This is a genomic window from Paraburkholderia humisilvae, assembly GCF_902859855.1.
In the GTDB taxonomy this organism is placed as follows: domain Bacteria; phylum Pseudomonadota; class Gammaproteobacteria; order Burkholderiales; family Burkholderiaceae; genus Paraburkholderia; species Paraburkholderia humisilvae.
This window is the reverse complement of record NZ_CADIKH010000001.1, coordinates 57,672-396,365: the sequence shown is the minus strand read 5'-3', so window position 1 is coordinate 396,365 and position 338,694 is coordinate 57,672. Positions and strand designations below refer to the sequence as shown.

Sequence of the window (338,694 nt, the reverse complement as noted above, 5' to 3'; positions counted from 1 at the left end):
CGATTGCGGGTCTCAGTCGCACGAACTACCTGTTCCGGTTGTACGAAGGCAGCGTGAAGAAGGAACAGGTGATCGAGTTTCTCAAGGCGCTCAAAGCGCATCTGAAGCAGCCGCTGCTGATCATCTGGGACGGTGTCAGGCCTCACCACGCCGCAATTGTCCGCCAATACCTGGATTCGCTCGACGTCCATATTCAGATCACCTTCCTGCCACCGTATTGTCCGGAACTCAATCCCGTCGAGTACCTGTGGGCATGGCTCAAGCGTCACGCGATTGCGAACTTCTGCCCCGACAATCTCAACGAGTTGCACACCGTCGCTCGCAACAAGCTCAAAAGCGCTCAGCACCGACCTTCGATCATCGCCGCGTGCTGGATTCAGGCAACCTTGTGGTGACGTCATGATTTATGGAAAGGTCAATAAGAATGTACGCGGATTGAATGCGCAGGATCATCCTGCGTCTGCGGCTCTTGTCCTTGCGCGCCTCGAAGAATATCGCGTAGAGCGAAGTGGTGCCTTCAGCATTCAGGCTTTCGACCGTGACGAAATTAGGCTGCCGCTCGTCGGCTAAGCCGATGTGACGCGACGGCAAGCTCATCACAACGTCTCTCAAGAAACGTCGTGATAATTCATATCGCTGAGGATCGAGTACGCGTTGCTCTCTGCCATCGTCATAGATCTCATTCGCTGGTATCAGTGCTCGTGCGCGTTTATCCCATCGAACGCTGTGAGAGAAACAGTGGCATAAGAACAGCACCAGCACCGTCACGTCGGCGCCGAGGTCCAGGTCGATTTTGAATGTGAAGGAGTCGAGATGGCTCAGGTCCCATCGAACGCCACGAAATGAAACATCGCTAAAGCGCTGCGCATGCTCGGGTATTTCTTCGACGGCGACCTGTAGTGCGTTTTGCGACATTGGACGGAACGAAAAGGCGAGCGGTCCATTCTATGGATGCCTTTCCGTCGCCACCATTCGTCCGAATGGCCAGGTGTGTGGCGGTCGCGGTCGTGCCGCGATCGCGCGTTCCTGCAATGTCAATCACACAGTCAGTGACATCTTTCGTCGCTGCTGTTCGAAGCCCATCCGGAAGGTTATTCCGCGACCGTCTGCATCATCCCGTCACCCGCGGCAGCGTCGCGCGGATCGGTGCTCACGTCCAGCTCGTGTTCCGGACGACGCGGTTCGCGCGTGGCCGCACGTTCGCGCTGAACGCCGTTGAAGATGAGATTCAGCACGACCGCCGACGCGGAGGCCAGCAGAATTCCGCTGTGCAGCAGCGGCGATAGCGCTGGGGGCAACTTCGCAAAGAAGTGCGGCGACACGACCGGCACGAGCCCCAGCCCGATGCTGACCGCGACGATGAAAAGGTTGTGATGATTCTTCGCGAAGTCGACCTTCGACAGCACCTTGATGCCGTTCGCCGCCACCATGCCGAACATCACGATGCCAGCGCCGCCGAGCACGAACGCGGGCACCGACGCGACGACTTGCGCCATCTTCGGAAACAGTCCGAGCAGCACCAGAATCACGCCACCCATCGCGCACACGTAGCGGCTCTTCACACCGGTGACACCGATCAGTCCGACGTTCTGCGAGAACGATGTGTGCGGAAACGAGTTGAAGATTCCGCCGATCAGCGTGCCCAGACCGTCGACGCGCAAACCGCGCACGAGCGTTTTCTGATCGACGGGCCGCTCGACCATGTCGCCGACCGCGAGGAACATGCCGGTCGACTCGATGAACGTGACGAACATCACCGTGACCATCGTTGCGATCGACAGCGCATCGAAGTGCGGCAAGCCGAAATGAAACGGCATCACGAAGCCGACCCACGGCGCGCTCGTTACGCCCTCCATGTTCACGCGGCCGATGAGCGCCGCAATCACGAAGCCGGCAACGATACCCAGCAACACCGAAATATTGGCGATGAAGCCCTTGCCGAACTTGTTGATCAGCAGGATCAGCATCAGCACCGTCAGCGAAAGCCCCAGATACACCGGACTGCCGTAATCAGGATTGCCGACCCCGCCCGCAGCCCAGTTGATGCCGACTTCCATCAGCGACAGCCCGATCACCGAGATCACGACGCCGACCACCACCGGCGGGAAAAAGCGCAGCAGCTTACCGATCGCAGGCGCCAGCAGAATGCCGATCACGCCCGCCGCGATGGTCGAACCGAAGATGTCGAGGATGCCGAGATTCGGGTTCGTGCCGATCGCGATCATCGGGCTGACCGCGGCGAACGTGCAACCCATGATGACCGGCAGACGAATGCCGAAAATCCACAGGCCGAGCGTCTGGATCAGCGTCGCGATACCGCATGAGAACAGATCGGCGCTGATCAGGAATGCGATCTGGTCTTTCGGCAGTTTCAGCGCGCTGCCGATGATCAGCGGCACGGCAACCGCGCCCGCATACATGACGAGTACGTGCTGGATTCCGAGCGTCAGCAGGCGGCCAGCAGGCAGGCGCTCATCGCACGGGTGGACCGTGTTCGCATGCATTGTCTCTCTCCACGTCGGTTTAGGAATGTTCCTAACGGTATGCGCGCCGAAAAAGCACAACAAGACCTCGGACGGCTATTTCGGCATTCGCAGGGCCGATATGCGCCGACATGGGGCGACTGCCACGGGCATGCGGCGAACGGAGCGGCGCCGTGCCTGCGCAGGCGTTACCGGCCGCCGCGCAAGCCGCACGTGAGCAAGGGACGGTGACATAAGCGGCCTCGCAACGGGGACGTATCGCGTTCGATATGATCTGTATTTGGCGCCGCGCATCATGCGGCTTTGGCGCGGCGAAGCGTGCGCTGGGGTTAACCCGCGCGGCGCGGCTGAGCGCGCTTCGCTCGTGCCGGATTGCGCCATTCCATTTCCATCGAACGGCTACTCATGTCCTATCTCGGCATCGATCTCGGCACCGGTTCACTGAAACTCGCGATCGTCGACGGCGACGGCCACGAAACATCGATCGCAAGCGTCGCGTATGCATTCGACACGCCGCATCCGGGTTGGGCCGAGATTGATCCACAGACCTGGTGGCGCGCGCTGTGCGAAGCGTCGGCGCGTTTGCCCGCGGACGAACGCGATGCGATCGAAGCGATCGGCTTTTCCGGGCAGATGCATGGCGTCGTGCTGACGAATGTGCACGGCGAGGCCGTGCGGCACGCGATGCTCTGGCCCGACACGCGTGCCCTCGCGCTGCTCGACGCGTGGCCCTACCCGCAGCCGAATCCGGTTGCCCCTGGGATGGCCGGTCCACTGCTGCGTTGGGTTGCGCAACACGAGCCCGAGCCCGTCGAAAGAGCGCGTTGGGCGCTGCAACCGAAGGACTGGCTGCGCGTCGCGCTGGGCGGTGAAGTGGCGACCGACCCATCCGATGCGTGCGCGACCGCGCTGGCTGAGCCCACCGGCGTGTGGGATGTCGCGTTGCTCGATCGGCTCGGTTTGCCGCGCACATGGTTTGCCGCATTGGCGCCGTCATTCGCGATGAGTGGTGTGTTGTCAGCCGAAGCGGCGCATGCGCTCGGCTTGCGCGCGGGCATCCCGCTCGCGACCGGCGCGGCCGACACGCCGTGTGCCGCGCTCGGCAGCGGCCTCGTGAAAGACGGCGACGCGCTGCTGACAACCGGTACTGGTGGGCAGATCGTCGTGCTATCGAGCGATGAGCCACCACCCGCGCGAGGTTTGCACCGCTATCGCGCGGCGACTGGCGACTGGTATCGGATGGCCGCGATGCAGAACGTCGGTGTTGCGCTCGAAGCGGTGCGCGGATGGCTGTCGTATGAATGGAGTGACGCTTATCGCGACGCGTTCGCCGCCGGGTGCGATGCCGGCGCGCTCACGTTCCTGCCGTACCTGACCGGCGAGCGCACTCCGTGGCTCAATCCCGCTGCGCGCGGCGGCTGGCTCGGGCTGGCACTCGGCGCTCCGCGCGGTGCGCTAATGCGGGCGGCTTTCGAGGGTGTCGCGTTCGCGCTGCGCGCGGGCCTCGACGCGATTCGCGAGAGCGGCGCGGCGGTCGATGCATTGCGTCTTGCGGGCGGCGGCTCGGTCGATACGCGCTGGCGCCAGCTGCTTGCCGATGCGCTCGACGTCGAGCTTCACGCGGTCGATTGTCCGAACGCCGCCGCGCGCGGCGCCGCGTTGCTCGGCGGACTCGCGTGCGGCCATTGGCGCGTGGATGAACTGGCGACGCTTGCGCCTGCGGCGACGCGTGTCGCAGGGCCAAGCGGCGATCGCGCCATCGCTAGCCGGTATGCGCGCTTTATCGATCTATACGGGCGCGTCGAAGGCTGGTTCTGAGCGCGGTCGCGAGCTCGCGTGCCGCACGCTTAGCGTCGCGAGATAGTCGCTCGCGGGAAAGGGGGATGCAAGAAACGAGTAGCTGTACGAGCGGTTACGGTTGTCGAACGATTCGAGCCGCTCGACGATCACTTCATTCGCAGCGCTGCGCAGTGTGCGCACCCGCCCGCCTTCGCTCATTGCACTGCTGGCAATGTAAGGTAGCCAGTCCGGCAGCGAATGAAAGCCGCCGATCAATTGCCATACGCGATCGGGCGGTGCGCCGAGTTCGACCGAATCCGAGGTGTTCGCCATGTTGGGATACCTGTCTGAAGGTGGAATGGAGAAACGCAGGGTTGATGCCGTTTCAAGAAAGCATCCACAGCTGGTCCATGCGCGTTATTCCACTGCGGCGCAAAGCCGGTGCACACTTCGGTTGCCTAAGTGGAGGCGTACGGTTTGCGCGTCCTTACGAGGCAGGCGGTGTCACCTGCAAGGTTTCAAGACGCTGTCGCCACGCGGCTGGCAATGAGGCGGGGCGGCGCGTGACGCGATCCACATACACGTGCACGAAATGGCCTTGCGCGCACGCGTTATCTTCTTCGTTGCGAAAGATCGCGAGTTCGTAGCGCACGCTGCTGGCGCCGATGCGGGCGACGCGCAGCCCCACCGTGACGGTGTCGGGAAACGCGAGCGGTGCGAAATAGCGGCATTGTGTCTCGACGACGAGGCCGATCGGTTGAGTATCCGTGTCCGGCTCCGAGGATAACAACAGCAGTCCGGCTTCGATCAACCAGCTATTCACCGCCGTATCGAAGTACGAGTAGTAAACGACGTTATTGACGTGCCCATAGATATCATTGTCCGACCAGCGCGTTGTGACGCCGTGCAGTGCGGTGAAGTCGGCGCGTTGCCGGCGCGGTTCGCGCGTGTCGGTTATGGGTTGGTTCATGCGGCCTCGCGATCGGTCCCGGTCTCTTGTCGTGACTCATTCGCCGCGAAAGCGCGGCGCGCGCTTTTCCGCAAACGCCGCGCGTCCTTCGCGAAAGTCATGGCTTTGCGCGGCCTGATCGAGCAGCGCTTCGACTACGCCATCGCGTAACGCGCCGTTGCCGGATGCGAGCGCGTCGAGCATCGTTTTCGCGCCGGAGATCGTGAGTGGCGCGCATGCGTTGAGCCGCTGTGCGAATGCCTGCGCCGCAGCGAGCGCGTCGTCGGCGATGTCGTCGATAAAGCCGATACGCAGCGCGCGCTCGGCATCGAACGTTTCAGCGGTGTAGAGAATGCGCTTTGCGTTGGCGAGGCCGACGAGCGACAGCAGCCGGCGCGTGCCCGCAATGCCGTAGACAATCGAAAGCCTGGCGGCCGGAATCGCAAACGTGGCGTGACGCACGGCAACGCGGAAATCGCATGACATCGCGACGTTGCAGCCGCCGCCCATGCAATAGCCGTTGATCGCCGCGATGGTCGGCTTCGGCGACGCGGCGATCCGGTTGCAGCATCCTTCGTAAGCCTGCTCGTATTGGCGCGCTTGCTCCGCGTTCGCACGCACTTCGCCGAACTCGGAGATATCGGCGCCCGCGCAGAAGCTGTTTGCACTGCCGGTCAGCACGATCGCGTGAATCTCGCGCCGCGCGCTCAACGCATCGAAGGTGTCGCCCAGGCGCTGCCACAGCGCGAAGGTGAGCGCGTTGCGTCGCTCGGGGCGGTTCAGCGTGACGCGCGCGATGCCGTCGCTGACAGTCAACTGTATGGCATCGTCGGATGCCTGGGTCTGGCTTGCCATGGGGTCGCGTTCCGAAAGTCAGTGTCTGCGGTATTTTCGCCGACGCGCGCCGCTGGTGTCCCGGCGCGTCGGCGTCCCTTTGCTTCTGTCACGTCTTTCGAGTATAGAGAGGCGATCCTGTTTGACGAAATTTCGTCGGACGCGACCTTTACATAACGGCTGAGCATCGCCAACATGCACGGTGCGCGTACCGGTGCGAACGTCCTTCGCCGCGCGTACCGGTGACTGGAGTGAACGACAGGGACGAACGACGGAGCCCACGACGGAGGCCGACGTCCCTGACATTGACCTTTCCGCTATCCGCTTCTCAAGAATCCAGGAGAACACTGAATGAAGACCAAAGCCGCCATCGCATGGAAAGCCGGCGCGCCGCTGACCATCGAGGAAGTCGATCTCGAGGGCCCGCGCGCCGGAGAAGTGCTGATCGAGGTGAAGGCCACCGGCATTTGCCACACCGACTACTACACGTTGTCCGGCGCGGACCCGGAAGGCATTTTTCCGGCAATCCTCGGTCATGAAGGGGCCGGTGTGGTGGTCGACGTCGGGCCGGGCGTCGGTACGCTGAAAAAGGGCGAGCACGTCATTCCGCTGTACACGCCGGAATGCCGGCAATGCAAGTTCTGCCTGTCGCGCAAGACGAACCTGTGCCAGGCAATACGCGCAACGCAAGGCAAAGGCCTGATGCCGGATTCGACCTCGCGCTTCTCGCTCGGCGGCAAGCCGCTCTATCACTACATGGGCACGTCGACGTTCTCGAACTACATTGTCGTGCCGGAGATCGCCGTCGCGAAGATTCGCGCGGACGCGCCGTTCGACAAGGTGTGCTATATCGGCTGCGGCGTGACGACCGGTGTGGGCGCGGTCGTCTATTCGGCGAAGGTCGAAGCGGGGGCGAATGTCGCCGTGTTCGGGCTGGGCGGCATCGGGCTCAACGTGATCCAGGGCGCGAAGATGGTCGGCGCCAACCGGATTATCGGCGTCGATATCAACCCGAGGCGGGTGGAACTGGCGACGAAATTCGGCATGACCGACTTCATCAACCCGAAGGAAGTCGACAACGTCGTGGACCGCATCGTGCAGCTCACCGATGGCGGCGCCGATTACTCGTTTGAATGCATCGGCAATACGAAGGTGATGCGCGATGCGCTCGAATGCACGCACAAGGGCTGGGGGCAGTCGTTCATCATCGGCGTCGCGGCGGCCGGCGAGGAGATCAGCACGCGGCCGTTCCAGCTGGTCACGGGCCGTCAATGGAAAGGCTCGGCATTCGGTGGCGCACGCGGTCGTACCGATGTGCCGAAAATCGTCGACTGGTATATGGAAGGCAAGATCAACATCGACGATCTGATCACCCACCATCTGTCGCTCGAACAGATCAACGACGGTTTCGACCTGATGAAGAAGGGCGAGTCGATCCGCTCGGTGGTGATGTACTAGTACCAGGGAGATCGCAATGCTCGAGACGCGCTCGTCGCACGCCTGTCACGGTGGCGTGCAGCAGTTCTACCAGCATGATTCGCGCACGATCGGCCTGCCGATGCGCTTCGCCGCGTATCTGCCGCCGCAGGCCGCGCACGGCAAGGTGCCGGCGCTGTTCTATCTCGCGGGGTTGACCTGCACCGAAGAGACATTTCCGATCAAGGCCGGCGCGCAGCGCTTCGCCGCGCGGCACGGCATCGCATTGATCGCGCCCGACACCAGCCCGCGCGGCGCAGGCGTGCCTGGCGAGAGCGAAGCGTGGGACTTCGGCGTCGGGGCGGGATTCTACGTCGACGCGACGCGCGAGCCGTGGGCGAAGCACTACCGGATGTACTCGTACGTGCAAGACGATTTGCGCGAGACCGTGTGCGCGAATCTGCCGATCGATGCGGCGCGGCTTGGCATCTTCGGCCACTCGATGGGCGGGCACGGCGCGCTCGTGCTTGCGCTGCGTAATCCGGACCTGTACCGGTCGGTGTCCGCGTTTGCGCCGATCGCCGCGCCGATGCGCTGCCCATGGGGTGAGAAGGCGTTCAACGGCTATCTCGGCGAGAACCGGGACGCATGGCGCGAGTACGACGCGAGCGAACTGGTCGGGCGCGCGTCGGCAACATTCGCGGCGGGCATTCTGGTCGATCAGGGGCTCGCGGATCAGTTTCTCGACGAGCAGCTCAATCCGGGTGTCTTCGAGGCGGCGTGCGGCGCCGCAGGCCAGCCGTTGACGCTGCGGCGGCACGCGGGCTACGACCACGGGTACTACTTTATTTCAACCTTTATCGAAGATCATCTCGCGCATCACGCGAAGGTGTTGCTCGCGTAACAATGCGGGCCGCTGCCGCACGGCGCGACTGCGTTGCGGCAGCGTCAGCCGGTGTGCGGTGACAACGCGTGAACGCGACGTTGCGCACACGACACCGCACGCGCGTTATCGCCGCGCGAGCAGACTTACACCGTAGACGAGCGCCGCCAGCAGCGTGATCCAGAAACTCGTCGGCCAGTCGGTGTAGAACGCGAGTGTGACGCCGAGCCACGCTTGCACAAGCGCGAGCGCCGCGGCGGCCACGAGACCGATCGATAGACGGGTCGTCATGTTCTGCGCGGCGGCGGCCGGGCCGACCATCAGCGTGAACACCAGCAGCACACCGACGATCTGCGTGCAGGCGGCCACGGCGAGCGCCGCGATCGCGAGAAACAGGACCGACACCAGGCGCAGCGATACGCCTTTCGCTTCCGCCAGTTCCGGCTGCAACGATGCGAACAGCAGCGGCCGCATGATGGCCGCGAGCGCAATCAGACTCAACACACCGATCGCCGCGAGCACCACAAGCGTCGATTGGTTGACGCCGAGCACATTGCCGAACAGCAGCGCAGTGACCTGTGTCGCGTAGGCGGTGAAGAAATGCAGAAACAGCAACCCGAAGCCGAGCGACAGCGACAGCGTCATGCCGATCGCGACATCGCGGCCTGCGAGGCGCTCGCCGAGCGCCCCCATGCCGACGCCGGCTGCCAGCGTAAAGCCGATCATCCCCCAGATCGGCGAGATGCCGATCAGCACGGCGCCGGTCGCGCCGGTAAAGCCAACGTGCGAGAGCGCGTGGCCGGCGAACGTCTGCCCGCGCATCACCAGAAAGTACCCGACGATTCCCGACAGCACCGCGACGATCCCCGACGCCGCGAATGCGTTCACCATGAAGTCATATTCAAACATCGTGTGTGTGCCCGTCGCGTGACGCGTGGTGATGGGGGTGAGCATGCGCGTGCGAGCCGCCATGGTCGCGTCCATGGCCGTGCTCGCCGTCGTCTTCGTGCTCGTGGTCGTGCTTTTCCACTTCGACGTCGCCGGACATCACGAAGATGCGGCCGTTCATGCGGATCACGTCGATCGCCGACCCATAGAGGCGCGACAACACGGGCTTGGTGATCACTTCGTCGACCGTGCCGAGCGCCGCGACGCCGTTGCCGAGATACAGCACGCGGTCGAGCGCATGCAGCAGCGGATTGAGCTCGTGCGCGGAGAACAGCACCGCGATGCCGAGCTCCTGCTGCACGCGCCGCACGAGTTCGACGACGCTCTTCTGATGATGCGGATCAAGGCTGATCAGCGGTTCGTCGAGTAGCAGCAGGCGCGGATTGCCAAGCAGACACTGCGCAAGCAGCAGGCGTTGCCGCTCGCCGCCCGACAGCTCCGACAGCGGCCGTTGGGCCAACGCGCGGCCGCCGACCAGATCGAGCACGCGTTCGACATCGGCGCGCGTTTTCGCGTCGGCGTGCGGCAAGCCCCAGCGGTGTCCGTCCGCCGCCATCGCGACGAAATCGCGCCCGCGCACGCGCCGGCCCGCCAGCGCACTGCGCGTCTGCGGCATATAGCCGATCGACGGATTGCCGCAGACGACCGGCTCGCCGAGCACCCGCACGACGCCGTGTGCGGCCGGCACGAGGCCGAGCACCGAGCGCATCAGCGTGGTCTTGCCGGCGCCGTTCGGGCCGAGCACGCCGACAAATTCGCCTTGCCGGATCACAAGGCTCGTATCGCGCAGGATCGTGCGTCCGCCGAGCTCGAGCGTGACGCGGTCGAGCTCCAGCACGGGCGCCGCCTCTTTCGTGCCGGACGAAGCGGGGGGGGCGGACGGCGGACGGTCACTTTCGGTCATTGAGTTTTTCCTTTGCTGCCGGCCGTGTCGCCTGCCGCGAGCGCCACGCCGAGCGCATCCAGTTGCGCAAGCATCCATTGCTGGTACGTCTTGCCCGCGAGTTCCGTTTCGGTGACGCTCATCGTCGGCACGTGCGATTGCTGCGCAAGCTTCAACATTCGTTTAGTCAGCGCTTCGGTGGCCTGGCTGTTATAGATCAGCACGCGTACGCGCTTCTCGCGCAAGTCGCGTTCAAACGCGGCAATGTCCGATGCGCTCGCCTCGGTGTCATTCATCGTCGCCAGCTGAAAACGCAAGTTGCGCATATCGAGGCCGATTGCATCCGACATATAGCCGAACACCGGCTCAGTGGCTGTGACCGGCACACCCGCATAGCGGGCATGCAGTGCGGCAACCTTCGCGTCGAGCGGCTTCAGCGACTCAAGAAACCTTGCGAGATTCGCATCGTACGCGTTCTTGTGCACCGGGTCAGCGGCCGTCAGCGCGGCGCTGATCGCGCGCGCGACAGCGGGCATCGTCGCCGGGTCGTACCAGAGGTGCGGATTATCGCCGTTTTTCTTGCCGACAAGGTCCGCCGCGACGATCACCGTGCGCTTCGCGCTCTTCGACGCGTCGAGGAGTTTGGCCATCCACGGATCGTAGTCGGCGCCGTTATAGACAACAAGGCTCGCGTGCTGCAGCGCGCGAGCGGTCTTCGGGCTGGCTTCGAACAGGTGAGGGTCCTGGTCCGGATTGCTCAGGATGCTTGTGACGTCGACATGGTCGCCGCCCAACTGCTGAGCGACGTCGCCATAGAAGTTCTCGGCGGCGACCACGGAAATTTTGCTGTTCGCGGCTGCCGGGGCGGTTTGCGCACGCGCTGCCTGAGTCACAGACAGCGCGACGGCAAGCGTTACGCCCGCGGTGGCCAGATACTGTGCCAGTCTTAGCGCGAGGCGCGCCGCATTCCACTTCGGGTTCTTGATTTTCATCGTAACGAGCGTGATCAGGTTGAAGGGTTGAAGGGTGAACGGACAAAAGAATGGCTTACCGTTGGCCATGCTGGCAGGCGGCGCACAGGCCGCTCAGTTCGACCACCTGACGGTGTACTTCGAAGCCATGCGCGGGCGCGCTGCCGGCGAGCTGCCGCGCCAGTTCGCCGCCAGGAATTTCGATCGTTTCGCCGCATGCTTCGCAGATCAGAAACTGGCCCTGATGCGGGTGGTCCACATCGCAACACGCAATGAAGGCGTTCTTCGACTCGATTCGATGCACGAAGCCATGCTCGACCAGAAAGTCGAGCGCACGATAGACCGTGGTCGGCGGCACGCGTCCGCGCTCCGGTTCGAGCGCGGCGAGCAGGTCGTACGCGCCGATCGGCCGCTCGCTTGCGGCGACCAGCGTATAGACCTGGCGGCGCAACGTAGTGAGCGCGAGACCGCGCGCGGCAGCGACGGCTTGTGCGTGCGCAACGCGTTGTGCGATGGGATCGTCGGATGGGACGGACATGTTACTGCTCCTGAGACGGCACGCCTGCCCGGCAAGGCGCCGGTGCCCACCCGCGTTGAGCTGAAGGACCGGTGAAACAACGAAGGCGGAATGATATAACGTATCTAAACATCTTGCCATTGATTGCGTCGACGCGCCGTCTAAATTGATAGAGCGAGGCGACGCAAGTGCTGAAAGCAAACTGCGCCAAACGGCGAACCAGGCGCTGAGCAACACGGCGCGCAACCTGCGGCGCTGCACCATCGAAATCTTGCGGCACGCCTTGACATGGTCGGACGCGTATCCGATCATTCGATCACAAATAGAGCAATTGATCGCGCAGAGAGCGTTCGCTCACTGGCGCAAAAACTCAGACACCAAGCGTCGAACGATTGGGAGACACGCAGTGGCAGCGCGATTGCAAGACAAGGTGGCGATCCTCACCGGCGCGGCAAGCGGCATTGGCGAAGCGGTCGCACGCCGGTATCTGGACGAAGGCGCACGCTGCGCGCTGGTCGACCTGAAGCCGGCCAGCGATTTCGGTCAGCCATTGCGCGACGCGTACCGCGAACGCGTGTTGACCCTCACCGCGGACGTCACGCGGCGCGAAGACATCGAACGCATCGTCGCTCAGACGGTGCAGCAGTTCGGTCGGATCGATATTCTCTTCAACAACGCGGCGCTCTTCGATATGCGTCCGCTGCTCGACGAATCCTGGGATATCTATGACAAGCTCTTCGCGGTCAACGTGAAGGGCCTGTTCTTCCTGATGCAGGCCGTCGCGCAACGCATGGTCGAGCAGGGCGCAGGCGGGAAGATTATCAACATGTCGTCGCAGGCGGGACGCCGCGGCGAAGCACTCGTGTCGCATTACTGCGCGACCAAAGCGGCGGTGCTCAGTTATACGCAATCGGCGGCGCTCGCCTTGGCGCCGCACAGGATCAACGTCAACGGCATCGCACCGGGCGTCGTCGATACGCCGATGTGGGATCAGGTCGATGCGCTTTTCGCACGTTATGAGAACCGGCCGCTCGGCGAGAAGAAGCGCCTCGTCGGCGAAGCGGTGCCGCTCGGCAGGATGGGGCTGCCGGCGGATCTGACCGGTGCGGCGCTGTTCCTTGCATCGGCGGATGCGGACTACATCACCGCGCAAACCCTGAATGTCGACGGCGGCAACTGGATGAGCTGACCTGCTTGACCCCCGCTGCCCGCGACTCGGCTGCCGGCCGGAAATGTGAGGATCCGTGAGCCGCCCATCGCAAGCCAACACGAACGTACGATAAAGGAGACAAACGATGAAACCCGCTCTGAAACCCACGCTGAAGGCACTCGGCGCCACGGCGGCCGCATGCGCGGCGTTCAATGCGTCGGCGGCGACCGTGACGATCGCGACCCTCAACAATCCGGACATGATCGAGCTGAAGAAGCTTTCGCCCGCGTTCGAAAAGGCGAATCCGGACATCAAGCTGAACTGGGTGATCCTCGAAGAAAACGTGTTGCGCCAGCGCGCGACCACTGACATCACGACGGGTAGCGGCCAGTTCGATGTGATGACAATCGGCGCGTATGAAACGCCGCAATGGGGCAAGCGCGGCTGGCTGTCGCCGCTCACGAACCTGCCGGCAAGCTACGATCTGAACGATGTCGTGAAGACCGCGCGCGACGGGCTGTCGTACAACGGCACGCTCTTTGCGCTGCCGTTCTACGTCGAAAGCTCGATGACCTTCTACCGCAAGGACCTGTTCGCGGCGAAGGGCCTGAAGATGCCGGATAACCCGACCTACGACCAGATCGCGCAGTTCGCGGACAAGCTCACCGACAAGTCGGCGGGCACGTACGGTATCTGTTTGCGCGGCAAGGCGGGCTGGGGCGAGAACATGGCGTACGTGACCACGCTCGTGAATACGTTCGGCGGCCGCTGGTTCGACGAACAATGGCACGCGCAGTTGACCACGCCGGAATGGAAAAAAGCGGTGTCGTTCTATGTCGATCTGCTGAAAAAAGACGGGCCGCCGGGAGCCAGCTCGAACGGCTTCAACGAAAACCTGACGTTGATGTCGTCGGGCAAATGCGGGATGTGGATCGACGCGACCGTGGCGGCGGGCATGCTTTACAACAAGCAGCAATCGCAGATTGCCGACAAGGTCGGCTTCGCAGCGGCGCCCACTCAGGTCACGCCGAACGGTTCGCACTGGCTGTGGGCATGGGCGCTTGCGATTCCTAAGACGTCCAAGCAGCAGGACTCGGCGAAGAAGTTCATCGAGTGGGCAACGTCGAAGGAGTACATCGAGATGGTCGCGAAGGATCAAGGCTGGGCCTCGGTGCCGCCGGGCACGCGCCAGTCGACCTATCAGCGTCCCGAGTACCAGCAGGCCGCACCGTTCGCCGCGTTCGTGCTGAAAGCGATCGAAACGGCCGACCCGACGCACCCGACGCTGAAACCCGTACCGTACACCGGTGTGCAGTTCGTCGGTATTCCTGAGTTCCAGTCATTCGGCACGGTGGTCGGTCAGAGCATCTCCGGCGCCGTGGCTGGCCAGATGACTGTCGACCAGGCGTTGACAGCCGGCAATGCGGCCGCGGATCGCGCGGTGCGCCAGGCCGGCTTGCAGAAGTAGCCCCACTGACCCGAAGTGATATAGCAGCGACGTTCGTTTGAAGCAAACCCCGGCCGGGCGGCATTGCCCGGCCGGACCCCCGGCAGCACTGCGGACCGCTTGCACAGGTTGAAGCAAACCCGGCGGCTCGCGCACTTCCGAACAGGTGGCCCATCATGCCTCATCTGCGCCTTCCTCTGTCGCACGCCCACCCTCAAACCGAACAGGAACGCGAGTCGCGCAAAGCCGCGTCGGCCCGCTGGCTGGTGACGCCGTCCGTCGCGGTCCTGTTGCTGTGGATGGCGATCCCGCTCGCGATGACCATCTGGTTTTCGTTCACGCGCTACAACCTGCTGAACCCGGATGAGAAAGGCTTTGCCGGATTCGACAACTACCGCTATCTCGCGACCGACCCATCGTTCTGGCCGTCGATCATGCACACGCTGCAACTGATCATTTCGGTGCTGGTGATCACGGTGGTGGGCGGCGTGCTGATGGCCGTGCTGTTCGACCGCAAGTTCTACGGGCAGGGCATCGCGCGCCTGCTGGCGATCGCGCCGTTCTTCGTGATGCCGACGGTGAGCGCGCTGATCTGGAAGAACATGATCATGCACCCGGTGTACGGCCTCATCGCAGGCGGGATGCGCGCGCTCGGCCTGACGCCGATCGACTGGTTCGCGACTTACCCGCTCACGGCGGTGATCATCATCGTTGCGTGGCAGTGGCTGCCGTTCGCGTTTCTGATCCTGTTCACGGCGATCCAGTCGCTCGATCAGGAACAGAAGGAAGCCGCGCGCATCGACGGCGCCGGAGCGTTCGCGATGTTTTTCTTTATCACGCTGCCGCACCTGAAACGCGCGATTGCGGTGGTCGTGATGATGGAGACGATTTTCCTGCTGTCGATTTTCGCCGAGATCTATACGACGACCGGCGGCGGTCCCGGCAACGCCACGACCAACCTGTCGTACCTGATCTACGCACTTGGCCTGCAGCAGTTCGACGTCGGTCTCGCGTCGGCGGGCGGCATTCTGGCGGTCGTGGTCGCGAACATCGTGTCGTTCTTCCTCGTGAAGATGCTCGCGAAGAATCTGAAAGGGGAGTATGAAAAATGAGCCAGGTCGCTGCATCACCCGTTACCGCCACCACCGTGCCCGCCGCGTCGCCGTTTGCCGCCGTGAAGCGCAGCATTCCGGGCATTCTCGCGTGGCTGATTTCGATTGCGCTGTTCTTCCCGATCTTCTGGATGACGATCACCGCATTCAAGACCGAGCAGCAGGCGTACTCGTCGTCGCTGTTCTTCGTGCCGACGCTCGACAGCTTCCGCGAAGTGTTCGCGCGCAGCAACTACTTCGCGTTTGCGTGGAACTCGGTGCTGATTTCGGTCGGCGTGACGATTCTGTGTCTGATACTCGCGGTGCCCGCTGCGTACGCGATGGCGTTCTTCCCGACCAAACGCACGCAGCAAACGCTGCTGTGGATGCTGTCGACGAAGATGATGCCGTCGGTCGGCGTGCTGGTGCCGATCTATCTGCTGTGGAAGAACAGCGGCCTGCTCGACACGGTGTCCGGACTCGTCATCGTCTATACGCTGATCAACCTGCCGATTGCCGTGTGGATGGCGTTCACCTACTTCAACGAGATTCCGCGCGACATTCTCGAGGCCGGCCGTATCGATGGCGCGGCGACCTGGCAGGAGATCGTCTACCTGCTGATGCCGATGTCGTTGCCGGGGCTCGCGTCGACCGCGCTGCTGCTCGTCATTCTGTCGTGGAACGAGGCGTTCTGGAGCATTAACCTGTCGAGCTCGAACGCGGCGCCGCTGACGGTGTTCATCGCCTCGTATTCGAGTCCCGAGGGTCTGTTCTGGGCGAAACTGTCCGCCGCATCGCTGCTTGCGGTCGCGCCGATCCTGATCGTCGGCTGGCTGTCGCAGAAGCAGTTGGTGCGCGGTCTTACGTTCGGGGCGGTTAAGTGACCCCAATGCGGACCCCAATGCGGACCCCAATGCGGACCCCAATGCGGACGACGCACATGCCAACGCAGACCACGACGCAATCCCGGACGCCAATCCGCGGCGATGCGCAGCTTGCGCTGATCTGCGATTGTGACGGTGTGCTGATCGACAGCGAATCCGTCGCGGCCGCGATGCTCGTGCGCGAACTCGAAGCGCGCTGGCCCGACGCGGATGTCGCACCGGTCGTGATGCCGCTGCTCGGTCTGCGCATCGAGCGCGTGCTCGAAGGCACCGCCGCGCAGCTCGGCAAGCAGTTTGCCGACGGCGATATCGGCGCGATTCGTGCGAAGGTCGAAGCCGCGGCGGTGCAGGCGCCGATGGTCAACGGCATCGGCGATGCGCTGGCGACCATCACGTTGACCAAAGCGTGCGCGAGCAACAGTTTCCGTCCGTATGTCGAAGCGGCGCTTGCGCGCACCGGACTCGCGAAGTTCTTCGGCGACCGGCTGTTCTGCGCGGATGCGGTGCCACGGCCGAAGCCGGCTCCGGATGTTTACCTGGCGGCGGCGCGCGGGCTGAACGTGACGCCGGATGCGTGTCTCGTCATCGAAGACAGCGTGACCGGCGTGACGGCCGCCACGGCGGCGGGGATGACCGTGATCGGCTTTGCCGGCGCCGGTCACGTGAGCGGCGCGCAGATCGGTGCATTGCGCGAGGCCGGTGCGCGGCACGTATTCGACGATATGCGGCAATTGCCCGAACTGGTCGCGCAATGGATGCAGCAGGTGAAGGCCGCTTCATAGGCTGATCCTGATAGACAGGCCGAGCCGCATGGGCCGACCTGCAGGTCCGTTCACTTTGAAACGAAGCGACGCAACACAGCACTATCACGCAACACACGGAGACACATCATGGCTAGCCTGACATTGCGCAATATCAGCAAGCGCTACGACGACAACGAAGTGATGCGCAACATCAACCTCGATATCGCGGATGGCGAGTTTGTCGTGTTCGTCGGTCCGAGCGGCTGCGGGAAGTCGACGCTGATGCGGATGATCGCGGGTCTCGAGGACATCAGCAGCGGCGACCTGAACATCGACGGTACACGCATGAACGAGGTGCCACCGGCAAAACGTGGGATTGCGATGGTGTTCCAGTCCTATGCGCTGTACCCGCATATGACGCTGCACGACAACATGGCATTCGGTCTGAAGCTCGCCGGCGCGAAAAAGCCGGAAATCGATCAGGCGGTGCGCAACGCGGCGAAGATCCTGCATATCGACCATCTGCTCGAGCGCAAGCCGAAGCAGCTGTCGGGCGGGCAGCGGCAGCGGGTCGCGATCGGCCGTGCGATTACGCGCAAGCCCAAGGTGTTTCTGTTCGACGAACCACTGTCGAATCTCGATGCGGCGTTGCGCGTCAAAATGCGTCTCGAGTTCGCGCGGCTGCACGACGAACTGAAGACGACGATGATCTACGTGACGCACGACCAGGTTGAAGCGATGACGCTCGCCGACAAGATCGTCGTGCTCTCAGCCGGCAATCTTGAGCAGGTCGGCACGCCTAACATGCTGTATCACGCACCGGCGAACCGCTTTGTCGCGGGATTTATCGGCTCGCCGAAGATGAACTTCATGGATGGTGTCGTACAGTCGCTCGGGCCTGACGGTCTGCTGGTGCGCTACGAAACCGGCGAGACGCAACGCGTCGCGGTCGAACCCGGCGGCGCGAAGGAAGGCGACAAGGTGACGGTCGGCATCCGGCCCGAGCATCTGCACGTCGATTCGAGCGAATTCGGTGTGTCCGCAACGATCATGGCGGTCGAGTCGCTCGGCGATGCCGCGTATCTGTATGCGGAGTGCGGCGTCGCACCGGAGGGGTTGATTGCGCGCATTCCGCCGCTCGAACGGCATACCAAGGGAAAGCAGGTCAAGCTCGGCGCGCAGCCGGACCATTGCCACCTGTTCGATAGCGACGGGCAAGCGTTCCGCAGGAAGTTTGCGCACGAGCTGGCGGCTTGATAGGTGTCAGGGCCGCTGCGTTCTATATAAATCGTCAAACTAACCGTCTGGCCGTTGCGCATCCGCGCTTCGTCGCGCCGATGCGTAGCGGTTGGACAACCTCCTGCCGCTCCATGGGCTCATTGCTCACGCGGCTCCGTGCGCGTTTTCATTACTAATCCCTTTCCCCGTCATAACGCACGTTGACGGCCATTCACGCCGCCTTATTCAAACGATAAAAAAGTTTGATTTTTGCTGCCGCGCAAAACGCTCCACCATCGGTGGGCGTCAACTGCATCTCGTTCTGCCCTGCCAGCCCGCAAGTTGAACCCGAGCGTCGACGTCACACTAGAAGTACCAACGGAGACGACTCTTGCGACAGCCAGTACCCGCACCGCGCGGCAGTGCACAACGCGACGCCGGCCGCACACCCAGCCGATGGTTTCAACTTGCGATCGGCGTGATATGCATGGGCCTTGTCGCCAACCTTCAGTACGCGTGGACGCTCTTTGTCGAGCCGATGAATGCCGCGCATCATTGGGGCCTCGCGTCGATTCAAACGGCTTTCTCGATCTTTATCGTCACCGAAACCTGGCTGGTGCCGATTGAAGGGTGGCTGGTCGATCGCTTTGGTCCGCGCCCTGTGGTGATTGGCGGTGCACTCTGCGCGGGCCTCGGCTGGATTCTCTATGCGGTTGCACCGAATCTGGCCGTGCTCTATGTCGGGGCGGTGATCTCCGGCATCGGCGCGGGCTGTGTGTACGGCACCTGCGTCGGCAACGCACTCAAGTGGTTCCCGGACCGGCGCGGTCTTGCGGCGGGCCTGACCGCGGCGGGCTTCGGCGCGGGTGCCGCGCTGACGGTCATCCCGATTGCGGCGATGATCGAGCGTTCCGGTTACCAGCACACGCTGATCTTCTTCGGCTGCTTGCAGGGCGGCGTGATCCTGTTGCTGGCGACCATGCTGGTGCGTCCGAATCCGCCTGAGTTCGCGCGCAGCATCAAGCGCGTGGTCGCAACGAAGATCGACTACACCACCGGCGAAATGGTGCGTGCGCCGGTGTTCTGGGTGCTGTACGCGATGTTCGTCTGCGTGGCGACGGGCGGCATTATCGCGACCGCACAGATCGGCCCGATCGCGAAGGAGTATGGCTTCGCCGAAACGCCGATCTCGTTCTTCGCCGCGACGCTGCCGTTGCTGACGCTGACGCTGTCGATCAACAACGTTTGCAATGGCTTCACGCGGCCGATCTGCGGTGCGATCTCCGACCGTATCGGCCGCGAGAACACGATGTTCATCACCTTCCTCGGCGAGGGGCTGGCGCTGCTCGGGCTGATGCACTTCGGTCACAACCCGTACCTGTTCATCGTGTTCTCCGGGCTGATCTTCGTGTTCTACGGCGATATCTTCTCGAACTTCCCGGCGACCTGCGCGGATACGTTCGGTGCGAAATACGCAGCGGGCAACGCGGGCACGTTGTACACCGCGAAAGGCACCGCGGCGCTGCTGGTGCCGATTGCGTCGGTGCTGGCCGTGCACGGCGGCTGGAACACGGTGTTTATCTTCTCGGCGTGCATTGCGATCGCGGGCAGTGTGTCGGCGAAATTCGTGCTCGCGCCGATGCGGCAGCGCTGGATCGAGGATTCGGCGAAGCAAAGCGAACGGCTCGCCTTCCGCAATACGTATGACCCTACGCCGCTGGGGTCAAACGAGTAATGGACGATGCAACCTTGACGCTGGAGGCGCGTCCGGCGCCTTTTGCGTTGTCGCTGCAGCCGCTCAACCCGGGTGCGTCGCTGCGCGATCTGGCGTACGCCAAGCTGCGCTAGGCGATTGCGGAAGCGGACATTTACGGCTCGCGCGAAGCGATCCGGCTCGACGAGCGCAACCTCACCGAAGCGCTCGGCGTGAGCCGCACGCCGATCCGCGAGGCGATGACGCTGCTCGAGCAGGAAGGCTTTCTGCGCGCAGTGCCGCGGCGCGGTGTGTTTATCCGGCGCAAGACGCGCCGGGAGATTGTCGAGATGATCCAGATGTGGGCGGCGCTCGAAAGCATGGCCGCACGCCTTGCGACGCTCAAGGCGAGCGACGACGAGGTCGCCGACCTGCGGCGGCTGTTCGATCGCTTCCATGGCGAGCGGCAGGCGCCGGCACGGCATATCGACGAGTACTCGGAGGCGAACATCACGTTTCACGAGGCGTTGGTGAAGCTGTCGAAGTCGCAGGCGATCGCGCATACGATCCGCAACGTGTTTGCGCACGTGCGCGCGATCCGCAAGCTGACGATTTCGCAGAGCGACCGGGCGTCACGCTCGATCACGGATCACATGCAGATCATCGAGGCGCTGGAGGCACGCGATACCGAAGGCGCAGAGCGGCTCGCACGCGAGCATTCGCTGGAACTCGCGACCTATGTGAATACGCACTGTGATTTTCTGGAGTGACGCGGAATCGAGTTGGGATGACGAATGAATGTGGATCGGCCCGTGCGCGGGCCTTTCTTCGTGTAAATATGATATATCACATTCCAGATATCGTCTGACGTCGTGCTGTACTGCACAAGAGGTTATTGAAAGGAGCAAGTCACTGAGATTATTAGAGTTTCTACAGGGAAGCTGTCGGCGATCAGCGAGATTGAGCGATTTCTGTGCTGCGCAAAACGCGCCCCTAGGGACAAACAGCTATTGAATCAAACTTGGTGTGTGATATATGGTATATCACAGTGCTGCGAAGCGTCCGATGGAAGGTCCTCGGGCACCGGTTGCCAACACACACGACGCGACGGCCTAACAGTCATAACGAACTGGAGATGAGTGAATGTCTACTGTTGAAATTGCGCGCCCTGATGCAACGACCGCGCAGGGAAGCGAACCAGCCGCCACGACCGACGGCTTCCACCTGGTGATCGACGCGCTGAAGCTGAACGGCATCGATACGATTTTCGGCCTCGTCGGCATTCCGATTACCGACCTCGCGCGTCTCGCGCAGGCCGAAGGAATGCGCTTTATCGGCTTCCGTCACGAGCAGAACGCGGGCAACGCCGCGGCGATTCACGGCTATATGACGCAAAAGCCGGGCATCTGCCTGACGGTGTCGGCACCGGGCTTCCTGAACGGCCTGACCGCGCTCGCGAACGCGACCACCAACTGCTTCCCGATGATCCTGATCAGCGGATCGAGCGAACGCGAGATCGTCGACCTGCAGCAGGGCGACTACGAAGAGATGGATCAGTTGAACGCGGCGAAGCCGTACGCAAAGGCCGCATACCGCGTGTTGCACGCCGAAGACATCGGTATCGGCATTGCGCGTGCGATTCGTGCCGCCGTGTCGGGCCGCCCGGGCGGCGTGTATCTGGATCTGCCGGCGAAGCTGCTGGCGCAGGTGATCGATGCGGCGAAGGGCAAGGAATCGCTGGTGAAGGTCGTCGATCCGGCGCCGCGCCAGCTGCCGTCGCCGGATTCGGTGAAGCGCGCGCTCGATGTGATCAAAGGCGCCAAGCGTCCGCTGATTCTGCTCGGTAAAGGCGCTGCGTATGCGCAGGCCGACAAGGCGATCCGCGATCTGGTCGAAAAGAGCGGCATTCCGTATCTGCCGATGTCGATGGCCAAGGGCCTGCTGCCGGATACGCATGCGCAGTCGGCGTCCGCCGCGCGCTCGTACGTGCTGCAGGAGTCGGATTGCGTCGTGCTGATCGGCGCTCGCCTGAACTGGCTGCTCGCGCATGGCAAGGGCAAGACCTGGGGCAGCGCACCGAAGCGTTTCGTGCAGATCGATATCGCGCCGACCGAAATCGACAGCAACGTCGCGATCGAAGCGCCGCTGATCGGCGATATCGGTTCGTGCGTGTCGGCGCTGGTCGCCGGTCTCGACGCGAACTTCCCGAAGCCGCCTGCGGACTGGATCTCGGCTGTCACTGAGAAAAAGAACAAGAACCTCGAAAAGATGGCCGCGACGCTCGCGAAGAATCCGTCGCCGATGAACTTCCACAGCGCACTGCGCGCGATTCGCGACGTGCTGAAGACGCGTCCGGACATCAACGTCGTCAACGAAGGCGCGAATACGCTCGACTACGCGCGTGCGGTGATCGACATGTATGAACCGCGCCGCCGCTTCGACTCGGGCACGTGGGGAATCATGGGCATCGGGATGGGCTTCGCGATCGGCGCGGCGGTAACGAGCGGCACACAGGTGGTCGCGATCGAAGGCGACAGCGCGTTCGGCTTTTCCGGCATGGAACTCGAAACGATCTGCCGATATGACCTGCCGGTCTGCACGATCGTGTTCAACAACAACGGCGTCTACAAGGGCACCGATGTGAACCCGACGGGCGGCAAGGACGTAGCGCCGACCGTGTTCGTGAAGGGCGCCCGTTACGACAAGATGATCGAGGCATTCGGCGGCATCGGCTTTAACGCGACGACGCCGGAAGAACTGACCCACGCGCTGCAGGAAGCGATCAAGTCAGGCAAGCCCACCTTGATCAATGCAGTGATCGACGAAGCGGCCGGTACCGAAAGCGGCCGATTGACCAACCTTAACCCGCAAAGCGGCGTGAAGAAGTAAGCCCCGGCCCATCTGGAGATACGTATGAGCAACAAACCCCTCGAAGGCATCAAGATCATCGACTTTACGCACGTCCAGGCCGGCCCGGCGTGCACGCAATTGCTGGCGTGGTTCGGTGCGGACGTGATCAAGGTCGAGCGTCCCGGCTCGGGCGACGTGACGCGCAACCAGTTGCGCGACATTCCCGATGCCGACGCGCTGTACTTCACGATGCTCAACAGCAACAAGCGCTCGTTGACGCTCGACACGAAGACGGCCGCCGGCAAGGAAGTGCTGGAAAAGCTGATCCAGGAATCGGATGTCCTCGTTGAGAACTTCGGCCCGGGTGCGCTGGACCGGATGGGCTTCTCGTGGGAGCGCATCAATGAGCTGAACCCGAAGATGATCGTCGCGTCGGTGAAGGGCTTTAGCGACGGCCACCACTACCAGGACCTGAAGGTCTACGAGAACGTCGCGCAATGCGCGGGCGGCGCCGCCTCGACGACCGGCTTCTGGGACGGCCCGCCGACGGTGAGCGCGGCCGCGCTCGGCGACAGCAACACCGGCATGCATCTCGCGATCGGCATTCTGACCGCGATCATCGGCCGCCAGCAGACCGGCAAGGGCCAGAAGGTTGCGGTGTCGATGCAGGACAGCGTGCTGAACCTGTGCCGCGTGAAGCTGCGCGACCAGCAGCGTCTGGACCGTCTCGGCTATCTCGAAGAGTATCCGCAATACCCGCACGGCACGTTCAGCGACGTGGTGCCGCGTGGCGGCAACGCGGGCGGCGGCGGCCAGCCGGGCTGGGTGTTGAAGTGCAAGGGCTGGGAAACCGATCCGAACGCGTACATCTACTTCACGGTTCAGGGCCACGCGTGGGAGCCGATCTGCCGCGCGATCGGCAAGCCGGAATGGATCAACGATCCGAACTACAGCACGGCGGCAGCGCGTCAGCCGCACATCTTCGACATCTTCGCGACGATCGAAGGATGGCTTGCCGACAAGACGAAGTTCGAAGCGGTCGATATCCTGCGCAAGTTCGATATTCCGTGCGCACCGGTGCTGACGATGAAGGAACTCGCGAACGACGAATCGCTGCGCAGCAGCGGCTCGATCGTTGAAGTGGATCACAAGGTGCGCGGCAAGTACCTGACGGTCGGCAGCCCGATCAAGTTCTCGGACCTGAAGCCGGAGATCACGTCGTCGCCGCTGCTCGGCGAGCACACCGACGAAGTGCTGGCCGAACTGGGCTATAGCCACGACCAGATCGCCAGCATGCGTGACGCGCGTGCGGTTTGATGTTGCAGCGTAGTTCGCCGTCGACGTAGCACGCAGTAAGCGCAATTGCAGCAGGCGGCCGCCGTGCCCTGATTCAGCAGAACGGGACGGCGGCCGCACACTGAATGAGTGACGAATGCTCGCGTGCGAGCACAGCCCTACCGCGCGGACGAGAGAACATGGCCCCCACCATCGATTTTGAACAGCTTGTCAATGCAATCGGCGACGCCGTGATCATCTCCGGTCCGGACGGCGCGATTACACTGTGGAATCCCGCTGCCGAGCGGATGTTCGGCTACACGCAGGAAGAAGCGCTTGGCCAGTCGCTGGACCTGATCATTCCCGAGCGGCTACGCGGCCGTCACTGGGACGGCTACAACAAGACCATGGCGACGGGGCAGACGCGCTATGGCCACGACCTGCTGAAAGTGCCGGCAGTCGACAAGGCCGGCCGCGCGATGTCGATCGCGTTCACGGTCGCGCTATTGCATTCTCCGCAAGGCGCGATAACCGGTATCGTCGCGATTATCCGTGACGAGACCACGCGCTTCGCCGAAGACCGCGCGCTACGCAAGCGCGTCGCCGAGCTGGAGGCGAAAGCCGGCGCGTAATTTACGCCCATGAGCACGCCCAATGAGGCGCGTCAATAAAGCACGCCGATGACGGCATGCCGGCGCCAGCGATTTGCCGGACAACGAAGACGAAGCAAAGCGACATCGGCCCGCATGAAAGCGAGCCACAAGCGGCGCGCGGTCCATCCCCCCCAAACGGACCGATGCGCGTGAAAGCCCGTGTTGCGCGGCTGACCGACCATTTGACAACAGGATTGAGCCCCTTGCCGCGGCGCGACGCCGATGGAGGGCGCGCGCGGCTGCGCGCACGCGTTCTTGCGCGGAATGTTGAGTCATCGCGCGATCGTGCCGTGCGCACCGCGGAACAGGATTTGAAACGTCGATTGGGAGCATTGCCATGCCAATGAAGATTGGAGTACCGCGGGAGACCTATCCGGGCGAGCGTCGTGTCGCTTTGACGCCGGAAGTCATCGGGCATCTGTCGAAGCTCGGTTTCAATGTGGCCATCGAAACAGGCGCAGGCGAACGGGCCGCGTTCTCCGATGATTCATATCGCGCGGCGGGCGCGCAGGTCGTCGCGAACGCGGCGGCGTTGCATGAGATGGCCGACATCATCGTGAAGGTGCGCGCACCGTCGTCCGAAGCCGCGGGCGGCGTCGACGAAATCGCGCTGCTGCGCGAAGGCACAACGCTGATCAGCTTTATCTGGCCCGCGCAAAATCCGGAACTGCTGGAGAGGCTGCGCGCGCGCAACATCACGGTGCTCGCGATGGACTGCGTGCCGCGCATCTCGCGCGCGCAGAAGATCGATGCGCTGAGCTCGATGGCGAACATGGCCGGTTACCGCGCGGTGATCGAGGCCGCGCATCAGTTCGGCCGCGGCTTCATGGGCCAGATCACGGCGGCCGGCAAGATCGCGCCTGCGAAGGTGATGGTGATCGGCGCCGGCGTCGCGGGCCTGGCGGCGATTGGCGCGGCACGCAGTCTTGGCGCGATCGTACGCGCGTTTGACACGCGGCCCGAAGTGCGGCAGCAGGTCGAGAGCATGGGCGCCGAGTTTCTCGAGCTCGACTACAACGAAGACGGCAGCGGCTCGGGCGGCTATGCGAAGGAAATGAGCGCCGCGTTTATCGAAGCGGAAATGGCGCTGTTCGCGGCGCAGGCGAAGGAAGTCGACGTGATCGTGACGACCGCGCTGATTCCGGGCAAGCCCGCGCCGAAGCTGATCACGACCGAGATGGTGCGCAGCATGCGCTATGGCAGCGTGATCGTCGATCTGGCGGCCGAGCAGGGCGGCAATTGCGAGTTGACGCAACCGGGCGTCGCGGCGCAGGCGGAAGGCGTGACGATGATCGGCTACACGGACCTGCCCGCGCGGATGGCGACGCAGTCGAGCCAGTTGTACGGCACGAACCTGCGACACCTGCTTACCGATCTCACACCACGCAAGGACGGCGAGATCGCAGTGAATCTCGAGGACGAAGTGATCGCCGGGATGACGGTGATTCGCAACGGTGAAATCAAATGGCCGCCGCCGAAGCGCGCGACGCCGGCGCCGGCCGCGGCAACGGTCACCGCAGCCGCCGCGGTGCAGCCGAAGCCCGCTGCGCACGGTGCGGGCGCAGCGGTCAGCGATCAGCAGCGGCGCCGCGCATCCACGCTCGGTGTTGTCGGCCTTGTGCTTGCCGCCGTGCTAATCGCCGCGCTCGGTGCGGTCGCGCCGCCTGCGTTCGTCGCGCACTTCACGGTGTTCGTGCTCGCGATTTTCGTCGGCTATCAGGTGGTCTGGAACGTGACGCCGGCGCTGCATACGCCGCTGATGAGCGTCACCAATGCGATCAGCGGAATCATCGTGATCGGCGCGCTCCTTCAGATCGGTGCGCCGGGTGGGGTGGTCGCGGTACTTGCCGGTCTTGCGCTGCTGATCGCGACGATCAACATCGCAGGCGGGTTCCTCGTGACCCAACGCATGCTGAACATGTTCCAGCGCGGCGAATAAGGAGACCGACATGCAAAACGGAATCGGCAGCATGGCCTATCTGGCCGCGAGTGCACTGTTCATCTTGAGCCTGCGCGGCTTGAGCCACCCCGCGTCCGCCCGGCGCGGCAATCTGTACGGCGTTGCCGGCATGGCGATCGCGGTCGTCACGACGCTGTGGCTCGCGGGCGGCGCCGTGCTGCCAGTCGTCGCCGCGCTGATGGCGATCGGCGTGGCGGGCGGCGCGCTGCTCGCGCGGCGCGTCGAGATGACGCAAATGCCGCAACTCGTCGCGGCGCTGCACAGCTTTGTCGGTCTCGCGGCTGTGCTCGTCGCGTTCGCGAGCTATCTGTCGCCGGCGGCGGGCAATGCGGCGAGCTTCGGCGGTGCCGGGCAATCGATTCACGACGTCGAAATCTATCTTGGCGTGTTTATCGGCGCGGTGACCTTCACCGGATCGATCGTCGCCTTTCTGAAGTTGCAAGGCACGGTCGGCGGCAAGCCGCTGGTCCTGCCGATGCGGCATCTGCTGAACCTGGTCGGCGTGCTGGCCTGTGTCGCGCTCGGCTATCTGTTCCTGACGGCGCCGGAGGCGGCGCAAGGCGTCGGCCCTCTGCTGACCATGACCGCGATCGCCGCGCTGATCGGCGTGCATCTGGTGATGGCGATCGGCGGCGCGGACATGCCGGTGGTCGTGTCGATGCTGAACAGCTATTCGGGCTGGGCGGCGGCTGCGACCGGCTTCATGCTCAGCAACGATCTATTGATCGTGACCGGCGCACTGGTAGGCTCGAGCGGCGCGATTCTCAGCTACATCATGTGCCGCGCGATGAACCGCAAGTTCCTGTCGGTGATTTTCGGCGGCTTCGGTACGGTGACGACCGTCGCCGCGGCCATCGAAGGCGAGGTGGTGCCGGTGTCCGTCGACGAAGTCGGCGCGCTGCTACGCGACGCGTCCGAAGTGGTGATCGTGCCGGGCTACGGCATGGCGGTCGCGCAGGCGCAAACGACGATCAGCGAGATCACCCGCAAGCTGCGCGACAAGGGCGTGAAGGTGCGCTTCGGCATTCATCCGGTTGCGGGGCGCTTGCCGGGCCATATGAACGTACTGCTCGCGGAGGCGAGGGTGCCATACGACATCGTGCTCGAGATGGATGAGATCAACGAGGACTTCAGCAGTACCGACGTCGTGCTCGTGATCGGCGCAAACGACATCGTGAATCCGGCGGCGCTCGAAGATGCGGGCAGCCCGATTGCCGGGATGCCGGTGCTCGAAGTGTGGAAGGCGAACACGGTGATCGTGTCGAAGCGCAGCATGGCGAGCGGCTATGCGGGCGTGGACAATCCGCTCTTCTACAAGGAGAACACGCGGATGCTGTTTGGTGACGCGAAGCACAGCGTCGAAGCGCTGCTTGCGCAACTGAGCGCGTAGGCGGTCTTCATCGATGATTGCGCCGAGGCTTGCACGGTGGTGCGCAATGGCAGGCTCGGGCGGCGCACCGTTCCGTTACTGGCGTCGCGCAGGCCGACTGCGACACGCGGCGCAACATCGGCAATACGCTTCTTTGACTGGAGATGATCATGCACATCGAAACGCTCGGACGATATCAACTGGTGCTGTCGGCGATGCAGTCGATTCAGAACGGCGGCTGGACCGCCTATGCGGCGGTGCGTAGCGTGACGGCGCCGAGCGCCGAAGACGCCGAGATCCTGCCGTATCAACGCGTGGAGAGCGACACGCTGTATGCGAGCGAGGCCGCGGCGATCGAGAGCGCGCGCAGTGTCGCGTTGCAGGCGATCGCGTCGGGGGCGAGAACGAAGGCGAGTTGAACCGGTGCTGTCTCACGTCCACGGTGCGACACCGTCCGAGTAGCGGCGCGTACCGTGCTGAATACCGCGGCGAATAGTGTGGGTGGTTGCCTTGGGTACGCGGCCATCAGCGCCTATGCTCTGCGTTGCGCTGTGCCAACAGCGCCATGCGTCGAGGCTGCCCTATGACTATCCCGCCGAGAATCATCGATGCGTATATTCACTTCGTCGATCACACGGAAAACCGGCATCCGTTCTTCGAGCGTCAGCGCGCGGGCTCTTTCAACGCGGCATCGGCCGCTTCTTCGAGCGCCTCGCGCGCGCACAGTTCATCGGTGACGAGTCCCGATAGCCATCCGCCTTTTAGCGCGGCAATTACCGCGGTGCGCTTTCGCTCACCGCATGCAAAGCCGATGGTCGGCCGCTTCGGCGGCGAAACGGGCCGGATGCTGGTCACCCGCCGTTCGGTGGGCGACTCGATGCGCGCGCCGTCGGCCGAAATCGGCAAACCATGCAGTTCCGCGACCGCGCCCAGTTCCATCAATTCCGCCACTTCGTCGGAGGTGATGAAGCCGTCCTCATGCAGCGGGCAACCCAGCCCGATATTGCCGATGCCGATAAACGCGACATCCGCGTCGCCGGATAGCGATTCGACGATTCGATAGAGCCGGTGATTGCACCACTGCGCGCGTTCGGCCTCGCTATCGGCGATCAACGGCGCGGGCAACAGAAAATGCTTGCCGCCCGTCTTCTCGGAGATATGCAGCGCGACGTCATAACGATTCGACGAGCCATCGTGCGCGATCGCGCCCACCATCGACACCAGCCGATGCTGCGGCCGATCGAGTTGCGCGACCTGGTCGACCACCGCTTTGAGCGTGCGTCCGCTGCTGACCGCGACGATCATCGGTTTCTCTTCACCCAGATAGCGCTCCATGACCTGCGCGCCGGCCACCGCGAGCTTGCGGTCGATTTCTTCCTGCGTATCGTTGTCGACCGGCACGACCTCGCACATCGTCAGCCCATACCGTTTCGACAGTTCATCGGCGAGCGCCAGACACTCGGCCAGCTGATGGTCGACCCGCACGCGAATCAGGTTTTTTTCGACCGCGAACGCAACCAGCCGCTGCGCGACGGGCCGCGACACCTGCAACTTTTCGGCGATTTCGTTCTGCGTATTGCCCGCTACGTAATACAGCCAGGCGGCACGCGTCGCGAGATCGAGTTTTTCGCTGGACTTGGGCACGGTGAATGGATGCGTTGGCTTGGACCTTTCGACCTGTTCGGCGATGTGCGCCCGCTATGCCGGCGAGTCGCCTGACGCGGTGGCCGCGAACAGCGGCTTCAATTGCCGATACAGCGTGCGGTAATGCTCGAGCCGCCTGCGCAGCACCGCATGACGCCGCGGATTCGGCGTGAACTCGATTTCGACCGGCGGCTTGGTCAGCACGTGCGCGGGATCGCCGCCGGCCGCGAGCCAGCCGAGGCGCGCGGCGCCGAGCGCGGCACCGGTTTCGCCGCCGCCGTGCTTGCGCGTGCTCGTATCGAGCGCGTCGGCGAGCAGTTGCCCCCAGTAGTTGCTGCGCGCACCGCCGCCGAGCAGCGACAACGCGTTCACTTCGGTGCCGGCCGCTTTCAGCGCATCGAGGCCGTCGGTCAACGCGAGCGTCACGCCTTCGAGCACCGCGTAGCCGAGCAGCGCGCGGTCGGTCGCATGCGTCATGCCGAAGAACACGCCTTGCGCGTACGGGTCGTTATGCGGCGTGCGTTCGCCGGACAGATACGGCAGGAAGATCGGCGCATGTGTCAGCGCGCTTTCAGGCAGTGCCTCGATTTCAGGCAGGAGCGTCGTTTCGTGGGTGCCGGTCAGCTTGCATACCCACCGCAAGCAACTGGCCGCCGACAGCACGACGCTCATCTGATGCCAGCGGTCAGGAATCGCATGGCAGAACGCATGCACCGCGGACTCGGGGTTCGGCCGGAAGCTGTCGCCGATCACGCACAACACGCCCGATGTGCCGAGCGACACGAAGCCATCGCCCGGTTGCGTTGCACCGATGCCGATGGCGCTCGTTGCATTGTCGCCGCCACCGGCCGCGACCACGACCGGTTCGCGCAGACCGAATTCGCGCGCGAGCTCAGGCTTGAGCATGCCCGATGGCGCACTGCCTTCCGCGAGACCGGGCATATGCGCGCGCGTCAGATTGCACGCGGCGAGCAGTGAATCGGACCAGTCGCGCTTTGCGACATCGAGCCACAACGTGCCCGCCGCATCCGATGGATCGGATACCTTGCCGCCCGTCAGTTGCAGACGCAAGTAGTCCTTCGGCAGTAGCACGCACGCGGTCTGTTTGAAAATCTCGGGCTCGTGTCGCGCAACCCACAGCAGTTTCGGCGCGGTGAAGCCGGGCATCGCGAGATTGCCGGCCACGCGATGCAACTCCGGCGCGCGCGCGGTGAGTTCCGCGCATTCTTCGACGCTGCGCATGTCGTTCCACAGAATCGCCGGACGCAATACGCGGTCTTGCGCATCGAGCAGCACCGCGCCGTGCATCTGGCCGGACAGGCCGATGCCGCGAATTTGCGCGAATTCATCGGGGTGCTGTTCGCGCAACGCGAATAGCGCGGCGCGCGTGCCTTCCCACCAGTCGATCGGGTTCTGTTCCGACCAGCGCGGATGCGGACGCGACACCGTAAACGGTGTTCCCGCGGTGCCGATCACGCGTCCGTCGGACGCGAGCAGCAGGACTTTCACTTCAGACGTGCCAAGATCAATGCCGAGATACATGGGCGCGATACCTTCGTCGGTAAAGATGCGCTACTTTAGCCGCATGTGACGCGCGATGCCATGGGCGTAAGACCTGGCGCGCATGCATGCGGCGTATTCGATCGTTACAGCGATCACTATGTGGGCTTGCTACCCGCGGCGGTTATCGCGTTGTTACGCATGCGGTGCCGGGAGAGCGGAACCCATCGGTTCAACCGCGCGCTTCAAACGCGCTTGTCGAGCCACGCGTCGACGCGCGCCAGTGCCGCTCGAACCGCATTCTCGAGTTGCGGCGTCTGCGCCATGCTTCCCCACAGCAGGCGGTCCGCGCAATAGGCTTTTACCGGGTCCGCCGCCGCGAAGAAGCCGCACGCGATCTTTTCATCCATGACGCCGTCCTGGTACGTGTACGGCAACTGGCCTTGCTGCCAGCGGTCGAGAAAGCGAAAGAACAGCGCGGGCAGCATCGCGGTCGCCGACGGTTCCTTACTGCGCGCAAAGGTTTCAGACAGCGTCGGCGCAATAAAACCGGGAATCTTCGAAAAGCCGTCGGCGGCGACGCGCTGATTCGTGTCCTGGATGAACGGGTTGCTGAAGCGCTCGATCACGACGTCGCGATAGCGGCCGAGGTCGATCGGACTCGGCGTCAGACACGGAATCACGTCTTGCGTCACATAGTCGTACGCGAACCGCTGGATATCCGGGTCGATCGTGCCTTCGTGAATGTAGCGCAATCCAATCAGCGTGCCGGCCCATGCGATACAGCTGTGCGTCGCGTTCAGCACGCGAATCTTCGCCTCTTCGTATGGCATCACCGACTCGACGAGTTCGGCGCCGACTTTTTCCCACGCGGGCCGCCCCGCGCGGAAGTGGTCTTCGATCACCCACTGGATAAACGCTTCGCCCATCACCGGACAGGCGTCATCGAGGCCGGTTGCCGCGCGTACGCGGTCGCGCACATCCGGCGTCGGGCGCGGCGTGATGCGGTCGACCATCGAGTTCGGGCAAGCAGTGTTCGCGTTGAACCACGCGCGCAGCGCGGTGGCGCCGCGCTTGTCGAGAAACGCGGTCATCCCCGCGTGGAAACGGTGGCCGTTGCTGCGCAGGTTGTCACAGGTCTGTAGCGTGACCGGACCGGCGTTGCGCTGCATCCGTGCTTCGAGAATGGCGGCGAGCGCGCCATAGATGGTCGTGTGCGCGCCGTTCAGGTCGGCCACCAGATCGGGGTTGCCGGTGTCGAGCCGGTCGTGTTCGTCGAGGTAGTAGCCGCCTTCGGTGACCGTGAACGCGATGATCTTGCACGCGGGGTCCGCGCCGGCGTCAATCAGCCCTTGCAAGTCTGCCGACCACGGTATGACGCGCGTGATCGAACGGATCGTTTCATACGCGCGCTCGCCTTGCGGCGTGACCGTTTCGAGCGTGTAGACGCCGTTTTGCGCGGCCAGTGCGTCCATCACCGCGTTCATGTCGCTGCGGATGTTGCCGACCGTGAGCGACCAGTGGGGCTCGCCTTCGACACGCGCCTGGTCGAGCCGGTGCAGATACCACGCCTGGTGCGCGCGATGGAACGAGCCTGCGCCGATGTGCACGATCACATGCGCATTCGCGCCGCTGCCGCGCGGGTCGCTGTTCATGGTGTGTCTCCAGAGTGTTCTTGGCGCGTGGCCGCTGCTGCGCGCGACGCACGTCCATCACACGCATATCACTGCGTGGAGCATTTGCTCAGTTCGTGAACTTATGATCGTATTCGCCGCGGCGAAAGTCAAGGCGGCACGACGAGGTTTTCGTGCGGCAGTGCGGCATTAAGCGGGCGGGGCGGGTGGGGCGGGACGAGTCGCGCCGAATCGCAGCGAGTAGGGGGTTACAGCACCGTGCGCACGTGCCACAGCTCCGGAAACAGCACGACGTCGAGCATTTTGCGCAGATAGGTCACCCCCGCCGTGCCGCCGGTGCCCTGTTTAAAGCCGATGATCCGCTCGACGGTCGTCACATGCCGGAAACGCCATTGACGGAACTCGTCTTCGAGGTCGACCAGTTCTTCGGCCATTTCGTAAAGTTCCCAATGCCGCGACGGATTGCGATAAACCTCGAGCCACGCGGCTTCGACGCTCGCGTCGTATTCGGTCGGCTTTGTCCAGTCGCGCTCGAGCCGCTCTGCAGCGATCGCGAAGCCGCGCCGCGCAAGCAGCCGCACCACCTCGTCGTAGAACGAAGGCGCTTCGAGTAACCGACGAACGTCGTCCACCACCTCGGGACGATGCGCATGCGGCTTGAGCGTCTCCTCATGCTTGTTGCCGAGCAGGAATTCGAGTTCGCGGTACTGATACGACTGAAATCCCGACGAACTGCCGAGGTAGGGCCGCATCGACGTGTATTCGGACGGCGTCAGTGTTGCGAGCACGTCCCACGCCTGCACGAGTTGCTCGAAGATTCTCGATACGCGCGCAAGCATCTTGAACGCGCGCGGTAGTTCATCGCGATGCACGGCGGCGAGCGCGCCGCGCAGTTCGTAGAGCGCGAGCTTCAGCCAAAGCTCGCTCGTCTGATGCTGAATGATGAACAGCATCTCGTTGTGATCGGGCGATAACGGATGCTGCGCGGACAACAAGGTATCGAGCGACAGATAGTCGGCATAGCTCATCGACTTCGACATATCGAGCTTCGCGTTGTGCCAGCCGCTACTCTGGTCGCGATTGTCTTGCGCGCCGTTGCTGTCGGTGCTGCCGTCGCCGGTGGCCATATGAGGCGCGTGCGCAGTGTGCGACACCTGAGCGCTGCCATGGCTGGCGCTCGCGCTATGCGGCTGCTGATCGTCCGGCAGTTTCATCGGGTCGGTGGTCATCATGCGCTCCTCGGCCCGATCAGGTCACGCTGGCGCGGATCGCGAATTCCGGCGCCCGCCAGGTTTCCTTGACCAGCACGTCGTGCAGCGTTTCGACCGCATCCCACACGTCCACATGCCGCGTATACAGCGGCGTGAAGCCGAAGCGCATCACCTGCGGTTCGCGGTAGTCGCCGATCACGCCGCGCGCGATCAAGGCCTGCATCACTTCGTAGCCGTGCGGGTGCGCGACGCTCACCTGCGAGCCGCGCTGCGCATGTTCGCGCGGTGTGACGACGCGCAATGGAAACTCGTCGCAGCGTGCTTCGACGAGTTCGATAAAGAGATCGGTCAACGCGAGCGATTTGTCGCGAATCGCGCGCATATCGGTTTGCAGGAACACGTCGAGCCCGCATTCGACGAGCGCCATCGATACGATCGGCTGCGTTCCGCACAGGAAGCGGCCAATGCCGTCGTCGGGCTCGAATAGCGGGCTCATCGCGAGCGGCGCGCGATGCCCCCACCAGCCGGAGAGCGGCTGCTCGAATGCGCCCTGGTGCCGATGCGGAACCCAAACGAATGCGGGCGCACCCGGGCCACCGTTCAGATACTTGTACGTGCAACCTACCGCGCCGTCCGCACCGACGCCGTTCAGATCGACCGGCACCGCGCCGGCCGAGTGGGCGAGGCCCCATATCGCAAGCGCGCCTTTCTGATGAATCAGCTGCGTGAGCGCCGCCATGTCGTGCATATAGCCACTACGGTAGTTCACGTGTGTGATCATCGCGACCGCGGTGTCCGGCTGCAGCGCCGCCGATAATTCCGCTGGGTCGTCGATCAGGCGCAGTTCATACGCGCCGTTCGATTGCGCGACGAGACCCTGCGCAATGTACAGATCGTTCGGAAAATCGCCGCGCTCCGCGACGATCACGCGCCGTTTCGGATCGCGCCGCTGCTGCAGCCGCAACGCGGCGGACAGCACCTTGAACAGATTCACTGAAATCGAATCGGTGACCACGAGTTCGTTGTGCGCGGCGCCGATCAGCGGCGCAAGCTTGTTGCCGAGACGCTTCGCCAGCGCAAACCAGCCAGCCGTGTTCCAGCTGCGAATCAGGCCTTCGCCCCATTCGGCGGCGATCACGACCTGCGCGCGTTGCGCGGCCGCCGCAGGCGGCACGCCGAGCGAGTTGCCGTCGAGATAGATGGTGTCGGGCGACAGCGCGAACTGCGCGCGCAAAGGCGCGAGTGGATCGGCGGCGTCGCGGGCCAGGGCTTCGTCTCGGGTATTCATCGTCATGCAGTCAGCTCCAGTCAAGCGCAATCGGTGGGTCCGTCATGCGGCGTCGGATCGGATGCTTATTTCAGCGCGCGTAACACGGCTCGCACGGGGCTCGCATCGAGCGTCGTGAATTTGAGCGGCAACGCAATCAGCTCGTAGTCGCCGGCGGCGACTTCGTCAAGCACGATGCCTTCGAGGATCGCCATCCGGTGCGCGCGCACGCGGTGGTGCGCATCCATCGTTTTAGAGTCCTGCGGATCGAGCGACGGCGTGTCGATGCCGATCAGCTTCACGCCGTGTGCGGCCAGCAGGTCGATAGTCGCCGGCGCAACCGCGCAGAACGCGCTATCCCAGGCGCCAAGCGGCGCGCGCGCATAAGTGCGCAGCAGCACGCGCGGCGGGATGTCCGCGAGCGCCGCGCTTACCTGCTCGGGCCTCACCCGCGGCGCCGCGCCGATGCAATGAATCACACGGCATCGACCGAGGTATGCGTCCAGCGCAACGGCGCCGATGGCCGCTCCGTTGGGGTCGTAATGAAGCGGTGCGTCGGTATGCGCGCCGGTGTGCGGCGAAAGCGTCAGCCGCGCGACGTTGACCGGCGAGCCCGCCTCGATGCGCCAGACCCGTTCGATCCCGACCGGCGTATCGCCGGGCCACACCGGCGTGGCCGCGTCGACGGCCGGCGTGATGTCCCACAGCTCGCTGTTTTGACGCTGCGTGTTGGCTGTCGTGTCCATGACATCGATAATAGGCCGGTTGCCACGCAATAGGGTTGCGAAAAAAACTCGTTCTTTCGTCTTGTTTGGAACATAATTTGATCAAGACGGAAAAGGGAGACCGAAAATGAACGCGATCTCGCTCGACGCCACCGATTGCCGTATCTTGACGGTGCTTCAGCACGAAGGACGAATCAGCAATCTCGATCTGGCGGAGCGGATCTCGCTGTCGCCGTCAGCTTGCCTGAGACGGTTGCGCCTGCTCGAAGAGCAGGGTGTCATCGAACGCTATCGCGCGTGTTTGAATCGCGAAGTGCTGGGGTTTGAACTCGAAGCGTTCGTGCAGGTGTCGATGCGCAACGAACAGGAAAACTGGCACGAGCGTTTCGCGGAAGCCGTGCGCGACTGGCCCGAAGTGATCGGCGCATTTGTCGTGACGGGTGAGACGCACTATCTGCTGCACGTGCTGGCGCACCACCTCAAACATTATTCGGATTTCGTGCTGACGCGTCTGTACAAGGCGCCGGGCGTGCTCGATATTCGTTCTAACATCGTGCTGCAGACACTGAAGGAAGACTCCGGCGTGCCGGTCAGTCTGGTGCCGGGAGTGAAAGGCTAACGCAAACGGTCGACAGGATCGTGTTCGCTGAACGCGGGCACGCTGTTGCGTATGCCGCTGCGCATGCGCATTCGACCAGGTACGCAAACCGCTGATGCGGCGCACTGCGCCTGCAGCATCAGGTTTCACGCGTCTCGCTGCTACAGCGGCTTCACCGTATGGAATTCGCCGCTTTGGAACACGAGCGGCCCAACCTGTTGCGCATCATCGCGCATGCCGCAGCGTTCCACTTCGCCGACGAAGATCACATGGTCGCCTTCTTCGTAACGGCTGCGGTTATGGCACTCGAACCATGCGAGCGCGCCGTCGAGCACCGGCATCCCGCTGTCGCCGGCCGCGTGCGAGACGCCCTCGAACCGGTCACCCTTTAGTGTCGCGAAGCGTTTGCACAGATCAAGTTGCGACGCGGCGAGCACATTGACGACATAATGACTGTTCGTGCGGAACACCGGCATCGATGCGGAGCGCGTCGACAGGCTCCACAGCACGAGCGGAGGCGACAGCGAAACGGAATTGAACGAGCTGGCGGTGATACCGATCAGTTGACCCGACGGTGAGCGGGTCGTGACGATCGTGACACCGGTGGCGAACTCGCCTAACGCGCGGCGAAACGCAGCGGCGTCGAAATTGGGCGGCGTGGCGCGCTTCATGGGTTCAGGGTCTCCCGCGGCGCCTTGTGGGCGATCGGTCCCGCGCGGACGGAGGAAAAAACTGAATCGAAGGTCATGTAGATTTTCGTCGAATTGACCCAATTTTAGCGGAATCGCGCTGCGGTCCCGCCAAGACCCCACGGTTATGGAGCAAGCCGTGCGCGGCGCGAGCCCTGCAACCGGTTCACCGTGGCACGTGGAACGGTTGGTGCATCAGTCGCAATACAGCACTCGAACAAAGGAGCGAGCAGCATGAGTCAGTCAGTCGAAACCGCCACGCTCGGCGGCGGATGTTTCTGGTGTCTCGAAGCGGTGTATCTGGATGTCGATGGTGTGACGTCGGTGGAGTCGGGTTATGCGGGCGGTCAAGTCGATCATCCGTCGTACGAACAGGTGTGCGACGGCAATACCGGCCATGCGGAAGTGGTGAAGGTCGAGTTCGATCCGGCGAAGATCAGCTATCGCGAGATTCTCGATATCTTCTTTGCGATTCACGATCCGACACAGTTGAACCGGCAGGGCAACGACGTCGGCACGCAATACCGGTCGGTGATCTTTACGCACTCCGATGCGCAGCGCGACACCGCCTTGCAGACGATTCGCCAGATCGGCGCGGAAGGCCTCTACGACGGCCAGATCGTCACGCAGGTGTTGCCGCTCGACGGCAATTACTGGCCGGCTGAAGCCTATCATCAGAACTATTTCGCACAGCATCCGAATCAGGGCTACTGCTCATTTGTCGTTGCACCGAAGGTCGCCAAGTTCCGGCAGAAGTTCGCGCACCGGATCAAGAGCAGCCGGGTCTGAGCGAGGTGCCGGCGCGCGGCGTTGCGCGGTTTCGCGCAGCTTCATTGCGTGCGCCGCCTTCTCTTCAACCCGAGAGCCGCGCGCAGGCAGCCGCGATGTCGCGCGCGAGTTCCACGCAGCTAAGCGGCGCCGAACCTTCGGCCTTGTTATTCACCGCGATCAACACCGGCTGACCGGCGATCGCATAGCGTGCCGCGAGCTCGGCGAGCGCGGTGCGCGTGGCCGGGTCTTCATCGACGAGTTTGTCGAACGGGTCGTACTTGGCCTTCGCCTGCTCGTACTTGAAGCCGCGGTGCAGACTCCAGCGCACGATCAGCGGGCCGGCCGGCACGTCGTCGAGTAACGCGAGCGCAGCCGCTTGCCGCAGCGTGTCCGGCATCCGCGCATGCAGACCGACGCAATAGCGCACGCCGGCCGCTTTCAGCATCCTGATAAAGCGCGGCGTCAGCAGGCACGCATCGCGAATTTCCACCGCATAGCAACTGCCTTCAGGCAGCGTCGGGAGCGCGGCCAGAAAGGCGGCGAGCCGCTCGACAAAGGCTGCCGGCTGCGCAAGCATCGCGTCGGGCAGCGGCGAGAACTGGAACACGAGCGCGCCCGCCCTGGCGCCGAGGCCGTCGATACACGGCCGCACGAATTCGTCGGCGGCAAGCTGGGCATTCAGAAAACACGGGTTGGGCGACACCGGTTCACCGCGTTCCGCGCGCATGGTCGCGTCGGTCACGAGCGCCGGCGCCTTCACGATGAAGCGGAAGTGCTCGGGCACCTGTTGCGCGTAGCGCAGATACTCAGCGAGCGTGAGCGGTTTATAGAAAGAACGGTCGATGCTGACCGTGCGCAGCAGCGGGTGCGCGCCGTAGGCGGTGAGGCCGTCGCGCGACAGCTTGCTGTTGCTGTAGTCGTCGCCGTACACGATGCCGCGCCAGCCGGGAAACGACCATGTCGACGTACCCAGGTGCACGTGCGGCGGCAGCGCGCTCGCGACGGCAATGACATCGGCGTTCGGTTCGGCGGCGAGCACACCCTTCGCGCGCCGCTTGCCGGATTGGGCGGGAGCCGGTTCGGGTGACGCAGATTCGCGACGCTCGCCGGCGGCCCCGGATTGGGTTGGCGTTTTTTCTTCCCACAGCGATGCCCCGGCGGGGTCGCGGGGTTCGCCCACCTGCGGAGTGGCAGTGCGGGCCGACGAGCCTGCGGAAGATTCGCCGTCGTTCGGGCTGTGAGTCGGGCTATGAGTCGGGCTGTGAGTCGGCGGGCTGTGATCCTCGCCGTGATTCAAGCTGTAATTCAGGCTTAAATTCGACGAAGGCAACTGCACAGGCGCGGCGTCAGCGGACGAATCGCCCACTGCCTCACCAAACATATCGAGTTGTCCGGCTGGCACGTTGTCGGCGCGTGCGCGGCTCGCTTCCATCGATTCCTTTTCTTGTTCATGCGAGCGCCGGATCGCGTCAGCGACGCGTCCGGCGCGCGGTGCTTCAGTCTCTCACCATACCGGCCCACATTCCGTTCACGAGCGGGCGTGTTCAAAGCGGCGTGTCGTAGATATACCGCCGCGACCACGGCAGCGTCTTCGCGCTGCGGCCGGCCCGGCGGCAAACCACCTGGTAGATCGACACATCGTCGTGCTCGAACGCATACGAGCAGCCCGCGAGATACACACGCCAGATGCGGAATTTCTGATCATCGACGAGCTTCCTTGCCTGGTCGGCCTTCGCCTCGAAGTTCTCGGTCCAGATATCGAGCGTGCGTGCATAGTGGCGACGCAGGCTTTCGATGTCGAGCGCCTCGATGCCACCGCGCTGCATCGCGTCGAGCACGAGGCTGATATGCGGCAATTCGCCGGCCGGGAACACGAAGCGGTCGATAAATTCGCCGCCGCCTAGCGATGTCTCACCGCTGTCGGCATCGCTCGACGTTATGCCGTGGTTCATCGCAACACCGTCTTCGGCGAGCAGATCGTGCATTTTCCTGAAGTAGCCGGGCAGGTTCTTGCGCCCGACGTGCTCGAACATGCCGACGCTCGTGATCCGGTCGAACTGGCCTTCGAGGTCGCGATAATCCTGCAGACGAATTTCGATCTTGTCCTCGAGGCCCGCCGCTTTCACGCGCTCGGTGGCGAGATCGAACTGGTTTTGCGACAACGTGACGCCGACGCAGCGTGCGCCGAACTTCCGCGCCGCGCGCAACACAAGGGCGCCCCAGCCGCAGCCGATGTCGAGCAGCCGCTGGCCCGGTTGCACCTGAATCTTTCGCAGGATATGGTCGATCTTCTTCAGTTGCGCGGTGGCGAGGTCTTCGTCGCCGTTCTCGAAGTACGCGCACGAGTAGACCATGTTCTCGTCGAGCCACAGCTTGTAGAAGTCGTTGGAAACGTCGTAGTGGTACTGGATCGCCTTCTTGTCCGACGCTTTCGTGTGATTGAAGTAGCGCGTGACGCGAGCGAGCTTGCTCGTGCTGGTGACGGTACTGCGTGCCAGCGAGTAGCCGATGTTGATCACATCGGACAGCTTGCCTTCGATGTCGATCTTGCCCTTTACATATGCTTCGCCGAGATTGTCGAGGCTCGGGTCGAGCAATAGCGGCATCGCCGACGCGCTATTGACCTTCAACGTGACCTGCGGCTCGGTGAACTGGCCGAAGTCATGCTTCTGACCGTCCCACAACACAAGGCGGGCGGGTAGATTCGATTTCGTCCGCACTTCGTCGACCCATTGCGACAGCTTCTTCTCCCAGAACATTCGAACCCTCCGTATCCAATGAATCAAAGCAAAAGCCTGTCGAATCGGCTTGCGCCTGCGGAGTGCCGGACAGCTTGCGCGGCGGTGAGCCAGATCCGTTTAGCGTATGCGGCCCGACTGCAGCCGCGCCTCTTCCCGGTATTGCCGGTGTACAGCTGGATCAGGGTGACAGGCGGGCGATTCGCCAGGAGCCGCTGCCGTCGCGCGTATAGCGCATCCGGTCGTGCAGCCGGGAGGGCCGGCCTTGCCAGAATTCGATCGTATCGGGGACCACGCGGTAGCCGCCCCAGTGCGGCGGACGCGGCGGATGGTCGCCGTATTTCGCACTGATTTCACGTTCGCGCGCTTCGAGCGCTGCGCGATTTTCAATGACCTGACTCTGCTCGGACGCCCACGCGCCGATGCGCGATTCGAGCGGCCGCGACGCGTAGTACGCATCGCTTTCTGCGGGGCTCGTCATTTCGACGCTGCCCTCGATGCGCACCTGGCGCTCGAGTTCGATCCAGTGAAATAGCAGGCTCGCGCGCGGATTGTCCGCGAGTTCGCGGCCTTTGCGGCTTTCGTAGTTGGTGAAGAACACGAACCCGCGAGCGTCGACGCCTTTGATCAGAACGATGCGTGCAGAGGGATGGCCCCGGGAATCGACGGTCGCGAGGGTCATCGCGTTGGGTTCCGGCAGTTGGGCTTCGATGGCCTGAGCGAACCACTTTTCGAACTGGAGGATCGGGTCGCGCTCCAGGTCGGCCTCGTCTAGCGAACCGCGCGAATAGTTTTTTCGAAGTTCTGCAAGTGAGCTCATGTTGTTATGCAAGCGCTACAGTAGGGCCAGTATAGCGAAGGACGCATTTCCTTGTAGCCAAACAGGTCAATCACGCTGTTTACTGTGGCGGGAGAACAGGCCGCCGGCACTCGTTCGACCGAAGGCATGGCCGGAATGACGAGCGAAATCGGCGCTTGCGCGATCAGGCAGAATAGAGGCTTCGCCTGCCGGCCACGGCCGTTTGCAAACTATCAAGCCGATCATGTCAGTTCCTCTTGCTCACCTCACCACGCCTAACGATGTTACTACCAGCCACAGCGGGATTGAAGCCGACCGTGCGCGGCGCTTCGGCGGTGTGGCGCGGCTGTACGGTGCGGCGGCGCTGGCCGCGTTCGAACGCGCGCATGTCGCGGTAATCGGCATCGGCGGCGTCGGGTCGTGGGCGGTCGAAGCGCTCGCGCGCAACGCGGTCGGCAGGCTGACGCTGATCGATCTCGACAACGTCGCCGAGAGCAACACGAACCGGCAGATCCACGCGCACGACGGCAACTACGGCAAGCCGAAAGTCGACGCGATGGCCGAACGCATCGGGCTGATTGATCCGCAGTGCGACGTGCGTGTCGTCGAAGACTTTATCGAACCGGGCAATTTCGACGTGCTACTGGCCGGCGGCTTCGACTACGTGATTGACGCGATCGACAGCGTGCGCACGAAAACCGCGCTGATCGCATGGTGCGTCGAGCACGGACAGCCGTTGATCACGGTCGGCGGCGCGGGCGGTCAACTCGACCCGACACGCATTCGCATCGCCGATCTCGCGCAAACGATTCAAGATCCGCTGCTGTCGAAGGTCCGTGCGCAATTGCGCAAGCATCATGGTTTTCCGCGCGGGCCGAAGGCGAAGTTCAAGGTGAGCGCGGTCTATTCGGAAGAGCCGCTGATCTATCCGGAAGCGGCCGTCTGCGATATCGACGAAGAAGCGGAGCATGTCGCGACGTCGCCGGGCCATGCAGGGCCGGTCGGCCTCAATTGCGCGGGGTTCGGCTCGAGCGTGTGCGTGACGGCGAGCTTCGGTCTGGCCGCTGTCGCCCATGTGCTGCGTGCACTGGCGCAGCGGGCGGCGGCGTGATGCATTGTGCAATGCGTAACGGAAGGCGGATAGCGGCTTGAAAACAACGAGGCGGCGCTTGATGTACCCCGCCTATACCCGTTCGTATCCGCTACACCGCCTCTTCTTCGTCTGCGCTGAGCTCACTTCGCCTGCGTCAGAACAGCGCAGCGCTTAGTTTGCGCCGCCACTTCGCGACCAGTTCCGGATGGTGAGCGGCCAGATCGAACACGGACAGCATCGTTTTGCGACCAATATCATCGCGATAACCGCGGTCGCGTCTGACAATCTCCAATAGCTGTTCCAGTGCACCTTCGTACTTGTGGCGCGCGATGAACGCGCTCGCCAGATCGAAGCGCGCATCGAGATCGTCCGGGCGCTCGGTCACACTGGCTTCGAGCGCATCGGTCGGCGGCAGGTCCGCCGCCGCATCGAGCGCGTCGACGCGCGTCCTGATCGCGTTAAAGCGGGCATCGATGCCTTGCGTGGTTTTCGGCGACAGCAGGTCGATCTGCTGGCGTGCTTCGTCGACGCGACTGTCCGCGAGCAGCAGTTCGATCAGGTCCATCCGCGCGTCGTCGTAGCCCGGGTCGAATGCGAGCGCTTCTTTAAGGTAATCGTAAGCCTCGCCGCGCTGGCCTTCCGCCAGTGCGCCGGCGGCCGCTCCGCGTGCCGCTTCGGCGCCGTTCGGCACGAGCCGGTCAAGGAACGCCCGCAACTGGCCCTCCGGCAGCACGCCGATAAATTGATCGACGGGCCGGCCATCCGCAAATGCAACGACGTGCGGAATGCTGCGCACCTGGAAGTGCGCGGCAAGCTCCTGATTCTCGTCGACGTTCACCTTCGCGAGCTTCCATTTGCCGTCGTATTCGGCTTCGAGTCGTTCCAGCATCGGGCTTAACGTCTTGCAAGGTCCGCACCATGGCGCCCAGAAGTCGACCAACACCGGCGCGAGCGTCGAGCCGGCGATTACGTCTTTTTCGAAAGTGGCCAGTGTGGTGTCCATCGCATCCTCGTCGTCAAGCGGTTGATACGGTCAATTGAGGGCATGATGCGCCAATTCAATATGGAGCGGAACAGCAAGCGCGCTGCCATGTCCGGCTGCCTGCCGTTAGCGAGGCTTGCGCTCGGGCAGCGGAATCCATTCGGTTTCGCCGGGTACCTGGCCCATTTGCTGGTTCGTCCACGCGAGCTTCGCGCGTTCGATCTTGTCGCGCGAGCTCGACACGAAATTCCACTCGATAAAGCGCTCGCCCTCCAGCTTTTCGCCGCCGAGCAGCATGACTGTTGCGCCGCCCTTGCTGGCGAGCGTCACCGTTTCGCCGGGTACCAGCACGGCCATCTGCGCGGGTTCGAGTGGGGTGTCGTCAATCGACAGGTCGCCTTCGACCAGATAGACGCCGCGCTCGTCGTGCTCCGGTTCGAGCGCGAACGCGCTGCCTGGCGTGAATTGCGCGGTCGCGTACAGGGTGCCGGAGAAGGTGCGGGTCGGAGCGGTATGGCCGAACGCAGTACCCGCTATCAGGCGCAGCGCGACGCCGTTGCGCTCGAATTGCGGCAGCGTGGACGCCGCGTGATGTTCGAACGACGGCGCACAGTCTTCATCGGCAATCGGCAGCGCGACCCATGTCTGGATGCCGTGCACCCGCGAGCCGCGCGCGCGTTCCTCATCGGGCGAGCGCTCCGAGTGGACGATGCCGGAGCCGGCGGTCATCCAGTTGACGTCGCCGGGTACGATTTTCTGCAGCGAACCGAGGCTGTCGCGGTGCATGATCGCGCCGTCGAACAGATAGGTGACCGTCGCGAGGCCGATATGCGGGTGCGGGCGCACGTTGATGCCGGAGCCGGCGGGCAGCGTGGCCGGACCCATATGATCGAAGAAGATGAACGGGCCGACCAGGCGCGCGGCCATCGCGGGCAGCACGCGCCGCACGGCCAGGTCGCCGATGTCGCGCAGGTGGGGCGTCAGAACCGCTTTGATCGATGAGGACATAGTGTTGGGGGATTGGTCGGTAGGGCGGGATGGTCATTCTACTGCCCTCACGCGCAAACCGACGGCAACGGTGCGCGCCGCCCTGCCGATGGCGATACGGGTAGGGCGGGCGCGATCAAGGCGGTCGCATAGGCGGTGACGCGCCTGCCTGATTCGCGCGTGTGGCCGCTGTTGTGCCGCAGTGGGTGGCCTGAGCGGCTGACGGAAGCGGCCGGGCCAAGGCCGCCAGGGGACGCAACAAGCGGGCGCAACAAGCGGGCGCAACAAGCGCCGCGTGTCAGGTCCTCGGCGAGTCTGAGTCGGGCAGGGGGCCGCGCGTGCTGCTGCCCGACTGCAGACGCTTGCGTATCTGTCCGGGGCACTGGTCGCTGACGCGGCGAAACCAGTGGCCGAATGAATCGCTCGACGAGAAACCGAGCATCGCGGCGAGCTGCTCGTTCGATGCGCCACTCGCGATGCCGCGCCAGGCTTCGGCCAGTAGCAGACGGTTATGCCATTCCCTGAACGAAAGCCCGGTGTCCTTGCGCAGCAGGCGGGCCAGCGTGCGGTCGGTCGCGCCGACCTGCCGACCCCATTCCGCGAGGCTTTTGCGCTGCGCCGGATTTGCGACCAGGCTGTCGGCGATTTTCTTCAGCCGCGCATCCTGCGGCAGCGGTAACGCGAGCGTGCTGCCCGGCACGGAACGAATCTCGTCGAACAGGATATCGAGCATCGCGGTGCGGCGCGCGTCGGTCAGCGGCGACCGCGTGTCGGCCAGCCGTTCGCACAGCGCGACGATCAATAGCGATGCGTCGATCAGTTTGACGGCGGGCAGGCCGCACGCCCGCGCCTGCTCCGCAGGAAGGTAAAGAACCAGCAGCTCGACGCGGTCGAAAGCGGAGCCCCAATGGACGACATCCGGCGGTATCCATACCGCCATATTGCGCTTAAGCAGCCATCGCTGATCCTGCGTATGGCCATAGAGCACACCGCTTCGCACCAGCACGAACTGGCCGGGAGCATGCCGATGGGGCTCCGTATTCTGCTCTGACCGGCGGTGCAGTGTCCGCTCGACGATCAACGCGTGTTGCTGAGGTTCTTTGCCATTCATTTGGACTGCTAGTCATGATCCACCTGGTACTGCGCCGGCAGAAACAGCGAAACGATCAACCCCGCCAGCATGGCCGAGCCGAGTATGGTAAAGCAAGTCTGGAATGACGCGTCACCTGACAGTCGCAGTTGAATGGTGCCGAGCGCGTTGACGCCGAGCGCGGCCCCGAGGTTGCGCAGGCACTGTACCGTTGATGTCCAGCTGGCCAGCCTGCCGACCGGTGCGCTATTTTGCGCGAAGACGAGCGTCGTGGTCGCCGCAAAACCCATTCCGAGGCCGACCAGCGCCAATGCGGCGGCGGCGAGCGGCACGAGTTGGTGCTCAAGGGCAAAGGGCATGGTGAAACAACCGGCGGCGAGCAGAAGCATGCCGGCGCCCGCCATGGTCCGGTAACCCGCGCGGGCGAGTCGTGCGCCGCATAGCGCCGCACCGGCCACCCAGCCGAGCGCAGCCATCATGACGATCACGCCAGTCGAGAGCGACGCTCCGGCCATCGGTTTTAGCACAAGGGGGGCAAGCGTAACGGATGCGAACAGGCCGCCGCTCGACAGCAGCACGATGCCAGTGGCGGACAGAAGCGCCCGACGCTGGAAAAACGCGAGCGGTAGCGGGCTGCGTTGCCGGTCCGGCGCAATGCGTGCGACGAGCAGCGCCGACGCGGCGGCTGCTGCGCCGAAGAGTCCGTACTGTACTTGAGTGGTGTCGCCTGGTTGAGAGACGAGCAGCAGCACGCTGCACAGCAGAATGATCATCAACGCCTGTGCGGGCAAGTCGACTCGCGCATTGCCCGCAGGCTTTCCGACACCCGGTGCGATGCATAGCATCGACAGCGCAGCGACGCCGACCGGCAGGTTGAACCAGAAAATCGCGCGCCAGCCGAACGCGACGTCCAGCGCGCTGCCGAGCAGCGGCCCGGCGACGGCCGATAATCCCCAAACGGTGCTGAGCATGCCTTGCATACGGCCGCGGCGCTCGGCATCGAAAAGGTTCGCCAGCATCGAGTAGGCAAGCACGATAATGCCGCCCGCGCTCGCGCCTTGCAGCACGCGGGCGGCGATCAGCAGCGGCATGGAAGGACTGAGTGCGGCGCATGCCGACGCGGCGAGAAACACGATCAGACATAACTTCAGCACCGCGGACACGCCGAGCCGGTCCGCGCAGGCGCCGGCGAGCGGCGCGACCAGCGCCACCGGCAGCAGGAACCCGGACATGATCCACGGATAGAGCTCGGGCGTTCCCAATTGAGCAGCGATGGACGGCAGCGCGGTGCTGACAATCGTGCTGTCGACGGCAGCCAGAAACAGCGCGGCGATGACGCTTGCGACGGCAAGCCGGCTGTCTTTAAGGCTGGTGGCGGTGGATTCGAGGATGGCTTCTTTCATACGGCACCTGACGGTCAATGAGCGTGCACGCGAGGGGCCGAAGAAAACCGTGTGAGCATCGCGGCTGTGTCTTCATCGATCCCATCGTCCACCTTGCGTATCAGATCGCCGGATTGCACGATCTCGCGAAAGCGCAGCGTGATGTCGAGCTGCGTGCGGGCGGCGGCATTGCCTTCGGTGTAGTCGAGGTCGAACGCCGCCTTGACGGTCTCGGCGCTTGCGATCGCCAGTTGCGTGTTCAACGATTCCGTGTCGTCAATCAGGCGGTGCATGCGCTGGCGGTCGGCGACGCTGAGCGCCGGGACGATGTCGTCGAACACCGCGTGGTCGCACTGGATGTGGCGCGCCTCGTCGAGCCCGTGAAAATGCAGCAGTTGGGTCAGGAAACGGTGCTGCATCGGGTCGAGCACCTTGAGGCGGCGTTCGAACACGGTGATGACGGATTCCCCGACATAAGCGGCCGAGCACAACGCCGCCAGTTTGATCAGCGGCGACTCGTTGCCGCTGTAAAGCTCGACGCGCTCGCGGAACAGATTGCCGGTCAGCTTGATATCGCGCCCGGAAAGGTGGCGCACATACTGATAGAAGCTGTTTGCGTGATTGATCTCTTCGGCCGCGAAGCAGGAAAGCGCGTGGTATAGCGTGTCTCCCGCGCTGAGCGGCGTACGCTCGGCCTGCATTTCGCAGACGATCCGGCACAGCACCGTCGCGACGTGCATCTCGAGCTCCGCAAGCTGCGACAGTTCCTTGTACAGGTAAGCGATAGCCTTTTTTTCCTGACCTGCGTCGCCGATCAGCGCTTGCGACAGAAACAGCAGTTCGTCGGGGCCGGCTGCATGTTCCCAGCGCATGCGGTTCGGGTGCAGATAGTGCAGATGGGCGTCATGATTGATGGGCTTGAAACGGTTCATGATGATCGGGCCTTGTTCACGAAACAGATGAAAGTGCGTTGAAAATGCTGCGGGCTTTGTCTTCGATCGCGCGCCGGCCATGCATCACGCGCGTGTTGTCGATCAGCACGACGTCGCCGGTCTGCCAGCCGATCTCCGCCGTGAATCGCTCGCAGAGCGCTTCGAGTTCGACGAGCAGCGCCTGCGGTATCGCGCCGCCGTTCGCGAACGTGATTTCCGGTTTTTCGTAGTGGTTCGACGGCCCGAACAGGCTGTTCGCGAAGTTATGCGTCAGGTGCGGATTGATATGGCTCGCGCGAACCGCGGGGACCTGGAAGCGGTAGCGCACCGAGCCGTCGTCGTTAAGCGTGAGGCGGGTTCCGGTCCGGCCTTGGGTCAAGGACAGCAGGTGACCGAAGGTCGCGTCCTTTGTGCAGGCGAGATGCTGCCCCTGAGAGGCGAGCGCGTGAAACGCGTAGGTTTTCCAGCGTTGTTCGTCGACGCGCCGCGCGTAGACGATGTCCTGCGCATCGAATGCGGCCTTTTGCGCGGCCGTCATCTGCCGGTAGACCGCTTTGCCGTCGCACACGGTGGTCTGCGAGCCGCGTGCCGGCGCGGTCTGGCAATAGAACCAGCACAGGTCCGGCCAGAACGGGCTGTTGCCGTTCTCGCAATGTAAACCGACACGGTCATAGCCGGCGTCCACCTTCTGCGCGGTGTCGCCGTCGAATCGGCGGGCCGGGTCAAGGCTGATCGTGGTACTGGTCGCACGGACAAGCCGTGAGAACGCGTCGATGCCGTGCTGAAACCCTCGCAGCACGAGATAGCCATGCTCGGCAAGCTGGCCAAGCAGATACGCCGGCGCGAGCCGGGCCAACTCCGCGTGGTTCAGTGATTCGACGACGAGCCCTGAGCCGCCGGCGTGTGCGGATTCACGGATGTTCATGGACGGATGGATCCTTTTGCAGGGACAAGAAGGGGGCAATCGCGTCGCGTCGCGGTCGCCCGGTGACGGTGAATAGTTGTGCCATCACGTCCGGGCTGTGTTCGATCAGCAAGGGCGTATGGATGTGTTCAATCTCGCTCAGGTGTCGGCGCGCATAATCGGCGATTGCCAGCCTGATTTCATCCGCGCGCGACCGATCGGCTACGACGAAAATGCCGCCGAGGAACTGACGGTCGTCGCCATAGACGATCACGTGCAGCACGCCGGGCACCGAGCGGTACGCGGACTCGAGCCATTCCGGCGACACATTGCGGCCATTCGCGGTGATGATCAGCGTCTTCTTGCGGCCTGTGATCGTGACAAAGCCTTCGCTGTCGCGGGTGGCGAGATCGCCGGTGTGCAGCCAGCCGTCGTCGTCGACGATGCAACTGCTTGGATCGTCGTTCGAGTAGCCGGCGAACAGCGACGTGCTGCGCAAACAGAGCTCGCCATCGTCGGCCACGCGCACCTCGACGTGCGGCAGCGGCTGGCCGACTGTGCCGATGCGGTTTGCGCCCCGGTGGTTCCACGTTGCGACGGAACTGTTTTCACTGAGCCCGTAGCCCTGATAGACCGGAATGCCGAGCTGATCGAGCGTCGTCAGCGTCTGGTTGGCGACCGGGGCGCCGCCGGCCGCCAGCAGCGGCGCCGTCGGCCGGCCGAACAGCGCGTGCAGCGCGTCGGCCCGGCCGGCGAGGCGGATCGCTTGCGCAGCCAGCGCTTCGACGAGTGCCGGCGTCAACGTCAGCGCCGATGCCCGCGCGGCCCGGATGATCTCCAGCCGATCGGCGGCGATGACGCCAGGACTGCCCAGCGGCAGCATGTCGGCGGGCGGTAGCAGCAGTGCGCCGCCCGACGTTAGCGGCAGGTAAATGGCTGTGACCTGTTCGATCAGCAGACTGAACGGCACGAGGCTCAGATAGCGGCGATAGTCGTCCTTGCTGGCACGTTGCCACAGCGCCGATACCAGCGCGTCGAGGCCGTCGCGGCGTATGCGCACACCCTTTGGCCGGAACGTCGTACCCGACGTGTGCACGACCTTGACGATGCGGTCCGGTCCCGATAGCGCGGCGCGCGACGTGGGCGCCGCCGCGCTCTGTTGCTGATAGTGTCCGAAGACCACGTGCATCGTGTTGCGCGGCAAATCGAGGCCTGTTTCCAGCCATTCCTGCAGACGCATCGCACCCGATGCGTCGGTCAGCACCACTGCGCAGTTCTGCAGCAGCCAGCCGGCCTGCGGCGCCGAGAACGCGAGTGGGACCGGCACTTGCGTGCAGCCGGCAAGCATCAGGGCGAGATCGGCGAGTACCCACTCGGCGCTGTTGCCCATGACCACCCCAACCTGGGCGTCCGCTGCGACACGGCGGAGGATGCGCGTGCACAGACCCTGCGCCTGTTCGACCAGAGTCCGATAGCTGCACAGAATTTCTTCATCGAATGAGCATCCGCTACCGCGGCCGAATTGAACGATCGCTGCGGCGTTTGGCGTTCTTTCAGCCTGCAGGAGAATTTCTGTGAGAATATTCATGCGGCAACCTGCGAAATGCCTGATTTTGGGTGGGCCAAATTCTCGAATTCGGAAAATACAAACCGCCCACAAAACTGATTAAATAAATGGCCGCATCGCCCAATTAGAACGACGCCGGTTTGCGGCGCCTGATCGTAATAACTGCCCCATTGGGATTTTTCTTCTACGGACAACCGGTCGGCCGAAGCGTTTGCCAGAATGTCGAACGGAATCTGATGGAAATCGAACAGTTTGCGTAGGCGGCCGGTCGCGGTGCAGAGCACGGCCTGTGTGCCCATCCCCCACGCAACGATCGGCACGAGGCGGATCAGGTCGCCCGCCGCAATGGCTTTGTCCGACGCGAGCGAACCCACCTCCGCGATGGTTTGACGCTGAACCTCATGCTGCGTGGACTGGAAGATCGCCTCTTCGAGGGGCGCGTCGAGATACCGCTCCGAAAACAGCCGGGTGCGTTGCGACGCGAACGAGATGCCCGCGCAGGCGGTCAGCTTGCCCGACTGGCGGTCGGTGCTCGAGATGATGTAATCCGGGTCGGGTCGGACCGTCGCAGCATGGTGCTGCAGATAGATGCGTGAAATGAATTCGCGGGCTGCCTGTGCGGCCGAACTGCTCCGGCCAATGATGTCGATCTGCGTGGAAAATGCCGGGCCATGCCGCCGGCTATGCAGAAAACTTCGCATTCTTTTTCTCCGCTTCTTTCGTGTATTTTCGTGAACATGCAATTTAAATGCGCAGCGGATTAAGAAGAATGTTCGGCAACGACAAAATGCCGATTAACACAGACAGAATGAAAATCAGGTAATGAAAAAATAAACGGCCACTTCGAGTGGCCGTGTTTGAAGAAAAGGAGTGCGTGATAAATGCGGTGAAAATAAAACGTGTGCCGGTTCGTATCGTTCAGGTCATCCGGTTCTTCGCGAGTGGCGGGTTCGCCGCGAAATAGCGCTTGATCCCGTTCATGATCGCGGTCGCCATCCGGTCGCGGTACGCGTCGTCGTTCAGACGCCGTTCTTCGTCCGGGTTGCTGATGAACGCGGTCTCGACGAGGATCGAAGGAATATCCGGCGCCTTCAGCACGGCAAACCCGGCTTGCTCGACCGAACCCTTGTGCAGCTTGTTGATGTCGCCGATTTCCTTCAGCACGAAATTGCCGTAACGCATCGAGTCGCGGATCTGCGCGGTGGTCGACATATCGAACAGCGCACGGTTGACCGCCGCATCGGTCGATTTGATGTTGATGCCGCCGATCAGATCCGACGAGTTCTCCTTGTTCGCCATCCAGCGCGCCGCCGCGCTCGACGCACCGTGGTCCGACAGCGCGAACACCGACGAGCCGCTTGCTTCGGGCGTTGTAAACGCATCGGCGTGAATCGATACGAACAGGTCCGCGCCGACGCGCCGCGCCTTCTGCACGCGCACGTTGAGCGGCACGAAGAAGTCGGCGTCGCGCGTCATCATCGAGCGCATGTTCGGCTGCGCATCGATCTTGGTGCGCAGCCTCTTCGCGATGTCGAGCGCGACGTGTTTTTCGTAGGTGCCGCTGCTGCCGATCGCGCCTGGATCTTCGCCGCCGTGGCCGGGGTCGATCGCAACCGTCAGAAGCCGCACGGTGTTGCGCTTGCCCTTTGGTGTGGTGAACGTGTAGGTGTCGCTGGTCTCGTCATCGGGGCTGCTGTCGTCATTGCCCGCGAGTGCCGCGGGCGGCGGCTGTGTCGACTTTGCGGGCGCGCGCGGCGTAGGCGCCGGGTTCACCCGCGCCTGCGTTTGAGCGCGTGGCGCGGCGGGCGCCGCTGGCGCCGCCGACGGGCCGGAAGGCGCAGACGCATCGTTCTGCGCGTACTTCTCGAAGAAGGCATCGCTGTTGTCAGCCGTGGCGGGCGGCGACGAAGGACCGTTGAGCGTCGCGTTCGGCGGTGCGCTTTGTTCCTGCAGACGCTGTTCCTTGCGCTCGGTCTGCGCGAGGAGGTCCATCAGCGGGTCCGGCGCGACGGCTGGATACAGGTCGAACACGAGACGGTACTTGTACGAACCGACCGGCGGCAGCGTGAACACTTGCGGCTTGACCTCGCCCTTCAGATCGAACACGAGCCGCACGACATGCGGTTGGTACTGCCCGACCCGCACGGATTGAATCTGCGGATCGTTCGGTGCGATCTTCGATACGAGGTCTTTCAGCGCCTGGTCGAGATCGAGGCCGCTCAGATCGACAACGAGTCGATCGGGACCCTGCAACAGTTGCTGGGTGTTCTGCAGCGGCTGGTCCGACTCGATCGTGACACGCGTGTAGTCGCGCGCCGGCCATACGCGCACGCCGAGCACCGAGCTTGCCCACGCGAGTCGCGGCACGGCGAGCCCCAGCACGAGGGTCGACGCGCCGGCGCATAGAATCTGGCGGCGCCGCCAGTTGTGCGACGCGGTGGCGGCGGATTCGATCGAGCGGAACGGTTTGATCAACATCTTTCGAGACATGCTTTTCCTGATTCGCTGTACGCCTGGGCGGTCAGCCTGCGCCCCTCGCCGTCGACTTCCAGCGAGAAGATCAGATCGGGCACACCCAGCAAAGCTCCTGCGCGCTGCGGCCATTCGACAAGGCAGATCGCGCCGCTGTCGAAATACTCGCGAAAGCCCGCATCGGCCCATTCGGCCGGATCGTTGAAGCGGTAAAGATCGAAGTGATAGAGCTCGAGTTCCCCATCGGGCCGGTGCACCGCGTAAGGCTCGACGAGCGTGTAGGTCGGGCTGCGCACGCGGCCGGCGTGACCGAGCGCGCGCAAGGTCGCGCGCACGAGCGTGGTCTTGCCGGCGCCGAGATCGCCGACGAGATGCACCTGCAAACCGTTGAACACGTGATGACCGTTGCGTTGCGTTTCGCGTTCGGCTTCGAGCGCTCGCGCAAAACGTTCGCCGAAAGCCGCGGTGGCGGCTTCGTCCGCGAGCGTGATGGTGCGCTCAAGCAGGACGTCGGCAGTGGGGTGTGTCGCGTGGTCGGGTTGATCGGGCATTCTCGTAAAATGACGTGATGGACCGAAGCCAGCAGCATCCCGTTTCCGGCACGCCCGACTCCAACGGCGGCCCGCACACTCTGTCGCCCCTTCAGCATCATGTCGATGAAGCGGCGCTGGCCGCGCTCGCATCGCGCATCAAGACGTGGGGACGCGAACTGGGTTTCGGCGAGGTCGGTATCAGCGATACGGACCTCGCGGATGCCGAGGCGGGCCTCGCGGCATGGCTCGACGCGGGCTGGCACGGCGAGATGGATTATATGGCCAAACACGGGATGAAACGCGCACGGCCGGCCGAGCTTGTGGCCGGCACGCTACGCGTGATTACCGCGCGAATGGCCTATCTGCCCGCATCGACAGAAGCTGGAAAGGGCGTTGAAAGCGATGCCGCGCGCGAACCACGCGCTTGCACACGCGGCAAACAGCGCGCGGCAATGCCGGGCCGGCATGACTGGCGCAGCGACGAACACGCGCGTCTGGCTGACCCGGGCGCGGCCGTCGTGTCGATCTACGCGCGCGGCCGCGACTATCACAAGGTCATGCGCAACCGTCTGCAGCAGCTCGCGGAGCGCATCGAGCACGAGGTGGGCGCATACGGCTTCCGGGTGTTTACCGATTCGGCGCCGGTGCTTGAGGTCGAACTCGCGCAGAAAGCCGGGGTCGGCTGGCGTGGCAAGCACACGCTGCTGTTGCAGCGCGATGCGGGTTCGCTGTTTTTTCTCGGCGAGATTTATGTCGATCTGCCGTTGCCCACCGACGCGCAGCGCACGCCCGAGCGCGCGCCGCAGACTGCGGGTGCGCATTGCGGCCATTGCACGCGCTGCATCGAAGCCTGCCCGACCGGCGCGATCGTCGCACCGTACAAGGTCGATGCGCGGCGCTGCATCTCGTATCTGACAATCGAACTGAAGGGCAGTATTCCCCAGGATTTACGGCCGCTGATCGGTAATCGTGTATACGGCTGCGATGACTGTCAGCTGGTGTGTCCATGGAACAAATTCGCGCAGGCGGCGCCGGTTGCGGACTTCGACGTGCGTCACGGGCTCGACCGTGCATCGTTGACCGACCTGTTCGGCTGGAGCGCGCAGGACTTCGACACGCGCATGCAGGGCAGCGCGATCCGCCGGATCGGCTATGAATGCTGGCTGCGCAACCTGGCAGTCGGGATGGGCAATGCGTTGCGCGCCGATCCGGCGAGCCTGGCGCCCCATGCGCGCGCGGCGATTGTCGACGCGTTGCGTGAGCGCGCCGACGACCCTTCGTCACTCGTGCGCGAGCACGTGCAGTGGGCGCTGGAAGCGGCGTAGAGTGCTGAAATGGCTGGAAAAAGCGGCTGGCGTGCAGGGTGGTCGCAACCACGGCCGCAGTGACGGCTGCAATCACGATCGCTATCGGGAGGATACGTTCACCATGTTCAATGCTGTGATCGATGCGCCGTTCGGCAAGATCGGCATTCGCGTCGAAGGGGCCAACCTGCGCGAGATTGTCTACTTGCCCGACTCGATGCAAAGCGTCGAGCCCGACACGGCGCTGGCGAAAAAGGCGGTCGAACAGATCGAACATTATCTCGACCACGCGTCGGCGACCTTCGAGTTGCCGCTCGCGGAGGTCGGCACCGCGTTCCAGCGGCGCGTCTGGCAGGCGATTAGCGCGATCCCGCCCGGCGTCGTGCAGACCTACGGGCAACTGGCGAAGGAGATCGGTAGTGTGCCGCGCGCGGTTGGCCAGGCGTGCGGGTCGAACGCATACCCGATCGTGATTCCGTGCCATCGCGTGGTTGCGTCGAGCGGTATCGGTGGCTTTGCGCATCACGGCGACGACGGTTACTACCGAACGGTCAAACGCTGGCTGCTCGCGCATGAAGGCGTGCGTTACGCATGAGCGACGCCATTACCGTCGACCCCGCCGGCGCGCCCGTCGCGTCGCCCCTCTTTCAGTCGAGTAGCGCGTCGATCGATGCGTTCTGCGACGCGTTGTGGCTCGAGCATGGCTTGTCGCGCAATACACTCGATGCTTATCGGCGCGATCTGCGCCTGTTTGCCGAATGGCTCGCGGCAACCCGCAATGCCTCGCTCGATACCGCTGCCGAAGCGGATCTGACCGCATACAGCGCGGTGCGCCTGAAGGACAAATCGACTTCGTCGAACCGGCGCCTGTCGGTGTTTCGGCGCTATTACGCGTGGGCGGTGCGCGAGCATCGCGCGGTAGCCGACCCGACGCTGCGCATTCGCTCAGCGAAGCAGCCGCCGCGTTTTCCGGCGACGCTCACCGAGGCGCAGGTCGAAGCATTGCTGGGTGCGCCCGATATCGACACGCCGCTTGGCTTGCGCGACCGGACCATGCTCGAGTTGATGTACGCGAGCGGCTTGCGCGTGACGGAACTCGTCACCCTGAAGACCGTCGAGGTTGGTCTCAACGAGGGCGTGGTGCGCGTGCTCGGCAAGGGGGCGAAAGAACGGCTGATTCCGTTCGGCGAAGAGGCGCACGGCTGGATCGAGCGGTATCTGCGCGAGTCCCGGCCGGCGCTGCTTGGCGCGCGCTCGGCCGACGCGCTATTCGTGACCGCGCGCGCGGAGGGCATGACGCGCCAGCAGTTCTGGAACATCATCAAGCGCCATGCGATGGCGGCCGGCGTGCATGCGCCGTTGTCACCGCATACACTCAGGCATGCATTCGCGACGCATTTGCTGAACCACGGTGCGGACTTGCGGGTCGTGCAGTTGCTGCTCGGCCATACCGATATTTCGACGACGCAGATCTACACACACGTCGCGCGTGAGCGGCTGAAGTCGCTGCATGCGGTGCATCATCCGCGCGGATGACGGCGCGCGGCAAACGCAAACGGGCGCGGGTTGCCGCGGCGGGCCGGGGCGTTACGCGAGGTCGCGCAGTTTGTGCTTCAAAATCTTGCCGGTCGCCGCGGCGGGCAGCGCGACGAGCACCTTCACTTCGGCGGGCCGTTTGTACGGAGCAAGCCGCGTTCCGCACCATTTCACCAACTGCGCGGGCGACACGTGCGCGCTTGCGACCAGCTCGACAAACGCGATCACGTCTTCGTTGCCGTCGCTTGCCGGCCGGCCGATCACCGCCGATTGCACGACGTCCGGATGCGCGTTCAGCACCTGCTCGACCTCCGCTGGATAGACATTGAAGCCCGAGCGGATGATCAGCTCCTTGCTGCGGCCGACAATATGCAGCGCGCCGTCCGGGTCTTGCGTTGCGAGGTCGCCGGTTTTGAGCCAGCCATCTTCGGTCATGGCGGCGCGTGTTTGAGCGGCGGCGCGATAGTAGCCGAGCATCACGTTGGGACCACGCACCCAGAGCTCACCGACTTCGCCGTGTGCGACATCGGTGCCATCCGGCGACACGAATCGAACCTCGACGCCCGGAATCGGCGGACCGACCGAACAGTCGGAGCGCGGCGCATCGAGCATCGTTTGCGCGACGGTCGGGCTGGTCTCGGTCATCCCGTAGCCGTTGTGCAGCGCGACGCCGTACAGGCTTTCAACACGCGCTTTCAGCGCCGCGTCGAGCGGTGAACCGCCCGAGTACGCAAAGCGCAAGCGTGGTGCGAACCAGCGCAGGCGCTGCGTGTGCAGATAGTCGAGCAGCTTCGCATGCATCGCCGGCACGCCCTGAAAAATCGATACGTCTTCGTCGGCGAGCGCGGCGCGCACCGCTTCCGGCACAAAACGCGGCGCAAGCCGCAGTGTCGCGCCCGCATACAGGCTGCCGAGGCACACCGAAGCGAGTCCGTACACGTGCGATACCGGCAGCACCGTGTAGACGACGTCGTTCGGACCGACGCGGCGCAGTGTGCTGGACATCGCTGCGATAAAAAGCAGATTGCGGTGCGACAGCATCACGCCCTTCGGCGTGCCGGTTGTGCCGGTGGTGTAGATCAACGCGGCGCACTGACGCTCGCTCGCGATGTCGAGCGGCTCCGCTGGCGCGTTTGGCTCGAGCGTGTACGACCACGCGCCGATATCGGACCCCATCTTAGCGGCAAGCGCGGGTCCAGTCGCCGCCGCGGGTTGTGCGCGGTAGTGCCGCGCATGCCGCGCGGCATCGGGCGAAGCATCGGTCGTGAAGACGACGATGCGCGGTCGCGCGTGCTCGCCGATCGCGTCGAGTTCCGCTGCCGCGAGCCGCGCGTTGCACAGCAGCGCCCACGCGTCGAGTTGCGCGGTGGCGAACAGCAGCACGATCTGCGCGACGCAGTTTTCCGCAACGATCATCACACGATCGCCGCCGCGTACGCCCAGCGCGCGCAGCGTCGCGGCGGCCGCATCGGTGGCGGCGGCGAGTTGCGCGTAGGTCAGGCGCCGTGCGTCCTCGATCAGCGCGAGATGCTGGGGACGACGCGCGGCGCCGAGCGCCGGAATCCCGGAGATGCGCACGGGTAGCGACGCGAGCAACGCGGACGCATCGAACGCGACGTTGGCGGGTACGTGGGCGGCAGCGGTTGCGCTGGATGCTGGCGAATACGGCGGATGGCTCAATGCAATCTCCTGACAGCGACACGGCGGGCAATGGTTCTGCCGATTGGGCTGACGAATCGCGAACGATCGTGCCACACGCAGTGGACTCGCACAATCTCAGCCGTTCGGCAGATGGTCGAGGCCGCGCGCGGACATTACAATGCGCCGATGAGCAAATCCAGACATGTTTCCGAAACGCCTGCCACGCAGTTCCTGCGGCGCCACGGTGTTGCATTCGGCGAGCATCCGTATGACTACGTCGAGCATGGCGGCACCGAGGAATCGGCCCGTCAGCTTGGCGTCGACGAGCATCACGTCGTGAAGACGCTCGTGATGGAAGACGAGCAGGCGAAGCCGCTGATCGTGCTGATGCACGGCGACCGCACCGTGTCGACGAAGAATCTCGCGCGGCAGATCGGCGTGAAGCGTGTCGAGCCTTGCAAGCCGGAAGTCGCGAACCGGCATTCGGGGTACCTGATTGGCGGGACCTCGCCATTCGGCACGCGCAAGACGATGCCGGTCTACGTCGAAGCGGGCATTCTCGAACTGGACCGGATATGGATCAACGGTGGGCGGCGCGGGTTTCTGGTCAGTATCGCGCCGAGCGTGCTGACCGGGGTGCTCGGCGCACAACCGGTGCAGTGCGCAAGCGTGGATTGACTCTGGCCGGGTTAAGCCTGGCCGGAGGCTGACAGCGGTTCGGATGTCTGGGGTCGCGAGCGGCTTCGCGTTGCAGTCTGGTTTCGGCGTCGTCGTGTTCGGCTCGCAGAGACCGCCGCGGACGGCTTCGGTAGAATGTGCGCCGTCGTGAATGCGCGCCTGGCCGCACGTAACAGCAAGGCCGCGCGATCCGGCGGATAGCGATGCATAGCGGCAAGCGCCCGCCATCGCGCTGTTTGATACTTATAAGAGCTTCGACATGGAAAACCTGATTGTCGCTGTCGTGTCCTATCTGATCGGCTCGGTGTCGTTTGCCGTGATCGTGAGCGCGGCGATGGGCCTCGCCGATCCGCGTTCGTATGGGTCTGGCAACCCGGGCGCGACGAATGTGCTGCGCACCGGCAACAGGAAGGCCGCGGTCCTGACGCTGATCGGCGACGCGCTAAAGGGCTGGGTGCCGGTGTGGTTTGTCGGCCATTTCGGCGCGCGCTACGGTCTCGACGATACGTCGATTGCGATTGCGGCGATCGCCGTGTTTCTCGGCCACCTGTATCCGGTATTTTTCCGCTTCAAGGGCGGCAAGGGCGTGGCAACCGCGGCAGGCGTGTTGCTCGCGATCAACCCGGTGCTCGGGGGCGCGACGCTGATGACCTGGTTGATCGTCGCGTTCTTTATGCGGTACTCGTCGCTTGCGGCGATTTGCGCAGCAATCTTCGCGCCGCTTTTCGACGGTTTTCTGTTCGGTCCGAATGTGATCGCGCTTTCGATTGTCGCGATGAGCGCGCTGCTGATCTGGCGTCACCGTGGGAATATCGCGAAACTCGTCGCGGGGCAGGAAAGCCGGATCGGCGAGAAGAAGAAAGAAGCGGGCGGCGGGACGGCCGGCGGCACTGGGCACAGAAAGCCTTGAGCGCGGCCGCTGATTGACAGCAGGGCGCAGCGGTGGACCCGTGCTGGGAACAGCATGTGCAGGCATGTGCAGGCATGGGCGCGTATGTCGGCGTATGGTCGCGGATCTCCGTTATTTCGCGACGCTCGAATCAACCCCGCTCGCAAGCGCGCAAGCCCCGTCCCGGAGCCTAGTCCCGAAAGTTGTTGAAATCGAGCGGCGTGTCCGTCACTTCCTTGCGCAGCATCGCGATCACGCTTTGCAGATCGTCGCGTTTCGCGCCGGCGATACGCACCGCGTCGCCCTGAATGCTCGCCTGCACCTTGATTTTGCTGTCTTTCACAAGCTTGACGATCTTCTTTGCGAGATCGCCCGACACGCCTTTCTTGACCGTGACGACCTGCTTGACCTTGTCGCCGCCGATCTTCTCGATCTTGCCGTACTCGAGGAAACGCACGTCCACGCTGCGCTTCGCCATTTTGCCAAGCAGCACGTCCTTGACCTGGCTGAGCTTGAACTCATCGTCGGCGAACGCGGTCAGCTCGCGCTCCTTCTGCTCGACGCGAGCATCCGATCCCTTGAAGTCGAAGCGCGTCGAAATTTCCTTGTTCGACTGCTCGATTGCATTCTTCACCTCAACCATGTTGGCTTCGCAGACGACGTCGAACGATGGCATTTTTCTCTCCCATAGTGCTGGAGTACCGCCATGCCGCCCACCGGACGCGCATGACGCACTCGCTATAATCACGAACCGATGTCATTTTACCGGCGCCCTATCGTTTGCCCAAGGTTCGCACGTTGGTGGTACGGCTTTACGTATCGTTTTGTGCGGGCGCCGTTCCACTGAAACCTGTCCGATAGTCCGATAGTTTGCTGATCTTTTCGACCCGATGTCCGAAACCGCCTCCATGCCGTTGATTGCCGACTACCCGCTGCGCGCGCACAACACGTTCGGTTTCGACGTGCGCGCGCAGCTTGCTTGCCGGATCGAACGGGAAGACCAACTGCTTGCGGCCGTGCGTGACCCGCGCGCGGCGGGTTTGCCGAGGCTGGTGCTCGGCGGCGGCAGCAACATCGTGCTGACACGCGATTTTGCCGGGCTCGTGCTGCTGATCGCGCTGCGCGGCCGGCGCGTGGTCCGCGAAGACGGTGACGCGTGGTATGTCGAGGCGGCGGCGGGTGAAAACTGGCATGAATTCGTCGAATGGACGCTCGCGCACGGCTTGCCAGGTCTCGAGAATCTCGCGCTGATTCCGGGTACGGTGGGCGCCGCGCCGATCCAGAACATCGGCGCTTACGGGCTCGAAATGGGCGAGCGTTTCGCGTCGCTGCGCGCGGTGGATCTCGCGTCCGGGCAGACCGTCGAACTCGACGCGTGCGCTTGCCGGTTCGGCTATCGCGACAGCTTCTTCAAGCGGGAAGGGCGCGACCGCTTCGTGATCACGTCGGTCACGTTCAGGTTGCCGAAAGTGTGGGCGCCCCGCGCCGGCTATGCGGACATCGCGCGCGAACTGGCTGTCGGTCAGCACGGCAGCGTCAATGGCAAGGTCAGCGGCAGCGCGGACGCCGCGCCAGGCGCTCGGGCGATCTTCGACGCGGTGGTCAGGGTCCGCCGGGCGAAGCTGCCCGACCCGCTTGCACTCGGCAATGCCGGGAGCTTTTTCAAGAACCCGGTGGTGAGTGCCGCGCAATTCGCAGCGCTGCTGGAAAGAGAGGCCGGCATGGTGTCGTATCCGCAGCCCGACGGGCGCGTGAAACTCGCGGCTGGCTGGCTGATTGACCGCTGTGGGTGGAAGGGCCGCGCGCTCGGCGCGGCGGCCGTGCATGACCGGCAGGCGCTCGTGCTCGTCAATCGAGGCGGTGCGACCGGCGCCGACGTGCTCGCGCTGGCCGCGGCGATTCAGCGTGACGTCGCGGAGCGCTTCGGCGTCGATCTCGAGCCGGAACCGATCTTTCTCTGAGCGCGCACGGACGCGACAGCCGGTGCCGCGAACTTGCCAGGATTCTTCAATAAAAACGCCGGTGCACGTATTGGTGCGCCGGCGCCTTTCCGATTCGGACGCTGCGACTCTGAAGCGCGCCGTCGTCGTTCACGGGCCTAAGACCCGCCCGGGCTTAAGATCCACGCTTGCGGCGGGCAGTCTCCGCAATCCGCATCCGCAGTGCGTTCAGCTTGATAAAGCCGCCAGCGTCCGCCTGGTTGTATGCGCCGCCGTCATCGTCGAACGTGGCGATGGTCTTGTCGAACAGCGTGTCCTTCGAATCGCGCGCAACCACCGAGACGCTGCCCTTGTATAGCTTCACGCGCACCCAGCCATTGACCTTTTCCTGTGTATGGTCGATCAGCACCTGGATCGCGCGGCGTTCCGGGCTCCACCAGTAGCCGTTGTAAATCAGCGATGCGTAGCGCGCCATCAGGTCGTCCTTCAGGTGCGCGACTTCGCGGTCGAGCGTGATCGACTCGATGCCGCGGTGTGCCTTCAGCATGATCGTGCCGCCCGGCGTTTCATAGCAGCCGCGCGACTTCATACCGACGTAGCGGTTCTCGACGAGGTCGAGCCGGCCGATGCCGTGCTTGCCGCCCAGGCGGTTCAGTTCGGTGAGCATCGCGGCCGGCGACAGGCGCTTGCCGTTCAGCGCGACCGGATCGCCGTGCTCGTACTCGATATCGATGAATTCGGGCTGATCCGGCGCCTCTTCAGGCGACACGGTCCAGCGCCACATGTCGGCCTCGGCCTCGGCTTTCGGATCTTCGAGGTGACGGCCTTCGAACGAGATATGCAGCAGGTTCGCGTCCATCGAATACGGTGCGCCACCTTGCTTGTGCTTCATCTCGATCGGAATACCGGATTTTTCCGCGTAAGCGAGCAGCTTCTCGCGCGACAGCAGGTCCCATTCGCGCCACGGCGCGATAACCTTGATGCCGGGTTCGAGCGCGTAATAGCCGAGCTCGAAGCGGACCTGGTCGTTGCCCTTGCCGGTCGCGCCGTGCGACACCGCCTGTGCGCCCGTTGCGCGCGCGATATCGATCTGGCGCTTCGCGATCAACGGACGGGCGATTGACGTGCCCAGCAGATATTCGCCTTCATAGAGCGTGTTCGCGCGGAACATCGGGAACACAAAGTCGCGCACGAACTCTTCGCGCAGGTCTTCGATGTAGATGTTCTCCTGCTTGATGCCGAATTGCAGCGCCTTCTTGCGTGCCGGTTCCAGCTCTTCGCCCTGGCCGATGTCGGCCGTGAACGTGACGACTTCGGCGTCGTAGTTGTCCTGCAACCACTTCAGGATGACGGAGGTGTCGAGGCCGCCCGAATAGGCGAGCACGACTTTCTTGATATCGCTCATGATGGACTCGTAGCTGGAAGACTAGTGCGCGCCGGCGGCCCCGGCGCGCGGAAAAACGCTATTTTGACACTAAACTGCCCGATGCCCTGCGATTTGGACGGGGCGGCAAATGGGGACGCGCGTTGCGGCGGCGTGCCCCTTTGTCAGCGTGGACTCAGTGATTGAGCTTGCCGAGCAGCAGAAACTCCAGCAGCGCCTTTTGCACGTGCAGACGGTTCTCCGCTTCGTCCCACACGACGCTTTGCGGGCCGTCGATCACTTCCGCGCTGACCTCTTCGCCGCGATGCGCGGGCAGGCAATGCATGAAGAGCGCGTCCTTGTTTGCGCGCGCCATCATGTCCGCATCGATGCACCAATCCGCGAACGCCTTCTTGCGTGCTTCGTTTTCCGCTTCGAAGCCCATGCTGGTCCAGACATCGGTGGTGACGAGATCGGCGCCCGCGCACGCTTCATGCGGGTCGCCGAATTCCTGGCAGAACGGCGCGCTCTCAGGCGCGACCAGCGCGCGATCGAGCTTGTAGCCTGGCGGCGTGGACAGGCGCAGCTTGAAGCCGAGAATCTGCGCGGCCTGAATCCACGTGTACAGCATGTTGTTCGCGTCGCCGACCCATGCGACCGTTTTGTCGCGAATCGGTCCGCGATGCTCGTAGTACGTGAAGATGTCTGCCAGCACCTGGCACGGGTGATACTCGTTGGTCAGCCCGTTGATGACCGGCACGCGAGAGTTTTCCGCGAAGCGCTGGATGATGTCCTGGCCGAACGTGCGGATCATGATGATATCGACCATCCGCGAGATGACCTGCGCAGCGTCTTCGATCGGTTCGCCACGGCCAAGCTGGGTATCGCGCGTGCTCATGAACACTGCATGGCCGCCGAGCTGGAAGATGCCCGCTTCGAACGACAGTCGCGTGCGTGTCGAGTTCTTCTCGAAGATCATCGCGAGCGTGCGGTCGTGCAGCGGGTGATAGGTTTCGTAGTTCTTGAACTTGCGTTTCAGAATGCGCGCGCGTTCGAGCACGTATTCGTAGTCGTCGAGCGAGAAGTCCTTGAACTGCAGATAGTGGCGGATAGTTTTGGCGTTCATGAAACAAATACGGCGGTCTCACCCGACCGAAAGGGCCGGACGACGCCGCCGTCGTTTGTGGTAACTCAATGCAGCATAAAGGATTTTCCCGGGTTTGACGAGTCAGCCGGACGGAGGATGGCGGCACGACTGATGTGAGGAAAATTGTTGCCGCAATGTTCGCGGAAGGCTTGTGTGCAGTGCGGAAGAAGGCCCGCTGCGCTATAATCCGTAGGTTTTTCAAGAGCCCGGCAGGCAAGGCTCCATGCTTGCGGAACAAGGCTTGGCGTAGGCGGGGCGCACCGGCGGACGCGTCACGGCGCGAGCGAAAGCGACTGCGGCGACCGCCTTGAGCGTGCTGGACGGCCAATCAGTCGCACTGTCTTCATCGGGTTGTCAGGCTTTCGGTGTTTTCCGGTGCAGTCTGGCTGCGGTGAGCCTGCCGGTGTAGCGCCGATCAATGTGTGGTGCGGTGTCGATAAGGTGCCGCATAGAGACACCACACAGCGGCGCCACACCGATGCGCCACATGGCGAATGGCACGACCGGATGCGCGCGGCAGCGGTTTTGACGTTCGCGCAGCCCCGCTCGAATAGCCTGTCCGTTGTTGGCACTCCGCTGGGCAGTCACACAGGGTTTCCTACATGGCCGACACACCCCCAACCGAGTTCTTTATTCAAGGCATCACCAGCAAGGGAAAAAAGTTTCGGCCGAGCGACTGGTCGGAGCGTCTCGCGGGTGTGATGTCGTGTTTCGGTCCGGGGGCGAGAGGGCCGAACGCGCGCCTGCAATACTCGTTGTACGTGCGGCCCACCATGCTCGGCGACCTGAAGTGCGTGATTCTCGACTCCCGGCTGCGCGATATCGAGCCGATGGCGTTTGACTTCGTGATGAACTTCGCAAAAGACAACGACCTCGTTGTCACCGAGGCGTGCGAACTGCCGCCGCATCACGGTACGCAGCAGGGCAGAACGTCCTGACGCAGCGACGCTCAGCGCAATAATGACGCGCGCGCAGCGTGGTTATGCTGCGGCGGGATTAGCTCCGAATCGACGCGTGGCGCCGCGGCACAGGAGACGGCCTGCATAAACCGATCAGACACGAACCCGCGTTAGCGGGTTTTTTTATGCTTCGCGCTTTTGTGCACGCGAATGGCGTTACGGGTTCACGAGCGAACGCTTGCCGGCAATAAGAAGGCTGCAGAACAAAAAAGCCCGCCGAGGCGGGCCTTCATGCAGCAGCAAAAGCAGGATCAACCCGCATCGTGCGGGTTGGCAGGACTTGCGAATTTACTGTGCAGCGGGCGCTTGCAGACCCTTGACGGCTGCAGCGAGGCGGCTCTTGTGACGAGCGGCCTTGTTCTTGTGAACGATATCTTTGTCGGCAATGATGTCGATGGTCTTCGACGATGCGCGGAAAATTTCAGCGGCCTTCGCTGCGTCGCCCGCTTCGATTGCCTTACGGACGGCCTTGACTGCCGTACGGTATTTCGAGCGCAGCGCCGAGTTGTGCGAATTGAGCTTGACAGCCTGGCGGCCACGCTTGCGTGCTTGTTTGGAGTTAGCCATGACGGTTGGTTCCTTATCCTGTTCCTGTTTCCAGTGCCGGCCCATTCGACGAATGGCCGATGAGAAGCCCCGGCGCTGCTTTCTGGATTCAACCCGCGGAAGCGGTTGCCCGCGGGCGCATGATCAAATTCAGGGTTACGACAATGATGTGAAGCTCGCCCCGGGAGTTGTCCAGGAAGTTGCCCCGGGGGTTGCCCCAGAAGGAAAACAAGCAGAGTAAGCTTCGAAACGGGCGATTATAGCAATAAAATCAGCCGAGTGACAAGCTGGAACGGTTCCCCCACCTTCGGCCGCGGCCGGCCCCTGCCGCCGGCCTTGCGCAAAATTCCCGCCGCAATCGAGACAATCGCGAACGTCTTGCGCGCGGATCGGTCCGAATCGCGTTTTGACACGCTCTTGCGCCCTGGACCGACCCGTATAATAAGCGCCCCATGAATCTATTCCGAGCCCTGTTGACGGTCAGCGGCTTCACGCTGCTGTCCCGCGTGACCGGACTGGCCCGCGAAACGCTGATCGCCCGTGCGTTCGGCGCCAGTCAATATACCGACGCATTCTACGTCGCGTTCCGCATTCCGAACCTGCTGCGCCGCATTTCCGCCGAAGGCGCGTTCTCCCAGGCATTCGTGCCGATCCTCGCCGAGTTCAAGAACCAGCAGGGCCACGACGCGACCAAGGCGCTGGTCGATGCGACGTCGACGGTGCTCGCGTGGGTGCTGGCGATCCTGTCGCTGGTCGGCGTGGCGCTTGCGTCGTGGGTCGTGCTGGCCGTTGCATCGGGGCTGCGCACCGACGGCGACGCGTTCCCGCTCGCGGTCACGATGACGCGCATCATGTTTCCGTACATCGTCTTCATCTCGCTGACCTCGCTTGCGTCGAGCGTACTCAACACGTACAAGCATTTCTCGATGCCCGCGTTCGCGCCGGTGCTGCTGAATGTTGCGTTCATCTTTGCCGCGCTGTTCATCGCGCCGCATATGCGCACGCCGGTCTATGCGCTCGCGTGGGCGGTCATTGCCGGCGGCATTCTTCAGTTCGTCGTTCAGCTACCGGTGTTGAAAAAAATCGACATGTTGCCGCGCATCGGGCTACGGCCGTTACGCGCGCTCGCGCATCGCGGCGTGAAGCGCGTGCTCGCGAAGATGGTGCCGGCGATGTTCGCCGTGTCGGTTGCGCAGATCAGCCTGATCATCAACACGAATATCGCGTCGCATATCGGGCCGGGCGCGGTGTCGTGGATCAACTATGCGGACCGGCTGATGGAATTCCCGACCGCGCTGCTCGGCGTCGCGCTGGGGACGATCCTGCTCCCGAGTTTGTCGAAGGCGCACGTCGATGCGGATACGCACGAATATTCGGCGCTGCTCGACTGGGGCCTGCGCGTCACCTTCCTGCTCGCGGCGCCCAGCGCGATCGCATTATTCTTTTTTGCCGAGCCGCTGACGGCGACGCTCTTTCACTACGGCAAGTTTGACGGCCACGCGGTCGTGATGGTCGGACGCGCGCTTGCGGCTTACGGTGTCGGACTGGTCGGGTTGATTCTGATCAAGATCCTCGCGCCCGGCTTCTACGCAAAGCAGGACATCAAGACGCCGGTCAAGATCGGTGTCGGCGTGCTGGTCTTCACGCAGGTGTGCAACTACCTCTTCGTGCCGATCTTTGCCCATGCGGGGCTTACGCTGTCGGTCGGGCTCGGCGCTTGCATGAACGCGTTGCTGCTCTTCATCGGCTTGCGGCGGCGCGGTATCTATACACCGTCGGCGGGGTGGATGCGCTTTTTCGTGCAATTGCTCGGTGCATGTCTCGTGCTGGCAGGCATGATGCGGTGGCTGGCCGCGAGCTTCGACTGGATCGGCATGCACGAGCGGCCGCTCACGCGAATCGTGTTGCTCGGCGCGTGCCTCGTCCTGTTTGCCGCGCTATATTTCGGTATGCTGTGGCTGATGGGCTTCAAATACGCGTATTTCAGAAGGCGAGTGAAGTGATCACGATGACGCGAGTTCTCGACTATTTCAGCACGCTTGTCGCCGAGGACGAAAGCCTTCCGCTGACGGAAGCGGCGCTTTCGCTCGCGCAGGACGCCTACCCCGATCTCGATCTGCAGGGCACGCTTGCGGAGATCGACGAACTGGTCGTGCGGCTGCAGCGGCGCATGCCCGACGACGCGGATGTCAAACAGAAGGTCGGCATCCTGAACCGGTACTTCTTTCGCGAACTCGGGTTTGCGGCCAACGTCAACGACTACTACGATCCGGACAACAGCCATCTGAATGTCGTGCTCAAGCGGCGGCGCGGCATACCGATTTCGCTTGCGGTGCTGTACCTCGAAATTGCGAGTCAGGTCGGTATTCCGGTGCGCGGGGTATCGTTTCCAGGACATTTCCTGTTGCGTGTGACGACGCCGGAAGGCGATGTGATGCTCGATCCGACGAGCGGCCACTCGCTGTCCGAATCCGAGATGGTCGATATGCTTGAGCCGTATGTCGCGAAGGCGGGCGATTCGGTCGGCCGCGCGCTGCGGATGTTGCTGCAGCCGGCGACGCGGCGCGAGATCATCGCGCGAATGCTGCGCAACCTGAAGGCAACCTATCTGCAAACCGAACGCTGGCAGCGATTGCTCGCGGTGCAGCAGCGCCTGGTGATTCTGCTGCCGGAGAGTATCGAGGAAGTGCGCGACCGTGGTTTTGCCTATGCGCGGCTCGATTATCTGCGGCCCGCGCTCGAAGACCTCGAGCGCTATCTGGGCGACCGCCCTGACGCGGACGACGCGACTGTGGTCGAATCGCAACTGCTCGAGATTCGCCAGCGCACGCAGCATAACGACCGCGATTGACCGGCCCAGCGGCGCGGAGCTTCGCGCCGCGATGCGCTTTCCGTCACACGAAAGCGTCAAAAACACTACAACACCAAAACACGCGATCGATGCGGCCTGTCGCTGACGAAGCGACAGGCTTCGCCAGCCGCAAGCTTTTTATCCAGCATCAGGCCGCATCAAGCGGTCACTTCGGTTGCATGCGGATCGCACCGTCGAGGCGGATTACTTCGCCGTTCAGCATCGGATTGTCGAAAATCTGTTTCGCGAGCAGCGCGTACTCGACCGGCTTGCCCAGACGCGACGGGAACGGCACCATCGCGCCGAGCGAGTCCTGCACCTCCTGTGGCATGCCGAGCAGCATCGGCGTTTCGAAGATACCGGGCGCGATGGTCATCACGCGAATGCCATTGCGCGACAGATCGCGCGCGACCGGCAGCGTCATGCCGACGACCCCGGCCTTCGATGCCGCATACGCGGCCTGGCCGATTTGTCCGTCGAACGCCGCCACCGACGCGGTATTGACGATCACGCCCCGCTCGCCGCCCGCATTCGGCTCAAGCTTCGCCATTGCGGCGGCGGCGAGCCGGATCATATTGAACGTGCCGATCAGGTTGATCGCGATGGTTTTCGAAAACGCGTCGAGCGAGTGCGGGCCGTCCTTGCCGACCGTTTTCATCGCGGGCGCGACACCGGCGCAATTGATGAGTCCACGCAGCGGGCCGAGCTTTGCCGCAGCGTCGACAGCTTGAGTCGCGTCGTCTTCACGCGTGACGTCGCATTTGATGAACATGCCATGGAGCTCGTTGGCCAGCTTGACGCCGACCGCTTCGTTCAGATCGGCGAGCACGACCTTGCCGCCGTGTTCGGCGAAGAGGCGGGCAGTGGCCGCGCCGAGGCCCGATGCGCCACCGGTGATCAGAAATGCGTTATCGCGGATATCCATGAGTTCTCCTTGGGCCGGGTTAACGCGGCCGGTCTGGCGGGTTCGTGTCGAACAACGATTGTAGCGGGTGCGGTTAGCGCGCAGAAGGCGGATAGGAGACGCCCGGTGTTGCGACAGGAACGGCGTGAAGATGATTTGGATCGCTGATTAAATCAATCGCGACCTGTTGCAGCAGAGCTGAATAAAAACCGCCCACTGAGGGGCGGCTTTTGCGATGCCGGTTTGACCAGGCGGGGTGGTGCGCGATTCCGCGCAGGAACGGCAAGCGGAAACCGCGGGAGGACACTGCGCGCGGTCGCGCTGACTTCACTTCAACGCGTCGAACACGCGCGCGCGAATCTCATCGACACCGCCGAGCCCCGAGATACGCCGATACTGCGGCGCCTTTAGCGTAGTGGATGGATCGCCCTTCTGCGCCCATGTCTGGTAGTAATCGACAAGCGGCTTCGTTTGCGCGACGTAGACATCCAGACGTTTGCGCACGGTTTCTTCCTTGTCGTCGTCGCGCTGGATCAGCGGCTCGCCGGTCACGTCGTCGAGGTTGTCGTGCTTCGGCGGATTGAACTTCACGTGATACGTACGGCCCGACGCCGCGTGCACGCGACGACCGCTCATGCGGGTGATGATCTCATCGAACGGCACGTCGATCTCGAGCACGTAATCGATGGCGACACCCGCCTGCTTCATCGCTTCGGCTTGCGGCAACGTGCGCGGAAAGCCGTCGAACAGATAGCCGTTCTTGCAGTCCGCCTCGAGCAACCGCTCCTTCACGAGGTTGATGATCAGCTCATCCGTCACCAGTTCGCCGGCATCCATATAGCGCTTCGCTTCGATGCCAAGCGGCGTGCCCGCCTTGACCGCGGCGCGCAGCATATCGCCCGTCGAAATCTGCGGAATACCAAACTTGTCCTTGATGAAGTTTGCCTGGGTGCCCTTGCCCGCTCCGGGCGCGCCCAACAGGATCAAACGCATGTGATATCTCCAGATCTCTATGTAAATTCTGTTTTGCGCGGGCGCGGATCCGCGCACATCACGCTGCTTCGTCTTGTGGGCCGCGTTGACCGGGCGTGTACAGCGATCAGCGATGCGTTGCGCTGCACGTCGCGTGTTCTATCGCGACAGCGCTGCAACATGCAAGGTTGACTGCACAACGAGGGGACAAGCGGGGCGATACATGGCGAACGACGTTGCCGGATGGCTCGCTACCCGCCCGATTATGCCATGGGTTTTTACACGGACGACCCGAAAAAAGCCTGCACGCGCGCCAGATCGGCAGGCGTGTCGACGCCCGGCGGCGGGGTGTCCGGCGTCACGAGCACGGCGATCCGCTCACCATGCCACATCGCGCGCAACTGCTCGAGGGCTTCGGTCTGCTCGATCGGCGACAGGGTCAGGGACGGATACGTACGCAGAAACTTCGCACGGTACGCATAGAGACCGATATGCCGGTAGACGGTTGCGCTCGCCGGTGGCGCGGGCAGCGCGCCGAGATTGGGCAGCCCGGCGGGCGACTGCGGCTGCCATGCGTCACGGGCCCATGGAATCGGTGCGCGCGAGAAATACATCGCGATGCCGCGCGCGTCGAGCACGACCTTGACGACGTTCGGATTGAACACTTCCGTGGGATTCGTGATCGGATGCGCGGCCGTCGCGATCGCGCATCCGTCGTTCGCCGCGAGGTGCGACGCTACGCCGCGCACCAGCGCCGGATCGATTAGCGGTTCGTCGCCCTGCACGTTGACGACGATCGTGTCGTCGCTCCAGCCATGCTGCACTGCGACTTCGGCAAGCCGGTCCGTGCCCGACGGATGATCGGCGCGCGTGAGCATTGCGTCGATGCCGTGTGCGCGCGCGACGTCGAGCACCGCTTGCGCGTCGGTCGCGATCAGCACCTGCCGCGCGCCCGACTCGCGCGCGCGTTCGGCAACACGGATGACCATCGGCTTGCCGCCGAGGTCGGCAAGCGGCTTGTTGGGTAAGCGGGTGGAGGCGAGACGGGCCGGGACGACGGCGATAAAGGGCGGGGCGGGGACAGCGGAGCCGTTCACGCAACCGACCCCGGGTTCAGATCGACCGGTGTGCCTTCGACGGTCTGCCGCGCTTCATCGACGAGCATCACCGGGATGCCGTCGCGAATCGGATAGGCGAGCTTGTCTGCGTTGCAGATGAGCTCCTGTGCGGAACGATCGTAGCTGAGCGGGCCCTTGCAGATCGGGCAAACGAGGATTTCAAGCAGACGGGCGTCCACGGAGTTTCTCCACAACGGATTCAATGAGGCGATGATCAAGCGCGGCCTCGACCGGAACGACCCAGATTCGCGCATCACGCCAAGTCCCTAATTTTACCGCATCCTTTTCGGTGATCAGGATCGCGTCGGCTTGCGCATCCGCGAACGGATTGGCGGTGAACGCATAGTGGTCGGGCAGCGCTCGCGTATCGGGCGCGATGCCGGCGGCGCGCAGGGTCGCGAAGAAGCGCTCGGGTGCGCCGATGCCCGCGGCCGCCAGCACCTTGACACCGGTGAATTGCGCAAGCGGCCGGCGTAGCTGCGGATTGTCGAGGTGCCATGCGTCGCCCGGCGTCAGTTGCAGCGCGTAGGTGTTCGGCCATGGCGGCAGCGTGCGTTCGTACGGGCTATTGACGAGGGTCGCATCGCGGCGGCGCGACAGCGGTTCGCGCAGCGGCCCCGCGGGAAGCAGGAAGCCGTTGCCGCCGAGCCGGTGATCGAACACGACGAGTTCGACGTCGCGCACGAGGCGATAGTGCTGCAGGCCGTCGTCGCTGACGATCACGTCGACGTCGCGATGCGCGGCACACAGTGCGCGCGCGGCGGCGACGCGGTCCGGACAGACCCACACCGGCACGCTGGCGCGGCGCGCGATCAGCAGTGGCTCATCGCCAGCATGCGCGGCCGACGAAGCGGCGGTGACGGGCGTCGGCGTGCGCACGTGCGCGCCGTAGCCGCGCGACACCACGCCCGGCGCGAAACCGGCCGCGCGCAACGCTTCGACGAGCGCGATAACGGTCGGTGTTTTGCCTGTGCCGCCGACCGTCACGTTGCCGACCACCACGACGGGCACGCCGACCCTGATTCGCTCGAGCCAACCCGCCGCGTAGGCGCCGCGGCGCGCCGCCGCGATCGCGCCGAACACGCATGCGAGCGGCGACAGCGCCCACGCGAACAAGCCGCGCCGCTGCCATGCGCGCGTGACGTACGCTTCGACACGGGCGCGCAGTTCGTTCATGGATGCGCAGCCGGGCGGCACAAGCGCGCTGCGCCGACGGGCGGCAGGCTCGGTGCGCGTGACACGATGTACGGAGTGGACATCGACAAGGTTCTCTGGGGCGGCTGGCTGTCGCCGGGACCCGGCACTCTAGCGCGCGGAGCCGCCTCGCGGCAAGTCGCGAACGATAGCATCGAGCAGGCCAGACGGCGTTTCGCGCCCCGCGCGTTGCGCACCGAGCTTGTGGATAACTTTGTGGAGAACCTGCCTCGCATGCATCCGTCAGCACCGCCGCCTAAGCCTCCCGTCGCTATAGGTATACATTTAAGAGATAAAAAAATCATAAAAATCAAACACATAAATTGAATTCATGAGGCTTTCAGGGGCGTTTTCGACCCCTCATGTTTAGTATCCCGACATGTGGACACTTTTAACAACGTGACTAACCCGCACCCCGGAACAGTGGACGCGGCCCGCCTGTCGGTCTATCGTCTGTCCGGCCATTCATTTCGACCCGTTGGTCCGATCGCCGCATGAATCCAGAACGTCCTTTTGCTTCGTCCGTCCCGAGCGGCAGCGATGCCGTGATACCCGTGTCGGCGCTGAACCGCGCGATCGGCACGATGCTCGAGCGCTCGTTTCCGCTTGTGTGGGTGTCCGGTGAAGTGTCGAACTTCACGCGTGCCGCGAGCGGCCACTGGTACTTCTCGATCAAGGATGCGCAGGCGCAGATGCGTTGCGTGATGTTTCGCGGTCGCGCGCAATACGCGGAATTCACGCCGCGCGAAGGCGATCGCATCGAAGTGCGCGCGCTCGTCACGATGTACGAGCCACGCGGTGAACTGCAGCTGAACGTCGAAGCGCTGCGCCGCACCGGCCAGGGGCGCCTGTACGAAGCCTTTCTGAAGCTGAAGGCACAGCTTGAAGCCGAGGGCCTTTTCGCTGCTGAACGCAAGCGGACGCTGCCCGCGCATCCGCGTGCGATCGGTATCGTCACATCGCTGCAGGCGGCCGCGCTGCGCGATGTGTTGACTACCCTCGCGCGCCGCGCGCCGCACATTCCGGTGATCGTCTATCCGGCGCCGGTGCAAGGCATGGGCGCGGGCGCGAGGCTCGCGGCGATGGTCGAAACGGTGAATCAGCGGCGTGAAGTCGACGTATTGATTGTGTGCCGCGGCGGCGGCTCGATTGAAGACCTGTGGGCATTCAATGAAGAGGTGCTCGCGCGTGCGATTGCCGCAAGCGACGTGCCGGTGGTGAGCGGCGTCGGCCACGAAACCGATTTCACGATTGCCGATTTCGCGGCCGACGTGCGCGCGCCGACGCCGACCGGCGCCGCGGAACTCGTGAGCCCGCAGCGCGTGCTGCTGCTGCGCGAGCTCGATCACCGGCATGCGACGCTGGCGCGCGGCTTCGGTCGGATGATGGAGCGGCGAGCGCAGCAGCTCGACTGGCTGGCGCGCCGGCTCGTCTCGCCGGCAGAGCGGCTCGCGCGCCAACGCACGCATTTGCAGCAGTTGAGCGTGCGGCTTGCGTCGGCGGGTGCGCGGCCGGTTCGCGATGCGCGCGCACGCTTCGCATTGTTGCGCATGCGCTGGCAGCGCTGGCGCCCCGACGTCGCCGTGCATCGCAGTGCGGTGAGCCGGCTCGACGAGCGCCTGCGCGGCGCGTTCGTCCGGCGGTACGAACGTGATGCCGCGCATGTTGCGGCGCTCGCCGCGCGGCTCGAAGTGCTGAGTCCGCAGCGCACGTTCGAGCGCGGCTATGCGGCGCTGCTCGATGCGCAAAGCGGCCGCGCACTGCGCGCGCCGACTGCGTTGAAGCCTGGGCGCCGGCTGACCGTGCATCTGGCGGAGGGTTCGGCGGACATCGCGCTGGCCGATGTGCAGCCGCGGCTGACTGACGGCTTCTGAACCGCCGGCAGATTTGCCGGATCGCCGCGCACGCGCAGAACGCGCGTGCATTCATTACGCTGCTTCAAAGATGGGTCGACCGTACGACCCGAACGCTCGCGGTGGCGCTCACGCGAACGCGAATAACGGAGCGGATAAGCGCCAGATAAGCGGCGCGACCCCGGCCCAGGTACGCCGCTTGATACTGTTTCTGATGCAACGCCTGACAGCACGCCTTGTGTGTGATCGGAATGCGGCATCGCGCGACGTGAAGACCTGCGGTCACGCTTCGCGCGCCCGGCGAAAATCCCGCAATTCGCATCCAATTGCTCAAAAGACCGTTGGTTTGCGGGGTTATCCCAAGTCGCCTACAATCCAATGCTCTACAAGCGTTGTCCGCAGACTTCCCCATAAACAGATAGAAGGAAAGCACCATGGAACATCAGCTCCCGCCTCTGCCGTATGCGAAAAACGCACTCGCGCCGCACATGTCCGAAGAGACGCTTGAGTTTCACTACGGCAAGCATCACCAGACCTATGTGACTAACCTGAATAATCTGATCAAGGGCACGGAATACGAAAATCTGTCGCTTGAAGAAATCGTCAAGAAAGCGTCGGGTGGTGTGTTCAACAATGCCGCGCAAATCTGGAATCACACGTTTTTCTGGAACAGCCTGAAGCCGCAAGGCGGCGGCGCACCGAGCGGCGCGCTTGGCGAAGCGATCAACAAAAAGTGGGGTTCCTTCGACAAGTTCAAGGAAGAGTTCACGAAGACGGCCGTCGGCACGTTCGGTTCCGGCTGGGCATGGCTCGTGAAGAAGGCGGATGGCTCGCTCGACCTCGTGTCGACCAGCAATGCCGCGACGCCGCTCACGACGGACGCGAAGCCTCTGCTCACGATCGACGTTTGGGAGCACGCGTATTACATCGACTATCGCAATGCGCGTCCGAAATTCGTCGAAGCGTTCTGGAACATCGTGAACTGGGACTTTGCTGCGAAGAACTTCGCGTGACGTAACGTTGCGTCGCTTGTGTCCGGGCGGCTCGCGCATAGCGCATGAGCGGCCGGTAGTCTGAATGAAAGCCCTCCATGCGAGGGCTTTTGTTCGTCCATGCGCATGAGTTCGTGCATTTGTTACAGTGCAGTGCCCACGCGCTTATCCATGCGTTTATCCCTGTTCATCCAGGCTCATACCGACTGCTGCCGGCAATAGCGGGTTTCAATGATTGCTAGTCTGTATGCGGACTGTCATCTTGTTGTCGTTTATCTGTGGGATGCAATCAATGGAGTTCCGCACGGGACGAAGACACCCTTCGTGTTTGAACGCAGCGTCACGCATCCGCGCAGCGCCGCGCTTGTGCGTGCTGCGTGTGCTGGTGCACTCGGCGCATGGGCGTGAAGGTGAAACAATAGGTCAGTATAGTCATCCCCGACGCAGTGATTCCGTCCGAGCGAGGCGATGCAACGAGACCTTCGCGGCGGATCACCGGCGTCCCATGTCATATCGCGTGATGCCCGATTGCGCTGCTGCCCGATGCCGGTCGGCATGCGCACGCGAAGTCGGGCGAATTTGCTGCGCACCGCGCGCGCTGCGCGCCGCCATCATGGGTGCTGTCATTGAGCGAAACGCGCGTCCGCAAACAATGAGGTCTCTTACGGGTTGTCGAGTTCCGCGAGAATAAATCGCTTCGCGTGTCGCGATGCCCGGGCCATCGTGCCGTTCATGGTGTCCGCAACCTTTGACGCGTCAATGCCGGTGCGCTCTACTGACTATCGTGGCTTCAGCCAATGACACGAGAACTGGATTCAATCAAACTGCTCGACGCGGCGCCCGCGCTCATCTGGAGCGGCACACCCGACGGTGTCGCGACGTCGCTCAATGCGGCATGGACGCGTTATACAGGCCGCTGTCCGGAAGAACTGCGTGGCTTGGGCTGGCAACGTCTGCTGCATCCCGACGACCTGAGCACGGTACAGCAGTGCTGTGCCGGTGCGCACGGCGGCAATCAGGACCCGCGCCTGCCTGTGCGCATCGTCGACGCGCGCGGCCGTTATCAGCGATTTCTGCTCAGCATCAGCGCGCATGGAGCGGATGACGGCACGTGCGAAGGCTTTGCGGCCGCCGCGATCGGACTCCCCGATCACGAACTGCGCGAGCCCGCCCGTTGTGCCTGCGAACGTGAGCCGCACTTTCCATGGGGCCAGGTGCCCGTGATGGTTTGGAGTGCTCGGGCTGACGGCTACCTGGATTTCGTCAACGACCGTTGGGTGCGTTTCACCGGGGTATCGTTCGATGAGGCGCAAGGGTGGGGCTGGAAAGAGGCGGTGCATCCGGACGACCGCGAGCGTGCGATGAAGGTGTGGCTGCATCTGCTCGAGAACGGTCTCGAGGGTTCGTGCGAATGCCGGCTCGGCAGCCAGCAGCGGGGCTATCGCTGGTGCATGTCGGTCGTGAACCCGCTGCGCGATGTGACCGGCCGCGTCGTTCGCTGGTACGGCGCGATTCTGGACATCGAAGATCGCAAGCGCGCCGAAGATGCGCTGCGCCTGAGCGAAGCGTACCTGACCGACGCGCAGCGCTTGAGCCATACCGGCAGCTTTGCGCTCAATCCGCACACCGGAGCGCTGTATTGGTCCCATGAAATGTACCGGCTCTATGAATACGAGGCCGATACGAAGATCGACTTGCGTGCGGTGTTGGCGCGCACGCATCCCGACGACATCGACGAACTGACACGCGTATTCGAGCGGATTCACGCGGGTGATCGCGAGGTCGATACGACCCATCGGCTGATGATGCCTGACGGTAGAGTCAAAGATATCCGTCTGCTGGCTCATCCGGTCGATTACAAAGGCAGCAAGAGCGAGTATGCGGGCGCGGTGATCGATATCAGCGAGGCGAAGCAGGCCGAACGGCGTCTGGAGCAGGCGCATGACGAGCTCGCACACGCGACGCGCGTTGCGACGCTGGGCGAGCTCGCCGCATCGATCGCGCACGAGGTGAGCCAGCCGCTTGCGGCGATCGCGGCGAACGGCGCGGCCGGCTTGCGCTGGCTCGCTCGCGCGCAACCGGAAGTGGACGAGGCGAGACTCACGGTCGAGCGGATGATCAAGGAAGCCCAGCGTGCGACTGACGTGGTTCGTCAATTACGCGCGCTTGCGCGTAAAGACACGACGGCGCGCCACCTCGACGACGTGAACCGCATTGTTCAGGACGCGGTGCTGCTCGCGAAGCCGCAACTAGCGCGGAATCGCGTCGTGTTGAAGCTCGAGCTCTGTCCGGATCTGCCGCGCGTCGTAGTGCATCCGGTGCAGCTTCAGCAGGTACTGATCAATCTGATCACGAACGGTAGCCAGTCGATGGAATGGGTCGACGCGGTGCCCAGGGTACTGACGGTGAGTTCGTCGGTGAACGCGGACGGTGGCGTGCGCGTGATCGTGCGCGATGCCGGTACTGGCATCGCGGCGGCCGATCAGGAGAAGCTCTTCTCGCCGTTCTTCACGACCAAGCAGGACGGCATGGGCATGGGACTGTCGATCTGCAAGACGATTATCGAAAGTCACGGCGGGACGATTTCGGCCGGCAACAACGCGGGACCGGGTGCGCAACTCGTGGTCGAATTGCCGGGCGCGGCCACGCCCGGAAGGCCGGCGAGCCGTGAACGCACGCTTGATAGGGCCGACGCCCGCGTGTGCGGCGGCGGTGCGCGGTAGCGGCTTAGCGGTCGAGCGCCAGTTTCGCGCCGAGCGCTATCAGAATGGTGCCCATCGTACCGTCGACGATCTTGCGGATGCGCCCGTAGCCGTACTGCACGCGTTGCATCGAAAACACGAACGCCATCGCGTTGAACCAGCCGAGCGACACGATGCTGACCGCCGCGACGGTCGTCGCATGCACCCATAGTGGCGCGTGCGCGGGCAGCACGGTGACGAACAGTCCGCCGAAGAACGCGGCTCCCTTCGGATTGGTCAGGCCGACGAACAAGCCGCGCCGGTATGCGCCGAGCGCAGTGGACGCGCTGGCGGCGCTCACGTCGAGCGACCCTGCGGGTTTGCCGAGACTGGCGAGCATCCGGATGCCGAGATGGATCAGATAGAGGGCGCCGGCCACCCGGATCGCGCCGTACAGCCACGCGAGCTGCGCGAGGACCAGACCCAGACCGAAAATCGCGAGCGTCGCCCATAGCGCATGCGACGTGGCGATGCCGCACGCGGCGAGGAGTCCGGCGCGGCGTCGGGCGAGCGCCTGGGATGTGACGGCCATCAGATCGGGGCCGGGACTCACGCAGGCGAGCAGCATCACGCCGGCGACCAGCGCGAGGTGCGGGACGTAGTTCATTGAAATACCTTCGAAATGACGCGTGCACGGCCGGCGTGACCAATGAGCCGGGACGGACAACGCGCGCGTAGACGCTTGAAACCGCAGGGAACAGCGAATCTAGCACAGGTGCTTGCGACGCGCTGGACGCCGCGCCGGGCATGCCGGCGTGCCCGGCATGCCCGGTGGTATGCGCTTGCGATGGGTGCGCCCTGCCGGGGTTAACCGGCGTCAGCGGCGGTGGCGGCTTTGCGTGGCCGACGGCCGCGCGATGTCGATTTGCGCGTGGCTTTGCCGGCCTGGCCGGCATCGGTGGCTTCGGCGGCCATTGCGGCGGGGTCCTGCGGCTGGTTTGACGTTGCCGCAGCCGACGGCGGTTCCGCAGTCGAAGCGGCCGCGTCCGCGGCACCTGGTGCTGAGGTCTTTTTCTCCTTCCTTGCTTTTTTCGCCGCAGCCGGTTTGCGCTCGCCTCGCTTCCTGCCGCGCGCGCCCGAATCCGCCCTTGCGTGATCCGCCGGTTCGCCGTTTTCCGTCACGGCCGGGGATGCATGCGCCGCCGCGGGCACCGCTTCCGCACCCGCATCGATGACCTCGCGCAACACTTCGACCGCGGCTTGAGATTCGCCTTCACCGCTGCTGCCGGTCTCCATCGCCCGTTGGCTCGCGGGTTCGTTTGCGGTGTCGATTGCCGACTCGCCTCCCGGTCCCGCTACCACGTTGCGATACACATACGTGCCTGATTTCTCGTCCCGGCCGACTTCGAGCAGCCCGCGCGCCTGCGCTTCATCGAGCAGATTGCCGAATGCACGAAAGCCGTAATAGGTTTCGTTGAAATCAGGCTTGCGCCGCTTGATCGCGTTTTTCAGCACCGACGCCCAGATCTTGCCGCTGTCGCCGCGCTCCGTCGCGAGTGCGTCGAACGTCTGTACGGCGATTTCGATCGCCTTCGTTTTGCGCGTGTCGAGATCTTCCTTGCGCTGTTTGTCGCCGTCGGGCGCGCGCTTCGCGGACGGCTGCGGTGCGCGCGCGGCTTCGCGCTTCGCCGCGGCGCGCTGGCTTTCGCGCACCAGATCGTCATAGAAAATAAACTCGTCGCAGTTCGCGGTCAGCAGGTCGGATGTCGAGCGCTGCACGCCGACGCCGATCACCTGCTTCGCGTTTTCGCGCAGTTTCGACACGAGCGGTGAAAAGTCCGAATCGCCGCTGATGATGACGAAGGTGTTCACATGAGCTTTCGTGTAGCACAGATCGAGCGCATCGACGACAAGGCGGATATCCGCCGAATTCTTACCCGATTGCCGTACGTGCGGAATTTCGATCAGCTCGAAATTCGCTTCGTGCATCGTCGCCTTGAAGCCTTTGTAGCGATCCCAGTCGCAATATGCCTTCTTTACGACGATGCTGCCTTTGAGCAGCAGGCGCTCGAGCACGAGCTTGATATCGAACTTTTCGTACTTTGCATCGCGCACACCGAGCGCAACGTTTTCGAAGTCGCAGAACAGCGCCATGCTGACTGTGTCGAAGGATGACGCCATGAGGGTTTCTCCATTGAAATGCGCGCCCGCATTGCGAGGCAGCGGCGAGAAACAGTGAAAGTATTAGATCGCGCCGGATCGGGCAAGTATTGCGTTAATCGAGCAAAAGAGTTTGCTGTGACGGGCATTATGGTTCATTCGTCGGGAAAAGGCTTGCGTGATGCATCGCGTCTATGTGAGGATTGCCTCATATCATCAGACTCGAAATCCACGTATGGCGTCAGTCAAAGAGAAAATTGCGGAGAAAACCGCGCGGCGCGTCCCGCAACAGGAACGCGCCGCGCGCCGTGTCGAAACACTGCTGGACGCGGCCGCCGAGACGATCGCGGAGCGCGGCTTCGAAGCGGCGACCATGACTGAAATTGCCGAGCGCGCCGGCGCGTCGATCGGCGCGATCTACCAGTACTTTCCGAACAAGGACGCGCTTGTGTTCGCGCTGCGCACCCGTTACGGCAACACGGTGGATGCGCAATGGTCCGCGCTGACCGCGAGCGCCGACGGGCTGACGGTGCCGGAACTGGTCGAGCGGCTGTTCGCGCTGCTGGTCGAATTTATGGATGCGCATCCGGCGTACCTGCCGCTGCTGTCGGTGTCGCTGAATTTCAGGCGTGACGCGGCGGTGCGCAACCGGCTGCGCAAACGCTTTGCCGAACTGTTCCAGCGCTATCGGCCGGCCTTGTCCAGTGACGACGCTTTTCGTATTGCCGAAGTGACGCTGCAGGTCGTGAAAAGCATGAGCCCGCTCTACATTCCCGCGAAACCGAAGGAGCGCGTCGCGCTGATCGGCGAATACAAGGCGGTGCTATCCGCCTACCTCGGCACGCGCCTCGTATGACGACGCACCCGCCCGCGCGGGCGGTAGCCGCCGCTCAGCGCGCTTCGTGCGCGAGCGCCGTGCGCGTCTGCAGTACGTCGTCGATTAACCCATAGCCTTTCGCCGCATCGGCGGACATGAAGGTGTCGCGGTCGGTGTCCTTTTCGATCTGCGCAACGCTTTGCCCGGTACGCTCGGCGAGCACCGCATTCAACCGCTCGCGCAGATAAAGCACTTCCTTCGCCTGAATTTCGACATCGGCGGCCGTGCCCTGGCTGCCGCCCGATGGCTGATGGATCATGATGCGCGCGTTCGGCAGCGCGTAACGCTTGCCTCGCGCGCCCGCCGCAAGCAGAAACGTGCCCATGCTTGCCGCAAAGCCGGTGCACAGCGTCGACACATCCGGTTTGATGAACTGCATCGTGTCGTAGACCGCGAGGCCGTCATAGACGGAGCCGCCTGGCGAGTTGATGTAGAACGCAATATCCTTGTCCGGGTTTTCCGATTCGAGAAATAGCAGTTGTGCGACGATCAGACTGGCCGATTGTTCGTTGACCGGGCCGACCAGAAACACGATGCGTTCGCGCAACAGCCGCGAGTAGATGTCGTAAGCGCGCTCGCCGCGGCCGGACTGTTCGATGACGGTCGGCACGAGGCCGAGACCGGACGCGGAAGGAGGCAGGGGCGGATAGCGCAAATGCATGGGGTCCTCGCTGGTGCGGATAGGAAAGTCGGAATGATGTATACAGGCGCCGCGCACGATCGGCGCGATGCCTGTCAGAGAAGACGCGCGCGTGCCGGCGCGTGTGACGGGAAAATTTTTTCGGCGAAGTGTCACGGCGCGACGGGTTGGGGCGTCAACGGGAAGACGGGGCGCGCAGCGTGGTGTCCCCATGACGATCGAGGAGCATGACGAATGGATGACAACGTTCAACGCACGCAGACGGCCGGTATGGATGGGAGCCACGACATAAGCGGCACGCAACGCACGCACTCCGCCAATAGTGCGAGCACGAGCCGGACAGCGCCGCCGGACGCGGCTTTCGAAGCGCTGCGGCGCAAGCTCGTTGCGCGCGCGCAGCGGATGCTCGGCAGCCGCGCGGAGGCCGAGGATGTCGTGCAGGACGCGTGGCTCAAGTGGCACGGCGCGCGCAGCGCGGACGTGCGTTCGCCTGACGCATGGCTGACGACGGTCACGACACGGCTTGCGATCGACCGTTTGCGCCGCTTGCGAACCGAACGCGCGTCGCATTTGCCCGGCAAGCTGGCGCAGCCATGGCTCGACGGGCTCGCCCCCGCAGCCGACCAACGGGCGCTGCACGCGTCGGACATGTCATACGGCGTCACGTTGCTGCTCGATCGCCTGAAACCCGACGAGCGCATTGCGTTCGTGCTGCACGAAGCGCTCGAGTGCGATTACGCGGAAATCGCGAAGATCCTCGCGAAGACGCCGGCTCATTGCCGGCAGATCGTGCATCGGGCGAAGCAACGGCTGCGGCGCGCGGGCGCGCCGACGAAAGTGGCAGAAGCGGCGGCGGATGCAGCGGCCGATGCGGCCGCGCACGCGCGCATCGTCGAACGCTTGCGGGCGGCGATCGACGCACAAGACCGGATCGGCCTCGTGCGCCTGTTCAGCGGCGGCGTACACATCGCGGATGACGACGGACGTAGCGACGACACGGCGGCGTTCGTGTCCGCCAACACGGAAGTGACCGCGCAGGCGGCGGCCGCGCGCGTTGTTTTGCTATCGGATGAAACGGCCGCGCGCGCGATGTCGCCCGATCGAACGGGGCGCGCGACCGGCACGTTGCGGGCCGAAACAATCGGACTCACCGTGGACGGTACGCCACGCGTCGCATGGCTGGTGGAGGGCGAAATCGCCGCGATGCTGGATGTGGTGTTCGCGGCGAACGGCGCGATCGCCGCGCTGCGCATTGTCACGGACGTCACGGACCCGGCCGCGCTGCACCGGGCTAATCAGACGTTCGGCCTGTCCGCGGTCCGGCGCCTGTTGCAGCGGATCGCCGCACGTGCGTCATGGGCGCGGTGCGGTGCCGTCCCAGTTGATGTCGACGCATAGCACCTGCATGCCGTGCGTGGTCTGCGATGCGATCGACGCGGTCACGCACAGGTGCGCTTCATTGATCGACAGATAAGGCGGGGTCAACTGCACGTGGCCCGGCGTGCGCACCGCCTGGATGAAATAGGGCCGCCGTTCCCAGCTTGCGCCCTCCGAATGCAGCAGCGGGCGAAAGCGTTTCGCGCGCTGCGAAGCGCGCCCCGGCGGCAGCACGTTGTCGCCGATTTGCCGCCCTGAGCCGTCGAGCAGAAAACAGCGCGCGGTTTCGCGCAGCGCGAGCAGCGGCGCAGCGGCGTCGTCTATCGACGCACCGTCGGCAAGCTGTGCGCTCGCGTGTTCGAGCGCGGCGACGAACGGCGCGAGCCGCTCGGCCTGCGCCACTTCGCGGCCTGCGACGCGCTTGCGCAGCGAAGCGGACAGGTTGTCCATCAGATCGACGGTTGCCTGCGGCTTCACCGGTTCGACGCTCGGGCTCGCGAAAAACGTGCCTTGCACGAAATCGACATTGCATTCGAGCGCGATCAGCGCATCGTTTTCGGTGGTCAGATTGCCCATCAAGACGAGTTGCCCGGATTCGTGCAGCAGCGACACAATGCCCGGCAGCACCCGCTCGATATGCGAATGTTCGGTGGCCTGCGCGAGGATGCCGCGGTCGAGCGTGACGATATCGGGGCGCAGCGTCCATACGCGGTCGATATTCGAGTGCTTCGCGCCGAAACCGTCGAGCGCGATCAGGAAGCCCGACTTGCGCAGCGCATCGATGATCTCCGCAAAGCGCGTGGTCTCGCCGCCCGCCTGCTCGCTGACCTCCAGCACGACCCGTTGCGGCGGCAAGCCGAGCGATTTGAGCCCGGCCAGCAGCGCGTCGCCGTAGCTCAAATCCATCAGCGCGGCCGGATGCAGGCTCAGGAAGAGCCACTCGTCGTGGCTGTCGAACGCGTTGAAGTTGCCCAGATGCAGCGATTCGGCGAGCCGTCCGAGTTCGAGCAGGTCGCCGCGTCGCGCGGCTTGCGAAAACACTTCGTGCGACGGCACCTGCATCGCGTTCTCGTCGTGTACGCGCAGCGACGCGTGATAGCCGATCGCGCGCCGATGCGACACTGAAAACACCGGTTGAAACACGCTGAAGACGGTATAGCCGCCGTAGCGCACCGTACGGCGGGAACCTTCCTCCCCCGCCACGGGGCGCGGCGGCTGGAAGCCGGGAGGATCGAGTTCGACCATGCTCATCGTGTCAATCATTCGCGGGAGTGCGCACGCGGCGCGGAGTATTTAGTTTACAGGATCAGTCAGCAAGAAACATGCGCAAAGTCAATCCGCCGTGCTCGCTGACGGATGGCTTTCCCGCAAGGGCTTGCGCGGATATCGCAGCGGACGATCACGCGCGAAGCGGGTCGCAAGCACATCAATGGTGCATCGGGGAACATGCTGCGCCCCGTTGCGGTTCGATGTCAGGTTCGCTCCGATGGATCGGTTTTCGGCGCGGGCCGCCGGATATCGTGGGCGAGCTGCGCGAAGATCCACGACGTGCCCGCCGTAATGATGCCCACGCAGACGAACGTCGCGTGGAACGCGGGCAGCGTGTTCGCTTCGGTGACGCGCGGGATGATGCCGGTGAAGGTCGTCAGCATCGCGCCGGCGACCGTCACGCCGAGGCTCATCGACAGCATCTGCACCAGCGAGAAGAGGCTGTTGCCGCTGCTTGCGCCCCCGGTGCCGAGATCCTTTAGCGTCAGCGTATTCATCGCGGTGAACTGCATCGAGTTCACGCCGCCGAAAAACGCGAGCTGCACGAGCCGCAGCCACAGCGGCTGGTGCGCACCCATCAGCGCGAAGCTCGCCATCGCGAGACCGACCAGCACCGTGTTGGTCACGAGCACGCGCCGGTAGCCGTAGCGGAAGATCAGCCGGGTCACGAGGCGTTTGGACGTCATGCCGGCCGCCGCGACGGGCAGCATCATCAGGCCTGCTTCGAATGCGCTGTAGCCGAGGCTAACCTGCAGCAGCAGCGGCAGCAGATATGGCATCGCGCCGCTGCCGATCCGTGCGAACAGGTTGCCGAGAATCCCGACGCTGAACGTATGAATTCGGAACAGGTCGAGCGAAAAAATCGGTTGCGGCGTGCGCACCGCATGCAACCCGTACGCGGTGAAAAAGCCGAGGCTCAGGATTAGCAGCACCAGCACCGTCGCATGCGCGAAGCCGAATTCACTATGACCGTCGAGCGCCATCGAGATCGCAATCATCGCGACGATCAGCAGCAGATAGCCTTTCAAGTCGAATTTCGCGGTGTCCGGATTGCGCGAATCCGGCATGAAGATAAACGTTGCGATCACGCCGACCACGCCGACCGGCACGTTAATCAGGAAGATCCAGTGCCATGACGCGATCTTGACGAGCCAGCCGCCGAGCGTCGGTCCGATCAGCGGACCAATCAGGCCCGGAATCGCGACGAACGACAGCGCGGGCAGATAGCGTTCGGCGGGAAACACGCGCAACACCGCGAGGCGCCCGACCGGCAGCAGCATCGCGCCGCCGGCGCCTTGCAGGATGCGCCACAGCACGAGTTGCGACAGCGTATGCGCGCTCGCGCACAGCAGCGAGCCGACCGAAAACACGAAGATCGCGCTCATGAATACGCGCCGCGTGCCGAGCTTGTCGGCGAGCCAGCCGGAGACCGGGATCATCACCGCCATCGTCAGCGAATAGGCGATCACGACCGATTGCATCCGCAGCGGCAATTCGCCGAGGCTGGTCGCCATCGCGGGCAGCGCAGTGTTGACGATTGTCGAGTCGAGCGTCTGCATGAAGAAGCCGGTCGCGACGATCCACAACATGACGGTGAGCGAACGGGCGGACGGCTTGGCGGGGAGTGTCTCGGTGCTTGTCGTATTGGCCATGGAGCGAGAGGGCGAGCCGGTTGAGCCGGGCGGCCCATATTTTAAGCAAAAACTGTATCGGCAGGCGGACTATAGGCGCGATATGTACGCCGCGCGTGCAGCGCACCTATGAAGGATAGCGATGCATCCCGCATCGCCCAGCGTGATGCAATGGCGGCGACGGCGGCCGGCCGGTCAGGCTTTCAGTTGCGCGGCTGCATCGAAGAACGCTTGCGCACGCGGGTCTTGCGTATAGGCCGCGTTGATGCGGGTCCACGCGCTCGTTTCCGCGTTCGGGCGGAAATAGTGGCCGGGCGCAACGGTCACGCCAAGCGGCGTGCCGCATTCGGCGAGCGCACGCGAATCTTCGATATGCGGGACACGCGCCCAGATCAGATTGCCGCCGAGCGGTTTTTCGAACACTTCCCAGCCTGCCGCCTCGAGCATCTGCACCGACGCGCCTAACGCGTCGCGCATGCGCCGGCGCAGCCGTTCGAGATGCTTGCGATACATGCCGCGCTCGAGCTGCGCGACCGCCACCGCTTCGGCGAAACGCGAGCCGCCGATCGTGGTCAGCATCTTGATGTCGGCGAGGTCCTTGATGATCGCGTGGCGCGCAATCACATAGCCGATCCGCAGCGAGGCCGACAGCGTCTTCGACAGACCGCCGACGTAGATCACATGCTCGAACTGATCGAGCGTCGCGAGCCGGTCGGTCGCTTCGTTCTGGAAGTCCGCGAAGATGTCGTCTTCGATGATCGTGAAGTCGTGCTCGCGCGCGAGCTTCAACAGGCGAAACGCGACGTGCGGCGCGACCGATGTGCCGGTCGGATTGTGGAACACGCTGTTGACAAAGAAGAGCTTCGGCCGGTGCAGTTTCAATTGCGCCTGCAGCACGTCGAGGTCGGGGCCGTTGCGTGTGCGCGGAATGCCGACGAGATTGACGCCGTGCAGCTTGAGCAAGCCGAACAGGTTGTAGTAGCCGGGATCTTCGACAAACATCGTGTCGCCGGCTTTCAGCATGTAGCGCATCAGCAGGTCGAGCGCCTGGCTCGCCCCCTGAGTGATCAGAATCTGCGACGCATCGACCTCCATGCCGAGCTGCGCGGAGCGGCTGCGCAGGTGTTCGCGCAATACCGCGTTGCCCAGCGGCGTCGCGTAGTCGATCAGGCTCGCGGCGTCGGTGCGCGACACGTGTCGAATGGCCTGCGCGAGACTGTCCATGTCCCGCCACGACTCCGGAATAAAGCCGCTGCCGAGCTTCAGCGTTCCGCCCGGGTGATTCAACTGCTGCAGGATGTGGAACGACTCTTCTTCCGCGCGCCGCGGGTCCGACGTGCCCTGGGAACTGTCGATGCCCGTGCGTATGCGCTGCGCGACGTAGAAGCCTGAGCCGTGCCGGGAATCCAGATAACCGAGCGATACGAGCCGGTCATACGCTTCGATCACCGGAAAGCGGCTGATCTGATAGTCGGCGGCGAACTGGCGGATCGACGGCAGCTTCGTGCCCGCGTGCGCGGTACGTGAGCCGATCCATTGCGTGACGCCGGTGACGATCTGTTCGGTCAGCGGCACACCGCTGTCGCGATCGAGTTCGATATCGAGTTTCATGCGGCTACCCTCGCTGGCCGTTGACTTTCGGCTGAGGAAATCGACAGGTAAACAAAGTGTCCGTTTTTTAACTGCACAGTTCTGTTGAAAGTGTTCGGTACTGTGCATGTGATTGACAGCATCGTACGTCAATAATTGACTGACCGAAATGCCTTGCAAGGAGAACGGCAATGCGCGAAATCCGTACTTTCGAACTCGAACACGGCGAGCCGGCGGCCGCGTGGCGTGTCGCGCAGCCGGCCATTCTTAAAGTCACCGCGGGCGAGGTCTGGCTGACCGTGGAAGGGGATGCCGAAGACTACTGGCTCGGTCGCGGTGAGTCATTCACGTTGCCGCGCGGGGTGACTGCGTGGGTCAGTGCCGGGCGCGATGGGGCACGCGTCGTGCTGTCGGGCAGACGCCATCTGCGCGCGTGGCCTTTGACCGGCACGTCGATATGGAACTGGCTGCCGCGCTGGTTGCTGCCTGCGTGAGCGATGGGGTTCGTCTAACGGATGCGGACGGTTTAGCCGGTTTTCCGCATCCAGGTACCGCGGCGTGCCAGGTGTGCGCCGCGCTTCGTGTCCGATCAATGGTCCCCTTCGTACGCGCCGATATAGCGGGCGCGTGGGCGAATCAACCGGCCATCCGCCGTCTGTTCCATCGCGTGAGCGATCCAGCCGACTACCCGTCCCACCGCAAATAACGTGAACGCCGCGCCGGCCGGCAACGCGAGCACGCGCTCGATTGCCGCCAGCGCGTAGTCGAGCGTCGGTTCGGCGCCGGCCGTGGCGCGCATCGCCGCGGCGAGCCGTTGCACGCCGGCGAGCGGCGCACGTGTGGGCGCGCAGTCGGCAAGCAGCTCGAGCAGCAGCCGCGCGCGCGGATCGCCGTCCGGATACAGCGGATGACCGAAGCCGGGCAGCGGCGGGCGCAGCGCGGTCGTGTCGCCCGGACCGCCGCGCGCGTCGCTGTGTTCCTCGCGCGCAAGACGCGTCGCGAGAAAACGATCGAGATCGGCGGCACGCGACGCGTCGTCGAACAGCGCGGCGACGCGCGCGGTCTCACCCCCGTGCCGCGGTCCTGAAAGCGCCGCGAGGCCGCCCGCGACCGCGCCGAACAGATGCGTGCCGGTCGACGTGATACAGCGCACCGTGAAGGTCGACGCGTTCAGTTCGTGATCGGCGCAGGCAACGAGCGCCGCGCGCAGCAGGCTGATCTGCGGCCGGCCGCGCACGCCCCATGAGGCCGCTAGTTGCCGATGCAGCGGATCGTTCGACGGTGCGACCGACACCATCGCGGCGGCGACAAGGCGCAGCAGCACGCAGGCCGTATCGAGCTGCGCGTCGCGCCCGAGCGCCCACACACGCGGCATTTGCGCCGCGGCGGCGGGCAGCAGCACCAGCACGCGATCGAGCGGCGTGCTATCGCCCCACAATTTCAACCACGCGGACCATTGCGCGGCGGCGAGCGGCGCGGCCGGCGCCTGCGCGATGCGCCGTTCGCCGCATTCCCACAGCAACGCGGCGACCTCTTCCAGTGATGCGCTGCGCGCCAGTTCGATCGCATCGCGTCCGCGGTAGAAGAGCCGCCCGTCGTTGATCAGCGTGATGGCCGACTCGAGCACCGGCACGCCCCAGTCGAGCACCTTCTGTGCGACCTTGCCCGCGCGCTTGCCGTCCGCCTTGCGGCGCGCGAGACGGCGCACTTCGCCGGCATCGTAGAGGCGGCGCTTCGAGTCGGCGTGCGGCGACGAGCTCAGCAGGCCGCGACTCACATACGCGTATAGCGTCGGCAAGCTAATGCCGAGCGCCTGTGCGGCTTCGTCGGCGGACAGATAGCGACCGGAGGAGGTCATGGAAATCGCTCGAAACCGGAAAAATCAATATATATTGATTTTAACAATCAAGATTGATCGATGTGCAAGCGAATTTTAGACTGTTCGCCATTCCTTCTTGTCCTTGCTCTCCGGGCTCGACATCGCTACCGATCATGACGCCTCTTCTCGCTCTCGATCATCTCTGGACCGTGGCCGGCTGCGATGCCGCGGCGCTCGACGCAGTGTCGATTACCGGCAACGATCCCGCACTGCCGTCGGTGTTTCGCGTCGGCACGCTGGCTGCCGCGACCGTCGCGGCGACCGGGCTTGCCGCCGCCGAGTGCTACCGGGTGCGCACCGGGCAACTGCAGCGTGTCAAGGTCGACGTGCGGCGCGCGCTGGCGGCGTTTCGCAGCGAGCGGTATCTGCGCGTGAACGACGGGCCGGCGCCCGAACTTCGTAGCCCGATCTTCGGGTTCTTCGAGACGCGCGACAGCCGGTGGGTCCAACTGCACACGAATTTTCCGCATCACCTCGACGGTGTGCTGAAAGTGCTCGGCTGCGCGAACGACAGGACTGCGGTCGCGCAAGCGATTCGCGACTGGGATGGCGCTACGCTCGATCAGACGCTCGCCGACGCGGGGCTGCCTGCCGCGCTGATCCGCACGCCGCGCGAATGGGCGGCGCTCGAGCAGGCGAAGGCGATCGCGAATCTTCCGCTCTTCGAGATCGAGCGGATCGGCGACGCGCCGCCGCAGCCGATCGCCTCTTTGTCAGCCCGCGCCGGCGAGCCGGCTGGGCAACCGCTTTCCGGCGTGCGCGTGCTGGACCTGTCGCGGATCATCGCGGGGCCGGTCGCGGGTCGCGCGCTTGCATCGCACGGCGCGCAGGTGCTGCTCGTCAACGGCCCGCATCTGCCGAACATTGCGCCACTCGTGATTGACACCGGCCGCGGCAAGCGTTCGGCGACGCTCGATCTGCGCGACGCCGCCGCGCGCGAGCAGCTCGAGGCGCTGACACGCGATGCGGATGTGTTTCTGCAGGCGTACCGGCCCGGCGCGCTCGCCGCGCGCGGCTTTGGACCCGACGCGCTGGCGCGGCAGCGACCGGGCATCGTCTGCGTATCGATCTGCGCGTATGGGCATCAGGGGCCGTGGGCGGCGCGACGCGGTTTCGACAGTCTCGTGCAGTCGGCGAGCGGAATCGCATACACGGAGGCGCGCGCAGCAGGAGTCGACGGTCCGAAACATTTGCCGTGTCAAGCGCTCGACCATGGCACCGGCTATCTCGCCGCGTTCGGTGCGATGGTCGCGCTCCAGCGCCGCGCGACGGAGGGCGGCAGTTGGCATGTGCGGCTGTCGCTTGCGCAAACCGGCCGCTGGCTGCAGTCGCTTGGCCAGATCGAAGACGGCTGGCGAGCGCCCGAAGTGGGGTTCGACGACGTCAAGGACTGCGTCGAAACGGTCGATTCGCCGTTCGGTCGTGTGCTTGGCACGTCGCCCGCGGAGCAGCTGGAGAAGACGCCGGCGTGCTATGGCCGGCCGCCGGTGCCGATCGGTACTGATGACGCCCGGTGGGGAACGGACTAAATGCGCGACCAGACGTGCGACCAGATGCCCGGCAGCAGGGCACGCGCACGGCGCCTGCGTGGCCGATGCGCGTCGCGGCCGCTACTTGCGCAGCTCGGCGACAAAGTCGTAATAGTCATTGCGGCAGTACGTATCGGTCAGTTCAATCGCGCGCTGATCCGCCGTATAGCCGACCCGCGTGATCAGCAGCAACGCTTCTTTCGGCGCGATGCTCATCTGCTGTGCGATTTCTTCGCTCGCATTGACCGCGCGAAAGTGCTGCAGCGCACGCACGATCGCTAGACCGCGCTGTTCGAGATACGAGTACAACGAATCGCCGATGGCCTGCGGATCTGGAATCACCGAAGCGGGGAAAGTCGAATTTTCGACGGCCATCACGATGCCGTCCGCGAGCCGCAAGCGCCTCAAGCGCGTGACCGCGGCCGCCGGCGACAACCCGAGGCGGATTACTTCATCGCGATTGGCGGGCAGGATCTCGCGCGAAAGCCACTGCGAGCTTGGCGTGAACCCGCGCCGGCGCAGCATTTCGCTGAAGCTCGACAGCCGCGACAACGGATCTTCATAACGTGGCGTGATGAAACTGCCCGCGCCCTGCGTGCGGCGGATCAGCCCCTGTTCGACGAGCAGCGCGATTGCCTTGCGCGCGGTGATGCGCGATACGCCTAGCGCATCCGACAGCACGCGTTCGGAAGGCAGCGCTTCGCCCGGATTCCAGCGATTGTCATGAATAGCGTGGCCGAGCTTGCGGGCGAGTTGCAGGTAGAGCGGCGTATCGTTTTCCGGGTCCGGGCGCAGGTCGCGCCAACGGTCTTCCGAGGCTGAGTTCATGAAGTGTGCGCAAGAAAGGCAAGCGGCAATTCTAAGACATCGGCGCGCTGCCTTATAGCGGGCTTTTGCCTGGTTTGCCGATGCGTTTGCCGCCAAAACGCTAAACTCGACGCAGCGCACCGCAACCTGTCCATGGAGAAATCAATGATGACCGACATCCCCACTGTGACGCTGCCCGACGGCGAGCGTATTCCGAAGCTGGGGCAGGGCACGTGGGAGATGGGCGAGCGTACCGCGCAGCGCGCCGCGGAGATCGCCGCGCTGCGCGAGGGCATTGCGCTCGGCATGACGCTGATCGATACCGCGGAGATGTACGGTGAAGGTTCGACCGAGTCGCTCGTCGGCGAAGCGCTCGCGGGCGTGCGCGACGATGTGTTTCTCGTCAGCAAGGTGTATCCGCATAACGCCAGCCGGCGCGGCGTGCAGGCGGCATGCGAACGGTCGCTAAAGCGCCTGAAGACCGATCGGCTGGACCTGTACCTGCTGCATTGGCGCGGCCCGGAGCCGCTCGAAGAAACTGTCGCGGGCTTCGAGGCGTTGCGCCAGGCCGGCAAGATCCGGCATTGGGGGGTGAGCAATTTCGACGTCGACGATATGGAAGAACTCGCCGCGGTCCCACATGGCGATGCCTGCGCAACCAATCAGGTTCTCTACAACGTCGCGCGACGCGGGCCGGAATTCGATCTGCTGCCGTGGCTCAACGCACGCAGCATTCCGATGATGGCTTATAGCCCGGTCGATCACGCACGGCTACCGAAGCGCTCGCCGCTCAACGAGATTGCCGCCGCGCACGGCGCATCGGTGTTTCAGATTGCGCTTGCGTGGGCGCTGCAGCAACCGGACGTCTTCTCGATTCCGAAGGCGGGGCGGGTTGAGCACGTGCGCGACAACCGGCGCGCCGCCGAACTGCAGCTGAGCGCCGACGATATCGTGACGATTGACGCGCACTTTCGTCCGCCGCTTCGCAAGCAGCCGCTCGAAATACTGTGATCAGCTACACGGGTGATGCATGTGCACCGAGCCGAGCAACGCAACCTCGGCGGGGGTCGCCTTGAGCGCATCGACATCGACCTGGCTTGTATCGCTCAGAAAGTCGTCGATAATCGACGATACCCTTACATCTGGCAGACACAGCGACACGCGTTGTGTTTCACCTGCGGGCAGCGCTTTACGCTGCGCGAGGAACAGCACGCCGTATTGATAGCCGTGGATGATGCCGCGGACCGCGCCAAGGCATTGACCCTGCGCGACGTTATCGTCCTTGCGCCCGCAGAGTTGCGCAAGCGCATACGCGGAGAACGTCGGGTCGACGGCTGGCGCTGCGCGGAGCTGGGAGGATTGCATCGGTGCCGCGGATGGCGGCGCAGCACCCGGGTTGCCCGTCTGGGCTTGTGCTTGCGATGCGAAGCCGGACAACGCCGCGCATAGCCAGAGGGCAGTGATACGTGCAACTGAGCGGGGGAGGTGTGGTTGCATGGCGGTGCCCCATTGAACGGTGACTCAACTAGGAGGCGTTCGAAGCGGTTTGGTTCCGATCTTGTGCATTGTGTGATGCGCAGCGGATGAGCGCGTCGACCGATGCGATCGCGGTCCGGGCGGTGACGTTCGACCGGGGGATCGGAACGTCACCGCCGCCGCTGCCGGCGCAGCGCTGGCCATCACGGGTGACCATGCGGTTCGTCACGGCTGGAATGGTGCGGGGGCACCGTTCACCCGGGATCTAGTGCCCGTTGCCGCCGCCGTTGCCGCCACCACCACCGCCGCCGCCCGAGCCGCCACCTTTGCCCGAACCACCGCTGCCACGTCCGAAGCCGCCTCCGAAGCCGCCGGCGCCAAAGCCACCCGCGCCAAAGCCACCACCGAAGCCTCCGCCGAAGCCCCCACCGAAGCCGCCTCCGCCAAAGCCGCCTCCCTGGCCACCGGCAGGACCGCCGCTTGGACCACCAGCGCCTGCGCCGCCACACCCACAACCGCCACTGCTGCCACCACCGCTACCACCACCGCCGCCACCGCCGCCACCACCGCCGCCGCCACCGCCGCCACCGCCGCCACCGCCACCGCCGCCACCGCCGCCACCACCACCCGCTCCCCCGCCGCCGCCCGCGCCACCGGATGCCGCGCCCCCGCCAGCGCTTCCCGCCGAGCCATTGCCACCGGCCGCTGCGGCACCGCCGGCGGCCGCGCCGCCCCGGGCACCGCCGCGCGCATACGGACCACAGTTATTCTGGTTGCCAATACAACTATCCGGAGTGAACACCGCCGCCGCGTCGTCGGCAGCGGTCGCGTTCGCGGCATCGGCGGCCGATTGATCCGTCGCCGTCGGTTCGCCCGGCGCGCCCGCATCGCCGCTGCCCGGCTGCCCGGCCACCGACACGCTGCTTGCCGGCAGCGCGGCATCCGCAACGACCACCCATTTCGGAATCACTTCGTCCGCGGTCGCGGCTTGCGCGGCGGCAAAATGTCCCGCGCCGAGCACAATCATCACCGCACCCCGTACATACATATCGCAGTGCGTAATAAATTTCTTGGTCTTCATCGCACTTCTCCCCGGAATCTGCAGCGCCGTCGCCGCGATTCCCTTTGTTCCAATCCTGTCGGCGGGCGGGCCGTGTGACTGCGCCGTCACACGGCTCGCCGCCCTTTTTGCCCCGTAGCTTGTCTCGCGCGCCGCAGGCCGCTTGTGACGGCCTGCGGTTCGCCACGCTCCCTGGGATCGCCGCATATCGGTCGATCCGCGTGCCTGCCGGTGTGCGTCGATCGTCATCACGATCGGCGCGGAACCGGACGCACGCGATCAAGCGATAAACATGCCATTGGACGCAAACGCGCGCCACGTACGGCGCGGCGTACGCGCATCGAACGCGTGCATGCGTAAATCGGTGGAAAACGTTTCTGCGCTGAAACGGCCGCGCGAAATCAGCGCGCGCGACGTTTCATCCGCGCCGCTGAAGCGAGCGAAGCTCGTCGATCGGGATATGGCAGCGAATTTGATGGCCGTCGCCGGCATCGGAGCAGGGCGGGTCCTGCTGTTCGCAGATCGAGCCGATCTTGCGCGGGCAGCGCGTATGGAACACGCAGCCCGAAGGCGGCGCAGCGGGACTGGGCGGCTCGCCCTCGAGATGGATGCGTTGACGGTCGGCGCTCGTTGCATGCGCATCGAGCGTGGGCACCGACGACAGCAGCGCTTCCGTATACGGATGATGTGGGCCATCGAACACGGCGGCAGCCGGCCCGATCTCGAGCAGCCGCCCGACGTATAGCACGGCGATGCGGTCCGACAGATAACGCACGACGTGCAAGTCGTGCGAGATGAACACGTAGCTCACGCGATGTTCGCGCTGCAGATCCGCGAGCAGGTTCAGGATCGCGGCCTGTACCGACACGTCGAGCGCGGATGTCGGCTCGTCGCAGACCACGACGCGCGGGTCGCCTGCGAACGCGCGCGCAATCGCGACACGCTGCTTGAGTCCACCGGACAATTGCCGCGTGCGCGCACTCAGATAGCGGTCCGGCAAGCGTACCGAGGCGGCGAGCGAGGTGAGCCGCTCTTCGCGCGCAAGGCCGCGTAAGGACGTGAGCCGCGAAAGTGCGCGACCGATCAGACGCTTGACCGAATGCGCGCGATTAAGCGCCGAATCGGGATTCTGAAACACGATCTGCAGCGACTTCACCTGCTCGTCGTTGCGGCGTGTCACGCGTGACGGCAACGGCGAACCGTCGAGTTCGAGCACGCCGCCTGTGTCGGGCGCAATCAGTCCGAGCAGCATTTTCGCGAGCGTCGTCTTGCCGCTGCCCGATTCGCCGACGAGGCCCAGCGTCTCGCCCGCCGCAAGCTCGAGCGAGACCGCATCGACCGCGCGTAGCACCGCGCCCGATGCGTGAAAGGTCTTCGAGATGCGCTCCGCGCGCAGCACGCGCTCGACTCCGTCGGGCTTCGACACAGCCGGTGGCGCCTCCGTTTGCGTGTGCGCGGATGGTGCGGATGGCGCAGAGGATGTGCGCTGAGCAGGGACATGCGCATTGGCGCGCGGCAATTCGATCGCGCGCTCGTGATAGTGACAACGCGACATCTGATCGCCATGTTGCGCGCTCATCCGGTACGGCGGCGGCGCATCGCGACGGCAGCGTTCGTCGGCGAGGAGGCAGCGGTCCACATAGATGCAGCCTTGCTTGATCGACCCGGGCGACGGCAGGCTGCCTGCGATCGTGTCGAGCCGGTCGGTATCCTTGTTGCGGCCGGGGCTCGGCAGGCAGCGCAGCAGACCGACCGTATAAGGATGGCGCGGCCGTGCGAACACGTCGCGCGTCGCACCTTCTTCGACGAGCTTGCCCGCATACAGCACGCCGACCCGTTCGCACATCTTGCCGATCACCGCGAGGTTGTGGCTGATGAACAGCACCGCGGTGCCATATTCGTTGCGCAACTGCGCGATCAGATCGAGTACTTCCGCTTCGACCGTCGCATCGAGGCCCGTGGTCGGTTCGTCGAGTATCAGCAGCGCTGGGTTCGACGCGAGCGCCATCGCGATCACCACGCGCTGCTGCATGCCGCCCGACAGTTCGTGCGGGTAGCTGTCCATCACGCGCTCGGGCGCCGCGATCCTGACTCGCCGCAGCATCTCGAGTGCGCGCCGCAGCGCGTCGTCATAGGTTGCGCCGGTTACTTCGAACGCTTCCGCGACCTGGCGCGCGATAGTCAACGATGGGTTCAGCGCGCGCGACGGGTCCTGATAGACCATCGAGATCGCGTTCGCGCGCAACTCGCGCAACGCGTGGGCATCGAGCGACTCGACGTCCTCACCGGCAATCGAAATGCGGCCGGCTTTCACGCGGCCATTGCGCGGGAGATAGCGCAGCACCGCCATGGCGACGGTCGACTTGCCACAGCCCGATTCGCCGACAAGCCCATAGGCCTCGCCGCGCCGCACGCGAAACGAGACATCCTGCAGCACGTCGCGATCGCGTCCGCGCACGCGATACGCAACGGTGAGGCCGACGAGGGTCAGCGCATCCGAACGGTCGCGCTTCGATATGTCGAATGCGGGAAACGCAGCAGCCGGCGATGCGCTCATCGGTCGAGCACTCCTTGCACGCTGTCGGCAATCAGATTCACGCCGACCACCAATGACGCGATCGCCGCCGCATCGAATACGACGGTCCACCATGCGCCGCCCGCCATCAGCGTGTACGACTCGGACAGCGCGAGCCCCCAGTCCGCGGACGGCGGCTGGATACCGAAGCCGAGGAACGACAGCGTCGCGACTGAAAAGATCGCGTAGCCGAGGCGCACCGTCGCTTCGACGACGATCGGCGACAGTACGTTCGGCAGAATTTCGGCGAACATGATGTAGAACGCGTGCTCGCCGCGCAGCTGCGCGGCGGCGACATAGTCGAGATGGCGTTCGGCGAGCACCGCGGCGCGCACGGTGCGCGCGGTGATGGGCATGAACGTGATGCCGATCACGAGAATCACCGTGAGGTTCGACGCGCCGACCGCGGCGAGCGCAAGCAGCGCGACGATCACGAGCGGCAACGCGAGCACCGCATCGATCACGCGGCCAATCAGATGATCGACCCATCCGCCGAAATAGCCGACCAGAAGACCCAGCGCGGTGCCGGCCACCGTGCCGACCAGTGTGGCGAGCGGCGCGATCGTCAGAATGTCGCGCGCACCGACGATCACGCGCGAATAGACATCGCGGCCGAGCTGATCGGTGCCGAACCAGTGCGTATGATCGGGCGGCAGCAGCGAGTTCAGAGGATCCGACGCATACGCATCGTGCGGCGCGATCCATTTGCCGGCGATTGCGCAGGCGACCCACCACAGCACAATCAACACGCCGATCAGGAAGCTCGGCGACAGAAGCAGCAAGCGCAGGCGTTCGTAACGCGGCTCCTGCGCGCGCGGCGGCGGTGCGGCGGGGGTGGTTGCAGAGGTGGCGTCGGGCGCTTCAGGCGTACCGGGTGCGGCGCTTGTCATTCGGCGCTCCTCACGCGCAGGCGCGGATTGAGTGTGACGTGCAACGCATCGGCAACGAAATTGGCCACCGTATACACGACGCCGACCGTCAGCACCCCAGCTTCGAGCATCGGAAAGTCCTTCGCTTTCGCGGCGTTGTAGATCAGCGAACCGATACCCTCATAGTGAAACAGCGTCTCCACGACGACGAGGCCGCCGATCATATAGCCCAGCTGCGTGGCGGCGACCGTGACGGTCGGTAGCAGCGCATTGCGCAGCACGTGCCGGAAAATCACGATGTGCGGCGGCAGTCCTTTGAGGATCGCGGTGCGCGTGTAGTCCGCATCGAGCGCTTCGACCGTGCCGGCGCGTGCCATCCGCGCGATATAGCCGAAGAAGATAAACACCAGCGGCAGGACCGGCAGGATCAGATGCCGCAGCTGTTCGAGCGCGCCGGCGCCGGCCGGCGCGGTGGCTTCGATCGGCAGCCACTGCAGCCACACGCCGAACACGAGAATCAGCACGATCGACGACACGAACTCCGGCACCACGGTTGCCGACAGTCCCGCGATGCTGATCGTGCGGTCGACCCAGCGTCCTTCATGTAGCGCGGCCCATACGCCGCCCGCGATGCCCAGCGGCACGACGATGATAAACGCGAGCAGCCCGAGCTTGGCCGAGTTCGCCAGCGCGCTGCCGACGAATGGCGCAACCGGTTCGCGAAACGCGTACGACGTGCCCATGTCGCCGTGCATCAGATGCGTGATCCACTGCGTGTATTGGGTGAGAAGCGGCTGGTCCGCGCCGAGTTGATGATTGAGCGCGGCGACCGCGCGTGCATCGGCGAGCGGGCCCAGGATCGCGCGGCCGATGTCGCCAGGCAGCAATTGCCCTCCCGCGAACACGAGCACCGACAGCAGCCACAGCGTGACCAGCGCGAGCGCGAGACGCGCCGCGAGAAAGGCGGCGACCCGAGCCGTGTTGCCCGACGCGCCGCGTGTGACGGTGGAGGCAGTGGTCGACATCGATCTCCCTTTGCGACCGGGTTATTGCGGCGACCGGTGTGAGCGAACCGGCTACGCGCCGATCACCGCGCGATCGAAGTACAACTGCGCGAGCGCAGTGAAACGCACGCCATTGAGCTTCGCGCGTGCCGCTATCAACTGATCGTAAAAGAAAGGAATGATCACCGGGCTTTCGTCGAGCAGCAGCGTCTGGATTTGCGCAGAGATCCGCTTTTGCGATGTGATGTCGAGCGCCGCATCGAAATTGGCAACCAGCCGGTCGTACTGCGGATTCCTGAAGTGCGCCGCGTTCCACGTGCCCGTGCTGGTCAGCGGCGCCTTCAGGAACACGTTCGGCACACCGCGCGCGCCGTAATCGGTGATGCCGAATGGCGCGTCGAGCCAGTCGGACTTGCCGGGCGCGCCCGCGCCGTAGTACATCGACTGGCTCTCGACCTTCAGGTTGATGCGTACGCCTATCGCCTTCGCGTAGTTCTGCACGACGACTGCGAGATCCGGCAGTTCCATGTACTTCTCGGTCGTCAGCGTGATATCGAAGCCGTTCGGCACACCCGCCTGCGCAAGCAACTGTTTGGCTTTCGCGACGTCGATCCGGCGTTGCGGTACGCCGGCATCGGACGACGGGAACACCGGTGCGAACGGGCTGTCGTTGCCGATCTGCGCACGGCCGCGAAACAGGCCGCGCACGATCACGTCGCGGTCGATCGACAGCGCCATCGCCTGACGCACGCGCTTGTCCTTGAATTGCGGACTGTCGTTGCGCATGTGAATCTGCCGGTGCGCACTCGACTTCACGCCGATCACCTTGAACTCGGGATTGTTCAGCAGACCCAGCCCGCCCTGTACGGTGAAGGTGCCCATCACGTCCGCCTGATGGCCCTGCAACGCGAGAATCTGCGCCTGCTGGTCCGCGTAGAACACGAATTGCACGCGCTCCGGCAACGCCTTTTCGCCCCAGTAGTCCGGGTTGCGCACGAACGACGCGCCGACCTTCGGCTGATACTTCTCGAGCTTGAACGGCCCGGTGCCGATAAAGGACTTCTCGTAGTCACCCGCATAGCTGGCGGGCAGGATGATCGCGTTGTAGTTGTCCGACGAAACGTAGTACGGAAAGTTGCCGGTCGGCGCGTCGAGGTGGAATTCGACCGTGTGCTCGTCGACGACCCGGGTGCCACCCTTCGACAGCACACGCTTCAACACCGATAGCGCCGCCGAGCCGCTCGCCGGGTCCGCGAGGCGGTCGAACGTCGCGGCAACGTCCTTCGCGGTGAACGGCGCGCCGTCGCTGAACTTCACGTTCTGGCGCAGCCTGAAGGTCCACACGTCGCCCTTGTCGTTCGGCTTCCACGAGATCGCGAGCGCTGGCCGCAGCATCAGTTTTTCGCTGTCGTCATCGAGCAGGAATTCGCCCGTCTGGTTCAACAGCGCGAGGCTGCCGGCGTCGGTGACGGTCAACGGATCGACGGCGCCGGCCGGCATCAGATGGGCGACGCGGATCGTCGCGTTCGACGCGCCTTGCGCCCGCACGTCGCGCGGTCCGACCAGACCCGCGCCCGCCAGCGAAAGCCCGATCACGCTCGCGTAACGCAGCAGGTCGCGGCGTGACAGGCGGCCAGCGAGAAATTCGTCGATCGCATGGTGGCCGTACGGGTCGGCGCCGCGGCGGGCGGCCTCGAGGGCCCGGCGTACATGCGGTGGGTACGGGAGGTCCGCGGGGATCTTCATCGATGGATAGTCCGGTCCGTTCTGTTGAGCGCCGCGCGCGACAGGGCGAAACAAGGGGCGCGGCGGTGCGAGCGGTACTGCGACGATGGATGCGGGCTCAGTGTAAGCGATTGCCCTGCGGTTCGGCGCGTTTGCGGCCGGGAACCGCGGCGTGGAGCCCGCAGCGTGTCTCGCGCTGACAACGTTCGGGGTTCGATCGGGCGTCGGTTTGTATGCGCACGCGTCGCAAGCGGCGCGTGCGCATCGGCACATTCAGTGAGAATTCGGTGCGGTGTCAGTGAGCGACAGGCGCGCGCCGCCAGCGATGGAACAGGATCGAGCCGATCCAGCACGCCATGAAGACAGCGACGATGCCATAGCCGAGCAGGCCGAACTGCGTATTGACGGCGGCGACCGCATCCCATGTGCCGCCGGAGACGCCCAACTTGTCGGCAATCAGGCCGAGCGCCTCGATGCTGCCGATCGCGATCGCGACCAGCGCCGATACGAACGTGATGCTCGCGTTGTAGTAAAGCTTGCGCTTCGGATCATCCATCGCCCAGCCGTACGCGTGGACCATCAATACGTTATCGGTCGAGTCGACCAGCGTCATGCCGGCCGTGAAGAGCGCCGGGAAGACCAGGATCGAGTAAAGCGGCAGGCCTTTGCTGGCCTCGCCCGCGGCAATCGCGAGCAGGCCGATCTCGGTGGCGGTGTCGAAGCCGAGCCCGAACAGCACGCCGACCGGGTACATATGCCAGCTCTGCGTGACGACGCGAAATAGCGGCCTTAGCGCGCGCGACAGCAATCCGGCGGGCGCGGCCGCGTTTGCCGCGGCCGCGACGTTCATGCGTGTGGCGGCTTGATCGCCGCCGCGTTGCGCGTGCCGGTCGTCTCGATAGCGGCGCCACACGTCACGCAGGATCGTGAGATTCACGCCCGCGAGCACCAGCAGAAAGCCTGCGGACACCAGCGTGCCGATTGTGCCGCCCACCGCCTTGAATTCGTCGAAGCGGCCATGGAGCGATAACGCGGTCAGTGCGATGCCGATGGTCGCGGCGATCACGATCGTGGAATGGCCAAGCGAAAATGCGAGGCCGACGCCAAGCGGTTGCTTGCCCTGCTGCATCAGCTTGCGCGTGACGGCATCGATCGCTGCGATATGGTCCGCGTCGACTGCGTGTCGCAGGCCGAAGCCGTACGCGAGCAGCGCGGTGCCCAGCAGCAGCGGATAGTGACGGAATGCGATCAGCGCCCATGCCCACGCGCCGAGATTCGCGGCAATCAGCGGCCCATACAGGATGAGCAGTTTTCGTGTCGGCAGGTGAAAGCGCGTGGCGGTCGGCGTCATGTGGCGTCGTCAGGAAAGGGCGGACACGTCAGTGTTCGTGCGGATGTTTGTGGATCGGATCGACCCAATAGACCGTTTCGGGCTGTTCGATCGCATCGATATCCAGGTTCACGACCACCGCTTCGTTGTCGCTGCGCACGAGCACGCATTCGAGCGGATCGTCGGTGCTCGCGTTGATCTCCTGGTGCGGGACGTACGGCGGCACGAAGATAAAGTCGCCTGGGCCCGCTTCAGCGGTGAATTCCAGGTGCTCGCCCCAGCGCATCCGCGCATGGCCGCGCACCACATAGATCACGCTTTCGAGTGCGCCGTGATGATGCGCGCCGGTCTTCGCGTTCGGATGGATCGTCACTGTGCCGGCCCAGATTTTCTGTGCGCCGACGCGGGCCGCGTTGATCGCGGCCGCGCGGTTCATGCCCGGCGTTTGCGGCGTGTTCGTGTCGAGCTGGTCGCCGCGGATCACTTTCACGCCATGCTCACGCCAGTCGATCGGCCCATCGTGAGCACCGTGCACCGGTCGATTCAGGTCGTCGTGGTTATCGCTCATTACTTATCTCCTTGTGCCTACCTTGAGGTCACTCGTCTGGTTATTCTGGCATGGTCATAAATTGCCCGCACGGCCTAGGGCTGATCGACTCATCGGACGGTCAGCCGCGCGGGCGCGAAAAAAAAGCCCGTCCTGAATGAACGGGCTTCGGCACATCGAACAGCGGTTACCGCTTTTTTGTATTGACGATGGATTCGGACACGTTGTTCGGCGTTTCCGCGTAATGCTTGAATTCCATCGTGTACGTCGCGCGGCCTTGTGTGAGCGAGCGCAGCGACGTCGAATAGCCGAACATTTCCGCGAGCGGCACTTCGGCGCGCACCAGCTTGCCGCCGCCGCCCGCGATATCTTCCATGCCCTGCACGATGCCGCGCCGGCCGGACAGGTCACCCATCACGTTGCCCATGAAGTCTTCCGGCGTTTCCACTTCGACCGCCATCATCGGTTCCAGCAGCACCGGCTTCGCGCGACGCATGCCTTCCTTGAACGCCATCGAACCGGCCATCCGGAATGCATTTTCGTTCGAGTCGACGTCGTGGTACGAACCGAACGTCAGGTGAACCTTCACGTCGACGACCGGGTAGCCCGCCAGTACACCGGCCTTCAGCGTTTCCTGGATGCCCTTGTCGACAGCCGGGATGTACTCGCGCGGAATCACGCCGCCCTTGATCTCGTCGAGGAACTCGTAGCCCTTCGCCGGGTTCGGCTCCAGCCCGAGGACCGCGTGACCGTACTGGCCCCGGCCGCCCGACTGCTTGACGAACTTGCCTTCGACATCGTCGACTTTGGTGCGGATCGTTTCGCGATACGCGACCTGCGGCTTGCCGACCGTCGCTTCGACGCCGAACTCGCGCTTCATCCGGTCGACGATGATTTCGAGGTGCAGCTCGCCCATGCCGGAGATGATGGTCTGGCCGGATTCTTCGTCGGTGGCGACGCGGAACGACGGGTCTTCCTGCGCCAGACGATTCAGCGCCATGCCCATCTTTTCCTGATCGGCCTTGGTCTTCGGCTCGACGGCTTGGGAAATCACCGGTTCCGGGAAGATCATCCGTTCGAGGATGATCACGTGATCGGGGTCGCATAGCGTGTCGCCGGTGGTCGCGTCCTTCAGGCCGACGGCCGCGGCGATGTCGCCCGCGCGCACTTCCTTGATTTCCTTGCGCTCGTTCGCGTGCATCTGCAGGATCCGGCCGAGGCGCTCCTTCTTCTCCTTCACCGCGTTGTAGACCGTGCCACCCGATTCGATCACGCCCGAGTACACGCGGAAGAAGATCAGCTGACCGACGAACGGGTCCGTCATGATCTTGAACGCGAGCGCTGAGAACGGCTCCTCATCGCTCGGATGACGCTCCGTCTCGTTGTCGTGTTCGTCGTGGCCGAGAATGGCCGGCACATCGACCGGCGACGGCAGATAGTCGATCACGGCGTCGAGCATGGCCTGCACGCCCTTGTTCTTGAACGCGCTGCCGCACAGCATCGGCACGATCTCGTTGGCGATCGTGCGCTTTCTGAGCGCGCCTTTGATTTCGTCTTCGGTCAGGCTCTCATGGTCTTCGAGGTACTTTTCGAGCAGCACTTCGTCTGCTTCCGCAGCGGCCTCGACCATTTTTCCGCGCCATTCATGCGCGAGATCGACGAGATTCGCTGGAATGTCCTTGTACTCGAACTTGATGCCCTGGCTCTCATCGTCCCAGACGACTGCCTTCATCTTCACAAGGTCGACCACACCTTCGAAATGTTCCTCGGCGCCGACCGGAATCTGGATCGGCACCGCGATGCCCTTCAGACGCTCGCCGATCTGCCGCTGCACGCGGAAAAAGTCCGCACCGACCCGGTCCATCTTGTTGACGAACGCGATGCGCGGCACCTTGTACTTGTTCGCCTGGCGCCATACGGTTTCCGACTGCGGCTGCACGCCGCCGACCGAGTCGTACACCATGCACGCGCCGTCGAGCACGCGCATCGAGCGCTCGACTTCGATCGTGAAATCGACGTGTCCCGGGGTATCGATGATGTTGATCCGATGCTCCGGATAATTGCCGGCCATGCCCTTCCAGAACGCGGTCGTGGCGGCCGACGTGATCGTGATGCCACGCTCCTGCTCCTGCTCCATCCAGTCCATCGTCGCCGCTCCGTCGTGAACCTCGCCGATCTTGTGAGTCACGCCGGTGTAGAAGAGGATGCGCTCGGTGGTAGTCGTTTTACCGGCATCGATGTGAGCGCTGATCCCGATGTTGCGGTAGCGCTCGATGGGAGTCTTGCGGGGCACGTGAACCTCCATGAAATAGCGCGCCGCCTGGAAGCCGCCAGCCGGGTTGAACACCCATCGGGTCGGCTGCGGCGCGACTGGCAGAGACTATAAGGATAGCGTGTCGGTTTACCTTTTGCTTGAATCTTCCGCACTGCGGCAAGCGTATATGGCGCGCCGCGCATCGCGCTCGGTGCGAAGTGGCGTCGCGCAGACGCAAAAAAAGCCGGCTTGCGCGCCCGTGCGCCAGCCGGCTTTTTACGCGCTGTTTGCAGCGCGTTGGTTACTGGGGTTGCGGTAGCCCTTGAATCTTTATGCCGGGCTTGATGCCCTTCGACTCGAACCAGCCCTTGCTCATCTCGAGCGCGTATACGCCGTTATTACGCGGGCAGTGATTGTTGGTGGTTTCGGCCTGCATCTCGTCGATGTCGGTAATCGTGCCGTCCGCGCGGATGAACGCGATCGACAACGGGATCAGCGTGTTCTTCATCCAGAAGCAGTGCACCGCGTTCTCGTTGAAGACAAACAGCATGCCTTCGTTCGGTTTGAGCTCCGTGCGGTACATGAGACCTTGTTCGCGATCCGGGTCGTTCGCGGCGACGGCGGCGTCGATCACGAACATGCCGGCGGTCAGCTTCACACGCGGGAAGTCGCCGGGCTGCTTCGCACCGGGCGGGATTTGCGCAAACGCGTCGCGCGCCGGCACGGCGGCAAACGACAACGCGATAACCGACAACGCGACGGCAAGCGCGCAGCGCGCCGCAAAATTCGCCCATAACGAGCGCGGGTTGAATCGCACGACGGAACTCCTTGCTGAAGATGAACCGCGAATGTTACGCGAGCGCGTCGAAAAAGAAAAAGGCAGATGGCCTCGTGGCGATCCGCCTTTCAACGCCGTAAGAACGGCAGGTACGACTTGTTCTTGACTGCGTTATTTCTTCAAACTTATTCCGAAGCGGCCGAAGCAGCAGCCGGAGCTGCCTTCTTCTTCGAAGCATGCTTGGTGTGCTTCTTCGTTGCCTTGTGAGCCGACGAAGCAGCCGTTGCCGGAGCAGCGGCGTCAGCCGGTGCCGAAGCTTGTGCGAAAGCAGCCGATGCGAAGAGGCCAGCGACCAGAGCGGCGATCAGTTTGTTCATTTTGTAAAATCCTCAGCTTTAGTTAATTAACCAAATGACCCGTTGGTCGAGTCATGTCGTTCAACGTGCCATCCACCTTTCGGTTGACAGCCGCTTCATCGAAATCTTCCGCAGATATTTTCACGAGACGGCTGTGAGCTTGCAGAGCCCGCGCGTTGCCGGCAGCGGTTGGCTGGACGGCGTGCGAGGCGCTCGTGAGGCTGAATGCCGGATAGCTCGGGCGGCATCTGCGTCGTGTAACGCGTCGTGTTGCGCTGCGGTTGACGGCAGTCCCGGTGAATTTGTGTCAAGTGCGCGCGCTTCGATCGGGCAAGTCTTGCGCGAGCGCGGCGGCGCAGCGCTGAAAAGTTTGCTGGTACAACGACTTAGCTGACCGACAAGCGCGCGTTGCGTGCGCGTCGCGCGAAGGCGATGTGGATCACGCAACACCGTCCCACGGCGCGCGCGTGGGCAGCTCGACGGTGTCGCCGGGCGCGAGGCCGAGCGCAAAGATATCGAGTGCGCCGATGCCGACGCGCACCAGACGCAACGTCGGGAAGCCGACCGCGGCGGTCATCCGGCGCACCTGCCGGTTTTTGCCTTCGGTGATCGACAGTTCGATCCAGCTGGTCGGTTTCGCCGCGCGATAGCGGATCGGCGGATTGCGCGGCCATAGCGCAGCGGGCGGCTCGACAAATTCGACGCGACACGGGCGCGTCAAATAGTCGCCCAGGTCCACGCCGCGCGCGAGCGTCTTCAGGTCGGCGGCGCGCGGCTCGCCTTCCACTTGCGCCCAGTAGCGTTTGACAAGTTTGTGACGCGGCTCGGCAATACGCGCTTGCAGCGCGCCATCGTCGGTGAGCAGCAGCAGGCCTTCGCTGTCCGAGTCCAGCCGGCCCGCCGGATAGACGCCCGGCACGCGCACCCAGTCCGCGAGCGACGGGCGCGTCTCGTGTGGCGAGAACTGGCAGATCGTGCCGTAGGGTTTGTTCAGGGCGAGCAGGGGCATGCTGGAAATATTTGCGGGAGCCGTCTCGGCGTGAATAATCGGCTTGAAAAACACGTCACGGGCGCGTCACACTGCGTTGCAGGCTGTAATCTGCAAGGTGCACCCGTGGCAAGTGGCGGGATATTAATGCATAATACGGACCGACCAGTCTTTTGTCTTATATAAGACCTAAGACATCGCGCATGACCCTATTCGCGCGACGCTCCGTGTCGGTGCCGTGCCGCCGCCGTGCAAGCACTGCCGGGCCGGTCCATCAGAGCGTTCGCGCGCCACGGTGGGCTAGAATAGCGGCCTGGCCGCTCACCGGCGTCAGGTATGCGCGTAACAGGAGCGCCCCAGTTTCGCAGGTCCCCAATCTGCTTTCACCAGCACAGCCATCACTGGAGTCCGATCATGGCGTATCAGCACATCAAGGTTCCGACGGGCGGTGACAAGATCACCGTCAACGCGGATTTCTCGCTCAACGTTTCCGACCAGCCGATCATTCCGTACATCGAAGGCGATGGCACCGGTTTCGATATCACCCCGGTGATGATCAAGGTCGTGGATGCGGCGGTTGAGAAGGCGTACGGCGGCAAGAAGAAGATCCACTGGATGGAAGTGTTCGCCGGCGAAAAGGCGACCAAGGTCTATGGTCCGGATGTGTGGCTGCCGGAAGAAACGCTTGCTGTGGTCAAGGAATACGTGGTGTCGATCAAGGGCCCGCTGACCACGCCGGTCGGCGGTGGTATCCGTTCGTTGAACGTTGCGCTGCGTCAGGAACTCGATCTGTACGTCTGCCTGCGCCCGGTGCAGTACTTCAAGGGTGTGCCGTCGCCGGTGCGTGAGCCGGAAAAGACCAACATGGTGATCTTCCGCGAGAACTCGGAAGACATCTACGCGGGCATCGAATGGGCCGCGGAATCGGAGCAGGCGAAGAAGGTCATCAAGTTCCTGCGCGAAGAAATGGGCGTGAAGAAAATCCGCTTCCCGGAAACGTCGGCAATCGGCGTGAAGCCGGTGTCGAAGGAAGGCACTGAGCGTCTCGTGCGCAAGGCGCTCCAGTACGCGATCGACAACGACCGCCGCTCGGTCACGCTGGTGCACAAGGGCAACATCATGAAGTTCACCGAAGGCGCGTTCCGTGACTACGGCTATGCGCTCGCGCAGAAGGAATTCGGCGCGGAACTGGTGGACGGCGGCCCGTGGATGAAGTTCAAGAACCCGAAGACGGGCAACGAGATCGTCGTGAAGGACGTGATCGCCGACGCGTTCCTGCAGCAGATCCTGCTGCGTCCGGCCGAATACGACGTGATCGCGACGCTGAACCTGAACGGCGATTACGTTTCAGACGCGCTGGCTGCGCAAGTGGGCGGCATTGGTATCGCACCGGGCGCGAACATGTCGGATTCGGTGGCAATGTTCGAAGCGACGCACGGCACCGCGCCGAAGTATGCGGGCAAGGACTACGTGAATCCGGGTTCGGAAATCCTGTCGGCGGAAATGATGCTGCGCCATCTCGGCTGGACCGAAGCGGCTGACGTCATCATCTCGTCGATGGAAAAGTCGATCCTGCAGAAGCGTGTGACGTATGACTTCGCCCGTTTGATGGAAGGTGCGACGCAGGTGTCGTGCTCGGGCTTCGGTCAGGTGATGATCGAGAATATGTAAGTCGGGCCGTGCCGTTCTGAAGAACCCCGGTGCACTGCGCGTGCGTCGGGGTTTTTGCTTTTTTGCGCCAGCGTCAAACCTGCTCCGATGAGACCGGTCGGGTCGGCAACGTGGCGCTGTGACCTGCGCTATGCTCTCGCGAACGGTTATCCGGCCAATGAGGAATGATGTCGTTGCTGCGGCTTTTTATCGTGCTGTCACTGGCGTTGCTGGCAATGCAGGGCGCTCGCGCGCATACGCACGACGTCGATGCGGTGCGGGCGGTGGCGCTCTGTGCTTCAGCGCAGCAGCCCGTTTCCGCCCGCGACGGGCAAGCCGCGTCCTGTCGTCACCGCTGCCCATGTTGTGCGACCGATTGCGGCGTGCACTGCGGCGCGCTGATCGAGACCTATCGTTTCTGCCCGCAGCGGCGGGCAGACGGCGTTGCGCGCCCCAGCGCCGCGCCCCGCTATGCGGGCATCATGCGCGCGCCGCCGGTTCGCCCGCCCATTTCGCTCGTCTGAACATCGGACGCTTCGCATGCAGCTGCGCTGCGGCTTCGCGTTAAACGAACGCTGCGCGTGCGGCGCTGTCGTCTCCCGGTCACATCGACGCGTCGTTCGCTGTCACATAACATTCGCGCAAGCGAGTCGCTTAGCGACTCGCGACGCAATAAACAGGGAAACAACCGATGATTCGCAGGCAATTTCTGGCGCGCGCGCTCAGCGTCGCCGTCGCGTCGCTGAGCGCGCGCGCCGCGATTGGGCAGCACGCCGGCCACGATATGCACGACATGAGCGGTATGTCGGGTATGTCCGGTATGTCCGGTATGGAAGGCATGGACGACATGGCCGGCATGCAAAATGGGGCGCCGCACGCCACTCAACCGACCGGCGTCACGCTTGCATCGCCGAACGCGCTGCTGGCTGGCGCGCCACTCGCGGCATTGCGCAAGCTCGCCAACGAAAGCAGTGATCCCGGCACATTTCGCGCGACGCTCGTCGCGCAGCCGGTCCGCCGGTCATTGATGCCGGGCAGGCAGACGTCGTTCTGGCTGTATGGCGATGCGGCGCAGGGCCCGATCGTCGGGCCGCTGATTGAGCTGCGTGAAGAAGATACCGTCGAGATCCGTTTCGTGAACCGCTTGCCGGAGCCGTCGACCGTCCACTGGCACGGACTGCCGGTGCCGCCCGACCAGGACGGCAACCCGACGGATCCGGTCGCGCCGGGCGAATCGCGCGTCTATCGTTTCACGCTGCCGCGCGGCAGCGCGGGGACCTACTGGTATCACCCGCATCCGCACATGCTGTCGTCGGGGCAGGTGTACCGCGGACTCGCGGGTCCGATCATCGTGCGCGCGGCCGATGATCCGCTCGTCGCGTGGCCGGAGCGTCATCTATTCTTCACAGACCTGAAACTTGCCGCCGATGGATCGATCGCGCCGAACGACATGATGGACTGGATGAACGGCCGCGAAGGCCAGTTCGTGCTGGTCAACGGTGCGCGCCGGCCGCGCATCGTCGTGACGCGAGACGAACGCTGGCGGGTCTGGAACGCGTGCAATGCCCGCTATTTGAGACTATCGCTCGGCGTCAATTACCCGTTCGCGCAGGTCGGCACCGACGGCGGTCTGCTGGGTGACGCGCGCGATGGTCTGACTGAACTGCTGCTTGCGCCGGGCGAGCGTGCCGAGCTGCTCGTGCGCGCCGGCCAGTGGCCGTCGCAGGCGACGCTCAGCGCGGCGGTCTACGACCGGCGCAAGATGGCGATGACGCACGGCAACAGCCTCCCGCCCGACCCGTCGCGGGTGCTCGCCGACGTGCGCTTCGCACCGGCCGGCGCTGGCGCTGGCGCCGCGCCGACGCCGCATGCGCTCCCGTCGCCGCTCCGCCCGATCGAAGCGCTGCAGCCGCCGGCAGGCACGGTGGCGCCGCAAAAGGCCGTCGTCTTTTCCGAAGAGATGGATATGGCAGCGATGCATCGACCCGGCGCGACGATGCACGAGATGCCGGCAGGGATGAGGTTCATGATCAACGGCGCGACGTTCGATGCAGCGCGCATCGCGCTGACCAGCCGCCGCGGCGAAGTCGAGCACTGGTCGATTGAGAACCGCACCGACATGGATCACCCGTTTCATTTGCATGGCACGCAGTTTCAGATCATTGAGCGCGAGTGGAATGGCACGAAAAGGAAGGAGCCGTATCTCGCGTGGCGCGATACGGTTAATGTTCAGCCTGGTGAGACGGTGCGTATCGCGACAGTGCAGTCAATGCCTGGCGAGCGGATGTTTCATTGCCATATTCTCGAGCATGAAGATCTCGGGATGATGGCGACGCTGAAAGTGGTTTGACGGTGCAGGCGCTATTGGTGAAAGGCGCGCGGCGTTGAAATCATCCGGACATAAAAATCCCGGCGTATGCCGGGTTTCAAAAGCGGGGTTTCGAATGCCGTCGGGCTTTAAAAATGAGGAACCCGGCATGAAGCCGGGTTCTTAAAGGGTACGGGAATCGAACGGATTCAGGCAGCAGCCTGGATGTTCGATGCCTGTTTGCCTTTGGGGCCTTGCACGACCTCGAAGCTCACCTTTTGGCCTTCCTTCAGGGTCTTGAACCCGCTCATCTGGATAGCCGAAAAGTGTGCAAACAGATCCTCACCGCCTTCGTCGGGCGTAATGAATCCGAAACCTTTCGCGTCATTGAACCATTTGACCGTACCAGTTGCCATACCTACTTCCCCTGTAACTCAATCACACGAGCCCTCGAAAAGCCCAACGACCGCGGAATGCAGTCGCCCCTCCTCACAAGCTCACCAACGGCAATTTTTCGTATAGACCGCACGTTGAAAAAAGTGCCAGCTTGATTGTTGAGGCTCTTTATTCGAGTGTCAAGAAAATTTTGAGACGCAATGTGCGCCGTTGTAAAGAACCAATTTCCAGGGTTTTTCCTTCTTTTCTTATGTGCGGTGACCCAAGCGGTACATCTTGAAAAGTCGCATAATCGACGCACATCCGTTCCCTGGCGCAGCTTGCTGCCAGCTGTGCGCCGTGCGGTTCGGCGACGTGCAGGCGTGGTTCAGGTCCGTTGGCGCAGGTTGTGCGATACTCGTTTCGACGGCGGCCCTGAGCCGCAAACTGGAACGAAAGAGCAATACCGGAGGGCTGGTTCCGCGATCGGCCCCGCGCATAGCGCAAGCGCGACGGGCCAACGCCCGCTGGCCTTGGCCGACATGAACATCGGCTGTGGCCGGCTGGTCGGCCGGTTGGGTTTTGACAGGATTGCGGGCCTGTCCGAGTTGTTTAGAATGGGTGTATGGCGATTATCCCGGACAAGCAGGACAACACGGTACTGGAGCGGCAGGAACAAAAGCTGAAACCGCCAGCCATGTACAAAGTGGTGCTGTTGAATGACGACTTCACGCCGATGGAATTCGTCGTGATGATCGTGCAGGAATATTTCAATAAAGATCGTGAGACCGCTACGCAGATAATGCTGAAGGTGCATCGCGAAGGCAGGGGAGTTTGTGGGGTCTACACGCGGGACATCGCGTCGACCAAAGTCGAGCAAGTCGTTACCCACGCACGGCAGGCCGGGCATCCGCTGCAGTGTGTGATGGAGGAAGCATGATTGCCCAGGAACTGGAAGTCAGCCTGCATATGGCGTTCATGGAAGCACGCCAGGCACGGCATGAGTTCATAACGGTCGAACATCTTTTGCTGGCGCTGTTGGACAATCCGACAGCGGCGGAAGTGCTGCGCGCATGCGCGGCCAACATCGAAGACCTGCGTCAGAACCTGCGCAACTTCATTCACGACAACACACCGACCGTGCCGGGCACGGACGATGTCGACACGCAGCCCACGCTCGGTTTCCAGCGTGTGATCCAACGCGCGATCATGCATGTGCAGTCTACCTCGAACGGCAAGAAGGAGGTCACCGGCGCGAATGTGCTGGTTGCTATCTTCGGCGAGAAGGATTCGCACGCGGTCTACTACCTGCAACAGCAGGGCGTGACGCGTCTGGACGTGGTGAATTTCATCTCGCACGGCATCGCGAAGACAAACAGCGCGGATGCGGCGAAGGCGAGCGATTCGAACACGGAATCCGACGAAGCGGCTGCGCAGAAGGAAACGCCGCTCGCGCAGTTCACGCAGAATCTGAACCAGATGGCCAAGGACGGCCGCATCGACCCGCTAATCGGACGCGAAGCGGAAGTCGAGCGGGTCGTGCAGGTGCTGTGCCGTCGGCGCAAGAACAACCCGCTGCTGGTCGGCGAGGCCGGCGTCGGCAAGACGGCCATCGCCGAAGGGCTGGCGTGGCGCATCATGCGCGGCGAAGTGCCGGATATTCTGGCCGACGCCCAAGTGTATTCGCTCGACATGGGCGCGCTGCTCGCCGGCACCAAGTATCGCGGCGATTTCGAGCAGCGGCTCAAGACGGTGCTGAAGGAACTGAAAGAGCGTCCGCATGCAATTCTGTTCATCGACGAAATTCATACGCTGATCGGTGCGGGCGCTGCTTCGGGCGGTACGCTCGACGCATCGAATCTGCTGAAGCCGGCGTTGTCGTCGGGCACGCTCAAGTGCATCGGCGCGACGACGTTCACCGAATTCCGCGGCATCTTCGAGAAGGACGCGGCGCTGTCACGCCGCTTCCAGAAGATCGACGTGACGGAACCGACGGTCGAGCAGACGGTGGCTATCCTGCGCGGTCTGAAGTCGCGCTTCGAAGAGCACCACGGCGTGAAGTACTCATCGGGTGCGCTGTCGGCGGCGGCGGAACTGTCCGCGCGCTTCATTACCGACCGCCATCTGCCCGACAAGGCGATCGATGTGATCGACGAAGCGGGTGCGGCGCAACGTATCCTGCCGAAGTCGAAGCAGAAGCGGACGATCGGCAAGGGCGAGATCGAGGAGATCATCTCGAAGATCGCGCGCGTGCCGGCGCAAAGCGTCTCGCAGGACGATCGCAGCAAGCTGCAGACGCTCGATCGCGACCTGAAGGCGGTCGTGTTCGGGCAGGACCCTGCGATCGACGCGTTGTCCGCATCGATCAAGATGGCGCGCGCGGGTCTGGGCAAGACCGACAAGCCGATCGGCGCGTTCCTGTTCTCGGGACCGACGGGAGTCGGCAAGACCGAAGTGGCGCGGCAGCTCGCGTTCACGCTCGGTATTGAGCTGATCCGCTTCGATATGTCCGAGTACATGGAGCGTCACGCGGTGAGCCGTCTGATCGGTGCGCCGCCGGGCTATGTCGGATTCGACCAGGGCGGTCTGTTAACCGAAGCGGTGACGAAGAAGCCGCATTGTGTGTTGCTGCTCGACGAAATCGAGAAGGCGCATCCGGACATCTTCAACGTGCTGCTGCAGGTGATGGATCACGGCACGCTGACCGACAACAACGGTCGCAAGGCGGATTTCCGCAACGTGATCATCATCATGACGACGAACGCAGGTGCCGAGGCGATGCAGAAGTCGACGATCGGCTTCACGGCGCGCCGCGAAACCGGCGACGAAATGGCCGATATCAAGCGGATGTTTACGCCGGAGTTCCGTAATCGTCTGGATGCGACCATCAGCTTCCGTTCGCTTGATGAGGAAATCATCATGCGCGTGGTCGACAAGTTCCTGATGCAGCTTGAGGACCAACTGCACGAGAAGAAGGTCGATGCGCTCTTCACTGACGGATTGCGCAAGCATCTTGCGAAGCATGGCTTCGATCCGCTGATGGGCGCGCGTCCGATGCAACGCCTGATTCAGGACACGATCCGACGCGCATTGGCTGACGAACTGCTGTTCGGCAAGCTGATGAACGGCGGCCGGGTGACGGTCGACGTTGATCAGGACGATAAGGTGCAATTGACCTTCGACGAGCAGTCGTTGCCGCCGCGTAATCCGAATCCGGAAGCGGTCGAGGTGGATTAAAGCCGGTAACTGACCGGAAGCGCTAAAAGGACGGCGCGGGCATGATGCCCGCGCCGTTTGTTTTTTGAATGCGTGCCTGGCGGTATCGTCTGATTACCGCGGTTTGCGTTGCTGGTTGTCGCCGAAGCGGATTGGATTGTCCATGTACGCATTCAGCTTGTTGCGCGTCCATGGCTCTGGATTACCGACGGTCGAGATAATCCCTGTCGTCGCACCGCCGCCGAGTAGTACTGCAAAGATGCCGCGTAACGGAAAGTCCGTATAGGCGGGATTCGTCATGTCGAACGGCTCGGAACGAATGTACATATCTTCGGCTGTCGCGCCCATGTCAGGGAACGCAGGGGAGAACTGCAGCGCGAGAATTGTCGGGTTCACGTTGAGATAGTCGTAGCCGATCGCGGCGTCGCCCATGAGATAGCTACCGCCCGTCCCCCAGTGCTGGTTATCGAAATCCGCATTGACCTGATCGGTCGTGTTCGGCGTCCGGCTCGCTGGAATCTGCCACGGCATCACCGGGAGTTTAAGCGCGCGGCTCAGACCTTCGCAGAAATCGAAGTAACGGCCCCATTCGCGTGGACCGTAGCAATAGCCGTTCACGTATGCGCGTTGTGTGTAGTCGTCGGCTTCGTAGCGGTCGATTGCGAGAAAGTGAGGCTTGTTGTTGCCGCTGTAGGCTGCGACGCTATTGATGTAGTCCGCAGTCTGCTGTGCCATGGCGACAGGGTCGACGTCCTGATAGACCCATTCGGACATGCCGACGCCCCACAGATTGACTTGCCAGCCAAACACGATCTTCGGCGCCACCGTATAGACCAGCCAATTGACGGCGGCGACATACCCTTTGATGTCTTCCGTAATGGTCGATGGAATCGTCGCGCTAACGGACCAATGATCGAGCGCGGTTTGCAGTGGCGCGCGCACGGGCATCGCATAGTCTGGGGCGTAATCGCCCTGCTGGCACGAGCCAAGAAAATCCGGGTTGACGATGAAGCCTGCGGGCACCGGGTGTGTCGTGTCGATTCTGTCATTGGCCTTGTTCAGCGAAAGAATCAGATTCGCGAAACTGCATGCATGCTGATCCGCGTTCGCGAGCATGGTCGGTGTATCGCCTAGCGAAAGGTTGCAGGTGTATGAAATCATCACGGGCAGGACAGGCTGTCCGTTCAATCCGGCTTCGACACCGCGAGCGAGGTCAATGGTACTGGTGGTCGCCGGGTCATCCGTGAGATACGTATTGGCGTCGCCGGCGCCGTCGTTGCCGGCATACTTGAAGACGGACGATGCCCGCGCGCTGACGAAGTCGTCCTGATTGGTGGGCGTGAGATCCGCACACCCGCCGAATGACAGATACGAAGGAAAGCCCGGAACATTGAGGTTGGCCGATTTTTCGATCGACACATTGAGCGTAGCCGCTTTGTGGCGAGGCAGTCCGCTTCCTACGGTGAATTCGGCCGGTACATCAACTGCATACACGATGCCGCCCGATAGAAAGGCCGGCGCGGACACGGCATAGGTGCCCGGTTTCACAGGCGCACTGAATGCCGTGTTCTGGGTCTCGACGGCGATCGACTGCGTATAGTTCATAGCGCTGCCGGTCAAACGCAACGTGACTTGCTGAGGAAGGGTCGTGTCTGCCGTCACGCTGATCGGCACTGAGACGAACCCGGTGGTGTCGACCGGGTTTTTCGTGACCGCGGAATCATTGATCTGAACCGTTTGCAGCTTGTTTGCCAGGATGACGTCCGGAACACTAAAGCGATAGTTGACGTTATTGACAGAGATATTGTCGACCGTGATTTGCGCGATACCCGACGCGGGAAGCGAACGCAAATGCGTGGTCGTGTTGATGCCGCTGGTAAAGGCCGCGAGCGTATTCTCGTTGGACTTGTCGATCACGGTAATGCTGAGCGTCTCGTTTTCTAGGCCGCTCAATGCACCGACCGCAATGTCGAGCGCGCCTGCACGCTGTACCGCACCGAATGACACATTCACTGAAACGGTCGAGTCGGCGGTAACGGTCAGCTGATTGGGCGAAATCACCAACGGCGCGGAAACCGTCCCATCGCTGGTGGCAACGTCATCGCCTTGAATCGTGTAGTCGCCAGCCGCAAGCGTGACGTTTGTCGTCTTGCCGTATGCAAGCGTGACGGTGGTGATCTGGCTGCCGCGAATGAATTTCACCGTGGGCGCGACACCGGCGAGCGCGGAATCCGGCGCGGCGGCACACGTAACAGCGGCGGTGCCATTGATGTCCGGCGATTGATCCGCTGCGATAACAAAGGAGTTCAGATACGTATCGGCGCCTTGCGTGAGATCGCCGTTGACGCCGATCGTAATCTGGTCGCCTGACACCATCGTATGCGCAGCGGCCACGCTGATTTTGGCTGTCACGGAAAACAGATTGCTATCGAGTTGTACCGAGTTCGCTTCGACGGTCGTCTCGATCCATGAAACGAAAAGAACCGTGATGTCTGCACTCGTCACTGCCGCAGGCGCGTTGAAAGTCATCGACAAATACTGTTCGACTTGTACCGGGCTGCCATCGTCGTAGCGAAGATTGGAAACAACCATCTGGCCGTACCACTCGCCAGCGCCTGACGCTACGACTGCATCGTATTTGATATTCATACTGCCTCCTGAAGCGACGGATCTCGATTGCGCTTGGCCTTTTCGTCAAGTCGAAAGCAATCGGCTCAATTACGGTTATTCGAAAAACAAACTATAGTTTGGATAACTAACAAAATGACTTGTGAAAAATCAGAGTGGCGGACCTTGCTCCTGCAACAGGATCGATGAGACGCCGGATGCGTGCCGGCAGATCAGGTTCGCGAACTTTCGGCGCAACGCATCGCGCGCGGCGAGAGTTCGTTGCTGAAATATAGATGATTTTGAAGCACAAAAAGAAGTGCTGTTTTTTGATAACGCGTCAAACTGAAGATGGTCGGAGTGTTGAGAGCGAATTCGAATTACGCTGGGGGACCGAGCGAGCGGTCACCCCGACCATAAGTCAAGACTGCGCAATGTCAATGCTTGCCCGTGCTGCCAAACCCGCCTGCGCCACGCTCGCTAGTAATGAACTCATCGACAATATTGAACTGCGCCTGCGCGACCGGCACGATCACCAGTTGCGCGAGCCGCTCCATCGGATTCAACGTGAACGCGGTTTGCCCGCGGTTCCAGGTTGAGATCATCAACTGTCCCTGGTAGTCCGAGTCGATCAACCCGACCAGATTGCCGAGCACGATGCCGTGCTTATGCCCGAGGCCCGAACGCGGCAGAATCAGTGCCGCATAGCCGGCGTCGCCGACGTGCACGGCGAGCCCGGTGGGCACAAGTGCCGTGTCCCCCGGCCGCAGCGTTAGCGGTTCATCGAGGCAAGCGCGCAAATCGAGTCCCGCGCTACCCGGCGTCGCGTAAGCCGGCAAAAAGTCGCGCATACGCGCATCGAGAATCTTCAGGTCCAGTTTCATGCAGTTCAGGTTTTGAGTTGGGATGGGGTGAAGAATGCCAATGCTCAACGACCAAGTTCGAACGCGTCGGCAAGCAGCTCGTACGAACGCAGCCGCGCCTGATAGCTGCCGGCGACGGTGAGCACGATCAGTTCATCGGCATTGAATTGTTCTTGCAACGCATGCAGACGTTCGGTCACCGTCTGCGGCGTGCCGATGATGCTGCGCGGCTTCTCACGATCGATGATCAACTGTTCGCGCGCGCCGTACTCCTGTGCGACACCTTGCGCAATCGACGGAATCGGTGCGTTCAATCCATATGCCATTTGCACGCGGCGCAGATCAACCGCTTTTTCGAGGTCGGCGGCTTCGCGTTCGGTATCCGCGCAAATCGCGAATACGGCCGCGGCCAGATAAGGTTTCGCTTCATGGCCCGCCTGAAAGCGCTCGCGATACGCTTGCGCGACGGTATGGCCGAAGTGCGCGTTGATGAAGTGCGCAAATGAAAAGCGGATACCGAGCTGCGCGGCAAGCATGCCGCCGAAGTCGCTTGAGCCGAGCATCCACAATTGCGGCCGCGTGTCGATTTGCGGCTGCAGCAGTACACCATGCGCGAGATGGTCAGAAGGCAAGCTGCCCTTCATCAGGCCGACGAGATCGGCAACCTGCTGCGGAAAAATATCGCCGCGATTGTAAGTGCCGGCCGCGACCGCCTGCGCGGTGCGCATGTCGCCGCCTGGCGCTCGCCCGACACCCAGATCGATGCGGTTCGGAAACAGCGCCTCGAGCATCAGAAACTGCTCGGCGATCTTGAACGGGCTGTAGTACGGCAGCATGATGCCGCCCGAGCCAATGCGGATCCGTTTGGTCACGCTGCCAAGGTGCGCGAGCATCACCTCGGGACACGGGTTCGACACGCCGCGCAAGCCGTGATGCTCGGCGCACCAGTAACGTGTGTAGCCGAGATCGTCCGCCAGCTGAGCGAGTTCGACCGTTGCGGCGATCGCATCGGCCACCGAATGCCCGTCGATCACGGGCGTCTGATCGAGGACGGAAAGTAGCGTCATGACAGCAGCGCTCCCAAAGAATGTTGGTACGCGACGCGGGCGGCGACCTTCAACCGATCAGGCTCGCGTCCGGCAGACGCCGCGCGATCTCGGCGATCAGCGCTAGCGCGAGTGCCGGTTTGCCGGCGCGCGGTAGCCGCGTGATGCCGGCAGCGTCGAACAGTACGATTTCATTGTCGTCGCGGCCGAAGGTTTGCGGCCCGAGGTTGCCGACCAGCAGCGGCACGTTCTTGCGCACGCGCTTCGCTTCGCCGTGCACGTCGAGGTCGCCGCTCTCGGCCGCGAAGCCGACGCAATAGGGCGGATGCGTCAGGTTGGCCACCGCGTACAGAATGTCCGGATTCTCGACGAACGTGAAGGTTGGCACCGTACGGTCAGCGGTCTTCTTGATTTTGTGCTGGCTGACGTGTTCCGCGCGCCAGTCCGCAACCGCGGCCACGCCGATAAAGATGTCGTAGTCGGGCACCGCGCGCATCACGGCTTCGTACATCTGCTGCGCGGTCTGCACGTCTTCGCGATGCACGCCCCACGGCGTTTCGAGCGCGACCGGACCGGCGACCAGATGCACGTCCGCGCCAGCCTGCTGGGCGGCGCGCGCGAGCGCGAAGCCCATCTTGCCGCTTGAGCGGTTTGTGATGCCGCGCACCGGGTCGAGCGGCTCGAAGGTTGGGCCCGCGGTCAACAGCACGCGCCGGCCCGCAAGGATTTTCGGCCGGAAGAACGAGACGATTGCTTCGTAGGTGGCTTCAGGCTCGAGCATGCGTCCATCGCCGATTTCGCCGCACGCTTGTGCGCCGGAATCGGGTCCGAGCACCCGCACGCCGTCGCCACGTACCAGCGCGACATTGCGCTGCGTCGCCGGGTGGGTCCACATCTGGCGATTCATCGCTGGTACGACGAGCAACGGACAGTCGCGCGCCACGCATAGTGTCGACAGCAGATCATCGGCCATGCCATGCGCGAGCTTCGCGAGAAAATCGGTGGACGCGGGCGCGATGACGATCGCATCCGCTTCGCGCGACAGATCGATATGCGGCATGTTGTTTGCAATGCGCGCGTCCCACTGGCTCGTGTAGACCGGGCGGCCCGACAGTGCCTGCATGGTGACCGGCGTGATGAACTGCGTGGCCGCGTCGGTCATCGCAATCTGCACGGTCGCGCCGGCTTTGACCAGCAGGCGCGTGAGCTCGGCAATCTTGTAGCAGGCGATGCCGCCCGTCATGCCGAGCAACAGGTGCTTACCGGCGAGTTCTCCGCAGGCTGCGGCATCGATAGCGCCGTTTGCGGACGCTTTCACGGGAGCGACACCGGCGTCTGGCCCGGCTGGTACGGCGCTCGACGCGTCGCGCGGGTCACGTGTGTCCTGTGGGTCATTCGTCAGCTTGTTTGTCACCTGAAGTCTCCGACTGAAACATGACGTCCGTGCGCTGCCGATCCGACACAATGCGCAAGCCGATGCATGACGTCAGCGCGCGCCGCAGCCCTTGTTCAAACGTCCGGCTCGAACGACGCCGCCACTCGAGCGCGCCGCGTCATCGCGCGCCGCGCACGCGCCGCAATTCGTCGATCACGAGCAGTACCGCGCCGATCGTGATCGCGCTGTCGGCGAGGTTGAACGCGGGCCAATGCCAGCCGCCGACGTGGAAATCGAGAAAGTCGATCACATGGCCGTACATCAGCCGGTCTATCACGTTACCGAGCGCGCCGCCCAGAATCAGCGCGAGTGCCGTGCAAAACATCTTCTGTGTGCCGTGGCGCTTGAGCAGATAGCAGATCACGAGCGCCGCGACAATGCCGAGCAACGTGAACGCCCAGCGTTGCCAGCCGCCCGCCATCGCGAGAAAGCTGAACGCCGCGCCCCGGTTGTATACCAGCACGAGATTGAAGAACGGCGTGATCACGTGTGATTCACCGTACGCGAACACTTTCGCGATCGCAATCTTCGTCAACTGGTCGGCCAGGATTACGATCAGCGCGACGCCGAGCCACGGCGCGAGCGATCCGCCGGCGGATTTCGACAGGCTTCTGGACATTATGCCGCGCTCCTCGCTTCGCCGTTGCCGAACAGATTGCTGACGCAGCGGCCGCACAGCGTCGGATGCTCGGTGTTCTGGCCGACGTCGGCGCGATAGTGCCAGCAACGCTCGCATTTCAGATACTTCGACGCAATCACCTCGACGCCTTCTTCCGCTTCGCTGTTCACCCTGACGACGTTTGCCGCCGACGTGATCAGCACGAATTTCAGGTCGTCGTTGAGGCTGGCGAGCGCATCGTAGCGCGCGCCGCTCGCGCGCAGCTCGACTTCGGCCTGCAGCGACGAGCCGATCAGGTTCGCCACCCGCGCTTCTTCGAGCGCCTTCGTCACGTCGCCGCGGACCGCGCGCAGCAGCGTCCACTTGTCGAGCAACGCGGCGCTGTCCGGCACCTCGGGGTACGCGTGATACGTCTCGGTGAAGATCGTGCCGCTTTGCGGCTGGAACACCTTCCACGCTTCCTCGGCGGTGAAGGACAGGAACGGCGCCATCATGCGCAGCAGGCCGTGCGCGATGTGATACAGCGCGGTTTGCGCGGAACGGCGCGCGGCGGAGTCCGGCGCGGTCGTGTACAGGCGGTCCTTCAGCACGTCGAGGTAGAAGCCGCCGAGGTCTTCCGAGCAGAACGTCTGCAGCTTCGCGACGACCGGGTGGAACTCGTACCGGTCGTAGTGCGCGAGGATGTCGGCTTGCAGGTTCGCCGTCAGCGCGACCGCATAGCGGTCGATCTCGAGCCATTCGCCCACGGGCTGCGCATGTTGCGCGAAATCGAAATCCGACAGATTGGCGAGCAGGAAGCGCAGCGTGTTGCGGATGCGCCGATAGCTTTCGGTCACGCGCTTCAGGATTTCCTCGGAGATGGCGAGCTCGCCGGAGTAGTCGGTCGATGCGATCCACAGCCGGATGATTTCCGCGCCAAGGCGATTGGCGACCTCGTGCGGATCGATGCCGTTGCCAAGCGACTTGCTCATCTTGCGGCCTTCGCCGTCGACCGTGAAGCCGTGTGTGAGCAGGGCGTTGTACGGCGGCCGGCCATCGAGCATCGACGCGGTCAGCAGCGACGAGTGGAACCAGCCGCGATGCTGGTCCGAGCCTTCAAGGTACAGGTCGGCGGGGAACTGCAGCTGGTCCTTGTGCGAGCCGCGCAGCACGTGCCAGTGCGTGGTGCCCGAATCGAACCAGACGTCGAGCGTGTCGCGGTTTTTTTCGTACAGGTTCGCCTCGTCGCCGATCAGTTCGCGCGGATCGAGCGTTTGCCACGCCTCGATGCCCGACACCTCGACGCGCTTCGCGACTTCTTCGAGCAATTCGAGCGTGCGTGGATGCAATTCGCCGGTTTCCTTGTGCACGAAGAACGCCATCGGCACGCCCCACTGGCGCTGGCGCGACAGCGTCCAGTCCGGGCGATTCGCGATCATCGCGAACAGGCGCTGCTTGCCCCACGACGGATAGAACGCGGTGGCTTCGATGCCTGCGAGCGCGGTTTCGCGCAATGTCGCGCCGCCGTCGCGCGGCTTCACGTCCATGCCGGCGAACCATTGCGACGTCGCGCGGTAGATGATCGGCGTCTTGTGGCGCCAGCAGTGCATGTAGCTGTGCTGGAATTTTTCGCTGCGCAGCAGCGTGCCAGCCGCGCGCAACGCGTCGACGATCTTTGGGTTCGCGACCCAGATCGACAGTCCGCCGAACAGCGCGAGCGATTCGATAAAGCGGCCGTCGCCCATCACCGGGTTGATGATGTCGGAATCGGCCATGCCGTGCGCCTTGCACGCCATGAAGTCTTCGACACCGTAGGCCGGCGACGTGTGGACGATGCCGGTGCCGGTATCGGTGGTCACGTAGTCGCCGAGATAAACCGGCGACGTGCGCTTGTACCCGGGGTGCGCGGACGCGAGCGGATGATAGAAGCGCAGGTTCACCAGCTTCGTGCCCGGCGTGGTGGCGAGCACCCGGCCTTGCAACTCGAAGTCCTTCATGCACGCTTGCACGCGCTCTTCAGCAAGGATCAGCAGGCCGCGCTGCGTATCGACGAGCGCGTAGACCACGTCCGGATGCACGGTGAGCGCCTGGTTCGCGGGGATCGTCCACGGCGTGGTGGTCCAGATCACGATGCCGCCTTCGGCACGCGGCAGCGCGGGCAGACCGAATGCCTGCGCGGTCTTTTCGGGTTCCGCGAAGGTGAACATCACGTCGATCGTCGGGTCGGTCTTGTCCTTGTACTCGACCTCCGCTTCGGCGAGCGCCGAGCCGCAGTCGAAGCACCAGTTCACCGGCTTGAGCCCGCGAAACACGTAGCCCTTTTCGATGATCTTCGCGAGCGCGCGGATTTCGCCGGCTTCGTTCGCGAAGTTCATCGTTTTGTACGGGTTGTCCCAGTCGCCGAGGACGCCGAGGCGCCGGAAGCCCGCCTTCTGCTTTTCGATCTGCTCGGTCGCGTAGGCGCGCGCCTTCTGCATCACTTCGGCGGCCGGCAGCGACTTGCCAAACTGCTTTTCGATCTGGATTTCGATCGGCATGCCGTGGCAATCCCAGCCCGGCACATAGACCGCGTCAAAGCCCGCCATATTGCGCGCCTTGACGATCATGTCCTTCAGAATCTTGTTCACCGCGTGGCCGAGGTGGATGTCGCCGTTCGCGTATGGCGGGCCGTCATGCAGGATGAACTTCGTGCGGCCTTTGGAGGCCGCGCGGATCTTTTCGTAGACCTTGCGTTCCTGCCAGTCTTTGACCCATTGCGGCTCGCGTTTCGGCAGGTCGCCGCGCATCGGGAACGGTGTATCCAGCAGATTGACCGGATACTTGGCTTGCGGTTTCGAATCGGCTTTCTTGTTGCTCATGGTGACGTGGCGGTGAATACGGTGTTGGCGCCGGTGGTGCGATGGTCGGCGCGGGTTTGCGAGACGAGTGCGACGCGGCGCGGTTTGCGTGCGTTGGGTGCGCCCTCGATGTCTGTTATTGCGGCGTGTTGCGCGTCGCGCTCGGCGGCGCGTGGCGACGCGGGCGGCCCGGCGATGCGCGCGGCGCCCCGCGCACGCACCGCGGCCGTTATCTAATTCGGTCGGTGGCCGACGTCGAGAAGCCTGTCGACCGGCTGCCCGGTGCGCCCGGCGCAGCGGCGCCCGGCGCGCCGAGTGCCGCGAACCACGCGCGCGCGCCCGCTACGTCGCGCGCAATGGCGGCGCTGAGGGTTTCGAGGTCGACGAACTTTTCCTCGTCACGCAGCTTCTTCAGAAACTCGACGCGCACGAGTTTGCCATACGCGTCGCCATGCCAGTCCAGCAAATGCACTTCGAGCAGCACGCGGCCCGAGTCGTCGACCGTCGGGCGCAACCCGAGACTGGCGACGCCCGGCAGCGGTTCGGACCCGATGCCGTGTACGCGCACGACGAAAATGCCCGACAGAGCTGGCCGCTTGTGCGCGATGGGCAGATTCAGCGTCGGAAAGCCGAGGTCGCGCCCGAGTTTCAGTCCGTGCACGACGTGTCCGCTGATCAGATAGTCGCGGCCGAGCGCCGCGCGCGCCGCATCGAGGTCGCCCGCGACGAGCGCCGCGCGCACGCCGGAACTCGAGATGCGCGCGCCGGATGGATCGGCGACGGTCTGCATCTGCTCGACTTCGAAGCCGAAGCGCTCGCCGGCCGCTTTCAGCGAGGCGAAGTCGCCGGCACGCTTCGCGCCATAGCGGAAATCGTCGCCGATCATCACCCAGCGCGCGTGCAGCCCGTTGACGATGATCCGTTCGACGAAGGCATCCGGCGACTGGCTTGCGAACCGTTGGTTGAAGTGCTCGACCACCACGCGGTCGACGCCGTTCATGCGCAGCGCTTCCAGCTTGTCGCGCAGCATCGCGATACGCGGCGGCGCGCCGGCCGGGTTGAAGAATTCGCGCGGGTGCGGCTCGAAGGTCATCACGCAGACGGGCAGGCCGCGCGCATCGGCGGCCGCGCGCACGTGCGCGAGCAATGCCTGATGGCCGCGGTGGACACCGTCGAAGTTGCCGATGGTGAGCGCGCAGGGCGCGCGACTTTCGGCATTGGGAAGACCCCGAAAAACTCTCACGATAGCGGGCGCTGGTTGGTACGGTCGGTGACGTGATGAATGAAGCGGGACAGATCCCCGCAAAACAAACGATTATAAACGCACGAGGCCGCGCACGGCGGCGCGACGCGGTTCGCGCGGTGCCAGATGATAAAATCCGTGGATGAAAAAACTCGTCATACTGATTTCCGGACGGGGCAGCAACATGCAGGCCATTGTGAATGCCTGCGCGCGCGAGCGCTGGCGGGCGCAAATCGCCGCCGTGATTGCCAACCGCCCCGACGCCGCCGGGCTGCAGTACGCGGCATCGCAGCACATTCCCACCGCGGTGGTCGACCACCGCCAGTTTCCCGACCGCGCGTCGTTCGACGCCGCGCTCGCCAATATGATCGATGGCTACGCGCCCGACCTGCTGGTGCTCGCAGGCTTCATGCGCGTGCTGACCGATGGGTTCGTCGAACGTTACGCCGGGCGGATGCTGAACGTTCATCCGTCGCTGCTGCCCAGCTTTCCAGGCATGAAGACGCATCAACAGGCGCTTGACGCCGGCGTGCGCGTGCACGGCGCGTCGGTGCATTTCGTCAGGCCGCGGCTCGATCACGGGCCGATTGTCGCGCAGTCCGTGGTGCCGGTGCGCGCCGGCGACGACGCGGCGGCGCTCGCCGCGCGCGTGCTCGCCACCGAACACGTTATTTACCCGCGCGCGGTGCGCTGGTTCGTCGAAGGGCGGCTTGCGCTCGACGGCGAGCGCGTCATGTTGACGCCGCCCGAGCCGCAGGGATTTTTCTTCGACGATACCCGCCGCGCAAGAGAAGCGGCTGACGACACCACCCCGGAGGGTGCATGAGGTTGCACGGTTTTCTGATTGGCCAGACTGAGACGCTGCTCGCAGAAGTACTGAAGTTCGAGGGGCCGGCGGACTCGGCGACGAGCCGCTTTTTCCGTGCCCATCCGAAGCTCGGCCATGGCGAGCGGGGGGTGATCGCCGAAGCGGTGTTCGCGGTGCTGCGCCGGCGCATGGAATTCGCGCATCTGGCCGAAAGCGGCAGCGGCAGCCCGGTGCGCCGTCTGGCGCTGCTCGGCCTGATGCAGACCGCGGGCCGCGCCGCGGTGAACCCGTTCGTGACCGAAGCGGAACGGGAATGGCTCGAGCGGATTGCGAAGATCGATCCCGGCAGCCTGCCGCAGCGCATTCAGATGAATCTGCCGGACTGGATCTACGAGGCACTGGCGAAGCGTTTCGAACCGCAGGAACTCGTGCAGCTCGCGGCCGCGCTGAACTATCCGGCGCCGCTCGATTTGCGGGCGAATCCGATGAAGGCGAGTCGTGACGAGGTGTTGCAGGCACTGACGAATGCGGGCATCGACGCCGGCGCGATGCCGTTCGCGCCGTTCGGTGTACGGGTGGCCGGCAAGCCGCCGCTCACGAAGCTCGACGCGTTCCAGAACGGCTGGATCGAGGTGCAGGACGAGGGCAGCCAGCTGTTGTGCACGCTCGTCGCGCCGCGGCGCGGCGAGATGATCGTCGATTTCTGCGCGGGGGCGGGCGGCAAGACCCTGGCGCTTGGCGCGATGATGCGTTCGACCGGACGTCTGTATGCGTTCGACGTCTCCGAGCGGCGTCTCGCGAAGCTCAAGCCGCGCCTCGCGAGGAGCGGCCTGTCGAACGTGAACCCCGTGCTGATCGACAGCGAACACGACGCGAAGATCAAGCGTCTCGCGGGCAAGATCGAGCGCGTGCTGGTCGACGCGCCGTGCAGCGGTCTCGGCACGCTGCGACGCAATCCGGACCTGAAGTGGCGGCAGTCGCCCGAATCGATCGGCGAACTCACTCCGAAGCAGACGGCTATTCTCGCGAGCGCGGCGCGCCTCGTGAAGAAGGGTGGCCGGCTCATCTACGCGACCTGCAGCATTCTCGAAGCGGAAAACGAGGCGGTGGTCGCGCAGTTTCTCGCCGATCATCCGGATTTCACGCTGGTTCCGGCGCGCGACGTGCTCGCGGAACAGCGCATCGAGCTGGACACGGGTGACTACCTGTCGCTGTGGCCGCACCGGCACGCGACCGATGGCTTTTTCGCGGCCGTGCTGGAACGCCGCGACTGACGCAGCGATAACGCGGAACGGCACGCGCCACGACCATGCAGAATGCTCCGTTCATCGAGCCGCTTTCCAATCTGCTGCGCGATCTCGGGCAGCGCGCCGCGCTGTGGCAGGTCGCGGTGCTGGTCGGTGCGCTCGCGCTTGCCTGGCTGGCCGCGCGGCTGCTGCGCCGCGCGCTCGACGCGCGGCGGGTGAGCGCGCATGAGGCGCTGCGGTTCGGCGCCGAGGCGTTGAACCGCGCGTTCTTCCCGTTAATCGGCGCGCTCTTCGTGTGGATCGCGCGTGCCATCGCCGGGCGCTTCATCCATACGGCGCTGCTTGACCTCGCGCTGGTGCCGCTGGTCGGCATCGGAATGATCTTTATCGTGTTCTTCTTCGCGCGGCGCGTGTTCGGCCGCGACGGGCAGACCCATACCTGGCTGGCGCTGGTCGAACGGGTCGTGTCGCTCGTCGTGTGGGCCGGCATGGTGCTGACGGTGCTTGGCATCCAGGACAGCGTGCTCGACTGGATGGCGGGCGTGAACTTCCGGATCGCGAATACGCACGTCACCTTGGCGTCGCTGCTGTCGGGCCTGCTGTGGGTGTGCGTGACGATGGTGGTCGCGATGTGGCTCGGCGCTTCGTTCGAAGAGCGTGTGATGCGCGCAACCACGCTCGATGCGAACCTGAAGGTTGTGCTCGCGCGGGTCGGCCGCGCGCTTTTCGTGCTGGCGGCACTGCTGATCAGCCTGTCGCTGGTCGGCATCGACCTCACCGTGCTCGGCGTGTTCGGCGGTGCGCTTGGCGTGGGGCTCGGCTTCGGCCTGCAGAAGATCGCAAGCAACTACGTGTCCGGCTTCATCATCCTGCTTGACCGCTCGCTGCGCATCGGCGACACGATCAATGTCGGCGGGCTGCAAGGGCGGGTTACGCAGATTCGCACGCGTTATACCGTCGTGCGCGGCCTCGACGGCATCGAAACACTGATTCCGAACGAGCGGCTGATCACCGATGTCGTGCAGAACCAGTCGTCGTTTCTGACGCGTGGCCTGGTGAGAGCGGCCGTGACGGTCGCCTACGCGACGGACGTCGAGCAGGCCATGGCGCTGCTCGCGCAGGCCGCGACCGGCGTCGACCGCGTTCTGCACGACCCGGCGCCGACGCCCCTGCTGATCGGTTTCGGGCCGGACGGCATCAATTTCGAGCTGGTCTATTGGGTCGCGGATGCGGCGAGCGGCACCGGGAGCGTGCGCTCCTCGGTCAATCGCAATGTCTGGCGGCTTTTTGCCGCACACGGCATTGCGATTCCCTATGCGCAACGGGAAATTCGCATGGTCGGCGCAGGCACTGCGGATGCTCCATCGTTGATGACCGCACCGCCAGCCAACCAGCCCGGCGACGCCGCGTGATACGCTCCGATGCGAAGCGCGACACGGCCTCGAGCGCGGCCGCAGCCTGGCGCGGTTTGATGCGCCACAACAAATTTCTTATTTTTTACAACGACTTGGAACCGTTCAAGTAGAATATCGTCCAATTCGATCGCATGCTTTCACTTTCATGACGCGCGCCGTTGTATGCTTGCGCGGGTGTCGTCCGTTTCAGGTAAATAGCCTTGTCCAACTCGCTGCTCGACTTTCTCGCCCATGGGTTGCTTCACCTCTCATGGTGGCAACTGGTCCTCTATACGCTCGCGGTCACGCACGTCACGATCGTCGGCGTAACCGTTTATCTGCATCGTTGCCAGGCGCATCGCGCGCTGGATCTGCATCCCGTGGTCAGTCATTTTTTCCGTTTCTGGCTATGGATGACGACCGGCATGCTGACTGGCCAATGGGCGGCAATTCACCGCAAGCACCACGCGAAGTGCGAGACGGAGGAAGACCCGCATAGCCCGCAAACGCGCGGCATCTGGAAGGTGTTGCTCGAAGGCGCCGAACTGTATCGTACCGAAGCGAAGAACGAGGAAACGATGCGCAAGTTCAGTCACGGTACGCCGAACGACTGGATCGAGCGCCACGTCTACACGAAGTATCCGATTCTCGGCGTGAGCCTGATGATGGTGATCAACGTCGCGTTGTTCGGCGCTGTCGGTCTGACCGTGTGGGCCGTGCAGATGATCTGGATTCCGTTCTGGGCGGCGGGTGTCGTCAACGGCCTCGCGCACTTCTGGGGCTATCGCAACTTCAACTCCGCGGACGCCAGCACGAATATCTTTCCGTGGGGCATCCTGATTGGCGGCGAAGAGTTGCACAACAATCACCATACGTACGCAACGTCGGCGAAGCTGTCGAACAAATGGTTCGAGTTCGATATCGGCTGGATGTACATCCGCATCCTGTCGGCGTGCCGGCTCGCGACGGTGAAGAAGGTCGCGCCGACGCCGCGTTTGGGCTCCCGCAAGCTCGTGCTCGATCAGGACACACTGCAGGCGGTACTTGCGAACCGTTATGAAGTGATGGCGAGTTACGGGAAGGCGCTCAAGCGCGCATATCGCCAGGAGCTCGCTCATCTGAAAGAAGTGGGCGCGCGCGAGAAGTATCAGCTGATGCGCAGCGCGCGCAACTGGTTCCACAAGGAAGAGGCGGGGCTCGATGAGCCGCAGAAGCGCCAGTTGCCGCAAATCTTCGCGAACAGCCAGAAGCTGCGTACCTATATCGAGCTGCGCAACGAGCTGGCGGCGATGTGGGAGCGCTCGAATGCCTCGCGCGAGCAGTTGCTTGCACAATTGCAGGCGTGGTGCCATCGCGCAGAACAGAGCGGCATCAAGGCGCTGCAGGAGTTCGCGCTGCGCCTGCGGCGCTACGCCTGACACGACGAAATCCATTAAACTTCGGTTTACGTCAAAAACCCCGCGTTGGCGGGGTTTTTCGCATTCTGGGCCTTCGAATACGACGTGGATAACGTCGATGGCCGCGTTTCAGATGCACTTGTCTGGACTGAGGAAATGATGAATCAGGTAATCAGGACCATCGAGTACGACCGCCCGCTTGCGCAAGGGATGACCTGCGGTATCGGCGAAGCGTGGGCCAAGGTTCCGCAGACGCCGTCCGCCGAAGAACGACTTGCGCTGAAGGAACGCATTCGCGCGTTGCTCAAGCGCGAAAAGGCTGTGCTTGTTGCGCACTACTACGTCGACGCGGAGTTGCAGGAGCTCGCTGACGAAACCGGCGGGTGCGTGGCCGATTCGCTCGAAATGGCGCGCTTCGGCCGCGATCATGAGGCGCAGACGCTGGTGGTCGCCGGGGTTCGGTTCATGGGCGAAACGGCGAAAATTCTGAGCCCAGGCAAGCGGATCCTGATGCCGGATCTCGATGCGACCTGCTCGCTCGATCTGGGTTGCCCGGCAGATGAGTTCTCGGCGTTTTGCGATGCCCATCCCGACCGCACGGTGGTTGTCTATGCGAATACGAGCGCCGCGGTGAAGGCGCGCGCGGACTGGATGGTGACGTCGTCGATCGGGCTCGAGATCGTCGCCGACTTGCATGCGCGCGGTGAAAAGATCATCTGGGCGCCGGACCGCCATCTGGGCAGCTACATCCAGAAGAAGACGGGTGCGGATATGTTGCTGTGGCAAGGCTCGTGTCTTGTCCACGACGAGTTCAAAGGCATCGAGCTCGATGTGCTGCGCGCGGACTATCCGCACGCGAAAGTGCTTGTTCATCCGGAATCGCCGGAAAGCGTGGTCGCGCAGGCTGACGTGGTCGGATCGACCACGCAGCTGATCGATGCGGCTCGACGACTCGATGCGACGCACTTCATCGTCGCGACGGATCTCGGCATTTTGCACAAGATGCGGCTTGCGGCGCCTGGCAAGACATTTATCGAAGCGCCGACCGCCGGCAACAGTGCGACCTGCAAGAGCTGCGCGCACTGCCCATGGATGGCGATGAACGGTCTCGCCAATCTCGCCGACGTGCTCGAGCGTGGCCAGAACGAAATCTTCGTCGATCCGGATATCGGCGCGCGCGCGAAGTTGCCGATCGACCGGATGCTGGATTTCGCCGCCCGTCACAAGAAGCGCGTGCAGGCGAGCGGCGACCTCGCGCGCGATGGCGCGCTGTTTACGAACGTGGGGGCCGCGTGATGGGTGCTGGCGGGCAGCCTAACTATCTGGGCGACGTGGTGTCGCCGCTCTTTGAGGAAATACGTGCGCAATACGGCGACGCGTTCGATGCAGCGCTCGCGCGTAACGTGGCGGACGCGCTTGCCGAGGACGTGGGCAGCGGCGACCTGACCGGGCGCCTCGTGCCGGCCGATGAGATGCGCGATGCGCGAATCATCGTCCGCGAAGAGGCGGTGTTGTGCGGCGTGATGTGGTTCAACGAAGTAATGCGCCGCGTCGATCCGCGTATCGATGTGCGCTGGCGTTATCGGGAAGGCGACCGGATGACGGCCGACACGACGGTCTGCGCGTTGCGCGGCCCGGCGCGTTCGCTCCTGACGGCTGAGCGCAACGCATTGAACTTCCTGCAGATGCTGTCCGGTGTTGCGACGGCGACGCGGCGTTTCGCCGACGCGATCAGCCACACGCGCGCACGGGTGCTCGATACGCGCAAGACATTGCCGGGACTGCGGCTCGCGCAGAAGTACGCGGTGCGTGTGGGCGGCGGCGCGAATCAGCGGCTCGCGCTGTACGACGGGATTCTGATCAAGGAAAACCATATCGCCGCGGCGGGCGGCGTGGCCGCCGCAATGGATGCCGCACTGGCATTGGACGCGAAGGTGCCGGTTCAGATCGAAGTTGAAACGCTTGATCAACTCGACATAGCGCTTGCGCATGGTGCCCGTTCGGTGCTGCTCGATAACTTCTCATTCGAAGCGATGCGCGACGCGGTGCGTGTCACGGCGGGACGAGCGGTGCTCGAGGTGTCAGGAGGCGTGAACTTCGAGACGATCCGCACGATTGCCGAGACCGGCGTCGACCGTATTTCGGTTGGCGCACTGACGAAAGACGTGCGAGCGACCGATTATTCGATGCGTATCATCTAGCCGCCAGCCTGAGTCTGTCGCGCCGAGGCAAAGGCGGCGCGGCCCCAGGAAAAGGCTGTCGCGGCAATACCGTTTGGGGTGCGCGATGGCCTTTTACTTGGGCGAATATTCACAGGTGCCGGTTCGGCACAGGTTCGGGCGATAACACGGTCGGCAGCGCCTTCGGCAATGCGGCCGGCCAGTCGCGGCTAAAGTGCAGGCCGCGGCTTTCGCGCCGCGACCGTGCTCCTTCGACGATCAGCGACGCGACATCGACCAGGTTGCGTAATTCGAGCAGATCGCGGCTCACCTTGAAGTTCGCGTAGTACTCGTGGATCTCGTCTCGCAGCAGTGAGACCCGATGCTTCGCACGCGCGAGCCGCTTGTCCGTGCGCACGATGCCGACGTAATTCCACATCAGCCGGCGCAACTCGTCCCAGTTGTGTGCGACGACCACTTCTTCGTCCGGGTCCGATACACGACTTTCGTCCCAATCCGGCAACGGCGCGTGCACGGTTGCGCCAAAACCTTCCTGTTCGATCGCGGCAGCCGTGGATCGGCCGATCACCAGACACTCGAGCAGCGAATTGCTGGCGAGGCGGTTCGCGCCGTGCAGACCCGTGCATGACGTTTCCCCGACCGCGTACAACCCTGTGAGGTCGGTGCGGCCCGCGAGGTCTGTGACGACACCGCCGCACGTGTAGTGCGCGGCCGGTACGACCGGAATGGGCTGCTTCGTGATGTCGATGCCGAACTCCATGCAGCGCGCGAGGATAGTCGGAAAGTGCTCATGCAGGAACGCGGCCGGTTGGTGGCTGATGTCGAGATAGACGCAGTCGATACCCCGCTTTTTGATCTCAAAGTCGATCGCGCGGGCGACGATGTCGCGCGGCGCCAGTTCGGCGCGTTCGTCGTGGGCGGGCATGAAGCGGGTGCCGTCCGGCAGTTTCAACAGACCGCCTTCGCCGCGCACGGCTTCGGTTATCAGGAACGACTTCGCGTAAGGGTGAAACAGGCAGGTCGGATGGAACTGGATGAACTCCATGTTAGAGACGCGGCAGCCGGCGCGCCATGCCATCGCGATGCCGTCGCCGGTCGCGGTGTCGGGGTTGGTCGTGTACAGATAGACTTTCCCCGCGCCGCCCGTGGCGAGCACCGTATGCGGCGCTTCGACCGTGACGGTGCGGCCGCTTTTCAGATCGAGTGCGTAGAGCCCGTGACAGCGGCGCCCCGGCAGGCCCAGGCGATCGGACGTGATCAGATCGATCGCGTAGTAATCTTCGAGCAGCGTGATGTTGGGGTGGGTACGCACCTGTTCGCTGAGCGTGGCGACGACGGCGTGGCCCGTTGCATCCGCCGCGTGAATGATGCGGCGATGGCTATGGCCGCCTTCGCGCGTCAGGTGAAAACCGAGCTCGGCTGCGTCGTCTTTCGTGAACGGCACGCCCTGCGCGATCAGCCATTCGATCGCTTCGCGGCCATGCTCGACGATAAAGCGCGTGGCCGCTTCGTCGCATAGCCCGGCACCCGCAATCAGCGTATCGCGTACATGGTTCTCGACGCTGTCGGCGGAATCCAGCACTGCGGCAATACCGCCTTGCGCCCAGTCGCTCGCACCATCCATCAACGAGCGCTTTGCAATGACCGCGACGCGCCGCGACCGGGCAAGGTTCAGCGCGACGCTCAACCCGGCAAGGCCGCTTCCGACAATCGCTACATCGAAATTCATCTGCTGCATCTCATGTTCCTGTTGTCGCGGCGCGCGGCGGGCCGCTTGCCGGTAAGAAACCAAAGAGCATACGCGCCGCGGACCGCGAGGAAAAGCTGGCCAAACGGCCAATGACAAATACCGGCAGGAATAGGCAAGAGACGCCGGGCGACAGACGCGGCGCGGCAGGTACTCTAAATATGGTCGAAACGGTCCGCAAAACAAAATGCCCCGCACGTGGGCGGGGCATTCTGGATAAAGAAACCAGACTTACTTGATCTTGGTTTCCTTGTAAGCGACATGCTTGCGGGCGACGGGATCGAACTTCTTGATCTCCATCTTTTCCGGCATGTTGCGCTTGTTCTTGGTGGTCGTATAGAAGTGACCGGTGCCGGCGGTCGATTCCAGCTTGATCTTGTCGCGTGCGCCTTTAGCCATGATTGACTCCTTAGACTTCGCCGCGTGCGCGCAGGTCGGCGAGCACTACGTCGATACCGTTCTTGTCGATCAGGCGCATGCCGGCGGTCGAAACGCGCAGACGCACCCAACGGTTCTCGCTTTCAACCCAGAAACGGCGGCTTTGCAGGTTCGGAAGAAAACGACGATTGGTCTTGTTGTTCGCGTGGGAAACGTTGTGGCCGCTCATCGGCGCTTTCCCAGTTACTTGGCATACGCGTGCCATGAGAGCACTCCTAATACGCTTAAATTCTGAGCCCGAATGCCGTTAAGTTTCCTGGAATGAGGCACTGGCGACGACCCGCGGTAACGTCCATAGGGACGTTCGCCTGCTGGTTTCCCGTCAATTCCGGAAGGCCTTGGAAGGCTACTTCGAACAGGGTTACAGGTTTGGAAAGAGGCAAACCGCGATTCTAGCAGAAAAAAACCCGCAAAATCAAACTTTTTGCCGCCAGGAAGGACGCGCGGCACCGACGCTGACTCAGATCAGGCCGTTGCGTGCGAACGAGTATACGTCCCTCGCGCCGACCACGACATGATCGAGCAGTCGCACGTCGACGAGCGCAAGCGCCTGTTGCAGCAGCCGGGTCAACTGGCGGTCGGCGGCGCTCGGCCTGGCTGCGCCTGACGGGTGATTGTGCGCGACGATCAGGCCCGCCGCGTTCACCAGCAGCGCGCGCCGGACGATTTCGCGCGGATAGACCGTCATCTGGGTCAACGACCCGCGCGCGAGCTCTTCCGGCTGGATCAGCCGGTGCCGCGCGTCCAGATAAAGGCAGTAGAACACCTCGTGCGGCAGCCCGCCGATCCGCAGGCGCAGATAGTCGTCGACGGCCTGCGGCGAGTCGAGCAGCGAGCGCTGTTCGAGTTCCTCGTGAAGCGCGCGGCGGACCATCTCGATGATCGCAAGCAACTGTGCGATTTTCGCGGGGCCGATGCCGTGCAACCCGGTGAAGTCCTTTTCGGTCGCGTTGAGTATCGCGCGCATGGACCCGAAGCGCTCGACCAGCGTGCGGGCCATTTCGAATACGTTGCGGCCGGGCAGCCCCGAGCCGAGGATCAGTGCGATCAGGTCTGAATTGGACAGCGCGCCCGGCCCGAATTTGAGCAGCCGCTCACGGGGCATGTCCTGCTTCGGTGGAAAGCCCTCGCGGCGAGCGGCCGGCGCGCTCTCCGGGGCCGGCAGCATGGGCGCCGCCGCGTGTTCGTGGGCAATGCAGATACCGTCATCCATGTCAGCGGCCCCCGCGGTCCGGCGCTGCGCGGCCTCGCGCCGCAGGCGCGTGGTGCGAGCCGCCACCGGATATGTGGCTTACAATACAGGCTTTGCGCCGGGCACCGTTGCGCGGCGCGTTCTGGCAACACGCGCAGCACCGCGCGCGTCGCGCCGCGCGGCCACCTACAGGGCGCGCGCGAGGCGCCGCGGCGTAGGCACACGGTGCAACGGTGCCTCGCGCATTCCGACCGAACGAGTACTGCATGAGCATCATCGACATCTCCGAAGTGAAACCGGGTTCGCACGTCACGCTTCATTACCGGCTTTCGCTTGCCGATGGCGCCGAGATCGTCAACACCTTCGCCGACAAGCCGGCTACGCTGCTGCTAGGGGCGGGCCAACTGGCACCGCCGCTGGAGGATATTTTGCTGGGATTGAAGGTCGGCCACCATTCGACCTTTCAGCTAGTGTCTGGTCAGGCGTTCGGCCCGCGCAACCCGGAGTTGATCCAGCGGGTGTCGCTCGCGACGCTGCGCGAAAACAGCATGCTGGGCGAGGATTTTTCTCCCGGCGATCTCGTCGAATTCAATGCGCCAGGCGGCGGACGCTACGCGGGCGTGCTGAAAGAGGTCGGCGAAACCTCGGCCCTGTTCGATTTCAATCACCCGCTCGCCGGCCAGGCGCTCGCGTTCGAAGTGAAAATCATCGGAATCCTGTAAACATGAGCATCATGGATACGACTCTCGCCGAAACGGAAATCCTGCTAGCGCAGCCGCGCGGGTTCTGTGCCGGCGTCGACCGCGCGATCGAGATCGTCGAGCGCGCGATCAAACTGTATGGCTCACCCATCTATGTGCGCCATGAAATCGTCCATAACGCGTATGTCGTCGAGGATCTGCGCAAAAAGGGGGCGATCTTCATCGAACAGCTCGACGAAGTGCCGTCGGGCAGCACGGTTATCTTCAGCGCGCACGGCGTGTCGAAGGCGGTGCGTGCCGAGGCCGAGTCGCGCGGATTGCGCGTGTACGACGCGACCTGTCCGCTTGTGACCAAGGTGCATATCGAAGTCGCGAAGATGCGCGCGGAAGGCTTCGATGTCGTGATGATCGGCCACAAGGGTCACCCGGAGGTCGAGGGCACGATGGGCCAGACCGAGCAAGGCATGTATCTCGTCGAAGACATCGAAGACGTGCAGGCGCTCGTGCTGGCCGATCCGGACCGCATTGCCTACGTGACGCAGACCACGCTGTCGGTTGACGACGCGGCCGAAATCATCGCGGCGCTGAAGACTAAATTTCCGCAAATCCGCGAGCCGAAGAAGCAGGACATCTGCTACGCGACGCAGAACCGCCAGGACGCCGTGAAATTCATGGCGCCGCAGTGCGACGTCGTGATCGTAGTCGGCAGCCCGAATAGTTCGAATTCGAACCGTCTGCGCGAGCTGGCGGAAAAGCTTGGCGTGCCCGCCTATATGGTCGATTCACCTGACCAGATCGACCTGAAATGGGTCATCGACAAGAAGCGCATTGGCGTGACAGCCGGCGCGTCGGCGCCTGAAGCGCTCGCGCAAGCTGTGATCGGCCGCTTGCGCGAGATGGGCGTGCGCAACGTGCGCGCGCTCGACGGAATCGAGGAGAACATTGCGTTTCCGCTTCCTCGAGGGTTGGGTCTGCCCGTCTGATGGGGTGCGATCGCGAGCACGCGATCGCCGCAGCTAAAGCGCGCCTTGCGGGCGCGCTTTTTTTTATCGTGTTTCGCCGAAAATAAGTTCCACATCATGCGATGAAGCCGTTTTGGATGTGCCAGGCCGCACAGTTTTTGGGAAATTGGCGGCGTAATTTGGTCTGTAAACGGCTATCGTACCCCTTTTTAAATCGATGCTTCACGGCTCAGTGGTGGTGGCGATTTGCACCAAAACAATGCGTAAATTGGAGTGGCCTGCGCGTATCCCGGCAGGCGCTCGAAACCTTTGAGGCTCGCGCTTTCCCAGCAACCACAAGGCTCACGGGCAAGGCAGCAGGTTTTCCGGAATGGTGCAACTGTGGCACAAATAACGCATCGCAACCGGGTTGCGCCAAACCCGCGATACGGATCTCAAAAAGTGGTTGCAATGATGGAAAACCCTGCGCATTCAACAATATTGCCCATCCCATAATTGGAGTTACAATGCGCGCGTTCTTAAGGCTTCAGGCGCTTCGGAACATCGGATTGAGCAAGGCGCAGGAGACCTATTTGATGCATGTCAAGTTTGCTTTCGCCGTGTCTATCGCGGCCGCGGTCGTGATGTCGACCGGGTGCAGCAGGAAGAACGACGGGGAAGCGAGCACGGCCGCGTCGGCAACCGCGACCGCGGCGGCAGCGCCGGCGAGTGCGGGCGGGACAAATAGTGGAGCAAACCCGGCGACTGTGGTGAAAATCGGCCACGCGGCGCCGTTGACCGGTCCGATTGCACATCTTGGCAAGGACAACGAAAACGGAGCGCGCCTCGCGGTCGAGGAGATCAACGCTCAGGGACTGACGATCGACGGCCGCAAGATCCAGTTGGAACTCGACGCGCAGGACGACGCAGGTGACCCGAAGACGGGCACGCAAGTCGCTCAGCGTCTCGTTGACGATCACGTGGTGGCAGTAGTCGGGCATCTGAATTCCGGCGTGTCGATTCCGGCGTCGAAGATCTACAGCGATGCGGGCATCGTGCAGATCTCGCCGTCGTCGACGAATCCTGCGTATACGCAGCAGGGATTCAAGACCACCTACCGTGTGGTCGCGACCGACGCGCAGCAGGGCCCGGCGCTGGCCAACTACGCGACGAAGGCGTTGAACGCGAAACGGATCGCCGTCGTCGACGACGCAACGGCGTACGGCAAGGGCCTCGCCGATGAATTCGCGAAAACCGTGCAGGCGAGCGGTGCGACGATCGTTGCGCGGGAAGCGACGAATGACCGGGCCACCGACTTCCGGGCCATTCTCACCAGAATCAAAAGCGTTCAGCCGGACGTGATCATGTACGGCGGCATGGACGCAACGGGCGGACCGTTCACCAGACAGGCGGCGGCGCTCGGTATCAGGGCAAAAATCCTTGGCGGCGACGGCGTGTGCACCGACAAGGTCGAGGAGCTGGCAGGGCAAGCCGTACAGAACCTCGTGTGTTCGGAAGCAGGACTTGCGCTTTCGAAGATGGAGCGGGGCGCGGACTTCGAAAAGAAGTACACCGACCGCTTCCACACGCCGGTGCAGATTTACGCACCGTTCACGTATGACGCTGTATACGTGATCGTCGACGCAATGAAGCGCGCCAATTCGATCGACGCGCCCAAGGTGCTGGCTGCGATGCCGTCCACCGATTACAACGGGGTAATCGGCCACATCGCATTCGACGACAAGGGTGATTTGAAAGAAGGCGCCATTACGCTTTACGACTTCAAGGACGGCAAGAAGACCGTTCTCGACGTCGTGAAGATGTGATGACGGGAATAAAGCGTGGCGGCACCGAACCATCCGTCGGTGCCGTTTTTGCATCCGCTTCGAACGTGGGCGCTGTTGCGAACCAGCCGCACGCACGTTCGATGCGAATAACCCTTACCGGTCTTTTACATCAGTACCGCAGTGCCGTTGCGATTCCGTGCTTCACCACCGCCACCCCGGCCGATGATGAACGTGAATCCAGTCGCACGGGCCAAGGAGTATTAAATGGATATTTTCATCCAGCAGATCATCAACGGACTGGTGCTTGGTAGCGTCTACGCGATCATCGCACTGGGCTACACGATGGTGTACGGCATTCTGGGCATCATCAATTTCGCGCACGGCGACGTGTTGATGATCGGCGCAATGGTCTCGTTGTCGGCCATCGGCGTGCTGCAGAATCACTTTCCCGGCCTCGGCAACGTGGCGACGCTCGCCATCGCGCTGATCATTGCCGCCTGCGTTTGCGCGGTGGTTGGCTTCACGATCGAGCGCGTCGCGTACCGGCCGCTGCGCCGTGCGCCACGTCTCGCACCGCTGATCACGGCAATCGGTGTGTCGATCCTGCTGCAGACGATCGCGATGATCATCTGGGGCCGCAATCCGCTCGCCTTTCCGCAGCTGCTGCCCACCGACCCGATCAACGTGATCAAGGCGACCGACACGAACCCCGGCGCCGTGATCTCGATGACTGAAATTGTGATCATCGTCGTCGCCTTCCTCGTGATGGGCGGTCTGCTGCTGCTCGTGCACAAAACGAAGCTCGGCCGCGCGATGCGCGCGATCGCCGAAAATCCGAACGTCGCGAGCCTGATGGGCGTGAGCCCGAACTTCGTGATCTCGGCGACCTTCATGATCGGCTCCGCGCTCGCCGCGCTGGCCGGCGTGATGATCGCGTCCGAATACGGCAATGCGCACTTTTACATGGGCTTCATTCCGGGCCTGAAGGCGTTCACCGCGGCGGTGCTGGGCGGTATCGGCAACCTTGGCGGCGCGATGGTCGGCGGCGTGCTGCTCGGCCTGATCGAGCAGCTCGGCGCGGGCTATGTCGGCAACCTGACCGGCGGCGTATTCGGCAGTAACTACCAGGACGTATTTGCGTTCATCGTGCTGATCATCGTGCTGGTGTTCCGTCCGTCGGGCCTGCTCGGCGAACGTGTCGCGGATCGTGCCTGACCTCGGGCGAAATCGGGCCAACAGGAGTAGATAACCATGACCTCAATTCAACCGATCGAGCCGTCGACGACGCTCATCCCCGAGAAGAACATGACGAAGACGCTGATGGTCGGCGTCATCACCGCGGTGTTCGTGATCGCTGCGCCGATGATCATCGGCGCAGCCGGCGGCAACTACTGGGTGCGCGTGCTCGACTTCGCGATGCTGTACGTGATGCTCGCGCTAGGCCTGAACGTGGTAGTCGGCTTTGCCGGCCTGTTGGACCTCGGCTACATCGCGTTCTATGCGATCGGCGCGTACACCGCGGCGCTGCTCACGTCGCCGCACCTGACGACCCAGTTTGCGTGGATCGCCGCGCTGGCCCCGAACGGCCTGCACGCGCCGATCTGGATCGTCGTGCCGCTTGCGATGGCACTCGCGGCAATGTTCGGCGTGCTGCTCGGCGCGCCGACGCTGCGCCTGCGCGGCGACTACCTTGCGATCGTCACGTTGGGCTTTGGTGAAATCGTGCGGATCTTCATGAACAACCTCGACCGCCCGGTGAACATCACCAACGGGCCGAAGGGGATCACCGGCATCGACCCGGTGCATGTCGCTGGCTTCAATCTGTCGCAAACGCACACGCTGTTCGGGTTCACGTTCCCGTCCGTGTACATGTATTACTACCTGTTCGTGCTGTGCGCGCTACTCGTGATCTGGACCTGTACGCGCCTGCAGCACTCGCGTATCGGCCGCGCGTGGGCGGCTATTCGTGAAGACGAAATCGCCGCGAAGGCCATGGGCATCAATACCCGCAACGTGAAGCTGCTTGCGTTCGCAATGGGCGCGTCGTTCGGCGGCCTGTCAGGCGCGATGTTCGCGGGCTTCCAGGGTTTTGTGTCGCCCGAGTCGTTCACCTTCTGGGAATCGGTCGTCGTGCTCGCATGCGTGGTGCTGGGCGGCATGGGGCATATTCCGGGCGTGATTCTCGGCGCGGTGCTGCTCGCCGTGTTCCCCGAGTTCCTGCGTACGACGATGGGGCCGCTGCAGCACTTCCTGTTCGGCCATGAAGTGGTCGATACCGAAGTGATCCGCCAGCTGCTGTACGGTCTCGCGATGGTGCTCATCATGCTGTACCGCTCGGAAGGCCTGTGGCCGTCGCCGAAGCACGAGGACAAGATTGCGAAACTGGCGAAGCGTAACGGCAAGAAGCCGGCGCGCGCGTAACGGCAGGGGACACCACGATGAGCGACAAAACGATTCGACTATCCGTCAAAGGCGTGAACAAGCGCTTCGGCGGCCTGCAGGCCCTCTCGGACGTCGGCCTGCAAATCGAGGAAGGTTCGATCTACGGACTGATCGGCCCCAACGGCGCCGGCAAGACCACGTTCTTCAACGTGATCACCGGCCTTTATTCGCCGGACTCGGGTGAATTCAAGCTCGACGGCCAGAACTACACGCCGACCGCGGTGTATCAGGTTGCGAAGGCCGGCATTGCACGCACCTTCCAGAATATCCGTCTGTTCGGCGGCATGACCGCGCTCGAGAACGTGATGGTCGGGCGTCATGTGCGCACGAAGCACGGCCTGTTCGGCGCGGTATTCCAGACACCGGCTGAGCGCAGGGAAGAGCGCGAGATCAAGGAGCGCGCGCTCGAACTGCTCGAATATGTCGGCGTGCTGCAGTACGCGGACTACACGTCGCGCAACCTGTCGTACGGCCACCAGCGGCGTCTGGAGATCGCACGCGCACTGGCGACCGATCCGAAGCTGCTTGCGCTCGACGAGCCGGCCGCGGGCATGAACGCGACGGAAAAGGTCGAATTGACGCGGTTGCTCGACAAGATCCGCAGCGACGGCAAGACGATCCTGCTGATCGAGCATGACGTGAAACTGGTGATGGGCCTGTGCAACCGGATGACAGTGCTCGATTACGGCAAGGTGATCGCCGAGGGTCTGCCGCACGACGTGCAGAAAGACCCGAAAGTGATCGAGGCATATCTCGGTGCGGGGGTCCACTGATGGCTACGGCGATGTTGAAAATCAAGGGCCTGCAGGTCAACTATGGCGGCATCCAGGCAGTCAAGGGTGTCGACATGGAAGTCGCGCAGGGCGAGCTCGTCACGCTGATCGGCGCGAACGGCGCGGGCAAGACCACGACGATGAAGGCGATCACGGGCCTCAAGCCGTACTCGGCAGGCGACATCGAGTACATGGGCCAGTCGATCAAGGGGCTGCCGGCGCACGAGCTGCTCAAGCGCGGCCTCGCGATGGTGCCGGAAGGCCGCGGCATCTTCGCGCGGATGACGATTTACGAAAACATGCAGATGGGCGCGTATCTGCGCACCGACGACGACGGCATCAAGAAGGACGTCGAACGGATGTTCGGCTTCTTCCCGCGCCTGAAGGAGCGCGCGACACAACTGGCCGGTACGCTGTCCGGCGGCGAACAGCAGATGCTCGCGATGGCGCGCGCGATCATCAGCAAGCCTAAGCTACTGTTGCTCGATGAGCCGTCGATGGGCCTGTCGCCGATCATGGTCGAGAAGATCTTCGAAGTGGTGCGGGAGATATCGAAAGAAGGCTTGACGGTGCTGCTCGTCGAACAGAACGCGCGTCTGGCGTTGCAGGCGGCGAATCGCGGCTACGTGATGGACTCGGGGATGGTGACGATGTCCGGCGACGCGAAGAAGATGCTCGACGATCCGAAGGTGCGCGCGGCGTATCTGGGTGAATAAGCGGGCGAAGACAGGTGCGGTATCGTGCGTCCGGTTTTGAACCGGGCGCACGATGCGAAGAGGGCCGCGTGCAGGCAATGCACGCGGCCCTCTGTTTATGGGCGGCGTATGTGCCGCGTATGTGCCGCGCTTCGCGCTTCGTTCTTCGCGCGATGGCGGCTTGCCTACGTCATGCGCGTTGCGGTTCGACGTGGCCGGTGGACGCGTTGTCAGCCAGCGTGCCCAACCGCTTGCCGAGACTGACGACCTCATCCATCCGATAGCCGAGCCGCTCGTAGAACCCGCGAATCTCGCCTTTGGCGCTCAACACCTGCAGATTCACCTTGGGACAGCCGCGCGCGGCCAGGGCCGCTTCCACGTGGTGGACGAGCTGCGTGCCGACACCGCGGCGGCGCAGCGTGCTATCGACGGCCAGCGAGTACATCCAGCCGCGGTGCCCGTCGTAGCCGGCCATCACCGTGCCGACCACGCGGCCGGCCTCCACCGCGACGAAGAACAGCTCCGGTTGTGTCGCGAGCTTATTCGCGATCGACAGATGCGGGTTGCGCTGCGGCCGCGTTGCATCGCGGTACTCAGGAAACGCATCGCGCCACAACGCGATCACCTGATCGGTATCGCTTTCCGAGAAGGTGCGGATGGAAACGCGGGTCGGAGAGATCGGAGGAGTCATAGGCACGCTCTTCAGTCGATCAAAGCGAATCGAGCACGGTACGCAGCATCGTCATCATCTGGTCGATCTCGTCCGTGGTCACGTTCAGCGCCGGCATGAAGCGCAGCAGATTCGGCCGCGCGGCATTGAGCAGCAGGCCGTCCGGCTGCAGCAGGCGTGCCTTCTCGACGATCTGGTTGCCGATATCCTTGCCGAGCAGCAGCGCGCGCAGCAAACCCTCGCCGCGCTCGCCCTCGAAACCGCGCTCTTTCGACAGTTCGAGCAGTTGCGCGCGCAGATACTCGCCGCGCTGGCGCACGCCTTCGAGGAACCCGGGTGCGGTCAGTTGCGAGATGACCGAGTAGCCGACCGCCGTCATCAGCGGGTTGCCATTGTAGGTACCGCCCTGGTCGCCGGCCTCGAACACTTCGCACTCCGCTTTCGCGAGCAGCGCGGCAAGCGGCACGCCGCTGCCGATCCCCTTGCCGAGCGTCATCACATCCGGCTCGATACCGGCCAGCTCGTACGCGAACAAGGTGCCCGCGCGGCCGCAGCCGCTTTGCACTTCATCGACGATCATCAGCACGTTGTGCTTCTTCGTCAGCGCGCGCAGTTGCTGCATGAATTCGCGAGTCGCCGGAATCACGCCGCCTTCGCCCTGGATCGGCTCGAGCATGACCGCGACCGTCTTCGCGTTGATCAGCTTCTCGACCGATGTGATGTCGTTCAGATCGGCTTTCGGGAAGCCTGGCACCTGCGGCGCGTAGATCGTGTCCCAGCCCGGCTTGCCGCTGGCGGACATGGTGGCGAGCGTGCGGCCGTGGAAGCTGTGATCGAACGTGATGATCTCGTACGCGCCGTGTTTGAACTTCTTGCCCCACTTGCGCGCGAGCTTGATCGCGCCTTCGTTCGCTTCAGCGCCGCTATTGGCGAAGAAGACCTTGTCGAAGCAGCTGTGCTGCGTGAGCAGGCCCGCGAGCTGGGCCATCGGCTCGTTATAGAACGCCGGCGACGGATTGATCAGCAGGCGTGCCTGCTTGTCCAGCGCGTCGATGACACCTTCGTTGCAGTGTCCGAGGCTGTTGACCGCCCACCCTTGAACGAAATCGAGGTAGCGTTTGCCGGTGTTGTCATGCAGCCATGAACCCTTGCCGTGCGTGAAGACGATTTCGGGCCGGTTCGTGATGTACATCAGCGACTCGATCGGGTACTCATTGAATTTCATGGCGACAGGCTCCAGGCAGCAGGAAGAAGAACGGAAACAGACCGATAACGGAAAACGGCACGCAAACAAAAAAGCCACGGCGTGCCGTGGCTTTCATGATCCGAACCGCGTGTGATGCACCGACGCGAATTCATAAACGAAGCCACGCGCCCCTAGGGGAGCGGCGAGCGGCGACGTCGAAGTTCGGACAGGATGTGGTTCATGCGCGCAAGAATACGACAAGGCCGGCGACGGTGTAAACCCAAAATTTGCGGAAATTCACCCGCGCCGGCTTTCGCGATGTAAAACGGCTGATCAGACCGGGTGCGCGAGATCGGCCGCGCTCGTGAACGAATCCGCATAGAACTCATCTTCGGGCAGGCGATGGTGCTGCGTAAAATCGCGCTGCGCCGATTCGACCATCACCGGTGCGCCGCAGGCGTACACCTGGTAGCCGGACAAGTCTGGCAGATCTTTGATGACCGCACGATGAACGAAGCCGGTGCGGCCGGTCCACGCGTCGCTCGGATCCGGCTCGGAGAGCACCGGTACGAAACTGAAGTTCGGGATGTCCTTCGCCCATTGCTCGGCGAGCTCGAGCATATAGATGTCCTTCTTGCGGCGCGCGCCCCAGTAGAGCGTCATCGGCCGCTGCAGATTCTTGAACACCGCGTGCTCGATGATCGCCTTGATCGGTGCGAAGCCGGTGCCGGATGCGAGCAGGATGATCGGCCTGTCCGAATCCTCGCGCAGGAAGAACGTGCCGAGCGGCGCTTCGAAGCGCAGGATGTCACGCTCCTTCATCGCGCTGAAGACGTGATCAGTGAACGCGCCGCCCGGCATGTGGCGGATATGCAGCTCGACCGGACCTTCGCTGTGCGGCGGCGTGGCCATCGAGTAGCTACGGCGCTTGCCGTCCTTCAGGATGAATTCGAGGTACTGACCGGCAAGATATTGCAGGCGTTCGTTGGCGGGCAATTGCAGCTTCAGCACGACGACGTCGTCGGCTTTGCGCTCGATCGCGTTGATACGGCAGGGCAGCTTCTTCACCTGCATGTCGCCGACGCCCGCGATTTCGCGCACGTCGATCTCGAGGTCCGAACCCGGTGTCGCACAGCAGAAGAGCGCCATGCCGCGGGTTTTCTCATCGTTGGACAGCGCTGACGAAGAATGCGGGCGCTGCTCGACCTGACCGGAGAGGACGGTGCCCTTGCACGAGCCGCACGCGCCGTTCTTGCAGCCGTACGGCAGGCCAATGCCCTGGCGCAGCGCAGCGGTCAGCACGGGTTCATCCGGTTCCACCTGAAACTGCTTGCCGCTTTGCCGGATCGTTACGTTAAAAGCCATAGATCAATCGAAGTCGAAAAGTCACTAACGCGCGCATCGTGCCCGATGCAATCTGCCCCTGGCGGCTACAATTCGTGCACGATGAATGCGACACGAACCTTGCGCAGGCCGCGCGTGCTGATTGTAGGATGCGGCGACGTCGGCACGCGCTGCGTCGAGCGACTGCGGCACCGCGCGCATATCTTTGCGCTGACCAGCCACGCCGGGCGCCGCGCTGAACTGCGCGCGGCCGGCGCGACGCCGCTTGTGGGCGACCTGGATGTGCGGCGCAGCCTTGCACGCGTGGCGGGTCTCGCACCGACCGTGCTGCATCTCGCGCCGCCGCCGAAAACCGGCGATGACGACACGCGCACGCGCGCGTTGCTCGCAACGTTGACCGCCCCGCGCGTACGCGCGGCAGCGCATGCGCATCTGGCTGCTCACACGCCGCTGGGCAGGCAACGGCGGCTGCGCGCCGCATGGACGCCGCACAAAACAGCGCGAACGCGTATTGTACCCGACGGGCCGCAGCGCGCCCGACGCCTGCACGCACCGCCGAGAATCGTCTACGCGAGTACGAGCGGGGTTTACGGCGACTGCGGCGGTGCGCTGATTGACGAGACGCGCCCGGTGGCGCCGGGCAATGCGCGCGCGAAGCGACGCGTATCGGCCGAGCGCCAATTGAGACGGGCGGCCGTGCGCGGCGGGGTGAGCACGTCGATCGCGCGCATTCCGGGCATCTATGCGGCGAACCGGTTGCCGCTCGCGCGGCTCGAAAGACGAACGCCCGCGCTGATCGATGCGGAGGACGTTTACACGAATCACATCCACGCCGACGATCTTGCCGCAATCCTGTTGCGCATGGCCACGCACGGCCGGCCGTCGCGTGTAATTCATGCGTCCGACGACAGCACGCTGAAGATGGGCGAATACTTCGACCGCGTCGCGGACGCGTTCGAACTCGCTCGCGCGCCGCGCGTGTCGCGCATCGAAGCGGAGCGGCAACTGGAGCCGATGATGCTGTCGTTCATGCGCGAGTCGAGGCGTCTTGCGAACGAGCGCCTCAAGCGCGAATTGAAGGTGCGGCTGCGCTATCCGGACGTCGACGATTTTTTTCGAACGGTGCGCGCGCAACGTTTGCAACGCAAGGGCCAGGACTGACGCGCGCGGGACACTGAGCGGCACCCGGATCGATGCAGGAAGCCGGATATCAGTACGATCGCTCAGCGATGCGGCCGCGCGGGATCAGGTCAGCGCCGGCAAGGCCTCGAGCAACAGGAAACAGAGGAAGCCGCCAACCAGTGCGCCGACGAGGTTCGGGTCATATTTGTGTCTGACGTGCATCGCGACGACTAGCCCAATCAATGTCAGCGAGGCGACACAGATAAATCCAACCGTCAAGTAGGAAATCGCGAAATTGCCGAATTGGATCATGGCGTCCCTCCCTTTCGCCTTTTAATCTTTGTGTAAGGAGTATAGGAGGTGCCGCGCTAGACGGCATGCTGCGTCGCAGCGCCAACGCTGCATTTCTCAGTTGTTTCGTACGGAGTCCAACGTAGCTGCCGTCGATACGGTGCGGCCCGACGATCCGGCTTCAGCCGCCGCGCAGCGACGCGAGCGCGGCGTCATCGAGCCATTGCCATGTACCCTCGGATAAACCCTCGGGTAGGGTCAATCCACCAATGCGTTTCCGATGCAGTGCCTCGACCCGATTGCCCGCGGCCGCGACCATCCGCTTGACCTGATGGTATTTGCCTTCCAGCACGGTCAGTTCGAGCGTGTGCGTAGCGCGCGCATGCGCCGCCACGGCGGCGACGGGCTTAGGCTCGCCGTGTAGTAGCACGCCGGAGCGCAATGCATCGAGTTGTGCGTCGTCGAGCGAATAGCGGGTTGTCGCGACGTACACCTTCGGCACTTTTCGTTTCGGTGACGTAAGCGCATGGACGAACTTGCCGTCATCGGACAGCAGCAGCAAGCCGGTAGTGTCCTGATCGAGCCGGCCGACGCATTGCACGCCGCGTGTCGCGAAGGGGGGCGGCAGCAGGTTGAACACGCTCAGATGATGTTGCGGTTCGCGCGAACACTCATAGCCGGCCGGTTTGTTCAGCACGACGTAAGCAAACTCGCGATATGGCCACGCGGTGCCGTCGACGCTGAATGTGAGACCTGCGGCAGACAGGTCCGTGGCAGGGTCGCTGAGCACGGCGCCGTCGATCGCGACGCGGCCGTCCACGATCATTGCACGGCATTGTCGGCGCGAGCCGAAGCCTTGCGAGAACAGAATGCTTTCCAGATTCATGAACCGGTGATGAACGGTGTGCGGGACCGCACCGGCGCGCACGTTGCGCGGCGAAAGCGTGCATTCTACCCGCGCGCGGCCGTGTGCTCGCGCGCCCGATGAGATCGCAAGAACCGGAGGGCCGCGCAGCGGGCAAATTGCGACGATGGACTGACCGAACGAACAGGAGTCCATCAATGCGCATCAACCTGAGCCTTCCTGAATCGCTGCGTCCCTCGACGCGCTTGCCCGCTGCGTTTCAGCGACTTGCGTGGTCGAACCTTTTCGCTCAGTCCGCCGAACAGATCGGCCTTGCCGCAGCGCCGCTTGTCGCGGTGTTCGCGCTCGGTGCAACGGCGCGCGAGACCGGTTTGCTGCAGACCGCGCAGACGCTGCCGTTCCTGCTTCTGTCGATTCCGCTCGGCGTGCTGACCGATCGCAGCTCGCGCCGCGCATTGATGACGCATGCCGAAGCGGTCCGCATGTTGTCGATGGTGGGTGTGCTGCTGCTGGTGTTTGCGCATGCGCTGTCGTTGCCGTTGCTAGCGGTGCTCGGTTTTCTCGGCGCAGCCGGCACGGTCGCATACGGCGTCGCGGCTCCGGCACTGGTGCCGTCGCTCGTGAGCCGCGCGGCGCTCTCCGCAGCGAACGGCCGCATCGAGCTCGCACGCAGCGTGGCCTATTCGGCCGGACCGGCGCTGGGTGGCTTGCTGGTCGGCTGGATCGGCGCGGTATGCTTGTCGCGAGCATTTCGTGCAAACAGGGGTGCGCGGGCGCGCCGCCGCCGCTGCGCTCCCCCTACTCAAAGAGGCAAGATGAACACGACAGCTGTTATCGCCATTCATGGCGGCGCGGGCACCATTGTGCGCGCGTCGCTGTCGCCGGAAGACGAAGCGCGCTACCACACCGCGATGCGCGACATTCTGCTTGCCGGGCAGCGCGTGCTGGCCGACGGGGCCAGCGCACTCGATGCGGTGACCGAAGCGGTACGCCTGCTTGAGGACTGTCCGCTTTTCAACGCGGGCCGTGGCGCGGTGCTGACCGCTGACGGCACGTACGAACTCGACGCGTCGATCATGGACGGCCGCACCCTCGAGGCGGGGGCGGTGTGCTGCGTGAAGCGCGTGCGCAACCCGGTGCTTGCCGCGCGGTGCGTGCTCGAGCGCAGCGAGCATGTGCTATTCGCAGGCGAGGGCGCTGAAGCGTTCGCAGCCGCGCAAGGGCTTGAGCGGGTCGATCCCGCGTACTTTCATACGGACGCGCGCGCCCGGCAATGGCAACTCGCGCGCGAACAACAGCGCGCGATGCTCGATCACGACGGCGCGACGCTCGCGGCGAACGGGCAGCCGGATGCCGGCGCCGCCGTTCCTCGTGAAGCGCCGCTGCCGCATGAGCCGATCGACCCGAACCGCAAGTTCGGCACCGTCGGCGCGGTCGCGCTCGACGTGCACGGCCATGTCGCGGCAGCGACGTCGACCGGCGGCATCACGAACAAGCGGATCGGCCGCGTCGGCGATTCGCCGCTGATCGGCGCCGGCTGCTACGCGGACGATGCGACTTGCGCCGTGTCGACGACGGGCTCGGGCGAGATGTTCATCCGGATGGTGGCCGCTTACGACGTCGCCGCGCAGATCGCGTATCGCGGTGTGTCGCTTGACGAAGCGGCCGCGGACGTCGTGATGAATCGCCTGCCGCGCATCGACGGCCGCGGCGGACTGATCGCGGTTGACGCGAAGGGCAACGTCACGCTGCCGTTCAACACCGAAGGCATGTATCGCGGCTTCGCGCGCGTCGGCGCGGCACCGGTCACGGCAATCTATCGCTGACGCAACGATGCGCGTGCGCTGCGCGCTTCGCCGTCCGCGCTGCGCGCGCGTGCTATTGCTTGCTGAATTCCCGCGCGGCTTTGTCGATCGCATCGGCGGTGGCGCCGGCGTGCGCGACGGTGACCAGATGGCTCGACGGAATGTCGACGGTCGTCGCACCGATCCGGTTCGCCATCGACCGTTGCAGTTCAGGCGACACGGCGCGGTCCTTGGTCGTCACGATGTACCACGACGGCCGCGTCTTCCATGCCGCCTTATCGACCTTCTCGTCGAATGCGGCGGCCGCGATGGGCTGCTGCGCGGCTGACAATACGCTGATCAGGCTCTGCGGCACGTCGGCGGCGATGGCCGCACGGTACTGCGCCGGATCGAGCCACAGAAAGCCGCTCGCATCGCGAATCATGCTGTTGGCGGCCGGCATTGGCGGACCGCGCTTCAGAATGTCCATCGGCGATTCGCCGATCTCCGGCGCCACTGCCGCGACATAAACGAGGCCGACCACTTTCGGATCGTCCGCGCCCACCTCGGTGATCACAACGCCGCCCCACGAGTGGCCGACCAGCACCGTCGGCCCGTCCTGCTGCGCAAGCACGCGGCGCGTGGCGGCGACGTCGTCGGCCAGCGAGGTCAACGGGTTCTGCACGGCGCTCACGTGGTAGCCCTTTTTCTGCAGGCGAGCGATCACGCCGTTCCAGCTCGAGCCATCGACGAACGCGCCATGCACCAGCACGATGTTGCGGACTGGCCCATCAGGCGGGGCGGCGGTTTGCGCGCGGACGGCTTGCGCCATCGCGGCGGCGACCGACAAGCAGAGGAAAACGGCACAAAGCAGACGTTTCGTCGACATGTTGCTTCCTTTTCCAGGCCGGGATTACGGCAACATACCGAACCGGCGACCGGGTGGCAACCGTTCATGCGAACGACGATGGTGCGGGCGGCGACAGGCCTGGCAAAACGTCGTCGAAACCGGCGTTCGGTCTGGCGTTCAACGTGTAGGAGACCACACGAACGGTACAATGGCGCCTTTTTTCCGGCGAATCACACGTTCATCGGAGATGCGGATCCACACCATGCAGCGGGACTTCTCGCGTCGTTCACCTGACCACGATGGTCTCAAGCGGGGACTGAAAAACCGGCATATCCAGCTGATCGCGCCCGGCGGCGCGATCGGCACGGGCCTGTTTCCCGGCTCGTCGGCTGCGGCGCGACTACGATTAGCGATCGGGAGGCGAAGGCGCAGTGAATAGCGACTACATAGTCTTTGTGGACGAGAGCGGCGATCACAGTCTCACGTCAATCGATGCGGAATATCCTCTATTCGTTCTGTGCTTCTGCGTGGTGAAGAAAGCCGATTACGCAGAAATTCTGGTGCCGCGTGTCAAGAAGCTGAAATTCGAGACGTTCGGTCACGATTGCGTCGTGCTACACGAGATTGATATTCGCCGGAAACGCGGTGACTTTTCACAGCTGGGGAAGGAGCCGCGCGATGCGTTCATGGCGGCTTTGACGCAAATCATCATCGACACGCCGATGGCCGTTGTCGCAGTCGTGATCGACAAACGGAAGCTGAAACAGAAGTACAGCAATCCCTATAACCCGTATCACATTGGCATACAGTTCGGACTCGAGCGTGTCCGCCACTTCCTGAAGCTGCGGGAACAGCACGAGTTGAAAACGCACGTGATATGCGAGGCCCGAGGCGCCAGGGAAGATGCAGATCTTGAGCTGGCATTCCGGCGTGTTTGCGATGGTGACAACCGCTCGAAGAGGCCCTACCACTTCGACATCGTCATCTGCAACAAGCAGGCTAACTCAGAGGGGTTGCAGGTTTCCGATCTGATGGCCCGTCCGATCGGTCTCCGAATACTCCGCCCGCATCAGAAAAATCGTGCATACGACGTCCTTTCGGAGAAGTTTTTTTCTCCATGGTCCGTGGTGCACGGGAATGCGCTGAAGGTGTTCCCCTAGAAAAGCGAAAGGCCCCAAGGTAGTCCCTGGAGCCTAGCGCCGGCCGCGTAGTCGCAACCCATTTGGCGAGTGCAAGGATAGCTTGTAGGCCAGCCTAAGGTCAAGTTGGTTAGCCTTCAGGCGGGGGCGTATCCGATGAACGGATTGGGCCTCAAGCCAATCACTCCGCTACCTGTTGAGACTTGCCAGCCGGTTTAAGCACATGGGGTATTGGTGCCCAGGGCCGGACTCGACAACCGTTGACGGGCAAGGGTTCGGCCTGTTCTTGTGCAATTTATGTGGCAGGAGTGCGCTCGAATTCTTCCCAATAGCCTGTTTGCCGAATGGTACTTTGCAGGATGCTAAGGGCGTCCCCGTCCGGCCAACTTTTCAAACAATGCTCTATGTATTGGTCTACTAGCTCGCGGATTATGTCGCTCGCGGTACGGTCCTCTTGACTGGCTATCTGTTTGAGTACCTTTATCTGAGCCTTCAACATGCGCACCTGCACCGGCTGCGTGTCCCTTTCGGTCTTCACGCCGTTACGAATCACGTCCTGGCCTTGTCGTCCTTTCCGTAGCTCAGTGTTTGCAACCCGTGCCCTGCTTTTCTCCAGCATCTCCGCTAGTGCGGCCGCCTGCTCCGGCCTGTTAATTCGCTTGCGCATATAAATATCTCCAGTTTTAGGTAGTGTAGCAGTAAAGCAACGTCTATCAAACTGTTTCCACCCATAGCGACATTTTTCTTTTTGGTAGTGAAGCTTGCTGGCATACTTTGATCTGTTGGTAGTGAAGCTTTGTAGCAACCTCCCCGGCAAGGTGACCGGATAAGAGGGACGGGGCGGCGGCTCCTGACATCAAGCGACATGGTGAGCGACAGCCAGCCCGGCGTGTAAGTCCTCCACGGAGGCAAAAACGGGATAAGTGACCGAGCAGCTACGGAGATACCTCACTGGGGAGTACGGGCCGGGAGGAAGCGGTGTAGCAGCTAGCGATGTTTGGCCGGGACCCGCCGGGACAGACGCTAGCTCCGGACGGATGCGGACGACCTATACCCGCTTCCTCCGGGAAACAAAGGCGGTAACGAACCTAGGTTCGTCAAGGGGATTCGGGCGAGTCCTCTTGCTTAACCGACAGAACAAGAGACTGTATGACCAACGAAGCCATTCCGAAACAGCAAGAGAGGCGCGGGGAGAGCGTAAGGCAACCTCCTACGGGGCCGGGGCGTATACCGCACGAAACAGATAAACGAGACCAGCTAGCGGAGCTTAGAAGGATTGGACGCGACTGGCGAAAGCGTTGCCTTAACAGTGGTCAATAAAGATGAGGACTAGAAATGAAAATATACATTGCGAAGCATCGCGCGGGGGCCGCGCCGACCCTCACGCACGCCGCCATGTGCGATACGCTTGATTCTCTGGGGTTCCTAGTCGATGGCCGTTACCCGCGTGATTGCGGATTTGCTGATGAATACGAGTGCATGTACAGCCACAAGCGCGCGGGCCGGGACGAGCAAGCGGCGCTAGCCAAGGCGTCCGCTACGCTGGGCCGCGCTGTGTTCTTCGAAGAACACCTACACCCTTTGCTGGCCGTATTCGCGGCTGTCACGGGGCCGAACGGCGAGACGCTCCTAGAGCAGGAGACCATCTAATGGCAGTCGGCTTAGAGATTTACGACGCAAACGGAAACCTGACGTTGTCAGGCACCCACCGCATAGGCCGGTTAAAGGCTTACGCAAATGTGAACGGCAACGCAGGCAGTGTCGTATTCCCCGTCGATACATTAGATATCCCTTGGTACGCTTTCCAGCCTGACCGGTTGTTTTATCACATTAGCGGAGACACACCTCCGCCTATATTCACATTAAGTCCAGGCGTCCTTAGTTGGACGTATAGCGGCGGGGCAACAAACTTCACGCACAAGATAACAGGATGGGTCTATGTCGGAGTCTACTGAATGGGTGTAGGTTTCCAGGCACTCACGGACAGCGGTGTTTTTCAAATTGACGGCACGACGCCGAATTACCAGTTAGTCCAGTCGTATCCCTTACCGTGTAATAGCACTTCATTACCCACTGTCTTTAACAACATAGGCACGCAATTCAGCGCTAATTTTTGGTACGCACAAACACCGCAATTCTTTGCAAAGAGGCCACTTGTGGCGTTTGTGGCGGATGGAAATGTCTTCGCGTGCCCGTGGACCTTCTCGGGGGGCGATCCGAACGGGTCACTAACTCAGTTCACGGCGTCATTCATTGCCGCTAGTCAAACTAATGTCCGCGTATGGGTATTCGATCAGGTTTCCGCCAAAGGACAGCGGTTTTGGTCTACAGGTCTTCGATGAAGGCGGCGTACTGATAGCGGACGCCGCGACGCCTTTTGTGCGCGTTATCGACGTGGTACAAGGCGCGTACTTTGGTGGTACGGGTTACGAGTCCAGCGGCGCGACTATGCCAGGTGAGAACCTACAAAGCCGAAGCTACCCGGTTCACACGGCAATCGCAGCTTGCTACCCAGCCCATTACACGTTCGATACGGGCGGCGCGTCCGGGTTGTCGGGCGAAACGACCATGAGCGGGATAGCGGTAAACAACATCCCCGGAGGCGGTAGCATCGTTACGTGGGGATTCCACACATACGCGGGCGGTCGCGGCTCGCACTACATCGGCTTTCGTGAAGCGAGTCAATACAGTTTCCTAGTCCTCGATATGACGGGGCTTATTTAAGCTCTACTAAAAAAATGTAATCAGCCCGTCTGCTAGCCACTGGGCGTGATGGTATTCAATCGGCCAATATAAGGAGATTTAGATTACAACATCGAATAACAACAGCACAATCAAATACTCGGTAGATGCTTCTGGCGTAGAGGCTGGTGTAAATAAAATCAGAGCGTCCGCGTCTCAGTTAAACGCGACACAGGCGCAGATGGCACAACAAGCGGCACTTGTTGAAAACGCCATGAGAGAGGCCGCAGATAACGGCTTTGACCTAAACGCCCGCGCAGCAAAACGGTTAGTACAGCAGTACCAGCAAATGTCGGATACCGCAGGAAAGACGCGGCTTGAGATGCTGAACCAGCGCGCTGCGGCTGCGGGTGTGTCAAATACATTCGCGGCCATGTCGCAACAGATTGAGGCCGCTACGGCGCATACACACGGCTTTAGCCTTAACTCCGGCGCGGCACGTCGTGAACTGGCAGTGCTCGCACATGAGGCATCCCAGGGTTCGTGGAAGAACTTCGGCGGGTCCCTGCTCGTTTTGGCTGAGAGAACGGACGCACTGTCAGCGGTGTTCAGCGCGGCGGGTGTGACGGCGGGTGTCCTGGGTGGTGCTCTTGCCGGTGTAATTGCCGCGTACGTCCAAGGTGCGGCTGAGGCAAAAGCGTTCACCGCCTCCCTGGTAGAGACAAGCAACTACGCCGGCATCACTGCCGATATGCTCAACGACATGTCATCGACCTTGAGCGCAAATTCCGGTTCGACGTTCGGCACAGCAGATAAGACGCTACGCGAGTTGGCAGCTACCGGACAATACACTTCTGAGGAAATGCTCAAGCTCGGACAGGTCATCGTCACAACGGCGTTGCTATCTGGAAAAAGCTTGGAGGATGTCGCCAAGCAGTACGACGGCTTGGCCGATGATCCGGTAAAGTGGGCAGAAGAACACAATAAGTCCATGCACCTAATGGACGTGTCTACATACGAGCACATAAAAGCGCTTCAAGACGCAGGCGATAAACATGCAGCGCTACAGGGAGTGATCGACGCAGCGACGCAGCACGTAGCATCTACGACAACAGGCAATCTCGCTAACGCGCAATCAGCTTGGCAAAAACTTGGTAACGAGATTTCTACGTTTTGGGCCAAGCTAAAGCAGGGATTGTCTACCGGTGCAACGCTGAATGATCAGATCGAGACGCTTGAAAGAGAGCGCGAAGCCATTTCCGGAGACCCGCTTTCCGCTGGTCGGATTGGCGATATCAACAAGCAGATTGCGGCGCTGGGAGCACAGCAGAAGGCGGAGCGAGAGGCAGCGGACACGGCAGCGAGGAACGCCCGGATTCAGGAAGCTGCGATTGCAGCACAGAAACGCATTGATACTGTGCGCGATCAGGTCGCAAGCAATGCAGAAAAACGCCAAAAAGGGCTTGCGAAACTAGATAGTGACCGGCAAGCTATTCTTGCAGGCGGGGGTACGTTCGATGATGCCCAATATACGAGGCTACAGGCGGATATTAACGCGAGGTACAAGGACCCAAAGCCGCCACACGTCAACGAAAGCGGGATTAACGCGAACCTTACCAGGCTGCGCGGATATAACCAGCTAATAGAAGCAGAGGAACAGCGTAGCCAGGCGCACCTTAAAGCTATCCGTAGTGCAGGATTGATCGACAACGAGGCGTACCTACAGCAGCTACACGACCTACAGGCTAGCTCGTTAGATCAGCAAATCAGCAACGCGTACGGCGCTGTGCAAGAGGCCGCGCAGAAGAAAAATAAAGCTGCGGAACAAGCAGCGTTGACAGAGTACCAGAAGCTCGTAGACCAACGCGTCAGTATCGAGCAAAAGTACACGGACGACGTGGCAACGCTCGCAGCAAAGCGCGTCACGGACGTGCAACGATACGACGCGCAGCAGGCGGAGGTATTGCGTAAGCAGGTTACAGGCTACGCAAATACTAACAGCGAGCAATTCGACAGCCCCCAGCAGCGCGCGGATAACGCGCAACGCCTACAACTTCGTGAGCAGTATAACCAGCAAGTAGTAGCGCTAGACCAGAAGTACAAGCTTGACCCCACTTCGGATAAGCAAGCGTACGCGGATAAGCTCGCATCCGCAGCTTCGTACTACCAGCAAGAGCAGGCCGCCTTAGAAGCGAACCTTGCTAACCAGCAACAAGTTCGGGACTCGTACACCCATCAAACGCACCTTGCGGTAAATAGCATCGCAGGCGATGGTATGACAGGTGCGGAGACCGTTGCAACCGCGTTCAAGTCGGCATGGTCCGATTCGGCTAACGCTCTTTCGGAGTTCGTTGCTACGGGCAAGGGTAGTTTTGCTTCGTTCACGTCTAGCGTTCTAGCTGACTTCTCCAAGATTGCCTTGCAGGCTGCGGAAATGCAGATTTTCAAATCCGTATCCACGAGCTTCTTTAGCACTGGCGGCGAAGTCGGACACTACGCGGACGGCGGATCAATCGTCGGCGCGGGTACGGGTACTAGCGACAGTATCCCGGCCATGTTGTCTAACGGTGAGTACGTCATTAACGCGGCTTCCACGAAGAAGTACCGGAGCCTGCTTGAGTCCATCAACTCCGGTCATATGTCGCACTTCGCTACCGGTGGTGCTGTCGGAACTATCGCGCCTGCGGCAGGTGGCGTTACGAACCACACAACGCTACAGATGAATGTGCGGGGCGGTGGCGGACTCACTCAAGAAGATGTCGCGGCATTGCAACCGATATTTCAGGCAGCTATTGATAAACGCATTACCCAACGTTTTAAAGGGCAAGGCGGGCTTGCTTATCAGATGAAGTACGGCCAAGCGTAGTCTTACGTTCAGCCATGTAGCTAGTAGACCAATCCATCGCGGGCCGGGCCGGGTTGGTCGATAGGTTGTAGTCGGTAAAATTCATAACCTAATATTAAGGATTACAAATCATATGATTATTGAAAGCATTCGCCAAGAAGTCGTCAAGCATCTGTCCACCACCGAACAATTGCAATTTGCTGTTGCTGCCGAATGGGACGCCGCGCAAATTGAAGCGGTGTTCGGGTCGGGGTCGGTAGTGGCCCGCGTCAAGGCTCTTGTAGACGGCGGTCAACTCGCTACGCACGGAACCGCTGAGGTATTCGGAGTGCCTAGCCTAGTTAAAGCAATCGAAGATGGGCGCAGCGGAAAGCCCCGCCTAGCCCTTCAACACCTTCACGGAGGCCGCGCGGCAGATAAGCAACGTATCGAGGCGATGAGGGTCGGCAAGGCGGCAGTCCCAGCGGCTACCACGGCCAACAATTCAGCCCTGTACAGCCCAACCCAGGCCGCAGGCGTCCTGCTTCCCCCAGTTACGGTAAGCCTGATTCAGCTACTGTCGCGCGGCGGCGCGGCCAATCTCCCGCCGAATACGCGACTGCTGACGCAGACTGCACTATTAACCGCTGCGGAAGTTGCGGAAGGCGCTGCTATCCCGGCTGCGGCCCCCGATATTGATTTCCGGTTGACGACCACCAATCGTAAGTTCGCATTGATCGTCGCCTTCACTGCCGAAATGATGCACGCGGGGAATTTCGACAACCCTGTTCAGGAGTATGTAGAGCAACAGCTTACGGACGCGGCGTCGAACGCGACTGACCTGTTCTTCGTCAATCTCATGCTGTCTGAGGGAACTGACGCAGGCGCGGATGTTGTCGCGGCTATGCGCCAGTTCGAAGGTGACTTGCGTAGCGCAGTGTGGATTGCCAACCCAGATGTACTGACGACATTGCAGGATGCCGCTAATCCTAACGTCGGCCCCGCTGGCGGGACGTATCGGACCTTGCCCGCGCTGCCCACTATGGCAGCACCGGACAACACGTTGTTTTTGGTGGACCGTAAGCGCGTTGCTGTTTTCGATGGCCCTATGCTCATCGACTCGACTATCCAGGCCGATATCGTCATGGACACCGCACCCGGTTCGGAAAATAGCGCACCTGTGAGCATGTTCCAGAAAAATCTTAAGGCGCTTAAGGTAACGAAGTATGCAGACGCGAAGCTTCTTACTAAACCACTGGTTATCACCCTCTCGTAGTCTGTGGTCCTACGGGGCCATTATATTTATAAGGATCATGCATGAAGCTGCGTAAGTTGTTTACACCGAAAGCCCCAGCCCATATCCCGGACGGTGCTACATTCCGTATTAATTTTCCCAGCGACGCGAATCTCAATAAATTCCCGCTCGAAGTCCGTGTATCCCTTGAGGATGCGATCGCACGTATCAGCGCGGAAAAGGCGCGGCTTACCGCAGCGATTGCGGAAGCGAACCAGGACAGGCCGCTTTTGGTGATTGTCTCCGACATCGAGCGCCAACAAGTAGAGGTTCGCCAGCGCCAACAGGATACGGCACAGGCTAGGGGCAAGGTGCTCATCGCGACGATGACTATGCATGAATGCGGTGAGGTGGTAGCCCGCGAGGACAGAGCACGGAACAAGCTTCAAACATTGTTTAATGAGAAGGGTAGGCGAGAGCGCGCTAGCGCTGCTGCTGACGAGCTTAAGGCGCTTATGGCTCAGGTAAACGGATAACGCCGGTCGTAAATATATATAATTAGGATAGCGAATGAAAGAAATTGAGATTGTGGCAGATATGAACGAACTCCAATTGCGGGGCATCATCGAGGCGGCGAAGCGCGACACGCGTATGCATGAGTCGGCGATTGCAGCTAACAACATCATTCAGGCCGCAGCGGAGCATAAACTTATCGGTATGCAACTCGCCCAGGCGGAGCGGGAATGAGCGTCGTGACGTTTCGTAGCCTGAGAAATGCGCATAAACATCCTAGCCCGCGCGGTATGTTGAAACATCCATTAGGGCAGTGGACTAGCTGGAGAACGCGACGCGAGGTAGCTAAGAAACGTCGGGAACCGCCGGGACAAGGCCAATGAGCCGGGGTCAATTGCTAGAGGCCGCACGTTCGCTTGGTATTCGCACGGATGTTGTAGCGAGAGGTAAGCGCGGAAGTAAGGATAACAACTGGCTGCGGGCGGACATTCTTGAGCGTTGTTACGGTAAGAATCTTGGCCACATTCAGGCAAAGACGGCTGCGGAAATAGACAAGCGGGTAGCGCGTGCGGCGCAATGTGCAACCAGTAGGCTAGGCCATCTCTTGTGCGTAGCACAGGGCGCAATACGTGACGGACGGAACGCCCTTATAGAGTACAGCCGGTTGTGCAGTCTACAACGGCGCAGGCCAGCAGACGAGGCGCGGCAGTTATCGATTGCTCGCGAGGCACTACGGCGTGCCCAAGAGGCGCAAGATAAGTGGGAAGCGCACGTTGCGACAGTCCAACGATAACAACATATGTCCAAGCTGCGGGGAGCGGTTCCGCTCATCACGGGCGTTCGACATGCACCGCACGGGTAGTTACGGAGTGCGCGGGCCGGACGGAGGCTACATACCTGCTCGGCGGCGATGCAAAACACCAGACGAGATGGTAGCCGATGGAATGCAGCGGAACAGGCGGGGCCTTTGGATTACTAAAGGGTTGAGTTTGCCTCTCCGTTTGCACCTAGAAGACGTTGCGCGAAGATAGGGGATATGCGAGTGGCGGGACGGGCATACAGCCCGTTCTAGCCTCACGCGACGCGTAGGCGCGCGATCACGCGGGATTCGAGGAATCACGGGCCGATATCAACGGAGCCAGCGTTACGCGACCGAAATATTGCAGATAGCGTTAAATGGAATCTGACCGGTCGGTGTCCATGATTTATTACAATATAATTACAACTATCCCCCGGTATCCATAGTTAGCTAATACTATCGTGACATATATTTCAATGATAGCCACCCATAACTAAGGAAGGGATTGCTCTATAACAAGAATGATTGGCCACGTAAAACTATCGCACTTCAATTACCAAGATTTGTCCCTTGGCCACCGGACACAACAGTAGTGCGAGTTCCAAAACTGTCTCTGCGTAATGCAGGTTGGAAAAAGATTGGTATGCCAGTCACTAGGCTATCGGTTAAATCGTATGTGGATATGGAGACTGGGGAAATAATAAAGAAGCGGGATATGTTCGAGCAAAGGCTGCCTGTTCCTAGCAATGCTAGTCTTAGGTGGATAGAGCAGCTTTGTATCGTTAACTCTCTCGGTAAGAAAGCTAAAGAGTTATGTGTTTTCCTGTTGAAAATGCGCAATAGCCGTGGGTCGTTTGTTCTACCACTAGCCAATCTAATTGACGTATATATACACCGCAATGGTACAGTGTTGCGCATATCCAGAGCTAGACATAGCCATTACGACTTGATAGGCGATATTGCAGCAGCAGGTGTTATTGCTCAAGAGCAGGCGCTTGGTAGTCTATTCCAGAAGCATGCGAGATTGAGTGCACAGGATGTCCTCGAAGAATCCGCTGCATACTACGCTTGGCCCGGTATATTTCGCGGGCGGGGTTCGTGGGTGTCTGAGTCGTAGACTCGTAAAACGTGTATTACTATAAGCAATCGGCCGGAAACCTTTGTCGGGCCTAGAAACTGGGTTCAAAAAAATGGCTGTGGGAGCCGGATTTTCACCCGTTTCGACTTTGAGTAAGAGGTCGGACTGTCAATATTCAAAATGTGATAGTTGATAGTCCTAATGGGATTTCATTGCGTAATCGCATGTACTCGAAACTGACGTGATGGGTAGCTAAGCTGTCGTACTCGTCGTTTGTAAGGGTACAGTGGTGGATTATTCTTCATTGAGGGCCAAGATAGCGGTGGCCAAGCGTAACGGGCTTAACATGACGGTTCCAGTTATCGACGGTGAACCAATTGTAAAGGGTAAGGCTCCTGCGCGCCTCGTCGGTTACTACGAGATTGGAAAGCACGAATCCGAATTCGAGGGCGTGAAGTCCACGCACGACTACGTACAACTCGTCTTCGAACTGTTCGGGCCGAAGTATCCGAAGCTCCCGAACGGCGAACCACAGCGTATGAAGCTTGAGGAAAAGGTATCGCTGAGTGACAAGGCGAATTTCTTCAAACTCATGGCAATGATGAACTACAGCGGCAAGGCTACGCACATGGCGGAGTTCCTTGGCGATCCGTTCATTATCGAAATTTTCCACAACGCGAGCCAGGATGGTAAGCGCACGTACCCGTCTCTCAAGGGTAAGGGCAAGGGTTACAACATCACTGGCCCGGTCTACGAGGACCCTGCAACCGGTGAGACGAAGACTGTTGATATCCCGGAACCTGTGAGCGAGCTTAAAGCCTTCTTCTGGGACGGTGCAACAAAAGAGGATTGGGACAGCATCTATATCCCTGGTGAGTACGCGGAGCGTAAGGACGAAAAGACGGGCGAAGTTATCGCTAAGGCGAAGTCGAAGAACGTCATTCAAGAGCGCATCAAGGCTGCATTGAATTGGTCAGAGCATTCATTATTTGCGGTAGTGGGTTAAATGTAGTGATAAATCTTTAAGGAGGATATGACCAACACGGAAGCAAGTAGCGTGGCGATTCTAGCCGCAGCCAGTAAAGCGGTGGAGCTTTACGCCATGCGACACCCAAGGCCCTGTCATGTCACGCAGCAGCAGGCGGCGCAGATGCTGGGCCTACACAGAAATACGATACGGCGGTTTTTGGACGCAGGAAGGTTGCGCCTTAACCGCTGTGGATTGATTCCCACTGAGCAGGTGGACGCTCTCCTTAGCGTTGAAAACTTAAGGAGATAATTGGGGGCTGCGGCCTCCTTTTCTTTTACGGGGCCGATATGGCATCGATCACAAGATATAAAAACGGCTATCGTGCGTTTGTCCTGGTCGGAGGTAAGCGCACCAGCAAGACATTCGACACCAAACGCGAGGCGGCAACTTGGGCCGCCGCTGAAGAAACGGCGGCGAGGGAGCGTAAGGCCATGCCTGAGGCAGAGCTACATACCGTCCGGGACATGCTCACACGCTACGTTCGCGATGTTTCGGCACGGAAGAAAGGCGAGCGCCAAGAAAGGCTGCGTATCGCGGCATTCCTCCGCAATTTCCCATTGCTCGCGGACTCGAAGCTATCAGACGTTAAGACGCCCGATCTGGCGGCTTGGCGGGACGCCCGCATGGCGGGATTCGTAGGACCGGACGGGAAGGCCGTACAAGCTGTGTCGGCGGCGGCCGTACTGCGAGACATTGCGTGGCTCAGTAACGCCTTTACCGTCGCAAAGCATGAGTGGCATTGGATCGAGCACAAGCCTTTCGAGGGGTTGCGCCCGCCCCCATCGCCTCCGCCACGGGATCGGCGTGTGGACCCATGGAAAGAGGTGAAACGCCTCTGTAGGCGTCTTGGATATGTGACGGGCCAAGCGCCGACTACGAAGAACCAGGAGGTTGCATTGGCCTTTCTGGTGGGACTGCGATCAGCGATGCGGGCCGGGGAAATCCTGAGCCTGGGGAAGCGCAATGTCGACCTAGCAAAGCGCGTGGCTACTGTCGCACACAAGACGCAGCACTTGACGGGTAAACCCCGTGTCGTGCCGCTCACTCGTCAAACTGTCCGCTTGCTTCGGCCTGTAGCTGGTCGAGATCGATGCTTTACAGTGTCGTCGGGGTCTCTCGATACGCTGTTCAGAAAAGCGCGCGATCAGCTAATGATTGACGGTTTGCACTTTCACGACTCACGTACGGAGGCGCTAACGAGATTGTCCCGGAAGGTGGATGTTATGACGCTGGCGAAGATCAGCGGCCACAAAGACTTGTCGATACTCCAGAACACGTACTACCGAGAAACAGCGGAAGAGATAGCAGCGCGGCTTTAACGTGTGCAAAACCGTGTGCAGCCTGTGAGCAATGTAGCGGGCGGGGCTGTGCGCTAGGTGCATTTCTATGCACGACGTCAAACAGGCGATGAGGCTTACTGGGCAAGGCTTCAAGCCAATAAGCCCGCTATCTATTGACTTATCAGCCGTTTTGAGCATGTGGTGGACTGGTGCCCAGGGCCGGACTCGAACCGGCACGCCTTGCGGCGGGGGATTTTGAGTCCCCTGCGTCTACCTGTTTCACCACCTGGGCAGGTGTTGCGGCGCGGCGAAGATAGCCGGAGGTAACACGAGGCAAACCGCGCGCAGCGAAGACGCTGATTATCGCTGAAAACGCGACGCCGGGCAAGTTGGGCGCCACACGCGGGCGCTCCATCAAACCGTACGCGAAAACCGCTGCAGCGCGCCTTCTCCCAGATACCGGTCGAACACCATCGCCACATTGCGAACCAGCATCTTTCCCGCCAGCTTCACTTCAAGCTTGCGGCTGCCGATCGACACAAGTCCATCGTTTTCGAACGCACGCAGCCGGCTCAATTCCGGCGCGAATGCGTCGGCAAAGCGAATGCCGTATGCCGCTTCGAATTCGTCAAAACGCAGTTCGAGATTGCACATCAATTGGATAATGACGTCGCGGCGCAACCGGTCATCGGCGCTTAGGCGCAAGCCGCGCCGGAGCGCGAGCCGGCCTGCGTCGATGGCGGCCGTGTAGCCTGGCAGATCGGTCGCGTTCTGCGCGTACACGTCGCCGACCTTGCCGATCGACGACGCGCCTAACCCGATCAGATCGCATTCCGCGCGCGTGCTATAGCCCTGGAAATTGCGATGCAGCGTGCGCTGAGCCTGGGCGCGCGCGAGCTCGTCAGTGGGGAGCGCGAAGTGATCCATGCCGATATACACATAGCCCGCGTCGGTTAGCCGTTGCACGACATGCTGCAGGATCGCGACGCGCTGCGCGGATGACGGCAGCGTCGCCGGGTCCATCTGCCGCTGCATCTTGAAGCGTTGCGGCATGTGCGCGTAGCCGAATACCGACAGCCGGTCCGGCGCGAGCTCGATGATCGAATCGAGCGTGCGTTCGAAGCTCGCGACAGTCTGGTGCGGCAAGCCGTAAATCAGATCGACGCTGATCGAATGAAAGCGGCTCGCGCGCGCGGCGTGCATCACGGTCTGCGTCAGCTCGAGCGGCTGGATCCGGTTGATCGCGCGCTGCACGACCGGATCGAAATCCTGCACGCCGAGGCTCAGCCGGTTGAAACCGAGCGCGCGCGCATGTTCGATCGTTTGCGGCGATGCTTCGCGCGGATCGATCTCGATCGATATTTCCGCTTCGGTGTCGGACTGTAGCCTGAAGTGCTCGCGCGTCGCGGCCATCAGTTCGGCCATCTCGTCATGCGACAGAAACGTCGGTGTGCCGCCGCCCCAATGCAGTTGCGTGACGGCGCGCGACGTGTCGAAGCAGGCAGCCTGGAACGCGAGTTCGCGCTTGAGCCGCTCGAGATACGGTCTCGCACGGGCACGATTCTTCGTGGCGACTTTGTTGCAGCCGCAATAGAAGCACACGGTGTCGCAAAACGGAATGTGGAAGTAGAGCGAGAGATCCGTTTGCGCCGCACCCGCGTCCGCCGCGGCACGCAGATAGTCGGCGTGATCGAAGTCTTCGCGGAACTGCAGGGCGGTGGGATAGGACGTATACCGCGGGCCGTTCGTGCTGTATCGGGCGAGCAGGTCCGGGCGAAAGAGGGAGTCGGCAGTTTGCATCGGCGGAATCCGGGCGACGTTGGGGCGCGTCTTTTCTGATGCGCAGTGTAGGGGGCCGATCGTGGCCGGTGTTGCGTGAAAAGGTCGCATGCGGCGCAATGGCACAATGCGGGGTCGGGCGCGCGCATGGCTGGTTGGCCGCGAGCGCGCCCAAGCAAGGTTTGACGTTTCAGGAAGAACGGTAGTGACGCTCGATGCTTCGTTTCATACGGCCGATGTTGCCGGTCATGCGTGCCGGCCCGGCTGCGGCGCATGCTGTATTGCGCCGTCGATTTCAAGCCCGATACCGGGGATGCCGGAGGGCAAGCCGGCCGGCGTGCGCTGCGTGCAGCTCGGCGACGATCTGCGTTGCACGATTTTCGGTAAGCCGGAGCGGCCGGCCTGTTGTTCGGGGCTGCAGCCGCAGGCGGAGATGTGCGGTGCATCGCGCGCTGATGCGCTCGTCTGGCTCGCGCGGCTCGAACACGATACACGCCCTGAACGACACGATCCCGCGTGTTTGCCGCCGGGTCCCGCGCATGCCTCGTCGATGGGCGCAACCGGGAAAGCTAGCCCGAAAGTCACGCCGAAAGCGGCATCAAACAGCAAAACAGGAGAACCTGAATGACCGAACCCGCAGCGCCGGCCAGGCGCCGCTTCCTGCTTGCATCAACTGCGGCCGGGGCCGCCGCCCTATCGCTGTCCGCGTGCGCGGCATCGATTTTCCCGTTCATTCCGGATCACTACACGTTCTCGCAACAGCAGGTGCAGGAGGCGGTGCAGCGCAAATTTCCGTATCAACGCACCGTTTCGCAGGTGTTCGACGTCACGCTGACGAATCCGGTAGTCGGCTTGCTGCCGGATACCAATCGCGTGTCGGTGCGGCTTGATGCGCACTTCGCGAGCCCGTTCCTCGCGCATCCGGTGAGCGGCGTGTTCACGCTGTCGAGCGCGCTCGAGTACGACGCGGCGAGCCGTGCGGTCGTGCTGAAGTCGCCGAGTGTCGACAACGTGAACGTAAGCGGCGATGCGGCCGCGTACGCGCAGCAGATCAGCGCGGCTGCCGGGCTGCTTGCGACGCAATTGCTCGCCAACTACCCGGTTTACACGTTCAAGCCTGAGCAGCTGCAATTTGCCGGTGTTTCGTACGAACCCGGTACAATCACCGTCCTTACAAACGGCATACGCGTGCAGATCGTCGAAAGGTGACGCGCGCGCGGCCGGAGGGCCGCGTGTGCCAAAGCGCCGCTGGCCCGATGCGCTCAACAGATGTCAACAGCAACAAGGGTCGCGGATGGACTGGATACTCATTGGCAAGGCGCTGATTCTGGGCGTCATCGAAGGCTTGACGGAGTTTTTGCCGGTGTCGAGCACCGGGCACCTGATCATTGCCGGGCATCTGCTCCGATTCAACGCGCCGCAGGCGAAGACCTTCGATGTTGTGATCCAGCTGGGTGCGATTCTCGCGGTCTGCTGGGAATTCCGGCGGCGCATCGTCGATGTGGTGGTGGGGCTGCCGGTGCGCGCCGATGCGCGGCGTTTCGCGCTGAACGTGATCATCGCGACGATTCCCGCGATCGTGCTCGGTCTGCTGTTCGAAAAGGCGATCAAGGCGGTGCTGTTCGCGCCGGTGCCGGTTGCCGTGGCGCTCGCGGTCGGCGGCGTGATCATTCTTTGGGCCGAAGCGCGTCAGCGCAATGGCAGCGGCGCGCAGGCGCGCATCCATTCGATCGACGATCTGCGCCCGGTCGATGCACTCAAGGTCGGCCTGGCACAATGCTTCGCGCTGATTCCGGGCATGTCGCGTTCCGGTTCGACGATTATCGGCGGCATGCTGTTCGGGCTCGACCGGCGCGTGGCGACGGAATTCTCATTTTTCCTCGCGATTCCGATCATGTTCGGCGCAACGTTTTACGAGCTGTATAAGGATTGGCACGAGCTGTCGGCGGATGCGCTCGGGATCTTCACCGTCGGCTTCGTCGCGGCTTTTATTAGCGCGTTCGCTTGCGTGCGCTGGCTGTTGCGCTATGTCGCGTCGCACGATTTCACCGCGTTTGCGTGGTATCGGATCGGATTCGGTCTGCTCGTTCTGGTGGTGGGGTACACCGGCGGGTTGAGCTGGGCCGACTAGCGCGGCCTGACCGCTAGCGACGCGTGAAGATCAGGTCCCACACGCCGTGGCCGAGGCGCAGGCCGCGCCGCTCGAACTTGGTGACCGGACGGTAGTCCGGGCGCGGCGCGTAATTCTCCGCGGTGTTCGCAAGCGCGGGTTCCGCGCCGAGCACGTCCAGCATCTGCTCCGCGTAGTTCTGCCAGTCGGTCGCGCAATGCAGATACGCGCCCGGCTTCAGACGCGACACGAGCAGTGCGACGAACTTGGGCTGGATTAGCCGGCGCTTATGGTGACGCGCCTTGTGCCACGGGTCGGGGAAGAAGATATGCACGCCGTCGAGACTGTCCGGCGCGATCATCTGTTCCAGCACTTCGACCGCGTCGTGTTGAACGATGCGGATATTCGACAGATGCTGTTCGCCAATCAGCTTTAGCAGCGCGCCGACGCCGGGTTCGTGCACTTCGACGCCGAGAAAATCGTCCGCCGGGCGGCGCGCGGCGATTTCAGCGGTGGTCGAGCCCATGCCAAAGCCGATTTCCAGCACGCGCGGCGCGTGGCGGCCGAATACCGCGTCCCAGTCCGGCTGTCGCTGCGCAAAGGGCAGCACGAAGCGCGGCCCGAGTTCGTCGATCGCGCGGCGCTGGCCCGGGGAAACGCGCCCGGCGCGCGTGACAAAGCTGCGGATGCGGCGTAGATGCAGCGCTTCGGGCGTTGTCGCGGGGTTCGAATCTTCGGCGGCGGGTTGGGCGGCGCCGGCTGCGTCAGGTACAGCGTCGCATGCGCGGGCGTCATTCGCGGACTGTTCGGAGGAGTCGAGCGGCAAGCCGGCTTCGTTCGGATCGTGAATCATCGTCGATGAATGCGAGTGTGACTGCAACGGGCAACGCAAAGGAAACGGCGCCAGCGCTGCATTAAAACAGATGGGTTTCCGGTGCCCAAGTGCGAACGGTTCGGGCGGGTACGGCGAGCGGGCGCTTTTATCGACTAGGTCGAATGTGTGTTGCAGCCGACTGCGGAGTGGAGCTGGAGCGGGCGATGGGAATCGAACCCACGTCTCTAGCTTGGGAAGCTAGGGTAATAGCCATTATACGACGCCCGCAGAGCGCGCCATTTTACGCGGATTCAAGCGATTTAGGCAAACCGCGCGGCAGCCTGAACTGCCGCCGCGCGCGAGCATCTTCAATCAGCGTGTCATATCTCCCCGAACAGCGTCAGCGACACCGCCGCACGCGTCACCACCATCAGTAACACCTGCACGATCACGAACAACAGAATAGGCGACAGGTCGATTCCGCCCAGGCGCGGGATGATCTTGCGCAGCGGATCGAGAAACGGCGCAGTCAGCTGATAAAGAATCGGCATGGCCGGCGAGCGTGGGTTCAGCCACGACAGCAACGCCATCAGGATCGTCAGCCAGATCACCAGATTGAGCGCCCATTTGATGACGGTGAGCAACGCGACGATCAGCAGCATCGGCATCAGCGCGCGCGGATCGACATGGCCAATCAGCAATATCAGCACGATGTAGACAATCGCGGTGACCACCGTCGCGATCAGGCTGGCCCAGTCGATCTGGCGCGCGTTCGGCAGCACCTTGCGCAGCGGCAGCACGAGCCAGTTTGTCACTTGCAGCACCGCGCTCGACACCGGGTTATACGGCGGCAACCGGACGAATTGCAGCCATGCGCGCAGCAGCAGTGCCGCGCCGAACAGCGTGAAAACCGTATTGAGCAGAAAACGGGCGATATCGCCGAACATCTTGTTGTCCTTTCCTTCAGAATGCGTCCGGCACAGCGCGGACCTGGCGCCGGCCCCGATGTCTCGAAGCCGGCGTGGGTTGTTATGTCAGATAAGGTAGCCGTTCACGCCCCCGATGCGCATGAACGATACCCCGAAATACGGCAGGGTACGGCAAAGCACGGCCGGCAGCAGGTAATCAACCAAGGCCGACCAGGCGACCACCGGCGCGCCTCACCACCCGCCAAACCGTTAGCGCTCGGTCACGCTGAAACCTTGACCTCGCTGATCATCACTTGCGGATTGCCGCCGTCGTAGTAGTTAGGCACATCGCCCAACAACTGGTCGGCTACCGGATTGAACACCTGAAAGAACGCTTCGGCCGAATCGAACAGAAAACGCCCGACCGCGAAGAACGGCGGCGCGGAATCGGGCGGTCCGGCATTGACCCCCGCGTCCACTGACCAGCCCTTGAGCGCCGTGCCGAACAGCTTCGCGGCGAGCGGCATGTGCGTGCCGCAGTAATAGTCCATATCGAAACGGCCATTCGGCTGATACGGATAGAACAGGTAGACGTTGATCATTGTGCGTTCTCGTCGATGAGTCCCGGCCCGGCTCGCGGCGGATATCGCGTTCGCGCGCCGGTCGTCACATTACCATGGCTTACTTGACGCCCGCACCCGCAGTGCGTGATCCGGCGCGCGACCGGACAGATTTTCGCGCATCGGGGCCTTGCGCGTCCTTTGCGATCCGGCAACGGGTCGTCGACCGATCGATGGTCCGTTCGCCTTCGATGCGCAACTACCATCCTAGTTGCTTTTTCGCGACGAGCGATGCGGGTCATGTACAGCGGGGCTGACCGATCGCTGCGCCCGTTCTGCGCGATACCGGCCGGTGTTCCTATCTGTTGGGCATTTCCGCCAGGTTTCTGCCAGCTTCCCGCCAAACAGGTAAAGTAAATTCAGTTGGCTGATCGACGCAGATCGGCGCGCGATAAGGCTGACGAATGGCAGCGGCGAATTCGAATGCCGTGAGGCGCTGACCTGCGCCGATGTGTGTACGTTGTCGTACCGATGACAATCGTCGAGCCGGTTACAAAGACGTTTATGTCGAGTGGCAAATGACGTAGGCGCGAAAACTGCTTGCATCGCCACGTCATAGGCAGTTCCGTCGGCTTTTTCCTGGTTTTACAGTCGGATTCCGGAGGTCGCGATGAGCATCTTTTCATACCGAAAGCACTTGCGGTTCTTGACCCATTCCCAACGGCGTCGCTGGTGGGATCAGAAAAAGCGGCTAACGCCTCGCGTAAAAATTAGTGGCGCGTATGTGCCGCCGAGCGTCACCCGAGAGTTCACCTACGTGAAAGTCGGTTGACGAATCCGAACCCGCAGCGTTCCTGTATTACCCGATGCCCGGCCAAGCCGGGCATTTTCTTTGGTGGCGCCGCACCGCTACGCACCGCGCGCCGCGCGACCGCAGCGAATTTGTAATCAAAGATTACCGGCACGGACTGCGCGTTCGTTTGCAGATCGGTAAATAGAGTTGTGCGCGCCCCGAGACCGACGCAACCCCTTGATTTTCGACGGGTGGCGCCAACTTCGAAGCTATGAATGGCGTGCTACATGAAACAACGCGCGGGCCTCAATTGCAATTTGCAACAAATGCAAACGGCGGCCCCGGGCCTTTTTCGTTAGATTAGGTATCAAGGATGTCGTTATGCGGCACACGGGCCTGATGTGCCGTTTTGGAGAGAACAAATGAAGAAGATCGTTCCGTTTGTCGTTGGGGCTGCACTTGGGGTTGGCGTGATCACTGCTGCGCAGGCGCACGTGTCGGTGGGTATCGGCATCGGCGTGCCGGTGGCGCCTGCGTATCCGGTCTATGCTGCGCCGGCGTACTATCCGCCGCCCCCGGTTGTGTATGCGCCGCCGCCGGTCGTCTATGCGCCGCCTGTCGTGGTGGGCGGTTATTACGGCTATCACGGCTACTACCGTCCGTACTACCACCGCGGCTACTACGGGTACGGTCACGGTTACTACCGTCATTGACACGATGACGTGACGGAAATGAAGCGCGGGCGGTCGAGCCGCTCGCGTGGGGTAGAAACTGCGAATCTTTTCAGCACACGATAACGGCGCAATTCAGGTATCGCACCTGATTGCGCCGTTTGTCATTTGACAAGCGTTCCGTATCGGCACGGAAGCTGGGAAAATACGACCTTTCCTACGCTTCGGAGTCTTCTGTCGATGCAATCGCTGCCTGCTCCCACCTATGACGATGTCGTTGATGCGGCCGCCCGCATCGAAGGCTTCGCGCACCGTACACCGGTCCTCACGTCCACTACCGCAAACGAACGTACCGGCGCATCGATTTTCTTCAAGTGCGAAAACTTCCAGCGCATGGGGGCGTTCAAGTTTCGCGGCGCGTTCAACGCGATTTCTCATTTCGACCGCGCGCAGCGTGACGCCGGCGTGCTGACCTATTCGTCGGGCAATCACGCGCAGGCGATCGCGCTGTCGGCGCGTCTTGCCGGCATTCGCGCGACGATCGTGATGCCGCACGATGCGCCCGCCGCGAAAATGGCCGCCACCCGCGGTTACGGCGGCGAAGTGATCACCTATGACCGCTACAAGGAAAATCGCGAGGAAATCGGTCAGCGGCTCGCCAGGGAGCGCGGCATGACGCTGATTCCGCCGTACGACCATCCGCATGTCATCGCGGGGCAGGGCACGGCGGTGAAGGAACTGATCGACGAGACCGGCCCGCTCGATCTGCTGTTCGTTTGTCTCGGCGGCGGCGGACTGATTGGTGGCAGCGCGCTGTCGGCGGCGGCATTAAGCCCGGCGTGCCGCGTGATCGGCGTCGAGCCGGAGGCGGGCAACGACGCGCAGCAGTCGCTTGCGCGCGGCGAGATCGTGACAATCGACGTGCCGCACACGATTGCGGATGGCGCGGCATCGACGCACCTTGGCCACTACACGTTCCCGATCATCCAGCGTCACGTCGAGCAGATCGTGACCGTCAGCGATGCGCAACTGATCGACACGCTGCGGTTCTTCGCGCAGCGGATGAAGATCGTGGTTGAGCCGACCGGCTGTCTTGCCGCCGCGGCCGTGCTGAACGGCATCGTGCCGGTGCAGGGCAAGCGCGTGGGCGTGGTGGTCAGCGGCGGCAATGTCGACCTCGCCCGCCTCGCCGAATTTCTCGGCTAACCGGCTGCTGCGCGCGCGGCCGGCACGATCAGCTCGTGATACCCGTTCACGATCACGCTGTACGAAAAGTACGCAAAGAGCGCGGCCGACAGCACATGACACGCGCGTAGCAGCCCGGTCCCCGCGCGCTTGCGGCCATGGCTCGCCAGCGCGCAAATGAACAGGGTCCACGCAAGCCCGCCGGCAAGGAAGCCGCCGAGGAACACCAGCGCGGTGGTCACGGAAGTCGCGCCGGCCTTCGCGATCAGTGCGCCGCCGACCGCGGCGAACCACAGAATCGCGCTAGGCGACGACACCGCCAGCAGCACGCCGCGCGCGAAGCCGCGCCACGGGCTCAGATGCGGCGCGGCCGGATCGGCCTCGCCCTCGACCGGCGGCGCCGAGGCGGGAAACAATGCCTCGCGCGCCATCTTCCACGTGAGATAGAGCAGAATTGCGGCGCCGCCGATCCATACCACCCAGCGCACCGCGTCGAATTGCAGCAGCGCGGCCATGCCCGCGAGCGCGAGCGCCGCATAGATCAGATCGCCGAAACACGACCCGAGGCCGAGCCAGAACCCTGGCCGGAAGCCGTGCGATAGCGTCAGCGAAATAATCGCGACGTTCACGAGGCCGATATCGAGGCACAACGACAACGACAGAAAAAAACCATCCGACAACAACGACAACGAATGCATCCGCGCAACTTCCCTGAATTCTTATAGTTGAAGCGAAGCGTGGGTGCACGCTTCGCGCCGGCGCAATTCTACAGGGCGCCGGTGGATGAAGTCACAGACCTAACGTATTCCAGAGTTCGTCGACGCGTGCCTTGACCGCACGATCCATCTCGATCGGGCGGCCCCATTCGCGGTCGGTTTCACCGGGCCACTTGCTGGTCGCGTCGAGTCCCATCTTCGACCCGAGACCGGCCACCGGCGACGCGAAATCGAGATAATCGATCGGCGTCTGATCGACCAGCACCGTGTCGCGCGACGGATCGATGCGCGTCGTGATCGCCCAGATCACTTCCTTCCAGTCGCGAATGTTGACGTCTTCGTCGACGACGACGATGAACTTCGTATACATGAATTGCCGCAGGAAGCTCCAGACGCCGAACATCACCCGTTTCGCGTGACCGGGGTAGCTCTTCTTCATCTGCACGATCGCCATCCGGTAGCTGCATCCTTCCGGCGGTAGATAGAAATCGGTGATCTCCGGGAATTGCTTCTGCAACAACGGCACGAACACCTCGTTGAGCGCAACGCCCAGCACGGCTGGCTCGTCAGGCGGTTTGCCGGTATAGGTGGAGTGGTAGATCGCGTCGCGACGCATCGTGATGCGCTCGATCGTGAATACCGGGAACCACTCCTGTTCGTTGTAGTAGCCCGTGTGGTCGCCGTACGGACCTTCGAGCGCATGCTCATACGCGCTTGCCGGCCCCTTTGACGGCCTGGGCGGCGCGCCCGCCGGCGCCGCAGCCGGCTCGCCCTGCTGCGGATAGATAAAGCCTTCAAGCACGATCTCGGCGCGCGCCGGCACCTGCAACGTATCGACACCGGGCGTCACGCACTTCGCGAGCTCCGTGCGGCCGCCGCGCAGCAGGCCGGCGAACTGGTATTCCGATAGCGTATCGGGCACCGGCGTCACGGCGCCGAGAATGGTCGCCGGGTCCGCGCCGAGCACCACCGCGACCGGGTACGGCTGCCCGGGGTTGCGCAACGCGAACTCGCGGAAATCGAGCGCGCCGCCGCGATGCGCCAGCCAGCGCATGATCACCTTATTGCGCCCAATGACCTGCTGCCGGTAAATGCCGAGGTTCTGCCGGGTCTTGCTGGGCCCGCGCGTGACCGTGAGTCCCCACGTGATCAGCGGGCCCGCGTCGCCAGGCCAGCAGGTCTGGACCGGCAGTTTCGCGAGGTCGACGTCGTTGCCTTCCCAGACGATTTCCTGACACGGCGGCCCGCTGACCGTTTTTGGCGCCATGTCCCAGACCGCTTTCGCGAGCGACAGCAGCTTGCCCGCCTCCTTCAGGCCCTTCGGCGGCTCGGGCTCCTTCAGTGCGGATAGCAGTCGCCCGACGTCCCGCAGCGACTCGAGCGCGGCTTGATCGCCGTGGGCGCCGTCGCCGCCCGCTGTTTCGATGCCCATCCCCAGTGCGACGCGGCGCGGCGTGCCGAACAGGTTGCCGAGCACGGCAAACGCGTGGTTCTGTTTCGATTCAAACAGCAGCGCGGGGCCGCCTGCTCGCAGCACCCGATCGCACAGTTCGGTCATTTCCAGGACGGGGGAGACGTTTTGCGAGATGCGGCGCAGTTCGCCTAACGACTCGAGACGTCCGGCGAAGTCGCGCAGGTCTTTATATTTCATCGGGTCCGATGCGAAGGGCCGTCAGACGGCGGAGTGAGAGGACGGGCACCGGCCGGTGCAAGCGGCTGGCGGCGGCAAACAGCGATAGCGAATAGCGACTGCGAATGACGACGACAAACAGCGGACAACGTGACGGCGCCGACAGGCAGCAACAAATTGCAACAAAAAACGCAGGAACGCCTGTTTCTTTCGATTGTCGATTTTACATGCGTTGTCTGGCGCACGCTGAGGCGCGAAAAGTCATATGGCCCGAAAGGCGCGTACTACGCGGGTCTTGACCGACTGAACGCCGTTCATTATGACAATTGGTTATAGCTTTGGATATTTATAGTGTTGACGATCTATAAAACGGTGCTCTAGAATCCGCTGCATTGGTTGCAGGGCTTGATAGTTTTTACCACCGTCCCCCGGTCCTTCAGACGCAACGCGTCGCTTTTGCCGCCCCTTGCACGGCATTGACGGTTTTAGTTGTCTTCACCAGCGCAATTCGACGCTGGTTTTTCGTGTGGGAGCCCCCGAGTGTGCATGCTTTACAGCATGCTGCCCGACCGTTTCCGAAATTTGGGCTCCCCGAACGGTATTTTTTGCCGTTCTTTGCTGCTTCCCGACGCCGTGGCCGCCTTAACCAGAGCGCACGACGTCTTGATTCTGCGGACGTGTTGCCGAAGCCGGTTCATCGGCGGGGTGCGCGGAGTCATGCAACATGGGAGATCTGAATGAACGCCTGGTTATCGTGGCGTCCCGATGAGCGAGCCGCACAAGCTGTACGCGCTGTATTACGTCGCGGGACGCGTCTGAGTCATTATCTGTTTAGCGTCGTGGGCGGGGTCGCCGTAGTGCTGGCGCTCGCGCTGTGGCTGATGCCGACGTGGCGCGGCACGCTTGCCGCGAAGCTGATGCCGGTGTTGTCCGCCGCCGTGCAGGCAGGCCCGGCCCGGCTGCTGCAAGGCAATCCGCTGCCGGCTATCGCGCCGCCCGGTGTGCGCGGCGACGGGACAGCGGACGATACGTTGTCCAGCAATACCAGCAGCACCAACGACGGCGAGACGCAAGCGGTCGCGTTGACCGGCGTGAACGGCTTCGACAACCCCCTCGACCTCGGCACCGGCCTGAACAAGGCCACGAACGGCGGCAGCGCCGGCCCGTCATCGGCGGTCAACGGGCTCGACCCGCGCACGCTGCCGAGCGTCGCGTCGCTGGCAAACATGATTCCGTCGCAACGCGTAAGCGCCGATGCGCGTGACGACCGCGTGCTGGTGTCTTCGCGTGAGCAGGATCTGGTCTCGACCTTCATTGCGCGCCGCTACCGTGTCGCGCAGGAGCCGGTCAGCGAACTTGTGAAGGCAGCGTTTGACACCGGCCGCGAGGTCGGGCTCGACCCGCTGCTGCTGCTCGCCGTGATGGCGATCGAATCGGGCTTCAACCCATACGCGGAAAGTGGCGTCGGCGCGAAGGGCCTGATGCAGGTGATGTCCACGGTGCACTCGGACAAGTTCCGCTACTTTGGCGGTCAGCGCGCCGCGCTCGAGCCGCTCGCGAACATCAAGGTCGGCGCGCTGGTGCTGAAGGATTGCATCGCACGCGGCGGTTCGCTGCTAGGCGGTCTGCGCCTGTACGTCGGTTCGTCGACGCAGGACGACGGCGGCTACGGCGCGAAGGTGATGGCCGAGCGCACGCGTCTGCGCGACGTCGCACGCGGCCGCAAGGTGCCGATCAACGCGCCGCAGGCGCCCGCGACGGTGAACGCGTCGACGTCCGCGCAACCGGCTGCAAACAATGGCAAACGCGTGCAGGTAACGCTCGACGGCGGTCATCCGCTCGCCGCGGCGAAGACGACATCGAGCGTCACGCCCGCACAAGACGACGCGAGCACGGCACAAAAGCACGATGCTTCGCCGGAGCAACTGGGCGCCTGATCTCACCGAACAGCGATTACGATCAAACAAGCCCCTGCCGGTCAGGTTCTCCGGCAGGGGCTTTTTCATGGCCGGCGTCCGGTTGGCCGTGACACGAGACGGCGAAGCGCGAGACTGCGTCACTCAGACCTGAGCCAACGGTAACGTCGCGAGTCGTTCAAGCACGAGTTCCTTCATCCTGGATGGGGCAGCTAGCTGCTCGAGCCGTTGAGGCCACAGGCCGCGCGCCGCCGACACAGCCGATTTCACCGCGGCTGTCGCGATCCGCTCGGCGATACCGCTGGCGCGCGCCATTAACTTATAGTCCTCCAGCGTTTGCACGCGCTGCATCCGGTCGATCGCGACATTGGTTCCGTACGCTGCGAAGCCCGGTAAAGCGGCCACGCACACGATGTCGTACGCGGGAGTCAGCTGCGGAAACTTCCTGTCGGCATAGAGCACGGAGAAATTCTTCAGGTGTGCGTCGCTGTTTCCGATCAGCGTATTGACAGCCTGACGGATGAAGAACTGTCGAACGTCATCGACGCCTTTCGGACTGAGTCGATTGAGCAGCGTGACGAGGGTTTGAAAGTGCTCGATGTTGCCGTACTTCGCGCGCGGCATCCGCCCGAGAATCTGGCACGCGTCCTCCACATGCAGCCGGACGTTGTCGACCCGGTCGTAGCGCTGAACCGCCAGGAACCATTGCGCTGTACCGGCCGCATCGCTCACGCCAGCTATGTCGAGCGCAGCGATGGGCATCGGCTCACAGTCGGCGACATCGACACCAGCGGCTTTCGCCAGCTGCATCGCCGCGTATTCGTTAAAGATCTGTGTGTCGTCGTTGCGCACCGGCAGCTTCGCAATGATGTCCGAGAGCTTCCCATGCCCGGGCATTGTGTACCGCTTGCCCCGTTGCAGGGTTGAGAGCGCGAGCTTGTTCTGAACCCCCGATACCGATGCGGCACCTTCCGTCGCCCCCTCGATGACCGTCGATTCGAGATTGTCCGCGCCGCCGGTGGCCCCGAACGTCCGCGCGTACTCAGGGATGTCGTGCGGGTCGGCGAGTGGCGCGACCACGACGGCGCCGGGAAGATCGGTCCCGGCGGCGGCAAGCACGCCGAAGTCGTCGCGGTCTTCAGGGTTGTGCCGGGTGAGCTCGAGTCGCCGACGAAGCTCGCTCTCCGGAAGAAGCCCCGCGAAGAACGGCGGCAACTGCCCGCCGGTGTTGTAAAGCGCGGGGTGGAAGGGGTTGGCGAAGATGGCGGCGGCGATGGCCGGTACGCCTGGAATCGACATCGAAAGGCTCAGGGTCGGCTGCCCCGATGCGGCGTTGAACCGCTCCGACGGTACAAAGCGGCAGTTTCCGTCGAGTTCGCAAAGGTAGCCCACGATCTCGCCGTAGAAGCGAACTTCCAGATATCGCGGGTGCAGACCGTCGCTCATGGGTTCTTCCCGACGAACAGGTCGACGGCGCTTTTCGCTTCGCGGTCGGGCCCGGCGTCGCGTCCTGCGAGGACGCGCTCTACCGCGGCGAGATGCTCGTTGGGGACAAGCACCCACTGCGCGTTCAGCGCACCAGCGATCGCGTCGAGCGTTGAGCCGCGTGTATCGTGCTTTCCAGATAGGGTCGTCACGAGATTCGGGCGCGCGATGCCGACGAGTTCCGCCAGGCGGGCGGACGGTGTTTCGCGTTGCGCGATGAGCTGTTTGATCTGGCTGAGGAATGACATTTCATACTCGCGGCCGCGTTTGTTTAATTAATCATACACGCAATCTCGAGACTTGAATTTGACGTTGATGATGTATGAAATATAAAACATATTGCCAGAGATGTATGATAAATAATATCGCGTATCAATCACCCGCCGCGGTTCGACTGCGCATGAAAAAGCCCCCTGCGGGCCGTTTCACCGTCAGGGGGCTTACCGTGACCGAACCCGCCGGCTCACGCGGCGAACGCGTCGGCGGCTACCGGCTGAACAATCCGCGCAACCGTTCCACGGCCTCTTCGAGCCTCGGATAAGCGGTCGCATACGACACGCGCACATAGTCGTGCGGGGCGGCCGAACCAAAATCCATTCCGGGCACCATCACGACCCCCGCATCGTGCAGCATCGCACTGGCCAACACGGCGCTGTCGCCGGCTGCCGCATGCGGCACGTTCCGGCAGTCGGCGTACACGTAAAACGCGCCGTCCGGCATCACCGGTACAGCAAACCCGAGCGATTCGAGCGCCGGCACGAGAAAGTCGCGCCGGCGCTTGAATTCGAGCCGGCGCATCTCATAGATCGCCAGCGTTGCCGGTTCGAAGCACGCAAGCGCCGCGTGCTGCGCGAGCGCCGACGCGCAGATAAACAGGTTTTGCGACAGCTTCTCGAACGCGTCGACGAGCGACGGCGGCACCACGAGCCAGCCGAGCCGCCAGCCGGTCATGTTGAAGTACTTCGAGAAGCTGTTGACCGTGATGACGTCGTCACCGAACGACACCGCGCAAACCGGCGGCGCGTCGTAGCTGAGCCCCTGGTAGATCTCGTCGACCACCGTGAAACCGCCGCGCGCGCGCACGGCTTCGACGATGCGCTTCAGTTCGTCCGGCGCGATCGACGTGCCGGTTGGGTTCGACGGCGACGCGAGCAGCACGCCGCGCGTGCGCGAGGTCCACAAGCGTTCGACGTCGTCGGCCGTCAACTGGAAACGCTCGGCGGGACCGCTTGGCACGAGCACCGGCTTGCCCTCCGCAGCGGTGACGAAGTGCCGGTTGCACGGATAGCACGGGTCGGGCATCAGCACTTCGTCGTCACGATCGACCAGCGCCGTGCACGCGAGCAGCAACGCCGCCGATGCGCCGGCCGTCACGACGATGCGCGCCGGGTCGACGTCGATTCCATAAGCGTGCGCATAGTGGCCGGCGATCGCCTCGCGCAGCGCGCGAATGCCGAGTGCGCTCGTGTAGTGCATGTCGCCGCGCCGCAGCGCGTTCGCCGCCGCTTCGAGCACCGGCTCGGGCGCGGTGAAGTCCGGCTGGCCGATGCTCATATGGATGATGTCGCGGCCGGCGCGCTCGAGCTGCTCGGCTTCCTTCATCATTTCCATCACGTAGAACGGCTGAATCGCGTCGACGCGCGCGGCCAGATGGATCAGAGGTTCGCTGACGCTGTTCATCGGATGAGTCCAGTTCGAAACAAAAACGGGCCGCAGTGTGAAAGAGGCCGTGTACCTGGCGAGTTGCGAGGCGTCGCGGCCCGCGCGCCGCCGTCTAGCGCTTGCGGGCCGACGCTTGCGTTTCAGCCTCGCGCAGCTGCGCGGACAGCTTGTCGAGCACGCCGTTGACGTATTTATAACCGTCAGACCCGCCGAATGTCTTCGCGAGTTCGACGGCTTCGTTGATTACGACACGGTACGGAATATCGACGTGGTGCTTGAGCTCATACGCGGCGACGAGCAGCACCGCGCGCTCGACCGGCGAAAGCTGATCGATCGGCCGGTCGAGGCACGGCGCAATCGCGGCGGACAATTCGTCCCCTTCGCGAATCACGCCGTGCAGCAGCGCATTCAGATGCTCGTGATCAGCCTTGTCGAAACCCTGCGCGCCGCGCAGCTGGGTATCGATCTCGCCGGCAGGCGCACCCGACAGCAGCCACTGGTACAACCCCTGCGTGGCCAGTTCGCGCGAACGTCGGCGTGCGCTCTTCATGCCCGTTCCTCTTCGTCACCCTCGTCTTCGTCTTCTTCTTCGTCGTCGTCATCGCCGTCGAGCTGCTCGAGTGCGACCGCAAGATTGGCCATTTCGACGGCAACGCGCGCCGCATCGCGACCCTTTTCGGTCATCCGCGCGACCGCCTGTTCGTCGGAGTCGGTGGTCAGCACCGCGTTGGCGATCGGAATGCCGAAGTCGAGGCCGACGCGTGTGATACCCGCGCCATTTTCGTTCGATACGAGCTCGAAGTGGTACGTTTCGCCGCGGATCACCGCGCCGACCGCGATCAGCGCGTCGAACTGGCCGCTTTCGGCGAGCTTTTGCAGCGCGAGTGGAATTTCGAGCGCGCCCGGCACGGTGACGAGCAGCACGTCCTCACCCGTCACGCCCAGGCGTTCGAGTTCTTCGATGCATGCGTCGGCGAGGCCGTTGCACACCGGTTCGTTAAAACGCGACTGCACGATGCCAATGCGCAGCCCGTCGCCATCGAGATTCGGTTGGTATTGTCCGATTTCCATATCAGGTCCGTGAAGTGAAGGGGGTGAGCGCAGTATCCTGAACGCGCGGGTCATGCAGAAGTCAACCGCTTACGGGCATGGCTTTTCAGCCGCGACGCCCGGCATCCGCACAAAGCCGGTGACTTCGAGCCCATAGCCTGACATGCTGCCGAGCTTGCGCGGATTCGACAGCACCTGCATTTTGCCCACGCCGAGTTCGCGCAGAATCTGCGCGCCGATTCCGTAGGTCTTGAAGTCGACCGGGCGGCGCTTGAGCGCCTCCGCTTTTTCCTGCTGGTCGAACGCCTTGAACAGGTCGACCAGATGTTCCTTCGAGTCGCCGCAGTTCAGCATGACGATCACGCCGAGGTCGCGCGACGCGATTTCCTGCATCGCCGCGTCGAGTGTCCATGAGTGCGTGCACGACGAGCCGACTTCGAGCAGATCGAGCACCGACAGCGGCTCGTGCACGCGCACCGGCGTGTCGCGCTCGGGCGCCGGCGTGCCGCGCACCAGCGCGATATGCGGCTGACCGCTCGGCTGATCCAGATACATGACTGCGCGGAATGCGCCATGCGCGGTGTGCATCGTGCGTTCCGCAACGCGCTCGACAATCGATTCGGTGCGGCTGCGATAGTGGATCAGATCGGCGATCGTGCCGATTTTCAGGCCGTGCTCGCGCGCGAACTCGATGAGATCGGGCAGACGCGCCATCGTGCCATCGTCCTTGATGATCTCGCAGATCACCGCGGCCGGCGTGAGGCCCGCGAGCGCGGTGAGGTCGCAGCCGGCCTCGGTATGCCCGGCGCGCACCAGCACGCCGCCGGGCTGCGCCATGATTGGAAACACGTGGCCGGGTTGCACGATATGCTCGGCGCGCGCGTCGTGCGCGACCGCGGTTGCGATCGTGCGCGCGCGGTCCGCCGCCGAGATGCCGGTGGTGACGCCTTCGGCGGCCTCGATGCTGACCGTAAACGCGGTGCCGTATTGCGTGCCATTGCGATAGGTCATCAGCGGCAGGTTGAGCTGCTTGCAGCGCTCCTGGGTGAGCGTCAGGCAGATCAGGCCGCGGCCGTAGCGGGCCATGAAGTTGATCGCTTCCGGCGTGATGAATTCCGCGGCGATCACGAGGTCGCCCTCGTTTTCGCGGTCTTCTTCATCGACGAGGATCACCATCCGGCCGGCTTTCAGTTCGGCGATGATCTCGGGAGTGGAGGCGAGCGTCATGGTGGCGAGAGATTCGGGAAAGCGCGTATTTTACGCCACGCGGCTCGCCAAGTCGCCCCGTTCGGATGGGAGAGACCTGCGATGGCCTCTCCCGGGTCACGCGGTCAGGCTCAGAAGCGCGTGCGCATCCCAACCCGCAGCGCGAGCTGATTGTTCGCGCCGCTTCCCGAATTGCCGAAGAAGCTCGAGCTCGAGCCGATTTCCGCCTGCACCGGCACGCCGTTATTGCTGCCGGACGCTTTCTGATAGACCACCAGTGCGTACACGTCGGTGCGTTTGCTCAGCAAATAGTCCGCGATCGAGTTGAGCTGGTTCCAGTGTCCGGTCGCGTCGCCGGAGAGCCGCGAGTACGTATAGCCGAGCCCGACCGAAAACGCCGGCGTCACCGAGTACTTGCCGTCGATTTCGTAGTTATTGAACAGCGAGGAGCGGCCGGTCACGCTCTCGAAGCGCGTATTGGTCCAGTTGCCGAACACCAGCGCCGGGCCGAACGCGTAGCGCGCGCCGACGCCGATCGTGCGCAGATCCTTGTCGCCGAACGTATTGACGTTGGCGATCGTGATCGGGAACGCGGGCGTGGCCGACCCGGGAAAGCGGATATCGGTGTACGCGGCGGCGGCGCCGAACGGGCCATGGTCAAAGTTGGCGCCGAAGCTGATCGTGCGTGACGAACCGGCGTTCGCGACGCCGTCCTCGTCGGTCGCGGGCGAACCGGCGAACGCCCCCGCCTGATTCGAGAATCCGTACAACGCGCCGAATGTGAGTCCGCCAAAGTTCGCGCTCGTGAATTTCACCGCGTTGTTGATCCGGCTCGACGTCAACTGGTCGACGTCGTTGATATGGAATGCGTAGTTGCCGACCGTGACGCCGCCTGCCGCGTACTTCGCGATGTAATCGGTCGACAGCGAATATTGCCGGCCGAAGGTCAGCGCGCCGACGCCTTGCTGCGACAGCCCGACGAACGCCTGCCGGCCGAACAGCGCGCCGCCTTGCGACGCGGTGCCGTTTGCGACGGAGAGGCCGTTTTCGAGTGTGAAGATCGCAGCGAGTCCGCCACCGAGATCCTCGCTGCCGCGGATTCCCCAGCGATTGCCCTGAATCACCCCGTCGTCGAGCTTGACCTTGCTTGCCGCGTTGCCGTCCGGGCCGGCCGCGTGGTTCACGTAACTCACGCCGGCATCCAGCAGGCCGTACAGCGTCACGCTGCTTTGCGCATGGGCTGCCGCGGCAGATAGGGCAAGGCCCGTCGCTATCGCTAACTTCTTCATTGGAACAGTCTCCTGACTCGTTTTTGATGAATGCGTCGTGGCCGAGCGGACGGGAGAGGGCGCACCTGTGAGGCCAAACGAAAAACGCCGGCAAAGCCCCTCCCATGCCGGCGCGCGTGACGCGTCGGCACAGGCTCGTCCTGATCGTTGAAGCGGGTTACTCTGCTGTCCGCGCCGCAGCCGTTGTCGGCGCTGACGGTTGCGCTGCTTTCTGCGTGGTCTACGTGGTCGTCTGGGCTAGCCAGCGGGACCCGCGCGGCGGCGCGACAGCGGCAGCGATATCCGGCACCCGCGAAAACGGATATCGCCTGGCTCGAGCGGGGCGTCCCGCCGTTGCCGCACGGCTATCTGAAGGCGATGCGGTAGTCGGTCACGGTCCGGTCTCCTACCGCGATGACGCATGCACGACCGCCTGAGGCTCGATTGCGTGTGCGTCGGGCGGCGCGCCGTCGTCGAGGCGGATGCGCATCGTGAAGATCGGCCCGAGCAGCAGCACGACGATCGACGCACCGAACGCGACCGCCCAGTGGCCGTGCGACATATCGAGCAGCACGCCGACCACCACCGGGGACACCGCGCCGGCGAGCGCCATCCCGGTGAACGTGCACGCGCTCGACGTCGCCGAATGCTCGACCGAGACTTCAGTGCCAACTACCCAAAGCGGCGAGTCGGCGAGTTCCGAACAGAAGAACGCGACGCCGAGGCTGATCGAGTTGATCGTGATGTCGTGTGTGACGAGTAGCGGGATCAGACCGAAAATCGACAGTAGAAAACCGCAGATGATCACCTCGCGGCGCGCGCGCAGCCGATTGCCGGTGCGTTTGAAACGCCAGTCGGTCAACATGCCGCCGGCGGCGGTGCCCAGCGATCCGCCGAGCAGCACGAGCGCGGAGAACACCGCGTTGTGTTCGAGCTTCAGGCCATAGCGCTGCGAGAAGAACGATGGAATCCAGTTCAGGAAGAACCACAGCACCCAGCCGTGGCAAAAGCAGGCGGCCGTCGCGGGCCACACGCGGCGGATCATGTCGGGCCAGTCGACCGGTTTGCGGCGCGGCGCAGGCGCGGCCGCGTGCAGCACAGGCGTGCCTTCGTCGCTATGTTTTTTCGCCTCGTTGAGGCCCAGGTACATCACCACCATATAGACGAGTGTCACGCCGCCAAGAATGATGAACGTGAAGCGCCACGAAAATGCGACGATCAGCCCGGTGACGATCAGCGGCGCGAGCGCATTCGCGATCCGGCCGATCCCGTGCATCACGCCTTGCGCGGCGCCGCGGCGGTCTTCGGGAATCACACGGGCGATCATCCGCGCGGCGGTTGGGTAGATTGGCGCTTCACCGACGCCGACAAAAAACCGCGCGGCCACCAGCGCCAACAGACTGCCGACGACACCGGTGGCGATCGTCGCGATGGCCCAGATCGAGCCGTATAACAACAGGCCTTTACGGGAGCCGATGCGGTCGCTATGCCAGCCGCCCGGAATCATGAAACAGCTGTAGGCGATCGCGAAAGCGGCGAAGATAAAACCGAGGTGGGTATTGCTGAAGCCCAGTTCCTTGCTCATCACGGGCGCGGCGACCGAAATATTGCTGCGGTCGACGTACATGATGAACGCCATGATACAAAGCAGGACGAACGTGATCCTCGCCCTGCTTCGCGTTGGCTGCGAAGGGGACATGCCTTCCTCCATTCATTGTTATAAGGCGATGCGTTTGCGCGGGGCGGTCTGCGTGCGAAACACGAGACCCGCGCCGCGCGCTGCTGCGAGAGGTCTTGCTGTCGTTGCTACGGCTACTGCTACGGTCGGAAGAAGCTGCTTAGCGCCTCGTAGGTTTCATCAGGACACTCTTCCTGCAGATAATGGCCCGACGGAACCGTCGCAGTCCTGACGATATTCGTCGCATAGCGGTTCCACACTTCGGCCGCGTTGTGATTGCGCCCGACACCGCCTTTCGCGCCCCATAGAATCAGCGACGGCGTGGTCACGCGTTTGCCCGCGTCGTAGTCGGCGGTATCCATGTCGAGGTCGATGCCGAATGTCGCGCGGTAGTCCTCGCACATCGCGTGGATCACCTCCGGATTCCTGATACAGCGGATATAGTCCTGCAGCGCTTCGGGGCCGAAGAAGCTCGTGCCCTGATCGGTTTTCGACAGCTTGCGGCGGATAAAGAACTCGGGGTCCGCGCCCATCATCGTTTCGGGCGTCGGGTAGTCCTGCACCATAAAGAACCAGTGCCATGAGAACTTGCCCCATTGGCGTGTCACGTTGTTCAGCAGATAGTGTTGCGGCAGCATGTCCATAAAGCCGGCCTTCAGCACCTTCGTCGGATGATCGAGGCACATCCGGTGCAGCACGCGTGCGCCACGGTCGTGACCGGCCGCGTAGAACTTCGTGAAGCCGAGGGTTTCCATTACTTCGATCTGGTCCTGCGCCATCGCGCGGAACGAGTAGTTCGAGTGATCGCCGCCGCCGGGTGGCTTCGAGCTATCGCCATAGCCGCGCAGGTCGGTGCAGACGACGGTGAATTCTTTGGCGAGGCGCGGCGCGATCTTGTGCCATGACAGATGGTTGAACGGGTTGCCGTGCATCAGCAGCAGCGGCGGGCCGTCGCCGCCTTTGACCGTGACAATCTCGGCGCCGCTCGTTTTAATGACGGTTTTCGTGAAATTCTCGAACATGGGCATAGCTAACCTCGTGGCTAAGTCCGGCCAATTCCTGGCTCAGGCGTGATCGTGTTGTCGCAGGTCCGCCGCGCGCCGTCGCGAGGCGCTGCAACGGCGTCGATGCGTCAGTGCGCGGCGGCTTCACGCGCGGTTTTGCGGGCGACGGCGGTGCGGGTCGCGACGTCGAACGCGGCAGCGGTCGCGCCGACATCCGCGATGCCTTGACCGACGATGTCGTAGGCGACGCCATGCGCCGGCGTCGCGTAGACGGTCTTCAGGCCGCCCGTCAGCGTGACGCCTTGCGAAAAGCCGAGCAGCTTCGTCGCAATTTGCCCCTGGTCGTGGTACATGATCACCACCGCGTCGAAGTCACCGCGCCGTGCCTTGATAAACACCGTGTCGGACGGAAACGGACCTTCGCTCGACAGACCCTTCGCGCGCAGCGCATCGAGTGTCGGGCGAATAATCCTGATCTCCTCGTCGCCGAACAGGCCGTTCTCGCCGCCATGCGGATTGAGCGCGGCCACGCCGATGCGCGGCGCGGTCTTGCCGAACGCGCGCATCGTGTCGTGCGCCAGCGTCAGCGCGCCTTCGATGCGGTCTGGTTTCACCATGTCGACCGCCTGGCGCAGGGCGACGTGCGATGTCACGCGGAAGGTCGAGAACTGCGGAATGATGTTGACCTCGCCGAAGTAGCCTTCGTGCTTTGTCCATGCGGCGAACATCTGGTGTTCGTCGTGATGGTTCCAGCCGCCGCGATGCAGCGCGGCCTTGTTCAGCGGTGCGAAGCAGATGCCGTCGAGTTCGCCGGCGAGTGCGAGGTCCGTCATCTGCTTGAGCGTCTCGCCGGTGAGGCGCCCCGATTCGGCGTTCAATTCGCCGCGCGGGTAGAGCGCCGGATCGATGTTGTGCAGGTCGATCAGTGGCACGGTGGCCGCATCGTGCACTGCGTCCTTCACATTCGAAATCTTGACGTAGGGAATCCGCTGGCCGGCGTCCTTCATGCCGAGTTCGAGCACGCGCTCGTCGCCGACGATCACAACGTTCGCCTTGGCGCGCGTCTCAGGCAGCGACAGCAGCTTGACGATCAGCTCCGGGCCGATTCCGGTGACGTCGCCGAGCATCAGGCCAATAAGAGGTTTCATGCGAGGTTCTCCGTGTGGGTTTTATTTGGTAGAAAAAGGGGGGCGCTCATGTGGCGCGTTCCGGCAGCGGCAGCACGATGGCCCACGGGTTGTCCGCGCGATGCCGCTTCTCGAACGCGTCGATTTGCGGCAGCAGCTTGAGCGATGCGCCGAGCACGTCGAGGCCTTCGAGGAACATCTGCCGATGGCGCTCGTCCATCGTGAACGTGTACGTGCGGCCCGACGCGGTGCGCACGCGCTGCGCGGCGACGTCGATCTCGATGCGGTTCGTCGCGGGGTTCGACACGTCCTCGGTGATCTCGTCGATCTCCTCGGGCTTCAGCATGATCGCGAGCAATCGGTTGTTCGCCGCGTTGTAGTAGAAGATTTCGCCGTAGCTTGGCGCGAGCACCGCTTCGATGCCGCCTTGCAGCAGGCCCCACACCGCGTGCTCGCGGCTCGAGCCGCAGCCGAAATTCGGGCCGCCGACCAGCACCTTCGCGCCGGCATACGCCGGCGTGTTCAGCACGAAGCCGTCACGCCGGCTGCCGTCCGGCGAAAAGCGCAGGTCGTACAGCAGGCCGGCGGCGAGGCCGGATTTGTCGGTGCCGAGCAAAAATTGCTTCGGCATGATCTGATCGGTATCGAGATTCGCGATCGGCAGCGGCGCTGCGACGCCCTCTATGCGCGAGTGATCAGGCACGGTATGGCTCCCCTTGGTGCTGCCATTTACGGATATCGGTGATGCGGCCGGCGATGGCCGCGGCGGCGGCCATCGCGGGGCTCATCAGATGCGTGCGGCTGTCGCGGCCCTGGCGGCCTTCGAAATTGCGGTTGGTCGTCGATGCGCAGCGCTCGTCGGGACGCAATACGTCGTCGTTCATCGCGAGGCACATCGAGCAGCCGGGCTGGCGCCATTCGAAGCCCGCTTTGATGAAGATTTCCGATAACCCTTCCTGCTCGGCTTGCAGACGCACCGCGCCGGAGCCCGGCACGATCATCGCGCGCACGGTGGGCGCGACGCGCATCCCGTCGTGCAGCATCGCAGCGACCGCGCGCAAGTCTTCGATGCGGCCGTTCGTGCACGAGCCGATAAATACGCGGTCGATCGGCGTGCCTTCGATGCGCGAACCCGGCGTGAGCCCGATGTAATCGAGTGCGCGCGCGGTCGCCGCGCTTTCGATGTGATCGGCGCCATCGGCCGGCGCGGGAATCACGCCGTCGACGGGAATCGCCTGATCGGGGCTCGTGCCCCATGTCACATACGGCGCCACGTCGGCGGCCGCAACGGTGATCGTGCTGTCGAACCGCGCGTCCGGGTCCGAGCGCAGCGTGCGCCATACGGTGATTGCCGCTTCCATTTGCGCTTCGCTCAGGTTGCCGCGATGCGCGCGCAGATATGCGAACGTCGTCTCGTCCGGTTCGACGAGCGAGGCGCGCGCGCCAGCCTCGACGGTCATATTGCACAACGTCATGCGCGCTTCGATCGACAGCGCGCGAATCGCGTCTCCCGTGTACTCGACCGCATGGCCGCGCGCGCCTTGCGCGCTGATCTTGGCGATCACGCGCAGCACGAGATCTTTCGCGGTGGTGCCCGCAGGCAGGTGGCCGTCGATATGAATGCGCATCGTGCGCGCGAGACGGTACGACAGCGTCTGCGTCGCGAGCACATGCTCGATTTCCGACGTGCCGATGCCGAAGCCGAGTGCACCGAACGCGCCGTAGGTGGTCGTGTGGCTGTCGCCGCACAACACCACCATGCCCGGACGGATCAGGCCGGATTCGGGCGCGACCACGTGCTCGATACCTTGCAGCGGGTCGTTGACGTCGAACAGTTTGATGCCGTAGCGCGTGCAATTGCGTGTGAAGTTCGCGGCCTGATGCGCGGCCGCATCGATTGCGATCACGCGTTTGCCGACCGGGTCCGGACGTGTGGGAATCACGTGATCGACGACGCCCATCTGCTGTTGCGGCCGCAGCACGCCGATACCGCGCTCGACCAGGCCGTTAAACGCTTGCGGGCTGGTGTACTCGTTCATGATGTGCAGGTCCGCGTAAAGCAGGACGTGCTCCGCGTCGAGCCGGGCCACAGTGTGCGATTCGACAAGCTTCTGATACAACGTGCGCGGCACATCTCCTCCGATGGTGTGAGGCCGAGAGTAGAGAGAGTGGATGATGCGTGAACGAGGCTGGGAAAGGATTCCGAAAGAAACAGCAGCATCGTTACGAAATAGTCTATAGAGATGGTCGGCGCATATAATGCATTCTTCTTTAATCTATTTTTAAATTGAATTTATAAGTGGGCCGATAAGTGGATTCGATCTCCGATCTCGCTTTTTTCGTGCAGCTGGTCAAGCACGGCAGTCTGTCGGCGCTCGCGCGCGAGCTCGGCGTGACGCCACCCGCGGTGACCGCGCGCCTCGCGCGGATGGAGGCGCGTCTGGGCGTGCGGCTCCTGAACCGTACGACACGGCGTATCACCGTCACGCAGGAAGGCGAGCTGTATCTGTCACATGGCGCGCGGCTGCTGCTCGAATTCGAAGAGCTCGACCGGATGGTGTCGAGCGCACGCGCGGTGCCCAAAGGGTTGTTGCGCGTGAATGCGACGTTCGGTTTCGGGCGGCGTCATATCGCGCCGGCGGTGTCCGAGTTCGCGCGGCGCTATGCCGAAGTCGAAGTGCAGCTGACGCTGACCGACCGCTCGATCCGGCTCGCGGACGAGGCGTATGACGTCGGTATCTGGTTCGGCGACGTGCCCGATTCGCGGCTCGTCGCGCGCAAGATCGCGCCGAACCGGCGCTTTCTGTGCGCGTCGCCGGCTTATCTCGAACGCGCCGGCGTGCCGGTCGCGCCACGCGATCTGCACGGCCATCAGTGCATCGTGTTGCGTGAGAACGACGCGGCATACGGCACCTGGCATCTGCGCCGCGGCCGCAAGCAGGAGACGATCAAGGTGCGCGGCGCGCTCAGCAGCAATGATGGCGAGACCGCGCTCGTGTGGGCGCTCGACGGCCACGGCGTGTTGATGCGCTCCGAGTGGGACGTGTATCCGCATCTGCGCTCCGGCGCCTTGCAGGTCGTGCTGCCGGAGTGGTCGCTGCCGGGCGCCGACGTGCATGCGGTGTATGGCGAGCGGCTGAACGTGTCCGCCAAGGTTGTTGCGTTCGTCGACTTTCTTGCCGAATGGTTTGGCCACACCGCGGGGCCGGCGGTGAATATGCAAGGCTGGACGTCGCACGGCGATTGACGATCCCGCCGCGGCAACCCGCGGCGAGCTTGCTGAAAGCTGAATGGGCTGCGGTTACGATTACCTTGCCGCTTTATCGCAGCGCGTAAGCGCTTGTCATCCGCTGTAACTCACGATTCGCGCTCCTCACCTACCATCGCAGGCTGTCCGTTGCGGGTCGCGGCCGCGTCATCTTTTCGCGCCATATGCGCACGTTGTACGTCGCTAGCGAAGCGATTCGGCTGATCCCCGTCACGACACCCACGCAATGGCAAACGTGCAAATTTCACGTGCGGCAGAACGGAGCGCAGGATGACGGGCGATCAGACTCTGGCGATGGCGAAGGGGCGGCATCTCGCGGGTGATTTGCGCGCCGCGCGCGACCTCTATCAGCGCGTGCGCGCGATGCGGCCCGACGACGCCGACATCCTGTTGTGCCTTGGCGTCCTCGAGCTGCAATGCGGCGCATACGATGCCGCGCTTGCGTGGCTCGATGAAGCGATCGCGCATGCGCCCGAGGTCGCGCGCCTGCATTTCGCACGTGGCCAGGTGCTCGCGGCCGCGCAACGATTCACCGATGCGCTGTGTGCGTACGAGCGCGTGCTTGCGCTGGATGCACCGACCGCCGACCTGCTGTTCGCGATGGGCACCGCGTTGCAGGCGCTGAACGACCGTCGCCGCGCAATCGATGTCTATACGCGTGCGATTGAACTCGAACCGGCGCATGTCGACGCGCTGAACAATCTCGGCAACTGCTATCGGCAACAGCACGCATTCGATGACGCGCAGGCCGCGTATCGCCGCGCGCTGGCGCTCCAGCCTCACGATGCGAATGCACTGACTAACCTGGGCACACTGCTGCAGGCTCGCGGACAGATCGACGACGCGATTGCGCTGCTCGAAGCGGCGGTGCGCGCCGCACCGGCGTCGCCTTACGCATTACTCAATCTGGGTGTCGCGCTATTCGAGCAGCGCGACTTCGCAACGGCCGTTTCGTTGTTGACGCGCGTGCTGGAACTCGACGGAAATTTTCCCGAGGCCGCCTATAACCTCGGCAACGCGTTGCACGCGCTTGGCAAAACGTGTGACGCATGTTCGCGCTATCAGCAGGCGATTGCACGCGACCCTTCGCACGCGGATGCCTATAACAATCTCGGCAACGTCCGCAAGGAACTGGGCGACGCGGCAGGCGCCGCCGATGCATTCGACAAGGCAATCGAACTGCGTCCGGATTTCGTCGCTGCGCATAACAACGCGGCGACACTGATGCGCACGCTCGGTCGCATCGACGAAGCGGAAAGACGTCTGCGCCGCGCACTCGAGATCGATCCGCACGACTCGGTCACGCACAATAATCTCGGCACGGTGCTGAAAGACGCGGGCCGCGTCGACGACGGCATCGCATGCTATCGCGACGCGCTCAGATGTGACCCGCAGAATGTCGTCGCGCACAGCAACCTCGCGTATGCGCTGACCTTCAGCGCGGAAGACTCGGAAGCGCTGCTCGACGAATGTCGACGCTGGGCCGCGCGGCATGAAGCACGCTATCGCGCGGCGCGGCTGCCGCATCGGCGCTGCGAGCACGACGCTGACCGAACGAGGCGCTTGCGCATCGGTTATGTGTCGCCGGATTTTCGCCACCATTGCCAGGCGCTCTTCATGATGCCGCTGCTGTCGCATCACGATCACGCGCGGTTTGAAATCCACTGCTATTCGAGCGTCGCACGGTCCGACGATATAACGGCCCGCATCGCAAGCCATGCCGACGTGTGGCGCGACGTGCGCATGCTCGACGACGCTCAACTCGCGCAACAGATTCACGACGACCAGATCGACATCCTGCTCGATCTGACGATGCATATGGCAGACGCGCGTCCGTTGCTGTTTGCGCGCAAGCCGGCGCCGGTGCAAATCGCGTGGCTTGCGTATCCAGGCACCACCGGCATCGACGCGATCGACTACCGGTTGACCGACCCGTGGCTCGACCCACCGGGCGCCGAGCGGCACTACAGCGAGCGCTCGATTCGTCTGGCGGATTCGTTCTGGTGCTACGACCCGTTGACCGGCACACCGGCCGTCAACGCGCTTCCCGCGTTTGAAAAAGGCCATCTGACGTTCGGTTGTCTGAACAACCCGTGCAAGCTGACCGATCGCACGCTGCAACTGTGGTGCGGCGTGCTGCATGAAGTACACACCGCGCGACTGCTCCTGATGGCGCCGCCAGGCGCGGCGCGCGCGCGGCTCACCGCTCGGCTCGCGTCGCATGGCATCGGCAGCGAACGCGTGCGCTTCGTCCCGTTCCAGTCGCGTGCCGGCTATCTGCGCACGTACCATGAGATCGATATCGGGCTGGACACCTTTCCGTACAACGGCCATACGACGAGCCTCGATGCGTGCTGGATGGGCGTGCCGGTCGTCACGCGGGTCGGCGCGAGCGCGGTGGGCCGCGCGGGTCTGAGCCAATCGATGAACCTTGGCTTGAGCGAACTCGCGGCGCACAGCGACGCGCAATTCGTCGACATCGCGCTGCGGCTTGCGCGCGATTGGCCGCGCATCGCGCGCTTGCGCGACGGTCTGCGCGCGCGCATCACCGCTTCGCCGCTGATGGACGGCGCGCGTTTCGCGGCGCAAGTCGAAGCCGCTTATCGCAGCGCATGGGAACGCTGGTGCGATGACGATGGACTGTCGCGCGACGCGAAGAGCAGACGCTGACGAGCGCAGAGGGTCGCGACATTTCACGTTGACGTGTAACGTTCCTGCAGGATTGCGCCTATCCTTGAGTTCTCGAGGCTGAGCGGGCGCGATCCCACATTGCGGGAGCCTGCCCGGCCGCACGGAAACGGAGGACAGGATGTTGTATGAATACAAGATTGTCGCGTCGCCGGTCGGCAGGCTGAAACTGGTCGCGCGAGGTGACAGGCTGGCGGCGATTCTCTGGGAAAACGATCGCCCGGGCCGCGTGAAACTCGGCGAGATGCGCGAGGCGGACGACCATCCGGTGCTCGTCGAAACCGCGCGGCAGTTAGGCGAGTATTTCGCCGGCACGCGTACCCGTTTTGACGTGGCCACCGAGTTCGTCGGCACCGAGTTTCAGAAGAAGGTGTGGAACGCACTGCTGACCATTCCATTCGGCGAAACGCGCAGCTATCGCGAGATTGCCGAGCAGATCGGCCATCGCAGCGCGTGCCGGGCGGTCGGCGCGGCCAACGGACGCAATCCGATTTCGATCATTGCGCCGTGCCATCGCGTGATCGGCTCGTCCGGCGACCTGACCGGCTTTGCTGGCGGCATGGCGGCGAAGGCGACGCTGATCGCCATCGAGTCGAGCGCGACCCAGGCTTCGCTGATCTGACAGAGACCGGCCCCAAACTCATGCGTCGGGAGGCATCCGCTTCCCTACCCGAAGGAGGAGATATCGATGTCCCGCACGACCACAGAAAAGCGCGCGGCTTTCCGCGCGCTGCACGCATCCGGCTGCTTCATTCTTCCGAACCCTTGGGATGCGGGCGGCGCCCGCTACCTGCAGACGCTCGGCTTCAACGCGCTGGCCACCACGAGCGCGGGCTTTGCATGGTCGGCTGGGCGGGCGGACAACAACGTGCCGCGCGAGGCGATCCTTGCGCATTTGCGCGACATGGTCGAAGCGACGGATCTGCCGATTAATGCGGACTTCGAGAACGGCTTCGGCGCGACCCCTGAAGAAGTCGCGCAAAGCGTCGCGCTGGCCATCGGAACCGGCGTGGCCGGTCTGTCAATCGAAGATTCGACCGGACGTGCGGACGCGCCGCAATTTCCGCTCGACCAAGCGGTGGCACGCATCCGCGCCGCGCGCCGCGCGATCGACGCGGCAGGCGGCGACACGCTGCTCGTCGGCCGCGCGGAAAACTTCTTTGTCGGCGCGCCGGATCTCGACGACACGCTCGCGCGTCTGAAGGCCTATGCGGCCGCCGGCGCCGACTGCCTGTACGCACCGGGCATCCGCACGCGCGAACAGATTGAAGCCGTGGTTGCGGCGGTCGCGCCGAAGCCGGTGAATCTGCTGATCGGCTGGAATGCCGAGTTCACGCTGAAGGATGTCGCGGCGCTCGGCGTGCGGCGCGTGAGCATCGGCGGCGGCTTGGCCCGTGCCGCGTGGGGCGGCTTGATGCGCGCCGCCCAAGGGCTCGCCGAGGGTCGCTTCGAGGGTTTCGGCGATGCGCCCACCGGTGCGCAGATTAACGGCTTGTTCCCGAAGGACGCGTAACGCGCGCCGACGCATCAATCGCGATACGAAGGATCGATCCGGTCGAGCTTGCGCAGCAGCGCAGGCCATTCCATCAGGCCGTATGGGCGGCGCGTTTGCGGCTGATAGTTCATATACGTTTCTTCAAGCACCTGCTGCGAAACCGGGTTCAACTCGACATGGCAGGCCATTGCCGCGAGCTGTGACTTGCACGACAGTTCGAGCCGGTGCATCGCATTGAACGCTTCGGGAATCGTCTTGCCGACCGTCAGCAGACCATGGTTGCGCAGAATCAGCGCGTTGTTGTCGCCGAGATCGCGCACCAGCGATTCGCGTTCGGATGTATCGAGCACGACGCCGCAGTAGTCGTGATAACCGATCTTGTAGAAGCGCATCGCCGTTTGCGTGAGCGGCAGCAGCCCGCATTTGAGCGACGAGACCGCCATGCCTGGCCAACTGTGTGTATGAATCACACAGCTGATGTCCGGCTTCGCGTCGTGAATCGCACCGTGAATGACGTAGCCCGCGCGATTGATGCCGTAGTCGCCGCCGACGAAGGCGGGCTTGCTAAGAATGTTGCCCTCATTGTCGATCTTGATCAGGCTCGACGCGGTGATTTCCTCGTAAAGCATCCCGTATGCGTTGATCAGAAATGCGTCATGCTCGCCGGGCACACGTGCGGAGATATGATTCGCGACCATGTCCGACATGCCGTACAGTTCGACGAGGCGGTAGCATGCGGCGAGATCGACGCGCGTTTGCCATTCGGCTTGCGAGCAGTGCTCGCGCATCGACGGGATCGAAAATTCCAGTTGCTTCGTCATAAAAAGACTCCTGCTGATCGGTACAGTGCGTGCAGCGGGCGCAACGCCCGCGATGAGTGGAATGAGCAACCAATGGGCACGGCGTTCATGGCTGCATCTGAATGTCGCTGCGTCGCAGGCTGAGTGTCGCAATCAGCGTGCAACCGATGCAAGCGGACGCGTACAGATAAAAGCCGCTCTCGTGGCCGATGCTCTTGAACCAGAGACCCGCATAGCCGGCAGTGCCGCCGAACAGCGCGGTCGCGATCGAATACGGCACGCCGACGCCGACCGCGCGAATCCGTGCCGGAAAGAGTTCCGCCTTCACGACCGAGCATACCGACGAATAACCCGACACGATCATCAGCGCAAAGGCGAGCAGCAGGAACGCCGTCGTTTCGCTGCGCGTGTGCGCGAGCGCGGTCATCAGCGGATACGTGCCGAACGTGCCGGCGATGCCGAACCACAGCAGCAGCGCACGCCGGCCGATGCGATCGGACAGCGCGCCGAATAGCGGCTGCACGACCATGAACAGCGCGAGCGTCGACAGCGATACCCATGCACTCTGTTGGGCACTCAGGCCGACCGTATTGACCAGATAGTTGTGCATGTAGACCGTATAGGTGAAAAACGCGAGCGTGCCGCCGGTCGTGAGCCCGAATACCAGCCACACCGGCCGCGCGTGCTTGCGCAGTTCGGTAACACGCAGTCCGCGTTTTGCCTTGTCGGAGAGCGCGCGAAAATCGGGCGTTTCGTCGATATTGCGACGTACCCACCATGCGACGAGGGCCAGCGCCGCGCCGATGAGGAACGGCACGCGCCAACCCCATGCGACCAGTTGCGCATGCGTGAACACCAGTCCTTGCAGCGCCACTTGCACGATCGTTGCGAGCAGTTGGCCAAGAATCAGCGTCACGTAGTGGAAGCTGCTGTAAAAGCCGCGGTGGCCCGGCTTCGCGATTTCACTCAGATACACCGAGCTCGCGCCGTACTCGCCGCCGAGCGAGAAGCCCTGCACGAGCCGCGCGAGCAGCAGCACGAGCGGCGCGGCGAGGCCGATCTGCGGATAGGTCGGGCACAAGCCGATCGCAAGCGAGCCCGCACACATCAGCGCAACCGATAGCGTGAGACCGGCGCGGCGGCCGCGGCGATCCGCATAGAGGCCGATCAGCCAGCTGCCGACCGGGCGCAGCAGAAAGCCCAGCGCGAAGATCGCGGCCGCGCTCAGCAACTGGATGGTGCGGTTCTCGCGCGGAAAGAACGACGCGGCAAAGTAAATCGAAAAGGTGGTGTACACATGGAAGTCGTACCACTCGATCAGATTGCCGATCGACCCGCCAACAATCGACTTGACTGCGCTGCGCCGCGGCATCGCACGCGCGGCGGCGCTGTCGAGTTCGCCGGCGGCCGCGGACGTCGTCGCGGTAGCGGAACGATCGTGCATGGATGTCTCCTTTTATTGGATCTGTCGTGCGGCTATCTCATCGCATCGCGAGGTCCGGCGATGGGTACGACTGCGCGTCGTTGACCAACGCTGCGCCGCGGGCAAAGCGCGCGAGATTGTCGAGCCAGATGCGGCCGACCGCTTCGTAGTGACTGTCCGAGTGGCCGGCGGTATGCGGCGTGACGAGCACATTCGGCAGGTCCCACAGCGGCGAAGCCGGGTCGAGCGGTTCGCGCTCGAACACGTCGAGATAGGCGCCCGTCAGCACCTGCTCGCGCAGCGCGGCGATCAGGTCCGCTTCGACCACCACTTCGCCGCGCGCGATGTTGATCAGATGCGCGTCGCGCCGCAATAGCCGCATGCGTCGCCCGTCGATCAGCCGTGTCGTGAGCGGCGTGAGCGGGCACGCGAGGATCAGCCAGTCGGTCTCGGGCAGTGCGGCATCGATCTCCGCGAGCGCGATGGCGCGTGGTGCGACGCCACCGGCTTCACGACGCACGACGGTCACGTTCATCTCAAGCGCGTCGAGGAGCTTCGCGAGCCGTTGTCCGATCGGGCCATAACCGACGATCAGCGCATGCTGGCCCGCGAGTTCGCGCGGCGTGGCGTCTTCGAGCAGCGGCTGCCAGGTGTGCTGTCGTTGTGCCGCCTGCAGCAGCGGCAAACGCCGTGCGAGAGACAGCAGGCCGGCGAGCGCTGCATGCGCGACGGAGCGCGCATTCGCACCCGCCGACGTCGTGACGGTGACGCCGCGTTGCAGCAATTCCGGGTAGATGGGCCGATCGATACCCGCCGAGTGCGCGTGCACCCAGCGCAAATGCGGGGACGCACGCAGCGCGCGGTAGAAGTGCTCGGTTTCTGCCGTGACCGCGGTCTTGGTCGAGCGGCCGGTCACGTCGCGGCTGATGAATGCGACCACGGCGCACGCATCGTCGACCTCGGCGCGTGCGTGCATCACGTCGTCGGGGGTGATCAGGCGGTACGGCACCGCGCGCAGTGTTTGCGCAATCGCCGCGCCAAAGCGCTGTACGGCGAGGCGCGAAAGCAGGATGTCCAAGGCGTGCTTCGTCTCCGTCTCGTTCGAATCATGGTGTTGTCGTCGCGTGCCGCATGAATGGCGTGCGGCTATCTCAATCGGGAAAACCACCGCGACGATGCCTCCATTCTGGCCGCCTCCGGTGCGCGTGCTGATCTTTTTAGTGAACGCACCGTTTCCATCTGGATAACGCTGGGCGCGCGGCGTCGCCGTACCATGGACACTGCGCGCCGCGGCCTTGGGGACACGGTTCCAGCGTCGCGCGCTGCCGGGCTCGGCGTGCATCGATGAACGGCATGACGGACCTGCGCGAACCTTTCTCGACCACACGATCGCCATGACGAAACCTTGCCTGGGTCCCTTGCCCGCATCCGCCGTTTCTCCGATCCGGATGTCGCCGCATGCGTGCGACTGCCATGCCCATGTGTTTGGCCCCTATGCGCGCTTCCCGCTCGCCGACGAACGCAGTTACACGCCACCGGTGAACCCGGTCGATCGCTTTATCGCGCATCTCGATGGCCTCGGTTTCGAGCGCGGCGTGCTGGTGACGGCAAGCGTCTACGGGATGGATAACGCGTCGCTGGTCGATGCATTGCAGCGGCATCCCGCGCGCTTGCGCGGCGTCGCGGTGCTCGGCGCGGACACGTCGGAAGCGGAACTCGACCGCCTGACCGGGCATGGCGTGCGCGCCGCGCGTTTTAATCTGTTCCGCCGCGACGGACAGCCCGTATATCGCAATGGCGCGGGTCTTGACGCATTGCGGGCGCTTGCGCCGAAGCTCGCCGCGCGCGGCTGGCACGCGCAGATCTGGATTCACGCGCCCGATTTGCCCGAACTGGAGCCGCTACTGCGCGCGCTCTCGATCGGGCTCGTGATCGACCACATGGGACGGATGAGCGTCGCGCGCGGCACGGCGGACGCCGGTTTCCAGCGGCTTATCGCGATGCTGTCGGACGGCGCTGTGTGGACGAAGCTATCCGGCGCCGATCGCGTGAGCGTCGCAGGCGCACCTTACGATGACGTTGCGCCATTTTTCGAGGCGATCCTCGCGGCCAATCCGCAGCAGATCGTATGGGGCAGCGACTGGCCTCATGTGAATTACTTCGACTCGGCGCAGATGCCGGACGATGCGGTGCTGCTCACGCGCTTCGCGCATGCAGTGCAGGTTGAAGCGTTGCGGCGCGCGATTCTCGTCGATAATCCGGCGCGGCTGTATGGCTTTGAGCACTGACCCGGCGCGGGCGTGACGCGTCAATCCGATGACGCCGCCCGGAACACCGCTTGATGCGACCATGCGTGCGCGACGCGTATCATCGCGGGAGCGGCGCGCCGCTTGCTGCGCAGCCGCGTGTCTTTTCGACGGGTTGCGCAGCGCATGAAAATGGATTTGTTGGGTTTGCAGATGCTCGTGTCGGCGATCGAATCGAAGAGCTTGTCGAAGGCCGCCGAGCGCGAGAATCTGGCGACATCGGCGGCGAGCAAACGCATTGCGGAACTCGAACGCCGGCTAGGCGCGGTGCTGCTCGTGCGGCATGCGCGCGGTGTCGAGCCGACCCCCGCGGGCGCCGCGCTGTATCACCGCGCGAAAGCGATTTTGCGCAGTGTCGAGCTCGCGCAGAACAGCGTCGCCGAATTCGGCGCGGGCGGCATGCCGAAGATCCGTCTTGCCGCGAACCGGTCATCGATCATTCAATACCTGCCGCCCGTGCTGAGCCGCTACTTCGCAAGCGAGCCCGGCGCGCAGATCGACTTGCAGGAGCGCTATAGCTACGACATTCCGCGGCTCGTCACCGACGGCGAAGCGGACCTCGGCCTCTATCACGCGCTGACGCCCGCGCCGGGCGTTCACTCGCTGCCGTACCGGCAAGACCATATCGTGCTGGTGGTGCCGCTCGATCATCCGCTTGCGCGACTTGACGAGACGATGCTGGAAGCGGCGAAAGACTATCCGTTCGTCGGCTATTTTCCGCGGCACTCGTACGAGGCGTTTCTATCGCTTGCCGAAGCGAGCCTGTCGCGGCCGCTGAATGTCCGTATCGAAGTCTCGAACTACGAGGCGCGCTGCCGGTTGATTCGCGAGCAGATCGGCATCGGCATGATGCCGGAGCTGATTGCCGCATCGTATCTGTCGCGCTATGGGTTGAAGGCGATCCATCTGCTCGACGACTGGGCGTGCCGTCAGTTCTATATCTGCATGGCGGCGGGCGAACGCAGCGCGCTGCGGCCCGCGCTCGCGGCGTTCGTCGATCATCTGCTGGCGGCGTGACCGTGCTTGTCGGGCTTGCGGATACTTCCGTGTTTGTCGCGAGCGACAAATGGTTTCGTCGTACGAAAGCGGCTCATGGGCGCGCCTCGTTGCCGGTGACGGTTACACCGCGGCACCCTCAAGAAAATCCGCCAATTGCCGTAGTCTTGTACGCGCGCGCGGTGCTGCGCAGTCAGGCTGCGCGCTTCATTTGCCAATAGCCGGATTTCCCGAGTCACGATTCACAGGCCGCTAACCGATCCATGATCAGTCACGTCGCACCGTTGTTCGTCGCGGCGACGTCGGGCGTCGTGAGTGTCGCGATCTTGGGTTCGCTGCTGCGAGCTGGCATACCCGGGCTTGCGCGCTGGCTCAGTGCGAACATCCTGACGGCCGGCGCTTTCATCTTTCTCGCATTCCAGGGGCGCATGCCCGACGGGGTGAGCCTGCTGATCACGACCGCCGTGATCACCTATGCAGTCCTGCTCGTTCTGCAAGGATGCAGGCAATTCTTCGGCCTGCGGGCATCCCATTACCGCGAGCTTGCGATCTACGTCGCGTTGCTCGCGTGCGTCGCTCATTGGACGGTTGTCACGCCGAACCCGAATATCCGGATCAGCGTGGTATCCGCCTTTCTCCTGTACGTACGCGTGAGCTTCGCGTGGACTGTCTGGCGCTACCGGCCGCGACACCGGCCGCGATATGGCTACGACTTCGTGTTCTGGACGGCGCTGGTTGAAGCCGCGATTCATCTCGCGCGCGGGCTCGCGTTCGGACTTGGCTGGGAGCATCAAACGGTCGCGGTGATTGCGCCGACGCCGACCAACGATGTGTTTGCCGCGATGGTGATACTCGCGTTGCCGTGTCTGTCGGTGGGCATCGTGATGCTGGCGCACGACCGGATGGCGGAATGCATGGAGCGCCTCGCGACGCTCGATGAATTGACCGGCGCGCTCGCGCGTCGCGCGTTCCTCGTTTTGACGCAGGCGCTGTTCGACGCGGCGCAGCGCCAGCGGGTCGTGCTATCGATTGCGATTCTGGACCTCGACCGCTTCAAGGCAATCAATGACGCGCATGGCCACGCAACCGGCGATGCGGTGCTGAAGACATTCGCTGGCGTGGTGACGCGCGCGCTCGGTCGCGATGATGTGTTCGGGCGCCTTGGCGGTGAGGAATTCGCCATCGTGTTCCCGTCGACCACGCAAGCCGACGCGGCGCAGTGGATGGAAACACTGCGCAGGGCGGTCGCGGCTTCTGCGTTGACGGTGCCGGGCGGCGAATTGGTTTGTACGTTCAGCGCCGGGGTGAGCGAAGTGCAGCGCGACGACACGCTTGCGGACCTGATGGCGAGAGCGGATGCCGCGCAGTATTCGGCAAAGGCGATGGGCCGCAATCGCGTCGTGGTAGCGGCGGACACGGCGGGCTCCGGCAGCGCGCTTAACGCTATCTGACGCGCGTTGCACGCTCCGGATGCTCGTGTAACGTGCCGAAGACGTTAGCTGTGGCTATCGACCCAGGCTTCGGCCCATTCAAGACCGACGGCTTCCGCTTCCTGTTCCGTGCCGACCTGCGCAAGGATGCCGGATGCTTCGACGACCTTCGTACCGGCGGTAATCGTGCCGCTTGCGGCGTAGCCGTTCTGCTGGCGGATCGCATGTCCCCAGATCGAGAAACCCTTGTAGTACCGCGCTTGCATCAGCGCGTGACCCGAGCTGTTGCGCCGTCCGCGCCGACGCGCAACACATTGCCTTCCGGCGTGACAATGCGCGGAATGTCTTCGAAGTGCGTGATGTCGTCTTTCGGGTGCGACGGGGCGCTGTGCTTGAGGCGGCCCGCGTCCGCGACCGGTGCGGTTGCATGATTCGCCGCCGCGTTGGCGCTCTGGGTCGGGGCCTGGCTCAGCGGCGGATGCGCGGCCGGTTGTGACGTCTGTTGCGACGCTTGCGGCGCGTCCTGACGTTGTCGTGGCGTCGGCGCACTGCGGTGCGCGAGCACTTTTCGATGATGCGGCGGTTTTGCCGTCTTGCCGATCAGATGAGCACCTTGCCGTGCTTCAGGCGGATTCCAGATTTCGATGACGCGTTCGCCGGCAAAAGAAGCGGGCGCCACGGCGAGCAACGCCGTGGCAAGCAGCGAGGCGGCGAACATCGGGGGTCGCAGCATTTCAGTCTCCATTCCGCTTGCCGGACCACCGGCAACTCACGCTTTGGCCGACGCACGAACCGTCGCATCCGGCACAGAAGTACCTGTCGCGCAACGTGTCGCCATCGACTTGCCACGCATTGTACGTGGCCGGTGCCGCCGTGCCGATCGTGCGACCGTTTTCCCGCGCGTGAAACGTCAGCTCGCCGGCCTTGCCGCGCCGGATCGCATCGTCGATAGCGGGGGCGCCGAACGCGGCTTTCAGGCTCGCGACGAAGGCGGCGATTTCCGGCATCGGATGCGGGGCGGGTGGCTGGTCGACCACCGGCGATGACGCGACTGGCGTGTTCATGGCACACGACCTTTCGGGGCGACTGCTGAGCCCGATATTAAACGGGTGCGATACAGATGCGAGGCAGGCGCGATACAGGTGCAATGCGGGGTGCAACACGGGTGCAGAGTTGCTCGGGTACGGCCACAGACATCACGTTCGGACTGCGGCTAGCATACTGTATAAATGTACAGGTGTCACGTGCGGGCGTTGGCGAGATTCGACAATGCGGCAGCGGGAAAATGGAATGAGTGAGACTCGAGCACGCCATCAGAGAACGGATGCGCGCTGGAGTCCAGGCGACCAGCCGAAAAATTAAAGCCCAGAATACGCGTCACCCCTAAGACCAGCTCACGTTGCTGGCCTGGATCGAACGGGCCTTGCGAGGGTAGCGGTGGCTCAGGCGCCTGTTCAGCCACGACCCGCTGTAGCAGGTCGGGCAGCCAGGCTTTCTCACGACCGAACTCACATGCCGGATAAGTTCGGGTGAAGATCGCGAACCGGGCTCACGACTTCCAGCAGTGATGCGAGGTGCAGGATCGTGGACTCCGCCAGCCACGGCGAAACCAGTTGCACCGCGACCGGCAGGCCATCTCTGCTTGTACCGAAGCGCATCGAGAGGGCCGGAAGCCCGGTTACGCTGAAGGGCGCGGTCGCATGCATGACGTGCAACGAAGACACCGACTGACCGTTGATGACGAACGCCTCGGCGTCGTGCGCATGCGCCGCGACCGGCGTGACCGGGCAGAGCAATGCGTCGTAGCGCTGGAAATATGCTGCAAAGCCGTCACGTAGCGTTTCAGCCTGCTGCTCGGCCTGGACAAAGTCGCCGATTGACGTATCCGGCGTGTCAAAGACGCCCTGGACATGTTTGAAGATTTTGTCCTCGTGCCCGGCCGTGGCTTTCCGGAACGCAGGCTTGGCTTCCATCGCCTGAAGTTTCCAAAGCACGTCAAGCGCGTCGATCTGCTCAAGCACGGGGATGCGCGCCGACTCCACGATGACTCCCGCGCCTTTGAGCGCCTCGGCCGCCGCCTGCACGGTCGCGGCAACATCGGCATCGATCGGTGCGAAGAAACCCGGGTCGACGAGCCAGCCGACCCGAAGCGGCCGGTTCGGCGTCGCTCCCACACCGGCGTCCAGCTCGAGCGGGCTCGAGGAAAAGCCGTCCGCGCCGTCCGGCCCGGCCAGCAGCGAATAGGCGAGCGCAATGTCGCGAACGGTGCGCGCCATCGGGCCGACATGCCAGAAGCGGCGGGGCACACGCGGCCACACACCCGTCATCGGAATGCGCCCGTGGCTCGCTTTGAGCCCAATGACGCCGGTAAGGGCTGCCGGGCCGCGCACCGAAATAGCGACATCACTCGCAAGACTGATCGGCGACATGCCCGCTGCGATGGCAGCCGAATCGCCGCCGCTCGAACCGCCCGGTGTGAGATCCAGATTCCACGGGTTTTTCGAGCGTCCCGAAAGCAGGTTGTCGGTCTCGATCCAGTAGGAAAATTCGGGAAGGTTGGTTTTCGCCAGCAGGATGCCGCCTGCCTTTTTCATGCGCGCTACGGTGGTGGCGTCAGTGTCCGGGAGGCGGCCCTTGAAGATAGGCGAACCGCGTTGCGTCAGCACGCCGGCGGTATCGATGGAGTCCTTCGCCGTAAACGGAACACCATGCAGCGGGCCCAGTTCTTTACCCGCCAGAACCGCAGCCTCGGCCGCCTTCGCGGCTTTGAGCGCGTCGTCCGCGACCGTGACGATTGCGTTGATGCTGGGGTTCAACGCATCAATGCGTTCAAGGTGTGCCTCTACGACCTCTACTGGCGACACCTCTTTGGTACGGATCAGCTCGGCTAGTTTCGTTGCATCTTGATAGATGATTTGAGATTTCATCGCTTACCTCATGAAGATGATTACAGTGTACAAAGCCAGGCGACCGGACTACCTAACGTTTGTTAGGGCGGATGTTAGGAGTTACAATACCGCTCGTCAACCCCTTTTTATCGAGGCGAGTCCGTGAAAAACCGAGCAGACACGAATTCAAGCGACCGGATCCTGGCGGCCGCCACGAAGATCGCACAGGCGCATGGTTACGGTGGGCTGAACGTCCGTAGCCTTGCGGAAGAGGTGGGCATCAAGGCAGCGAGCCTTTACCATCATTTTCCAAGCAAGGCTGATCTGGCGGCCGCGGTGGCCAGGCGTTACTGGGAGGACGCGGCCGCGATGCTGGAAGCGTTATCGGCCGAAGCACGAGATCCGATCGACTGCCTGCGCAGATACCCGACCGAGACGTTTCGCAAGTCGCTTGAAAACGGCAATCGCATGTGTCTCGCAAGCTTTATGACTGCCGAGTATGACGATCTGCCCGAGGTAGTGAAGAAAGAGGTTCAAACCTTCGCTGATGTCAACATTGCATGGCTCGGAAAGGTTTTGTCGGCAGCCGGTATCGTCGGTCCGAGAGAAGCCAGGAAGCGAGCCCGTTCTATCTTTTCTGCAATCGTCGGTGCCCAGTTGATGGCGCGCGGTCGTTCCGATATTGCGCTCTTTGATGCGTTGATCGACGGCTACCGGGCAAGTGGACTTTTGCCGAAGTGAATCATTCGATGCATGTCTCGCGCGACGTCGCGAATGTTCAGCCCGCCACAGCCGTGCGTCTGCGCCATTTTCGTCGCGGCGACAACGATCTTGTCGCCGACGTTCGCGCCCGCCTGGCTTCAGGACGACCCCTCCGAAAAACAGACGTTGACGACTGGAGTCATAAGCCCTAAAGTAAAACCTAACGAACGTTAGGTAGCGCGGCTGGCGGCCCGAGAATTTCCGTCCATCCATCATCTACGAAGACACACTATCGTTCGTCAGGAGGCGGTTTGCGCCGCCATCCGTTGGTTCATCAAACATCGGAATCCGGCTATGCAGTCAGAGATCTTCTATCAAGACGCAACGGCACTGGCTGAACTGATCCGCACACGGGAGATCTCGCCGGTCGAGGTCGTTCAGGCGCATCTTGATCGAATCGAAGCCGTCAATCCCAAAGTTAACGCCATCGTTACGGTTGCGGACGACGCGCTCAGGGCCGCGAAGACAGCGGAGACCGCGGTGCTGCAAGGTCATGAGCTTGGGCCGCTGCACGGTGTGCCCTTTACCGTGAAGGACTCCATCGACACCGCGGGTGTGCCGACGCAACGCGGCTCGCTGATTTTCAAGGGACGCATACCTGACACCGACGCGACCAGTGTCGCGCGAATGAAAAAGGCCGGCGGTATCCTGCTGGCGAAGACAAATCTTCCTGAGTTTTCCTACGCATTCGAAAGCGACAACCTTCTCAGCGGTCGCTCGAACAATCCGTGGGACCTACAACGCACACCAGGTGGTTCGAGCGGCGGCGAATCGGCGGCCATAGCAGCCGGTATGTCGCCGCTCGGGCTCGGCACTGATCTCGGGAACTCAGTGCGTGGACCCGCTGCACAAACCGGGATCGTGTCGCTCAAGGCGACGCACGGGCGCGTGCCAATGACAGGAATCTGGCCGCGCGCACCGCGCCGTTTCTGGCATGTTGGCCCAATGGCTCGCAGCATCCGCGATCTCGCACTCGCGTTTTCGCAGTTGTCCGGTCCCGACGGCCTGGACGCATTCGCGACCAGCACAGTCCAGTTTGATGCGGGAATCGGTCATTCGCCCCATAGGCCGCTGCGCGTGGGCTGGATGGTGGAACCCGGCTTCGGCCCAGTCGACCCCGAAGTTGCGGCCACGGTTAAAGCAGCAGCGGAAGCGCTGAAGAACGTTGGATGCTTCGTTGATCCGGTACGTATACCTGCGCTTGAGCGGGACTTCGCTAATGACGTGTTCAACCGTCTGCACGTCATGGAAATGAAGCAGGAGTTCGCGGAAGCAACGGCCGGGCGCAGCCACGACGATCTGTACAACACGGTCAAAACAATGCTCGCGCGGCCGGATGTCTCGATGAAGGACTACCTTGACGCCGAACAGGCGGTAGAGCGGATACGCGACGGCTACGCCGAATTCTTCACGAAGTACGACGCGTTGATGACCCATGTGTTGCCGATCCCGGCGCACAAACACGGCGTCGGCACATTTACCATCAACGGTCAGACCGTGGGCGCCACCTGGCTCCGGGGCGCGGCCGTACCGCTTAACGTTACCGGCTTGCCGGGCGTTTCGATGCGGTTCGGTACGAGTAAGGAGGGGCTACCGATCAACGTTCAGATCGCCGGCAGTTGGCAGGCCGAGTCAACCATCCTCTATCTCGCGGCACTGCTCGAATCAGTCAGCCCGGTTCGTCACCTGCATCCTGACGTTTGAGCAACAAGCGGCCGCCTGAGTGGCACGCGTCCGGGAGACCGGCTAACGGCGGAGATCTCTGCGCAGATAGGTCGCGACCGCCTCTGTCAGCGCGATGCCGTGCCATTCCTCCGGCGATGCCAGACGCGCGGCGACAATCTCCCGATTATCAAGCCGCAGTTCGGGCATGCAATCGAGGTGCTCAAAGAAATGCACCCGGTCTCTTCGCCCATCCCATATGCCGCTGGCGCTACCCGCCGGGAGTAATGTGCAGGATGACAGACCAATCTCCTCCTCCATTTCACGGCGCGCCGCCGCATCAGGCGTTTCACCGGGCCGAACCCCCCCTCCGGGAAAATTCCACTCGGCGCGGTACGATGACTTCACAAGCAACAGCGCCCGGCCGACGTAAATCGCCACTAGCGCGCCTTCATGGTGCGGCTGTCGAACGTACCACCAGATGCGAGCGAATCGAAATCCGACCCAAAGCACGATGCGCCAGACAGAATCGATAAGCATAGCGGGTCGCGTTCGCTCGAGGCTCGGCATTCAGTTTTCTCCTTTCTTTGCATGACCAGACGATCTTCCGGGGTGCTGCGTTCGTCGGCGCTGCTGTTCCGCATCTTCCCGATCATATGTGCGCCTGGGTCGAGGAACCGCACGATCGGGAGCGAGCATACGCCAACCTGGGAGACGCCGCGGAGGACGACGTTCATTCACGGCGCGATAGAAATGTTAGGACTCCGGTTCGTCCGGTTTTTCGGTGTCGCGCAATGCAAGAAAAGTCCCATTCGGCTGATGGAAGATCATCGCGTCCACGACGTTCGACGACAGGCGGTGGAATTCGACGCGATAGCCCTTCAGTTCCCCGATATCAAAGGTCCGCTCCCCGCATGGGGTGAGGCGGCGACGCGGCTGTCCGACGATGTGCAACGTCAAGTGGCCTGCTGCTGCCAACGTGACAGTCATCTGCTGGGCGCCGTGTGCATAGGCCCCCGCGCATCGTGCGAGGAACGCGGGGTCCAGTGCATCGCCGCTCGCAATGCGGCGAAAGACAATGTCCTCGACCATCGGCTCCAGCGCAGCGGCGATCTGGTCGATCACACCTTCCCGGTTGTAGCCAAAGGTCAATAGCAGACCATCGGGGTAGAGTTCGCCGACCTTGTGCGGCGTCGCGAACACATCGTAGTGGCGATGTTCGAGCTGCCCCGATAAGCCGCGCCAGCGCCAGGCCAGTGTGCCGCTCTGCGTCGCGATGGAGATGCGCCCATAGGCCGGGTGCTCATAATCGCCCGCATAGTCGTCCAGCGCGTGGGTCGGCGCAGTATCGGCGCGACGTAATTCCTTGCGTGCCGCGTCGTCAATTTTCTGTTGCGCGAGGAGTTGGCGCCGTCTGGAGCGGAAACGTTCGAACCAGTCAATCGGTTGATGAGCGCACAGTTCGTCAAACGCGGAATAGGTCAGGAGTTCCCCTACCGCGGTGGGGACATAGTTGGTCAGAACGGCGACCCCGAGCCGGCGCTCGGGGAGCATCGTCATCAACGTTCCCCAACCAAGCCACGAACCACTATGCGATAGCACACGCTCACCGCGATAGTGGCCCACCTGCAGGCCGAATCCGTAGTGGAAGTCACCGACCTCGCTGAACACCGACCGGCCAACGTGCACATGCGGCGCCGACATTTGCCGAACGACGTTCGCTGATAACAGCGATTCACCGTCCACAATCCCATCGTTCATCAGAAAGCGCATCCACTTCGCCAGGTCGGAGACTGACGCGTTCAGCCCACCGGCAGGCAGATTGCGGATCGGAGCCCAGCTCGCGCGGCGGACTTCATCGTTGTCGGCAACATGAGGGTGCGCGTGATCCGGCGCATCGCGCAGGGCCTCGATCGAAAGGCTCATGTCGGTAAGGCCTAGTGGTCGAAGCAGGCGCTCGGTGATGAACGCGTCCCAGCTCATGCCTGTGATGCGTTCCGCGACGTGTCCGGCCACCAGATACCCAAGGTTCTGGTATTGATAGACGTCACGCAGATCACGGCTCGGTTCAAGATGACGCAGAGTGGCGAGGACTTGCGCGGTGGACAGGTCGCCCGGTGCGTGTATCCAGTCGTGCCGCGGTAATCCGCTATGGTGACAAAGCAAGTCCCGGACGGTCACGCGTTCGGTCGCCACGGCGTCATACAGCCGGAACTCCGGAATGTATTCCCGCACGGGCCTCCGCCATTCGAGCTTGCCTTCGTCGACGAGGATGCCAAGCCCGGCCGCCGTAAACGACTTGGTGATCGAACACAGCAGGAACTGCGTGCTCACCGTCACGGGCAAACGCGAATCGATGTCGCGCACGCCGTAGCCCTTCAATAACACGACTTCGTCATCCTGGATCACCGCTAACGCGAGACCCGGCACCTTCCATTCTGCTATCGACCTATCAACGAGATGATCAACGTCACTTGGCATTTGAGCGGTCCCCCATAGGAACATCGGCGGCAACGCATTCTACAATCAGTCCGCTTGCTGCCGAACCGGTGCAGCCGTACGGGATGCGAGGCCGATCTCGCCCGCATGTCGCGCGTGTGCGTCTTCCCGCGAACGACCGCGGCTTTTGCCGCACAGCTTGTAAAATGAACCACTATTCCATTCCCGCAACGTGAGCGACTCGCGGCATGACGCTAGCTGCTTGCAGGGACGCACGACACATGGATGCTGACGAACCTGCCACGCCGCGGGCACAGCCCGTTCGCCGCCCAGTGCTGGTCTGGGACGCACCGGTGCGCCTGTTTCACTGGCTGGTGGTCGTGCTGGTCGCGGCGGCCTATGTCACCTTGAAGCTGAACTGGATCGACTGGCACGTCCGGGTCGGCGAGACGCTGCTCGCTTTGGTCATATTCCGGCTGCTATGGGGTTTTTGGGGAAGTGAGACCGCGCGCTTTCGCAGTTTCGTGGCGTCGCCGGCGGCTGCGCTTCATCATCTGCGCCACCTGTTACGCCGCGAGCCGGATGTGCAGGTGGGCCACAATGCGGCCGGCGGCTGGATGGTCCTGCTGCTCCTCGCGTTGTTACTGATCGAGACGCTGAGCGGGCTCTACGTCAACAATGACATCGCCGACGAAGGGCCGTTGAGCGAGGTGGTCCCTGCGTGGCTCGCCAACGCTATCTCGACACTGCATGGGCTTGCTTGGGACGTGTTGCTCGCCGCGGTAGCGCTCCATGTGTTCGTGATCGCTCTCTACGCAGTAGCGAAGGGACACAACCTGCTGCGTCCGATGCTGACCGGCTACAAGCTGTTGCCGTCATCCATCGACTCGCCGCGGCAGGCGTCAGTGCTGATGGCGCTGCTGCCGCTCGGCTTCGGCGCCGCAGTGGTGATGCTGCTCGCGGCTTTTCTCTAGGCTTGCCGCGAATCCGACCAACGGCGCCGCTTCGGCGGCTGCGTCAGTTGCTCTTCGGAGGCACGACCTGGCCGCGGATCTCGCCGTTCGGATTGTTCTTCGTGTGAACGTTGATGTACATGTCACCGGCTTCGAACATCTTGACGTCGTCCGGTGAGAGCGTCGCCTGGCCGCTGAGCGGGCTGGTCATCTCCATACTGCCCTTCTGCGAGAGCCAGACCTTTACGCCGGCATTTTTGCCGGCCGGCGCGGGGCCGTGGAAATGCGCCATCGTCGCCTGACTCGACAATCCGCTGAAGCGGATGTTCCAGGTGACGACGTGCGTGTCGGGGTCGTACGTGAGGTCGGCGCTGCCGCTGCCTGCAGTCTGCACCGGCGGGACCTGTTGAGCGCCCGTCAATGGCACCTGGAATGAAACCGGCGCCGCTTGCGCCCAGGTCAATGTGCCCGCGAGGGCCAAGCCACCGAACGCGATCAAAGCGCGCCGCGAAATGGATCGTGACATAGTCTTTCTCCTTTTTGGGTTTGCCCTTGCTGAGCGGTAAGCGCTCACGACGCGCGCGGAACACGTCATGGGCGCCGCTGGCAGCCAAAGGGGTGAGAACAGGATAGACGCAAGCTGCCGGTAACTCCAGTTGGGTCCCGGAAGCATTTGACGATCTCAGTGATGAACCCGCGCAATCACTTCGGATTTCCCGCGTCGGTCACGTCCTTCAGGTTTTTCCGCAGCCTCATCGTGACGCGGCTCAATGAAATCGCCGAACGACGCTTGATGGCTGGTCACACGGATAGCGCGCTTGGAATCCCCGGTTTCTTCCGTTATGCTTTCGAAAGTTTGCGTCGCAGTCGGCGGCCGGACATGGAAACAACACACTCCTCAACGGAACGGAATGCGGAAGCCGGTGCGAAACCGGCGCGGTCGCGCCACTGTATCTGCCTCAGCGCATAAATATGCTCGAGTCAGGAGCCAGACCTGTTTTCGTTCTTGCGTCGGAACCTAACCGGGGCGCGAAAACCCCAAGGAGCCGCTCATGAATCTCGATCTTTTTTTGCGCCGGCACTCATGCTCGGCCACACCTCGTAGCGCCGCCGGCCACGTAATCTTTTTCGCTGTCTAGCCCGCCGCCACAACAGTACGGCTCTGTGCGTGCGTTGGACAGCCTCAGCGTGTCAAATGCGCGCGAACACGCACCGTGGTTTCACATTATCTCTTCCTTCATCATGAACAGCACGATCCACGGTTCGATCGCCGGAGCATCGCTCGCGATCCTGAGCACGACTTGCGCTGCGCAAGCGGTGTCGCTTTACGGCGAGTTGGACACGGGCCTCGCCTATGTCAACAATGTGAATGGCCATGCCCAATATCGCGCGACGTCAGGGTTGATCGATGGCAGCTACTGGGGCTTACAAGGCACCGAGGAACTCGGCGGTGGCGCGAAAGCGGTGTTTCGTCTGGAGCGCGGATTTTCGGTCACATCGGGCGAAGGCTTTAACGACCATCCTGCGTATGTGGGGCTTCAGTCGGACGCATTCGGTACGCTAACGCTCGGCCATCAGTACGACCTGGTTCACGATTACTTCGCGCCGTTTGCGCTCACCGGAGGCACAGGAGGAACGGCGTTCGCGCACCCGTTCGATAACGACAACGCCAATAACACCTATTTGGCAAGCAACTCGGTCAAGTATGCGAGCCCGTCGTTCGGTGGCTTTAGCCTGGGCGGAATGTATGCGTTTTCGAACGAAGCCGGAGCCTTTGCGAACAATCGCGCATATAGCATCGGCGCGAATTATCAGGGCGGCGCACTGAGTGCCGGCGCGGCCTGGCTCCATGTCAACGGACGGGGTAACACGTCGGGTGGCGCCTACGATCCGGTTGTATTGCCCGGCTCGACCGGCGAAGTGTTCAATGCCAATGTGGGTACGCAGAACACCTACGGCGTCGGCGCAAGCTACACGATCGGTGATTTTGTCCTCGCCGCCGCATGGTCGCGTTCCACGTATTCCGATGTGGTAAACGCCGATGCCGGCGATGCCGCGCCATCGGTTGGCTTCAGCAACTACGAAGTGAACGGCGTCTATCAGCTGACGCCCGCTATCTCGTTCGCTGGCATGTACACGTATACGAAGGCGTCGACTGCACACTGGCACGAAGGCGCCGTGCAGATGACCTATGCGCTGTCAAAGCGCACGGATACTTACGTAGAGGCGGTATATCAACACGCTTCGTCAGGCGCGCCGGCGGTTATCAACACGAATGATCCATCTTCAAGCGGCAACCAGTTGCTGATTGGAGCAGGCATTCGCCATCATTTCTGAAGCCGCGAACCCTGAAGAGACGATGCGCAAAGCATCGGATTTGGACGTTCATCTCGAAGCCCGATATCCCCACGGTCACGAACAATCCGACTGGTTTCGCGGAAGGCGGCTGGATGCCGTACCTGCAGGCGCGCGAGTCGGCGGTCAGGTCCGAAGTCTGGCGCCGCTCCAGTCCGATTCGCGCGCGAGCGCGACGAAGGCGGCGAGGTAATCGATTGTGTCGTCCACTTCGCGAGTACCCAGGAAGATCTGTTTCGAAATGCCCTTTTTGCCGAGCCGCAAAGGTATTAACGGCATCCATTCAGCGTACTCTTCCGCTAACCAGCGCGGCAGCGCCGCGACGCCCCGGCCGCTTGCCACCATCTGCATCATGATGTCCGTCGTCTCGATCACCTTGTGCCGTTTCGGTACCACGTTCGCCGGCGTGAGGAACTGCGTGTAGATGTCAAGCCGATCGGTCTCGACCGGGTAGGTGATCAGCACCTCTTCCGCAAGCTGCGTTGGCGTGACATAACGCTCGTTCGCGAGCGCATGTCCATCCGATATCACCAGCACCTGCTCATAGTCGAACACCGGCTCGAATCGCAGACCGGGCTTTTGCAGCGGATCCGGCGTGACGAGCACATCGATGTCGTAGCCGAAAAGCGCACCGATACCGCCGAACTGAAACCGCTGTTTGACGTCGACGTCGACATCGGGCCAGCGCGCGAGATAGGGCGATACCACTTTCAGCAGCCATTGATAGCACGGGTGGCATTCCATGCCGATACGCAGCGTACCCCGCTCGCCTTGCGCGTATTGCTTCATTCGTTCTTCCGCGTGCTCGAACTGCGGGAGCATCCGGTTGGCAAGACGCAGAAGGTACTGACCCGCCTGCGTGAGACGCATCGACCGCCCCTCGCGCGTCCACACAGGCGTCGCCAGTTGCTGCTCGAGCTTTTTCACGGTGTGGCTCAACGCCGACTGCGTGACATTTAGCGCTTCGGCTGCCCCCGTCAACGAGCCCTGCCGCTCGACTTCCCTGATCACCATCAGATGACTGCGCTCAAGCATGCTTGCCTCATGAACAAAACTAATGCATGTATGAAATAAATCCATTTTTATTCATACACGAGAAATTCTATCATCGCTGCCAGACAGGTCTTCTATGGATTTTTTTGGACACGGACGAAAGATGGCGATCACTCACAACCTCGGTTTTCCGCGCATCGGCGCAAGACGCGAACTGAAGTTCGCCCTCGAAAGCTACTGGAAGGATCAGTCGTCGCGCGATGCGCTGAAAGCCGTCGGTGCGCAACTGCGCGAGCGTCACTGGAAACATCAGGCACGCGTCAATTTCGTGCCGGTCGGCGACTTCGCGTTCTACGACCAGGTGCTCGACATGAGCTTCACGCTAGGCAATCTGCCCGAGCGCGTGCGCGGATTCCACGGTGATGCGCTCGACAATTATTTCCGTGTCGCGCGCGGCCGCTCGGCGCAAGCGGCCGATGAGCACGTCGCGTGCTGCAGCGGCGTTGCGGCGGGTGAAATGACCAAATGGTTCGATACGAACTATCACTACATCGTGCCGGAATTCACCGCGGCGACGAATTTCTCGCTCGATGCAACGCGGCTCGTCACGCAAATCGCTGAAGCGCGCGCGGCGGGCGTGAACGTGAAGCCGGTGATTATCGGCCCGGTCACCTACCTGTGGCTCGGCAAATCGAAGGACGATTCGGATCGCCTCGCGCTGTTGCCGAAACTCTTGCCTGTGTACGGCGCATTACTCGATACGTTCGCCGCGCAAGGCATCGACTGGGTGCAGATCGATGAGCCCGCGCTCGTGACGGAACTCGATGCGAAGTGGCGCGACGCGTTCGTGACCGCCTACGACTCGCTGTCGGTGCGGCGCGTGCGGCTGCTGCTCGCCACTTACTTCGGCCAGTTGCAGGAGAACCTCGAACTCGCGTGCACGCTGCCCGTCGACGGTCTGCATATCGACGCGATCAACGCGCGCGACGAGCTCGCGCAAGCGGCTGCGATTCTGTCCGATACGTCGGTGCTGTCGGTCGGCGCGATCAATGGCCGCAACATCTGGAAGACGGACCTGAACGCGGTGCTCGCATGGCTCGAACCGCTTGCGAAGCAGCTTGGCGAACGCCTGTGGATCGCACCGTCGTGCTCGCTGCTGCACGTGCCGGTCGACCTCGACAGTGAGCAGAAGCTCGACGCCGAGGTCCGTTCGTGGCTCGCCTTCGCGCTGCAAAAGCTCGACGAACTCAAGCTGCTCGCCGATGCATTGAACAACGGTCGCGACTCAGTCGGCTCGGCACTCGTCGCCAATGCAAAAGCTATCCACCACCGCCGCACGTCGCTGCGGGTAAACAATCCGGTCGTCAAGGCCGCGCTTGCAAGGATCGACGCGGCACTCGGGCAGCGGCACAGCGCGTATGCCGTCCGTGCGCCGAAGCAGGCGGCCTTGTTGAAGCTGCCGGCGTTCCCGACCACGACGATCGGCTCGTTCCCGCAAACGGCGGAAATCCGCCACGCGCGCAGCGAGTTCAAGGCCGGCAAACTCGATACAGCCGCCTACAAGGCCGCGATGCAGGCCGAGATCGCACGCAGTGTGCGCGAACAGGAAACGCTGGGGCTCGACGTGCTCGTGCACGGTGAAGCCGAGCGTAACGACATGGTCGAATATTTCGGCGAACAGCTCGAAGGCTACGCATTCAGCCAGTTCGGCTGGGTGCAGTCGTATGGTTCGCGCTGCGTGAAGCCGCCTGTCCTGTTCGGCGATATCAGCCGTCCGGGCGCGATGACGGTCGAATGGATCACGTACGCGCAGTCGCTGACGAACAAGCCGATGAAGGGCATGCTGACGGGGCCCGTGACGATCCTGAACTGGTCGTTCGTGCGCGACGATCAGCCGCGTTCGGTGTCGTGCCGCCAGCTTGCACTCGCGATTCGCGAAGAAGTGCTCGACCTCGAGAAGGCCGGCGTGCGCGTGATCCAGATCGATGAGGCCGCGTTGCGCGAAGGTCTGCCGCTACGCCGTTCGCAATGGAACGAGTACCTGCAATGGGCCGTGGAATCGTTCCGTATCACGGCGAACGGGGTGCGCGACGAAACGCAGATCCACACGCATATGTGCTACTCGGAATTCAACGACATCATCGCGTCAATTGCCGATATGGATGCGGACGTGATCACGATCGAAACGTCGCGCTCCGATATGGAACTGCTCGATGTGTTCGACCACTTCAAGTATCCGAACCAGATCGGGCCGGGTGTGTACGACATCCATTCGCCGAACATTCCGTCTCGGGAATCCATCGTTCAGCTGATGAAAAAGGCGGCCGGGCGTATTCCCGCGGAGCGCCTTTGGGTGAACCCGGACTGCGGTCTGAAGACGCGTCAGTGGACGGAAGTGACCCCGGCGCTGACGAATATGGTGGCCGCCGCGAAGGTGCTGCGCAGCCAGCTGCTGTAACCGAGCAACCCCCCGGCTGACGCCGCGATGCGTCACGCCGGCATGATGGACTTATCATGCGTCCCGAGCCGGTCTCGGGACGTTTTCGTTTAGCGCTTCGGGCCGCCGAACTCAAGGACGTGACTTGCGCCTCGTCCTCCTGTCTGCTCCATCCCCCCATGTCCCACTCCGTTAGTTCTGCCACTGGGCGGGGCGGCGATATTCGGGATAGGTGTTTGCCCGCATTCGTACAAGAACCGCTTGAAGGAAGTCTGGCCGGGACTTATCTTGCATACCTTGTATAGACAACCCTGCGACGCGGCAGGGGCGCCCGCTCGAAACACATCAAGCATCCAGGGGCGCTATTGCTCAGGTCTCGATCACTCTGGAGAAACGAATGTCATCCGCCGACTATCTGCAAGGCGCGTGTGTGTGGAACGGTGTCGATATGTACGACAACCCGCGATGGGTCAAGGACTTTCCGCCCGCCGTGCTGGACGAGATCGATCTCGCTGTCGGCAAGTCGGCCGGTATCGCGTGGGCCGAAATCGACCGCGATAACTTTCCGTTGCCCAGCTCGAAGGCCTTCTTCGACGACGTGCGCGAAGAACTCGAAAACGGCTCCGGCATGGTGAAAATCCGCGGCCTCGATGTCGGCCGCTACGACCACGAACAGTTGCGCCGCATCTGGTATGCATTGGGCCGTTATCTCGGCACGCCGATGTTCCAGAACCGCCGCGGCGAATTGATGCGCGAGATCAAGGACGAAGGCGCGGGCGTCGGCGCCAAACTCTATGGCGCGACGGTGGACGCATCGGGTAAGGAATTTCTGTCGTCGGGCGCGCGCACCTTGTCGCCCGGAGAACTGCGCTTTCACACGGACCGCTGCGACGTGGTCGGATTGCTTTGCGTGCGTCAGGCATCGGTGGGCGGCGTCAGCAAGCTTGCGAGCAGCGCGACCGTCTACAACGAAATGCTCAAGCGCCGGCCAGATCTGCATGCGCTGCTGTGCAAACCCATTCCGCGCAGCCGGTTCGGGGAAGAAGCCGGTGGCCAGTACGTGACCTACGATCTGCCGGTTTTCGGGGTCCGGGACGGCAAGCTGACGAGTCACTTTTCGCTGACCTACATCGAGAATGCGCAATTGCTTTCGAATGTGCGTAAATTGACCGATGCCGAGCACGAAGCTTTGCGGATGCTTCTGCAACTCGCTCAGGAGCAGTGTTTCGAAATGCGCTTCGCGCCTGGCGATATTCAGCTTCTCAACAACCACATCGTTTATCACGGGCGGACGGCGTTCAAGGACGACGTGACGACCGGCCAGGATCGGATGCTGATGAGGCTCTGGTTGTCGGTGCCCAACTCTCGCGCGCTGCCGGAAGATCATGCGATCCTCTGGGGCGATGTGTCGGGCGGCATGCCTCATGGCGGCATTGCGCAGCCCGCGACACCTTGCGTGACTTGAGCGCAGGGCTTCTCCCGATCTCGCTGCGCGGTAGTACTCGGTAATTTGTAGACAGACGTGTATCCGATCGTTGAAGATGCAACAATCCACAATTGAGGAGACTAACGTGACGCAAACCAGCCTGCCTCTGGCAGCAAAACGTGCAACATGGCTTTATCGGGCGGCGGTCTGCGTCGCTTTGAGTGCCATTACCGCCACCGCATTCGCCGCGCAGGACTTTGGCAAATGCGAAGTAACCGGACAAAAAGGCTCAGTCAAATTGACGACCGTCGTGCCAGGAACGCTGTCGGTGCGGCCGGTTCTCGGTGTGCCAGGCTGGTGGAATGGCGATTCGCCCGACACGATCAAGGACGGATTCGAGTACTGCATGGCCGCCAACATGGCTTATCGCGCGGGCCTTGACCGGGTGGTTCTGGTGAACCGGTCCTTTCAGCAGATCCTGACCGGGCAATCGCAAGGATTCGATATCGCGTTGAGTGAAATTACGATCACCGGGCCGCGCAAGCAGGTCGTGAATTTCACCGAGCCGTACTTCAATTCCGATCAGGGGATTCTCGTCAAGGCCGGCACCAAGGTCGACAAGAAGAACCTCGCCAGTCTTCGCTATGCGGTTGAGCGTGGCACCACCGCTTACGACTACATCGTCGAAAAAGTAAAGCCCACCGAGCAGCCGAAGGTGTTCAACGACCCGCCGTCGATGTACACGGCGCTGGCCGCGGGACAAGTCGACGCGGTGATCTACGATACGCCGAACGTGCTTTTGCGCGCGAAGAACTCGAATGGCGCATTGGAAGTGGTCGGCCGTTTCGATACCGGTGAAAAGTGGGGCGGACTGGTCAACAAGGATTCGCCGAATCTGGCGGCATTCAACGAGCTGATCGAAAGTATGAAAAAGGACGGCACGCTGGAGAAACTGAGCGCCAAATACCTGACGCCGGAGCTCGGTGCGGATCCGACCAAAGTGCCGGTGCTCAATCCTTAAGCGATCCAACCGGCACTCAACTCAACGAGCCTGAATCATGAGCAATGCAACACGACAGACAAGCGACGTCATGCCGAGCCCCACGGGCAATGGCCGTCGTTTGAGGATGGGTGGCATGCCGTGTGCGCCCACGTCACTCCTGTGCACCTCGATGCTGGCGGTCGCTGTCGTCGTATTGGGAAGCTGGTACACGGTTGCCGTCATCCGAGCCTCCTTCCTGGCCGCTCATTTCGATGGTGCGTGGGTTAATCCGGTCGCGGTGCTTCTCGCGTTGCTTTCGATCGCGGTCGTGCTGCCGGTGATCCACGCGCTTAAAGCGTGTGGCCGTATTCGCGAGGCGGCTGCGCGCCGGGATTCCGCGGAAGCGCGCGGCGCCCGCTCGGGGGCTCGGGACCAGTGCTTTATCGCGCTGGGATACGCATTGGCGCAACTGGTCGTGATCGTCGTCTTGCAGTTCTTTCTGGTCAATCATCAGGCGGTAGCCAAGACGTTCTTCCTGGTACCGCTGATGGTCAAGACATTCCCACTAGTGCTTGCCGCCTTCTGGATGAATGTCAAGATTTCAGTCGTTACCGAAGTACTGGTGTTGATCTGGGGGTTGATCGTCGCGCTCGCGATGTTCGCACCGGGTGTCGCCGGCAAACCGGTTCGGCTGATCGCTACCGCGTATGTCGATATCTTCCGCGCAGTCCCTGCGGTGCTGGTGATCTATCTGGTCGGTTTCGGTATTCCGTTGACCGGTATCCCGGTGCTGAAAGATTTTTCGCTGACGGTCTTCGTCATCGTCGCGCTGACGTTGACCGTGGGCGCTTACGTCGCGGAGATTTATCGCGCCGGCATTCTGAGCATTCACTGGAGCCAGAGCGCCGCGGCGCGTTCGCTCGGTTTGTCCCACTTTCAGACGTTGCGCTTCGTGATCGTGCCGCAGGGGATCCGGCAGATCATTCCGCCACTGCTCAATTCGTTTATCTCGTTGCAGAAAGATACGGCGCTGGTGTCCGTCGTGGGCGTGATCGATTCATTTAACCAGTCGATGTTGATTGCGTCGAATTACTACAATCTTTCCGCCGTCAGCACGGTGGCTCTACTTTTCATCATCGTATCGATTCCGCAAACGAGATTTGTCGAGCGGATGATGCGGCGCGATCGTGCTCGTATGCGTGCGGGCGAAGCTTGAGGGAGATTTCATGTCGTTTATCGACATTCGCGACATTTCGAAATCGTACGGCGAGGTGCCGGTTATCAAGCGCCTCGCGATGACGGTCGACGAGCATGATGTCGTGTGCCTGATCGGGCCGTCAGGGTCGGGGAAGTCGACGCTGCTACGGTGTATCAATGGCCTCGAGTTGATCGACGACGGCGAAATTCTGGTCCATGGAGACCGTATCACCGGCCCCGGCGTCGACGTGGATGCGTTGCGTCGAGACATCGGCATCGTGTTTCAGGGCTATAACCTGTTTCCGCACATGAGCGTTCTCGAGAACGTGACGCTCGCGCCGATTCGCGTTCTGAAACAGAAGAAAGACGAAGCAGAAGAACGCGCGATGACGCTGCTCAAGCGCATTGGCCTCGCGCACAAGGCGAAGGAGTATCCGGATCGGTTGTCGGGCGGACAGCAGCAGCGCGTGGCGATCGTGCGCGCGTTGGCGATGGATCCGATGGTGCTGTTGCTCGATGAAATCACGTCCGCGCTGGACCCCGAACTGGTTTCCGAAGTGCTGAACATCGTGCGTGATCTCGCGAGTGAGGGCATGACGATGCTGCTCGCGACCCATGAGATGGGCTTCGCGCGTGAGGTTTCATCAAAGGTATGTTTTCTGTGCGACGGCGCCGTTTATGAAGAAGGGCCGCCGGAACAGATCTTTGGTGATCCGACGCGCGACAGAACGCGCGCGTTCCTCAAGAGCATTCGGGAAGCGAAGCGTATCTGACCGACGTCGCCGCGCGATTCAGGTGTCTTTTATCATGCGGGTCTTCGGTGCCGTGCCCTGGCATCGACAGACGGCAGGCGAAACAGCATGACCGCGCGCAAGCCGGTTGCTCACCGACGCCACCAGTCGTGAGACTGTGGCGCCGGTCGCGATGACTTTTGCACGCTAAGCGATTGAAGCGCTTGAAGCGATTGTTCGCTTGGCGCTTGCGCCCATTTGCGTCTGGTTGTCGTCCCCGATTTCTGTTACGGGGTGCCGTTACTGGGCCGGCGACTTGGTGCTCGGCCTCGCCAGCGTGTTGTTGGTCCCGAATGCCGTGGTGTCGGACGTCGAGCCACCGTTCGCGCTCGTCTGCTGGCGCGACCCCGACGAACCGGCGCCCGTGCCGCTGTCCGTACCGGTGGCGCCCGGCGTGCCGTAGTCGCTCGTTGTATGAGCAGCGGCCGGCGACACGGTGCTCGGGGTCGCCAGCGTGTTGTTCTGTGCATATGCGCCGGCCGACAGCGTGAGTGCGGCGGCCGCCGCGATTAATGTGCGGATTGCCTTATCCATGATGTGCTCCTCCATGATTGGGCTGGAATATCGACGCAGCCGATCGCCGTCTGTTTGACCATGAATTGAGCAATCACCGCGGCCGGTGCTGTTATCCGCACTGCGAAGAGACGCGTTGCAGAGAGCGGCTTTCGTCGCCAGCCGGATGGGGGAGACGCCGCGGGACCGGAATCAATGCGCACAATCTCATGCATCCAGCATGCTCGGAATGGCATGAGATCGCGATAACGGGTGGCTGCGGTGACATGACTGCTCGATACCAAGGACAACAAAAAACGTCTACTGGACCTATTTTCTGAAGCGTTCCGAACATTATAGGTCAAAGAGCAATTGCCCGTTGTCGGCGCCGCCAGGGGTCGTCGACGATCCGCGTGTGCGTCCTGGCCGACCGATGCTGGTCGACCGAGCCCGGACGAACGCTGGCCTGGCGGCCGGAGGAGGATGAGCTGAACCGGCCGCCTGTGCGGTCGGGACAGCAGCGTGCTGCGCGGAAGACGGCAATGGCTCGACGCACCCGGTCACGGACGCGGGTGCCCGCGTCCGTATGCGCCAGTATCAGGTCGCCGGTGCGGTCAGCGACGTGTTGTACCGGGTGCCCGCGATCACCACGTTGTTCAGCGTGATGCCGCTCACATTGCTCACGAAGACCGGACCCGGCGCGGCCGACGCGGACGTCGAAGGCGTCGTCGGCACTGCGCCCACGCACACCGGGGTGCCGAGGTTGCAGTTCGAGATCGTGACGCCGCTGATCGGACTCACGGTCGGCACCGGCAGCGGACCGTTGTAATCGACCGCCTCGGGGCCCTGCATGACGAGCGCCTGGAAGCACGAGTTCGACCCCGCGACGAAGCCCGACGGCATGGCGTACGACACCGCGCCCGACACGTTGCTCGCGTTCACGTTCGTGATGTTGATGTTGCTGATCACCGACGGACTCCAGCGCACCGCATCGCCGGACGGGCTGTAATCGCAGTCGAATGTGATCAGGCCGCCTTGGCCCGTAGACGGGTTGGTCGCGAGACCGGTTGTTCCCTGACCCGTGATCGGACTGATCGCGGCGCCCAGCGCGCCGCCGCCGTACTTCCCGGCGAGGTTCACGCCGTTGGACAGTGTCACGCCGTTGATCCAGACGTTGTTGATGAACCCGCCGCGGTTCATGTTGGTCTTGAACCGCAGCGCGATGTTCAGCGGATTGGTCGCCCAGTTCTCATTCTGCATCGTCAGATTGCGAGCATAGACGTTCTGCACGCCCGCGCTCATTTCGCTGCCGATCGTCAAACCGCCGTGGCCGCTTTGCATCGTGCAGTTCTGCACGACGATGTTCTGCATCGGACCGTACCCGGTGTCGAGGTACTTGCCGGACTTCATCGCGATGCAGTCGTCACCGGTGTTGAACTGAACGTTCTGCACCAGCACGTGGTTGCACGCGTCCGGATCGAAGCCGTCGTTGTTCGGTCCGACGCTGTCGGCAAACACGCCGTCGATCACCACGTTCGTGCAATCGGTCGGATGGTGCTGCCAGAACGGCGTGTTCTGCGTGTGGTAGTTCTGCAGCAGCACATTTGTGCAGCCGATGAACTCGATCATGCATGGACGCAGAAAGTGCCCATTGCCGAAGATACGTTCCTCGAACGGCACGCGCAGCTCAGACAGCGCGGGCAGATAGTTCTGGTCCTCGTTCCAGCCCGTGCCCGTGAGCAGATCCATCAGCGAACTCGTCGCGCCGTACTGGTTAGTAAACGAAACGTTTGCCTGCGGGTTCCTGATTTGCGAAGCGGGGAGGCTCGTCAGTGGCACGTTGTTCGGATTCACGTAGGCCTGCGACGGCGTCGACGAACCCGCACAGCCGTATGTGTTGCTGCTTCCCTTGTAAGTCCACCAGCAGGAGGTTGGCGGCTGCTTGCTCAACTGCATCGGCGTCATCGCCTGACCGTTGAGTACGCAGGTGTTGTCGTCGGCGGTCACGGCAATGTTGGTCTGGCGGAAAGCATAGATCGGCGAGCCGAAATTCAGGCAGTCGTTTGCCTGCCAGCGCGTGTGGTACAGATTGCCGTTCGCCGTCCTGTACGGACCGTTCTTTGCGTAATCCGCCGGGTTGGGGCTGAAATAGATCGTGCAGCCCGATTCCAGATGGAAGTTCACATGGCTCAGCAGCACGATCGGACCGCCGCAATACCAGTTGCCGGCCGGCACCACCACGCGGCCGCCACCGACGCGACTCGCGTCGGCGATCGCGGCATTGAATGCGGCGCACGAGTCGTACTGCGTGCCCGTGTAGTCGCACGGCACCATGACGGCCGAGCCGGGGCTTTGCAGGTCGCTGGTCGGATGCGCGGTCTGTTCCGCACCGCCGGTCACCCATGGAATCGTGCCGCCCGGCCACGCGGTCGACGCGATCAACGCGGAGGCGGGCAGTGTGCGCGCGCCGTAGCTCATCACGTGAAAATCAGCGCGGGAGAACATTGAAGAATTGACGTGCGCAAGCCTCCTGAGGATGGCCGTGGCCTGGCCGTCCGGGCCCCAGATCGGGTCCCCGCCGGCAGGGTGGCCGGGTAGTGTCGGAGCTTGACCTCCGGGAGCGGAAGCAATCGGAAACATGGAGTCTGCCGCCGCCGCCGCGCGGCTGGCCGCCAGGAGGCTTGCGCCCGCGGACACGCCAGCAAGGGCTATGAACGCGCGCCGGCCGGGGGAGGTGGGCGCATTGGTATGGGCTTCGGAGAGCAGGGGATCGTCTTGGTCATGCGTTGCCATTTGATTCGTTCTCCTATTTTGTATCACTGAGAGGGTGGCTGAACTTCGATGGCCATGGGCCGCGTGACGACGCTGGTGCGAACGGTAGAGACACAGTTACAGCGAAGAGATCGACCAGTGACTGGCTCGATCACCAGGGATATTGTTGTCAGACGACATGGAGATCGTCAATCAAATTCATCTAGGTGATGTTCCTGGTGCTTCCAGTTACCGCGCATATCTCCGGGTAGCTTACGGTACGGAAAAATTTGTAAGACGACCGGGGGAGGCGCACCGTTCTCCGACATGATCGACCGCGATCCACACGTTGAATTTATGCGTGGAAGATCGATTGTCGAGCCGGGTCGTGCCACGACGAAACAGCCCCGGCAAGTACCTTGCTACCGTATAACCTTATAAGCGCATACGCTATGGCAGACGCGGACTGAACCCGCCCCGGCGCGACCGTGGAATCCGGTCCATCGGTTCGAGCGAAAATCAACGCGCCGACCCGGCCTAACCGCGTGACAGGGTTTGCCGCAGTCCAAATCGAATCGGGACGAAGGAAGGGAGACATGGCTGCCTTTATGAGTAACCAGCTCGACTTCATCTTGTTCTTTTACGGGCTGGCGTTCATCCTCCTCGGCTTCACGTGTTTCGCGATAGCGAGAAGCACGATGGGGGAGAGGCGCACAGCCTGGGGGACGCTGGCCGGGTTTGGCCTGGTGCACGGCCTGGGTGAGTGGCTGGATCTTTGCGCACTGATTGTGGGTGACAGACCCGCGTTCGCTGAAATGCGAACGGCAGTCATGACCCTGTCGTTTGTTCTGTTGCTGGATTTTGCCCGGTTGGAGGCGATCGGACGGGGTCTGCGTTTGCCCGGTCGATGGATCCATGTGCTTCCGGTGACGTTGGTCGCGCTGGTCGGCGTTGCCTACGGCCTGACGCCCGCTAACGTTGCCGCGCGGTATGCCATTGGATTTTCGGGCGCACTCGCGACCAGCCTGGTGTTCGCATCGCAGGCCAGAGGCGCTTCCGGGGCAGCAAAGCGATTTGCCGCTTTCGCGTCCGCGGGTTTCCTGCTGTATGCCGTCGCTGCAGGGATCGTTGTGCCTGCTGCAGCATTCTGGCCTGCGAACATCGTCAACTACGGGGTCTTTTCGAGTCTGACGGGACTCCCTGTTCAACTTGTCCGCGGCTTACTCGCCTGCTGGCTGTCGTTTTCAATCTGGGGCGTCTTCTGCCAGCAGATTGCCGCTGACATGTCTTCAGCGCGGTACACGGCGTATGTGCGCCGGCACCTGGCATGGACACTCGTTGCGATGAGCGCGATTCTGCTGTGCGGATGGACATTGACCGAGTATCTGGGAGGAATCTATCGGCGCAACGTGCAGCAGGAGGCGCGTGCCGACATCGATCTACTCGCCAGCCGGCTGGCAGGCGAGACGGCGACCGTCGAAGGCATGGTAAAGGCGCTGGCCGGATCGCCTTCCGTGCTGCCTTTGCTGCAAGGAGCCGATGCTCGCGACGAGGATGCCGGTCGCGCCACGCTCATTCTCGACGTTGCATCGTCTGGCGCGAGGCAAGGCTACCTATTGGACGCTTCGGGCGCGGTGGTCGCCGCGTCGGACGGGCGAACGATCGTGGCCGGTGGCCAGGATCGCAGCGCCGCATCGTACTTCCGGAAATCGCTAAGCGGCCAAGCCGACTACCAGTTCGTGTTCGACGCCGCGAGTGGCGAACTGGACTACTCCGCAAGCTATCCGATCCGCGAGCCCGATGGAAAGGTGGTTGGGGTTGCGGTGCTGACCAAGTCGCTGGAGGCGTTTGAGACGGATCTCCAGCAATTCGATCGCCCGTATTTCTTTGCGGATCCGCAGGGCGTCGTTGTCATGACGAACCGGCCGGCCGCGCGACTGCGTCACCTTTGGCCGGTTGCCACCGGCAGCCGGTCGCCTCCGTCACCGATCGTGCGCGGTTCCGCAAGGCTTAGCGATCGGCCGATGCTGGCAAAGGAAGTCGTCGACGGCAACTGGACAAACGTGGACGACGACCGCAACTACGTGCGCCGCCGCTTTGTGGGGGAGACCCAGTGGTCGCTGGTCATCCTGAAGCCGACGCGCGAGATCTTTGCGAGCCGCTTTCTTGGCATCGTCATCACGCTGCTCGTGACGATCATGGCGTTAATTTACATGTTAGGAAGGGGGCGCTGGGTTCAAGATGAGATCGAAACGGGCAACCGTATCAGGCTTCAGCAGCAGGCAATCGAACTGGGCCTCCAGGCGAGCACGGACCCGCTAACGGGCTTGTACAACCGGCTGATGCTGGATAAGACGCTCGCCGACGAGATCGCGCGCTCGGATCGCTACCGCACACCGCTCTCGCTGATCCTGTTTGATGTCGACCACTTCAAGCGAATCAACGACAGCTACGGCCACCCCGTGGGTGACAAGGTGCTGGTACACCTGTCGCGGTTCGTGCCCAATCTGCTGCGCAAGAACGATTTCCTTGCTCGCTGGGGCGGGGAGGAGTTTCTGGTGCTGGTACCGGGGGTGTCCGGCTCCATGGCGTTTCAAGCCGCGGACAAGCTGCGTGATGCGATTGGCCAGGACGTGTTCGGAGAGGTGGGATCGGTCACGTGCAGTTTCGGCGTGGCTGAATATGAGGCAGGCGAATCGGCGGTGGAACTCATCGCACGGGCCGACGGTGCGCTGTATCGCGCAAAGGCGAACGGTCGCAATCAGGTCGTGTTGGCTCCGCAACCCGGTATGAGCCACGCTGCGCCCGCGTCGGCGAACTCCCTGTAGCGCTAGTGATGAACGTCAATCGCTGCGCTGCCCGCATGGGGCGAAGCTGTCGTGAGGTATGCAGACTGTTTATGCTGGCCTAGATGCGCTGCGGCAACGACATTGCAAAAAAGTCGGTCGCGCGGCGCACGCGGGCCGGTACATACCGACGCTTTGGCCAGATGAGACTGACATCTCTAACATCTTCGATGAATTTGCCGAGTATCGGGACGACGTCCGGATGCCGGAGTTCATCGGTGAGAGATGCCTTAGTAAACAGACCAATTCCAACACCGGCCAGAACCCCGGTTCGGATCGTTTCGACACTGTTGGATGACAGGTTTCCGCGAACGGTTACGCTGAATCGACCGTCCGGGCCGACGAACGGCCAATCCGCCGACTCCGCCAAGCCTCCATACAAAAGGCAATTGTGATTGACGAGTTCGCGCGGTGTCCTGGGTATTCCGTGGCGCTTGAAATACAGACGGGATCCGACGCAGACGAGGGGTGTGGTGGCGATGCGTTTGACGACCGCGTCGGCATCATCGACGCGACCGACACGAATGGCCAGATCGATCCGATCTTCCACCATGTTCCGTACGAAATCCGACAGCACGACATCGACCTGAAGGCCGGGGTTGACCGACAGCAGATCGGGTATCAGCGGGAGCACGTGAAGGCGGCCGAAGGTCGAGGCCGCGGCGATCCTGAGCGGGCCCGACACATTGAGCGTGCTGCTCGTCAGCTCGCTGTCGGCTTCATCTATTTCGTCGACCAGCGGTTTTGTCCGGTCGTAGTATCGCTGCCCCTGATCGGTGAGGGTGACGCTGCGCGTGCTTCGATTCAGCAGCATGACGCCAAGGCGCTTCTCGAGCGAACCGATGGCCTTGCTGATGGCGGACTGTGAATCGCCGGTTCTGCGCGCCGCAGCGGAAAAACCGCCCGCTTCGACCACGGCGATGAAGGCGCTCAATTCATGAAACCGATCCATTACCGTCCCTGGTTGGGTCAATCATTGGCGAAATTGCATGATTGTCACTAGCGTCCAATTAATTCTATCGAAGAATAGATCTTATGAAAATTACCCTGATTATCATTGCCGGCGCGGGCAATTACGATCCTTCTGTCACTCACGAACAGACAGAAGGTTTCAATGTCATCTCTTGCAGGCAAGACCGCCGTCATTAGCGGCGGAACGACCGGTATCGGTCTCGCTATTGCGCAGCGGTTTGTCACCGAAGGCGCACATGTGTTCATCTTTGGCCGTCGGAAAGCCCAGCTGTACGAGGCCGCTGAACGGATCGGACGCACCGTCACCGCCATTCAGGCCGACGCCGCGAAGCTCGACGACCTCGACCGTGTCGCCGCGGCGGTAAGGGCCGAAAAGGGCGTCGTCGACATCGTCGTGTCGAACGCGGGCTATACGGAGCAGGCCTCGATCGACACGCTCACCCCTGCGCATTTCGATAAGGCATTCAATCTCATGGCCCGCGGCCCCGTCTTCCTCGTGCAGAAGCTGCTGCCGATGATGAAAGGCCAAGGCTCAATCATTCTGGTTTCGTCGGCCATGCACGTGATGGGCATTCCCGGCCACACCGCCTACGCGGCGACCAAGGCGGCTTTGCGTTCCTATGCCCGCACCTGGGCCGCGGAATTCAAGGATCGCGGCATTCGCGTCAACATGCTAAGCCCCGGCGTCACCGACACGCCCATTCTCGACTCGCAGTCGGCGACACGCGATGAACTGGTAAACATGTACCAAAGCATGGTGCCGCTCGGTCGACTTGCTCGCGCCGGGGAGATTGCCAGCGCGGCGCTCTTCCTCGCGTCCGACGAGAGTTCGTACGTGACGGGTGCGGATCTGATGGCCGACGGTGGCATCGGCCAGGTCTGAAACCGGCAGGTCTCAGACACGGCCTCTCGATACAAAGGGGATTTCAATGAGCTACGCAATCATCGGGCTTGGCAAGATCGGCACGGCCATCGCCTCCGCATTCGCTGGTCAGGATATCGAAGTAGCGGTGGCCGGCAGGCGCCCGCTGGAGGCGATCGCGGCGCAGATCGGCCCATCGCTCGTCCCCCAGCGGATTGAGGATGCGGTCAAGGCCGATGTGGTGATCCTCGCGGTCCCATTCGCCGCGCATCGTGACATCGGGCGGGCCGCCGAAGACTGGCAAGGGAAGATCGTAGTCGACGCCACCAATGCGTTCGGCGTGCCTCCGGAGGCGCTGGACGGGTTGCCCTCGAGCGCCGTCGTGGCCAACGCATTTCCGGGTGCGAAGGTGGTGAAGGCATTCAATCACCTCGCAGCGGCCACCTTGGCGCAAGGGCCGAAGACACCGGGTGGAGGCCGGCGGGTCGTGTTCGTCTCCAGTGACGACGATGCGGCGAGCGCCTCGGTGGCGGCGCTTGTCGACCAGCTCGGCTTCGCGCCGATCGAACTGGGGAAGATCGGCGAGGGCGGTCTGCTCGTCCAGGCACGAGGCAATACGTGGGCCCAACTTATTTTCCAGGACCTGGCCAGGTTCGACTAATCGAAGTAGCGGGGAGGGGGGTATAGCCATCGTCACCGGCGCGGCGTGCATCCTCGTCGCGGCCTGTCCAATGGCTGGGCTCCCGAAATCAGCGGGAATTCATCGTTGCGCGGAGAGATGGACTCAGCGTGATCAGCGGAGCTGCTCGTCGATCGTCCGCGTCAACGGCGACTCGACATCGCCCGTGTGCTTCGTCTGCACGGGCTCGATCAGCACGATCCAGCATTCGCGTTCCGCAACCGGATTGTGCAACGTCCCTCTTGGCACCACGTGCATCGAACCCGCAGGTAGCTCGACGATACGCCCGCCTTCGTATTCGATTTTCAGATGGCCGCGCACGACAAAGAATAGTTCGTCTTCCTGTGCATGGTCGTGCCACACAAGCTGTCCGTGCACTTTCGCAATTTTCACGTATTGATCGTTGACGCGCGCGACGACTTTCGGCGACCAATATTCGACCACGTCGCCGAACGCGGCTTCGAGGTCGAACGATTCGGCAAACGGATGGATTCGCATGGTTATCTGAGCGACAGGACGGATTTAAATGAACAGCCTTTGCAGCCGACCGGGTTGGGCGCGACGATACTGGTCTGGCGCGCTGACTTGGGCGCCGAAGTGGGCGGCAGCGTGCCAGGGCCAACGAGGGTCGAATAGCACGGCGCGGGCGAGCGCGATCAGGTCGGCGTCTCCCGTGCTGAGAATGGATTCGGCTTGCTCGAATTCGGTGATCAGGCCGACGGCGATGACCGGGAGGGTGGTTGCCTCTTTCACCGCCCTCGCAAAGGGAACCTGGTAACTGGGCCCGAGCGGAATTTGCTGGGCCGCACTAGAACCGCCGCTTGAGACATTGATCGCGGCGCAGCCTCTAGCCTCCAGTGCCTGGACAAATGTGATCGTGTCCTGAATGGACCACCCATCTTCCATCCAGTCCGTCGCGGACACCCGCATCGTAACTGGGCGATCGTGCGCAAATGCGTCTCGCACGGCGTCAAAAACCTCGAGCGGAAAGCGCATGCGGTTTTCCACCGAGCCGCCGTACTCGTCGTCCCTGCGGTTTGAGAGGGGCGAGAGGAACTGATGGAGCAGATAGCCATGCGCGCCAAGAATCTGAATGAAGTCCAGTCCAAGCGTCGAGGCACGTCGCGCTGCGGTCGCAAAGGCGTCGCGGATCGCTGCCAGACCATCGCGATTGAGGGCGGTGGGCGGCGTCTCGCTGGCCGCAAAAGCGACCGGGGAGGGACCCACCGTGCTCCACCCGTTTGCGTGACCGGGCGGAATCTGAGCACCGCCCTCCCATAACTTCTGCCGGGACGCTTTTCGGCCCGCATGGTTGAGCTGGATTCCAACCGGAATGTCGGACCACCGCCGAACGCCGCGCAGCACTCGCGCGATCGAGACCTCGCACTGATCCGAATAGAGCCCCACGTCGCCATAACTGGTGCGTCCGTCGGGGGTGACAGCCGTCCCTTCAATGGTTAGCGCGGCCGCGCCCGAAACCGCCAGTTGGCCGAGGTGAATCAGGTGCCAATCGCTCATCTGCCCGTCTTCGGCCGAGTACTGGGCCATCGGAGCGATCACAATACGATTGGCTAATTTTAGGTTGCCGACTTGTGTCGGCGTGAACAGCATGGGGTGACTCATAACAACTCCGTGCGACGCGTGCTGGTGCCGTCTACGTTTTCTGGATTCCGAGTGCCGGTTGTCCCGCCACTCATGACGGCGCCGATGCCTGCGAGAGTGGACATGGAAAGCCTTTGTCTACTGATGAGCGATAGAGACAGGGTAACTGCCGTTCACCGAAATGATAATAAGCAGTACTTTCATAAGATTGATTCTTCAAAAGAATAGATCGCCAAGGCTGGCTTCTACGGGCGAGTAAATCTCTCTGCATGCGGGCACACACAACCTGATACGGCAAGTGGACGGGCTGACACGATTACCTCCAGGTCGGAATGATGGATGCGGCGAGCAGCGCACCCATCGCAAGATTGAGGATGCGCCAATGAAGCGGTGTGTAGAGAAGACGTGCGAGCAGAATGCCCAGCGCGCACCACAGTGCGAGCGAGATGCATGCGGCCAGACCAAACGCTGTGCCGAGCAGCAGCGCGAGCCGGTTCGGGCTGCTAGCGAGCAGGGCAAAGGAAGCCGCGGCGCCCACCGTCATCGCCCAGCTTTTCGGATTGAGCCATAGAAGCAGGAAAGCGCCCACCAGTGTGACTGGCCGCGCGGGGCCGTCGCCGGCGTTTGGCGGACCACTACGCGCAATACGCGATGCGAGCCACAGCAGATACGCGGAACCGAGTGCTCGTACGGTCGTCCGCAGTATGGGCATCGCCAGCAGTAGCCTACCCAACCCCAGCGCAGCAACGGCAGCGAGCGAGGCGAGCGCGAGCGCGATGCCGAGCATCAGCGGAATCGAACGCGCAAAGCCGAAGCGCCCGCCAGACGCGGTCGCGAGCATGGTGGCGCCGCCAGGCGTGAGGGTCGCGACAGCGACGAACAGAAAAAGCGGCCGGATCGAGTTCATCGGTACACGTCCAAATGATGGTGCCCTTGCACTGTACGGACTGCCTCTGCATCAGAAAAGGCAATAATATTGATGAAACTCATTAAGCGACCTAATGTGTCAACGATCCGTAATCTCGACCTCGATCTGATCCGCACCTTTGTCACCGTCGCGGAGAGCGGCAGCGTGACGGTCGCCGCGAATCTGCTGCACATGACGCAAGGTGCCGCGAGCCAGCAGATCAAGCGCCTCGAAGATCGCCTGGACTGTCTGCTGTTTGTGCGCAAGGCGCGCAAGCTGGAGCTGTCGCGCCACGGCGAGCAGCTGCTCGTCAAGGCGCGACAGATGCTGCGACTGAACGACGAAATCTGGGCCGACATGACCGCTGAGTCGCTGCGCGGTAGCCTGCGTGTTGGTGTGCCCTACGATCTCGTGACACCGCTCGCGTCCGCGATGAAAGCATTCGCCGAAGCGCATCCGCACGTGGAGATTTCGCTCGAGTGCGCGGCGTCGCTGGAACTCTGCGAAGCGGTTGATAACGGACGCGTGGACATGTCGTTGGTCGAATGCCTTGCCAGTGAGGCCGAAGGGGAAGTGATCCGCATTGAGCCGCTGGTGTGGGTGACGGGTCGCGGTAGCGATGCATGGGAGAAGCGGCCGTTGCCGCTGTCGATGGTGGACGAACGCTGCGCGTTCCGTCCGGTCGTGCTTGGCGCGCTTGCGGACGGGAACATTCCGTGGCGCACGGTGTTCGAGAGTGGAAACATCGAGGCGACAGCCGCAACGGTGCGCGCGGGTCTCGCGGTCACGACCTGGCTCGTCTCGACGGTGCCGCCCGATCTGGAAGCGATGGTGCCTCGTGCAGCTGGCTTGCCTGCACTGCCGCCGTTCGCGATTTGCCTTCGATTGCCCTCGACGGTGCAGCCGGCGGCGCTGGAATTCGCGCGCTACATCCGCGAATCGCTGTCGCATGACACTGCGATCGCACCGTCGCGGCTCTCGGTGCTCGCCTGACGTGAGGATGGGAAGGGCCGTTGCAGGTCCGCCTTGGCGGGTAGCAGCGCTCCGGGCTACCCAAACGTCAAAGCTGCGAATCGAGCAACGCGACAGCGCGCTCCAGCAGCTTTTCGAGGAGTGGACGGCGGCGCCAGTCGTCAAGCGTGATGCGTTTCGCGCGGGCGACGTCGCCGTCGAAAATCGCCGTCTGCTGGCGCGCGAAACCGCGGTCGTAGATATTGAGGTTGGCCTCGTCGTTGAGCTTGAACGAGCGGCTGTCGAAGTTCGTTGAGCCGACCGACGCGAGATACTCGTCAACAATAATCAGCTTGCAATGGAACATCGTCGGCTGGTACTCGTACATCTCAACGCCCGCCGCGAGCAAGTCGCCCCAGCACGCGCGCGACGCCTCCCGCACCGTGTGGGTGTCGATGCGCTTGCCGGGCGTGATGATGCGCACCTTCACGCCGCGCTTCGCGGCCTCGACGATCGCGTTGATCGTCAGCTTGTCCGGCACGAAGTACGCGCTCGACAAGTGGATGGAATGCGTCGCGGCGGTGATTGCCATGAGGTACATCAGTTGCATGTCGTCGCTGCCGCCTGAGGGCGAACTGCTGAACATGTGCGCGAGGCCGTCGCCCGCAGCGTCGATTTCCGGAAAGTATTGCGGGCCGTGCAGCACATTTCCGGTCGCCTTGACCCAGTTGTCCATGAAGACGGCCTGCATCTGTCCGACCGCCGGGCCTTCGATGCGAAAGTGCGTGTCGCGCCAGTGCTTCTCGTTCTGCGCGTGCCCGGTCCATTCGTCGGCGATACCCACGCCGCCGGTGAAGCCGATGCGGCCGTCGATCACGAGCAGCTTGCGGTGCGTGCGGTCATTCAAGCGGCCAAGACCCGTCCAGTGCGGCTTGTGATACTGGATGACTTCCGCACCCGCGTCGCGCAGCATCCGCAGATAGCGCTTGTCCATCTTCGACGAGCCGACCCAGTCGAGCAGCACGTGCACCCCGATTCCCGCACGCGCCTTGTCGGACAGCGCACGCGCGATTTCCTCGCCGATCGCGCCCGACCAGTAAATGAAGGTTTCGAAGGTGATCGTATGCCGCGCAGAGCGGATTCCCTCCAGCATGGACGGAAAAATCTGGTCGCCGTTCACGAGCACCTCGAAGCGGTTGCCGCCGACGACGGGCGGCCCGAGCAGCAGCCCCATCGAGCGGATGAACTGCGGACTGTCACTTGGGTACAACCGTTCGATCTTGTGCTCGATCTTCTTTTCGCCGCTCGTCAGGTTTGCGATCAGCAGCACGACGACCAGCGTCACCACGACCGTTAAGACAATCAGGGCCATCGTCGGCATGCGCGGGCCTCGCGTAGCGGACATTCATCCGAAAGCGTTAGTGTACGGGCGTTCGGCGCGCATTTCGAAATCGGCACGCACTGCGTACAATACGCGCCACCGTTTACGACTGAGGGGCACTATTACATGGCAATGAAAAAGACCGACCTTGAAAAGAACAAAGCGCTCAAGTTATCCCACTCGATGAAGCAGACGCGCTCCGAGCGCTTCGGCAAAGGCGTGGCTGAAACGCAGCTGGACCGGCGCGAGCAGCGAAAGCTGGATCAGGCGAAAGGGCTCGTGCCGTTTGCGTGCAAGCTCAATAGCGAGTTGCTAAGCGTACTGAAGGAACGCGCGGCGACTCACCCGGATGGGATGACCGGCTTGCTGGACGAGTTGCTGCGTCGAGGTCTTGCAGCAAGCGATAGCAATCTCTGAGCATCGCCAACGGGACAACCGGGCTGACACCGGGAAATTCCGGTTGCGAGGGGCGGCGGTTCGTCCACGTCAGGTGCGGCGGGCGGTCGGCGATCGAGGCATACCGCGTTCTCTGGTTGACAGGGTTCAAGGCCGGCGGCGTCGGCCTCGTTCTCAACCACGATTCGCGGAACATCGTCGACGCGCCGAAGTATGGGTAGTACTTCAACCTGGACAAGATCGCCTATCGTCAGGCCCTTGAAGGCAGCAGCAATTTCAGCGTGTACCGAGCCGACTACAGGCCGTTCCGGAGCCACGGCGACGGCAATGTGTTTGCAACGCGACGGCGCGCCCTCGATGCGTTCACATCGCTCTCTAGCACTTCGCCGCCGTACTCTTCGCGTCGGAGTGTCCGTGCAGTTCAGGCGCCGTCGCGCTGCCGCCGTGCTCGTCGAGATACTTGCACGCGCTGACGATATCGCGTGCGAGGATCATCGCCACGTTGTGGTTGATGTGCGGCCGCACCACCACCCGCAGACTCCTGACCTCCTGCGCATCGGGCGGCATCGAATACGCCGAGAGCACCCAGCCCTTTTCGCGCACCTTGTTCGATACGTCGAACTCGTTGAACTTCTTGACCTTCGGATCTAGCGTGACCGCAACCACCGGTATGCGCTGCGTCTCGTTCATAATCGTGAAGTAGCCGCTCTTCACGAGTTCGTCGCGCAGGGCCACGGCGTTCGCGAGCGTGTGCGTCATCCCGCGCTTGTAGCCGTCGAAACCAAGGCGCAGGAACTGGTAATACTGGACGGCGATCGGCGCGGCGTTGCGGCTGAAGTTGAGCGTCGCCGTCGGCATTTCGCCGCCGAGGTAGTTCACATAGAAGATCAGATCCTCGTTGAACACCTTGCGCTCGCGGAACACGACCCAGCCGAGCCCCGGCGGCGTGAGCCCGAACTTGTGCCCCGACGCGTTGATCGACTGCACGCGCGGTAGCCGGAAGTCCCACTTGTAGTCGGGGTAGAGGAACGGGTTCACGAAGCCGCCCGATGCGCCGTCGATATGCATCGGAATCGAGATGCCGGTCTTCTTTTCGTAGGCGTCGAGCCAGTCGTGGATTTCCTGGATGTCGTCGTCTTCGCCTGTGAAGGTCTGCCCGGCGATTGCCACCACGGCGATCGTGTTCTCGTCGACGTACTGCTCGAGACGCTCCGCAGTGAGGCGGTAGTTGCCCGGCTTGAGCGGCACGATGCGCGGCTCGACGTCGAAATAGCGCAGGAACTTCTTCCATACGACCTGCACGTTGCCACCCGTCACCATGTTCGGCCGGGTCGCGTCCTTGCCCGCCTTCTCGCGCGCCTGCCGCCAGTTCCACTTGTGCGCGAGCCCGGCGAGCATGCAGGCTTCCGACGAGCCGATTGTGGCCGTGCCATACGGCTCGACCCCTTTCGGGCCATTCCACAACTGATGCAGCCACTTGACCATGCGCGTTTCCATCGCGAACGCCTGCGGATACATGTCATGGTCGATGTAGTTCTTGTACATGTTGCGCTTGGCGACCTCGACCGCTTCCGGCTCCGCAAAGGTCGTCACGAACGACGACATGTTGAGCATCGGATTGGCGTCGGTCCATTCTTCGCTGACGACCAGCGCCGCGGCTGCGCGGGCCGAAATGCCGGACTTCGGAAACTCGTTCTCCGGAACCGCGAAGTTGAATTCGTCGTAGGGCGTGACTTTCTCGACAGGTATGGCCATTGCCTTTCTCCTGAGCATGCGGGTGGGACGAGGGAAGCTGGCTAGAGCGCCCTGGTCTTGTCGAGCTTCTTGCCGGATTCGGCGTTATACCGCTCGACATATTGAATCGCGTAAAGGGAAGCCGGACATGCGGACCGGGTAGGTCAGGTCATGAGCATCACCATGACCATGCCCCAGATCGTGAGCAATGTGTTGCCGACTGCATAGGTGACCGTGTAGCCGAGACCCGGCACCTGGCTCTTCGCCGCGTCGCAGATCATGCCGAGCGCGGCCGTGGTCGTGCGCGCGCCGGCACAGATGCCGAGCAGGATCGCGGGATGAAACCTGAAGATGTACTTTGCGACAAACATGCCGACGATGAGCGGCACGGAGGTCGCGACGATACCCCATAGAAACAGGCTCACACCCAGTTGCTGGAGGCCTCTCACGAACCCTGGCCCCGCCGTGAGCCCGACGACCGCGATGAACACGTTCAGACCGACCGAGTTCATGAACCAGATGGTCGGCTCCGGGATACGTCCGAAAGTTGGATGAATCGCACGGAACCAGCCGAACACGATGCCCGCGATCAGCGCGCCGCCCGCCGTCGACAAGGTGATCGGGATGCCCGCCGCCTTGATGACCACGGCGCCCACCAGCGCGCCGAGCGTGATGGCGAGGCTCGCGAACGCGATATCGGCCGTGTTGCTCGGCCGGTCGAGCACGCCGATCGACTTCGCGGCGGCGGCGGTGTCCTGCGTGCGGCCGACGAGCGTCAATGTGTCGCCGCGATACAGCTTCGTGCTCGGCAGAACCGGAATCTGAGTTTCCGTCGCGCCGCGCTTGATCTTGCGCAGAAACACGCCGCGCGCCGCCGGCAAGCCCGCGAGTTCCTGCAGCGTCTTTCCGTTGACGTCCTTGCTCGTCACGAAGACGTCGACGCCTTCCACCGGCACCGCCAGCAGATCCGCATCTTCCACCTCGAGGCCTTTCGGTCCGAGCAGCTCGACGAGGTGCTCGCGGCGTCCCGCAACGGCGAGCACGTCGCCTGCCTTGACCACGTCCTCGAGTTTTGCATCCTGCACCGTGCCCCCGCGCCTGATGCGCTCGACAAAAAGCCGCGTGCCGCTCAGTGCCGTCGACTCGGCCTGCCCTACCGTGCGACCGACGATCGGGGCGCCTTCCGGGATCCGATACGCGCGCAACTCGTAACGATGCCAGGCTTGCCCGGCGCCACCCAGGTCCGCCGCGCCGCCGAGCGTCGCTTCATATTCCTTGCAGGCTGCGACGAGGTCGATGCCGAGCAGCTTTGGCCCGATCATCGCGAGAATGATGGCCGAGCCGATCGTGCCGAAGATGTAGGTGACCGCGTAGGCGGTGGGCATCGCGTCGAGCAGCGTCTTCGTCTCGCTGGCGGGGAGGCCCAGGCGGTTCATGGCGTCGGTGGCGAGGCCCATCGATGCGGAGATGGTCTGCGAGCCGGCGAAGAGGCCGGCCGCGGAACCCACGTCATAGCCCGCGATCTTTGCCGCCGCCAGCGGCACCGCGAGACACAGCACGCATTGCACGACAGAAAACAGCGCCTGAGGCAGTCCGTCCTTTGCGATGCCACGAACGAATTGCGGGCCGACCCCATAGCCCACGGCGAACAGGAACATCAGGAAGAAAACAGACTTCACGTTCGACGAGATCGTGATGCCGAGCTGCCCGATCGCGATGGCGGCGAGCAGCGTGGCCGTCACCGCGCCGAGGCTGAATCCCTTATAACTTTTTCCTCCGACCCAATACCCGATTCCCAGCGAAAGAAAGACTGCGATCTCCGGATAGCTTCGTAGTGTTGCTGTAAGCCATGACATACGCACCCCTTTTAGGTGATCCCACGACGAGAGGACATTTTTACGAGCGCTTTTGAAACTGACTTTGGCACTACTGGGACAGGACCGGTCCGTTCTGGTCGCGAAGCTGTGCGAATACGGGTGCGATCGAACCCGCCGTCACGCCGATAAATCGAAACGTCACCGCCCCCGCCGCACTCCTTGCGCACGGTGGGCGCCCAGGTCTGCGTCTGACCTTTTGCGGTCGCCACCAGCGTTGCCTTGCGGCTGGTCTGCGGACCGCTTCTACGTGTCGTGCGGGTGACCGAGCGGGTGATCGAGACCGGGTTACCGATTCCCGTATCGCTTAAAGGCAGCGACTCTGCATCTTTCTTCGAATTGAATGCGGTCGGCGTGTGTCCAACGTCCGAACCCAGCGGCGTACGCCTGCTCCCCGCGCATACGATGAACGTGAGACGGCCATGAAGAAACGTCCGCTAACGCTTAAGCAAACCACGCCAAAGCATGTCGACGTCGATCCGGCCAACGCCTGGCACCGCTATGGGACATAGTAGGATTGGGCGTCCGGCAGAAGCAATTGGACCAAGGTCCCATTCCACGCAAGCCAGCTCGCGAGCACGCTGAACGCGATGGCGGTAACAGGACGTGAATTACCTGAGTCAAGACGCATCGTAACGTCGGCACGAACGACATTACCCTGCAACGGTTTAATCACGACTGCATCGGTTTGGTAGCGAAGCGGTTATCAAACCTTTCCGATAGGCCGGTCGAGTCATAGAGTGGTATTGCCCCGTTTAACCCGTCGAATGCCATGCTCCCTTAGCAGGTCGAGGGGTGCTCTCATCAGGGAGGGGTTGAACCAGCACACATAGATGGATGCACGGGACTCGCCACCACTTCAATCCGGATATCGCTCGAACCTGATGAACATCTCGCACTTCTGCATCAACCGGACCGATCGTTCGATACACTCCGCCAGCATCTCGCGGTCGATACCGGGAGTCACCATGCGACATCTTCTGATTGTCGCCCTATGGATCCCCTCAAGCGCATGCTTTGCTGCGTCGAATTGCGATCAGGTAAAAAACAATTGTGTGGAGTCCTATAAAGGCAATGTCAAGGCATGCGGCGATTCCGCGGATCGGCGTGCGGGTATTTGTCGGGCAGCGGCATATAACAAATACATCGAGTGCCTCAGGGCTGGCGGCTGCGACGAATAGGGGCTCATGCACCGCACGAAAGCGACAGCGCCCGGGCGACACCACTGAAAGAGACGATCGGGTGAGGAGCTTTCAGCGAACCATGCCTGGCGACTCAAGGTACCCGAACGAAGCGCGACCCCATCAACGAGACCGCCGCTGCGCTCAAATGTTCAGCCGCGAGACCTTGGTTCCCGACAGCGAGACGTCTCCCATCAAGCCGGCGTTGGTCAGCACGATCGCATTCACCGGCGCGGTTGCCGTTGTCGTATCAAGTGCACCGTTCGCGCCGACCTTCAACAACGCGACCGATCCTTCTCCCCCGGCCGACCAGCCTTTGGAATGACGAAAGCTGTTGAGCGCATCCTGCGTCATGAACAGGAAGATGACCGCTTTCGATTGAGCACCTGCCTGCAAGCCGAATGACCCTGATACCGTGCTGTAATAACCGACGGACTTCCCGCCGACACGCAATGCGCCCTCGCCGTACTCGCCGCCAGCGACGAAGCCAACTTTGATCACCGATGGAAACACGAGCACGCCGTTCGCCTTGGAGACCAGTTCCCTGGAACCCTCGACGTTCGCGTACAGCTTCGACAAGGTCGCTTGCACCTTGGCATCGATCTCGCTGCGCTTCGACGCATTGGACTCGTTGGCAGCAGCAACGCTAATCGCACCGGGTGAAGCGATGAGCACAAGACCGGCGGCAAGCCCAGCAGCGCCGGTCTGTAGAAAGCGTCTTCTTTGCATTATGACCTCCGTCGTGATTCGAGACCTGACCTGCAGCGCCGCTCTCGCGGGTCGCCGGCGTACCGAGGGGGATTCATGCGTCAGAGATAGTCCCCGCTAGCCTACTGGTTGGCGCCAGGCTGTACGGATATGGCGATCGCCTCCGTGTATACGACCTTCACCTGATCGCCCTTCCGGATGTTTTTCATCTGTTCCGGATCCTCCACGATCACGTCCACCGTATTACCTTTAGGCCCCTTCAACGTGACGGATTTCGCTTTTGCATTGACGGAGACGACATCTGCGATCACCGTCACCTCATGCCCAACGGTGCCACCAGGCTTCGCGCCAGGTGCTGTCCGCTCCTCTATCAGCCGCTGCGTCTCGGAACGCGGGCCGCTCGTTTTCTCGAGACTAAGCGAGATCGCTCTCTTGTATTCAGTTGTGACGATATCACCAACCTTTAGTTGGTCCAGATTGCGTGCCTCCTCGCCGACCTCAACTTCGAACACCTTACCTTTCCCATCCTTCAGTGTTACGGTCCGGGTATCTCGCTCAATGGCCACGACCGTCGCCGTTACAGTGGCCGTTGCCGCTACCGTCGCCTGACCCGGTGCTTTTGTGACATCCACAGAGGTTTGTGGCTGAGCATACGCCAGCTGTGCCGCCATGGTGACGGCCACCGTGAACAGCAATTTTCCAAGCATCATCCTTGCGCTCCTGAGATAAGTCGTCCGCAGTCCGTCCGTGAGCACTGCCACTCCCTGAATCCTGCTGCCGGCGCACTCGACTTCAGGCTACTCGCTGCGTTGCGCAGGCGATATTGGACCTTGGTCCAATCGGCCGTGCGGCATTGATAGCAGCGTGCTCGGCGCCCCATACGCCGATCGTAGCTGCGTGAGATGCGTTCCTGCGGCACCAGAAATCGCCGCACGCACACACAACCGCTTTCGTTCGAGGAAGCGGCATCTGTGTGGATGATGTACATGACTGCGTATCCTGATCGCCGAGGAACTCTCGGCGTCCGATACCGCATCGCTGGATCGCAGCAAAAGGCGCACGGAAAAGATCCGCGCGGCGCTTGGTGGCGCGGCGAACATCAGGAAGCTGGATGCGCTTGCGGCCGAGTCATTGCTTGCGTATTGTGAGTGGCAGATCGATGGTTCTAACCATAAATCTCGCCAGCAAGTTGTCTCACGAATCAACCCATGCATTGCGGCCACACCTATTCGGTTTCCTGGGGTGCGGGAGCTTCAGGCACGAAGATCTGGACACGGTTTCTGCCGGCGCCCTTCGCACTGAATAGCGCGGCGTCGGCGCGCTCTTGCGCGGGCACCAGACCGGCTTCGCTCTCGCTGTAGATGGCGATGCCGATACTGACAGTCTGCGAGATCGTTTGCCCGGACTCCAGAACGACCGGCGTATTCTGGAGAGTAGTGCGGATACGTTCGGCGACCACACGTGCCTGTTCCAATGAGGTGTCCAGCAGGATCGCAGCGAATTCTTCCCCACCAAGCCGTGCGGCAAGATCGGTTTCCCGCAATGCGCCTTCGAATATCCGTGCGACGACCTGCAGAACGCGATCGCCGGCGGCATGGCCCTAGGTGTCGTTGACGCGTTTGAACAAATCCAGATCGAGCGCAAGAACCGACAGAGGATTGTGTCGCTGCCGGGCATGTTCGACCGCTATTTGCGCTGCCCTCTCGAAGTAGCGTCGGTTAGCGAGCCCCGTGAGTGCGTCGAAGTCCGCCTCGGCGCGCAACTGCTTGAGCAACTGCTGCTGATGGGTGACATCGACCAACATAACCAGCAGCGGCCCGGATGTCGCTGCCTTCCCTATCAACTCAAGCCGCGCGCATTCCACCAGCATGTACCGCGTTCCATCAAGCGTAAGCATGGGAATGGCGTCTTCCGAACGGATCTTGCGCGCCTCCGACCAGTTCGCGGCATCGACAAAGAGTCGGGGAAACGACTGTCCCGCGCCGGCTACGGCGCCGAATACCGCGAGTAGCGCTTCGTTGGCCAACAGGATTTTTTCCGTGACGTGGTCCAATACGGCAATTGGCGTGGGCACGTTTTCTACGATGGTCGACACCGTGCTCGCGAAGCCGAGGACCCGGTCATGCAGTTCGCGCTCGCGGCGGATCAGCCACATGCCACCTACCAGCATCACCACCACGACCGCAGCCGCGCCGACGTTGATGTAAAGGCTACGCCAGAGGCTTGTCCGGTAACCGCTAACCGCATTGCCGACCGTCAGCTTCCAGTAGTCGGGCGTCAGTCCCGTTGCGATCTTGCGGGTGGATACCAGACGGTCGACGCCGTCGATCCGCGAGCGTACATATTGGGTTGTGGCCGTCGGCCCCGTACGCGCCACACCCTCATCGGCCATGACCTGACCAACGGAAAGCTGTTGGGGCATATGACTGCGCATGACAACGCGATTCCCGCTGTCCCTCAGGAGCACAGCGGTATCGGGTGCCAGCTCCACGCCCTCGAGCAGAAGGCGTTCGAAGGTAACGACCATGATAATGATCGCGTCGAATTGTGCTGCCCGATTCCGGTGTCCCTTCGCGACCACAAGCGCGCCCCGCTGTCCCCACGGGACGGGTTGCATCAGAGTGATGGAAGGGTTCGCGCGAACCTCGGCGATAAACTCGCCAAGCGGTGGCACTTCATTGATGATTGCTGGGCGGGAACTGGCGAGCAAATGCCCATCCGACGGATCGAAATCGAACACCCCGACTAATGTGCGCCTTAAAGGATTCTCAAACGCATCGATCAGGCTGGCAAGTGTGGTGTCCGTCAGCGTGCCGGCCTCGAGTAGCCTCTCCATTGCGAACGTCATCGCATTGACGTCACGAAGCTGGTCCGCAACACGTCCGCAATCAGTGCAGTCTGCACATCCAGCCGCCGGGCGGCCAGTTCATCGCCCGCACGAAAGTCATGCCACGACTGCCACGCGTTCATCAGGATATTGACAGCCACGAGCAGGGCCAGGACGGGTAACGCCCGCCGAAGCAGTGACTTGTCGGGAACTCGATCGATCGACCAGTTCACGGCTGCGCTGATTGAACGCTTCATGATTCCCGCCAGTCCGCCTGGATCCTGCCGTTTATCATAGGAAAACGGCGACCGTTACGCCATGCGTTCCGGAAACGACGCTCTGCGTTAGCGGGTGGCCGAAGAGTTCGTTGCCGATGTCGGCGAACAGGAACGGTGCACCTGGTGTCGAACCGCCAGCTTGGGTCAGCACCGAGACCACATCCTCTGCTCATGGGCGTCGCCCGGCTTCAATGGCAAGTGCTTCACGGCTGAAGGTATCTGCTGGAGATACGGACCATCACTACAAGGTGCATGTCGACTTCTGCCGCTCGGGCAAGCCTACGGATATCGTCCGCGTTTCATCGCCATACTCCGTTTACGTTGGCGAGGATTGTTCCGAAGCACCAAGACTCATTTCTGTCCAGGGCAGCATCGTGCTAAGGCTTACCAATGGACGGGCGATGCGTCAGTCGCGTAGCGTTAAGAGTCATTCGATGCCTGCCCTCGTTCACATGGTGGTGAGCGTGCGGCGACACGTGCGGGCAGGCGTCAAATAATAAGCGCTAACGATCGCAGTCCAATGCAATCTACATGTACGGCTTGCGCTTCGCAAAATCACGACCGCCGGCACGCGACCCGAAGGGGACTTCTGACGTTCGCGTTACGACGTCCGTTCGTATTCCGGTTTCGGTCATTCAAGTCTCTGCAGGAGTGACAGGCATTGATGCTCGAAAATGTCGGGTCTCACCGACAGTGCTGAGCCTTAACGTCAAGACAGCACTTGCGGCAGTAGATGCAAATATCGCTAGTCTTGTCTTTTTGCATGCCACTTGGCGACACCAATGCAAACGCTAACGGCACCCTCGATTGCAAGGCCGATCGCCAAATGCAGGTCGGAGCTAAGGAGTTGCGCGAATCGAACCGGGTCTACGGCGCGGAGTGCAGCGCTGTACCTCAACTTAATGACGCCGGTAGCTAATTCGATCTGCCTGTTAGCAGCAAAGTAACCGGCTAGAACCAGCGCGCCAAGTTCGCAGCTGATCCAGATCGTGCGCACAGACGCGAGCGCATCCACCCTGGTGTAAACAGATCCATCACCTCGCCTGATAAAGGTGACTTCGTTATCGCCGTCCTTTACCGAAAACTGAGGTCCGCGATTTTTGTTCAAGTTTGGTAAGCGTATGCTTTCGCTCTATTAGCCGATGTGACTCCGCTAGAAAATCGACTCGCATTTTTTGAGCGTCTTAGACGAACGCGCAGCCGCGACATAGGTTTGCTTTCCTAATATAACGGGAACACAAACAGGCGCTCAGCCCATGATCTTGGCACCGGCTTTGATCCTACTAAACGAGATAGGTTGACAAGGTCAAAAGCTGACGTTCTTCGATTATCTACATTTCAGTTTGCCTTCATCAAAATGGATGGTGTCGGAACAGAAGTCACTGTCGACATTTGCGACGACCCGTGCGTAAGGTGATATTAAAACCGATTTGGTTTGGTAAACGACCTGTATGTGATTTGAATATTGAAAGCAAATTGTCTGGTTGTCTGAATAAACCACATAATCCATTTTGCTTCTCTCTAAGACACTCACGTTTACCCTTGGTGATTTTCTCTCGGATATTTTCCTAATATGACTTGCGAATCATGTTGAGAAATAAGTCGACGATCTATGCGTGGTCAATACTAGAACTATGATGCACTCGCTCTGCCGCATTTCAGTTTCGATGTTGCTGAGCGCTCGATTTGTATGGTGAGCCAACGTGTTCAATCAAAGTTGTTAGTTGATTCGATAATTTGGTCGTATTCCAAGAAAAATCTTGAATTGAACGAATCTAACTTTCGGCGAGAACACAGATGAAAGCTGAAACCTGGATCGCGATGTCCATAAAGAAAAAATTTGTTCTGTCTTTATTGTTGACTGCTGTAATGCTCGCGGGCATTTTTTTTGGCGGTTGCAGCAATCTTCCTATTCATATTGAATTGTCTGATTCGATAAAAACATTTGTGGCAGTAACTTACCCGTTTTTGGTGGCCGCGTCATTCCTGACAACATTATTTTTGTATTTCTCAGTCTTCAAGAAAATATCGAGAACAGGCCCCATCACAATATCAGCCAAAAATCTCTATATCTTCCTCATTGGACTCGTCGCGTATTTGTTTGCGCTGGCCGTATTGGCGAGCAAGTTTTGCCAGAGCTGGTAACTAAACTTCAGAGAGGGAAACATGCAACCCATTTCTAGTCTTAGTGTTGGCAACTACGTGATCTCCGGACTGGACGACATTCCCGCTCTGCAGGACGCGTGGCAAACGTACCTAAATAATCAAACCGATGCCGGCAAGATCGCTTATAACGCTGCAGTCGCCAACACTGCTGCGGCGCTGACGAGCGAAATCGTGGGAGAGGGCGCTGCTTACGCGGGAAACGCACTAATTGCTAATATGGTCAATCTGTTGACGAACCGCAGCACCATGTCGCTCACACAGATAGCAAGCGCTGACACCAGTATTCTTGGGGATCTTGCAACGATGATCGGTCAGGGCATCACAATAGCGGGTCTCGCCGAAAATACAGTGACTCCATTCATCGGCGGCCCGACATTTACGCTTGGCCAGGCAGTCAATGCTGCTGGCTTTATTCTGTCAGCTATTGGTGCAGGATTGGACGCCGGTACGATTAAGTCGGTCATCCAGCAGGACCTGCAGCAAATGGGCCTTACCCCGAACGCGAACGGTATTTATACTGCCGTACCGAATGGTCTCAGTAATTCCAATTTTGTGTGTGACGCAAGTAATTTTGCGACAATGTGGGATATAGTTCAAGAAAACAATACTGACCAGATCTCGGCCACGCCCTCCTCAGATCCAAATAGCGTAGCAACGGTGATCGTTAATGGAGAGGGTTCTGATATCATTCTATCCCCGGGTACACCGGGGAACGATTTGACTCTTGAAGTCAATGGCGACGAAAATGATATTTCGGGAGTAAATTCGCAGAGTCTTTCCGGAGACGAAATAAATTTGAGCGGCAACAACAACTCCGCGAACGTCTCAAACTCTAATGTCTCTTTGAGCAGTGGCTCCAGCGCTACGCTCACCGGAACTGGGAACGATATCAAAGCAGGTCCCGGGTCATCAGTAACGCTCAATCCATCTGATTCTAATACTGTCAGCGACAGCGCGAGTGGAGCGTCTGTAGTGGTGGCCAACGGGAGCATCAGTGCATCCGGGAATCCGAATCCTATGTCGGGAAATACCTCTGATGTCATATCTGTCGACTCGGATGGTTCAGAAAACGTTCGCACATACAACTCAAGTGGTTTCGAAACTTCCAACATGCAGATCAACTCTGCGGGTCAGGAAGCGGATGTTCAGAATTTCGCATGTACCGCGTCGAACAATTATGAAACCAGTCAGATCAACTATGACGTTTCGAACGGTGCCGAAACATCAGACGTGCAGCTCAATGCCTCCGGCCAGGAAATCAGCGAACAGGACTTCATCGGTACTTCCACCAACAATTACGAGACAGATCAATTTAATTTCAACACGTCGACGAACATGGAGACCTCCGACGAGCAGTTCGATGCATCGGGACATGAAATTGAGCTTCAAACGTACGCCGGCACGACCGGGTTTGATCCGCAAACGGGGCTGATTACCTATGACCCCTCGAACGGAGCGGAAACCTCGTCCGGGCAATTCAATTCCTCCGGCCAGGAGACTGGTGAGGAGCTTTTCGTCGGCACCGTCACAAACAATTACGAAACCGACCTGATCACCTACAGCACCTCAACCGGCATGGAAACGTCCGATGAGCAGTTCAATTCGTCTGGTTGGGAAACTGACATCCAGTACTATCCCGGCACAGTGGGCGCCGACCTGGAGACCAATCAGGTCAATTACAGTACCTCCAACGGTGCCGAAATATCGAACTGGCAGTACAACGCTGCCGGGCAGGAAACTGACGAACAGGATTTCGTCGGTACCACCACAGACGACTACGAGACCAACCAGATCAATTACAACGTCTTGAACAATATGGAAATCTCAAACTGGCAGTTCAACGCGGCAGGGAAGGAGACCGACGAGCAAGACTTCACTGGCACCACCACGAACGACTACGAAACCAACCAGATCAACTACAGCACGTTGAACGGCATGGAGATATCGAACTGGGAATATAACTCTGCGGGCCAGGAAACAGCCGAGCAGGTTTTTATCGGCACGACGGGGAACGACTACGAGACCAACCAGATCAACTACAACGTCTCGAATAACATGGAAACATCGAACATTCTGTTCAACTCTTCCGGACAGGAGACCGAACAGTTGTTCTATGCGGGGACGACGACCAACGATTACGAAACAGAAGATGCGCTGTTTAACCCCGAGGCCAACTATTCCTACGAGATCTACCGGTTCAATTCCGGTGGTGCGGAAACCCAGCAGGACCTGTACAACCAGACAACGGGCCGGGAAACGGATGCGATGTATTTTAATCCGACGACGGAACTGGAAACTGAAGAAGACATATTTAATCCGTCAGCAGGGCCCTACGCCGATGAAATTATTCAGTACAACACAGATGGGTGGGAAGTTGAGGATCAGACCTTCAACGCGAGTACGGGAGCAGTCGAGTCCACTTATCTTTGGGACGGTAGCAACCCGTACGCTTACGAAGAAGAATTCTCCGACGGTGGAGGGTACTTCTACGAGATCGATGACTTTAATCCGGTCACAGGCGCTCTGGTGAGTGGCACGGATTACAACAGTCTGACCGGGGCGGAAACCAACTACTACAACGGCAGTACATGGACGAACTACGCCCCGGGCGATCCCACCAGCACTGACTATACGGACACGGGTGCCGGGTATCTGGACAATTCCGGCTTTCTCGATGACATCTCATTTGACATCGGAGACGACCCGATCATTCTGAATCTGAACGGAGGTACGGTGCAAACCACTTCGCTCAGTAATTCGTCGACGAATTTCGATATTCAGAACAATGGCCAGCCCGTAAGGACTGCATGGGGTACTGCGGGCGAAGGCTATCTCGTCTACGATCCCAACGATCCTGCCGATACAGCGGTCGTCAGCGACGCCGGGCAGCTTGTCAGCGGTTTCACCCAGTTGCAGTCCCTCGCTCAACAGGCCGATGGTACCGCCACGGGCGTACTTGATGCGAGTGACTCGCTGTGGAAAGACCTCAAGGTTTGGGTTGATACGACCGGAACCGGGCAGTTTCAGAGTGGACAACTCGTCAGTCTGGACCAGCTGGGCATCACGTCGATCGATCTGAACGCGCAGCAGATCAATCAAGGCAACAACGGCAACACTGTCGAAGCCGACAGTACTTTTACCTGGGCTAACGGCACGACAGGAGACATTGCCGGCGTCAAGCTTGACTACACGCCTGCCGGCGGAAAGAGCTCAGGCCAGGCGGACGACACAAACTCCGTGATCGATTCGCAGGTCCACCTTGCGACGCAGTCAATGTCGGGATTTGCTCCGACGATAGCAGCATCGAGCGTGCTGGCCGCTCAAGGTGTTGATCCGGAAACCGTGCTCGCGGCCAGCGCACACTGACGCTAGCGGTTTGACCTCTTGCACGATGTTCATGACCGCGTCCCTTGGGAGGCGGTCACTCCGTCTATTACAGAACGAAGCGGCGGTGCGCAGTGAACACAAAAGAAATTCATATCGAGAGAGTGCATGACCGGGATGGCGATGCGGGTGTCAACGCCCTCGTTTTTATCGCGCGACTGCATTCAATCGCCGCTGACGTCGATCAGGTACGGCACTCCGCTGGCGCCCCGTCAGGCCCGCTTGACGAGGTTGCACTTGTTCTCTCGGCGCGGCGTCTCGGCCTGAAGGCGCGTGCCGTCGCTTTCCGTGCCGATCGACTTGCCACCACGCCGATGCCCGCACTGATGTTCGACCGTGAGGGTCACCACTTCGTGGTACTGCGCTGCGATGGTACCAACGCGCTTGTTCTGGAACCGGGGAACCGGGCCCAAGCCGCTCCGATGGTTCACTCTCTTCAGGCGGTTATCGCGCGATCAAACGGACGTATGATGCTGGCCGCTTCCCGTGCCTCGCTCGCCGGAGAACTCGCACACTTCGACTTCTCATGGTTTGTCCCGGCGATCATCAAATACAGACGACTGTTGCTCGAAGTACTTGGTGTATCGCTGCTGATTCAGCTTTTCGGCCTTGTTTCCCCCTTGATGTTTCAGGTCGTGATGGACAAGGTACTCGTCAATCATACCTTCAGTACCCTTAATGTTGTCTGTGTGACGCTGCTTATCGGCTCGACCTTCGAGGTATTGCTGACAGGGTTGCGTACCTATGTTTTGTCGCACACGACGAACCGCATTGATGTTGAGCTGGGTTCCCGGCTGTTTCGCCACCTGTTCACTTTGCCACTCAACTACTTTGCGGTACGGCGCGTCGGCGATACCGTTGCGCGCGTGCGCGAACTCGAAAACATCCGGAGCTTCCTCACGGGCCAGGCGCTTACTGCCGTTCTCGATATTGCATTTTCTCTGGTCTTCATCGGCGTAATGGCCATCTATAGCGTCTGGCTGACGCTCATCGTCATCACTTCGTTGCCTCTCTATGCTGCGGTGTCTTTCGGGCTTGTCCCTGCGCTACGCCAGCGTCTGAACGAAAAGTTCTCGCGAGGGGCTGACAATCAGGCGTTTCTCGTGGAGGCGGTTTCTGGCGTCGAAACCGTCAAGTCCATGGCGGTCGAACCGCAGTTCATCCTCCGCTGGGAATCGCAGCTAGCCGCATATGTCGCGTCCGGATTTCGCGTGACGCAACTCGGCAACGTTGGTCAGCAACTGATTCAGTACGTCGGAAAGCTCGTGACGCTAGCGACTCTTTTTCTGGGTGCGCGATTTGTGATTGACGGAAAGCTGACGGTCGGCGAACTGATTGCGTTCAACATGATGTCGCAGCGGGTCGCTTCACCCGTTCTGCGCCTCGCTCAACTCTGGCAGGACTTCCAGCAGACCGGGATCTCGATGAAGCGGCTCGGGGATATCCTCAACACGCGAACGGAGATTCCGCCCAGCCGACAAGCCATATCTCGAATCATCGGCGATATCCAGTTTGAGAACGTCCGCTTTCGCTATCGCGCGGATGGACCGCCTGTCCTTGATGGCATATCGCTCGAAATCAGCGCGGGACAAGTGGTTGGCATTGTCGGGCGATCCGGATCAGGCAAAAGCACATTGACGAAACTCCTTCAGCGGCTCTACGTGGCTGAGCAGGGCACGATTCGCATCGACGGAATCGATCTCGCTCTGGCAGACCCAGCATGGCTACGTCGTCAGATTGGAGTGGTGCTCCAGGAGAACTACCTGTTTAACCGGTCGATCCGCGAGAATATCGCACTCGTTGATCCGGCTGCGCCGCTCGATGCTGTCATTCGCGCAGCCGAACTGGCAGGCGCGCATGATTTTATTTGTGAGATGCCGGAAGCTTACGACACAATTGTTCGTGAACACGGAGCCAGCCTCTCCGGTGGGCAGCGGCAACGCCTCGCAATCGCGCGGGCGTTGATCACCAACCCCCACATCCTGATTTTTGATGAGGCCACGAGTGCGCTCGACTTCGAAACCGAGCGAATTGTCCAGAACAACATGCGCGCCATCTGCACCGGCCGCACGGTCATCATCATCGCACACCGACTCAATGCAGTTAGACATGCGAATCAGATCTTCGCAATGGACAAGGGCCGGGTCGTAGAACAGGGCGCTCACGACGAGCTGGTCGCGCAAGGCGGCTATTACGCCCATCTTGTCTCGCTACAAAACGGATAGACCCCATGGCTCGATTTCAGCTATACGCTTGCATTTCGCTACTGCAGCGTTATGCAGCAGTCTTTCGGGCGGCGTGGGCTGATCGGGCCGGACTTGACTCGCCGAAACGCCTCCCTCACGAGTTGGCGTTTCAGCCGGCACATCTCGAGCTTGTTGAAACACCTGTTCATCCCGCGCCACTTTGGGCCATCCGCCTCATTGCGGCACTGGCGGTGCTCGCGCTAGCCGTCATGATTGTTGGACAACTGGACATCGTCGCGACGGCGAAAGGGAAACTCGTACCCAATGCGAACGTCAAGATCGTGCAGCCGGCGCTGACAGGGGTCGTGCGTGAAATCTCGGTGAAGGATGGCGATCGGGTTGCGGCTGGCCAACTTCTGATGAAGCTGGATACCAGGCAGGCGGCGGCTGATGCAGAAAAGGCGGCTGCTGCGCGGGTCGATGCCGCGCTGGCTGCGGCCCGTGCACGGGCGATTCTGATTGGCCAGCAGGCCGGACACGAGCCTGTGGTCGAGTCCGTGGAAGGGGCGTCAGCGGAACGTCAGCGGGATGCACAGCGCCTCGCTGACGGTGTCTGGCACGAATACGTCGACAAACTCAGTTCCGCTCGGGCCGAGCTTGCGAAACGAGGCGCGGAGCTTGACAGTACACGGGCGGAAATCGCCAAACTGGTTGCGACGGCGCCGCTTGCCCGGGAAAGCGCCGACCACTATCGGGAACTTTCCGCGGACAGGTACGTTGCTCAATCTGACTACTACGACAAGGAGCAGACCGCCCTCACACAGGAGCATGATCTCGATGGGCAACGCAGCCACGCGCGCGAACTTCTCGCCGGAATAGCCGAACAGCACGCAGAAATTGAATCGACGGTTTCGCAGTTCCGCCGTGAACAGCTTGACGACCTGGAAAAAGCCACGCAGCAGCTAACACAGGACCGCGACGACGAGGCGAAAGCGAAAACCCGGCAGGAGCTGCTGATTCTGACGGCGCCGGTGTCGGGGACTGTGCAACAGCTAGCTGTCCACACGTTGGGCGGGGTCGTGACGACTGCGCAAAGTCTGATGGAAATCGTCCCGGACGACGCGCTGGAAGTCGACGCGACAATCGAAAACAAGGACGTCGGGTTTGTCAGCATAGGCCAGCGCGCAGCCGTCAAGGTCGAAACGTTTCCCTATACCCGATATGGGATGATTGAAGGAACGGTTATCGGTCTGTCCAATGACGCGGTACAGGACAAAAAACTGGGGCTGGCCTTTACTGCTCGCATCCGGCTCGCGTCGACCCGGATGAAGATCGACAACCGCTGGATCAGTCTCACCCCCGGTATGGCCGTGACCGCCGAGATCAAGACAGGCAAACGCAACGTTGCGGAGTACTTCCTGGGGCCGCTGGTAGAAAGCGCCCAGGAGAGCATGCGTGAGCGGTAGGATCCTGTTGACGATCAGCGCGTCGCTCCTGGTGACAGTGACGACGCCTCTTACCGCTGGCGCGTTCGATGTATTTCGCACCGAAGGCGGCATTCCCCCCACCGCGGGCGGATCAATCGTGCCGTCGCCGGCGTTCTGCCAGTTCGGCACACCGGGCAATCCTCTCCAATTACATGAGGCAGTGGAACGGGCTTTGTGCGACAACCCGAAGACCCGGCAGGCATGGGCGGACGTGAAGGCGCAGGCAGCTGCCGTGGGAGTGGCACGCGCCGCCTACCTGCCCAACATCACAGGAAACTGGCAGGGTGTCAGGGACGATTCGGTGACGGATGTCGAAAATCATCCTAACCTCAGTTCGGCGTCGCTCTCGACAATCCGAACCGAAAGCGTATCGCTGACGTGGACGCTTTACGATTTTGGCGCGAGAAGCGCCGCGCTCGCAAACGCGGTTGCGCTTCTGGAGGGTGCACGCGCGACACAGGATGCGACTCTGCAGACTACGTTCATTGATGTCACGAAGGACTACTACGCCGCGCAGGCGGCGTCTGGGGCCTTGACTGCTGCGAGGGATGTGGAGCGCATGGCGAACGACAGTCTGATGGCAGCCCAGGTCAGGGTTGAAAAGGGCATGGCGCCGATCAGCGATGCGCTGCAGGCGCAGACTGCACATGAGCAGGCCGAGATCAATGTGATCAAGTCGGAAGGGACGCTCCAGACTGCGCTTGGTACGTTGGCGAATGACATGGACTTGCTGCCGAATTCGCCAATCGTCCTGCCTGCAGTCGACACCGGAACACAGCCTGACGAAGCGTTCTCCGATTCAATCGACGATCTGATCGAGTTGACAAGACGCACGCATCCTTCGGTGCTGGCGGCGCAATCAAAGCTCGACGCCGCTGAATCGAAGGTTGCCCAGACGCGGGCCGAGGGACTGCCCACCTTCAGTCTGGTTTCCAAATACAGCAGAAACAACCAGCCGGCGAGTCTCGGGCTCGGTATTACAGAGTTTCCTGCCACAGGGCGCGAGTGGTATGTCGGATTTCAGCTCTCCATTCCTTTCTTCGAGGGATTTGGACGCATTTATCAGGTGCGGCAAGCCGAAGCGCAAGTCGAGCTTCAACGCGAGACAGTCAACGAGGCCCGGCAGCAGGCAGCTCTCGACGTTTGGACGGCATACCAGGCGCTGCGAACGTCTATGGACACTTTAAAAAAGGACGCCGCACTGCTGGATATTGCGCAACGCTCATTCTTCGTATCACAGAGGCGGTATAAAGGGGGAGTGGGCAATATTCTGGAACTTTTGAGTGCACAAACAACGCTTGCAAATGCGGAGCAACAGCGTATTCAAGGATTGACTGACTGGCGTGCCGCTCGCCTGCATCTCGCAGGTAGTCTTGGACGCCTTGGCTTCGACGATTTGAGTGAACATTAATGATAGACCTCGAAAATCCGGCGTCTTCGACTAAGTTGCTTTAGGATAGCGAACCACTTCATGCCATTGGTGGTGAGATTGCCAGATCAGGCCAGTCAAGCATGCCACAATGCCTCGCAGCATGTCGGGGCCGGGAACGTCGATTGAACGCAGTCGTGATGCTAATGAAAAGGGAGAAACGTCGCACGGTCGCCGGTTCGACCAATGACCGCTCGTCGCCATGAAGCGGCCGTCGATCGCTGACTGGCGAATGTCGCTTCGTGGCCGGCTCCTGCCCACTGCAACCCGCAGCAAGCCTACCCACCGCCACCGCCCGCCTCCGCGCGCAATGAAATGTGCTTTCCGAAGCGCATAACGGCCGTTGTTGAGTCGCGCGCACGATGGTGAGCGATCGATCAAACAATCATTCCGCATTGATCGCGAATTCACTCGAATGAAACCTCGAGCGGAGTCGTTTGCGGGTATTCGATGCGTGCCGTCTGTTCATATAATCCGAGATGCCGCTCTCGATCGCGGCACGGCCCCGGGAGCACAGCGGAACCATGTCCGGTACGCCGAACTTGCCAGAAGCATTCGTCACCTCACCATCGTCACCGGTCAAGCGGCTCGAGACGCAAGGCTTTTCGTTGTGCAGGGGACGGTGGCGCCAACGCGCCTGCTCTGTGACGTAGTGGTGTGGGTGGGAGCAGGCGATCGGACTGTCGAATTCACGCCGGCGAGGTCCGGAGTTGTCGACGCACGCTGGTTAGCGATGTCATCCAGAATCCGTTTCCTCTACATGCCACCATCATGAACGACAAAGACCTCGATCCCGATCCGAATCGCGAACTTAAGCCGGGCGCGGAGCACCATTACCGGTTCCACGCCCCCCATGTCCACCTCCATTCAGTGTTCGGCGACGATTGGTTTGCGCTAAAGGCGGAAACCTTCGCTCGCTTTTTCGGCACGCCAACTTTCCTGATTGCGCAGACGGTGATCGTGGTGGTCTGGATGGTCATCAACATGCTCGGCTGGACGAAGTTCGACGTCTACCCTTTCATTCTTCTCAATCTTGCGTTCAGCCTTCAGGCCGCCTACGCCGCACCGCTGATTCTGCTTGCGCAAACGCGTCAGGCTGATCGCGACAAGGCACATTCGGAAGCTGACGCGCGCCATCGCGAAGACCTTGCCGCAGCAAGCGAGCAACGCCAGCAATTCGCCGCGAAGCAGACCGAGTTGCTGCTCGGATTGCTTCAGCAGAATACGCAGCTCACTGAAACAACCAAACAGATGAGCGAGCGTATAGAAGCGCTGACACTGGAATTGCATCGCAGGCTGAAACCCGGTAATGGGGCACAAGCCTAGTGGGTAGACACGCCGCATCAGATGCCCACTCGTTATGACTGACATCATCGCGTCGAGAAAGCTGGTACGATCGCGACCGCTGGGGTGCTATGCAGCGTCGCATTGTCCCGCATCGGATTCACACAGGTCATGACGCTGCTGGAAATTATCCCCACATCCGCATGCCGATTCCGCCTAAGTCAGCTCAGAGCAGCCTGCGAACATCGAGCCCCGTTTCTCCGCGGCAAGTTCTGGGACGGCTCTTTTGAGCAGGCCGCGCAAACGTTACGTAGCGACGATGCTGGCGGTGCTGGGCGTCGGGCTGGCCGTCGGCGCGCCCTTCGTACTGGGCTCGCATCAGTCGCTTGCCGGGTTGCGAACCATCGCGGTGCACGTGTTCCTGGTGTTGGCAGCAAGCGCGGCCGCGAGCGCGCTAGGTAAAGCGGGCAAGCAGCACCTGATGCAAACGGCGCTGGGCCTGCGTCTGCCTTTCATACGCACGTATGGCATCGCGTTGGTGACCGACTCCGCCTTTCTCGTCTCGCCGCTGGGTGCAGCGGGCTATGGCGTCAATATCGGCTTGCTGCAGCGCGCGGGAGCGTCGTGGGCGACAGCCACGACGGTCGTCGGCGCCGACCAGGTGCTCGACCTGGCTTTCCTGGCGGTGACGGTGCCGATCGCGATGGCGTTCGCTGTCGGTCCGCTCGCTCAGGTCGTTCCGAAGGCAAACGTGCCCGTGGTCGTCGGCGTGCTGGCCGGTGCCGCGATTCTGATCGCCACGCTATGGGCATGCCGCCGGACCATCGGGAGCGCACTCGATGCCATATGCGGCCGCATTCGATGGCTTGGGACGCAGCGAGCCCGGTGGGACCAGTTCCGCCAGAGTGTGCGGCAGCAAACGACGTTGCTCATGACGGGGCCTCGCCGTCGGTTTGCCGGCTTGCTGATGTTCACTACATTGCAATGGCTGCCTCGCTACGGCGTCCTATGGTTCGTGCTGCTCGAACTCGGTTACCGGTTGCCGCTCGGATTCGTTCTGGCGGTGCAGGCCGTGGTACTGCATGCGGCGCTCTGGACTGGCATACCAGCCGGCGGGGCGGCCGGCGACCTGGCGCTTGCGGCCGCATTTGCAAACTGGGTTCCGCAAGATGCGATGGCGACGGCGTTGGTCCTTTGGCGCTTCGCGACACTCTATTCCCCACTGATGCTCGGTGCTGTGGCCTTTGTTGCACTTGCCTTGTTGCGGAGCCCGGTGCTTCGAGCGAATCGCCGACCCGTGCCAGATTCCGCCGCATGAAGCGCATAGCGGGTGTGCGGATCACGTGATCGGCGCCCGCCGATCGGCAGACCGCCAGTGCGATACGACGCGCACCGCGTACCACCACACCCTTGACGAAGCCTGAAGAGCGCTTGGTCTTGCGGATCGCGCGCTTGCGTTTGCTTACGTTGCGATGTTCGGGCGGCCATGCGTGCCGCTGCTCACCGGGCTTTAATACCAGGTTGCGAAATTCGTTCTCGAAGTACTTGGCAGGCGCGGTTGGGCGTAGCAGAGGCGCCGGCATCGGCGGCTTGTGAGGTGCAGGATGCGTGTCGTGCTGTGCGACGAAGATCCGAAGCGTCTAGGCGCCTTGCTGCGTGCCCATGGCCTGCAGGAGGACATCGACGTGTCCGGCACAGGCTCGGGCATGCTGATTGTGGTCGTGTTCGCGCATGCAGCGCGTGTGTCCGTGGCGGCCGAAGAATGGCTGCGCGGCGTTGCACCGCCGGAAGCGTTCATGATCGGCTGCACGCCTCGCACGAGATCGCAATGCCAGCCCGAGCCATGGTGGCCGGCGTCGGCCTGCGATCTGATCGTCGCGATCGATGACGACACGCTGCTAGGCGAAGTGTCGCTGCGGCTCAATCGTCTCGCCGAAACGGAGGCCGTGCTGACGTCCGACTGGCTCAGAAAGCGGGCGGTCGGCGATTCACCGGTCTGGCGCAGGACGCTGCGTACGATCACCGAGGTCGGGCGCTTCGGCAGCGGCGCATGCCTGCTGCTTGGCGAAAGCGGTTGCGGCAAGGAACTGCTTGCGCGGCTCGTTCACGATCTCGACCGGGGGCGGCGCGGCGGGCCGTTCGTCGTCGTCGACTGTACGACGCTGAACCCGGAACTATCCGGCAGCGAGCTGTTCGGGCATGTAAAGGGTGCATTTACACATGCACTCGCGGCGCGCGATGGCGCGGTCGCACTGTCCGACGGCGGTACGTTGTTTCTCGACGAGGTCGGCGAACTCGAACTGCCGTTGCAGGCGCGGCTGCTGCGGGTCATTCAGGAGCGCATGTACAAACGCGTCGGTGAGGACCGTTGGCGCCAGTCCGATTTTCGCCTCGTCTGCGCGACGAATCGCAACCTCGAAACAGAGGTCGCCGCGGGCCGCTTTCGCGGCGACTTGTACTTTCGCATCGCGCAGTGGAAAGTGCGTGCGCCGACGCTCGCGGAGCGCCGTGACGATATTCCGTTGCTGGTGCGTCACTTTCTTGCCGAGCAGGGCGACAGCGTTCCCGACGTGATGCCCGAAGTCATGTGCCAGCTGGTGGACGCGGAGTATCGCGGCAACGTGCGTGAGTTGCGCAACGTCGTGCTGCGCATGGCCGACAGACAGCGGGGCTTTCGCGTATTGAGCACCGGCTGCCTCGATGAACCGGCGTTCGACAGCGATACGGCAAACGCCGCGCCCGACTGGGAGCGCGCTTTCGCGAGTGCGGTCGAGGGCGCGCTCAACGCAGGGCTCGGTTTGAAAAATATCGGGCAACTGGCCGAGTCGCTGGCGGTGCAGGCCGCCGCGCGGCGCGCCGGCAGCACCGGCCGAACCGCCGAGTTGTTGCAGATCACGCCGCGCGCACTGCAACTGCGTCGGCAGGGACGCGGGTCCGAAGCAGGTCAGTAGGCAAGCGCCGGAGCGCGCGCAACGCGCGACGCGGCTGAAACGCGACTGCGCTGCAAAAGCCGGATTGCGTTGCCGCCCGCGATCTGCCCGAACGCGTGAGGCGTGACGCGCAACGCGCGAATCTTCGCGAGTTCGAGTCCCGGGTGCAGCCACGGTCCATCCGAACCGAACAGCAGCTTGCCCGGTCCCGCCCGCGCGAGCGCTTCTTCGAGCAGGTCGAAACGGCGTACGCCGGCGGTATCCGCGAAAAGATTCGGATAACGGGAGATCAGTTCGATGACTTGACGTTGCGCGGCCCAGTCGTCGGCGAAACTACCGAGGTGGGCGAACACGAAAGCGACATCCGGATGCGTTTGCGCGAGCAGGCTCAATGCGCCTGTTTCCGCGCCCGGATCGTAGAGCACCGGCAGGCGCCACCGGCGCGCCGCGTCGCAGACCTGGCGATGGATGCGCGCATCGTGACGATGCACCTTGATGCCACGCAAGCCGAGATCGACGACCGCTTCGCGGATCATCGCGTGAACGCGTTCGCGATCACGATCGGCGTGCACCATCGCAAAGCCGATCCAGCGCTGCGGATTGCGGCGCACGATAGCGGCCACCTGCCGGTTGCCGAGCACGTAGTCGGACTGAAACACCGGCAGCAGCACCGAGCGGGCAATGCCGGCCTGATCCGCGCGACGCGTATAGGCGGCGAGCGGCGCGCAGGTATCCCAGGGGCCGGTCATGCCGTCGCCATCGCCCGCGTGCACATGAAAGTCGATGATCATGCGGACCACTCGTAAGTTTGGCCTCGCGATCGAATGGCCTGATTGTTGGGCGCGTTGCGCGACTTCATCACGCCCGGCAGCAGGTTCGTGATCGCAAGACCGCCGCTGCCGACGTCCATCGGCTGTTGCAGTTGCGTGTTTGTCAGGCGTCGTTGCAACGCGCGCACCAGCGTATGCTCCACCGCTGCCAGGCGGGTCGCGGGAACATTGGCAGTCCATACGGAGAGCGTGTTATCGCGGTGGCTTCGTGCGCACCAGAGGTGGTGCGCAAGCCGCCGCTGCAAGCTGAGCGATTTGCCCACATAGACCGGGCGCGCGCCACGCTTCAACATGTAGACGCCTGGACCGCTCGCGTTCCTTACCGCGTCATCGAGTGTTGCCCAGCGCTTCCAGTCGAGGCTCAGGCTGGCCGACCTGGCAGGTGACTCGAACTCGGGCTCGGGCGATGCAAGCCCAGACGCGATGGCCGCAACGGCCACTGGCGCGAAGCTCACGCCGAGCAGCGCAAGCACCCCGTCACGCTGTTGCGCCAGCAGACACGCATTGCAGCACGCGCCCGCACTCTGGAAGCGCGCGGTGCCGATGCGCGGTTCGGTTTTCACGCGCCGCGCGCGCGCGATGATCTGCCGCAAGTCCTGAATCAGCACATGAGGCGGCGTGCCGGCCGGGTAGCGGCGCGCGTCGGCGAGCAGCCTGACGAAGCGGCGCATGCGCCACGGCGCGAGCTCCAGCGTTTCACCTTCCGAGGTCTTGAACATGTTCGAGCTCCTCCATCGGTAGCGGACGGGCGACGTTGCCGCAAGCGGCTGCGGATGCAGCCGGCCGCGGCAGACCGCGCGCGAGCGATGCGATGGCATGGGTCAGCGCGTCGATGTCCGTATTGCTGTGACTGGCGCGAACGACCACCGCCAGCGCGTAGCGCGCTTCATGCTGACGCAGCAGCGCCGTGCGAAACCCGCTGGCGCGCAGGCCGGCGTGCAGCGCCTTCGTGCGCTCGGGCGAGCCGAGCCGGATCTGTTGCAGCGGATGGCCGTGCCGCAAGACGCGCAGATCGGGCAGCCGGGTGCGGGTGAGTGTGCGTAGCCCAAACTCGAGGCGGGCGATCCGTTCGATCAGCGTCGCGCGCCGTGCGTCGCCGTCGCGTCGATTGATCGCGATCGCGTTCAGCGCGGCGCGCAACGACGTTTCGCTGGCCGCGCTGCAATGCGATTGCGTTGGCCCATCGCGCGCGATCTCGCTGACAATCGCGGCGGGACCGCATAGCGTCGCGAGCGGCGCACCGAACGCCTTGGCCCATGAGGCGATCAGCAACACGCGTTCGGCGGCGCCGATGCCGGCGTAGCGAAGCAGCCCGCCGCCACCGATCCCCCACGGATGCGAAGTGGTCGGACTGTGCCCGAGCAGCCCCAGCACCTGACTATGATCGATCGCGACGAGGCCGCCGCGCCGGCGCGCCAGCGCGAGATAACGCGCAATCGGCGCGGGTTGCCCTTCGGCACAGGTCGCATCGACGATGATCGCGGGCGGCAGTTCGTTGCGCCGCTGGCGGATGCGCCGCGCCAGGTCGGCAGGATCGCCGTGCTGGAACCAGCGGACCGGTACGCCGATGCCCATCACGCGCTGCAGCCCCCAGCGCAACACCGGATACAGCGATTCGTCGGCCACCAGCGCGTGCGTGCGGCCAAGCCGTTCGAACACGTCGATCGACAGATGCAGCGTCGACGGCGCGACCATGCCGGCCTCACATCCCTGTAGCGCGGCCGCTTGCGCCGCAACGACGCGCGCAAGCGGCGCAGCCGCGAGCGAAGACGGCGTGCCGGTCGTCAACGCGTCGTAGCCGCCGGTCTGCGCGGACGGGTGGCGCAAACCCAGATAGAGCGAGGAGGCGAAGTCGAGCATGGCATCGTGCTCCGATGGTCCGGTTCGCGGCCGCGCTTACGCCGCCTTGATCTTCAGCTGTTCCTGCATGCGCCGCATCAGATGCATGCCGGGCACCTGCACGTCAACCGGTTCGGCGCTGACGTCGACGCCCGTGACCGCGCGATACGAGTGGATATACGTCTGGATCTCGGGGCGGAAGAAGACGGCCCAGTTCGCCGCGTTGTTCGGGTCGTCGATCGAATTCCAGTTGCCCCAGCGGATCGACGACACGATCTGCTCGCCGGTGGTCGCGAGCTGCCAGAACTGGTACGTGTTGGTGTCGCCCCAGCCTTGCAGCTTGCGCATGCTTTCGACCGAATGCATCCATGGTTCCGGATACGCGATCATCGCGCGGCGCGGCAGGAATTCGCGGAACTCGGGCCGGGCGAGTATCCACTGCTGCATCATCATCTCGATGCGCGACGTGCTCGGCAATTCGCGGAACTGATTGTGCGCGCCTTCGGACAGGATCAGATGCACTTCGCGCAGCGCGTTGAGCAGCGGAAAACCGTCGGGCACCACCGTGGTGTCGTCCGCCTGGCGGAAAAACGGCACGCACAGGTTCAGCAGCGTGTGGAATGCCGCGAGGAACTTGCTGCGCACGTCCGCCGCATGCGTGGTCGGCACCGCGCGGCCGTACAGCCGGAAGCCGTATTCGTGCTGATACTCGGTGGCGCGGCGCTCGATCGGCAGCCGATGCTGCTCGTCCTGCACCCAGCCCCAGATCATGTTGTTCAGCGGACGGACCGAGTCGAGCTCGAGCTGGATCAGCGGGTCGCGCGGACCGCCCGATACGTTCTGGAAGCGCCGGGAGATCGCATTCATCGTTTGCACGAGCTGCATCTCTTCCATCCAGTAGCTCCAGATCAGTTCGATCAGAGGCGGACGCATCAGCTTCGCGGAGAAATCCTGATTCAGATGGTTGAGCCACAGGCATGATTCGCCGCAATGGTTGGCCGGCGACGGGACGACCGGCGTCTGAAGCGGCGTGACGGCCTGCTGCACGGGGATATTGGCCGCCTGTGCGGCTAATGCGGACACCTGACTATCGGTGCCGTTCAGACCGTCCACGACGCGCTGCAGGTACGGCACGGTCAGTGGCGGGGTCGTGCCGAAATACTGATTCGCGAGCGTGTTCGCCTGCGGCTGCGCGATATTGATGCCGAGACGCGTGCTCGCCAGATAGAGCGCATAAGGGTCGCTGGCGAGCAGTTCGGCGGCCGCCGGCATGTCCGCGTTGCTCGGCACGACGCCGCCCCAGGTGACGACGAATGCTTCGGTCGCCACTTTCAGCGCGCGGTACGCGTCGGTATCGGTGAACGGCAGAAAGCGCCGCCGGCTCAGGCGTTGCGCGCCATCGAAGATCGGAAACGACGGGTCGGTCGCGGAGGTCGGCGCGGGCGCGCCTGCGCCGTCCGGGCCGAACAGGAGTGCCAGGCGGTCGGTGTAGTTTTGCCAGCCGAGCATGTCCGCGTTCAGCTTGATCATCAGCCACAGCGCGATGTCGCCGGTCAACGGACGCGTCGTTCTTTGCAGCGTGACCGGGTTGTTGATTGTGTAGCTGCCGGGTGGGACCGGCCCCGACATCGCGTCGAGGTCCGGCACGGGCGGCGGCACCGTGCCGGATGCCGATCCGCTTTTTGCAAGCATGGCCGAAGCGCTTCCGCCCGTCGTGACAGCGCCGCCGCTGCCGATGGTGCTCATCGCGCTGCCGGACAGGGCGATCATTTCCGTGCGAGGCGCGCCATCGGGTGGATCGGCTGCCGGCGCGCCGGGCTGACCGGCGTTGGCCGCTGGCGCGCTGGCCAGTGGCTGCGGTACGGAAAACTGGCCTTCCAGCACGATCTTTCCGTCATGCATCAGGCGCTTTCTGGCCAGCATGAACATCGCGGCGCTGATCCGCTCGTCGTCGAGCAGTTGCGGCAGCAACGCATCGATCTCCTTCGACAGTTCGAGCTGACGCTGCCGGGCCGCAGCGCTCGCGCTTAACGTGACCGTCACAGCGACGCTCTCGCCGAACAGATAGTGCTTGCTGATGTCGGCGGTCGTTGCGATCTTGATCAGCTTGTAGTCCGGCGCGAGCTTTTCGATATCGGGAACCGTGAAATAGCCACCTGCTTCGTCAATGGTCGGTTTCAGTCTGAAGTACTGTACGTTGATGGGTTCCATCGTAGCTCTCCTTATCAATCAGGAATGTGCGGCCATTGAAAGCGGGGTCGGCCGGCGCTGGTTCAACACCACGCTCAGCTGCATGCTGTCTGCTTTCCACGGGAGATATCCGGCGAGCGCCCAGCGCTGCAGCAGCGCGGCGATGATGCGTAATTCGTCGCCGGCCGGCAGCAGGCCGCTGTAGCGTGCCTGACCGAGCACGGCGAACGCGAGCGCCGGGGTGTTCGCGAGAAGCTGCTGCGGGCGTAGCTTCACCTGCTGCCAGAGGCCGAGCAGTCGTTGCGGATGCCGGTCCGGCAGGCGCAGCGTGTCGCCGAGGCTGCGGCCACGCAGCGCCGGTGCACGCAGCGCAAGCAAGCTTTCGACGAACACCGGCACCGCGCGGTCGAGCACGTCGAAGGTGTTGCGCTGGCTTTCGCTCATCTGCTCGCGCGGGTAAAGCCGCTCCCAGACCTGCTCGAGTTCGTTCCACTGCGGATGCGGGTAGAGCGCGCGGCCCATCGCGACCGACAGCTTGACGCGTATCCACGGCGCGGGATGCGGGTCGTCGAGATTGACGCGCAATACGAACGCGCGCGGCAAGCTGACGACGCTCATCAACCCGCAGGTCGCGGCGATGCCGACCCGCGACACGGCCCATAGGTCCGCCAGAATCTCGCTGATCCATCGGTCCCACGCGCGCCACCACGCGGGGCCATGCGTGACGTGCGCGACGGCGGCGCGCCGGTAGGCGTTGACGAGATCCAGCAGCGCGGCGGCCTGGTGGCCGACTTCGTGATACAGCGAAGCCGCGATGCCGGTTCCGACCATGCGCTCACGCGGAATCCGGATCACCGCGACCGGATTCGCGCCGCCGCCCGGCAGGCGCGTGCGAGCCCGCCGGATGGCGCCGCCATGTCCGCGTTCGACATAGCAGATCACCGGCGGTGTCGTCGGTGTGACGCCGGCCTGCTTGAGCCCGTCCTGCGCGGCGACATCGAGGCCCGCGAGCCAGATGCCGGTGCCATGCTGGCTGCGCTGCGTCAGCACCTCGGCGAAGATCTCGAAGTGCGTGAGCGCCGCGTGGAAGTACAGCTTCAGCAGCGCATAGCGGCGTTGTGCCAGCGCGGTGTTGTGCGGCGTCGCACGCAGTTGCCGAAGCTGATGCAGGAAGCGCGCGATGCGCACGCGCAACTGCTGGCGGGCGGCCTGCATATGGCGTTCGATCGCGCTCATCGCTTCATCGCTGATGTTCGCGGCGGGCACCATCGGCATTTGCAGCGCGTAGGGCAGTTGCGCGTCAAGACGTGCCCGGATGCCGAGCACTTCCTGTTCGAGCAGCCGCAGGGCCTGGGTACAGGGGTTCATCGTGCCCACCTTGCGGCGCTGTTAGTACGCGGGACGTGGCGCGGCGAGATAGAGGATGATCGCGCGGCCGCTGCGCGAGCGCCGCCACACTCCGCTGCGCGGCACATGCGTGGCGTGATGAACCGCGCTGCCGCACGACGGGCAGTTCACGGTGGGCTCGGCGCCGGGCTGGCCGTAGCGTGCCGGTCCGGTGCCGGCTTGCGCGACGGTGGCGGCCGGTGTCGTCGGCGGTCCGAAGATCGGCGTCGCGGTCTGGCGCGCGGCGGCGAGACCGTTCTGCGAAATCGTGCGCATCGTCGTCAGCAGTCCCGGCGCGACCTGGCGCGCGCCGCGCAGGAACGCAATGCGGGCCGCGCGCGCCGGCGGAATGTGCGGCGGCATCGCGACCAGATGACGCGCGGCGTGCTGGCCGATGCGCACGACGCGTCGGGCGACTTCGAATTCGCGGTCCTCATTGCTGAGCCCCTCGAGTTCGAGGCCGAGCGCGCTGCCGGCCATGCCGGCCAGTTTGCCGCCGATCAGACCGCCGGCTCCCGGTATGACCAGGTTGCCGAGCGCGCTGCCGACTACCGGCAACGCCGACTTCACCGCGGTGCGCAGAATCCCGCCCAACGCCTTGCCGGCGGACGACTTCGCGAAGTTCGTCGCGACGCGTCCAACCGACTTGATGAGACCGCCAAGAAACTGTTCGAGCTCCTGTTCGTTGTTGACCGCCAGCAGTTCGGCGGCGAGTTCGAGTTCCTGCATTTCGCCGGATACTTCGGTCTCGAACTCGTTTTCGAATTCGTTCTCGCCCATTTCGAACTGCGATTCGAATTCCGTTTCGAATTCGCCTCCCAGTTCCTGACCGAATTCGCCAGCCAGTTCCGGGGAAAGCTCCTGTTCAAACTCGTTGTAGCCAGGGCCCCAACCGCCCGGCCTGGACGTGCCGATATCGTGCATTTGCCTCTCCTTGACTGAAGTGGGCGAGAGCGGAGTCCCGCGCGCTCCAGTCATTGCAGAGGGCGTGCCAGCACCGCGCGGCGTGCGCGGGCCTTGAAAACAGGAGGGTGAGGGGGGATGTGAGCGATGCGGGCGCGAACCGCGCTTCGCATTGCCGAGGTTCTCGACGTGCAGTTGGCGAAGCGCGCTTCGTAGACGGGGCGGTTCAGGCTTCGGCGTCGAGGTGAATCATCCGCCGCTCGATGTCCGCAAGATCTTTGGCCATCGCGACATAAGCCTCGCGGCGGTCCTGATCCGCCTGTTCGATCCACTCGCCAAGTTTGCTCAGAAGATAGGCAACCATTGAAGTCTCCAGTAAGTTGAGTCGTGCCTTTCGGTATGAATGCCGATCGCGCTTAATACTGCGATCGATCGTTGCGACGTCAACTGGAGCCGTGTCTGGCTGGAACCGTCGTACGTCGGTGAGGCTTATCGTAGCGAGCGAAAATGAGCGGAAAGTGAGCGTGCGGACGTGGCTGGCTCACGGTTTAGCCGGCGACCTCCGCTACCATGCTGGCCGTGAACGTGGGCTCACGCGCACGCCGGAACCGCAGCGTGACGCCGAGCGTTTCCCGGACGCGCTGGGTGCGCAGCCGGAGATGCACGCGGTGCTGCATTGGTTGACGGACGTCAGAAGCCGCGCGGGCTTTTCGATCGCAGTCGGCGCGTAAGCACAGGGGCGTGCGTCGCGGGCCGACTTTCGCGTAGTACGATCGAGGCTCCGGCCTTTGCCGGCGTTGATCGCGCCGGCAGGTTGTCCCGCGGCTTCATGCCGCTATCTTCGTCTGAGCGCTGTCGTCAGCGCGACTCGCATGGAAACTCCAGAACAGGCACAGGCCGCCGGCGAAAAGTTGAGAGAGATACTCCTTCGCGTGGCGATGAAGTATGACGATGCGATGCGCAAACTCGACGGCTCATCGGCTCGTGAACAGCAGGCCGAGTTTATCGACGACATCATCGCGTTCGTCCGCGAAACGATTCGGCCGGCTTACGCGGGTCGGGACATCGTTCTGTATGAAAAGGGACGATCCGTTCGGAGCTTCGAGTTCGAATGTCAGCGTCTATGGAACCGGGCGATCACGCTTTACCTGAATGACCCGAAGGCCGTCCCGTCGGACCTCGAGAAATTTTTGAATGATCCGGCGCACGCGAGCCTCCTGCACGAACTGCAGAATGACACGCGCCGGCAGGTCGAGACGTTCACGATTCCGCTGCTGGAAAAGTATGAGACGCCCGGCGAGGACTTGTACCTGCACACGTACCATCTGATGATTGCCACTGATGAAGACGCGGCGATCGATCTGATGGCGGATTCGGGAAAAACGCCAGCCGAGCTGGCCAGCGCGTTCTTCGGCATGTTCGGCCTTCTGATCCAGGCGAAGCGCGCCGAACAGCAGGGCGATGTCGGCCGGGCTTACTCGTTCCTGCTCGATGCGAACCACCTGATCGGCATGCACGAGGGCGCGCGTTACGCGATGGCGCATTTGCCCGAAGTCGCCGCCAAGCGCCGCGCCAAGATCAATTCGGCGAAGAGCCGGGCTGGCACCGACAAGGCCAGGATTCGCGCTTGCGATCTGTTTTACGCGTTGCGTCCGATCGGCGCGGACAGCAAACCTCAGTTGTGGGCGAGCGCGAACGTCGCGATGGAAGCGGTGTGGAACGCGCTCGTCGAAGAGGCGCAATCCGCAGGCAAGACCAAGCCCGGTGCTGCGGAAAGCACCATTTTGTCGGTCTGTCAGCAGTTGCACAGACTCGATAAGGACGGCGGAAGCCTCGACATTCGTGTCGAAGTAGTGAGACTGCTTCCCGACGGCACGGAGCTCAGAATTCCGCTGGATTAGTCGTCCGCCGAGCCACAGCGGGGATCGGAAATGTCGATCTCCCATTCACCCGCGATCACGCGGCCGACCAGATGGTCCGGCTCGTACTGCGCCGGGTCGAGACTGGCTCGAAAGCCGTGCCGCGTCATCGTGTTGAGCGCGCGGCGATTCGCTTCGCCATCATCCGTGCGGGCGTACTCGTACGCCACCGTCGCGGCGTGCTGAACCTGCTCCTGATGCTTGGGCGACAGATATGGAAACACCGTGTCGCCATTGATCGGATCGCCTTCGTTGTCCCCGACGGGGCGCGGGATGCCGATAAGCGGTTTCAGCGCGGCGAGGACGTCTTGAATGGTTGGGCGGTCGAACATGATTGGCTCCTGTAAAAAGAGAGTCCGGTTGAAAGCAGAAGCCATCATGTCGACGATCGCGCGGGTTGGCGATCGGTTTGCTAGCAAAAAAAGCGGTGTTCCCCACCGCGACACTATGTCACATGGACGCACGAAGACCTTGCCGCCAGGCTCAAAGCCGATCGCCTGTCGTTGCGGACGCAAACGTTAAATTCGATTGTCCGATAACACTTATCTCGCAGCATCATAATAATATTTGCGAAATTTTTTATCGTTTAATTATAAATTGCATATAAATACAGATTGCGAGTTATACGGCGGAGGTAGGATAAAACGATCGGTGGTTGATTGACAATGACTTAAAGAGGTATTAGCGTGCTGCTTTCCTTTTTCAATGGGAAGCCTCGCCATGCACCCAGTGCTTTCGCAGTTTAGTTGCGCCCGCGTTGACGGGGGCCCGCGCTGCGCTGGTGATTTATCGCGAAAGGTGGCGGCCATTGATGCGGCCGATTCCAACTCGCTGGTAATGGAGACTTTCTACTCACGGCCCGACATGGTCAGCCTGGCTGTGATTGAGGGCGATCGGCCCATTGGACTTATTAACCGCGATATTTTCCTGTCGCAAATGAGCAAGCAGTTTCACCGCGAGCTTTATGGCAAGAAGACCTGTATCGCGTTCATGGACAAGGAGCCGCTCATTGTCGAAGCCGACACGAGCATCGAAGAACTGACGTTCAGGATCGTCCAGGTGGGTGAAAAGGCGCTGATCGACGGATTTATCGTCACGCGCGCAGGCCGATTTGCCGGCGTCGGCAGCGGCTTGCAGTTGCTGGGTACCGTGGCCGAAATGCAGGCGGAAAAGAATCGCCAGACCATGCAGAGCATTGAATATGCAAGCGTGATCCAGCGAGCCATGCTGCGCGCCTCGCGCGAGGCGCTGGCGACGATGCTGCCCACCGCTGCGCTGGTGTGGGAGCCGCGCAACGTGGTCGGCGGCGACTTCTATCATTTCGCGGCTTTTCCCGATGGATGGTTCGGCGCGACAGCCGACTGTACCGGCCACGGCGTGCCGGGTGCTTTCATGACGCTCCTCGCATCGGCATCGTTGTCGCAGGCGCTCGATCGGATCGGTCCGCGCGACCCAGCCGCGCTGCTTGCGGCGGTCAACAGCAACGTCAAGGGGCTATTAGGACAGGTCAAAGTCGAGGGTGAGTCGCCGCAGTCCAATGATGGCCTTGATGCCGCGTTTTTCTGGTTCGATTCGGGCCGGCAGCAACTAAGCTTTGCAGGCGCGCGTATCGCGCTGCATATTCTGCGACCTGACGCAAACCGGTTCGAAAGCATTCCAGGCGAACGCATGGGCGTGGGTTATGTCGACAGTCGTGCGGACCATGTGTGGAAGCTTCATACGATCGCGGTCCCGCACGACAGCCTGCTGTTCATTTCGACGGACGGCCTGATCGATCAGATCGGCGGTCCGCGCAAGATCGCCTTCGGCAAACGCCGGGCCCTCGACCTGATTCTTGAGCACCGCGCGCAATCGCCGTCCGCGATCTGCGAAAGCCTGCAGCGCGCACTCGCCAACTGGCAAGGCACACAAACTCGTCGCGACGACGTCACGCTATTTTTTGCACGCGTTAAGGGTAGTCCATGAACATGTCCGAATTCCTAGGCCAGGATAGTACGTTTTTCGAGTTCGCTCAACAACGCGACCTGATATTTCATCACAAGGGGTATTTCTCCCATAACCTTGTCGCGGCGATGAGCGAGGTCGTGAAACTGCGATTGGAAGTGGCAGGCGTCGGTGCTCAGACGAAGCGCAAATTGTTTTCCTCGTTTATCGAGCTCTCGCAAAATATCGTCCACTATTCATCCGATCTGTTCGTTGACGGTCAGGTGCAAGGCGGCGCGATTCGCGAGGGCGCGGTGTACATCGTTACCGAAGGCGCGCGTCACCTCATCCTGTGCGTGAATCCCATCGCGACAACGGCGGTGAAGGATTTGCGCGAAACGCTTGAGCCGCTGCGCAACATGTCGCTCGCTGAAATCAAACAGGCATACAAGGCATCATTGCGTGCGGATACCCCGACGCAAAGCAAAGGCGCGGGGCTGGGATTTCTGACGATGGCGCGCGACGCGAGCGAGCCGCTCGAATTTGCCTTTTTTCCACGTGTCGACGACCCGGAAACCACGCTGTTTCGCCTCAAGACCGTCATCTGAGTAAAGTACGTATCATCCATGGATAACCTTTACATTAACGCCACGACGACGTCGCCGGAAGTGAATTTCCGGTTCGACCAGAATCTGCTGTCGCTCAGTGGCGAGTCCTACCCCGAGAATGCGGCCGCGTTCTATACGCCCGTTATCGAAAAACTGCGCGCCTACCTGGCGAGCTGCGCCAATACCGTTGTCACCGTCAACGTTACGCTGACCTATTTCAATAGCTCCAGCACGAAAATTCTGTTTTCGATTTTCGATGCGCTGGACCGGGCGGCTTCAGCCGGTAATAGTGTGTTGGTGAACTGGTATCGCGACAAAGAGGACGAGACGATTCTCGAATTTGGCGAGGAGCTGCAAACGGACTTTTCGGCAATCAAGTTTACCGATTGTCCGGTTTCGATTTAAGGATAAGGACAGGACTCGTGGTGTCGACTTCCCCTTCGGATGCGTCCTCGAACGACGGTCCGGATCTGTTTCAGAGCGAGAGCGACGCGCTCGAAAAAGCGTGTGCGATCCATGCGCACGCCGATGCGGATGCTGAGAAATATCGCCTCGCGCTAGGTGAACTCATTGGTCATTTCGAGCGCCTGATGCGCGAGACGCGTCGCCTGATCGGACGCAGCGACCGTGCCGAACGCGAAATGCATGCACTCACCCAGGAGTTGGAATATCGCGCGACTCACGACGCGCTGACCGGTGTGTTCAATCGCAGTGCGGTGATCGAGCAAGCGAGCAAGGCGCTACGCATGGCGCGTACGGTGATGATCCTGCTCGACATCGACGAGTTCAAGAAGGTCAACGATGATTTTGGCCATCCTGCGGGGGACGCGGTCATTCTCGGCGTCGCCAATTGTTTGCGGCGCATCGTGGGCGAGCGGGGTGTCATTGGTCGCATCGGCGGCGAAGAATTCACGGTGGTGTTGCCGCGGCATGACTTGGCCGACGCGTTGCAATTGGCTGAGAGCATGCGTTCGGCGATATGCGATCAGATTTTCGCGCTGCCGGTGAATCGGCGCGTGACGGCCAGTTTCGGCCTCAGTGTCAATGAGGTGGGGGCCGATTTCGACACGGGCTACGGGTTAGCGGATGCGGCCTTGTATACCGCGAAGCGCGCGGGGCGCAATCGCGTGGAAATTGCCGATCGGCAATTGGCATTGTTTTCAAGCGTAGACAATCCGAACTACTACCGGCCACTTAACCATACCGCTGTGGTGCCGGCATCGACTTGAAATCGAACCCGCTTGTCTGACGCTTCGGCACCATCGTGCCGGTGCTAGCAATCGCGCGCGCCGACCTGCGCGCCTGCGTTTGCGTTGGGTCCGGTGGCCGGGCATCGAATGATGTTTTCGGGTCACTGATGTGGGGAAAATATGAAAACTGACAATCAATCGCCCGTTCATAGTCGCGACAATCCGGGGCAAGCACGTAGCGCCGCACGCTCGATGTTCGATCCTGCGCTCGTGAAATCGGCCATCGTCGAGGCGTTCAGGAAGCTCGGCCCGGGTACGCAGTTTCGTAATCCGGTGATGTTCTGCGTCTATCTGGGCAGCATCCTGACGACCATTCTATGGGTTGCCGCGCTGCTGGGCCAAGCCGAAGCGCCGGCAGGATTCATTCTCGCGGTCTCTTTGTGGCTCTGGTTTACGGTGCTCTTCGCGAACTTCGCGGAAGCGCTCGCCGAAGGGCGTTCGAAAGCGCAGGCCGAGTCGCTAAGGAATACCAAGCAAAGTGTGATGGCCAAGAAGCTCAACGAGCCGCATCCGAAGTCGCCGATCCGCATCGTGACGTCGGCGGATCTGCGCAAAGGCGACGTCGTGCTTGTCGAGGCTGGCGACACGATCCCCGCCGACGGCGAGGTGATCGACGGCGTTGCATCGGTCGACGAATCGGCGATCACCGGCGAATCCGCACCGGTTATCCGCGAATCGGGTGACGACTTCTCGTCCGTCACCGGGGGCACACGCGTGCTGTCCGACTGGATTGTCGTACGCGTCTCCGTGAATCCGGGCGAAGCGTTTCTTGACCGGATGATCGCGATGGTCGAAGGCGCCAAGCGCCAGAAGACGCCGAACGAGATCGCGTTGACGATTCTGCTCGTGGCGCTCTCGCTCGTGCTGATGTTCTCGACCGCGACGCTGGTGCCGTTCTCGATCTTTGCGGTTGAGACGATGAAGCTGGGTCATGTCGTGATGATAACGGCGCTCGTTTCATTGCTCGTGTGTCTGATCCCGACGACGATCGGTGGTCTGCTGTCGGCTATCGGCGTGGCCGGCATGAGCCGCATGATGCAGGTCAACGTGATCGCCACCTCGGGCCGTGCCATCGAAGCGGCCGGCGACGTCGACGTGCTACTGCTGGACAAGACCGGCACGATCACGCTCGGCAATCGCCAGGCTTCCATGTTCGTGCCGGCACCTGGCGTGACGGAGGAGTTCCTCGCGGACGCGGCGCAGCTTGCATCGCTGGCCGACGAAACGCCTGAGGGACGCAGCATCGTCGCGCTGGCCAAGCGGCGCTTCAACGTCCGTGAACGCGACGTGAGTTCGCTGCACAGCCAGTTCCTCCGGTTCACCGCGCAGACTCGCATGAGTGGCGTCGATCTGCCGAACCGTGAGATCCGCAAGGGCGCGGCCGACGCGGTGCGCCGCTACGTCGAAGAAGGCGGCGGTCACTTTCCACAGGAAGTGCAAAACGCGGTCGACACCGTCGCTCGCCGCGGCAGCACGCCTCTGGTCGTGGCGGAGAAGCAGGGTGCACAGGGTGTGGAGCAGGGCGCCGCGAGCGTGCTCGGCGTGATCGAGCTGAAGGATATCGTCAAGGCCGGCATCAAGGAGCGCTTTGCCGAGCTTCGGCGGATGGGCATCAGGACGGTGATGGTGACCGGCGACAACCGCTTGACGGCGGCGGCGATTGCCGCCGAAGCGGGCGTTGACGATTTCGTTGCCGAAGCGACGCCGGAAGCCAAGCTGGCGTTAATCCGCTCGCATCAGGCCGAAGGCCGGTATGTCGCGATGACGGGCGACGGTATCAACGATGCGCCGGCACTCGCGCAAGCTGACGTGGCCGTGGCGATGAACACGGGTACGCAGGCCGCGAAGGAAGCGGGCAACATGGTGGACCTCGACTCGAACCCGACCAAGCTGATCGAGATTGTCGAGATCGGCAAGCAGATGCTGATGACGCGCGGCTCGCTGACGACGCTGTCAATTGCCAACGACGTCGCCAAGTACTTCGCGATCATTCCGGCCGCGTTCGCGTCGACGTATCCGCAACTGCGCGTGTTCAACGTGATGCATTTGACCTCGCCGACCTCCGCGATTCTGTCGGCGGTGATCTTCAACGCGCTCATCATCGTGTTCCTGATCCCGCTCGCGCTGAGGGGCGTGCGATACCGCCCGATCGGCGCGGCGGCATTGTTGCGTCGCAACCTGCTGATTTATGGTCTCGGTGGTATCGCGTTGCCGTTCCCGTTCATCAAGCTGATCGATATGGTGATGACCGCGATGGGGTGGGCATGATCGCGGCTGGTGTGTGCAAAGGAGGCTTGCCGGGTAATGGTTCGCTGGCTGATGACGTACGACGCCACCGGACGCCGTCGTTCGAAAATGACCCCATGGAGCGCGCTCATTAAACTGAGGTCCCTTTTGTGCCACACAAAGGAGACGCCTTCCGACGGCACCGGCACCGGGCGAAGCTCGGCTTGCTGCTCAAAAGATCTTCAGATAGGGGCTGCTAACCAATCTGCTCAATCCGAAGATGGCGCTGTTCGTCCTTGCACCAATTCGTATGCTTTTGTTCCCCAACGCGGCGAGCCGGCGGTATGCCCCTGTCGCGTTGGTTGTCACCGTTATCGATCGACCTGCTCCTTGTCGGATGTTGAGACGTACGAGTCGGGTGTGAAAGCTGCGCCTTCTGAAGATCGCGTATCAAGCGTTGTCGCCCTGAATGTCACGGCCTGCGCGATGCGACGAGTCTCGCGAGGCGGATATCCGAACTGTGCTTTGAATGCACGACTAAAGGCTGCTTCCGAGCTATAGCCTGCGTTGTGTGCGATTTCGATAACCTTTGACGTCCCGGTACGTAGCAAGCCGGCTGCGATACTCAAACGCCATTTGGTCAAATAGCGCAGCGGTGGTATCCCTAACACTGAGGTAAAGCGACGTGAGAAGACCGATCGGGACATTGCTGCAATTTCCGCGAGTGATTCCACCGTCCATGCTCGGCCGGCATCCAGGTGCATTGCGTTCAGGGTTCGTCCGATACGTTCGTCGCTGAGCCCGCGCACCCATCCGAGCCGGTCGCCTTGACTACAGGACCAGGTGCGTAACGCGCGAATGACAAGCAACTCAATGAGACGGGGAATCGTGAACGATGACCCCGGGCCGATATGACTCGATTCCTCGTTCAGTAATTGCGATAGCGTTGCCAACCATGGTCGCATTTTGCCGCTGTCGCATTTCAGATGGATGAGTCCCGGAAGGCCCGACAACAACGATCGTAGAGGGCGGCCATCGAAGTGGAACGCGCCCGCGAGAAAGCATGCCGCGATGTCATGATTCGTAGCCCTTCTGATCGCTTGCCCGCCTTGTCGAATGACAGATGCCCCCTCTGCACGGAGGTATCCGCAAGTATCAACACCCGTTTGATCTCGCAGCGTATAACCGTTCGTATCGAGCAGAAGCACCAAATCCCCTTGTCGCAACAATACAGATTGGCCATTGTGTTGAGAGACCGAGGCTTCACCTTCCAGTAAATGAAGAAAACCGGCAGGACCGGACGGAAAGGCCAATTCCGTATGCGTCTTCAACTCGCCGCGAAAGACGGTATCGCCACAAGGCCGAATCAGCTTCAGCAACTGTGACAACGCGTCACCATGCCCTAATGGCAAGCGTTGCTGCATTGGCATGTCGACAGATAAGGTTGGACGACAGTTTGGGACGGCGTGAGTGTTGTGGCGAAGCGTGTCGCCGGTGGTGTCGTGAAGTATTCGAACATGGAGATTTAAACGAAGATTCACTGGAGCGAACTTCCCTCATCGACGATCGATGCGGGTTGGCTATTCACTGTAAAGAAGGAATGGGTGACCGACCATATCGCGGCGTCCAGTTCACATGATCCATCGTACGATCTGTGCACCGAACGCAGGAGGCCCGCTGCGCCGCGATCGTGGCCGGGTAGACTATGTACTTTGACTGCGGGTGCCGATCTGTCAGGATAGGTTGATGTGTTTGGGAGAACGAATGCTCTCCAGGATTCAAGTCACGGGAGGTGCAACCGATGCTGTCTGAACACCCCGATGTTTTGTCCCAGGTTCTCAAGCTCGTTCGCCTGCGTGGTGACCACGTGTTCCACGGGGAGTTGGGCACCCAGGCCGCAGTGACTTTTCCGCCGGGGCCAGCCACTTTTCTGCATCTGCGCACGGGAGAACTGTCGGTTTCGCAACGCGATGGCCAACCCGTGCTGTTGCGACCTGGCGACTTCGTTCTTTTGCCGCGTGCAGACGGACATACGATCAGCGGCAACCCGAAGGTCAAAGCGCCGAAGTGTTTCGAAGCCGATGTCTCTTCCGCTTCGCAAAGGGAAGCGCAGACTTTTAGATGGGCGGCTGAGGAGGGTGTCGCAGGATCCTTTCTTGCGGGCGGATTCTATTTTGATGGAGCGCCATTGCGATCTTTGCTCACGGGGCTTCCCGGGCTCATCCATCTGACCTGTGACAAATCGATGGAGCCACCCTGGCTCGCCGCGATCTCGCACTTCCTCGAGGTCGAGTCACGTGCTGTAAGCCCCGGAGCATCGTTGATGATCTCGCGGCTCATTGATCTGCTCGTTATCCGGACACTGCGCATGTGGGTCAGCAGACAAGGCAGCCGGGCCGGCTGGTTGTCCGGATTGACAGACGAGCGCATTGGGCGGGCGTTGAACGCGATGCACCAGGCACCAGACCGCGCGTGGACGGTACAGTCGCTCGCGGATACCGCGATGATGTCGCGTTCGATGTTTTCGGATCGCTTTACCGCGGTGGTCGGCGTGCCGCCGTTGCGGTATTTGACGCGCTGGCGATTGACGATCGCGGCCGACCTCTTACGCATGGGTACGCTTAAAGTGACAGATGTTGCCTATGGCGCTGGCTACGCGTCTGAAGCTGCTTTTAGCCGGGCCTTCAAGGCGCAGTTTGGCTATCCGCCAAGTAACGCCCATCGTATGTCGCAAGGTGGAATCTTTCGCGCGCGAAGTTCGGAAATGCTGTGACCCGATGCGGTGCGCGTGAGCCAGGACGCGAAGGCGAGGCAACGTGATCGCCTCGCTTGCAATTCATGAACGTCGGAATCCCTATCTTGCAGCGGACTCGATCGCGTTTGCCAGACCGTCCGGGTCGGTCAGGAACGGCGTGTGTCCCGTCTGCAATGTGTATTCGCTGCGCACCGGTGTGCTGGCAACCATTCTGGCCTGGAATGACGGACTGATCACCTGGTCGATTGCGGTATGGACATAGACTTTATCGACCTTGCCGAACCGGGCGGCGGTGACATGCACAGGGGTGGCCAGCGGGCTAAGGGGCTCATCCAGAATCAGATCCGGTATTGCCTTTCGTAAGCTTTCGGGACCGCCGTTCGCAAACAGGTCGGCGCGTGCCGAATATTCAATGGACGCAATGCCCTTTTCCTTGTCGATTTGCAGATGCGGGCCGATCTTCGCGTCGGCGTCGTGTTGCGCCATCGACACGAGCGAGTCGCCGTCTTGCGGCAGGTAAGCCGCAACGAAGACCAGCGTCTTGATTTTTTGAGGCACCTTCTCTGCCGCGGCAGCGATGACAATGCCCCCAAAGCTGTGACCGACCACGACGGCCGGGCGGTGGAATTTGTCCAGCGCGGTGACGACGGTGTCGCGGTAGAGATCGAGGCTGACTTTGTCCGGTGCCGCGGGTGCGCCAGGGCGGCCGGGCAGATCGACGGCGACGACGTGGTAGCCATCGGCTTGAAGTCTGGCGGTGACGTGGCTCCATACCTGCGCGTTTTCAAAGGCTCCGTGGACGAGGACGATAGGCGGCTTTTCCGCAGGCATCGCGTTGGCACTAAAAGCGAAGGCTTGGGCGATCAGAGCGGCGAGGAGGCGTTTCATTTGCGTGGCTTCCTTGGGTCGGAGAGGCATCGATTCCAATGCCTTGAGTTGATTGAGCCACTCACTCTAAGGAAAGCGCCAGAGGCCGGCCATATCGCAACGTCTCGATTGCATGATCGATCGTACGCAGATGCACGAACTGCTCATCGTAAGACGATGACACCGTAGATCCCTCCTTGGTCAAACTGTCAACGATTCGAGCATCAGTATCGATTGGCTGCTCCTGGCCGAACCCGGTCCGACGTTGAGCCCGCGGAGTGGGCCGTCGTTGATCGGTCTGCGTCGGGCAGAAGTCGACCCACAAGCGTCACGAGGATTGAGCGACTAAATGGCGGTTTTTTGACACAACTTGGGGGTCGGCCGGGATTCGTTTATATGCGAAGCTTCGCATATAAACGAATCCCGGCCGACCCTCATCCAGCGCTCTTGCGGAGGACGGCGAAGGAAGGTGCGGTACGCGGACGGCGGCCTTTGTCGTCAGCGACGACCAAGGCCCGAAACCGCTGCCCGAGGGTACGCTAATGGCTGCGGTACGGTCGGCAACGATTCATTGCGATAGCTCCTCGGAGCGCACCTTCCGGAAAAGCGCAGGAGCTCCTTCGCCAGAGAAATGATTCGCGAATTGGTGACTCCGCCCATAGACCAAAAACGCCGGTTGACCATTAAGCGGCGAAGCCGCAATGGCGTTTATCGCAAAAACCTCGCGTTGCCGGGTCAAGTAGTCGAGAGCGGCACTGTCCATGGCCACCCTGCCGTCACGTGCGTTTCTATAAGCAGACTCACTGAAGCTCCTTAGTGCTGCGTCCTGCTCCGTAGAGTGTGTCGCATGAGCTATGACAGGAGAGGGACCCGATTGGCTGGCAATGCAGTAAATTCCAGCCCCGTTAATCCAGATAGCAGAGCACGCTCGTTCTGATCCAAAAGGTTGCTTATAGGTCCATTCGAAGATTGCCAGGTTGCGTCAGGGTTCGATGAACTGTTCATGAACTTGTGTGCAATGCTTGATGCGATGTTGAACCTGTTCCGGAATGTAGGGTTAACCGGCCTGGCCAATTGGTGATGTCGCCATTGCTTGCTCCGCGTTGTCGTGGAAGAAACTTTATTTCACGCGTTTTCGCAAACCTTCCCCGCGATCATACGAAACGACAAGCTACGTTCCGAATCCCCCAAACAGGTGATGAACACGACTGGGATGATCACGATGAATCTGACCAAGGTGGGAATGGCGTGCCGCACTTCCAGGCACACTGCGAGAATAGCGGCGCACGCCTTTTCAGGTCTTCAGGCGGCCATCGTCCAGCAATCGGAAGATGACCCCGAGCTCGACGACGCACAGATCGCACTGTCGCGGACTACGGAAAGCGAATTCACGACGATATGTACAAGGCTGGAAGCCACGTCAGGTGTCCACGAATGTCGGCATGGCAAGTGAGACGGGAGCAGGCCATGATGCGCACGTATGAATATCACGGCAGGTACTATCGAGGCTCGGCGTTGGCAAACTCATTGTGACCGGCGCGCAGACGGACATGTACATTCGATCTACGATGCACGGCGCACTCGCGCGCGGCTATGACGCGACTCTGGTCAGCGATGCCCATACGACAGGGGATATGACGCAAAGGGGAGCGCTCCCAACCGAGCGCCGTAATACGCCATACCAACATGTAGTGGAGCAATCAAAGGGCGCCTGGTCGCCTGGGTGGAGTCATCGCGAGTAAAGACATTATTTTTGCGCGTTCTGGTTGCTGACGCCGAACGACCTTTAAAGCCTTGTGCCACTGTGCACAGACGTCCGATATCTAGCGTAAATCGGACATAGTGTTCACTGGTTTGGATGACCGAACCTGGCCGCACAGCGTCGCGCAACCGAGGTCCCGAGAGTCTCCGGAAGGCGAATCACGCAAGCCGCATAAAGCGCCCCTAAGCTGCCCTTCAATTCCGGAGTTAATCTACGGCAGCTCATATCATGCTGCAGACGGGCCCGATGACCGGATGGCAATACGCCGGTGGTGGACAGCCAGTGCTGCCTCGCCGCCGCTCGTGGCATGAAAGAGTCCAAGCTGCTCGAACTCCTCTTCCTGCAGCGGCGTGATGGCGATATCCGTGTAGGCGTAACGGTCCGGTGCCTTCATGACTTCCCTGAGGATAGCCTCTGTCTTGAGGTAGAAGCGCAGATATTTTGTCGCCTTGACAGCGGTCTCACTCCAGTAGCGCGGATAGAAGCGAAGTGGCGATTCGACCGGTAGCCCCCAACGGCGGTCACGGCGGTGTTTCATCCGCAGGGCTCCCCCTTCGAGCGGATGCACACCCTCGTGTTCGATCATCAGTCTGAACCAGGCGATTGTGCGCATGATCGTCTTCGGTCGGCCGTTCGGAATCTGCGCTGCCCGCTTGACGATCGTGCGGATATGCTCGTACGAGTAGAACGCGCTCCAGGCGTACCGATACGCTTCTTCCCATTCAGCGTCCGACATTTTCGGGTGGTGCGTGACCCGGTGGTTGGTGTCGTATTTGTTGATGTCCGGGTCCATCCATTCACCAATCCTTACCATCGTTTGATGATCCTCGGAGCCTGGAAGCGGGGTGAGCATGAAGAATTCGAGAATGTCGATTGGCAATTCACGCTTGATGATCTCGATGTCGCGCTGGATCGATTCTTTCGTGTCCGCCGGGAATCCAATGATATAGCCGGCGTAGGTAATCGCGCCGTGGGCGCGCCACTTCTGCAGCATGGCGCGGTATTCGGTGATCTTGTTCTGCCGCTTCTTGGCCGCGATCAGATTCTCGGGATTGATATTCTCAAGCCCGATGAACACGCGACGCACACCCGCGCGCGTTGCCTTCTCGATGAAGTCTGGAATCTTGTGACAGAGCGTGTCGACCTGGATCGTGAAGCCGCAGTGAATACCTTCCTTTTCCCGAAGTTCGATGACGCGGTCGAGAAGGATCTCCCAGTCGTGGTTGCGTGCGAAGTTATCATCCGTGACGAAGAACCGGTCGATGCCCTGCGTTGCGTTCTCGCGGATGATCTTCTCGAGATCGTCGGGGGTGCGAAAGCGACTCTTGTGCCCCTGCACGTTGATGATGGTACAAAACGAGCACTGATACGGGCAACCACGACCGAGGTCAACCGAGGTATAGGTACCTGCCGTGCGTTCGATATGCTTGCGCGGCAAGTAGGGCTGAGGAGCACCTTCGAGCGAGGGTAACCGGTCCATGAAGTTATACAAGGGCTTCATTGCACCATTCCACGCGTCGAGAAGGATTTCATCAAGACGCTGTTCCTCGGCCTCTCCAGCGAAGAGCGCCACACCCATTGCTTGTGCTTCCTTAAGTTCAGCGGGCATCTCGGGCAGCATGGAGATGCAGCCAGAAACGTGGAAGCCACCGATCGCAACCGGCAAGCCTGCGGCACGGAACTGGCGGGCGAGGTCGAGTGCGCGCGGGTACTGGTTCGACTGCACACCGACCAGACTAATCATCGATCTCCCGCCCTTTGCCTTCAGGTCACGAATGATGCGCTCTGGCCACACTCGCTGGTTGGTTTCGTCGCATGTTTCGATCTCAAATTGGACGCCAGGGCCCAGCAGCTTTCGCTTTCGCGCGTCATCAGCGAGCGCATACATACAGGCGAGTGTATTGGAAGGCATGACCGAGCGGAGCCACTGGATCGGGTAGCCGTCGTCGTCGTAATGGGTTGGCTTGATGAGGACGAGAGAGAATTGCAAACTGTCCGAAATAGAGTGGTTCGTGCCCATGGTCCGTTCTGTACTCCTGTCTGGAAGTCACAAAACCGTGGAGGTCGTCCGTCTTCAAAAAATCGTAGGTGAATCGTGAACTGGCAAGCCCGCTTCGCGCATCTTTCTGGTTAGGTGATGCGAAATGCACTCACTCTCGCTGAAGAGAACCTTAACCCGTCTGCTCGTTATCTATGCGCTTTCGATGGTCGTGTGTGTTGCGCGGTGCTTTTGCGCGATGACACACTTCGGTCCGGGCATCGTAGCGCGCGCAGACCTTCCGTTCGGCCCTGGTTCGACGATGCGCAAGCCACATGACCAGCCTGATAACGAAAACGAAGCAGGCGACGTAGACCAGAGCGAGGCCGCGGAATGAAGATGTCTCGAACGTACTTTCTGAAACCCTGAAAACGAAAATCGAGGCCAGTACAGGCAATTGAAGTGTCACGCATCCCACTGCCACAATTGGCAGGTATGCACGTATAACCCGCGAACTAGCAATTCCTGGCCACATGGTTCGGCATGGTCTCGTTGATAGGACCTGCTGGGCGATCCTGGGAGTATAGGCTGCCATTGTGATGCTTAAGCGATACTTAGCATATGCCTTCATCATGCAGTTCGACGGCTTTCAAGTTGCTTTACCTTGTTACCATGGGCCGCGCTGCGACGTGCTTCACTTCCTCACCCACCCCCGGACTCTTTGTGCAAACGAAGCCAGTCAACACCAGGCAACGACAATTAACGAAGCGACGGGCAAACCCTTCTATCGCGAAAGGAGATGCCGCCAGATAATGAATTGAAAGCTCGAAACGCTATGGACAGCGTGATTTCTGTGACCGCTCTGAGACGGATACGAGGATGCCGGGATATGGCTTCATCGCAGCTAGCATGCCGCTGTATTCAATGCCAATTGCCCAGTCGGCATATTCCGTTCGAATGCTTCCCACAATGAGACGGACTCTCAATAGCGATCGCATGCAATCTCCACTGAAGCGCTTTTTAAAGTATAGCCATTTGCGGAGAGCCAGAAATAGTTCGCTAATCGAAAGAATGCCCTATGGCAACTGTTTCTGAGTCTATCAGAACCCGTCAACCAGATGGAGGATGACATGCGGCGGCGCGATTTCATGATCAGCACGATTGTCGCGGCTATCTCGGCCGCATATGCCGGATGCACGACGACTTCCGGCAGTGGCGAAAGCGCAGCGACTGATATGGCCAGGCGTCAGTCCATTGACGCAAGCGTTGACGGCGCGATGTCGCGTCTCTATACCTCGGTCAAAGGGTCGCGGGAACTTGTGTCAAAGGCACAAGGCGTTCTGGTGTTTCCGAACGTGCTCCAGGCTGGCTTCATCGTAGGTGCACAGCACGGCGATGGCTCATTGCAAGTACGCGGTAGCACGGTTGGGTACTACAGCACGACATCGGGCTCGGTTGGCTTCACGGCAGGCGCGCAATCGAAGACGATCATCTTTCTTTTCATGACTTCCGATGCGCTCGCCCGGTTCCGCGGTTCGAGCGGCTGGACGGTTGCAGGCGATGCCTCTGTCGCGCTCGTGAAGGTCGGTGCGAACGGAACGATTGACACGACTACAGCCACAGCGCCTGTGGAGGTTATCGTCATGACCAACGCTGGCCTGATGGCGGACGTTTCGCTAGCCGGAACAAAGGTCACGCCGCTGAAGATCTAAGTTCGGAAAAGCGCAGCGCCCGTCCAGGAAATCCCGTGCATCGATCGTAGCGCGAAAGAGGAATTGATGACTGCCCGCCCCAATTTACTAACGATTTCATTCGTGTCACGCGATAACACGTCGCATCGGAGCGCTTGCCGCTCGAAGGGCGTGAGCTAGCTGAGAAGGTATTCGTGAGATTGGATACGCCATCTGACGACGGACAGAGGGCGGGCACACGCTATCCGGCGTGCGAGTCGCTCGAAGCAACGATCTCCGCTCTCGCTAAAGAACCGCAATTCCGCGATATAGCCGCCGCGCTCAAAGCGGTTGAGCCAATGCTCAGGTGGCGCCGACGGAAGTCTGGACCCAACGGTAGCCCAGGGTATGTCGAACAACACGCAAATGGCATCATTTGCGGCCCCGGCGGTGCCGAAAGTCGAAGCGACGTTCAGTTGGGGCTCACGATCATGCTGCCCCAAACGCGGTATCCGGATCACAGCCATTTACCCGAAGAAGCGTATCCACTGCTGAGTCCTGGCGAATTCCGGCAAGGCGATGGCGAATGGGTGGCCCCGGGGCTGGGCGGCGGTATCTTCAACACGCCGAACGTCATGCACGCGATGCGCTCGGGTGCCTCCCCTTTTCTGGCTTTGTGGTGTCTTCTTGTCTGACCCCGCATTCGCACGGCTACATCACGAGATGTCGTGCGACGCTGAAGACGGAAAAACGGGCACCGCAGACCGTTCTGCGGCGCTCGTCTCACTCTTCGCTCCATGACTACTTCGCACCGAACCAAACAGCGAACTTCTCGCTCAGATTATCTAAGTGGTCCGCCCAGACAGCCGTGAAGCGCTGCGCCACGTTGACAGTCCCTCGCGTCTTAATGCACCTTAAGCCATTTCCCACGTGGAGCCCAACCGTGCGCCTCGTCACGCTCCTCCTTGTGGCGTTCTTGCTAACAACGTTACCGATAGCGTGCGCCGCCGAAGTCGGCTTTCAGGCAGTCTCGATTCCCGATGCCGACGAGCAACCGCTGAGCGGCGGCGTTTGGTATCCGACTGATGCACAGGCCTCGCCGCATCTGATTGGCAGGGCGACGCAAGCAGTCGCATTGAATGCGCCCGTCGCGGGACAAAACCTGCCGCTCGTCGTCATATCGCATGGCTCAGGCGGGTGGTACGGCGGTCACTATGACACCGCGATTACGCTCGCACGGGCCGGCTTCGTGGTCGCTGCTGTGACGCACCGCGGCGACAGCTTCGATGATCACAGCCGTGCCGTGCAGATCTGGCGTCGTCCCGCGCAGCTCAAACGACTCACGGATTACATGCTCACCCGCTGGCCGCAGCGCGCGTCGATCGATGCAAGCCGGGTCGGCGTGTTCGGCTTCTCCGCTGGCGGCTTTACCGCACTCGTTGCCGCCGGCGGCATGCCGGATCTAAATCGAATTGGACCGTACTGCGTTGACCACCCGGCAGCCGAAACCTGTGTGATCGTACGCAACGCGCCAGGGCTTGTGGGTCGCGTCACGACGCTACCGCCATCGGTGTGGGTACACGACCGGCGTATTCGTGCCGCCGTCGTCGCGGCTCCAGCGATCGGTTTCGCGTTCGGCCCGCGTGGACTAGCCGATGTTCGCATTCCCGTTCAGCTTTGGAGCGCGCAGTTCGACCACGTGCTACCCGCTCCTGACTACGCGGATGCGGTGCGCGCCGCGTTGCCCAACGCGCCGGACTTCCACGTCGCGGAAAATGCTGATCATTACGACTTTCTCCCCGCGTGCAGCGCGGCATTCGCACGCGATGTCCCGGAGATCTGTACGTCACGGCCGGGCTTCGATCGCGCCGAATTTCACGCCGAAATGAATCGAGATATTGTGGCGTTCTTCGAACGCACGCTTGGGCGCTAACGCCTGACAGGCAGGGCGCGCCAAGCTGTCCCGACAAGGTCGATGAGCAGCTTTGGCGTTGCTCCGTTCGTCGCGCGCGTCTTCCGACAGGGGGCAGTTTTTAAAACGGGCGCGGATACGATTTTTTAATTCTATTTGTCGAAATTTTATAACGAATATATCCGGCAGGACGTATCCTGCAGCCTGCTCCGATCACGATGTCAATGGCTGCCCAAGGCCATCGCGACTACTCCGTTATTCGCGTTGATCGGTCTCGGCGCCGATGGACTGCCCTCAGCCTGCCATGGTCCCGAAGAGGTGTTTCTCGCATTCAAACAGCACACGCCACTCGCCCTGTTTCTCGCATCGGCGACCCCAGCCACAGTCTTCATCACCTCGTTCGGCTACAGCCCGATCATCGAATTGTTCTCCGCTGCTGGCCGCGGCTATCGCGTCGCGACAGAATTGTCCGGTCCGCACTATATTGCCCGCAGCGGCTATCCGGCGCTTGCAGCGAAGTACCGGATCGTGTCCGTCGCGCCGTGTTCGTCACGCGTCCGATGTGAAGACCGGTTGACGGACGGCCCTGCCACGTAAGGACTCAAGCGCCCGGAATCGGGCGAAACGGGATTTTGAATGTTCGGTTTTTTGCGCAGCTACTTTTCAAACGATCTGGCGATCGATCTCGGTACCTCAAACACGCTGATCTACATGCGCGGCAAGGGCATTGTCCTCAACGAGCCTTCGGTCGTGTCGATCCGTCAGGAAGGCGGCCCGAATGGCAAGAAAACCATTCTGGCGGTCGGCAAGGAAGCCAAGCAGATGCTCGGCAAGGTGCCGGGCAACATTGAAGCGATCCGCCCGATGAAGGACGGCGTGATCGCCGACTTCAACATTACCCAGCAGATGATCAAACAGTTTATCCGGATGGTGCACACGCCGCGCATTTTTGCGCCGTCCCCGCGCATCATTATCTGCGTGCCCTGCGGGTCAACCCAGGTCGAACGGCGTGCAATCAGGGAGGCTGCCCATAGCGCGGGCGCATCGCAGGTCTACCTGATCGAAGAGCCGATGGCTGCCGCGACCGGTGCTGGTCTGCCCGTCTCTGAGGCGACCGGCTCGATGGTGGTCGATATCGGAGGCGGTACGACCGAAGTTGGCGTGATCTCGCTCGGCGGTATCGTCTACAAGGGTTCGGTGCGCGTCGGGGGCGACAAGTTCGATGAGGCGATCGTCAACTACATCCGCCGCAACTATGGCATGTTGATCGGTGAGCAGACCGCCGAAGCGGTCAAGAAGGCAATCGGCTCCGCGTTCCCAGGCTCCGAAGTCAAGGAAATGGAAGTGAAGGGCCGTAACCTTTCGGAGGGCATTCCGCGCAGTTTCACCATCTCCAGCAATGAAATTCTCGAAGCGCTCACCGATCCGCTGAACCAGATCATATCGGCGGTCAAGATCGCTCTCGAACAAACGCCGCCGGAACTCGGCGCCGATATCGCGCAGCGCGGAATCATGCTCGCGGGCGGTGGTGCGCTACTGCGTGATCTGGATCGCCTGCTCGCCGAAGAGACCGGTCTACCCGTGTTCGTTGCGGACGCCCCGCTGAACTGCGTCGTGCGCGGCTCCGGCATGGTGCTCGAACATATGGAAAAATTCGGCGGGGTCTTTTCCCACGAATGAGAAGGCAGGCGCGGTCAAAGATTCCCGTACACAGTCATGCGCCGACCGCGTCTCGAGGGGAGACACCAAAGTGCTGCTTAAACATACGGCTAAAGTGAGAGGGCGATTCAAAACCGCATATGAAAGCGATCTCCTGTATTTGCATGCGGTGCTGACCGAACTGCTTGACGAGGCTATGAGCCCTCTCAAGGCGTTTCTCCAGAACGTATCGCATAACAGTCTTCCCCTCCATTCGAAAGAGTTTCGCCAGATAATTTGCCGATATGCGAAGTTCCGCAGCGATCTGGCCGAGGTTCAATCGGGAATCGCCAAGGCGTCTCGCGATCATCGTTTTCGCGCGAAGAATAATCATGTCGGATCGTCCGGACACTACCGATCCGGTTGAGTCACCCAGCAACGTTTCCATCATGTCTAATGTTTGTTCACCCACTTTCTCCCGAAATGGCGGGCTGGGCAGTTCCATCTGAGCGGCGAAGCAGATCACCAGGTCTCTAAGAAGCGTAACGTCCGGAGACGACAGTTCAGGAGCCGTGATTCGACGCGAGCCGTAGGCATACCCGCGTGCCTTGAGTGCCTGTTTCGGCACTTTTAAAGCTATGAGACGAGTTGAACCGAAAAAGAGGTCCCGAAACGGCCACGCCCCGTCGACGGTCAGCACGCTGCCCACAGGGAACATTCTTTCCTCACCATGCTGTGAGATGAGTACCGAACCACGCGCAATGACCTTCACGAACACGTAATCTTCGCTGACCGCCGATTTGCCCTGCAATAGGGAGGCCCATGTCTGATCCGTCACACGGGCATCCAGCACGCCGACCTGACCGGCGTACCACGTTTTGGTCCAGGAGCTGGAATTTTCCCCAAGATCCGCTGTCATGCCACACTGTTTTTCGAATTCGTACCTCCATGTTTCCTGCTGCGTTGACGAAGAATTCGCCGGATATTCGACGATGGCGAGCGTCACGGGACATCTCCAAACGTTGATCTATACAAAACCGGGAAATTTTCTGTGCGCGCCGCATGGCAAGCCGAAAAATGTGCAAGAGGTTCGAGCTCGCGCGACTTCGACGTCTGCCACTCCGGAGAACATCTGGAGTGCTAGAGATATTCCGGAGAATCATGGTTCTTATTCCGGCGAGATCTGTTTCGAACAGGTTCGGCAAATCGGCTGAAATACCGCATCGCAGATACGTTCTGGTCATGAATTAGGCACGTTTCAGGATAGTTGATGCGAAATGCAACGATATAAGATCGTCACCCATGGTTAGCGCATCATGTTCCGCTGATTACCGATGCTATCGTTGAATGTGTCCACGCAGGGGTATCTGCTTTGCCACTCGCCACAGCCGATGTCTTGACTGACTCGTACGACCATATTGTCGTAGGTGGAGGATCAGCTGGCGCTCTCATTGCCGCGAGACTATCCGAAGATAGCCGGTGCCGTGTCCTGCTTATCGAGGCCGGGGACGCTGCCGTGGATCGACCTTCAATAGTCGATCCGACACTCTGGTTTGCGAATTTTGGCACCCCAGTGGATTGGCAGTATCGTACTGTCGAACAACCAAACGCTAACGGACGGAAGTTCGACTGGAATCGCGGCAAGGTACTCGGCGGATCAAGCAGTATCAACGCCGCGGTTTGGGTTTGGGGGCATCCAGCTGATTTTGATGCCTGGGCGGCTGCGGGCAACATCGGATGGGATTTCGGAAGTCTCGAGCCAATCTTTCAACGTCTTGAAGCACGTCTGCATGGTTCCTGTAATGGACGACGCGGCAGCTCGGGGCCAATGCGCCTGACCTCCACCTCGAACCGCGTGCCGCTCGCGGCCGCTTTCCTTCGGGCGTGCGAGGAGATGGGTCACGCTGTGCCTGACGACGTGAACGGCCCAATCAAGGAAGGTTGCGGAACGTACGACTTTTCCATCATGGATGGACAGCGCTTTAGCGTAGTGCAGGCTTTCCTTCTTCCTGCGATCGGTCGTCAGAATCTCTCTGTTTTAACCAATGCGAACGTCGATTCATTGATATTTAAAGGGACACGCTGCATTGGCGTTCGCGGTGAAGTTGACGGGAAACTGCGGGAGCTTCGGTCACGTCATGACGTCGTGTTGAGTGCCGGGGTGATGGGTTCTCCCCGTTTGTTGATGCGGTCGGGGGTTGGCAATGCAGCGGAACTGGAGCGACTCGGATTGAACGTAGTCGCGGACCTACCCGGCGTCGGCGAAAATCTCCATGACCATTGCCTGGTGAATGCTTTTGCCGCGGAAACATCGACCGTTACCGAAGGTGTAGGCGCGCATCTCTACGCTCGCACAAGCGACGGGATACATGTTCCCGATCATGAAGTGATCGTCTCAGCCTGGGCAACAGAACTGCCAGACGTGCCAGTGGAGAGAGGCTTCTCTCTACATACAGCGCTTGTACGGCCGCAAAGTCGAGGTCGACTTGCGCTTACATCGACTGATCGGAACGCGCCACTTCTTATCGACCCCGGATATTTTTCCGAACCAGGTGATTTAGCCACGCTTTGTGCTGCCATCGAGAAGTGCGTCGAACTCGCTGCATCACCAGCGCTACTGGATCAACGTTCAGGCGCAGTACGTATGCCGCCTTCCGGAAAGGCGGCGTTACGCGAGTTCGTCAAGAACAGGATGGGTACGTACTGGCACCCGGTTGGAACGTGCTCAATGGGTATTGAAGCATGTTCCGTTGTGGACCCAACTCTTTGTGTTCATGGCATCTCGAATCTGCGAGTTGCTGACAGTTCGGTGATGCCACGAATAACGACCGGCAACACCCTTGCACCTACATTGGTTATTGCAGAACGGGCAGCAAGCTTGATCGCGAAAGTTGAGACTCCCGGGTGCTAGTTTTGCTTCGTTTGCCTGACGTCCTCGCGTGTCACGAACGAGCAGAGCATAGCCCGTGCCGATGCGAATACCTCACCGGCGTGATCGTGGAGAATGCGATGAATGGATGGAGATTGAGCCGCACCGTTTGCCGGCATCTCGCTCGCGCGATGTTCGTGACCGTCGGCATTGTTGCAGCCGGCGCGCTGCATGCGGCGCCGCTGCGCGGCTATGGCGCGGACGCGACGCATACCTCGGTTTCCGGGTTGTCTTCGGGCGCGTTCATGGCCGCGCAGTTCGACGTCGCGTGGTCGAAGCATCTCGTGGGCGCCGGCATCGTCGCAGGCGGTCCGTTCTATTGCGCGGGCCTGTTCCCGCTTGCGAATCCCGCGAGCGCCGCGCAGACCCACTGCATGAATCCGACCGGCAATACCGGGCCGCGCGCACAAGACGCACTGGCGGCGGCGCGCAAGTTCGCAGGCGAGCAGCGCATCGACGATGTGAGCGGAGTTGCCTCGCAGCGCATCTATGTTTTTAGCGGCACCCAGGATCCTGTCGTGACGACGCGTGTGGTCGCGCAGGTGCCGCTCTTCTACAAGCTCGCCGGCACGCCCGACGACCACGTCCGGTATATCGACAACGTGGCAGCGGGTCATGGACTCATCACGGATAACAGTGCGAATACGCCATGCGCGCTATCGCAGCCGCCGTTCATCAACAATTGCGGCTTCGAACAATCGCAAGACATCCTGCGCTGGATTTACGGTACGTTGAACGCGCCGGCGGTTTCGCCCAGCACCAACCTGCTGAGTTTCGATCAGCGCCCGTTCGATCCCGACGACAAGGCGTCGCTGCGTCCAACCGGTTACGTCTATGTGCCGACCGCCTGCGCGCGGCCCGGTAGCGCGTGCCGCATTCACGTGGCGTTTCACGGCTGCCTCCAGAACGCGCAGAAGATCGGCGATCTCTATGCGCAGAGCGCCGGCTACAACGAAATCGCGGAGAGCAATCACATCATCATTCTTTATCCGCAGGTGGCAATGTCGACGAAGAATCCGCTCGGCTGTTGGGATTTCTGGGGCTACACAAGCCCTGATCCACAGAAGCCCGACTTCTATTCGAAAAGCGCACCGCAGATTGCCGCGGTGATGCGCATGGTCAAGCGCCTTTCCGATCCGGCGCGCTAAACGCCGCGCAAAGGCAAGCCCCAAAATCTCCGCAATCCGAAACTTGACGTGGCATTGATTGCGGCAGCCGTTCAGGTGTCTGGTTCACAGCTCACACGACTTGTTAGAGCCGAGGGCCAGACATTAACGCGCTATGTCAACCGGCTAACGCTCGCAACCGAGCTGTTCCAACAGATCAGCGTGACGCTCGCCGGGTTTTCGCTATTGCCACCATGCGTGCGTTATCCATCCACCAGCTGACGACGAACGCTGCAAACTCAGCACGTAATGGCTCGGCTATCGTCAGCTCTCCTTTAAAAGGACAACCTGCATTTTTTGAATCGAGAGTATCCATGAGGCTCTTTCTTTGTTTCCCCTGTCTCCCGTGGCTTCCTCGAGGTCCGAGGCGCCCGTCTCGCATACGGCGCTGGCTACGAAGACGATGCAGATAGGTCGGCGCAGGAACCAGACAGCGGTTCGCCTCGCCTGGAATGCTCACAGCAGGCCCCCCGAGAACACCGACGCCCGATACCCATGCTGGCTGGGTATGGTTCGCTGGCCGATGATCTGCGGCACGACCGGACGCCGTCGTTCGAGATTGACCCTATAGAGCGCGCTCATTAAACTGAGATCCCTTTTGTGCCACACAAAGGGGACGCCTCATGCTTAGTCTTGCCACCCTCGGACTCTTCTGCGCGGCTTGTCTCGCGTTAACGATGACGCCCGGCCCGGATATGCTGCTCATAGCGTCAAGGAGCATGGCCCAGGGACGCTCTGCCGGCTTTGCATCGCTAGCCGGAATACTGGTGGGAACGTACTGCCATGCAATCGCGGCCGCATTTGGCCTTGCCCGATTGTTTCTCGCCGTTCCCCTTGCCTACGATGTAGTGCGGTTTGCTGGCGCTACCTATCTGCTCTATCTCGCGTGGAAGACCATTCGCACGGCTTCGCTTCCGACGGCACCGGCACCGGGCGAAGCTCGGCTTGCTGCTCAAAAGATCTTCAGACAGGGGCTGCTAACCAATCTGCTCAATCCGAAGATGGCGCTGTTCGTCCTTGCACTGTTCCCGCAGTTTGTGCGCCCCCAGGACGGGTCGGTTGCCCTTCAGATCTTGACGCTCGCAACCGTCCTCAACTTTATCGGCTTGATTGTGAATGGGATCGTCATTCTGCTGGCAGATCGACTGGGTGAGCGGTGGTCGAGTCATCGCCGCCGGTCGCGAATTCCCCGATATCTGCTTGGATCGGTGTTCACCGGATTGGCATTTCGGCTTGCTGTTGAGAGCCGGAAATGAAGATGTTTTGAGGGCCACCATACTGCGAAATAACACAACGACGCTGCTCGCGCAGAGGAGCGTAGCCATTGTCCGTGAACTTCATAGTCCGCACTATTTGCCTCCTTGAGGAAAAGAGTGATTTCGATTCCGGGCGGATGATGTTTTTTTGCAAACAACGCATATTTAGGTTCACCCGACACACTTCCGCCTGCACGGAACGTCGGGTGCTTTTTCATGTTGCTGGGGTACACCCCATGCTTGCGTATCTGCAACCAACTGGCGTCCAGTCAAGACTTCTTTCAACCGGGCACTCAAAGGATACAGGCAATGCACATCGGACTGATCGGCGGCATCGGACCCGCGGCGACCGAGGTCTATTATCGAAGGCTGGTGCGCCTGCACGCCGACGCAAGGCGACGGCTTTCTCTGACTATCGTTCACGGCGACTCCACTGAACTGATCGCGAATCTGGAAGCAGGTTGTGCGATCGAGCAAGCGGTCAGCTTCGCGAGGTACATCGATCAGCTTCGCGCAGGGGGGTGTGAAGCGGTGGCTCTTACATCAATGGGGGCGCACTTCTGCATCAAGGATCTGGCAGCCATCTCCAGCTTGCCGCTCATCAACGCCATTCCGGTTCTGGACGCCTATTTTGCCGAGAGAGGTTTATCTCGAGTTGGCGTTCTCGGAACGCGGGCCGTGATGGGCTCTCGTCTCTACGGCGTATCCGAGGCCGAGGTCGTGACTGTCGATCCCGACGAAATCGACCGTATCCATGGTTGTTACGTCGCGATAGCGGTCGCGGGATTCGCGACGCCCGGACAGCGCGACTATTTGTACGAGGCAGGTCGAAAGCTGTGTCGGGATAAGGGCGCGGAAGTGGTTGTCCTCGGAGGCACGGACTTGTCGCTCGCATTCGGCGGTGAGGATCCGGGCTATCCGACGGTCGACAGCGCGATCATCCACGCTGACGCAATCGCGCGCGTCGCGATGGACTTTGGCTTGCCTCGATAGGGTGTGGATCCGCGCCAGATGACGCTTGAACGGACGAGGAATCGAAGAGATTTAATATTGACAGTAGTGTCCAATTACTCTAGTTTACCCTAATTCATGACACAGATGTCAAACATGTCGCGACGACCCATGATGATCGGCTGCTTCGTGCAACGAGATGATCGCTCGCGCAAACGCTTCGCTCATTCCCCAGAGCAGTGCAACACGGCTCTCCCTTACATAAGAGCACATATGACTGACTATTCACCTGATATTAAAGGTTTGCATCACAACGCTTATCGATGCAGGGATTCAGAAGAAACTCGGCGATTCTATGAGGGGCTGCTCGGGCTTCGACTGGCGAGCGCACTGGAACTCAGTGCGACCAAGACCGGTCGTCCAATCAAGGCATTGCATACTTTTTTCGAAATGGGTGATCATTCATTTCTCGCGTTTTTCGAAGTCATAGGGGATGAGCGTGAGGGTATGTTTGAACCCAAGTCGGATTTCGATCTGCACATCGCACTGGAATTGCCCGATGTGCTGACCATGATGACCTACAAGGAGAAAGCGGTCGCCGCTGGCGTCGAAGTGCGCGGCCCATCGGATCATGGGACTATCCAATCGATCTACCTGCGCGATCCTAACGGTTATGTCATCGAGTTAACGACCCGAGTGAAAAGTGACGAGAAAAGCATTGAGCGTGGCTTACTTGAAGCCCGTGGAATAGTCGATCGGTGGCAACATAACAAGTACGCATCGCCGACGCCAGGCACGCTTAACTGAACAGCGATTCATTCGGCCGTTTTCAGTTGAGACGCCGACGCTTGGCAGTCGCCTGAACTGGACGGGCGAACGGCGCTTCTGGCCGCGTACGGCCGGATGGGTCGCTTTTTCTTTCAGCCATCCGTTGTGCTTACGAAAAAGAGCTGTGTGCCAGAAGTACCGTCACGAAATCGTAGACGGAGTGACTTTCAATTGCGACGACAGCAAATTGAAATTTCTGGAAAAAGCGAATCAATTCAGCGTTTTATAGCCATCCTAAGACGCCCCCAGCATCCTCTCCACATACCGCGCAATCAGATCAATCTCCAGATTCACCTTCGCCCCTTCTTTCAGATGCCTAAGCGTCGTCACCTGCAGCGTATGCGGAATCAGATTGATCGAAAACTCACAACCATCATCACGATCGTCGACCGAATTCACGGTTAGGCTCACCCCATTCACCGTAATCGACCCCTTATACGCGAGATAACGTCCGATCTCCTTCGGCGCAAGCACCCGCAGCTCATGTGATTCCCCAACCGGCGCAAACCGCGTCACCGTCCCCAGCCCATCGACATGCCCGGACACGATATGCCCGCCAAGCCGGTCATGCGCGCGCAACGCTTTCTCCAGATTCACATCGCCCGTCTGCGCTAGCCCAACCGTGAGATTCAAACTTTCCCGCGACACGTCGACATCAAACGAATGACCGGTCTTCCCGATCACCGTCATACACGCGCCCTGGATCGCGATGCTGTCGCCGAGCTGCACGTCCTCGAGATCCAGCGCGCCGGCCTCGACAGTCAAACGCACGCCCGCTTCCGGTTCGCTGCCAAGCGGCTTGATCGATGCGATACGGCCAACGGCCGCGACGATTCCTGTAAACATCGTTGCAATGTCCTGTTCAGTGCAAGGGCAGAGGCGGAACGAGCCGCGCCAGAATGCGAATGTCGCTGCCGATCCGGTCAACCGATTGATACTCGAGATGCAAGCGCTCATCAAGCGACGCAGGCGCAACAAGGTTAAACATGCTCATCGAATCTGAACCAAGCAGACTAGGCGCAAGATAAACCAGCAATTCATCAACACACCCTTCGCGCAGCAGCGAGCCGTTCAGTTTGTAACCCGCTTCGACGTGCAGTTCGTTCACGCCGCGTTCAGCGAGTTCGATTAGCACGCGCGGCAGATCAACCTTACCGTTCTCATTGACGAGCGGCACGATTTCCGCGCCGCGGTCGCGCAACGCGATAGCGCGCTGTTCCAGCTGTTCATCGAGATTGCCGCAGAAAATCAGAGTCGGCGCACCGGCAAGAATGTGCGCTTCCGGCGGCACGTCGAGCCGGCTATCGATCAGCACACGTTTCGGCTGGCGCGGCGTCTCGACGGCGCGCACGGTCATATGCGGGTTATCTTCGCGGATCGTACCGATGCCAGTGAGAATGGCCGACGCGCGCGCACGCCACGCATGGCCGTCCGCGCGCGCCGCTTCGCCGGTAATCCATTGGCTCTCGCCAGACGGCAAGCCGGTGCGGCCGTCGAGCGATGCCGCCACCTTCATCCGTACCCAGGGACGCTTGCGCGTCATCCGTGACACAAAGCCGATATTCATCTCGCGCGCTTCATTCGCGAGCAGTTCGCATCGCACTTCGATGCCCGCGTCGCGCAACATCGACAGACCGCGCCCCGACACCAACGGATTCGGGTCTTCCATGGCCGCGACCACGCGCCCGACTTTCGCTTCGATCAGCGCATTCGCGCACGGCGGCGTGCGGCCGAAATGACTGCACGGTTCAAGCGTCACGTAGACGGTCGCACCCCGCAGCTCGTGACCGCGCGCTCGCGCATCCTTCAGCGCGCGGATTTCCGCGTGGTCCTGACCGGCGGGCTGCGTAAAGCCTTCGCCGATCACTTCACCATCCTTGACGATCACACAGCCGACCCGCGGGTTCGGGTCGGTCGTGTACATGCCGCGCGCCGCGAGAACGAGCGCGCGTTCCATATGAACGAAATCGGTTTGCGAGAACATCGGTGTCCTGTTCGTGCCTGGGCGGCTCTTTGACAACGTAAAAGCACGTGAAGCCTGGGCCGCTGTGATCGATTCGCTTGCCAGGTTGATACGTTAAGGTCTTCCGCAGCAGCGCGGCGCTTCCTTACTCGCTGGTTACGCGTGCAACGCCGCAAATGCCTGACGGGCGAGATCGACCGTCGTGTCAATCACCGCATCGTCGTGCGCGCTCGACACGAAACCCGCCTCGTACGCGGACGGCGCGAAGTACACGCCCGCATCGAGCATCTTATGAAAGAACGCATTAAAGCGCGGCACATCGCAGTGCGAGATATCGGCGAAGCTGCGCGGAATCGCGTCCGTGAAATACAGGCCGAACATCCCGCCGATCGAATCGGCCGCGAACGGCACCTTGGCGGCGTGCGCCGCTTCGGTCAGGCCGCTGACGAGACGCGCGGTTTGCCGCGCGAGCTGATCGTAGAAACCCGGCGCCTGGATCAGTTGCAGCGTTTTCAGCCCGGCGGCAACCGCGATCGGATTACCCGACAACGTGCCCGCCTGGTAGACGCCGCCGAGCGGCGCGAGATGGGCCATGATGTCGCGCCGTCCGCCAAACGCGGCCGCGGGCATGCCGCCGCCGATCACCTTGCCGAGACACGTGAGGTCCGGCGTGATGCCGTAGACCTGCTGCGCGCCGCCAAGCGCGACGCGAAACCCGCACATCACTTCGTCGAAAATCAGCACCGAGCCGTATTCGCTGGTCAGGCGGCGCAGCGCCTGCAGGAACGCCGGCGTCGCGCGCACGAGGTTCATATTGCCGGCGACCGGCTCAACGATGACCGATGCGATTTCATTGCCGAATGCGTTGAACGCTTCTTCGAGCGCCTCGACGTTGTTGTATTCGAGCACGGTGGTGTGCTTCGCGATATCGACCGGCACGCCCGCGGAAGTCGGATTGCCGAACGTCAGCAGCCCGGAGCCCGCCTTGACGAGCAGGCTGTCCGCGTGACCGTGATAGCAGCCTTCGAACTTGATGATGCGGCTGCGGTTCGTGAAGCCGCGCGCAAGGCGCAGCGCGCTCATCGTCGCTTCGGTGCCGCTCGACACCATCCGCACCTGCTCGATTGACGGCATCAGCTTGCAGATTTCCTCGGCGATCTCGACTTCGGCCTCGGTCGGCGCGCCGAACGAAAAGCCGTTGACCAGCACTCGCTGCACCGCGTCGAGCACGTCCGGATGCACATGGCCGAGGATCATCGGCCCCCACGAGCCGATATAGTCGATATAGCGCTGGCCGTCGGCGTCCCAGAAGTAAGGGCCTTGCGCGCGCTCGATAAAGCGCGGCGTGCCGCCGACCGAGCGGAAGGCGCGTACCGGAGAATTGACGCCGCCGGGAATCGTCTGTTGCGCGCGTTCGAAGAGAGCTTGGTTCCTGGACATGGCTTGGACCTGCGTAGTCAGAAAATGACCGAAAAATGACCGGATGGCACGAAAGACGCGCTCGTGGCGCGATCAGAGCCGGCGGGCGGCGCGCGTGTCGACTGTGGGCGGGCCGCGGCGGCTGAGTGGTTGCGTGAAATTGTACCGGAGTCGCGTCGAGTCGGTTTGTGACCGGGTGCCGCGGAGTTGGACGTTACTGCCTGTTTTTCTGCCGCGCCGCTGGCGATGCGGCGGATTGCGCACGTTTTTTCGCCGCTGCGTGCGCGGCGGTTTTCGTCGATCGGGCCTGTTCCTGCGGCGCCGTGGCGCTAGCGGCGGGCGCCGCCCAGATCGTTGGCCGGGCTCGCACGCCAGTCAACGCTTTCCACTGTTTTTCGAGCGCCCCTTCCACGATCGGCTTGATCGATGTGCCCGAACTTTGCGCGTCCCATGTTTGAACCGAAAACGGATGCGTGCGCAATGCGTCGCGCGCGATCATCACGTCCTCATGCGCGTCGACCAGCCAGTCGTAAACGAAGTCGATGCATAGCCGATAACCGCGCTTGCTTGCCGCGTCGGGCACCTCGTACGGTGCGCGCGTCACATAGCCGGAGGCAAACAGGCCCTTGGGTTCCTGCGCGACGCGATGCACGAACACGCGGTCGCCAGGCAGGATGCTGCGCGCGACGCCGCAACCCCAGACATCCGTGACCGCCTCGCCCGCAGCGACGCGCCGCGCGACGTCGGGCAGTTCGGGCCAAGGCCACTTTTTCGGGCTCCAGATCAGCAGAAATGCGGTCATGACGTTTCAGACGATGGGTCGGGCAGCGAGGCGCGTGGGGCTGCGCCACGCAAGCCGGGAGCTTAACCGAAAGCGTTGTCGGCCGCCGGATATGTCCCCGTCTCGAACGCGAACATCACGGCTTTCGATTTCCCGTCAGCTACAATGACAGATTCGCTATACCGCCACCCGCGGTTCGTTGCATCCGCATCCAATGCGGTCATCGCATCTCATTTCATTGCGCGAACCCCTTCACGCTTCACCTACGATTCCATGTCCCACGTCGTCAAAGGCCGGCCCGACATCGGGCTGATTCTCCTGCTCGGCGCGCTTGCCGCATGCGGGCCCATTTCAATCGACATGTATCTGCCGAGCCTGCCGTCGCTCACGCAGGCGTTCTCGGTCAGCGCAAGCGCCGCGCAAACCACGTTGACCAGCTTTATGTTCGGCTTCTCGATCGGCATGCTGCTGTACGGGCCGTTGTCCGATTCGTTGGGCCGGCGGCCGGTGCTGCTCGGCGGCATCGTGATGTACGTGCTGTCGACCATTGCGTGCGCCGTGTCGTTCTCGATCGGGTCGCTGGTCGTGTTTCGCTTCGTCCAGGCACTCGGCGCGGGCGCCGCATCGGTGCTCGCGCGGGCCATCGCGCGCGATGCGCACGAGCCGACTGATGCGGCGCGCGTGATGTCGATGATGGCGATCGTGACGTCGGTCGGTCCGCTGCTCGCGCCGCTGATCGGCGGGCAGCTGCTTTTGCTGGGCGGCTGGCGTGTCGTGTTTATCGTGCTGACGCTGTTCGGGTCGCTATGCGCGGTGACCGCGTTCCTGCGCGTGCCGGAAACCTGGCCGCGCGAAAAGCGCGCGAACTCGGCGTTGCTGAAATCGTTCGCCGCGTACGGGACGCTGCTCAAAGACCCGGTCGCGTGGGGGCATCTGCTGTGCGGCAGGATGGCGTTTGCATCGATGTTCGCGTATATCACCGCGACGCCGTTCGTCTATATCGAGTACTTCCATGTATCCGCGCAGCACTATGGCTTTCTGTTCGGGCTCAATATTGTCGGCATCATGGGCGGCAATTTTGTCAACGCGCGGCTCGTCAGCCAGTACGGGCCGGTGCGGATGATCGTCGCGGCCGCGACGATCAGTTGTGTCGCGTCGCTGTTCGTCGCGCTCGTTTGTCTGACGGGGTGGGGCGGGTTGTGGTCGATCGTGTTCGGGCTGTTCTTCGTGGTTGGTATGGTCGGGCTGTTATCGGCCAATTGCGTGACCGATCTGATGCATCGTTACCCGAGCAACGCCGGTGCGGCGGCCGCGTTGTTCGGTGCGGTGCAGTTCGGGCTCGGTGCGCTCGCGAGTCTTGCCGTGGGCTTGTGGCGCGATGGGTCGCCGCAAGGGATGGGCGTCACGATCGCGGTATGCGGCGTGCTGTGTTACGTGGGCCGGGTGCTGGTCGTGCGGTGGCACGATCGGGCGGTCGCCGCGGCCGTTTAAACGGGAGCGGCAAGCGGGCTTCTTGTTCAGTCTGCTGCCACGTCGGAGCGGGGGGGCATGGCTGTTCGACGGGTCGGCGCGGTATCTAGGCTTTCGCGAAGAACCCGCTGAGCCGGCGGTTCACCTCGTCCGCCGCTTCGTATTGTGCCCAATGGCCGGCATTCTCCACCATCCCAAACGCGTGCCGCACGCCGTCCGTATGCAGCCGATCGGAGAACCGTTGCGGCTCGTCAGCGGTCACGTCATGCGTGCCCCACAGCAGCAGCGTATCGACGTTCGCCTGTTTGAGCAGCGCGGCGAGATTGTCCATCAGCGACACGTCCTTACTGCGAAAGCGCGTTTTCAGGCACGCCTGCTCATAGACGGTCAGCGCGAGCGAGTCCGCTGTCGCGGGGTCGTGCAGCATGAACGACTTCAGGTTCGCGTCGAACAGCGCGCGGCGCTCGTCTTCGACATCGATTTTTTTCCAGTTCAACAGCTCGCGTTGCAGCCGCCGCTTGCCGCCATGCCCCGCGCTGCCGACCAGCGCCAGTTGGCCGACCGGCCGGCGGCATGCAAGCGTCGCTGCGACGACCCCGCCGAATGAAAATGCGGTGAGGTCGATCTCAGTCGATGCGCCGACCAGCGCGTTGAGCGAGTCGAGCGTCGCTGTCATCAGATCTTCGAAGCGCGCGCCGTCGGGCAACGCGTCCGAGTCGCCATAGCCGGGCAGATCGGGCACCCATACCGCGCGCAACGCGGTGAGCGGTTCGATATTGCGGACCCAATGCATCCAGTTGCCGTGACCGCCGTGCACGAGCACGAGCGGCCTGGCGTTGCTATCGCCGAATACGCGCCACATCACGTAGCCGCCGGTCGATGCGAGACGATACCGATGATGAGTCGCGAGTCCGTCGAGCCGTGCAACGGCTGCGCGGCCTTCGTTCAGGGTCGAGGCAGGTAAGGAGATAAGATCCGACATGCGAGCGATTCGTTGCGTGCGTGTGCCAATGCATGAATCGTCTCATACGTTGGGATTGGCTGCTCTGACGATGGCAAAGCGGGGTGCATGGAATCGGCGCGCAAAAAAGCCGACCTGCACAAACAAGGTCGGCTTCTCTGCGAGCCATCGGGTTAGCGCAGCAAGCGCCGTACCGCTCAATCCCGCGGCGTGGCCGCCGCGCCGTGACTCAGCCAGTCGAGCACAGCACTGGTTTCTTCATCCGCGCCTTCACGCGCTTTCGCGACGGTCTGGTTCATTTCAGTGTCGGGCACCGCACGACGAATCGCGACACCGACCGCAAGGACATCGATCATCAGCAGATGCAAAATTCGCGAGATCATCGAAAGCTGCGATTCGCGAATCTCGATGTGATCGGTTTCCAGCGCAACGGTTGCGCGTTTCGCGAGCGGCGTATTGCTCGACGTAATCGCGATCACCTTCGCACCCGCCTGCATCGCGACGTCGAGTACCCGCAGCAACTCCGGCGCGCGTCCCGACTTCGACACCGCGACAATCACATCCCCCTTGCCGAGCAACGCAGCCGAAGCGGCTTGCATATACAGGTCGCCATACGCGATCGTCGGAATGCCAAAGCGGAAAAACTTGTAGTGCGCGTCCTGCGCGACGATATTCGAATTGCCCAGCCCATAGAACTCGATTCTTCGCGCACTGTTCAGCAGATCGATCGCTGTTTCGACGTGCTCGAAATTCAGATGCTCGCGCAACTGGAGAATCGCGGACACGGTGTTATCGAGCACCTTCGCGCCGAAGTCGGTAGCGGTATCGCCGAGATGCACCTGGCTATGGCTGACCGGAATCGTGCCGGTCAAGCCGGTCGCGAGCTTCAGCTTGAAGTCCGACAAACCCTGGCAGCCGAGCGAACGGCAGAAGCGGATCACCGTCGGCTGGCTGACATCGGCCTTGCGCGCGATATCGACGATCGGATCGTTGATGATCGAACGCGGATGGTTCAGCGCGAGATCCGCCACGCGCCGTTCGGCGGGCGTCAGCGCATCGCGCATTTGCCGGATGCGCTCGAATACCGCTGACGAACTGCCGCCCGCGCGATTCGACAACTGCTCCGCGAGAATCGCGGACACCCCGAGAAACGCCGGATATTCCGCGGTAATCACGAAGGTCGGCACGTTCTTCAGATAATCTTCAAAGCGGCCTTTCGCTTCGAAGCGCTGACGGAACGACGACTTCGCAAAGAACTCACCGAGCCGCGGCACGACACCGCCGCCGATATAAATCCCGCCGAGCGCGCCCAACGTCACGGCGATATTGCCGGCGAACGTGCCGAGAATGCCGCAGAAGCAATCGAGCGTCTCCGCCGCAAGCGGATCGCCTTCGAGCCCGCGCTTCGAAATTTCCGCGACATCGAGCGTCGACGGCACGCGCTTCTTGTCACGCGCCGCAAGCGCGCGATAGATCACTTCAATGCCGGGCCCCGCGGCAACACGCTCGAACGACACATGCGACCACTTCTTGCGCGCGTATTGCAGCACGAGGTCTTCGCGTTCGTCGGACGGCGCGAACGACGCATGACCGCCTTCACTGCCCAGCGCGATCCACCGGTCATCCGCCGGAATCAGACCGGACACGCCCATCCCCGTCCCCGGCCCGAGCAGGCCGATCACGCTATTCTGCCGGCGCGTGCCGCCACCCACCTGCACGCGCTGCGTATCGGTGAGCCCCGGCAAGGCCATCGCGAGCGCGGTGAAATCGTTCACCACGAGCAGCGTATCGAACCCCAGCGCACGCCGCGTCGCTTCAATCGAAAAGTGCCAATCATGATTCGTCATCCGAACCTGGTCCCCGTCGACCGGGTTCGCAATCGCAATCGCCGCATGATTCACGCGGCCGATCTTCGTATCTTTCAAATACTTCTTGATGACGTCCGCGATACCCGGATACTCGGCGCAGGGATAGACATGCACCTGACTGATTTCACCAGGTCGGGTTTCGAGCGCGAATCGCGCATTGGTCCCGCCGACATCGGCGAGAAGCCTCGGTCCATCGGCGTGCTGGCCCGCTTGCGGGGCAGCTTTAGTTGGCACACCAGTAGACATCGAGTCTTACCCCCTTGTCGTTTGCGAGCTGAGAAATGGCTTTTTTTTGCAGGGCCGCGGACGCTTCGTTCAGTACATCCATCTTTTTCGGACCGGCGATCAGCAGGAACAGATGATCGATCTTCTTCAATGCCGACATCGACCAGCTGATGCGCGCATGGGGCGCGCTGCCGGGATGCACGGCGACGAAGTGGTCGGTCGTGGTGATCGCGTAATCCCATTCGGGCGCGTCAGCGAAGATCGACGCGGTGTGGCCGTCTTCGCCCATGCCCAGCACGGCGACATTCGGCACGCGCCGTTGCGGGTCGCCGTTCAGCGCGGTGACTTGCGCTTCCAGCGTGGTCGACGTATCGACGAGCGGCAGAAAGTGCGCGTGAGCCGCGCTGTTCTGCAGCAGCGTTTCGTGCGCCAGACGCGAGTTGCTTGCGCCATCGGTGTCCGGCACCCAACGGTCGTCGACCAGCGTCACGTCGACGCGCGACCAGTCGAACGGTTCGTTGGATAACGTTTGCAGGAACGGACGCGGACTGGTGCCACCCGACACCGCGAACGTCACACGCGCGCCGCTCGCGCCGGGCGCGGCGGCCTGCGCGGCGAGCGACGCCTGCAGCGCGTAGCTGACCGCCTTGGCCAGCGCGGCGGACTGCGCGCTCGGGTCATCGAAAGCATGTAGCTGGATCATTGACTTCTCCTCCGTGCTGCTTTCTTGTTTAGTCTAGGAACAGCGTGGTAAATGACATCCCCGAACATGCCAGGGATACAAAAGCGTAGCGACGCCGCGTAGTGCTGCGTGCCGGGCGCCGCCACCGATCAATTCTCTTCCTCGAGCCAACAGGTATTGTGCTGCGCGAGCATCGCGCTGGCGGCTGCCGGGCCCCACGTGCCGGCGGCATAGGGCTTCGGCCTGGTGCCGGATGCGGCCCATTCGTTGAGAATCGGTTCGACCCAGCGCCATGCGGCTTCCTGCTCGTCGCGGCGCACGAACAGCGCGAGACGGCCGTTGATCACATCCAGCAACAACCGCTGATACGCTTCCATCTGACCTTCGCGGAAGAACTGATCAAACGCGAGATCGAGATGCACGCTCGACAGATTCATCCCTTCGCCCGGCTTCTTCGCGAGGCAGTACAAGCGGATCGTTTCATTCGGCTGCAAGCGGATCACGAGACGGTTCGCGCCCGCGCGCAACGCGGTTGCACCGAGTGCCGAATGCGGCACCGGCCGGAAGTTGACGACGATCTCCGCGACGCGGTCCGCAAGCCGCTTGCCGGTACGCAGGAAGAACGGCACGCCGGCCCAACGCCAGTTGTCGATTTCCGCTTTCAGCGCGACGAACGTTTCTGTCGTGCTCTCAGGACGCACGCCAGGTTCATTGGCATACGCGGGCACCGCGGTGCCGCGAATCACGCCCGCATGATACTGGCCACGCACCGCGACACGGCTGATGTCGCGCGGATCGATCGGCTTCAACGCACGCAGCACGCGCAGCTTTTCATCGCGGACCGAGTCCGAATCCATCGAGTGCGGCGGCTCCATCGCGACAATCGAAAGCAGTTGCAGCAAATGGTTCTGCACCATATCGCGCAGCGCGCCGGTATTGTCGTAGAAATCGCCGCGCGCTTCGACGCCGAGTTCTTCGGCAATCGTAATCTGAATGCTCTCGACCCAGTCGCGGCGCCACAGCGGCTCGAATAGCGCATTGCCGAAACGCAGCGCGAGCAGGTTTTGCACCGGCTCCTTGCCCAGATAGTGGTCGATCCGGTAGATCTGATCTTCGGCGAAGATCTCGCCGACCGCATCGTTGATCGCATTCGACGAACGCAGGTCATAACCCAGCGGCTTCTCGAGCACGATGCGCGAATTCTGGTTGAGCCCCACCGACGCGAGCGCGCGGCAAATCGGCACGAACAGCGAAGGGCCCGTCGCCAGATAGAACACCCGTGTGCCGGGCAGATTCGCGACGGCATCGCGCAGCAACACGAAGTCTTCAGCCTTGCCGAGGTCGATGCCGACAAAGTCGATGCGATCGAGGAACGCGCGCCAGGCGTCTTCCGCGAACCGCGCCTTCGACACATGCGGGCGCACGTGCTCGTTGACCCATTGCAGATACTGCTCCCGCCCATCGATGTGCCGCGCAACCGCGAAGATCTTGCCGCTCGGAGCCAGCATGCCGGCGCGATGCGCTTCATACAGCGCGGGCAGGATTTTGCGCATCGACAGATCGCCGGTGCCGCCAAACAGCACGAAGGTGAAGCTGGAATCCGTTTGCATGAGTCTCCGCGATGCCTTGGAAGGCGCTGAAAGCAGGCCGTAGTGCGATAAAATTTTTTTTGACACTGAATTGTAGTTTAACTACAATCCAAATCAAGAGGTAGCGTGAATTCGATGAAAAAAGCGTGCGGGGCCTGCAGGAATGCGCGTTTTCACCGAGTCATCCGAGCTTCCCGGCATGTTATCGACAAATGCGTTTTGATGCGGCACGCGGCTTCGGCAGGCGCGGCATCAAGGCCTTTAACGAACGGCGTGCATGGTAAGCGCCTCGAGTCTGCAACGCGCGACGCGGGCAGGCACAAAAGCAAAAGAGGAGACGTTCAGTTGCATTCCGTGTCACTCATCTCTTGAGCATCCGCGGCCGGACATCGGCTGGTCAGGCGCACGTACTGAAGCGCTCGTTGATGCCCGTTCGTCCAGTTGTTTGCCTGTTTGATTCGACCATAACCGCTCCCTGCCCAGCAGGGGCTCTACGTGTTTAAGTTCAGGTGTCTGGAGGAGATAAGCAATGAAATTCCGTGCGATCATGGGCGCCCTGTGCGCCGCAGGTCTGATGTGTGGCGTCTCTGCAGCGCAGGCGGCCGAGCAGGTCGAAGTGCTGCACTGGTGGACGTCGGGCGGCGAATCGAAGGCCGTCGGCGTGCTGAAGGATGATCTGCAGAAGCAGGGTTACGTCTGGAAGGACTTCGCAGTGGCTGGCGGCGCCGGCGCAGCAGCCATGACCGCACTGAAGACCCAGGTGATCTCGGGCAACGCGCCGAGCGCCGCGCAGATCAAGGGTCCGCTGATTCAGGACTGGGCATCGCAAGGCGTGCTCGTCAATATCGACTCCGTCGCCGGCGACTGGAAGAAGAACCTCCCGCCGGAAATCGACAAGATCATGCACGCGGACGGTCACTACGTCGCCGCGCCGTTCTCGGTGCACCGCGTCAACTGGCTGTACATCAACAAGGCCGCGCTCGACAAGGCAGGCGGCAAGGTGCCGACCACGTGGCCTGAGTTTTTCGCGGTGGCCGACAAGATGAAGGCCGCGGGCATCCAGCCGATCGCGATGGGCGGCCAGCCGTGGCAAGACCTGACGCTGTGGGAAGACGTCGTGCTGTCGCAAGGCGCGGACTTCTACAAGAAGGCGCTGGTGGATCTTGACCAGAAAACGCTGACGTCGCCGCAGATGGCTCAGGTGTTCGACACGGTCCGCAAGATCCAGGGCTACTTCGACGCCGGCCGCACGGGCCGTGACTGGAACCTCGCGACGGCGATGGTCATCAACGGCAAGGCCGGCATGCAGTTCATGGGCGACTGGGCGAAGGGCGAGTTCGCGAACGCGGGCAAGAAGTCGGGCTCGGACTATATCTGCGCGGCGGTGCCGGGCACGGAAAAGGGCTACACGTTCAACGTCGACTCGTTCGTGTTCTTCCAGCAGAAGGGCCAATCGGCAGCGACGCCGGGTCAGCTCGCGCTTGCGAAGACGATCATGAGCCCGGGCTTCCAGGAGCAGTTCAGCCTGTACAAGGGTTCGATCCCGGTGCGCCTCGGTGTGCCGATGGACAAGTTCGACGATTGCGCGAAGAAGTCGTATGCGGATGAGCAAACGGCAATCAAGGCCGGTGGCTATGTGCCGTCGCTCGCGCACGGCATGGCTCAGCCGGATGCGACCGCCGGTGCGATCAGCGACGTCGTGACGAAGTTCATGAACTCGCAGGAAGACACGAAGACCGCCGTCGAAGCGCTGGCGAAGGCAGCGAAGACGAAGTAATCCGCTTCTTCACGCACTAAAGTAGTAGGAGTAGTGCAGTAGCAGAATGCCCGGGGTTGCGTTGTATTGGCGCGCTCCGGGCAAAGACGGTTCGACGACAGTCGCGCCCTCGGCCGCATCGCGCCACGCTTTTCCGGAGTTTCCGACGAAAAGTGCCGGCCCTGACGGCATAGTTCCAGGAGTCGAGTTGTGACTGCTTCTCTTAGCGGAAACGCAAAGCGCACGGTTCCCGTTGCGCGCCGCACGTCGCCGATGGCGGCCCTCGCCGACCGCTGGATTCCGAAGCTGGTGTTGTCGCCCAGCATCGTGATCAGTCTGGTCTTCGTCTACGGTTTTATTCTCGTCACCGGTTATCTGTCGCTGTCGAATTCGCGACTGTTGCCGAGTTACACGTTCGCCGGTTTGGCCCGTTACCGCGAGTTGTTTGATAACGACGTGTTCTGGACCTCGGCGAAAAACCTCGGCTGGTTCGGCATTCCGTTCATTGCGATCTGCATTGGCCTTGGCCTTTTCCTTGCGATTCTGCTCGACCAGCGGATTCGCAACGAGGGCGCGTTGCGCGCGGTGTTCCTGTACCCGATGGCGCTGTCGTTCATCGTGACGGGTACGGCGTGGCAGTGGATTCTGAACCCGGACCTCGGCTTCCAGAAGGTGTTGAACGACTGGGGCTGGACGAGCTTCTCGTTCGGCTGGCTCGGCGACCCGGACAAAGCGATTTTCTGCGTGGTGATCGCGGCGGTCTGGCAATCGACCGGCTTTGTGATGGCGCTGTTTCTGGCCGGTTTGCGCGGCGTCGACAGCGAGATCTTCAAGGCGGCGCAAGTGGACGGCGCGACCTTGCCGACCATCTATCGGAAGATTGTGATTCCGAGCATGCGGCCGGTGTTTTTCTCGGTGCTGCTGATTCTCTGTCACATCACGATCAAGACCTTCGACCTCGTCGTCGCGTTGACGGCGGGCGGGCCCGGCACATCGTCGTCGTTGCCGGCGATGTTCATGTACACGTTTTCGTTTAACCGCGGGCAGCTGGGTGTGGGGGCGGCATCGTCGATCATGATGCTGGCGACGGTGGTCGCCGTGCTGGTGCCGCTGATGTATATGGAATCGCGAGGGACCCGCAATGCAGCCTAAGATGACGATCAGCCGCGCGGTCATTTACGCAGCGCTGATTCTGTTTGCGCTTTACTTCCTGTTTCCGCTTTACGTGATGCTGTCGACGTCGTTCAAGGACATCGATCAGCTGCGCACCGGCAACCTGCTGACACCGCCGACGCACTGGACCTTCGCGCCGTGGGTGAAGGCGTGGAGCGGCGCGTGTACCGGCGTGCGATGCGACGGCATGGAGCCGTTCTTCATGAACTCGGTGCGCATGGTGATTCCGGCGGTGCTGATCTCGTCGATCATCGGCGCGTTCAACGGCTATGTGCTGACGCACTGGCGCTTTCGCGGCGCGGACGCGATCTTCACGATGCTGCTGGTCGGCTGCTTTATTCCGTTTCAGGCCATTCTGCTGCCGATGGCGCGTCTGCAAGGGTATTTCGGTCTGTCGAACACGACGACCGGGCTGGTGGTCGTGCACGTGGTGTACGGCATTGCGTTCACGACGATGTTCTTCCGCAACTTTTACGTGAGCATACCGGCGGAGCTGGTGAAAGCGGCGCGCATCGACGGCGCGGGCTTCTTCATGATCTTCACGAAGATTTTGCTGCCGGTGTCGCTGCCTATTTTCATGGTGTGCCTGATCTGGCAATTCACGCAGATCTGGAATGACTTCCTGTTCGGTATCGTGTTTTCGGGCGTCGATTCGATGCCGATCACGGTGGCGCTGAACAACCTCGTGAATACGTCGACCGGTGTGAAGGAATACAACGTCGACATGGCCGGCGCGATTATCGCGGCGCTGCCGACGCTGCTGGTCTATGTGATCGCCGGCCGCTATTTCGTGCGCGGCCTGACGGCGGGCGCGGTGAAGGGTTAATTGAGCAGGTTCAGAGACTAGAGGATTCACAGCATGGCAAGTCTTTCCATCCGTGACGTGTACAAGACCTACCCGAACGGGGTGCCGGTCTTGAAGGGTGTCAACATCGACATCGAAGATGGTCAGTTCCTGATTCTGGTCGGTGGGTCGGGGTGCGGGAAGTCGACGCTGCTCAATATGATCGCCGGACTCGAGACTGTCACGAAGGGCGAGATTCAGATTGACGGCAAGACTGTCAATAATCTCTCGCCGAAGGATCGCGATATCGCGATGGTGTTTCAGTCGTACGCGTTGTATCCGTCGATGACGGTGCGGGACAACATTTCATTCGGCTTGAATATCCGCAAGGTGCCGAAGAACGAGCAGACGCAGATTGTCGATCGCGTGTCGAACATGCTGCAGATTCAGCACTTGCTCGATCGCAAGCCGGGGCAGCTCTCGGGTGGTCAGCGGCAGCGCGTGGCGATGGGGCGTGCGTTGGCGCGCGACCCGGTGATGTTCCTGTTCGATGAACCGCTGTCGAACCTCGATGCGAAGCTGCGCATTGAGATGCGCTCGGAGATCAAGCTTCTGCACCAACGCCTGGGCACGACGATTGTCTATGTGACGCACGATCAGATCGAGGCGATGACGCTCGGCGACCGGATCGCGGTGATGAAGGACGGTATCGTGCAGCAGTTCGGGGCGCCGCAAGAGATTTACGATTCGCCTGCCAACCTCTTTGTTGCCGGGTTTATTGGCGCGCCGCCGATGAATTTTATTCAAGGGAAGGTGGTGGAGCAGGGCTCGGGTGTCGGGATGGAGCTCGATACCGGCGTGACGAAGACTGTGCTCAATCTGCCGTTTGACGGGAAGGTGAAGTCGCAGATCGGCAAGGAAGTGGTGCTCGGGTTGCGGCCGGAGCGGATTACCGATCCGCGGCACGCGCACGATGCGGCGGATGGCAAACTGCAGCAGGTAGAGGTGAAGGTTGACGTGATTGAGCCGACCGGGCCGGATACGCTGGTGTTTGCGCAAGTGAATGGCAAGCGCATCGTGAGCCGCGTGCACCCGGGAGCGAATCCGCAGCCTCAGCAGAATATGCCGCTGCTGTTCGACGTTTCGAAAGCGGTGTTGTTTGATCCGGCGACGGAAGAGCGAATTGCATAAGGATTGATGCTGATGGTTAGAACAAAGGCCCTATGCGTTTGATCAGCGCTTAGGGCTTTTTTTGTTGCGATATTGGACGGTTAGGATTCGCCTGGTGGGGCGCAGCCGCGAGGCACGCCAATCAGCCATCGTTCCGGCCTTCCAGTCTTATCTTGTACCCGATCACCCGTATCCACGAGTGTCGGGTGATTAGTCAGCATTTTGGAGATCCCACCATGACGTCTAATTCTTCTGTTCCCAAGAAGCCTCTCTCGCAGAAGCGCGTCGATCTGCTCGCAGCCCTTCTGCAAGAAGCCCTGCTCACGGGACGGCGACATCTCCATCAGTTCTCCCAGCTCTCGTCGCTTGCGCGCGCTGTCGAAAGCCTGGATACGCCGTCGATCGATCGGGTTCGATTCCTCACGCTGCTTCGCGAGCTTGCTTCGGATGCTGAGGCGCAGGCGCAGCTTGATGTCGATATGTTTGAAAGTCTGCTTGGCGGAAGGGTGATGAAGCGGAAAGTCGAACAGGAGGCGCAGTTGCGCAAGGATGTGTTTGTGGTCGACGCAGGGACGACCCGGCATTGATCGAATGGATGGCGGCTTGGGAAGCCGCCATTGTTTTGCCCCTTTGCTGTTGCTAGTGCGGCAGGCGGATGTCGAATTTGAAGGTGATCAGGCGCGCGAGCAGGATAAAGAACGTGGCGATAAGCACGCTGTAGATCGTGTCGAAGTCAATGTGATGCAGAAATGCATAGAGCAGGCAGCCGACGAATGCGCAAGTCGCGTAAGGACGGGAGTCGCGAAGGATCAACGGGACTTCGTTGCAGAGCACATCGCGGATCACGCCGCCGAAAACGCCTGTTGTGACGCCCATCATCGCTGCCGTGAACCACGGGAGTTGCGCGTCGAGTGCCAGCGACGTACCCGAGACGCTGAAGAGACCCAGGCCGATGGCGTCGGCTACCAGGAGGACGCGTTCAGAGAAGAGGCCGGAAGTGGTTTTCGGCAGCATGGGTGAGACGAACGACACCGCGAAGAGCGCGATGACATAGGGCTGGTGTTCGACCCAGTAGAACGGGCGACGCTCCAGCAAGATATCTCGTACCGTGCCGCCGCCGAAGGCGGTTGCCATGGCCACCAGGAAGGTGCCGATCGGATCGAGCCGGCGGGAGCGGGCTTCGATAAAGCCGGATATGGCGTACGCGAGGATCGCGATTGCCTCCATCACGGCAAGGGCCAACGTCAGTCGCGGGTGCATGGGTAGGGTTGTGCGCTGCTAGTTTTTGGGTTGGGGTGGGGTCGCACCGGGCTGTAGCAGAACCAGCACGGCGCCCGCGCCTCCGTCGTGGGGTCTGGCCTGGCAAAAGGCAATCACTTCTTCCTTCTGGACCAGCCACGCGCGGACTCTTCCTTTGAGAACGGGTTCTTTGCCAATCGACCCGAGTCCTTTGCCGTGAATTACCCGCAGGCAGCGTAAGCCACGCTTGCCGGAATCGCGGATGAATTCCGCGAGGGCTTGCCGGGCCTCGTCTCTGCGCATGCCATGCAAATCAAGCTGTGCCTGAACGATCCACGCGCCGCGGCGCAACTTGCGGACGACCTCCTGGTTGATGCCGGGGCGGCAGTAAAAGAGGGATTCGTCCGTGTCGAGCAACATCTCCGGGTCGAATTCGTCGGAGATCGCTTCGTTGAGTACGGCGGCTTCGTCGAGGCGCGTTTGGACGGGTAGTGGCGTGGGTGGGGTGCGGGTTAATGTGGCTCGCGGCTTTGCGCCAAGCGGAGTGACTTCGCCGAGTTCCCGGCGGAATTGTTCCGCGTCCGCGTCAGCGGCGCGCTTCGCTTCTTTCGCTTGTGTTGTCTCGCGTTCGCGACGTCGGGCGTCATGCTTGAGGGCGTCGCGCAACGTTCCCAGGTCGGTCAGTCCAGCGCCGCGTGTGAGCGTCGGTGGGATGGGGGCCGCCGGGGGAGGTGCGGGGACGCGAGCTTTCGCTACGGGCTTGGCGTCGCTCGGATGGGGGCGGTTCTTCGGCATGGCGTGAGAAAGCTGGAAGAAAGCGATGGCTTGTCGACACGAAGAACGCCGTTACGGCGGTATAAGCACTGCGCAACGGGTCACTCGTAGAACGAATTCTACTGTCATTTCCATTGCTTCCCGCCGAGAGGTGTTAGTGACCTCCGCAGGTTGATTGATGTGATTGAGTGAATGGACGTTGTAGGCCCGCCAATGCAGATCATCTTCTTCGGCGTGCCCGCGCGTTCCGGCAACTGGCCCATGAGCGGAGATGGGCGACCCATTTTCACAAAAGATCAGCTCTCCTTGATACGCTTAATCTCGCTTGCCAGGTGCTCCAGCTTCAGTACCGCATAGAGATCTTTCTCGTTGAGCTGCTTGCGCTTCTCCGCGTCGGGCAGGATCGACATCAAGGCGTCGATGACCGTGCCCAACTGGCTGCCGTAGCTTGCGACCTTGGTCAGGATTTCGACCTCGGTCTGCGGGTCGCCCCGTGTCCCGCTGATTACCTGAAAGAGGGAGATATTCCAGGGATTGATATTCTGATTCAAGCTTGCTGGTGCGAGCTGTGAACCCGTCGGAAAGAAGTTTTGCCAACTCAGCATGGCCTGCCAGTGTCCAACTGCTTTTTGTTGGAGTCTGGCCAACTCCGCCAGGTGTTTCCATAGCGTGACGTATTCCTCGGTCCGCTGGGTTATCGACTGGATTTCGCTCGTGTTCATGCGAGTACTCCTTAAGACGATGCGGGGGCCAGGGCGCTATGGAAGTTTATTCTGTTCAAGTTATTTCACCATGCTGTTTAGTAACCGTGTTCAGTGGCTGAGGCGGTAGATGGCTCAAAACACGAGGAAATCGACCGGGTGTGGATCATCATGTATTGCATCGGGATTTCTGAAGTATGGTGTGCGGTACAACGCTCACACTTCAAAATCTTCGAATTCAGGCTTGATTTCCTCTGCTTCTACCTAGAATATAGCCCGACAAGCCACCCAGCAGCGCAGAGAGCTCTTTGCTTTCAAGCACCCCGATTATTCCAAATAAAATAACTGCTATGACAATAGCAAAAAGAGTAATGAACTGAATTCCGGCCTCATTGCTGAAAATCGTTTTCTTTATTTCCTCATTGGAGGACGCGATCCAGAAGAATCCAACGATCACCAATCCAACCAGTATCGCAAAGGCCGTACTCATATTAAGCTTGAAAGTGTTGGTTGCGTCGCTCGCAATAAAAAGCTGGTTTGCCATGTCGTCGATGTCACCGACAAGTTGTTGAAGCGCAACCTGTTGCCCTGACAAGCTATCTCTCTTTGCCGTTAGATCGGCAATCTCTTTGATCGCATTGCTATTGGCCATTTCTCTGTCTTCGGCTGCTTTTTTCTGCTGCTGAACTATATTATCGTAGTTGTCGAATGCATTTTGCCAATAATCCACTTCAGCCTCCGCCGCCGTCGGCGGGGCTGATTGAGCATCGATAATTATCGTGGACGCTTTGCTAATCCCTTTTTTTGATGCGGATTGACGTGCTGAGGTCAATGCGGCTTTGGCTGCCTGGAGTCTCAGGTTGACGGTATCTTTACTTGGCAGGGTAGGAGCCGTGATGTACAAGCGGGATTCATTTTTAGATTGAGCATCAAGTCGCTCGGTAAGAGTCGCGGTAACGCTCGCAAGTGCGGTGGTAGTGTCAGCTAAACGTTCGAGAGTAGATTTCCGGATTGAGCGAAGAAATTCAAATTTATCGGCAGTGCTTGATCGTTGATCCATCAGTGCCCTTATTTGATCTGCTGTTAGAACAACGTTAGCAGTCGGTGGCGCACTTTGTGACGTCGTGGATGCCGGCAATGGCACCGATGCCGCGTTGGCCGCTTGCGCATTTTCATGAGGAGCACGTGACTGGGAGTATGAGTTACACGCTCCAAAAAGAAAGGCTATCGAAAGCGGCATATAGAACAGAAGTACTCGCATTTACTTCTCCTTGTCGCCTGGATGCAAAACCTTTAGTCATGGTGTATGGTTTTCCGGAGTTGGCACGAATGCGACCAGATGCTGCGCGCATGTGATTTCTACTTTCAGTTCACCGCAACATGGACACCGATTAATCGCTTTACCTTAGACGGATTGAGGATTCCCGGATATTATTTTATAAACCGAGTGTGTGCTAACGTACATTGCTGGCCTGCACATTCCGGGAATGTCTTGCGCGGTGTGGCTTTCCCGGTTGAAATGTCATTCCGGGTTGCTTGCGTAGTTGACGACGATATTCATGCCGTCACGGGCGAGTCTCAGCGCAATGTCTTGCCCGATACCGTCCGACGCATCGGTGACAATCGCCGTCCGCGATCTCTTACGTAACATACGGCAGCTGCTTTCGATAAAGCGCGAAGGAACGCGCCCCGACTCGACAGCCGAGGCGACTCGTTACATCGCCGAGGGTTGAAAGCGACTGTTTCAACGAGGCGTGGGCTAGGGCGCCGAGGCTGTCCTCCGCAAAAAGCTCGCCGGGGACCGACGAACCAGGCCCGAACCGATCTCGCCAGGATCGACATCATTGTCACGTGCCGCTGCTTGAGGCCGTCACCCGAATCCGACCATCGCTCATCTGCGATGACCCGTTCGTCATCGAGCAGATCATCGCCTCGCTGAGCATCAAGGAGATGAGCCAGCAGGCCCTGATCCGCAAGCCGGCCCGGCTTAAAACCCCTAAAACCCTAGCTTGATCTTCCCGTCGGCGGCTCGCTTGCGCGACCTTCCTAATGTCATCACAAGCGCGAAGTTGGCGAGGCTTCCGAAAGGCGCGTGGAGCAACCGCGCCAGGCTCCAGCGACTCTGGACAAAGACTCCTTTGGCGTGACTCATTGCCCGAAACCCCTCGATGCCATGGTAAGCGCCCATTCCACTTGGCCCGATACCACCGAATGGGAGATCGTCCTGGGCAACATGCATGATTGCGTTATTCACGCCAACGTTTCCTGAGGTGGTCCGTCGCAGCACTGCGTCACGTTCGTCGTTGTCGTAGCCGAAGTAATACAGGGCGAGAGGACGTGGACGGTTATTCACGTACTCGATAACCTCATCGATTGTGCGATAAGTGCAAACAGGAAGGATCGGTCCGAAAATTTCCTCATGCATTACCGCCATCTGGTCGTTGGCGTCAATGATGAGGGTCGGCGCAAACGTGCGGATGCGTGTGATTGCCCGCTCGGGATTAACACCCGTTTCAATGACCTTTGCTCCCTTTTGCCTGGCATCTTCAACAAGGTTCAAAAGCCGGGCATGATGCCCGTCGCTCACAATCGACGTGTAATCGACGCTGGTCGGACCGTCTGGATAAAACCGGGCAACTGTGTCGGTGTATGCCTTCACGAAGGCATCCCTGTCATCTTCATGAACCAGAGCATAGTCAGGCGCGACGCAGGTTTGACCACCGTTGGACAGTTTCCCGAATACGATGCTTTTCATGGTCTGGTCGTTGATATGGCCTTGCGAAACAATCACTGGACTCTTGCCGCCCAGTTCCAGCGTCAGAGGGACGAGGTGATCGCTTGCAGCCTTCATCACCTGCCGTCCGACCTGCGTGCTGCCAGTGAAGAGCAGATGATCAAAGGGAAGGCCGCTGAACTCCGCCCCGACCGCCGGACCACCCAGCACGACCGCGACGTCTTCAGTTGCAAAGGTTTCTGCCAGCATACGTTTGATCACTTCGCTTGTTCGCGGAGTCAGTTCGGATGGTTTCAGCATCACCCGATTCCCTGCCGCGATAGCTGTCGCGAGAGGGATCATGGTCAATGAGATCGGATAGTTCCATGGCGCCATGACGCCGATGATCCCCTTGGGCTGATATTCCACATATGCCTGGCCGGCTCGATAGAAAAGACCCACGTGACGCCGCTGGCGCTTCATGAAGCGCCGCAGCTTTCGGGACAGATAGTCGATCGCCTGCACGACTCCAGCCAGTTCCATGATGCCGGTTTCGTGCCGCGAGCGGTTTCCAAAATCTGCGCTGATCGCAGTCTCAATTTCATCCCGAAATGCGAGGACGGCACTGCGCAGCATGGCCAGTTGCGCTTTGCGCTTTGAGATATCCGGTGCCGGCTGGCTGAGAAATGCCTGTCGCTGCTGATTGAACAACGCTTCCAACTGGCTGGGGTGGATCGGCTCCGCAAACGCATTCATCTTGGTGCTCCAAATGGGTCAATGTGGACAGAGTCTGCTGCGTGCGCTTGACCTCGTCGCTGCGAAGGTAGGGTAGGTTGACGTCGTCGCAATTGACGAATGCTGCAGGATGTCCCGGGCCTGGTCAGCCCGGTATCGCGCGCGAGGCCGCGGGTTGCCGCTGTCTGAATTCCCGAGGCCATCTCTCACTGACAGCGCCAGATTAATCGCCCGTGCGTGTGCAGATTTCTGTGCCGCGGCTAGGCTTCGACTGCTGCGTTTCAAAGTACCTTGCGTTCACTCTCAATGGAGTACCGCGCTCGAACTTGCCGATCAGCACGCCGTGATCTGTTTGATCCGCCGTTGAGATGAAGTCCGACACAATGACCCCGCCAGAGACCATGCCAACGCCGCGATATTTGGCGTTTTCCTCGATCGTTGCATCAACATCGAAACTGACCGAATGCGCATCGTGATAACCGGGCACGAGCCTGACGGCGACGCGCTCGGTGAATTTGCCCGCATGTTCATCGATGCCGTTGCAAGACCAGACTCCGGCGAAACTTTCCGGCGATTCCGCGGCAAGCGCCGGATGGCAAATTGTGCTGCAAGCCAGTGTGAGGGCAAAAACTGGTGCGAATCGTTTCATAGCGAATTCCATCCTGGGGTGTTTTCGATACTGCTGGACTGGATAGCGGAACGACCAGTGACGAACTCATTCCGCGCTTTATTGCCAAGCGTTGCTTACATGCATGGCACGCGAGGCGCGACGCTATAGCCACGCTTGAACGCACGACAGAAGTGCGGCGCGCTTGAACAGCATCCCGAGGATGCGTCGAATCGATGTGCGCTCCGGTCGCCATTCAATTGCCGCGCCCAAAAGGAGTCGCGGCGCTAAAATTCTCCAGCAAATGTTGTTGCACTATTTAACCCGGAACACATTTTTTGTTGACTCGCTTTGCATGCTGCATGACGTTAGATCAGGCGTTGAACGGCGCGGTTGGTCATGGGTGACGGCGAAGAATTGCAAGCGTCGGACATATTCGCGCTCTTCCATACGCGTTTAAGGCGGGTCGTGGCAGTCTGAGACCGACGTTTTCAGACGCTTCGTGCCATTTCGACATTGCATAAAGCGAATTTACGATGTGAGCACGCGACAATTCTTATAGCGCGTCCGGAATATCTGCTCGACAGCAACTGTTATTTGATCGTCGGATCACTGGTAGCGCGTAAATTGAAAGGGAAGGAAGGATTCCATGCGAGCAGGTACTGGCCTATACGAGAATCGATGGAACGGGACGCCGATGGACCGTCACGCATGGATCGACGCGATATTGACGCAAGGCTGGAAATGCCGATTCGACGCTTACCACTCCGGCCCGTCTACTGTCGACGTCGTGCGCGCCGGTCAGATCGAAATTATGAACATTAACGCGTCGTGGCAGTCGGTATCACCGATCTTGCATCGCATCAGCGCCCCCTTGAACGGTGAGCATGTGATCGTGAAGATCGTGAGAAGCGGCACGCTGTTGATCGAACAGAATGGCCAGACGAAAACGTTCGGACCTGGCGACATTGCCGTGCACGATCCGCAGTATGACTTCATCGAGTCGGTGGGCGAACCGACGTGCACGTCGGCGATCTGGATTCCGAAGGCGGCCTTACGCGACCGCGGGCTGCGTCACCGCGTTCCGGTGGCCTTTAGTCCGGATCCGTTGTCGCCCGATGTCGGCGTGGTACGCGAAGTCCTGCTGACCCTGACGTCTCAAGCGAGCAAGGCAGGCGAGCAACTGCTCAGTCGGCTCGTCCATCAATGCCTCGATTTGATGGACGTACTGGTCAATGACCGCAATGCCCCAGCACCGGCTCGCTCGAAAGCTATAACGGTACTTCGCGCTAAACAACTTATCGCGCGCCGCATTGGCGACCCCGATCTCACCGTGGGAAGCATCGCCGCTGAGCTGAACATCTCGTCTAGCAGTCTCATGCATGCGCTAAAAGCCAGTGGGCTGTCGGCGATGCGCTACGCGTGGTCACTCCGGCTTGAGCATGCGGCGCGGCTACTCCCCGGCGCATCGCGAGGCGAGATCCAGACAATTGCGTACCAGTGTGGATTTTCGAGCTTGGCTCACTTCAGCCGCGCCTTCAAGGAAAGCTACGGAATGACACCGCGGGAGTACGCAGCAACCCATATGGCAGCGAGTTCGTCCAAGGTGGAAAATCACCAGGACGACGGGCAACGGTTGTAAGGTCGATCGCTTGATCTGGATGGGTGTCTGGCGCGACCCGTCGCGGCCATGAATCGAAGAAACGGGTGCGAACGCCTACTGACGTTATGTCATGTGGAGCCGATCACCACTTCGATCAGGTTAGCGGTTCCCGATGCGATTCCGGCTTCGATCGCCTGGGCGATATCACCGGCCCGCTCGACCCGGCGGGCTGGGACGCCCATCGAAGTGGCCAGCGCGAGGTAGTCGATGGGTGGGTTATCGATCTCCATCGCAACAAACCGGTTGGTCTTCGCCGCCGTATAGTGTTCCTGGGAACGCATGAAGTTCTTGAGAACGTTGTACTCGCGGTTATTCATAACGACGAATGTCACGGGCAGCTTTTCGTAGGCAGCAGTCCACAACGCTTGTGGCGAATACATTGTGGCGCCGTCGCCAACCAGACACACGACTGGCTCCCTTCCCAGTCCGAGAGAACAGCCAACTGCGGCGGGCATGCCCCAACCCAGGCCACCCCCGCGCAGGAACGAGTACTGTCGCGCCGACGAGCTGTTGAGGAAGCTGCGAACCGCCGACGAAGTAACAATCGCCTCGTCGACGATCGGTGTTTTATCGCCGATGGCACGCATCGCCTGCTGAGCGGCAACCAGAGGTGTCACCACAGGCGAATCGAACTGCGACGCGGCGAGTTCGTCGAGTGAAGCCCGGCGCTTCGCCTGATTGGCCCTGGCCTTCCCTCTTGCTTCGGCGTAGGCAGCCGCGTTCTTCTCCACGCGTTGTCTGAGCAAGGGTAGCAATTGGCGGAGGGACGCCTTGATGTCACCGACCACAGAGAGCCTGGTGTAGTAGGTCCGTCCAAGGTCTCGCACGTCAGCCGACAACTGGAAGACATCACAACCCTGCGGCACGGCGGATCCGTGTGAATAGAGAATCGTGATCAACGATTTCCCACCCAGCGCGAAGATGGCGTCGAACTGCGATAGCTTTTCAGCGATTTGCGTCGCCTTCGTTGGCAGGTTGCCGGCCCATAGAGGGCTAGAAGTCGCAAATGGAATGCGAGCGGGCCATGACGATCCGAACACCGAAGCGGCCAGGGTTTCCGCGAGCTCAAGTGCCTCGTTCCCCGCATCACTCGAATGTATTTCGTCCCCGGCGATGATGGCGAGCCGATTCGGCCGGATTTCCGCCAGATGGTCGGCCAGAGCCTCAAGCGAGCCCGCTACCGAACGCCGGTCGATGGTTGACGGCGTATCGACCGGAACCGTGCTCGTTTCTTCCATCACGTCCATCGGCAACGACAGGAAGACCGGTCCCGAAGGCGCTGCGTTCGCATCCTGAAAGGCGCGCCTCACGAGGACGGGCAACTGATCCGCGCTACTTACTTCTTGAGCCCATTTCACGGCCGGTCGTGCGATGCGCACCAGGTCGCCCAGTAACAAGGGGTCCGTGAGGCTGTGCCGTCTATCCTGCTGACCTGCGGTAACCACCAGCGGCGTACAAGAAACACTTGCATTCAGCAGATTGCCCATACCGTGCCCGAGCCCGCCCGCAGTGTGCAGATTGATGAAGCCCGGCCTGCCGGCCGCTTGCGCGTAGCCATCGGCCATCGCGACAACGCTTGCCTCCTGGAGGGCCCAGACATAGTTGAGCTGGGGAGCGTCAAGCAAGGCATCCATTAGCGGTAGCTCGGTCGTGCCGGGATTGCCGAAAACATACTCGCACCCGACACTGCTCAACGTTTCAAGGAGGACGCTGGCACCGCGGCGCTCTGCGACTGTTTCGAGTGTTCCGATTGGACTGGAAGACATAATTCACCTTTGTGGGGATAACGCTTTCATGAGCCTGATATGGCGTCCGTGCCTTCTACTGCACGGTTCTCGTGGTTCGACCTTTTTGGGGTCGACAGCGCTTCCCTATCCGCCTCGTGGGCATTAGAGCCGGTTCGAACGGTGCGAAGCTGCGAACCAGAAGCTCAACAAGAAAGCGTGTAGAAATATTAGCCCGGAGCCCTGTGAAGCGGCTTCCTGAACTTGGTGAAATAATGGCCAAAAGCGGATGATTATTCCTGACATCCGTCAATTTCTGGAATGCTGTCCATACACCATGAACGACTCAAGTCTGTCACTCACCAAGCAGGACCTCGCGATCGTGCGAGCGCTGCAACGCAACGCGCGAATGAAGAATGCTGAACTGGCCGAGCTAGCCGGGATGTCGACGACGGCGTGCTGGAACCGCACGCGGCATCTGGAAGAGATAGGACTGATTCGCGGCTACGTTGCCCTGATCGATCAGGAAAAGCTCGGGCTATCCGATACGGTGCTCATCGAGGTGACCCTGGACCGCCACGAAGACGAGGTACTGGAGCGCTTCGGCGAAGAGCTTGCGGCGTTGCCGGAGGTTCTCGACGCGTACCTCATCTCGGGGGAATACGACTATCTGATTAAGGTAGCTGTGCAGGGCACGGCGGGATATGAACGCTTCTTGCGTGAAAAGCTGTACCGCATTTCGGGTATTCGCCACAGTCGGTCGATGTTTGCGCTGCGTTGCATGAAGAACGTGCCGTCGGTGGCGATCTGAGACTGTCTCTTCCTGGTCCGACAACGGCCAGCCGTACTTGCTGCTCGATCGAACGTGTTGGGTCGATCTCTGCCCGTCGTATGACGCGTCGACAGGCTTCGCAGGTCAAAAGGTTCGGCTGCCGCACGCATATTGCTTTGGCCGGACGACATATCCATTAAAAACCCGCAACCGGAAAATTATTGCCCAGCCTGTTGAACTTGCGATTTGACAACTTCATCATCCCGTCCTGGGTGAAAAACAATAATGTGTGTCGAAGCGGACCACCGCGACCATGACTAAAAGATGATTTGAATTCCGCGTGCCTAATTTCTTTATCGATCGCCCCGTGTTTGCATGGATCGTCGCACTCGCCATTGTGTTTGCCGGTGCGCTGGCGATTCCGCAGTTGCCGGTAGCCCAGTATCCGCGGCTCGCGCCCACTCGAATCATTATCGACGCGACCTATCCGGGCGCGATCACCGAAACGGTCGATGAAACCGTCGGGAGCATCATCGAGGAGAGCCTCGATGGCGCAGAGGGCATGCTCTACTACGAGACGTCGAGCGACAGTCTCGGTGAACTCGAGATCGTCGCGACCTTCGCGCCGGGCACCAACCCGGACATTGCGCTGGTCGATGTGCAAAATCGCATCAAGCAGGTCGAGACGCGCCTGCCGAGTCAGGTCGTGCAGCAAGGCATTAACGTATTCAAATCGGCCAACACATTCCTGATGCTCGTCGCGTTGACATCGGCTGACGGCTCGCGCGATCCTGCTGAATTGAGCGATTACCTGAGCCGCTACGTGATGCGTGAATTGAAGCGCACGCCCGGCGTCGGTTCCGCGCAGCTTTGGGATGCGGACGAAGCATTGCGTATCTGGCTCGATCCGATGAAGCTGCGTGAGTATGGTCTTGCCGCCGCCGACGTCAATGCGGCCATCACCACGCAGAACGCCGCAGTCACTGCCGGAGCGATCGGCGATACGCCGCTGGTCGATGGCCAGCCGTTGACGGCGTCGGTCAGCCTGAAGGGCCAGTTGATTTCGCCTGACGAGTTCGGGCAGATCGTATTGAAGGCCAAGCCCGATGGCAGCGCGGTACACCTGTCGGATGTGGCGCGCGTCGAAATAGGCCGGGACAACTATGCGTTCTGGTCGCGCCTGAATGGCAAGCCGGCTGCGGCGGTGGGCATCCAGCTCGGGCCGCGCGGCAATGCACTCGAAACATCCGGACTGATTCGCGCGAAGCTGGCCGAGCTGTCGAAGCAGTTGCCACCGGGCATGTCGATCGAGATTCCGTTCGACAATGCGCATTTCGTCCATGTGGCAATCCACGAAGTCGTCATCACGCTGTGCGAAGCGGTGGTGCTGGTGTTCTTCGTGATGTGGCTGTTTCTGCGCAATCTGCGCTATGCGCTGGTGCCGACCGTCGTGATTCCCGTCACGTTGATGGGCGCATTTGGCGTGATGTACGCGTGCGGGCTGTCGATCAACACGTTTACGATGCTTGGGCTCGTGCTGGCGATCGGCATTCTGGTCGACGATGCGATCGTGGTGGTCGAAAGCGTCCATCGCGTGATGGCGGAGGAGGGCCTTTCGCCACGCGCGGCGACGCGCAAGTCGATGGCGCAGATCAGCGGCGCGCTCATCGGGGTGGCCGCGGTTCTGACCGCTGTGTTCGTCCCGATGGCGTTTTTCCCCGGCGGGGTCGGTGGCATCTACAAGCAGTTCGCGATCGCGATGATTGCGTCGATGCTGGTGTCATCGTTTATGGCGCTGTCGTTGACGCCTGCATTGTGCGCGAACCTGTTGAAGGCAACGCCGACCGCTCATGGGCGCGCAACGGCGACCGTAGCGATGCGATCGTTCCCGACCCGCGTCGCGGATGGTTTCGAGCGAAGCGTCGACCAGGCGTCGCGCCATTACCGCTTGATGACCTCGCGCGTATTGCGGCGGGTGGGCCCGATGCTCATGCTTTATGCGGGTCTTGTGGTGGTCTGTGCGCTGATGTATTGGCGCATGCCTGCCGGGTTTTTACCGGCTGAAGATCAAGGCCAGTTACAGGTCATGATCCAGTTACCGGCGGGCGCCACTCAGGCGCGCACGCTGGCTGTCGTCGAACGTGTTGAGCAGATACTGAGCCGCCAGCCGGAGATTTCGAATGTGACGAGCGTGATGGGCTGGAGTTTTTCCGGCAGCGGCCAGAATGTTGCGATGGCCTTTGTCGAGTTGAAGGAGTGGGACAAGCGCGACGTCGATGCGCGTGTGTTGCGCGACAGATTGAGCAGCGCGTTCGACAGGATTCTCGACGGCAGAGTCGAAGTGCAACTGCCCCCTTCGGTTCCGGGGCTGGGCCACTCGGATGGCTTCGTATTCCGGCTGGAAGACCGCGGCGGTCTTGGCCGCGCGGCGCTGACGAGCGCGCGCGAGCGGCTCGCCGCACAGGCGAAAGCAGACCCGGTGCTTGCCTCGGTGCACTTCGAGGATCTGCCCGATGCGCCGCGTGTGGCGATCGACGTCGATCGGGCGAAGGCCTACGCGTTCGGTGTGCCTTTCGAACGGATCGCGGACGTGCTGGGAGACACCTTCGGCTCGTCCTATATCGATGATTTTCCGGCCGGCGGCCGCATGCGGCGCGTGATTGTGGCAGGGCAGGCGTCGTCGCGGATGAGCGCCGACGATCTGCTCAGTCTGTCGGTGCCCAATCAATCCGGCGCGATGGTGTCGCTCTCTGCGCTGGCCGCGCTACGCTGGGCGAAAGGGCCGGTCGTGCTGAACCGGTACGATGGGTATCCTTCTCTCGACATCAACGGGCGGGCGGCGGCCGGTCATCAGTCGGGCGAGGCGCTGCAAGAGATGGAGCGGCTTGCCGCGGCTTTGCCTCGTGGGTTTGCCTTTGACTGGGTCGATGCGGCGCGTGAGGAGGCTAGTGCAACACGCCAGACTTCACTGCTGATCGGTTTGTCGCTTGTTGCGGTGTTTATGGTGCTCGCGGCGTTGTACGAAAGCTGGGTGGTGCCGCTCGCGGTCATGATGGTCATTCCGCTGGGCGTCGCGGGCGCAGTTGCCGCGGTGCTGATGCGTGGGATATCGAACGACATCTATTTCAAACTGGGGCTCATCACGGTAATCGGGCTGTCGGCCAAGAATGCCATCCTGATTGTGCAATTTGCGCGCGACCTGCATGACCGCGGCATCCCTTTGAAGCGGGCGATCGTGGAAGCCTCGGCGATGCGGTTTCGCCCGATCGTGATGACGTCGATGGCGTTTTTGCTGGGGGTGATGCCGCTAATGGTGTCCAGTGGCGCGGGCGCTGAAAGCCGGCATTCGATCGGGACCAGCGTGTTCGGCGGCGTTATTACGGCGACGCTGCTAGGGTTGGTGTTTACCCCGTTGGCGTTCTATTGCATGGTTCGGGTTACTAGCCGGCGCCCGAGGCATGTGCAGGAAGCCAATGCGGACGATAGCAATGCGCGCATGGTGCTTTGGCGCGATGGAGAAAAGGAGCGTTTGTAATTCAGGTGTTGAACGGAACGTGCGTGCGCGAACTGAAATGACCGTGGGACTTTGAAAACAGCCCTACGGAGCGAGGACCCAAGTGAGCGCAACGGGGTCGGATACGGCGCGCGGCATCCGGCAATAGCCGGGCAGAAAGGGACATTCGAGCCTCTACGATGAATGTCCGATTGTGGTTGCATTCAGGTCAGTCGTGTATGGCTTCGATCGAATGCTGGCAAAGTTTCTGAATTCCCTGGAGAGCGCTATCTGCGCCAGAAGGTGACCAGCATTCGTCATGTCAATTCTCGCAAACTTACTGCGCCGCAGCGACCTTAAGATGTGCGTACTCTTTATTAATCCTTGCCATCACCGTTTTAAAACGCGTCTGAAGTTCAACGATCCGGTTCAGGGAATGGCCGATCTGCGCCTGGTAGTTGGCCGAAGGCGACCTTGTGAGATCGTCGACGAGGCGACCGAAATCTGACGTCACGGGAGAGTTCGAACCGCCCTCAAAGCCAAACAGCTCGATGATGTTTCGCCCGAAAGATTGGATCTCCGCTTCAGGCATTTCAGCAAGCCGTTGTGCGAGGCCACCTACCTGGCGCCTCTCAACCGACATATCTTCGCGTCGAGTGGTTAGCGCATTCCTGAGCTTCCGCTGGGCCTCCGGATCAATGATCTGTCCGGATGTTGCGTCCTCGGCCTGTGCACGCAATTCGCCCCAAAGCTTGCTGTAGTCCTTAAGCGGCACAGTCAGCGCGTTATAGAGCGGATCAATAACCTCATCGAAAAACTTTCGCTTTTCCTTACCCCGGAAGGTCCACACACTCATCGCAGAGTTGATACCGCTCCACACAATACCCATATCCATTTCAGTTCTCCTGGACTTTTAACTTTTTCCGGATCGTGGTTTTCTTGGTTCGACGGCCCCGCCTAGATCGAGCAACTTCGACGTTCTAATACTAAATGAAAAGAGGATGACCGCATCAGGGATCCTCCGGCTATGACGAATGCCCGCTCAATGCGGAATGCAGTCCCCGTTGAATCGGAAACTGTACGTCTGCAAAGGGTCGAGGCCGTGTCAAAACACAAAATAACGTGGTTTTGAGGGGTCGCTTACCCCTTGCCGACACGCGACGAAGCCGGTGTAGGCCATTCTCGCAAGCTGATTTCAAAGGCCCTCGGTCGACGCGTGTGTTTTGACACACCCTCGGTCGCTACGTGACTGTCGCGTCGCCCGTCCATCGGTAAGCGTCAGCGCGATGCTGCCGCGATAACCAGCGTTATCACGGCCAGGTCGTCCGGGCACGCACGGTGACGTTGCTGAGCCGCTATTGCTCCGAGATCAGTTATGCAAGAGGCACGGGCTGATCGCTCGACGATCGCAAAGCCATCGTATGACAATTCGATGACATATTTGAATTGAATATAACTGCCACCCAAATCGCTACCCAAGGCGCATTCATTTTTCCAGGTTTAATAAAAACTAAAGATACTTGATAGTTTTTCGTAAAAATGGTGTTGCCTGATCACACGAGGCAGGAATTGATTCTATCAATCGATTCAACTAACGCGGCAATCTTGTCGTCGACGCAATCCGGTTTGGGTTCTGCTTCGCCACTACAAGCGTCGGTCGAAAGCCCTACGCCTGTCACGCCCGTCCTGACGGCTGATGATCCGGAAGCCGACGCAGCAAAGCTCGCAAATGCGCTTAACGGCTTCTGGCTGCATCTGAAGCTTGGCTCAGATGCAGAAAGCATCGCTTCGGCGTTCGTTTCATCAATGCAAACGCTCGTTACGCAACGTCCGGATCTTGCGAATGCCCAGTTTGATTTCAGCCAGACGATGGTGCAATCAAGATGACGTCCGATTCGCTCGACGACACCGACAGGGAAATGGCTACAGGATCCTCTAAACAGCAATGGCGCGCTGGTCCAGGCTGTCAACACTTTTCATGACGACGCTGTTGCGAGCTACTCGGCGGTCGCCGACGCTTCGGGCTCGCCACTTACGGACGATCAAAGAGACTCGGTTAGCAAGCAGGCGGACAATCTGGTGAGCTTTATGGAATTGTTCAAGCGCATGGCCACCAACACGGCAAGAGACGTAAATCCGCGCGATTCACTTACCGACATGAGCGGAGAAAAATCAATTTGACTCAGAATCCTGACACTGCTACCGGGTTCCTGAGTTTCATGCATAGTGTTCAGGCTTTAGCTAACGGAACGACCAGGAATGTCGATTCCACGGGGCATATCTTCTACGGCACCAGATCGAAGATCTTTGCCAGATTTGCGTCACCGGAAGCGGTCTGCATTGGAATAAAGGCAAGCTCACCGGACGGAGGCTCGCTTCGACGAAACGAAAACAGCAGCGCCACTGTGAAACAACGGCGCTGTGGTGAGTCGATTTATCTCGCGCCGCCGCTTGCAGAGGGCAAGCAGGCACCCGCATAAGCGAGACAGGGCGTTTTCGCGATATGCTTTGCCACCCGGCACACCGCTGCCTTGCATTGAACGTGTTGACGCGACATCTGAAATGAAAAAGATCGGATTTCTCTCGTTCGGCCACTGGGCCAATTCGCCGCATTCGCAGGCACGGTCGGCATCCGATGTCCTGCTGCAATCCATCGATCTGGCGGTTGCTGCCGAGGAACTCGGCGCGGACGGTGCGTATTTTCGCGTCCATCATTTCGCCCGGCAGCTCGCGTCGCCTTTTCCGCTGCTTGCGGCTGTCGGCGCTAGAACCCGCAGGATCGAAATCGGCACTGCCGTGATCGACATGCGCTACGAAAACCCGCTCTACATGGCGGAGGATGCCGGCGCTGCCGACCTGATCGCGGGCGGGCGGCTGCAGCTCGGCATCAGCCGGGGCTCCGGCGAGCAGGTGATCGACGGCTGGCGTTACTTCGGTTACGCGCCTGAGGAAGGCGAGACGCATGCCGATCTGGCGCGGCGTCACACCGAGGTGCTTTACGACGTGCTGCGCGGCGAGGGTTTTGCCCAACCGAATCCGCAGCCGATGTTTGCGAATCCGCCGGGCTTGCTGCGCGTTGAGCCTCATTCCGAGGGCCTTCGCGAGCGGATCTGGTGGGGCTCGGGCTCCGACGCCACGGCGGTCTGGGCGGCCAGGATGGGTATGAACCTGCAGTGCTCGACACTGAAGAACGATGAATCGGGCCGCCCGCTTCACATTCAGCAGGCAGAGCAGATTCGCGCTTACCGGCAGGCGTGGAAAGAAGCCGGCCATAACCGGGAGCCGCGCGTGTCGGTCAGCCGCAGTATTTTTGCGTTGATGACCGATCGCGATCGGATGTACTTTGGGCGCGACGCGCACAGCGAGGATACGATCGGTATGCTCGATGAAAATATCCGGGCGATTTTCGGGCGCAGCTACGCGGCAGAGCCTGATGTCCTCGTCTCGCAACTTGCCAAGGACGAGGCCATCGCTGAGGCCGATACTTTACTTTTGACCGTGCCGAATCAATTGGGCGTGGAGTACTGCGCTCACGTTATCGGATCAGTCTTGACCCACGTCGCCCCTGCGCTTGGCTGGCGTTAGGACGTGATCCGCGCCGTCGGGTGAAACTCAGAGTCGCGCGTCTGAACGGGAGGCGTCCAGGCGATATAAAGCCAGCGCCTCATGTTGGTATGGTCCAGTTTCCAGTATGCTCAGCCGGTTATGAGAGACGAGAACCATTTGGCGATTACACGAATGACCCGCTGAGTGTGTTTATGCAAAAACACCTCGTGACCTGAGACTTGACGTGATGCGGACGCACAATAAGCGCTAGAAAGGACCTGGGACTACTCGCGAGCGTTGAGGTTGCGTTAGACAGGCCTTTCGTTTGGCTCGTCACGCGACACGTCGACGTCCGACGAACATGAGACACTGAACGGCCATAAAGCGTCGTTCACGTGCAACGTCGCTCGAACGATCAGACGTGAGTTTCACCCCGAAAGCCTTCGGTCAATATGCGCTCGTGCATGCTGCTTCGTCGGCCATTGCTGCCGATCATCACGCATAGGCTTTGCTCGATCGCGGACGTCATAAACCCACCGGCGCCTGCCGCGGGCTAGCGACGCCCGCTCGGCACGGGTGAGTCGGGCTTCATCCGCCCCAGCAGCCATTACTCGCCGACTCATGTGATAACTTGCCCAACTCGTTTTAGATATTTGATCGCCAAGGACGGATACTTTTGCCGCCGAGGCATTTCGCCCGGCGGAACATTCATGGGAGACCCCTCATGCCCAAAAGTAACCAGGAGTTCGGCAGCCCGTACGCAAATCCCTGGATCCCGACGTCCGAGCATTATCATGCTGTCTGCTCTCTGAACGAAAATGGTCCCATCGATCACGCCCGCGCGCTCGCGCACCAGTTGCTGGTACACGGCCGCGCGGCCAATGAATGGGAGGCGCTGGCCATGGCGACAGCGCAGGTGCAAAGTGTGCGGCAGATCGTAGATGGTGAACGCCTGCATCGGGCGGCACGCCGTCAGCTCGAAGCCGAACGCGCCGCGGCGCGCAAGCGCCATGCTCCCGGTGTGCCAGCGGCGCTCAGTTCCGTCACGTGAGTGGCGATGTTGTCCAGGAGGGCGCAACCCTTGGTTGCTCCCTCCACTATTTGTGATCCAAACATTGCTCGATGCGTTCCCCGCCCGGAAGCGTATTTGACGCGCGCCTTTCGGTCCGTCGAGTCCTTGCCCGAAAGATTGAACGTGCCCTTCAGCCCCAAATCCAAAACGCCTGGCATGGGCGGCGCGAGCCGCGTAATCCGGTCGCCGCGCCAGTCTGCCGAAAGAATCGAGTCGCTCGACGAGCTGGCCGACAGCCAGCGCAATGATTTTGTCCAAACGCTTGCCGACATCCTCACCATGGAAGCTTGGCAAGCCGACGGACTGATCGCCGAGTACCCGGAGGATTCCGTCGACATCCGTAACGCGTTCGTACTCGACATCGCTGAACATGGTGAGCACACGCGTGAATGGCGGTCAAACACGATGGCACTGTTGCCGCTGCAATACTGGGTCCCCACGGATGCCCAGGGTTGCCCACATTTTGTCGACGATAACCCGTACGCGTCGTTGAAGTATCTGTCCCACCGAGAAACCCAAAATAAGAAAGCGCTGCAGTCCTTGACGAATCGCCGTGCCCTTCATCGGGCGCTTACAGAAAGGCTGCCAGAGGCAGCGCGAGCACGCTATGCGCCGTTGTTGGACTGGGACCAAGAACGACCAGCTCGCGGAACGACGCAACAAGCGGTGTGCTATCCGTACCTGACCGACATGAGGCTCTCCCATTTGCTCTACGCCGTCGAGCTGATGTTCGATTGGGAGTATGGGATTGCGGAACTGACGCGGCGCCCTGCCGGACTGCGTCCCGACCAGCCAACGCCCCCGTCGCTCGTCCGTGGACTGGCAGAAACGGCTGCTTCCCGGGTTCAAGCGCACATGGCGATGTGGAACATTACCGATCTGGTCGGATGGACCCAATGGGACATGGGCGTCGAAGTGGCTGGCGAACTGCACACAGAACCCGGTGATATCGGTCAGCGCGGCCACCTCGTCCTGTGGGTTCTTTGCAGTCTAACGGCAAATCGGGAACTGCTCGAACGCTCACGGCTCCGGGCTCTCGCGGACATTGGTGCCCAAGCCAACTGCACGTTGCTCGAAGCTCTTAATCGCAACGGCATTGAAATGGCTCCCGAACCGGGCGACTATGCCTATGACCTGCCGGGTATTCGTGCGATTTTGCTTAAGTGGTTCGGACCTGGTGGTGTACTGGCTGGAGATCCCGTGCTGCCATTGCCTCTGAAAGGACAGGATCTGGAAGTCGTGCTTGCACAGGCCGAAAACATACAGGACCAATACATCCACAGCCGTGGCCACCTGTCACCCGACCAGTACCGCAGCGACTACGACCGCTTTCTCTTTGCGCTGGCGGTAACGGCCTGCCATGTCGCGAAAATCAAGTTGCCGGATGAGTTTCTGGCCGGCAAGCAAAAGCCCGTTATTCCGGCGCGTAACTTGGGGGAGCGGCGCATGGAACTGGTGAGCCCTGAGGCGCTAGAACTGATGAAGGCAATGTACGGACAACTGCTGTATGGCAATGAAGGGACCCGACTCGACGCATCAGGTGTCCAGCAATACGCGGAAAACTTTCGCCTTCGCCATGCGCATCTGCAGGAGTTGCTATTCAACATGTTCAAGCGCCTGTCTCCGTCGCAGCTTCTTCACTTTGACGGCGTCATGATGCGGATGACGAATATGAACGAGAGCGGTTTGGAGCAAGAGAACAGGGAAGCGACATCCCGTGCGGACCGCCGGACCAGATTCCAGCTTGCACTTGCTTTCTATTATCAGGTGCCGGGTTGAGCGGGGTCGATAGTGAGACGTTGCATTCACGGACGTCTTCACGTTTTGCTCGCAATCAGGATAGTGCGATCCATCAGCCAGGAGTCCGCGGATGTCCAGAAATCGGTCATTTGATGCGTAAGCTTGCGAATGGCAGAGAAGGGTCGACGAACGAAGTTCGCGGCACCGACACTCCCCCACTTATACAGGCAAACAGTAAACTTCCGGCCCGGAGCAGACCTTTTGCATCGGTCTGCCAACGGCAGCTCACCGCGCCAAATCGGTCTTTGCGATCTCGACAATCCAGTCGACGAACGTTCTGATCGCCACCGTAACGCGGCCTTGGGGATAGACAATAGAAACCGGCACCGGAGCGCATCTCGCCTGCGCGAGCACCTCCTTCAGTCGCCCGCTTCGGAGAAACGGAGACACGGCAAACTCCGATAGCTGGATCAGGCCGAGGCCTTCCAGGCCACATTGGACGTAAGCCTCCGTTTCGTTGACGGAAAAGCGGCTGCGCATCGTCACCGTCACGTCTTCGCCGTCCACGCTGAAGCGCCATTCGAGAGGCCGACCCGTCGCATTCGATACGTAGTTGATGACATGATGAGCACCGAGCGCGGCGACGGAATCCGGCTCGCCGTAGCGCTTCAGATATCGAGGGGATGCGCAGGTCAACCAGGTGAGCTGACCCAGCCGGCGCGCAACCAGCGTCGAGTCCGCGAGCGCGCCAGTGCGAATCGCGCAATCGATGCCTTCGTAAATAAGATCCGACGGCCGGTCGCTCAGGCCGAGCACCAGTTCGATGTCCGGGTAGCGGGTCTCGAATTCGTGCAGCCGGGGCAATATGACCGATCGGCCGATGACGCCGGGCATATCCACTCGAACCCGTCCGCGCGGTGCCGTCGTAGTGGCCGACAGCTGGCTCTCTGCGCTGGCAACCTCCGCGAGGATGATTTGACACGAAGCGAAGTACCGCGCGCCCGCCTCGGTAAGGCTCAAACTTCTCGTGCTTCTCCGCAGCAGTGGTGTGCCGAGATGCGCTTCCAGATTCTTCACGATCGTCGTAACCGACGAACGAGGCATCGACAAGGTCTCCGCGGCCTTGCTGAAGCTTCGTGCCTCGACGACCCGAACGAAGGTTGCCATCGCTTGAAGTTTGTCCATGAGCGGTCTGCGCGCCGAATCAGCCTGCCTGATCTGGCCAATAACGGCCTCAATGTTACCCATCCAACGCCGTCCGATGCGTACGGCCGGGCCGGGCGGACCAGTCGCGCCCGTTCTTGCCGTCGCGTTGTGTATTCACGTGCCGCGAACAATGGGCAGCAAGAGCGCCACTACACTGCGAATCGTTCAAGGGCCGCTCTTCCGGGCGAGGTTACGCGTCCGGAGGCCTTTCACGCAACGCTTTTTTCCCCAGTGGGTAACGCCTATGTTGAATGACAACTCAATTCTTGTTCTGGGCGCCGGCGAACTCGGCATGGCTGTGCTGCGCAGCCTCTCTCGGCGAGCCAGGCACGCGGACAACGCATCAATCGCTGTACTGCTTCGTCCATCGACGATAGCGTCCGACAATCCGGCCAGGCAGAAAGACGTGGCCGAGCTGCGCGACCTGGGTCTCGACCTCGTCGAGGGAGATCTCGCTACGCAAACGAGGGCTGAACTCGCGGCCATCTTGGGTCGGTTCGATACCGTCATCTCGTGTACAGGATTTGTGGGCGGCCCGGGCGTGCAGCGCAAGATTGCGCACGCCGCACTGGATGCTCGAGTCAAGCGGTACTTTCCGTGGCAGTTCGGCGTCGATTACGACGTCATCGGCAAGGGCAGCGCGCAGGACCTGTTCGACGAACAGCTGGATGTGCGCGACCTTCTTCGTTCGCAGTCGCGCACCGAATGGGTCATCATTTCGACAGGCATGTTCACGAGCTTCCTGTTCGAGAAGTCGTTCGGTGTCGTTGATCTCGCAACCAATACCGTGAACGCGTTAGGAAGCTGGAGCAATGCCGTGACCGTGACGACGGCCGAGGACATCGCGACGTTGACGGTGGAGGTGCTGTTCGCCGAGCCAAAAATTTCGAACCGCGTCGTGCATATCGCCGGCGACACAGTCACGTACCGCGAAGTCGCTGACACGGTCGACAGGGTACTCGGCGTCAAGGTCCATCGCAACGAATGGACTGTGCCTGAATTGAAGCGGCAGTTGGCCGAGGAGCCGCAAAACGGGTTGCGAAAATATCGTGTCGTGTTCGCACAAGGGCGCGGCGTCGCGTGGGACGTGAGCGAGACATTTAACGCGAAGCGAGGTATCAGGGTTTGTTCGCTCGAAGAGTGGGTCCGAAACAATCTATCGGGCGTACCAGCCGCCTCTGCCCGTCCGGCTGGATAAGGCCCCGCACTACCGGTGGTCGAGTCCGCCTTGCCTTCGCTTGCGGGTGTCCACCCTAGCCCGGCAAATGGCTGACAAGAGTCGAAGTGGGTCGGACGCGGCCGGCGGAGTGCGCCCAGTAGGCGACGTTCGACATTGGCGCATAGATCGTTGGCACCAGCATCACTTGGGTCTCGGCTCGTGCGCTGCACGATGCGGCGCACATCGGGTCGTCTTTTCACTGCCGTCAGATCTCGGCCTGTTTGCGCCGGAATCGACGTCTCTCGTCGAACGCCAGCTGGTGGAGTGCAACGCCAGCCATTCTCGTGCGTCGCGAAGAAACGTCCCTTGATACCGGTCGAATACCGCGATGAAAGCACCGCCAATGGTCTCAACTTCTTCCGTCAAGCCGGACTCTCCGATAAGCAGCACAAACACTTCGGCGGCGGCGCGCGGACCCACCAGACCCATGGAATCGAGCAGTAGGCGATACGGTTGTTCGAAAAGGCGAGACCCACATAGCTCCACCGCCGCACGCAGAATGTCCGCCGATGCCGGCACGAGCGGCGGCGCAGCGACCGTCAGGCGCAGTTGCGGCGTAAGCATACCGGGACCTTCGAATCGCTCTATGTCCAAGACATCGAGCGCGAGGCGGCTAATTGGTCGATCATAGGCATAGATATAGAGCTTCGCGCTTTCAAATAGCATGTCTATGAGTGATCTCTTCAAATTGGTAAAAACAACGCTCCAACGGCCTTTATCAAGCTAGTCGAGCTGGGTCAATACAACTTGATCGAAATCCTTAACTGAAAGTCGTATCCTTCGCAAAGACGCCGGGCCGTTCAACTGATGCTCGCGCATACGACGCATAAAAGTTCAGCTCGATGTCTCGGCGTCGAGGTCGATGATGCGTTAAGGATGGCCGAACAGGCTGAAGTCTGATCTACAGACAGCAGCCGGCCGGCCTGCGTGAAAACCCAAAAACACCTGGTTTTCGGGCGTCGTTTTGCGCTTGCTATCGCGAACGACTCGCGTCGCAGCAAGAACAACCTAGCAAGAACAACCTATTCAGTTGTAGTCCCAGACGTTAGTTGAAGAGGAACCGCGCGCCTTTTCTGCTTTGCCTGGGTGACGAATTTTTGACGTTGCGTGACCACGCTGGCTAGACTTTGTGATGCTCACCTCGCTAGCCATCGCGGCCGCGTCGCCATCGTCTTTTTCTGTCGAACAGGAAACACCTTTGCAACTGTAAGCGTAAGCCGGAATATTACAAAGCATCGTTAGAAGTGTAATTAGCGAAGTATTAAAAAACGCTTTATTCATTCGTCGAATTCCTATATAAGTTAAATTTAGCAGATAGCTCTTCCTCAATCGATCGTTTTACCCCCACATTCAACGCGTCCAGCATCAAAATTGAATTATCGATAAGCGCTGCGATGGGGCCCATATGTCCGCGTGAGCGTGGCTAATTTGGCTATACCGCTTTCCACAACGGAAAAGCCCGAATACGTATCGATTGTTCAGCCGAAAGGCTTCTAATGTCGCGCTGATCGATAAGTCTGCGCACGCCCGCCGCCAATTAACTCGCCGCCCGTTGATGCCCCTCATTTCGCGGGTGAATTGCTCCATCAGTCAGATGCATTGCCTGTTGACGTGACGAATTTATCCTGAGTGCCACCGGTCATGTGTCACCCGACGGTCATTCCTATCGTCCAAATCGGACAATGTCCTGGGCGTCGTTGTACTCTGACTGAAAGCAAATTCTCACTCTTAATTGGATTGCGTTTTAATACGGGAAGTAGTTAGCCTATCGGCGGAATTGCTTTCCACATTAAGCAAGCCCGCTTCAAACTTAAAGAAAGCGCTTTTAAAATGTTATGGAAGTCCTTTTTAAGCAGATGAAATGGGCGTTAATTACAGCGCGCCGTTAGCGAATGATTGCCACTGGCTCGATAGAGGTCGAAAACATTGCGGGAGACACACTAAACATTTGTTTCGGACGAGGGAATGTATGGCAGTAACGTTGTGCGAGAACGTGTTGGACGGCACGCCAATGTGCCGTGACGAATGGATCGAAGCGATGAGGACGCACGGCTTGCAGTTTCGGTTCGATTCGGGCGGCTCTGATATGTCGACGATCAATAGTGCACGCGCTGACGGGACGGACATCGTAGACGCCGATATCGCCTGGCAGTCGGTTTCGCCGATGATGCATCATCCCACCGTCCAGAACGCCGAATATCTGTACTTGCAAATCGTGAAGGGAGGTGCGCTGTCGATCGTGCAGCACGGGCAAACGATGACATTCCGGCCCGGCGACATGGTTGTGCTCGACCCGCTGGCCAAGTACGAAGCGTCAGTTCGGGAAGCGACGCATATGTCGATCGTGCGCATGCCGAAATCGGCCTTGCGTGAGCGCGGATTGCGCGAACGCTTTCGAGTGGTCCACCGTCCGGATCTCGAATCGCCGGATGTCCGCGCAGTACGCGAGTTCATGGTTTATTTGACTTCGCAAGCCGGCAAGGTAAGCGAAGCGCTGCTCGCTCGGCTTGTCGGCCAAGGCTTGGATCTCATGGAAGTGCTGGCTAACGATCGCAATGGATCCGCGTGGAGCAGCCCGAGCGCCGCTATCGCGCTACGCGCGAAACAGCTGATCGCGCGCCGCATCGGCGACCCCGACCTGAACGTCGCAAGCATCGCCGCAGTATTGAACGTGTCGACCCGAACCGTCTCGCGTGCACTGCGAGCCAACGGCATTTCGGCGATGCGCTATGTGTGGTCAATGCGCCTTGAGCATGCGGCGGGGCGGCTCGCCAGTGCACCGCAAGTCACAATTCAAGAGATTGCGTACCGGTGCGGCTTTACGAGTCCCTCCCACTTTAGTCGAGAATTCAGGAAACGCTATGACATGACGCCGCGCGAGTATGTGGCAAGCCGCGAAGGGGCGTGCGGGCACGCGCCAGGGAAGTGACAGACGCTGTCGCACAGCGCGACGGTGAGTATCACTGACAGCGCCGTATCATCGGCGACCTACTGCGGCGTGTGGGCGGCGTGCGCCGCCGGTACGCTTTCGGCCAGGAACGCGGACGTCCGCTTTCTGCTATCTCCACCGTCTGTGGGTCGGTCTGTGCCTATCGGATACCCGTCGTAATCGTTGAACGCATCAGGCAAAGTTCACTCAGGTCAGAATCGATCACGCCGAGCAGCAAAAAAATAATGTCCGATTTGCGCCGAATATCGTGCGCCCAGCCACCCGTTGCATCGCGCTTTAATCGGTGGAATCCGCTGCGAAAGTCCTCACCAGCCAGGGTCGAACCGACCCAGACCGCCCTCTATCCCTGCTTCGATGTTTATCTGCACGGGTCACCGGAATAACCGGGAAAACCAACGTGTTTTCGTAACGATAAGCGCCCGTGTGCCGACGATCCTTCAGCATTTTGTAACGCTGACCTTGCTTCGTTACCCGGCGTCCCGTCCTGCGCCTTACAGGTGGCGAACCATGAATCAAGCAATCCGTAATATCCCGTCCGCTCATTCAACAACCGACCCCGGCGTCATCGGTGCACTGTTTGCACACGCGCACACCTTTCCGCAAGCCCCCGCATTAGCGCAAGGCGGACAATCTCTGAGCTTTGCCGAAGTCGCGGCTCAGGTGCGCAGCTTAAGCCGCGGCCTTTGCGCATTCGGCGTGCAGCCGGGCGATCGCGTCGTGCTTCAAGTAGGAAACAGCATTCCCGGCGCGCTCCTGCTGCTGTCGACGATGGCCATCGGCGCGATTGCGGTGCCGCTTTACACAGGGTTGCAAGCGCCGGAACTCGAAAGCATGCTGACAAGGCTGCGCCCCGCCGCGTGGTTCGGTTATGACACGCTCTATCCGCTGATCGATCGCATCGGCGCGTCGCTGGTCGCGCCCGACGCGCGCTTCGTGATCGACGCCGAGCCGCACAGCGGCGCGCATCGTTCGTGGCAAGAACTGCTCACCGCGCCGGCATCCGAAGCATCCGACGCTCCCGCCTGGTCCGGCGACGCCCACGCGCCGGCGCTGCTGGCGGTCACATCCGGCACGACCGGCGAGCCGAAGCTCGTCGCGCACAGCCAGCATTCGCTGATGAACGCGAGCGACCCGAAGCGCGGCATGCTGCCGCCAGCGCCTCGCGCCATCCTCGTGCCGACGCCGCTTTACTTTTGCCCCGGTGTGGTGTTCCTTGCCTGCACGATTGCGACAGGACATCTGCTCGTGTTCCCGGATTGCCGCGACTTCGACGCCGCCGCGTATCTGGATGCGATCGAGCGGTATCGCTGCGCGTTCCTGAAGACATCGTCGTTCGGTATTTACGAAATGATCAAGGCGCAGCGCGCAAAGCCGCGCATGGTCGACTCCCTGCAGGTATGCCTGATCGCAGGCGACGTCGCACAGGACAGCCTTTACGACGAGTTTGAACAGACCTTTCATTGTCCGCTGCACAACTTTCTCGGAATGACCGAAAGTGCCGGCTATACGCGTCCCGGAACGCGGCGCGACACCCTGCTGATCAACGACCATTGCGCGATGCTCGTCGACGATGCGGGAAAGCCCGTTTCGCGAGGGCAACCTGGCGAACTGATCGTGCGTGGCGACGATATTTTCCTCGGCTACTGGCAAGCGCCAGGCGTCATCGACGACCCGAAAATCGACGGCTGGTTTCGCACCGGCGACATTTTGTGGATGGACGATAACGACGAACTCCACTACGTGTCGCGCAAGAAGCTGCTGCTGATCCGCGACGGCGAAAACATCTCGCCGGTTGAAGTCGAAGCGACGCTGCGCCGTCATCCGGCCATCGAGGATGCAGCTGTGGCCGGCGTGCCCGATCGGCAACTGGGACAGCGCGTCATTGCGTTCGTCGTGCCAGGCGGCGCGATACCCTTTTCGGCTGACGCGGTGTTGCGAGATCTGTCCAGCGAACTGTCGGACTTCAAGGTGCCCGAAATGCTGGTGGTCGTCGAGCGCATTCCGCGTACGCCGTTGCGCAAGCTCGATCGACGTGCAATCGACAAAATGGCATTGCATCACAGCCTGCCCGCGCAATAGCGTCGGGAGCGCGGCGCTCGCTGTGCAGGCGTTCTCAAAGGGGATCGGCCGTTAGCCGATCACCTTCAATCGGCTAACGCCGCTAGCCAACCAATCCTATACTCTCAATGGGTCAGCCGATCCCGGCTGCAATGGGATCTGAGGCGCCGCGCAGGTCTCGTTGCGCGTCCCGATGGCCGCAACAGTGCTCGCCCTTGTGCGCATAGCACGGCGGCAAAGCGCAGCGTGCGCGTGATTGTGGTTTCCCGTTCAACTGCAACCGGCAAAGCCATGCTGATCATCGACGACCTACGTGCTGTCCCGCTCTTCTCGACTCTCCCCGATTCCCAGCTCGAGAATCTCGCTCATACCTCGGCGGACCTGCAGTTGCGCGCCGGTGAATACGCGGTTCACGAAGGCGGGGAGCGCGCGCTCTATGTCGTGCTCGCCGGGAAGATGGAAGTCATCAAGATGTTTGACGGCTGCGAACGAACGCTCGGGTGGCGCGTACCCGGCACGATCTTCGGCGAGGTGCCCCTTGCGCTCAGTTGCCCGTTTCCGGGTGGCTACCGGGCCGCGGAGCCATCCCGTGTGATGCGCGTCGATGCGCAGCACTATTACGCATTGGCCGCTGCAGCGCCGGACGTGGCGCTAAGGATGGGCGCGCTCGCGCGCGAGCGCATCGGGGGATTGCAAGGGCTCTCCGCCGAACCTCCGAAGCCGCGCGTGCTGTTCGTCGGTAGCCGGTGGGACCCTGCCTGCAGGGAATTGAACCAGTTCCTTATCCGCAACCAGATCAGCGGCGACTGGATCACACTGGATGCGCCCGATTTTGCCTCGCGGTGGCGCGCAACCCGTCCGTCCGATGAAGACTGTCCGGTGCTGCGTCTCGCGGACGGTACGCTGCTCGACAGGCCCTCGACACGCGAACTGGCTGAACGACTGGGGCTCCAGACGAAGCCTTCCCTCGACGAATATGACGCACTGGTCATCGGCGGCGGCCCGGCCGGACTCGCGGCGGCGGTGTACGGGGCATCGGAGGGCTTGCGTACGATGGTGGTCGAGCGTGAGGCGCCGGGCGGGCAGGCGGGCACCTCGTCACGCATCGAGAACTACCTCGGTTTTCCAAGCGGCGTGTCGGGCGATGAGCTCGCGACCCGCGCGCTTCAGCAGGCAAAGCGCCTCGGCGCTGAGATCCTGGTCACGCGCTCGGTGGCACGGATCGATGTCGAGTCGCGACACGTTCATCTCGACGGCGGCGATGTCATTCGGGCACGCACGATCATTCTCGCAACGGGTGTCGCGTGGCGGCGTCTCACCGTCGAGGGCTTTGACCGTCTGATCGGAAAAGGGATCTACTACGGCGCGGCGCGCAGTGAAACGAGCGCCACGCACGGACTCGACGTGTATCTGATCGGCGGCGGCAACTCCGCTGGGCAGGCCGCGCTGTACTTCGCGGGTCATGCGCGGCGAGTCACGCTGCTCATTCGCGGAAATTCGCTCGAGAAGAGCATGTCCCGCTATCTGACCGAGCAGCTGGCCGTGAAGCCCAATATCGAAGTCAGGCTGAACGCGGAAGTCGTCGGCGCATATGGCGAGACTCATCTGACAGCGATCGACATACTCGACAATGCGAGCGCGACAGTCAGCCGGCACGATTGTGGCGGCCTGTTCGTTTTCATCGGCGCCGATGCTGAAACGGGATGGCTGCCGGCCGAAGTGGCCTGCGATAACCGGGGCTATGTTCTGACCGGCGACGATGTCGTCAAAGCGGGACGCTGGTCGTACGCACGCGACCCGTACCTGCTCGAATCGAGTGTGCCAGGCATTTTCGCCTGCGGAGATGTACGCCTGAGCCCTGTCAAACGCGTTGCGTCCGCAGTGGGCGAAGGAAGCATGGCCATCGCGTTCGTTCACAGGTATCTGCAAAACGTCGAGCGATAGCATGCCGGGCGAACGTCACGCGACGGCCGTGTGAAACTGAGGGTAAACCCCATTAACACATTCCCGCAAAATGAGAATCTCATTTTTGACCGTTGAGAATCTCATGGCATGCTTCGCGCATCGAACCCGTTTTCAGGCCCACTGTGAAGCAAGATGCGACCGTCACCGGAGCCGAGCGCCTGCTGCTGGTCCTGACCGCACTGGCCAGCCACGGCAAAGCGATGTCCATCAAAGACATGCTGGCCGTCACCGGCCTCGCTCAAAGCACGCTGTATCGCCAGGTCGCGCTCCTGAAACGCTGGGGTTTCGTCACCGAAGACGCCGGCTACTACGCGCC

General features: G+C 61.8%; 292 protein-coding genes, 2 tRNA genes, 6 pseudogenes and 1 riboswitch (1 of these 301 cut by a window edge). Of the genes and pseudogenes, 143 read left to right on the top strand and 157 right to left on the bottom strand.

Features of this window, described 5'->3' with window-relative positions:
- Positions 1-395 (top strand): transposase (locus HV796_RS01710; protein ID WP_175224500.1); only part of this gene is annotated, 395 nt, incomplete at its 5' end.
- On the opposite strand, the gene HV796_RS01705 is transcribed toward HV796_RS01710, so the two are convergent.
- The gene (locus HV796_RS01705) at positions 358-915 is read right to left on the bottom strand and encodes a hypothetical protein (RefSeq protein WP_175224498.1); all 558 of its coding nucleotides are present in this window, start codon (positions 913-915) and stop codon (positions 358-360) included. The two genes, HV796_RS01710 and HV796_RS01705, sit on opposite strands and share 38 nt — an antisense overlap.
- Positions 916-1,091: 176 nt before the next feature.
- Positions 1,092-2,504 (bottom strand): nucleobase:cation symporter-2 family protein, encoded by a 1,413-nt coding sequence (locus HV796_RS01700; RefSeq protein WP_175224496.1) that lies wholly within the window; start codon positions 2,502-2,504, stop codon positions 1,092-1,094.
- 384 nt (positions 2,505-2,888) lie between these two features.
- On the opposite strand from HV796_RS01700, the gene HV796_RS01695 reads away from it, so the two are divergent.
- A complete protein-coding gene (locus HV796_RS01695) occupies positions 2,889-4,301 on the top strand; it encodes a xylulokinase (RefSeq protein WP_175224494.1) in 1,413 nt (470 codons plus the stop codon).
- Here the strand turns inward: HV796_RS01695 and HV796_RS01690 are convergent.
- From HV796_RS01690 to HV796_RS01680, 3 genes are all read right to left on the bottom strand, one after another.
- Positions 4,272-4,595: an SRPBCC family protein gene (locus HV796_RS01690; RefSeq protein ID WP_175224492.1), complete on the bottom strand. Its 324-nt coding sequence runs from the start codon at positions 4,593-4,595 to the stop codon at positions 4,272-4,274. The genes HV796_RS01695 and HV796_RS01690 overlap by 30 nt on opposite strands.
- A gap of 154 nt (positions 4,596-4,749) precedes the next feature.
- Positions 4,750-5,232, bottom strand: coding sequence for an acyl-CoA thioesterase (locus HV796_RS01685; protein WP_175224490.1), 483 nt, complete (start codon positions 5,230-5,232; stop codon positions 4,750-4,752).
- A gap of 36 nt (positions 5,233-5,268) precedes the next feature.
- Complete coding sequence (locus HV796_RS01680) at positions 5,269-6,066, bottom strand: enoyl-CoA hydratase-related protein (RefSeq protein ID WP_175224488.1); 798 nt, start codon at positions 6,064-6,066, stop codon at positions 5,269-5,271.
- 330 nt (positions 6,067-6,396) lie between these two features.
- On the opposite strand from HV796_RS01680, the gene HV796_RS01675 reads away from it, so the two are divergent.
- Both HV796_RS01675 and fghA read left to right on the top strand, forming a co-directional pair.
- On the top strand, positions 6,397-7,503 hold the full coding sequence (locus HV796_RS01675; RefSeq protein WP_175224487.1) for an S-(hydroxymethyl)glutathione dehydrogenase/class III alcohol dehydrogenase: 1,107 nt from the start codon (positions 6,397-6,399) through the stop codon (positions 7,501-7,503).
- 16 nt (positions 7,504-7,519) lie between these two features.
- Positions 7,520-8,365, top strand: a complete 846-nt coding sequence (fghA, locus tag HV796_RS01670; RefSeq protein ID WP_175224485.1) for an S-formylglutathione hydrolase — start codon at positions 7,520-7,522, stop codon at positions 8,363-8,365.
- A 105-nt stretch (positions 8,366-8,470) separates the two neighbouring features.
- On the opposite strand, the gene HV796_RS01665 is transcribed toward fghA, so the two are convergent.
- The 4 genes from HV796_RS01665 to HV796_RS01650 are packed head-to-tail and all read right to left on the bottom strand — an operon-like array spanning position 8,471 to position 11,684.
- Positions 8,471-9,253, bottom strand: coding sequence for a metal ABC transporter permease (locus tag HV796_RS01665; RefSeq protein WP_175224565.1), 783 nt, complete (start codon positions 9,251-9,253; stop codon positions 8,471-8,473).
- On the bottom strand, positions 9,246-10,196 hold the full coding sequence (locus HV796_RS01660) for an ABC transporter ATP-binding protein (protein ID WP_175224483.1): 951 nt from the start codon (positions 10,194-10,196) through the stop codon (positions 9,246-9,248). Before HV796_RS01660 ends, HV796_RS01665 begins: the two co-directional genes overlap by 8 nt.
- The gene (locus HV796_RS01655; protein ID WP_175224481.1) at positions 10,193-11,167 is read right to left on the bottom strand and encodes a metal ABC transporter solute-binding protein; all 975 of its coding nucleotides are present in this window, start codon (positions 11,165-11,167) and stop codon (positions 10,193-10,195) included. Before HV796_RS01655 ends, HV796_RS01660 begins: the two co-directional genes overlap by 4 nt.
- 55 nt (positions 11,168-11,222) lie before the next feature.
- Positions 11,223-11,684: a Fur family transcriptional regulator gene (locus HV796_RS01650; protein ID WP_175224478.1), complete on the bottom strand. Its 462-nt coding sequence runs from the start codon at positions 11,682-11,684 to the stop codon at positions 11,223-11,225.
- A 385-nt stretch (positions 11,685-12,069) separates the two neighbouring features.
- On the opposite strand from HV796_RS01650, the gene HV796_RS01645 reads away from it, so the two are divergent.
- The 14 genes and pseudogenes from HV796_RS01645 to HV796_RS01580 all read left to right on the top strand — a co-directional run bounded on the left by HV796_RS01645 (position 12,070) and on the right by HV796_RS01580 (position 28,415).
- Entirely contained in the window at positions 12,070-12,852 is a 783-nt protein-coding gene (locus HV796_RS01645; RefSeq protein WP_175224476.1) for an L-iditol 2-dehydrogenase, read from the top strand.
- Positions 12,853-12,958: 106 nt separating this feature from the next.
- Positions 12,959-14,281: an ABC transporter substrate-binding protein gene (locus tag HV796_RS01640; RefSeq protein ID WP_175224474.1), complete on the top strand. Its 1,323-nt coding sequence runs from the start codon at positions 12,959-12,961 to the stop codon at positions 14,279-14,281.
- Between the two features lie 155 nt (positions 14,282-14,436).
- Positions 14,437-15,372: a carbohydrate ABC transporter permease gene (locus HV796_RS01635; RefSeq protein WP_175224472.1), complete on the top strand. Its 936-nt coding sequence runs from the start codon at positions 14,437-14,439 to the stop codon at positions 15,370-15,372.
- The gene (locus HV796_RS01630; RefSeq protein ID WP_175224470.1) at positions 15,369-16,235 is read left to right on the top strand and encodes a carbohydrate ABC transporter permease; all 867 of its coding nucleotides are present in this window, start codon (positions 15,369-15,371) and stop codon (positions 16,233-16,235) included. The genes HV796_RS01635 and HV796_RS01630 overlap by 4 nt, the downstream gene beginning before the upstream one ends.
- A 56-nt stretch (positions 16,236-16,291) precedes the next feature.
- On the top strand, positions 16,292-17,017 hold the full coding sequence (locus tag HV796_RS01625) for an HAD family hydrolase (RefSeq protein ID WP_175224468.1): 726 nt from the start codon (positions 16,292-16,294) through the stop codon (positions 17,015-17,017).
- A gap of 108 nt (positions 17,018-17,125) precedes the next feature.
- Complete coding sequence (locus tag HV796_RS01620; protein WP_175224466.1) at positions 17,126-18,235, top strand: ABC transporter ATP-binding protein; 1,110 nt, start codon at positions 17,126-17,128, stop codon at positions 18,233-18,235.
- A 352-nt stretch (positions 18,236-18,587) separates the two neighbouring features.
- A complete protein-coding gene (oxlT, locus tag HV796_RS01615) occupies positions 18,588-19,931 on the top strand; it encodes an oxalate/formate MFS antiporter (protein ID WP_281369752.1) in 1,344 nt (447 codons plus the stop codon).
- Positions 19,931-20,659, top strand: a pseudogene (locus HV796_RS01610) (GntR family transcriptional regulator). Before oxlT ends, HV796_RS01610 begins: the two are co-directional and overlap by 1 nt.
- 373 nt (positions 20,660-21,032) lie before the next feature.
- Positions 21,033-22,778 carry an oxalyl-CoA decarboxylase gene (gene oxc, locus HV796_RS01605; RefSeq protein WP_246355630.1) on the top strand — a complete coding sequence of 582 codons (1,746 nt, stop codon included), beginning with the start codon at positions 21,033-21,035 and terminating at the stop codon, positions 22,776-22,778.
- A gap of 24 nt (positions 22,779-22,802) precedes the next feature.
- Positions 22,803-24,056 (top strand): formyl-CoA transferase, encoded by a 1,254-nt coding sequence (frc, locus tag HV796_RS01600; protein WP_175224464.1) that lies wholly within the window; start codon positions 22,803-22,805, stop codon positions 24,054-24,056.
- Positions 24,057-24,214: 158 nt separating this feature from the next.
- Positions 24,215-24,646, top strand: coding sequence for a PAS domain-containing protein (locus HV796_RS01595; RefSeq protein WP_175224462.1), 432 nt, complete (start codon positions 24,215-24,217; stop codon positions 24,644-24,646).
- A gap of 358 nt (positions 24,647-25,004) precedes the next feature.
- Complete coding sequence (locus HV796_RS01590) at positions 25,005-26,606, top strand: Re/Si-specific NAD(P)(+) transhydrogenase subunit alpha (protein WP_175224460.1); 1,602 nt, start codon at positions 25,005-25,007, stop codon at positions 26,604-26,606.
- Between the two features lie 10 nt (positions 26,607-26,616).
- On the top strand, positions 26,617-28,017 hold the full coding sequence (locus tag HV796_RS01585; RefSeq protein ID WP_175224459.1) for an NAD(P)(+) transhydrogenase (Re/Si-specific) subunit beta: 1,401 nt from the start codon (positions 26,617-26,619) through the stop codon (positions 28,015-28,017).
- Positions 28,018-28,166: 149 nt separating this feature from the next.
- Positions 28,167-28,415, top strand: a complete 249-nt coding sequence (locus HV796_RS01580) for a hypothetical protein (protein WP_175224457.1) — start codon at positions 28,167-28,169, stop codon at positions 28,413-28,415.
- 244 nt (positions 28,416-28,659) lie between these two features.
- Here HV796_RS01580 and HV796_RS01575 read toward each other — a convergent pair whose 3' ends face one another.
- The 6 genes from HV796_RS01575 to kynB form a co-directional block, all read right to left on the bottom strand.
- Positions 28,660-29,640, bottom strand: a complete 981-nt coding sequence (locus HV796_RS01575) for a sugar-binding transcriptional regulator (protein ID WP_175224455.1) — start codon at positions 29,638-29,640, stop codon at positions 28,660-28,662.
- 54 nt (positions 29,641-29,694) lie between these two features.
- Complete coding sequence (gene xylB / locus HV796_RS01570) at positions 29,695-31,182, bottom strand: xylulokinase (protein WP_175224453.1); 1,488 nt, start codon at positions 31,180-31,182, stop codon at positions 29,695-29,697.
- Positions 31,183-31,385: 203 nt separating this feature from the next.
- Positions 31,386-32,795, bottom strand: a complete 1,410-nt coding sequence (gene dalD, locus HV796_RS01565; RefSeq protein WP_175224451.1) for a D-arabinitol 4-dehydrogenase — start codon at positions 32,793-32,795, stop codon at positions 31,386-31,388.
- A gap of 227 nt (positions 32,796-33,022) precedes the next feature.
- A complete protein-coding gene (kynA, locus tag HV796_RS01560; RefSeq protein WP_175224559.1) occupies positions 33,023-34,003 on the bottom strand; it encodes a tryptophan 2,3-dioxygenase in 981 nt (326 codons plus the stop codon).
- A gap of 19 nt (positions 34,004-34,022) precedes the next feature.
- Positions 34,023-35,273, bottom strand: coding sequence for a kynureninase (gene kynU / locus HV796_RS01555; protein WP_175224557.1), 1,251 nt, complete (start codon positions 35,271-35,273; stop codon positions 34,023-34,025).
- Between the two features lie 65 nt (positions 35,274-35,338).
- Positions 35,339-35,998, bottom strand: coding sequence for an arylformamidase (gene kynB, locus HV796_RS01550; protein WP_175224449.1), 660 nt, complete (start codon positions 35,996-35,998; stop codon positions 35,339-35,341).
- A gap of 106 nt (positions 35,999-36,104) precedes the next feature.
- Here kynB and HV796_RS01545 point away from each other — a divergent pair, with 106 nt between their 5' ends.
- Positions 36,105-36,596, top strand: a complete 492-nt coding sequence (locus HV796_RS01545; protein ID WP_175224448.1) for an Lrp/AsnC family transcriptional regulator — start codon at positions 36,105-36,107, stop codon at positions 36,594-36,596.
- 140 nt (positions 36,597-36,736) lie between these two features.
- On the opposite strand, the gene HV796_RS01540 is transcribed toward HV796_RS01545, so the two are convergent.
- Complete coding sequence (locus HV796_RS01540) at positions 36,737-37,246, bottom strand: flavin reductase family protein (protein WP_175224445.1); 510 nt, start codon at positions 37,244-37,246, stop codon at positions 36,737-36,739.
- Between the two features lie 252 nt (positions 37,247-37,498).
- Here HV796_RS01540 and msrA point away from each other — a divergent pair, with 252 nt between their 5' ends.
- Positions 37,499-38,053 (top strand): peptide-methionine (S)-S-oxide reductase MsrA, encoded by a 555-nt coding sequence (gene msrA / locus HV796_RS01535; RefSeq protein WP_175224443.1) that lies wholly within the window; start codon positions 37,499-37,501, stop codon positions 38,051-38,053.
- Positions 38,054-38,117: 64 nt separating this feature from the next.
- Here the strand turns inward: msrA and HV796_RS01530 are convergent, their stop codons facing one another.
- The 3 genes from HV796_RS01530 to pdxH all read right to left on the bottom strand — a co-directional run bounded on the left by HV796_RS01530 (position 38,118) and on the right by pdxH (position 41,593).
- Positions 38,118-39,416 carry a DUF72 domain-containing protein gene (locus HV796_RS01530; RefSeq protein WP_246355638.1) on the bottom strand — a complete coding sequence of 433 codons (1,299 nt, stop codon included), beginning with the start codon at positions 39,414-39,416 and terminating at the stop codon, positions 38,118-38,120.
- A 163-nt stretch (positions 39,417-39,579) separates the two neighbouring features.
- Positions 39,580-40,794, bottom strand: a complete 1,215-nt coding sequence (locus tag HV796_RS01525; RefSeq protein ID WP_175224439.1) for an SAM-dependent methyltransferase — start codon at positions 40,792-40,794, stop codon at positions 39,580-39,582.
- Positions 40,795-40,954: 160 nt separating this feature from the next.
- Positions 40,955-41,593 (bottom strand): pyridoxamine 5'-phosphate oxidase, encoded by a 639-nt coding sequence (gene pdxH / locus HV796_RS01520; RefSeq protein ID WP_175224438.1) that lies wholly within the window; start codon positions 41,591-41,593, stop codon positions 40,955-40,957.
- Between the two features lie 223 nt (positions 41,594-41,816).
- Between pdxH and HV796_RS01515 the strand changes: the two genes are divergently transcribed.
- Complete coding sequence (locus tag HV796_RS01515; RefSeq protein WP_175224436.1) at positions 41,817-42,683, top strand: tRNA threonylcarbamoyladenosine dehydratase; 867 nt, start codon at positions 41,817-41,819, stop codon at positions 42,681-42,683.
- A 136-nt stretch (positions 42,684-42,819) separates the two neighbouring features.
- Here the strand turns inward: HV796_RS01515 and trxA are convergent, their stop codons facing one another.
- The 10 genes from trxA to tsaE all read right to left on the bottom strand — a co-directional run bounded on the left by trxA (position 42,820) and on the right by tsaE (position 53,532).
- On the bottom strand, positions 42,820-43,668 hold the full coding sequence (gene trxA, locus HV796_RS01510; RefSeq protein ID WP_175224434.1) for a thioredoxin: 849 nt from the start codon (positions 43,666-43,668) through the stop codon (positions 42,820-42,822).
- A gap of 105 nt (positions 43,669-43,773) precedes the next feature.
- A complete protein-coding gene (locus HV796_RS01505; protein ID WP_175224432.1) occupies positions 43,774-44,655 on the bottom strand; it encodes a pirin family protein in 882 nt (293 codons plus the stop codon).
- A gap of 277 nt (positions 44,656-44,932) precedes the next feature.
- Complete coding sequence (locus HV796_RS01500) at positions 44,933-45,745, bottom strand: helix-turn-helix domain-containing protein (RefSeq protein WP_175224430.1); 813 nt, start codon at positions 45,743-45,745, stop codon at positions 44,933-44,935.
- Between the two features lie 8 nt (positions 45,746-45,753).
- Positions 45,754-47,127: an MFS transporter gene (locus HV796_RS01495; RefSeq protein WP_175224428.1), complete on the bottom strand. Its 1,374-nt coding sequence runs from the start codon at positions 47,125-47,127 to the stop codon at positions 45,754-45,756.
- Between the two features lie 14 nt (positions 47,128-47,141).
- A complete protein-coding gene (locus HV796_RS01490) occupies positions 47,142-48,038 on the bottom strand; it encodes a diiron oxygenase (protein ID WP_175224426.1) in 897 nt (298 codons plus the stop codon).
- Between the two features lie 16 nt (positions 48,039-48,054).
- The gene (locus HV796_RS01485) at positions 48,055-48,963 is read right to left on the bottom strand and encodes a TauD/TfdA family dioxygenase (RefSeq protein WP_175224424.1); all 909 of its coding nucleotides are present in this window, start codon (positions 48,961-48,963) and stop codon (positions 48,055-48,057) included.
- Positions 48,950-50,530, bottom strand: coding sequence for an AMP-binding protein (locus HV796_RS01480; protein WP_175224422.1), 1,581 nt, complete (start codon positions 50,528-50,530; stop codon positions 48,950-48,952). Before HV796_RS01480 ends, HV796_RS01485 begins: the two co-directional genes overlap by 14 nt.
- Positions 50,527-51,210 carry a thermostable hemolysin gene (locus HV796_RS01475; RefSeq protein ID WP_175224420.1) on the bottom strand — a complete coding sequence of 228 codons (684 nt, stop codon included), beginning with the start codon at positions 51,208-51,210 and terminating at the stop codon, positions 50,527-50,529. The genes HV796_RS01480 and HV796_RS01475 overlap by 4 nt, the downstream gene beginning before the upstream one ends.
- Positions 51,211-51,427: 217 nt before the next feature.
- The gene (locus HV796_RS01470; protein ID WP_175224418.1) at positions 51,428-52,999 is read right to left on the bottom strand and encodes an N-acetylmuramoyl-L-alanine amidase; all 1,572 of its coding nucleotides are present in this window, start codon (positions 52,997-52,999) and stop codon (positions 51,428-51,430) included.
- On the bottom strand, positions 52,981-53,532 hold the full coding sequence (tsaE, locus tag HV796_RS01465) for a tRNA (adenosine(37)-N6)-threonylcarbamoyltransferase complex ATPase subunit type 1 TsaE (protein WP_175224416.1): 552 nt from the start codon (positions 53,530-53,532) through the stop codon (positions 52,981-52,983). Before tsaE ends, HV796_RS01470 begins: the two co-directional genes overlap by 19 nt.
- A gap of 17 nt (positions 53,533-53,549) precedes the next feature.
- Here tsaE and queG point away from each other — a divergent pair, with 17 nt between their 5' ends.
- The 3 genes from queG (at position 53,550) to xerD (ending at position 56,354) form a co-directional block, all read left to right on the top strand.
- On the top strand, positions 53,550-54,839 hold the full coding sequence (queG, locus tag HV796_RS01460; RefSeq protein ID WP_175224414.1) for a tRNA epoxyqueuosine(34) reductase QueG: 1,290 nt from the start codon (positions 53,550-53,552) through the stop codon (positions 54,837-54,839).
- Positions 54,840-54,942: 103 nt separating this feature from the next.
- The gene (locus HV796_RS01455) at positions 54,943-55,413 is read left to right on the top strand and encodes a methylated-DNA--[protein]-cysteine S-methyltransferase (protein ID WP_175224555.1); all 471 of its coding nucleotides are present in this window, start codon (positions 54,943-54,945) and stop codon (positions 55,411-55,413) included.
- Complete coding sequence (xerD, locus tag HV796_RS01450) at positions 55,410-56,354, top strand: site-specific tyrosine recombinase XerD (protein ID WP_175224412.1); 945 nt, start codon at positions 55,410-55,412, stop codon at positions 56,352-56,354. Before HV796_RS01455 ends, xerD begins: the two co-directional genes overlap by 4 nt.
- 51 nt (positions 56,355-56,405) lie before the next feature.
- On the opposite strand, the gene HV796_RS01445 is transcribed toward xerD, so the two are convergent.
- A complete protein-coding gene (locus HV796_RS01445; protein ID WP_246355637.1) occupies positions 56,406-57,950 on the bottom strand; it encodes a class I adenylate-forming enzyme family protein in 1,545 nt (514 codons plus the stop codon).
- 231 nt (positions 57,951-58,181) lie between these two features.
- Here HV796_RS01445 and ybaK point away from each other — a divergent pair, with 231 nt between their 5' ends.
- Together ybaK and plsY are read left to right on the top strand one after the other, a co-directional pair.
- A complete protein-coding gene (gene ybaK, locus HV796_RS01440) occupies positions 58,182-58,673 on the top strand; it encodes a Cys-tRNA(Pro) deacylase (RefSeq protein WP_175224408.1) in 492 nt (163 codons plus the stop codon).
- Between the two features lie 259 nt (positions 58,674-58,932).
- On the top strand, positions 58,933-59,583 hold the full coding sequence (gene plsY, locus HV796_RS01435; protein ID WP_175224406.1) for a glycerol-3-phosphate 1-O-acyltransferase PlsY: 651 nt from the start codon (positions 58,933-58,935) through the stop codon (positions 59,581-59,583).
- A 169-nt stretch (positions 59,584-59,752) separates the two neighbouring features.
- On the opposite strand, the gene HV796_RS01430 is transcribed toward plsY, so the two are convergent.
- Positions 59,753-60,238 (bottom strand): YajQ family cyclic di-GMP-binding protein, encoded by a 486-nt coding sequence (locus tag HV796_RS01430; protein ID WP_175224404.1) that lies wholly within the window; start codon positions 60,236-60,238, stop codon positions 59,753-59,755.
- 214 nt (positions 60,239-60,452) lie between these two features.
- Here HV796_RS01430 and murB point away from each other — a divergent pair, with 214 nt between their 5' ends.
- Complete coding sequence (gene murB, locus HV796_RS01425; protein ID WP_175224402.1) at positions 60,453-61,523, top strand: UDP-N-acetylmuramate dehydrogenase; 1,071 nt, start codon at positions 60,453-60,455, stop codon at positions 61,521-61,523.
- A gap of 154 nt (positions 61,524-61,677) precedes the next feature.
- On the opposite strand, the gene HV796_RS01420 is transcribed toward murB, so the two are convergent.
- Positions 61,678-62,907, bottom strand: a complete 1,230-nt coding sequence (locus HV796_RS01420) for an argininosuccinate synthase (protein ID WP_175224400.1) — start codon at positions 62,905-62,907, stop codon at positions 61,678-61,680.
- 154 nt (positions 62,908-63,061) lie between these two features.
- Positions 63,062-63,991, bottom strand: coding sequence for an ornithine carbamoyltransferase (argF, locus tag HV796_RS01415; RefSeq protein WP_175224398.1), 930 nt, complete (start codon positions 63,989-63,991; stop codon positions 63,062-63,064).
- 623 nt (positions 63,992-64,614) lie between these two features.
- Here argF and HV796_RS01410 point away from each other — a divergent pair.
- On the top strand, positions 64,615-64,950 hold the full coding sequence (locus HV796_RS01410) for a DUF3579 domain-containing protein (protein WP_175224397.1): 336 nt from the start codon (positions 64,615-64,617) through the stop codon (positions 64,948-64,950).
- Between the two features lie 309 nt (positions 64,951-65,259).
- On the opposite strand, the gene rpsT is transcribed toward HV796_RS01410, so the two are convergent.
- Positions 65,260-65,538, bottom strand: coding sequence for a 30S ribosomal protein S20 (gene rpsT / locus HV796_RS01405; protein WP_175224394.1), 279 nt, complete (start codon positions 65,536-65,538; stop codon positions 65,260-65,262).
- Between the two features lie 431 nt (positions 65,539-65,969).
- Here rpsT and murJ point away from each other — a divergent pair, with 431 nt between their 5' ends.
- Both murJ and HV796_RS01395 read left to right on the top strand, forming a co-directional pair.
- Positions 65,970-67,520 carry a murein biosynthesis integral membrane protein MurJ gene (murJ, locus tag HV796_RS01400; protein WP_175224393.1) on the top strand — a complete coding sequence of 517 codons (1,551 nt, stop codon included), beginning with the start codon at positions 65,970-65,972 and terminating at the stop codon, positions 67,518-67,520.
- Positions 67,521-67,525: 5 nt separating this feature from the next.
- Positions 67,526-68,368 carry a SirB1 family protein gene (locus HV796_RS01395; RefSeq protein WP_175224554.1) on the top strand — a complete coding sequence of 281 codons (843 nt, stop codon included), beginning with the start codon at positions 67,526-67,528 and terminating at the stop codon, positions 68,366-68,368.
- A gap of 166 nt (positions 68,369-68,534) precedes the next feature.
- Here the strand turns inward: HV796_RS01395 and HV796_RS01390 are convergent, their stop codons facing one another.
- From HV796_RS01390 to lpxK, 5 genes are all read right to left on the bottom strand, one after another.
- A complete protein-coding gene (locus tag HV796_RS01390) occupies positions 68,535-69,293 on the bottom strand; it encodes a 3-hydroxyacyl-CoA dehydrogenase (protein WP_175224391.1) in 759 nt (252 codons plus the stop codon).
- A gap of 306 nt (positions 69,294-69,599) precedes the next feature.
- Positions 69,600-70,265: an adenylate kinase gene (adk, locus tag HV796_RS01385; RefSeq protein ID WP_175224389.1), complete on the bottom strand. Its 666-nt coding sequence runs from the start codon at positions 70,263-70,265 to the stop codon at positions 69,600-69,602.
- Between the two features lie 257 nt (positions 70,266-70,522).
- Positions 70,523-71,341, bottom strand: coding sequence for a 3-deoxy-manno-octulosonate cytidylyltransferase (gene kdsB, locus HV796_RS01380; RefSeq protein WP_175224388.1), 819 nt, complete (start codon positions 71,339-71,341; stop codon positions 70,523-70,525).
- Positions 71,338-71,541 (bottom strand): Trm112 family protein, encoded by a 204-nt coding sequence (locus HV796_RS01375; RefSeq protein ID WP_006050060.1) that lies wholly within the window; start codon positions 71,539-71,541, stop codon positions 71,338-71,340. The genes kdsB and HV796_RS01375 overlap by 4 nt, the downstream gene beginning before the upstream one ends.
- Positions 71,522-72,538 (bottom strand): tetraacyldisaccharide 4'-kinase, encoded by a 1,017-nt coding sequence (lpxK, locus tag HV796_RS01370; protein ID WP_175224386.1) that lies wholly within the window; start codon positions 72,536-72,538, stop codon positions 71,522-71,524. The genes HV796_RS01375 and lpxK overlap by 20 nt, the downstream gene beginning before the upstream one ends.
- Positions 72,539-72,613: 75 nt before the next feature.
- On the opposite strand from lpxK, the gene HV796_RS43330 reads away from it, so the two are divergent.
- From HV796_RS43330 to HV796_RS01355, 4 genes are all read left to right on the top strand, one after another.
- Complete coding sequence (locus HV796_RS43330; protein WP_217477824.1) at positions 72,614-72,883, top strand: hypothetical protein; 270 nt, start codon at positions 72,614-72,616, stop codon at positions 72,881-72,883.
- 167 nt (positions 72,884-73,050) lie between these two features.
- Positions 73,051-74,430: an exodeoxyribonuclease VII large subunit gene (gene xseA / locus HV796_RS01365; protein ID WP_175224384.1), complete on the top strand. Its 1,380-nt coding sequence runs from the start codon at positions 73,051-73,053 to the stop codon at positions 74,428-74,430.
- 413 nt (positions 74,431-74,843) lie between these two features.
- Positions 74,844-75,422, top strand: coding sequence for a superoxide dismutase (locus tag HV796_RS01360; RefSeq protein ID WP_175224382.1), 579 nt, complete (start codon positions 74,844-74,846; stop codon positions 75,420-75,422).
- A 776-nt stretch (positions 75,423-76,198) separates the two neighbouring features.
- Positions 76,199-78,124 carry a PAS domain-containing sensor histidine kinase gene (locus tag HV796_RS01355; RefSeq protein ID WP_175224380.1) on the top strand — a complete coding sequence of 642 codons (1,926 nt, stop codon included), beginning with the start codon at positions 76,199-76,201 and terminating at the stop codon, positions 78,122-78,124.
- Positions 78,125-78,128: 4 nt separating this feature from the next.
- Here HV796_RS01355 and HV796_RS01350 read toward each other — a convergent pair whose 3' ends face one another.
- Both HV796_RS01350 and HV796_RS01345 read right to left on the bottom strand, forming a co-directional pair.
- Positions 78,129-78,749 carry a LysE family transporter gene (locus HV796_RS01350; protein ID WP_175224378.1) on the bottom strand — a complete coding sequence of 207 codons (621 nt, stop codon included), beginning with the start codon at positions 78,747-78,749 and terminating at the stop codon, positions 78,129-78,131.
- 200 nt (positions 78,750-78,949) lie between these two features.
- Entirely contained in the window at positions 78,950-80,263 is a 1,314-nt protein-coding gene (locus tag HV796_RS01345) for an NYN domain-containing protein (protein WP_175224376.1), read from the bottom strand.
- A gap of 214 nt (positions 80,264-80,477) precedes the next feature.
- Between HV796_RS01345 and HV796_RS01340 the strand changes: the two genes are divergently transcribed.
- Positions 80,478-81,098 carry a TetR/AcrR family transcriptional regulator gene (locus tag HV796_RS01340; RefSeq protein ID WP_175224374.1) on the top strand — a complete coding sequence of 207 codons (621 nt, stop codon included), beginning with the start codon at positions 80,478-80,480 and terminating at the stop codon, positions 81,096-81,098.
- A 34-nt stretch (positions 81,099-81,132) separates the two neighbouring features.
- On the opposite strand, the gene clpP is transcribed toward HV796_RS01340, so the two are convergent.
- Complete coding sequence (gene clpP / locus HV796_RS01335; RefSeq protein WP_175224372.1) at positions 81,133-81,780, bottom strand: ATP-dependent Clp endopeptidase proteolytic subunit ClpP; 648 nt, start codon at positions 81,778-81,780, stop codon at positions 81,133-81,135.
- Between the two features lie 213 nt (positions 81,781-81,993).
- On the opposite strand from clpP, the gene HV796_RS01330 reads away from it, so the two are divergent.
- Positions 81,994-83,157: a sigma-70 family RNA polymerase sigma factor gene (locus HV796_RS01330; protein WP_246355629.1), complete on the top strand. Its 1,164-nt coding sequence runs from the start codon at positions 81,994-81,996 to the stop codon at positions 83,155-83,157.
- Here HV796_RS01330 and HV796_RS01325 read toward each other — a convergent pair.
- The 3 genes from HV796_RS01325 to HV796_RS01315 form a co-directional block, all read right to left on the bottom strand.
- The gene (locus HV796_RS01325) at positions 83,113-84,387 is read right to left on the bottom strand and encodes an EAL domain-containing protein (RefSeq protein WP_175224370.1); all 1,275 of its coding nucleotides are present in this window, start codon (positions 84,385-84,387) and stop codon (positions 83,113-83,115) included. The genes HV796_RS01330 and HV796_RS01325 overlap by 45 nt on opposite strands.
- A 221-nt stretch (positions 84,388-84,608) precedes the next feature.
- Complete coding sequence (gene mdtD / locus HV796_RS01320; protein ID WP_246355628.1) at positions 84,609-86,057, bottom strand: multidrug transporter subunit MdtD; 1,449 nt, start codon at positions 86,055-86,057, stop codon at positions 84,609-84,611.
- A gap of 174 nt (positions 86,058-86,231) precedes the next feature.
- Positions 86,232-87,647: an aminotransferase-like domain-containing protein gene (locus HV796_RS01315; protein WP_175224368.1), complete on the bottom strand. Its 1,416-nt coding sequence runs from the start codon at positions 87,645-87,647 to the stop codon at positions 86,232-86,234.
- Positions 87,648-87,817: 170 nt separating this feature from the next.
- Here HV796_RS01315 and HV796_RS01310 point away from each other — a divergent pair, with 170 nt between their 5' ends.
- Entirely contained in the window at positions 87,818-88,120 is a 303-nt protein-coding gene (locus HV796_RS01310; RefSeq protein ID WP_175224366.1) for a DUF2917 domain-containing protein, read from the top strand.
- 95 nt (positions 88,121-88,215) lie between these two features.
- Here HV796_RS01310 and HV796_RS01305 read toward each other — a convergent pair whose 3' ends face one another.
- Positions 88,216-89,484 carry a citrate synthase family protein gene (locus tag HV796_RS01305; RefSeq protein WP_175224365.1) on the bottom strand — a complete coding sequence of 423 codons (1,269 nt, stop codon included), beginning with the start codon at positions 89,482-89,484 and terminating at the stop codon, positions 88,216-88,218.
- Positions 89,485-89,618: 134 nt separating this feature from the next.
- Here HV796_RS01305 and HV796_RS01300 point away from each other — a divergent pair, with 134 nt between their 5' ends.
- Entirely contained in the window at positions 89,619-91,034 is a 1,416-nt protein-coding gene (locus HV796_RS01300; RefSeq protein WP_175224363.1) for a CoA transferase, read from the top strand.
- A gap of 81 nt (positions 91,035-91,115) precedes the next feature.
- Here the strand turns inward: HV796_RS01300 and HV796_RS01295 are convergent, their stop codons facing one another.
- Positions 91,116-91,862: a GntR family transcriptional regulator gene (locus HV796_RS01295; protein ID WP_175224360.1), complete on the bottom strand. Its 747-nt coding sequence runs from the start codon at positions 91,860-91,862 to the stop codon at positions 91,116-91,118.
- Between the two features lie 147 nt (positions 91,863-92,009).
- On the opposite strand from HV796_RS01295, the gene HV796_RS01290 reads away from it, so the two are divergent.
- Positions 92,010-92,852 (top strand): aldo/keto reductase, encoded by an 843-nt coding sequence (locus tag HV796_RS01290; RefSeq protein ID WP_175224548.1) that lies wholly within the window; start codon positions 92,010-92,012, stop codon positions 92,850-92,852.
- On the opposite strand, the gene HV796_RS01285 is transcribed toward HV796_RS01290, so the two are convergent.
- The 12 genes from HV796_RS01285 to HV796_RS01230 form a co-directional block, all read right to left on the bottom strand.
- A complete protein-coding gene (locus HV796_RS01285; RefSeq protein WP_377695543.1) occupies positions 92,853-93,206 on the bottom strand; it encodes a hypothetical protein in 354 nt (117 codons plus the stop codon). It abuts the gene before it with no gap.
- A gap of 376 nt (positions 93,207-93,582) precedes the next feature.
- Entirely contained in the window at positions 93,583-94,398 is an 816-nt protein-coding gene (locus HV796_RS01280; protein ID WP_246355627.1) for a hypothetical protein, read from the bottom strand.
- A 397-nt stretch (positions 94,399-94,795) separates the two neighbouring features.
- Positions 94,796-96,934, bottom strand: a complete 2,139-nt coding sequence (locus HV796_RS01275; protein WP_175224357.1) for a dipeptide ABC transporter ATP-binding protein — start codon at positions 96,932-96,934, stop codon at positions 94,796-94,798.
- A complete protein-coding gene (locus HV796_RS01270) occupies positions 96,931-97,842 on the bottom strand; it encodes an ABC transporter permease (RefSeq protein WP_175224355.1) in 912 nt (303 codons plus the stop codon). The genes HV796_RS01275 and HV796_RS01270 overlap by 4 nt, the downstream gene beginning before the upstream one ends.
- Positions 97,839-98,846 carry an ABC transporter permease gene (locus tag HV796_RS01265; RefSeq protein ID WP_175224353.1) on the bottom strand — a complete coding sequence of 336 codons (1,008 nt, stop codon included), beginning with the start codon at positions 98,844-98,846 and terminating at the stop codon, positions 97,839-97,841. Before HV796_RS01265 ends, HV796_RS01270 begins: the two co-directional genes overlap by 4 nt.
- Before the next feature lie 51 nt (positions 98,847-98,897).
- Positions 98,898-100,571, bottom strand: a complete 1,674-nt coding sequence (locus tag HV796_RS01260) for an ABC transporter substrate-binding protein (protein ID WP_175224352.1) — start codon at positions 100,569-100,571, stop codon at positions 98,898-98,900.
- A gap of 274 nt (positions 100,572-100,845) precedes the next feature.
- The gene (locus HV796_RS01255; protein ID WP_175224350.1) at positions 100,846-101,901 is read right to left on the bottom strand and encodes a HoxN/HupN/NixA family nickel/cobalt transporter; all 1,056 of its coding nucleotides are present in this window, start codon (positions 101,899-101,901) and stop codon (positions 100,846-100,848) included.
- A gap of 28 nt (positions 101,902-101,929) precedes the next feature.
- Positions 101,930-102,448 (bottom strand): cupin domain-containing protein, encoded by a 519-nt coding sequence (locus tag HV796_RS01250; protein WP_175224348.1) that lies wholly within the window; start codon positions 102,446-102,448, stop codon positions 101,930-101,932.
- A gap of 166 nt (positions 102,449-102,614) precedes the next feature.
- Positions 102,615-104,720: an elongation factor G gene (gene fusA, locus HV796_RS01245; protein WP_175224346.1), complete on the bottom strand. Its 2,106-nt coding sequence runs from the start codon at positions 104,718-104,720 to the stop codon at positions 102,615-102,617.
- Positions 104,721-104,982: 262 nt separating this feature from the next.
- Positions 104,983-105,498 (bottom strand): DUF192 domain-containing protein, encoded by a 516-nt coding sequence (locus tag HV796_RS01240; RefSeq protein ID WP_175224344.1) that lies wholly within the window; start codon positions 105,496-105,498, stop codon positions 104,983-104,985.
- Positions 105,499-105,644: 146 nt separating this feature from the next.
- Positions 105,645-105,836, bottom strand: a complete 192-nt coding sequence (locus tag HV796_RS01235) for a hypothetical protein (protein ID WP_175224342.1) — start codon at positions 105,834-105,836, stop codon at positions 105,645-105,647.
- A 418-nt stretch (positions 105,837-106,254) separates the two neighbouring features.
- Positions 106,255-106,824: a pseudouridine synthase gene (locus HV796_RS01230; RefSeq protein WP_175224340.1), complete on the bottom strand. Its 570-nt coding sequence runs from the start codon at positions 106,822-106,824 to the stop codon at positions 106,255-106,257.
- Between the two features lie 393 nt (positions 106,825-107,217).
- On the opposite strand from HV796_RS01230, the gene icd reads away from it, so the two are divergent.
- From icd to HV796_RS01215, 3 genes are all read left to right on the top strand, one after another.
- On the top strand, positions 107,218-108,474 hold the full coding sequence (gene icd / locus HV796_RS01225; RefSeq protein WP_175224338.1) for an NADP-dependent isocitrate dehydrogenase: 1,257 nt from the start codon (positions 107,218-107,220) through the stop codon (positions 108,472-108,474).
- A 164-nt stretch (positions 108,475-108,638) separates the two neighbouring features.
- Complete coding sequence (locus HV796_RS01220; RefSeq protein WP_175224336.1) at positions 108,639-108,977, top strand: hypothetical protein; 339 nt, start codon at positions 108,639-108,641, stop codon at positions 108,975-108,977.
- A 167-nt stretch (positions 108,978-109,144) separates the two neighbouring features.
- A complete protein-coding gene (locus HV796_RS01215; protein WP_175224334.1) occupies positions 109,145-110,803 on the top strand; it encodes a multicopper oxidase family protein in 1,659 nt (552 codons plus the stop codon).
- Positions 110,804-110,970: 167 nt separating this feature from the next.
- Here HV796_RS01215 and cspD read toward each other — a convergent pair whose 3' ends face one another.
- On the bottom strand, positions 110,971-111,177 hold the full coding sequence (gene cspD, locus HV796_RS01210; protein WP_175224332.1) for a cold shock domain-containing protein CspD: 207 nt from the start codon (positions 111,175-111,177) through the stop codon (positions 110,971-110,973).
- 584 nt (positions 111,178-111,761) lie between these two features.
- Here cspD and clpS point away from each other — a divergent pair.
- Together clpS and clpA are read left to right on the top strand one after the other, a co-directional pair.
- On the top strand, positions 111,762-112,076 hold the full coding sequence (clpS, locus tag HV796_RS01205) for an ATP-dependent Clp protease adapter ClpS (RefSeq protein WP_075155947.1): 315 nt from the start codon (positions 111,762-111,764) through the stop codon (positions 112,074-112,076).
- On the top strand, positions 112,073-114,373 hold the full coding sequence (gene clpA / locus HV796_RS01200; RefSeq protein WP_175224330.1) for an ATP-dependent Clp protease ATP-binding subunit ClpA: 2,301 nt from the start codon (positions 112,073-112,075) through the stop codon (positions 114,371-114,373). The genes clpS and clpA overlap by 4 nt, the downstream gene beginning before the upstream one ends.
- Before the next feature lie 93 nt (positions 114,374-114,466).
- On the opposite strand, the gene HV796_RS01195 is transcribed toward clpA, so the two are convergent.
- The 7 genes from HV796_RS01195 to HV796_RS01165 all read right to left on the bottom strand — a co-directional run bounded on the left by HV796_RS01195 (position 114,467) and on the right by HV796_RS01165 (position 124,981).
- Positions 114,467-117,001 carry a hypothetical protein gene (locus HV796_RS01195; RefSeq protein ID WP_175224329.1) on the bottom strand — a complete coding sequence of 845 codons (2,535 nt, stop codon included), beginning with the start codon at positions 116,999-117,001 and terminating at the stop codon, positions 114,467-114,469.
- A gap of 395 nt (positions 117,002-117,396) precedes the next feature.
- Complete coding sequence (dut, locus tag HV796_RS01190; RefSeq protein WP_175224327.1) at positions 117,397-117,843, bottom strand: dUTP diphosphatase; 447 nt, start codon at positions 117,841-117,843, stop codon at positions 117,397-117,399.
- A gap of 44 nt (positions 117,844-117,887) precedes the next feature.
- The gene (locus HV796_RS01185) at positions 117,888-118,889 is read right to left on the bottom strand and encodes an LLM class flavin-dependent oxidoreductase (protein WP_175224325.1); all 1,002 of its coding nucleotides are present in this window, start codon (positions 118,887-118,889) and stop codon (positions 117,888-117,890) included.
- Positions 118,890-118,938: 49 nt separating this feature from the next.
- Entirely contained in the window at positions 118,939-120,162 is a 1,224-nt protein-coding gene (gene coaBC / locus HV796_RS01180; RefSeq protein WP_281369755.1) for a bifunctional phosphopantothenoylcysteine decarboxylase/phosphopantothenate--cysteine ligase CoaBC, read from the bottom strand.
- Positions 120,163-120,421: 259 nt separating this feature from the next.
- On the bottom strand, positions 120,422-120,922 hold the full coding sequence (gene lspA, locus HV796_RS01175; RefSeq protein ID WP_175224323.1) for a signal peptidase II: 501 nt from the start codon (positions 120,920-120,922) through the stop codon (positions 120,422-120,424).
- The gene (ileS, locus tag HV796_RS01170) at positions 120,922-123,759 is read right to left on the bottom strand and encodes an isoleucine--tRNA ligase (protein ID WP_175224321.1); all 2,838 of its coding nucleotides are present in this window, start codon (positions 123,757-123,759) and stop codon (positions 120,922-120,924) included. The genes lspA and ileS overlap by 1 nt, the downstream gene beginning before the upstream one ends.
- A gap of 208 nt (positions 123,760-123,967) precedes the next feature.
- Positions 123,968-124,981, bottom strand: a complete 1,014-nt coding sequence (locus tag HV796_RS01165; protein WP_175224319.1) for a bifunctional riboflavin kinase/FAD synthetase — start codon at positions 124,979-124,981, stop codon at positions 123,968-123,970.
- Between the two features lie 142 nt (positions 124,982-125,123).
- Here HV796_RS01165 and purN point away from each other — a divergent pair, with 142 nt between their 5' ends.
- From purN to nadC, 6 genes are all read left to right on the top strand, one after another.
- A complete protein-coding gene (gene purN, locus HV796_RS01160; RefSeq protein ID WP_175224317.1) occupies positions 125,124-125,807 on the top strand; it encodes a phosphoribosylglycinamide formyltransferase in 684 nt (227 codons plus the stop codon).
- Positions 125,804-127,063 carry an RsmB/NOP family class I SAM-dependent RNA methyltransferase gene (locus HV796_RS01155; RefSeq protein ID WP_175224316.1) on the top strand — a complete coding sequence of 420 codons (1,260 nt, stop codon included), beginning with the start codon at positions 125,804-125,806 and terminating at the stop codon, positions 127,061-127,063. The genes purN and HV796_RS01155 overlap by 4 nt, the downstream gene beginning before the upstream one ends.
- A gap of 35 nt (positions 127,064-127,098) precedes the next feature.
- Complete coding sequence (locus tag HV796_RS01150) at positions 127,099-128,448, top strand: mechanosensitive ion channel family protein (RefSeq protein ID WP_175224314.1); 1,350 nt, start codon at positions 127,099-127,101, stop codon at positions 128,446-128,448.
- Between the two features lie 203 nt (positions 128,449-128,651).
- Entirely contained in the window at positions 128,652-129,848 is a 1,197-nt protein-coding gene (locus HV796_RS01145; RefSeq protein WP_175224312.1) for a DesA family fatty acid desaturase, read from the top strand.
- A gap of 135 nt (positions 129,849-129,983) precedes the next feature.
- Positions 129,984-131,123 carry a quinolinate synthase NadA gene (gene nadA / locus HV796_RS01140; RefSeq protein ID WP_175224310.1) on the top strand — a complete coding sequence of 380 codons (1,140 nt, stop codon included), beginning with the start codon at positions 129,984-129,986 and terminating at the stop codon, positions 131,121-131,123.
- Complete coding sequence (gene nadC / locus HV796_RS01135) at positions 131,123-132,028, top strand: carboxylating nicotinate-nucleotide diphosphorylase (protein WP_175224308.1); 906 nt, start codon at positions 131,123-131,125, stop codon at positions 132,026-132,028. The genes nadA and nadC overlap by 1 nt, the downstream gene beginning before the upstream one ends.
- Positions 132,029-132,137: 109 nt before the next feature.
- Here nadC and nadB read toward each other — a convergent pair whose 3' ends face one another.
- The 4 genes from nadB to radC form a co-directional block, all read right to left on the bottom strand.
- The gene (nadB, locus tag HV796_RS01130) at positions 132,138-133,736 is read right to left on the bottom strand and encodes an L-aspartate oxidase (RefSeq protein ID WP_175224542.1); all 1,599 of its coding nucleotides are present in this window, start codon (positions 133,734-133,736) and stop codon (positions 132,138-132,140) included.
- A 249-nt stretch (positions 133,737-133,985) separates the two neighbouring features.
- Positions 133,986-134,153 carry a 50S ribosomal protein L33 gene (rpmG, locus tag HV796_RS01125; protein ID WP_175113661.1) on the bottom strand — a complete coding sequence of 56 codons (168 nt, stop codon included), beginning with the start codon at positions 134,151-134,153 and terminating at the stop codon, positions 133,986-133,988.
- A gap of 10 nt (positions 134,154-134,163) precedes the next feature.
- Positions 134,164-134,397, bottom strand: a complete 234-nt coding sequence (rpmB, locus tag HV796_RS01120; protein ID WP_175224307.1) for a 50S ribosomal protein L28 — start codon at positions 134,395-134,397, stop codon at positions 134,164-134,166.
- A gap of 255 nt (positions 134,398-134,652) precedes the next feature.
- Positions 134,653-135,360: a RadC family protein gene (gene radC / locus HV796_RS01115; protein WP_246355635.1), complete on the bottom strand. Its 708-nt coding sequence runs from the start codon at positions 135,358-135,360 to the stop codon at positions 134,653-134,655.
- Positions 135,361-135,650: 290 nt separating this feature from the next.
- On the opposite strand from radC, the gene HV796_RS01110 reads away from it, so the two are divergent.
- The 7 genes from HV796_RS01110 (at position 135,651) to HV796_RS01080 (ending at position 142,744) form a co-directional block, all read left to right on the top strand.
- Positions 135,651-136,106, top strand: a complete 456-nt coding sequence (locus HV796_RS01110; protein ID WP_175224303.1) for an FKBP-type peptidyl-prolyl cis-trans isomerase — start codon at positions 135,651-135,653, stop codon at positions 136,104-136,106.
- 2 nt (positions 136,107-136,108) lie between these two features.
- A complete protein-coding gene (gene ispH / locus HV796_RS01105; RefSeq protein ID WP_175224301.1) occupies positions 136,109-137,068 on the top strand; it encodes a 4-hydroxy-3-methylbut-2-enyl diphosphate reductase in 960 nt (319 codons plus the stop codon).
- Positions 137,069-137,622: 554 nt separating this feature from the next.
- A complete protein-coding gene (locus HV796_RS01100; RefSeq protein WP_175224299.1) occupies positions 137,623-138,852 on the top strand; it encodes a branched-chain amino acid ABC transporter substrate-binding protein in 1,230 nt (409 codons plus the stop codon).
- Positions 138,853-139,077: 225 nt separating this feature from the next.
- A complete protein-coding gene (locus HV796_RS01095; protein ID WP_175224297.1) occupies positions 139,078-140,028 on the top strand; it encodes a branched-chain amino acid ABC transporter permease in 951 nt (316 codons plus the stop codon).
- Between the two features lie 36 nt (positions 140,029-140,064).
- Positions 140,065-141,234: an ABC transporter permease subunit gene (locus HV796_RS01090; protein WP_175224295.1), complete on the top strand. Its 1,170-nt coding sequence runs from the start codon at positions 140,065-140,067 to the stop codon at positions 141,232-141,234.
- Positions 141,235-141,251: 17 nt separating this feature from the next.
- A complete protein-coding gene (locus tag HV796_RS01085; RefSeq protein WP_175224293.1) occupies positions 141,252-142,028 on the top strand; it encodes an ABC transporter ATP-binding protein in 777 nt (258 codons plus the stop codon).
- A complete protein-coding gene (locus HV796_RS01080) occupies positions 142,028-142,744 on the top strand; it encodes an ABC transporter ATP-binding protein (RefSeq protein ID WP_175224291.1) in 717 nt (238 codons plus the stop codon). Before HV796_RS01085 ends, HV796_RS01080 begins: the two co-directional genes overlap by 1 nt.
- A 169-nt stretch (positions 142,745-142,913) precedes the next feature.
- On the opposite strand, the gene HV796_RS01075 is transcribed toward HV796_RS01080, so the two are convergent.
- The 3 genes from HV796_RS01075 to HV796_RS01065 form a co-directional block, all read right to left on the bottom strand.
- A complete protein-coding gene (locus tag HV796_RS01075; RefSeq protein WP_175224290.1) occupies positions 142,914-143,414 on the bottom strand; it encodes a GNAT family acetyltransferase in 501 nt (166 codons plus the stop codon).
- A gap of 19 nt (positions 143,415-143,433) precedes the next feature.
- Positions 143,434-144,618, bottom strand: a complete 1,185-nt coding sequence (locus HV796_RS01070; RefSeq protein ID WP_175224288.1) for an acetylornithine transaminase — start codon at positions 144,616-144,618, stop codon at positions 143,434-143,436.
- 294 nt (positions 144,619-144,912) lie between these two features.
- A complete protein-coding gene (locus HV796_RS01065) occupies positions 144,913-145,944 on the bottom strand; it encodes a CDP-6-deoxy-delta-3,4-glucoseen reductase (RefSeq protein WP_175224286.1) in 1,032 nt (343 codons plus the stop codon).
- Between the two features lie 81 nt (positions 145,945-146,025).
- On the opposite strand from HV796_RS01065, the gene HV796_RS01060 reads away from it, so the two are divergent.
- Positions 146,026-147,084, top strand: a complete 1,059-nt coding sequence (locus HV796_RS01060) for an NAD-dependent epimerase/dehydratase family protein (protein ID WP_175224540.1) — start codon at positions 146,026-146,028, stop codon at positions 147,082-147,084.
- A gap of 84 nt (positions 147,085-147,168) precedes the next feature.
- Here the strand turns inward: HV796_RS01060 and HV796_RS01055 are convergent, their stop codons facing one another.
- Positions 147,169-147,357, bottom strand: coding sequence for a hypothetical protein (locus tag HV796_RS01055; RefSeq protein ID WP_175224284.1), 189 nt, complete (start codon positions 147,355-147,357; stop codon positions 147,169-147,171).
- A gap of 160 nt (positions 147,358-147,517) precedes the next feature.
- Positions 147,518-148,222 (bottom strand): pseudouridine synthase, encoded by a 705-nt coding sequence (locus HV796_RS01050; RefSeq protein WP_175224282.1) that lies wholly within the window; start codon positions 148,220-148,222, stop codon positions 147,518-147,520.
- Between the two features lie 98 nt (positions 148,223-148,320).
- On the opposite strand from HV796_RS01050, the pseudogene HV796_RS43960 reads away from it, so the two are divergent.
- Together HV796_RS43960 and HV796_RS43955 are read left to right on the top strand one after the other, a co-directional pair.
- Positions 148,321-148,926 (top strand): annotated as a pseudogene (locus HV796_RS43960) (MFS transporter); the annotation flags it as partial.
- 90 nt (positions 148,927-149,016) lie between these two features.
- Positions 149,017-150,027, top strand: a complete 1,011-nt coding sequence (locus tag HV796_RS43955; RefSeq protein ID WP_175224538.1) for an isoaspartyl peptidase/L-asparaginase family protein — start codon at positions 149,017-149,019, stop codon at positions 150,025-150,027.
- A 52-nt stretch (positions 150,028-150,079) separates the two neighbouring features.
- On the opposite strand, the gene HV796_RS01035 is transcribed toward HV796_RS43955, so the two are convergent.
- Positions 150,080-150,874, bottom strand: a complete 795-nt coding sequence (locus tag HV796_RS01035; RefSeq protein WP_175224280.1) for an alpha/beta fold hydrolase — start codon at positions 150,872-150,874, stop codon at positions 150,080-150,082.
- A 392-nt stretch (positions 150,875-151,266) separates the two neighbouring features.
- Between HV796_RS01035 and HV796_RS01030 the strand changes: the two genes are divergently transcribed.
- Positions 151,267-151,995, top strand: a complete 729-nt coding sequence (locus HV796_RS01030; RefSeq protein ID WP_175224279.1) for a DUF3800 domain-containing protein — start codon at positions 151,267-151,269, stop codon at positions 151,993-151,995.
- Between the two features lie 274 nt (positions 151,996-152,269).
- Here HV796_RS01030 and HV796_RS01025 read toward each other — a convergent pair whose 3' ends face one another.
- On the bottom strand, positions 152,270-152,641 hold the full coding sequence (locus HV796_RS01025; RefSeq protein ID WP_175224277.1) for a hypothetical protein: 372 nt from the start codon (positions 152,639-152,641) through the stop codon (positions 152,270-152,272).
- Positions 152,642-153,309: 668 nt separating this feature from the next.
- On the opposite strand from HV796_RS01025, the gene HV796_RS01020 reads away from it, so the two are divergent.
- From HV796_RS01020 to HV796_RS00990, 7 genes are all read left to right on the top strand, one after another.
- Entirely contained in the window at positions 153,310-153,624 is a 315-nt protein-coding gene (locus HV796_RS01020) for a hypothetical protein (protein ID WP_175224275.1), read from the top strand.
- A 1,273-nt stretch (positions 153,625-154,897) separates the two neighbouring features.
- Entirely contained in the window at positions 154,898-157,522 is a 2,625-nt protein-coding gene (locus tag HV796_RS01015; protein ID WP_175224273.1) for a phage tail length tape measure family protein, read from the top strand.
- Between the two features lie 112 nt (positions 157,523-157,634).
- Positions 157,635-158,756 carry a hypothetical protein gene (locus HV796_RS01010; protein ID WP_175224271.1) on the top strand — a complete coding sequence of 374 codons (1,122 nt, stop codon included), beginning with the start codon at positions 157,635-157,637 and terminating at the stop codon, positions 158,754-158,756.
- A gap of 41 nt (positions 158,757-158,797) precedes the next feature.
- The gene (locus HV796_RS01005; protein ID WP_175224270.1) at positions 158,798-159,250 is read left to right on the top strand and encodes a hypothetical protein; all 453 of its coding nucleotides are present in this window, start codon (positions 158,798-158,800) and stop codon (positions 159,248-159,250) included.
- A 34-nt stretch (positions 159,251-159,284) separates the two neighbouring features.
- On the top strand, positions 159,285-159,461 hold the full coding sequence (locus HV796_RS01000) for a hypothetical protein (protein ID WP_175224268.1): 177 nt from the start codon (positions 159,285-159,287) through the stop codon (positions 159,459-159,461).
- A gap of 1,932 nt (positions 159,462-161,393) precedes the next feature.
- Positions 161,394-162,110 carry a hypothetical protein gene (locus HV796_RS00995; RefSeq protein ID WP_175224266.1) on the top strand — a complete coding sequence of 239 codons (717 nt, stop codon included), beginning with the start codon at positions 161,394-161,396 and terminating at the stop codon, positions 162,108-162,110.
- Positions 162,111-162,421: 311 nt separating this feature from the next.
- Positions 162,422-163,453, top strand: a complete 1,032-nt coding sequence (locus HV796_RS00990; RefSeq protein WP_175224264.1) for a tyrosine-type recombinase/integrase — start codon at positions 162,422-162,424, stop codon at positions 163,451-163,453.
- Between the two features lie 168 nt (positions 163,454-163,621).
- Here HV796_RS00990 and HV796_RS00985 read toward each other — a convergent pair.
- Positions 163,622-163,706 (bottom strand) — tRNA-Leu (locus HV796_RS00985).
- Between the two features lie 122 nt (positions 163,707-163,828).
- Positions 163,829-165,214 (bottom strand): oxygen-independent coproporphyrinogen III oxidase, encoded by a 1,386-nt coding sequence (hemN, locus tag HV796_RS00980; RefSeq protein ID WP_175224262.1) that lies wholly within the window; start codon positions 165,212-165,214, stop codon positions 163,829-163,831.
- 106 nt (positions 165,215-165,320) lie between these two features.
- Here hemN and HV796_RS00975 point away from each other — a divergent pair.
- The 3 genes and pseudogenes from HV796_RS00975 to HV796_RS00965 form a co-directional block, all read left to right on the top strand.
- Positions 165,321-165,692: pseudogene (locus tag HV796_RS00975) on the top strand (YkgJ family cysteine cluster protein); the annotation flags it as partial.
- 125 nt (positions 165,693-165,817) lie between these two features.
- Positions 165,818-166,402, top strand: a complete 585-nt coding sequence (locus tag HV796_RS00970) for a DUF1439 domain-containing protein (protein WP_175224258.1) — start codon at positions 165,818-165,820, stop codon at positions 166,400-166,402.
- Between the two features lie 85 nt (positions 166,403-166,487).
- Positions 166,488-167,324 (top strand): undecaprenyl-diphosphate phosphatase, encoded by an 837-nt coding sequence (locus HV796_RS00965; RefSeq protein ID WP_175224257.1) that lies wholly within the window; start codon positions 166,488-166,490, stop codon positions 167,322-167,324.
- A 13-nt stretch (positions 167,325-167,337) separates the two neighbouring features.
- Here HV796_RS00965 and trmB read toward each other — a convergent pair whose 3' ends face one another.
- The 4 genes from trmB to HV796_RS00945 all read right to left on the bottom strand — a co-directional run bounded on the left by trmB (position 167,338) and on the right by HV796_RS00945 (position 169,627).
- A complete protein-coding gene (gene trmB / locus HV796_RS00960) occupies positions 167,338-168,156 on the bottom strand; it encodes a tRNA (guanosine(46)-N7)-methyltransferase TrmB (protein WP_175224255.1) in 819 nt (272 codons plus the stop codon).
- A gap of 174 nt (positions 168,157-168,330) precedes the next feature.
- Positions 168,331-168,405, bottom strand: a tRNA-Gly gene (locus HV796_RS00955).
- A gap of 92 nt (positions 168,406-168,497) precedes the next feature.
- On the bottom strand, positions 168,498-169,064 hold the full coding sequence (locus tag HV796_RS00950; RefSeq protein WP_175224253.1) for a YggT family protein: 567 nt from the start codon (positions 169,062-169,064) through the stop codon (positions 168,498-168,500).
- A 242-nt stretch (positions 169,065-169,306) separates the two neighbouring features.
- Positions 169,307-169,627, bottom strand: coding sequence for an EthD family reductase (locus tag HV796_RS00945; RefSeq protein ID WP_175224252.1), 321 nt, complete (start codon positions 169,625-169,627; stop codon positions 169,307-169,309).
- Between the two features lie 1,173 nt (positions 169,628-170,800).
- Here HV796_RS00945 and HV796_RS00940 point away from each other — a divergent pair.
- Positions 170,801-171,091 (top strand): hypothetical protein, encoded by a 291-nt coding sequence (locus HV796_RS00940; protein ID WP_175224250.1) that lies wholly within the window; start codon positions 170,801-170,803, stop codon positions 171,089-171,091.
- 198 nt (positions 171,092-171,289) lie between these two features.
- Positions 171,290-172,255 carry a threo-3-hydroxy-L-aspartate ammonia-lyase gene (locus HV796_RS00935; RefSeq protein ID WP_175224248.1) on the top strand — a complete coding sequence of 322 codons (966 nt, stop codon included), beginning with the start codon at positions 171,290-171,292 and terminating at the stop codon, positions 172,253-172,255.
- Here the strand turns inward: HV796_RS00935 and HV796_RS00930 are convergent.
- Complete coding sequence (locus tag HV796_RS00930; RefSeq protein ID WP_175224246.1) at positions 172,252-172,932, bottom strand: LysE family translocator; 681 nt, start codon at positions 172,930-172,932, stop codon at positions 172,252-172,254. The two genes, HV796_RS00935 and HV796_RS00930, sit on opposite strands and share 4 nt — an antisense overlap.
- 91 nt (positions 172,933-173,023) lie before the next feature.
- Entirely contained in the window at positions 173,024-174,601 is a 1,578-nt protein-coding gene (locus tag HV796_RS00925; protein WP_175224244.1) for a UbiD family decarboxylase, read from the bottom strand.
- A 716-nt stretch (positions 174,602-175,317) separates the two neighbouring features.
- On the opposite strand from HV796_RS00925, the gene HV796_RS00920 reads away from it, so the two are divergent.
- A complete protein-coding gene (locus HV796_RS00920) occupies positions 175,318-176,517 on the top strand; it encodes a transglycosylase SLT domain-containing protein (RefSeq protein ID WP_175224242.1) in 1,200 nt (399 codons plus the stop codon).
- A 123-nt stretch (positions 176,518-176,640) separates the two neighbouring features.
- Here HV796_RS00920 and HV796_RS00915 read toward each other — a convergent pair whose 3' ends face one another.
- The 12 genes from HV796_RS00915 to leuC form a co-directional block, all read right to left on the bottom strand.
- Entirely contained in the window at positions 176,641-177,942 is a 1,302-nt protein-coding gene (locus HV796_RS00915; protein WP_175224241.1) for a type II toxin-antitoxin system HipA family toxin, read from the bottom strand.
- Positions 177,939-178,229, bottom strand: coding sequence for a helix-turn-helix domain-containing protein (locus tag HV796_RS00910; RefSeq protein WP_246355626.1), 291 nt, complete (start codon positions 178,227-178,229; stop codon positions 177,939-177,941). The genes HV796_RS00915 and HV796_RS00910 overlap by 4 nt, the downstream gene beginning before the upstream one ends.
- A gap of 238 nt (positions 178,230-178,467) precedes the next feature.
- On the bottom strand, positions 178,468-179,661 hold the full coding sequence (locus HV796_RS00905; RefSeq protein WP_175224239.1) for a pyridoxal phosphate-dependent aminotransferase: 1,194 nt from the start codon (positions 179,659-179,661) through the stop codon (positions 178,468-178,470).
- Between the two features lie 94 nt (positions 179,662-179,755).
- Positions 179,756-180,193: a transcription antitermination factor NusB gene (gene nusB / locus HV796_RS00900; protein WP_175224237.1), complete on the bottom strand. Its 438-nt coding sequence runs from the start codon at positions 180,191-180,193 to the stop codon at positions 179,756-179,758.
- Positions 180,190-180,714: a 6,7-dimethyl-8-ribityllumazine synthase gene (gene ribH, locus HV796_RS00895; RefSeq protein ID WP_175224235.1), complete on the bottom strand. Its 525-nt coding sequence runs from the start codon at positions 180,712-180,714 to the stop codon at positions 180,190-180,192. Before ribH ends, nusB begins: the two co-directional genes overlap by 4 nt.
- 69 nt (positions 180,715-180,783) lie before the next feature.
- On the bottom strand, positions 180,784-181,920 hold the full coding sequence (gene ribBA, locus HV796_RS00890; RefSeq protein WP_175224233.1) for a bifunctional 3,4-dihydroxy-2-butanone-4-phosphate synthase/GTP cyclohydrolase II: 1,137 nt from the start codon (positions 181,918-181,920) through the stop codon (positions 180,784-180,786).
- A 110-nt stretch (positions 181,921-182,030) separates the two neighbouring features.
- Positions 182,031-183,188: a porin gene (locus HV796_RS00885; RefSeq protein ID WP_175224231.1), complete on the bottom strand. Its 1,158-nt coding sequence runs from the start codon at positions 183,186-183,188 to the stop codon at positions 182,031-182,033.
- Between the two features lie 385 nt (positions 183,189-183,573).
- Positions 183,574-184,806, bottom strand: a complete 1,233-nt coding sequence (locus HV796_RS00880; protein WP_281369741.1) for an MFS transporter — start codon at positions 184,804-184,806, stop codon at positions 183,574-183,576.
- 179 nt (positions 184,807-184,985) lie between these two features.
- Positions 184,986-185,873 carry an alpha/beta fold hydrolase gene (locus HV796_RS00875; RefSeq protein ID WP_217477819.1) on the bottom strand — a complete coding sequence of 296 codons (888 nt, stop codon included), beginning with the start codon at positions 185,871-185,873 and terminating at the stop codon, positions 184,986-184,988.
- Positions 185,874-185,977: 104 nt separating this feature from the next.
- Positions 185,978-186,997: a 4-hydroxythreonine-4-phosphate dehydrogenase PdxA gene (locus tag HV796_RS00870; protein WP_175224227.1), complete on the bottom strand. Its 1,020-nt coding sequence runs from the start codon at positions 186,995-186,997 to the stop codon at positions 185,978-185,980.
- A 46-nt stretch (positions 186,998-187,043) separates the two neighbouring features.
- Positions 187,044-187,679: a 3-isopropylmalate dehydratase small subunit gene (gene leuD / locus HV796_RS00865; protein WP_175224224.1), complete on the bottom strand. Its 636-nt coding sequence runs from the start codon at positions 187,677-187,679 to the stop codon at positions 187,044-187,046.
- A complete protein-coding gene (gene leuC, locus HV796_RS00860; RefSeq protein ID WP_175224222.1) occupies positions 187,672-189,108 on the bottom strand; it encodes a 3-isopropylmalate dehydratase large subunit in 1,437 nt (478 codons plus the stop codon). Before leuC ends, leuD begins: the two co-directional genes overlap by 8 nt.
- Positions 189,109-189,287: 179 nt before the next feature.
- Here leuC and HV796_RS00855 point away from each other — a divergent pair, with 179 nt between their 5' ends.
- The 4 genes from HV796_RS00855 (at position 189,288) to HV796_RS00840 (ending at position 194,445) form a co-directional block, all read left to right on the top strand.
- Positions 189,288-190,223, top strand: coding sequence for a LysR family transcriptional regulator (locus HV796_RS00855; RefSeq protein ID WP_175224220.1), 936 nt, complete (start codon positions 189,288-189,290; stop codon positions 190,221-190,223).
- A gap of 291 nt (positions 190,224-190,514) precedes the next feature.
- Entirely contained in the window at positions 190,515-192,914 is a 2,400-nt protein-coding gene (locus HV796_RS00850; RefSeq protein WP_175224218.1) for a tetratricopeptide repeat protein, read from the top strand.
- 139 nt (positions 192,915-193,053) lie between these two features.
- Positions 193,054-193,554, top strand: coding sequence for a methylated-DNA--[protein]-cysteine S-methyltransferase (locus HV796_RS00845; protein WP_175224216.1), 501 nt, complete (start codon positions 193,054-193,056; stop codon positions 193,552-193,554).
- Between the two features lie 66 nt (positions 193,555-193,620).
- Positions 193,621-194,445: an isocitrate lyase/PEP mutase family protein gene (locus HV796_RS00840; RefSeq protein ID WP_175224214.1), complete on the top strand. Its 825-nt coding sequence runs from the start codon at positions 193,621-193,623 to the stop codon at positions 194,443-194,445.
- Positions 194,446-194,459: 14 nt separating this feature from the next.
- Here the strand turns inward: HV796_RS00840 and HV796_RS00835 are convergent, their stop codons facing one another.
- The 3 genes from HV796_RS00835 to HV796_RS00825 form a co-directional block, all read right to left on the bottom strand.
- Positions 194,460-195,248 (bottom strand): class II aldolase/adducin family protein, encoded by a 789-nt coding sequence (locus tag HV796_RS00835; protein ID WP_175224213.1) that lies wholly within the window; start codon positions 195,246-195,248, stop codon positions 194,460-194,462.
- Between the two features lie 85 nt (positions 195,249-195,333).
- Positions 195,334-196,671: an MFS transporter gene (locus HV796_RS00830; RefSeq protein WP_175224211.1), complete on the bottom strand. Its 1,338-nt coding sequence runs from the start codon at positions 196,669-196,671 to the stop codon at positions 195,334-195,336.
- A gap of 37 nt (positions 196,672-196,708) precedes the next feature.
- Entirely contained in the window at positions 196,709-197,728 is a 1,020-nt protein-coding gene (locus tag HV796_RS00825; protein ID WP_246355625.1) for a D-2-hydroxyacid dehydrogenase, read from the bottom strand.
- Between the two features lie 316 nt (positions 197,729-198,044).
- Between HV796_RS00825 and HV796_RS00820 the strand changes: the two genes are divergently transcribed.
- The 3 genes from HV796_RS00820 to HV796_RS00810 all read left to right on the top strand — a co-directional run bounded on the left by HV796_RS00820 (position 198,045) and on the right by HV796_RS00810 (position 201,403).
- Positions 198,045-198,938 carry an amidohydrolase family protein gene (locus HV796_RS00820; protein ID WP_175224208.1) on the top strand — a complete coding sequence of 298 codons (894 nt, stop codon included), beginning with the start codon at positions 198,045-198,047 and terminating at the stop codon, positions 198,936-198,938.
- Positions 198,939-199,082: 144 nt separating this feature from the next.
- A complete protein-coding gene (locus HV796_RS00815) occupies positions 199,083-199,973 on the top strand; it encodes a LysR family transcriptional regulator (protein ID WP_246355624.1) in 891 nt (296 codons plus the stop codon).
- Positions 199,974-200,215: 242 nt separating this feature from the next.
- Positions 200,216-201,403, top strand: a complete 1,188-nt coding sequence (locus HV796_RS00810; protein WP_175224206.1) for a GGDEF domain-containing protein — start codon at positions 200,216-200,218, stop codon at positions 201,401-201,403.
- A 44-nt stretch (positions 201,404-201,447) separates the two neighbouring features.
- On the opposite strand, the gene HV796_RS00805 is transcribed toward HV796_RS00810, so the two are convergent.
- From HV796_RS00805 to HV796_RS43315, 5 genes are all read right to left on the bottom strand, one after another.
- Positions 201,448-201,648, bottom strand: coding sequence for a hypothetical protein (locus HV796_RS00805; protein ID WP_175224204.1), 201 nt, complete (start codon positions 201,646-201,648; stop codon positions 201,448-201,450).
- Positions 201,648-202,115 carry a hypothetical protein gene (locus HV796_RS00800; protein ID WP_175224201.1) on the bottom strand — a complete coding sequence of 156 codons (468 nt, stop codon included), beginning with the start codon at positions 202,113-202,115 and terminating at the stop codon, positions 201,648-201,650. The genes HV796_RS00805 and HV796_RS00800 overlap by 1 nt, the downstream gene beginning before the upstream one ends.
- Position 202,116: 1 nt before the next feature.
- Entirely contained in the window at positions 202,117-202,446 is a 330-nt protein-coding gene (locus tag HV796_RS00795) for a hypothetical protein (protein WP_246355623.1), read from the bottom strand.
- A gap of 176 nt (positions 202,447-202,622) precedes the next feature.
- Positions 202,623-202,919: a hypothetical protein gene (locus HV796_RS45790; RefSeq protein ID WP_217477827.1), complete on the bottom strand. Its 297-nt coding sequence runs from the start codon at positions 202,917-202,919 to the stop codon at positions 202,623-202,625.
- The gene (locus HV796_RS43315) at positions 202,891-204,309 is read right to left on the bottom strand and encodes an amidase (protein ID WP_217477817.1); all 1,419 of its coding nucleotides are present in this window, start codon (positions 204,307-204,309) and stop codon (positions 202,891-202,893) included. Before HV796_RS43315 ends, HV796_RS45790 begins: the two co-directional genes overlap by 29 nt.
- Before the next feature lie 123 nt (positions 204,310-204,432).
- On the opposite strand from HV796_RS43315, the gene HV796_RS00785 reads away from it, so the two are divergent.
- Positions 204,433-205,011, top strand: a complete 579-nt coding sequence (locus tag HV796_RS00785) for a TetR/AcrR family transcriptional regulator (RefSeq protein WP_175224199.1) — start codon at positions 204,433-204,435, stop codon at positions 205,009-205,011.
- A 315-nt stretch (positions 205,012-205,326) separates the two neighbouring features.
- Complete coding sequence (locus HV796_RS00780; protein WP_175224197.1) at positions 205,327-206,736, top strand: amidase; 1,410 nt, start codon at positions 205,327-205,329, stop codon at positions 206,734-206,736.
- A 42-nt stretch (positions 206,737-206,778) separates the two neighbouring features.
- On the opposite strand, the gene HV796_RS00775 is transcribed toward HV796_RS00780, so the two are convergent.
- Positions 206,779-207,264, bottom strand: a complete 486-nt coding sequence (locus tag HV796_RS00775; protein ID WP_175224195.1) for an NUDIX domain-containing protein — start codon at positions 207,262-207,264, stop codon at positions 206,779-206,781.
- Positions 207,265-207,450: 186 nt separating this feature from the next.
- Entirely contained in the window at positions 207,451-209,175 is a 1,725-nt protein-coding gene (locus HV796_RS00770; protein WP_175224193.1) for a serine hydrolase, read from the bottom strand.
- Positions 209,176-209,414: 239 nt separating this feature from the next.
- On the opposite strand from HV796_RS00770, the gene HV796_RS00765 reads away from it, so the two are divergent.
- Positions 209,415-210,107 carry a cytochrome b/b6 domain-containing protein gene (locus tag HV796_RS00765; protein WP_175224191.1) on the top strand — a complete coding sequence of 231 codons (693 nt, stop codon included), beginning with the start codon at positions 209,415-209,417 and terminating at the stop codon, positions 210,105-210,107.
- 43 nt (positions 210,108-210,150) lie between these two features.
- Here the strand turns inward: HV796_RS00765 and HV796_RS00760 are convergent, their stop codons facing one another.
- On the bottom strand, positions 210,151-210,612 hold the full coding sequence (locus HV796_RS00760) for a CHRD domain-containing protein (RefSeq protein ID WP_175224190.1): 462 nt from the start codon (positions 210,610-210,612) through the stop codon (positions 210,151-210,153).
- Positions 210,613-211,001: 389 nt separating this feature from the next.
- Positions 211,002-211,076, top strand: a riboswitch (cobalamin riboswitch).
- Positions 211,077-211,328: 252 nt separating this feature from the next.
- Between HV796_RS00760 and HV796_RS00755 the strand changes: the two genes are divergently transcribed.
- Positions 211,329-212,423, top strand: coding sequence for a porin (locus HV796_RS00755; protein WP_175224188.1), 1,095 nt, complete (start codon positions 211,329-211,331; stop codon positions 212,421-212,423).
- Between the two features lie 7 nt (positions 212,424-212,430).
- A pseudogene (locus tag HV796_RS00750) lies at positions 212,431-212,551 on the top strand (iron transporter); the annotation flags it as partial.
- A gap of 16 nt (positions 212,552-212,567) precedes the next feature.
- On the opposite strand, the gene HV796_RS00745 reads toward HV796_RS00750, so the two are convergent.
- On the bottom strand, positions 212,568-213,521 hold the full coding sequence (locus HV796_RS00745; protein ID WP_175224186.1) for a LysR family transcriptional regulator: 954 nt from the start codon (positions 213,519-213,521) through the stop codon (positions 212,568-212,570).
- Positions 213,522-213,597: 76 nt separating this feature from the next.
- Here HV796_RS00745 and metE point away from each other — a divergent pair, with 76 nt between their 5' ends.
- The 5 genes from metE to HV796_RS00720 all read left to right on the top strand — a co-directional run bounded on the left by metE (position 213,598) and on the right by HV796_RS00720 (position 220,249).
- On the top strand, positions 213,598-215,892 hold the full coding sequence (metE, locus tag HV796_RS00740) for a 5-methyltetrahydropteroyltriglutamate--homocysteine S-methyltransferase (protein WP_175224184.1): 2,295 nt from the start codon (positions 213,598-213,600) through the stop codon (positions 215,890-215,892).
- A gap of 376 nt (positions 215,893-216,268) precedes the next feature.
- Positions 216,269-217,336 (top strand): TauD/TfdA family dioxygenase, encoded by a 1,068-nt coding sequence (locus HV796_RS00735; protein WP_175224182.1) that lies wholly within the window; start codon positions 216,269-216,271, stop codon positions 217,334-217,336.
- Positions 217,337-217,442: 106 nt separating this feature from the next.
- Complete coding sequence (locus tag HV796_RS00730; RefSeq protein ID WP_246355622.1) at positions 217,443-218,318, top strand: ABC transporter substrate-binding protein; 876 nt, start codon at positions 217,443-217,445, stop codon at positions 218,316-218,318.
- A gap of 37 nt (positions 218,319-218,355) precedes the next feature.
- Positions 218,356-219,495, top strand: coding sequence for an amino acid ABC transporter permease (locus HV796_RS00725; RefSeq protein ID WP_175224179.1), 1,140 nt, complete (start codon positions 218,356-218,358; stop codon positions 219,493-219,495).
- Positions 219,496-219,505: 10 nt separating this feature from the next.
- On the top strand, positions 219,506-220,249 hold the full coding sequence (locus tag HV796_RS00720) for an amino acid ABC transporter ATP-binding protein (protein ID WP_175224177.1): 744 nt from the start codon (positions 219,506-219,508) through the stop codon (positions 220,247-220,249).
- A gap of 258 nt (positions 220,250-220,507) precedes the next feature.
- Here HV796_RS00720 and HV796_RS00715 read toward each other — a convergent pair whose 3' ends face one another.
- Together HV796_RS00715 and HV796_RS00710 are read right to left on the bottom strand one after the other, a co-directional pair.
- The gene (locus tag HV796_RS00715) at positions 220,508-220,801 is read right to left on the bottom strand and encodes a hypothetical protein (protein ID WP_175224175.1); all 294 of its coding nucleotides are present in this window, start codon (positions 220,799-220,801) and stop codon (positions 220,508-220,510) included.
- A 555-nt stretch (positions 220,802-221,356) separates the two neighbouring features.
- The gene (locus HV796_RS00710) at positions 221,357-223,552 is read right to left on the bottom strand and encodes a glycoside hydrolase family 28 protein (protein ID WP_175224173.1); all 2,196 of its coding nucleotides are present in this window, start codon (positions 223,550-223,552) and stop codon (positions 221,357-221,359) included.
- 554 nt (positions 223,553-224,106) lie between these two features.
- On the opposite strand from HV796_RS00710, the gene HV796_RS00705 reads away from it, so the two are divergent.
- On the top strand, positions 224,107-226,338 hold the full coding sequence (locus tag HV796_RS00705; RefSeq protein ID WP_175224171.1) for a GGDEF domain-containing protein: 2,232 nt from the start codon (positions 224,107-224,109) through the stop codon (positions 226,336-226,338).
- 79 nt (positions 226,339-226,417) lie between these two features.
- Here HV796_RS00705 and HV796_RS00700 read toward each other — a convergent pair whose 3' ends face one another.
- Positions 226,418-227,308 (bottom strand): LysR family transcriptional regulator, encoded by an 891-nt coding sequence (locus HV796_RS00700; protein ID WP_175224164.1) that lies wholly within the window; start codon positions 227,306-227,308, stop codon positions 226,418-226,420.
- Between the two features lie 162 nt (positions 227,309-227,470).
- Between HV796_RS00700 and HV796_RS00695 the strand changes: the two genes are divergently transcribed.
- Together HV796_RS00695 and HV796_RS00690 are read left to right on the top strand one after the other, a co-directional pair.
- Positions 227,471-228,211 (top strand): SDR family NAD(P)-dependent oxidoreductase, encoded by a 741-nt coding sequence (locus HV796_RS00695; protein WP_175224162.1) that lies wholly within the window; start codon positions 227,471-227,473, stop codon positions 228,209-228,211.
- A gap of 46 nt (positions 228,212-228,257) precedes the next feature.
- Positions 228,258-228,851, top strand: coding sequence for an NADPH-dependent F420 reductase (locus HV796_RS00690; RefSeq protein WP_175224160.1), 594 nt, complete (start codon positions 228,258-228,260; stop codon positions 228,849-228,851).
- Positions 228,852-228,983: 132 nt separating this feature from the next.
- Here HV796_RS00690 and HV796_RS00685 read toward each other — a convergent pair whose 3' ends face one another.
- The 3 genes from HV796_RS00685 to HV796_RS00675 all read right to left on the bottom strand — a co-directional run bounded on the left by HV796_RS00685 (position 228,984) and on the right by HV796_RS00675 (position 231,378).
- Entirely contained in the window at positions 228,984-229,367 is a 384-nt protein-coding gene (locus HV796_RS00685; protein ID WP_175224158.1) for a cupin domain-containing protein, read from the bottom strand.
- A 24-nt stretch (positions 229,368-229,391) separates the two neighbouring features.
- Positions 229,392-230,492 (bottom strand): NADH:flavin oxidoreductase/NADH oxidase, encoded by a 1,101-nt coding sequence (locus HV796_RS00680; protein WP_175224157.1) that lies wholly within the window; start codon positions 230,490-230,492, stop codon positions 229,392-229,394.
- A gap of 295 nt (positions 230,493-230,787) precedes the next feature.
- A complete protein-coding gene (locus tag HV796_RS00675) occupies positions 230,788-231,378 on the bottom strand; it encodes a LysE family translocator (RefSeq protein WP_175224155.1) in 591 nt (196 codons plus the stop codon).
- Positions 231,379-231,450: 72 nt separating this feature from the next.
- On the opposite strand from HV796_RS00675, the gene HV796_RS00670 reads away from it, so the two are divergent.
- A complete protein-coding gene (locus tag HV796_RS00670) occupies positions 231,451-232,371 on the top strand; it encodes a LysR substrate-binding domain-containing protein (RefSeq protein WP_175224153.1) in 921 nt (306 codons plus the stop codon).
- Between the two features lie 67 nt (positions 232,372-232,438).
- Here the strand turns inward: HV796_RS00670 and cls are convergent, their stop codons facing one another.
- On the bottom strand, positions 232,439-233,710 hold the full coding sequence (gene cls, locus HV796_RS00665) for a cardiolipin synthase (protein WP_175224151.1): 1,272 nt from the start codon (positions 233,708-233,710) through the stop codon (positions 232,439-232,441).
- A gap of 126 nt (positions 233,711-233,836) precedes the next feature.
- Between cls and HV796_RS00660 the strand changes: the two genes are divergently transcribed.
- Positions 233,837-234,127: a hypothetical protein gene (locus HV796_RS00660; protein WP_175224149.1), complete on the top strand. Its 291-nt coding sequence runs from the start codon at positions 233,837-233,839 to the stop codon at positions 234,125-234,127.
- A 354-nt stretch (positions 234,128-234,481) separates the two neighbouring features.
- On the opposite strand, the gene gad is transcribed toward HV796_RS00660, so the two are convergent.
- The 6 genes and pseudogenes from gad to HV796_RS43945 form a co-directional block, all read right to left on the bottom strand.
- Complete coding sequence (gene gad / locus HV796_RS00655) at positions 234,482-235,861, bottom strand: glutamate decarboxylase (protein ID WP_175224147.1); 1,380 nt, start codon at positions 235,859-235,861, stop codon at positions 234,482-234,484.
- A 143-nt stretch (positions 235,862-236,004) separates the two neighbouring features.
- Positions 236,005-237,696, bottom strand: a complete 1,692-nt coding sequence (gene aspT / locus HV796_RS00650) for an aspartate-alanine antiporter (RefSeq protein ID WP_175224145.1) — start codon at positions 237,694-237,696, stop codon at positions 236,005-236,007.
- 1,343 nt (positions 237,697-239,039) lie between these two features.
- Positions 239,040-239,624: a BPSL1445 family SYLF domain-containing lipoprotein gene (locus tag HV796_RS00645; RefSeq protein ID WP_175224144.1), complete on the bottom strand. Its 585-nt coding sequence runs from the start codon at positions 239,622-239,624 to the stop codon at positions 239,040-239,042.
- Between the two features lie 101 nt (positions 239,625-239,725).
- Positions 239,726-240,313 (bottom strand): hypothetical protein, encoded by a 588-nt coding sequence (locus tag HV796_RS00640; RefSeq protein ID WP_377695609.1) that lies wholly within the window; start codon positions 240,311-240,313, stop codon positions 239,726-239,728.
- A gap of 515 nt (positions 240,314-240,828) precedes the next feature.
- Positions 240,829-241,995: pseudogene (locus tag HV796_RS43950) on the bottom strand (GGDEF domain-containing protein).
- Between the two features lie 452 nt (positions 241,996-242,447).
- Complete coding sequence (locus HV796_RS43945) at positions 242,448-242,687, bottom strand: hypothetical protein (protein ID WP_246355621.1); 240 nt, start codon at positions 242,685-242,687, stop codon at positions 242,448-242,450.
- Between the two features lie 1,818 nt (positions 242,688-244,505).
- On the opposite strand from HV796_RS43945, the gene HV796_RS00630 reads away from it, so the two are divergent.
- From HV796_RS00630 to HV796_RS00595, 8 genes are all read left to right on the top strand, one after another.
- Positions 244,506-244,853 carry a hypothetical protein gene (locus HV796_RS00630; RefSeq protein WP_175224143.1) on the top strand — a complete coding sequence of 116 codons (348 nt, stop codon included), beginning with the start codon at positions 244,506-244,508 and terminating at the stop codon, positions 244,851-244,853.
- Between the two features lie 21 nt (positions 244,854-244,874).
- On the top strand, positions 244,875-248,240 hold the full coding sequence (locus HV796_RS00625; RefSeq protein ID WP_175224141.1) for a beta strand repeat-containing protein: 3,366 nt from the start codon (positions 244,875-244,877) through the stop codon (positions 248,238-248,240).
- Between the two features lie 92 nt (positions 248,241-248,332).
- On the top strand, positions 248,333-250,483 hold the full coding sequence (locus tag HV796_RS00620; RefSeq protein WP_281369737.1) for a type I secretion system permease/ATPase: 2,151 nt from the start codon (positions 248,333-248,335) through the stop codon (positions 250,481-250,483).
- A gap of 5 nt (positions 250,484-250,488) precedes the next feature.
- On the top strand, positions 250,489-251,910 hold the full coding sequence (locus HV796_RS00615; RefSeq protein WP_175224139.1) for an HlyD family type I secretion periplasmic adaptor subunit: 1,422 nt from the start codon (positions 250,489-250,491) through the stop codon (positions 251,908-251,910).
- Positions 251,900-253,342: a TolC family protein gene (locus tag HV796_RS00610; RefSeq protein ID WP_246355620.1), complete on the top strand. Its 1,443-nt coding sequence runs from the start codon at positions 251,900-251,902 to the stop codon at positions 253,340-253,342. Before HV796_RS00615 ends, HV796_RS00610 begins: the two co-directional genes overlap by 11 nt.
- A 789-nt stretch (positions 253,343-254,131) precedes the next feature.
- On the top strand, positions 254,132-254,686 hold the full coding sequence (locus tag HV796_RS00605) for a DUF1003 domain-containing protein (protein WP_175224138.1): 555 nt from the start codon (positions 254,132-254,134) through the stop codon (positions 254,684-254,686).
- 244 nt (positions 254,687-254,930) lie between these two features.
- Entirely contained in the window at positions 254,931-255,962 is a 1,032-nt protein-coding gene (locus tag HV796_RS00600) for a lysylphosphatidylglycerol synthase transmembrane domain-containing protein (RefSeq protein WP_175224136.1), read from the top strand.
- Positions 255,963-256,248: 286 nt separating this feature from the next.
- Complete coding sequence (locus HV796_RS00595) at positions 256,249-257,595, top strand: sigma 54-interacting transcriptional regulator (protein ID WP_175224134.1); 1,347 nt, start codon at positions 256,249-256,251, stop codon at positions 257,593-257,595.
- On the opposite strand, the gene HV796_RS00590 is transcribed toward HV796_RS00595, so the two are convergent.
- From HV796_RS00590 to HV796_RS00560, 7 genes are all read right to left on the bottom strand, one after another.
- The gene (locus tag HV796_RS00590) at positions 257,589-258,365 is read right to left on the bottom strand and encodes an amidohydrolase family protein (protein ID WP_175224132.1); all 777 of its coding nucleotides are present in this window, start codon (positions 258,363-258,365) and stop codon (positions 257,589-257,591) included. The genes HV796_RS00595 and HV796_RS00590 overlap by 7 nt on opposite strands.
- Entirely contained in the window at positions 258,362-259,123 is a 762-nt protein-coding gene (locus HV796_RS00585) for a hypothetical protein (protein ID WP_175224130.1), read from the bottom strand. Before HV796_RS00585 ends, HV796_RS00590 begins: the two co-directional genes overlap by 4 nt.
- Positions 259,101-260,264, bottom strand: coding sequence for an 8-amino-7-oxononanoate synthase (locus HV796_RS00580; RefSeq protein WP_175224128.1), 1,164 nt, complete (start codon positions 260,262-260,264; stop codon positions 259,101-259,103). The genes HV796_RS00585 and HV796_RS00580 overlap by 23 nt, the downstream gene beginning before the upstream one ends.
- Positions 260,265-260,300: 36 nt before the next feature.
- Positions 260,301-262,454, bottom strand: coding sequence for an 8-amino-7-oxononanoate synthase (locus tag HV796_RS00575; protein ID WP_246355619.1), 2,154 nt, complete (start codon positions 262,452-262,454; stop codon positions 260,301-260,303).
- Positions 262,455-262,472: 18 nt separating this feature from the next.
- Positions 262,473-263,801 carry a hypothetical protein gene (locus tag HV796_RS00570; protein ID WP_175224127.1) on the bottom strand — a complete coding sequence of 443 codons (1,329 nt, stop codon included), beginning with the start codon at positions 263,799-263,801 and terminating at the stop codon, positions 262,473-262,475.
- A 21-nt stretch (positions 263,802-263,822) separates the two neighbouring features.
- Positions 263,823-264,743 carry a hypothetical protein gene (locus HV796_RS00565; protein WP_175224125.1) on the bottom strand — a complete coding sequence of 307 codons (921 nt, stop codon included), beginning with the start codon at positions 264,741-264,743 and terminating at the stop codon, positions 263,823-263,825.
- 205 nt (positions 264,744-264,948) lie between these two features.
- A complete protein-coding gene (locus HV796_RS00560; protein ID WP_175224123.1) occupies positions 264,949-265,086 on the bottom strand; it encodes a DUF3563 family protein in 138 nt (45 codons plus the stop codon).
- A 154-nt stretch (positions 265,087-265,240) separates the two neighbouring features.
- Between HV796_RS00560 and HV796_RS00555 the strand changes: the two genes are divergently transcribed.
- A complete protein-coding gene (locus HV796_RS00555; RefSeq protein WP_217477814.1) occupies positions 265,241-265,453 on the top strand; it encodes a hypothetical protein in 213 nt (70 codons plus the stop codon).
- 141 nt (positions 265,454-265,594) lie between these two features.
- On the top strand, positions 265,595-266,623 hold the full coding sequence (locus HV796_RS00550; RefSeq protein WP_175224120.1) for a hypothetical protein: 1,029 nt from the start codon (positions 265,595-265,597) through the stop codon (positions 266,621-266,623).
- On the opposite strand, the gene HV796_RS00545 is transcribed toward HV796_RS00550, so the two are convergent.
- Positions 266,620-267,156, bottom strand: a complete 537-nt coding sequence (locus HV796_RS00545; RefSeq protein ID WP_175224118.1) for a hypothetical protein — start codon at positions 267,154-267,156, stop codon at positions 266,620-266,622. The genes HV796_RS00550 and HV796_RS00545 overlap by 4 nt on opposite strands.
- Before the next feature lie 205 nt (positions 267,157-267,361).
- On the opposite strand from HV796_RS00545, the gene HV796_RS00540 reads away from it, so the two are divergent.
- From HV796_RS00540 to kdpB, 5 genes are all read left to right on the top strand, one after another.
- Positions 267,362-268,606, top strand: a complete 1,245-nt coding sequence (locus HV796_RS00540) for a SpoIIE family protein phosphatase (protein ID WP_175224116.1) — start codon at positions 267,362-267,364, stop codon at positions 268,604-268,606.
- Positions 268,607-268,608: 2 nt separating this feature from the next.
- Positions 268,609-269,172 carry a SiaB family protein kinase gene (locus HV796_RS00535; protein ID WP_175224522.1) on the top strand — a complete coding sequence of 188 codons (564 nt, stop codon included), beginning with the start codon at positions 268,609-268,611 and terminating at the stop codon, positions 269,170-269,172.
- A gap of 18 nt (positions 269,173-269,190) precedes the next feature.
- A complete protein-coding gene (locus HV796_RS00530; RefSeq protein ID WP_175224115.1) occupies positions 269,191-269,577 on the top strand; it encodes a DUF1987 domain-containing protein in 387 nt (128 codons plus the stop codon).
- Positions 269,578-269,594: 17 nt separating this feature from the next.
- On the top strand, positions 269,595-270,401 hold the full coding sequence (locus HV796_RS00525; RefSeq protein WP_175224113.1) for a GGDEF domain-containing protein: 807 nt from the start codon (positions 269,595-269,597) through the stop codon (positions 270,399-270,401).
- A gap of 141 nt (positions 270,402-270,542) precedes the next feature.
- Positions 270,543-272,690: a potassium-transporting ATPase subunit KdpB gene (gene kdpB / locus HV796_RS00520; protein ID WP_175224111.1), complete on the top strand. Its 2,148-nt coding sequence runs from the start codon at positions 270,543-270,545 to the stop codon at positions 272,688-272,690.
- A 329-nt stretch (positions 272,691-273,019) separates the two neighbouring features.
- Here kdpB and HV796_RS00515 read toward each other — a convergent pair whose 3' ends face one another.
- Positions 273,020-274,189, bottom strand: a complete 1,170-nt coding sequence (locus HV796_RS00515) for an AraC family transcriptional regulator (RefSeq protein WP_246355618.1) — start codon at positions 274,187-274,189, stop codon at positions 273,020-273,022.
- A 260-nt stretch (positions 274,190-274,449) separates the two neighbouring features.
- Here HV796_RS00515 and HV796_RS00510 point away from each other — a divergent pair, with 260 nt between their 5' ends.
- The gene (locus HV796_RS00510) at positions 274,450-275,421 is read left to right on the top strand and encodes an AraC family transcriptional regulator (RefSeq protein ID WP_175224109.1); all 972 of its coding nucleotides are present in this window, start codon (positions 274,450-274,452) and stop codon (positions 275,419-275,421) included.
- A gap of 81 nt (positions 275,422-275,502) precedes the next feature.
- Here HV796_RS00510 and HV796_RS00505 read toward each other — a convergent pair whose 3' ends face one another.
- Positions 275,503-276,291: an alpha/beta fold hydrolase gene (locus tag HV796_RS00505; RefSeq protein ID WP_175224108.1), complete on the bottom strand. Its 789-nt coding sequence runs from the start codon at positions 276,289-276,291 to the stop codon at positions 275,503-275,505.
- Positions 276,292-277,378: 1,087 nt separating this feature from the next.
- On the opposite strand from HV796_RS00505, the gene HV796_RS00500 reads away from it, so the two are divergent.
- Positions 277,379-277,723, top strand: a complete 345-nt coding sequence (locus tag HV796_RS00500; protein ID WP_175224106.1) for a hypothetical protein — start codon at positions 277,379-277,381, stop codon at positions 277,721-277,723.
- A 97-nt stretch (positions 277,724-277,820) separates the two neighbouring features.
- On the top strand, positions 277,821-278,012 hold the full coding sequence (locus tag HV796_RS00495) for a hypothetical protein (RefSeq protein ID WP_246355617.1): 192 nt from the start codon (positions 277,821-277,823) through the stop codon (positions 278,010-278,012).
- A gap of 246 nt (positions 278,013-278,258) precedes the next feature.
- Here the strand turns inward: HV796_RS00495 and HV796_RS00490 are convergent, their stop codons facing one another.
- A complete protein-coding gene (locus tag HV796_RS00490; protein WP_175224104.1) occupies positions 278,259-280,052 on the bottom strand; it encodes a B12-binding domain-containing radical SAM protein in 1,794 nt (597 codons plus the stop codon).
- A gap of 1,088 nt (positions 280,053-281,140) precedes the next feature.
- Here HV796_RS00490 and HV796_RS00485 point away from each other — a divergent pair.
- From HV796_RS00485 to HV796_RS00465, 5 genes are all read left to right on the top strand, one after another.
- Positions 281,141-281,722 (top strand): BPSL1445 family SYLF domain-containing lipoprotein, encoded by a 582-nt coding sequence (locus HV796_RS00485; RefSeq protein ID WP_175224103.1) that lies wholly within the window; start codon positions 281,141-281,143, stop codon positions 281,720-281,722.
- A 134-nt stretch (positions 281,723-281,856) separates the two neighbouring features.
- On the top strand, positions 281,857-282,375 hold the full coding sequence (locus HV796_RS00480; protein WP_175224101.1) for a dimethylsulfonioproprionate lyase family protein: 519 nt from the start codon (positions 281,857-281,859) through the stop codon (positions 282,373-282,375).
- 248 nt (positions 282,376-282,623) lie between these two features.
- On the top strand, positions 282,624-283,613 hold the full coding sequence (locus tag HV796_RS00475) for an alpha/beta hydrolase family protein (RefSeq protein WP_246355616.1): 990 nt from the start codon (positions 282,624-282,626) through the stop codon (positions 283,611-283,613).
- 297 nt (positions 283,614-283,910) lie between these two features.
- A complete protein-coding gene (locus HV796_RS45785) occupies positions 283,911-284,189 on the top strand; it encodes a hypothetical protein (protein ID WP_425497090.1) in 279 nt (92 codons plus the stop codon).
- 39 nt (positions 284,190-284,228) lie between these two features.
- Positions 284,229-285,272, top strand: a complete 1,044-nt coding sequence (locus HV796_RS00465) for a rod shape-determining protein (protein ID WP_175224097.1) — start codon at positions 284,229-284,231, stop codon at positions 285,270-285,272.
- Positions 285,273-285,306: 34 nt separating this feature from the next.
- Here HV796_RS00465 and HV796_RS00460 read toward each other — a convergent pair whose 3' ends face one another.
- On the bottom strand, positions 285,307-286,236 hold the full coding sequence (locus HV796_RS00460) for an AraC family transcriptional regulator (protein ID WP_175224095.1): 930 nt from the start codon (positions 286,234-286,236) through the stop codon (positions 285,307-285,309).
- 366 nt (positions 286,237-286,602) lie between these two features.
- Between HV796_RS00460 and HV796_RS00455 the strand changes: the two genes are divergently transcribed.
- Positions 286,603-288,141 carry a GMC family oxidoreductase gene (locus tag HV796_RS00455; protein WP_343052845.1) on the top strand — a complete coding sequence of 513 codons (1,539 nt, stop codon included), beginning with the start codon at positions 286,603-286,605 and terminating at the stop codon, positions 288,139-288,141.
- 98 nt (positions 288,142-288,239) lie between these two features.
- Positions 288,240-289,307 carry an extracellular catalytic domain type 2 short-chain-length polyhydroxyalkanoate depolymerase gene (locus tag HV796_RS00450; protein ID WP_175224092.1) on the top strand — a complete coding sequence of 356 codons (1,068 nt, stop codon included), beginning with the start codon at positions 288,240-288,242 and terminating at the stop codon, positions 289,305-289,307.
- Positions 289,308-289,482: 175 nt separating this feature from the next.
- Here the strand turns inward: HV796_RS00450 and HV796_RS00445 are convergent, their stop codons facing one another.
- On the bottom strand, positions 289,483-289,641 hold the full coding sequence (locus tag HV796_RS00445) for a hypothetical protein (protein ID WP_175224090.1): 159 nt from the start codon (positions 289,639-289,641) through the stop codon (positions 289,483-289,485).
- A gap of 140 nt (positions 289,642-289,781) precedes the next feature.
- Positions 289,782-289,907: a hypothetical protein gene (locus tag HV796_RS45345; RefSeq protein WP_281369732.1), complete on the bottom strand. Its 126-nt coding sequence runs from the start codon at positions 289,905-289,907 to the stop codon at positions 289,782-289,784.
- A 41-nt stretch (positions 289,908-289,948) separates the two neighbouring features.
- On the opposite strand from HV796_RS45345, the gene HV796_RS00440 reads away from it, so the two are divergent.
- From HV796_RS00440 to HV796_RS00430, 3 genes are all read left to right on the top strand, one after another.
- Entirely contained in the window at positions 289,949-290,581 is a 633-nt protein-coding gene (locus tag HV796_RS00440) for a LysE family translocator (protein ID WP_175224089.1), read from the top strand.
- A gap of 309 nt (positions 290,582-290,890) precedes the next feature.
- The gene (locus HV796_RS00435; RefSeq protein ID WP_175224087.1) at positions 290,891-291,574 is read left to right on the top strand and encodes an aspartate/glutamate racemase family protein; all 684 of its coding nucleotides are present in this window, start codon (positions 290,891-290,893) and stop codon (positions 291,572-291,574) included.
- A 231-nt stretch (positions 291,575-291,805) separates the two neighbouring features.
- Positions 291,806-292,339, top strand: a complete 534-nt coding sequence (locus HV796_RS00430) for a VOC family protein (protein WP_175224084.1) — start codon at positions 291,806-291,808, stop codon at positions 292,337-292,339.
- Between the two features lie 255 nt (positions 292,340-292,594).
- Here HV796_RS00430 and HV796_RS00425 read toward each other — a convergent pair whose 3' ends face one another.
- The 4 genes from HV796_RS00425 to HV796_RS00410 form a co-directional block, all read right to left on the bottom strand.
- Complete coding sequence (locus HV796_RS00425) at positions 292,595-293,206, bottom strand: riboflavin synthase (RefSeq protein WP_175224083.1); 612 nt, start codon at positions 293,204-293,206, stop codon at positions 292,595-292,597.
- Between the two features lie 16 nt (positions 293,207-293,222).
- Positions 293,223-294,344 carry a bifunctional diaminohydroxyphosphoribosylaminopyrimidine deaminase/5-amino-6-(5-phosphoribosylamino)uracil reductase RibD gene (ribD, locus tag HV796_RS00420; RefSeq protein ID WP_175224081.1) on the bottom strand — a complete coding sequence of 374 codons (1,122 nt, stop codon included), beginning with the start codon at positions 294,342-294,344 and terminating at the stop codon, positions 293,223-293,225.
- Positions 294,345-294,479: 135 nt separating this feature from the next.
- Positions 294,480-295,763 (bottom strand): glutamate-1-semialdehyde 2,1-aminomutase, encoded by a 1,284-nt coding sequence (hemL, locus tag HV796_RS00415; RefSeq protein WP_175224080.1) that lies wholly within the window; start codon positions 295,761-295,763, stop codon positions 294,480-294,482.
- A gap of 193 nt (positions 295,764-295,956) precedes the next feature.
- The gene (locus HV796_RS00410) at positions 295,957-296,544 is read right to left on the bottom strand and encodes a hypothetical protein (protein WP_175224078.1); all 588 of its coding nucleotides are present in this window, start codon (positions 296,542-296,544) and stop codon (positions 295,957-295,959) included.
- Positions 296,545-296,796: 252 nt separating this feature from the next.
- Here HV796_RS00410 and HV796_RS00405 point away from each other — a divergent pair, with 252 nt between their 5' ends.
- Positions 296,797-298,014: a Bcr/CflA family multidrug efflux MFS transporter gene (locus tag HV796_RS00405; RefSeq protein ID WP_175224076.1), complete on the top strand. Its 1,218-nt coding sequence runs from the start codon at positions 296,797-296,799 to the stop codon at positions 298,012-298,014.
- Between the two features lie 85 nt (positions 298,015-298,099).
- Here HV796_RS00405 and HV796_RS00400 read toward each other — a convergent pair whose 3' ends face one another.
- From HV796_RS00400 to zwf, 4 genes and pseudogenes are all read right to left on the bottom strand, one after another.
- Entirely contained in the window at positions 298,100-298,975 is an 876-nt protein-coding gene (locus HV796_RS00400) for an alpha/beta fold hydrolase (RefSeq protein WP_175224074.1), read from the bottom strand.
- 176 nt (positions 298,976-299,151) lie between these two features.
- On the bottom strand, positions 299,152-301,068 hold the full coding sequence (locus HV796_RS00395; protein ID WP_175224072.1) for a bifunctional transcriptional regulator/glucokinase: 1,917 nt from the start codon (positions 301,066-301,068) through the stop codon (positions 299,152-299,154).
- Positions 301,046-301,750: pseudogene (pgl, locus tag HV796_RS00390) on the bottom strand (6-phosphogluconolactonase); the annotation flags it as partial. The pseudogene pgl and the gene HV796_RS00395, both read right to left, overlap by 23 nt.
- A gap of 128 nt (positions 301,751-301,878) precedes the next feature.
- The gene (zwf, locus tag HV796_RS00385; RefSeq protein ID WP_175224068.1) at positions 301,879-303,339 is read right to left on the bottom strand and encodes a glucose-6-phosphate dehydrogenase; all 1,461 of its coding nucleotides are present in this window, start codon (positions 303,337-303,339) and stop codon (positions 301,879-301,881) included.
- Positions 303,340-303,847: 508 nt separating this feature from the next.
- On the opposite strand from zwf, the gene HV796_RS00380 reads away from it, so the two are divergent.
- The 5 genes from HV796_RS00380 (at position 303,848) to HV796_RS00360 (ending at position 308,788) form a co-directional block, all read left to right on the top strand.
- Positions 303,848-305,095, top strand: coding sequence for an ABC transporter substrate-binding protein (locus HV796_RS00380; RefSeq protein ID WP_175224067.1), 1,248 nt, complete (start codon positions 303,848-303,850; stop codon positions 305,093-305,095).
- A 189-nt stretch (positions 305,096-305,284) separates the two neighbouring features.
- On the top strand, positions 305,285-306,226 hold the full coding sequence (locus tag HV796_RS00375; protein WP_377695638.1) for a carbohydrate ABC transporter permease: 942 nt from the start codon (positions 305,285-305,287) through the stop codon (positions 306,224-306,226).
- The gene (locus HV796_RS00370) at positions 306,216-307,073 is read left to right on the top strand and encodes a carbohydrate ABC transporter permease (protein ID WP_175224065.1); all 858 of its coding nucleotides are present in this window, start codon (positions 306,216-306,218) and stop codon (positions 307,071-307,073) included. The genes HV796_RS00375 and HV796_RS00370 overlap by 11 nt, the downstream gene beginning before the upstream one ends.
- 33 nt (positions 307,074-307,106) lie before the next feature.
- The gene (locus tag HV796_RS00365; RefSeq protein WP_175224063.1) at positions 307,107-308,222 is read left to right on the top strand and encodes an ABC transporter ATP-binding protein; all 1,116 of its coding nucleotides are present in this window, start codon (positions 307,107-307,109) and stop codon (positions 308,220-308,222) included.
- 215 nt (positions 308,223-308,437) lie between these two features.
- Positions 308,438-308,788 (top strand): hypothetical protein, encoded by a 351-nt coding sequence (locus HV796_RS00360; protein ID WP_175224061.1) that lies wholly within the window; start codon positions 308,438-308,440, stop codon positions 308,786-308,788.
- Positions 308,789-308,840: 52 nt separating this feature from the next.
- On the opposite strand, the gene HV796_RS00355 is transcribed toward HV796_RS00360, so the two are convergent.
- The 5 genes from HV796_RS00355 to HV796_RS43940 form a co-directional block, all read right to left on the bottom strand.
- Positions 308,841-309,461, bottom strand: a complete 621-nt coding sequence (locus HV796_RS00355; RefSeq protein WP_175224060.1) for a trimeric intracellular cation channel family protein — start codon at positions 309,459-309,461, stop codon at positions 308,841-308,843.
- An 18-nt stretch (positions 309,462-309,479) separates the two neighbouring features.
- Entirely contained in the window at positions 309,480-310,235 is a 756-nt protein-coding gene (locus tag HV796_RS00350; RefSeq protein WP_175224058.1) for a Smr/MutS family protein, read from the bottom strand.
- A gap of 275 nt (positions 310,236-310,510) precedes the next feature.
- Positions 310,511-310,936, bottom strand: coding sequence for a hypothetical protein (locus tag HV796_RS00345; protein ID WP_175224057.1), 426 nt, complete (start codon positions 310,934-310,936; stop codon positions 310,511-310,513).
- Between the two features lie 217 nt (positions 310,937-311,153).
- Positions 311,154-312,176 carry a hypothetical protein gene (locus HV796_RS00340; RefSeq protein WP_175224055.1) on the bottom strand — a complete coding sequence of 341 codons (1,023 nt, stop codon included), beginning with the start codon at positions 312,174-312,176 and terminating at the stop codon, positions 311,154-311,156.
- 261 nt (positions 312,177-312,437) lie between these two features.
- Entirely contained in the window at positions 312,438-312,566 is a 129-nt protein-coding gene (locus HV796_RS43940) for a hypothetical protein (RefSeq protein WP_343052844.1), read from the bottom strand.
- A 200-nt stretch (positions 312,567-312,766) separates the two neighbouring features.
- Here HV796_RS43940 and HV796_RS00330 point away from each other — a divergent pair, with 200 nt between their 5' ends.
- Complete coding sequence (locus HV796_RS00330) at positions 312,767-312,928, top strand: hypothetical protein (RefSeq protein ID WP_175224053.1); 162 nt, start codon at positions 312,767-312,769, stop codon at positions 312,926-312,928.
- On the opposite strand, the gene HV796_RS00325 is transcribed toward HV796_RS00330, so the two are convergent.
- Positions 312,912-314,384 carry a coniferyl aldehyde dehydrogenase gene (locus HV796_RS00325; RefSeq protein WP_175224051.1) on the bottom strand — a complete coding sequence of 491 codons (1,473 nt, stop codon included), beginning with the start codon at positions 314,382-314,384 and terminating at the stop codon, positions 312,912-312,914. The genes HV796_RS00330 and HV796_RS00325 overlap by 17 nt on opposite strands.
- Before the next feature lie 202 nt (positions 314,385-314,586).
- A complete protein-coding gene (locus HV796_RS00320) occupies positions 314,587-315,012 on the bottom strand; it encodes a hypothetical protein (protein ID WP_175224050.1) in 426 nt (141 codons plus the stop codon).
- 655 nt (positions 315,013-315,667) lie between these two features.
- On the opposite strand from HV796_RS00320, the gene HV796_RS00315 reads away from it, so the two are divergent.
- A complete protein-coding gene (locus HV796_RS00315) occupies positions 315,668-316,612 on the top strand; it encodes a helix-turn-helix domain-containing protein (protein WP_175224048.1) in 945 nt (314 codons plus the stop codon).
- An 89-nt stretch (positions 316,613-316,701) separates the two neighbouring features.
- Here the strand turns inward: HV796_RS00315 and HV796_RS00310 are convergent, their stop codons facing one another.
- Positions 316,702-318,399, bottom strand: coding sequence for a thiamine pyrophosphate-binding protein (locus HV796_RS00310; RefSeq protein WP_175224046.1), 1,698 nt, complete (start codon positions 318,397-318,399; stop codon positions 316,702-316,704).
- Positions 318,400-318,694: 295 nt separating this feature from the next.
- Between HV796_RS00310 and HV796_RS00305 the strand changes: the two genes are divergently transcribed.
- Entirely contained in the window at positions 318,695-319,168 is a 474-nt protein-coding gene (locus HV796_RS00305; protein WP_175224517.1) for an Lrp/AsnC family transcriptional regulator, read from the top strand.
- A 301-nt stretch (positions 319,169-319,469) separates the two neighbouring features.
- Positions 319,470-322,664 (top strand): multidrug efflux RND transporter permease subunit, encoded by a 3,195-nt coding sequence (locus HV796_RS00300; RefSeq protein ID WP_175224045.1) that lies wholly within the window; start codon positions 319,470-319,472, stop codon positions 322,662-322,664.
- Between the two features lie 295 nt (positions 322,665-322,959).
- On the opposite strand, the gene HV796_RS00295 is transcribed toward HV796_RS00300, so the two are convergent.
- Positions 322,960-323,517, bottom strand: a complete 558-nt coding sequence (locus HV796_RS00295) for a hypothetical protein (protein ID WP_175224043.1) — start codon at positions 323,515-323,517, stop codon at positions 322,960-322,962.
- A 674-nt stretch (positions 323,518-324,191) separates the two neighbouring features.
- Here HV796_RS00295 and HV796_RS00290 point away from each other — a divergent pair.
- The 4 genes from HV796_RS00290 to HV796_RS00275 all read left to right on the top strand — a co-directional run bounded on the left by HV796_RS00290 (position 324,192) and on the right by HV796_RS00275 (position 329,019).
- Entirely contained in the window at positions 324,192-324,509 is a 318-nt protein-coding gene (locus tag HV796_RS00290; RefSeq protein WP_175224042.1) for a hypothetical protein, read from the top strand.
- Positions 324,510-325,184: 675 nt separating this feature from the next.
- Positions 325,185-326,207, top strand: coding sequence for an LLM class flavin-dependent oxidoreductase (locus tag HV796_RS00285; RefSeq protein ID WP_175224041.1), 1,023 nt, complete (start codon positions 325,185-325,187; stop codon positions 326,205-326,207).
- Between the two features lie 685 nt (positions 326,208-326,892).
- On the top strand, positions 326,893-327,219 hold the full coding sequence (locus HV796_RS00280; protein WP_175224039.1) for a hypothetical protein: 327 nt from the start codon (positions 326,893-326,895) through the stop codon (positions 327,217-327,219).
- A 144-nt stretch (positions 327,220-327,363) separates the two neighbouring features.
- Positions 327,364-329,019 carry a hypothetical protein gene (locus tag HV796_RS00275; protein WP_175224037.1) on the top strand — a complete coding sequence of 552 codons (1,656 nt, stop codon included), beginning with the start codon at positions 327,364-327,366 and terminating at the stop codon, positions 329,017-329,019.
- Positions 329,020-329,265: 246 nt separating this feature from the next.
- Here the strand turns inward: HV796_RS00275 and HV796_RS00270 are convergent, their stop codons facing one another.
- A complete protein-coding gene (locus HV796_RS00270; RefSeq protein ID WP_175224036.1) occupies positions 329,266-330,165 on the bottom strand; it encodes a LysR family transcriptional regulator in 900 nt (299 codons plus the stop codon).
- A 265-nt stretch (positions 330,166-330,430) separates the two neighbouring features.
- Here HV796_RS00270 and HV796_RS00265 point away from each other — a divergent pair, with 265 nt between their 5' ends.
- Positions 330,431-331,384, top strand: a complete 954-nt coding sequence (locus HV796_RS00265) for an aromatic alcohol reductase (RefSeq protein WP_175224034.1) — start codon at positions 330,431-330,433, stop codon at positions 331,382-331,384.
- Positions 331,385-331,546: 162 nt separating this feature from the next.
- Here HV796_RS00265 and HV796_RS00260 read toward each other — a convergent pair whose 3' ends face one another.
- Both HV796_RS00260 and HV796_RS00255 read right to left on the bottom strand, forming a co-directional pair.
- Entirely contained in the window at positions 331,547-332,092 is a 546-nt protein-coding gene (locus HV796_RS00260) for a hypothetical protein (RefSeq protein ID WP_175224032.1), read from the bottom strand.
- 339 nt (positions 332,093-332,431) lie between these two features.
- Positions 332,432-332,686 carry a hypothetical protein gene (locus HV796_RS00255; protein ID WP_175224030.1) on the bottom strand — a complete coding sequence of 85 codons (255 nt, stop codon included), beginning with the start codon at positions 332,684-332,686 and terminating at the stop codon, positions 332,432-332,434.
- Positions 332,687-333,374: 688 nt separating this feature from the next.
- Here HV796_RS00255 and HV796_RS00250 point away from each other — a divergent pair.
- From HV796_RS00250 to HV796_RS00235, 4 genes are all read left to right on the top strand, one after another.
- Complete coding sequence (locus tag HV796_RS00250; protein WP_175224028.1) at positions 333,375-334,334, top strand: helix-turn-helix transcriptional regulator; 960 nt, start codon at positions 333,375-333,377, stop codon at positions 334,332-334,334.
- A gap of 528 nt (positions 334,335-334,862) precedes the next feature.
- The gene (locus HV796_RS00245; protein ID WP_175224027.1) at positions 334,863-336,434 is read left to right on the top strand and encodes a class I adenylate-forming enzyme family protein; all 1,572 of its coding nucleotides are present in this window, start codon (positions 334,863-334,865) and stop codon (positions 336,432-336,434) included.
- A gap of 270 nt (positions 336,435-336,704) precedes the next feature.
- Complete coding sequence (locus tag HV796_RS00240) at positions 336,705-338,357, top strand: FAD-dependent oxidoreductase (RefSeq protein ID WP_175224025.1); 1,653 nt, start codon at positions 336,705-336,707, stop codon at positions 338,355-338,357.
- A 143-nt stretch (positions 338,358-338,500) separates the two neighbouring features.
- A protein-coding gene (locus tag HV796_RS00235) for an IclR family transcriptional regulator (RefSeq protein WP_175224023.1) crosses the window boundary here: on the top strand, positions 338,501-338,694 show its start. It continues 598 nt past the right edge of the window; only the first 194 of its 792 coding nucleotides appear in the window; it begins with the start codon at positions 338,501-338,503; the stop codon falls past the right edge of the window.

Excerpts from the sequence above, each read along its gene's own strand:
- HV796_RS01150 (WP_175224314.1), top strand. The coding sequence starts at position 127,099 with ATGCAGAATGCTCCGTTCATCGAGCCGCTTTCCAATCTGCTGCGCGAT.
- HV796_RS00615 (WP_175224139.1), top strand. The coding sequence starts at position 250,489 with ATGGCTCGATTTCAGCTATACGCTTGCATTTCGCTACTGCAGCGTTAT.
- gad (WP_175224147.1), bottom strand. The coding sequence starts at position 235,861 with ATGGCCATACCTGTCGAGAAAGTCACGCCCTACGACGAATTCAACTTC.
- clpS (WP_075155947.1), top strand. The coding sequence starts at position 111,762 with ATGGCGATTATCCCGGACAAGCAGGACAACACGGTACTGGAGCGGCAG.
- HV796_RS00510 (WP_175224109.1), top strand. The coding sequence starts at position 274,450 with ATGCTGTCTGAACACCCCGATGTTTTGTCCCAGGTTCTCAAGCTCGTT.
- HV796_RS01485 (WP_175224424.1), bottom strand. The coding sequence starts at position 48,963 with ATGAACATCCGTGAATCCGCACACGCCGGCGGCTCAGGGCTCGTCGTC.
- HV796_RS01290 (WP_175224548.1), top strand. The coding sequence starts at position 92,010 with ATGACCGACATCCCCACTGTGACGCTGCCCGACGGCGAGCGTATTCCG.
- HV796_RS01480 (WP_175224422.1), bottom strand. The coding sequence starts at position 50,530 with ATGAATATTCTCACAGAAATTCTCCTGCAGGCTGAAAGAACGCCAAAC.
- HV796_RS00705 (WP_175224171.1), top strand. The coding sequence starts at position 224,107 with ATGGCTGCCTTTATGAGTAACCAGCTCGACTTCATCTTGTTCTTTTAC.
- kynA (WP_175224559.1), bottom strand. The coding sequence starts at position 34,003 with ATGACCACCGACCCGATGAAACTGCCGGACGATCAGCAGCCGCATAGC.
- HV796_RS00760 (WP_175224190.1), bottom strand. The coding sequence starts at position 210,612 with ATGTCACGATCCATTTCGCGGCGCGCTTTGATCGCGTTCGGTGGCTTG.
- HV796_RS00925 (WP_175224244.1), bottom strand. The coding sequence starts at position 174,601 with ATGAAATATAAAGACCTGCGCGACTTCGCCGGACGTCTCGAGTCGTTA.
- zwf (WP_175224068.1), bottom strand. The coding sequence starts at position 303,339 with ATGCAAACGGATTCCAGCTTCACCTTCGTGCTGTTTGGCGGCACCGGC.
- HV796_RS00725 (WP_175224179.1), top strand. The coding sequence starts at position 218,356 with ATGAGCAATGCAACACGACAGACAAGCGACGTCATGCCGAGCCCCACG.
- HV796_RS00580 (WP_175224128.1), bottom strand. The coding sequence starts at position 260,264 with ATGCTCGACTTCGCCTCCTCGCTCTATCTGGGTTTGCGCCACCCGTCC.
- HV796_RS00270 (WP_175224036.1), bottom strand. The coding sequence starts at position 330,165 with ATGGACAAACTTCAAGCGATGGCAACCTTCGTTCGGGTCGTCGAGGCA.
- HV796_RS01470 (WP_175224418.1), bottom strand. The coding sequence starts at position 52,999 with ATGTCTCGAAAGATGTTGATCAAACCGTTCCGCTCGATCGAATCCGCC.
- HV796_RS01185 (WP_175224325.1), bottom strand. The coding sequence starts at position 118,889 with ATGACGCTACTTTCCGTCCTCGATCAGACGCCCGTGATCGACGGGCAT.
- HV796_RS01515 (WP_175224436.1), top strand. The coding sequence starts at position 41,817 with ATGTCAGTTCCTCTTGCTCACCTCACCACGCCTAACGATGTTACTACC.
- HV796_RS00685 (WP_175224158.1), bottom strand. The coding sequence starts at position 229,367 with ATGCGAATCCATCCGTTTGCCGAATCGTTCGACCTCGAAGCCGCGTTC.
- HV796_RS00410 (WP_175224078.1), bottom strand. The coding sequence starts at position 296,544 with ATGACCGCATTTCTGCTGATCTGGAGCCCGAAAAAGTGGCCTTGGCCC.
- HV796_RS01270 (WP_175224355.1), bottom strand. The coding sequence starts at position 97,842 with ATGACAAGCGCCGCACCCGGTACGCCTGAAGCGCCCGACGCCACCTCT.
- murJ (WP_175224393.1), top strand. The coding sequence starts at position 65,970 with ATGAATCTATTCCGAGCCCTGTTGACGGTCAGCGGCTTCACGCTGCTG.
- nusB (WP_175224237.1), bottom strand. The coding sequence starts at position 180,193 with ATGAAGAGCGCACGCCGACGTTCGCGCGAACTGGCCACGCAGGGGTTG.
- HV796_RS00465 (WP_175224097.1), top strand. The coding sequence starts at position 284,229 with ATGTTCGGTTTTTTGCGCAGCTACTTTTCAAACGATCTGGCGATCGAT.
- cls (WP_175224151.1), bottom strand. The coding sequence starts at position 233,710 with ATGCCGACGATGGCCCTGATTGTCTTAACGGTCGTGGTGACGCTGGTC.
- HV796_RS01330 (WP_246355629.1), top strand. The coding sequence starts at position 81,994 with ATGGATGACAACGTTCAACGCACGCAGACGGCCGGTATGGATGGGAGC.
- HV796_RS01310 (WP_175224366.1), top strand. The coding sequence starts at position 87,818 with ATGCGCGAAATCCGTACTTTCGAACTCGAACACGGCGAGCCGGCGGCC.
- HV796_RS01680 (WP_175224488.1), bottom strand. The coding sequence starts at position 6,066 with ATGGCAAGCCAGACCCAGGCATCCGACGATGCCATACAGTTGACTGTC.
- HV796_RS00835 (WP_175224213.1), bottom strand. The coding sequence starts at position 195,248 with ATGACGAAGCAACTGGAATTTTCGATCCCGTCGATGCGCGAGCACTGC.
- HV796_RS00880 (WP_281369741.1), bottom strand. The coding sequence starts at position 184,806 with ATGGCGTTCATCATGTACGTCGACCGCAGCAATATTTCGGTCGCCGCG.
- HV796_RS01300 (WP_175224363.1), top strand. The coding sequence starts at position 89,619 with ATGACGCCTCTTCTCGCTCTCGATCATCTCTGGACCGTGGCCGGCTGC.
- HV796_RS00990 (WP_175224264.1), top strand. The coding sequence starts at position 162,422 with ATGGCATCGATCACAAGATATAAAAACGGCTATCGTGCGTTTGTCCTG.
- tsaE (WP_175224416.1), bottom strand. The coding sequence starts at position 53,532 with ATGCCCGATCAACCCGACCACGCGACACACCCCACTGCCGACGTCCTG.
- HV796_RS01085 (WP_175224293.1), top strand. The coding sequence starts at position 141,252 with ATGAGCGACAAAACGATTCGACTATCCGTCAAAGGCGTGAACAAGCGC.
- HV796_RS01530 (WP_246355638.1), bottom strand. The coding sequence starts at position 39,416 with ATGTTTGGTGAGGCAGTGGGCGATTCGTCCGCTGACGCCGCGCCTGTG.
- HV796_RS01025 (WP_175224277.1), bottom strand. The coding sequence starts at position 152,641 with ATGCGCAAGCGAATTAACAGGCCGGAGCAGGCGGCCGCACTAGCGGAG.
- HV796_RS01100 (WP_175224299.1), top strand. The coding sequence starts at position 137,623 with ATGCATGTCAAGTTTGCTTTCGCCGTGTCTATCGCGGCCGCGGTCGTG.
- HV796_RS01220 (WP_175224336.1), top strand. The coding sequence starts at position 108,639 with ATGATGTCGTTGCTGCGGCTTTTTATCGTGCTGTCACTGGCGTTGCTG.
- HV796_RS00710 (WP_175224173.1), bottom strand. The coding sequence starts at position 223,552 with ATGGCAACGCATGACCAAGACGATCCCCTGCTCTCCGAAGCCCATACC.
- HV796_RS43945 (WP_246355621.1), bottom strand. The coding sequence starts at position 242,687 with ATGAAGCGTTCAATCAGCGCAGCCGTGAACTGGTCGATCGATCGAGTT.
- HV796_RS00365 (WP_175224063.1), top strand. The coding sequence starts at position 307,107 with ATGGCAAGTCTTTCCATCCGTGACGTGTACAAGACCTACCCGAACGGG.
- HV796_RS01455 (WP_175224555.1), top strand. The coding sequence starts at position 54,943 with ATGTTCAATGCTGTGATCGATGCGCCGTTCGGCAAGATCGGCATTCGC.
- HV796_RS00935 (WP_175224248.1), top strand. The coding sequence starts at position 171,290 with ATGCAATCGCTGCCTGCTCCCACCTATGACGATGTCGTTGATGCGGCC.
- HV796_RS01540 (WP_175224445.1), bottom strand. The coding sequence starts at position 37,246 with ATGAAGCGCGCCACGCCGCCCAATTTCGACGCCGCTGCGTTTCGCCGC.
- HV796_RS45345 (WP_281369732.1), bottom strand. The coding sequence starts at position 289,907 with ATGAGCGCGCTCTATAGGGTCAATCTCGAACGACGGCGTCCGGTCGTG.
- HV796_RS00700 (WP_175224164.1), bottom strand. The coding sequence starts at position 227,308 with ATGGATCGGTTTCATGAATTGAGCGCCTTCATCGCCGTGGTCGAAGCG.
- HV796_RS00595 (WP_175224134.1), top strand. The coding sequence starts at position 256,249 with ATGCGTGTCGTGCTGTGCGACGAAGATCCGAAGCGTCTAGGCGCCTTG.
- HV796_RS01690 (WP_175224492.1), bottom strand. The coding sequence starts at position 4,595 with ATGGCGAACACCTCGGATTCGGTCGAACTCGGCGCACCGCCCGATCGC.
- HV796_RS01620 (WP_175224466.1), top strand. The coding sequence starts at position 17,126 with ATGGCTAGCCTGACATTGCGCAATATCAGCAAGCGCTACGACGACAAC.
- argF (WP_175224398.1), bottom strand. The coding sequence starts at position 63,991 with ATGAACGCCAAAACTATCCGCCACTATCTGCAGTTCAAGGACTTCTCG.
- HV796_RS01665 (WP_175224565.1), bottom strand. The coding sequence starts at position 9,253 with ATGTTTGAATATGACTTCATGGTGAACGCATTCGCGGCGTCGGGGATC.
- HV796_RS00640 (WP_377695609.1), bottom strand. The coding sequence starts at position 240,313 with ATGATGCTTGGAAAATTGCTGTTCACGGTGGCCGTCACCATGGCGGCA.
- frc (WP_175224464.1), top strand. The coding sequence starts at position 22,803 with ATGAGCAACAAACCCCTCGAAGGCATCAAGATCATCGACTTTACGCAC.
- HV796_RS01350 (WP_175224378.1), bottom strand. The coding sequence starts at position 78,749 with ATGAACTACGTCCCGCACCTCGCGCTGGTCGCCGGCGTGATGCTGCTC.
- HV796_RS01070 (WP_175224288.1), bottom strand. The coding sequence starts at position 144,618 with ATGAAATTCAATGAGTACCCGATCGAGTCGCTGATGTACATCACGAAC.
- HV796_RS01315 (WP_175224368.1), bottom strand. The coding sequence starts at position 87,647 with ATGAAACTCGATATCGAACTCGATCGCGACAGCGGTGTGCCGCTGACC.
- HV796_RS00445 (WP_175224090.1), bottom strand. The coding sequence starts at position 289,641 with ATGGATACTCTCGATTCAAAAAATGCAGGTTGTCCTTTTAAAGGAGAG.
- clpP (WP_175224372.1), bottom strand. The coding sequence starts at position 81,780 with ATGCATTTGCGCTATCCGCCCCTGCCTCCTTCCGCGTCCGGTCTCGGC.
- ileS (WP_175224321.1), bottom strand. The coding sequence starts at position 123,759 with ATGAGCAACAAGAAAGCCGATTCGAAACCGCAAGCCAAGTATCCGGTC.
- HV796_RS01195 (WP_175224329.1), bottom strand. The coding sequence starts at position 117,001 with ATGAATATCAAATACGATGCAGTCGTAGCGTCAGGCGCTGGCGAGTGG.
- HV796_RS00850 (WP_175224218.1), top strand. The coding sequence starts at position 190,515 with ATGACGGGCGATCAGACTCTGGCGATGGCGAAGGGGCGGCATCTCGCG.
- HV796_RS00875 (WP_217477819.1), bottom strand. The coding sequence starts at position 185,873 with ATGCCCATGTTCGAGAATTTCACGAAAACCGTCATTAAAACGAGCGGC.
- HV796_RS00885 (WP_175224231.1), bottom strand. The coding sequence starts at position 183,188 with ATGAAGAAGTTAGCGATAGCGACGGGCCTTGCCCTATCTGCCGCGGCA.
- HV796_RS00630 (WP_175224143.1), top strand. The coding sequence starts at position 244,506 with ATGAAAGCTGAAACCTGGATCGCGATGTCCATAAAGAAAAAATTTGTT.
- ribBA (WP_175224233.1), bottom strand. The coding sequence starts at position 181,920 with ATGACGCTCGCCTCCACTCCCGAGATCATCGCCGAACTGAAAGCCGGC.
- HV796_RS01490 (WP_175224426.1), bottom strand. The coding sequence starts at position 48,038 with ATGAACCGTTTCAAGCCCATCAATCATGACGCCCATCTGCACTATCTG.
- HV796_RS00505 (WP_175224108.1), bottom strand. The coding sequence starts at position 276,291 with ATGAAACGCCTCCTCGCCGCTCTGATCGCCCAAGCCTTCGCTTTTAGT.
- HV796_RS01360 (WP_175224382.1), top strand. The coding sequence starts at position 74,844 with ATGGAACATCAGCTCCCGCCTCTGCCGTATGCGAAAAACGCACTCGCG.
- mdtD (WP_246355628.1), bottom strand. The coding sequence starts at position 86,057 with ATGGCCAATACGACAAGCACCGAGACACTCCCCGCCAAGCCGTCCGCC.
- HV796_RS00745 (WP_175224186.1), bottom strand. The coding sequence starts at position 213,521 with ATGGATTTATTTCATACATGCATTAGTTTTGTTCATGAGGCAAGCATG.
- HV796_RS01035 (WP_175224280.1), bottom strand. The coding sequence starts at position 150,874 with ATGTCGACGAAACGTCTGCTTTGTGCCGTTTTCCTCTGCTTGTCGGTC.
- HV796_RS43940 (WP_343052844.1), bottom strand. The coding sequence starts at position 312,566 with ATGTTACGTAAGAGATCGCGGACGGCGATTGTCACCGATGCGTCGGAC.
- HV796_RS01595 (WP_175224462.1), top strand. The coding sequence starts at position 24,215 with ATGGCCCCCACCATCGATTTTGAACAGCTTGTCAATGCAATCGGCGAC.
- HV796_RS00950 (WP_175224253.1), bottom strand. The coding sequence starts at position 169,064 with ATGTTCGGCGATATCGCCCGTTTTCTGCTCAATACGGTTTTCACGCTG.
- HV796_RS00535 (WP_175224522.1), top strand. The coding sequence starts at position 268,609 with ATGTCCGAATTCCTAGGCCAGGATAGTACGTTTTTCGAGTTCGCTCAA.
- nadA (WP_175224310.1), top strand. The coding sequence starts at position 129,984 with ATGATGAATCAGGTAATCAGGACCATCGAGTACGACCGCCCGCTTGCG.
- HV796_RS00830 (WP_175224211.1), bottom strand. The coding sequence starts at position 196,671 with ATGCACGATCGTTCCGCTACCGCGACGACGTCCGCGGCCGCCGGCGAA.
- nadB (WP_175224542.1), bottom strand. The coding sequence starts at position 133,736 with ATGAATTTCGATGTAGCGATTGTCGGAAGCGGCCTTGCCGGGTTGAGC.
- HV796_RS01585 (WP_175224459.1), top strand. The coding sequence starts at position 26,617 with ATGCAAAACGGAATCGGCAGCATGGCCTATCTGGCCGCGAGTGCACTG.
- kynU (WP_175224557.1), bottom strand. The coding sequence starts at position 35,273 with ATGAATACCCGAGACGAAGCCCTGGCCCGCGACGCCGCCGATCCACTC.
- HV796_RS00245 (WP_175224027.1), top strand. The coding sequence starts at position 334,863 with ATGAATCAAGCAATCCGTAATATCCCGTCCGCTCATTCAACAACCGAC.
- HV796_RS00485 (WP_175224103.1), top strand. The coding sequence starts at position 281,141 with ATGCGGCGGCGCGATTTCATGATCAGCACGATTGTCGCGGCTATCTCG.
- HV796_RS00380 (WP_175224067.1), top strand. The coding sequence starts at position 303,848 with ATGAAATTCCGTGCGATCATGGGCGCCCTGTGCGCCGCAGGTCTGATG.
- HV796_RS01050 (WP_175224282.1), bottom strand. The coding sequence starts at position 148,222 with ATGAATCTGGAAAGCATTCTGTTCTCGCAAGGCTTCGGCTCGCGCCGA.
- HV796_RS00430 (WP_175224084.1), top strand. The coding sequence starts at position 291,806 with ATGACTGACTATTCACCTGATATTAAAGGTTTGCATCACAACGCTTAT.
- HV796_RS00570 (WP_175224127.1), bottom strand. The coding sequence starts at position 263,801 with ATGAACCCCTGTACCCAGGCCCTGCGGCTGCTCGAACAGGAAGTGCTC.
- HV796_RS01685 (WP_175224490.1), bottom strand. The coding sequence starts at position 5,232 with ATGAACCAACCCATAACCGACACGCGCGAACCGCGCCGGCAACGCGCC.
- HV796_RS00755 (WP_175224188.1), top strand. The coding sequence starts at position 211,329 with ATGAACAGCACGATCCACGGTTCGATCGCCGGAGCATCGCTCGCGATC.
- HV796_RS01215 (WP_175224334.1), top strand. The coding sequence starts at position 109,145 with ATGATTCGCAGGCAATTTCTGGCGCGCGCGCTCAGCGTCGCCGTCGCG.
- HV796_RS01525 (WP_175224439.1), bottom strand. The coding sequence starts at position 40,794 with ATGTTCTGGGAGAAGAAGCTGTCGCAATGGGTCGACGAAGTGCGGACG.
- HV796_RS00780 (WP_175224197.1), top strand. The coding sequence starts at position 205,327 with ATGCAGTCAGAGATCTTCTATCAAGACGCAACGGCACTGGCTGAACTG.
- HV796_RS01580 (WP_175224457.1), top strand. The coding sequence starts at position 28,167 with ATGCACATCGAAACGCTCGGACGATATCAACTGGTGCTGTCGGCGATG.
- HV796_RS00625 (WP_175224141.1), top strand. The coding sequence starts at position 244,875 with ATGCAACCCATTTCTAGTCTTAGTGTTGGCAACTACGTGATCTCCGGA.
- aspT (WP_175224145.1), bottom strand. The coding sequence starts at position 237,696 with ATGTCATGGCTTACAGCAACACTACGAAGCTATCCGGAGATCGCAGTC.
- dalD (WP_175224451.1), bottom strand. The coding sequence starts at position 32,795 with ATGAACAGCGACCCGCGCGGCAGCGGCGCGAATGCGCATGTGATCGTG.
- plsY (WP_175224406.1), top strand. The coding sequence starts at position 58,933 with ATGGAAAACCTGATTGTCGCTGTCGTGTCCTATCTGATCGGCTCGGTG.
- HV796_RS01295 (WP_175224360.1), bottom strand. The coding sequence starts at position 91,862 with ATGAACTCAGCCTCGGAAGACCGTTGGCGCGACCTGCGCCCGGACCCG.
- HV796_RS01625 (WP_175224468.1), top strand. The coding sequence starts at position 16,292 with ATGCCAACGCAGACCACGACGCAATCCCGGACGCCAATCCGCGGCGAT.
- HV796_RS00680 (WP_175224157.1), bottom strand. The coding sequence starts at position 230,492 with ATGAGTCACCCCATGCTGTTCACGCCGACACAAGTCGGCAACCTAAAA.
- HV796_RS01255 (WP_175224350.1), bottom strand. The coding sequence starts at position 101,901 with ATGACGCCGACCGCCACGCGCTTTCACCTGCCGACACGAAAACTGCTC.
- HV796_RS01275 (WP_175224357.1), bottom strand. The coding sequence starts at position 96,934 with ATGAGCGCATCGCCGGCTGCTGCGTTTCCCGCATTCGACATATCGAAG.
- HV796_RS01355 (WP_175224380.1), top strand. The coding sequence starts at position 76,199 with ATGACACGAGAACTGGATTCAATCAAACTGCTCGACGCGGCGCCCGCG.
- HV796_RS01505 (WP_175224432.1), bottom strand. The coding sequence starts at position 44,655 with ATGTCCTCATCGATCAAAGCGGTTCTGACGCCCCACCTGCGCGACATC.
- HV796_RS01675 (WP_175224487.1), top strand. The coding sequence starts at position 6,397 with ATGAAGACCAAAGCCGCCATCGCATGGAAAGCCGGCGCGCCGCTGACC.
- rpmG (WP_175113661.1), bottom strand. The coding sequence starts at position 134,153 with ATGGCTAAAGGCGCACGCGACAAGATCAAGCTGGAATCGACCGCCGGC.
- clpA (WP_175224330.1), top strand. The coding sequence starts at position 112,073 with ATGATTGCCCAGGAACTGGAAGTCAGCCTGCATATGGCGTTCATGGAA.
- nadC (WP_175224308.1), top strand. The coding sequence starts at position 131,123 with ATGGGTGCTGGCGGGCAGCCTAACTATCTGGGCGACGTGGTGTCGCCG.
- HV796_RS01650 (WP_175224478.1), bottom strand. The coding sequence starts at position 11,684 with ATGTCCGTCCCATCCGACGATCCCATCGCACAACGCGTTGCGCACGCA.
- HV796_RS01410 (WP_175224397.1), top strand. The coding sequence starts at position 64,615 with ATGGCCGACACACCCCCAACCGAGTTCTTTATTCAAGGCATCACCAGC.
- HV796_RS00690 (WP_175224160.1), top strand. The coding sequence starts at position 228,258 with ATGAGCTACGCAATCATCGGGCTTGGCAAGATCGGCACGGCCATCGCC.
- HV796_RS01095 (WP_175224297.1), top strand. The coding sequence starts at position 139,078 with ATGGATATTTTCATCCAGCAGATCATCAACGGACTGGTGCTTGGTAGC.
- HV796_RS00360 (WP_175224061.1), top strand. The coding sequence starts at position 308,438 with ATGACGTCTAATTCTTCTGTTCCCAAGAAGCCTCTCTCGCAGAAGCGC.
- HV796_RS00315 (WP_175224048.1), top strand. The coding sequence starts at position 315,668 with ATGGACCGTCACGCATGGATCGACGCGATATTGACGCAAGGCTGGAAA.
- HV796_RS01110 (WP_175224303.1), top strand. The coding sequence starts at position 135,651 with ATGAGCATCATCGACATCTCCGAAGTGAAACCGGGTTCGCACGTCACG.
- HV796_RS00965 (WP_175224257.1), top strand. The coding sequence starts at position 166,488 with ATGGACTGGATACTCATTGGCAAGGCGCTGATTCTGGGCGTCATCGAA.
- HV796_RS00540 (WP_175224116.1), top strand. The coding sequence starts at position 267,362 with ATGCACCCAGTGCTTTCGCAGTTTAGTTGCGCCCGCGTTGACGGGGGC.
- HV796_RS01155 (WP_175224316.1), top strand. The coding sequence starts at position 125,804 with ATGAGGTTGCACGGTTTTCTGATTGGCCAGACTGAGACGCTGCTCGCA.
- HV796_RS00800 (WP_175224201.1), bottom strand. The coding sequence starts at position 202,115 with ATGCTGCGACCCCCGATGTTCGCCGCCTCGCTGCTTGCCACGGCGTTG.
- HV796_RS00770 (WP_175224193.1), bottom strand. The coding sequence starts at position 209,175 with ATGCCAAGTGACGTTGATCATCTCGTTGATAGGTCGATAGCAGAATGG.
- xylB (WP_175224453.1), bottom strand. The coding sequence starts at position 31,182 with ATGTATCTCGGCATTGATCTTGGCACGTCTGAAGTGAAAGTCCTGCTG.
- HV796_RS00285 (WP_175224041.1), top strand. The coding sequence starts at position 325,185 with ATGAAAAAGATCGGATTTCTCTCGTTCGGCCACTGGGCCAATTCGCCG.
- pdxH (WP_175224438.1), bottom strand. The coding sequence starts at position 41,593 with ATGAGCTCACTTGCAGAACTTCGAAAAAACTATTCGCGCGGTTCGCTA.
- HV796_RS00930 (WP_175224246.1), bottom strand. The coding sequence starts at position 172,932 with ATGCATTCGTTGTCGTTGTTGTCGGATGGTTTTTTTCTGTCGTTGTCG.
- ybaK (WP_175224408.1), top strand. The coding sequence starts at position 58,182 with ATGAGCAAATCCAGACATGTTTCCGAAACGCCTGCCACGCAGTTCCTG.
- HV796_RS01705 (WP_175224498.1), bottom strand. The coding sequence starts at position 915 with ATGTCGCAAAACGCACTACAGGTCGCCGTCGAAGAAATACCCGAGCAT.
- hemN (WP_175224262.1), bottom strand. The coding sequence starts at position 165,214 with ATGCAAACTGCCGACTCCCTCTTTCGCCCGGACCTGCTCGCCCGATAC.
- ribD (WP_175224081.1), bottom strand. The coding sequence starts at position 294,344 with ATGTTCTCGCAAACCGATTTCGTTCATATGGAACGCGCGCTCGTTCTC.
- purN (WP_175224317.1), top strand. The coding sequence starts at position 125,124 with ATGAAAAAACTCGTCATACTGATTTCCGGACGGGGCAGCAACATGCAG.
- HV796_RS00495 (WP_246355617.1), top strand. The coding sequence starts at position 277,821 with ATGTACATTCGATCTACGATGCACGGCGCACTCGCGCGCGGCTATGAC.
- HV796_RS43315 (WP_217477817.1), bottom strand. The coding sequence starts at position 204,309 with ATGAAATCTCAAATCATCTATCAAGATGCAACGAAACTAGCCGAGCTG.
- HV796_RS00265 (WP_175224034.1), top strand. The coding sequence starts at position 330,431 with ATGTTGAATGACAACTCAATTCTTGTTCTGGGCGCCGGCGAACTCGGC.
- HV796_RS01010 (WP_175224271.1), top strand. The coding sequence starts at position 157,635 with ATGATTATTGAAAGCATTCGCCAAGAAGTCGTCAAGCATCTGTCCACC.
- HV796_RS00695 (WP_175224162.1), top strand. The coding sequence starts at position 227,471 with ATGTCATCTCTTGCAGGCAAGACCGCCGTCATTAGCGGCGGAACGACC.
- HV796_RS00295 (WP_175224043.1), bottom strand. The coding sequence starts at position 323,517 with ATGGATATGGGTATTGTGTGGAGCGGTATCAACTCTGCGATGAGTGTG.
- kynB (WP_175224449.1), bottom strand. The coding sequence starts at position 35,998 with ATGGACACGACAGCCAACACGCAGCGTCAAAACAGCGAGCTGTGGGAC.
- HV796_RS00675 (WP_175224155.1), bottom strand. The coding sequence starts at position 231,378 with ATGAACTCGATCCGGCCGCTTTTTCTGTTCGTCGCTGTCGCGACCCTC.
- HV796_RS01590 (WP_175224460.1), top strand. The coding sequence starts at position 25,005 with ATGCCAATGAAGATTGGAGTACCGCGGGAGACCTATCCGGGCGAGCGT.
- HV796_RS00240 (WP_175224025.1), top strand. The coding sequence starts at position 336,705 with ATGCTGATCATCGACGACCTACGTGCTGTCCCGCTCTTCTCGACTCTC.
- xseA (WP_175224384.1), top strand. The coding sequence starts at position 73,051 with ATGAATCCAGAACGTCCTTTTGCTTCGTCCGTCCCGAGCGGCAGCGAT.
- HV796_RS01005 (WP_175224270.1), top strand. The coding sequence starts at position 158,798 with ATGAAGCTGCGTAAGTTGTTTACACCGAAAGCCCCAGCCCATATCCCG.
- HV796_RS00255 (WP_175224030.1), bottom strand. The coding sequence starts at position 332,686 with ATGAATAAAGCGTTTTTTAATACTTCGCTAATTACACTTCTAACGATG.
- msrA (WP_175224443.1), top strand. The coding sequence starts at position 37,499 with ATGAGTCAGTCAGTCGAAACCGCCACGCTCGGCGGCGGATGTTTCTGG.
- HV796_RS00905 (WP_175224239.1), bottom strand. The coding sequence starts at position 179,661 with ATGAACAGCGTCAGCGAACCTCTGATCCATCTGGCCGCGCGCGTCGAC.
- HV796_RS00775 (WP_175224195.1), bottom strand. The coding sequence starts at position 207,264 with ATGCCGAGCCTCGAGCGAACGCGACCCGCTATGCTTATCGATTCTGTC.
- HV796_RS00805 (WP_175224204.1), bottom strand. The coding sequence starts at position 201,648 with ATGCAAGCGCGGTACTACAAGGGTTTCTCGATCTGGGGACATGCGATC.
- ispH (WP_175224301.1), top strand. The coding sequence starts at position 136,109 with ATGAGCATCATGGATACGACTCTCGCCGAAACGGAAATCCTGCTAGCG.
- xerD (WP_175224412.1), top strand. The coding sequence starts at position 55,410 with ATGAGCGACGCCATTACCGTCGACCCCGCCGGCGCGCCCGTCGCGTCG.
- HV796_RS01390 (WP_175224391.1), bottom strand. The coding sequence starts at position 69,293 with ATGGATATCCGCGATAACGCATTTCTGATCACCGGTGGCGCATCGGGC.
- HV796_RS00870 (WP_175224227.1), bottom strand. The coding sequence starts at position 186,997 with ATGAAACCTCTTATTGGCCTGATGCTCGGCGACGTCACCGGAATCGGC.
- HV796_RS00815 (WP_246355624.1), top strand. The coding sequence starts at position 199,083 with ATGAAAATGGATTTGTTGGGTTTGCAGATGCTCGTGTCGGCGATCGAA.
- rpmB (WP_175224307.1), bottom strand. The coding sequence starts at position 134,397 with ATGGCACGCGTATGCCAAGTAACTGGGAAAGCGCCGATGAGCGGCCAC.
- HV796_RS00435 (WP_175224087.1), top strand. The coding sequence starts at position 290,891 with ATGCACATCGGACTGATCGGCGGCATCGGACCCGCGGCGACCGAGGTC.
- HV796_RS01635 (WP_175224472.1), top strand. The coding sequence starts at position 14,437 with ATGCCTCATCTGCGCCTTCCTCTGTCGCACGCCCACCCTCAAACCGAA.
- HV796_RS00970 (WP_175224258.1), top strand. The coding sequence starts at position 165,818 with ATGACCGAACCCGCAGCGCCGGCCAGGCGCCGCTTCCTGCTTGCATCA.
- HV796_RS00305 (WP_175224517.1), top strand. The coding sequence starts at position 318,695 with ATGAACGACTCAAGTCTGTCACTCACCAAGCAGGACCTCGCGATCGTG.
- lpxK (WP_175224386.1), bottom strand. The coding sequence starts at position 72,538 with ATGAACGAACTGCGCGCCCGTGTCGAAGCGTACGTCACGCGCGCATGG.
- HV796_RS01280 (WP_246355627.1), bottom strand. The coding sequence starts at position 94,398 with ATGAAGACCAAGAAATTTATTACGCACTGCGATATGTATGTACGGGGT.
- HV796_RS01630 (WP_175224470.1), top strand. The coding sequence starts at position 15,369 with ATGAGCCAGGTCGCTGCATCACCCGTTACCGCCACCACCGTGCCCGCC.
- HV796_RS01285 (WP_377695543.1), bottom strand. The coding sequence starts at position 93,206 with ATGCAATCCTCCCAGCTCCGCGCAGCGCCAGCCGTCGACCCGACGTTC.
- HV796_RS00945 (WP_175224252.1), bottom strand. The coding sequence starts at position 169,627 with ATGATCAACGTCTACCTGTTCTATCCGTATCAGCCGAATGGCCGTTTC.
- dut (WP_175224327.1), bottom strand. The coding sequence starts at position 117,843 with ATGAAACTGGACCTGAAGATTCTCGATGCGCGTATGCGCGACTTTTTG.
- HV796_RS01075 (WP_175224290.1), bottom strand. The coding sequence starts at position 143,414 with ATGACTCCTCCGATCTCTCCGACCCGCGTTTCCATCCGCACCTTCTCG.
- radC (WP_246355635.1), bottom strand. The coding sequence starts at position 135,360 with ATGCTGCCGGCCCCGGAGAGCGCGCCGGCCGCTCGCCGCGAGGGCTTT.
- HV796_RS00735 (WP_175224182.1), top strand. The coding sequence starts at position 216,269 with ATGTCATCCGCCGACTATCTGCAAGGCGCGTGTGTGTGGAACGGTGTC.
- kdpB (WP_175224111.1), top strand. The coding sequence starts at position 270,543 with ATGAAAACTGACAATCAATCGCCCGTTCATAGTCGCGACAATCCGGGG.
- HV796_RS01345 (WP_175224376.1), bottom strand. The coding sequence starts at position 80,263 with ATGGCGTCATCCTTCGACACAGTCAGCATGGCGCTGTTCTGCGACTTC.
- HV796_RS01305 (WP_175224365.1), bottom strand. The coding sequence starts at position 89,484 with ATGACCTCCTCCGGTCGCTATCTGTCCGCCGACGAAGCCGCACAGGCG.
- HV796_RS01020 (WP_175224275.1), top strand. The coding sequence starts at position 153,310 with ATGAAAATATACATTGCGAAGCATCGCGCGGGGGCCGCGCCGACCCTC.
- HV796_RS01060 (WP_175224540.1), top strand. The coding sequence starts at position 146,026 with ATGAATGCGACACGAACCTTGCGCAGGCCGCGCGTGCTGATTGTAGGA.
- HV796_RS01235 (WP_175224342.1), bottom strand. The coding sequence starts at position 105,836 with ATGAACAAACTGATCGCCGCTCTGGTCGCTGGCCTCTTCGCATCGGCT.
- hemL (WP_175224080.1), bottom strand. The coding sequence starts at position 295,763 with ATGTCCAGGAACCAAGCTCTCTTCGAACGCGCGCAACAGACGATTCCC.
- HV796_RS01000 (WP_175224268.1), top strand. The coding sequence starts at position 159,285 with ATGAAAGAAATTGAGATTGTGGCAGATATGAACGAACTCCAATTGCGG.
- HV796_RS00400 (WP_175224074.1), bottom strand. The coding sequence starts at position 298,975 with ATGTCGGATCTTATCTCCTTACCTGCCTCGACCCTGAACGAAGGCCGC.
- trmB (WP_175224255.1), bottom strand. The coding sequence starts at position 168,156 with ATGATTCACGATCCGAACGAAGCCGGCTTGCCGCTCGACTCCTCCGAA.
- HV796_RS01340 (WP_175224374.1), top strand. The coding sequence starts at position 80,478 with ATGGCGTCAGTCAAAGAGAAAATTGCGGAGAAAACCGCGCGGCGCGTC.
- HV796_RS00910 (WP_246355626.1), bottom strand. The coding sequence starts at position 178,229 with ATGTCATTCCTCAGCCAGATCAAACAGCTCATCGCGCAACGCGAAACA.
- HV796_RS01695 (WP_175224494.1), top strand. The coding sequence starts at position 2,889 with ATGTCCTATCTCGGCATCGATCTCGGCACCGGTTCACTGAAACTCGCG.
- HV796_RS43955 (WP_175224538.1), top strand. The coding sequence starts at position 149,017 with ATGAACACGACAGCTGTTATCGCCATTCATGGCGGCGCGGGCACCATT.
- HV796_RS01495 (WP_175224428.1), bottom strand. The coding sequence starts at position 47,127 with ATGAAAGAAGCCATCCTCGAATCCACCGCCACCAGCCTTAAAGACAGC.
- lspA (WP_175224323.1), bottom strand. The coding sequence starts at position 120,922 with ATGTCCAGAAGCCTGTCGAAATCCGCCGGCGGATCGCTCGCGCCGTGG.
- HV796_RS00345 (WP_175224057.1), bottom strand. The coding sequence starts at position 310,936 with ATGAACACGAGCGAAATCCAGTCGATAACCCAGCGGACCGAGGAATAC.
- HV796_RS00715 (WP_175224175.1), bottom strand. The coding sequence starts at position 220,801 with ATGGATAAGGCAATCCGCACATTAATCGCGGCGGCCGCCGCACTCACG.
- oxc (WP_246355630.1), top strand. The coding sequence starts at position 21,033 with ATGTCTACTGTTGAAATTGCGCGCCCTGATGCAACGACCGCGCAGGGA.
- HV796_RS01545 (WP_175224448.1), top strand. The coding sequence starts at position 36,105 with ATGAACGCGATCTCGCTCGACGCCACCGATTGCCGTATCTTGACGGTG.
- HV796_RS00590 (WP_175224132.1), bottom strand. The coding sequence starts at position 258,365 with ATGATCATCGACTTTCATGTGCACGCGGGCGATGGCGACGGCATGACC.
- HV796_RS00575 (WP_246355619.1), bottom strand. The coding sequence starts at position 262,454 with ATGGAACCCATCAACGTACAGTACTTCAGACTGAAACCGACCATTGAC.
- HV796_RS00915 (WP_175224241.1), bottom strand. The coding sequence starts at position 177,942 with ATGAGCGACGGTCTGCACCCGCGATATCTGGAAGTTCGCTTCTACGGC.
- HV796_RS00325 (WP_175224051.1), bottom strand. The coding sequence starts at position 314,384 with ATGAATGCGTTTGCGGAGCCGATCCACCCCAGCCAGTTGGAAGCGTTG.
- HV796_RS00920 (WP_175224242.1), top strand. The coding sequence starts at position 175,318 with ATGAACGCCTGGTTATCGTGGCGTCCCGATGAGCGAGCCGCACAAGCT.
- HV796_RS00250 (WP_175224028.1), top strand. The coding sequence starts at position 333,375 with ATGGCAGTAACGTTGTGCGAGAACGTGTTGGACGGCACGCCAATGTGC.
- HV796_RS00350 (WP_175224058.1), bottom strand. The coding sequence starts at position 310,235 with ATGCCGAAGAACCGCCCCCATCCGAGCGACGCCAAGCCCGTAGCGAAA.
- HV796_RS01265 (WP_175224353.1), bottom strand. The coding sequence starts at position 98,846 with ATGTCGACCACTGCCTCCACCGTCACACGCGGCGCGTCGGGCAACACG.
- HV796_RS01230 (WP_175224340.1), bottom strand. The coding sequence starts at position 106,824 with ATGCCCCTGCTCGCCCTGAACAAACCCTACGGCACGATCTGCCAGTTC.
- HV796_RS00320 (WP_175224050.1), bottom strand. The coding sequence starts at position 315,012 with ATGAAACGATTCGCACCAGTTTTTGCCCTCACACTGGCTTGCAGCACA.
- HV796_RS01065 (WP_175224286.1), bottom strand. The coding sequence starts at position 145,944 with ATGGCTTTTAACGTAACGATCCGGCAAAGCGGCAAGCAGTTTCAGGTG.
- HV796_RS00585 (WP_175224130.1), bottom strand. The coding sequence starts at position 259,123 with ATGTTCAAGACCTCGGAAGGTGAAACGCTGGAGCTCGCGCCGTGGCGC.
- trxA (WP_175224434.1), bottom strand. The coding sequence starts at position 43,668 with ATGGACACCACACTGGCCACTTTCGAAAAAGACGTAATCGCCGGCTCG.
- icd (WP_175224338.1), top strand. The coding sequence starts at position 107,218 with ATGGCGTATCAGCACATCAAGGTTCCGACGGGCGGTGACAAGATCACC.
- HV796_RS01260 (WP_175224352.1), bottom strand. The coding sequence starts at position 100,571 with ATGAAGATCCCCGCGGACCTCCCGTACCCACCGCATGTACGCCGGGCC.
- HV796_RS00940 (WP_175224250.1), top strand. The coding sequence starts at position 170,801 with ATGAAGAAGATCGTTCCGTTTGTCGTTGGGGCTGCACTTGGGGTTGGC.
- HV796_RS00370 (WP_175224065.1), top strand. The coding sequence starts at position 306,216 with ATGCAGCCTAAGATGACGATCAGCCGCGCGGTCATTTACGCAGCGCTG.
- HV796_RS00530 (WP_175224115.1), top strand. The coding sequence starts at position 269,191 with ATGGATAACCTTTACATTAACGCCACGACGACGTCGCCGGAAGTGAAT.
- HV796_RS01640 (WP_175224474.1), top strand. The coding sequence starts at position 12,959 with ATGAAACCCGCTCTGAAACCCACGCTGAAGGCACTCGGCGCCACGGCG.
- rpsT (WP_175224394.1), bottom strand. The coding sequence starts at position 65,538 with ATGGCTAACTCCAAACAAGCACGCAAGCGTGGCCGCCAGGCTGTCAAG.
- queG (WP_175224414.1), top strand. The coding sequence starts at position 53,550 with ATGGACCGAAGCCAGCAGCATCCCGTTTCCGGCACGCCCGACTCCAAC.
- HV796_RS00405 (WP_175224076.1), top strand. The coding sequence starts at position 296,797 with ATGTCCCACGTCGTCAAAGGCCGGCCCGACATCGGGCTGATTCTCCTG.
- HV796_RS00425 (WP_175224083.1), bottom strand. The coding sequence starts at position 293,206 with ATGTTTACAGGAATCGTCGCGGCCGTTGGCCGTATCGCATCGATCAAG.
- HV796_RS01430 (WP_175224404.1), bottom strand. The coding sequence starts at position 60,238 with ATGCCATCGTTCGACGTCGTCTGCGAAGCCAACATGGTTGAGGTGAAG.
- HV796_RS00565 (WP_175224125.1), bottom strand. The coding sequence starts at position 264,743 with ATGCACGATATCGGCACGTCCAGGCCGGGCGGTTGGGGCCCTGGCTAC.
- HV796_RS00440 (WP_175224089.1), top strand. The coding sequence starts at position 289,949 with ATGCTTAGTCTTGCCACCCTCGGACTCTTCTGCGCGGCTTGTCTCGCG.
- HV796_RS01700 (WP_175224496.1), bottom strand. The coding sequence starts at position 2,504 with ATGCATGCGAACACGGTCCACCCGTGCGATGAGCGCCTGCCTGCTGGC.
- HV796_RS00660 (WP_175224149.1), top strand. The coding sequence starts at position 233,837 with ATGGCAATGAAAAAGACCGACCTTGAAAAGAACAAAGCGCTCAAGTTA.
- HV796_RS01015 (WP_175224273.1), top strand. The coding sequence starts at position 154,898 with ATGGCACAACAAGCGGCACTTGTTGAAAACGCCATGAGAGAGGCCGCA.
- HV796_RS00550 (WP_175224120.1), top strand. The coding sequence starts at position 265,595 with ATGGAAACTCCAGAACAGGCACAGGCCGCCGGCGAAAAGTTGAGAGAG.
- HV796_RS00645 (WP_175224144.1), bottom strand. The coding sequence starts at position 239,624 with ATGCAAAGAAGACGCTTTCTACAGACCGGCGCTGCTGGGCTTGCCGCC.
- HV796_RS00720 (WP_175224177.1), top strand. The coding sequence starts at position 219,506 with ATGTCGTTTATCGACATTCGCGACATTTCGAAATCGTACGGCGAGGTG.
- HV796_RS01055 (WP_175224284.1), bottom strand. The coding sequence starts at position 147,357 with ATGATCCAATTCGGCAATTTCGCGATTTCCTACTTGACGGTTGGATTT.
- adk (WP_175224389.1), bottom strand. The coding sequence starts at position 70,265 with ATGCGTTTGATCCTGTTGGGCGCGCCCGGAGCGGGCAAGGGCACCCAG.
- HV796_RS00765 (WP_175224191.1), top strand. The coding sequence starts at position 209,415 with ATGGATGCTGACGAACCTGCCACGCCGCGGGCACAGCCCGTTCGCCGC.
- HV796_RS00795 (WP_246355623.1), bottom strand. The coding sequence starts at position 202,446 with ATGAACACGCCAGTCGCGTCATCGCCGGTGGTCGACCAGCCACCCGCC.
- HV796_RS00355 (WP_175224060.1), bottom strand. The coding sequence starts at position 309,461 with ATGCACCCGCGACTGACGTTGGCCCTTGCCGTGATGGAGGCAATCGCG.
- HV796_RS00845 (WP_175224216.1), top strand. The coding sequence starts at position 193,054 with ATGTTGTATGAATACAAGATTGTCGCGTCGCCGGTCGGCAGGCTGAAA.
- metE (WP_175224184.1), top strand. The coding sequence starts at position 213,598 with ATGGCGATCACTCACAACCTCGGTTTTCCGCGCATCGGCGCAAGACGC.
- murB (WP_175224402.1), top strand. The coding sequence starts at position 60,453 with ATGTCCGAAACCGCCTCCATGCCGTTGATTGCCGACTACCCGCTGCGC.
- HV796_RS00310 (WP_175224046.1), bottom strand. The coding sequence starts at position 318,399 with ATGTCTTCCAGTCCAATCGGAACACTCGAAACAGTCGCAGAGCGCCGC.
- HV796_RS00605 (WP_175224138.1), top strand. The coding sequence starts at position 254,132 with ATGAACGACAAAGACCTCGATCCCGATCCGAATCGCGAACTTAAGCCG.
- HV796_RS01250 (WP_175224348.1), bottom strand. The coding sequence starts at position 102,448 with ATGAGCGATAACCACGACGACCTGAATCGACCGGTGCACGGTGCTCAC.
- HV796_RS00670 (WP_175224153.1), top strand. The coding sequence starts at position 231,451 with ATGAAACTCATTAAGCGACCTAATGTGTCAACGATCCGTAATCTCGAC.
- HV796_RS00560 (WP_175224123.1), bottom strand. The coding sequence starts at position 265,086 with ATGGTTGCCTATCTTCTGAGCAAACTTGGCGAGTGGATCGAACAGGCG.
- HV796_RS00450 (WP_175224092.1), top strand. The coding sequence starts at position 288,240 with ATGAATGGATGGAGATTGAGCCGCACCGTTTGCCGGCATCTCGCTCGC.
- HV796_RS00490 (WP_175224104.1), bottom strand. The coding sequence starts at position 280,052 with ATGGGCACGAACCACTCTATTTCGGACAGTTTGCAATTCTCTCTCGTC.
- HV796_RS01660 (WP_175224483.1), bottom strand. The coding sequence starts at position 10,196 with ATGACCGAAAGTGACCGTCCGCCGTCCGCCCCCCCCGCTTCGTCCGGC.
- HV796_RS01420 (WP_175224400.1), bottom strand. The coding sequence starts at position 62,907 with ATGAGCGATATCAAGAAAGTCGTGCTCGCCTATTCGGGCGGCCTCGAC.
- HV796_RS00820 (WP_175224208.1), top strand. The coding sequence starts at position 198,045 with ATGACGAAACCTTGCCTGGGTCCCTTGCCCGCATCCGCCGTTTCTCCG.
- HV796_RS01655 (WP_175224481.1), bottom strand. The coding sequence starts at position 11,167 with ATGAAAATCAAGAACCCGAAGTGGAATGCGGCGCGCCTCGCGCTAAGA.
- HV796_RS01090 (WP_175224295.1), top strand. The coding sequence starts at position 140,065 with ATGACCTCAATTCAACCGATCGAGCCGTCGACGACGCTCATCCCCGAG.
- HV796_RS00810 (WP_175224206.1), top strand. The coding sequence starts at position 200,216 with ATGATCAGTCACGTCGCACCGTTGTTCGTCGCGGCGACGTCGGGCGTC.
- HV796_RS01475 (WP_175224420.1), bottom strand. The coding sequence starts at position 51,210 with ATGCGAAGTTTTCTGCATAGCCGGCGGCATGGCCCGGCATTTTCCACG.
- HV796_RS00340 (WP_175224055.1), bottom strand. The coding sequence starts at position 312,176 with ATGCGAGTACTTCTGTTCTATATGCCGCTTTCGATAGCCTTTCTTTTT.
- HV796_RS00280 (WP_175224039.1), top strand. The coding sequence starts at position 326,893 with ATGCCCAAAAGTAACCAGGAGTTCGGCAGCCCGTACGCAAATCCCTGG.
- ribH (WP_175224235.1), bottom strand. The coding sequence starts at position 180,714 with ATGGAAATCGGACAATACCAACCGAATCTCGATGGCGACGGGCTGCGC.
- HV796_RS01325 (WP_175224370.1), bottom strand. The coding sequence starts at position 84,387 with ATGAGCATGGTCGAACTCGATCCTCCCGGCTTCCAGCCGCCGCGCCCC.
- HV796_RS01395 (WP_175224554.1), top strand. The coding sequence starts at position 67,526 with ATGACGCGAGTTCTCGACTATTTCAGCACGCTTGTCGCCGAGGACGAA.
- HV796_RS00840 (WP_175224214.1), top strand. The coding sequence starts at position 193,621 with ATGTCCCGCACGACCACAGAAAAGCGCGCGGCTTTCCGCGCGCTGCAC.
- fghA (WP_175224485.1), top strand. The coding sequence starts at position 7,520 with ATGCTCGAGACGCGCTCGTCGCACGCCTGTCACGGTGGCGTGCAGCAG.
- HV796_RS01080 (WP_175224291.1), top strand. The coding sequence starts at position 142,028 with ATGGCTACGGCGATGTTGAAAATCAAGGGCCTGCAGGTCAACTATGGC.
- cspD (WP_175224332.1), bottom strand. The coding sequence starts at position 111,177 with ATGGCAACTGGTACGGTCAAATGGTTCAATGACGCGAAAGGTTTCGGA.
- HV796_RS01500 (WP_175224430.1), bottom strand. The coding sequence starts at position 45,745 with ATGAATGGCAAAGAACCTCAGCAACACGCGTTGATCGTCGAGCGGACA.
- HV796_RS00395 (WP_175224072.1), bottom strand. The coding sequence starts at position 301,068 with ATGTCTACTGGTGTGCCAACTAAAGCTGCCCCGCAAGCGGGCCAGCAC.